At 65.6% G+C, this 458935-nt stretch carries 411 protein-coding genes, 10 tRNA genes, 1 pseudogene, 1 riboswitch and 1 other annotated feature (2 of these 424 only partly in view); of the genes and pseudogenes, 232 read left to right on the top strand and 190 right to left on the bottom strand.

From position 1 onward, the window contains the following. The 6 genes from dxs to proC all read left to right on the top strand — a co-directional run. Window positions 1-510: the end of a 1-deoxy-D-xylulose-5-phosphate synthase gene (gene dxs, locus RPR59_RS12380; protein ID WP_313914491.1), read on the top strand. The gene continues 1416 nt to the left of window position 1, outside the view; 510 of the gene's 1926 nt are visible here — the last part of the coding sequence; its start codon lies off the left edge, out of view; the stop codon is at window positions 508-510. 6 nt (window positions 511-516) lie between these two features. After that, complete coding sequence (locus RPR59_RS12375; protein ID WP_313914489.1) at window positions 517-1260, top strand: TlyA family RNA methyltransferase; 744 nt, start codon at window positions 517-519, stop codon at window positions 1258-1260. 111 nt (window positions 1261-1371) lie between these two features. Continuing rightward, window positions 1372-1893: a TspO/MBR family protein gene (locus RPR59_RS12370; RefSeq protein ID WP_313914487.1), complete on the top strand. Its 522-nt coding sequence runs from the start codon at window positions 1372-1374 to the stop codon at window positions 1891-1893. Window positions 1894-1906: 13 nt separating this feature from the next. After that, complete coding sequence (locus RPR59_RS12365; RefSeq protein WP_313914485.1) at window positions 1907-2179, top strand: accessory factor UbiK family protein; 273 nt, start codon at window positions 1907-1909, stop codon at window positions 2177-2179. 110 nt (window positions 2180-2289) lie between these two features. Then, window positions 2290-2796 (top strand): type III secretion system chaperone family protein, encoded by a 507-nt coding sequence (locus RPR59_RS12360; RefSeq protein ID WP_313914483.1) that lies wholly within the window; start codon window positions 2290-2292, stop codon window positions 2794-2796. Continuing rightward, the gene (gene proC / locus RPR59_RS12355) at window positions 2793-3608 is read left to right on the top strand and encodes a pyrroline-5-carboxylate reductase (protein WP_313914482.1); all 816 of its coding nucleotides are present in this window, start codon (window positions 2793-2795) and stop codon (window positions 3606-3608) included. The genes RPR59_RS12360 and proC overlap by 4 nt, the downstream gene beginning before the upstream one ends. Window positions 3609-3612: 4 nt before the next feature. On the opposite strand, the gene RPR59_RS12350 is transcribed toward proC, so the two are convergent. Beyond that, window positions 3613-4131: a MarR family winged helix-turn-helix transcriptional regulator gene (locus RPR59_RS12350; RefSeq protein ID WP_313914479.1), complete on the bottom strand. Its 519-nt coding sequence runs from the start codon at window positions 4129-4131 to the stop codon at window positions 3613-3615. Between the two features lie 80 nt (window positions 4132-4211). Here RPR59_RS12350 and RPR59_RS12345 point away from each other — a divergent pair, with 80 nt between their 5' ends. Further along, the gene (locus tag RPR59_RS12345; RefSeq protein ID WP_313914477.1) at window positions 4212-5309 is read left to right on the top strand and encodes a branched-chain amino acid aminotransferase; all 1098 of its coding nucleotides are present in this window, start codon (window positions 4212-4214) and stop codon (window positions 5307-5309) included. A gap of 70 nt (window positions 5310-5379) precedes the next feature. Further along, a tRNA-Gln gene (locus RPR59_RS12340) sits at window positions 5380-5454 on the top strand. A 406-nt stretch (window positions 5455-5860) separates the two neighbouring features. On the opposite strand, the gene RPR59_RS12335 is transcribed toward RPR59_RS12340, so the two are convergent. The 3 genes from RPR59_RS12335 to lipB form a co-directional block, all read right to left on the bottom strand. Further along, window positions 5861-6544, bottom strand: coding sequence for a hypothetical protein (locus tag RPR59_RS12335; protein WP_313914475.1), 684 nt, complete (start codon window positions 6542-6544; stop codon window positions 5861-5863). Window positions 6545-6749: 205 nt separating this feature from the next. Next, window positions 6750-7019, bottom strand: coding sequence for a hypothetical protein (locus RPR59_RS12330; RefSeq protein ID WP_313914473.1), 270 nt, complete (start codon window positions 7017-7019; stop codon window positions 6750-6752). Between the two features lie 86 nt (window positions 7020-7105). After that, window positions 7106-7786 carry a lipoyl(octanoyl) transferase LipB gene (gene lipB, locus RPR59_RS12325; protein WP_313914471.1) on the bottom strand — a complete coding sequence of 227 codons (681 nt, stop codon included), beginning with the start codon at window positions 7784-7786 and terminating at the stop codon, window positions 7106-7108. A gap of 94 nt (window positions 7787-7880) precedes the next feature. Between lipB and RPR59_RS12320 the strand changes: the two genes are divergently transcribed. Both RPR59_RS12320 and RPR59_RS12315 read left to right on the top strand, forming a co-directional pair. Continuing rightward, on the top strand, window positions 7881-8708 hold the full coding sequence (locus RPR59_RS12320) for a hypothetical protein (protein WP_313914469.1): 828 nt from the start codon (window positions 7881-7883) through the stop codon (window positions 8706-8708). Then, window positions 8705-9439 carry a hypothetical protein gene (locus RPR59_RS12315; protein ID WP_313914467.1) on the top strand — a complete coding sequence of 245 codons (735 nt, stop codon included), beginning with the start codon at window positions 8705-8707 and terminating at the stop codon, window positions 9437-9439. The genes RPR59_RS12320 and RPR59_RS12315 overlap by 4 nt, the downstream gene beginning before the upstream one ends. Here the strand turns inward: RPR59_RS12315 and RPR59_RS12310 are convergent. From RPR59_RS12310 to RPR59_RS12300, 3 genes are read right to left on the bottom strand one after another with little or no spacing between them, the layout of a single operon-like run. Further along, window positions 9436-10053: a GNAT family N-acetyltransferase gene (locus RPR59_RS12310; protein WP_313914465.1), complete on the bottom strand. Its 618-nt coding sequence runs from the start codon at window positions 10051-10053 to the stop codon at window positions 9436-9438. The two genes, RPR59_RS12315 and RPR59_RS12310, sit on opposite strands and share 4 nt — an antisense overlap. Further along, window positions 10044-10886, bottom strand: a complete 843-nt coding sequence (gene hemF, locus RPR59_RS12305) for an oxygen-dependent coproporphyrinogen oxidase (protein WP_313918502.1) — start codon at window positions 10884-10886, stop codon at window positions 10044-10046. The genes RPR59_RS12310 and hemF overlap by 10 nt, the downstream gene beginning before the upstream one ends. Further along, the gene (locus RPR59_RS12300; protein WP_313914463.1) at window positions 10883-11332 is read right to left on the bottom strand and encodes a tRNA (cytidine(34)-2'-O)-methyltransferase; all 450 of its coding nucleotides are present in this window, start codon (window positions 11330-11332) and stop codon (window positions 10883-10885) included. Before RPR59_RS12300 ends, hemF begins: the two co-directional genes overlap by 4 nt. Window positions 11333-11521: 189 nt before the next feature. On the opposite strand from RPR59_RS12300, the gene petA reads away from it, so the two are divergent. From petA to RPR59_RS12275, 5 genes are all read left to right on the top strand, one after another. Next, complete coding sequence (petA, locus tag RPR59_RS12295; RefSeq protein ID WP_313914461.1) at window positions 11522-12112, top strand: ubiquinol-cytochrome c reductase iron-sulfur subunit; 591 nt, start codon at window positions 11522-11524, stop codon at window positions 12110-12112. Between the two features lie 4 nt (window positions 12113-12116). Then, a complete protein-coding gene (locus RPR59_RS12290; protein ID WP_313914459.1) occupies window positions 12117-13421 on the top strand; it encodes a cytochrome b in 1305 nt (434 codons plus the stop codon). A gap of 15 nt (window positions 13422-13436) precedes the next feature. After that, entirely contained in the window at window positions 13437-14291 is an 855-nt protein-coding gene (locus tag RPR59_RS12285; RefSeq protein ID WP_313914458.1) for a cytochrome c1, read from the top strand. Then, window positions 14291-14836 (top strand): adenine phosphoribosyltransferase, encoded by a 546-nt coding sequence (locus RPR59_RS12280; RefSeq protein ID WP_313914456.1) that lies wholly within the window; start codon window positions 14291-14293, stop codon window positions 14834-14836. The genes RPR59_RS12285 and RPR59_RS12280 overlap by 1 nt, the downstream gene beginning before the upstream one ends. Before the next feature lie 118 nt (window positions 14837-14954). Next, window positions 14955-15491, top strand: coding sequence for a hypothetical protein (locus RPR59_RS12275; protein WP_313914454.1), 537 nt, complete (start codon window positions 14955-14957; stop codon window positions 15489-15491). A 99-nt stretch (window positions 15492-15590) separates the two neighbouring features. On the opposite strand, the gene RPR59_RS12270 is transcribed toward RPR59_RS12275, so the two are convergent. From RPR59_RS12270 to RPR59_RS12230, 9 genes are all read right to left on the bottom strand, one after another. Further along, the gene (locus RPR59_RS12270) at window positions 15591-16034 is read right to left on the bottom strand and encodes a MaoC family dehydratase (protein WP_313914452.1); all 444 of its coding nucleotides are present in this window, start codon (window positions 16032-16034) and stop codon (window positions 15591-15593) included. Window positions 16035-16044: 10 nt separating this feature from the next. After that, on the bottom strand, window positions 16045-17325 hold the full coding sequence (locus tag RPR59_RS12265; protein WP_313914450.1) for an alkaline phosphatase family protein: 1281 nt from the start codon (window positions 17323-17325) through the stop codon (window positions 16045-16047). A gap of 212 nt (window positions 17326-17537) precedes the next feature. Beyond that, window positions 17538-18638, bottom strand: coding sequence for a redox-regulated ATPase YchF (ychF, locus tag RPR59_RS12260; protein ID WP_313914448.1), 1101 nt, complete (start codon window positions 18636-18638; stop codon window positions 17538-17540). Between the two features lie 150 nt (window positions 18639-18788). After that, complete coding sequence (locus RPR59_RS12255) at window positions 18789-19721, bottom strand: cation diffusion facilitator family transporter (RefSeq protein ID WP_313914446.1); 933 nt, start codon at window positions 19719-19721, stop codon at window positions 18789-18791. Window positions 19722-19846: 125 nt separating this feature from the next. Beyond that, window positions 19847-20875 carry a tRNA preQ1(34) S-adenosylmethionine ribosyltransferase-isomerase QueA gene (gene queA / locus RPR59_RS12250; RefSeq protein WP_313914444.1) on the bottom strand — a complete coding sequence of 343 codons (1029 nt, stop codon included), beginning with the start codon at window positions 20873-20875 and terminating at the stop codon, window positions 19847-19849. A gap of 18 nt (window positions 20876-20893) precedes the next feature. Next, window positions 20894-21646, bottom strand: coding sequence for a peptidylprolyl isomerase (locus RPR59_RS12245; RefSeq protein WP_313914441.1), 753 nt, complete (start codon window positions 21644-21646; stop codon window positions 20894-20896). A 73-nt stretch (window positions 21647-21719) separates the two neighbouring features. Then, window positions 21720-22220: a pantetheine-phosphate adenylyltransferase gene (coaD, locus tag RPR59_RS12240; RefSeq protein ID WP_313914439.1), complete on the bottom strand. Its 501-nt coding sequence runs from the start codon at window positions 22218-22220 to the stop codon at window positions 21720-21722. A gap of 31 nt (window positions 22221-22251) precedes the next feature. After that, window positions 22252-23097 (bottom strand): polyprenyl synthetase family protein, encoded by an 846-nt coding sequence (locus RPR59_RS12235; RefSeq protein WP_313918500.1) that lies wholly within the window; start codon window positions 23095-23097, stop codon window positions 22252-22254. Window positions 23098-23156: 59 nt separating this feature from the next. Then, window positions 23157-23402, bottom strand: a complete 246-nt coding sequence (locus tag RPR59_RS12230; protein ID WP_313914437.1) for an exodeoxyribonuclease VII small subunit — start codon at window positions 23400-23402, stop codon at window positions 23157-23159. Between the two features lie 100 nt (window positions 23403-23502). On the opposite strand from RPR59_RS12230, the gene RPR59_RS12225 reads away from it, so the two are divergent. The 5 genes from RPR59_RS12225 (at window position 23503) to RPR59_RS12205 (ending at window position 28516) form a co-directional block, all read left to right on the top strand. Beyond that, entirely contained in the window at window positions 23503-24867 is a 1365-nt protein-coding gene (locus RPR59_RS12225) for an NAD-dependent succinate-semialdehyde dehydrogenase (RefSeq protein WP_313914435.1), read from the top strand. Window positions 24868-25007: 140 nt separating this feature from the next. Beyond that, the gene (locus RPR59_RS12220; RefSeq protein WP_313914433.1) at window positions 25008-25883 is read left to right on the top strand and encodes a UDP-2,3-diacylglucosamine diphosphatase; all 876 of its coding nucleotides are present in this window, start codon (window positions 25008-25010) and stop codon (window positions 25881-25883) included. Window positions 25884-25888: 5 nt separating this feature from the next. After that, on the top strand, window positions 25889-26911 hold the full coding sequence (locus RPR59_RS12215) for a glycosyltransferase family 4 protein (protein ID WP_313914431.1): 1023 nt from the start codon (window positions 25889-25891) through the stop codon (window positions 26909-26911). Window positions 26912-27050: 139 nt separating this feature from the next. After that, entirely contained in the window at window positions 27051-27734 is a 684-nt protein-coding gene (locus RPR59_RS12210) for a DUF1013 domain-containing protein (protein WP_313914429.1), read from the top strand. Between the two features lie 152 nt (window positions 27735-27886). Continuing rightward, on the top strand, window positions 27887-28516 hold the full coding sequence (locus RPR59_RS12205; protein WP_313914427.1) for a glutathione S-transferase family protein: 630 nt from the start codon (window positions 27887-27889) through the stop codon (window positions 28514-28516). 400 nt (window positions 28517-28916) lie between these two features. On the opposite strand, the gene RPR59_RS12200 is transcribed toward RPR59_RS12205, so the two are convergent. The 3 genes from RPR59_RS12200 to RPR59_RS12190 all read right to left on the bottom strand — a co-directional run bounded on the left by RPR59_RS12200 (window position 28917) and on the right by RPR59_RS12190 (window position 31091). Then, on the bottom strand, window positions 28917-29126 hold the full coding sequence (locus tag RPR59_RS12200) for a DUF1289 domain-containing protein (protein ID WP_313914425.1): 210 nt from the start codon (window positions 29124-29126) through the stop codon (window positions 28917-28919). 8 nt (window positions 29127-29134) lie between these two features. Beyond that, window positions 29135-30568, bottom strand: a complete 1434-nt coding sequence (locus RPR59_RS12195) for a DEAD/DEAH box helicase (RefSeq protein ID WP_313914423.1) — start codon at window positions 30566-30568, stop codon at window positions 29135-29137. Window positions 30569-30671: 103 nt separating this feature from the next. Continuing rightward, a complete protein-coding gene (locus RPR59_RS12190; RefSeq protein WP_313914421.1) occupies window positions 30672-31091 on the bottom strand; it encodes a hypothetical protein in 420 nt (139 codons plus the stop codon). Window positions 31092-31198: 107 nt separating this feature from the next. On the opposite strand from RPR59_RS12190, the gene RPR59_RS12185 reads away from it, so the two are divergent. The 3 genes from RPR59_RS12185 to RPR59_RS12175 are packed head-to-tail and all read left to right on the top strand — an operon-like array spanning window position 31199 to window position 34008. Beyond that, a complete protein-coding gene (locus tag RPR59_RS12185) occupies window positions 31199-32644 on the top strand; it encodes an FAD-binding oxidoreductase (protein WP_313914419.1) in 1446 nt (481 codons plus the stop codon). Between the two features lie 33 nt (window positions 32645-32677). Continuing rightward, a complete protein-coding gene (locus tag RPR59_RS12180) occupies window positions 32678-33454 on the top strand; it encodes a SapC family protein (protein WP_313914417.1) in 777 nt (258 codons plus the stop codon). Beyond that, window positions 33454-34008 carry a cytochrome b gene (locus RPR59_RS12175; protein WP_313914416.1) on the top strand — a complete coding sequence of 185 codons (555 nt, stop codon included), beginning with the start codon at window positions 33454-33456 and terminating at the stop codon, window positions 34006-34008. The genes RPR59_RS12180 and RPR59_RS12175 overlap by 1 nt, the downstream gene beginning before the upstream one ends. Before the next feature lie 187 nt (window positions 34009-34195). Here RPR59_RS12175 and RPR59_RS12170 read toward each other — a convergent pair whose 3' ends face one another. Next, entirely contained in the window at window positions 34196-35050 is an 855-nt protein-coding gene (locus RPR59_RS12170) for an N-formylglutamate amidohydrolase (protein ID WP_313914413.1), read from the bottom strand. A 107-nt stretch (window positions 35051-35157) separates the two neighbouring features. Here RPR59_RS12170 and cpdR point away from each other — a divergent pair, with 107 nt between their 5' ends. The 3 genes from cpdR (at window position 35158) to RPR59_RS12155 (ending at window position 36910) form a co-directional block, all read left to right on the top strand. Continuing rightward, the gene (gene cpdR / locus RPR59_RS12165) at window positions 35158-35535 is read left to right on the top strand and encodes a cell cycle two-component system response regulator CpdR (RefSeq protein WP_313914411.1); all 378 of its coding nucleotides are present in this window, start codon (window positions 35158-35160) and stop codon (window positions 35533-35535) included. A gap of 70 nt (window positions 35536-35605) precedes the next feature. Further along, a tRNA-Val gene (locus RPR59_RS12160) sits at window positions 35606-35680 on the top strand. A 597-nt stretch (window positions 35681-36277) separates the two neighbouring features. Next, window positions 36278-36910 carry a hypothetical protein gene (locus RPR59_RS12155; protein WP_313914408.1) on the top strand — a complete coding sequence of 211 codons (633 nt, stop codon included), beginning with the start codon at window positions 36278-36280 and terminating at the stop codon, window positions 36908-36910. Between the two features lie 9 nt (window positions 36911-36919). Here the strand turns inward: RPR59_RS12155 and RPR59_RS12150 are convergent, their stop codons facing one another. From RPR59_RS12150 to RPR59_RS12135, 4 genes are all read right to left on the bottom strand, one after another. Beyond that, window positions 36920-37168 (bottom strand): hypothetical protein, encoded by a 249-nt coding sequence (locus RPR59_RS12150; RefSeq protein ID WP_313914407.1) that lies wholly within the window; start codon window positions 37166-37168, stop codon window positions 36920-36922. A 153-nt stretch (window positions 37169-37321) separates the two neighbouring features. Then, entirely contained in the window at window positions 37322-37942 is a 621-nt protein-coding gene (locus RPR59_RS12145) for an SOS response-associated peptidase family protein (RefSeq protein WP_313914405.1), read from the bottom strand. 82 nt (window positions 37943-38024) lie between these two features. Next, the gene (locus tag RPR59_RS12140) at window positions 38025-38213 is read right to left on the bottom strand and encodes a DUF6961 family protein (RefSeq protein WP_313914403.1); all 189 of its coding nucleotides are present in this window, start codon (window positions 38211-38213) and stop codon (window positions 38025-38027) included. Further along, window positions 38207-38605, bottom strand: coding sequence for a hypothetical protein (locus tag RPR59_RS12135; RefSeq protein WP_313918499.1), 399 nt, complete (start codon window positions 38603-38605; stop codon window positions 38207-38209). Before RPR59_RS12135 ends, RPR59_RS12140 begins: the two co-directional genes overlap by 7 nt. Before the next feature lie 203 nt (window positions 38606-38808). Here RPR59_RS12135 and RPR59_RS12130 point away from each other — a divergent pair, with 203 nt between their 5' ends. The 3 genes from RPR59_RS12130 (at window position 38809) to RPR59_RS12120 (ending at window position 40634) form a co-directional block, all read left to right on the top strand. After that, the gene (locus RPR59_RS12130) at window positions 38809-39012 is read left to right on the top strand and encodes a hypothetical protein (RefSeq protein ID WP_313914401.1); all 204 of its coding nucleotides are present in this window, start codon (window positions 38809-38811) and stop codon (window positions 39010-39012) included. Continuing rightward, window positions 39009-39308, top strand: a complete 300-nt coding sequence (locus RPR59_RS12125; protein WP_313914399.1) for a hypothetical protein — start codon at window positions 39009-39011, stop codon at window positions 39306-39308. The genes RPR59_RS12130 and RPR59_RS12125 overlap by 4 nt, the downstream gene beginning before the upstream one ends. A gap of 516 nt (window positions 39309-39824) precedes the next feature. Next, complete coding sequence (locus tag RPR59_RS12120) at window positions 39825-40634, top strand: ATP-binding protein (RefSeq protein ID WP_313914397.1); 810 nt, start codon at window positions 39825-39827, stop codon at window positions 40632-40634. Here RPR59_RS12120 and RPR59_RS12115 read toward each other — a convergent pair. Genes RPR59_RS12115 through RPR59_RS12105 form a run of 3 tightly spaced genes read right to left on the bottom strand, consistent with a single transcriptional unit; the run spans window position 40581 to window position 42687 of the window. Then, a complete protein-coding gene (locus RPR59_RS12115; RefSeq protein ID WP_313914395.1) occupies window positions 40581-41774 on the bottom strand; it encodes a DUF4417 domain-containing protein in 1194 nt (397 codons plus the stop codon). The genes RPR59_RS12120 and RPR59_RS12115 overlap by 54 nt on opposite strands. After that, on the bottom strand, window positions 41771-42121 hold the full coding sequence (locus tag RPR59_RS12110) for a hypothetical protein (RefSeq protein ID WP_313914393.1): 351 nt from the start codon (window positions 42119-42121) through the stop codon (window positions 41771-41773). The genes RPR59_RS12115 and RPR59_RS12110 overlap by 4 nt, the downstream gene beginning before the upstream one ends. After that, window positions 42121-42687, bottom strand: a complete 567-nt coding sequence (locus RPR59_RS12105; protein ID WP_313914392.1) for a hypothetical protein — start codon at window positions 42685-42687, stop codon at window positions 42121-42123. The genes RPR59_RS12110 and RPR59_RS12105 overlap by 1 nt, the downstream gene beginning before the upstream one ends. A gap of 383 nt (window positions 42688-43070) precedes the next feature. Between RPR59_RS12105 and RPR59_RS12100 the strand changes: the two genes are divergently transcribed. The 4 genes from RPR59_RS12100 to RPR59_RS12085 all read left to right on the top strand — a co-directional run bounded on the left by RPR59_RS12100 (window position 43071) and on the right by RPR59_RS12085 (window position 47307). Continuing rightward, window positions 43071-44069: a hypothetical protein gene (locus RPR59_RS12100; protein WP_313914390.1), complete on the top strand. Its 999-nt coding sequence runs from the start codon at window positions 43071-43073 to the stop codon at window positions 44067-44069. Continuing rightward, entirely contained in the window at window positions 44062-44715 is a 654-nt protein-coding gene (locus RPR59_RS12095; RefSeq protein ID WP_313914389.1) for a hypothetical protein, read from the top strand. Before RPR59_RS12100 ends, RPR59_RS12095 begins: the two co-directional genes overlap by 8 nt. Window positions 44716-45470: 755 nt before the next feature. Then, window positions 45471-46220, top strand: coding sequence for a hypothetical protein (locus RPR59_RS12090; RefSeq protein ID WP_313914387.1), 750 nt, complete (start codon window positions 45471-45473; stop codon window positions 46218-46220). Between the two features lie 13 nt (window positions 46221-46233). Further along, window positions 46234-47307 (top strand): PIN domain-containing protein, encoded by a 1074-nt coding sequence (locus RPR59_RS12085; protein WP_313914385.1) that lies wholly within the window; start codon window positions 46234-46236, stop codon window positions 47305-47307. A 912-nt stretch (window positions 47308-48219) separates the two neighbouring features. On the opposite strand, the gene RPR59_RS12080 is transcribed toward RPR59_RS12085, so the two are convergent. After that, a complete protein-coding gene (locus tag RPR59_RS12080; RefSeq protein ID WP_313914383.1) occupies window positions 48220-49020 on the bottom strand; it encodes a hypothetical protein in 801 nt (266 codons plus the stop codon). A gap of 3 nt (window positions 49021-49023) precedes the next feature. Then, window positions 49024-49296 carry a winged helix-turn-helix transcriptional regulator gene (locus RPR59_RS12075; RefSeq protein ID WP_313914381.1) on the bottom strand — a complete coding sequence of 91 codons (273 nt, stop codon included), beginning with the start codon at window positions 49294-49296 and terminating at the stop codon, window positions 49024-49026. 245 nt (window positions 49297-49541) lie between these two features. On the opposite strand from RPR59_RS12075, the gene RPR59_RS12070 reads away from it, so the two are divergent. Both RPR59_RS12070 and RPR59_RS12065 read left to right on the top strand, forming a co-directional pair. Beyond that, window positions 49542-51266, top strand: a complete 1725-nt coding sequence (locus RPR59_RS12070) for an ATP-dependent nuclease (RefSeq protein ID WP_313914378.1) — start codon at window positions 49542-49544, stop codon at window positions 51264-51266. Between the two features lie 395 nt (window positions 51267-51661). Continuing rightward, window positions 51662-52234: a hypothetical protein gene (locus RPR59_RS12065; RefSeq protein WP_313914377.1), complete on the top strand. Its 573-nt coding sequence runs from the start codon at window positions 51662-51664 to the stop codon at window positions 52232-52234. Between the two features lie 146 nt (window positions 52235-52380). Here the strand turns inward: RPR59_RS12065 and RPR59_RS12060 are convergent, their stop codons facing one another. Beyond that, the gene (locus RPR59_RS12060) at window positions 52381-53244 is read right to left on the bottom strand and encodes a hypothetical protein (RefSeq protein ID WP_313914375.1); all 864 of its coding nucleotides are present in this window, start codon (window positions 53242-53244) and stop codon (window positions 52381-52383) included. Between the two features lie 1072 nt (window positions 53245-54316). Between RPR59_RS12060 and RPR59_RS12055 the strand changes: the two genes are divergently transcribed. From RPR59_RS12055 to proA, 13 genes are all read left to right on the top strand, one after another. Further along, window positions 54317-54832: a hypothetical protein gene (locus tag RPR59_RS12055; protein ID WP_313914373.1), complete on the top strand. Its 516-nt coding sequence runs from the start codon at window positions 54317-54319 to the stop codon at window positions 54830-54832. Next, complete coding sequence (locus RPR59_RS12050; RefSeq protein ID WP_313914371.1) at window positions 54832-55470, top strand: hypothetical protein; 639 nt, start codon at window positions 54832-54834, stop codon at window positions 55468-55470. Before RPR59_RS12055 ends, RPR59_RS12050 begins: the two co-directional genes overlap by 1 nt. Before the next feature lie 82 nt (window positions 55471-55552). Next, window positions 55553-56077 carry a hypothetical protein gene (locus RPR59_RS12045; RefSeq protein WP_313914369.1) on the top strand — a complete coding sequence of 175 codons (525 nt, stop codon included), beginning with the start codon at window positions 55553-55555 and terminating at the stop codon, window positions 56075-56077. 9 nt (window positions 56078-56086) lie between these two features. Then, window positions 56087-56623 carry a hypothetical protein gene (locus RPR59_RS12040; RefSeq protein WP_313914367.1) on the top strand — a complete coding sequence of 179 codons (537 nt, stop codon included), beginning with the start codon at window positions 56087-56089 and terminating at the stop codon, window positions 56621-56623. A gap of 12 nt (window positions 56624-56635) precedes the next feature. Continuing rightward, on the top strand, window positions 56636-57238 hold the full coding sequence (locus RPR59_RS12035) for a hypothetical protein (RefSeq protein ID WP_313914365.1): 603 nt from the start codon (window positions 56636-56638) through the stop codon (window positions 57236-57238). A 140-nt stretch (window positions 57239-57378) separates the two neighbouring features. After that, a complete protein-coding gene (locus RPR59_RS12030; protein WP_313914363.1) occupies window positions 57379-58119 on the top strand; it encodes a hypothetical protein in 741 nt (246 codons plus the stop codon). Between the two features lie 140 nt (window positions 58120-58259). Beyond that, a complete protein-coding gene (locus RPR59_RS12025; RefSeq protein ID WP_313914361.1) occupies window positions 58260-59282 on the top strand; it encodes a helix-turn-helix transcriptional regulator in 1023 nt (340 codons plus the stop codon). Beyond that, window positions 59279-62287 carry a BPTD_3080 family restriction endonuclease gene (locus RPR59_RS12020; protein ID WP_313914359.1) on the top strand — a complete coding sequence of 1003 codons (3009 nt, stop codon included), beginning with the start codon at window positions 59279-59281 and terminating at the stop codon, window positions 62285-62287. Before RPR59_RS12025 ends, RPR59_RS12020 begins: the two co-directional genes overlap by 4 nt. A 44-nt stretch (window positions 62288-62331) precedes the next feature. Further along, complete coding sequence (locus tag RPR59_RS12015) at window positions 62332-63231, top strand: hypothetical protein (protein WP_313914356.1); 900 nt, start codon at window positions 62332-62334, stop codon at window positions 63229-63231. Then, window positions 63231-66272 (top strand): site-specific DNA-methyltransferase, encoded by a 3042-nt coding sequence (locus RPR59_RS12010; protein WP_313914353.1) that lies wholly within the window; start codon window positions 63231-63233, stop codon window positions 66270-66272. Before RPR59_RS12015 ends, RPR59_RS12010 begins: the two co-directional genes overlap by 1 nt. 349 nt (window positions 66273-66621) lie before the next feature. Beyond that, window positions 66622-68574: a 3'-5' exonuclease gene (locus RPR59_RS12005; RefSeq protein WP_313918497.1), complete on the top strand. Its 1953-nt coding sequence runs from the start codon at window positions 66622-66624 to the stop codon at window positions 68572-68574. Between the two features lie 87 nt (window positions 68575-68661). Further along, on the top strand, window positions 68662-69453 hold the full coding sequence (locus RPR59_RS12000; RefSeq protein WP_313914351.1) for a hypothetical protein: 792 nt from the start codon (window positions 68662-68664) through the stop codon (window positions 69451-69453). Continuing rightward, entirely contained in the window at window positions 69335-74521 is a 5187-nt protein-coding gene (proA, locus tag RPR59_RS11995) for an anti-phage protein ProA (protein WP_432280316.1), read from the top strand. The genes RPR59_RS12000 and proA overlap by 119 nt, the downstream gene beginning before the upstream one ends. Before the next feature lie 260 nt (window positions 74522-74781). Here proA and RPR59_RS11990 read toward each other — a convergent pair whose 3' ends face one another. From RPR59_RS11990 to RPR59_RS11980, 3 genes are all read right to left on the bottom strand, one after another. Next, the gene (locus tag RPR59_RS11990; protein ID WP_313914349.1) at window positions 74782-76779 is read right to left on the bottom strand and encodes a site-specific integrase; all 1998 of its coding nucleotides are present in this window, start codon (window positions 76777-76779) and stop codon (window positions 74782-74784) included. 97 nt (window positions 76780-76876) lie between these two features. Continuing rightward, a tRNA-Pro gene (locus RPR59_RS11985) sits at window positions 76877-76953 on the bottom strand. 105 nt (window positions 76954-77058) lie between these two features. Beyond that, complete coding sequence (locus RPR59_RS11980; RefSeq protein ID WP_313914348.1) at window positions 77059-78360, bottom strand: FAD-dependent oxidoreductase; 1302 nt, start codon at window positions 78358-78360, stop codon at window positions 77059-77061. A 448-nt stretch (window positions 78361-78808) separates the two neighbouring features. Between RPR59_RS11980 and lepA the strand changes: the two genes are divergently transcribed. Both lepA and RPR59_RS11970 read left to right on the top strand, forming a co-directional pair. Then, window positions 78809-80605 carry a translation elongation factor 4 gene (gene lepA / locus RPR59_RS11975; RefSeq protein ID WP_313914346.1) on the top strand — a complete coding sequence of 599 codons (1797 nt, stop codon included), beginning with the start codon at window positions 78809-78811 and terminating at the stop codon, window positions 80603-80605. A 417-nt stretch (window positions 80606-81022) separates the two neighbouring features. Beyond that, window positions 81023-81988 carry a cytochrome c oxidase assembly protein gene (locus RPR59_RS11970; protein WP_313914344.1) on the top strand — a complete coding sequence of 322 codons (966 nt, stop codon included), beginning with the start codon at window positions 81023-81025 and terminating at the stop codon, window positions 81986-81988. A 9-nt stretch (window positions 81989-81997) separates the two neighbouring features. On the opposite strand, the gene RPR59_RS11965 is transcribed toward RPR59_RS11970, so the two are convergent. Further along, a complete protein-coding gene (locus RPR59_RS11965; RefSeq protein WP_313914342.1) occupies window positions 81998-82639 on the bottom strand; it encodes an SCO family protein in 642 nt (213 codons plus the stop codon). A 138-nt stretch (window positions 82640-82777) separates the two neighbouring features. Here RPR59_RS11965 and RPR59_RS11960 point away from each other — a divergent pair, with 138 nt between their 5' ends. After that, window positions 82778-83104, top strand: a complete 327-nt coding sequence (locus RPR59_RS11960; RefSeq protein WP_313914340.1) for a phasin family protein — start codon at window positions 82778-82780, stop codon at window positions 83102-83104. Window positions 83105-83119: 15 nt separating this feature from the next. On the opposite strand, the gene RPR59_RS11955 is transcribed toward RPR59_RS11960, so the two are convergent. Continuing rightward, window positions 83120-84439: an alginate export family protein gene (locus RPR59_RS11955; protein WP_313914338.1), complete on the bottom strand. Its 1320-nt coding sequence runs from the start codon at window positions 84437-84439 to the stop codon at window positions 83120-83122. A 92-nt stretch (window positions 84440-84531) separates the two neighbouring features. Here RPR59_RS11955 and modA point away from each other — a divergent pair, with 92 nt between their 5' ends. The 4 genes from modA (at window position 84532) to RPR59_RS11935 (ending at window position 88937) form a co-directional block, all read left to right on the top strand. Further along, window positions 84532-85296, top strand: a complete 765-nt coding sequence (gene modA, locus RPR59_RS11950; protein WP_313914335.1) for a molybdate ABC transporter substrate-binding protein — start codon at window positions 84532-84534, stop codon at window positions 85294-85296. Continuing rightward, a complete protein-coding gene (gene modB, locus RPR59_RS11945) occupies window positions 85296-85985 on the top strand; it encodes a molybdate ABC transporter permease subunit (RefSeq protein WP_313914334.1) in 690 nt (229 codons plus the stop codon). Before modA ends, modB begins: the two co-directional genes overlap by 1 nt. Then, entirely contained in the window at window positions 85975-86595 is a 621-nt protein-coding gene (locus RPR59_RS11940) for an ATP-binding cassette domain-containing protein (protein ID WP_313914332.1), read from the top strand. The genes modB and RPR59_RS11940 overlap by 11 nt, the downstream gene beginning before the upstream one ends. Before the next feature lie 104 nt (window positions 86596-86699). Next, window positions 86700-88937 carry a glycoside hydrolase family 3 N-terminal domain-containing protein gene (locus tag RPR59_RS11935; protein ID WP_313914330.1) on the top strand — a complete coding sequence of 746 codons (2238 nt, stop codon included), beginning with the start codon at window positions 86700-86702 and terminating at the stop codon, window positions 88935-88937. A gap of 78 nt (window positions 88938-89015) precedes the next feature. On the opposite strand, the gene RPR59_RS11930 is transcribed toward RPR59_RS11935, so the two are convergent. After that, the gene (locus tag RPR59_RS11930) at window positions 89016-89483 is read right to left on the bottom strand and encodes a hypothetical protein (RefSeq protein WP_313914328.1); all 468 of its coding nucleotides are present in this window, start codon (window positions 89481-89483) and stop codon (window positions 89016-89018) included. A 92-nt stretch (window positions 89484-89575) separates the two neighbouring features. Here RPR59_RS11930 and RPR59_RS11925 point away from each other — a divergent pair, with 92 nt between their 5' ends. After that, a complete protein-coding gene (locus RPR59_RS11925) occupies window positions 89576-89776 on the top strand; it encodes a hypothetical protein (RefSeq protein ID WP_313914326.1) in 201 nt (66 codons plus the stop codon). Window positions 89777-89866: 90 nt separating this feature from the next. Here RPR59_RS11925 and rpoC read toward each other — a convergent pair whose 3' ends face one another. Beyond that, the gene (gene rpoC / locus RPR59_RS11920) at window positions 89867-94156 is read right to left on the bottom strand and encodes a DNA-directed RNA polymerase subunit beta' (RefSeq protein WP_313914323.1); all 4290 of its coding nucleotides are present in this window, start codon (window positions 94154-94156) and stop codon (window positions 89867-89869) included. Between the two features lie 74 nt (window positions 94157-94230). Then, window positions 94231-98388 (bottom strand): DNA-directed RNA polymerase subunit beta, encoded by a 4158-nt coding sequence (gene rpoB, locus RPR59_RS11915; RefSeq protein ID WP_313914321.1) that lies wholly within the window; start codon window positions 98386-98388, stop codon window positions 94231-94233. Between the two features lie 405 nt (window positions 98389-98793). Here rpoB and RPR59_RS11910 point away from each other — a divergent pair, with 405 nt between their 5' ends. Both RPR59_RS11910 and RPR59_RS11905 read left to right on the top strand, forming a co-directional pair. Beyond that, a complete protein-coding gene (locus RPR59_RS11910; protein ID WP_313914319.1) occupies window positions 98794-99843 on the top strand; it encodes a hypothetical protein in 1050 nt (349 codons plus the stop codon). Between the two features lie 116 nt (window positions 99844-99959). Then, the gene (locus RPR59_RS11905) at window positions 99960-101198 is read left to right on the top strand and encodes a hypothetical protein (protein ID WP_313914317.1); all 1239 of its coding nucleotides are present in this window, start codon (window positions 99960-99962) and stop codon (window positions 101196-101198) included. Between the two features lie 105 nt (window positions 101199-101303). On the opposite strand, the gene rplL is transcribed toward RPR59_RS11905, so the two are convergent. The 5 genes from rplL to RPR59_RS11880 all read right to left on the bottom strand — a co-directional run bounded on the left by rplL (window position 101304) and on the right by RPR59_RS11880 (window position 104845). Then, window positions 101304-101681, bottom strand: a complete 378-nt coding sequence (gene rplL, locus RPR59_RS11900; protein WP_313914315.1) for a 50S ribosomal protein L7/L12 — start codon at window positions 101679-101681, stop codon at window positions 101304-101306. 61 nt (window positions 101682-101742) lie between these two features. Further along, entirely contained in the window at window positions 101743-102258 is a 516-nt protein-coding gene (gene rplJ / locus RPR59_RS11895) for a 50S ribosomal protein L10 (RefSeq protein WP_313914314.1), read from the bottom strand. 470 nt (window positions 102259-102728) lie between these two features. Then, window positions 102729-103991, bottom strand: a complete 1263-nt coding sequence (locus RPR59_RS11890; protein ID WP_313914312.1) for a mechanosensitive ion channel family protein — start codon at window positions 103989-103991, stop codon at window positions 102729-102731. A gap of 132 nt (window positions 103992-104123) precedes the next feature. Continuing rightward, window positions 104124-104417 (bottom strand): YnfA family protein, encoded by a 294-nt coding sequence (locus RPR59_RS11885; protein WP_313918492.1) that lies wholly within the window; start codon window positions 104415-104417, stop codon window positions 104124-104126. A 26-nt stretch (window positions 104418-104443) separates the two neighbouring features. Next, the gene (locus RPR59_RS11880; protein ID WP_313914310.1) at window positions 104444-104845 is read right to left on the bottom strand and encodes a MerR family transcriptional regulator; all 402 of its coding nucleotides are present in this window, start codon (window positions 104843-104845) and stop codon (window positions 104444-104446) included. A gap of 64 nt (window positions 104846-104909) precedes the next feature. Between RPR59_RS11880 and RPR59_RS11875 the strand changes: the two genes are divergently transcribed. Next, entirely contained in the window at window positions 104910-105533 is a 624-nt protein-coding gene (locus RPR59_RS11875) for a cation efflux transmembrane domain-containing protein (RefSeq protein ID WP_313914307.1), read from the top strand. Between the two features lie 82 nt (window positions 105534-105615). Here the strand turns inward: RPR59_RS11875 and rplA are convergent, their stop codons facing one another. The 5 genes from rplA to RPR59_RS11850 form a co-directional block, all read right to left on the bottom strand. Next, on the bottom strand, window positions 105616-106308 hold the full coding sequence (gene rplA / locus RPR59_RS11870; RefSeq protein ID WP_313914305.1) for a 50S ribosomal protein L1: 693 nt from the start codon (window positions 106306-106308) through the stop codon (window positions 105616-105618). Between the two features lie 4 nt (window positions 106309-106312). Beyond that, window positions 106313-106744: a 50S ribosomal protein L11 gene (rplK, locus tag RPR59_RS11865; RefSeq protein ID WP_313914303.1), complete on the bottom strand. Its 432-nt coding sequence runs from the start codon at window positions 106742-106744 to the stop codon at window positions 106313-106315. Window positions 106745-106973: 229 nt separating this feature from the next. Then, entirely contained in the window at window positions 106974-107510 is a 537-nt protein-coding gene (gene nusG / locus RPR59_RS11860; protein ID WP_313914301.1) for a transcription termination/antitermination protein NusG, read from the bottom strand. A gap of 27 nt (window positions 107511-107537) precedes the next feature. Continuing rightward, window positions 107538-107732 (bottom strand): preprotein translocase subunit SecE, encoded by a 195-nt coding sequence (gene secE, locus RPR59_RS11855; protein ID WP_313914299.1) that lies wholly within the window; start codon window positions 107730-107732, stop codon window positions 107538-107540. Between the two features lie 158 nt (window positions 107733-107890). Further along, window positions 107891-107966 (bottom strand) — tRNA-Trp (locus RPR59_RS11850). 185 nt (window positions 107967-108151) lie between these two features. Between RPR59_RS11850 and RPR59_RS11845 the strand changes: the two genes are divergently transcribed. Genes RPR59_RS11845 through RPR59_RS11835 form a run of 3 tightly spaced genes read left to right on the top strand, consistent with a single transcriptional unit; the run spans window position 108152 to window position 110708 of the window. Next, window positions 108152-108811, top strand: coding sequence for a DUF969 domain-containing protein (locus tag RPR59_RS11845; RefSeq protein WP_313914297.1), 660 nt, complete (start codon window positions 108152-108154; stop codon window positions 108809-108811). Continuing rightward, window positions 108808-109719: a DUF979 domain-containing protein gene (locus RPR59_RS11840; RefSeq protein WP_313914295.1), complete on the top strand. Its 912-nt coding sequence runs from the start codon at window positions 108808-108810 to the stop codon at window positions 109717-109719. The genes RPR59_RS11845 and RPR59_RS11840 overlap by 4 nt, the downstream gene beginning before the upstream one ends. Then, on the top strand, window positions 109716-110708 hold the full coding sequence (locus tag RPR59_RS11835; RefSeq protein WP_313914293.1) for a DUF2891 domain-containing protein: 993 nt from the start codon (window positions 109716-109718) through the stop codon (window positions 110706-110708). Before RPR59_RS11840 ends, RPR59_RS11835 begins: the two co-directional genes overlap by 4 nt. A gap of 7 nt (window positions 110709-110715) precedes the next feature. Here RPR59_RS11835 and RPR59_RS11830 read toward each other — a convergent pair whose 3' ends face one another. Together RPR59_RS11830 and RPR59_RS11825 are read right to left on the bottom strand one after the other, a co-directional pair. Continuing rightward, a complete protein-coding gene (locus tag RPR59_RS11830; RefSeq protein ID WP_313914291.1) occupies window positions 110716-113070 on the bottom strand; it encodes a putative bifunctional diguanylate cyclase/phosphodiesterase in 2355 nt (784 codons plus the stop codon). A gap of 114 nt (window positions 113071-113184) precedes the next feature. After that, entirely contained in the window at window positions 113185-114957 is a 1773-nt protein-coding gene (locus tag RPR59_RS11825) for a fatty acyl-AMP ligase (RefSeq protein WP_313914289.1), read from the bottom strand. Between the two features lie 109 nt (window positions 114958-115066). Between RPR59_RS11825 and RPR59_RS11820 the strand changes: the two genes are divergently transcribed. The 5 genes and pseudogenes from RPR59_RS11820 to RPR59_RS11800 form a co-directional block, all read left to right on the top strand. Further along, window positions 115067-115597, top strand: a complete 531-nt coding sequence (locus RPR59_RS11820; protein ID WP_313914288.1) for a RecX family transcriptional regulator — start codon at window positions 115067-115069, stop codon at window positions 115595-115597. A 75-nt stretch (window positions 115598-115672) separates the two neighbouring features. Then, window positions 115673-116254 (top strand): cold-shock protein, encoded by a 582-nt coding sequence (locus tag RPR59_RS11815; RefSeq protein WP_313914285.1) that lies wholly within the window; start codon window positions 115673-115675, stop codon window positions 116252-116254. A 4-nt stretch (window positions 116255-116258) separates the two neighbouring features. Further along, complete coding sequence (locus tag RPR59_RS11810; protein ID WP_313914283.1) at window positions 116259-116765, top strand: DUF192 domain-containing protein; 507 nt, start codon at window positions 116259-116261, stop codon at window positions 116763-116765. 232 nt (window positions 116766-116997) lie between these two features. Next, window positions 116998-117390, top strand: a complete 393-nt coding sequence (locus tag RPR59_RS11805) for an NADH:ubiquinone oxidoreductase subunit NDUFA12 (protein ID WP_313914282.1) — start codon at window positions 116998-117000, stop codon at window positions 117388-117390. A 230-nt stretch (window positions 117391-117620) separates the two neighbouring features. Then, window positions 117621-117854, top strand: a pseudogene (locus RPR59_RS11800) (DUF2155 domain-containing protein); the annotation flags it as partial. 35 nt (window positions 117855-117889) lie between these two features. Here RPR59_RS11800 and aat read toward each other — a convergent pair. From aat to RPR59_RS11780, 4 genes are all read right to left on the bottom strand, one after another. Then, window positions 117890-118642 (bottom strand): leucyl/phenylalanyl-tRNA--protein transferase, encoded by a 753-nt coding sequence (aat, locus tag RPR59_RS11795; protein ID WP_313914280.1) that lies wholly within the window; start codon window positions 118640-118642, stop codon window positions 117890-117892. 180 nt (window positions 118643-118822) lie between these two features. Beyond that, complete coding sequence (locus RPR59_RS11790; protein ID WP_313914279.1) at window positions 118823-119098, bottom strand: hypothetical protein; 276 nt, start codon at window positions 119096-119098, stop codon at window positions 118823-118825. Window positions 119099-119404: 306 nt separating this feature from the next. Continuing rightward, window positions 119405-120478, bottom strand: a complete 1074-nt coding sequence (locus RPR59_RS11785) for an AbrB family transcriptional regulator (RefSeq protein WP_313914277.1) — start codon at window positions 120476-120478, stop codon at window positions 119405-119407. Next, window positions 120465-121037 carry a hydrolase gene (locus tag RPR59_RS11780; protein ID WP_313914275.1) on the bottom strand — a complete coding sequence of 191 codons (573 nt, stop codon included), beginning with the start codon at window positions 121035-121037 and terminating at the stop codon, window positions 120465-120467. Before RPR59_RS11780 ends, RPR59_RS11785 begins: the two co-directional genes overlap by 14 nt. A 166-nt stretch (window positions 121038-121203) precedes the next feature. Here RPR59_RS11780 and RPR59_RS11775 point away from each other — a divergent pair, with 166 nt between their 5' ends. After that, window positions 121204-123072, top strand: a complete 1869-nt coding sequence (locus tag RPR59_RS11775; protein WP_313914273.1) for an ABC-F family ATP-binding cassette domain-containing protein — start codon at window positions 121204-121206, stop codon at window positions 123070-123072. Window positions 123073-123228: 156 nt separating this feature from the next. Here RPR59_RS11775 and RPR59_RS11770 read toward each other — a convergent pair whose 3' ends face one another. Continuing rightward, window positions 123229-124368, bottom strand: coding sequence for a patatin-like phospholipase family protein (locus RPR59_RS11770; RefSeq protein WP_313914271.1), 1140 nt, complete (start codon window positions 124366-124368; stop codon window positions 123229-123231). Between the two features lie 172 nt (window positions 124369-124540). On the opposite strand from RPR59_RS11770, the gene RPR59_RS11765 reads away from it, so the two are divergent. From RPR59_RS11765 to RPR59_RS11670, 20 genes are all read left to right on the top strand, one after another. Next, on the top strand, window positions 124541-125515 hold the full coding sequence (locus tag RPR59_RS11765; RefSeq protein ID WP_313918490.1) for a cysteine synthase A: 975 nt from the start codon (window positions 124541-124543) through the stop codon (window positions 125513-125515). A 121-nt stretch (window positions 125516-125636) separates the two neighbouring features. Further along, complete coding sequence (locus RPR59_RS11760; RefSeq protein ID WP_313914268.1) at window positions 125637-125948, top strand: hypothetical protein; 312 nt, start codon at window positions 125637-125639, stop codon at window positions 125946-125948. A 346-nt stretch (window positions 125949-126294) separates the two neighbouring features. Beyond that, window positions 126295-126801, top strand: coding sequence for a division/cell wall cluster transcriptional repressor MraZ (locus RPR59_RS11755; protein WP_313914265.1), 507 nt, complete (start codon window positions 126295-126297; stop codon window positions 126799-126801). Further along, window positions 126798-127754 (top strand): 16S rRNA (cytosine(1402)-N(4))-methyltransferase RsmH, encoded by a 957-nt coding sequence (gene rsmH / locus RPR59_RS11750; RefSeq protein ID WP_313914263.1) that lies wholly within the window; start codon window positions 126798-126800, stop codon window positions 127752-127754. Before RPR59_RS11755 ends, rsmH begins: the two co-directional genes overlap by 4 nt. Next, entirely contained in the window at window positions 127751-128362 is a 612-nt protein-coding gene (locus tag RPR59_RS11745) for a hypothetical protein (RefSeq protein ID WP_313914261.1), read from the top strand. The genes rsmH and RPR59_RS11745 overlap by 4 nt, the downstream gene beginning before the upstream one ends. Continuing rightward, window positions 128359-130077: a peptidoglycan D,D-transpeptidase FtsI family protein gene (locus RPR59_RS11740; protein ID WP_313914259.1), complete on the top strand. Its 1719-nt coding sequence runs from the start codon at window positions 128359-128361 to the stop codon at window positions 130075-130077. The genes RPR59_RS11745 and RPR59_RS11740 overlap by 4 nt, the downstream gene beginning before the upstream one ends. Beyond that, window positions 130074-131489 (top strand): UDP-N-acetylmuramoyl-L-alanyl-D-glutamate--2,6-diaminopimelate ligase, encoded by a 1416-nt coding sequence (locus tag RPR59_RS11735; protein WP_313914258.1) that lies wholly within the window; start codon window positions 130074-130076, stop codon window positions 131487-131489. The genes RPR59_RS11740 and RPR59_RS11735 overlap by 4 nt, the downstream gene beginning before the upstream one ends. Before the next feature lie 121 nt (window positions 131490-131610). Then, a complete protein-coding gene (locus RPR59_RS11730) occupies window positions 131611-132981 on the top strand; it encodes a UDP-N-acetylmuramoyl-tripeptide--D-alanyl-D-alanine ligase (RefSeq protein ID WP_313914255.1) in 1371 nt (456 codons plus the stop codon). Continuing rightward, on the top strand, window positions 132981-134051 hold the full coding sequence (mraY, locus tag RPR59_RS11725) for a phospho-N-acetylmuramoyl-pentapeptide-transferase (RefSeq protein WP_313914253.1): 1071 nt from the start codon (window positions 132981-132983) through the stop codon (window positions 134049-134051). Before RPR59_RS11730 ends, mraY begins: the two co-directional genes overlap by 1 nt. Then, complete coding sequence (murD, locus tag RPR59_RS11720; RefSeq protein ID WP_313914251.1) at window positions 134048-135454, top strand: UDP-N-acetylmuramoyl-L-alanine--D-glutamate ligase; 1407 nt, start codon at window positions 134048-134050, stop codon at window positions 135452-135454. Before mraY ends, murD begins: the two co-directional genes overlap by 4 nt. Further along, window positions 135451-136674 (top strand): peptidoglycan glycosyltransferase FtsW, encoded by a 1224-nt coding sequence (locus RPR59_RS11715; protein WP_313914249.1) that lies wholly within the window; start codon window positions 135451-135453, stop codon window positions 136672-136674. The genes murD and RPR59_RS11715 overlap by 4 nt, the downstream gene beginning before the upstream one ends. Next, a complete protein-coding gene (gene murG / locus RPR59_RS11710) occupies window positions 136674-137783 on the top strand; it encodes an undecaprenyldiphospho-muramoylpentapeptide beta-N-acetylglucosaminyltransferase (RefSeq protein WP_432280263.1) in 1110 nt (369 codons plus the stop codon). The genes RPR59_RS11715 and murG overlap by 1 nt, the downstream gene beginning before the upstream one ends. After that, a complete protein-coding gene (gene murC / locus RPR59_RS11705) occupies window positions 137780-139198 on the top strand; it encodes a UDP-N-acetylmuramate--L-alanine ligase (protein WP_313914247.1) in 1419 nt (472 codons plus the stop codon). Before murG ends, murC begins: the two co-directional genes overlap by 4 nt. Then, complete coding sequence (murB, locus tag RPR59_RS11700; RefSeq protein ID WP_313914245.1) at window positions 139195-140094, top strand: UDP-N-acetylmuramate dehydrogenase; 900 nt, start codon at window positions 139195-139197, stop codon at window positions 140092-140094. The genes murC and murB overlap by 4 nt, the downstream gene beginning before the upstream one ends. Before the next feature lie 163 nt (window positions 140095-140257). Next, complete coding sequence (locus RPR59_RS11695) at window positions 140258-141196, top strand: D-alanine--D-alanine ligase (protein WP_313914243.1); 939 nt, start codon at window positions 140258-140260, stop codon at window positions 141194-141196. Further along, window positions 141193-142092 carry a cell division protein FtsQ/DivIB gene (locus RPR59_RS11690; RefSeq protein ID WP_313914241.1) on the top strand — a complete coding sequence of 300 codons (900 nt, stop codon included), beginning with the start codon at window positions 141193-141195 and terminating at the stop codon, window positions 142090-142092. The genes RPR59_RS11695 and RPR59_RS11690 overlap by 4 nt, the downstream gene beginning before the upstream one ends. A 30-nt stretch (window positions 142093-142122) precedes the next feature. Continuing rightward, complete coding sequence (gene ftsA / locus RPR59_RS11685; protein WP_313914239.1) at window positions 142123-143382, top strand: cell division protein FtsA; 1260 nt, start codon at window positions 142123-142125, stop codon at window positions 143380-143382. A 115-nt stretch (window positions 143383-143497) separates the two neighbouring features. Beyond that, window positions 143498-145045 (top strand): cell division protein FtsZ, encoded by a 1548-nt coding sequence (gene ftsZ / locus RPR59_RS11680; protein WP_313914237.1) that lies wholly within the window; start codon window positions 143498-143500, stop codon window positions 145043-145045. A 104-nt stretch (window positions 145046-145149) separates the two neighbouring features. Beyond that, window positions 145150-146667, top strand: coding sequence for an SPOR domain-containing protein (locus RPR59_RS11675; RefSeq protein WP_313914235.1), 1518 nt, complete (start codon window positions 145150-145152; stop codon window positions 146665-146667). Next, window positions 146664-147827: a deoxyguanosinetriphosphate triphosphohydrolase gene (locus RPR59_RS11670; protein ID WP_313914234.1), complete on the top strand. Its 1164-nt coding sequence runs from the start codon at window positions 146664-146666 to the stop codon at window positions 147825-147827. Before RPR59_RS11675 ends, RPR59_RS11670 begins: the two co-directional genes overlap by 4 nt. Before the next feature lie 104 nt (window positions 147828-147931). Here RPR59_RS11670 and RPR59_RS11665 read toward each other — a convergent pair whose 3' ends face one another. The 7 genes from RPR59_RS11665 to aroQ all read right to left on the bottom strand — a co-directional run bounded on the left by RPR59_RS11665 (window position 147932) and on the right by aroQ (window position 153561). Next, window positions 147932-148732, bottom strand: a complete 801-nt coding sequence (locus RPR59_RS11665; protein WP_313914232.1) for a fructosamine kinase family protein — start codon at window positions 148730-148732, stop codon at window positions 147932-147934. After that, window positions 148732-149193: a low molecular weight protein-tyrosine-phosphatase gene (locus RPR59_RS11660; RefSeq protein WP_313914230.1), complete on the bottom strand. Its 462-nt coding sequence runs from the start codon at window positions 149191-149193 to the stop codon at window positions 148732-148734. Before RPR59_RS11660 ends, RPR59_RS11665 begins: the two co-directional genes overlap by 1 nt. A 159-nt stretch (window positions 149194-149352) precedes the next feature. After that, a complete protein-coding gene (locus RPR59_RS11655) occupies window positions 149353-150903 on the bottom strand; it encodes a phospholipase D-like domain-containing protein (protein ID WP_313914228.1) in 1551 nt (516 codons plus the stop codon). Window positions 150904-150914: 11 nt separating this feature from the next. Beyond that, window positions 150915-151256: an arsenate reductase (glutaredoxin) gene (gene arsC, locus RPR59_RS11650; RefSeq protein ID WP_313914225.1), complete on the bottom strand. Its 342-nt coding sequence runs from the start codon at window positions 151254-151256 to the stop codon at window positions 150915-150917. Next, entirely contained in the window at window positions 151253-152599 is a 1347-nt protein-coding gene (gene accC, locus RPR59_RS11645) for an acetyl-CoA carboxylase biotin carboxylase subunit (protein WP_313914223.1), read from the bottom strand. Before accC ends, arsC begins: the two co-directional genes overlap by 4 nt. Before the next feature lie 4 nt (window positions 152600-152603). Continuing rightward, window positions 152604-153095 carry an acetyl-CoA carboxylase biotin carboxyl carrier protein gene (gene accB, locus RPR59_RS11640; RefSeq protein ID WP_313914221.1) on the bottom strand — a complete coding sequence of 164 codons (492 nt, stop codon included), beginning with the start codon at window positions 153093-153095 and terminating at the stop codon, window positions 152604-152606. A 31-nt stretch (window positions 153096-153126) separates the two neighbouring features. Then, complete coding sequence (gene aroQ, locus RPR59_RS11635; RefSeq protein WP_313914219.1) at window positions 153127-153561, bottom strand: type II 3-dehydroquinate dehydratase; 435 nt, start codon at window positions 153559-153561, stop codon at window positions 153127-153129. A gap of 176 nt (window positions 153562-153737) precedes the next feature. Between aroQ and thiS the strand changes: the two genes are divergently transcribed. From thiS to RPR59_RS11620, 3 genes are all read left to right on the top strand, one after another. Further along, a complete protein-coding gene (gene thiS / locus RPR59_RS11630) occupies window positions 153738-154739 on the top strand; it encodes a sulfur carrier protein ThiS (protein ID WP_313914218.1) in 1002 nt (333 codons plus the stop codon). A gap of 11 nt (window positions 154740-154750) precedes the next feature. Next, a complete protein-coding gene (locus RPR59_RS11625) occupies window positions 154751-155566 on the top strand; it encodes an alpha/beta hydrolase (protein WP_313914216.1) in 816 nt (271 codons plus the stop codon). A 123-nt stretch (window positions 155567-155689) separates the two neighbouring features. Beyond that, window positions 155690-155860: a CsbD family protein gene (locus RPR59_RS11620; protein WP_313914215.1), complete on the top strand. Its 171-nt coding sequence runs from the start codon at window positions 155690-155692 to the stop codon at window positions 155858-155860. A 133-nt stretch (window positions 155861-155993) separates the two neighbouring features. On the opposite strand, the gene RPR59_RS11615 is transcribed toward RPR59_RS11620, so the two are convergent. Further along, complete coding sequence (locus RPR59_RS11615) at window positions 155994-157658, bottom strand: thiamine pyrophosphate-binding protein (protein ID WP_313914213.1); 1665 nt, start codon at window positions 157656-157658, stop codon at window positions 155994-155996. Between the two features lie 230 nt (window positions 157659-157888). Between RPR59_RS11615 and RPR59_RS11610 the strand changes: the two genes are divergently transcribed. From RPR59_RS11610 to RPR59_RS11595, 4 genes are read left to right on the top strand one after another with little or no spacing between them, the layout of a single operon-like run. After that, window positions 157889-158596 carry a CoA transferase subunit A gene (locus RPR59_RS11610; protein WP_313914211.1) on the top strand — a complete coding sequence of 236 codons (708 nt, stop codon included), beginning with the start codon at window positions 157889-157891 and terminating at the stop codon, window positions 158594-158596. Further along, window positions 158593-159501, top strand: a complete 909-nt coding sequence (locus tag RPR59_RS11605; RefSeq protein WP_432280262.1) for an HAD family acid phosphatase — start codon at window positions 158593-158595, stop codon at window positions 159499-159501. Before RPR59_RS11610 ends, RPR59_RS11605 begins: the two co-directional genes overlap by 4 nt. Further along, window positions 159494-159811, top strand: a complete 318-nt coding sequence (locus tag RPR59_RS11600) for a DUF5076 domain-containing protein (protein WP_313914209.1) — start codon at window positions 159494-159496, stop codon at window positions 159809-159811. The genes RPR59_RS11605 and RPR59_RS11600 overlap by 8 nt, the downstream gene beginning before the upstream one ends. After that, on the top strand, window positions 159811-160461 hold the full coding sequence (locus RPR59_RS11595; protein WP_313914207.1) for a CoA transferase subunit B: 651 nt from the start codon (window positions 159811-159813) through the stop codon (window positions 160459-160461). Before RPR59_RS11600 ends, RPR59_RS11595 begins: the two co-directional genes overlap by 1 nt. Before the next feature lie 173 nt (window positions 160462-160634). Here the strand turns inward: RPR59_RS11595 and RPR59_RS11590 are convergent, their stop codons facing one another. The 4 genes from RPR59_RS11590 to RPR59_RS11575 form a co-directional block, all read right to left on the bottom strand. Beyond that, complete coding sequence (locus tag RPR59_RS11590) at window positions 160635-160967, bottom strand: TraR/DksA family transcriptional regulator (protein ID WP_313914205.1); 333 nt, start codon at window positions 160965-160967, stop codon at window positions 160635-160637. A 1-nt stretch (window position 160968) separates the two neighbouring features. Continuing rightward, complete coding sequence (locus RPR59_RS11585; protein WP_313914203.1) at window positions 160969-161817, bottom strand: universal stress protein; 849 nt, start codon at window positions 161815-161817, stop codon at window positions 160969-160971. 11 nt (window positions 161818-161828) lie between these two features. Beyond that, on the bottom strand, window positions 161829-163313 hold the full coding sequence (locus RPR59_RS11580) for a SulP family inorganic anion transporter (RefSeq protein ID WP_313914201.1): 1485 nt from the start codon (window positions 163311-163313) through the stop codon (window positions 161829-161831). 91 nt (window positions 163314-163404) lie between these two features. Next, window positions 163405-163457, bottom strand: a sequence feature (sul1 is cis-regulatory element that is thought to sense ions involved in sulfur or methionine metabolism; They are found in Alphaproteobacteria). Window positions 163458-163816: 359 nt separating this feature from the next. After that, window positions 163817-164689 carry an aldo/keto reductase family oxidoreductase gene (locus RPR59_RS11575; protein ID WP_313914199.1) on the bottom strand — a complete coding sequence of 291 codons (873 nt, stop codon included), beginning with the start codon at window positions 164687-164689 and terminating at the stop codon, window positions 163817-163819. A 97-nt stretch (window positions 164690-164786) separates the two neighbouring features. On the opposite strand from RPR59_RS11575, the gene RPR59_RS11570 reads away from it, so the two are divergent. From RPR59_RS11570 to RPR59_RS11495, 16 genes are all read left to right on the top strand, one after another. Beyond that, window positions 164787-165689, top strand: a complete 903-nt coding sequence (locus RPR59_RS11570) for a LysR family transcriptional regulator (protein ID WP_313914197.1) — start codon at window positions 164787-164789, stop codon at window positions 165687-165689. 188 nt (window positions 165690-165877) lie between these two features. Next, window positions 165878-167323: a 3-isopropylmalate dehydratase large subunit gene (leuC, locus tag RPR59_RS11565; protein ID WP_313914195.1), complete on the top strand. Its 1446-nt coding sequence runs from the start codon at window positions 165878-165880 to the stop codon at window positions 167321-167323. Window positions 167324-167603: 280 nt separating this feature from the next. Further along, entirely contained in the window at window positions 167604-168245 is a 642-nt protein-coding gene (gene leuD, locus RPR59_RS11560) for a 3-isopropylmalate dehydratase small subunit (protein ID WP_313914193.1), read from the top strand. Beyond that, the gene (locus RPR59_RS11555; RefSeq protein ID WP_313914191.1) at window positions 168208-169209 is read left to right on the top strand and encodes an NADPH:quinone oxidoreductase family protein; all 1002 of its coding nucleotides are present in this window, start codon (window positions 168208-168210) and stop codon (window positions 169207-169209) included. Before leuD ends, RPR59_RS11555 begins: the two co-directional genes overlap by 38 nt. Before the next feature lie 295 nt (window positions 169210-169504). Beyond that, complete coding sequence (locus RPR59_RS11550; protein ID WP_313914189.1) at window positions 169505-169828, top strand: DUF1476 domain-containing protein; 324 nt, start codon at window positions 169505-169507, stop codon at window positions 169826-169828. A 2-nt stretch (window positions 169829-169830) separates the two neighbouring features. Then, window positions 169831-170070 (top strand): BolA family protein, encoded by a 240-nt coding sequence (locus RPR59_RS11545; RefSeq protein ID WP_313914186.1) that lies wholly within the window; start codon window positions 169831-169833, stop codon window positions 170068-170070. Window positions 170071-170074: 4 nt separating this feature from the next. After that, complete coding sequence (gene grxD / locus RPR59_RS11540) at window positions 170075-170407, top strand: Grx4 family monothiol glutaredoxin (protein ID WP_313914185.1); 333 nt, start codon at window positions 170075-170077, stop codon at window positions 170405-170407. Between the two features lie 367 nt (window positions 170408-170774). Then, complete coding sequence (locus tag RPR59_RS11535; RefSeq protein ID WP_313914181.1) at window positions 170775-171143, top strand: BlaI/MecI/CopY family transcriptional regulator; 369 nt, start codon at window positions 170775-170777, stop codon at window positions 171141-171143. Beyond that, complete coding sequence (locus RPR59_RS11530; protein ID WP_313914179.1) at window positions 171140-172690, top strand: M56 family metallopeptidase; 1551 nt, start codon at window positions 171140-171142, stop codon at window positions 172688-172690. The genes RPR59_RS11535 and RPR59_RS11530 overlap by 4 nt, the downstream gene beginning before the upstream one ends. A 167-nt stretch (window positions 172691-172857) precedes the next feature. Next, a complete protein-coding gene (locus RPR59_RS11525) occupies window positions 172858-173712 on the top strand; it encodes an MBL fold metallo-hydrolase (protein ID WP_313914177.1) in 855 nt (284 codons plus the stop codon). After that, a complete protein-coding gene (locus RPR59_RS11520) occupies window positions 173709-174440 on the top strand; it encodes a DUF4230 domain-containing protein (RefSeq protein WP_432280261.1) in 732 nt (243 codons plus the stop codon). The genes RPR59_RS11525 and RPR59_RS11520 overlap by 4 nt, the downstream gene beginning before the upstream one ends. A gap of 118 nt (window positions 174441-174558) precedes the next feature. Next, window positions 174559-175554, top strand: a complete 996-nt coding sequence (gene nadA / locus RPR59_RS11515; RefSeq protein ID WP_313918482.1) for a quinolinate synthase NadA — start codon at window positions 174559-174561, stop codon at window positions 175552-175554. Window positions 175555-175619: 65 nt separating this feature from the next. Next, window positions 175620-176978 (top strand): DUF2254 domain-containing protein, encoded by a 1359-nt coding sequence (locus RPR59_RS11510; protein ID WP_313914175.1) that lies wholly within the window; start codon window positions 175620-175622, stop codon window positions 176976-176978. Further along, window positions 176975-177817 carry a carboxylating nicotinate-nucleotide diphosphorylase gene (gene nadC, locus RPR59_RS11505; protein ID WP_313914173.1) on the top strand — a complete coding sequence of 281 codons (843 nt, stop codon included), beginning with the start codon at window positions 176975-176977 and terminating at the stop codon, window positions 177815-177817. The genes RPR59_RS11510 and nadC overlap by 4 nt, the downstream gene beginning before the upstream one ends. 54 nt (window positions 177818-177871) lie before the next feature. After that, window positions 177872-178315 carry a hypothetical protein gene (locus RPR59_RS11500; RefSeq protein ID WP_313914171.1) on the top strand — a complete coding sequence of 148 codons (444 nt, stop codon included), beginning with the start codon at window positions 177872-177874 and terminating at the stop codon, window positions 178313-178315. Further along, a complete protein-coding gene (locus RPR59_RS11495; RefSeq protein WP_313914169.1) occupies window positions 178312-179031 on the top strand; it encodes a ribonuclease T2 in 720 nt (239 codons plus the stop codon). Before RPR59_RS11500 ends, RPR59_RS11495 begins: the two co-directional genes overlap by 4 nt. A 19-nt stretch (window positions 179032-179050) precedes the next feature. Here RPR59_RS11495 and RPR59_RS11490 read toward each other — a convergent pair whose 3' ends face one another. From RPR59_RS11490 to aroA, 7 genes are all read right to left on the bottom strand, one after another. Further along, window positions 179051-179485, bottom strand: coding sequence for a DUF4112 domain-containing protein (locus RPR59_RS11490; RefSeq protein WP_432280260.1), 435 nt, complete (start codon window positions 179483-179485; stop codon window positions 179051-179053). Between the two features lie 5 nt (window positions 179486-179490). Continuing rightward, window positions 179491-180975, bottom strand: a complete 1485-nt coding sequence (locus tag RPR59_RS11485) for an ABC transporter substrate-binding protein (RefSeq protein ID WP_313914167.1) — start codon at window positions 180973-180975, stop codon at window positions 179491-179493. Window positions 180976-181066: 91 nt separating this feature from the next. Then, window positions 181067-181155 (bottom strand) — tRNA-Leu (locus RPR59_RS11480). Window positions 181156-181205: 50 nt separating this feature from the next. Next, window positions 181206-181484, bottom strand: coding sequence for an integration host factor subunit beta (locus RPR59_RS11475; RefSeq protein ID WP_313914165.1), 279 nt, complete (start codon window positions 181482-181484; stop codon window positions 181206-181208). 169 nt (window positions 181485-181653) lie between these two features. Then, window positions 181654-183366: a 30S ribosomal protein S1 gene (gene rpsA, locus RPR59_RS11470; RefSeq protein WP_313914163.1), complete on the bottom strand. Its 1713-nt coding sequence runs from the start codon at window positions 183364-183366 to the stop codon at window positions 181654-181656. A gap of 196 nt (window positions 183367-183562) precedes the next feature. Beyond that, window positions 183563-184201, bottom strand: coding sequence for a (d)CMP kinase (locus RPR59_RS11465; protein ID WP_313918479.1), 639 nt, complete (start codon window positions 184199-184201; stop codon window positions 183563-183565). After that, the gene (gene aroA, locus RPR59_RS11460; protein WP_313914161.1) at window positions 184198-185556 is read right to left on the bottom strand and encodes a 3-phosphoshikimate 1-carboxyvinyltransferase; all 1359 of its coding nucleotides are present in this window, start codon (window positions 185554-185556) and stop codon (window positions 184198-184200) included. The genes RPR59_RS11465 and aroA overlap by 4 nt, the downstream gene beginning before the upstream one ends. Before the next feature lie 103 nt (window positions 185557-185659). Between aroA and RPR59_RS11455 the strand changes: the two genes are divergently transcribed. The 10 genes from RPR59_RS11455 (at window position 185660) to RPR59_RS11410 (ending at window position 198420) form a co-directional block, all read left to right on the top strand. Continuing rightward, entirely contained in the window at window positions 185660-185989 is a 330-nt protein-coding gene (locus RPR59_RS11455) for a TIGR02300 family protein (protein WP_313914159.1), read from the top strand. 76 nt (window positions 185990-186065) lie between these two features. Further along, window positions 186066-186141, top strand: a tRNA-Ala gene (locus RPR59_RS11450). A 724-nt stretch (window positions 186142-186865) separates the two neighbouring features. Then, a riboswitch (cobalamin riboswitch) is annotated at window positions 186866-187088 on the top strand. A gap of 178 nt (window positions 187089-187266) precedes the next feature. Then, window positions 187267-189192 (top strand): TonB-dependent receptor plug domain-containing protein, encoded by a 1926-nt coding sequence (locus RPR59_RS11445; RefSeq protein ID WP_313914156.1) that lies wholly within the window; start codon window positions 187267-187269, stop codon window positions 189190-189192. Window positions 189193-189336: 144 nt separating this feature from the next. Further along, a complete protein-coding gene (locus RPR59_RS11440; protein ID WP_313914154.1) occupies window positions 189337-190869 on the top strand; it encodes an acyl-CoA carboxylase subunit beta in 1533 nt (510 codons plus the stop codon). 6 nt (window positions 190870-190875) lie between these two features. Continuing rightward, window positions 190876-191724, top strand: coding sequence for a hypothetical protein (locus tag RPR59_RS11435; protein WP_313914152.1), 849 nt, complete (start codon window positions 190876-190878; stop codon window positions 191722-191724). A gap of 139 nt (window positions 191725-191863) precedes the next feature. Then, window positions 191864-192283, top strand: a complete 420-nt coding sequence (gene mce, locus RPR59_RS11430; RefSeq protein ID WP_313914149.1) for a methylmalonyl-CoA epimerase — start codon at window positions 191864-191866, stop codon at window positions 192281-192283. A gap of 104 nt (window positions 192284-192387) precedes the next feature. Beyond that, window positions 192388-194631: a methylmalonyl-CoA mutase gene (gene scpA, locus RPR59_RS11425; RefSeq protein ID WP_313914148.1), complete on the top strand. Its 2244-nt coding sequence runs from the start codon at window positions 192388-192390 to the stop codon at window positions 194629-194631. Beyond that, window positions 194628-195773, top strand: coding sequence for a biotin synthase BioB (bioB, locus tag RPR59_RS11420; RefSeq protein ID WP_313914145.1), 1146 nt, complete (start codon window positions 194628-194630; stop codon window positions 195771-195773). The genes scpA and bioB overlap by 4 nt, the downstream gene beginning before the upstream one ends. 139 nt (window positions 195774-195912) lie before the next feature. Next, window positions 195913-197997, top strand: coding sequence for an acetyl/propionyl/methylcrotonyl-CoA carboxylase subunit alpha (locus RPR59_RS11415; protein WP_313914138.1), 2085 nt, complete (start codon window positions 195913-195915; stop codon window positions 197995-197997). Between the two features lie 150 nt (window positions 197998-198147). Further along, complete coding sequence (locus tag RPR59_RS11410; protein WP_313914136.1) at window positions 198148-198420, top strand: hypothetical protein; 273 nt, start codon at window positions 198148-198150, stop codon at window positions 198418-198420. Between the two features lie 20 nt (window positions 198421-198440). Here RPR59_RS11410 and RPR59_RS11405 read toward each other — a convergent pair whose 3' ends face one another. Continuing rightward, window positions 198441-199730, bottom strand: coding sequence for an MFS transporter (locus tag RPR59_RS11405; protein ID WP_313918476.1), 1290 nt, complete (start codon window positions 199728-199730; stop codon window positions 198441-198443). Window positions 199731-199951: 221 nt separating this feature from the next. Here RPR59_RS11405 and pgsA point away from each other — a divergent pair, with 221 nt between their 5' ends. Genes pgsA through RPR59_RS11390 form a run of 3 tightly spaced genes read left to right on the top strand, consistent with a single transcriptional unit; the run spans window position 199952 to window position 201200 of the window. After that, window positions 199952-200506 (top strand): CDP-diacylglycerol--glycerol-3-phosphate 3-phosphatidyltransferase, encoded by a 555-nt coding sequence (pgsA, locus tag RPR59_RS11400; RefSeq protein WP_313914134.1) that lies wholly within the window; start codon window positions 199952-199954, stop codon window positions 200504-200506. Then, window positions 200506-200763 (top strand): molybdopterin converting factor subunit 1, encoded by a 258-nt coding sequence (moaD, locus tag RPR59_RS11395; RefSeq protein WP_313914133.1) that lies wholly within the window; start codon window positions 200506-200508, stop codon window positions 200761-200763. Before pgsA ends, moaD begins: the two co-directional genes overlap by 1 nt. Continuing rightward, on the top strand, window positions 200760-201200 hold the full coding sequence (locus RPR59_RS11390; protein ID WP_313914131.1) for a molybdenum cofactor biosynthesis protein MoaE: 441 nt from the start codon (window positions 200760-200762) through the stop codon (window positions 201198-201200). Before moaD ends, RPR59_RS11390 begins: the two co-directional genes overlap by 4 nt. Before the next feature lie 72 nt (window positions 201201-201272). On the opposite strand, the gene RPR59_RS11385 is transcribed toward RPR59_RS11390, so the two are convergent. From RPR59_RS11385 to ahpC, 4 genes are all read right to left on the bottom strand, one after another. Next, window positions 201273-201974, bottom strand: coding sequence for a fasciclin domain-containing protein (locus RPR59_RS11385; RefSeq protein ID WP_313914129.1), 702 nt, complete (start codon window positions 201972-201974; stop codon window positions 201273-201275). A gap of 96 nt (window positions 201975-202070) precedes the next feature. Beyond that, window positions 202071-202982 (bottom strand): hydrogen peroxide-inducible genes activator, encoded by a 912-nt coding sequence (locus tag RPR59_RS11380; protein WP_313918474.1) that lies wholly within the window; start codon window positions 202980-202982, stop codon window positions 202071-202073. Between the two features lie 198 nt (window positions 202983-203180). Then, window positions 203181-204758 carry an alkyl hydroperoxide reductase subunit F gene (gene ahpF / locus RPR59_RS11375; RefSeq protein WP_313914127.1) on the bottom strand — a complete coding sequence of 526 codons (1578 nt, stop codon included), beginning with the start codon at window positions 204756-204758 and terminating at the stop codon, window positions 203181-203183. An 87-nt stretch (window positions 204759-204845) separates the two neighbouring features. Beyond that, window positions 204846-205409 (bottom strand): alkyl hydroperoxide reductase subunit C, encoded by a 564-nt coding sequence (gene ahpC, locus RPR59_RS11370; RefSeq protein WP_313914124.1) that lies wholly within the window; start codon window positions 205407-205409, stop codon window positions 204846-204848. Between the two features lie 307 nt (window positions 205410-205716). On the opposite strand from ahpC, the gene epsC reads away from it, so the two are divergent. Then, window positions 205717-206409 (top strand): serine O-acetyltransferase EpsC, encoded by a 693-nt coding sequence (epsC, locus tag RPR59_RS11365; RefSeq protein ID WP_313914122.1) that lies wholly within the window; start codon window positions 205717-205719, stop codon window positions 206407-206409. Continuing rightward, complete coding sequence (locus tag RPR59_RS11360) at window positions 206409-206759, top strand: DUF2794 domain-containing protein (protein ID WP_313914120.1); 351 nt, start codon at window positions 206409-206411, stop codon at window positions 206757-206759. The genes epsC and RPR59_RS11360 overlap by 1 nt, the downstream gene beginning before the upstream one ends. 100 nt (window positions 206760-206859) lie before the next feature. On the opposite strand, the gene RPR59_RS11355 is transcribed toward RPR59_RS11360, so the two are convergent. The 10 genes from RPR59_RS11355 to RPR59_RS11310 form a co-directional block, all read right to left on the bottom strand. Further along, window positions 206860-207891 (bottom strand): hypothetical protein, encoded by a 1032-nt coding sequence (locus tag RPR59_RS11355; RefSeq protein ID WP_313914118.1) that lies wholly within the window; start codon window positions 207889-207891, stop codon window positions 206860-206862. A gap of 97 nt (window positions 207892-207988) precedes the next feature. Next, on the bottom strand, window positions 207989-208888 hold the full coding sequence (locus tag RPR59_RS11350) for an SDR family NAD(P)-dependent oxidoreductase (protein WP_313914115.1): 900 nt from the start codon (window positions 208886-208888) through the stop codon (window positions 207989-207991). A 126-nt stretch (window positions 208889-209014) separates the two neighbouring features. Next, the gene (locus RPR59_RS11345; protein ID WP_313914113.1) at window positions 209015-209314 is read right to left on the bottom strand and encodes a hypothetical protein; all 300 of its coding nucleotides are present in this window, start codon (window positions 209312-209314) and stop codon (window positions 209015-209017) included. A gap of 91 nt (window positions 209315-209405) precedes the next feature. After that, entirely contained in the window at window positions 209406-210098 is a 693-nt protein-coding gene (phoB, locus tag RPR59_RS11340; protein WP_313914111.1) for a phosphate regulon transcriptional regulator PhoB, read from the bottom strand. Between the two features lie 4 nt (window positions 210099-210102). Continuing rightward, window positions 210103-210798: a phosphate signaling complex protein PhoU gene (phoU, locus tag RPR59_RS11335; protein WP_313914109.1), complete on the bottom strand. Its 696-nt coding sequence runs from the start codon at window positions 210796-210798 to the stop codon at window positions 210103-210105. A 16-nt stretch (window positions 210799-210814) separates the two neighbouring features. Next, a complete protein-coding gene (gene pstB, locus RPR59_RS11330) occupies window positions 210815-211561 on the bottom strand; it encodes a phosphate ABC transporter ATP-binding protein PstB (protein ID WP_432280315.1) in 747 nt (248 codons plus the stop codon). Window positions 211562-211638: 77 nt separating this feature from the next. Next, window positions 211639-212931: a phosphate ABC transporter permease PstA gene (gene pstA / locus RPR59_RS11325; protein WP_313914105.1), complete on the bottom strand. Its 1293-nt coding sequence runs from the start codon at window positions 212929-212931 to the stop codon at window positions 211639-211641. Beyond that, window positions 212924-214300: a phosphate ABC transporter permease subunit PstC gene (pstC, locus tag RPR59_RS11320; RefSeq protein WP_313914103.1), complete on the bottom strand. Its 1377-nt coding sequence runs from the start codon at window positions 214298-214300 to the stop codon at window positions 212924-212926. The genes pstA and pstC overlap by 8 nt, the downstream gene beginning before the upstream one ends. A 47-nt stretch (window positions 214301-214347) precedes the next feature. Then, a complete protein-coding gene (locus tag RPR59_RS11315; RefSeq protein WP_313914101.1) occupies window positions 214348-215370 on the bottom strand; it encodes a substrate-binding domain-containing protein in 1023 nt (340 codons plus the stop codon). A 22-nt stretch (window positions 215371-215392) separates the two neighbouring features. Next, window positions 215393-216667 (bottom strand): ATP-binding protein, encoded by a 1275-nt coding sequence (locus tag RPR59_RS11310; RefSeq protein WP_313914099.1) that lies wholly within the window; start codon window positions 216665-216667, stop codon window positions 215393-215395. 106 nt (window positions 216668-216773) lie between these two features. On the opposite strand from RPR59_RS11310, the gene RPR59_RS11305 reads away from it, so the two are divergent. The 4 genes from RPR59_RS11305 to RPR59_RS11290 are packed head-to-tail and all read left to right on the top strand — an operon-like array spanning window position 216774 to window position 219352. Continuing rightward, the gene (locus RPR59_RS11305; protein WP_313914097.1) at window positions 216774-217169 is read left to right on the top strand and encodes a hypothetical protein; all 396 of its coding nucleotides are present in this window, start codon (window positions 216774-216776) and stop codon (window positions 217167-217169) included. 40 nt (window positions 217170-217209) lie between these two features. Further along, window positions 217210-217488 carry an HPr-rel-A system PqqD family peptide chaperone gene (locus RPR59_RS11300; RefSeq protein ID WP_313914095.1) on the top strand — a complete coding sequence of 93 codons (279 nt, stop codon included), beginning with the start codon at window positions 217210-217212 and terminating at the stop codon, window positions 217486-217488. Continuing rightward, window positions 217485-218348: an HprK-related kinase A gene (locus tag RPR59_RS11295; RefSeq protein WP_313914092.1), complete on the top strand. Its 864-nt coding sequence runs from the start codon at window positions 217485-217487 to the stop codon at window positions 218346-218348. The genes RPR59_RS11300 and RPR59_RS11295 overlap by 4 nt, the downstream gene beginning before the upstream one ends. After that, window positions 218345-219352 carry a nucleotidyltransferase domain-containing protein gene (locus tag RPR59_RS11290; RefSeq protein WP_313914091.1) on the top strand — a complete coding sequence of 336 codons (1008 nt, stop codon included), beginning with the start codon at window positions 218345-218347 and terminating at the stop codon, window positions 219350-219352. Before RPR59_RS11295 ends, RPR59_RS11290 begins: the two co-directional genes overlap by 4 nt. Before the next feature lie 167 nt (window positions 219353-219519). Here RPR59_RS11290 and gph read toward each other — a convergent pair whose 3' ends face one another. After that, window positions 219520-220188 carry a phosphoglycolate phosphatase gene (gene gph, locus RPR59_RS11285; RefSeq protein ID WP_313914089.1) on the bottom strand — a complete coding sequence of 223 codons (669 nt, stop codon included), beginning with the start codon at window positions 220186-220188 and terminating at the stop codon, window positions 219520-219522. A gap of 62 nt (window positions 220189-220250) precedes the next feature. Here gph and glmU point away from each other — a divergent pair, with 62 nt between their 5' ends. Further along, window positions 220251-221615, top strand: coding sequence for a bifunctional UDP-N-acetylglucosamine diphosphorylase/glucosamine-1-phosphate N-acetyltransferase GlmU (glmU, locus tag RPR59_RS11280; protein ID WP_313914087.1), 1365 nt, complete (start codon window positions 220251-220253; stop codon window positions 221613-221615). 7 nt (window positions 221616-221622) lie between these two features. Then, window positions 221623-223446: a glutamine--fructose-6-phosphate transaminase (isomerizing) gene (glmS, locus tag RPR59_RS11275; RefSeq protein ID WP_313914085.1), complete on the top strand. Its 1824-nt coding sequence runs from the start codon at window positions 221623-221625 to the stop codon at window positions 223444-223446. Between the two features lie 34 nt (window positions 223447-223480). On the opposite strand, the gene RPR59_RS11270 is transcribed toward glmS, so the two are convergent. From RPR59_RS11270 to RPR59_RS11235, 8 genes are all read right to left on the bottom strand, one after another. After that, window positions 223481-224356 carry an HpcH/HpaI aldolase/citrate lyase family protein gene (locus RPR59_RS11270; RefSeq protein ID WP_313914082.1) on the bottom strand — a complete coding sequence of 292 codons (876 nt, stop codon included), beginning with the start codon at window positions 224354-224356 and terminating at the stop codon, window positions 223481-223483. 47 nt (window positions 224357-224403) lie between these two features. Then, window positions 224404-224835: a hypothetical protein gene (locus RPR59_RS11265; RefSeq protein WP_313914080.1), complete on the bottom strand. Its 432-nt coding sequence runs from the start codon at window positions 224833-224835 to the stop codon at window positions 224404-224406. A 139-nt stretch (window positions 224836-224974) separates the two neighbouring features. Beyond that, window positions 224975-225709, bottom strand: a complete 735-nt coding sequence (locus tag RPR59_RS11260; RefSeq protein ID WP_313914079.1) for a 3'(2'),5'-bisphosphate nucleotidase CysQ — start codon at window positions 225707-225709, stop codon at window positions 224975-224977. Continuing rightward, entirely contained in the window at window positions 225706-227631 is a 1926-nt protein-coding gene (gene cysN / locus RPR59_RS11255) for a sulfate adenylyltransferase subunit CysN (RefSeq protein WP_313914077.1), read from the bottom strand. The genes RPR59_RS11260 and cysN overlap by 4 nt, the downstream gene beginning before the upstream one ends. After that, window positions 227631-228530: a sulfate adenylyltransferase subunit CysD gene (cysD, locus tag RPR59_RS11250; protein WP_313914075.1), complete on the bottom strand. Its 900-nt coding sequence runs from the start codon at window positions 228528-228530 to the stop codon at window positions 227631-227633. The genes cysN and cysD overlap by 1 nt, the downstream gene beginning before the upstream one ends. A 128-nt stretch (window positions 228531-228658) precedes the next feature. Next, window positions 228659-229657 carry an NAD-dependent epimerase/dehydratase family protein gene (locus RPR59_RS11245; protein ID WP_313914073.1) on the bottom strand — a complete coding sequence of 333 codons (999 nt, stop codon included), beginning with the start codon at window positions 229655-229657 and terminating at the stop codon, window positions 228659-228661. A gap of 75 nt (window positions 229658-229732) precedes the next feature. Then, window positions 229733-230485, bottom strand: coding sequence for a metallophosphoesterase (locus RPR59_RS11240; protein WP_313914071.1), 753 nt, complete (start codon window positions 230483-230485; stop codon window positions 229733-229735). Window positions 230486-230581: 96 nt separating this feature from the next. Next, window positions 230582-231925 (bottom strand): UDP-glucose dehydrogenase family protein, encoded by a 1344-nt coding sequence (locus RPR59_RS11235; protein ID WP_313914069.1) that lies wholly within the window; start codon window positions 231923-231925, stop codon window positions 230582-230584. A gap of 404 nt (window positions 231926-232329) precedes the next feature. On the opposite strand from RPR59_RS11235, the gene RPR59_RS11230 reads away from it, so the two are divergent. From RPR59_RS11230 to RPR59_RS11220, 3 genes are all read left to right on the top strand, one after another. Next, window positions 232330-233631 carry an EAL domain-containing protein gene (locus RPR59_RS11230; RefSeq protein WP_313914067.1) on the top strand — a complete coding sequence of 434 codons (1302 nt, stop codon included), beginning with the start codon at window positions 232330-232332 and terminating at the stop codon, window positions 233629-233631. A gap of 34 nt (window positions 233632-233665) precedes the next feature. Further along, window positions 233666-236134 carry an ATP-binding protein gene (locus RPR59_RS11225; protein ID WP_313914066.1) on the top strand — a complete coding sequence of 823 codons (2469 nt, stop codon included), beginning with the start codon at window positions 233666-233668 and terminating at the stop codon, window positions 236132-236134. A gap of 69 nt (window positions 236135-236203) precedes the next feature. After that, window positions 236204-236596 (top strand): response regulator, encoded by a 393-nt coding sequence (locus RPR59_RS11220; RefSeq protein ID WP_313914063.1) that lies wholly within the window; start codon window positions 236204-236206, stop codon window positions 236594-236596. A gap of 14 nt (window positions 236597-236610) precedes the next feature. On the opposite strand, the gene rfbB is transcribed toward RPR59_RS11220, so the two are convergent. After that, complete coding sequence (gene rfbB / locus RPR59_RS11215; RefSeq protein ID WP_313914060.1) at window positions 236611-237684, bottom strand: dTDP-glucose 4,6-dehydratase; 1074 nt, start codon at window positions 237682-237684, stop codon at window positions 236611-236613. Beyond that, the gene (gene rfbA, locus RPR59_RS11210) at window positions 237677-238624 is read right to left on the bottom strand and encodes a glucose-1-phosphate thymidylyltransferase RfbA (RefSeq protein ID WP_313914057.1); all 948 of its coding nucleotides are present in this window, start codon (window positions 238622-238624) and stop codon (window positions 237677-237679) included. Before rfbA ends, rfbB begins: the two co-directional genes overlap by 8 nt. A gap of 353 nt (window positions 238625-238977) precedes the next feature. Between rfbA and RPR59_RS11205 the strand changes: the two genes are divergently transcribed. Further along, window positions 238978-239259: a hypothetical protein gene (locus tag RPR59_RS11205; RefSeq protein ID WP_313914055.1), complete on the top strand. Its 282-nt coding sequence runs from the start codon at window positions 238978-238980 to the stop codon at window positions 239257-239259. A 315-nt stretch (window positions 239260-239574) separates the two neighbouring features. Beyond that, on the top strand, window positions 239575-239850 hold the full coding sequence (locus RPR59_RS11200) for a hypothetical protein (RefSeq protein WP_313914053.1): 276 nt from the start codon (window positions 239575-239577) through the stop codon (window positions 239848-239850). 140 nt (window positions 239851-239990) lie between these two features. Here RPR59_RS11200 and RPR59_RS11195 read toward each other — a convergent pair whose 3' ends face one another. Beyond that, entirely contained in the window at window positions 239991-241289 is a 1299-nt protein-coding gene (locus RPR59_RS11195; protein ID WP_432280259.1) for a dicarboxylate/amino acid:cation symporter, read from the bottom strand. A gap of 256 nt (window positions 241290-241545) precedes the next feature. On the opposite strand from RPR59_RS11195, the gene rpsU reads away from it, so the two are divergent. Further along, window positions 241546-241752 carry a 30S ribosomal protein S21 gene (gene rpsU, locus RPR59_RS11190; protein WP_313914048.1) on the top strand — a complete coding sequence of 69 codons (207 nt, stop codon included), beginning with the start codon at window positions 241546-241548 and terminating at the stop codon, window positions 241750-241752. Window positions 241753-241850: 98 nt separating this feature from the next. Continuing rightward, window positions 241851-242375, top strand: coding sequence for an FKBP-type peptidyl-prolyl cis-trans isomerase (locus RPR59_RS11185; protein WP_313914046.1), 525 nt, complete (start codon window positions 241851-241853; stop codon window positions 242373-242375). A 356-nt stretch (window positions 242376-242731) separates the two neighbouring features. Here the strand turns inward: RPR59_RS11185 and RPR59_RS11180 are convergent, their stop codons facing one another. After that, window positions 242732-242983 (bottom strand): hypothetical protein, encoded by a 252-nt coding sequence (locus RPR59_RS11180; protein ID WP_313914044.1) that lies wholly within the window; start codon window positions 242981-242983, stop codon window positions 242732-242734. A gap of 192 nt (window positions 242984-243175) precedes the next feature. On the opposite strand from RPR59_RS11180, the gene RPR59_RS11175 reads away from it, so the two are divergent. Continuing rightward, complete coding sequence (locus RPR59_RS11175; RefSeq protein ID WP_313914043.1) at window positions 243176-244177, top strand: M48 family metallopeptidase; 1002 nt, start codon at window positions 243176-243178, stop codon at window positions 244175-244177. Window positions 244178-244179: 2 nt separating this feature from the next. On the opposite strand, the gene wecC is transcribed toward RPR59_RS11175, so the two are convergent. Continuing rightward, window positions 244180-245478, bottom strand: coding sequence for a UDP-N-acetyl-D-mannosamine dehydrogenase (wecC, locus tag RPR59_RS11170; RefSeq protein WP_313914041.1), 1299 nt, complete (start codon window positions 245476-245478; stop codon window positions 244180-244182). Continuing rightward, a complete protein-coding gene (wecB, locus tag RPR59_RS11165) occupies window positions 245462-246595 on the bottom strand; it encodes a non-hydrolyzing UDP-N-acetylglucosamine 2-epimerase (RefSeq protein WP_313914039.1) in 1134 nt (377 codons plus the stop codon). Before wecB ends, wecC begins: the two co-directional genes overlap by 17 nt. 104 nt (window positions 246596-246699) lie before the next feature. Between wecB and galU the strand changes: the two genes are divergently transcribed. Continuing rightward, complete coding sequence (galU, locus tag RPR59_RS11160; RefSeq protein ID WP_313914037.1) at window positions 246700-247572, top strand: UTP--glucose-1-phosphate uridylyltransferase GalU; 873 nt, start codon at window positions 246700-246702, stop codon at window positions 247570-247572. 16 nt (window positions 247573-247588) lie between these two features. On the opposite strand, the gene RPR59_RS11155 is transcribed toward galU, so the two are convergent. The 9 genes from RPR59_RS11155 to RPR59_RS11115 are packed head-to-tail and all read right to left on the bottom strand — an operon-like array spanning window position 247589 to window position 254877. After that, window positions 247589-247915: a DsrE family protein gene (locus RPR59_RS11155; RefSeq protein ID WP_313914035.1), complete on the bottom strand. Its 327-nt coding sequence runs from the start codon at window positions 247913-247915 to the stop codon at window positions 247589-247591. Beyond that, window positions 247903-248655 (bottom strand): HesA/MoeB/ThiF family protein, encoded by a 753-nt coding sequence (locus tag RPR59_RS11150; protein WP_313914032.1) that lies wholly within the window; start codon window positions 248653-248655, stop codon window positions 247903-247905. The genes RPR59_RS11155 and RPR59_RS11150 overlap by 13 nt, the downstream gene beginning before the upstream one ends. After that, complete coding sequence (locus RPR59_RS11145; RefSeq protein ID WP_313914030.1) at window positions 248652-249047, bottom strand: hypothetical protein; 396 nt, start codon at window positions 249045-249047, stop codon at window positions 248652-248654. Before RPR59_RS11145 ends, RPR59_RS11150 begins: the two co-directional genes overlap by 4 nt. A 17-nt stretch (window positions 249048-249064) precedes the next feature. Continuing rightward, window positions 249065-249511 carry a dUTP diphosphatase gene (dut, locus tag RPR59_RS11140; RefSeq protein WP_313914028.1) on the bottom strand — a complete coding sequence of 149 codons (447 nt, stop codon included), beginning with the start codon at window positions 249509-249511 and terminating at the stop codon, window positions 249065-249067. After that, window positions 249508-250308 (bottom strand): alpha/beta hydrolase, encoded by an 801-nt coding sequence (locus RPR59_RS11135; protein WP_313914026.1) that lies wholly within the window; start codon window positions 250306-250308, stop codon window positions 249508-249510. Before RPR59_RS11135 ends, dut begins: the two co-directional genes overlap by 4 nt. Then, window positions 250298-251479 (bottom strand): bifunctional phosphopantothenoylcysteine decarboxylase/phosphopantothenate--cysteine ligase CoaBC, encoded by a 1182-nt coding sequence (gene coaBC / locus RPR59_RS11130; RefSeq protein ID WP_313914024.1) that lies wholly within the window; start codon window positions 251477-251479, stop codon window positions 250298-250300. Before coaBC ends, RPR59_RS11135 begins: the two co-directional genes overlap by 11 nt. Next, window positions 251476-252594 carry a hypothetical protein gene (locus RPR59_RS11125; RefSeq protein WP_313914022.1) on the bottom strand — a complete coding sequence of 373 codons (1119 nt, stop codon included), beginning with the start codon at window positions 252592-252594 and terminating at the stop codon, window positions 251476-251478. The genes coaBC and RPR59_RS11125 overlap by 4 nt, the downstream gene beginning before the upstream one ends. Next, window positions 252594-254132, bottom strand: a complete 1539-nt coding sequence (gene ubiB / locus RPR59_RS11120) for a 2-polyprenylphenol 6-hydroxylase (RefSeq protein ID WP_313914020.1) — start codon at window positions 254130-254132, stop codon at window positions 252594-252596. The genes RPR59_RS11125 and ubiB overlap by 1 nt, the downstream gene beginning before the upstream one ends. 13 nt (window positions 254133-254145) lie before the next feature. Then, on the bottom strand, window positions 254146-254877 hold the full coding sequence (locus tag RPR59_RS11115; protein WP_313914018.1) for a class I SAM-dependent methyltransferase: 732 nt from the start codon (window positions 254875-254877) through the stop codon (window positions 254146-254148). 106 nt (window positions 254878-254983) lie between these two features. Here RPR59_RS11115 and mutM point away from each other — a divergent pair, with 106 nt between their 5' ends. From mutM to dnaA, 3 genes are all read left to right on the top strand, one after another. Then, entirely contained in the window at window positions 254984-255796 is an 813-nt protein-coding gene (mutM, locus tag RPR59_RS11110; RefSeq protein WP_313914015.1) for a bifunctional DNA-formamidopyrimidine glycosylase/DNA-(apurinic or apyrimidinic site) lyase, read from the top strand. Window positions 255797-255900: 104 nt separating this feature from the next. After that, entirely contained in the window at window positions 255901-256164 is a 264-nt protein-coding gene (gene rpsT, locus RPR59_RS11105; protein WP_313914012.1) for a 30S ribosomal protein S20, read from the top strand. Window positions 256165-256585: 421 nt separating this feature from the next. Then, window positions 256586-257992 carry a chromosomal replication initiator protein DnaA gene (dnaA, locus tag RPR59_RS11100; RefSeq protein WP_313914011.1) on the top strand — a complete coding sequence of 469 codons (1407 nt, stop codon included), beginning with the start codon at window positions 256586-256588 and terminating at the stop codon, window positions 257990-257992. 49 nt (window positions 257993-258041) lie between these two features. On the opposite strand, the gene cysS is transcribed toward dnaA, so the two are convergent. The 4 genes from cysS to RPR59_RS11080 all read right to left on the bottom strand — a co-directional run bounded on the left by cysS (window position 258042) and on the right by RPR59_RS11080 (window position 260757). Beyond that, window positions 258042-259523: a cysteine--tRNA ligase gene (cysS, locus tag RPR59_RS11095; RefSeq protein WP_313914009.1), complete on the bottom strand. Its 1482-nt coding sequence runs from the start codon at window positions 259521-259523 to the stop codon at window positions 258042-258044. Window positions 259524-259541: 18 nt separating this feature from the next. Then, the gene (locus RPR59_RS11090; protein ID WP_313914007.1) at window positions 259542-259835 is read right to left on the bottom strand and encodes a hypothetical protein; all 294 of its coding nucleotides are present in this window, start codon (window positions 259833-259835) and stop codon (window positions 259542-259544) included. A gap of 273 nt (window positions 259836-260108) precedes the next feature. Beyond that, complete coding sequence (locus RPR59_RS11085; RefSeq protein WP_313914004.1) at window positions 260109-260459, bottom strand: hypothetical protein; 351 nt, start codon at window positions 260457-260459, stop codon at window positions 260109-260111. 224 nt (window positions 260460-260683) lie between these two features. Continuing rightward, a tRNA-Cys gene (locus RPR59_RS11080) sits at window positions 260684-260757 on the bottom strand. A 177-nt stretch (window positions 260758-260934) separates the two neighbouring features. Between RPR59_RS11080 and RPR59_RS11075 the strand changes: the two genes are divergently transcribed. The 5 genes from RPR59_RS11075 (at window position 260935) to RPR59_RS11055 (ending at window position 268365) form a co-directional block, all read left to right on the top strand. Then, entirely contained in the window at window positions 260935-261600 is a 666-nt protein-coding gene (locus RPR59_RS11075; protein ID WP_313914002.1) for a protein-L-isoaspartate O-methyltransferase family protein, read from the top strand. Window positions 261601-261617: 17 nt separating this feature from the next. After that, window positions 261618-263126, top strand: a complete 1509-nt coding sequence (locus RPR59_RS11070) for a TolC family outer membrane protein (RefSeq protein WP_313914000.1) — start codon at window positions 261618-261620, stop codon at window positions 263124-263126. 95 nt (window positions 263127-263221) lie between these two features. After that, the gene (locus RPR59_RS11065) at window positions 263222-263830 is read left to right on the top strand and encodes a DUF2497 domain-containing protein (protein ID WP_313913998.1); all 609 of its coding nucleotides are present in this window, start codon (window positions 263222-263224) and stop codon (window positions 263828-263830) included. 169 nt (window positions 263831-263999) lie between these two features. Then, on the top strand, window positions 264000-266828 hold the full coding sequence (locus tag RPR59_RS11060; protein WP_313913996.1) for a valine--tRNA ligase: 2829 nt from the start codon (window positions 264000-264002) through the stop codon (window positions 266826-266828). Window positions 266829-266883: 55 nt separating this feature from the next. After that, on the top strand, window positions 266884-268365 hold the full coding sequence (locus RPR59_RS11055) for an MATE family efflux transporter (protein ID WP_313918472.1): 1482 nt from the start codon (window positions 266884-266886) through the stop codon (window positions 268363-268365). 4 nt (window positions 268366-268369) lie between these two features. Here the strand turns inward: RPR59_RS11055 and RPR59_RS11050 are convergent, their stop codons facing one another. Then, complete coding sequence (locus tag RPR59_RS11050) at window positions 268370-269269, bottom strand: diacylglycerol/lipid kinase family protein (protein WP_313913994.1); 900 nt, start codon at window positions 269267-269269, stop codon at window positions 268370-268372. A 95-nt stretch (window positions 269270-269364) separates the two neighbouring features. On the opposite strand from RPR59_RS11050, the gene hemB reads away from it, so the two are divergent. The 3 genes from hemB to RPR59_RS11035 are packed head-to-tail and all read left to right on the top strand — an operon-like array spanning window position 269365 to window position 273125. Next, the gene (gene hemB / locus RPR59_RS11045; RefSeq protein ID WP_313913993.1) at window positions 269365-270354 is read left to right on the top strand and encodes a porphobilinogen synthase; all 990 of its coding nucleotides are present in this window, start codon (window positions 269365-269367) and stop codon (window positions 270352-270354) included. Next, a complete protein-coding gene (locus tag RPR59_RS11040; protein WP_313913991.1) occupies window positions 270351-270893 on the top strand; it encodes a GNAT family N-acetyltransferase in 543 nt (180 codons plus the stop codon). Before hemB ends, RPR59_RS11040 begins: the two co-directional genes overlap by 4 nt. 9 nt (window positions 270894-270902) lie before the next feature. Next, on the top strand, window positions 270903-273125 hold the full coding sequence (locus tag RPR59_RS11035) for a fused MFS/spermidine synthase (protein ID WP_313913989.1): 2223 nt from the start codon (window positions 270903-270905) through the stop codon (window positions 273123-273125). 3 nt (window positions 273126-273128) lie between these two features. Here RPR59_RS11035 and RPR59_RS11030 read toward each other — a convergent pair whose 3' ends face one another. Then, window positions 273129-273644 carry a hypothetical protein gene (locus tag RPR59_RS11030; RefSeq protein WP_313913987.1) on the bottom strand — a complete coding sequence of 172 codons (516 nt, stop codon included), beginning with the start codon at window positions 273642-273644 and terminating at the stop codon, window positions 273129-273131. Window positions 273645-273725: 81 nt separating this feature from the next. Between RPR59_RS11030 and RPR59_RS11025 the strand changes: the two genes are divergently transcribed. Both RPR59_RS11025 and RPR59_RS11020 read left to right on the top strand, forming a co-directional pair. Next, window positions 273726-273802 (top strand) — tRNA-Arg (locus RPR59_RS11025). A gap of 96 nt (window positions 273803-273898) precedes the next feature. Beyond that, window positions 273899-274618, top strand: a complete 720-nt coding sequence (locus tag RPR59_RS11020) for an SGNH/GDSL hydrolase family protein (protein WP_313913986.1) — start codon at window positions 273899-273901, stop codon at window positions 274616-274618. 445 nt (window positions 274619-275063) lie between these two features. Here RPR59_RS11020 and RPR59_RS11015 read toward each other — a convergent pair. The 3 genes from RPR59_RS11015 to moaA all read right to left on the bottom strand — a co-directional run bounded on the left by RPR59_RS11015 (window position 275064) and on the right by moaA (window position 276988). Further along, a tRNA-Asn gene (locus RPR59_RS11015) sits at window positions 275064-275138 on the bottom strand. Between the two features lie 75 nt (window positions 275139-275213). Continuing rightward, a complete protein-coding gene (locus RPR59_RS11010) occupies window positions 275214-275990 on the bottom strand; it encodes an NAD kinase (RefSeq protein ID WP_313913984.1) in 777 nt (258 codons plus the stop codon). Then, complete coding sequence (moaA, locus tag RPR59_RS11005; protein ID WP_313913982.1) at window positions 275987-276988, bottom strand: GTP 3',8-cyclase MoaA; 1002 nt, start codon at window positions 276986-276988, stop codon at window positions 275987-275989. The genes RPR59_RS11010 and moaA overlap by 4 nt, the downstream gene beginning before the upstream one ends. Before the next feature lie 104 nt (window positions 276989-277092). Here moaA and RPR59_RS11000 point away from each other — a divergent pair, with 104 nt between their 5' ends. Next, entirely contained in the window at window positions 277093-279084 is a 1992-nt protein-coding gene (locus RPR59_RS11000; protein WP_313913980.1) for a putative bifunctional diguanylate cyclase/phosphodiesterase, read from the top strand. A 36-nt stretch (window positions 279085-279120) separates the two neighbouring features. On the opposite strand, the gene mfd is transcribed toward RPR59_RS11000, so the two are convergent. The 5 genes from mfd to RPR59_RS10975 all read right to left on the bottom strand — a co-directional run bounded on the left by mfd (window position 279121) and on the right by RPR59_RS10975 (window position 286417). After that, window positions 279121-282573 (bottom strand): transcription-repair coupling factor, encoded by a 3453-nt coding sequence (gene mfd, locus RPR59_RS10995; protein WP_313913978.1) that lies wholly within the window; start codon window positions 282571-282573, stop codon window positions 279121-279123. A 127-nt stretch (window positions 282574-282700) separates the two neighbouring features. Beyond that, window positions 282701-282967: an FAD assembly factor SdhE gene (locus RPR59_RS10990; RefSeq protein WP_313913976.1), complete on the bottom strand. Its 267-nt coding sequence runs from the start codon at window positions 282965-282967 to the stop codon at window positions 282701-282703. A gap of 170 nt (window positions 282968-283137) precedes the next feature. Continuing rightward, complete coding sequence (locus RPR59_RS10985; RefSeq protein ID WP_313913975.1) at window positions 283138-285198, bottom strand: NAD(+) synthase; 2061 nt, start codon at window positions 285196-285198, stop codon at window positions 283138-283140. Further along, window positions 285195-285701: a CinA family protein gene (locus RPR59_RS10980; protein WP_313913973.1), complete on the bottom strand. Its 507-nt coding sequence runs from the start codon at window positions 285699-285701 to the stop codon at window positions 285195-285197. The genes RPR59_RS10985 and RPR59_RS10980 overlap by 4 nt, the downstream gene beginning before the upstream one ends. Continuing rightward, window positions 285698-286417 carry a murein L,D-transpeptidase catalytic domain family protein gene (locus RPR59_RS10975; RefSeq protein WP_313913971.1) on the bottom strand — a complete coding sequence of 240 codons (720 nt, stop codon included), beginning with the start codon at window positions 286415-286417 and terminating at the stop codon, window positions 285698-285700. Before RPR59_RS10975 ends, RPR59_RS10980 begins: the two co-directional genes overlap by 4 nt. 138 nt (window positions 286418-286555) lie before the next feature. Between RPR59_RS10975 and RPR59_RS10970 the strand changes: the two genes are divergently transcribed. Next, on the top strand, window positions 286556-287221 hold the full coding sequence (locus RPR59_RS10970; RefSeq protein WP_313913969.1) for a L,D-transpeptidase family protein: 666 nt from the start codon (window positions 286556-286558) through the stop codon (window positions 287219-287221). Window positions 287222-287334: 113 nt separating this feature from the next. Here RPR59_RS10970 and RPR59_RS10965 read toward each other — a convergent pair whose 3' ends face one another. Beyond that, window positions 287335-287688 carry a PilZ domain-containing protein gene (locus RPR59_RS10965; RefSeq protein ID WP_313913967.1) on the bottom strand — a complete coding sequence of 118 codons (354 nt, stop codon included), beginning with the start codon at window positions 287686-287688 and terminating at the stop codon, window positions 287335-287337. 204 nt (window positions 287689-287892) lie between these two features. Further along, a tRNA-Arg gene (locus tag RPR59_RS10960) sits at window positions 287893-287969 on the bottom strand. Window positions 287970-288027: 58 nt separating this feature from the next. On the opposite strand from RPR59_RS10960, the gene RPR59_RS10955 reads away from it, so the two are divergent. Further along, window positions 288028-288777 carry a queuosine precursor transporter gene (locus RPR59_RS10955; RefSeq protein WP_313913966.1) on the top strand — a complete coding sequence of 250 codons (750 nt, stop codon included), beginning with the start codon at window positions 288028-288030 and terminating at the stop codon, window positions 288775-288777. Between the two features lie 36 nt (window positions 288778-288813). Here RPR59_RS10955 and purQ read toward each other — a convergent pair whose 3' ends face one another. The 3 genes from purQ to purC form a co-directional block, all read right to left on the bottom strand. After that, a complete protein-coding gene (purQ, locus tag RPR59_RS10950) occupies window positions 288814-289482 on the bottom strand; it encodes a phosphoribosylformylglycinamidine synthase subunit PurQ (RefSeq protein WP_313913964.1) in 669 nt (222 codons plus the stop codon). Between the two features lies 1 nt (window position 289483). Then, window positions 289484-289714, bottom strand: coding sequence for a phosphoribosylformylglycinamidine synthase subunit PurS (gene purS / locus RPR59_RS10945; protein WP_313913962.1), 231 nt, complete (start codon window positions 289712-289714; stop codon window positions 289484-289486). Between the two features lie 73 nt (window positions 289715-289787). After that, a complete protein-coding gene (gene purC, locus RPR59_RS10940; protein ID WP_313913961.1) occupies window positions 289788-290567 on the bottom strand; it encodes a phosphoribosylaminoimidazolesuccinocarboxamide synthase in 780 nt (259 codons plus the stop codon). Window positions 290568-291027: 460 nt separating this feature from the next. Between purC and parC the strand changes: the two genes are divergently transcribed. Further along, a complete protein-coding gene (parC, locus tag RPR59_RS10935) occupies window positions 291028-293274 on the top strand; it encodes a DNA topoisomerase IV subunit A (protein ID WP_313913959.1) in 2247 nt (748 codons plus the stop codon). Window positions 293275-293454: 180 nt separating this feature from the next. Further along, complete coding sequence (locus RPR59_RS10925) at window positions 293455-295053, top strand: putative bifunctional diguanylate cyclase/phosphodiesterase (protein ID WP_432280314.1); 1599 nt, start codon at window positions 293455-293457, stop codon at window positions 295051-295053. Here RPR59_RS10925 and RPR59_RS10920 read toward each other — a convergent pair. Genes RPR59_RS10920 through RPR59_RS10905 form a run of 4 tightly spaced genes read right to left on the bottom strand, consistent with a single transcriptional unit; the run spans window position 295023 to window position 297968 of the window. Beyond that, window positions 295023-296237, bottom strand: a complete 1215-nt coding sequence (locus tag RPR59_RS10920; RefSeq protein WP_313913953.1) for a CCA tRNA nucleotidyltransferase — start codon at window positions 296235-296237, stop codon at window positions 295023-295025. The genes RPR59_RS10925 and RPR59_RS10920 overlap by 31 nt on opposite strands. Beyond that, on the bottom strand, window positions 296234-296836 hold the full coding sequence (locus tag RPR59_RS10915; RefSeq protein ID WP_313913949.1) for a CoA pyrophosphatase: 603 nt from the start codon (window positions 296834-296836) through the stop codon (window positions 296234-296236). The genes RPR59_RS10920 and RPR59_RS10915 overlap by 4 nt, the downstream gene beginning before the upstream one ends. After that, window positions 296833-297393: a DUF1285 domain-containing protein gene (locus RPR59_RS10910; RefSeq protein ID WP_313913948.1), complete on the bottom strand. Its 561-nt coding sequence runs from the start codon at window positions 297391-297393 to the stop codon at window positions 296833-296835. Before RPR59_RS10910 ends, RPR59_RS10915 begins: the two co-directional genes overlap by 4 nt. 11 nt (window positions 297394-297404) lie before the next feature. After that, the gene (locus RPR59_RS10905; protein ID WP_313913946.1) at window positions 297405-297968 is read right to left on the bottom strand and encodes a GNAT family N-acetyltransferase; all 564 of its coding nucleotides are present in this window, start codon (window positions 297966-297968) and stop codon (window positions 297405-297407) included. Window positions 297969-298089: 121 nt separating this feature from the next. Between RPR59_RS10905 and RPR59_RS10900 the strand changes: the two genes are divergently transcribed. The 3 genes from RPR59_RS10900 to RPR59_RS10890 all read left to right on the top strand — a co-directional run bounded on the left by RPR59_RS10900 (window position 298090) and on the right by RPR59_RS10890 (window position 299933). Beyond that, window positions 298090-298722 (top strand): glutathione S-transferase family protein, encoded by a 633-nt coding sequence (locus RPR59_RS10900; protein WP_313913943.1) that lies wholly within the window; start codon window positions 298090-298092, stop codon window positions 298720-298722. Window positions 298723-298802: 80 nt separating this feature from the next. After that, window positions 298803-299174 (top strand): dihydroneopterin aldolase, encoded by a 372-nt coding sequence (locus RPR59_RS10895; RefSeq protein WP_313913941.1) that lies wholly within the window; start codon window positions 298803-298805, stop codon window positions 299172-299174. 6 nt (window positions 299175-299180) lie between these two features. Beyond that, window positions 299181-299933, top strand: a complete 753-nt coding sequence (locus RPR59_RS10890; RefSeq protein ID WP_313913939.1) for an SDR family oxidoreductase — start codon at window positions 299181-299183, stop codon at window positions 299931-299933. An 11-nt stretch (window positions 299934-299944) separates the two neighbouring features. Here RPR59_RS10890 and RPR59_RS10885 read toward each other — a convergent pair whose 3' ends face one another. Next, entirely contained in the window at window positions 299945-300625 is a 681-nt protein-coding gene (locus RPR59_RS10885) for a hypothetical protein (protein WP_313913937.1), read from the bottom strand. 378 nt (window positions 300626-301003) lie between these two features. Here RPR59_RS10885 and RPR59_RS10880 point away from each other — a divergent pair, with 378 nt between their 5' ends. The 5 genes from RPR59_RS10880 (at window position 301004) to RPR59_RS10860 (ending at window position 304143) form a co-directional block, all read left to right on the top strand. Beyond that, entirely contained in the window at window positions 301004-301678 is a 675-nt protein-coding gene (locus tag RPR59_RS10880) for an energy transducer TonB (RefSeq protein WP_313913935.1), read from the top strand. An 84-nt stretch (window positions 301679-301762) separates the two neighbouring features. Then, window positions 301763-302593 (top strand): MotA/TolQ/ExbB proton channel family protein, encoded by an 831-nt coding sequence (locus tag RPR59_RS10875; RefSeq protein ID WP_313913933.1) that lies wholly within the window; start codon window positions 301763-301765, stop codon window positions 302591-302593. A gap of 91 nt (window positions 302594-302684) precedes the next feature. Continuing rightward, window positions 302685-303164 carry an ExbD/TolR family protein gene (locus RPR59_RS10870; protein ID WP_313913931.1) on the top strand — a complete coding sequence of 160 codons (480 nt, stop codon included), beginning with the start codon at window positions 302685-302687 and terminating at the stop codon, window positions 303162-303164. Window positions 303165-303188: 24 nt separating this feature from the next. Continuing rightward, a complete protein-coding gene (locus RPR59_RS10865; RefSeq protein ID WP_313913928.1) occupies window positions 303189-303614 on the top strand; it encodes an ExbD/TolR family protein in 426 nt (141 codons plus the stop codon). 166 nt (window positions 303615-303780) lie between these two features. Then, window positions 303781-304143, top strand: coding sequence for a tetratricopeptide repeat protein (locus tag RPR59_RS10860; RefSeq protein WP_313913926.1), 363 nt, complete (start codon window positions 303781-303783; stop codon window positions 304141-304143). 120 nt (window positions 304144-304263) lie between these two features. Here the strand turns inward: RPR59_RS10860 and dcd are convergent, their stop codons facing one another. The 4 genes from dcd to RPR59_RS10840 are packed head-to-tail and all read right to left on the bottom strand — an operon-like array spanning window position 304264 to window position 306466. Further along, window positions 304264-304818 carry a dCTP deaminase gene (gene dcd, locus RPR59_RS10855; RefSeq protein ID WP_313913924.1) on the bottom strand — a complete coding sequence of 185 codons (555 nt, stop codon included), beginning with the start codon at window positions 304816-304818 and terminating at the stop codon, window positions 304264-304266. Window positions 304819-304857: 39 nt separating this feature from the next. Next, a complete protein-coding gene (locus tag RPR59_RS10850) occupies window positions 304858-305304 on the bottom strand; it encodes a cytidine deaminase (protein ID WP_313913922.1) in 447 nt (148 codons plus the stop codon). Continuing rightward, entirely contained in the window at window positions 305301-305975 is a 675-nt protein-coding gene (locus RPR59_RS10845; protein ID WP_313913919.1) for a GH25 family lysozyme, read from the bottom strand. The genes RPR59_RS10850 and RPR59_RS10845 overlap by 4 nt, the downstream gene beginning before the upstream one ends. Window positions 305976-305983: 8 nt before the next feature. Beyond that, window positions 305984-306466, bottom strand: coding sequence for a UPF0262 family protein (locus RPR59_RS10840; RefSeq protein ID WP_313913917.1), 483 nt, complete (start codon window positions 306464-306466; stop codon window positions 305984-305986). Window positions 306467-306580: 114 nt separating this feature from the next. Between RPR59_RS10840 and RPR59_RS10835 the strand changes: the two genes are divergently transcribed. Beyond that, window positions 306581-308101 carry a replicative DNA helicase gene (locus RPR59_RS10835; RefSeq protein WP_313913915.1) on the top strand — a complete coding sequence of 507 codons (1521 nt, stop codon included), beginning with the start codon at window positions 306581-306583 and terminating at the stop codon, window positions 308099-308101. A gap of 159 nt (window positions 308102-308260) precedes the next feature. On the opposite strand, the gene RPR59_RS10830 is transcribed toward RPR59_RS10835, so the two are convergent. From RPR59_RS10830 to RPR59_RS10795, 8 genes are all read right to left on the bottom strand, one after another. After that, window positions 308261-309028 carry a phosphoadenylyl-sulfate reductase gene (locus tag RPR59_RS10830; RefSeq protein WP_313913913.1) on the bottom strand — a complete coding sequence of 256 codons (768 nt, stop codon included), beginning with the start codon at window positions 309026-309028 and terminating at the stop codon, window positions 308261-308263. Beyond that, on the bottom strand, window positions 309021-309446 hold the full coding sequence (locus tag RPR59_RS10825) for a DUF934 domain-containing protein (RefSeq protein ID WP_313913912.1): 426 nt from the start codon (window positions 309444-309446) through the stop codon (window positions 309021-309023). Before RPR59_RS10825 ends, RPR59_RS10830 begins: the two co-directional genes overlap by 8 nt. A 149-nt stretch (window positions 309447-309595) precedes the next feature. After that, on the bottom strand, window positions 309596-311230 hold the full coding sequence (locus RPR59_RS10820; protein WP_313913910.1) for a nitrite/sulfite reductase: 1635 nt from the start codon (window positions 311228-311230) through the stop codon (window positions 309596-309598). Between the two features lie 118 nt (window positions 311231-311348). Next, on the bottom strand, window positions 311349-311645 hold the full coding sequence (locus RPR59_RS10815) for a DUF2849 domain-containing protein (protein ID WP_313913908.1): 297 nt from the start codon (window positions 311643-311645) through the stop codon (window positions 311349-311351). Next, complete coding sequence (cobA, locus tag RPR59_RS10810) at window positions 311642-312442, bottom strand: uroporphyrinogen-III C-methyltransferase (protein WP_313913906.1); 801 nt, start codon at window positions 312440-312442, stop codon at window positions 311642-311644. The genes RPR59_RS10815 and cobA overlap by 4 nt, the downstream gene beginning before the upstream one ends. Before the next feature lie 86 nt (window positions 312443-312528). Beyond that, window positions 312529-313854: a glycoside hydrolase 5 family protein gene (locus RPR59_RS10805; RefSeq protein ID WP_313913905.1), complete on the bottom strand. Its 1326-nt coding sequence runs from the start codon at window positions 313852-313854 to the stop codon at window positions 312529-312531. 64 nt (window positions 313855-313918) lie between these two features. Further along, window positions 313919-315334 carry a succinylglutamate-semialdehyde dehydrogenase gene (gene astD, locus RPR59_RS10800; protein WP_313913903.1) on the bottom strand — a complete coding sequence of 472 codons (1416 nt, stop codon included), beginning with the start codon at window positions 315332-315334 and terminating at the stop codon, window positions 313919-313921. A gap of 87 nt (window positions 315335-315421) precedes the next feature. Continuing rightward, entirely contained in the window at window positions 315422-316795 is a 1374-nt protein-coding gene (locus tag RPR59_RS10795; protein WP_313913901.1) for a protein adenylyltransferase SelO family protein, read from the bottom strand. Window positions 316796-316813: 18 nt separating this feature from the next. Here RPR59_RS10795 and RPR59_RS10790 point away from each other — a divergent pair, with 18 nt between their 5' ends. The 3 genes from RPR59_RS10790 to RPR59_RS10780 all read left to right on the top strand — a co-directional run bounded on the left by RPR59_RS10790 (window position 316814) and on the right by RPR59_RS10780 (window position 320304). Further along, window positions 316814-317710: an alpha/beta fold hydrolase gene (locus RPR59_RS10790; protein WP_313913899.1), complete on the top strand. Its 897-nt coding sequence runs from the start codon at window positions 316814-316816 to the stop codon at window positions 317708-317710. After that, window positions 317707-318837 carry a glycosyltransferase gene (locus RPR59_RS10785; protein ID WP_313913897.1) on the top strand — a complete coding sequence of 377 codons (1131 nt, stop codon included), beginning with the start codon at window positions 317707-317709 and terminating at the stop codon, window positions 318835-318837. Before RPR59_RS10790 ends, RPR59_RS10785 begins: the two co-directional genes overlap by 4 nt. A gap of 63 nt (window positions 318838-318900) precedes the next feature. Continuing rightward, on the top strand, window positions 318901-320304 hold the full coding sequence (locus RPR59_RS10780; RefSeq protein ID WP_313913895.1) for an NAD(P)H-dependent flavin oxidoreductase: 1404 nt from the start codon (window positions 318901-318903) through the stop codon (window positions 320302-320304). A gap of 540 nt (window positions 320305-320844) precedes the next feature. Here RPR59_RS10780 and RPR59_RS10775 read toward each other — a convergent pair. Both RPR59_RS10775 and RPR59_RS10770 read right to left on the bottom strand, forming a co-directional pair. Beyond that, a complete protein-coding gene (locus tag RPR59_RS10775; RefSeq protein WP_313913893.1) occupies window positions 320845-321057 on the bottom strand; it encodes a YMGG-like glycine zipper-containing protein in 213 nt (70 codons plus the stop codon). Between the two features lie 54 nt (window positions 321058-321111). Beyond that, a complete protein-coding gene (locus RPR59_RS10770; RefSeq protein WP_313913890.1) occupies window positions 321112-322110 on the bottom strand; it encodes a 2-hydroxyacid dehydrogenase in 999 nt (332 codons plus the stop codon). Between the two features lie 99 nt (window positions 322111-322209). On the opposite strand from RPR59_RS10770, the gene RPR59_RS10765 reads away from it, so the two are divergent. Beyond that, window positions 322210-322698 carry an SH3 domain-containing protein gene (locus RPR59_RS10765; RefSeq protein WP_313913888.1) on the top strand — a complete coding sequence of 163 codons (489 nt, stop codon included), beginning with the start codon at window positions 322210-322212 and terminating at the stop codon, window positions 322696-322698. Window positions 322699-322702: 4 nt separating this feature from the next. Here RPR59_RS10765 and RPR59_RS10760 read toward each other — a convergent pair whose 3' ends face one another. After that, complete coding sequence (locus RPR59_RS10760) at window positions 322703-324460, bottom strand: SLC13 family permease (protein ID WP_313913886.1); 1758 nt, start codon at window positions 324458-324460, stop codon at window positions 322703-322705. A gap of 34 nt (window positions 324461-324494) precedes the next feature. After that, window positions 324495-325682, bottom strand: a complete 1188-nt coding sequence (locus RPR59_RS10755; RefSeq protein WP_313913884.1) for an acetyl-CoA C-acyltransferase — start codon at window positions 325680-325682, stop codon at window positions 324495-324497. Between the two features lie 325 nt (window positions 325683-326007). Here RPR59_RS10755 and RPR59_RS10750 point away from each other — a divergent pair, with 325 nt between their 5' ends. Together RPR59_RS10750 and RPR59_RS10745 are read left to right on the top strand one after the other, a co-directional pair. Then, on the top strand, window positions 326008-326268 hold the full coding sequence (locus RPR59_RS10750; RefSeq protein ID WP_313913882.1) for a hypothetical protein: 261 nt from the start codon (window positions 326008-326010) through the stop codon (window positions 326266-326268). Continuing rightward, on the top strand, window positions 326261-327010 hold the full coding sequence (locus RPR59_RS10745; RefSeq protein ID WP_313913880.1) for a prepilin peptidase: 750 nt from the start codon (window positions 326261-326263) through the stop codon (window positions 327008-327010). The genes RPR59_RS10750 and RPR59_RS10745 overlap by 8 nt, the downstream gene beginning before the upstream one ends. A gap of 82 nt (window positions 327011-327092) precedes the next feature. Here RPR59_RS10745 and RPR59_RS10740 read toward each other — a convergent pair whose 3' ends face one another. The 4 genes from RPR59_RS10740 to hppD all read right to left on the bottom strand — a co-directional run bounded on the left by RPR59_RS10740 (window position 327093) and on the right by hppD (window position 331037). Further along, complete coding sequence (locus tag RPR59_RS10740; protein WP_313913878.1) at window positions 327093-327635, bottom strand: DUF1989 domain-containing protein; 543 nt, start codon at window positions 327633-327635, stop codon at window positions 327093-327095. Window positions 327636-327676: 41 nt separating this feature from the next. Continuing rightward, window positions 327677-328363: a guanitoxin biosynthesis heme-dependent pre-guanitoxin N-hydroxylase GntA gene (gene gntA, locus RPR59_RS10735; RefSeq protein ID WP_313913876.1), complete on the bottom strand. Its 687-nt coding sequence runs from the start codon at window positions 328361-328363 to the stop codon at window positions 327677-327679. Window positions 328364-328511: 148 nt separating this feature from the next. Next, complete coding sequence (hmgA, locus tag RPR59_RS10730; RefSeq protein WP_313918470.1) at window positions 328512-329780, bottom strand: homogentisate 1,2-dioxygenase; 1269 nt, start codon at window positions 329778-329780, stop codon at window positions 328512-328514. A gap of 180 nt (window positions 329781-329960) precedes the next feature. Further along, a complete protein-coding gene (gene hppD / locus RPR59_RS10725) occupies window positions 329961-331037 on the bottom strand; it encodes a 4-hydroxyphenylpyruvate dioxygenase (protein ID WP_313913873.1) in 1077 nt (358 codons plus the stop codon). A gap of 90 nt (window positions 331038-331127) precedes the next feature. On the opposite strand from hppD, the gene RPR59_RS10720 reads away from it, so the two are divergent. Beyond that, window positions 331128-331580: a MarR family winged helix-turn-helix transcriptional regulator gene (locus RPR59_RS10720; RefSeq protein WP_313913871.1), complete on the top strand. Its 453-nt coding sequence runs from the start codon at window positions 331128-331130 to the stop codon at window positions 331578-331580. Between the two features lie 76 nt (window positions 331581-331656). Next, a complete protein-coding gene (locus RPR59_RS10715; RefSeq protein WP_313913869.1) occupies window positions 331657-333783 on the top strand; it encodes a malate synthase G in 2127 nt (708 codons plus the stop codon). On the opposite strand, the gene RPR59_RS10710 is transcribed toward RPR59_RS10715, so the two are convergent. Further along, window positions 333758-334762, bottom strand: coding sequence for a YihY/virulence factor BrkB family protein (locus RPR59_RS10710; protein WP_313913866.1), 1005 nt, complete (start codon window positions 334760-334762; stop codon window positions 333758-333760). The two genes, RPR59_RS10715 and RPR59_RS10710, sit on opposite strands and share 26 nt — an antisense overlap. A 146-nt stretch (window positions 334763-334908) precedes the next feature. On the opposite strand from RPR59_RS10710, the gene RPR59_RS10705 reads away from it, so the two are divergent. The 5 genes from RPR59_RS10705 (at window position 334909) to RPR59_RS10685 (ending at window position 345598) form a co-directional block, all read left to right on the top strand. Beyond that, window positions 334909-337149: an autotransporter assembly complex protein TamA gene (locus RPR59_RS10705; RefSeq protein ID WP_432280258.1), complete on the top strand. Its 2241-nt coding sequence runs from the start codon at window positions 334909-334911 to the stop codon at window positions 337147-337149. Beyond that, the gene (locus tag RPR59_RS10700) at window positions 337149-341411 is read left to right on the top strand and encodes a translocation/assembly module TamB domain-containing protein (protein WP_313913862.1); all 4263 of its coding nucleotides are present in this window, start codon (window positions 337149-337151) and stop codon (window positions 341409-341411) included. The genes RPR59_RS10705 and RPR59_RS10700 overlap by 1 nt, the downstream gene beginning before the upstream one ends. A gap of 196 nt (window positions 341412-341607) precedes the next feature. Then, window positions 341608-342384, top strand: coding sequence for a trehalose-phosphatase (otsB, locus tag RPR59_RS10695; protein ID WP_313913860.1), 777 nt, complete (start codon window positions 341608-341610; stop codon window positions 342382-342384). Beyond that, window positions 342384-344183, top strand: a complete 1800-nt coding sequence (locus RPR59_RS10690) for a glycoside hydrolase family 15 protein (protein ID WP_313913857.1) — start codon at window positions 342384-342386, stop codon at window positions 344181-344183. The genes otsB and RPR59_RS10690 overlap by 1 nt, the downstream gene beginning before the upstream one ends. After that, window positions 344180-345598, top strand: a complete 1419-nt coding sequence (locus RPR59_RS10685; protein WP_313913855.1) for an alpha,alpha-trehalose-phosphate synthase (UDP-forming) — start codon at window positions 344180-344182, stop codon at window positions 345596-345598. The genes RPR59_RS10690 and RPR59_RS10685 overlap by 4 nt, the downstream gene beginning before the upstream one ends. Here RPR59_RS10685 and RPR59_RS10680 read toward each other — a convergent pair. The 4 genes from RPR59_RS10680 to RPR59_RS10665 all read right to left on the bottom strand — a co-directional run bounded on the left by RPR59_RS10680 (window position 345579) and on the right by RPR59_RS10665 (window position 349230). Further along, complete coding sequence (locus tag RPR59_RS10680; protein ID WP_313913853.1) at window positions 345579-346031, bottom strand: MaoC family dehydratase; 453 nt, start codon at window positions 346029-346031, stop codon at window positions 345579-345581. The genes RPR59_RS10685 and RPR59_RS10680 overlap by 20 nt on opposite strands. Window positions 346032-346147: 116 nt before the next feature. Further along, a complete protein-coding gene (locus RPR59_RS10675; RefSeq protein ID WP_313913851.1) occupies window positions 346148-346612 on the bottom strand; it encodes a GNAT family N-acetyltransferase in 465 nt (154 codons plus the stop codon). Window positions 346613-346709: 97 nt separating this feature from the next. Further along, a complete protein-coding gene (locus RPR59_RS10670; protein ID WP_313913850.1) occupies window positions 346710-348608 on the bottom strand; it encodes an acetyl/propionyl/methylcrotonyl-CoA carboxylase subunit alpha in 1899 nt (632 codons plus the stop codon). Window positions 348609-348750: 142 nt separating this feature from the next. After that, a complete protein-coding gene (locus RPR59_RS10665; RefSeq protein ID WP_313913848.1) occupies window positions 348751-349230 on the bottom strand; it encodes a nuclear transport factor 2 family protein in 480 nt (159 codons plus the stop codon). Between the two features lie 78 nt (window positions 349231-349308). Here RPR59_RS10665 and RPR59_RS10660 point away from each other — a divergent pair, with 78 nt between their 5' ends. Next, window positions 349309-349740, top strand: a complete 432-nt coding sequence (locus RPR59_RS10660) for an endonuclease domain-containing protein (RefSeq protein WP_313913845.1) — start codon at window positions 349309-349311, stop codon at window positions 349738-349740. Between the two features lie 23 nt (window positions 349741-349763). On the opposite strand, the gene RPR59_RS10655 is transcribed toward RPR59_RS10660, so the two are convergent. The 4 genes from RPR59_RS10655 to RPR59_RS10640 all read right to left on the bottom strand — a co-directional run bounded on the left by RPR59_RS10655 (window position 349764) and on the right by RPR59_RS10640 (window position 357375). Further along, window positions 349764-351365, bottom strand: a complete 1602-nt coding sequence (locus RPR59_RS10655; protein ID WP_313913843.1) for a carboxyl transferase domain-containing protein — start codon at window positions 351363-351365, stop codon at window positions 349764-349766. A gap of 202 nt (window positions 351366-351567) precedes the next feature. Then, window positions 351568-352725, bottom strand: a complete 1158-nt coding sequence (locus RPR59_RS10650) for an isovaleryl-CoA dehydrogenase (RefSeq protein ID WP_313913841.1) — start codon at window positions 352723-352725, stop codon at window positions 351568-351570. A 182-nt stretch (window positions 352726-352907) separates the two neighbouring features. Next, window positions 352908-356501, bottom strand: coding sequence for a hydantoinase B/oxoprolinase family protein (locus RPR59_RS10645; protein ID WP_313913839.1), 3594 nt, complete (start codon window positions 356499-356501; stop codon window positions 352908-352910). A 289-nt stretch (window positions 356502-356790) separates the two neighbouring features. Then, on the bottom strand, window positions 356791-357375 hold the full coding sequence (locus RPR59_RS10640; protein WP_313913837.1) for a GreA/GreB family elongation factor: 585 nt from the start codon (window positions 357373-357375) through the stop codon (window positions 356791-356793). Between the two features lie 44 nt (window positions 357376-357419). On the opposite strand from RPR59_RS10640, the gene RPR59_RS10635 reads away from it, so the two are divergent. From RPR59_RS10635 to RPR59_RS10620, 4 genes are all read left to right on the top strand, one after another. Further along, complete coding sequence (locus tag RPR59_RS10635; RefSeq protein ID WP_313913835.1) at window positions 357420-358493, top strand: aldose epimerase family protein; 1074 nt, start codon at window positions 357420-357422, stop codon at window positions 358491-358493. Window positions 358494-358643: 150 nt separating this feature from the next. Further along, a complete protein-coding gene (locus RPR59_RS10630; RefSeq protein WP_313913832.1) occupies window positions 358644-359942 on the top strand; it encodes an ATP-grasp domain-containing protein in 1299 nt (432 codons plus the stop codon). Beyond that, window positions 359939-361969 (top strand): CocE/NonD family hydrolase, encoded by a 2031-nt coding sequence (locus tag RPR59_RS10625; protein ID WP_313913830.1) that lies wholly within the window; start codon window positions 359939-359941, stop codon window positions 361967-361969. Before RPR59_RS10630 ends, RPR59_RS10625 begins: the two co-directional genes overlap by 4 nt. 276 nt (window positions 361970-362245) lie before the next feature. After that, window positions 362246-363487, top strand: coding sequence for an ROK family transcriptional regulator (locus RPR59_RS10620; protein WP_313913828.1), 1242 nt, complete (start codon window positions 362246-362248; stop codon window positions 363485-363487). Between the two features lie 31 nt (window positions 363488-363518). Here RPR59_RS10620 and RPR59_RS10615 read toward each other — a convergent pair whose 3' ends face one another. After that, the gene (locus RPR59_RS10615; RefSeq protein WP_313913826.1) at window positions 363519-364886 is read right to left on the bottom strand and encodes a sugar porter family MFS transporter; all 1368 of its coding nucleotides are present in this window, start codon (window positions 364884-364886) and stop codon (window positions 363519-363521) included. A gap of 317 nt (window positions 364887-365203) precedes the next feature. On the opposite strand from RPR59_RS10615, the gene RPR59_RS10610 reads away from it, so the two are divergent. The 17 genes from RPR59_RS10610 (at window position 365204) to galB (ending at window position 399509) form a co-directional block, all read left to right on the top strand. Beyond that, window positions 365204-366466 (top strand): sugar MFS transporter, encoded by a 1263-nt coding sequence (locus tag RPR59_RS10610; protein ID WP_313913824.1) that lies wholly within the window; start codon window positions 365204-365206, stop codon window positions 366464-366466. Between the two features lie 406 nt (window positions 366467-366872). Then, window positions 366873-369278, top strand: a complete 2406-nt coding sequence (locus RPR59_RS10605; protein ID WP_313913822.1) for a GH92 family glycosyl hydrolase — start codon at window positions 366873-366875, stop codon at window positions 369276-369278. Window positions 369279-369415: 137 nt separating this feature from the next. Continuing rightward, entirely contained in the window at window positions 369416-371362 is a 1947-nt protein-coding gene (locus RPR59_RS10600) for a glycoside hydrolase family 2 protein (RefSeq protein WP_313913819.1), read from the top strand. Window positions 371363-371643: 281 nt separating this feature from the next. Then, complete coding sequence (locus tag RPR59_RS10595) at window positions 371644-374679, top strand: TonB-dependent receptor (RefSeq protein WP_313913817.1); 3036 nt, start codon at window positions 371644-371646, stop codon at window positions 374677-374679. Window positions 374680-374769: 90 nt separating this feature from the next. Beyond that, complete coding sequence (locus tag RPR59_RS10590) at window positions 374770-375819, top strand: glycoside hydrolase family 43 protein (RefSeq protein ID WP_313913815.1); 1050 nt, start codon at window positions 374770-374772, stop codon at window positions 375817-375819. Between the two features lie 41 nt (window positions 375820-375860). Further along, the gene (locus tag RPR59_RS10585; protein WP_313918468.1) at window positions 375861-378197 is read left to right on the top strand and encodes a GH92 family glycosyl hydrolase; all 2337 of its coding nucleotides are present in this window, start codon (window positions 375861-375863) and stop codon (window positions 378195-378197) included. A 14-nt stretch (window positions 378198-378211) separates the two neighbouring features. Continuing rightward, window positions 378212-379645, top strand: coding sequence for a glycoside hydrolase family 125 protein (locus RPR59_RS10580; RefSeq protein WP_313913813.1), 1434 nt, complete (start codon window positions 378212-378214; stop codon window positions 379643-379645). A gap of 133 nt (window positions 379646-379778) precedes the next feature. Next, window positions 379779-382112, top strand: coding sequence for a GH92 family glycosyl hydrolase (locus tag RPR59_RS10575; RefSeq protein ID WP_313918466.1), 2334 nt, complete (start codon window positions 379779-379781; stop codon window positions 382110-382112). Between the two features lie 191 nt (window positions 382113-382303). After that, entirely contained in the window at window positions 382304-383224 is a 921-nt protein-coding gene (locus tag RPR59_RS10570) for an ROK family protein (protein ID WP_313913811.1), read from the top strand. Between the two features lie 43 nt (window positions 383225-383267). Then, the gene (locus RPR59_RS10565; protein WP_313913809.1) at window positions 383268-385637 is read left to right on the top strand and encodes a GH92 family glycosyl hydrolase; all 2370 of its coding nucleotides are present in this window, start codon (window positions 383268-383270) and stop codon (window positions 385635-385637) included. 99 nt (window positions 385638-385736) lie between these two features. Next, a complete protein-coding gene (locus RPR59_RS10560; protein WP_313913807.1) occupies window positions 385737-386348 on the top strand; it encodes a TetR/AcrR family transcriptional regulator in 612 nt (203 codons plus the stop codon). 345 nt (window positions 386349-386693) lie between these two features. Next, entirely contained in the window at window positions 386694-387089 is a 396-nt protein-coding gene (locus RPR59_RS10555; protein ID WP_313913805.1) for a hypothetical protein, read from the top strand. Continuing rightward, a complete protein-coding gene (locus tag RPR59_RS10550) occupies window positions 387086-388351 on the top strand; it encodes an efflux RND transporter periplasmic adaptor subunit (RefSeq protein ID WP_313913804.1) in 1266 nt (421 codons plus the stop codon). The genes RPR59_RS10555 and RPR59_RS10550 overlap by 4 nt, the downstream gene beginning before the upstream one ends. A gap of 153 nt (window positions 388352-388504) precedes the next feature. Next, window positions 388505-391684, top strand: coding sequence for an efflux RND transporter permease subunit (locus RPR59_RS10545; RefSeq protein ID WP_313913802.1), 3180 nt, complete (start codon window positions 388505-388507; stop codon window positions 391682-391684). Window positions 391685-391696: 12 nt separating this feature from the next. After that, a complete protein-coding gene (locus tag RPR59_RS10540; protein ID WP_313913800.1) occupies window positions 391697-393250 on the top strand; it encodes an efflux transporter outer membrane subunit in 1554 nt (517 codons plus the stop codon). Window positions 393251-393665: 415 nt separating this feature from the next. After that, complete coding sequence (locus tag RPR59_RS10535; RefSeq protein WP_313913797.1) at window positions 393666-396650, top strand: TonB-dependent receptor; 2985 nt, start codon at window positions 393666-393668, stop codon at window positions 396648-396650. A 120-nt stretch (window positions 396651-396770) separates the two neighbouring features. Next, window positions 396771-399509: a beta-galactosidase GalB gene (galB, locus tag RPR59_RS10530; RefSeq protein WP_313913795.1), complete on the top strand. Its 2739-nt coding sequence runs from the start codon at window positions 396771-396773 to the stop codon at window positions 399507-399509. A gap of 379 nt (window positions 399510-399888) precedes the next feature. Here the strand turns inward: galB and RPR59_RS10525 are convergent, their stop codons facing one another. After that, window positions 399889-400122, bottom strand: a complete 234-nt coding sequence (locus tag RPR59_RS10525) for a hypothetical protein (RefSeq protein WP_313913792.1) — start codon at window positions 400120-400122, stop codon at window positions 399889-399891. Between the two features lie 128 nt (window positions 400123-400250). Continuing rightward, window positions 400251-401666 carry a M28 family peptidase gene (locus tag RPR59_RS10520; protein ID WP_313913790.1) on the bottom strand — a complete coding sequence of 472 codons (1416 nt, stop codon included), beginning with the start codon at window positions 401664-401666 and terminating at the stop codon, window positions 400251-400253. A gap of 109 nt (window positions 401667-401775) precedes the next feature. On the opposite strand from RPR59_RS10520, the gene ettA reads away from it, so the two are divergent. Next, window positions 401776-403455 (top strand): energy-dependent translational throttle protein EttA, encoded by a 1680-nt coding sequence (gene ettA / locus RPR59_RS10515; protein ID WP_313913788.1) that lies wholly within the window; start codon window positions 401776-401778, stop codon window positions 403453-403455. 42 nt (window positions 403456-403497) lie between these two features. Here ettA and RPR59_RS10510 read toward each other — a convergent pair whose 3' ends face one another. The 8 genes from RPR59_RS10510 to RPR59_RS10475 form a co-directional block, all read right to left on the bottom strand. Next, window positions 403498-404979 (bottom strand): M48 family metalloprotease, encoded by a 1482-nt coding sequence (locus tag RPR59_RS10510; RefSeq protein ID WP_313913786.1) that lies wholly within the window; start codon window positions 404977-404979, stop codon window positions 403498-403500. Window positions 404980-405082: 103 nt separating this feature from the next. After that, window positions 405083-406741: a M20/M25/M40 family metallo-hydrolase gene (locus tag RPR59_RS10505; RefSeq protein ID WP_313913784.1), complete on the bottom strand. Its 1659-nt coding sequence runs from the start codon at window positions 406739-406741 to the stop codon at window positions 405083-405085. Window positions 406742-406766: 25 nt separating this feature from the next. Continuing rightward, entirely contained in the window at window positions 406767-408218 is a 1452-nt protein-coding gene (gene putP, locus RPR59_RS10500) for a sodium/proline symporter PutP (RefSeq protein WP_313913781.1), read from the bottom strand. Between the two features lie 58 nt (window positions 408219-408276). Beyond that, a complete protein-coding gene (locus tag RPR59_RS10495; protein ID WP_313913779.1) occupies window positions 408277-408558 on the bottom strand; it encodes an acylphosphatase in 282 nt (93 codons plus the stop codon). Further along, window positions 408558-409298, bottom strand: a complete 741-nt coding sequence (locus RPR59_RS10490; protein ID WP_313913777.1) for an NYN domain-containing protein — start codon at window positions 409296-409298, stop codon at window positions 408558-408560. Before RPR59_RS10490 ends, RPR59_RS10495 begins: the two co-directional genes overlap by 1 nt. Window positions 409299-409338: 40 nt before the next feature. Then, window positions 409339-409572, bottom strand: coding sequence for a hypothetical protein (locus RPR59_RS10485; RefSeq protein WP_313913775.1), 234 nt, complete (start codon window positions 409570-409572; stop codon window positions 409339-409341). A gap of 59 nt (window positions 409573-409631) precedes the next feature. After that, a complete protein-coding gene (gene greB, locus RPR59_RS10480) occupies window positions 409632-410114 on the bottom strand; it encodes a transcription elongation factor GreB (protein WP_313913773.1) in 483 nt (160 codons plus the stop codon). A 3-nt stretch (window positions 410115-410117) separates the two neighbouring features. Continuing rightward, a complete protein-coding gene (locus RPR59_RS10475) occupies window positions 410118-412151 on the bottom strand; it encodes a lytic transglycosylase domain-containing protein (protein WP_432280313.1) in 2034 nt (677 codons plus the stop codon). A gap of 72 nt (window positions 412152-412223) precedes the next feature. Here RPR59_RS10475 and dapA point away from each other — a divergent pair, with 72 nt between their 5' ends. The 11 genes from dapA (at window position 412224) to RPR59_RS10420 (ending at window position 426875) form a co-directional block, all read left to right on the top strand. Then, on the top strand, window positions 412224-413102 hold the full coding sequence (dapA, locus tag RPR59_RS10470; protein ID WP_313913769.1) for a 4-hydroxy-tetrahydrodipicolinate synthase: 879 nt from the start codon (window positions 412224-412226) through the stop codon (window positions 413100-413102). A gap of 83 nt (window positions 413103-413185) precedes the next feature. Further along, complete coding sequence (gene smpB / locus RPR59_RS10465; RefSeq protein WP_313913766.1) at window positions 413186-413668, top strand: SsrA-binding protein SmpB; 483 nt, start codon at window positions 413186-413188, stop codon at window positions 413666-413668. Beyond that, window positions 413595-414218, top strand: a complete 624-nt coding sequence (locus tag RPR59_RS10460) for a DUF2062 domain-containing protein (protein WP_313913765.1) — start codon at window positions 413595-413597, stop codon at window positions 414216-414218. Before smpB ends, RPR59_RS10460 begins: the two co-directional genes overlap by 74 nt. Before the next feature lie 135 nt (window positions 414219-414353). Next, entirely contained in the window at window positions 414354-416447 is a 2094-nt protein-coding gene (locus RPR59_RS10455; protein WP_313913763.1) for a M13-type metalloendopeptidase, read from the top strand. A gap of 88 nt (window positions 416448-416535) precedes the next feature. Beyond that, entirely contained in the window at window positions 416536-418932 is a 2397-nt protein-coding gene (locus tag RPR59_RS10450) for a hybrid sensor histidine kinase/response regulator (protein ID WP_313913761.1), read from the top strand. A gap of 40 nt (window positions 418933-418972) precedes the next feature. Further along, on the top strand, window positions 418973-419326 hold the full coding sequence (locus tag RPR59_RS10445; protein WP_313913759.1) for a response regulator: 354 nt from the start codon (window positions 418973-418975) through the stop codon (window positions 419324-419326). A gap of 134 nt (window positions 419327-419460) precedes the next feature. Then, complete coding sequence (locus RPR59_RS10440; RefSeq protein ID WP_313913757.1) at window positions 419461-422109, top strand: glycoside hydrolase family 31 protein; 2649 nt, start codon at window positions 419461-419463, stop codon at window positions 422107-422109. 181 nt (window positions 422110-422290) lie between these two features. Next, entirely contained in the window at window positions 422291-423190 is a 900-nt protein-coding gene (locus RPR59_RS10435; RefSeq protein WP_313913755.1) for a manganese catalase family protein, read from the top strand. 234 nt (window positions 423191-423424) lie between these two features. Continuing rightward, the gene (locus tag RPR59_RS10430) at window positions 423425-425995 is read left to right on the top strand and encodes a PAS domain-containing protein (protein WP_313913753.1); all 2571 of its coding nucleotides are present in this window, start codon (window positions 423425-423427) and stop codon (window positions 425993-425995) included. After that, the gene (locus RPR59_RS10425) at window positions 425992-426138 is read left to right on the top strand and encodes a response regulator (RefSeq protein WP_313913751.1); all 147 of its coding nucleotides are present in this window, start codon (window positions 425992-425994) and stop codon (window positions 426136-426138) included. Before RPR59_RS10430 ends, RPR59_RS10425 begins: the two co-directional genes overlap by 4 nt. Further along, a complete protein-coding gene (locus RPR59_RS10420; protein WP_313913749.1) occupies window positions 426138-426875 on the top strand; it encodes a Crp/Fnr family transcriptional regulator in 738 nt (245 codons plus the stop codon). Before RPR59_RS10425 ends, RPR59_RS10420 begins: the two co-directional genes overlap by 1 nt. Window positions 426876-427084: 209 nt before the next feature. Here RPR59_RS10420 and RPR59_RS10415 read toward each other — a convergent pair whose 3' ends face one another. The 8 genes from RPR59_RS10415 to RPR59_RS10380 form a co-directional block, all read right to left on the bottom strand. Beyond that, window positions 427085-427366 (bottom strand): hypothetical protein, encoded by a 282-nt coding sequence (locus RPR59_RS10415; RefSeq protein WP_313913747.1) that lies wholly within the window; start codon window positions 427364-427366, stop codon window positions 427085-427087. Window positions 427367-427439: 73 nt separating this feature from the next. Beyond that, a complete protein-coding gene (locus RPR59_RS10410) occupies window positions 427440-427613 on the bottom strand; it encodes a hypothetical protein (RefSeq protein ID WP_313913745.1) in 174 nt (57 codons plus the stop codon). 27 nt (window positions 427614-427640) lie between these two features. Beyond that, complete coding sequence (locus tag RPR59_RS10405; RefSeq protein ID WP_313918464.1) at window positions 427641-428669, bottom strand: Gfo/Idh/MocA family protein; 1029 nt, start codon at window positions 428667-428669, stop codon at window positions 427641-427643. A gap of 50 nt (window positions 428670-428719) precedes the next feature. Further along, on the bottom strand, window positions 428720-429676 hold the full coding sequence (locus RPR59_RS10400) for an MDR/zinc-dependent alcohol dehydrogenase-like family protein (RefSeq protein ID WP_313913743.1): 957 nt from the start codon (window positions 429674-429676) through the stop codon (window positions 428720-428722). 19 nt (window positions 429677-429695) lie between these two features. After that, a complete protein-coding gene (locus tag RPR59_RS10395; protein WP_313913741.1) occupies window positions 429696-430802 on the bottom strand; it encodes an inositol-3-phosphate synthase in 1107 nt (368 codons plus the stop codon). Window positions 430803-430813: 11 nt separating this feature from the next. Continuing rightward, window positions 430814-431740, bottom strand: a complete 927-nt coding sequence (locus RPR59_RS10390) for a glycosyl hydrolase (protein WP_313913739.1) — start codon at window positions 431738-431740, stop codon at window positions 430814-430816. After that, window positions 431737-432552: a TIGR04290 family methyltransferase gene (locus RPR59_RS10385; RefSeq protein WP_313913737.1), complete on the bottom strand. Its 816-nt coding sequence runs from the start codon at window positions 432550-432552 to the stop codon at window positions 431737-431739. The genes RPR59_RS10390 and RPR59_RS10385 overlap by 4 nt, the downstream gene beginning before the upstream one ends. Beyond that, the gene (locus RPR59_RS10380; protein WP_313913735.1) at window positions 432549-433145 is read right to left on the bottom strand and encodes a histidine phosphatase family protein; all 597 of its coding nucleotides are present in this window, start codon (window positions 433143-433145) and stop codon (window positions 432549-432551) included. The genes RPR59_RS10385 and RPR59_RS10380 overlap by 4 nt, the downstream gene beginning before the upstream one ends. 233 nt (window positions 433146-433378) lie before the next feature. Between RPR59_RS10380 and RPR59_RS10375 the strand changes: the two genes are divergently transcribed. From RPR59_RS10375 to RPR59_RS10345, 7 genes are read left to right on the top strand one after another with little or no spacing between them, the layout of a single operon-like run. After that, the gene (locus tag RPR59_RS10375; protein WP_313913733.1) at window positions 433379-434494 is read left to right on the top strand and encodes an NAD-dependent epimerase/dehydratase family protein; all 1116 of its coding nucleotides are present in this window, start codon (window positions 433379-433381) and stop codon (window positions 434492-434494) included. Beyond that, the gene (locus RPR59_RS10370) at window positions 434491-435576 is read left to right on the top strand and encodes an SDR family NAD(P)-dependent oxidoreductase (protein ID WP_313913731.1); all 1086 of its coding nucleotides are present in this window, start codon (window positions 434491-434493) and stop codon (window positions 435574-435576) included. Before RPR59_RS10375 ends, RPR59_RS10370 begins: the two co-directional genes overlap by 4 nt. Continuing rightward, window positions 435573-436676, top strand: a complete 1104-nt coding sequence (locus tag RPR59_RS10365; RefSeq protein ID WP_313913729.1) for a glycosyltransferase family 4 protein — start codon at window positions 435573-435575, stop codon at window positions 436674-436676. The genes RPR59_RS10370 and RPR59_RS10365 overlap by 4 nt, the downstream gene beginning before the upstream one ends. After that, window positions 436673-437785 carry a CgeB family protein gene (locus RPR59_RS10360; RefSeq protein ID WP_313913728.1) on the top strand — a complete coding sequence of 371 codons (1113 nt, stop codon included), beginning with the start codon at window positions 436673-436675 and terminating at the stop codon, window positions 437783-437785. Before RPR59_RS10365 ends, RPR59_RS10360 begins: the two co-directional genes overlap by 4 nt. Further along, window positions 437782-438870, top strand: coding sequence for a CgeB family protein (locus RPR59_RS10355; RefSeq protein WP_313913726.1), 1089 nt, complete (start codon window positions 437782-437784; stop codon window positions 438868-438870). Before RPR59_RS10360 ends, RPR59_RS10355 begins: the two co-directional genes overlap by 4 nt. Further along, window positions 438867-439946 carry a CgeB family protein gene (locus RPR59_RS10350; RefSeq protein WP_313913724.1) on the top strand — a complete coding sequence of 360 codons (1080 nt, stop codon included), beginning with the start codon at window positions 438867-438869 and terminating at the stop codon, window positions 439944-439946. Before RPR59_RS10355 ends, RPR59_RS10350 begins: the two co-directional genes overlap by 4 nt. Before the next feature lie 25 nt (window positions 439947-439971). Beyond that, window positions 439972-440994, top strand: a complete 1023-nt coding sequence (locus RPR59_RS10345; RefSeq protein WP_313913722.1) for an NAD-dependent epimerase/dehydratase family protein — start codon at window positions 439972-439974, stop codon at window positions 440992-440994. A gap of 5 nt (window positions 440995-440999) precedes the next feature. Here the strand turns inward: RPR59_RS10345 and RPR59_RS10340 are convergent, their stop codons facing one another. The 4 genes from RPR59_RS10340 to RPR59_RS10325 all read right to left on the bottom strand — a co-directional run bounded on the left by RPR59_RS10340 (window position 441000) and on the right by RPR59_RS10325 (window position 444126). Beyond that, window positions 441000-442244, bottom strand: a complete 1245-nt coding sequence (locus RPR59_RS10340) for a cation:proton antiporter (RefSeq protein ID WP_313913719.1) — start codon at window positions 442242-442244, stop codon at window positions 441000-441002. Between the two features lie 39 nt (window positions 442245-442283). Then, complete coding sequence (locus RPR59_RS10335; protein ID WP_313913717.1) at window positions 442284-442469, bottom strand: hypothetical protein; 186 nt, start codon at window positions 442467-442469, stop codon at window positions 442284-442286. Window positions 442470-442746: 277 nt separating this feature from the next. After that, window positions 442747-443262, bottom strand: a complete 516-nt coding sequence (locus RPR59_RS10330; protein WP_313913715.1) for a YciE/YciF ferroxidase family protein — start codon at window positions 443260-443262, stop codon at window positions 442747-442749. Between the two features lie 237 nt (window positions 443263-443499). Continuing rightward, the gene (locus RPR59_RS10325; RefSeq protein ID WP_313913713.1) at window positions 443500-444126 is read right to left on the bottom strand and encodes a hypothetical protein; all 627 of its coding nucleotides are present in this window, start codon (window positions 444124-444126) and stop codon (window positions 443500-443502) included. Here RPR59_RS10325 and RPR59_RS10320 point away from each other — a divergent pair. From RPR59_RS10320 to RPR59_RS10290, 7 genes are all read left to right on the top strand, one after another. Then, a complete protein-coding gene (locus RPR59_RS10320; RefSeq protein ID WP_313913711.1) occupies window positions 444110-444859 on the top strand; it encodes a hypothetical protein in 750 nt (249 codons plus the stop codon). The genes RPR59_RS10325 and RPR59_RS10320 overlap by 17 nt on opposite strands. Before the next feature lie 340 nt (window positions 444860-445199). Continuing rightward, window positions 445200-445472, top strand: coding sequence for a metal-sensitive transcriptional regulator (locus RPR59_RS10315; protein ID WP_313913709.1), 273 nt, complete (start codon window positions 445200-445202; stop codon window positions 445470-445472). After that, window positions 445469-446242, top strand: coding sequence for a glutaredoxin family protein (locus RPR59_RS10310; RefSeq protein ID WP_313913706.1), 774 nt, complete (start codon window positions 445469-445471; stop codon window positions 446240-446242). The genes RPR59_RS10315 and RPR59_RS10310 overlap by 4 nt, the downstream gene beginning before the upstream one ends. 66 nt (window positions 446243-446308) lie before the next feature. After that, window positions 446309-447049 (top strand): response regulator transcription factor, encoded by a 741-nt coding sequence (locus tag RPR59_RS10305; protein ID WP_313913704.1) that lies wholly within the window; start codon window positions 446309-446311, stop codon window positions 447047-447049. Continuing rightward, window positions 447046-448356, top strand: a complete 1311-nt coding sequence (locus RPR59_RS10300; RefSeq protein ID WP_313918462.1) for an ATP-binding protein — start codon at window positions 447046-447048, stop codon at window positions 448354-448356. Before RPR59_RS10305 ends, RPR59_RS10300 begins: the two co-directional genes overlap by 4 nt. Window positions 448357-448462: 106 nt before the next feature. Next, window positions 448463-449149 carry a carbonic anhydrase gene (locus tag RPR59_RS10295; protein WP_313913702.1) on the top strand — a complete coding sequence of 229 codons (687 nt, stop codon included), beginning with the start codon at window positions 448463-448465 and terminating at the stop codon, window positions 449147-449149. Beyond that, window positions 449146-450681: a SulP family inorganic anion transporter gene (locus RPR59_RS10290; RefSeq protein ID WP_313913700.1), complete on the top strand. Its 1536-nt coding sequence runs from the start codon at window positions 449146-449148 to the stop codon at window positions 450679-450681. Before RPR59_RS10295 ends, RPR59_RS10290 begins: the two co-directional genes overlap by 4 nt. 175 nt (window positions 450682-450856) lie before the next feature. Here the strand turns inward: RPR59_RS10290 and RPR59_RS10285 are convergent, their stop codons facing one another. Beyond that, window positions 450857-451618 carry an IclR family transcriptional regulator gene (locus RPR59_RS10285; RefSeq protein ID WP_313913698.1) on the bottom strand — a complete coding sequence of 254 codons (762 nt, stop codon included), beginning with the start codon at window positions 451616-451618 and terminating at the stop codon, window positions 450857-450859. A gap of 211 nt (window positions 451619-451829) precedes the next feature. Here RPR59_RS10285 and RPR59_RS10280 point away from each other — a divergent pair, with 211 nt between their 5' ends. The 3 genes from RPR59_RS10280 to RPR59_RS10270 form a co-directional block, all read left to right on the top strand. Beyond that, on the top strand, window positions 451830-453461 hold the full coding sequence (locus RPR59_RS10280; protein WP_313913696.1) for a DUF5597 domain-containing protein: 1632 nt from the start codon (window positions 451830-451832) through the stop codon (window positions 453459-453461). Window positions 453462-453511: 50 nt separating this feature from the next. Next, window positions 453512-456394, top strand: coding sequence for a TIM-barrel domain-containing protein (locus tag RPR59_RS10275; protein WP_313913694.1), 2883 nt, complete (start codon window positions 453512-453514; stop codon window positions 456392-456394). 376 nt (window positions 456395-456770) lie between these two features. Continuing rightward, window positions 456771-458935, top strand: the 5' portion of a protein-coding gene (locus RPR59_RS10270) for a TonB-dependent receptor (protein ID WP_313913693.1). 625 nt of this gene lie beyond the right edge of the window; only the first 2165 of its 2790 coding nucleotides appear in the window; it begins with the start codon at window positions 456771-456773; its stop codon lies beyond the right edge, outside the window.

Genomic DNA, 458935 nt, shown 5'->3' with positions numbered 1-458935 from the left:
ATCGCGGTGCGCTATCCGCGCGGCGAAGGCACCGGCGTGGCGTTGCCCGAAACGCCCGAGCGGCTCCAGATCGGCAAGGGCCGGATCGTGCGTGAAGGCAAGAAGGTCGCGATCCTGTCGCTCGGCACGCGCCTTGCCGAGGCGCTGAAGGCGGCCGACCAGCTCGAGGCCAGGGGACTGTCGACTACGGTAGCCGACTTGCGCTTTGCCAAGCCGCTCGACGAGGAACTGATCCGCAAGCTCCTGACCACGCATGAGGTCGCGGTGACGGTCGAGGAAGCGGCGATCGGCGGGTTGGGCGCGCATGTGCTGACCATGGCGAGTGATGCGGGGCTGATCGACGCCGGGCTGAAGCTCAGGACCATGCGCCTCCCGGACCGATTTCAGGACCAGGACAAGCCGGAAAAGCAGTATGAGGAAGCCGGTCTGAACGCGCAGCATATGGTGGAAACGGTGTTGAAGGCGCTGCGCTGGAACGCCAGCGGCAAGGTCGAGGGCGCACGCGCCTGAGCGCCGATGGCCAAGCAGCGTGTCGACCAGATGCTCGTCGAACGTGGTCTGGTGGAGAGCCGGACCCGGGCGCAGGCGCTTATCATGGCGGGCGTCGTCTTTTCCGGCGAGACGAAGGTGGCGAAGGCGGGGCAGCAACTTGGCGTCGACGCCGCGCTGGAGGTGCGCGGGCGCGACCATCCCTGGGTTTCGCGCGGCGGCATCAAGCTGGCGCATGCGCTCGATCATTTCGGGCTGGATCCGGCGGGCGCGGTCGCGATCGACGTGGGGTCGTCGACGGGGGGCTTTACCGACGTGCTGCTGCAGCGCGGCGCCGCGCGGGTCTATGCCGTCGACAGCGGCACCAATCAGCTTGCCTGGAAATTGCGGCAGGACGAGCGGGTGGTGGTGCACGAACAGACCAGCGCGCGGCTGCTGACGGCCGACCATATTCCGGAACCCGTCGACTGGATCGTGTGCGATGCCAGCTTCATCGGATTGGCCAAGGTGCTGAAAGCGCCGATGCGCTTCGCCGCGCCGGGCGCGCATCTGGTGGCGCTGATCAAGCCGCAGTTCGAGGCGGGGCGACAGGAGGTCGGCAAGGGCGGGGTGGTACGCGACGCGGCGGTACATGCGCGCGTTTGCGACGAGGTGACGGACTGGTTGGATCAGCGGGGCTGGGCGGTCGCGGGCGTGACGCAGAGCCCGATCACCGGGCCGGAGGGCAATATCGAATTTCTCGTATCGGCTCGGAACGGGACACCCGCCTGACCCAGCCATGGATTGCCGGAGGGCGCCCCCGGCGGTAGGACCGCCATCGGGGAACATCGACTGGGAAAGGTCGAGAATTTGAGAGAAATCGCGTCGCGCGGCCAATTGCGCATGTCGCTCGTCCGTTGGATCCTGGTCATCATGCCGGCGATCCTGCTGCTCGGCTTCCTGTCGGCATCGCTGGTGCCGGTCGGCGCGGATAGTCGGTGGTACTCGGCGCTGGCCAAGCCGGACGCGACCCCGCCGGCCTGGCTGTTCCCAGTGGCGTGGACCACGATCTACATCCTCATCGGACTGGCGCTCGCGCTGATCGTCAATGCGCGGCGGGCCCGCGGCCGCGGCGTCGGTATCGCGCTGTTCGCGGTGCAGATGGCGGCGAACCTCGCCTGGATGCCGTTGTTCTTCGGCGCGCACGCGGTCGTCCCGTCGATCCTGCTGCTGGCGATCCTGCTTCTGCTCGTGATCGCCATGGCCTTCGCGTTCGCCCGCGTGCGGCCGCTCGCGGCGTGGCTGCTGGTTCCCTATATGGTGTGGGTCAGCTATGCGGGCATCATTCTGTTAGAAATCCACGCGCTGAACCCGAATGCGGGCGACCTTGTGATCCCCGCTCCGACAACCCAGATTGCGCTGTGAACGGAGAACCAAGATGCAGTCCGAAAACCGCGTATTCGATGATTTCGTGAAGTTCGTGAACGGTGCCGCCGGCACGGTCGCCGGCATGGCGCGCGAGGGCGAGAGCGCGGCACGGGAGCGTGCCCGCGAATGGATCGGCGGGCTCGACTTCGTCAGCCGCGAGGAATTCGAGGCGGTGAAGGAAATGGCGGCGGCTGCGCGCGACGAGGCCGAGGCATTGAGGGCGCGCGTCGAAACGCTGGAAAAGGCGGCGAAAGGCACGGACGGCGCTGGTCCGGCCGCGTAAGGCATCGCCTTTCCGAAGATTTTTGCTAAAGTCGGCCGACCAGGCGTGTGCCCGGACGCGGCGATTGGCACCCCATGAGCCGGCAATTCCGCCGGGCAGGAGGAACCTACATGCTCGACGAAGCGCAGTTCGACCGCGACGCCGAAGCGGCGCCGATCGACATGCTCGAAAGCTATTTCAACGCCCATGGCTGGACCCATGCGCGCGAGGAGGACGAGATCGTCGCCCGCGTGAAGGGAAGCTGGGTGGAATATGAACTTCGCGCGATCTGGCGCGAGGACGACAGCGTGCTGCAGTTCCTGGCGTTCCCGGACATCCGTGTCACCGAGGATCGCCGCGCGTCCGTCTATGAAGCGATCGGCCTGATCAACGAGCAGCTTTGGATCGGCCATTTCGAGCTGTGGTCGTCGAGCGGCATCGTGCTGTTCCGCCACGCCGCGATGATCGAGAATGCGGATGGCGGCACGCTGACGCTGCCGCAGACGGAACTGCTCGTCGAGTCGGCGATTGATGAATGCGAGCGCTTCTACCCGGTGTTCCAGTTCGTCCTGTGGGGCGGCAAGAGCCCGAGCGAAGCGTTGGCATCGGCACTTATCGACACGCAGGGAGAAGCATGAGCAACGGCATTCCGCGAACTATCTGGTTGATCGGCTGTGGCAACATGGCGGGCGCGATGCTCAGCCAATGGGTCACGAGCGGCGATGTCGCCGCCGACCAGGTGACGGTCATCGATCCCGGCCAGCCCAAGATTCCCGAAGGCGTGCGGCATCTGTCGTCGCCCCCCGAACAGGGGATGCCCGATTGCGTGATGCTGGGTGTGAAGCCGCAGATGCTGGACGATGTCGCGGGCTCGCTCGCGCCGCGGATCAAGGGCGTGAAGCTGCTGCTGTCGATCCTGGCCGGCGTCGATGTCGCGGCGCTCGCCGACCGGTTCGAGGCGGAGGCGGTGGTGCGGGTCATGCCGAACCTGCCCGTCGGCCTGGGCAAGGGCGTGGTCGCGCTCTACGGAACCGATCCGGACGGTGAGCAGGGCAAGGCGGCGACGGCGCTGATGGATTCGCTCGGCCTGGTCGAATGGATTCCCGAGGAACGACTGTTCGACACGGTGACGGCGCTGTCGGGCTGCGGCCCCGGCTTCGTTTTTCGGTTCATCGATGCGATCGCCGCGGCGGGCGCGGAATTGGGCCTGCCCGCCGACCAGGCGCGCCGGCTGGCGACCGCGACGGTCGAGGGTACGTCGGCAATGGCCGCGGAGAGCGACGACACGCCGGGCACGCTCGCCGACCGCGTCGCCAGTCCGGGCGGCTCCACGCGTGAGGGCATGAACGTGCTCGACGATGACGACGCGCTGAAGAAGCTGATGGTGAAGACGCTGACCGCGTCGCGCGACCGCAACCACGAACTGGCCGAGGCGGCGCGGAAGAAATGATCCCCTACCGGGCGCCGGCGATGCGTTGGCGCTCGGCTTCGGGCAGCAAGCCCTCAAGCACTAGCCAGAAGCCGCCGACGGCGTCCTGTCCCGCCTTGGAATAGGCCGCTGACAGGCGCTCGCGCAGCGATTCGAACAACTCCGCCTCGATCGCCTTCCCAGCCTCCGTCAGACGCAGCAGCTTCTGCCGCCTGTCGCGCTCGCCGGTGCGCGATTCCACCAGCCCGCGCTCGGAAAGATCGTTCAGCACGCGGCCGAGCGACTGCTTGGTGATGGCGAGCGTGGCGAGCAGATCGCTGACCGTCAGGTCCGGCTGACGCGCGATGAAATAAAGCGCGCGGTGGTGCGCCCTGCCGAGATGCTCCGCCGCCAACCGCTCGTCTATCGCGCGCGTGAGGTGGCTGTATCCGAAGAACAGGAGTTCCACGCCGCGCCGGATTTCCGGCTCGCGCAGGAATAGCGGGGAAGCGCCGCGCAACGGCTCGTTCGGACTTTGGCCAGCCATGTTGACCATATCTGCCATCGGCACTACGCCTCCGCAACCGGAGCAGGTACGGAAAAGTCCGTGCATTTGCGCTGCGACCACCATTTCGAGGACGGCCGATGGACACCGAAACGACGCTGCAATTCGAGGTTGAGGCCAATGCGTCGCCGGTCCCCGCCAGCGAGCGCGAGGCCCGCATCGCCGACCCCGGTTTCGGCCGTGTCTTCACCGACCACATGGCGATGGTCCGCTGGTCCAGGGACAAGGGCTGGCACGCAGCGAAGATCGCGCCGCGCAAAGCGATCGAGATGGATCCGGCGTCCTCCGTGCTGCACTATGCGCAGGAAATCTTCGAAGGCATGAAGGCCTATCGCCTGGCCGACGGATCGACCGCGCTATTCCGGCCGGAGCAGAATGCGCGGCGCTTCCAGAAGTCGGCCGAGCGGATGGCGATGCCGCAACTGCCGGAAAAGCTGTTCCTCGAATCGATCGAGAAGCTGACTGAAATCGACCGCGACTGGATCCCGACGGCGGAGGGCGGCGCGCTCTATCTTCGCCCCTTCATGTTCGCCAGCGAAGTGTTCCTGGGCGTGCGGCCGGCGCACGAATATCTCTACCTCGTCATCGCGTCCTCGGTCGGCGCATACTTCCAGGGCGGGGCCAAGGCGATCTCGATCTGGGTGTCGGACGATTATACCCGCGCGGCGCCAGGGGGTACGGGTGCGGCCAAGTGCGGCGGCAACTACGCCGCCAGCCTGGTCGCGCAGTCGCAGGCGATCGAAAAGGGCTGCGACCAGGTGGTGTTCCTCGACGCGGCCGAGCATCGCTGGGTCGAGGAACTGGGCGGCATGAACCTGTTCTTCGTGATGGACGACGGATCGATGGTGACACCGCCGCTGAAGGGCACGATCCTGCCGGGCATCACCCGCGATTCCATCCTGACGCTGGCCCGGGACGAAGGGATCGCGGTGCGCGAGGAACCCTATGCGATCGACCAGTGGCGCGCGGATGCCGAGAGCGGCCGCCTGCGCGAAACCTTCGCCTGCGGCACGGCGGCGGTGGTCACGCCGGTCGGCACCGTGCGTTCGTCCAAGGGCGATTTCACGATCGGCGCGGGCGGCACGGGCCAGCTCACGCAGCGCCTGCGCGACCGTCTGGTCGGCATCCAGCGCGGGGAACACGACGATACGCACGGTTGGGTGAAGCGCCTGTTCTGACGGGCAGGTGAAAAGCGTCGCGCGACGGGCTTTTCATTCGCGCGGAAGCGGTGCTAAGGGCTTGCGCGATTGGGGCGTAGCCAAGCGGTAAGGCAGCGGCTTTTGGTGCCGCCATGCGCAGGTTCGAATCCTGCCGCCCCAGCCAGACGTTGCTGTCTGGGCAACTTGCTGGAAAATAGGTAAGAACTCTGCCAAATTCGGTGGTATCGTGGACCGGCGCCACGCCGTGGCCTCGAATTCCTTTATGGCGCCTAGATGCCGAACGGCCGCATTTTGGGGCGCGAAGCTGACACGCCGACCCGCGGTTCGGGATGTCTGCTATCCCAATCTGCCGTCCTGAGAGGAGGCGTTCCGGTCCGTCGAACATTGCCGCACACAACCCTTCGCGGAAGCACAAGGGGGTGGAGGTGCGAGGCGCTTGCTGAGTCAGCCGGAGGGCCCGGCACGGCGCTCAACGTTGGTCGAACTCCGGGCTGGCCGGTCGTGCCCGCTTCGATCCTGCTGGGAGGATGCGGCATGCGTGACCGGCCCGCGGGCGCGGCGTCACGCCGTCAGCCGAGATAGCGGCCCACCGGATAGATGCCGCATTTGCGCGGCCGATACACGCCCTCGTCCCAGCATTCGGGGCGGGAGAAGTTGACCAGGTCGGGCACTTCCCAGCCGAAGCGGTTGCGGAATTGCTGATCGCCCCAGGACAAGAGGCTGCGGCGCAGCTCATACATGCGCGCCTGCGCGATGTCGCCCAGCGTCTGCTGCTTGGCGAACAGCACCTCGCTGCCGATGTCGTTGGCGGTCTGGCAGAAGCTGAGCTGCCCGCCGACGGTGGAGAAACCGGAATAGACGCGGGTGCCATACTGGTCGAGCGCCAGTTGTGCGGCCTTTTTCGTCTTTTCCATTCGCTGGAAATAGGCCGACAGGGTCTCGTAGGCGGATTTCAGCTCCTGGGAATGGTCCGACAACAGCGTGTTATACTGGTTGATCGTGATCAACGTCGGCTCGAACTGGCATTGCAGGGCCGCGACGTTGAGGGCGGCGCGCAGGTTCCAGACCAGGGCCGCGCGCAATTCCGCCGGCGTCGCGCCGGGCAGGGCCTGGCCCACCATGCCAGGTTCCGCGCCGGTGACCTTCGGCCCGGAAAGGTCGACCGGTTTCAGGAAGAACTGCGCCGATGCCGGGGCGGCTGAAAAGGTGACGAACATCGCGGCGATGGCCGCCAAGATACGAAAAACGCGCATAATATCCTCTCGCCCGGCAATCGGGCCCCACCATGGCAGGATTAGATAATTTGCCGCGCCGTCCCAAGCGTTTTTTTGATGGACCGCCTTATTGTCCCGTCCGGCCGCCGTGGCACGCGAACCGACGGAAAAAAGGTACGGGCGGGGAATCGAAAGGGCCGCCCGGTCGCCCGGACGGCCCTTCGGAAAACCGTTGCGGCCGAGATTACATCTCGTTCGACATCATGTCGTTGCCCATTATGTCGTTCGACATCATGTCATTGGCCATCATGTCGTTCGCCATCATGGCGTCGTTGCCCATGGCGCCGTCGACCATCGACATATTGTCGTCCATGGTGCCCATCGTGTCGGTCGAATTGAGATCCGTGATGGTGGTGTTGTCGGTCGTTTCGTCGGTTCCGCCGCAGGCCGAAACCATCAGCGCCGCGCCGGCGATCATCGAACCGGTGACGACTTTGGAGATGAGTGCACGCATTTAGAGCTCCCTAATAGTGGATTTGGTCAGCACGCTGGCCTTATCACCCAAATCGCGGTGGACATTAGTCCTTTGGTCGCCCGCCCTCAAGGGTCCTTTTGCGCGCCGTCATCGGCAAGTGCCGAAAGGAAGCCGGGAAAGCGCGCGGCGAGCGCTTCGTCGAATGCGCGCGGCGCCATGCGATTTCCCAGCCTGGCCGCGCTCGTCACCGGTGCGTCGGCGATCCCGCAGGGCACAATACCTTGAAAATGCTGGAGATCGGGATCGAGATTGATCGCAAAGCCGTGGAAGCTAACCCAGCGCTTCACCCGGATGCCGATGGCGCCGATCTTCGCCTCGCTGCCCTCGTCGTCCGTCCAGATCCCGACCCGGCCGGGCACCGTTCTGCAGGAAATTCCGAAATCGGCGAGCGTGGCGACAAGCCAGTTTTCCAGCGAATGGACGAATCGCCGGATGTCGCGGCCGCGGGCGTTCAGGTCAAGCATCAGATAGCCGACGCGCTGGCCGGGGCCGTGATAGGTGTAGCGTCCGCCGCGACCGGTTTCGTGGACCGGAAAGCGCGGATCGACGAGTTCGCGCAGATCGGCGCTGGTGCCCGCGGTATAGACCGGGGGGTGTTCCACCAGCCAGACCCGCTCGCGCGCCGTTCCGGCGGCGATGGCGGCGGCCCGCGCCTCCATCGCGGTCAGCGCCCGGCTATACTCGGTCAGCCCTGGCGCGACGCACCATTCCACGCCTTCGATCAGGCGGACGGGGTCCGGGGACATGATGTCGGCTGGCATTGGCAAGGCGGTGGTGCTTGGCTAAACCCGTTGTGCGACGAAGACCGTTCGCGAACTGCAATTGAGGGTGGGGCGACCAATGGTCAAGATGGGTATCGTCTGGGAACGGACGACGGCGTTCCTCGGCGATCGCATATCCGCGGTCCTGCCCATCGCGTTGATCGGCATTTTCGTGCCGTTGGCGATCATGGAAGCGTTGCAGCCGCTTCAGGCGACCGACGCGCAGGCGGTGAAGATCGGGCTTGGCGTCGCACAGCTCGTCCAGGGGATCGTGGTTCTGTGGGCCAAGCTCGCGATCACGGCGATCGTGGTGGACCGGCTCGATGCCGGCGCCGGCGGTCGGCTGGGCCTGATCCGCCTGCCGGTGGTGATCGGCGTGGCGCTTGTCCTGCTCGCGGCGTTGGCGCTGCTGCTCGTGCCGCTGCCGTTGATCCTGGCGGCGACCGGGGCCGATCTGATGGCGATGGCGCACCGCGATCTGGATCTGTCGCCGACCGGCCTGGCGGTCGTGGCGCTGTATGTGGTGATCCTGATCCCGCTGCTCGTCTTCCTGTTGGCGCGGCTCCTGCTGGTGACGCCGATCCTGGTGGCGGAGCGGGTGGGTCTGCGCGCGATCCCGCGGTCCTGGCGGCTGACCGACGGCCTGACCTTTCCGATCATCGGCGTGATATTGCTTTACCTGCTGGTGTCGCTGGTCGCCGAACTCGCCACCAAGTCGGTCGTCGGCACATTGCTGACCTTGCTGCTCGGCGGCGGCGGACCGATCACCACGGCCAAGGTGCTGACCGGCATCCTGGTGGCGGGCGTCGGCACGATCTTCACCGTGATCCAGGCGGTCTTCGTCGCCCAGCTCTACGAAGCGGTGTGCGGCCATGGCGGCACACGCGGCGTCGCGGTTCCGGCATGACCCTGGACATGTCCGCCGCGTTGCAGGCGGCGCTGGCGCTCTGGCGGCGCGAGCGCGACCTGCTGGTTCGCATCGCCGCCCCCTTCCTGTTCCTGCCGCTCTACGCCACCCTGTTGCTCGCCTCGGTGCCGGAAATTCCCGAAGGCGGCGTCGCGCCGGGCGATGTAGAGGCGGCGCGCGCGGTGTTCGACGGTTACATCGCGCTGGCGCCCTGGTCGTTGAGTGCGGCCGTGCTGGGCATGTTCGGTGCGGCGACGATCTATGCCCTCGTCCTGCGGGGCAAGCCGACGGTGGGCGAGGCGATGCGCCTGGCGCTCGCGCGGTTCGCAATGTTCGTGCTGGCGATGGTCGTCGCGCGCCTGATCATCGGGGCGGGCATGCTGCTGCTCGTGGTGCCGGGCCTCTATCTGCTCGGTCGCTGCTATCTGCTCGGCCCGGTGCTGATGGTGGAACCGAAGCTCGGCCCCATCGAGGCGATCAGCCGAAGTTTCGATCTGACCCGGCGGCATGCCTGGACGCTGATGTTCGTCTCCGTCGCGATCTGGCTGACGGGCAATGTGCTGTCGTCCATCCCTTCGGCCATGGCGGGCGCAATCGGCGGCGCCGGCGGCAGCCCGGTCGCGAACATCGTGCTGATGGCAGTGACGGCGGCGATCAGCATGGCCGCGAGCATCGCCGACATCCTGGTGAAGATCGCGGTGTACCGCCAGCTCGCAAAGAGCGGGCGCTAGCGTTCCGGCGGTGCTCCGCCTGGCGGATCGGCCAGCATCGGCACATGTGCGCCCATGTCCGGCGGCAGGAGGCCGAGTATGCGCGGATCGGGGAAGGTCTCCATGGTCCGCTTGAACGGCCGGAACCCGCTTCTGCGATAGAAGCGGAGCGCGCCGGGATGGTCGAGCGTGCAGGTGTGCACCCATACCCGCCGGACGCCCGGCCGCCAGGCGAGCCGTAGCGCGTGCGCCATCAGCCAGCGGCCATGGCCCTTGCCGGTCCGGCCGGGCACCAGCCCGACATAGGAAAGCTCGCAACTGTCGGGCTCGCGGAAATCGAGTTCCAGCATGCCGACATCCCCGTCGGCGTCCGCGTCGCGCACGGCGTGAACCTGCACGTCGGGATTCTCCAGAATCCGCGCCAGGTCCGCATCGGCCATGGCGAGGCGCGAATACCACAGCCAGGGGCCGCCGACACGCCGGAACAGGTCGCGGTAGCGCGTCAGGCCGGGCGCCGGCCAGCGCACCAGCGACAGCGGCGAGGGCGGCGGTTCGGGCAGGTCCGGCCGCTCGACCATCTCCAGCGAGGTCACGACTGTCGCGACATCGCCGCTGCGGACCGGCGTCAGTCCCATGTCGCCACGGGCGGCAGGCTCATCAGGATCGCATCGATGTTGCCGCCGGTCTTCAGCCCGAACAGCGTGCCGCGATCGTAGACGAGGTTGAATTCGGCATAGCGGCCGCGCCATGCGCGCTGTTGCGCGATATCGGCCTCGGTCCAGTCGTGGTACATGCGCCGCCGGACGATCTGCGGAAAGATTTCCAGAAAGGCCCGGCCAACATCGCGGGTAAAGGCGAAATCGGCGTCGAAATCGCCTTCCAGGTGATCGTAGAAGATGCCGCCCACGCCGCGATGCACCTGGCGGTGCGGGATGTAGAAATAATCGTCCGCCCATTTCTTGAAGCGCGGATAATATCCGGGATCGTGCGCGTCGCACGCGCGCTTCAGCACGGCGTGGAAGTCGGCGGTGTCTTCGTCATAGGGAATGGGCGGGTTCAGGTCCGCACCGCCGCCGAACCACCGCTTCGTCGTCGTCAGAAAGCGGGTGTTCATGTGCACCGCCGGCACATGCGGATTGGCCATGTGCGCGACGAGGCTGATTCCGGTGGCGACGAATCGCGGGTCCTCGCCCGCGCCGTGGATGGACTTGGCGAATTCGCCTTCAAAGCGGCCGAACACGGTGGAGACGTTGACGCCCACCTTTTCGAACACCTTGCCCTTCATCACGCCACGCACGCCGCCGCCGCCGGGCGCTCCGTCGGGGTCGACGCGGTCCCACGGAACAAAGGTGAAATCGGCCTCGGACCCCGCTTCGTGCTCGATTGCCCGGAACGCCTCGCAAATCCGGTCGCGCAGATGTTCGAACCAGTCGCGCGCGCGTTGCTGCTGATCGTCCAGTTCCGTCATTCCGGCCATCCCTTCGTCTGCCGCAGCGCCTCGCCAAGCGCGATGCCCGCTGCGACCGCGAGGTTCAAGGACCGCGTATCGGCCGCGATCGGGATGCGCAGCCGCAGATCGGCGCAATCGTGGACGAAGGCGGGCGCACCCGCGCTTTCGGAGCCGAACAGCAATATGTCGTCGGCGCGGTATCGCGCGTCGCAGTGGCGTGTGTCGCCGCGCGTCGTGAACAGCACGAGCCGCCCCGCCAGAGTCGCGGCAAAGGCGTCCCAGTCGGCATGGCGGACGACCTCGGCCCGGCCGACATAGTCCATGCCGGCGCGGGCGAGCGCGCGATCGGAATAGGCGAAACCCATCGGCTCGATCAGGTCGACCGCCGCACCCAGGCAGGCGGCGAGGCGGATCACCGTGCCGACATTGCCGGCGATATCGGGCTGAAACAGTGCCATTCGCATGGACGGGGCCTTAGCCGCGCGGGGGTGCGGGGGACAAGCGTGGGCAAATTGCTGTTGGCAAAGCGGTCGTTCGCCGTTTATCAGGCCGCGGGCTACCGGGAAAACCGGTCGGCCCGGCGCAAGCGTGCCTGCCGCGTCGGTACCCTGACAGGCGCTTGTGCGAGCGAAGAGGATTGCAAGGGTTGATTCATGGCAACGGCTGACAACGCGCTACCACCAGGAGAGTCTTCGACCGATCGCGAGGATCATGTCGAGAATCCGCGCCGCCGCGACTATCTTTCGATCGGTGCGGTCGCGTTCGCCGGGGTCGGCGCCGGTGTCATCGCGCTGCCGCTCATCAACCAGATGAACCCGTCGGCCGACGTGCTGGCGCTGTCGACGACGACGGTCGACCTGTCCGGGATCGAGCCGGGCCAGGCGATCACCACCAGCTTTCGCAAGCAGCCGCTGTTCGTGCGCAACCTGACGCCGAAGGAAATCGCCGAGGCGGAGGCCGTTCCGCTTTCCGAACTGCGCGATCCCGAAACGCTGGCGCAGCGCACCAAGGAAGGGCACGAGAACTGGCTGATCACGCTGGGCGTGTGTACCCATCTCGGCTGCGTGCCGCTGGGTGCGGGCGAGGGCGAGACGCGCGGACCGTTCGGCGGCTATTTCTGCCCCTGTCACGGTTCGGTGTACGATACCGCCGCGCGCATCCGGCAGGGGCCGGCGCCGAAAAACCTTTTCGTGCCGGAATACAAGTTCACATCGGATACCACCGTCCTGGTAGGGGAGGCCTGAGACCATGAGTTTTCCCTGGGCAGAACAGTATCGGCCGAAGCATCCCGTGATGCAGTGGGTGGACGAGAAGCTGCCGCTTCCCCGCCTGGTCTATAATGCCGTGGGCGCCGGCTACCCGGTGCCGCGCAACCTGAACTATTTCTGGAATTTCGGCGTGCTGGCGGGTGCCGCGCTCGCCATTCAGATCATCACCGGCGTCGTGCTCGCCATGCACTATGCCGCGAACGGCGCGGTCGCGTTCGATTCGGTCGAGCATCTGATGCGCGACGTAAATGCCGGCTGGTTCCTGCGCTATGCGCACGCCAACGGCGCGTCGATGTTCTTCATCGTCGTCTATACCCATATCTTTCGCGGGCTCTATTACGGGTCCTACAAGCCGCCGCGCGAGATGGTGTGGCTGCTGGGCGTCGTCATCTTCCTCCTGATGATGGCCACCGCCTTCATGGGCTATGTCCTGCCCTGGGGGCAGATGAGCTTCTGGGGCGCGCAGGTGATCACCGGCTTCTTCTCGGCCATCCCGGTGGTCGGCGAGAATATCCGCATCTGGCTGCTGGGCGGCTATGCGCCCGACAATGCGGCGCTCAACCGCTTCTTCTCGCTGCACTATCTGCTGCCCTTCGTGATCGCGGGCGTCATCGTCCTGCATATCTGGGCGCTGCACATTCCGGGGTCGAACAATCCCACCGGCGTCGATGTAAAGGGCGAACAGGACACGGTGCCGTTCCACCCCTATTACACCGCGAAGGACGGCTTCGGCCTGGGCGTGTTCATGCTGGTCTTCGCGATCATCCTGTTCTTCGCGCCGAATTATTTCGGCCATCCGGACAACTATATCCCGGCCAATCCGCTTTCGACGCCGGCGCATATCGTGCCCGAATGGTATTTCTGGCCATTCTACGCGATCCTGCGCTCGTTCACCGCGGACTTCATCCTGCCGGCGAAGCTGTGGGGCGTGCTGGCGATGTTCGGCTCGATCCTGCTCTTGTTCTTCCTGCCGTGGCTGGACAAGTCGCCGGTACGGTCGAGCAACTATCGTCCGGTCTATCGGATCTTCTTCTGGATCCTGGTGATCGACGTGCTCGTGCTCGGCTGGGTCGGCGGATCGGAAGCGACGCCCACCTATCTGATCCTCGGGCAGATCACTTCGGGCTATTATTTCGCGCACTTCCTGATCATCCTGCCGATCGTCTCGGCGCTGGAGCGTCCGCGCCCGCTGCCGAACTCGATCACCGAGGCCGTGCTGGAGGGCAAGAGCGGATCGCGCATGCGCGAGACGGCCGTCGACGGCAACGTCGCACCGGCTGAATAAGGGGCAACGACAATCATGGTTTCGCTGGTTCTGCGCTATCTCAACTATCTTATCGGTGCGGCCTTCACCTTCGTGCTGCTGATCGCGCTGTGGGGAACGGTGAGCGAGCTGATCACCAATCCGCCGGCCGAAAGCGCGGCGGAGGAGTATCACCTCGAACCGAAGCCGCTGCACCTGGCTTCGGACGGACCCTTCGGCCACTGGGACAAGCAGCAGTTGCAGCGCGGCTTCCAGGTCTACAAGGAGGTCTGCTCCGCCTGCCATTCGCTGCGGCACGTCGCGTTCCGCGACCTTGAACAGCTCGGCTATACCGGGCCGGAGGTGAAGGCGATCGCCGAGCAGTGGCAGATCGAACAGCCGGACGTGAACCCCGACACCGGCGAAGCCGACACCCGTCCCAACAGGCCGGCGGATCACTTCCCGCTCCCCTTTCCCAACGAGGTCGCGGCAAAGGCGGCGAACAACAATGCGGTGCCGCCGGACCTGTCGTTGATGGTGAAGGCGCGCGAGGGCGGGGCGGCCTATATCCATTCGCTGATCACCGGTTATCGCGACCAGCCGAAGGAACTGCTCGCGCAATTCCCGACCGCCAAGACGCCGCCGGGGCTGCACTACAATCCGTATTTCCCGACGTTGAACCTCGCCATGCCGCCGCCGCTGACCTCGGCCGGGCAGGTCCAGTATGCGGACGGCACCGAGGCGACCGTCGATCAGATGGCCACCGATGTCGCGGCCTTCCTGACCTGGACGGCGGAACCGGACAAGATCAAGCGGCACCAGGTCGGCTATGCGGCGGTGCTGTTCATCCTGATCTTCTGCGGCCTCACCTTCGGCGCCTACAAGAATATCTGGCGCGACAAGAAGCATTGATGGCAGCCGCCGCCGCGAATGACGATATCCGGCGGCGGATCCGGACGATCCCCGACTTTCCGAAGCCGGGGGTCCAGTTCCGCGACATCACGACGCTGTTGCTCGACCCGCAGGGACTGCAACTCTCGGTCGAGCGGATGCTCGATCAGATCGCGGTGCCGGTCGACATCGTCGCCGGTATCGAGGCGCGTGGCTTCGTCTTCGCCCCTGCCATCGCCCTGGCGCTCGGCGCCGGCGTGCTGCTTATCCGCAAGGACGGCAAGCTTCCCGGCGCCACCATCGCCGAAGAATATGCGCTGGAATACGGCACCGACCGCATCGCCATCCATGCCGATGCGTGTACGCCCGGCGCCAACGTCCTGCTCGTCGACGATCTGATCGCGACCGGCGGCACCGCGCGCGCGGCGGTGCGGTTGCTGCGCAAGGCCGGGGCGACGGTGCGCCAGGCGGCTTTCGTCATCGAACTGCCGGACCTGGGCGGCGCCGAAATGCTGCGCGGCGAGAATCTGGCGGTGACCAGCCTGGTGCAGTTCGCGGGCGATTGATCGCGCCGGAACAAGGACTTCGCAGCCGACGTTTGCCTTCCTATATGAATGTAACCGGCTCGGTCGCGCCCATCGGCGTGTACGCCGCCGTTTGTCGGTCCGTACAGGAGAAGAAGCGATGGCTCTTTCCCGTTACACCACCGGCGCCCTGATCGTGGCGGCCGGCCTCGGCCTGGCTGCCTGCACCGACGGCTATGGCTATAGCGGCGTATCGGCGGGCTATGGCTCGCCGGGATATTACGGCGACTATTATGACGACGCCTATTATGGCGGATATTATGACGGCGCCTACGGAAATCCCTATTGGGGATGGTACGGCGATTATTATTATCCCGGCACCGGCGTGTACGTCTATGACCGATATCGTCGCCCCTATCGCTGGAACAATGCGCAGCAGCGCTACTGGCAGCATCGCCGGCAGAGCTGGCGCGGCGACCGCCGTGACGGCCATTGGGGCGGGTTCGACCGGAATGGGGACCGTGACCGCCGCCACTGGAATCGTGGCGACCGCGACCATGACTGGCGCGGCCGGGGCGAGCGGGGCCACCAATGGCGCAACCGTGGGACCAATCGCAATGACGGTCGCCTGAACGCCGCGGGCAGGGCGCGCGCCCGCCACGAGGCGCGCCAGCGCGACCGCGGAGAACGGCGCTGAGGTGATCGAACCGGGTGTGGGCCGCGACGACGGTGGGGTGATCCTCGACGTTCGGGCGCCTTTCCCCCGGTCCGATTTTCGGGCAACCTGGAAAAGGCTTTATGGGCGGCGGCGGATCAGGCCCGTGGAAACGAAGGTCAGCACGGGCACGTCGTCCTGGTTGAACACCGTGGTTCGGCTGCGATAGCTGCCCATCTCGGGCCGGCTTCGGGATGCGCGCTTGTCGAGCACTTCCGTCTCGCAGCGCAGCGTATCGCCGGGATAGACCGGTTTCAGCCAGCGCAGTTCGTCGATACCCGGCGACCCAAGGCCCGCCTGCTGCCGGTCCGTCAGATTTTCGACGATCATCGCCATCGTCATCGCGCAGGTGTGCCAGCCGCTCGCAGAGAGTCGTCCGAAATAGGTTTCCGCCGCCGCCTCGTCCGACAGGTGAAAGGGTTGCGGGTCATATTTGCGCGCAAAGTCGATCACCTCTTCGCGCGTCACAGCATAGCGGCCGAAGCTGTCGCGAGCGCCGACCTCGATATCCTCGAAATATTGCATCGCCAGCCTTTCAGTGCGTGGTCAGCACCTGCTGGAATGGCGCATCCGTGCCGTCGGCGCCAGCCTTTGCCGGCAGACCGATCAGATCACGCAGCAGCGGCTCGACATCGACATTGGGAAAGGGCGGCAGGTTCGCACCATCGGCAAAGGCGGGGCCGTGCGCGATGAACAGCGCCGCCATCTCCGGCGCGCGGTTGTCATATCCGTGATTGCCGCCCGAATACGACCCGGCCGGCGCGGTCGGCGCGATCGACCAGCCGGTTTCGGCCAGGCAGAATATCGGCGGGATGCGGCGGTTGGCGCCGTAATGAAAGCGCACCGGGATGTTCTGCTTGCGCCAGCAGGTCATGTGTTCGTGCTTGCCCAGCAGCTTCGCCGCGACCTCGTCTTCATGGCCCTTTGTCGGCTCCAGGCTGGCATAGGGGCCGCTTTCGACGACGCGAATGTCCTCGGCCGGCAGAAAACGGTCGAGCGCTACGGTGCGCGCGGTGCTGGTCGCGGCCATGCCGTGATCGGACACGACGATCAGGTTCGCCGGCTGGTCGAGCCGCTCCAGCCCATCGAGCAGCATTCCGATCTTGTCGTCCACGTCGGCCACGACGGCGGTCGTCTCCTTCGCCTGGGGGCCATGGGCGTGGCCGGCGGTATCGACGGTATCGAAATACAGCGTCACCAGTTTCGGCCGGATGCCGGCGGGGCGCCGCAGCCAGTCGAGCACGGCATTCACCCGCTGCGTACCCGATACGGCCTGCGCGAACTGCTGCCAGTCCTGGGGCCGCGTACCGCCCGTCACCGCGTGCGGCCAGTCCTTGTCCATCGTTCCGCCCCAGGCGACGTTGGAGCCGGGCCAGAACATGGTCGCGGTGCGGATGCCGGCCTGTTCGGCGGCGACCCAGATCGGCTTCGCCTCGTTCCACCAGAAGGGGTCGTCGCTCGCCATGTTGAAGACCTCGCCGGGCCGGCGAGGGTCCTCCATCTTGTTGGCGGTGATGCCGTTATGGTCCGGATATTCGCCGGTGGCGATCGCCCAGTGGTTGGGAAAGGTCTTGGACGGGAAGGAGGGGATCATGCGCGAAAACACGCCGCTCGCCTTCAGCCGCGACAGGTTCGGCGTCACGCCGCGATCGAGATAATCGGGGCGGAAGCCGTCGATCGAAACGAGGATGGTGACGGGCTCTCTTGCGGCCGGCGCGGCATCGGCGACGGTGCGCGGCGTCTGACTCACCTGCGGGGCGCAGGCCGGCAGCATGGCTGCCAGCCCCAGGGCGGCGATCCGGAACAAGGTCTGCATGGGCGCCGTCCTGCCACTGCTTTGTGACGGAGGGAAGGCGGTCCGGAGGTAAGTTCGACCAACTTTGAACGCCGCGCCGGACCCTTTGGCGGATTCAGGAAGAGCCTCTACCTCTGCCTTCCTTTGCTCCCCGCTTCCTTGTGCTCCCGCCCCGGCCCCGAACTTCCCGGAAAGTTCAGGCTGGTCGTGGGCAAAGCTGACAGCACCCGCCTCTAGACGTTGAAGCGGAAGAGCATCACGTCGCCGTCCTGGACGACATAGTCCTTGCCTTCCTGGCGCAGCTTGCCGGCATCGCGTGCGCCGGCCTCACCGCCCAGCGCGACATAATCGTCATAGGCGATCGTTTCGGCACGGATGAAGCCGCGCTCGAAATCGGTGTGGATCACGCCCGCCGCCTGCGGCGCCCTCGCGCCGCTATGGACGGTCCAGGCGCGGGCTTCCTTCGGCCCGGCGGTGAAGAAGGTCAGCAGGTCGAGCAGCGTATATCCGGCGCGGATGACACGGGCGAGGCCGGTCTCCTCCAGGCCCAGGTCGGCAAGAAATTCCTTGCGGTCCTCGGGCGCCATCGTGGCGATCTCGGCCTCGATCGCGGCGGACACGACCACCGCCTGCGCGCCCTCGGCCTTCGCCTTTTCGAACACGCGCGCGGAATATTCGTTGCCCTGTGCCGCCTCGTCCTCGTTGACGTTGCAGACGTACAGCACCGGCTTGGCGGTGAGGAGTTGTGCCTGGGCGAAGGTGCGCGCCTCCTCCTCGTCATTGATCTCGGTCAGCCGCGCCGGCGAACCGTCGCGCAGCAGGTCGAGCGCGCGACCGAGCACCGCCGCGGCGAGCTTGGCGTCCTTGTCGCCAGCCTGCCCCTTCTTCTGCAGATTGGGCACGCGTTTTTCGAGGCTTTCGAGGTCGGACAGCATCAGTTCCGTCTCCACCGTCTCGGCATCGGCGATCGGATCGACATGGTTGTCGACATGCTGGATGTCGTCATTTTCAAAACAGCGCAGGACGTGGACGATCGCGTCGACCTCGCGGATATTGCCGAGGAACTGGTTGCCCAGCCCTTCGCCCTTTGATGCGCCGCGCACCAGCCCGGCGATGTCGACGAAGGCGAGCTGCGTCTCGATCTTCTTCGCCGAACCGGCGATCTCGGCCAGCTTGTCGAGGCGCGGATCGGGCACCGCGACCTGACCGACATTGGGTTCGATCGTGCAGAAGGGATAGTTCGCCGCCTGCGCCGCCGCCGTTTCGGTGAGCGCGTTGAAAAGCGTCGACTTGCCGACGTTCGGAAGACCGACGATGCCGCAGCGGAAACCCATGGAAAATGCCTTGTCCGAATGATGAGGAAAGCCGGCCGTCCGGCGCTCGCGCGTGCGATAGCGAACTCGTCCGCCGAAGGGAAGCGGAGGGGAGTTCGAGAGAGCGCCCCTTCCGTTCAACCTTCCGTTCAAAAGGGGGGAGAAGAACCGCTATACGCGTTGCGGGCTTTCCATGTGGCAAGCGGACTGCTCGGAGGTCTCGATCTGCACCGTCGCGTGGTGAATGCCGAAATCGCGGTCGAGGCGGTGTTGCAGGTCGATCAGGAACGGATCGCCCGGATGGCCGCCGGGCATGACCAGATGCGCGGTGAGGGCGACCTCGGTCGTCGACATCGGCCAGATATGGAGATCGTGGAGCTGGGCGACACCGGGCAGGCTTTCCAACGCTGCCGCCACCGCGTCGTGCTCGATACCCTGGGGGACCGCCTGCAGCGCCATGGTCGTCGATTCCTTCAGCAGGCCCCAGGTGCTCCACAGGATGACGGCGACGATCAGCAGGCTGACCACGGGATCGATCCATTCCGCACCGGTCCACAGGATCAGGCCGCCGGCAATGACGACGCCGGCGGATACCGCCGCGTCCGCCGCCATGTGGAGGAACGCGCCGCGGATATTGATGTCGCCCTTGCGCCCGCGCGCGAACAGCAGTGCGGTGGCGGTGTTGATGACGATGCCGATGGCGGCGACGATCATCACCGTGCCTCCGCCGACGGGCGGCGGGTCGCCCAACCGCCCGATCGCCTCCCACGAGATCGCGCCCACCGCGATCATCAGCAGCAGCGCATTGCCCAGTGCGGCCAGGATCGAGGACCCGCGCAGACCATAGGTAAAGCGCTTGGACGGCGGCCGTTTGGCAAGCTCTGCTCCGCCCCAGGCGATCAGCAGGCCCAGCACGTCCGACAGATTGTGCCCGGCATCCGCCAGCAGCGCCATCGAATCGGTCAGGAAACCCGCCGCTCCCTCGATCGCGACGAAGCCGACGTTCAGCGCGATACCGATGGCGAAGGCGCGGCCGAAATCGGCGGGCGCATGGGAATGGCCGTGATGGTGGCCGGCATGGCCGCGGGGGTGAGAAGCACTCATGCGCGTTTCCATAAGACGATGGTGCCGGGTGATACTAGCGCATCGGGAAGTCGTCGAATTCAAGCCCTCCGTCCGCTTGCATTATGACAAACGGAGGATGCCGACCCGCAACTGGGCCGTGCGTTTCAGGCCGGGAGCAGCAGACTGGCATCGCCATAGCTGTAGAAGCGGTAATCGCCCGCGATCGCATGGGCATAGACCGCCTGCATCCGCTCCAGCCCCATCAGCGCCGATACCAGCATGAACAGCGTGGAGCGCGGCAGGTGGAAATTGGTCATCAGGCCGTCCACCCCGCGAAAGCGATAGCCGGGCGTGATGAAGATGTCGGTATCCCCCTCGAACGGGCGGATCACGTCGTCCGCGCCGGCCGCGCTCTCGATCAGGCGCAGGCTGGTCGTGCCCACGGCGATGACGCGTCCGCCGTCGCGGCGCACGGCGTTCAGCCGGTCGGCGGTCGCGGCGTCGATCCGGCCCCATTCCGCGTGCATGACATGGTCGTCGGTATCCTCCGCCTTCACCGGCAGGAACGTGCCGGCGCCGACATGCAGCGTCAGCGTCTCGTGCGCGATGCCGGCGGCGTCCAGTTCGGCCATCAGTTCCGGCGTGAAGTGCAGCGCGGCGGTGGGCGCGGCGACGGCCCCCGCTTCGCGTGCGAACATGGTCTGATAGTCCCGAGCATCGCGCGCGTCCGTCGGCCGCCTGGAGGCGATATAGGGCGGCAGGGGCATGCTGCCCGCGCGCTCCAGGAGGATCTCCACCGGTTCGTCGCCGGCAAAATCGAGCGCGAAGCTGCCGTCCGCCGCGCGGTCCGCGGCCACCGCCTGCACTTCGCCGCCGAAGGCGATGGTGTCGCCGTCGCGCAGCCGCCTGGCATTGCGGATGAAGGCGCGCCAGCGGCGCGGCCCCTCCCGCTTGTGCAGCGTGGCGCTTATGGCCGCATCGCCGCGCCGGCCCTCCAGCCGGGCAGGGATCACGCGCGTGTCGTTAAAGACCAGGCAGTCACCGGCGCGCAGGATTTCGGGCAGTTCCCGAACGACACGGTCGCGCAGCCCGCGCGTGTCGGCGACCAGCATCCGGGCCGCGTCACGCGGGCTTGCCGGTCGTAGCGCGATCCGCTCCGGCGGCAGCTCGAAATCGAAATCGTCGACTCTCACGCCTGCGGCGGTCCGGGATCAGTCGCTGTCGGATTTGCCGGCGGCCGGATCGCCGGCGGCATCTGCGCCGTCACCGGCGCCCGGCAGCACGATGTCGGCGTCCTTCTGTTGCGCCGGCGATGGCGCAGCGGCCGGCGCGTTGCTGTACGGCGGCGGATTGTCGGCGGCGATATAGGCATGGACGATCCGGGTGGGATCGGCCGGCGGCTGGCCGCGATGGATCTTGTCGACATATTCCATGCCGTCGATCACGCGCCCGAATACGGTATATTTGCGGTCGAACCCCAGATAGGGCTGAAACATGATGAAGAACTGGCTGTTGGCGCTGTTTTCCGCCTCAGTCCGCTGTTCCTCGCTGGCGCCTTCGGGCGCGCCGCGCCGGGCGGCCGACACCGCGCCGCGGACATGCGGCAGATAGTTGAACTCCGCCTTCAGGTCGGGAAGGTCGGATCCGCCCCTGCCGTCGCCCCCGGGATCGCCGCCCTGGGCGATCGGGACCGGCGAATCCATCACGCGGTGAAAGATGGTGCCGTCGTAGAAATGGTCGCGCGTCAGCGTCTTCACCCGCGCCACCATGTTCGGCGCGACATCGGGGCGCAGCAGGATCGTCACCCGGCCGCCGGTGGACAGGTCCAGCAGCCAGAGATTGTCCTTGTCGTCCGGGCCCGGCGCGGCCTTGCGGCCCTTCACCTCGAACAACTGATTCTGAGCTGCGGCCGGCATCGCCGCCATGGCGGCGACCAGCGCGAGCAGAAACGCAATGAAACGCATGACTTCCCCAATACCCGGAAATGGTGTGGCGCCGTGTAGACCATAACGGCGCTTGCGCCAATCTGAATGGTATTTAGCGGGCCTTCATCTCCGCGACGCGGGCGACGACCTCTTCGCGCACCGCGGGACTGACGAACTTGGCGATATCGCCGCCGAACAGCGCGATCTCCTTGACGAGCCGCGATGCGATCGGCTGCAGCGAGACGTCGGCCATCAGGAAGACCGTCTCGATCCGGTCGTTGAGTTGCTGGTTCATGCCCGCCATCTGATATTCATATTCGAAATCCGCGACCGCGCGCAGGCCCCGGATGATGACGCTGGCGCCCTCGTTCTCCGCGAATTCCATCAGCAGCGCGTCGAACGCGACGACATGGATTTCACCGCCGATGCCCTCGACCTCTCGCCGGACCATCGCCATGCGTTCCTCGACCGAGAACATCGGCGACTTGGACGGATTGGTTGTGACGCCGATGACGAGCCGGTCGACCAGCTTCGCGCCGCGCCGGATAATGTCCATATGGCCGAGCGTGATGGGGTCGAAGGTGCCCGGATAAACGCCGGTGCGGGTGCTCATCGCGATGTCTCCTCTACGGCGGCCAATGGGCTCACCGGTCGCGTTCCAGGGTATAGCGGGCGATGGTACGCAACAGATCGGCTTCGGTGCCGAAGCCGTGCAGATGGTCGATCGCCTGTTCGACCAGCATCGCCGCCTGCTCGCGGGCACGTTCCAGCCCCAGCAGGCTGAGAAAGGTTTCCTTTCCGCGGTCGCCGTCCTTGCGCAGCTTCTTGCCGGCCGCTTCCTCGTCGCCCTCCACGTCCAGGATGTCGTCGGCGATCTGGAAGGCCAGGCCGATATCGCGGGCATAGCCGCGCAGCCCTGTGCGCCCCTCCGGCGGCACATGGCCCAGGATCGCGCCCGATTCGACCGCGCAGCCGATCAGCGCGCCGGTCTTGAGCGCCTGCAACCGGGTGACGGTCGGCAGGTCGAAACCGGCGCCTTGGGCGCGCAGGTCCATCATCTGACCGCCCGCCATGCCGGTGGGCCCGGACGCACGCGCCAGCTCCAGCACCAGGTCGGCGCGCACCGCGGGGTCCGAATGCGTGGCGGCGTCGGCCAGTATCTCGAAGGCAAGCGCATGCAGGCAGTCCCCGGCCAGGATCGCCGTCGCTTCGTCGAACGCCTTATGCACGGTCGGCTTGCCGCGGCGCATGTCGTCGTCGTCCATCATCGGCAGATCGTCATGGATCAGCGAATAGGTATGGATGCATTCGATCGCGAGCGACACGCGGGCGAGGGCGTCGGCCGCGACGCCGAACAGCCGCCCCGTCGCGTGCACGAGCAGCGGGCGCAACCGCTTGCCGCCGCCGATCGTCGCATGGCGCATCGCATCATAGAGGTCGCCGCGCGGATCGTCCGGGCGCCTGAGCAACAGGTCGAACTGCCGGTCCATTTCCGCGCCCACTTCCCGTAACGCGGAGCGAAGGACGGGATGCTGCGCCACGGCGAGGATCACCCGGCGTCGAAGGCTTGGGTGCCGGCAGGCTTGCCCTCGGCATCGAGCCGGATCGCCTCTATCCGCGCCTGCGCCGCGTCGAGCCGCGTCTGGCACAGCTTGCGCAGCCTGTCGCCGCGTTCGTACAGGCCGATCGCCTTGTCGAGTTCCGCCTCGCCGCTTTCGAGCTGGCCGACGATCTGTTCCAGCTCGCGCAGCGCCTGCTCGAAGGTGAGTTCGTTGGTGTCGGGCTGTTCTGCCATGCCTGCCGCTATGGCCCGGACGGCGGGGCGATTGCAACTCCCCGCAGCGCCGTCGCGTTGACGAGGCGATTTTTGCCGCACGCCCATTTGAGGAGTCCCCATGTTTCAGAGCATCAACCCCGCCACCGGCGCGAAAGGCGAACGCTTCGCCGAACTCGACGACGTCGGCATCGAGCGCGCGCTGGCCACGGCCGAGACGGCGTGGCGGGACTGGCGGGTGTCGCCGCTCGACCGCCGCACCGCGCTTCTGGATGCGCTCGCCGACCGGTTCGATGCGAACAAGCGCGAGCTTGCCGAAATCGCCACGCGTGAAATGGGCAAGACGCTCAAGTCCGCCATCGCGGAAGTCGAGAAGTGCGTGGCCGGTTTTCGCCATTTCGCCGAAAACGGCCCGTCCTTCCTGGAGGAAGAGACGGTCCCGGTGCCGAAGGGCAGCGCCACCGGCCGCTGGCTGCCGATCGGGCCGGTGCTGGCGATCATGCCGTGGAACTTTCCCTATTGGCAGGTGGTGCGCTTCATGGCGCCGGCGATCATGGCGGGCAATGTCGGCCTGCTCAAGCACGCCTCGATCACCCAGGGCGTTGCCGCCGCGATCGAGGACATGGCGCGGCAGGCCGGTGCGCCGGAGGGCGTGTTCCAGAACCTCGCCATCCGTTCCGACAAGGTGGCGGGCGTCATCGCCGACGACCGTGTCGCCGCCGTCACCCTGACGGGCAGCGAGGGCGCCGGTTCCAAGGTTGCCGAAGCGGCCGGCAAGGCGCTGAAGAAGGTGGTGCTCGAACTCGGCGGCTCCGATCCCTTCATCGTCATGCCCTCGGCAGACATCGAAGAAGCGGCGAAGCAGGCGGTGACCGCGCGCGTCCAGAATACCGGCCAGTCCTGCATCTGCGGCAAACGGATGATCGTCCATGCCGATATCCACGACGCTTTCATGGAGAAATTCGCCGCGGGGATGAAGGCGGTGAAGGCAGGGGATCCGATGGACGAGGCGACCGACATGGGGCCGCTGTCGAGCTTCGATCAGCGCGACACGGTGCTCGACCAGGTCGACCGGGCCAAACAGGCGGGCGCCACGCTGTTGTTCGGCGCAGAGAAAGTCGGCGAGGCGGGTGCCTTTCTCAGCGCCGGCATCCTCACCGACGTGCCCCGCGACAGCGACATCGCGAGGGAGGAACTGTTCGGCCCCGTGGCGATGGTGTTCAAGGTTTCCGATATCGACGAGGCGATCACGCTCGCCAACGACATTCCCTATGGCCTGGGATCGAGCGTGTGGACGACGGACGATGGCGAACGCGAACGGTTCGAGCGCGACATCGCGGCGGGCATGACCGCGGTGAACCAGATGCTCGCCTCCGCCCCGCAAGCGCCCTTCGGCGGCGTGAAGAAATCCGGCCATGGCCGCGAACTCGGCCCCTGGGGGATGCACGAATTCATGAACCTGAAGACGGTGCTGGCGGCGGAGTAGGATGCGGTCCGCGCCGCCCGTCGTCCCAAATGGCGGTGCGGCGCCGCATTTCCATGACAAAACCGTGAAATCGAAGGCGTTTGAACTGTAACAATCGCCGGGCATAGGGTGAACCGTCGCGAACCAGCGGGGGCTCCGCAATGGCCACGATTACCCGACTGCCCTTTGACGGCGAACTTGCCGATTTCGTCACTTCACAGCCCGCCGTCCCGGAACGGACGGTCGGTGAGCGCAACCAGTACCGCACCATCTGGATCTCCGATATCCATCTCGGCACGCGCGGGTGCAATGCCGGAATGCTCATCGATTTTCTGGATCATGTCGACAGCGAGACGATGTATCTGGTCGGCGATATCATCGACGGCTGGAAGATGCGGCGCAAATTCTATTGGCCCGAGGCGCATAACGACATCGTCTGGCGGTTGCTGAAGCGCGCCAAGCGCGGCACCCGCATGATCTATATTCCCGGCAATCACGACGAAATGTTCCGCCAGTTCACCGGGCTGCATTTCGGCGGTGTCGAGATCGTTCGCCGCGCCATCCACGAAACCGCCGACGGCCGCCGCCTGCTCGTGCTGCACGGCGACGAGTTCGACGCGATCACGCTGTCGCACAAGTGGCTCGCGCATCTGGGCGACGTTGCCTATGAGGGCATGATGACGCTGAACCGCTGGGTGAACGCCTGGCGGCGGACGTTCAACATGCCGTACTGGTCGCTGTCGAAACATGCCAAGGCGAAGGTCAAGAATGCCGTCGAGTTCATCTCGAATTTCGAGGAGATCGTGGCGAAGGCGGCGGGCGCCCGCGGCGTGGACGGCGTGATCGCCGGACATATTCACACGGCCGATTATCGCCGGATCGACGGCATAGATTATTACAATGACGGCGACTGGGTGGAAGGATGCACCGCATTGGTCGAGCATTTCGACGGGCGGATGGAAATTCTCCACTGGGCGGACGAAATGGCCAAGCGCGACGCGGACCCTGCCGTTCCCGCCGATCGGGCCGCGGCCTGACGCCGATGCGCATCGCCATCGTTACCGACGCCTGGGAACCGCAGGTCAACGGAGTCGTCCGGACGCTGCAATCGGTGCGTTCCGTGCTGGCGGGGCAGGGGCACGAGGTGTTCGTCGTCTCGCCGGAGCGCTTTTATTCCATGCCGTGCCCGACCTATCCGGAGATCCGTCTGGCGATGGCCAGCACGGGGATGGTCGGCAGATTGCTGCGCGATTTCGGCGCCGACGCGATCCACCTCGCCACCGAAGGGCCGGTGTGCCTGGCGGCGCGACGCTGGTGCCTGAAGCGGGGCATTCCCTTCACCACCGCCTATCACACCCAGTTCCCGGACTATGTCGCCGCCCGTTCCGGCATTCCGGCGGAATGGATCTGGCGCTATATCCGCTGGTTCCATCAGCCGGCGCAGGCGATCCTGGCGTCCACGCCGTCGGTCCGGCGGACGCTGACCGAACATGGCCTTTCGCAGGTACGGCCCTGGGGCCGCGGCGTCGACCTGGGCAATTTCCACGAGGCCGCGCGGCCCTATCCGGCATTTGCGCACCTGCCGCGACCGATCCAGCTTTATGTCGGCCGCGTCGCGGTGGAGAAGAACGTCGCCGCCTTTCTCGCCTGCCGTCATCCGGGCACGAAGATCGTGGTGGGGGACGGCCCGGCCCGAATGGCGCTGGAGGCGGAATATCCGGGCGCGATCTTCATGGGTGCGCGCTTCGGCGGCGAGCTTGCCAGCATCTATGCTGCGGCCGACATATTCGTATTCCCCAGCCGCACCGACACGTTCGGCTTGGTGATGATCGAGGCGCTGGCCTGCGGCACGCCGGTCGCGGCCTATCCGGTGACGGGGCCGCTGGACGTGCTGACGCCGGAAACAGGCGTCATGGCCGATAGGCTGGACGACGCGATCGCCGGCGCGTTGCGGCTCGACCGCGCGGCATGCGCCGATCGGGCGCGGGCATTCACCTGGGAGGCGAGCGCGGCGCAGTTCCTCGATGCGCTGGTGCCGATCGAGGACGCGGCCGTCGCGGCCTGACGGCGGCGCGGGCGCGGCGGAAGGCCGTCGCGGTCATGGGCATCGCGATCTTGCCCTTCCGGCGCCATACGACTAGATAGCGGACTATATGCCGGCCGCTCCGCGAGGGGCGGCTCGTTTTGTTTACGGAGATATGATCGTGGCCCAGCCGCTGATGCCGCATGCGACCGCCTCCTGGCTGGTCGACAATACCGCGCTTTCCTTCGAGCAGATCGCCGACTTTTGCGGGCTGCACATCCTGGAGGTGCAGGCGATCGCCGACGATACGGCGGCTACCAAGCTGACCGGGCGCGATCCCGTCCGCGCGCACGAACTGACTCAGGAAGAGATCGAGAAGGGCCAGAAGGACCCCGACTACCGCCTGAAGATGTCCAGGGGACCCGATCAGGTCCGCCGGACCAAGGGGCCGCGCTACACCCCGGTGTCCAAGCGCCAGGACAAGCCCGACGGCATCGCCTGGATCATCCGCAATCACCCCGAAATCTCGGACGCGCAGATCGGCAAGCTGATCGGCACGACGCGCACCACGATTCAGGCGATCCGCGAGCGCAGCCACTGGAACATCGCCAACATCGTGCCCAAGGACCCGGTGACGCTGGGCCTGTGTTCGCAGCGCGAGCTCGACGCGGTGGTGGCGAAGTCGGCCAAGGCGGCCGGCATCGAGGCGCCCGTCGACACCCGCCTGGAGGGCGACCGTGAGGCGCTGATCAGCGAACTCCGCGCCGAGCGGGAGCAGGCCGCGCGCGACGCGGAGGCCGCGGCCCGGGCCGAGACGGAGGGCGAGAGCGAAAAGCCGGCCTTCGAGGATCCGTTCAAGCGCTGAGGCGTCGCGGCTCTTTCTTCGGGGCCGGCGCATCCATTGCATGACCGGCTTGCGCCCGATTGTCGGGACGCAGGGCCGGGCTTGACTGCGCGCTCGAAATAGTTCCTTCTTTGTTCCGCCGCGACTCGCAGCGGTGATGAGGAGGATTCGCGATGTCCGACGACCTGGTCTTTTACACCAACCCCATGTCGCGCGGACGGATCGTGCGATGGCTGCTGGAGGAAGCGGGCGTGCGGTACGAAACGCAGGTGCTCGACTATTCCTCGACGATGAAGCAGTCCGACTATCTTGCGGTCAATCCGATGGGCAAGGTGCCTGCCATCCGGCATCGCGGCAAGGTCGTGACCGAATGCGCGGCGATCTGCGCCTATGTCGCCGATGCGTTTCCCGAGGCCGGTCTGGCGCCACCGACCGACGACCGTGCGGACTATTATCGCTGGCTGTTCTTCGCCGCCGGTCCTGTCGAACAGGCGGTGACGGATCGGGCGATGGGCTTCACGCCGACCGCCGAGCAAGGGCGCATGGCGGGCTATGGCAGCTATGATCTGACGATCGACACGCTGGAGACCGCAGTCGCCGGCAAGGAATATGTCGTGGGCGACCGATTCACGGCGGCGGACGTCTATGTCGGCGCGCAGGTGGGCTGGGGCCTGCAATTCGGCACGATCCCGAAGCGCGACAGCTTTCAGCGTTATTGGGCCGGTCTGGAGGCGCGCGAGGCGTGGAAACGGGCATCCGAGAAGGATGACGCGCTGATGCCGAAGGATGCGTCGGTGGCTTGAGACGGTCGGTTCCGACGTAGGAGAGCAGGCGTCGCTCCTTTGGGCCGCGCGAGAAGGGGGCGCGGCGGCGCGATTACGCTCATCGTGCGCCGTTTCTGCGACAGAAGGATCCGCGCTTTTCGTCGCAGTTGGCACTCATGGAGCGGCGCGTTAAGGCTGTCGTCGCATGCTGGAGGTAGCGACAGGCGCCTGCCGTCTGAGGAGCGGCGTTCGATGGCTGATCACCTTCGTCCGCCCGGCGCGCGTTCCTGCGAAAGCGGGAATCCAGAGCCACAGCCGCCATCCCCCAATCTGGGCTCCTGCTTGCGAAGGAGCACGATGTGGCGGCGGAGCCTGACCGCATGCGTTGTTCAGGATCCCGCCAAAAATTTCTCGGGGTAGGTCCGAGCGCGCCGTGCGATCAGCGCGCCTCGAGCTTCGCCATGCGGGCGGGCAGGCGGGCCAGGATGGCGCGCCGTTCAGCGTCGCTGACGCTGGTCCATCGGGCGATTTCGTCGCCGGTGCGGCCGCATCCCAGGCACCAGCCGGTTTCCGTGTCGAGCGTGCAGACCCACACGCAGGGGCTGGCCGTCTGCTGCGGCGGCACGGTTTCGAGGAAATCGTCGTCCATCGTCGCGCTCAGGCGCCGAGCTTGACGTCCAGAAAGGCGGGAACGGGGCCGTTCCAGTCGTCCTTGGCTTCCGATTCCGCTTCGGCCAGGAAGGCGGGGGCGGCCGGTTCGGACCGTGTCTTCGTCGCTGCCTTGCGCTTCGACGCCGCGCGCGGCTTCGGTTCCGGATCGCGCTTCTCGGCCTCGGCCGCGGGTTCCTTGTCGGCCCTGGCGTCGCTTTTTGCCGGGTCGGCCTTCTTCCTGCCGCGGCTCCGCGCCTTTTTCGGCTTGGCGCCCTCGTCGCGGTCCGTCGTGTCGGCGTCGGATGCCAGTTCGGCGGTGGCCTCGTCAGCGTCGGCCAATCGTTCGATCTTCTGGCCGATCAGCTTTTCGATATTTTCGACATTCTCGATGTCGTCCTTCGTGACGAAGGTATAGGCGACGCCGCTGGCGCCGGCGCGGCCGGTGCGGCCGATGCGGTGGACATAATCGTCCGGATGCCAGGGCGCGTCGAAATTGAAGACGTGGCTGACACCCTTGATGTCCAGCCCGCGCGCGGCGACGTCGGATGCCGCGAGGATGGTGACCTCGCCCTTCTTGAACAGGTCGAGTTCGGCCAGCCGCTGCGACTGGTCCATGTCGCCGTGAATCTCGCCCGACTTGAAACCGCTGCGCCTCAGGCTCTTGTTGAGCTCGCGGACCGTCGTCTTGCGGTTGGCGAAGATGATGGCGGTGCGGACATCGTCCTGGCGCAGCAGCGTGCGCAGCGTGGCGCGCTTCTTGTCCGCGCGTACCGGCACCAGATATTGCTTGATGTTGGTCGCCGTCGTCGCGGGGCGCGCGACCTCGATCATCTTGGGCTGGGTCAGGAACTTGTCCGCCAGCTTCTTGATCGGCGGCGGCATGGTGGCGGAAAAGAGCAGCGTCTGCCGCTGCTTGGGAAGCTTGGTGCAGATATTCTCGATATCGGGGATGAAGCCCATGTCGAGCATGCGGTCGGCTTCGTCGATGACCAGCAGCGAGCAACCGGTGAGCAGGATATTCCCGCGCTCGAACAGGTCCATCAGCCGCCCGGGTGTCGCGATCAGCACGTCGACGCCCTTTTCCAGCGCCTTGATCTGATCGCCCATCGACACGCCGCCGATGAGCAGCGCCATTTCGAGATTGTGATATCGGCCGTATTTCTCGAAATTCTCGGCCACCTGCGCAGCCAGTTCGCGCGTCGGCTCCAGGATCAGCGAGCGCGGCATGCGCGCGCGCCTGCGGCCATGGGCGAGAATGTCGATCATCGGCAGGACGAAGGACGCGGTCTTGCCCGTTCCCGTCTGCGCCACGCCGATGACGTCGTTCATCATCAACACGGAGGGGATCGCGCTCGCCTGAATCGGAGTCGGCTGGTCGTAGCCGGCTTCGTGAACGGCGCGCAAAAGTTCTTCAGAAAGGCCGAGATCGGCGAAGTTCATACTCTGTCCGGAAAAGGCGCCGCGTGGCGCAAGCTAGCAGGACGTGCGCTCGCGGATTTGCGCCGCAATGTCAAGGACCGCGACGCCGCGCGGGCGGTGCGCATCACCGTTCCGGCACCAGCCGGCTGAAATTCTCGATTGCGCAGGAATTGCCGGATCGGGAGCGAATCGAATCGCGTCGCGCACAGATCATGCCGTCCGTACCCGCCTTCATGTAAAGCCCGCGATAGAAGCCGAGCGCCGGGCAGCGTTCCTCCAGCCGCGCGCGCAAGCGGCCGCCATCGTCGAGCAGCAGGTCGATGCTGTCGCGCCGCGCGATGTTGGCGCCGACGAAGCGATCGACGGCGAAGCAGCGGTCTGCGTCCCGCTCCGTCCAGTGAACGGGCCGGTGTGGGCTGGCGCGGCTGCTGGCCGGGTGGGCGCCCATGCGGGGCAGCCGGACGATGATCCGCTGGTGTATGGTGATCCGTTCGCGCACCTGCGGAACGGCCTGCGCGAACGGGCCGAAGCTGGCGGTCAGCATCAGAATCGGTAGGGCGAAAAGCGAGAACTGCACGGACAAGACGTATCGTTACCGCTTTTAACCCCGGATGAATTGGCGCGTCGCGGGGGGCATGCTACGCGACCGCCATGTCAGCGCAAGATCAACTTGTAACCTGGGCCCTGGAGCGTTTCGGACCGCGTGCCGTCGTAACCGATCGCGACGCGATCGATCCCTGGGTCCATGACTGGCGCGGCCGCTATCACGGCGCCGCGCCCGCCATCCTGCAACCCGATTCGACCGAGGCGGTGAGCGCGATGGTGGCGCGCGCGGCGGCGGCGGACGTCGCGCTGGTGCCGCAAGGGGGCAATACCTCGATGGTGGGCGGCGCGACACCGCCGGCCGACGGATCGACGCTGATCCTGTCGCTGCGCCGGATGAACCGGATTCGCGCGCTTTCGAGCGACGACAATCTCGTCACGGCGGAAGCGGGCGTGATCCTGCAGACGCTGCAGGAAACGGCGGCAGCGCGGAAAAGGCGCTTTCCGCTCGACCTCGGCGCGCGCGGCAGCGCGACGGTCGGCGGGCTGGTGTCGACCAATGCCGGCGGGACGCAGGTACTCAGGTTCGGCACGATGCGTGGGCTGGTCGCGGGAATAGAGGCGGTGCTGCCCGACGGATCGGTGCATGACGGGCTGAGCCCGCTGAAGAAGGACAATCGCGGGTACGACCTCAACCAATTGCTGATCGGGGCGGAAGGCACGATCGGCGTCGTGACGGCGGCGAACCTGCGGCTGGTGCCGGCGATCGAATCGCGCGCCGTGGCCTGGGTCGGGCTCGATTCGCCGATGGCGGCGCTCGACCTGCTGCGGCGAATGGAGGCGCGCAGCACGATGATCGAGAGTTTCGAGATCATCCCCGGTGATTCGCTGTCGCTGGTGCTGAAGCACATTCCCGACACGCGTGCGCCGCTCGCGTCCGAACACGCATGGCATGTGTTGATCGAGGTGGTGCGCACCGACGGTCGCGGCCAGGAGCCGCAGGCGGTGCTGGAAGAATCGCTGGCGGACGCATTGGAGACAGGGCTGATCACCGACGCGGCGCTCGCGCAGAACGAGGGGCAGGCGGACGATTTCTGGAAGTTGCGCCATTCGCTGTCCGAGGCCGAGCGCGCGAGCGGCCCTGCCGTTCAGCACGACATTTCGGTTCCGGTGTCGGCCATGCCGCGTTTCATGCTGGACGCCGCGGCGGCGGCGGAGGCGAAGTTTCCGGGAACCCGCGCCACCGCCTTCGGCCATCTCGGCGACGGCAACGTGCATTTCCATGTTCGCGCGGCCGAGGGGACCGATGCCGAGCGCTTCTATGCCGATGAGGCGGAACCCATCTCACGCTTCGTCAACGATCTGGTGACGGCGGCGGACGGCTCCATTTCGGCCGAACACGGTATCGGCCAGATGAAGCTGGAGGAGCTCGAACGCCTGGGGCAGCCGGCGCGCCTCGCCGCGTTGCGCGCCATCAAGGCGGCGTTCGATCCGCACGAACGGTTCAATCCCGGCAAGCTGGTAACGCTTGCACCGAAGCCGCGCCGCCCATAGACCGGCGCGCAAATCTTTCATCAGGAGACCCGAATGGCCAGCGCGCCGCAACAACAGTCGCTTCCGCTCTTCTACAAGGATCTGACGCCGCTTTCGAGCCAGGACCATGCCGAATATCGCATGCGCCGCGCCGAAAAGGCGCCGTTCCTGAACGGTGTGCACGCCGTTCCCGTCACCGTCGAGGAATTCCCGATGGTGCAGCGGCGCATGCCGATCGTGTTCTCGGTGGGTGAGGATGCGGTGCCGCTGGCGCTGATGGGTCTGAACGAGGGCGTCAACCTGTTCGTCAACGATGACGGCAGCTTCGTCGACGACGAGATCTATCTGCCGGCCTATGTTCGGCGCTATCCCTTCCTGCTGGCGCGGTTGCGCCCGGATTCGGACGAATTGTCGCTGTGCTTCGACCCGAGCGTCGACACGATCGGCAAGTTCGACGAGGGCGAGGCGCTGTTCACCGACGGGCAGCCGAGCGAGTTCACCAAATCGATCCTGCAGTTCGCCGAGCAGTTCGAGCAGGCCGGACAGCGCACCGGCCAGTTCGTGAAGGAACTGCGCGATATGGAATTGCTGATGGACGGCGAAGTGTCGATCCAGCCGGACGGTGCGCCGCAGCCCTTCGTCTATCGCGGCTTCCAGATGGTCGACGAGAAGAAGCTCAACGACCTGCGCGGCGACCAGCTCCGCAAAATCATGCAGAACGGCATGCTGCCGCTGATCCACGCGCACCTGATGTCGCTGGGCCTGATGCGGGACCTGTTCGGCAAGCAGATGCGCACCGGCAAGATGCCGCAGCCGCAGGCAAACGTCTGATGGGCCGCGCGACCGTCCGAAGGGATCGTTACAGCAGGGGTGCGATCTTCTTTCACTGGACGATCGCGCTCATGGTCCTGTTCAACCTGGTCGTGGGCATCTTCCACGAATCGCTGCTCGAGGGCCTGGGCCTGATGCCGATCCATTTCGCGGTCGGCATCACGGTGCTGGTCCTCAGCATCGGCCGCTGGATCTGGCGGCTGAACCATCCGGCGCCGCGCCTGCCGCCCGGCGTCCCGCTTGCCGAGCGGGCGATGGCAAAGACGGTGCAGGCGATCTTCTATGCCCTGATCATCCTGATGCCGCTCAGCGGCTGGATGATGATGTCGGGCGGGCCGAAGCCGCACGCGGTGTCCTGGTTCGGGCTGTTCGATCTGCCGATTCTGCCCGTGGGCAAGACGATGGGCGGGGCGAGCCACGAATTCCACGAGATTTTCGGCTATGCGATGGCCGCGCTCGTCGCCCTGCATATCGCGGGCGCGTTGCGGCACCATTTCCTGCTGCGCGACAGCGTTCTACGGCGGATGCTGGGCGGTTCCGGCCTTCGCGTCTGAATCGCCTCCGGCCTGTTTTCCCGCATTGTTGTATGACCGCTTGAAGCCCGCCGACGGGTATCCTATATGAATTCCTGTACGGTCGCGTGTTCCCCCTTTCGCGAGGCCGTATGACGCGCCTTCGGGCGTGTCTCCTCCCTGAACCTTGGCCACCTCGTGCTCCGTGCACGAGGTGGTTTTTTTGTGCCTATTCCGCTGCGACCGGCACGGGCAGCGCGCCGTCGGCGAGCGCGTCGATCACCGCGCGCAGCATCTGCGCGACCTTTGCGGCGCCGGGTCCCGGTGCGTCCAGCGCGGGATCGAGATAGAGGCTGCGGTCGATCTCGATCTGAAGCGCGTGGACGCCCCGGCCGGGGGCGCCGTGTCGTTCCAGGACGTGCCCGCCGGCATAAGGATCGTTGATCGCCGCGACATGGCCGCCGGCACGGACCGCATGCGCCGCGCGAGCGAGGAAGGCGGGGGCGCAGGCCGCGCCGTGCCGATCGCCCAGCACGACCCGCGTCGCGCCGGTTCCCGCTCCGAGCGGCGGCATGGAATGGATATCGAGCAGGATGGCGACGCCGAACCGCTCTCGCGCGGCTTTCAGCGTATCGGCGACGGCCTGATGATAGGGGCGGTGATCCTGCATGATCCGGTGCCGGATTTCGGCGTCGGAGAATTTGCGGCTCCACAACAGGCCGTGGGTCGCGAGGCGGCGGGGGACGAGCCCGAGGCCGCTGCGCAGCTTGGCGGACGGCAACGGTTGCGACTGGGGCGAAACGCCCTCGTCGATCGCGGGATCACGCTCGCGCTCCGACCGGTTGAGGTCGATCCAGGCGCGCGGCCGATCGGCGGCGATCAGGATTTCGTCGCGCCGGGCGAGTTGCGCGATATAGTCGGCATGGCGGTCTTCCAACTGGATCAATGCCGAGGGCGGCACGCGCAACGCGGCCAGCAACGCTGCGGGATAGGCGCGGCCGGCATGCGGCACGGACAGGATGACCGGCGATGTCGGCATCGCGGGGCCGTGGCACCGGAAGGAAGGCGGTTCGCTGTCGTGCACGCGGGCACCATGCTATGCCTGCCGGGCGGACAAGGCAATCGCTTGCGCCGTCTGGAAAATCTTAAGGGGATCGCGCATAGTGTCCCACGGCGACGCTGAAGGTGGTGATGGTTAGAATTCTGCTGGCCGAGGACGATCAGGTGATGCGCGAATATCTGACGCGCGCACTGGAGCGATCCGGATATTATGTGACCGCCGTCGACCGGGGAACGGCGGCGCTGCCGCTGCTCGAATCGGAACCTTTCGACCTGCTGCTGACCGACATCGTCATGCCGGAGATGGACGGGATCGAACTCGCCCAGCGTGCCGGCGACCTGTCGCCCGACACGCGGATCATGTTCATCACCGGATTCGCCGCGGTGACGCTGAAGGCGGGGCGGGAAGTGCCGCAGGCGCGCATCCTGTCAAAACCGTTCCACCTGCGCGAACTGGTGAGCGAAGTCGATCGCCTGTTCGACGCCGACAGCGTACCGAGCAGGAACTAGCCGCGCTTTTTCAAACGGGCGCGAAAAGCGGTTGCCTTGGCGTGGAAGCCCGGTTACAGCGCGCCACCTCGGGCGCGTAGCTCAGTGGTAGAGCACTGTGTTGACATCGCAGGGGTCGCTGGTTCAATCCCAGCCGCGCCCACCAGTTCAAGGCCCTGGAAGCGCTCCATGTGTGCGAGTGCTTCCAGGGCCTTTTCGTTAAGTCTGCGATATTTCCGTGGTGAAGCCGTCCCGGCCATTCCCGTAACGGCGTCGATAATGCTGTACGGGAACGCTCCGAACGCCGCCGGGCCTGTCGGCCATGCGCAGGCGACCGACAAGCGGGTCCGCCATGAAGCGCCGGATCAGCATCATCCCGCCCGGCCAGCACCTTCGGCGCATGTGTCACGCATATGTGCACCGATCGCGCGACCAATATGCCGCGCGGCGCATACCATGCGGAAATCGCAGTTTGCGATAAAATGGTCGGGGAGAGAGGATACCCGACCAATAATGGCAGCCAGCTAAGTCATTGAAATGACAGCGAAGTTGTATCGGCCAAGGGCTGCGTTGGCCATTGATGGGGACAATGGGGAGCAATGCGCTTTCTTGCAAGGAAATTTGAGCAGAGAATGGCAAGGCATGCCCACGTCGAAAGGCAGCGCGGAGGCAACGATGACGAAGCTCAGGAAGGCACGACTAACCTTTTAGAAGGGGTTAGGGAATTTTGGTCCAGATGGTTGAAACAACTGGAGAGAATGAAATGAATAACAACAACATCGAGAGCAATCTCCTCGGCCAGATCAGCGCCACGAAGGCTGCGATCGTCTCCCGGCTGAAGGAGCTGGAGCAGGATCACATCTTGATGGACCACGGGGACGTCCAGATCTGGAACTACAAGGGCGGCAATGAACCCAGTTCCGCGTGGATTGGCGTCCGTCTGCAGCCCGGCCTGGGTTGCACCCACACGTTGCAGTCATCCGTCACCGACGATGACGGTGCCTGGCCGATCGAACCGGACGAGCTCGCCGGAAAATTCGTCAAGCACGCCATCGCTATCATCGAATCGAATGAAGCGGTTTTCGCGGCGCGCAAGACGCTCAAGGCGATCGCCTCCAAGGTAGTAGCCGATGCCGAGGAAGAAGGCATCGATATGGAAGTTCTTTCGATCGAACCCGCCGCGCTACTTATCGATGAGAAGGCCGACGCATCAATTCCGCAGACATTCGACGTGCGGCTGTTGATGCTTGGCGAAGACCGCGGTGCCATCAAGATGGACGCGTGGACCATCGACGCCTGCAATCCAGAGCTGTTCGATGGCTATCTGCGCAACACCATCCTTCCCGAGCAGCGTGAATTCCAGGTGCAGCTCGGGAAGGAACGTCAGGTCGCCTGACCACGGTGCCTAGGCGCGGGAGGCCACCATAGGCCTCTCGATGCCACGGGCGCGCGCAAGCAAGGCGATCGACCGGGCGCTGCCCCACGCATTGGCGATCGCCATATGGAGCGTCTCGACGGCTGTGATGGCCCGCCAACGGGCAGCCTCGCCGAGACGGCTTGGGTCGATCGCATCGCTCGCGTCGAAGACTTCGTGCACGGGCTGGTGCTGGACCAGACGGCGGTCTGTCGCCGGCCGGGCGATTTCGTCCAGCACCCCGGGCTGAGCGATCTGTTATTCACGAGGTCGACGAGGGCAGCGGCGACCTCGCGCAGGGTTGTCTCGATCGCCCGGTGGTTGCTTTCGCCGCGGCTGGCGAGGTGCTCGGCCGGTGATGCTTTGATCGCCCCGGCCCTGCCGGGGCGATCGCTAGGCCTCGCGGGTCGGGAATACCGGCCCGCGGACTGTCATCCGGTCCGACGCGAACGGCTGCTGCAGGTCGACGATCTCGTCATAGGATCCCTGAAGCCACCGGTCATAGTCACCCGGATGCAGGATGGTGATCATGGCCTTGGGATGGATGGGACGCACGAGTTCATTCGCATCGCAGGTTACCATGGCGAACGATCCACCCTTTTCGGTCTGCTGCCAGAACCCGGCGACCGCGAAAACGGGCTGGTCGCTCACCGCGAACCACATCTCGCCCTTGATGCCCTTCTCCAGATCCTTTGCAGGCGTCCATTCGCAGAATTCGGTGAGCGGTATAAGGCACCGGTTCGCAGGATTTTCGGCAAGCCGTCGCCATTGCGGAAGATCGAGCCGGCGGACATTGGTCATCGGCCATTTCGCACCGCCGCCGAGGACATCCCACTGCATGACGTCGAGGCCCGGACCGGTTTCTGCATCAGTGCGGAATACATAGGCGCGCGACTTCGGATAGAGTTCGACCGGATTGAACCGATTGTCGCGCGGACGTTCGGTCAGCCAGTCGCCGCCAAAATGCTCGAACAGCGTTTCTGGCTCGCCACGGTTACGCGCCCGGTTGCACATCAGAGGTATCCCCCGATTGCGGCGACAAGCGTAAGGACCAGAAGCAGCGCGAACTCAATTTCGAGCAGAGGGATCCGCCGCTTCATTGCAGCGTCCCTCGGCCCAGCTGGTCGAACCGTTGCGCGATTTCCTTCCAGCGGGCGACGCCAGCTTCATCGCCCTTGAGCGCGAGAGCGCCGATGCGCTCCGCGATGAACGCCGGCCCACGCTCGCCATGAAGCCGCCGGATGGCGAGCGCTTCGGCCCAGCGCTCCTCTTCCGGCGTCAGCACTGGTGGTTTCGCCAGTAGCGATCCCACCGAATCACCGTGCCGGTGCGGAGCATCGCGCAGGATATGTCACCGCTCTTCGGCGACACGCACCAGGCTGCGGTTCGGCTGCCACCTGCGCTGCCATCTGATCGGCATCGCATCGTAGGTCCCGCAACCCGGATATGGCCGTCGCTGGTTCTGCCGAGCGGTCGACCGACGGTGTTTACAACTGCGTCACGGGCGGCAATCCATCCGGCCTTCGGACAGGGCTGGTTCGAACGGCAAGTGCCGTCGGTTTCACGCGCTGCGATACCGGCAAGCCGAACGCGCGGTCCTTCCTTGCACCATACCGGACCATCGCCGTCCCAGACCCGCACCGGGGTGCACGCAAACGTCGTTCCTGCAGGGACGATCGCCTAGGCGAGCATTAGCGCGAATATGAAGATACCAACCCCCTTTCGATGCTGAACCCTGCCCTGAATTCCATCGTGCGATCAAGTCCGGTTCCATTCGCGAATGCCTTCGGGCTGAGCCGGTGCCTTGTCGAATGTTCGCGCTCTGTTCTATAGATCGGTCTCGCCACTTCGGTGGCGATTCGACGACTTGGAGCTTGATGATGCAGCACGATCTGCAGCTGCGCGCGGCTGCGCGCGAGATTTATGACGCCTGCTATCCTGGCGACGGATGGTCGCCCTTGGCCTTCGACGAGGCGGAGCGGTTCGGGACCATCCATTACCGTCAGGCGGTCGGCGCTGCGCAGCGCGCGCGACATGCATTTGCAAGTCGTAATACCCAGTGCGAACTGTTCGAGCGGGGATGAGCCGGCGCAAGGGTGAACGACCGGTGGCACTGGAGCTCGACCGCTATGGTGAAGATCATCCGGTTGCACAGATGATCGCGGATGGCGACAACTGGTTTCAGGCGTGGACGGCGCAGACGGCAACGCCGCTGACGACGCTAGCGAAGCGGACGGGTATTCCGCGAAAGCGACTGCTCACCATCGAGCGGGGCGACCGTATATCGCGAGCGGAGCTTGATGCGCTTGCTCGGGCGTGGTGCGTTTCATCGCGCGATCTCGAACGGTCAATCGGCGCAGGGATTGAGATTATCGCGTGACCGCGTCATCGGCGTGGTTACGCAGAAATGCGGTCACTCGGTCCTGGAGATCGCAGTCTCCGCGGCGGCAAGCTCAGCTGCGATCCTCGGGACTGACAGCTAATAGGCCGGTTGTCGCCGGTCTCCTTTTGGAATGCCCCATACGACAGCTGCCGTTGGCGCAGAGATCTTAGAGCGGCGGGAGACGATCACCTTCGGCCGTGAGCATCAGCCACAATGAACGTCCGCTGACACCGAATCCCGTCCTTAGCGTGCCCCCGTCCTAAACAACTTTCGACAAATCAGAGTTTTGCTATTCTGCCTGTCAATCGCAGGCATTCTGAGCCAAGAAAAGCCGCCGCGCACAGCGTCAAAGACGAGGGAGTTCTGCAGACCTCCGAATATGACAAGCTTGAAGGCACTTTTGGCCACGCGGGCCGAGCACATCTTTGCTGAGACAAGACGATTGCACTCCCGATCTGCGCTCAACTTAAAGAATTGCAGTAGTGTGCTAAGTGTTTATGGTATTGATCGACGATGCAGACGGCCCAAGCGCATTTCTCGGTTGTAGACGACCTTCTCAGAGAAGCGACGAGTGGTCATTTGCATAGCCACGGTTCGTTTCTGATCGAAAGATCGGGACGTATTGGGCCACTTGTCGAGTTACTGGCCGCTGCCCAGCAATTTCCGGCCGAGTATGCATCCGTCTCTTTTGCGGGGTCATTTGCCCCGAACGTTCGCGATGCTTGGGCAACGGGCCAGCCGTTCGGCGGCGGCTTCAGTGATCAAGCTGGGGCGTTTCCATTGCCGCTAGAGAATCCTGTGGAGACCCGTGATCCGATTTGGGAGCAATGGCTCCTCCACGCAGAAAATGCTGCCAAAAATAGAGGCTTCCCCTCCGGGCTCGTCGGATCGCTGGTAGGGGCATTGGGTGAGATGCAGGACAATGTCTATGAGCATAGCGGCGCGGCTCAAACAGGGTTGGTTGCCTACGCAGTTACGGATCGCACCTTCGAATTTGTGGTGGCGGATCGCGGCATGGGTGTGCTGGAGACGCTGCGGCAAAACCCTGATTACGTGCATTTGCCGGATGCAGGTGCGGCGCTGACGGAGGCGATTCGACCTGGGGTTTCGCGGTTCCCTGCTTCCAGCGGACGGGGCCAGGGATTTATCCAGCTTTGCAGGTCAATGGTGACAGACCGGGTCGAGCTTCGCTTCCGCTCCGGTGATCATGCGCTCACGCTATGTCCGACAAATGATCCCCTTAACGGACACCAGCGGCTCAGCCATACTTCAGCCCTCGCGGGACTGACGATCAGCGCGATTTGGCGTGCAGTAACTCCGTGAAGCGGCGGCGTGCCGTTGTTCTGCGTGCGTGCGCTCCAAAATAATGTGGTGACTGTGAAGCGCTGCGACGTTCTGCTGCAGCAAGGCGTCGATTGGGGCACCGTGCGGCGTTGGGCACTTGCGCCACACCAATTTCCCGTCGGGGCGGAAGCGCGCTTCTTGGCGGCATCGGGTCTTGGTGAAGGCGTCGGTATCGATCATCGTCACTGCCGCAAACCATGCGCGCAGCGGTTCCAGTGCCCGCATGCCGCCACGCACCACCAAACCCAGCGGTCGGGGCACACGAGCGGCAAGTGCGGACAGCTGCGCCACATGCCAATCGAGCCGTTCGCCACGGCCCGTGCCGGTCGCGAACTCGAAGGCTAGGCATTGAATCTCCGGCCGCTCGGCGATCAGCTCGGCCCAGCGCTCGTAATCCCGTTCCGTCCGAGCGTTGACATGCAGCGCGGAAGGAAGCCCTGCCTGCATCATTTCAGCCGCCGCCATCAGAATGCGCTTCATGGCATGCATGTTGTCAGTGCGGGGCACATCGGTCAGCACGCTATAATTGGGTGGTGTGATCAGCGCGATGTCGAGGGCTGCCAGCTGCTCCAGCATGGCAGCCCTGTCTGTCGCCGCCCAGTAGCGCTCGATCCTCCGGTCGCGTGCTACCCCTGAAATCACCAGTCGGGCGTTCGGATCGATACCGAACTTCTGACTCAGCGCGTCCCTGTCGGGATAGCGCAACGTGCCCGCATTGATGTCCAAAAGCGCATGGAGCGGCAGCGCGACAATCGGAGAGTTGAGTGTGCCGACACGCGCCGTTGAATGCTCGATCAACGGAACCATGGGCGGCAGTGCCTCAATAGGGACGATTGGGGCGCGGGGCGCGTTCTTGAGGTCTAGGCCATTGACCTCCCGCAGGCGTTCTACAAACTGTTTGGGGTTGCCTCGGCAGACCAAATCGCAGGTCGCTTTGTCATCGCAGCGGCAATAATCGCTACAGTCGAAGAAGCTGGCGCTGTTGTGCGCACCGCCACAGATGGGACGATCTACGCAGCTCACGCAACCCAGCGAACAGGGCATCGTGGCTGCATCGTCCCACAGGCGCTGCGAGTTGCGCACGATGCGGGGCAGCGAATTGTTGTTGGCATTCTTCATTGCAAACGAAGCTCCACGCTGTTGCCGAACAGGCTGACCCGTTCGACAATCCCAAGTGCGACGCCGCCGCAGTCGGTAACCGCTGTGCGCATGTCGGACGGCAGGCCTTTGACGGCACCGATGCGGCTTTGCCCCCGGCACACCATGGCGTTGCCGGACCCACACTGCACGACGAGCTCGTCGCCCGCCCGCACGCTCGTGCCGGGGTCGATGTCCGCCGTAATGGTCCGCTGTTGTGACCCGAACCGGACATCGAACAGGCCCGGCTGCTTGAGGCGGTCCACGCCCTTGTTCCAGCGCTTGCGCCAGGGCTGGCCAGACTGTTCGCGGATGAAATCAGCACCCATTACACGGCCTCCATAACCGGGCTGAAGAGTTTAGTTTTGCCGTGCCGCACTTCCTTCAGCATGCCCTTGGCGGACAGCGTCGCCAGCCGATTGTTCCAAGCGGTCGTGCCGATCTTGTCATCGGGGCGGAGCTTGGCCAGCTCAGGCGCAGAAATCGGATGGTGCTGGGCAATCAGCTGGATGGTGCTTAACTGCCCTGCGTCGAGCTCCCCAAGAATGTGCGGGTCTGTGGCTGCGCCGTCAGCGTCTAGGCCACATGCCCAAATGGCGTCGTTGCGGCCCCGAAGGTAGGTCGCCAGTTCTTCCTCAATGCTCGCATTGGCATTGGCGACCACCGGATAGATCATGCCAACGGCGTTGCGGCAGAAGTCACGGAAGCCCATGACGGCTTCGCGAAGAAACGAACCCGTCGCGATGTCCACCTCCGCGAAATCGAGGAAGGCGAGTGTCGGCTCGGCCGCCGGCTTCGTCTTCTCGATCAACTGCGCAAGCATCTGCCGCCCCATCGCGCTACCGGCCAGCGTTGCGCTGCCGTTTGGGTTGGTCAGCATAGGATATCGAATCATTTCACAATCCTCACTCATAAACGTGAGATAGGTGAGCGGGCCGATTTGTCAAGGTTCGTCCACCGAGCCCGGGGGAAGCCCGCTGCCCGTTGGTCAAACTTACCTAGCCTTGTGTCGAAGGTAGGCCACTAGCCAGCCGCTGATGTCGCAAAAGACCAATTCGGGCGCGAAACGCCCTCGACGCCGCTACCGATTCCGAACGCTCGTTCATGCGAGGGCGCGACACCAAACGACGGGTTCGCCGCTTAAATAAAGTCCGCCAGCTTCAAGGTCACCATTTCGTTGATTTCGGCGATCGCGCGCGATGTGCCGGCTGGCCCGTCCCCGAGGCGCGCACCTCACCACCTTGAGTGACGATCCCGAACTTGCCATGGTCGAAAGCGATGAAACTTCTTGATCGCACTCAGAGATTCGCGCTGAGCACAGTGCAGCCTTACCGCGTGCTGGGTCGCGCTCTGGTAGCGTTCAACGGTTTGTTGCTCATCGTTTTCTTGGCCCTTGTGTCCTTCCGGCTATGGCTCGACCATCCTCAGTGTGGCGATCAGTTGGTGAAGATCGGTGCCAAGCGCGTGCCGATGGTGCAGGTTTCCTGCTTGTCCGAACGGTGGTTGTCGTCCTTCGGGGAAAGCATCGTCGATAATCTAGCAGCTGGTCTCGTGGTTGCGATGGTCAGCTCGCTTCTGCTCTGGTTGATTTCGCCCAAGGCTCACTTCGAGGAAGATATTGTGGCGATTCAGCCCTGGAACATTCATGAGCTGCTGCAAACTCCACTAGCTGACACCAAGAGCTACTGGTTTCGTGGTAGATCGGGCAGGTTTATGCGAAGCGCCGTAATGCCAGCTCTCGATGCGGCTGGACGACGAGAGTCGGTCCTTAGAACCTTGCATATGCTTCTGCCTGATCCCGCTGACACGCCGATGCTGGCCGACTACGCGCATTATCGGGGGTCGTTGCAGGGTGCGAAGGGAACATGGGACGCGTCGCGCATACAGAACGAAATACTGGCAACGATTATAGCTGCCGCGAGACGCGTCAATGCCAATCACTTCTTCGAGGTTGCTCTTTATCTAAAAAGTGATTTCGCGCTGTTTCGACTCGATATGTCGGATGACCGCTTGGTCATGACGCGCGAAGATCCGAAATGGCCGGGCATTGCCTGCTCCAGTCGATCAAAGTTCTATGCGTCCTATCATGAGGAGTTCAGGAACGAAGCGAGTAGGGCTAAGTCTGTCGACCTGTCCCTTGCTAGTGTCCCGACACCTCTTGAGCCTGAAGACGTGGACGGCATACTCGCAGCGCTGTCGTTGTCCATCACGCTGACCGATGAGGATCGAACCGCCATCGTTAAGGGTGTCGAGAAGCCCGAGCGCCCGTATGGGTGATATGGAAAAGGAGTTTGCCGCGCTGATCGGAGCGGCGAGGTCTGGTGACCTCGAGGCCGCGCTTAGCAAGTCTGTCCTTCGTGAAGCCAAGGTGCGCCGCCATCCGCTGAACTTTTTAGCTGCGCGAGTGGAGGACGACGCGGGGCAGGCGTTGCGCTTACATCTCTTCGATGAGCGCTTCCGGTTCAAACAGACCGGGTTGGAGGTGCACGATCACACATTCGACTACGAGAGTTTTGTAGTCGATGGCGCCGTGGAGCAGACGATCTATGAGGCGATTCCCGACGCGGGTGGCGCGTATGAGGTTCTGGAAGTTTCCTACAGCCATGGCGGCTCCGCTCTTCAGCGGAGCGGCAGATATCTCCAACTGGTCGAGCAGCGTCGCGAGACGTTTACGGCAGGCGAAACTTACCGTTTGCCCCACGGGGTTTTGCACCGACTTGATCTCGTGGGACCCTCGGCTACTACGCTGGTTTTGACACGTCATGTGGGCGGGCGACCACTCACCATTGGGCGCTCATCAGGCGACAATCCACCTTCAACCGCTCGAACTCCAGTCTGCGATACCGGGGGTAACCCGATGACCCTGAGCACTCACTCGATCAGCCGGATTGTTGAAGCAGCGCTTTCAGCCGATCAAATATAGATGGCTCAGATCGAGCCACGCCTAATTATGAATGCAGACCAGAACTTGTGAGCGGAGGCAGCCCATCAATGTGCCCACCCGGGTCGCTTGACTGGCCCGAGACATGCCGGAACGACAGGGGAGGCTTATGACGGCAACGCCGCCGGATCCGATCGACTATCAGCTCATTGGCCTGAGGCGATCGTGTTCGGTAGCGCCTTTCACATACCAACGCGCGTGCAATTTGATCGGCCAGATCCCGGACCCTACACCCAGACTGCCGCACCCTATCATGAGTGGCGAAAGGGGGCATCGGCCTTCCCACTCGGCCAAGTAATCGAGGCTTGGGGCGCCTGATGCGTATCCACTTGAAGCCGTGCGCATCCATTCTTTAGGCGAGAAGCACGGGTTTGCCGCTCGATAGCGGTTATCCGCTATCGGTCTTTCAAGGGCAGGCTGAATGAACGGCGGCTTTCGAGATCAACACTCGGGCCGTTGGACGACCGACATTGGGGCGCGAAGCCGACGACGGCATCCGCGAACATTGCCGACGTTCACGAGCCTTGGCCGGCAGTCGAAACCGGCCATTCGTTCACGCGGTGATTTCTGGCGCATCCTGGGCCCGGTTGTTGACCGTCCGCTTTCGGTGGAACTCGACAAAAGCTGACCGATGAAAGCAAGGGCGCTGGGGGGCGATAAGCTTCATGGACAATCTCCCTGTGAAGAGTGAGGCTTCGCCCATCGCGATTTTGGAAAAATCGGCTTAGGCAAACAACATGAACATCTTTGATTTCATCACCCAGGAAGAGCTGGAGGATTTACCCGATGATCCTCATCTGGCCTTCACCACCTTCGTTGGCCATGCGCAACGCCGCCTGAGCGAGCGGGCCAGTGAACTGGATGGTGGGAGCGACCAGGAAACCTATTACCATCTGGAAGAAGCGCGCCACGGCTTCATGAATGTCGTGATTGCGGCTGCTAAGCGCTACAAGGTTGAGCCCTTCGCTTCCATGGATGTGCCAACCTACAAGCAATTCGATCACGAAACCCATCGCCAGTTCAAGGCGGACCTGGACCACTACATGACGCAGCTTCTCCTGAATAATGTGGTGCGAGAGCGCAGCAATTCCGTGCCGCTCACTCTAAAAGCCAAAGACAGGATCAGGGGCCACATCCATGGGCTCAAAACCTGCCTGGACAATGCTGACCTGCCTGACGCTAAGCGCGCCGTGCTCATCAAAAAGCTCAGCGAATTTGAGGCTGAACTGGATCGAAAGAGGCTGAGCCTCCTAGCTGTCACCAGAATTACACTGGAAATTCTGGCTCTCCCAGGCGGGGTGTGGGCCAGTGGTGAGATTGTAGCCAAGCTCACCAACAATGTGCTGCAGGAGGTGGCTGAGGCTAAGGCGGCTGATGATGAGGCAAGACAGCTCCCACCAACCAGGAAACCCATGCAGCTCTCAGCTCCCAGGCGAGAAGTGCCTGCTACCAATTACGATGATTTAGACGATGACATTCCGTTCTGACTAGGATGTTTCAATGACAACGATATTTATCGACACTAATATAATTTATACGGAAAACTTCTTTCGCCCTCCATGGGTGAAGTCGTTTCTGAAAGCATGTGATATCCTCCAGATTAGTGTTGTTATACCAGAGGTCGTTGTAGACGAAGTTAAAGGCAACTTCCTTAAAGAAATAGTAGAAAGATACCAAACCTTTCAAAAATCGGAGAAATATTTAGGAAGGCTAGTTGAGCTAAATCCTAATCATTTGGACATCACGTCTATCAGTGCAAAATTTAATATTTTTTTTGACCAATTGCTGGATGAACATGGCGTAATTGTCGCTCCTTACCCAGATATTTCCCTAAAGGAAATCGTCAAAAAGTCCTATGAGCAGCCGAAACCTTTCAAGGAAGGTGGGGAGGGGCACAAAGATTTCCTAATTTGGGAAACCGTAAAATGTCACATCTTGGATGCTTCCACGTCTGGTTCGAATATTCTTTTAACAAACAATATAAAAGACTTCTCTAAGGATGACAAAAAGGAGAAGAACACTCTTCATCCTGATTTAGCTACGCAAATCGAGCCCAACGCGCTACGCCCCTCGATCCATTTGTCGATGAAAGCAGTGCTAGATGCGGAAATTATGCCGCTGCTTGAAGGTGTTGAAATTCAGGACATCCCCAGCCTCGGTCAACCAGATATCGAGCATATCACTGACAGTCTGCTGGGGGATGATTTGCCGCAGCGGACGGCTTTTGGGATTGAAGGCGTGCCATTTTCGAATGATGTGAGCATTAGTGGAGTAGGTGAGGCAAAGATTGAGAGCGTCAAGCTTGCGAAAGCTGATGATCAAATAGTCATCAACATAGCTGGCACCGTTGAAATTGAGGTTGATGGTTTCATAGATAAATTTGATTTTTATCACGCCGAGGAAATGTCTGGGGTCAGCGTTTGGGATCACAACTGGAATGACCATGTTGCTGCTGTATCGACGAGCATAGAAACACCGTTCGAATTGAGTGTATTTTACTCCTTAGACAATAATAAAGTAGTCTCGCACGAAATAGTGTTGACCGACGAAATTGAGAACTACTGGGAGAATTAGCGCAGATTCATCTCAAATCAGTCCGCTGCAACTCGACCTCAGTTGAGATTGCCCAAGCTCTATGCGCTGTTCCAAATTGGAGAGTCAGCGGCCATTCGGCGAGCAGCGCCGGGCGTCCATCCCCAGCCAAATAGGTGTTGGCTCAAGCAGTGAGTGCTAGCCGGCTGGGAAATGCATTCAGCCTTGACTTCATTCTTAACTCGTGCGGATTGTTACGCAATACCGCTCAGCCCTAAAGCATAGGTAAAAGTTCCACGCAGGATTGGTTTTAAACAAGAAAAGGAGAGCATCCATGGCACTTAAGCCAGGACCCAAGCCGATAGCAAAATCAACAGGGAAACCCGATCAGCGGCGGCGTGACAACAAAACCACGCCAGGTAACACACCGTCCCTAAAACCCAGCAAATCTAGTAAGCTCCCAAAAAAGAAATGAAAGAGCCGCCGATCGCCACCGTGCATGGGGATGATCGGTTTCGCTGAAACTGGCCATTCTTGGTCAGCGAATACGGAGCCGACGATGACGGCGAATGGGCCGGTTGCAGCCTAGTAGCTTCCAAGCGCCGGATCGCGCGAAGCGGCATTGGCTTGGTTTGGTGATCAACCCACGAAAGCTCAAAATCGGCCGTTCACGCAGTGCCTCGGGCGTCCTAGAATTTGCCGCTCGTTCACATGAGTGAACCGACCGTTTTGGCCGGTCGCGCCTGGCTCCTGAAAGCGCTGCCGCTAACTGGCTGCTGCTCGCGACGCCACCGCGCCTTCAGGGGCGGGATAGCCCAGGAAACCACCGCATGAGCTGCAAAGCGATCGTCACCCGGCAGGGCAGAGAGGCGGGCACCGCGACTCTGGAAGCCGGAGGCTGGTAAAGCGCCGTTCCCCGCTCGAGCCATGGGCAAAGAGCAGCATGCGTCGGTCCTAGCGACGCCTCGGCTTGGCGGGATGCTTCGGTGGCGGGGGCGGCGGCGCCGGGGGCGGGGGCGTCATCCGCATGCCTCGCGGCCAGACCGAATACGAGTCGTTCGAGGCCGGCCGGAACTGCGACATCGGGCGGCCAAGATCGAGCGAGCACAGCGCGTGCATCGCGCGCCGCCTCGGGTCCTGCCAGCGATCCGGGCGAGCGCGAAACTCAGCCTTGCCCTCGGCGTGCGGCTCCACGAACAGCGGACGGAGTTCGTCCGGGTCGGGGTCATCCCAGCGCGTGTCCCAGGACAGGATCACGTCGGAGCGCCGGCGGCGGCGATCAAGGTAATGATAGTGCCATCCCATGCCGTTGCCGACGCCATGCTTCTCGCGTTCAAGCGCATCTTCGCCGTCCGGCAATTCGCGGACGAGATAAATGACCACCGGCGCAGGCACGCGCGCGACGAGCGGGTGATGACGCAGAGGTTCAAGATAGCCGCCAACGGACCAGGACTCCGGCCACCCTTCGACAAAGCTCCTAAGGGTGCGCGGCTGAGCTCGCTCGGTCCAACGTCCAAGTGCGCGGGGCGCGGTATTCTCCACCCCGTCCGGCGCCCAGCCTTCGGCCTCGAGCGTGCGGGCCAGCGCGTCGACCAGCTGGCCTGCGCGATGGCTCATATTGTGCTGGTGCGCGTCCTCGGGCGGCAGCGGCGACCAGTCGCTCTCGCCCCAGATCTCGAGCTCATGGACGTGGTCGTTTTTACTGACCTCGCGGGCGAGGCCGAGCAGTTCGCGGGCGATCCGTCGTGCGTCCATGGCTCAGGCCGCTTCGCGCGGCCGCAACGCGTCGTCGGCCGCGTTCGCCGCGTCCACCGCGGGGCCCTGGTCGAGCGCCCAGGCGCACAGCGCCTCGAAGGGCACGCGGAGCGAATGGGTCAACGGCGTTATCGCATTTTCAACCCAGATCGGCCTGGTCGGCAGCACCGTCCAGGTGACGAGCCCGTTGCGCTTCAGCCGCTTTAACGCGTTGGCGAACGCCTTGTAGGTGATCACGTCGACGTGCCGCTTGATCTCGCAACCGATCGTTTCCATCGTTATTTCCCTCCCGGAGCCTCGATAGCGCGCCATGTGCATGAGCATCAACGCGTCTAAGCGTTATACCGGCCTGAACCACTCTTTCGCTCCGATCTGTCAGCATTGAGGCTGCCAAGAACCTTCGACTCGCAACTGGACATGCAAGCTCGCTTTGCTCACGCCCGCAAGCGGACTTCATTCATTGTCGGATTAGCGCCATACCACATGAGCAGAGGGTTCACGGTAGCAACCGAGGGGGCATAATGAAGATAACTAGGGTTGTTATCCGGAACTGGCGTTCAGTTAAGGACATTGATTTTTATCCCGAAGATATCACCGTGCTGGTTGGCCCCAACAATGCCGGCAAAACGAACATAATGAGCGCGATTAACTTCCTCATGGGGGACCGCTGGCCCATGCCAGCAAACCTCAACGATCAGGACTTCTACCTCGGAGATCGCAAGCGGGACATCTATATCGCAATCTATCTAGATCACCCCGAGGTCGGCTGCATCGAGTTCGATACGTCCAAGGACAAGTATGTCCTCACTGCATATGACGACCTTCATCGCCCCATATACGGCTTCAACAACGCCTACCGTGAGCAGGTTGCGTTCGCCTACGTGGATGCCGCTCGCAGCTTTGAACGGCAGTTTGGCATCAGCCGCTGGACCATGTTTGGCCAAGCCGTTCGCCTCTTACATGAGGACTTGAAGGCGTATGAGGATGGCGCCGCTCTGCCCCCCCTCAAAGATGCGCTCGACAAGGCCCACGAAATCCTGCGCACTGAACTGTATGTGAAGTTCGAGAAGGCCATGAAAGATGCTTTTGCGGCTCAGCTGAAGTCCGCTGGCTATGACGTGTCGTTTGAGTTCCGAACCATAGATGAGACGAACCTGTATCGTAGCCTCTACCCCATGTTGGTCGAGAACGGCAAAGCCAAGTCTCCGTCTGAGGTCGGCTCCGGTGTTCGCAATCTGCTCGTGCTCGCATTGTTTCAGGCATTCGCCGAGAGCTTTCGCGGAGGTGCTATCCTCGGAATTGAGGAACCCGAGTTATATCTGCATCCCCATGCGCAGCGCAGTCTCGCGTCTCAGTTCGAGGACTTAGCTGCACTCGGCAATCAGGTCTTCATATCCACACACAGTGCCGCGTTCCTGGACATCACACTAAGCGAGCGCATCGTCATCGTGGATCGCTGCCCGGATGACGAGAGGGAAGTTTGCTCCTCAGTTCGCACCAGTTCCACCGCCAAGCTGCTCGCGAAGCGGAACGGGCTTTATCCCGCCGGCAACATGAGCGAGACATCATTGCGCGCGTTCTTGCGTAACGTGAAGACGGTCGAGATGGCCGAACCCTACTTCGCGCGGATGGTCATCATCGTCGAGGGGCAGTCGGAACGAGAGGCGCTTCCAATGCTGCTCGCCAGGACTGGCCTGCAGTTGGACGCGGAGGGCATCTCGATTGTCGCGGCTGGTGGCAAGACGGTCCTGGATACCTTGGTCCACCTGTATGGCGCACACGACATTCCCACATATGTGATCTTCGACAACGATAAGAATGGAACTCCAGCCGAGCGCAACTTCAACATGACGCTCTGCCGTCTACTCGGGCGGCCGGAGACCGACCTGCCTGCGCCCGTTGTTGCCGCGAACTACGCGATACTCGATGGCGATTGGGAGCACCAAGTCGAGCATGATGTGGATGCCCTGTATGGTGCAGGCTACTATGCTAGTCTCGTGCAGAAGGCCAAAGAAGCGCTCCTCATCGTGGGGAAGCGCAACAAGCCGCTAATTGCTCGCTGGGTAGCTGAGCATCTCGGCTCGATGAACCAGGTTCCGCCCTTCGTTTTGCGAATCTCTGCGGCGGTTCGAGCGATGCTTCCCGGCCGGACTGCGCTTCCGCCTCCACCTCCGCCACCGCCTCCTCCCGTGCCGATGCAGAGTTCAGGTTGGGATTCGGGCCTAGACGATGACGTGCCTTTTTGATGCCGTTCTACCGCTCAGTTGATGTGGAGGCCCGCAGCTGCGCCACCGAGTTAACGTGGAACATTTCGCTGCTTACATGTTCGGCTCGACCCTGAACGGTTTTGGCCAAGACATTGATATTCTGATTGTAGGCCCAGGCGGTGATCTGCTGGCGCAACTCAAGAAGGAGATGCGGTGCGCAGGGCAAAGCTTGCCGCTCCATATTCTCTACATGCAGCCATCAGAAGAGTGCCACTCCCAGTTCGTAGCGAGAGAAAAGTGTATTCCTCTCGCGCAATTAGCATCGCCGGCATCTTGACTGAGCAGGACGGAAACCTGATCAAACGGTCGGTTTGAGGTAACGCGAGGTAGCCTCCTGTCGCCGAGGTTAACGCGCAACGCCGACGATCTAGGCGGTGGTATTATTCAGCAACTCCATTGGTGAGAATTTTGAAGAAATGCGTATGCCTTCAGACAAGGTAGTTGAGCTGGATGGTTGGGCTGACTTCGCTGGCGTTCTGCAAGACGAAGTGACCGCGATTGGACATGAAGGGCTTCTGCTAATACGAAATTTCGAGCTCGTAACCTGCGATGTCGACGCCGATATGAATCCAATTGGCGAAACCAACCGACTCGACTTAGTGCGTCGGACAGGCACCGATCGCGATGCTGCAAGCCTGATGTGGAACGCACCAGGTCATGACTTTGAGCATGACCGCGCGCCGACAGGCAAAGGCCCTGCTGACATTATTTACGCTTATGTCGCCGAACTCACAAAGAATGGCTACCGCGTTCACTATCTACCTGATGGTGAGCCCGAAGACTGGAACTTGACTGAGGGTCTCTTTGAGACCGACGGTGTGCTCGTCTACGACGCGGGCAAGCTGGATCGTGTGTCCAAGAACGAGCACTGGTTCAAGGGCGATCCCCGCGATGCGCTTCTGCTAGTGTTTAAGCTGCGCTCGGAGGACGCCGACAGCTGTGCTTGAGGTGCCTCCTCAACGACAGCTTTTGGCGTCAAATGCAACGCCTGCGAATGACCGAGTTTGGGGCTCAAACCCGACGTTTTGCTTCCATTCACGTCGCAAGACGCAAGCCGAAAACTGTCGCGCGACTCAGCGCGAGGTAGGCCATTTTACGGTCGCTTCAATCCATCGATAATGGCATCGGCATCGCGGCTCGCTTCACCTTCAGGAACCGTTGACCGCGCGGCTTCGCGCGACCGTCGCCGACCCCCTTCGCGCTCGCGTTCGTGATAGTCGTCGACCACCTTCACGATAGCCTCGCGCAGCTCGAATTCGAACTCCACGTCGCCGCACCAAAGATCGAGCACATCGAGTATGCGCTGCGTTTCTTTCGATCGCTTTTCCCGCAATTCAGCGGCGCGCATTTGCTTGCGGTCACCGGCCAATAGCTTGAGGTCGGGGTCGAGCATTTCGGGAGTCATATAGGCGCTTATCACTCGCATCACGGTCCATGCCGGGCCCATGGCAAAAACTGGCGACATGCGATGAAGTAGGTGTTCACTGACCGCCCATTCCAGGACCGCGGCATCCATCGATTTGGCTTCTGCATGTGCAGCTTCTGCGGCTTCAACCTTGGCTTCCGCTTTGGCGAGTTCTCGCTGGGCAGCGGACACAGATGCGGCAGTATCCTTCACCCGTTTCGAAAGCCGTCCAAGCTTCCGTCCGCTATTTGCGTCGGAGGTTATTTTCGGTCGACCGAGGCGCCGCCCATCGAATGGCTCGGTGCCACCATCCAGCCAGGCCAACCAAATGGATGGATTGATGTCAGACGGTCGGATAGCGTCCACCAGTTCACGCAACTTCTCTTCGCGTTCGGGCGCATCGTGCAGGTCGAATAGCGCCGATGTCGCGGGCGCTGTATGCCCGGTGGAGTTGCGCGCCACCGCTTCGATATATTTCAGAACACGGTCCGAAATTTCCGGCGAGCTTCGCGTGCCTTTTTGCGGCATTTCGCCTGACTTGTCGTCGTCCATCGCTGCCCTCCTTCGGATCGAGCGCGGCAGATTTTATGCCGCCCAAACCCCGTCCCCGCTGCTTCCAACGCATGCTCATTCATAGCGTAACGCGCCGGTGCGCGATCGACCAGTTGCTATGCGCGAAAGCTTCCGAAACGACGTTTGCTTCCGCGCAACGCCATGAACGGACGCACCTTCTGTCATAGCTAAAAAATTGGGCGCAATACCGCTAATCTGGGGTGCCCCCGGATTAGCCTGCGCCTTGAATGACAAACACGGTTTCCGACGACCGCGTCGCCCAACATAGCCGTGGCCGTCGATCGCCGCGTCCACCTCGTTCATAGCTTGATGGTGGGCGACCGATCTCGGCCATCGCCATGAACGAGCAGCGCCGATAACCCTCCAGCTTCTTCGCCAGGCTATGAGCGGAGCGCTGGTTTGTCATAGCCAGAAAGTTGGGCGCAATAATGCAAAATTGCCGCAGGCATTTTTGCTTGCGTGTTTGGTGCAAATCGGACTGACGATCGTGCCAAGCGTTCGCTTCGATTGGTGTCCGTCCTTGGCCTCGCTTCCTTCGTTCATAGCCTGGCGGGGCGTCTGCCTTTGCCGCTCCAGCTATGAACCGAACGCGTTCTTGCGTGGCCAGCTTAACCGCCGACCTATGCGCGAGGCACGGGTTTGTCATACCCTAAAGGTTGGGCGCAATACCGTAAACGTGCCGCAGGCGCGTTTACATGCGCATCAAGCCGTCTGGATGGCGTTGCCACCCCGAAGTGGCTCTGACCGACGCCTCGAACGGCACCGATCGCAATCGGCCCGTTCACAGGCGCGGCGTGGTCCCGGCGGATCCACGATGCTGCGGAGCGCAGCGTTTCGACGCATCAGCGTCGAGGTCCTCCATCGCATGACATGCGCTTCCGGAAGGCAGGGAGCGGCGTTGAAAACGCCGCTCGTCAGCATCCGAATGCCCGGCGAGAGCAGCCGAACGAAGGCAGGAAGAACGGGGCAACGAGCCCCGAAGGTTAAATGAAAACCTGAACGGGCTTGCCGCGACCGATCGGTCGCGGCCCTCTGAAAAAGGCTTACCGAAATGACCACTGATATCGCCGCGCGAGCAACGCTCGCGTCGGTCGCTTCCGGCAGCGTGCTTCAGGCACTTTGCGCATCCGACTGTTACGACTTTCATCACCTGCCGGACCTGCCCGAGCACACAATCGTCGTCGCCGATCGCGGCGTGTTGCTCAGCGTTACGGACGACGCAGACGCTACCTTTCGTGACGGAATTCTCGACGCCGCGACGCGTCTCCATCTCGACGCCGCGTTGCTCCGGATCGACCCGCGGGAAGTCGGACCGATCACCGTCGATCTCGCGCTCGGACTGCTGTCCGGCGCACCGCTCACGCTTGCCAATTTCGCGTTGTTCGAGACGCCGAAGGGTGACTTGTGGTTCGTGCCGCAGACTTGCCGCCCGGCGGTCGAAATTACGCCGGAAGGTTTCGTCCTCGAACTCGTCGCGCCGTTCGACACGCTTTCCCAACGCGATGCAGGCGTGCTGCGCGCGAGCCGCTCGGTGCACCGCATCCTCGAGCCGGCGGAGGCGCTGTGATGGCCAAGAAGAGGACCAGCACCACCGGCGTCCTGATCAACGGCGATCTCGAGCCCAAGGCGGCCAACCCGCATTCGTGGTTGCCGCTGATCGGTGATCCGGCAGGCACCGACGGATTGCGGATACTGTATGGCGTTTTGCGCCCCGACTATCGCGGCTGGACGAACACCGCGGCGCTGTTCGCGCGCCGAAAGATCGAGGTCGGCCTGGCTGACGATCCCGAGCCGTGGACGCAAGGCGCAGCGCGTATCGATGTGCTGCTACCAGACGCTGCAGACGACTGCTTTTTATCCCCGCGAGTGTTGATGGAAGCGATCGACAGCGAGCCGATCGTGCAGCCCTATCTGCTGACCTACGTGACGTTCACCTTCGCGACCGACCGGCTACACACGCAGTGGGAGCTGGTTCGCCGCTACGCGCGAGATCATCTCGTCGGAGAGCTTGGTGCCGGGGTTCTCGTCATCCAGCATGCGCCGAACAGATCCGGCTACGGCTCTTTGCCGCACGTCCATCTGCTGGTGACGCGCAAAGTCACATCGCTCGGCCTCGCCGAACCGGTATCAGTGCTCACCGGCGACAAGGGCAGACAGCTGATCGTCGAGGCGTTCGCCTCCTACGCCGCCGAACTGGATCGCTGAAAGAAGCCGGGCGCGCCGTGGCGCGCCCGGTGGAGCGCTTCGAGCAGGCTCAGGCGCCAACAATTCGAAAAAGGAAATTATAATGAACACGACCACTGCCCGTCGGCAGTCCGGGGAGGCGCGCGCGCTTCTCGCGCTGATGGAGATCGCCAAACACGCCAACTGGCGACTAGATCGGACCGGCGCGAGCCTATCTCCTCGCTTCGCCACCCATCTCTACTCCGATAGCGCGCAATTGCTGCTCGTGCCCTCGATCGCCGAGCTCGACTGGCAGCTGCGTTCCGCGAACGCCGCGATGCGCGAAGCGCGCAGCGACGCGCTGATCGCGACGCTGGGACCGAGCGGTGCCGAACTCCGCTTCGCGATCGGGCTTTGGACCTCGGCACGCAATATGTGGTTCGCCCCCGCCTGGCCTTGGGTCGACCGCAGCTCGCTGTGGTTCGGGTGCGATGACCTACCAGGCGAGGCGTTCCCGGTCGTCGAGGGGCGCCTGCAACGCAAGGCCGCTCCGTGGCGCGACGGTGCTGATGAGGAGCACGGCCGAGCGAAGGCCAGCCGCTGGTTCGAGCGGGTGCTGACGGGTCCTTCCGGCATCAATAATAAATAGGAAAATCCGATGTTCTCGATACGCGAAACCCAGCCGCGCCACCGCGCAATCCTGGCCATCTGCAAGCAGCTCGGCGGCAAGGCCGAACGTATACAATCCCGGCTCGGTGTTCCCGATGCCGTGAAGCTGATCGACCGCAGAGCGGTGGTGACTGCGGGCGATCTCGATCAACCGCTCGACTTTCATCAGCTTCGTCCGCTTGCACTAGCGCACCGGTGCGATGTCGTCGCCACCTATTGCGATAAGGGCAAAGCCGGCCACCGCTTCCTGTTCGACATCGTCCTCAACCGTGACGGCAAGGTGACGATATACGAAGAATACCGCTTGTGTGTTACGCGCGGCGGGGCCCGCTTTTTCGTGCCCGAAGCCGGCGATGGTGCGGTGCTCACCGCATTGACCCGGCGGCTGAGCGCCCAGAAGCGCTCGCCGTTCCAAAGTAAAGCCGGCCGTCTGATAGCCGTAACCAACGGCCAGGCCGAGCTCCACAAGACCATTTATCCGCATGCGCGCAGCGTCGGTGCCGACGATCCGTGCGCGCGCTACTGAAAGATCATCCGAATGCTTCACTATCCCGACAAACTCAGAGTCCTGTTTCCAGGCTACGAGGTGCGCGACCACCGGTACCATCTCGTATCGATCGACAATGTGCTGACCGTGCACCGGCGACCCGGTGGCGAATTTATGTTTCAGCTCGATCCGCTTCAGAAGCTCGGGCCGCGCAGCTATGCAAGGTGCCTGATCGATCTCGCCGCCGATCTCCAAGCGGGCTACACGCTGATCGTCGTCGAGCGCGATCGCTTCCTCTTCCACCTTGAGACAGCGGCGCGCGAGCATGCGGCGAAGAAGGATAGCGACGAGGTCGAGCGCTGCGCCCACGTCATTTTAGAGCACACCCATCACCGCATCCGTGATCATCTGGACGGGTCTGACGACGGCATGTTCAGAGCCGATCGGATGATGGTCGGCTATCGCAAGCGCGGGTCGCGAGATACGCAGGGCGGCACGGGCAAATGGAATGTCCATAACGGCATCGTCACGCCGCGAGCCGAACAGCTGTGGCACGCTATCGTGCGCGATCTGTGCGATGTCCGCACCAGCCACCGGGCGTTTGCAGCGTGGGACCGGTGGACCAAGGCGAACCGGCCGCCGATGCCTCGCTGAAAGACACCGTGTTGCTGCATAGAGAGTCACCAATGCATATCATCTGGCTTACCTAGCGACCGAAACTGACGTGTCGGGGCCCCAGGGAAATGTGGCGCAGCGAATCGCTGCACTGAATTGACCAACGGGGAAATAAACCGATGAAAAAGACCATCGCCGCCGGGCTCATGATGGCTACCTGCCTTTCTGCCTGTGCCAGCACGTATCGTATCACCCCAATCGCTGCAGCAGGCCAGAAGGTGCGTTATGAACAGGGTGTGCCAACTACCGATAAGATCCGTTCGAACGGATCGGTGAAAGTGACGCCGGTGAAGGTTGCCGACAATGGTCGCCTGGTTTTTGCGGTTGCCGCGCTCAACACCAGTGACCGGCCCTCCAATTTCGGCGTCCAAAATATTTCTGTCACCGATGCGGCTGGCGGTTCGATCCACGTCTACGACCATGACGAATTGGTGCGAGAGGCGAAAAATCGCGCGACCTGGGCAGCCGTCGCTGCGGCGCTCGCAGGTGCTGGGGCGGCAGTGGCAGCGAACCAGAACGCGTATCGAACGACAAACGCTACGATGACTGCGCCGGGAGGGCGCATCTACACATACCGCGCGCGGAACTACGATCCGACAGCGGCTGCTGTGGGCACTGCTGCAGCCGCGGCTGGAACTACTGCCGCAATGATCGGCATCCGCGACGCGCTGGACAAGACGCTGGCCGGTCTTCACGGGCAGATCCTTCAGACGACCACCATTGATCCGAACACCGCTTGGGGTGGGAAGGTCGTTGCGGACAAGTTGCCGGGCAAGGGTTGGCCGCGCGAGGTGGCGGTAAAGATTGACTGGAACGGTGAGCGCTTTCCGTTTCGGTTCCGCGTGGAGAAAGAAAAGTAATCGAAGGCGCTATCAGGGGCGGCTCGTGCGTGGGGAACCTCCATTACGGACCTTCGCAGCATAATGATCTTGTATCGAAAGGCTTTTCTAAGCCTTTTGGTCTTGTCATGATGGATGTCGGGAGCGGCTAAGGGGGGCACATGGCTGAACGTATGGCGAAACTCGATCGCGCGCTTCAGCTTGTCCATTTGCTTAGCGATAGCGCTGAAGGTTTGACGCTTGACGAAATGGCGAGCGAACTCAGCGTGAATCGCCGAACGGCGGAGCGGTTGCGCGATGTCATCGCCCGCCATTTTGATCTCGAGGACGTCGTCGACGAGCGACACAAGCGGTTTCGGATTCGGGATTCGCTTCGTCGGGTATTCACCAAACCGACGGCGGCCGAAGTAGCCGCGCTTCAGGCCGAAGCAGATGCGAGGCGTCTTCAGGGCGCGCTGCGCGCGCAGGCGCTCGACAGTCTTCTTGCCAAGGTGAAAGGTGCGCTTGATGACCGCGAAAAGCGGCGGCTCGATCCCGATCTTGAGGCGCTTGTTCGTTTGCAGCGAATGATGGTGCCGGCCGGGCCTGTGCTGGGTGCCACTCCAGAAACGCTTGCAGCGGTGCAGGGGGCGATCCTGGTGGGTTGCTGTCTGGAATTTGACTATCGAGCAGAGGAGGCAAGCGAGCCCCGTTGGCGCCGCGTCATTCCTTACGGGCTGGTGCATGGGCCGGTGACTTATTTGGTCGGCCAAATGCCGACCAGCGACAAGCCGCCGGTATATTATCGGCTTGATCGCATGCAGGATGTGCGGGCCAGCAATTTGCCGGGTTGCGCACCTGACGACTGGGACCTTGATGCCTGGATCAACAGGAGCTTTGGCGTTTGGCACGAGGATGCGCACGACGTCGTCCTTCGCATCCTACCGGATGCCGTGGACCGTGCCCGACGCTGGCGATTTCATCCTGCGCAGACTGTCGAGGAGCGCGGCGGCGAGCTGATCGTCAGGTTCCGCGCTGGCGGGCTGCGCGAAATTGCCGAGCATTTGTTCACCTGGGGCGGTGACGTGGTGATCGAGGGGCCGGCCGCGCTGGATGAGGTGATGCGGGAAAGGTTGGCGCTGGCGATGAATGCCACACGAGCTAATGAAGGTGGGAAGATGGCGAAGGAATCTATCTCCATATGACGGAAGCATTTTTCGATTCGCCCATTCTTAATTCGCCCTATGACGAACCGTCACGGCACTGGGAACTCGACGCTGGCGGCCAGCCGACGAACGTGGTCGTGCCGCGCAGGCGGCCAAGTGCGCTTGTGTCTCCGATCCCGAAGGCGAAGAAGGTTCGGGGGCGTGTGGCGGTGCAGGACGACCTGCTCGCCGAAGATGGTCAGGAATATAATCCGACCGAGGTGATCAACGGTATCCGTTCGGCGGTCGAAAGCTGGCGGCAGCTACCCGAAAGCCAATGGCAGGTGACCGCGACAACCGCGCGGTTACTCAAGCATTGGCGTCATCATGATTTCGCGAACCAGAAGCCGTTCTTCTGCCAGGTGGAGGCGGTGGAGACGGTCATCTGGCTGACCGAGGTCGCGCCGAAAAGCTCTTCGCAGGGTAGACGTTTCTGGGCGCATCTGGAGGCGGCGAACCTTGCCTCCAATCCGGAGCTGACGCGGCTTGCGCTCAAACTGGCGACCGGCGCGGGCAAGACAACGGTGATGGCGATGCTAATCGCCTGGAACACATTGAATGCGGTGCGCCACCCGAATGCCAAGCGCTTTTCGCGCGGCTTCCTGATCATCGCGCCGGGCATCACGATCAAGGACCGGCTGCGTGTGCTCCAACCCAACGATGCCGACAGCTATTACAAATATCGCGAGATCGTGCCCGAGGACATGCTGCCCGACATGGGCAAGGCCAAGATTGTCATCACCAATTATCACGCGTTCAAGAAGAAGAAGGAGCTGGGCCTCAACAAGGTGCAGCAGGCCGCGCTTGCGACTGAGGATCGCGAGGAGACGGACGGTGCGATGATCCGCCGCGTCGCCGGGGGCCTGATGGGAATGAAAAACATCGTCGTGCTGAACGACGAAGCGCATCATTGTTATCGCGAACGCCCGCTGACTGAGGAAGAACAGAAGGCGCTGAAGGGCGACGACCTGGCCGAGGCGAAGGAGAATGCCGAAGCCGCGCGCCTGTGGATTTCGGGCATCGAGGCGGTCAAGCGCGAGCTGGGCGTCAACATGGTCTATGACCTGTCGGCGACGCCCTTTTTCCTCAAAGGCTCTGGCTATCGCGAAGGGTCGCTGTTCGGCTGGGTAATGAGCGATTTTTCGCTGATGGATGCGATCGAATGCGGCATCGTGAAGCTGCCGCGCGTGCCGATCATGGACAATGTGCCCGGCGGCGACACCCCGATGTTTCGCAACCTTTGGGAGGAAATTCAGAAAGGCCCCGTCCAGCTACCGAAAAAGGGCAGGGCGAGCGCGAAGGGCCATGATCCGCAAAAGCTGCCCAGCCCCCTGCTGTCGGCGATCGACGCGCTTTACGGTCATTATGAGAAGACGCACGCGCTCTGGCAGGAAGCGGGGGTCGGTGTCGACCCGGTCTTCATCGTCGTGTGCAACAACACCGCCACGTCGAAGCTCGTCCACGATTATATCGCCGGCTATGAGATCAAGGACGACAAGGGCAATCGCACGCTCGTTCCCGGCAAGTGCAAGCTGTTCCGCAACTATGATCCGGAAGGGACCGCCCTGCCGCGTATGCGCACCCTGCTGATCGACAGTCAGCAGCTTGAAAGCGGCGAGGGGATTTCGAACGAGTTCAAGGAAGCAGCTGCCGACGAAATCCACCGCTTCAAGGAAGAGCTGGTGCAGCGCGAGGGGGCTGGCGCAGCCGACAAAGTGACCGACGAGGCGATCCTGCGCGAAGTGATGAACACCGTGGGGCGCAAGGGGCAGCTGGGCGAGCAAATCCGCTGCGTCGTATCGGTCTCGATGCTGACCGAGGGGTGGGACGCCAACACCGTCACCCATGTCCTGGGCGTTCGCGCGTTCGGCACGCAATTGCTGTGCGAGCAGGTGATCGGTCGTGCGCTGCGCCGTCAGTCCTACCAGTTGCAGGACGATGGCAAATTCAAGGTCGAATATGCCGATGTGCTCGGCATTCCGTTCGATTTCACCGCGCAGCCGGTCGTGTCGAAACCATCGAAACCGGACGACATGGTCCGCATCCACGCGCTATCGCCGGAGCGCGACATGTCCGAAATCCGCTTTCCGCGGGTCGAGGGTTATCGCACCGAATTCCCGCGCGACACGATCCGGGCTGAATTCAGCGAGGATTCGACGCTGGAACTGACGCCGGACCTAGTCGGTGCGACCGAGACGGTGAATGCCGGCATCATCGGCGAGCAGGCCGACCTGACCGTCGAACATCTGAAAGACCAGCGCACTTCGACCATTGCGTTCAAGCTCGCCGAGCGGATCGTCAAACGCCGCCTGACCGATGCGGACGAGACACCGAAGGTCGGCCTGATTATGCAGATGAAGTCGATAGTGCGGCGCTGGATGAAGGAGCATCTCGTCTGTTCGGGCGGCACCTATCCCGCGCAGCTGCTCTATTACGAGATTGCCGATCGCGTCGCCGACAAGGTGATGGCCGCGATCGTCGCCGGGCAGGAAGGTGGCGAGCGCGTGCTGGCGATGCTCGATCCCTACAACCAGTCCGGATCGACCCGTCACGTCAGCTTCATGACTAGCAAGGACCGCTACGAAACCGGCCCGCGCTGCCACGTCAACTTCGCGGTGATCGACAGCGACTGGGAAGCCGAGTTCTGCCGCGTGGCGGACGAGCACAAACGGGTCTTTGCCTGGGTGAAGAACCACAATCTGGGGTTCGATGTGCCCTACAGGCTCGGCGACGAAGTCCACCAGTATCGACCCGACTTCATCTTGGCGATTGATGATGGTCACGGCGCCGACGATCCCTTGAACCTGGTCGTCGAGATCAAGGGCGAACGTGACGAAGCAGACAAGGCCAAGGCGGAAACGATGCGCGCCTATTGGGTGCCCGGCGTCAACAATCTCGGCACGCACGGCCGCTGGGCGTTCGCCGAGTTCAAGGACGTGTGGACGATCAAGACCGAGTTCGCGGCGAAGGTAGAGGCGTGGCTGGATGAGCTTGGGGGTGAGTGACGGACAGGCGCAACTTTTGCGGCGAATTGCGGGGCTAGGGCACGATGAAGCAAACTAACGAGAATCTCAGTTCAGATGCAGCAACCAAGGCGTTGATGCGGTGGCTCGTTGCCGCAGCCCTCGACAATTCGTTTCTGACCTACGGAGAGGCGAAACTGCGGCTTGAGCAGGAAGTAGGGTTTGATCGTATCGCGCGAGCCGGTCGGACGGGTCTGACGGCCGGGACCATGATAGACAAGCTGCTTCGTGCAGACCCCTCCGCTCCCCTGCTGAACGCACTGCTTGTTGAGCAAGATACCGAGCTACCGAGTGATGGTGCCGGGTGGTATCTCGCGAACCGCTTCGACGAACCACTGCTGCGCCGCGATAACGCGAAGAATCTTTACCGCAAGTTGTGGCGTCGCACCTTCGACAGGGCCGCGGGTGAGGTATATTCCACGCCCAGGGAGCGATGGCAGTCGCTTTTCCAAGCAGCCTATGGTGAGCCTCTTAATGCGGAGGCCATCCGTCAACAGCGAAAACAGCGAAAAGCCGGGACTGAGGAAGATGGCATTCGCTACGGTAGAAATGGCGAAGGCCCAAATCATGAAGCCTTGCGACTGTGGGTTTGCGAAAATCCCTCCAGCATTCGGCGCAAGTTTCGATCCGCAGTTGCGGAAACGGAAGTTGTTTTGGATTCGGCGGATAGGGTCGATGCAGTTTTTAGGCTACCAGAAGAGGTTGTCGCGATTGAGGTGAAGTCTCGAGATTCCAATTTGATCGACCTGCGACGCGGCGTCTTTCAGTGCATAAAATATCGCGCCGTGTTGGATGCCATGGACATCAGACAAGCTGGCGTAGTGTCAGCAATGCTTGTCACCGAAACAGAAATTCCAGGGGAAATTCGTGCGCTTTTGAAAGCGCATGGGATTGCCCATTATCAAGCCCCAATGGACCGGAAATAATGGCCAAGAAACCCCTTTCGATCGACACGCTGACGCATGATGAGGCGACGCGGAAGAATGCGCCGACGGCGGAGCTGGAGGCGTTTGTCGATGCCGATATGAAGCGGCCGATCGTCGCGGCGTATGAGCGGCGCAACAAGGATCTCGATCCGCAACTGGTGTGGCGCGGCAAGGATGTGGCGGACTGGTCCGACCTGATCGTCAATGCGCCGCCGCTTTATATTCAGGAGAAGATTCACCCCAAGGCGCTGATCGAGGATCTGAAGCGCGCGTCGCAGCGTGACGAGCCCGAACCGATTGCGGACCTGTTCGCCGATTTCAACGGGATCGAGCCCGACCAGCGCACCGAATTCTACGAGCACGACCAGCATTGGTCGAACCGCATGATCCTGGGCGACGGGTTGCAGGTAATGGCGAGCCTGGCCGAGCGCGAGGGGCTGAAGGGGCAGGTGCAGTGCATCTATATCGACCCGCCCTATGGCATCAAATTCAACTCCAATTTCCAGTGGAGCACCACCAGCCGCGACGTGAAGGACGGCAAGGCCGACCATCTGACCCGCGAGCCCGAACAGGTGAAGGCGTTCCGCGACACCTGGCGCGACGGCATCCACTCCTATCTCACCTATTTGCGCGACCGGCTGACCGTGGCGCGCGACCTGCTCACCGACAGCGGCTCGATCTTCGTCCAGATCGGCGACGAGAACGTTCATCGCGTCCGCGCTCTGATGGACGAAGTGTTCGGGGAGGAGAATTTTGTAAGCGAGATCGCGTTCAAAAAGACCGGAGGGCAACGAACCAATTTGCTCGCCGGCAATGTCGATTACATTTTGTGGTTCGCTAAAGACGCTGGGGCAGTGAAATATCGACAACCTTACATCTCCAAATATGATGGAGAAGAGGTTTCGGTTTCGGGATATAACACGGCTGTCTTTCCCGACGGGACGCAAAAGCCGATAGCAGCAGTGAGCGATGCAGACGGCGAATTTCGCTTGATGCAGGCGACCAGTCTGACTTCCCAAAATCCCGGCTCAAAATTCGAAATTGCCTTCGAGGGAACGACTTTCAAGCCGTCCACTACTCAGTGGTGGAAAACCGATTCACAGCGTTTCAAGCGATTGAAACTCGCGTCTCGCCTTCAACCGAGCGGGAACACTCTCAGATTTAGGCGCTACGTTGACGACTTTGCGGCTTACCCCATGACGGGACTTTGGACCGATACCGCTGGAAGTGTGGGGTCGGATAAGACTTACGTTGTGCAGACTGGCACCAAGGTCATCGAACGCTGCATCCTGATGACCACCGATCCCGGCGACCTCGTCCTCGATCCCACCTGCGGATCGGGCACCACCGCTTATGTCGCCGAGCAATGGGGTCGGCGGTGGATCACGATCGACACCAGCCGCGTCGCGCTCGCGCTCGCCCGCGCGCGGATCATGGGCGCGCGCTATCCCTGGTATCTGCTCGCCGACAGTGCCGAGGGGCAGCGGAAAGAGGCGGAGGTGACGCGCTCGGTGCCCGCCACGACGCCCACCTATGGCCGCATCCGGCAGGGCTTCGTCTATAGGCGCGTCCCGCACATCACGCTCAAATCGATCGCCAACAATGCCGAGATCGACACGATCTGGGCGGGCTATCAGGAAAAGCTGGAGCCGCTGCGCCGCCGGATCAACGAGAGCCGCGGGCGGCATTATGCCGATGATGCCGCCGGTTACATGCGCGACGAACCCAATGTCGCGCCCGCGCCCGCCGATGCCGACCTGCCGCCGTTCGAGGAATGGACGATGCCGCGCGAGCCGGGATCGCCCTGGCTCGACGCCGCCGCCGATGCGCGGGGCAAGGCGCAAAAGTCCGGCGCCAGCTCCGCCACACGCGCCAAATGGCTGGGCGTGGTGAACGATGCGCTTGGCCGCGACTATACGCTCGATACTTTGCCCGACCATCCCGTCGATCCATGGGACGATGCGGAGGCCGAGAAGCTTCACGCCGAATGGTGGCGGCTGCGCATCGAACGGCAGAAGGAAATCGACAAGTCGATCGCCGCCAAGGCCGATACCGAATATCTCTATGACCAGCCCTATGAGGACAATGCGCGCGTGCGCGTCGCGGGGCCGTTCACGGTGGAATCGCTCTCGCCGCACCGGGTGCCGGCGGTCGACGTCGACGACAGCCTGTTCGACGAGCTGGAGGCGAGCGAGGGCCGCCGCAAGGGGCCGGATAAGAGCGGCGAGGCTGTGGACTTCGTGCCGATGGTGCTCGATAACCTGCGCAAATCGGGTGTGCAGCAGGCGCATAAAGCCGACCGGCTGGTCTTTACCCAGCTAAAGGGCTGGCCGGGCCGCTTCATCTGCGCCGAGGGGCTGGTGAAACAGGCGTCGCTGGTTGCCGAGGGTGAGGATGGCGATGGCGAGGCTGCTTCCAAAGCAGATGCGCCGACACGCCGCGCCGCGATTTTGGTGGGGCCCGAATATGGCACCGTCTCGCGCCCCGATCTGACCGCCGCCGCGCGCGAGGCGGCGGAAGCCGGGTTCGACCTGCTGATCGCCGCCGCGTTCAACTTCGACGCCCATGCGTCCGAGTTCGACCGGATGGGCGCGCTGACGGTGCTACAGGCGCGGATCAACCCCGATCTGCATATGCCCGACCTTGCCAATACCGGCGCGGGCAATCTGTTCACCGTGTTCGGCGAGCCCGATATCGAGGTGCATGACGAAGGCGATGGACAGGTGTCGATCGAGGTCGCCGGCATCGACATGTATAAGGGCGGCGAGGTGAAGCCCTATTCCGCCGATGACATCGCCGTGTGGTTCATCGACACCGACTATGATTACGAAAACTTCCGCGTCCGCCATGCTTACTTCCCCGGCGCTAACGACCCCTATAAGGCGCTGAAAACGACGCTGAAGGCGGAGATCGATCAGGACGCCTGGGAAAGCCTGAAGCGCACGCGCTCACGGCCGTTTGCGAGGCCGAAGGGAGGGCGCGTCGCGGTAAAGGTCATCAATCACCTGGGGGATGAGGTGATGAAGGTGGTGGAGGTATAACAGTGGGCAAGGGGGGATATACCGGGGGGTCGACACTGTTCGGCAAAGGCAGTGGATGGCTGAGCTATCGGCGGGACAAGGGTGCTGAGCGATATCGAGGCCCTGCACCCGGAAAGCCGAAGGGCAGCAAAAGGTGGCGCCGAAAGCAAGTCGCGAAGCTTCAGGAGGGTGAGCAGGATTTCTGGTCGAAACTGCGGGAGCGTGATCCCGACGGGTTCAAACCCAAGTGACCTTAGTCTACGCATCTACCTTCACCGACGCCCTGACGAAACTCAGTCAAGCTGAGGCTGGCGCGGCGATCCAGACAGCACTCCGGATCAGTGATGATCCGAGAGGTAACGGCTTGCAAATGCACCGCATCGGCGCGGCGGACGGATTCTGGTCTGTTCGCGTCAATCGCGACGTCCGTATTGTCCTTCACAAAGAGGGCGACCGCGTGCTGCTTGCCTATGTCGCGCACCATGACGAGGCCTATGCCTGGGCCGAGCGCAAGCGGCTGATTCCGCATGAGCGCACCGGCGCAATGCAGTTCGTCGAGGTGCCGGTGGTGGCGGGCGAGGAAGAGCAGGCGGAGCCCCTTCTCGACGATGCGCGAAGCGAACTGGCGGAAAAGGAAGCTGCCTCGCCGCCAGTGGCGCGCAACTATCCTTTTGCCGGGCTGACGGACGACCAGATGCTCGACGTCGGCGTGCCGCGTGACTGGTTGCAGCCGGTTCGCGATACCGAGGAGGCCGAGGTCGATGCGCTGTTCGACAAGCTTCCGCAGGAAGCTGCGGAAGCACTGCTAGACCATGCGACCGGTGGCCGGATCGAGGATCACGTCGCCGAACAGAGTGACGGCGATCCATACGCCCATCCGGATGCGCAGCGCCGCTTCCGCACCGTCGACAATCTTGACGAGCTGAAGGCGGCGCTCGATCAGCCTTTCGAGAAATGGGCGGTGTTTCTTCACCCGGTTCAACGGGCGCTGGTGGCACGGGACTGGTCGGGACCGGCGCGTGTTTCCGGGTCTGCCGGAACGGGGAAGACGATCGTGGCGCTGCACCGCGCCGCGCATCTGGCGCGTGCGAAAACAGCGAAGGTGCTGCTGACGACCTTCTCCAAATCGCTCGCCGACGCGCTATCGGCCAAGTGCGGGATCCTGACTGAATCGACCCCTGATCTGCGCGATCGCATCACTGTCCGAGCGCTCGATCAGGCGGCGTATGAGCTTTACACGCAGGCGTTCGGCCAACCGAACCTGGCGACATCGGGTCAAATCCGAACGGCGATAACGGATGCGCAGAAGGCCGGACTGGGCGAGGGGCTGACTGCCGAATTCCTGTTCGAGGAATGGGAAGAACTGGTTGATGCCTGGAATGTTATCGATGCGGACCATTATGCCGAGGTTCCTCGCGTCGGACGGCGCATCCGATTGGGAAGCCGGCAGCGCGAGGCCGCCTGGAGTGTCTTCGACTTCGTGCGGCAAAGGCTGGCGAGCCGCGGGGTTGTGACCTGGGCCGCGTTATATGCCCGGCTGGCTGATTTTCTGCGCGATGGCGGCGCCTTTCCATTCACCCACGTCGTTGTTGACGAGGCGCAGGACCTGTCGGTCGCGCAGGTAAAGTTCCTGGCAGCCGTCGGAGCGGGACGCGAGGATGCGCTCTTTCTGGCCGGTGATATCGGGCAGCGTATATTCCACTTGCCCTTCAGCTGGGCGCGACTGGGACTCGACATCCGTGGGCGCAGCCACTGTCTGCGCGTCAATTATCGCACCACGCATCAGATCCGTGCGGCTGCAGATCGGCTGTTGCCCCCCGCGATCACCGACATGGATGGGGTCGAGGAAGGTCGGCGCGGCACGGTCTCGGTGTTCGATGGACCGGTGCCGATCCTGTGCCTCGCCGACGACGATGCGGACGAGCGTCGAGAGGTCGCGCGTTTCCTCAGCGCGCGGCTGGAAGACGGCGTGCAGCCCGGTGAGATCGGCGTCCTTGTTCGCGCGCAAGGCCAATTGGCTCGCGCCCGCGCCGCAGTGTTGGCCGCAGGGCTGGACCCCCGGGCTGAGGACGGCGTGCGGATCGTTACGATGCACGACGCCAAAGGGCTGGAATTCCGGACCGTCGTTGTGATGGCGTGTGACGAGGATGTGCTGCCCGATCCGGCGCGGCTCGGCGCGATCGGCGACATCGGCGAGATGGAAGCCGCATACGAGACCGAGCGCCATTTGCTTTATGTCGCCTGCACCCGTGCGCGTGATCATCTACTCGTATCGGGCGTGACGCCGGGCTCGGAGTTTCTGGAGGATATGGAGCTGGCGTAATGAGGGCAGGGGCTTGCGCTGACCTCTGATTTCGTTGAGATTTTGGAATGGGGAGAGCCGGCGCAACTGGCTTGAGGGGGGGATTTCGTGACCTGGACGATTAATGCAACGATCGCGGCGAAAGTCGGCTTCGCCACGCATCAGAACGCGATTCCAATCATTCGCGATCTCGGCATTTCCGTTCATGCCGAAAGCGACGCAAAGGAGAACCTGGTTCTTACGCTCGCCGCTGATCCGCCGTTCGTTCAGGCGAAGACTTGGCGGATCGATGCGATGGCAGCGGGTGACGAACTGCACATCGCCGACCGAGATGTCGCACTCAATGCTGGGTTGTTACAGGACCTGACCGAGGGTCTTTCTGGAACCGTAACATTGACGTTGAGCGACCGCGAAGGCGAAACACTGGCGCAACTGACGCAGCCGGTCGACCTGCTTGCGCATAATCAATGGGGCGGCATTGTGACAATGGCCGAACTGTTGCCCGCCTTCGTCATGCCCAATGATCCGGCAGTCGATCGTGTGCTCAAGGGGGCGTCCGACGTGCTGCGACGCGCGGGCAAACCCGATGCAATCGATGGCTATAAGGCTGGCGAGCGCGGGCGGGTCTGGGAACTCGCTTCGGCGATCTGGTCGGCAGTGGCGGGGCTGCGGTTGTCCTATGCGCTGCCGCCCGCCAACTTCGAAACGGCGGGGCAGAAGGTAAGAACGCCGTCGCAAATCCTCGACGGGACGCTTGGCAACCTGTCTCGACACCGCACTGTTGTTCGCCGCAGCGCTAGAACAGGCCAGCCTCAATCCGTTGGTGATCCTGACAAAAGGGCACGCCTTTGTGGGAGTGTGGCTGCAGCCCGTCGAGTTCGCAGCGCTTCTCACGGATGAAGCCGCGGCGCTGCGTCGGCGGTTCGACCTCGACGACCTCGTTATATTCGAAACGACACTCGCGACGCATAATCCACCGGCAAGCTTTAGTCAGGCGATGGCTGCCGCTCGCCGTCAGATCGCTGAAGAGGCTGACCCGCAATTCGAATTGGCCGTTGATGTGCGCCGTGCACGCATGCAGAAAATTCGGCCACTCGGCGTTGCCGCGATATCGCATGCTGTGCCTGACGAAACTAAACCTGTTTCGGAGGCCTTGGAGGCGGCGCCTGCACTTCCCGCATTCGATGTCGAGGTAAGCGAAGAAGCGCCGACCGCGAGCGGGCGCATTCGACAATGGCAGCGCAAGCTGCTCAACCTCACGACCAGCAATAACCTGCTCAACTTGCGTGACAGCAAGACCGTCATCAAATTGCTCTGCCCCGATCCCGGCGCGCTGGAGGATGTCCTTGCCGACGGCAAGAAGGTTCGCATCGTTGCAATGCCCGACCTCGAGGTCGGAGGGCGCGACGAAAAGCTATACGATCAGCAGACGCAATCAAGCCTGCGCAACGAGGTCGCCGAAAAGGCGATGCAGCGCGGCGAGGCGCTTTCGCTGCTGCCCAAGGACAAGCTCGATGCGGGACTCGTTGATCTTTACCGCAAGGCGCGCACGGACTTGGAGGAGGGCGGTGCCAACACGCTCTATCTCGCGCTCGGCTTTCTCAAATGGAAAAAATCAGCCAGCGAGGAGAAGGTCTATCGCGCTCCGCTGATTTTGGTGCCGGTGAGCCTAGAGCGCAAGAGCGCCCTGTCGGGCGTGACGATGATCGCCCATGAGGACGAACCCCGCTTCAACCTGACGCTGCTCGAACTCCTGCGCCAAGATTTCGAACTGACCATTCCCGGACTGGACGGCGAATTGCCAAAGGACGATAGCGGGATCGACGTCGAAGGCATTTGGCGAAGAGTGCGAATCGCGGTGCGCGATATCGCTGGGTTCGAGGTCGTGCCCGACGTTGCGCTCGGCACTTTTTCTTTTGCCAAATATTTGATGTGGAAGGATCTTGTCGATCGGGCCGATCTACTCAAGGAAAGCCCGCTCGTTCGCCATCTGATCGATCGGGATGGGTCGGTGGCGGTCGACAAAGGGCCCTTTCCGCGCGCCGATGAGATGGACGCCAAGGTCGACCCCGCCAGCCTTTTCACGCCATTGCCGGCCGACAGCTCTCAACTGGTCGCCGTCGTCGCCTCCGCCGAGGAGCGTGATTTCGTGCTTGATGGACCGCCTGGCACCGGCAAGTCGCAAACTATTGCCAATATGATTGCCCACAATCTGGCGCTTGGCCGGCGTGTGTTGTTCGTCGCCGAGAAGCGCGCAGCGCTCGACGTGGTGCATCGGCGGCTAGCCGACAGAGGGTTGGCGCCGTTCTGTCTCGAGCTTCATTCGGCCAAGGCTACCAAATCGGCGGTGCTAAAGCAGCTCGACAGTGCCTGGACGACACGTGACGAACTCACCACGGAGGAATGGGAGCGGGAGGCGGTCGAAACGCGGCAATTGCGCGACGAACTCAACGCCGTAGTGGCGCTGCTGCACCGGCCTGATCCGAGCGGCTGGACCATCCATCGCGCAATCGGCCGCACCGTGCGCGACGCGACCGAAGCGACGCCAATTTTTACCTTTCCGTCGGGCGCCAGTCATTCGAGCGAGGCGATGGTCCGATTTCGTGATATCGCACGCCGGCTTGGGATTGCGCGCAAGGCCGTGGCCGATGTCCCGGCAGCGCTTGACGGGGTCGCGCGCATCGAATGGTCCAATGCATGGCAGGAGGAGATGGTCGCGTCTGCGGGGGAGGTGCCCGTTGCGCTGGATGGTGCCGTCGCCGCCAGAGCGGATTTCCTGGCGGCAACCCGATTGCCTTTGGCCGGCGAGGACCAGACGCGCCTGCGCGCCATGCTGGCATTTGGGGAAACGTGCCTTGCGACTCATGGGCACGATCTTCGGTTCGCATTCTCGCCTGATATGTCCGATCGTGTGGCCGCGACCCGCGAGGCGCTGAAACTGACCGAGCGATATCGGCACGAGGAGACGTCGTTGAGCGCAGCCTATGCTCCGGAGGCCGCGCGGCGCGTCGACATCGATGCGATGCAGAGAGCTTGGACGGAGGCCGCCGCCCGTTTCTGGCTATTAGCGACTTTCGCGCAGCGCAAGGTCCGTCGGGCGCTGGCTCAGTCGGGCGGCGCTTCCGGGGTGATCGAGCCCGAAGCTGATTTGCCACGCCTCGCGGTGATGCGCGAACTGCTGTCACGGATCGATGGGCTTGCGCCACAGGCGTCCGATATCCCCGGCTGGGCGGGGTTGGCCAGCGATGGCGACCGGATCGAAGCTGCGATTGCCGGCGCCGAACGATTGCGCGCGGCGATTGCGGCGGAAGCGCATAGCCCGGACTCATTGATCGAGTTACGACGCGCGACGGCGGCGCTGGTCGTCGATGCCAACGATCTTCTGACGGGCGACGGCGCTATTGCCGGTGCTGTGGAGCGACTGCGCCGGGCCATCCAACGGCTGGATGATATCGTCGGTCAGTTTGAAATGCTTTCCGGTGCGACAGCGGATGGCGATCTCGCGAAGTTGCGGGAGCGCGCCGCTGCCGTGACTGACAATGCGCGCCGCTTGCATGACTGGACCGCGTGGCGACGCGTGCGTGCCGAGGCTGTGCAGGCCGAACTTTCACCTCTCGTAGAGGCGCTGGAGACCGGGCGGGTTGCGCCGGAGGATGCCAGCGAGACGTTCGAAACCGCTTATGCGCGCTGGTTCGCCTTTACGCGGATCGATCAGGAGCCGTTGCTCACGCAGTTCGTCGCTGGTGAACAGGAGGATCGCATCGAGCGATTCCGCGCGCTTGACGAGAAGATGAGCGAATTGTCGACGCGTTACACTCGCGCGAAACTTTGCGGCCTGATTCCCGACAAGAACGACGTTGGCAAGAAGGACGGTTACGGCGCGCTCAAATACCAGCTTCAATTGCAACGGCCGAGCAAGCCGATTCGCAAGCTTGCTGCTGAAATGGGCGACGCCTTCACGCGCCTCGCGCCGTGCATGTTGATGAGCCCATTGTCGATCGCGCAATATCTGCCGCCCGATCAGGCGCTGTTCGACCTGGTGATTTTCGACGAGGCGTCGCAGATCACGCCATGGGACGCGATCGGTGCGATGGCGCGGGGCAAGCAGGTCGTCATCGCCGGCGACCCGCGCCAGATGCCACCGAGCAATGACTTCGCGCGCGGTTCTGGCACGTCGACGATCGAGGACGATACCGCGCAGGATATGGAGAGCATCCTGGACGAATGTCTCGCTGCGGGTGTGCCGTCACATAGTCTCGATTGGCATTACCGCAGCCGGCATGAAAGCCTGATCAGCTTCTCGAACAATCGGTATTATGAAAGCAAGCTGGTTACCTTTCCCTCACCCGAAGTCCGGCCCAGCGCGGTGACTTGGCGTCGCGTGCCCGGCGTTTACACCAACGGCGTGCGCACCAACCCGATCGAGGCTCAAGCGATCGTGGAGGAAGCGGTGCGGCGACTTCGCGATCCTGGATTCGTGGACGAGTGGGGCGATCCGCTGTCACTCGGCATTATCACCATGAACGCCGAGCAAATGAAGCTGATCGAGGATCTCCTCGACAAGGCGCGACGTGCGCATCCGGCGATCGAACCGCATTTCGATACCGAAAACCGGCTGGAGCCGGTGTGCGTCCGCAATCTCGAGACGGTGCAAGGGGACGAACGCGACGTCATCCTGCTCGGAACGAATTTCGGCCCAACCGAGCCCGCGGGCAAGACAATGTCGATGGCATTCGGCAAACTCAACGCCAGCGGTGGCTGGCGGCGGCTCAACGTCGCAGTGACGCGGGCACGACGGCAGATGACGGTGTTCACCTCGTTTGATCCGGGAATGATTGACCTGACCAGGACTGCAGCCGAGGGTGTGCGCGACCTCAAGACTTTTATCGAATTTGCTGATCGAGGTCCCCGCGCGCTGGCCGAGGCGACACGCGGATCGCTGGGAGGCGCCGACTCGCCGTTCGAAGAGGCGGTGACCGCAGCGCTGCGCCGGCGCGGCTGGACGGTCGTGCCGCAGGTCGGTGTTTCCAAGTTCCGGATTGACCTGGGCGTGGTGCATCCCGACAGGCCGGGCGACTATCTCGTCGGCGTGGAATGCGACGGTGCTGCCTACCATAGCGCCGCAACCGCGCGCGACCGTGACAAGGTGCGGGCGGCTATCCTGGAGGGGCTCGGCTGGACTCTGTTACGCATCTGGTCGACCGACTGGTGGATTGACAAGGAGCGTGCTGCCGATCGGCTCCATGCCGAAATCGAGGCTTGCTTGGCCGCTGATCGAACTGCGGCAGCTGAACGCGAGAGGGTCGAGCAAGAGGCGGAAGTGCCAATCGTGTCGCCATCGGAGGTTGGCTTGGAAGATGTGCCGTCGATCGAAACTGAGGCGACTGTCGCCGATCCCGCAAGCGTTACACAGTTTGCCCAGCATCAGGACACCGAGGTGACCCCCGCGCCGGCTTATGCGCGCTTGGTCGAACCCGCCCCAATCGCAATCGGCACGGTAGATGATCTATATCGGGTAACCGACTTCGCGCCGGTTGCGGCAATGATCGACGCCGAGCGCTTTTACGAGCCAGCCTATGACGATGTATTGAGTGCTCTTATTGGTCATGTTCTTGCTGCCGAAGCTCCCATCGCCGAGCCACTACTGGCCCAGCGTATCGCTCGCGCGCACAGTTTTCAGCGCGCTGGACGGGTCATTCGCGATCGCGTGATGGCCCGTGCCGAGCGGGCGCATTTCGTGGAAGCCGAGCCTGAAGGCAATCGATTCGTATGGGAAGACGCTGGATCAGCGGCGGGCTGGAATCGAGCTCGCTCCCCTGCCACCCCCGCAGATATCCGCCAGATAGAAGATATCGCGCTAGCTGAACTTCGGGTCGCCCGTCGAGGGCAAGATTGCGTTTCGGTGGCCCGACAATTTGGCATTCGGCGACTATCTGCCTCTGCCAAAGCGCGGATTGAGGCGGCGTAGTAGACGGTCGTGATGACCAGTCACAAATAGTGGCCACGGTCGCCAAAATCTGAACTCCTGGCGGCACGACTACAACCACTCAAACCCGTTCGATTTTCGAAAAATAAATCCCAGCGGAGATAAGATTAAGATCAAGCGGCAAACCGTATCGGGCAGCATGCCCAACATACGGTTCTTGCCATCACGTCCACGCACGGACATCACAGCGGGCCGAGGCTCTACTCGCAACTGGTAGAAACTTCGGACCAAGACCGGCGAACTTACTTCTTCTTCGGCCGCCCTCGCCGCGCCCCATGTTTCTGACGATCAGCGGGACGTAGGCGCACTGGTCGGACCGGTTCGATATGCTTGGTGAACAGCGACAGCGGTTTGAGGGCGTCTAACTTGACCGAAAGCTCGGCTTCTTCGTCATAGGTCCGCGCAGTTTCGGTTTCGCCTTCGTGACCCAGAATGTCGCATCGCACGCTGTCTTCGACCTTGCCCTTCATGACGCTTGATGCCGCGCCACGAAAACTGTGCGTATCTTTGTCGATCCAAGCGCCGCCCACCTTGTGACGCCAGGCTGTGCCTTGAGGAAATGCCCATTTTCGAAGGTGCTTGAATGCGGACTTGTAAAAGGTGCTGGCGAAACTTGACGCCCCTGGCGCGCGCATTTCGGGAAAAGCGAATTTGTGGCCGAGCGCTCGCATTTCAGACACGTAATCAATGAAACCGAGACGGATCAGTTCGGGGTGAATGGGCAGCTTGCGGATCGACTGCACATTCTTCAGGTCGCGATCTTCTGTGTAGTCGATCTGAAAAAAGGGGATCGGTTGGTCTTCGTGGATATCAGACATGGGCAGGGCAACAAGTTCGGCGCTGCGGCCGCCATACAGAGCAAGCATCAGCGGGAGCCAATACCATCCGTCGTGATAGATTTCTTTGCCGGGGTTCAACCTGTCATCAAGATGGGCGCAGCCAGTCCAGATCGGCGCCGACAACAAGCGCTTAATCTCTTGGTGGGTCCAGTTGGCGCGTCGATCACGATCGCGCTTTCGCTGGCTCTGCTTTCGTTTGCCAAGACCTTGGCGTGCCTGTTTCCAGCTTATGTCGTCGGCCGTTCTATGCTCGCCTCCCTGATCGCTAGCCGCGAACTGCAACACTGTATCGATCCACGAGATGTGCTTGTTCATCGTGATCTGCGATATTCCAACCTCTTCGGCCGGCAGGCTCGCTGCGCGCTCCAGACTGGCAATGATCCCGCGCTTCTGCTCGTCAGTTGTGCGGCCCCAGCGATTGGGAATCTCCCGACATAGGCTCTTGAATTCGAGCACGTCTTTTTTGGACACGTCCTCAACATACCCATCCGTTCCGCAGGCATAGTCAAACAATGTTATCGCAGTCCGGACTTGCTTCACCGTGTCGTCGCTCCATGCCCCTTCCGCGACATAGGCAGAGATACAATCCTCGCACGCATCCCGCAGGAGCTTCTTGTTGTCGCTCCTGGCGACAGCCTGTTCAGTCTCGGGGGGCGCGCTGGCCATCGTTTCCTTCGGATGGCTTTGAGGGGGCGGTGACGGGTCGGCATCGGCGTCGGCGTCGCCCGCTTCCTCGAAGGCGAGCGGGTCGTCTACTTCCATCGCTTCGTCGACCCAGTCGCTATAGTCGAAATTCTCGGGCGACAGCGTTTCGGTGGCCTTCCTGCACGCGGCGGCTCGCGCTTCGCAGATAATGCGTTTCAACGCCGAAACGTTGGTTTCCGTTTTCGCTATGCCGAAGGAATCGGCGTATTGGTCGATCTGCCGCCCCGATACGGGTGCGCCATTTGTGTTGTCGAACAGGAACGTCGCGACCTGCATGGCGTCCGCGTTGCTCCATCCTGCGTCGAGAAGGCGGTCATGCTCGTCGATCGTCCAAGGAGCATCGGTGCCGTTTTGGGCGAGAAAACGCCAAGCTTCAGCGTGAATGGAGTTAGCGCGGGCGTGATCGTCGGACGGCAGCGGACTCGCAATCTGATCGGTTTGGATGCGGCGCAGTTGCCAACGAAGTGCGTCCTTGAATACCTGCTTCAACTGCGCGGCCTGAACTACCGTGCCTTCCTGTCCATATGCCACGCGCAAATCCTCAAGCATCGCTTCCAGTTTTGCTGCGATACTGCGGGCGTGGTAAAAACTTCCGGTATTCAATGCCATGGAAAGCGGGATCGCGTGCCCGCGCACGGTGATTTTACGCCGCCAATGATAGGTGCCGCCGCGCAGGCGGAGGTTTTGCAGAGCCACGAACATCGCCTCATGGGTTCAGCGATGGGAACAAGCCTGGGGACAAGCATACCCGACCGCCTTATGGGCGCTGCAATTTCAGTGACTTAGCAATGAATGGTCGGGGAGAGAGGATTCGAACCTCCGGCCCCTGCCTCCCGAAGGCAGTGCTCTACCAGGCTGAGCTACTCCCCGACGGAGTATTCGCGCGAGATGTCCCTGGCGGGTCGGCGCGACTAGCTGGAGGCGCGCCTATACCGGTGTGACAGCGCCGGTGCAAGCGCTGTGCATGCGAAAATGTCAGCGGTTGCTCCGCGCCTCCAGCAAGGCTTCGATGCTGGTGAATTTCTCACGCGGGGAGCCGGTTCGGGCGCGGGCGATTTCGGCGGTGTCGATGCGCTGCCAGTCGCGGAAGGTCACGACATCGACATCGCGTTCGGCGAGCAGGGCGTCGAGTCCGGCGCGTCCCCGCTTGCCGCCGTCTTCGGCGAGGTCTCGGGCGAGCTTTTCGACGACGGCGTAACCGTCCGGCCGGTTGGTGCCGATCGTGCCGCTGGGGCCGCGCCGCGCCCAGCCGACGGCGTACAGTCCCGGTGCGATCCGACCGTCCTCATTGGCGAAGCGGCCGCGGCGCTCGTCATAGGGGACGCCCGGAATGGGCGGCGTGCGGTAACCGATGCAACTGACGACCAGCCCCGCGGGCACGACATAGGTGTCGCCGGTGCCGCGCGGGCGCGCATCGCCATCCAGCTCCGTCCGCTCGACGATCACGCGTTCCACGCGGTCGCCGCCTTCGATCGCAACCGGACGGGCGAAGAAATCGAACACGATCCGGATCGGCTTGTCCGAAGCCGTTGCGGCAAAGGTGCGCAGATGCTCGACCGACTTGCGCTGGCCGGGGTCGAGCGCGGTGTCCGACGCCTCTGGCGGCAGATCGTCCGGCGAGACGATCGGCGCGGCGCGTGAAAGGTCGCCCAGCTCGCCCAGTTCCTTGGGCGTCATCGCGATCTGGTGGGGGCCGCGCCGGCCGAGAAGGGTGATCGTATCGATCCGCGCATGCTGCAGTGTCGACAGCGCGTGGTTGACGATGTCCGATCCGGCGAATTCCGTCTGCGATTTCGCCAGGACGCGGGCCACGTCCAGCGCCACGTTGCCGTTGCCGATCACGACCGCGCCGGGCCCGTGAAGCGGCGGGTCCAGCGCCTCGAAATCGGGATGGCCGTTATACCAGCCGACAAAGGCGGCCGATCCCACCACGCCGGGCAGGTCGGCGCCGGGAATGTCGAGCGCGCGGTCGGCCGGCGCGCCGGTCGCGAGAATGACGGCGTCGTACAGCCCGAGCAGTTCCGCAATCGCCATGTCCTTGCCGACGGTGACATTGCCGACGAAGCGGACATTGTCGGTCAGCGCCACCTTCTCGTACCGGCGCGACACGCCCTTGATCGACTGGTGGTCCGGCGCGACGCCGGAGCGGATCAGGCCGAAGGGGACGGGCAACCGGTCGATGATATCGATGCGGACATCGTCGCCGAACTGCTTCTGCGCTGCCTCCGCGGTGTAATAGCCTGCCGGTCCCGAACCCACGATCGCGATATGGCGCATGACGGCCCCTCCTTTGCCGGACGCAGCCTAGCGCGGCGACGGGCGCGAGCAAGCGCGGCGATCGGCGACGGGACGAATCGGGCGATGGTGAGGGTGGGCGCGTCCCGACGCTTACCTTCGCCCTATTCGCGGCGATGCGTTCGGAAAATTGCGTGCCCATGTTCGAGTATTGCTGACGCAGCGCAAACGGACTTCAACGATGCGAAAGAGCGACTTGCCCTTTGCACAACCGAGCATGTGTAGGAAAGAGGCACCGGGCGCGCTTACGGCTCTGGATGCTGAATCGAGTTCAGCATGACGAGATTGGGAGGGCATCCCGAGGGGGTGAGGCTCCCGACGAGGCGGGGCCGTGCTCCTGCGTGAGCGGACGCGGTTTTTCGCCGCCGGCGGGGGCGACGCTCGCATCTCCTCTTCGCACCGGCGTGCGGCGGTGCTAACGCGCGCGCCTATGACCACGCCCCTCGACAAGATACGCAACTTTTCGATCATCGCCCATATCGACCATGGCAAGTCGACGCTTGCCGATCGCCTGATCCAGGTGACCGGTGGCTTGAGCGAGCGCGAGATGCAGGCGCAGGTGCTCGACAATATGGATATCGAGCGCGAGCGCGGCATCACCATCAAGGCGCAGTCGGTGCGGCTGGAATGGAAAGGCTGTACGCTCAACCTGATGGACACGCCGGGCCATGTCGACTTCGCCTATGAGGTGTCGCGCAGCCTCGCGGCGTGCGAGGGCGCGTTGCTGGTGGTGGACGCGGCGCAGGGCGTGGAGGCGCAGACGCTGGCCAACGTCTATCAGTCGGTCGAACAGAATCACGAAATCCTGCCGGTCATCAACAAGATCGACCTGCCGGCCGCCGATCCGGAAAAGGTGAAGGCGGAGATTGAGGACATCATCGGCATCGACGCCTCGGGCGCGGTGCTGACCTCTGCCAAGACCGGCATCGGGATCGAGGAAACGCTCGACGCGATCGTCGACGTCATTCCGCCGCCGAAGGGCGATTCCGACGCGCCGCTGAAGGCGATGCTCGTGGATAGCTGGTACGATCCCTATCTGGGCGTCGTCATCCTGGTCCGGGTGAAGGACGGCACCCTGAAAAAGGGCCAGCAGATCAAGTTCATGCAGGCCGGGACCACGCATCTGGTCGATCGCGTCGGCTGTTTCCGGCCGAAACTGACCCAGCTCGACCAGCTCGGCACCGGCGAGATCGGCTTCATCACCGCGCAGATCAAGGAGGTGGCGCAGACCGCCGTCGGCGACACCATCACCGATGCCAAGCGCCCGACCGACAAGCCGCTGCCGGGCTATCAGGAAGTGCAGCCGGTGGTATTCTGCGGCCTGTTCCCGGTCGACGCCGCCGATTTCGACAAGCTGCGCGAATCGATTCACAAGCTGCGGCTGAACGATGCCAGCTTCACGTTCGAGACGGAGAGTTCGGCCGCGCTGGGCTTCGGTTTCCGCTGCGGTTTTCTGGGGCTGCTGCACCTGGAGATCATTCAGGAGCGGCTGACGCGCGAATATGATCTCGACCTCATCACCACGGCGCCGAGCGTCGTCTACGACATCGAGCTGACGCACGAAGGCGGGCGGATCGAACTGCACAATCCGGCCGACATGCCCGATCCGAACCGGATCGAGGAAATCTCCGAACCGTGGATCAAGGCGATGATCTATGTCCCCGACGAATATCTGGGGCCGATCCTAAAACTGTGTCAGGACCGCCGCGGCATCCAGAAGAACCTGACCTATGTTTCCGGCCGCGCGCAGGTGACGTACGAACTGCCGCTGAACGAGGTGGTGTTCGATTTCTACGACCGGCTGAAATCGATCAGCCGCGGCTATGCCAGCTTCGACTACGAACAGGTCGGCTATCGTCCCGGCGATCTCGTCAAGATGAGCATCCTCGTCAATGGCGAGCCGGTCGATGCGCTGTCGATGATCGTCCATCGCAGCCAGGCCGAGGCACGCGGGCGTCACATGTGCGAACGGCTGAAGGACCTGATCCCGCGCCACCTGTTCAAGATCCCGATCCAGGCGGCGATCGGCGGCAAGGTGATCGCGCGCGAGACGATCGCCGCGCTGAGGAAGGACGTGACGTCGAAATGCTATGGCGGCGACATCACGCGCAAGCGCAAGCTGCTGGAAAAGCAGAAGGAAGGCAAGAAGCGGATGCGCGAATATGGCAATGTCTCCATCCCGCAGGAAGCCTTCATTGCCGCGCTGAAAATGGGGGATGAGGGGTAAGGGGCGCCCGGCGCGATTTGGCTTCGGCCGGTCTGCTGGGGGCGGGCGCTCAACCTCTTCGAACAAGCCCCTTATGTCCTGCGAAGACGGGCTCTCTGCGAAAGCGGGCGTGCGCTTTCCATTTTCGTCATGCCGGACTCGTTCCGGCATCCCACGGTGCACTAAAGTCAGCACTATGCGGGTTCGTGGCTCGGTGGACCCCGGAACAAGTCCGGGGTGACGGGTGTGTCGCAGCAGTTTTGCGAAGGCGGGGACCCATACATCCATCATAAGATCGCTTTCCGTCGAAGAGGGACGGCCTGAACGGCAGGTCTCGCCGCCTATGCGCGGCGGGGTTCGCAAAGCGGGCGGAAATGCCTTATGTGGGCGGGACGCGGCATGTCGCCGCGTGACGCGATAGTTGAACTTCATAATCCCATGCCCGAAGCCGTCACCATCGGCGTGCGTGCCGCGCGTCTTCGTCTCGACCGAAATGCCGGGATCGCCGCCGCGATCGTGGCGCTCGGGCTGCTGATCTGGTGGGGATGCCGCTACCGTGCCGCGGACATGCCGGCATGGGCGCCGTGGGATTTCTCCGCCCTCTGGTACGCCGCCTATGCGCTGACGGGCTGGGCCTATGTCCGGGGGCTGCGCGGCGCACCGCAGCCGGTGTGGCGCATCGGCTTCTTCGCGATCGGCATGGCTGTCATTTGGGCGGTGTTGCAGACGCGCTTCGAGTATCTTGCGCAGCACATGTTCTTCCTGAACCGCATTCAGCATGTGGTGATGCATCATCTGGGGCCGTTCCTGATCGCGGTCGCCTGGCCCTGGCCGGTGCTGTATCGCGGTCTGCCGAAGCCCTTGCGCGGCGCCTTCGACCACCGTCACTTCCAACGCTTCCTGCGATTCATGCAGCAGCCGGAAATCGCATGCGGACTGTTCCTGGGGCTGATCGGCCTGTGGCTCTATCCGCCGGTGCACTTCGTCGCGATGATCGATCCCGCGCTGTATCAGGTGATGAACTGGTCGATGGTGGTCGACGGCGTCCTGTTCTGGTCGGTCGTGCTCGATCCCCGTGGCAAGGCGCTCGCGCATAACAGCTTCGCCGTGCGGGCGGTGATGGGCGTCGCCATCATGTTTCCGCAGATCGCGCTGGGCGCCGTCATCGCCTTCGCCGACACCGACCTTTACGGCTTCTACGCCTGGTGCGGCCGCATCTATCCGTCGATCGACGCGCTTTCGGACCAGCGGATCGGTGGTCTAATCGTGTGGATTCCGCCGGCGATGATGAGCGTCCTCTCGCTGATCCTGGTGCTCAACCTGATGCGGCTGGAGGAAGAACGAAATGCGCCGCCGGCCGGTGGAGCGGAAGGTTCGGCAAGCCGGGGCTGGACCGGGCGCTGAGCGCGGTCCTCAGTCCTGGCCCGCCATCAGCTTTTTCAGATCGGCAACTACGGGGTCGATATCGGCATCGCCGTCAGACAAGCCGGTGAGCAACAGGCGGGCCTCGCCTTTTTCGTCGAAGGCATAGACCGCCGAGGAGTGGGTTACGACATAGTCGGCCGGGTTCGGCGCCGGATCGGCCGAATATGCGACGCGATATCGCTTCGCGACCCGTGCCAGCGCGTTGTCGCTGCCGCGCAGGCCGGCGAACTCGGGGCCGAAATTGGCGGTATATTGCCGCAGCGTCTCGCGCGTATCGCGTTCCGGGTCCACCGTGATAAACAGCACGCGCACCCGGTCTTCGGCGCCATCGATGCGATTCAGGGCCTGGGCGAGGTTGGATAGGGTGAGTGGGCAGACATCGGGGCAATAGGTGTAGCCGAAATAGACCAGCACGACCTTGCCGCGATAATCCCGTTCGGTGACGGTCCTGCCGTCGCTTGCGCGGGTCAGGCGGAAGGCGAGGTCGGGGGTGTTGCCGCTGACGTCGGTATGGTGCCACCCGCCGCCGCCCGTGCCACATGCCGAAAGCAGCACAGCCGCGCCGATGCAGGCGGTCAGGACGGCCCGGCGGCGGAGCGTGGATATTGCGGGAAAGCGCAGGCTCGACATGGACCGTGCCTAGGTCGCGGCACGAAACGAAGCAAGCATCGCGCGCGCCGGGAACCACCATGCCGGTTCGGGCGTCGATCCTTCCGGGAACGCGGGCGCGAGGAACGCCGCGCCCGGATGCTGCGCAGGAGTGAAAAGATGGCCGAGAAGAAGACGACCGCCGACAGCGCGACCGACACCGCCAGCGACGCCGCGAACCGCATGCGGGACACCGGCAACGCGATGATGGACCAGGGATCGCGCCTCAGCATGCGGATGCTCGATCAGGCGGAACAGAACACGCAGGAGGCCTTCCGCGCCATGCGCGAGGCGGCAAAGGCGAAGGATCTGAGCGAGGTGATGCGCATCCAGTCCGATTTCATTCGCGAACAGGGCAGCCGATCGGTCAGCCAGGCGCGCGAGATCGGGGAGATGATCGCCGATTTCGGCCGAACCACCATCAGCCAGATGACAGGCCGGAAATAACCGCCGCCAGGCCGCTCACAGCAAGGCGGTCAGCGAAATATAGGCGTAATGGGTGTCGCCGGTACCGGGCGCAGCGGGGGCTTCCTTCAGGAAGCGGCCCTTGGCGAGCAAGGCCGCACCGCCGTCCAGCGACAGCCGGTCCGGTATCAGCCAGTATCGGATACCGGCATCGATCTGCGTGCCGGCATGACGGCCCGATGCGCCGGAGGGGTCGCGCACGCCGCTATGGGCGAAGCTGTCGGTGGCGCTTGCCAGCCACAGGAGACGCGCGGTGGCATCGACGCTCAGACGTGCCGCCGGTTTCGCCTGCACGCGCAGCGCGGGACTGATCAGGTTGGACCGGCTGACCGGACCGAACAGGCTCGTCGGTCCGAAATCGTGCTTGCGCGATCCGAACAGGCTGTCGAAGCGGCCATATCCCTCGCCGCTGCCGTCGCCGCTGGCATAGTCGAACAGCACCGCCACGCGCGGGTCCCAGCTTGCACCGAAGCTATGTCCGACCCCGGCATGCAGTAGAGCGGCGTCGACACTCCGGTCGGTGCGATCGTCCGGATGCGACGAAAGGCGGGTGGTGCCGCTCTGCCATGCCGCCTCCACATCGTAATCGAAAGCGCCGGCCGATGGCTTGCGCAAATAGCGTCCGCCGATCGTCCAGAGCTTGCGATCGCGGCTGGCGAATCCGGGCGCGTCGTGTTCGGCCAGGCGATAGGCGTAGAGTTCGACATGGCCCCCTGCCGCCGAAAGCCGGACATCGCCGCCGAAGAATTGCCGTGCGGACCCTTCCTCGTCCCATTCGACATCATTGTCGCCGACACCGTCCCCGTCGTCGGGCAACCGCCGCTGCGGCATCGTCCAGAACAGGGTGGCGGCAAGTCCGTCGTGGGACTTCCAGTCGAAACGGGCGCCGGTGAATGCGTTCGTGGTATTGCGGAAACGGGCACGGGCGACCAGCCGCTGCGACCCCAGCGCCATGGTGAAGCGCCCCAGCTTCACGCTGGCCCGGTCCGACAGATCGGCGCCGATATAGGCCTGAACGGGCTCCAGCGCATTTACCTCCGTCGTGCCGATCGCGCTGTCGTGATCCTCGAAATAGCTGCGGGAATCGATCAGCTCGCCACCGATGCGCAGACCGCCGGTGCGATATTCCGCCAGCACATCGCTTCGTATCAGCAGCGCGTCGTCGTGTTCGCCGGCGTCCGGACGGAACTGGCCGTCGAGCGCTTCGTACCGCGCCCGGATGCTTCCCTCGACGGTCAGGCCGCCCTTGTCCTGCGCCAGGGCCGGCGTCGCTGCGACGGCGAAGAGGAGAAACAGGGGAAGGGTCCGGCGTGGCAAGCAACTTCTCCGCGGCACGGTGCGTATGGTCATTTGCGAGGAGAGCTATATACAATCGAATATAGTGCAAGCACTTTGCCGGAGGTCGCAGGATGCGCAAATGGATTGCAGCGCTGATTCTGGCGCTGTTCGTGCTGGTTTCCGGGCCGGCGACGGCCGCGCGGCGCGGTCCGCTGGTCCTTGCGGCGGCGAGCCTGCAGGAATCGATGAACGCGGCCGCCGATGCCTGGGCGAAGCAGGGCCATCCCCGTCCGGTGCTCTCGTTCGCGGGCAGCTCCGCACTCGCGCGGCAGGCCGCCGCGGGGGCTCCGGCCGACCTGTTCGTGTCGGCGGATGAGGCGTGGATGGACTATCTGGAGAAGCGCGGCCGGCTGATGCCCGGCACCCGCGCGACATTCCTCGCCAACCGGCTGGTGTTGATCACGCCCGCGCATTCCCGCGCGACGGTGACGTTGCGCAAGGGAGCGCCGCTTGCCCGGATGATCGGCGACGGCAGGATCGCCATGGCGAGCTACAATGCCGTGCCGGCGGGAAAATACGGCAAGGCGGCGCTGCAGAGCCTGGGTATCTGGGATGCGGTGCGGCCCAAGGTCGCCCAGGCCGACAATGTGCGTGCGGCGCTCGCGCTGGTGGAACGCGGGGCCACGCCGTTCGGTATCACCTATGCCACCGATGCCAGGGCATCGGACAAGGTCCGCATCGCCGGCGTGTTTCCGGCGTCGAGCCATCCGCCGATCCGCTATCCGGTCGCGCGGTTGAAGACATCGACCAACCCGGATGCGGAAGGGTTCCGCCGCTTTCTGCTGTCGAAGCGGGCGGCTGCGATCTTCCGGCATTACGGCTTCACCCCGCGCTGATGCTGTCGCCGGCGCAATGGGGGATCGTCGGGCTGTCGCTGAAGATCGCCGGCGTCGCGATCCTCGTCACGCTCCCGGTCGCATTCGCCATCGCCTATCTGCTGGCGCGCGGGCGGTTTCCGGGCAAGGTGCTGGTCGACGGCATCGTGCATCTGCCGCTCGTCCTGCCGCCGGTGGTGACGGGCTGGATGCTGTTGCTCGCGTTCAAGCCGGAAGGGCCGCTGGGCGCGGTCGTTCAGGCGGTGATGGGCGGCACCGTGCTGTTCCGCTGGACGGGCGCTGCCATCGCCGCGGCGATCATGGCGCTGCCGCTGATGGTCCGGGCGATCCGCCTGTCGATCGAGGGCGTCGACCGAAAGCTGGAAAGTGCTGCGCGAACGCTGGGGGCGGGGCCGGGACGGGTGTTCCGCACCGTCACCCTTCCGCTCAGCATGCCCGGTGTGGTGGCCGGCGCGGTGCTGGGCTTCGCCCGCGCGCTCGGCGAGTTCGGGGCCACTATCACTTTCGTGTCCAACATTCCCGGTGAAACCCAGACGCTGCCGCTTGCCATCTATTCCAGGCTCCAGGTGCCGGGGAGCGAAAGCGAGGTGCTGCACCTCGCCGCCATTTCGGTGCTGTTGTCGCTGGTTGCGCTGGTCGCCTCGGAACTGCTGATCCGGCGCGGCGGAAGGCACCTGCATGTCCTTTGACGTCGACGTCGCCGTGCGCCGCGGCGAGGCGGAGATCGCCTGCCGCTTTACCGCTGGCGAAGGGCTGACCGTGCTGTTCGGGCCGTCGGGCATCGGCAAGACATCGGTGCTGACGATGATCGCCGGCCTGTTGCGCCCCCGTAGCGGCCGCATCGCCGTTGCCGGTCGCACGCTGTTCGACGGGGAGACGGGTGTCGATGTGCCGGTCGAGCAGCGCCGCGTCGGCTATGTCTTTCAGGAACCGCGGCTGTTTCCGCACATGTCCGTCCGCCGCAACCTGTATTACGGCGCCGGCCGCCGGGGGGAGGGTGGCGGCGCGATATCCGACGATACGCTGATCGAGGTGCTGGGCATCGGCCATCTGCTCGACCGGGCGCCGCATACCCTATCGGGCGGCGAGGCGCGGCGCGTGGCGATCGGCCGGGCGATGCTGTCCAATCCCGCCTTCCTGTTGCTCGACGAGCCGCTATCCTCGCTGGACCGCGCGCGCCGGGAAGAGATCATGGTCGTGATCGAGCGGATGCGCGACCAACTGGACATGCCCATGCTGATGGTGACGCACGATCACGAAGAGGCCGAACGTCTGGCGACGCGCATCGTCGGGATGTGAAGCGCGCAACGCCGGCTCTCGAAAATCGGCACAGGCTATGGGCTTGCCGGCAAATCCGGGCTAGGACGGGGGCAATACTGTAACCGGTTACATGAGGGGATGCCATGACTGTCAGCCGCCGCCGCTTCGCTGGGTCGCTCGGGCTGCTCGCCAGCTTTACCGTTCTGCCGCCGATCGCGCGCGCACAAGCCGAGCAGGCGCGCCGCCGCGACAAGGTCGAATCGATCATCGCGGGGATGTCGCTGGAGGAAAAGGCGCTGCAGCTTTGCGTGATCGGCGACGACCATCCGAAGTTCGAGGAATATGTCCGCGCCGGGCTGGGCGGGACCAACGGGATCATCACCGTCGGCGCCATTCCGGGCATTCACCTCGAAAGCTTTACGCGCAAGACGCAGCAGCTCGCCACCCAATCGCCGTCGAAGGTGCCGATCTGGTATTGCGGCGATACCGCGCACGGGTTCACCACCGAATATCCGGTGCCGCTGGCGCTCGCCGCGACGTGGAATCCCGAACTCGTCCGGCAGGTGCATCGCTCGGCCGCGACGGAGGCGACCGCCCACGGCGTGACCTGGACGTTCAGCCCGATGCTCGACATCGCGCGCGATCCGCGCTGGGGGCGCATGACGGAAGGCGCGGGCGAGGACCCCTATCTGGGCAGCGTGATGGCGGTGGCGCAGGTGCGCGGTTTCCAGGGCGACGACCTGTCCGCGCCCGACACGATGCTGGCGACCGCCAAGCATTTCGCCGGCTATGGCGGCGTGCAGGCGGGACGCGACTATAACAGCGTCAACATTCCCGAGCGGGAGTTCCGCGATATTTATCTGCCGCCGTTCAAGGCGGCATGCGACGCGGGCATCGGATCGGTCATGGCCGCGTTCAACACGCTCGACGGCGTACCGGTCACGTCGAGCCGGGAATTGCTAACGGGCGTGCTGCGCGAACGATGGGGATGGGACGGGGTGATCGTATCCGATTACGACGCCGTCCTCGAACTGGTGACGCACGGCGTCGCCGCCGATCCCGCCGACGCCGCCGCGCAGGCGCTTCGCGCCGGCGTCGACGTCGATCTGCACAGCGGCACCTACGCCGCCGAGCTGCCCGGACTGGTCCGCAGCGGGCGCCTGAAGGAAGCCGAGGTCGACTCCGCGGTGCGCCGGGTGCTGACGGCCAAGGCCAAGCTCGGCCTGCTCGACGACCCCTTCCGCTATGGTAATGCGCGCCTGTCCAATCAGCAGCCGTGGAAGGCGGCGCACCGCGAACAGGCGCGCGAGGCGGCGCGACAGGCGATGGTGCTGCTGAAGAACGATGGTGTGCTGCCGCTCGCGCGCAGCGGCGCGATCGCCGTGATCGGCCCGCTTGCCGATGATCAGCGGAACATGCTGGGCACGATGCCGGCGCTGGGCCGCAGCGAGAATGTCGTGACGATGCTGGACGGCCTGCGCCGGGTGGCCGGCGAGCGCGTGACCGTGCGCCATGCCATGGGCGTGCCGGTGAAAGGCGACGAGGGCGCCGATATCGCGGGCGCGGTGGCGCTGGCCGAGCAGTGCGACGTCACGGTGCTGGTGCTGGGCGAAAGCGACGACATGATCGGCGAGGGCGACAGCCGCGCGTCGATCGACCTGCCGGGCCGCCAACTGGAGCTTGCCAGGGCGGTGATCGCCACCGGCAAGCCGGTCGTCGCGGTGTTTTCGAGCGGGCGCGCGCTCGATCTGTCCTGGCTCGATGAGAACGCGAATGCCATTGTCGACATCTGGGTGCCGGGCGAACAGGGCGGCACTGCCCTGGCCGATCTGTTGTTCGGCGACGCCAATTTCTCGGGCAAGCTGCCCGTCACCTTTCCCCGCGCATTGGGGCAGGTGCCGATCTCCTACGATCACCTTCCGACCGGGCGACCGGGGGCGATCGACGAGGTCTATACGAGCCGCTACGTCGATCTGGTCAATGCGCCGCTCTACCCCTTCGGCCACGGGCTCAGCTATACCAGCTTCGATTATGGCGCTCCGCGGCTGTCGGGCGAAACGCTGTCGCCCGGCGGGACGTTGCGGGTCACGACGCGGGTCGAGAACACCGGCAGGCGCGCCGGCGCCACGGTGGCGCAACTCTATGTCCATGATCGCCTGGCGAGCGTCAGCCGCCCGGTGCGGCGCCTGAAGGGTTTCGAGCGCGTCGAGCTGGCGCCGGGCGAGGCGCGCGAGGTGACGTTCACGCTGACACCGGACGACCTTGCCTTCATGCGGCGCGACCGGACCTGGGGGACGGAGCCGGGCGATTACGACATCTATATCGGCGACAGTTCGAATGCGGAGGCGACGGCGCGGTTCCGCCTGTCCGGTCCCAGCTAGAGGGACGCTGGTCTTTGTGCTCCCGCCTTCGCGGGGACACATGATAACAGCAGTGTCCAAGGCTGATCGAGCCCGCTGCTAGATCGTCCTTTCGCGCTCCTGGTGCAGCGCCGCGGTGATGACGGCGGTTCCGACACCGAACAGCAGGTGGAGGCCGATCCGCGTCGCCGCGACCCGTAGCCGTACTTTGCGCGCGTTTCCGGTGCGTTCGAAAACGGGCGCGGCGGCAACGATGTTCGCGGCATAGAGACCGGCGCCGTACGCGGCGCCGGTGCCGGGCGCGGGCAGGCGGGGCAGGTAGCTGCGCATCGCGGCATAGCCCGCGCCGAAGGCCGCCGATGCGGCGACGTGGTTCGCCTCCTCCAGCACCGTGGCGCGACCGGTGTCGATGTGCCGGGGCCTATCGGCCGCGCGGTCGGCCCGGTCTTCCGATTCCCTGGCCGGGGTCGGATGCTGCGCGCCGGCCTTGCGCTCGGCGAGCATGATGGCCGTCATCCCCAGCCCGCCGACGATGCCGCCGATGATGCCGGCCGTGGTAATGCGCATGGATCGTCCTTTCAGATCAGCAGTCGCCTGTCGAACGCGCGACGGGGCCGCCGGGGTTCCATGATGACGGCGGTGATCTTTCGGGTGCAGCCATGCGTTTGGCGGTCGAGGAGGACACCGTGACGGACGAGAAGAAGAAGCCGCTGGAGGCAGGAGACGATGCGGGCGCGCACGGGCGGGACGATGACGTTCGCACCCCCGCCAGTGAAGACCGGGCGGACGCGCTGGAGAAGCTCGACAAGGGCGAAAACGAGGCGGTGGAGAAGGGGCTGACCCGCCTTCCGCCGGACTGAGCGGCGGCTCCGCCGACCCGGACGAAAGAAAACCGCCGCCCGGCATCCCGGACGGCGGTTTCTCGCTTTCATGCCTGAACGGCGGGAGGATCAGTCCTCCTTGTTCAGATACTCGCCGGCGGCTTCGTCGGACCCGTCGCCCGACGTTTCGACATTTTCGAGCGCATCGGCGGTCACGGTCGCATCGACCGGGTCCTGCGCCAGTTCTGCCTCATGCTCCTGTTCGGCGCTTTCGGCCGCGATCAGGGCTTCCTGCAGCTTGCGCTGCTGGGCGCGAAGCGCTGCATCGCGGCTGTTGGCGGCGATACGGGCGCGGTTCATCCCCGCACCGGTTCCCGCCGGGATCAGCCGCCCGACGATGACGTTTTCCTTCAAGCCGGTCAGCGCGTCCTGCTTGCCCTGAACCGCCGCATCGGTGAGGACGCGGGTGGTTTCCTGGAACGACGCAGCCGAGATGAAGCTGCGCGTCTGCAGGCTGGCCTTGGTGATGCCCAGCAGAACGGGCTTGCCCTGGGCGGGCTGCTCGTTCTTGGCGAGCTTGGCGTTGACCGCATCCATTTCGTCGCGATCGACCTGCTCGCCCGGCAGCAGCGTGGTGTCGCCGCCGTCGGTGATCTCGACCTTCTGCAGCATCTGGCGAACGATCACCTCGATGTGCTTGTCGTTGATCTTCACGCCCTGCAACCGGTAAACCTCCTGGATCTCGCTGACCAGATATTCGGCCAGCGCCTCGATACCGAGGACTTCCAGAATGTCGTGCGGATCGGGCGAACCACCGATCAGGTTGTCGCCACGCTTGACGTAGTCGCCTTCCTGAACGTCGATCACCTTCGACTTGGGCACCAGATACTCGACCAGATCGCCGCCATCCTCGGGCTGGATGCCGATCTTGCGCTTGGCCTTGTAGTCCTTGCCGAACACGACGCGGCCCGAGACCTTGGCGATGATCGCATTTTCCTTCGGCTTGCGCGCCTCGAACAGCTCCGCGACACGCGGCAGACCGCCGGTGATGTCGCGGGTCTTCGCGGATTCGCGAGCGACACGCGCGACGACATCGCCGGCCTGCACCGTGGCACCGTCGTCGACCGAGATCACCGTGCCCGGCTGCAGCATATAGCGTGCGGCCTCGCCCGAATTCTCGTCGAGCAGCGTGATGCGCGGCCGCAGGTCTTCCTTGGACCGCGTCGGGGCGCGGTATTCGGTGACGACGCGCTGGGTGATGCCCGTCGCTTCGTCGACCTGCTCGGTCAGCGTCTTGTTCTCGATGAGGTCCTGGAACTTCACCGTGCCGCCCGTTTCGGTGATGACCGGCGCGGTGAACGGATCCCATTCGGCCATCCGGTCGCCCTTTTCGACGACGTGCCCGTCGTTGAAGATCAGCGTGGCGCCATAGGGAATGCGATGCACCGCCCGCTCGCGGCCCTCGGTATCGAGGATGGCGAGTTCGCCCGAGCGCGAGATGCAGACCTTGCGGCCCCGCGAGTCCTCGATGATGCGGAGATCGCGATACTCGATCTTGCCGTCGGCCGGCGCTTCGAGGTTGGACTGCTCGTTGAGCTGTGCCGCACCGCCGATGTGGAAGGTCCGCATCGTGAGCTGCGTACCCGGCTCGCCGATCGACTGCGCCGCGATGACGCCGACCGCCTCGCCGATATTCACCGGCGTGCCGCGAGCAAGGTCACGGCCGTAGCATTTGCCGCAGACGCCGATCTTGGCTTCGCACACCAGCGGCGAGCGGATCTTCACGGACTGGATGCCCAGACCGTCGATCTTCGCCACCATCGGTTCGTCCAGCAGGGTGCCGGACGGGATGACGACCTCGTCGGTCTTGGCATCGACGATGTCCTCCGCCGTGGTGCGGCCGAGAATACGCTCACCCAGCGAGGCGATGGTGCTGCCGCCCTGGACGATCGCCTTCATCTCCAGCGAACGTTCCGTGCCGCAATCGCTCTCGACGATGACGCAGTCCTGGCTGACATCGACCAGACGGCGGGTCAGATAGCCCGAATTCGCCGTCTTGAGCGCGGTGTCGGCCAGACCCTTGCGGGCGCCGTGGGTGGAGTTGAAGTATTCGAGGACGGTCAGGCCTTCCTTGAAGTTCGAGATGATCGGCGTCTCGATGATCTCGCCCGACGGCTTGGCCATCAGGCCGCGCATGCCCGCAAGCTGCTTGATCTGCGCTTGGCTGCCACGCGCACCGGAGTGCGCCATCATGTAGATCGAATTGATCGGCTTCTCGCGGCCGGCCATCGGGCCGTCCTCATACTTCTTGACCGCCTTGATCTCGTCCATCATGGCGCCCGCCACCTGATCGCCGCAGCGGCTCCAGGCGTCGATCACCTTGTTGTACTTTTCCTGCTGCGTGATCAGGCCGTCCTGATATTGCTGCTCGTAATCCTTCACCTGCTCGCGGGTCTCGTCGACCAGCTTTTCCTTGGCGCCGGGGATGATCATGTCATCCATGCCGAACGAGATGCCGGCCTTGAACGCATGCTGGAAGCCAAGCGTCATAATGCCGTCGGCGAACAGCACGGTCTCTTTCTGGCCGGTGTGGCGATAGACCTCGTCGATCACGTCGCCGACATCCTTCTTGGTGAGGAGGCGATTGATGATCTCGTAGGGCACCTTGTGCGTCCTGGGCAGCTTTTCGCCCAGCAGCATACGGCCCGGCGTGGTCTGATACCGCTTCATGTAGGTGTTGCCGTCCTCGTCGGTCTGCGGCACGCGTGCCGTGATCTTCGAGTGCAGCGTCACCGCGCCGGAATCGAGCGCCTGATGGACCTCCGCGATGTCGGAAAGGATCATGCCCTCGCCGGGTTCACCCTCCTTTTCCATCGTGATGTAATAGAGGCCCAGCACCATATCCTGCGACGGCACGATGATCGGCTTGCCGTTCGCCGGCGAAAGGATGTTGTTGGTCGACATCATCAGGACGCGCGCTTCCAACTGCGCCTCGAGGCTCAGCGGTACGTGCACGGCCATCTGGTCGCCATCGAAATCGGCGTTGAACGCCGAGCAGACCAGCGGGTGAAGCTGGATCGCCTTGCCCTCGATCAGCACCGGTTCGAACGCCTGGATGCCGAGGCGGTGGAGCGTCGGCGCGCGGTTGAGGAGGACCGGGTGCTCGCGAATGACTTCGTCAAGGATGTCCCAGACTTCCTTGCGCTCCTTCTCGACCCACTTCTTCGCCTGCTTCAGGGTCATGGACAGACCCTTGGCGTCGAGCCGGGCATAGATGAACGGCTTGAACAGCTCGAGCGCCATCTTCTTGGGCAGGCCGCACTGGTGCAATTTCAGCTCAGGCCCGGTCACGATGACCGAACGACCCGAATAGTCGACGCGCTTGCCGAGCAGGTTCTGCCGGAAGCGGCCCTGCTTGCCCTTGAGCATGTCGGAAAGCGACTTCAGCGGACGCTTGTTGGCGCCGGTGATGGTGCGGCCGCGACGACCGTTGTCGAACAGCGCATCGACCGATTCCTGCAGCATGCGCTTTTCGTTGCGGACGATGATGTCCGGCGCGCGCAGCTCCATGAGGCGCTTCAGACGGTTGTTGCGGTTGATGACGCGGCGATACAGGTCGTTCAGGTCCGACGTCGCGAAGCGGCCGCCATCAAGCGGGACGAGCGGGCGCAACTCGGGCGGGATGACCGGCACGATGTCGAGGATCATCCATTCCGGGCGGTTGCCGGATTCGATGAAGCTCTCGACGACCTTCAGCCGCTTGATGATCTTCTTCGGCTTCAGTTCGGACTTCGTCTCGGACAGTTCCTTGAGCAGATCCTCGCGCTCGGCCTCCAGGTCGAGTTCCATCAGCATCTGCTTGACGGCCTCGGCGCCGATGCCGGCCGAAAACGCGTCTTCGCCATATTCGTCCTGCGCTTCGAGCAGTTCGTCCTCGGTGAGGAGCTGGAACTTTTCGAGCGGCGTCAGGCCGGGCTCGATCACGATATAGGCTTCGAAATACAGCACGCGCTCGAGCTGCTTCAACTGCATGTCGAGCAGCAGGCCGATGCGGCTGGGCAGCGATTTCAGGAACCAGATGTGCGCGACCGGTGCGGCCAGCTCGATATGGCCCATCCGCTCACGACGGACCTTGGAGACGGTGACCTCCACGCCGCACTTTTCGCAGACGATGCCCTTGTACTTCATGCGCTTGTACTTGCCGCACAGGCACTCGTAATCCTTGATCGGACCAAAAATGCGCGCGCAGAACAGGCCGTCACGCTCGGGCTTGAACGTGCGGTAGTTGATCGTCTCGGGCTTCTTGATCTCGCCGAACGACCAGGACCGGATGCGCTCGGGGCTGGCGATGCCGATCTGGATCTGGTCGAAGGTTTCCGGCTTGGCCACCGGGTTCGCGAAATTGGTCAGTTCGTTCATGTCTTGGCTCCAATTCCCCTCCCGCGAGGGGGAGGGGTTAGGGGAGGGATAGCTGGCAAGCGGAGTGCGACGGCCTATTCGGCGGCGATCGCCGGGGCGTCTCCGTCTTCGTCGCCTTCGTCGTGATTGCCCAGTTCGACGTTGAGGCCGAGGCTGCGCATTTCCTTGACGAGCACGTTGAAGCTTTCGGGGATGCCGGCCTCGAAGGTGTCGTCGCCCTTGACGATCGCCTCATAGACCTTGGTGCGGCCGACCACGTCGTCGGACTTCACCGTCAGCATCTCCTGCAGCGTGTAGGCGGCGCCGTAAGCCTGGAGCGCCCAGACCTCCATCTCGCCGAAGCGCTGCCCGCCGAACTGCGCCTTGCCGCCCAGCGGCTGCTGGGTGACGAGGCTGTACGGCCCGATCGAGCGCGCGTGGATCTTGTCGTCCACCAGATGGTGCAGCTTCAGCATATAGATGTAGCCGACGGTCACCTTGCGGTCGAACGCCTCGCCGGTGCGGCCGTCGAACAGCGTCGCCTGACCCGACCGGTCGAGCCCGGCCAGTTCGAGCATGTCGGCGACGTCCGCTTCACGCGCACCGTCAAAGACCGGCGTGCCCATCGGGACGCCCGAGCGGAGATTTTCCGCCAGTTCGATGATCTGGCCGCCTTCGCGCGCATCGATATCGGCATGATATTGTTCGCCATAGACCGTCTTCAGGCGATCCCTGACCGGCTCGGGAACGCTGCCGGGCTGGGCGTCGGGATTGGCTTCCCGCCAGTCGTCCAGTGCCTGTGCCACCTGCCGGCCGAGGCCGCGCGCGGCCCAGCCGAGATGCGTCTCGAAGATCTGACCGACATTCATGCGGCTCGGCACGCCCAGCGGGTTCAGCACCAGATCGACCGGGGTGCCGTCCTCGAGGAACGGCATGTCTTCCTGCGGCAGGATGCGGCTGATGACGCCCTTGTTGCCGTGGCGGCCGGCCATCTTGTCGCCCGGCTGCAGCTTGCGCTTCACCGCGACGAACACCTTGACCATCTTCAGCACGCCCGGCGGCAGCTCGTCGCCCCGCTCCAGCTTCTCGCGGCGATCCTCGAACTTGTCGCGGATCTTCTTCACCGCCTCGTCATACTGCGCCTTCACCGCTTCGAGATTGGCCTGCATGGCGTCGTCCGCGACCGCGAACTTCCACCATTCATGGCGATCGACGCCGTCGAGCAGCTCCTCGGTGATCTCGCTGCCCTTCTTCACGCCCTTGGGCGTGGCGGTGGCCGTCTGGCCGAGCAGCATCTCCTTGAGGCGCGACCAGGTGGCGCGGTTGAGGATCGCGCGCTCGTCGTCCGAGTCCTTCTTCAGGCGCTCGATCTCCTCGCGCTCGATCGCCATCGCGCGCTCGTCCTTGTCGATGCCGTGGCGGTTGAAGACGCGGACCTCGACCACCGTGCCGGCGACGCCGGGGGGCAGCTTGAGCGAGGTGTCGCGAACGTCCGACGCCTTTTCACCGAAGATGGCGCGCAGAAGCTTTTCTTCCGGCGTCATCGGGCTTTCGCCCTTCGGCGTGATCTTGCCGACCAGGATGTCGCCCGGCTCCACCTCGGCACCGATATAGACGATGCCCGCCTCGTCGAGGTTGCGGAGCGCTTCCTCGCCGACATTCGGGATGTCGCGGGTGATGTCCTCCGGCCCGAGCTTGGTGTCGCGGGCCATGACCTCGAACTCCTCGATATGGATCGAGGTGAAGACGTCGTCCTTCACGATGCGTTCGGAAATGAGGATCGAGTCCTCGTAGTTATAGCCGTTCCAGGGCATGAACGCGACGAGCGCGTTGCGGCCCAGCGCCAGTTCCCCGAACTCGGTCGACGGGCCGTCGGCGATGATGTCGCCGGCCTGGATCACGTCGCCCACCTTCACCAGCGGGCGCTGGTTGATGCAGGTGTTCTGGTTGGAACGCTGGAACTTCTGCAGCGTGTAGATGTCGACGCCGCTTTCCGTCGCATCGACGTCGCCGGTCGCCCGGATGACGATACGCGTGGCGTCGATCTGGTCGACGATGCCGCCGCGCTTGGCGGAGATCGCCGCACCCGAATCGCGCGCCACCGTCTCTTCCATGCCGGTGCCGACGAACGGCGCCTCGGCACGAACGAGCGGCACCGCCTGGCGCTGCATGTTCGATCCCATCAGCGCGCGGTTGGCGTCGTCGTTTTCCAGGAAGGGAATGAGCGAGGCCGCGACCGACACAAGCTGCTTGGGGCTCACGTCCATCATGGTGATGGTGTCGCGCATCGCCATCAGGAACTCGCCGGCCTGCCGTGCGGAGATGATCTCCTCGACGAAGCTGCCGTCCTCGTTCAGCTCGGCGTTCGCCTGGGCGATGGTGTGCTTCTGCTCTTCCATCGCCGACAGATAGACGACCTCGTTCGTCGCCTTGCCGTCGACGACCTTGCGATACGGCGTTTCGATGAAGCCGTATTTGTTGACGCGGCTGAACGTCGCGAGGCTGTTGATCAGGCCGATGTTCGGGCCTTCCGGCGTCTCGATCGGGCAGATACGACCATAGTGCGTCGGGTGGACGTCGCGAACCTCGAAGCCGGCGCGCTCACGCGTCAGGCCGCCCGGCCCGAGCGCGGAGACGCGGCGCTTGTGGGTGACTTCCGACAGCGGATTGGTCTGGTCCATGAACTGCGAAAGCTGCGACGAGCCGAAGAACTCGCGCACCGCGGCGACGGCGGGCTTCGCGTTGATCAGGTCGTTGGGCATGACGGTCGACACGTCGACCGAGGACATGCGCTCCTTCACCGCACGCTCCATGCGCAGCAGGCCGACGCGGTACTGGTTTTCCAGCAACTCGCCCACCGAACGGACGCGGCGGTTGGCGAGGTTGTCGATATCGTCGACTTCGCCCTTGCCGTCCTTCAGACCGACCAGCGTCTTGACGACGGCGAGAATGTCCTCGGTGCGAAGCGTCGTCACCGTGTCCTCGGCATCGAGGTCGAGGCGCATGTTGAGCTTCACGCGGCCCACGGCCGACAGGTCGTAGCGCTCGGGATCGAAGAACAGGCCGCCGAACAGCGCTTCGGCCGTTTCCAGCGTCGGCGGCTCGCCCGGGCGCATGACGCGGTAGATATCGGCCAGCGCCTGCTCGCGCTCCTCGGCCTTGTCCGCCTTCATCGTGTTGCGGATCCACGGACCGGTGGAGACATGATCGATGTCGAGCAGTTCGACGTGATCGAAACCGGCCTGGTCGAGCTTTTCGAGATTTTCGGCCGACACCTCGTCGCCCGCCTCGATATAGATCTCGCCGGTCTTTTCGTTGATCAGGTCATAGGCCGAATAACGGCCGTAAATCTCTTCGGTCGGGATGAGCAGCGTTTCCAGCCCGTCCTTCTTCGCCTTGTTGGCCGCACGCGGGCTGATCTTCTGCCCGGCGGGGAAGACGACTTCGCCCGAAGAGGCGTCGACGATGTCGAACGCCGGCTTCTGGCCGCGCCAGTTCTCCGGCGCGAACGGAATCTTCCAGCCGCCTTCGCCGCGCTCATAGGCGACGGTGTTGTAGAAGTGGTTGAGGATCTCTTCCGAGCTGAGGCCCAGCGCATAGAGCAGCGTGGTCACCGGCAGCTTGCGCTTGCGGTCGATCCGGACGTTGACGATGTCCTTGGCGTCGAATTCAAAGTCGAGCCACGAACCGCGATAGGGGATCACGCGCGCGGCGAAGAGATATTTGCCCGAGGCATGGGTCTTGCCGCGATCATGGTCGAACAGGACGCCCGGCGAGCGGTGCATCTGGCTGACGATGACGCGCTCGGTGCCGTTGATGATGAACGTCCCGTTCGACGTCATCAGCGGCATGTCGCCCATATAGACGTCCTGCTCCTTGATATCGAGGACCGACTTGGCCTCGGTATCGGGATCGACCTCGAAGACGATCAGGCGCAGCGTGACGCGCATCGGCGCGGCATAGGTGATGCCGCGCTGCCGGCATTCCTCGGTATCGAACTTGGGATCTTCCAGTTCGTAATTGACGAAGTCGAGTTCCGCCGTGCCGGCGAAATCGCGGATCGGGAAGACGCTGCGCAGCGTCTTTTCCAGCCCGGAAACATAGTCGATGGCCGGGTCCGAGCGCAGGAACTGCTCATAGGATTCGCGCTGAACCTCGATCAGGTTCGGCATCTGCACGACTTCGTGAATATCACCGAAGATCTTGCGGATGCGGCGCTTCGCCGTTCCGCGTTCGATTGCCTTGGTTGCCATGGATGTGGTCGCCTCGCTTGCGTCAGAACTCGTTTCCCGGTCGCCCCCGGGTTCAGGCACGCGAAAGACGCGAAAAACTGCACGTCCCCGCTTCCGGAAACTGCAGCTTCGAGCGTCTGTCGGAACTCTGGTGATCCATCCTTATGGTACGTTGCGCGACGACGCACCATTTCCCGATCACCGAATTGGAGACTGCATATAGGTGCGCGCGCAGCGTCTGTCAAATGCCCACGGCGGAGGCTGAACGCCAGCTAAACGTAGCATGAACCGGCGATAAACAGCGGAATTTCGTCGTCCGGCACGACCGGTTCATCCGCATTTCCGGCCGCAGCCGGAACGCGGAGCGACATCGTCCTTTTTGTTGCGGCTATGACACAGTCAACAAAAAGCTCGTATCTGGCCGGCGTGGCGATGATTGCCGCGCTCGCTGGTTTCGCCGCCTCGGCGGCAGCCCAGGACCTGCAGACGATTACGCCGCCTTCATCGACGCAATCGCCGCTGGTCCAGCCGGCGGAACAGCCGGCTTCACAAGATCCGGCGTCGCAGGCCGCGCCGACCGTGCAGCCTTCGGCGTCGGTTTCCGCGGCGGTCGGCACATCGGCCGAACAGGCAGATCGCGCCGCGTCCGCAGATGCCGTTCCGGTCGATCCGCGCGCGCTGGCGCAGGCGGCAGCGGAAGAGGTCGCAGCGAAAGAGACTGCCGAACGGCAGGCGGCTCGGGTGCAGGCCCGCTCCGCGCCGGAGGTGACGAGCGCGAGCGCTTCGCGCCTCGATGCTGCGCCGGCTTCGGCCCCGGATGCTGCGCCCTCGGCGGCGGTGGACAGGCGTGCGACTGTTGCCGCACCCCCGCCGGCCGGGTCGCCGCAGTCCGTGCCGCCTGAATCGGCCGCGCCCTCCGCGACCGGCCCGACGCCGGTGGCCGAGAATGTCGCGGTGCCCAACGCCAACCTGCTGTGGATCGGGCTGGCAGGGCTTGCCGTCGTGATCGCCGGCGGGGCCTTCCTCATGTCGCGCCGTCGCCGGTCGCCGGAATCGAACACGATTGACGGGCAGGCGCCGGCATATGCGACGCAACCGGCCGAAGCGCCGGTGCCCGCCGCCGATCCGGCCGTCGGGCGCGAGTCCGCCCCGGCCATGCCGCCGCGTCCGGTGGCGGCCGCCGCGACGATGCGGCGCAATGGCGAACCCGGCCGGCACGAACGTGCGGCCGAGCGCGGCCCGACACCCGACAATCCGTTCCTGACCCGCAGGAAGCGGATCGCCCGCGCCCGGTTCTACGATCGAAGGGAACGCCTTGTAGCCGAGGCGGCGAACCGCCCGTCCGACATGCCCTGGTCGCGGGAACGGGTGCCGTCGCAACACGCTGCGACCGCCGAACCTGCGGAGACGCGGGGGGCGACCAAATCCACCGGCTGGACGCATGGCGGAATGCGCCCCGCATTCGGCAACGGCTGATCCGCGCCGAGCACAAGCCGGCCCGTCGCGACGGTTCATCGTCGCGGCGGGCCGTTTCGTCGCATTGGTTCGGCGAGGCATACCGCATCGCCCCGGCAAGCCGTTATGGGGGCGCGATGCGTTCGCGTATCCGTTCTGTCCGCTTTCTGCTCCTGCTCACGTCCGCCGGCGCTTTGGTCGGCGGCGCGCATGGGCAGGAACGCGGTTCGCTCAGCGACATTCCGCCCGTCACCCGGATCCCGCCACCGGAACCGACGCCAAGCCCGACCCCGCGCGGCACGCCGACGCCGACCTATATCGATCCGGGCGTTACCTTCTATTCCATCCCTACTCCTACTCCTACTCCTACTCCCACGCCCACACCCACGCCGGGTACGCCGGTGGAGCCTTCGGTGCAGCCGCCCGCCATTCGCCCCAGCGTCACGCCGACGTCGACCCCAACGCCGCGTCCGACACCCGCATCCCGCCCCGCCGCCGAAACGCCGACGCCCCGTCCTGCGCCCGCTCCGTCCCCCACGCCGGGCGCAACGCCGGCACCGCCGGAGCGAGCGACGGAGGCGGCGATCCCCGCGACGCCGACACCGACACCAACGCCGCCGGCGGCGGACGCCGGTGCCGCTGCCGAACGGGTAGGGGAGGCGCCGGCAGACGAAGGAAGGGCCTGGCTGTGGCCGGCGCTTGCAATCCTGGTTCTGATCGGTGGCGCCGGCCTCCTGTTCGCTCGGTTGCGCCGGCGTGGCCGGAAAGATCGGGCCGGCGACGCGGCGGAAGCCGTCGCTGCGCCGCCGCAGCGACCGGAGCCGCCGATGCCGGTCGCGCCAGCGCGCACGCCGGTCCCGCCAGCGCCGGGAGCGTCCGCGGCGGTCGAACCGCTCCGCGTCGCCGTGGAGCCGCGCCGGATCGGATCGGATGGACGAGAGGCGTTCGCCGAGTTCGTCCTGACGGTCCACAATCCGGGCGGCGTTCCGGCGGAGGATGTGACGGTGGCCGCGTGGCTGCGGACGGTCCATCCCGACCGGGATGCCGAGCTGGAGCAACTGCTGCATCAGCCGCCGGCGCCGTATCTGCAACGCTCGACCATCGCACCGGGCGGCGGAAAGCGTATCGAATCGCGGCTGACATTGCCGCTGGCCCGAGCGCACAGGCTGGAGGCGCGCGGCCGGCCATATTGCATTCCGGTGATCGTGGTGGATGTTCGCTATCGCGGCGGCGGGGACGGGCAGGTGACGATGGTCGCCATGCTGGGCGTGCGGCGCGAGGGCAGCGAGAAGCTGGGGCCGCTGTTCCTCGATCGCGGACCACAGGTCCATGACCGGGTCGAGGCGCGGCCGCACCGATTGCGCGTGCCGGCCTGAGCCTCGAAAAACTCAAAAGAAAGGGTCTCGAAAAAAGGGGGCGGCCCTGCGAAGAGCCGCCCCCTTTGTTCGTCAGAAGCTGCCGCTTGCGTGCAGCGACCGGGATTACTTCAGCTCGACGGTGCCGCCGGCTTCCTCGATCTGCTTCTTCAGCTTCTCGGCCTCTTCCTTGTTCACGCCTTCCTTGACGGGCTTCGGCGCGCCTTCGACGAGCGCCTTGGCTTCGGTCAGGCCCAGGCCGGTGATGGCGCGGACTTCCTTGATGACGTTGATCTTCTTGCCACCGTCGCCGGTGAGGATCACGTCGAACTCGTCCTTGGCCTCTTCGGCCGGGGCACCGGCGCCACCGCCGGCGGCAGGCGCAGCCGCAACGGCGGCAGCGGCGGAAACGCCCCACTTCTCTTCGAGCATCGTGGAAAGCTCGGCCGCCTCGAGGACGGTCAGTTCGGAAAGCTGGTCCACCAGCGCATTCAGGTCAGCCATGTTCAAAACTCCAGGGTAATCGGGTTGAAATCAAATCAGATGGTAATCGCGAAAGTGCCGCTTATGCCGCGTCCTTGGCGCCATAAGCGCCGAACACGCGGGCAAGCTGTGCCGCCGGCGCCTGGGTGACGGTCGCGACCTTGGTCGCGGGCGCCTGTACCAGGCCCACGATCTTGGCACGCAGCTCGTCGAGCGACGGAAGCGCCGCGAGCGACTTGACGCCGTCCGCGTCGAGGGCGGTGCTGCCCATCGCGCCGCCGACCACTTCGAGCTTGTCGTGGTCCTTGGCGAAGTTGACCACCACCTTGGCGGCGGCAACCGGGTCTTCCGATGTGGCGAGCGCCGTGGGGCCGACGAGCAGATCCGCGAGGGATGCGTAATCGGTGCCTTCGAGCGCGAGCTTGGCAAGGCGGTTCTTCGCGACCTTGTAGCGTGCACCGGCTTCGCGCATCCTGTTCCGAAGCTCGTCGGCCTCCGCGACCGTCAGCCCGTGATTACGGGCGACGACGACGACGCCGACTTCGGAGAAGGTGCGGTTCAGCTCGGCAACGGCTTCGGTCTTCTGGGAACGATCCATGCCGGTCTCCTCAACATGGATGCGGGAGCGCCGCGGGGGCACACCGCATCCGGTTCACAATGCCGCGCGGCGGCGAAAGCCGAAGCGCAGCGTCCAATTGTCCGAGGGGCAAAAATCGTCGCGGCCAGAGTTCGTCCCTGGCTGGACCCGGTGACCCGCAGGAGCGGCCGACCGGTAAATCTCTTCCCCGTCTTGGCGGGAGATTAAGCCCCGGATCATATCCGGGGCACCCGCTGTCTCGGACGGATGCCGGCCATGGCGAGCCATGTCCGACGAAACGCGGCGTTTAGCGCGAATCGGGCGAATGTCAATGCCGGGTGGCATGCAGCCTTACGTTCGCACTATTCCCGGCAATGCTTCCGCAAACTTGCGCTGGCGCGTTCGTTTGTTGCTTTCCGTCCCCAGAGTGAGAAACAGCGCCCGAAACGTATGGCAGATTCGCCGGGGTGTAGGAAAGCGGTTCGGCCCGATCAGCCCCTGCCGCCCGCGCGGCGCAGGCCTACGGGGAGCGGCAGGTCGTCGGTGCGGGTCGCAAGCGCGGCCCAGGAGAAATCGGCGCCGGTGGGATGCTGGAACAGGCGCAGCTCGAATTCCGGGATCATCGCGATCAGATGGTCGAAAATGTCGGCCTGTACCGGCTCGAAGTCGACGAAGCTGGTCTGCTGAATGAAGCAATAGACCTCCAGCGGGATACCCTCCGCCGTGGGCTGGAGGTGACGGACGAGCAGCGGCATGTGCTGGCGCACGTCGGGATGTTCGCGCAGATAGGCGACGATATAGGCGCGCAGCGTGCCGATATTGGTGAGGCGGCGCTGTTCGTTCGTCGCGCGGCCGTCATTCCACTTCGCCAGGTCCTGACGCTTGGCCGCCAAATAGGGGCGCAGCAGGCTGTATTGCTCGAGATGCGCGATCTCCTCGTCCGTCAGATAGCGCACGCTGTTCTGGTCGAGATGCAGCGCGCGGCGGATACGCCGGCCGCCGCTGTCTTCCATCCCGCGCCAATTCTGGAAGGAATCGGAAATCAGCTTGTAGGTCGGGATGGTGACGATGGTGTGATCGAAATTCTGCACCTTCACCGTATGCAGCGCGACGTCGATCACCGTGCCGTCGGCGTTCAGTTGCGGCATGGAGATCCAGTCGCCGACGCGGATCATGTCGTTGGAGGTGAGCTGGACGGAGGCGACGAGCGACAGGATCGTGTCCTTGAACACCAGCATCAGGACGGCGGCCATCGCTCCCAGCCCGGACAGGAACAGGAATGGCGACCGCTCCATGAGTGCGGCCGCCATCAGGATGACGGCGCCGCCGTAGATGATGATCTTCAGGACCTGGATATAGCCCTTGATCGGCCGGCTGCCCGCATCGGGCCGGCGCTGATAGAATTCGTTGCCGACGCTGAGCGCCGCGCCGAGCGCCAGCGCGAGCGACAGAATGACGAATGCCGAGCAGACATTGCCGATGACGGTCGTGAGCGCGGACGGAAGATGCGGCACCAGCAGGACGCCGCGCGACACGACCGTCGCCGGTACGATATTGGCCAGGCGGCGCACCATCACCGGCAGGTGCGGCAGGTCGTCGTCCCATTCCATCCGCGCCAGCAGGCGCCAGACGATCCGCAGCAATACCTGCTTGACGAGCAGCGTCGCGACGAGGGCGATGGCGGCGACGATGCCGAGGCCGATTAGCGTTTCGACCAGGCTGTTCCAGCCCGGTGGCGCAAAGGTGAAATCCATGGACGTTCCTGGTTACGGATCGGCGGAATGGAGCGTGCGGTCGGCCGTTGCCACCGCCGACCGCGCGAGACATAGCGATCCTGACCGGTGCCGCAACCGCAGCGGCGCAAAGGCCGGACGCTTGCCGTTCCGCTATCGGCCGTGCGGTGCGAACAGGATGAAGCCGGCGCCGACGAGGCACAGGGCCACGCCGCCGATGTCCCAGCGGTCGGGGCGAACGCCTTCGGCACCCCATAGCCACAAAAGCGCCGCCACGATGTAGATGCCGCCATAGGCCGCATAGGCCCGGCCGGCCGCGGCCACGTCGACCAGCGTGAGGAGCCAGGCGAAGGCGACGAGCGAGACGCAGCCCGGCACCAGCCACCAGACCGACCGGCCGAGCCGAAGCCATGCCCAGAAGGCGAAGCAGCCGGCGATTTCGGCCATGGCGGCGGCCGCATAGACGGCGAAGGTCACGCCTCCGCGCCGTCCGGCGAGAGCGCCCGCAGGATTTGGCAATCGGCGATGGTCGGCCCGTCGCAATGTTCGAGCCGCCGGGCCAGCTCGCCGCGCAACGCCCGGAGGTCGGCGAGCTTGCGGTCGATCTCGGCGATATGGCGTGCGGTGATGGCGTCGACTTCGGCACAGGACGCGCGCGGATCGTCGGCCAGCCGCAACAGGGTGCGGACCTGATCCAGCGAGAAGCCGAGCGCGCGCGAGCGCCGGACGAACGACAGCCTGTCGAGATGCTCCTGCTCGTAGATGCGGTAGTTGGCCGCGTTGCGGGCCGGCGGCGGCAGCAATCCTTCCGCCTCGTAATAGCGGATGGTTTCCACCCTGGTGCCGGTGGCGCGCGCGAGATCGCCAATCTTCATTCTTGACCCTGTAGCGGCTTCAGGGTGCACATGGCGAGCCCGAACGCGAAGGAAAGGGCGCACCGTGGCCGACGATTGTTGTTCCGGAAAAGGCGAGGCGATCGCCGAACTGGGCCGGGTGGCGGAACAGCGCCGCGTGCTGGTGATCGTCATGATCATCAATACCATGATGTTCGCCGCCGAATTCGGCGGCGGCCTGCTGGCGCGGTCGAGTTCGCTGATGGCCGATTCGGTCGACATGTTCGGCGATGCCGTCGTTTATGCGCTGAGCCTCTACGCGCTCGACCGCGGGGCGCGCTGGCATGCGGGCGCGGCGTTGGCGAAGGGCGCGATCATCCTCGTATTCGGCGCCGCGGTGACGATCGAGATCGTCGACAAGATGCGGAACGGGATCGCGCCCTCTTCGACGCTGATGCTCGGTTTCGGCGGCGTCGCGCTCGCCGCCAACCTGATCTGCCTTGCGCTGTTGTGGCGGTTCCGGCGCGGCGAGGTGAACATGTCGAGTTCGTTCGAATGTTCGCGCAACGACGTGGTGTCGAACGTCGGGGTGCTGATCGCTGCCGGGTTCGTCGCGGCGACGGAATCGGTCTGGCCCGACATTCTGGTCGGCGCCGCGATCGCGGTGATCTTCCTGCGATCCGGCTGGCGCGTCCTGACCGGGGCGGCGGCGGCCTGGAAGGCGGCGTAAAGGCTGTGCGTCCGGCGCGGACATGAAAAAGGGCCGGGTGATGCCCGGCCCTTCGTTCATTTCGTCCCGCGAGACGGACCCGTCAGGCGGCCGCCACCTCGGTGGTGTCGACCTTCACGCCCGGCCCCATGGAGGAACTGAGCGCGATCTTCTTGACATACTTGCCCTTCGCGCCGGTCGGCTTGGCCTTGACGACGGCGTCGACGAGTGCGTTGAAATTCTCACGCAGGTCGGCGTCGGAGAAACTCGCCTTGCCGATGCCGGAATGGATGATGCCGGCCTTTTCGACGCGATATTCGACCTGACCGCCCTTGGCCGCCTTCACGGCTTCGGCCACATCCATGGTCACCGTGCCGAGCTTCGGGTTCGGCATCAGGCCCTTGGGACCCAGCACCTTGCCGAGGCGACCGACGACGCCCATCATGTCCGGCGTGGCGATGCAGCGGTCGAAATCGATCGTGCCGCCCTGGATCTGCTCCATCAGGTCCTCGGCGCCGACGATATCGGCTCCGGCTTCCTTCGCCTCTTCCGCCTTCGCGCCCTTGGCGAAGACGCCGACGCGCACGGTCTTGCCGGTGCCCTTGGGCAGTTGCACGACGCCGCGGACCATCTGGTCGGCGTGGCGCGGATCGACGCCCAGGTTGAGCGCAACCTCGATCGTTTCGTCGAACTTGGCGGTGGCGTTCTTCTTCACCAGCGCGATCGCCTCGTCCACCTGGTGCAGCTTTTCGCCGTCGACGTCCCAGGCCTTCTGCTTCTTGGTCAGCTTTGCCATCGGATCAGCCCTCCACCACTTCGAGGCCCATGGCCTTTGCGCTGCCTTCGATGATGCGGGTCGCCGCATCCATGTCGTTGGCGTTCAGGTCCTTCATCTTCGTCTCGGCAATCTGCTGCAGCGCGGAGCGCTTGATCTTGCCGATCGTGTTCTTGCCCGGTTCCTTGGCACCCGACTTGATGTTCGCCGCCTTCTTGATGAGGAAGGTCGCCGGCGGCGTCTTCGTCGTGAAGGAGAAGGAACGGTCCGCATAGACGGTGATCACGGTCGGGATCGGCGCGCCCTTTTCCAGGTCGCCGGTCGCGGCGTTGAACGCCTTGCAGAATTCCATGATGTTCACGCCGCGCTGGCCCAGAGCAGGGCCGATCGGCGGCGAGGGATTGGCGGTGCCGGCCGGCACCTGCAGCTTGATATAGCCGGTAATTTTCTTGGCCATCGTTTCTCACTCTATAGTCGGGCCGGGGAGGGACGTGCCCACCGCGGCCGGTTCAAGTTTAGCGGTCCTGCCGGCCCTGAAAGGACCTCCCGCAACAATTCCTCTCCCGGCGGGAGAGGATAGCAAGGCTTGGCAGCTTGCTGCCTAGCCGCACTTGGTGAGGGTGGTCGCCCTCACCCTTTCGCCGACTGCGTCGGCTCTTTCCCTCTCCCGTCGGGAGAGGGAAGGATCATTTCGACCGCTCCACCTGCTCGAAATCCAGTTCGACCGGCGTCGCGCGGCCGAAGATCGAGACGGAGACCTTGACCTTCGACTTGTCGAAATCGAGTTCCTCGACCAGGCCGTTGAAGCTGGCGAAGGGCCCTTCGAGCACCTTGACCGAATCGCCGATTTCATAGTCGATCTTGATCTGCTGCTTCGGCGCGGCGGCTGCTTCCTCCTTGGTGTTGAGGATGCGCGCGGCCTCCGCCTCGGTGATCGGCTGCGGCTTGCCCGACGACCCCAGGAATCCCGTCACCTTGGGCGTGTTCTTCACCAGGTGATAGACGTCGTCGTTCATGTTGAGCTTCGCCAGCACATAGCCGGGGAAGAACTTGCGCTCCGCCTGGACCTTCTTGCCGCGGCGGACCTCGGTCACCGTTTCCGTCGGCACCTCGACCGATTCGACGCCGGCTTCGAGGCCGAGGCGCGTCGCCTCCGCCATGATCGCGTCGCGAACCTTGTTCTCGAAGCCCGAATAGGCGTGAATGATGTACCAGCGCGCCATAAGTCTTTTCGCTTTATTCTCGTGTTGTCAGGCCAGCGACAGCAGCGCCTTGACGACCGCGTCGAAGATCGAATCCACGCCGAGGAAGAACAGCCCCAGCGCCGTCGTCATCACCATCACCATGATCGCGGTCATGATCGTTTCGCGCCGCGTCGGCCAGACGACCTTCGCGGTCTCCGCACGGACCTGACGCATGAATTCGACGGGGGAAGTCTTCGCCACTTGTCGCACTCGCTTGCTTTCAAACATCACCGGCCGCGGGACATAGGGCCGCCGCCCGGCTCTTCATCAAGAAACCGGCGCGACCCATCCACGCTGTCGGATTGGGAAGGGCATCTAGCGATTTTGGAAGCGCGGTGCAAGCCGCGATCCGCGGCAAGTGGCAGGAGTGGAGGGACTCGAACCCCCGGCCCTCGGTTTTGGAGACCGATGCTCTACCAACTGAGCTACACTCCTGTGCAGGTCGCGAGCGTGTAGCGGCATCGGCGGCGGCGGGCAAGGCCGGATGCGAGGCATCGCCACGACGGCGCGCACGCGGCTTGCCGGCTCCGCCGCAATGCGTCATCACCTGGCGCCATGCGGGCGGCGGCAGGAGCAGGCATGGGGTATATCGGCAGCGGTCGACAAGGGGGCGCACGCTGATGCTGGTGCTGGCCGGCATCGCGGTGATCGCGCTGGGGTTCCTGTTACGGTTCAATCCGTTGCTGGTGGTGGCCGTATCGGCGCTGGTCACCGGGCTGGCGGCGGGGCTGGACCCGGTGGCGGTGCTCGCCGCCTTCGGCAGGGCGTTCAACGACAGCCGCTACGTCACCGTCATCTACATCGTCCTGCCGGTGATCGGCCTGCTGGAACGCTATGGCCTGCAGCGCCGCGCGCGCGAACTGATCGCCAGGCTGAAACGGGCGACAACGGGGCGGCTGCTGATCGGGTACATGCTGTTCCGCCAACTGACCGCGGCGGTGGGCCTGAACTCGATCGCCGGCCCGGCGCAGACGGTGCGCCCGCTGATCGCGCCGATGGCCCAGGCGGCGGCCGAGCTTCAGACCGGCGGCGACGGCGAATCCGAACGGGTGAAGGCAATGGCGGCGGCGACCGACAATGTCGGGCTGTTCTTCGGCGAGGACATCTTCATCGCCATCGGATCGATCCTGCTGATGAAAGGCGTGCTGGAGAATTACGGCATCGACATCGAGCCGTTTCACCTGTCGTTATGGGCGATCCCGACCGCGATCGCCGCCGCCATCGTTCACGGGACGCGGCTGCTGCTGCTCGACCGCTCGTTGAAGCGCAAGCGCGCATGATCGGCCTCAACTTCGTCTATACCGTCGCCGGACTGGCCTTTGCCGCCTTCGCGCTGTCGGCGCTGGCGGTTCGGCCGCGCAAATGGGCCAATGCCGCCTTCTACTTGCTGATCGCGACCAGCTTTCTGGCCGGCGATCTGCTGGGCGATGTCGGCAACGGCGTCCTGGTGCTGGCGCTGGTCGCGCTGGCGGCAAGCGGCCGGATGCGCGGCGGCGAGGCGCGCGAGGGCGCAGTGCGACCGCGCGGATCCAGGCTGTTCCTGCCGGCGCTGCTGATCCCGGTGGCGGCACTGGTCGGCACGCTCGTCTTCAAGCAATTGCCGGCATGGTTCGACCCCAGAGAGACGACACTCGTCGCGCTGACGGCGGGCGTGTTGCTGGCGCTGGCGGTCTGCTATGCCTGGCTGCGGCCGGGGACCGCGATGCCGTTTCACGACGGGCGGCGGCTGATGGACGATGTGAGCTGGGCGGCGATCCTGCCGCAGATGCTGGCGAGCCTGGGGGCGGTGTTCGCGCTTTCGGGCATGGGCGACGTCGTTGGCGATCTGGTGACGCAAGTGATCCCGTCGGGCAGCCTGGCGGGCGCGGTGATCGTCTACGGCCTGGGCATGGCGGCGTTCACGATCATCATGGGCAATGCCTTCGCCGCCTTTCCGGTAATGGCGACCGCGATCGGCATTCCGCTGCTGGTCAATGGCTTCGGCGGCGATCCGGCGCCGGTCGCGGCGGTCGGGATGCTGGCGGGCTTTTGCGGCACGCTGCTGACGCCGATGGCGGCCAATTTCAACCTGGTGCCGGCGGCGCTGCTCGACCTGAAGGATCGCGGCGGCGTGATCAAGGCGCAGGCGGCGACAGCGCTGCCGCTGCTCGCGTTCAACATCGTGTTCCTGTACCTGGTATTGCGATGAACCGACTGACCGAGGAAACCGCCCGGCGCTTCGCCGCCCTGACGCTCGACCATGTCGGGCGCGAATTTCCCAACAAGCTGGATCACGTGATGGCGGGGCCGGACGATGTCCGCGCGCCGTCCGACCTGCACCCGGTCTTTTACGGCAGCTTCGACTGGCATAGCTGCGTGCATGGCTGGTGGCAGTTGCTGCGGCTGGCACGCGCCTTTCCCGACATGACGGAGGCGGCTGCGATCCGGGCGCGGGCCGATGCCATGCTGACGCCCGAAAGGATCGCGGGCGAGGCCGCCTATCTCGACCGGCCGGAGAGCGCCGGGTTCGAGCGGCCTTATGGCTGGGCCTGGCTGCTGGCGCTGCACGGCGAGGCGGAGCGCCACGATGCGCCCTGGGCCGAGGCGCTGGCGCCGCTCGCCGCGCGGTTCGCACGCAGGTTCCGCGACTTCCTGCCGCGCCTTACCTATCCGATCCGGGTCGGCACGCATTTCAACATCGCCTTCGCCCTCGTGCTGGCACGCGACTGGGCCGAGGCGCGCGACCTCCCGCTCATGCACGCGATCGACGAGCGGGCGGGCGCATGGTTCGGGGCGGACCGCGATTGTCAGGCGTGGGAACCGGGCGGCGATGAGTTCCTGTCGCCGGCGCTGATCGAGGCGCTGTTGATGAGCCGCGTGCTGGCGGGCTCTGCGTTTCCGGCCTGGTTCGACGCCTTTCTGCCGGCAGCGGCGCAGGGGCAGCCGGACACGCTGTTCACGCCCGTCACGGTGTCGGATCGCAGCGACGGCAAGATCGCGCATCTCGACGGCCTGAACCTCAGCCGCGCCTGGTGCTGGCGGTCGCTGGCGCGGGCGCTGGGGGAGGGGCATCCGGTCGGGCCGCTGGCGCAGGACAGCGCCGGGCGGCACCTGGTCGCCAGCCTGCCGCACATCGCCGACGACTATATGGGCACACACTGGCTGGCGAGCTTCGCGCTGCTGGCGCTGACCGCCTGAGCCGCGATCAGGCCGCGCGGCTGGCGCGGTCGCCGGTGGCGAGGCCGCGTGCTTCCTCCACCGGGAGCGGGCGGCCGAAGAAGTAGCCCTGCGCCCTGGTACAGCCGAGCCGCTGGATCATCAGATGCTCTTCTTCCGACTCCACGCCTTCCGCCGTGGTGGCCATGCCCAGACTGTCGGCCAGCGCCACGACCGCGCGGACGATCGCCACCGCTTCGCGCACGTTGCGCGCTGCGTCCTGGACGAAGGCGCGGTCGATCTTGATGGTGGAAAAGCGCGTGCGCGACAGATTGCCGAGCGGGGAATAGCCGGTGCCGAAATCGTCGAGGCTGAGGCGAACGCCGAGGTCGATCAGCCGGTCGAGCACCTGTACCGTGCCCGTTCCTTCGCGCAGGAAGACGCTCTCGGTCACTTCCAGCTCCAGCCGGTCGGCGCTGAGGCCGCTCTGCGCCAGCGTCTGCGCCACCATGTTGACGAAGTTCGGGCTGTGCAACTGTTCGGGCGAAACATTGACTGCGACGCGGATATCGTCCTTCCACTTCGCCGCTTCGTTGCAGGCGGTGCGCAGCACCCATTCGCCGATCGGTGCGATCAGGCGCGCATCCTCGGCCAGCGGCACGAATTTCGCGGGCGAGATGACGCCGAATTCGGGATGCGTCCAGCGCAACAGCGCCTCGAACCCCTTCAGCGCGCCGGTGCCGGCATCGACCACCGGCTGATAGAGCAGGTGAAGCTGATCGTTCTTGAGCGCGCTGCGCAGCGCGATCTCCAGCACGCGCCGTTCCTCCGCCGCGGCATGAAGCTGCGGTTCATAAGCATGGAAGATGCCGCCGCCCGCGTCCTTCGACCGATAGAGGGCGAGGTCGGCGGAGCGGATCAGCATTTCCGCCGTCCGGCCGTCGCGCGGGCCGATCGCGATGCCGACACTGGCGCCGATATACAGCGTGTGCTGGTCGACCTCATAGGGGCGCGACAGCGCATCGATGATCGTTCTGGCGAGCTGGTCGATCCGCGCGGAATCCCACGCATCGGGCAGGACGACGGCGAATTCGTCCCCGCCCAGCCGGCCGACCATGCCGGTGTCGCCCACGATGCGCTTCAACCGGCCCGATACGCGGCTGAGAAGGCGGTCGCCGACGGGATGGCCGAGCGTGTCGTTGACCGCCTTGAACCGGTCGAGGTCGATCATCATGAAGCCGGCGCGGCCGCCCCATTTTTCCGATTCCGCGATCGCCGCCGCCAGCGTTTCGTTGATGAGCAGGCGGTTGGGCAGGCCGGTCAGCGTGTCGTAGCGGGCCATGCGGTTGATCTTGTCGGCGCTGCGCCGGGCCTCCGTGACGTCGGAGCCGACGCCGCGAAAGCCGATGCACTGGCCGTTCTCGTCGAACCGCGGACTGGCCGAGATTTCCCACCAAAATTCCTGGCCCTGGGCATAAACGGGCAGCAGCAGGTCGCGGAAGCTGTCGCGGCGTTTCAGCTTTTCGGCCAGGTCGCGCAGGCCCGCGGCGACGTTGCCGCTTTCCCAGGTCGGCCCGGCGAGCAGCGCCAGAAAGGACGTGCCGTTGATGGCGGCGGGATCGAGGCCGAAGGTGCGGGCGAGGCGCGGGCCGGCGCGCACGACGCGGCGCTGCGCGTCGATTTCCCACAACCAGTCGGCTTCGGCCTCCTCGAATTCGCCGAGCAGCAGGCTGACCGTTTCGTCGCGTTCGGACAGGGCGATCTCGCTCGCCCTGAGCCGTACCATCATGCGGCCGCGCTCCAGACTCGCGACCAGGGACAGCAGGGTCACGAACACCATTGTCCCGCCCAGCACGTCCTGCGCGGACAGAAGCAGCGATGCGGCCGCCGCCGCGCCCGTCACGCCGATGAACGCGATTGCGGCCAGCGGCACCGCGCTGAGCGCGAAGGCCGCCGTCATCATCTGGACGGCGAGGACGAGCCAGAAGGTCTGACCGGTCAGCGGATCGACCTGAGGCACGAAGCCGAGTGCCGGAACGACCCAGAACAGTGCGAGCAAAAGGCCCTCCAGCGCCGATTCGCGCAGGCGGGCCGCGGTCGCGGTGATGCGGCTGTGGTTGCGCCCGGCCATGCGGCGAATCGCGATCGCGGCCGACAGGCCGATCGCCAGGCCCGCCCAGGGCAGCAGGATCGCGGCGGGAAGGTCGTGACGGAACAGCATCGTCACGAGTGCCACGCCTGCGAGATTCACCACGAAGACGATCCAGGCCAGCCGCCCGGCGGCGCTGAGCTGCGCAGCGCGGATCGGCGCCCACTCGGCCGAATCGGCAAAATCGCCGAGTCCGATCAGGCCCCGGAAATCGCTTCGCGTGCGGGTGAATGGCGAGGTCGTTCGATGCGTCACCCGGCCAGCCTAGCCGAGCGACGGTTAGCGCATGGTTAGGCCGGGAGGGTTTGGGCGAAAAAATCTCGCGGCGCGCGGCGGCGGGACGCGGAAGGCGATCCCGCGTCCCCCCGATCAGGCGGCGATGTCGTAGGGCTTTATCTCGCCGGCAAGATAGAGGTTTCGCGCCTTGGCCCGGCTGAGCTTGCCCGAGCTGGTGCGCGGCAGGGTGCGCGGCGGCACGAGTTCGACGACGCAGTTCATGCCGGTGATCGAGCGGACCCGATCGCGGATGTCGTCGCGCAGGCGCGTGCGCTCGCTGTCGTCGGAGGTGCGGCACTGGACCAGCACCGCCGGCGTTTCGTCCCCGCCCGGCGTGGTGATGGCGAAGGCGGCGATGTCGCCGGCCTTGAAGCCGGGAAGCTGCTCCACCGCCCATTCGATGTCCTGCGGCCAGTGGTTGCGGCCGTTGATGATGATCATGTCCTTGGCGCGGCCGACGATGAAGACATAGCCGTCCGACATATAGCCCATGTCGCCGGTATCGAGCCAGCCGTCGGTCATGCAAGCCTCGGTCGCCTCGGGGTCGCGGAAATAGCCGACCATCAGCGACGGGCCCTTGCACCAGACCTTGCCGATATCGCCGTCGCGAAGCGGATTGCCATCCTCGTCGCGGATTTCGATGGTCATGTCCTTCACGGGCTTGCCGCAATTGACGATAGCGCGGTAGCGCTGCGGCCGGTCGCCTGAGCCCGACTGGCCGGAAAGCTGCGTTTCCTCGACCAGTTCGACGCGGATGCCTTCGCCCGGCGGCATGATCGAGACGGCGAGCGTGGCCTCCGCCAGGCCGTAGCTGGGCAGGAAGGCCGATGCCTGGAACCCGGCATCGGCAAAGGCGTCGACGAAGCTCTGCATCACGTCGGGGCGGATCATGTCCGCACCATTGCCCGCCACGCGCCAGCGCGACAGGTCGAAACGGTCGGATGCCTTGGTCTGGCTCGACATGCGCCGGGCGCAGATGTCGTAGCCGAAGGTCGGCGAATAGGACAGGGTGGTGCCGGAATTGCGGCTGATCATGTCCAGCCAGGCGAGTGGTCGCCGGGCGAAATCCTCGGTCTTCAGATAATCGGTCGAGACCTGGTTGGCGATCGGCGAGAGGAAGCAGCCGACCAGCCCCATGTCGTGATACCAGGGCAGCCAGGAAACGCAGCGGTCGGTTTCGACCAGTTCCATGCCGTGGCTGTGCGCCGACAGGTTGTTGAGCAGCGCGTGGTGCGTGATCGCGACGCCGTGGGGAAAGCGCGTCGAGCCGCTGGAATATTGCAGATAGGCGATGTCTTCCGGCGCGGCTTGCGGCAGTTCCGTTTCCGGCGCCTCGCGTGTCGAAAAGCTCGTCCAGTCGGCGGCATCGACGCCGTTCAGGCGCGCCGCCTCGCCGGCCAGCGCTTCCAGTTCCGGCGGGAACAGGAGGAATTTCGGGTCGCAGCTCTGCAACTGCACGCGGAGCTGGTCGATATAGGATTCGCGTCCGCCGAACGAAGTCGGCAGCGGCAGCGGCACCGGCCAGGCGCCGGCATAGATGGTGCCGAAGAACAGGGCGGCGAATTCGGCGCCCGTTTCCGCGATCAGCGCGATACGGTCTTCGCGGCCGATGCCGGCGGCGATCAGGCGGCGGGCCTGGGCCAGCGCGTCCCGACGCAACTCGGCAAAGGAATAGGCACGCACCAGCGTGCCGCGCGGATCGTGGAAGTTCAGCCCGCGGCGGCCGGTCGCGGCATAATCCAGCGCCTCGCCGATCGTATCGAAATCGGCCAGGCGGCGCGGCAGCGTGTCCTCCGTCGGCGTCGGCGCAAGCGCCGCCGTCGTGCCGGAGTCCGGCGTTACCCGTTTCGATTCAACAGCATTCATCGTCGTTCGTGCGCCCCTGACTTTCCAAAGAGCCTTGTTTTCCATCCGATGAGCTCCTGCACCGGTCCAACGTTCAAAATCGGTTGCCACTGTGGCACAATCATGGCGTATGTCGCGACCCCGCCGCCCGCCGCCGCCGCTGACCGCGGAAATGCTGGAACGCCTGGCGCTCAGATATGTCGAGCGATACGCCACGACACGGGCGAAACTGGCCGCATATCTGGAGCGCAAGATTCGCGAGCGCGGCTTCGAGGACGGTGTGCCGCAAGTGACCGCGATCGTCGAGCGCTTCGCCGAACTCGGCTATGTCGACGACCGCGCCTTCGCCGAGGCGCGGGCCGCGGCGATGGCGCGCCGCGGGCTGGGCGAGCGGCGGGTGGCGAGCGCATTGTGGCAGGCCGGGGTCGAGGCCGACGATGCCGAGGCGCTGGCCCCCGACATTGCCGAGCGGGCGGTGGAAAGCGCCGTCACCTTCGCCAGACGGCGGCGCATCGGCCCCTTCGCGGCCGAGGCGCCGGATCGATCTGGTCGGGAGAAGCATATCGCGGCGATGATCCGGGCCGGCCACGCCTTCGAGCTTGCGCGCGCGATAGCCTCGCTGCCGCCGGGCGGCGACATCACCTTTCTGTTCGAGGCGTAGGAGGTTTTCCAGCCCCCGGCCGCATTGCCGCATTGTGCAATCCTGTGTTAAACGACGCGCAGGGGGAGAAGAACTATGGGTGCCAACCCGCAAGTTGCGGCGAACAGTTTCGATCCTGCCTCCGACGATGCGTTGAACGACGGCGTCGGCGCCGACGGACTCGTTCTTTCGGGGGCCGTGAAATGGTTCGACGTGTCGCGCGGATTCGGGTTCATCGTCGCGGACGATGCGGCGATCGGCGACATTCTGCTGCACTTTTCCGTACTGCAGGAACATGGCCGGCGCAGTCTGCCCGAAGGCGCGCGGGTGGAATGCGTGGCGGTCCAGCGGCCGCGCGGTTTCCAGGCCCGCTCGATACTCTCGATCGACCTGTCCTGCGCGGTGGAAACGCCGCTGCGGCGCCCCAGCGAGCAGGTCGACCGGCTGGAACTGATCGCCGCGGCCGGGCCGTTCGTACCGGTGACGGTGAAGTGGTTCAACCGGCTGAAGGGATACGGTTTTCTGATCCACGAGGAGGAAAGCCGTGATATCTTCGTCCACATGGAAACGCTGCGCCGCGGCGAAATCGAGGATGTCCGGCCCGACGAGGCCTTGCGGGCGCGCATCGTCGAGGGCGATAAGGGACCGCTCGCAGTTGCCGTCGAAAGGACCGATTGACCCCATGAAATTCGTACATGCGTTGGCCGCCGCGATGCTGGCCGCCGGGTTGGGCCTGTCGGCGACGGCCTGCACCAGCAATGGATACGCCACCAACGATGAGGAGGCGGTGGCGGAAAAGGTCGACGTCACGATCGAGAGCGCTTCCGGGGCGCACGTCTTTCACACCGAAGTCGCCAAGAGCGCCGCCGAGCAGGCGCGCGGGTTGATGTACCGCACCGACCTGCCGGACGATTTCGGTATGCTGTTCTGGCCCTATCCGGCCGGCGGCGGCGCGCCGCGAGAGGCGAGCTTCTGGATGAAGAACACGCCGAGCCCGCTCGACATCATCTTCATCCGGCCCGACGGCACGATCGCCCGTGTCGCCGCCAATGCCGTGCCCTTCGACGAGAGCCCGATCGCGTCGGGCGAGCCGGTGGGCGCGGTGCTGGAAATTCGCGGCGGCCGGGCGGGCGAACTGGGCATCCAGGAAGGCGACACGGTCCGCTGGCCGGGGCAAAAGCGCGGCTGAGGCGCGCGCGGGCGTTTTCCTTCCCTGCTGCGGCGAAAGGGGGCGCGACGGGAAGGTCGCCGCTTGAACCGGCTGCCGAGCGGAAACGCGCTCCAGACGGCAGCGCCTGCACTTGTCACGCGCCTGTGGGGGCCGGTTTCGGGCGATGCACCGCGCGTCCGGGCGCTTTGCATGATCGAATGATGGCAAGGGCCATTGCCCGCGACCGCCTCTCGCGGTAATCGCGCTTGCCATGGGCATCCTGAAATCGATCTTCACCTGGTGGGAAGGCGCCACCTTCGGCACATGGCTCGGTCTGCGCGGCAAGCGGCGCATGGGCGAGGACGCGCTCGGCAACGTCTATTACGAGGGCGGCAAGGACACGGCGGGCAATCCCCGCCGCTGGGTGATCTATAAGGGCGCCAACGACGCAAGCCGGGTGCCGCCTGACTGGTTCAGTTGGCTGCACCACCATATCGACCAGACGCCGGACGACGCGCCGGTGCCCGTTCGCACCTGGCAGAAGCCGCCGGTTCCGAATCTTACGGGCACCGCGCTCGCCTATCGCCCGCCCGGCGCGCTGGAAGTCGGCGGGCACCGCGCCGGCGCGACCGGTGATTACGAGGCCTGGAGCCCCGACGCGTGAACCGACGGCTGCTCTACGCCGGCGGGGGGGTGATCGCCGCCGCCCTGATCGGCGTGGGCGTGTGGCAGGGGATCGAGGCCTATCGCGACGGCGAGGCGGATTCGACCATTCTGGCCGACCCGGGCAGCGGCGCGGAAGGGCGCACGGCGCTGGACCGCGCCGCCGATGCCGGCGAGGTGGTGACGATCCGCACCGAGCAGCGCACCGATCCCAATCGCGGCGCGACGCCGATGGCGCAGCGCGTCGCGGTGCTGGGTTTCCTCAACAAGCGCAACGGCGAATCGCGCGACGTGAAGCTGAAGCCGGGACAGGCGACGCGCATCGGCGACGTGATCATCCACCTGCGTGCGTGCGAGCGAACGGCGCCGTGGGAGCCGGAAACCTATACCGGCGCCTTCGTCCAGCTCGACGTGCGGCAGGCCGACGAAAGCTGGAAGCGGGTTTTCTCGGGCTGGCTCTACAAGGAACGGCCGGCGCTCAACGTGGTCCAGCACCCGATCTACGATGTGTGGCCCAAGAGCTGTGCGATGACCTTTCCCGAAACGGGGCCGGAGACGGTATCGGGCGATTCGGGCGCGGTGGCGGCGCCCAGCGCATCGAGCGCGCCGAAATCGCCGGCGCCCGAGGCCACGCCGTCGGCACCGGCCGAACCCGACGCCGCGGGCTCGCCCAGCGCGGCGGAGAGCAACGCGACATAATCGTCGCGCGGCACCTCGACCGCGCCCAGCGAGGCGAGGTGATCGGTCTGGAACTGGCAGTCGAGCAGCGTGAACCCGCCGACCTTGAGCCGCGCCACCAGCCATGCCATTGCGACTTTCGAAGCGTCGCGGGCGCGACTGACCATGCTTTCCCCGAAAAAGGCGCGACCCAGCGCAAGGCCGTAGAGCCCGCCGACGAGCCTGTCATCCTGCCAGCATTCGATCGAATGGGCGTGGCCGGCGGCGTGGAGCCGCAGGAAGACATCCTCGATCGCGCCGTTGATCCAGGTATCGGGCCGATCCTCGGCCGCCTGGGCACACAGGCCGATAACGTCGGCGAAAGCGTGGTCGGCGGTCACGCGGAACCGGTCGGACGCGATCGTCTTGCGCAGCGAACGCGACAGGTGAAAGCGATCGAGCGGCATGATGCCGCGGAATTTTGGCTCCACCCAATAGACGCCGGGCGCGTCGCGATGGTCGGCCATGGGAAAGACGCCCATGGCATAGGCCTTGAGGACCAGGCCCGGATCGAGACGCTGATGATGCCCTGTCATGCCGTCGGCCCGGCGGTGCGCCGCATGTCGACCCCCTGAAATTCGCGCGAAAGCCGGCTCGTCATACTGCGGAGATGGGTCGGAGACGGGGACAGCGCAAGCACGGCCGCGCATGAAAAGAGGGCCGGAACCCGTGGTTCCGACCCCATTCTTGATTGATATCGCGGTGGTCCGCGGTCGTCAGGCCTTGCAGGTCTTCGACGCGCCGTCCGTGGTATAGGTGATCTGCTGCTGATCGCCCTTCACGGTGACGCCGTCGGCCGACCAGGGGCCGCCCTCGGCGTCCGAGGTCAGCACCTTCGGCGGCGCGTCTTCCTCGGCGCGGAAATGAACCTGCTTCCCGTTGCTGAAGAAGTCGACATAGACGAGGCTGTTGTCGCCGCAGCGGAAGCTCTTGCTCGCCGTCATCGACGGCGGAAGCTCGACCGGCGTCGCATTCTGCAGCGCATCGTTCATGGGGTCCGGAGCGCGGGAGTCCACGACTTCCGGCTTATGGTTGCAGGCTGCGAGTGAGAGCGCAACCATGACGGCAGATATGGGGAGAGCTGACTTGATCATGACGGAGCGCTAGTTCGCGCATGCAGCACGAATGGTCAATACCCCTTTGCATCGCGACGTAATTTCATTTTGCAGCGCATTCGGAAACGGTAGCGTTTACACTCATTTCCAACCGGTTTCGTGAAAGGAGTATGCGCGACGCGGTACGCGACCGGGACCGTGCATTGGCCGGCGCCGGGCGCCGGTGTGGCTTAAAAAGGCGAATCACGATGCGTTGCGGCCGAAGCGTTTGGCCAGGAGCCCGGCCAGCGGCGGGCCGACGAGCAGCACGGTGACGAAGCGGACCATCTGCAACGCCACGACGAAGGCGATGTCGACCTGGGTGGACGCGGCGATGATGGTGACGGAATCGGCGCCGCCGGGGCTGGTGGCGAGGTACGCGGTCACCAGGTCGATGCCGAGCCGCCATGCCAGCAGCAGGGCAAGACCGCCGCAGAACAGGATCAGCAGTCCGATGGCGAGCAGGATGCGGGGCAGTGCACGCAGGGCAATGCGGATGGTGTCGCGCGTGAAGCCAAGGCCGATGCGCCAGCCGACCACGGCATAGCCCAGCGCCAGCAGCAATTGCGGCGGGGCGAGTGCGATGGCGCCGGAAAGGTTCAGGATACTGCCGAGTATGATCGGGCCGATCAACGCGCCGGCGGGAAGGCGAAGTGCGAGGCCGGCAACCGCACCTGCGCCCGCGACGGCGATGGTGACGAGCGCGTCATGCGCATTGAAGGCACCGACCCACTCGATCGACAGGCCGTGGCCGCCGCCGCGACCGAGGAAGATCGCCGATAGGATCGAGGCGGTGACGGCGACGCAGACCACGCGGCTGTAGGTCATCACCGCGACCAGTCGGGCATCGGCGCCGGACGCCTGCGCCATCAGTACCATCGCCGTGGCCGCGCCCGGCGTCGATCCCCAGATGGCGGCGGTTCCGGGCAGGACCTGCCAGCGGCTGAGCATATAACCGATCAGGCTGCTGGCGCTGAGGGTGGCGGCGATGACGCCGGCGAACAGCGCCCAATTGTCGGCGAGCGTCGTGAAGATGCTCGTGGTGATCGCGCCCGCGATCAGGCAGCCGACCAGCGCCTGCGCGCCATAGAAGACAGGTCTGGCGATCGGCACCGTACGCTGCGCGGCCGCCAGGAGGATCGCGCCCAGCATCGGGCCGAGCAGGAGGCCGGCGGGAATGCCGGCGAGTTCGAGGGCAGCGGCGAAGCCGGCGGACAGAACGGCGAGGGCCGCCCAGCGCAGGAGCAGGGTGCCGCCGCCGCGATCAGGCGTCGCCAAGGCGAAGATCGTCGGACGTGCGGATGCGGGCGAGCTTCGGCAGGATATTGGCGATGGCGAAATGGTGCAGTTCTTCGGAACGTGACGCGCAGGCATCCTCGGCGACGACGATGTCGTAGCCCAGTTCCCACCCGTGCCGCGCCGTCGATTCGACGCCGAAGTTGGTGGCGATGCCGGCGATGACCAGCGTCTCGATACCGCGCCGGCGGAGCTGGAGGTCGAGCCCGGTGCCGGTAAAGGCGCCCCATTGGCGCTTCAGGATCCGGATGTCGCCCGGCTGTTCGAGGCCGTCGACCAGGTCGCTCCAGCCGGCCGGCATTCGGCCGGGCTCGAAGCCGAGCGGTTCGTCGGCCCGGGTCGAGGGGAGGTCACCGCCGTCCGCCGACCATCCGACATGAACGAGCACGACCGGTGCGCCCGCCTTGCGAAAGCGGTCGGCAAGCGCCTTGGCCGCCGCAACGACGGAGTCGCCGTCGCGTGGCTGCGTGTGCGGACCGGCGATGCCTTTTTGCAGGTCGATGAGGACGAGGGCGGTGGTTTTCGGGTCGAGTTCGGTCATCGGCGTTCCCTGTGCGGCTGGTATCGGCAGAATGGCCGAGGGCGGCGGGACGTTCCCGCGTCACAACATGGGCTGGCAAGTTCAGCATGACGGGCGAGGAGCAGCATAGTCGGGTGTACTTAATGGATGCGCTCTGGCGCGCGCCCTGCTACCGGCGCGGGCGACCATGCTCAATCTGAACGACATCACGGTGCGCCTCGGCGGGCGGACGATCCTGGACCATGCGAGCGCGGCGTTGCCGCCCCGATCCCGCGTGGGGCTGATCGGACGCAACGGGGCCGGGAAATCGACGCTGGTGCGGGTCGTCGCCGGTCTGCTCGAACCCGACGGCGGCGGGGCGGAAATGCCCAAGGACGCACGGCTCGGCTATATCGCGCAGGAGGCGCCTGCCGGCGACGCGTCGCCATTCGACACGGTGCTCGCCGCCGATACCGAGCGGGCGAGCCTGATGGCCGAGGCGGAAACCTGCACCGAGCCGCACCGGCTGGCCGAAGTGCACGAGCGGTTGCTGGCGATCGACGCGCATGCAGCACCTGCGCGGGCGGCGCGTATCCTGTCCGGGCTGGGATTCGACGAGGAGGCACAGCATCGGGCGCTCGACAGCTTTTCCGGCGGGTGGCGGATGCGCGTGGCGCTGGCGGCGCTGTTGTTTTCCGAACCCGACGTGCTGCTGCTCGACGAGCCGTCGAACCATCTCGACCTCGAGGCGGTGCTGTGGCTGGAGGATTTCCTCAAACGCTACCGCGCGACGATCCTGATCGTCAGCCATGAACGCGACTTCCTCAACAACGTCGTCGATCACATCCTGCACCTGCATCAGGGCAAGCTGACGCTTTATCCCGGCGGGTATGACGCGTTCGAGAAGCAGCGCGCCGAGCGGCTGGCACAGATCGAGGCGGCGCGGGCGAACCAGCAGGCGCAGCGGGCCAAGCTGGAGGATTATATCCGCCGCAACTCCGCGCGCGCCTCGACCGCGAAACAGGCGCAGAGTCGCGCCAAGGCACTGGCGAAAATGACGCCGATCGCCGCGGCGGCGGAAGATCCGACGCTGTCCTTCGGCTTTCCCGATCCTGCCGAGCTGCGCCCGCCGCTGGTGACGCTGGACGATGCCAGCGTCGGCTATGGTAACACACCGGTGCTGAAGCGGCTCAACCTGCGGCTCGATCCCGACGACCGCATCGCGTTTCTGGGGCGCAACGGCAACGGCAAGACGACGCTGGCGCGCTTGCTCGCCGGGCAGCTCGAACCGATGGACGGCACGGTCAACGGATCGGGCAAGCTGCGCGTCGGCTATTTCACCCAGTATCAGGTCGAGGAGCTGGACGCCGACGACACGCCGCTTGCGCACATGACGCGGGTAATGCCGGATGCGAAGCCGGCGGCGGTGCGCGCGCAACTCGGCCGGTTCGGTTTTTCCGGCGACCGGGCGACGGCGCTGGTCGGCACCATGTCGGGCGGGGAGCGCGCGCGCCTGGCGCTGGCACTGATCACGCGCGACGCGCCGCACATGCTGATCCTGGACGAACCGACCAATCATCTGGACGTCGATGCGCGCGAGGCGCTGATCCGCGCGCTCAACGACTATGCCGGCGCGGTGGTGATCGTCAGCCACGACCGGCATATGGTCGAGACCACGGTCGACCGGCTGGTGCTGGTCGATGACGGGACGGCGGTGCCGTTCGACGGCAGCATCGACGATTATGTCGCGCTGGTGCTGGGCAGCGAGGCGAAGGCGGAGGGCAAGTCCGAAAAGAAGGCCAGCCGCAAGGACGAACGCCGGGCGGCGGCGCAGGCGCGCGAGCAACTGAAGGTACTGCGCAAGGATGCCAAAGCGGCGGAAACCGAATTGGAGAAGCTGACCGCCGAGCGCAGCGATATCGACCGGGCTATGTTCGCGCCGGACGAGGCGGCTGCGCGGCTGCGCGATCTGTCGATGACCGAACTGATGAAACGGCGCGCGGACGTGGAAAGCCGGATCGCGGCGGCGGAGCGGCGCTGGCTGGAGGCGAGCGAGGCGCTGGAGGCGGCGGAGTAGCGCTGACGCCGTTAGGACCGATCGGCATTCAGCCCTGACGGCTGCGCAAATGTCGGCTTTGCGAGCTTCCGGTGCTCACGACCCTTTAGATCGCTGCGCTCCGGGTCACGCAAAACCACCATTTTCGGTTCGTCATCTTCTGAATGTCGATCGATCCTAGCCTTCCGGCAGGGTCAGGCGCAGGTCGCGGGCGTCGGGCGGATCGGTTGCCCATGCCTGCAGCCGGCCGCGCTGGAATCCGTAGCCGTAGATGTGGCGGATATAGCCGTTGGCGAACATCGGATGCTTTTTCGCGCCGAAATCGCTGCCGATATAGGCGAAGCGCACGGTCGTCCCGCGATCGCGCGCGAGATAGAAGGCGGCGCGCACCTCCGCCGCGAGCGCGGACTGCAGTGCCAGATTATAGGCGTTGCGGAGGACCGGTATCGTCTTCGGCGTCACGAAGCGGAAATCGCCGCCCCATTTGCTGCTGGCAATGATGTAGAGCGTGCGGTTCGGGCGGTGCGGCGCCGGCGCGGTGCGGTCATCGGGCCGCGTCAGGATCTGCGACACCGTGCCGCCGTCGACATGCAGCTCGCGGATGGTACGGCTGCCCGATACCGCGTCGATCGCCACCGGCGGGAACACGCCGGGCAGCGAGCCGGAGGCCAGCAGCACCCTGCGGAAAAGGGCGTAGCGGCCGGGCGCGTCGCTGGCGGCGATGGCGCCCATGTCCCACACCACTGCGCGCTGGGCATCGAGATTGCTGGTCTCCACGAACAGCCGACGGCCGCGCCGATGCTGGGCGGCGACGGCATCGATGACGGCATCGGTGATCTGGGCGCGGATCAGGGCGGCGAGCGGCTTCGCCGACATGACGCTGGTAGAAAAGGGAATGGTCGGCGCAAAGCGCATCTGCAGGACGTCGCCGGTGTCGAGGCCGGTGAAGACATGGCGGACATGATCGTCCCATTCGGGACCGAGAAAGGCGAAGGGGGCGATCAGCGCACCGGTGCTGACGCCGGTGACGACGGTGAATTCGGGGCGTGTGCCGCTGGCGCTCCAGCCGTTCAGGAAGCCGGCGGCGAAAGCGCCGTCGTCGCCGCCGCTCGACAGCGCGAGCGTGACCGTCCCGCCGGGCGGATCGAGCGGTGGCGTCATGCGGCGCGCGGCCAGCGGCGAATCCGCCCAGAAACGCGCCTCGGGAATGCCGGGAATGCGCGCGGTCGCCTGCTCGATGCGGGTGAAGGGCGCGCGGTCGATGGTGGCGCAGGCGGACAGGAGCAGAAGGCCCGCGGCGGCGAGGAGGCGGATCATGCGGTGCTGTTTGCCGGGCCGCGCGGCGCGGTGCAATGCCGATTGCCGCCGATGCGGGTGACCACTCCGCCCGCTCGTTCGCGCGACTGAAGCGCGGCCGCCAAGTTCGGGTTTGCCGGATCGCATTATCGATTGCTTGCGGGCGGCGATGCGGCGCGCCATGTTCGCGGTCATGCAGGTTACCCAGGACACGCTCGCCCTTATCGGCAATACGCCGCTCGTCCGGCTGAAGGGCCCCAGCGAGGCCAGCGGCTGCGACATCTACGGCAAGTGCGAATTCGCCAATCCGGGCGCAAGCGTGAAGGACCGGGCGGCGCTGTTCATCGTCCGCGATGCGGAGGAAAAGGGGCTGATCGGCCCCGGCGGCACGATCGTTGAGGGGACGGCCGGCAATACCGGCATCGGCCTGGCCCTCGTCGCGAACGCCAAGGGGTACAAGACGGTGATCGTCATGCCCGAGACGCAGAGCCGTGAAAAGATGGACACGTTGCGCGCGCTGGGCGCCGAACTCGTGCTGGTGCCGGCCGCGCCCTATTCCAACCCGGGCCATTTCGTCCACACCTCGCGCCGGCTGGCCGAGGAGCGCGAGAATGCGATCTGGGCCAACCAGTTCGACAATGTCGCCAACCGGCGCGCGCATATCGTCGGCACCGCGGCCGAGATCTGGGAGCAGATGGAGGGGCGCGTCGATGGCTTCACCTGTGCCGTGGGCACCGGCGGAACGCTAGCCGGCGTCGGGCTGGGGCTGAAGGAGCGCGACGAGAACGTCAGAATCGCGCTCAGCGATCCGCACGGCGCCGCGCTCTACGACTATTACGCCCATGGCGAGCTGAAATCCGAAGGATCCTCCGTCGCCGAGGGGATCGGGCAGGGACGGATCACCGCCAATCTGGAAGGTGCGCCGGTCGACACGCAGTTCCGCATTTCCGATGCCGAAGGGCTGGAATGGGTCCGCCGCCTGCTGCACGAGGAGGGGCTGTGCCTGGGCCTGTCCTCCGGCATCAACGTCGCCGGGGCGGTACGGCTGGCGAAGGAACTGGGCCCGGGCAAGCGGATCGCGACGATCCTGTGCGACACTGGGTTCCGGTATCTGTCGACGCTGTACAATCCGGAATGGCTGAAGGCGAAGGGGCTGCCGGTCGCGTAGGACGATCGCCGGGATCGCACTTCGGAAGACGCCGCGTCGACGCGGATCGGTGTCGCGCGACAACGCTTCGCGTGCCGCCGCAGTCGACAGGGGCGGTGTTTGCGCTTACAGGCGATACGCTATGGAGCCGGAAACCAGGGATCCCGGACAGGCGATGCAGCGGGTCCGCGTCGGAATGACGGGCCTGGCGGTCGTTCTCGTCCTGATCGCGCTGGCCTCCGCCATCCATTCCGTCGACCAGAGCGAGCCGGAAACCAACCTGATCGCCGCCAACGAGGTCGCCGTGAACGAGGTTGTGGAAAAGGCGCCGGAGGAACCGTTGGCCGAATTGGGCGTGACGCCGAGCACATTGCCGGCCGAGCCCGGAAACGCCGCCACCATTACCAAGCAGATCGAGGCGGAACAGCAGAAGGACAGCGCCAAGAGCCGCTGATCCGCCGCGGGCGCCGATGCAGCCCGGCTATAATCCATCCTGTCCCGCCCATTCCCGCACCCGCCCGCCGCCGAACGGCCCCGGCGATCCGTTCGCGCATCTCCGCCGGGGAATGAAAAATACATAAGAAGAACAGAACAAGTATGTAACGGCATTATTCCGCGCTTTGACCATAAAGTGGGGCGAATTACCCACTTGGCCCGTGAATTCCCATTGTATTCCCCAACCGGTTGGAGTACCAAAATGGCTGACAGGGCAGACTCTTGTTCTCCGGCTGATTCCAACTGGCGAGCGGCGATAGCCGCTTGGCGGAAGGCAGGAGTTTTGCGCGCCGAAGGGAAAGGGCGTGGCTGGACGCAGTGCATATCGCGGAGTTGGGCTTCAGGGGGTCGACGAGAAAGGTCGCGTCGCCATCCCGGCCAACCTGCGCGCCGCCCTGGAGCGGAACACCGATGCCGATGCCGGCTCGAAGAATGCGCGTACCTTCCTGATCGGCGCGCACGAGACCGAGCGGTGCCTGGTCGCCTATGACGAAGCGCAAGGCGATGCCCTGTGGGAACAGCTCGAAGCCCGCGAACGCGATTATACCGGCGAACGCGGCGAGATCGATTTCAACATCCTGCGCGAAGGCGCCGGTGCTGCGGAAACCGCCCAATATGACAGCTCCGGCCGCTTCATCCTGCCCGCATTCCCGCGCAGCTATGCCCGGATCGGCCGCCACGCCTTCTTCTACGGCGTGCTCAAGCGGGTCGAGATCTGGGACCCGAAGACGCTGCTCGAACACGAGCGGGCGCCCGAAATCATGAAGGAGGCCTGTCGCTTCTACATGGCGGAAAAGGGGATCGAGCCGTGACGGCGCAGCGGCCATTGCCCCATGTTCCCGTGCTGATCGGGCCGGTGCTCGACGCCCTCGCCATCCAGTCCGGCGAGCGGCACGTCGACGCGACCTTCGGCGCCGGCGGCTATACGCACGCGATCCTCGAGCGGGGAGCCGAGGTGGTCGCCTTCGATCGCGATCCTGCAGCGATCGAAGGCGGCCAGGCGCTCGTCGCGGCGGCGGATGGGCGGCTGACGCTGATCCACGCGCCGTTTTCCGCGATGGAGCGGGAACTCGCCGAACGCGGCCTGACGCCGGTGGACGGCGTGACCATGGACATCGGCGTGTCGTCGATGCAGCTCGACCAGGCGGAGCGCGGCTTTTCCTTCCAGTCCGACGGCCCGCTCGACATGCGCATGAGCCGGGAAGGCGAAAGCGCCGCCGATTTCGTCAACGAGGCGGAAGAGGCGGTGATCGCCGACGTCATCCATGAATATGGCGAGGAGCCGCGCGCGCGCCGGGTGGCGAAGGCGATCGTGGCGGCGCGGCCCATCACGCGGACGGGCGAACTGGCGCAGGTGGTGCGCAAGGCGCTGGGATACCGACCGCACGACAAGAAGGATCCCGCGACGCGGACCTTCCAGGCGATCCGCATCCACCTGAACCGCGAACTGGGCGAACTGGCCGAGGGGCTGGCCGCGGCGGAGCGGGTGCTGAAGCCGGGCGGGCGGCTGGCGGTCGTGACCTTTCACAGCCTGGAGGACCGCATGGTGAAGCGGTTCCTGCGGGAACGTTCCGGCGCGACGCCCGGCGGATCGCGGCACCTGCCGCGGATGGCGGCGACGGTGGAGCCGAGCTTCGACAAGCCGGCGCGGCCCGTCCGCGCCGACGATGCGGAAACCGCGCGCAATCCGCGCGCGCGGTCCGCGACATTGCGCGTGGCGCGCCGCACGGCGGCGGCGCCCTGGAAATCCAAGGGAGACGAATGATGGCGGTATATGGGTTCAAGGGGATCGGCTGGATCATGTCCTGCATGATCTTCGCGCCCGGCTGTTATCTGGTGACGTCGCAGGTCGCGGCAGAGCGTGCCCGCGTCGAATCGGTCGACCGCGCGATCCGCGATGCGCAGCGCGACATCCGCGACCTCAATATCGAGCTTCGCACCCGCGCCAGCATGGCGCAGCTCGAACAGTGGAACAGCGACGTGCTGGCGTTGAGCGCGCCGCGGCCGGATCAATATCTCGCCAGCGGCGCGCAGGGCGTGGCGCAGCTCGACGCCGGCCAGTTCGGCCAGGGCGAGCCGCAATATGTCGCTTATGTCATGCCCGGCGCCGGCGATGTCGCTCCGGCCGGCGCGACGCATGGCGACGGCGTCGACCATAGCGGAGCGGCGCCTGCGGTCGCGCTGGCCAGCGCCGATACCGACGGCCCGGCGCCGGCGCGCATGATCAAGGCGGTGGCCGCGCCCGACCGCTCGCGCGCGGCCGATAATCCGCACGAGCAAAAGGTGGCGATGCTCGACGAGAAGCTGTTGAGCGAATCGACGCTCGGCGACATCGCCCGGCGCGCCCGAATCGAGGCGGCGGTCCTGCGTTGATCGTCCTGGTCGCCCCTTCCGCCGACGACCGCCGCACCGGCGGCCGCCATGCGCTGACCAGCGTCGCGCATGGGCGGTTGATGGTGCTGTTGCTGTTGTTCGCGGCGGGCGGATTGTTGATCCTCGGCAGGTTGGGGCAACTCGCCATCTTCTCGCCACCCGGTGAGGCGCGGCTGGTCTCGGCCCGGTTCGTGCCCCTGCGCGGCGACATCGTCGACCGCAACGGCCAGCCGCTGGCCCAGACCATCGACGCCTGGTCGATCGGTGTCCATCCGCACAAGGTGATCGGCGACAAGCGGCAATTGGCGCAGAGCCTGGCGCGCATCATGCCGGAGCACGATGCGCGCTGGTATTATCACCGGCTGACGCTGGATGCGCCGTTCACCTATCTCGCCCGCCGCGCCCTGCCGGAGACGGTCGACGCGGTGAACGCGCTGGGCGAGCCCGGAATCGCGCCGGGGCGGGAACCCGAGCGGCTGTACCCGCAGTCGCAGCTCGCAGCGCATGTGCTGGGCTTCGTCGGCGCCGACGGCCACGGGCTGCGCGGCATCGAGCGCGCCTTCGACAAGCGGCTGACCGATCCCGCGCGGCGCGCCGACCCGCTGACGCTGTCGATCGACATGCGGGTGCAGGCGGCGATGCAGAGCCGGCTCGGCACGGCGATGGAGACCTTCGGCGCCAGGGCGGCGAGCGGCATCGTGATGGACATCCATACCGGCGAGGTGATCGCCATGGTGTCCTATCCCACCTTCAACCCCAACGACATCCGCCATGCGACGGCGGACCAGTTGCGCAACAACGTGACGCAGTCGGTCTATGAGCTGGGCTCCACCTTCAAGCCGCTCACCATGGCGCAGGCGATCGACACCGGCACGGTGACGTCGATGGCGCGCCGTTTCGACGCGACCAAGCCGCTAAAGGTCGGCGCATATTATATCCACGACGATCCGGGCGACGAGCAGGAACGCTGGCTCAACATTCCCGAAACGCTGATCTATTCGTCCAATATCGCCACCGCGCGGATCGCCGACCTGCTGGGCGAGGCGAAGATGAAGGCGTTGTTCCACAAGCTGCGCTTCGATCAGGAACAGCCGATCGAACTGCGCGAACGGGCCAAGCCGTTGTGGCCGAGCTATTGGGGGCGGACGACGACGATGACGACCGCCTACGGTCACGGCATCGCCGTTACGCCGCTGCACCTGGCGACGGCCTATGCCGCGATGGTCAATGGCGGCATTCTGCGCGAACCCACGCTGCTGCGGGTGCCGGAAGGCAAGGAGCGTCGCGGCAAGCGTGTGTTTTCCGCGGCGACCAGCGCGCGCCTGTGCCAGTTGCTGCGCCTCGTCGTGCTCGACGGCACCGGCAGGAAGGGCCGCGCGCCCGGCTACCGCGTCGGCGGCAAGACAGGAACCGCGGAAATGGCGGACGCGGGCGGCTATGCGCGGCACCGCAACGTATCGACATTCGCCGGCGTGTTTCCGATGGACGATCCGCAATATGTGGTGATGGCGACGCTGGTGGCGCCCAAGGGCACGAAGGAAACCTATGGTTTCACGACCGCGGCGTGGAATGCGGCGCCGGTGGTGCGCGAAACGATCCAGCGTGCCGGCCCGATCCTTGACGTGATGCCGAACGAACACCGCGACATCGACGTGTCCGACCTGACGCCGCTTGTGCTGACCGCGTCGGGCGAACAGGTGGCGCAGGCGCAATGAAGCTGGGCACGCTGACCGGAGGCACGGAAACCGAACAGGTAACGGGGTTCGCGATCGACCACCGCAAGGTCGCGCCGGGCACCGTTTTCGGCGCGTTCCAGGGGACGCGGTTCAACGGTGAGGACTATATCGACCGGGCGGTGGCGAGCGGCGCCATCGCGGTGGTCGCGCGGCACGAGGCGCAGGTATCCGGCGCGGTGCACATCGCCGCCGACAATCCGCGTGCCTGCTTCGCCGAACTCGCCGCGCGGTTCTTCGCACCGTTCCCCGCCCACGCCGTGGCGGTGACGGGCACGAACGGCAAGACGTCGACGGTCGAACTGACGCGCCAGCTCTGGCGCATGGCGGGCCATCACGCCGCATCGATCGGCACGCTGGGCGTCAGCACCGCCGAAGAGGCGGTCTCGACCGGCCTCACCACCCCCGATATCGTCACCTTCCTGTCCAACGTCGCCGGGCTGGCGCGCGAGGGCGTGACCCATCTGGCGTTCGAAGCGTCGAGCCACGGCCTGGCGCAATATCGTACCGGCGGATTGCCGGTCTCCGCAGCGGCCTTCACCAATCTCAGCCGCGATCATCTCGACTATCACGGCGACATGGCAGCCTATTTCACCGCCAAGCTGCGGCTCTTTTCCGAGGTTCTCGATCCGCAGGGCGCGTCGGTCGTGTGGGTCGACGATCCCAATTCCGACCGGGTGATCGACCTTGCCCGCGCGCGGGGCAACCGCTTGATCACGGTGGGCGAGCATGGCGACACCCTGCGCCTCGTCGCGCGCGATCCGACGCTGCTGGGCCAGGGGCTGGTGATCGAGGCCGAGGGGCGCGAGCACAGGGTCAACCTGCCGCTGATCGGCGCCTATCAGGCTGCGAATGCCCTTACCGCGGCGGGGCTGGTGATCGCCACGGGCGGCGACGTCGCGCAAACGATTGCGGGCCTGGCGCGCCTGCAACCGGTGCGGGGGCGGCTGGAGCGTGCGGTCATCACGCCGAAGGGAGCGCCGGTCTATGTCGACTATGCACATACCCCCGATGCGCTGGAGGCGGCGATCGCGGCGCTAAAGCCGCATGCGGCAGGCCGGCTGATCGTCGTATTCGGCGCCGGCGGCGACCGCGATACGGGCAAGCGCGAGCCGATGGGGCGCGTCGCGGCCGAAGGCGCCGACCTTGTTTTCGTCACCGACGACAATCCGCGCGGCGAAGCGCCTGCGCGCATCCGGGCCGAGATCATGAAAGGCGCCCCGAACGCGATCGAGATCGACGGCCGCCGCGAGGCCATCGCCGCCGCCATCGCCGAAGCGATGGGCGACGATATCGTACTGTTGGCGGGCAAGGGACATGAACAGGGGCAGATCGTCGGCGACATGATATTGCCCTTCGACGACGTGACCGTCGCGCGCGAGGCTGCGGCGTGAGGGCGACGACGAACCGGTTCCCCTCCCGCTTGCGGGAGGGGGTAGGGGAGGGCCTGTCCGGTGGAATGGCGGTCCGTTCTCCAAGCCCTCCCCCGGCCCCTCCCGCAAGCGGGAGGAGAGAATGAGTCTCTGGACTTCCGCTGACATCGCGGCCGCCGTATCCGGTGCCGCTTCGGCCGATTTCGCGGCGTCGAGAGTCGCGTTCGACAGCCGCGAGGTGGAGCCGGGCAGTCTGTTCATCGCGCTTCGTGGCGAGACGACCGACGGCCACCGGTTTCTCGACCAGGCATTCGAGCAGGGTGCGGCCGGGGCGATCGTTTCCGTCGATACCGCGCATCCGCATGTCCGCGTCGCGAATACCATGGCCGCGCTCAACGATCTGGGCCGGGAGGCGCGGGCGCGGACGGATGCGCGGATCATCGGCGTGACGGGCTCGGTCGGCAAGACGGGGACGAAGGAGGCGCTGTTCGCCTGTCTTGACCGGCAGGCGCCGGGCTGCGCCCATCGTTCGGTCAAGAGCTACAACAACCATACCGGCGTGCCGCTCAGCCTGGCCCGGATGCCGGCGGCGAGCCGCTTCGGCGTGTTCGAAATGGGCATGAACCATGCCGGCGAGCTGACGGAGCTGGCCGCTTTGGTGCGCCCGCACGTCGCCATCGTCACCGCCATCGCGCCGGCGCACACCGCCTTTTTCAAGGACGAAAGCGCGATCGCCGATGCGAAGGGCGAAATCTTTTCCGGGCTGCAGCCGGGCGGCACCGCGATCGTGCCGTTCGACAGTCCGCACCGGGGCCGCCTGATCGCGGCGGCCGAACCCTATGCGGAACGGATCGTCACCTTCGGTCTGGACCGGGACGCCGACGTTCACCCGCTGGAACGGATGCGCACCGGATTGGGCGGAACCTTCGTCACCGCGCGCGTGGGCGAGCGCGAGCTGAGCTTCACGTTGTCGCAGCCGGGCGAACACTGGGTATCCAACGCCATGGCGATCCTCGCCGCGGTCGACGCCGTGGGAGCCGATCTGGCGCAGGCGGGCCTGGCGCTGGCGGAGATCGGCGGACTGGCCGGGCGCGGCGCGCGGTTCCGCGCCGAAGTGCCCGGCGGCACCGCGCTCGTCATCGACGAAAGCTACAACGCCAATCCGTCATCCATGCGGGCGACGCTGAAGGTGCTGGCGGCCGAGCCGGCGAAACGCAGGCTCGCGGTGCTGGGCGAAATGCGCGAACTGGGCGTCCGATCGGCGGAATATCACGCCGCCCTGGCCGACCCCATCGACGAAGCGGGCATTTCGCGCGCCATATTGGTGGGCGAGGGCATGGCGCCGCTGGCGACTGCGCTTGAGGGGCGCGTGGATTTCGTCCATGTGGCCGACGCCGCCGAGGCGCGGGAGGCGCTCGTCGCCGATCTCGCCGCCGACGACGCGGTGCTCATCAAGGGTTCGAATGCGATCGGGCTGGCGTCCGTTGTGGCGGCGCTGGCGGGAAATAACTGATGCTGTATCTGCTTGCCGAACATCTGGGATTTCCCGGCGTCCTCAACCTCATCCGCTATCTGAGCTTCCGTTCCGGCGCGGCGGTGGCGACGGCGTTGCTGATCGGCCTGGTGATCGGGCCGAAATTCATCGGCTGGCTGCGCGTGCGCCAGGGCAAGGGGCAGCCGATCCGCGACGACGGTCCGCAAACGCACCTGAGCAAGCGCGGCACCCCGACCATGGGCGGGCTGATGATTCTGACCTCGCTGGCGCTGTCGATCCTGTTGTGGATGGACCTGTCCAATCCGTTCGTATGGGCGTGCCTGTTCGTGACGCTCGGCTTCGGTTCGATCGGCTTTCTCGACGATTACGACAAGGTGAAGAAATCGAGCGCCGCCGGCGTGCCCGGCAAGGTGCGCCTGCTGGGCGAGTTCGTGATCGCGGGGATCGCCGGCTATATCATCATCCGGCAGACGGGGACGCTGCTCTATCTGCCGTTCTTGACCGGCTACGCCATCGATCTCGGCTGGTTCTATATCGCCTTCGCCGCCTTCACGATCGTCGCGTTCGGCAATGCGGTGAACCTGACCGACGGACTGGACGGGCTGGCGACGATGCCGGTGATCATCGCCAGCGTCGCCTTCATGGTGATCGTCTATCTGGTCGGCAACGTGAAGTTCGCCGACTATCTCGGCATTCCGCACGTGCCGGGCGCGGGCGAACTCGCTATCTTCTGTGGTGCGATGATCGGGGCGGGGCTCGCCTTCCTGTGGTTCAACGCACCGCCCGCCGCCGTCTTCATGGGCGATACCGGCAGCCTGGCGCTGGGCGGCGCGCTGGGCACGATCGCGGTGGTCGCGCATCATGAAATCGTGCTCGGCATCATCGGCGGCCTGTTCGTGGTCGAGGCGATGAGCGTCATCATCCAGGTGTTCGTGTTCAAGCGGACGGGCAAGCGCATCTTCAAGATGGCGCCGATCCACCATCATTTCGAACAGCTCGGCTGGTCGGAGCCGACCGTCGTGATCCGCTTCTGGATCATCGCGCTGGTGCTGGCGCTTGCCGGCCTTTCGACGCTGAAGATCCGGTGATCGCGAGTTCCGCCTGGCGCGGCAAACGCTTTGCGGTGCTGGGACTGGCGCGTTCCGGCCGCGCGACGGTCGCGGCGCTGCTGGCGAGCGGGGCCGAGGTCGTGGCGTGGGATGCGGATGCAGGACGGCGGGAAGCGATCCTCCCCGGCACGGGGAGGGGGACCGCCGGCGAAGCTGGTGGTGGAGGGGGAACTGCATCGAGCGTTGCACCCGCGGCAAGCCCCCTCCACCAGCCTGCGGCTGATCCCCCTCCCCGTGCCGGGGAGGATCTTACGCTTGCCGATCCGTTGGACACCGATCTTGCCGGGTTCGATGCCGTCGTCGTCTCGCCGGGGGTGCCGCTCAACCGGCATCCGATCGCCGCGCGCGCGGAGGCGGCGGGTGTGCCCGTCATCGGCGATATCGAGCTGTTCGCGCAGGCGCGGGAGCAATTGCCGGCGCACAAGGTCGTCGGCGTCACCGGCACCAACGGCAAGTCCACCACGACCGCACTCGTCCATCACATCGTCGAGGCGGCGGGATGGCCTGCGCGGCTGGGGGGTAATATCGGCCTGCCGATCCTCGCCGCCGATCCGCTGCCGGAAGGCGGTGTCTATGTGCTGGAACTGTCGAGCTATCAGATCGACCTGACCCGCAGCCTCGATTGCGACGTCGCGGTGCTGCTCAACATCACGCCCGACCATCTCGACCGCTATGCGGACTTCGACGCCTATGCCGCGTCCAAGGCGCGGCTGTTCGCGATGCAGGCGCCCGATCACGCCGCCGTCGTCGGGATCGGCGGCACGCCGTCCTACGAGGTGGCGCGGTCGCTGTCGGCGCGGGGCGAGCATCTGACGAAGATCGCGCCGGGCGCGTGCATGAATCAATCGCGCTGGCCGGCGCTTCAGGGGCCGCACAACGCGCAGAACGCGTTGGCGGCGATTGCGGTGTGCGAGGCGCTGGGCCTGTCGCGCGAGGCGATCGACCGCGGACTGGAGAGCTTTCCCGGCCTGCCGCACCGCATGGAGCGCATCGGCACCGTGAACGGGGTCCTGTACGTCAACGATTCCAAGGCGACCAACCCGACCTCTACCGCATCGGCGCTCGCGGCGTTCGACCGGACCCACTGGATCCTGGGCGGGCAGGCGAAGACGGACGATCTGGAACCCTGCCGGCCGGCCTTCGGTCATGTCGCGTGCGCCTATACGATCGGCGAGGCGGGGCCGATGTTCGCACGCCTGCTGCGGCCGGACATGGCGGTGGAAGAATGCGGGACACTGGCGGAAGCGGTGGCGCGCGCGGCGAAGCGCGCCGAGCCGGGCGACACCGTGCTGTTGTCGCCGGCCTGCGCTTCGTTCGACCAGTTTCGCGACTATGAAGAGCGCGGGAGCGCGTTTCGTTCGCTGGTTGGGGGACTGGCATGACCGATATCATGCGTAGCGGGGATCGCGGCATGCGTGCGCGGATGGAGCAACAGCTCGGTCGGGCGAGCCGTTCGCCCATCGGCGCCTGGTTCCGGGACATCGACCGGGTGCTGTTGCTGCTCGCCTTCCTGTTGATCGCCATCGGGCTGGTGGCGGTGGCGGCCGCGTCACCCGCGTCGGCCGAGCGCTATTCGGGCGGCAGCCATCAGATTACGCCGATGTACTATTTCTGGCGACAGGCCGGATGGGTCGCGCTGTCGGTGCCGGTATTGCTCGCGGTGTCGATGCTGCCGGTGACGTTCGCCCGGCGCGCCGCATTGATCGGAACGGTCGTCTTCCTCGCCCTTCTGGCGCTGACGCCGTTCGTCGGTGTGGAGGCGAACGGCGCGCGGCGCTGGATCGGGTTCGGCTTCGCCCAGTTCCAGCCATCGGAATTCCTGAAGCCGATGTTCATCGTGACGACGGCATGGATCCTGTCGCTGAAGGCCGAAGACCGCCATCTGCCCGTCGTGCCGATCACGATGCTGCTGACCGGCCTGGTCGGCCTCTTGCTGATGCTGCAACCCGATTTCGGCCAGACCATGATCTTCGGCCTGATCTGGCTGATCCTGCTGCTGATCGCGGGCACGTCGCCGCGGATCCTGGCGGGGCTCGCTGGGCTGGGACTGGGCGGCATCATCATGGCCTATATGTTCTACGGCACGGCGCGCGCGCGGATCGACGGATTCCTGTTCCCCGACAGTTCCGCCGTGGCGGCCGACACCTATCAGACGGACATGGCGCATGCGGTGCTGACCGCCGGCGGGCTGACTGGCACCGGTCCGGGCGCGGGGTCGGAGAAGTTCCTGCTGCCCGAGGCGCATACCGACTACATCTATGCCGTCGTGGGCGAGGAGTTCGGCTATATCGCCTGCGCCGTCATCACCATCCTGTTCCTCGCGATCGTGACGCGGGTGTTTGTCAAGCAGCTCGAAGAGGACGATCCGTTCCGCCTGCTCGCCGCGTCCGGACTGGCGGCGGAGTTCGGTGTGCAGGCGATGATCAACATGGCGGTGAATACGGGCCTGGCGCCGTCCAAGGGCATGACGCTGCCCTTTATCAGCTATGGCGGCTCGTCCATGGTGGCGCTTTCGATCGGCATGGGGCTGCTGCTCGCCTTCACGCGGCGCAACCCGTATCTCAGCCGATCCTCCTACGGCACGGGATGGAAGTCGAAATAATGCGCGAACGGCATTTTGTCCTGGCAGCGGGCGGCACCGGCGGACACATGGTCCCGGCGGCGGCACTGGCGAGCGAGCTTGCCGGGCGCGGTCACGGCGTCGCGCTGATCAGCGACGCGCGCGGCGTGCGCTTTCCCGGCCTGTTCGACGACGTGCAGACGCATGTCCTGCCGGCCGGGCGCTTCGGCCGGAACCCGCTCGGCTGGATCCCGGCCGCCCGGCAGATGCTGCGGGGCCGGTCGATGGCGATGGAGCTGTATCGCAGTTTTCGCCCCTCGGCGGTGGTCGGTTTCGGCGGCTATCCCGCGCTGCCGGCGCTGCTGGCCGCTTTTGCGCGCGACATTCCGACCGTCATCCACGAACAGAATGCGGTGCTGGGCCGCGTCAACCGGCTGGCGGCGCGCAAGGTCGATGCGATCGCCACCTCCTACGGCCATGTCCAGCGGTTGCGGGAGCGGTATGCGGACAAGGCGCATCTGGTCGGCAATCCGGTGCGCGAGGCGATCCTCGCGCTGCGCTCGCGCCCCTATCCGGTGCTGGACGAAGACGGCATCTTCCGCGTGTTGGTGACGGGGGGTAGTCAGGGGGCGAGCGTGCTCAGCCGGGTCGTGCCCGACGGCCTCGCCATGCTGCCGGTGCATTTCCGCCGCCGGATGCAGGTCACGCACCAGGCCCGGCCCGAGGATATCGAGGCGGTGCGGGCCAAATATGCCGCGCACGAAATCCCCGCCGAGATTGCCACCTATCTGGCCGATATGCCCGAACAGCTCGCCTGGGCGCATATCGTCATCGCGCGCGCCGGCGCTTCGACCGTGGCGGAGCTGACGGCGGCGGGGCGTCCGGCGATCCTCGTGCCCTTGCCGGGTGCGACCGACGACCACCAGACCGAGAATGCGCGCGAGATTACCGAGGCCGGCGGCGCGCGCACGATCCAGCAGCGCAACTTCACCGCCAAGGAATTGGCGAAACAGATGCAGCGGCTGGGCCTGGAACCGCGGGCGCTGGAAAACGCGGCGCAGCGGGCCAAGGGCTGCGGCCGCCCCAATGCCGCGCGCGAGCTGGCCGATCTGGTCGAGCGTGTGGCCGACGAACATGAAGGAGCAGCATGAAGGGCGTCGCCACCGATATCGGCACGATCCATTTCATCGGCATCGGCGGGATCGGCATGTCCGGCATCGCCGAGGTGATGCACAATCTCGGCTATAGCGTGCAGGGCTCCGACATCGCCGAAAGCTATGTCGTCGAGGGGCTGAGGAAGCGCGGCATTCCGGTGCATATCGGTCATAAGGCGGAAAATGTGGCCGATGTCGCGGTGGTCGTGGTGTCGACGGCGATCAGGCGCGGCAATCCCGAGGTCGAATATGCACTCGAACAGCGTATTCCGGTGGTGCGCCGCGCCGAGATGCTGGCCGAGCTGATGCGGCTGAAATCCACTGTCGCGGTGGCGGGCACGCACGGCAAGACGACGACGACCAGCATGGTCGCCGCGCTGCTGGACGCCGGCGGGGTGGACCCCACCGTCATCAATGGCGGGATCATCAACAGCTATGGCTCCAACGCGCGGCTGGGCGCGAGCGACTGGATGGTGATCGAGGCCGACGAAAGCGACGGCAGCTTCCTGCGCCTCGATGGCACGATCGCGGTCGTCACCAACATCGATCCCGAGCATCTCGACCATTACGGCTCGTTTGAGGCGGTCAAGGACGCCTATGTCGAGTTCATCGAGAACGTGCCCTTCTACGGCGCGGCGCTTTTGTGCCTCGACCATCCGGATGTGCAGTCGATCATCCCGCGCGTCGCCGATCGCCGCATCGTCACCTACGGCTTTGCGAGACAGGCCGACATTCGCGGCGTCAACGTCGTGGCCGAAGGTGGCAGCAACCGGTTCGACGTCGTGATCCGCTCGCGCGACGGCGACACGCGCAAGATCGAGGGGGTCGAGCTGCCGATGGCGGGGCAGCACAATGTCCAGAACGCGCTCGCCGCGATCGGGGTGGCGCTCGAACTGGGCTGCGACGATGCGACGATCCAGAAGGGGTTCGCCCGGTTCGGCGGGGTGAAGCGGCGCTTCACCAAGGTCGGCGAACTGGAACGCGGCGGCGGCACGGTGTCGATCATCGACGATTACGGTCATCATCCGGTCGAGATCCGCGCGGTGCTGTCGGCGGCGCGCGAAAGCGCCTTCGGCCGCGTGATCGCGGTGATGCAGCCGCACCGCTACACCCGGCTCAACGATCTGATGGAGGATTTCGCGCAGGCGTTCAACGACGCCGACATGGTGCTGGTGACGCCCGTTTACGCCGCGGGCGAGGAGCCGATCGACGGCGTCGACGCGGCGGCGCTGATCGAAGGACTGCGGCGGCGCGGCCACCATGCGGTGATGGCGGTGGCGGATCAGGACGATCTTGCCGAGAAGCTGCGCAATCTGGTCGCCAACGGCGATCTCGTCGTCTGCCTGGGTGCGGGCGACATCACCAAATGGGCCGCGGGGCTGGCCGAGGCGATCGACGGCGTGCCGGCATGAGCGTGTGCTATGCCTTGCCGCCGCTGAAGGGCAGCGCCGAACATCAGGGGAGCCTCGCCGGCTTCATCTGGTTCCGCACCGGCGGACCGGCGGAGTGGCTGGTGCGGCCCGACAGTACCGAGGATCTCGCTCGTTTCATGGCGGGTCTGGACGCCGACATGCCGGTGATGCCGGTGGGCGTCGGGTCGAACCTCATCGTGCGCGACGGCGGCATTCCCGGCGTCGTCGTCCGTCTGCCCAAGAGCATGGCGACGATATCGGTCGAACCGAACAACCGCGTGCGCGCCGGCGCGGGCGCGATGGGCATCACCGTCGCCAGCGCCGCGCGCGATGCGGGGATCGCCGGCCTGGAATTCCTGCGCGGCATTCCCGGCACCGTCGGCGGGGCGGTGCGCATGAACGCGGGCGCCTATGGCCGGGAGGTGAGCGACATTCTGGTCGAGGCGACCGTGGTGACGCGCGCCGGCGCCGTCGAAACCTGGCGCGCGGAGCGGCTGGACTATAGCTATCGCCATTCCGCCGTGCCGGCGGGTGCCGTGGTGGTCGAGGCGCTGTTCGCGGGCAGGCCGGGCGAGCCGGCGGCGATCGGTGCCGAGATGGACCGCATCGCGGCCGAGCGCGAAGCGTCGCAGCCGCTGCGTTCGCGCACGGGTGGGTCGACGTTCAAGAACCCGGCGGGGGAGAAGGCCTGGGCGCTGATCGATGCCGCAGGCTGCCGGGGATTGCGGATGGGCGATGCACAAGTATCGGAAAAGCATTGCAATTTCCTGCTCAATCTCGGATCGGCGGCGAGCAGCGATATCGAGGCGCTGGGCGAGGAAGTGCGCCGGCGGGTGAAGGCGCATTCGGGGATCGAACTCGAATGGGAAATCCAGCGCGTGGGGGACAAAGCGTGACCGGCGGCTGTGACATCCTCCCCGGAACGGGGAGGGGGACCATGCGGAGCATGGTGGAGGGGGGCTTCCACCATAGGCGCCGAGTGCCGTCCACGTTGCGTCTGCGGCCTTCCCCCTCCACCAGCCTGCGGCTGGTCCCCCTCCCCTTGCAGGGGAGGAACAGGTGAGCCGCCCCCTACACATCGCGGTCCTGATGGGCGGCTGGTCGGCGGAGCGCGACGTGTCGCTGTCGTCCGGCGCCGGCATCGCCGAGGCGCTGGAGGGCAAGGGCCACCGTGTGACCCGCGTCGACATGGATCGCGACATCGCCGTCACCCTGTCCGAACTGAAGCCGGACCTGGTCTTCAACGCGTTGCACGGCACGCCGGGCGAAGACGGGACGGTGCAGGGCATGCTCGACCTGATGGGCCTGCGCTACACCCATTCCGGCATGGTCACCTCCGTCATCGCGATCGACAAGATGCTGACCAAGCAGACGCTGGTGCCGTACGGCGTTCCCATGCCCGGCGGCCGCATCGTGAAATCGCGCGAATTGTTCGACCGCGATCCTCTGCCGCGGCCCTATGTGCTGAAGCCGGTGAACGAGGGGTCTTCGGTGGGCGTGGCGATCGTCACCGAGGACAGCAATTGCGGCAATCCCATCGCGCGCGATGCCAAGGGGCCTTGGGCGGAGTTCGACGAGCTGCTGGCCGAACCCTTCATCCGCGGGCGCGAGCTGACGACGGCGGTGCTGGGCGAGGACGCGCTGGGCGTTACCGAGCTGCGACCCCAGAGCGGCTTCTACGATTACGACGCCAAATATACCGACGGGCTGACCGAGCATGTCTGCCCCGCCGACGTGCCCGACGAGATCGCCGAGGCCTGCAAGCGGATCGCGCTCGATGCGCACCGGCTGCTCGGCTGCCGGGGTACGTCGCGCTCCGATTTCCGCTGGGACGACAGCCAGGGTATCGAGGGGCTGTTCCTGCTGGAGGTGAACACGCAGCCGGGCATGACGCCGCTCAGCCTGGTGCCCGAGCAGGCGAAATTTGTCGGGCTATCCTACGGCGATCTGGTACAACGCATCGTCGACGAGGCGATGCGGGAGGATATCGGGGGATGAGCCGCACCAGCACCCGGCGCAAGCAGCCGCAGCGGCGCGGATCGGTGAAGCCGAAGCGCCGGCCGCAATCGCGCGGGCAGCGGGTATCGATCCTCGACCAGGCGGTGGCGGCACTGCCGGTCAGCGAGGAAACGCTGCGCCGCGTATCGGCATGGACGATCTTTTCGGCGGTGGCGGCGCTGGCGATCGCCGTCGCCACCTGGTTCGGCCTGCCGCAGGCGGCCTATGTCGCCGCTGCCGAGACGGTGGGGCGCACCGGCCTGCGCGTCAGCCAGATCGAGCTGAGCGGGTTGAAGCGCATGGACCGGATGACGGTCTATGCCGCCGCGCTGGACCAGCAGTCGCAGGCGATGCCGCTGGTCGATCTCGGCGCCGTGCGCAACCGGCTGCTGCAACATGGCTGGGTCGAGGACGCGCGGGTTTCGCGGCGCCTGCCCGACACGCTTTCGATCGACATCGTCGAGCGCACGCCGGCGGCGATCTGGCAGAATGAAGGACAGTTGATGCTGATCGACGCGGACGGCGTGCTGCTGGCCCCGGTGACGCCGGACAACATGCCGGACCTGCCGCTGGTGATCGGCGACGGCGCCAATGCGCAGGAAAAGAACTTCCGCGCGCTGATGGAGGCAGCGCCGGCGCTGAAGCCGACCGTCAAGGCGGCGACCTGGGTCGGCAATCGGCGCTGGAACCTGACCTTCCTGTCGGGCGAGACGCTGGAATTGCCGGAGGGCGACCTTCCCGCCGCCAGGGCGCTGGCGAAATTCGCCGAACTGGACGGCATGCAGGGGCTGCTGGGCAAGGGATATATGCGGTTCGACATGCGCGATCCCACCAAGCTGGTGGTGCGTATGCCGGACGATGCGGAACGCACGATCACGGACGAGGCGGGCGGCTGAGGCCGCCATCGGGGGCAGGGAAAGACGGATATGGCGAAGACGGCACCGGAAGGACTGATTACCGCACTGGACATCGGATCGTCCAAGGTATCGGCGCTGATCGCGCAGAAGGGCGATGGCGAGGAACTGGTCGTGCTGGGCACCGGCCAGCGGGAGAGCAAGGGCGTCAAGCGCGGCTATATCGCCGATATGCACGCCACCGAACTCGCCGTGCGCGAGGCGGTGGAGCAGGCGGAAAAGATCGCCGGCTTCAACATCGAGGATGTGTGGGTCAGCTTTTCGGCCGGCGGGCTGATCTCCGACCTGGTGAAGCTGGAGATCGACCTGGGCGGCCACCGCGTGGAGCAGGCGGATATCGACCATCTGCTCAAGACCGGACGCAACGCGATCGAACCCAATGGCCGCATGGTGCTGCATGCGCAGCCGACGCGCTACACCGTCGACGGGCTGGCGGGCGTCAAGCAGCCGCTGGGCCTGCACGCCGACCGGCTGGGCGTCGAGATCCACGTCGTCGCCACCGACGGCTCGCCTGTGCGCAATCTCGACCTGTGCGTGCGCTCGGCGCATCTCGACGTGAAATCGATCATCGCGGCACCACTGGCGACGGGTTTCGCATGCCTGTCGGAAGAGGAGCGCGAACTGGGCGTCGCGCTGGTCGAGGTCGGCGCGGGCGTAACCAACGTGTCGGTGTTCGCCCAGGGTATGCTGACGGGCCTTGCCTCCATACCGATGGGCGCCGCCGACATCACCGACGACATCGCCTCCGCCTTCGGCACCAGGCGGGCGCAGGCGGAGCGGATGAAGTGCTTCTACGGCTCTGCGAACATGAGCCCGCGCGACAATCACGACATGATCGACGTGACGCCGATCTCGTCGGAAGACGGGGCGGAAGGGTCGCGCATCACCCGCGCCCAACTGATCGCGGTGATTCGCCAGCGGCTCGACCGGCTGATGGCCGAAATCCAGAAGGAATTGCGCAGGCTGAACTTCGAGGACCCCGTCGGGCGGCAGATCGTGCTGACGGGCGGCGGCGCGGACCTGAACGGCATCGCCGATTATGCGCAGCAGGCGCTGGGGCGCACCGTGCGCGTCGGCCGGCCGCGCGGCCTGACCGCCCTGCCGGATGCGCATGCCGGCCCGGGTTTCGCCACGCTGGCCGGTCTGGCAGTGTTCGCCGCTGCCGACCCGGTCGATCTTCGCGCGATCGAGGCGCCGCAGATGACCGTCGTTCGGCAGAACCCGACGGCGGTGCTGAAACGGTTCTGGCAGGCGCTTCGGACGAATTATTGACCGAATATTGCACTTTACGCCGATCGGGGCTGGAACAGCGCTCCGCGTTGAGGCACAACGGCGCTACGTTTCATGTGCTTGCCCAGGGTATCGGGCGCACGGGGGAGACCATTGGATGAGTATCGAATTCCTGCCACAAGACGTCGATGAACTGACGCCGCGCATCACCGTCATCGGCGTCGGCGGCGCCGGCGGCAATGCCATCGCCAACATGATGCGGGCCGAGGTGCAGGGCGTCGACTTCGTCGTGGCGAATACCGACGCACAGGCGCTCAAGCAGTCGACGGCCGAACAGAAAATCCAGCTCGGCGCCAAGATCACGCAGGGGCTGGGCGCCGGCTCGCGGCCCGAAATCGGGCGCGCGGCGGCCGAGGAGACGGTCGAGGACATCCAGCAGGCGCTGCAGGGTTCGCACATGTGCTTCATCGCCGCCGGCATGGGCGGCGGCACGGGGACGGGCGCCGCGCCGGTGATCGCGAAGATCGCGCGCGACATGAACATCCTGACCGTCGGCGTGGTGACCAAGCCCTTCTCCTTCGAAGGCAAGCGTCGGGCCAAGTCGGCCGAGGAGGGCATCGACGAGCTGCACAAGTTCGTCGATACGCTGATCGTCATCCCGAACCAGAACCTGTTCCTGATCGCCAATGCGAACACGACCTTCAAGGAAGCGTTCGAGATGGCCGACGAGGTGCTGCAGCAGGGCGTGCGCGGCATCACCGACCTGATGGTCATGCCCGGCCTCATCAACCTAGACTTCGCCGACGTCCGCTCGGTGATGCAGGAAATGGGCAAGGCGATGATGGGCACCGGCGAAGCCGATGGCGACAGCCGCGCGATCGAGGCCGCGCAGAAGGCGATCGCCAACCCGTTGCTCGACGGCGTCAGCATGCAGGGCGCCAAGGGCGTCATCGTATCGATCACCGGTGGTGAGGACATGCGCCTGCTCGAAGTCGACGAAGCCGCGAATCACATCCGCGAACTGGTCGACGAGGATGCCAACATCATCTGGGGCTCGGCCTTCAATACCGAATTGGAAGGCAAGATCCGCGTCTCGGTGGTGGCGACCGGGATCGACGCCGATGCGCAGCAGGCCGAATCCGCCGCGCCGGCGGAGCCGCAGACGCGCGTCTTCTCCTTCTCCAGCCCGCGCCGCGGCCAGCGTGAAGAGGCGCCCGCGCCCGCGTCGGACGATGTTGCGGCTGCCTCACAGGCCGAACCGGCACCGGAACCCGCCGCCCCCGCAGCATCGGCGGATCAGGGCGAGCCCGCACCCCGCAAGAGCGATCGCGAAGAGGCGCCGACGGCCGAGGACGATGCGGTCGAGGAGATCACCAGCGAGGACGATGCGGACGAATTGCTGCTGGGCTCGGAAACGATCGTGCCGGAACCCGACAGCGTGACGACCGAGCCGCCGGCGCCCCAGGAAGAACCCGGGCCGCGCCGCCGCTGGCTGACCCCCGGCAGCGCCCGCGAAGATGGCGCCGACGCCGGTCGGGAGGGCGACGACGACATGGACGCGCCGCGTCGGCCCGAGCGGGCGAAATCCGGCGGAACGCTGTTCGAACGGATGTCGAGCGGCCGCCGCACCGCGCGGGACGAAGAGGGCGAGGATCGCGAATCGCTTGATATTCCGCGCTTCCTCCATCGCCAGAACAACCAGTAAGACGAGAGGCGCGCCGGTCCGTCGCCGGCGCGCCACCGTTCACCGAGAGGCCTGTCGGCAATCATTGCCCGTTCATCCGCCATCCGGTTTATGGTCGATCCATCATGAACCGTAAGACAATTTTTTCGCACATCGGCCCGGTTCTGGCGCTGATGATGGCGGCCATGGCGTCGCCTGCGCCGGCGCAACCGGTCACTTCTTCCATCACCCCGCATGCCGACAAGCTCGCGGCGCAGATGCGAATCCTCGCCAGGGACCCCAGGGATGTCGACGCGCTGATCAGCGCCGGCATCCTCAGCGTCAAACTGAAGGACGTGCCGGCCGCGCTCCGTTTCTTCCAGCGGGCGGAAAACGAAGCGCCGCACGATCCCCGCATCATCGCCGGCCGCGCGTCCGCCCTGGTCGCGGTGGAGCGGCCGGGCGAGGCGCTGCAACTGTTCCGCAAGGCGGAGAAAGCGGGAATCGCGCCCGCGACCTTTGCCGCGGATCGCGGCCTGGCCTATGACCTGCTCGGCTATCCGCACTATGCGGAGCGCGATTACCGCCTGGCGTTGAAATCGGGTGCCGATGACGAAACCACGCGGCGCCTCGCGCTGTCGCTGGCGATGCAGGGCAAATACGACGAGGCGTCGAAACTGCTGGAACCGATGCTGCGCGACCAGGACCGGTCGGCCTGGCTGGCGGAGGCGTGCGTCCGCGCGATGGCGGGCGATGTCGATCGCGCCACCCATATCGCCAGGACGCTGCTGCCCGATCAGGGCGCGGAGATGAAACCCTTCTTCCGCGATCTTCGCGGCCTGTCGCTGCCGGACCGGGCGTTCGCCGTCCATTTCGGCCAGCTTCACCGCACGCCTACGCAACTCGCCGATGCGCGGCTTGCCACCGGCCTGCTGTCGCCCGACGATCGCGACCGGCCGGTGCGCCTGGCGAGCACGGAACCCGCAGCCGATCCGACGCCCGCACGCACCGCGCCCGGCGCCGGGGGGGAGGCGCTCGCCGCCGTGCCGATGGGCGGAACCACCCGCGCCGACGATGATGCCGTGCCGGAGAAAGCGCCGGCCCGGTCGATCGAATATCGGCTCGCATCCTCGGCGATGAAGCCCATGGCGGATACCCGCTCGGATGCGAAACCCGCCGCGCCCGCTCCACCGCCGATCGACACCGATGCCGTTGCGGCGATCATGAAACGGATCGTCGTACCCGGCACCGAGCTTGCCGCTGCCAAGGTAGCGAAAGCAGCACCAGCGCGCACAGCAGCCGCGACCTCGCCGGCCCGGTCCGCGACGGCCACGAAACCCGCGCACAAGGCCAAAGCCGAAGCGTCCACGAAGCCGGCTGCCAAATCCGAACCGGCACGCCACTGGGTGCAGGTGGCGGGCGGCGCCGACAAGAATGCGTTACCGCGCACCTGGAACCGGCTGGAGGACCAGGCGCCGGATCTGTTCAAGGGCAAAGGCGCCTGGACGACGCCGCTGCGCTTCACCAATCGGTTGCTCGCCGGACCGTTCGACAGCGCCGATGCCGCGCAGGCCTTCGTCAACAAGCTTGCGGGCGAAAACATCTCGGCCTTCCCCTTCGACAGCGAAGCCGGGCAGACGATCGAAAAGCTCGATACCGAATGAGCGGGCGTGCGCCCTGGGCCTCGGACCCGGAGCGTAGCCGTGGCCGTCTGCACGAGGAACAAAAGGGGACGCGCGGGCCCCGCAACGCGTTCCAGCGCGACCGCGACCGCATCATCCATTCGATCAGCTTTCGCCGCCTGCGCCACAAGACGCAGGTGTTCATGGCGCCCGACGGCGACCATTTCCGGGTGCGGCTGACGCATAGCCTGGAAGTCGCGCAGATCGGGCGCACGGTGGCGCGTGCGCTGGGCCTGGACGAGGATCTGACCGAGGCGCTGTGCCTTGCCCACGACATCGGCCATCCGCCGTTCGGACATGCCGGTGAGGATGCGCTGAAGGCGGCGCTGGAAGGCAAGGGCGGCTTCGACCACAACGGCAATACGCTGCGCGCGCTGACGCTGATCGACAGTCCCTATCCGACCTGGCGCGGCCTCAATCTGACCTGGGAGACGTTGGAGGGCCTCGCCAAGCATAACGGCCCGGTGCGCCGCCCCGGCTGGGCGCTGAGCGAGGCCGACGCGGCCTTTCCGCTCGACCTGCACCAATGGTCGTCGCTGGAGGCGCAGGTCGCGGCGATCGCCGACGACATCGCCTATGACAATCACGATATCGACGACGGCCTGCGCGCCGGGCTGCTGACGCTGGAGCAATTGCTCGAGGTGCCGCTGGTCGCGCGTGGCTGGAATGCGGTGCGAACACGCTATCCGGACCTGCCGCAGCACCGGCTGGTGGGTGAACTGGTCCGATCGCAGATCGGGATGATGGTCAACGACCTGATCGCCGAGACGCAGCGGCGGGTGGCGGATGCCGGGCTCGGCAGCGTGAACGACGTGCGGGCGGCGGGCCGGTGCCTCGCCGGCTTTTCCGATGCGATGCGCGAGGACGAGCGCATCCTCAAGCGCTTCATGTACGCCAATCTCTACCATCACCCGCAGCAACTGGCGGCGGCGGAGACGGCGCACGGCATCGTCGCCGGGCTGTTCGCCGCCTATCGCGACGATCCCTTACGCATGGCCTCGGGGTGGCACGAGCCTCTGCCTGCCGAGGAACCGCACCGCAGCCGCCATATCGCCGATTTTATCGCGGGAATGACCGATCGCTACGCTATCCAGCGCTATCGCGAAATGGTCGGTCCGATCGCGCTGCCGGCGGGGTTTTGAGGAATGCGGCTCGCCGTTTGCCCGGAGCTTGTCGAAGGGTCGCCCTTTTTCGCCTTCGGTGGAAGAAGAAGGGCCGTGCTTCGACAGGCTCAGCACAAACGGGGTTAATAGCCCAGCGTCTGCAACTCACTGTCGACCTGCCCGGCATAGGCGCTGCCGAACAGGCGCAGGTGCACCAGTAGCGGCCACAGCCGGTAGAGCGGCTGGCGCCGTTCCCAGCCCTGGCGCAGGGCGAGACGGGCAAAGAAGTCGCGCGGCGGACGGTCGAACAGCGTCAGCATCGCGATGTCCACCTCGCGATCCCCATAATAGCAGGCCGGATCGATGAGCGCCGACACCCGGCCGCCGTCGAACAGGATGTTGCCGCCCCACAGATCGCCGTGCAGCAGCGAGGGCGGGGGATCGGCCGGCAGAAGACCGGCGATGTCGGCGACCAGCTTCTCCAGCCGGTCGCCCAGGGCGATGGAGACATGCGGGATATGGCAGGCGAGGCGGTGCTCGCTCCAGAAGGCGGCCCAGTCGGCGTGTTCTGCATTGGCGATCGCGACCGCGCCGAACGCATAATCGTCTGGCCAGCCATAGCGCTCGCCTTCGCTGGCATGGAGCGTGTCGAGCACGTCCGCCAGGCTTGCCCAGCCACCGCGTCCGCCGCCGCTCGGGCAGCGACTGATGATCAGGAGGTCGTCCTCGGCGTACAGTACCTCGGGCGCCGGCGCACCGCTGGCGCCGATCGCGCGGAGCATGCGGGCTTCCACTACCGCCGCGCCGCCTTGCTTGGCGATCACGTCCCGACCGTCATCGGTGCGGACCGCGTGGACCGAAGACAGGTCGCCGCCCGCCATCGGTGACAGCGTGACCGAGCCGCAGCCGAGCAGCGCCGCGATGCGCTGTGCCGTGTCCGCCATCAGCGGAAGCGCGCGACCAGCGCGCGGGCGGCGGCGCCGACGTCGTCCCAGGTCGCGTCGAACCCGTCGGCACCGCCATAATAGGGGTCGCGCACCGCCTGTCCCTCGCGGCCAGGCACGCAGTCGAGCAGCAGCGCGAGTTCGGCCGTTCCGGATTCGGGACGCAAGCGTTCGAGCACGTCGAGATTGTCGCTGTCGAGCGCGTAGATATGGGTGAAACGGTGGAAATCCTCGCGCTTCACCTGGCGCGCGCGGAGATTCGCGATGTCGATGCCGTGGCGCAACGCCACCGCCTGCGCACGGTCGTCGGGCGGCTCGCCGACATGCCAGCGCCCGGTCCCGGCGGAATCGATCGCGATCTCGAGACCGGCAGCCTCCGCCTCGGCGCGGAAAGCCGCCTCGGCGAGTGGCGAGCGGCAGATATTGCCGAGGCAGACGAACAGGATCGCGGCTTTGGTCATGGCTCGCGTCCTACTCCTGCGAAGGCCGGAGTCCAACGCGCCATCTATCCTGTACAAAGCCGCTCATGGTGAGCCGTTGCAGCGAGGAGCCGCGTTAAGCTCCTCCCTAAGCTCGCGGGGAGGGGGACCGCGGACCGCGTCAGGCCGAATACTCGGTCGTTAATCCCGGCGCCGCGCCAGCATCGCCAACGCCGCTGCGCCCGCCGCGAGTCCGATGCCGGCGCCCAGGGCCAGCTTGCGTCCGGTGCCGTTGCTGTCGCTCGTCGGGCGCAGCCGGTGAAACAGTCCCCGACGGTCGACCGCCTCGAACATTTCTTCCGGACCTTCGGGATCGAGAATCTCGTTGTCCGCCAGCCATTCCTCGATTCCGTTAAGGTCGGGCGTGCGATAGGGTCGCAGGTGCCGGCCCGGCCGGGCCAGGCTGTCGATCGTGGCGATCAGCGAGCCTGTTTCCGCCATTCGCGCGGCGACGATGTCGGGATCGCTGGCGGTGTGTTCGGCGATCAGGTCGAACGCGACCCGCGCCACGGCATCGCCGCAGTCGGCATTGGCCGGGCGGGTGGTGTCGATCGTCACGTCGCACTCGGTGTCCAGCCGCATCGAGCGATTGTTGAAGTTGGACGATCCGACGCGCAGGATCGCGCCGTCGACGACGGTGACCTTGGCGTGAATATAGATTTCCTCGCCCGCGGCATTTTCGGCGTGATAGACGCGGAAGCGACCGTGCTTGTCGTGCCGGCGCAAGGCTTCGATCAGGCGCGCCCGGGCGGTGTCCATGGCGATCGGCTCCAGCCAGCCTTCGGCATGGATCGGGTTGACGATCACGATTTCGGGACCATCCGGCTCGGCCAGCCGTCGCGCGATCGCTTCCGCCACCTTGCGCGACGCGAAATACTGGCTCTCGGCATAGATCCAGCGTTCGGCGCGGGCGATCAGGTCGCAATAGAGCTGCTCGATTTCGCGCACCGCCGGCTGATCGGGCATTTCCGGGTAGGAGCGCGATATCGCGACTTCGCAATCGGCGAAGGCGACGGGCAGTTGCTCGGGCCAGGAACTCTCCACCTCGGGCGGTGCGGAGAGCGCGCCGCCGCCCGCGCGTTCCCAGCGGTTGCGGCACAATTCGCCCAGCGCCTGGGCCACCGGACCGGTAAGCGCCGTCGTCGCATCGTGCCAGGGTCCGTACGGCGTGCCGCCCGGTTCCTTGCGGCGATCGTCGCCGGGCGTGTGATCGCGCGTGTCCCAGCGGTCGCCGGTCATGTCGATGCCGCCGCAAAAGGCGAAGCAATCGTCGATCACCACGATCTTCTGATGGTGCGAGGCGCCGGTGGGATGGAAGCTGTCGAGCTTCAGGTGGATGCGTTTGTGCCACCACCAGCGCACAATGGTCGCGATGGTGCGGCCGCGCAGCAGGCTCTTGAACGCGCCCGTGTCCCATCTGAGGATGTGCACGTGCAGGTCGGGATTGCGCGCGACGATCCAGTCGATGAACGCGCCGACCGTCACCGGCGCCGAATCCCGGTGACCATAGACCAGCTTGATCCGCGCGTCGAAGTCCCAGCCGATCAGCAGCAGTTGGTGCTTCGCCTCGCACATCGCATCGCGCACCAGGCGGAAATAATCCTCGGCGTCGACGACAACGGTCGCCCGGCTCGCACGTTCGATGCGCCAGCAATTGCGGCCGGGCTCCAGCGCGGGGGAGGGGGTTGCCACCGACGCTTCCCCTACAGGATTTCGCGGACTTTTTCGGGCGGGCGGCCGAGCCGGACGCCCTTTTCCGTTTCGACCAGCGGACGTTCGATCAGGATCGGATGCTCGGCCATCGCGTCGAGGATGGCGTCGTCATCGGCCGATTTCAGCCCGAGGTCCTTCGCGATCGCCTCGTTCGCGCGCAGCCCGTCGCGCGGAGGCATCCCGGCGCGTTCGTACAACGCGGCCAGGCGGTCGCGGCTGGGCGGCGTCTTCAGATATTCCACGACCTCGACCGGAACGTCCGCGGCCTCGAGCAGCTTCAGCGTCTCGCGCGATTTCGAACAGCGCGGGTTGTGGAAAATCGTCGCCTTCATTGCTGCGCCAGCCACTCCTCAAGCCATTTGATCGTGTAGTCGCCCTTCTGGAACTCGGCGTCGTCGAGAAGCGCCTGATGCAGCGGAATCGTCGTTTTGACGCCGTCGACCACGAACTCCTCGAGCGCGCGCCGGAGCCGCATCAGGCACCGCTCGCGCGTGGTGCCATAGACGATCAGCTTGGCGATCATGCTGTCGTAATATGGCGGCACCTTGTAGCCGGTGTACAGGCCGCTATCGACGCGGACATGCATGCCGCCGGGGGCGTGAAACTGCGTCACCGCGCCGGGCGAGGGCGCGAAGGTGCGCGGGTCCTCGGCATTGATGCGGCATTCGATGGCGTGGCCGTGGAACTGGACCTGATCCTGGGTGACCGACAGCCCCTTGCCTTCGGCAACGCGGATCTGTTCGCGCACCAGGTCGAGGCCGGTGATCGCCTCGGTAACCGGATGCTCGACCTGAAGCCGCGTGTTCATCTCGATGAAGTAGAACTCGCCGTCTTCCCACAGGAACTCGATCGTGCCGGCGCCGCGATAGCCCATTTCCGCCATCGCATTGGCGACGATCGCGCCCATCCGTTCGCGCTCGGCATGGCTGAGCACGGGCGAAGGGGCTTCCTCCAGCACCTTCTGGTGGCGGCGCTGCAGCGAACAGTCGCGCTCGCCGAGATGGACGGCATTGCCTTCGCCGTCGCCGAACACCTGAAATTCGATGTGGCGCGGGTTGCCGAGATATTTCTCCATATAGACGGTCGCATCGCCGAACGCCGCCTTCGCCTCGTTGCCCGCCTGGCGCATCAGGGTCTCGAGCTGGTCCTCGCCCGGCACCACCTTCATGCCGCGTCCGCCGCCGCCCGACGCCGCCTTGATCAGCACCGGATAACCGATCGTGTTGGCGACCTGCTTGGCCTCGTCAATGTCCGTCAGCGGCCCGTCGGAGCCGGGCACCAGCGGCAGGCCGAGATTGCCCGCGCTGCGCTTGGCCTCGACCTTGTCGCCCATGATGCGGATATGTTCGGGCTTGGGACCGACGAACAGGATGTCGTGGCTCTCGACGATCTCGGCGAACTTGGCGTTCTCGCTGAGGAAGCCGTAGCCGGGGTGGATCGCGTCGGCGGCCGAGATTTCGGCTGCGGCGATGATGTTGGGGATGTTGAGATAGCTGTCGGTCGCCGATGGCGGGCCGATGCAGATCGCCTCGTCGGCGAGTCGCACATGCATCGCGTCGGCATCGGCGGTCGAATGCACCGCCACCGTCTTGATGCCCATTTCATGGCAGGCGCGGTGGATGCGCAGCGCGATCTCGCCGCGGTTGGCGATCAGCAGTTTCTTGATCTCACGCATCGGCTTACTCGACGACGACGAGCGGCTGATCGAACTCGACCGGCTGGCCGTTCTCCACGAGGACCTGCTTGACGGTGCCGGCGGCGGGTGCGGCGATCGGGTTCATCACCTTCATCGCCTCGACGATCAGCAGCGTGTCGCCGGCCGCGACCTGCTGACCGATGGACACGAACGGCTTGGCACCCGGTTCGGCGGCGAGATAGGCGGTGCCGACCATCGGCGATTTGACGGCGTCCACGTCGCTTGTCGACGGGCCGACCGGATCGGCCGTGGGCGCCGCGGAGGCGGAAACCTGCGGCTGCGGCGCTGCCGGCATCGGCGGTGCCTGATGATATTGCGCGGCCGCCGCTGCGGCTTTGCGCGCGACGCGAACCTTGCGGTCGCCATCCTCGACCTCGATTTCGGTCAGTTGCGTGTCGTCGAGAACGCCCGCGAGCTGGCGGATCAGATCGATATCGATCTGCATTGCACCCGAATGATTCGTTTCTTCGGCCATATGCCCCTCAATCAATCAAGCGCGCCCTGTGTCAGATGCGCGCGGCAGCTTCAAGCGCGAGGATGTAGGAAAGCGCGCCGAAGCCCGCCACGGTTCCGCGTGCGGCACGGCCGACATAGCTGACATGCCGGAAGTCCTCGCGCGCATGCGGGTTGGAAAGATGTATCTCGATGACCGGCGTGGTTATCGCCTTCACCGCGTCGTGCAACGCCACGGAGGTGTGGGTATAGCCTCCGGGATTGAGGATCACCGCCTTAGCCCCCTGGGACTGCGCCTCGTGCAGCCAGTCGATCAGGTGGCCTTCATGGTTCGATTGCCGCATGTCGATCACGAGATCGAGTTCGCGCGCCCGGTCTTCCAGTTGTCCCGCGATGTCGTCGAGCGTGTCCGATCCGTAGATTTCCGGCTCGCGCAGGCCGAGTAGGTTAAGATTGGGTCCGTTGAGGACATAGATCGCGTCGGCCAATGCTGCATCCTCCTTGGTTGCGGGCGGCTTGCCGCCGTCCCTATATGCGGACCGGACGACAAAAGAAATCGCGACGCCTGCCTAGCCGTTTGCCCTGAGCTTGTCGAAGGGTTGCACTTCTATTGAAGAAGGACAGGGCTTCGACAGGCTCAGCCCCAACGGTCGAGGAAATATTGGTGCATAAGGACGGGACGGTCACCATCCGGGTCAATGGTGAGCACAAGCGCGTTACGGCGGGACTGACGCTTGCCGAGCTTGCGCGCGAGATGGGCCTGGTGCCCGAAAAGGTCGCGGTCGAACGCAACCTGGAGGTCGTGCCGCGCTCGACGCTGGGCGAGGTGATGGTCGAGGATGGCGACGAGCTGGAGATCGTGCACTTCGTCGGCGGCGGCGACCATGCGGTCGCTATCGAGGACACCTGGTCGGTCGCCGGCCACAGCTTCCGCTCCCGCCTGATCGTCGGCACCGGCAAGTACAAGGACTTCGAGCAGAATGCCGCCGCGGTCGAGGCGTCGGGCGCGGAGATCGTGACCGTCGCGGTGCGCCGGGTGAACGTCAGCGATCCGAAGGCGCCGATGCTGACCGACTATATCGACCCGAAAAAGGTCACCTATCTGCCCAACACCGCCGGCTGCTTCACCGGCGAGGAGGCGATCCGCACGCTCAGGCTGGCGCGCGAGGCGGGCGGCTGGGACCTTGTTAAGCTGGAGGTGCTGGGCGAGGCGAAGACGCTCTATCCCGACATGGTCGAGACGCTGCGGGCGACCGAGATCCTGGCCAAGGAAGGCTTCAAGCCGATGGTCTATTGCGTCGACGACCCGATCGCGGCGAAGCGGCTGGAGGATGCCGGCGCGGTGGCGATCATGCCGCTGGGCGCGCCGATCGGCTCTGGCCTCGGCATACAGAATCAGGTGACGATCCGGCTGATCGTGGAGGGCGCGAACGTACCCGTGCTGGTCGATGCGGGGGTGGGAACCGCATCCGATGCGGGCGTCGCGATGGAACTGGGTTGCGACGGCGTGCTGATGAATACCGCGATCGCCGAGGCGAAGGATTCGATCATGATGGCGCGGGCGATGAAGCTCGCGGTGGAGAGCGGCCGACTTTCCTATCGCGCCGGACGGATGGGCAAGCGCCGCTATGCCGATCCTTCAAGCCCGCTTTCGGGCTTGATCTGAGGGGAGAGCGCATGCCCCGGCGGCTGTCGCTGCTTTTCGGCATATTGGTGCTGGCGGGCTGTTCGCCCCAGCCGGCAGGGACGCAGGCTGATCGGGAACGCGCTGCCGATCGCGCGCAACCGTCGGGCAGCGAGTCCGTCGCAGCCGGCGCGGCCGCCGGAAGGGCGGAGATGCTGACCGCGGCGGACGGCGAGCGCGTTTTCGCCACTTATTATGCCGCCGACGATCCGAAAGCCATCATCCTCCTTTTTCACCAGGCGGGCGCGAGCAGGGCCGAATATGACACGATCGCGCCGCGGCTGGTTCGTGCCGGCTATTCGGCGCTGGCGATCGACCAGCGTTCGGGCGGCGCGATGTTCGGCGCCAACCGTACGGTGCGGGCTCGCGGCGGATCGGTCGACGCGTATCTGCAGACGATGCCGGATCTGGAAGCCGCCTTCGCCTGGGCGCAAGCCAGGAAACTGCCGGTCGTCCTGTGGGGCAGCAGCTATTCGGCTTCGCTGATATTCGTGCTGGCTGCCCGCCATCCGGGCGAAACCGCAGCCATCCTCTCCTTCTCTCCGGGCGAATATCTGGACGACGGCCATGCCATTCGCGACGCCGCGGCGAAGGTGACGGCGCCCAGCTTCATCACCGCCGCGAGCGATCCGGAAGAGATCGCAAAGGCCCGGGCGATCTTCGAGTCGCTGCCGGGCGACGACGACATTTTCTACGAACCCGAACACGGCGTGCATGGTTCGTCCACGCTTATCGCCGCCCGGGACCCGCAAGGCGCCGCGGCGAACTGGGAACCGGTGATACGTTTTCTGAAAACCACGTTGGGATGAGGTGCCGTTTGCGCCGAACCGCTTAAGCGTAGGGAACCTTTCGCTGTCATGGCCGTTTAATTTATTGTTGTTTTATAGCGGTTTGCTTCGGTGGACCACAAGGTGACGTAAAGGAGACGGAAGATGGGCGAACTGACCGACAAGATCAAAGGCAATGTCAACGAAGCCGCGGGCAAGGCCAAGCAGCAGAGCGACGACCCGGTGAAGCGCGACGAAGGTCGCGACCAGGAAGCGAAAGGCAAGGCCCAGCAGTTCGGCGGCAAGGTGAAGGGTGCCCTGGGCGACGACATCTAGGGCGCAATTGCCGACATGCCGAAAAAAGGGGCCGTGTGCGGGAAACCGTGCGCGGCCCTTTTTCTCGCGTCGCGAGTAGCGCTCCACACGGCGCCAACGCGCTCGATACCGCTCCGCTCGACGAAGGCTCGGATCAGGCGCCGGCAGTTGCTCGCAACCTGGTAATCGTGGTGGCGGGATTGATCGCCTCTATGTCGGTGCGGCAGTGGAGCATGCGCAGGCCGGTGCGCGATAGTGCCTGGTCCAGCGCCGGCCCGAAATCCTCGGTTCGCTCCACGGTCGCCGCCCAGCCGCCATAGGCCCGTGCAAGCGCCGCGAAATCAGGATTGCGCAGCGTCGTGCCGCTCAGGCGTGACGGATATTCGCGCTCCTGATGCATGCGGATGGTGCCGTAGCCGCCATTGTCGACGAGGATGACGAGCAGGTCGGCGTGGTGCTGCACGGCAGTCGCCAGTTCCTGGCCGTTCATCATGAAATCACCGTCGCCGGCCAGCGCGACCGCCGTCTTTCCCGGGCGGCGCAGCGCCGCCGCCACCGCTGCGGGCACGCCGTATCCCATCGCCCCCGCAGTGGGCGCGAGTTGCGTTCCGTAGCCGCCATAGCGCCAATAGCGGTGCCACCATGCGGAAAAGTTGCCCGCCCCGTTGCAGATGATGGTGTCTTCCGCCGACAGACAGTCGCGCATTACCGCCACGCACTGGCCGAGGTCGAGCGTCAGGCCTTCGCGGGGCTGCGGCGTGCTCCACGCCTGCCATTCGGCATGGGACTGCCTGCCGGCGTCGAAATCGAGCACGTCATGGTCCCACAGCGCGAGCGTTTCGGCGAATTCGCGCATATCGGCGCATATCGGCAGATCGGTGCGATAGACCCGGCCGAGTTCTTCCGGATCGGGATGGACGTGGACGAGGGTCTGGCCGGGATGATCCGGTGTGATGAGCGAATAGCCATCGGTCGTCGCCTCGCCCAATCGGGCGCCGACGGCGAGGACCAGGTCGGCGTTCTTCACCCGCTCCACCAGCTTCGGATTCGGGCCGTAGCCGAGATTGCCGGCATAAACGGGGCAATCGTTGGCGATCGCGTCCTGGCGACGGAACGCCGCCGCGACCGGCAGGCCGACCCGGGACGCGAACTCGGCGAAATAATGGCCGGCCGCCTGGTTCCACGCGGCTCCGCCGACGATGGCGACCGGACTCGACGCGTCCTTCAACAGCGCCAGCAGCGCTTCGACGGCTTCGGGATCGGGGGACTGTTCGAAGCGGGCAAGCGCGGGCCGATCGCTTGCCTCGACGGCATCGCGCAGCATGTCTTCGGGCAGCGCGATCACGACCGGACCGGGACGGCCCGATGTGGCGACATTCCAGGCGCGCGCGACATATTCGGGTATCCGCCGCGCGTCCTCGATCCGCGTGGCCCATTTCGCCAAGGGGGCGAACATCGCCGGAAAGTCGACTTCCTGAAACCCTTCGCGGTCGCGCATCGACCGGTCGACATCGCCGATGAACAGCAGCATCGGGATCGAATCCTGCATGGCGACATGGACGCCGATCGACGCATTGGTCGCGCCCGGTCCGCGCGTTACGAAGCACACGCCGGGCTGCCCGGTCAGGGCGCCGTCGGCACATGCCATGAACGCCGCGCCGCCTTCCTGCCGGCAGGTGACGAGATCGATGTCCGGCGTATCGTGCAGGGCGTCGAGCACGGCGAGAAAGCTTTCGCCCGGAACGTGGAAAATCCGGTCGCAGCCCTGGACCAGAAGGTTGTCGACCAGGACGCGGCCGCCGTTGCGTGGATCGGTCATGCACTGCGGTCTAGTGCCTGTCGGGCCGGAGAGAAAGGTCCGTCCTGGAAGCGCGCGTCCGGTGGCGGCATCGTGCTGTACCGGGTCCCAGGAACTCACGGCTCTCGCGAGTTGGGGAGCCATGTGTCCCTCGATTTGACATCGCCGGCGCAAAGTTGAAAGTCCGTTCAGGTCCGCTTGACCGACCCGCGAGCGTCCGCCTATCGCCCGTGCAACAGGAGAATCGGTGCATGAAAAAGCTGTATCCCAACGCCGAAGCCGCGCTGGAAGGCGTGTTGACGGACGGCATGATGATCTGCGCGGGCGGGTTCGGCCTGTGCGGGATTCCCGAGCGGCTGATTGATGCGATCCAGACCGCCGGAGTCAAGGATCTGACGATCGCCAGCAACAATGCCGGCATCGACAATGAGGGCCTCGGCAAGCTGCTGCGATCGCGCCAGGTCAGGAAGATGATCTCCTCCTATGTCGGCGAGAACAAGGAGTTCGAGCGGCAGTTCCTGAGCGGCGAGCTGGAGGTCGAGTTCTGTCCGCAAGGCACGCTGGCCGAACGTTGCCGCGCGGGCGGGGCGGGCATTCCCGGCTTTTACACCAAGACCGGTGTCGGCACGCAGGTTGCCGAAGGCAAGGAAGTGAAGGTCTTCGACGGCGAGGAATATATCCTCGAGCGCGGGATCGTCGCCGACCTGGCGATCATCAAGGGGTGGAAGGCGGACGAGGCGGGCAATCTGATCTTCCGCAAGACCGCGCGCAACTTCAACCAGCCGATGGCGACGGCGGGAAAGGTCTGCGTCGCCGAAGTCGAGGAAGTGGTGTCGGTGGGCGAACTCGACGCCGACGAAATCCACTTGCCGGGCATTTACGTGAACCGCCTGATCAACGGCGCGCCCTATGACAAGAAGATCGAGTTCCGCACCGTGCGCGAGCGGGAAACGGCGTGAAGCGGCTGTTCCTCGCCGCAGGGCTGTCGGCCTGGCTGAGCGGGTGCATCAGCGTTGCCGAGACGACGGCGCCCGCCGCGGCGCCCTCTCAGTCCGCGCCTTCGACCGCTGCCGAGGCCGGAGTGCCTGGCGGGATGCAGTATCTGTACGGCTCTGCCGAGGCGGCGGTCGTCACGCGCCAGAACTGGGATGCGCTGGTCGATCATGTCGGCGCGAAGGTACGGCAGCGGCCCGCCGACAGCGTGATATTGGCCGACGGTGCGACGCTGCAGGCGCCGCGCTATGTCCCGTGCGGCGGCAAGCCGTTCGCCGCGGTGTTCGACGTCGATGAGACCGTGCTGCTCAATTACGGCTTTGAAAGCTGGCAGGCGGCGGGCGGTGCCTACAGCCCCGAACGCTGGTCGGAGTGGGAGCGGACCGGGGCTGCGGACGTGGCCCCGACGCCGGGTGCGAAGGCCGCGCTCGACGCGCTGCGCGGCATGGGGGTGACGGTGATCTTCAACACCAACCGCCATGCCGGCAACGCCGCCGCTACTGCGCAGGCGATCGAGGGGGCGGGGCTCGGGCCGGCCGAGCACGGCACGACGCTGTTCCTGCAGGGCGACGATGACACCGGCGGGCACAAGGATGCGCGGCGCGCGCGCATCGCCTCGCGCTATTGCGTGCTGGCCCTGGGGGGCGACCAGCTCGGCGACATCAGCGATTTGTTCAACGCGATCGACGATGTGCGCGACCGTCGCGCCGCCATCGGCAGTCCCGCGATCGTCGGCAATTGGGGCGAGGGCTGGTTCCTGTTTCCGAACCCGGTTTACGGCCCGTCGATCAAGGGCGGCATGGACGACGTGTTCCCGGCCGACAAGCGCTGGGCGCCGGGCGGGGCGACTGCGGAGGCGGCGAATGGCTGAGGGCGAGCATCCCGGCGCCATTCCGCTGGAGGGTGGTGAAGCGCTCGGCCCGCAGGCGGCGGAGCTGATCCGTGCCTGGATCAACGAAGAGGGGCGCGCCAACGTCTGGGTCGCCGCCTTCCGGTTGGAGGATCCCAAGGTCTTCGGCTATTTCCTGTCGGACATCGCCCGCCACGGCGCCCGCGCCTATGCCACCACCTATGGGCTGACGGAGGATGAAGCGCTGCAGCAGATCGTCGACGGCCTGGGCGAGCAACTGCGCGAGCAATTTTCAACGATCACCACGATACAGGATGGGAGTCTCGACTGATGCCCTGGACCCGCGACGAGATGGCGGCGCGCGCCGCGAAGGAGCTGGAGGACGGATTCTATGTTAATCTGGGCATCGGAATCCCGACGCTGGTGGCGAACCATATCCCCGAAGGCGTGGAGGTGACGCTGCAGTCGGAAAACGGGATGCTCGGCATCGGGCCCTTTCCCTATCAGGGCGAAGAGGATCCCGACCTGATCAACGCCGGCAAGCAGACGGTGAGCGAACTGCCGCAGACGGTGTTCTTCGATTCCGCAACCAGCTTTGCGATGATCCGCGGCGGGCATATCGACCTGGCCGTGCTGGGTGCGATGGAGGTGGCCGAAAATGGCGACATCGCCAACTGGATGATCCCCGGCAAGATGATCAAGGGGATGGGCGGCGCAATGGACCTGGTCGCCGGCGTCAAGAAGATCATCGTGGTGATGGAGCATACGTCCAAGCACGGCGATCCGAAGTTCATCCCCGAATGCTCGCTGCCGCTTACGGGTACGAACGTGGTGGACATGATCGTCACCGACCTGTGCGTGTTCCAGCGCGCCGATCACGACAGCCCCTTCCGCCTGGTCGAGCTTGCGCCCGGCGTAACGGCCGAGGAGGTCGGGGAAAAGACGACGGCGGAATACGAGGTCGCGCTCGAGTCGGCATAGGCGGCGGACCAGACTGTGCTCCCGCCTTCGCGGGAGCACAGGGCAAGGTGGAGGTGTGAGGCTCTTGTTGAGCCGGCCCGAGGGGCTGGCACGGCGTTAAAGTTGGTCGGACGTTCTTTCCGTCGCAGCGATGCCTTGCGGAAGTTTCGCCCGATCGGGAGAGGCGATCACGCCTACCGCGCGCAGTCGATGCAGGTCGTGGCCGTTGGCGTGTGGTCGAGCCGCGCTTCGGCGATCTCCTCGCCGCAGGTGAGGCAATAGCCAAATTCCCCCTCTTCGATTCGCCGGAGCGCGGCATCGATGGCAGCACGTTCCTGCTGACGGCGACGTTGGGCCGCCACCGCCATGGCCTGCACCTGCATGGCGTCCATACGGGACAGGCGGCCGACACTTTCCTGATCGAGTGCCACCGGCGCCCGGTCGGCCTCGGAAGCCTCGTCTTCCGCACGCAAGCGCTCGCGAAGGTCCAGCAGCTTGGTGCGAAACGTCTCCGGATCAATGGTCATGTCAGCGCATCAATAGCACCGGCGCCCGCACGGTGCGGACCATCGCGGTGGTCGTGCTGCCGACGATGAGCGTTCGAAGTGCCGAGTGGCCGTAGGCGCCCATCATCAGAAGGGCGCCGGGCGTCCGCTCAACGACATCCGCTATCACTTCCTCGGCGCGCGCGTCGCGCAGCGTCGTCCGGACATCGCGTCCTTCGAGCTGCGCAGTAGCGTTCGCCATCGCGCGGCGGTGGCTATCGTCGTCGGACCCGGCCATCACGACATGCACGGCCAGGTCGCGGAACAGCGGCGAATTGGCGCAGCGTTCGAGCGCCCGGTCGGCAGCCTCCGACCCGTCATAGGCGAGGACCGCGACGCGCGGCTGCTCGATCGTGCGCGACGCGACGAGGATCGGCCTGGAACTCGCACGAACGACGCGCTCGATCTTCGAGCCGATGTGATCGGTGGCGAATTCATGGCTGGCGCCGCGCTTGCCGATTACCACGACCCGCGCAACCCGTTCGCGCTCCAGCACCGTTTCGACGATGCCGCCGTGGCGGTGCAGCGTTTCGACGGCCACCGCTCCGGCCGCCCGCAGCCGTTCGGCGCCGGCAGCGAGAAGCGCCCGGCCGCGTTCGATCTGCAGCCTGGCGTCGGTTTCCTCGAGCCGGGTCAATTCCTCCAGCAGGCTGGATTTCACGCCCAGGCCGATGGCGCCGGACAGGTCGTGCCGTTCGGCCACCGCGTCCTTGCGCTGGACCACGTGCAGCAGCTCGACTGGCGCCTTCAGTTTGCGCGATGCCCAGGCAGCGAGATCACATACCGGGTTCGCATAGGCAGAGCTGTCGATGCAGGCGAGAATCGTTTCCATGGTTTCTCTCCCTAATGCCCGCCGAGCTGCGCATCGGCGCCCGGCTTGTCGTGGATGGCGAAGCGCTCGACCATCGAAGCGCTGCCTTCGTTCAGCCCGACGATCTCGACATGGGTGCCTTCGCGGCGGAAGCGCAGCACCGCCTTGTCGAGCGTTCCGATGCCGGTGATGTCCCAGAAATGGGCCGAGCTGACATCGATCACCACAGTATCGAGAACTTCCTTGAAATCGAAGGCTTCGGCGAACCGGTCGGACGAGGCGAAGAAGATGTCGCCGGTGACATGGTAGGTGCGAGAGGCGCCGTCCGCCGAAAGATCGGAGGTGACCGTGAACATCCGCCTGACCTTGCTCGCGAAGAACAGGCCGGAGAGCACGACCCCGATCACCACGCCGGCGGCGAGATTGTGCGTCCACACCACGATGACGACGGTGGAAAGCATGACGACCGAGGATTGCCATGGATGGCGCCGAACGTCCTTGATCGAGCGCCACGAGAAAGTCCCGATCGAGACCATGATCATCACCGCGACGAGGCTCGGCATCGGGATCTGCGCGACCAGGGGACCCAGGATAAGCAACAGGAACAACAGGAAGATGCCGGCCGTGAGGGTCGACAGCCGTGTCGAACCGCCCGACTTCACGTTGATGACCGACTGGCCGATCATCGCGCAGCCGCCCATGCCGCCCAGAAAGCCGGTGACGAAGTTGGCGATGCCCTGGCCGCGCATCTCGCGCGCCTTGTTCGAGCCGGTGTCGGTGAAGTCGTCGACGATCTGCGCGGTCATCATCGTTTCCAGAAGGCCAACTGCCGCCATGGTCAGCGAATAGGGAAAGATGATGCGCAGCGTGTCCAGGGTGAACGGCACGTCGGGAATGAGGAAGGACGGCAGCGCCTTGGGAAGTTCTCCCATCTCGCCGACCGTGTTCACGTCGATGCCGAACCAGATGGTGATCGAGGTCAGCACGACGATCGCCACCAGGGGTGACGGCACGGCGCGGGTGAGGCGCGGAAAGAGATAGATGATCGCCAGCCCCGCAAGGACCAGCGCATAGGTCTCCCACCCGACCCCGGTCAGTTGCGGTAGCTGGGCCATGAAGATCAGGATGGCGAGCGCGTTGACGAAGCCGGTGATTACCGAGCGCGAGACATATTGCATCAGGAGATCGAGCCGGAGCAGCCCGGCGATTCCCTGCAATATCCCCATGAGAATCGTGGCGGCGAACAGGTATTCGACGCCGTGATCGCGGACCAGCGGCACGACCAGGACGGCGACCGCGGCAGTGGCGGCGGAAATCATTCCCGGCCGGCCGCCGACGAAGGCGATGATCACGGCGATTGAGAAGGAAGCGTAGAGTCCGACGCGCGGATCCACGCCGGCGATGATGGAGAAGCCGATGGCTTCGGGGATGAGGGCCAGCGCCACCACCATGCCGGCAAGGATGTCGGCACGCGGGTTCGCCAGCCAGTCGCGCTTCACAGAAGCTGTCGAGGGCATGGTGAACTCTTGATCGAACAATCAGCGTCGACGGCGATCGTCACCGCGACCGCTCGTTTCGAACGCGGCAGCGAGGCCGCGGCTGCTGAAAGGTTATCCCGGGGATAGGCGCCGGGCCGAGCCACCCGGCAAGCCGGGTCCGACGAAAAGCGAGGCGCCCGTTAGCCTATACCTGCCGTGGCCGCAAGCAGAAAGGGTGCAGGGCGGTTATCCGCCCGGCTCAGGCTGAACGCGGATCCAACGGAATACCGTCGATCCGGTCATGCAGGCGCCGCCGCTGATCAGGTCGGCGGTCATCGTGGTGGTGGCGACCGGTGGTTATCGTCGGACACCGATCGCGGAAGGGCGCGTCCGTTTGTCCTGCGCTTGTCGAAGGACCGTCCCTGCCTCGGCGCACCGGGAAGGACAGTGCTTCGATTGGCTCAACACGAACGGGGGAGGAGGCCACGGTTTGGGGAGAGCTGCCGGAGCGGCAATGCGCCAGCAGCTTCGCCACGGGTTCGCTACGCGCCGGCGATGCCGTCCAGTTCGGTCACGGCGTCCGCCGGCAGCGTCAATTCAGCGGCGGCGAGATTTTCACGCAGGTGTGCGACAGACGAGGTGCCGGGAATGAGCAGGATGTTGGGCGAGCGCTGGAGCAGCCAGGCAAGCGCGACCTGCATCGGCGTGGCTTCGAGACGTCGCGCGACGTTCGACAGCGTATCGGATTGCAGCGGGGTGAACCCGCCAAGCGGGAAGAACGGAACATAGGCGATTCCGGCTTCGGCGAGCATATCGATCAGCGCGTCGTCGCCGCGGTTCGCGAGATTGTAGAGATTCTGCACGCATGCGATCTCGGTCATGCCGCGCGCTTCGCGGACCTGTTCGGGCGTCGCGTTGCTGAGGCCGATATGGCGGATCAGCCCTTCGTCACGCATCTTCACGAGCGTCGATAGCGGTTCGGCGACCGATCCGGCGGCGGGGCCGTGGTCGTCGCCGAACATCAGGCGGAGGTTGACGACGTCGATCGCGTCGCGGCGCAGGTTGCGCAGATTGTCCTCGACCGCGCGGCGCAACTCGTCGGCGCCCATCGCCGGATTCCACGATGCGTCCCCGCCGCGCACCGCCCCGATCTTGGTGACGATGGTCAGATCGTCCGGATAGGGCGACAGCGCCTGGGCGATCAGACGGTTGACGACGTGCGGGCCGTAAAAATCGCTGGTGTCGATATGGTCGACCCCCGCAGTGATCGCGGCTTTGAGCACGTCGCGCGCGGCATCGGCATCCTTTGGCGGCCCGAACACGCCGGGGCCGGCGAGTTGCATCGCGCCGTAGCCCATCCGCTTCACCATGCGATCGCCGAGTTGATAGCTGCCGGCCTTTGACAAATCGGTCATGCTGGTTCCTTTCCTGCTGTGTATCCTTCAATCTGGCGTGCCGAACGCTGTACGATAAGACTTGCCGATCGGGACGAGTTGTTCGAGAAATCGTACAATGAAGCCCGACCTGAATGATCTTGCCGCCTTCGTCGCGGTTTCCCGCGCGGGCGGATTTCGCGACGCCGCGCGCCGCGCCGACCTGTCGGCGTCGGGACTGAGCGAAGCCGTACGGCGGCTGGAGGCGCGTATGGGCGTGCGCCTTCTCCACCGCACGACGCGCAGCGTAGCGCCGACCGAGGCCGGCGCGCGGCTGCTCGAACGGCTGGGGCCGGCGCTGAGCGATATCGATTCGGCGCTGGAGATGGTGAACGATTTTCGCGAGCGGCCGGCGGGAACGCTGCGGCTGAACGTGCCCGAAAGCGCCGCGCGGCTGGTGCTGCCCGACATCCTGCCGGCGTTTCTCGGCCGCTATCCCGACATCAGGCTGGACGTGGTGGTGGAGGAGGGCTTTGTCGACGTGCTCGCGGCGGGATGCGACGCCGGCATCCGCTATGAGGAACGACTGGAGCAGGACATGATCGCGGTGCCGATCGGGCCGCGCGTGCAGCGGTTCGCGGCGGCGGCGTCGCCGGCCTATCTCGACGCGCATGGGCGGCCGGAGCATCCGCGCGACCTGCTTGGCCATCGGTGCCTGCTCGGCCGGTTCGCGAGCGGGTACAAGCCGGCCTGGGAGTTCGAGCGGGACGGCGAGATCGTGCGTCTCGAGCCCGACGGGCCGCTGACCGTGCGGCTGGGCGGCGGCGCCGACCTGCTGGTGTCGAGCGCGGTCAGCGGGCTGGGCGTCGTGATGCTGTTCGATCACTGGCTGGCACCGCATTTCGCAAGCGGCGCGCTGGAACCGGTGCTGGAGGACTGGTGGGAGGCGTTTTCGGGGCCGTTCCTTTATTATCCGGGCCGGCGGCATCTGCCGACGCCGCTGAGGGCGTTCGTCGATTTCGTGAAGGAAGCGGGGCGGTAGGTGACGAGCGTGAACCTGTCCTCGCAAAGGCGGGACTAGGCCGACCTTCCACCCTTGGGAATAGGAGATGTTTTCGACCTTCCGATATCTGTCGGGCGGAACAGTGCCGGACGCGAGTTCGGACAAAGGGATGAACGAATCTTTCATGTGGGCTTGCGATAAAGCATCATTCCGTTAGAAGCGCTCGCATGGCCAGCAGACCTATTACCCTGTACGAAAAAATCTGGGCCGATCACGTCGTGGAACGCCGCGACGACGGCACCTGCCTCATTTATATCGACCGGCATCTCGTTCACGAGGTGACGAGTCCGCAGGCCTTTGAAGGGTTGCGCATGGGGGGGCGTGCGGTGCGCCGGCCCGACCTGACGCTGGCGGTGCCCGACCATAACCTGCCGACGACCGCGCGGGTGGATGCGAACGGCGCGCGGCTTCCGATCGCCGATCCGGCGAGCGCAGGGCAACTCGCGGCGCTTGAACGCAACACGCGCGACTTCGGTGTGGCCTATTTCGACGCGGTCGCGCCCGAACAGGGCATCGTCCATGTCGTCGGACCCGAGCAGGGCTTCACGTTGCCCGGCACGACTTTGGTGTGCGGCGACAGCCATACCTCGGCGCATGGCGCGCTGGGGGCGCTGGCGTTCGGCATCGGGACGAGCGAGGTCGAGCATGTGCTGGCGACGCAGACCCTGCTGTTGAAACAGTCGAAGACGATGGAGGTGCGCGTCGACGGTACGCTGGGCTTCGGCGTGTCGGCCAAGGACGTGGCGCTCGCCATCATCGGGCGGATCGGCGCGGGCGGCGGTACGGGCCATGTCATCGAATATACCGGCGAGGTGATCCGCGCGTTGTCGGTCGAGGGGCGGCTGACGGTATCGAACATGTCGATCGAGGGCGGCGCGCGGTCGGGGCTGATCGCACCCGACGAGACGACCTATCGCTATCTGCAAGGCCGGCCCATGGCGCCGAAGGGCGAAGCGTGGGACTGGGCAGTCGACTATTGGCGCCGCCTGCCGAGCGATGCCGGGGCGCATTATGACCGGGTGGTCACGCTCGAGGCGAGCGACATCGCACCGTCGCTGACCTGGGGGACGAGCCCCGAGGATGTGGTGTCGATCACCGGAGTGGTGCCAGATCCCGACAGCTTCGACGATCCCGCCAAGCGCGCCGCGGCGAGGAAGTCGCTCGATTATATGGGGCTAACACCGGGTACGGCGATGCAGGACGTCGCGCTGGAGCATGTCTTCATCGGCAGTTGCACCAACAGCCGGATCGAGGATCTGCGCGCCGCCGCCGCGGTGGTGAAGGGCCGCAAGGTCGCCGCGCGAATGAAACAGGCGCTGGTCGTGCCCGGTTCGGGACTGGTCAAGCGGCAGGCCGAGGCCGAGGGGATCGACCGCATCTTTATCGAAGCAGGGTTCGAATGGCGCGAGCCCGGCTGTTCGATGTGCCTGGCGATGAACCCGGACAAGGTGCCGGCGGGCGAACGTTGTGCTTCCACTTCGAACCGGAATTTCGTAGGGCGGCAGGGTCCGGGCGCGCGAACGCATCTGGTGTCGCCGGCGATGGCGGCGGCAGCGGCGGTTACGGGGCGCCTGACGGACGTGCGGGATCTTATCGGGGGTGGGGACGAATGAAGCGTGCTTTGGTGGCTCTTGTGGCCGGAACCCTGCTGAGCGGCGTCGCCGCCGCTTATGCTTCGACGAATACCGTCAGCGACGTGCCGGCGGACTTCGCGCCGACGAGCGGCGCGGGAGGCGTCGTCGCCGCGCAGTAGCCGAAGATCCTCCCCTGCAAGGGGAGGGGGACCATGCGAAGCATGGTGGAGGGGTGTCGACGCTGGTGGTTATACCCCTCCGTCAGCCCCTCGGGCTGCCACCTCCCCTTGCAGGGGAGGAATTTGTGAGGAGGTAACCGATGGAACCCGTCCGCACCGTTCAGGGCCGCGCCTATCCGTTCGGCGCGGAGAATGTCGATACCGACATCATCATTCCCGCCCACTGGCTGAAGACCGTAACGCGTGAGGGGCTGGGCCGGGGCGCGTTCGAAAGCGTGCGCGCAGAGCCCGGCAACGTCTTCGACGATCCCGAATATGCCGGCGCGCCGCTGTTGATCGCCGGCGACAATTTCGGCTGCGGGTCGAGCCGCGAACACGCCGCATGGGCACTTGCCGATATGGGCGTGAAGGCGGTGATCGCGCCGAGCTTTTCCGACATCTTTTCCGGCAATGCGTTCAAGAACGGCATCGTCACCGTCGCGCTGCCGCAGGATGCGATCGACCGGCTGATGGCGGTCGCGCAGACCGACGAGATCACCGTCGACCTGGAAACGATGACGGTGACGACGCCGTTTCAGGACCGTTTTTCCTTCGAACTCGATCCCTTTCGCCGCGAATGCCTGATGCAGGGGCTGGACGAAGTCGGCCTGACACTGGCAAAGGATACCGTGATTTCGAAATACGAGTCCGGTATCGCGAACACGCGGCCCTGGCTCATACCGCGACGCGGAGGAGAGGGGCGAGATGAAAGCATTGCTGTCGAGGGCGCCGGGCGGACCTGATACGCTCGAACTGGCCGACCTTCCCGAGCCGAGCCCGGGCAAGGGGCAGTTGCTGGTCGCGGCCAAGGCTTGTTCGATCAACTATCCCGACGTCCTGATCATCGAGGACAAATATCAGTTCAAGCCCGAGCGCCCATTTGCGCCGGGCAGCGAAATCTCGGGCGTGGTCGAGGCGGTGGGCGAGGGCGTCACCGGCTGGCAAGCGGGCGACCGGGTGCTGGCGACGGTGGGGCATGGCGGGCTGGCCGAAAAGATCGTGCTCGATGCCGGGCGCGCCTATCGCCTGCCCGAGGGGCGGAGTTTCGCCGAAGGATCGGCGCTGCTCCTGACCTATGCGACGACGATCCACGCGCTGCTCGACCGCGGGCATCTGAAGTCGGGCGACACGCTGCTGGTGCTCGGTGCGGCGGGCGGGGTCGGGCTGGCGGCGGTCGAGCTGGGCAAGGCGTTCGGCGCGCGCGTGGTCGCTGCCGTCTCGTCGGAGGAAAAGGCGCAGGCGGCGCGCGAGGCGGGCGCGGACGAGACGATCGTCTATGACCGCGCGCCGTTCGACAAGGACCAGTCGAAGGCGCTGGCCAGCCGCTTCAAGGAGGCGCTGGGGCCGAACGGGGCGCAGGTGATCTACGACCCCGTCGGCGGCGACTATACCGAGCCGGCGCTGCGCGCGATCGGCTGGGAGGGGCGCTATCTGGTCGTCGGCTTTCCGGCGGGGATCGCGAAGCTGCCGCTCAACCTGACGCTCTTGAAGTCGTGCGACGTGTGCGGCGTGTTCTGGGGCGCGTTCGCGATGCGCGACCGACAAGCCAATGCCGCCCATGTCGAGACGCTGTTCCGCTTGTGGGAGGACGGCAGGATCGCGCCGCGCGTCACCGAGGTCTTCGCGTTCGGGGACGGCGGCAAGGCGATCGCGAAGATGGCGGCGCGCGAGGCGATCGGCAAGCTGGTGGTCGAGGTGGGGACGTAGGGGCGTGGGTTTTCGCCCGCCGTCTGCGGGTGGGGTGTGTCGTCGCCAAAGGGTGTCGTGTTCCTGCGCAGGCAGGAACCCAGAGCCGCGGGCGTCGCGGGTGAAGCTCTGGGCTCCCGCCTGCGCAGGAGCACGGTAGCTTTTCGGGAGCACAGGTGACCTCCGCAGGGGCTCGGCGCCTTGGCGAGCGGTTTGATGGCTCGGATGCGGCGGGCGTGTGCGCCACCCGTTGCGCGAGCCATCGGGCCCTCCTATCTCGGTCTGTAGCAAATTTTTTGCAGGGGACGACGACCAGATGACGACCTTCGATGATCGCGAGCGGGCCTTCGAGGCGAAGTTCGCCCGCGAGGAGGAAATGGCCTTCCGCGTCCATGCACGGCGCAACCGGCTGCTGGGTCTGTGGGCGGCGGAGAAGATGAAGCTGACGCCCGAGGAATCGGAGGCCTATGCAAAGGCCGTCGTCCAGGCCGATTTCGAGGAAGCGGGCGACGAGGACGTGGTGCGCAAGCTCGTCGGCGACCTGACCGCGGCCGGGGTCGATACCGGCGATGCCGAAGTGCGCAAGGCGCTGGACGATATGGCGGTGGAGGCACGGCGGCAGATGATCGAGGCCCAATAACGATGGCGATGGAAGCTGAGCAGATCGAGACGCTGATCCGCGACGGTATTCCGGATGCCGAGGTCGAGATCACCGACCTCGCCGGCGACGGCGACCATTATGCCGCACGCGTGACGGCGGAAAGTTTTCGCGGAATGCCGCGCGTGAAACAGCACCAGGCGGTCTATGCCGCGCTGGGCGGCCGGATGGGCGGCACGCTGCACGCGCTGCAACTGACCACCGCGGTTCCGAACAAGGAGTAGAGGTATGAGCGAGGACGTGAACGCCCGCATCGACGGGATGGTGAAGGACAAGGGCGTGGTGCTGTTCATGAAGGGCAGCCCGCTTTTCCCGCAATGCGGCTTTTCCAGCCGCGCGGTCGCCATTCTGCAGCACCTGAACGTCGAGTTCGACAGCGTCGACGTGCTGCAGGATCAGGACGTCCGCCAGGGCATCAAGACCTATTCCGACTGGCCGACCATCCCGCAGCTCTATGTAAAGGGCGAATTCGTCGGCGGATCGGACATCATGATGGAGATGTACGAATCGGGCGAGCTGGCCGATCTGATGAAGGAAAAGGGCGTCGTGGCCACCGCCTGAGGCGGAGCGATCCCGATGGTTTGCGCCCGTCGCCCGCGTGAAGCGGCGGCGGGCGTTTTCGTGCGCGCTTCCCCTGCGGTCGGGAATATTGCTGCTGCCGGTTGCCGGGTCGGGCGGACCGGCCGGTTGGCTGCCGGTCCGCCCTGGAAGCGTGGAGACGCTCGGAACGCTGACCAATGTGCACGGCGCATGCCAAATGCGGCAATCGCCCATATTGCTGGCACAAATCGGTTAATGAAGTCCTTCGACGGCGACCAGGTGTAAACCGTACCGACAGTCCGGTGCGGGCGCGCGTTCATTTGCGGATAAGCCCTATTGACTACAGGCGTAATCGGTGCGATTACAGGTGTAGTCGAAGAGGGTGATCATGGCCGAACGAATCAGCGATGCCGAGCATGCCGTAATGGAAGTGCTGTGGGACGAAAGTCCGCTCGGCGCGCAGGAGGTGGCCGAACGCGTCGGCCCGGAGCGGGAGTGGAGCGCCAATACGGTCAAGACGCTGCTCGGGCGGCTGCTCGCCAAGAAGGCGATCGCGCACGAGGCGCAGGGCCGGCGCTATCTCTATCGCCCGCTGGTCGCGCGTGAGGAATATGTCGCCGGGGAATCGCAGCGGCTGATCGACCGGCTGTTCGGCGGCCGGGTGACGCCGCTGGTGGCGCATCTCGCCGAGCGCGACGAACTGTCCGATCGTGACATCGCCGAGATCGAAGCGCTGTTGAAGGACCTCAAGCAATGATCGCCTGGGCCATCGAAACCGTCGTCGCGACCACGCTGTTGATGCTGTTGGTGCTGGCGATCCGCAGGCCCGTGCGCGAGGCGATGGGACCGCGCTTCGCCTATGCGCTGTGGGCGCTGCCGGCGTTGCGCATGCTGTTGCCGCCGCTGCCGGAAAGTTGGCGCGCGAGCGCCCGCGCGCCGATCGCGACGGCGGGCGAGACCATCCAGATCTATCTGATCGCGCCGATCAGCGGCGCCGACGCGGCGCCGGTGGCGAGCGGGCCGGACTGGGCGTCGATCGCACTGGGTCTGTGGATCGTAGGTGCGTTGGGCTTCATCGGCTGGCACGCGATCGCGCACGGCCGTTTCTGCCAGCGTCTGATACGGCGCAGCCGCCGCTCGCGCGCGCTGGCCGAGGGGCGCGTGCACATGATCGAGACCGATGCCGCGAACGGGCCGCTCGCCTTCGGCATCTTTCGCAAATATGTCGCCTTTCCGCGCGATTTCACCGAACGTTACGACCCGTCGGAGCGCGATCTCGCGCTGGCGCACGAGCTTTGCCACCATCAGCGCGGCGACCTCTATGCCAATTGGGCGGCGCTCGCGATGCTTGCCTTCCACTGGTTCAATCCGGTCGCCTGGCGCGCCTTCCGCGCGTTTCGCGCCGATCAGGAAATGGCCTGCGACGCCGTGGTGCTGGCCGGCAGGCCGGAGGCGCTGCGCCATGCTTATGGCCTGGCCATCGTCAAGTCGGCCCATGGCGGGGCGGTATCGGCGGCCTGTCACCTGCACACCATCAACGAACTGAAAGGGAGGCTGAAAATGCTGTCGAGGAATCGGACTGTCTCACGCCGGCGACTGGCTGCGGGCGCGAGCGGCATGGCCGCGCTGATGGTGGCGGGCCTGGCCGTGACCGCATCGGGCACGAGCGCTGCCGAGACGCTGCGCACCAATGTCGAGGATTCGATCGGCGTGAAGCTGGATGCGCTGCAACTCCCCGCGCTGCGTGAGGTGACCCCGCCGGCCGAAGTGCCCGCACCGGCGGCTCCCGCGGCGCCGGACGCGCCCGCACCGCTCGCCCAGGACGATCTGCCGCCGCCGCCACCGGCGCCCACAGCGCCCGTTGCGGACCTGTCCGTTCCGGCGGCACCGCCTGCGCCGACGGCGGAGACGCGCACGATCGTGATCAAGAACCGCGAGATCGCGGCAAAGGCACGCGCCGAAGCGATGGCGTCGATCCCCGACATTCGCGAGCAGAATTGCGGCGGGGGCGGTACTGCCACCCGGCGCATCATCGAAAATCGCAACGGCGCCGGCAAGAAGAAGATCATGATCATCTGCAGCGATCGGATAGAGAAGATGGCGCAAGAGGCCCAGGCCCATGCAATGCAGAGCAAGTCGATGGCGCTGGAAAGCGCGCTTGCCGGCCTTGAATCGGCGAAGGCGTCGATCCGCGCCGCTGCCGACTTGAGCGCGGCAGACCGCGATGAAGCGCTGGCCGGCATCGATGAAGGCATTGCAGAGGTGCGTGCCGAAATGGCCGAGCGGGACAGCGAGATCGACTGAACGCCACGACCGTCCCTGGGGAGGGAGTCCCGCGCCAATCGCTCCACGGCGCGGGGCATTCGGGCGAGCGGCGAACCTCCTTCGTGCAGCCGATTGCCCGATCGGCCGCTGGCGGGCCGGGCGAGACCCCCTTGTGCCGATGCCCGCCAGCGGCCATTTCATGCGCCATGACCGACGCCACAGCCGGCCGCGCCGAGCGGCTCGATCCCCTTGTCGCGCGGGTGCTGGCGCCCAATCCGTCTCCTTACACGAACACGGGCACGCAGACGCACCTCGTCGGCACGGACGACCTGGCCGTCATCGATCCGGGGCCGGATAGCGAAGCGCATCTTGCCGCGCTGTTGCACGCGATCGACGGCCGGCCGGTGCGCGCGATCCTGATCACCCACACGCACCGCGATCACAGCCCGCTGTCACGCGCCCTTCAGCGCGAAACCAGTGCGCCGATCCTGGGCTGCGCGCCACTGGCGCCGGACGACGCGGCGGGGGGCGACAGTCCGTTCGACCGCGACTATGCGCCCGACCGCGTGCTGGCCGAGGGCGAGCAGGTGACGGGCGAGGGCTGGACGCTGGAGGCGGTCGCGACGCCGGGCCATACCTCCAACCATCTGTGCTTCGCCCTGCCACAGGCGGACGCGCTGTTCAGCGGCGATCATGTCATGGGCTGGTCGACGACGGTGGTCGCGCCGCCCGACGGCGACATGGGCGCCTATATGGCGAGCCTCGACAAGCTGCTGCGGCGCGACGACCGGATCTATTATCCCGCGCACGGCGATCCCGTCACCAATCCGCGCCGGCTGGTGCGCGGGATGCTGGGCCACCGCAAGCAGCGCGAGGGGCAGATATTGCGCCTGCTGGGGCGCGGCGTCCACCGCGTGCCGGACATGCTGGCGGCGATGTATGTCGGCATCGATCCGCGGCTCGCGGGGGCGGCGGAGGCGTCGATACGCGCGCACCTGATCGATCTGCGCGGCCGCGGCCTGGCTCGGGAGGAAGAGGATATGTGGATGCTCGCGGCATGAGCGAGGGCGAAGCGAACACGATGGTCGTGCGGCGCGGCGGGCTGGCGTCGGGGTGCCTGATGCTGCTCGGCGGGCTGGCGGCGGTCGCGGTCATCGTCGCGGCGGGCATGTGGGCGTTCGGGCGCTATGTCGACAAGACGCTCGACCCCGATCCGGTGACGATCGCGAGCGCGAGCCTGGCCGGCCTGCGCGAGCAGAACCGGCTGTCGGCCTTCGCCGCGCGCTATGTCGCGGTGGTCACGTCGAAGCAATCGCGCCTCGGCCTGACGGCGAGTAAGACGCTGATCATGCCCGGTTCGGTCCAGTATGAGGTCGATCTCGGCAAGCTGAAGCAGCGCGACGTCGCCTGGGACGCGCGGACCAACACCCTGTCGATCCATCTGCCGCCGATCGAGCTGGACGGCCCGCATGTCGAACCGGGCGCGATCAAGCAATATGGCGAGGGCGGCATCCTGATGTCGCTGACCGATGCCGAGGCGACGCTGGATGCCGCCAACCGCAAGGCGGCGCGACAGGAACTGGTGCGCCAGGCGCGCGCCGAGACACCGATGCGGCTGGCGCGCGACGCCACGCGGCAGGCGGTCGAGCGCAGCTTCGCCATGCCGCTGAAGGCGGTCGGGCTGGACGCCACGGTGCGCGCGACCTTCCCCGACGAGCGCACGGCGCAGGATGACGAGCGCTGGGACGTGAGCCGGCCGATTTCCGATGTGCTGGCCAACCGGCGATAGCGTGCGTCCATCGGCTGCCCGCATCCAATGCCGGTGGCGCGACAAGCGGCAATCCCCGGGTGAAATCCCCGCCGCCCTCGCTATATGGGGGCCAGTGCAAGCAAGGACGGGAATGACGATGAACGCAGGGAACGGCATGGGCGATAATCTGGCGGGGGTGGACCTGCTCGCCGAGATCGACCGGCTGCGCAAGGAACGCAACGCCGTCATCCTCGCCCATTATTACCAGAAGCCCGAGATCCAGGATCTGGCCGATTTCGTCGGCGACAGCCTGGACCTGTCGCGCAAGGCGGCGGAAACCGACGCCGATGTCATCGCCTTTTGCGGGGTGCGCTTCATGGCCGAAACGGCGAAGATCCTCTCGCCGGAAAAGGTCGTGGTGCTGCCCGACCTGGACGCCGGCTGCAGCCTGGAGGATAGCTGCCCGCCCGAACAGTTCGCGAAGTTCCGGGCCGAGCATCCCGACCATATCGCGCTGACCTACATCAACTGTTCGGCCGAGGTGAAGGCGCTCAGCGACATCATCGTCACCTCGTCCTCGGCGGAGAAGATCCTCAGCCAGATTCCGGCGGAACAGAAGATCATCTTCGGCCCCGACAAGCATCTGGGCGGCTATCTGGCGCGCAAGACCGGGCGCGACATGCTGCTGTGGCCCGGCGTGTGCATCGTCCACGAGGCATTTTCGGAGACCGAGCTGCTGAAGCTGAAGGCGCAGTATCCGGGCGCGCCGGTCGCGGCGCATCCCGAATGCCCGGCCTATATCCTCGACCATGCCGATTATGTCGGATCGACTAGCGGCATCCTGAAATTTTCCGGGGAGATGGACGGCGACACCCTGATCGTCGCGACGGAGCCGCACATCATCCACCAGATGAACAAGGCCAAGCCCGAGGTGAACTTCATCGGCGCGCCGGGCGCGGACGGCAACTGCAACTGCAACATCTGCCCCTATATGGCGCTGAACACGATCGAGAAGCTCTATATCGCGCTGCGCGACCTGGAGCCGCGCATCGAGATGGCGGAAGACCTGCGCGTGAAGGCGAAGGCCAGCCTCGACCGCATGCTCGCCATGGCGAGCGGGACGGTCGGCATGGGCGATCTGGGCCCCCGGTGAAGGTGACGGGAGACTGATCCGGCGCGCGCGTTGAACCGTTTCGGCGGCGGCACGTTCTCGCTGACATGCATGCCTGGTTCCGACAGACCGCCGAACGCCTGAACGCCAGTTACTGGTTCCTGCCAGCCCTGTTGACGATCGGGGCGATCGTCCTGTCGTTCGTCACCTATTGGATCGATACGCGGCTGGGGGCGGACTGGTTGCGCGACATGGGCTGGCTGCACGCATCCAAGCCGGACGGCGCGCGATCTTTACTGTCGATGATCGCGGGGTCGATGATCTCGGTCGCCGGCACGGTGTTCGCCATCACCATCGCCGCCGTCGTCTATGCATCGGGAAATTACGGGCCGCGCCTGCTCACCAACTTCATGACCGATCGCGGCAACCAGTTGTCGCTGGGCGTGTTCATCGCCGATTTCGTCTATTGCATGATGATACTGCGCACCATCCGGCAGCCGGACGAGGCGGGATATTTCATCACGCCGGGCAATCCCGGCTTCGTGCCGGAACTGTCGTTGATCGTGGCGCTGGGCCTGACGCTGTTTTCGGTGGGAGTGCTGGTCTATTTCCTCCACCACGTCCCCGACAGCATCCGCATCAACAACGTCGTGGCCGCGGTCGGCCGGCGGGCCTTGCACGACATCGAAAAGCGCTTTCCCGATTTCGACCGGGGCGCCGCCATGCAGCGTCCGCCGAAAGAAGGGCTCACTGCTGTCCGCGCAAAGCGCACCGGCTATGTCGAGGTGATCGATTTCGACACGCTCGGCCATGTCTGCGAGAAACAGGGCGTCAGCGTCTATCTGTCGGTGCGGCCGGGCGATTTCGTCCATCCCGACATGACGGTCCTGCGGGTCGCGGGCACGCTGGGCGAGGGGGTGGACGATAAGCTGCGCGACGCCTTCGCGGTCGGCGAGAGCCGCACGCCGAACCAGGACATCGAATATTCGCTGGACGAGCTGGTCGAGATCGGGCTGCGCGCGCTGTCGCCGGGTATCAACGATCCGTTCACGGCGGTGACGTGCCTGCACTGGCTGTCGGCGGCGACGGCCAGCCTGGCGATGCGCGATCTCGCCTGCGACGCGGACGGCCGCCCGTTCGGCGAGCAGCGGGTCTATGCCCTGCCGGACGACTTCATCCATTTCATCGCGCGCGGATTCGGCTCGATCCGGGCTTCGGCCGCGGCGAGCCCGATCGCATCGCGCATTTTCGTCGAATCGCTCGCTTACGCCGCGGCGGGCAAGCCGTCGGCGGAGCGTAGCGAACTGCTGTTCAAGGAAGCGCAACTCCTGCTCGCGCAGGCGGAAGGCGCGCTGCACGGGCCGGCGCTGGAGGAACTGCGCGGCGTGGTCGCGTGGTTCGACCGCGAGCTGCACGGGCAAGACCGCTTTTCCGACACCGCGAATCGTGCCAAGCGGACCGGATGATCGACATTACGGGATTCGACTGCGACGCCTTCGTCCAGGCCACGCTCGCCGAGGATCTGGGGGCGGCGGGCGACATCACCTCCGCCGCCGTCATCCCCGCGGATGCCATGTTCGAAGGCGTCATGGACAGCCGCGACGCGATCACTGTCGCCGGCCTGCCGATCGCCGAGGCGTTCTTTCGCGCGCTCGATCCCGACGCGGCGATCGAGATTCTGGCGGGCGAGGGGGAAAACGTACCGCACGGCGCCGAACTGATGCGCCTTCGCGGGCGCGCACGCGCCTTGCTGACGGCGGAGCGTTCCGCGCTCAATACCGTCCAGCACCTTTCCGGCATCGCGACGATGACGCGCAGTTATGTCGAGCGCATTCGCGGCACCGGGGCAACCCTGCTCGACACCCGCAAGACGCTTCCCGGCCTGCGCCTGCTGGAAAAATACGCCACCCGCGCTGGCGGCGCGACCAATCACCGCATGGGATTATGGGATGCGGCGATGATCAAGGACAACCACGTCGCCGTGGCCGGATCGGTGGAAGCGGCCGTACGTCGCGCCGCCGCCGCCGGTATCGAACGGATCATCGTCGAGGTCGACCGTATCGACCAGATCGAACCTGCACTGGCCGCGGGCGCGACCCATCTGCTGCTCGACAACATGGAACCGGCCACGCTGCGCGGTGCGGTGACGCTGGTCGGCGGACGCGTTCCGACTGAGGCGTCGGGCGGCGTGCGGCTGGAAACCATCCGCGCGATCGCGGAAACGGGCGTGACCTATGTCAGCGTCGGACGGCTGACCCAGTCGGCGCCGGCGGCGGACATCGGTCTGGATTTCAGCGCGGTTTGATTTAGCCTTCCTCCCCATTGCCGATTCGTTCGGCGCCAGAACAGGGGTGGCAACATGCGTCCGATTTCGATTCGCCGGTTCGAACTATTCTATCTCCTCGCGGTGGCATTGGGCATCCTCAACGGGATCCTGAGCTGGAACACGACGATGGCGGCGATGGAGCAGCAAAGCCCCGAGGCCGCGGCGATCATGCCGGCGGCGACGGCGGTCGGGCTCGCCATCGGTCTGGGCATCAGTCTGCTGCTCTGGTTCTTCGTCGCGCGCCGCGCGAGCAACGTGGCCCGCTGGATTCTGATCGTGCTGTACGCGCTCGGGCTGCTGAGCTTTCTGTACACGCTGTCGATGGGCACCATGGCCGGGGGTGGTGTTTCGATGGCGTTGATGCTGTTGAGCTATGTGCTGGAGGCCATCGCGATCTACATGACCTTCCGCCCCGACGCCGATGCGTGGCTGAAGGGGCAGGGGCCGGCGGAAGAGCAGGCGCGCCCGTTCGAATGACCTTGCGAACGCTCGCATGGCTCGCCGGCGCCGGCATCCTGCTGGCGCCGGGCGGAGCGGCCGCCCAGGCCTATCGCTGCGCGGTTCCCGAGACGCTCGCCCGGCCTCATGCCGAAGGACCGACGCCCGACCAGCCGCGACGCGTGCTGCCGATCGGCGGCTATACGCTGGCCATCACCTGGGCGCCGCAATTCTGCCGAGGCGACGATCCTGCGTCCGCCGCGTTCCAATGCGGCGCCGGCAATTCCTTCGGCTTCACGCTGCACGGCCTGTGGCCGGATGGAGAGGGAAAGACCTGGCCGCAATATTGCCGGTCGGCGGCGCTGCTTCCCGAAGCGACGATCCGGCGCAACATCTGCGCGACACCTTCGCCGCAGCTATTGCAGCATGAATATGCCAAGCACGGCACCTGCATGGGCATCAGCCCGACACGCTATTTCGAGACGTCGACGTCGCTATACGGGCGCTTGCGCTATCCCGACATGCAGGCCCTGTCGCGGCAAAAGGGGCTGACGGCGGGCCGGCTGGCGAGTGCCGTCGCCGCCGCCAATCCGGGGATGCGCGCGAACATGATGCGGATCACCACGACGGCGGACGGCTGGCTGAACGAGATATGGTTCTGCCTCGACAGGAAGCGGCACTATCGCGCCTGTCCCGCCCATCAAGGTGGCGTATCGCGCGGCACGCCGATCAAGATCTGGCGCGGGCGCCGCTGACGCCGTTCGGTGGCGTCGCTCAGTCGTTCTCGATCGTCGCGGAGGCCGGATGGTGGCGATCCAGATGCTTCCTGATGATGCGCAGGTTGCGCGAATTCGACCGGAAGAACAGGTCGGGAATGGCGCCGACCCAGGGAATCATGCCGAGCAACCAGTCGAACGCGACATTGCCGCCCATGCGCGTCATCTGCGTCTTCGACATGCCGAGGTTGCGCGCTTCCCACAGCATATAGCTTCCCATCGCCGCCGCGATCGTCGTGCCGCCGAAGGGCAGCAGGTCGAGGATCACGTCGAGGCCGATCCGGCGCTTGATTCCGGGAATGCGGATAGAGCGCTCCAGCAGATGCTCGAGCGCCTCGACCCGGCGGCGAATCGCATCGGGATCGCGCCCCAGCATAGAGCCGGAGACGAAATGCCGCTCGGGGCCCGAGGGTATGGGGGTCGGTTTGGCCATGCCTTCTATCTGGGATCGCCGCGCAAGTGGTTCAACGGATGCCAGGCCAGAAGGTTGGCCTGCCACGCATCGAGTCGGGGGCCGACGACAGACCAGCGTAGCGGACGCGCCAGCGGGATATAGGGAACCTCCGCCGCGATCGCGGCGTCGGCCTCGGCAATGCTGCGTGCCCGGCCGGCCATGTCCGGCGCGGTGCGGGCGGTCTGCAGCAGGTCCATCGTCGCCTCGCTGCAGGATCGGCAGGCGGTGCGCAGATACCAGCGGGCGTTGCGCGCCGGCGCGACCGCGTCGATCACACGCAGATCGGCATCGGCATCCGCCGGCACACGCTGCGCGGCGAGGCCGACGGCGCGCAGCGAATCTCGCAGTCCGCGCCACAGCAGGTTGGCGCCGGGGGCGTCGGGCAGGGCGATGCGAAGGGGGGCGATCGCCTGTTCCTCCTCCTCCTCCTGCGCAGCGGCCCAGGCGGCGATCTGCTGCCGTGCCTCGGCCTGGCGCTCCGGCAGCGACATGCCCGCCCAGTCCGGCAGCGTCGGCGCCGAGCCCGAATCGTCCTGTTGCGGCAGGATGGCGAGGTCGGCGGTCCAGCCCTGCCGGAACCGGTCGAGCAGGGTGTCGCGGTCGATCGCCATGGACAGGGCACGCCGATTGGCGGCATCGGACAGGAAGCCGTCACGGCCGACGATCGCCAGACCGAACAGGCCCTGGGCGGGGTCGAGGTGCTGCAACGCGCCGTCGACGCCGCTGACCTGCAACACTGGCCAGTCGAGATAGGTGCCGCCCAGGATCAGGTCGGACTTCTTGTCCTGAAAACGGGCGAGCGCCCGCGCCGCGCGCTCGGCGATGAGGTCGACCGCTTCCTCGTCGGGTGAGGGTGCGCCCTCCGTCTCGGTCGGCTCGGTCGGGGCGTTCGGGACCGGGCGGAGATGCCGCAGGGGACCGCGCCGTGGCTCAAGGCGGAACGGGCCGCTGCCGCGCAGCGATCCGGGATCGAAGATACCCAGCTCGGGTGCCGCGAACAGGCGCAGCAGATCGGGGCGCGGCCGCTTCAACCGGATCTCGACCACCTCCGGCGTCATCGCCACGACTTCTTCGACGGAAGACAGATAAGGCGCCAGTGGATTGCGCGATTCCGGGTGAATGGCGCGATTGAGCACGCGGGCGACACTCTGGGCCGTTACCGGACTGCCGTCGGACCAGTACGCTTCGCGAAGGCGGAAGATGTAACTCTGGCCCTCGTCGATCATGATCCAGCGTTCGGCCAGGCCCGGCTCGATCTGGCCGGCAGCGTCGAAGCGCAGCAGGCCCTGGGCGATGGACGCCATCACCAGGCGCGACGGGAAATCAATCGTCCCCCTGTCGGGATCCGCCGGATCGGCATTGTCGCCGATGGCGCTAACCACCACCGGAAGATCGTCGGCCCGGCGCTGGCACCCGCTCGTCGTCAGGATCGCCAGCGGCAGCAATAACAGGAACGGCAAACGGTTCATGGCCCAAGTCCGATCGCGGCGCGTCGCCCGGCCACCGGTGCGACGACCTGTCCCATATCGGGACGGCCATGGACCCCCGGTCCCGGACATCTGGTGCGGACGGCCGGACTTGAACCGGCACGGCCCTTTCGGGCCAGGGGATTTTAAGTCCCGTGCGTCTACCAATTTCGCCACGTCCGCGTGCAAGGGTTCGCGAAGAACCCGATGCGGCGCGGCGCGTCAAGGCGTGATTACATATTCAGGCGTTCGCGCATTTCCTTGCCCGGCTTGAAATAGGGCACACGCTTGGCCTGTACCTCGACCGCTTCGCCGGTTCGTGGGTTGCGGCCCGTGCGGGCGTCGCGCGAGCGGGTGGAAAAGGCGCCGAAGCCGCGCAGTTCGACGCGGCCGCTTTCTGCCAGGCGCTGCGTGATCTGATCGAAAAAGATAGCGACGATCCGCTCGACATCGCGCGGTGCGAGTTCGGGATTTTCGTCGGCCAGCTTTTGGACCAGCTCGGAACGAATCATGAAGTCCTCCTAGTCGAAACGAGGGCGAAACGAGCCCGACCAAGGCGTGATCCAGGTGTCCTTCTAGGCGTAGGACTTAACTTCAATCAAGACGGGATCGACGTTAATGGCGCGATCGACCCAAAAGAAAAACGGCGGGGCGACCTTTCGCCCCGCCGTAGGTACAGGCTTATTCTTCCTCGGTGCCGCGTGCCTTGAGCGCTTCGCCGAGAATATCGCCGAGCGACGCGCCCGAATCGGACGAACCGTATTGGGCAACAGCGCTCTTCTCTTCGGCGATCTGCAGCGCCTTGATCGAGAAGGTCGGCTTCTTCGACCGGTCGAAGCCGGTCACCATGGCGTCGAACTTCTGGCCGACCTGGAACCGCTCGGGCCGCTGTTCGTCGCGGTCGCGGCCGAGATCGCTGCGTTTGATGAAGCCGGTGGCGCCTTCTTCGCCCGCCTGCACCTCGAGGCCGGCATCGCGGACTTCGAGGACGTTGACGGTGACGATCGCGCCCTTGTTGAGCTTGTCGCCCGACACCGTCGCGCCGACGGCCGGAGCACCGCGCTCAAGCTGCTTCATGCCGAGCGAGATACGCTCCTTGTCCGGCTCGACCGCGAGAACCACGGCCTGGACATGCTCGCCCTTGCGATGCAGCGCCAGCGCTTCCTCGCCGGAGATGCCCCAGGCGATATCGGACATGTGGACCATGCCGTCGACATCGCCGTCGAGGCCGACGAACAGGCCGAATTCGGTGGCGTTCTTGACTTCGCCCTCGACCGTGGAGCCGACCGGGTGCCGCTCGGCGAAGCTGTCCCAGGGATTGTCCTGCGCCTGCTTGAGGCCCAGCGAAATGCGGCGCTTGTCCTCGTCGACCTCGAGCACGACGACCTCGACCTCCTGAGAGGTGGAGACGATCTTGCCCGGATGGACGTTCTTCTTGGTCCAGCTCATCTCGGAGACATGGACCAGGCCTTCGATGCCCGGCTCCAGCTCGACGAAGGCGCCGTATTCGGTGATGTTCGTCACGCGGCCGGCGATCTTCATCCCGACCGGATATTTGGCCGACGCGCCTTCCCACGGATCGCTCTCGAGCTGCTTCATGCCGAGCGAGATGCGCTGCGTCTCGCGGTTGATGCGGATGATCTGCACCGTGGCGGTGTCGCCGATGCCCAGCATTTCCGACGGGTGGCCGACGCGCTTGTACGACAGGTCGGTGACGTGCAGCAGGCCGTCGATGCCGCCCAGGTCGACGAAGGCACCGTAATCGGTGATGTTCTTGACCACGCCCTCGATGACCTGGCCTTCGTGCAGCGACTGGATGAGGCCCTGGCGCTGCTCGGCGCGGGTTTCTTCGAGCACGGCGCGGCGCGAAACGACGATGTTGCCGCGCTTACGGTCCATCTTCAGGATCTGGAAGGGCTGCGGCATGTCCATCAGCGGGGTGACGTCGCGCACGGGGCGAATGTCGACCTGGCTGCCGGGCAGGAAGGCCACGGCGCCGTCCAGGTCGACCGTGAAGCCGCCCTTGACGCGGCCGAAGATCGTGCCCTCGACGCGGTTGTTCTCGGCATATTCGGTTTCGAGCTTGTCCCACGCGGCCTCGCGGCGGGCGCGGTCGCGGCTGAGCATCGCTTCGCCCTGCGCGTTCTCGACGCGGTCGACATAGACCTCGACCTCGTCGCCGACCTGCAATTCGGCCTTCTGGCCGGGCGCTGCGAATTCGCGCAGCGGCACGCGGCCTTCCGACTTCAGGCCGACATCAATGATGGCGAGGTCGTTCTCGATGCCGGTAACGGTGCCGATGACGACCCGGCCCTCGAAACTGTCGGTATCGCCGAGCGTGTGCTCGAGCATTTTCGCGAAATCGTCGCGAGACGGATTTGCCATAGTGGCCATATCGGTTTGCGTTCCTGTACTGGTCTTTTCCGGCCGGCCGGTTGGTTCCGACGGTCTTGTGGCCGAACTGCCGCGACGGCCGTATGCCGACCGCGGCACCCATCGCGCGAATCGCGGCCGTGAAGGTATCCGCACAACGCAAAAGGCGCGACAAGCCACCGGCCCTCGCCGGATCGGCTTTCGCGCGTTTCGATGACTAGGGCCGGTCGGCCTTCGCCGCTGTTCGCTCCTCCACGAGCGCAATCGCCCGCTGGACGGCGGCCTCTATAGACAGAAAGCTGGTGTCGAGCAAGGTGGCGTCGTCGGCCGGTTTCATCGGCGCGCTGGCACGCTTTGCGTCGCGTTCGTCGCGGGCGCGGATATCGGCCAGCACCCGGTCGAAGGTCACGTCGAACCCGCGCCGTTGCAGTTCCGCGTGGCGTCGCTGGGCGCGGATGCGCGGCGTCGCCTTGACGAACAGCTTCACATCGGCCTGGGGCGCGATGACCGTGCCGATGTCGCGGCCATCGAGGATCGCCCCGCCGGGCTGGGCGGCAAAGCGGCGCTGGCGCTGCAACAGGGCGGCGCGCACCAGCGGATGGGCCGAGACGATCGATGCGGCCTGTCCGACCCCGTCGGTGCGAAGCCAGGGATCGTCGAGCAGGGCGTCGGGAAAGCCGCAGGCGGCGACCGCATCGGCTTCGCGCGCGGGATCCAGCTCCTCGCGCAGCACGGTGGCGGCGACGGCGCGATACAGCAGGCCGGTGTCGAGATGCGGCAGGCCGTATCGCTTTGCGAGCGCGCGCGCGATGGTGCCTTTGCCCGATGCGGCGGGTCCGTCGACGGCGATGATCACTGGTCCGGCCAATGCGCTTCGGCTCCCAGACGTTCGGCGGTGGCGATGAAATCGGGATAGCTCGTCGCGATCGGGCGTGCATCGTCGATCTCGATCGCGCGGGCCGCGTTCAGACCGGCGACCGCCATGCTCATCGCGATCCGGTGGTCGAGATGGGTGGCGATCCGCGCGCCGCCAGACCGGGGGCCGGGCAGGGGCTCGCCGCCGGTGCCGGTGATGGCGAGGCCGTCCTCATATTCCTCAATTCGCGCGCCGCATGCGGACAGGGCGGCCGCCATCGCCGCGATCCGGTCCGATTCCTTGACGCGCAGTTCCTCCGCCCCGCGCGCGACCGTCCGCCCCTCGGCACGTGCGGCGGCGGCGAACAGCACGGGATATTCGTCGATCATGCTGGGGGCGAGATCGGGCGGCACCGCGATCGCGCGGAGCGGCGCGTGGCGCACGCGCAGATCGGCAACCGGTTCGCCGCCGACGTCGCGCGCGTCGATCTCGGCAATATCGGCCCCCATCATGCGCAGCGCCGTGACGAGGCCGGCGCGCGTCGCGTTCAGACCGACATTGCGGATGGTGATGTCGGACCCGGGCACGATCGACGCCGCCACCATCCAGAAGGCGGCGGAGGAGGGGTCGCCGGGCACCGTGATCGTCTGCGGCTTCAGTTCCGCTTCGCCGCGAAGGGAGATGATGCGCCCTTCGGGTCCGTCCTCGACCGTCAGATCCGCGCCGAAGCCGCGCAGCATCCGTTCGGTATGGTCGCGGGTCGGAACCGGTTCGATGACGCGGGTGATGCCGGGTGCATTCAACCCGGCGAGCAGCACCGCCGACTTCACCTGGGCCGAGGCGACCGGCAGCGTATAGCTGATCGGCACCGCCGGGCAGAGGCCGCGCATGGTCAGCGGCAGGCGCTCGCCCGGCGCGCAGGTGAAGTCCGCCCCCATGCGCGAAAGCGGCGCGACCACCCGGCCCATCGGCCGCTGCGAAAGCGAGGCGTCGCCGGTGAAGGTGACGGTGATCGGGTGGCTCGCCACCAGACCCATCAGCAGCCGCGTCGACGTTCCCGAATTGCCCATGTCGAGTGCTGTCGCCGGCTGGAGCAGGCCGCCGACACCGACGCCGGACACCTGCCAGGCGCCGTCGTCGCCGCGAACGATATCGGCGCCCATCGCGCGCATCGCCGCCGCGCTGGCGAGCACATCCTCGCCTTCGAGCAGCCCGTGGATACGGCTTTGCCCGACCGCGAGGCCGGCGAACATCAGCGACCGGTGGCTGATCGACTTGTCGCCCGGCACGGTGATCGTGCCGGTGAGCGGGCCGGTGGTCGACAGGGAAAAGGGGCGGGGCTGGGCATGCGGCATGGGACGCGGCTTTTGACAGTGCGCTTGCGCTATGGCAAGGCGCGCCCCACTTTGCGGGATCGACCCGCGGATTCCATCACTTTCGAAAGGCAAGAGACGGCACATGGTCAAGCCGGAATGGGGCACGAAGCGAACCTGCCCGAAATGCGCGACGCGTTTCTATGATCTTGGCAAGGACGATCCCGTCGCCTGCATCGAATGCGGGAACGAATGGGAACCCGAGCCCATCCTGAAGTCGAAACAGCCGCTGCCGTTCGAGAACAAGGACGAAAAGGTCAAGGAAAAGGAAGCCGAATCCAAGGACCAGGACCTGTCGGAAGACGAGGATCTGGACATCAGCGAGGACGACGAAGATCCGGTCGACGACGACAACGATCTCGGCGGCGACGACGATCTGGGCGTGAAGCGTCCGGAAAACAGCGACGAGGAATAAATTCACGCGGCGGTGCGATGCACCGCTTGCCAAGGGAGCGTCGCCCGACTAAAGGGCGACGCCTCCACACCGGAACGGGGCCGTAGCTCAGCTGGGAGAGCGTCGCAATGGCATTGCGAAGGTCAGGGGTTCGATCCCCCTCGGCTCCACCACCGGGACCTCAGCACAACTCTTCGGCGCGCCGTTGAAGCAGCGCGTGTGCCGCGGCGAAGCGCCTCGCATCGCGTAAGCGACGATCCTTCGGCCGGTGCGGCCGCCCGCCCTCGGTCCTTGATGACGCAAGGTGGAGGGCATCGTTCCTGCACCGCCGTCTTCGTCCGATCGCGGCTGGAACTGCTTAGCTGGTCTGGGCGACGTAGAAGGTGTTGTACCCGACAAAGATGATGAAGACGATCGCCAGGATCAGGATGGCGAACAGGGCGATGCGTTTCGAATTGCGGCGCGGCCTGGGCATTCGTTCGTAGTCCGTCGTTCTTGCGGGGTTGGAGTAACGCTTCCGGGACGAAGTCGCTCCCGCATTTCGCTGAACTGCTTGGACGAAAGTCGGGCGCGCACTGATGGCGCGGATCGGCACCGCCGAATTCGCGCTTCGGGCGACCCGTTCGGGTCGGGTCAGGCGATCAGCAGCGCGATCAGCGTGATGATGGCGGTTGCGGTGATCGCGGTTCCGAGCTGGAACGCGACGGGGCAATCGCCCACTTCCGGACTCAGGCGGTCCATGCACCCTCTCCCTGAGCCGTCGCCCGCATGCGCGGTGTCCTTGCCGGCTCGACTCCGATCCTACGCCTTTTCGCCCGATCGGTACAGCGGGTCGTGCGAGCGATTGCATCGCCGCGCGTACTTGCTATGAGCCGCCCGGCGACCGGCCGCTGGCCGGTCGCACAACATCGTGCCGGCGCCCTTTCAGGGCCCAGAGGGAATGCGGTGCGGATGCCCGAGGGGCATCCCAGGCCGCGGCTGTCCCTGCAACTGTAAGCGGTTAGCGCGATGCGCGAGGCTCCCGCCCGAGGGAGCGGTCACTGGGCAAGACCCGGGAAGGCTGGCGCATCGAATGCGGTGATCCGCGAGCCAGGAGACCTGCCGGCGCGTGGTCGCTCTTGCTTGGGTCCAGGGACTGGCCGAGGCACGGACCTCCGTTTGGAGCGACATCCCGACGCGGAGGGAGCCGCATCGGATCGTTCCGCCGGTTGCCGCTGGGTGCCGGAACGGCGGGCGTCCGCTCGTGCCATGCGCCCCCTCGCGACCTGTCGTTCGCGCATCCGAGGGGGTTTCCGCCCATGTTGTCATCGTTCGTTTCCGCCATCGCCGTCACCGCCGCCCTGCCGGCCGCGGCACAGACCGCCGGCGTTGCCGCCGCCCGCGATCCCGAAATCATCGTGACGGCCAATCGTGCCGGCGAGGCCGAAAGGGCAGAGGACGTGCCCGCATCCATCACCGTCATTTCCGACCAGGAGCTGCAGAACCGCCAGACGCGCGTGGTGTCCGACGTGCTGCGCGACGTGCCGGGGATCGCGGTCAACCGCACCGGCGCGATCGGCGGCTTCACCCAGATCCGCATCCGGGGGAGCGAGAGCAACCAGTCGCTGGTGCTGATCGACGGTATCGAAGGGGCCGATCCGTTCTACGGCGAATATGATCTCGGCACCGTGCTCGCCGACCCGGCGATGCGGATCGAGGTGCTGCGCGGGCAGCAATCGGCGCTGTATGGCTCCGATGCGATCGGCGGGGTGGTGCAGATCGTCACGCTGACCGGGGCGGAGGCGCCGGGCGTCAGCCTGCGGGCCGAGGGCGGGTCGCAGGGCACAGCGAGCGGCGCCGCGCGCGTCGCCGGCGTTTCTGGCGCGCTGGATTATGCGCTGTCGGCCACCGGCTATACCACCGACGGCTTCGCGACCGCGCGCGGTGGCACGCGCGAGCTGGGGTCGGACAATGTCGGCGCGAATGCGAAGCTGATCTGGTCGCCCACCGCCAATTTCACGCTGACCGGCGTCGGCCGCTACAGCTATACCCGCGCCGAAACCAACCAGACCGACGGCGATCCGACCAGCCCGACCTTCGGCCTGACGGTCGATACGCCGGGCGAATATTTCACCAATGACGGGCTCTACGGTCTGGTGAAGGGCGAACTGGCGCTGGCGGACGGACGCTGGACCAATTCGCTGACCGCGCAGATCGCCGATACCCGCCGCCATAACTATACCGGCGAGGCAGAGACGTCGGGCGACCACGGCGCGCGCTACAAGGGCTCGTTCGTCAGCGCCTATCGCTTCGACACCGGCGCGGTGCGGCACCGCATCACCGGCGCGGTCGACGTGGAGCGCGAAAGCTTTCGCAACACGGTCGCCAGCGGCGGCGCGTTTACCGGCGAGAAGCATATCGATACCGTCGGCATCGTCGGGCAGTATTCGCTGCGCGCGGGCGGGCTCGCGCTCGACGGGTCGGTGCGGCGCGACCTCAACGACCGGTTCGCCGACGTCACCACCTATCGGGTGCAGGCAGGCTATCGCTTCGCCACCGGCACCCGGCTGCACGGCGCATGGGGGACGGGGGTGCGCAATCCCGGCTTCTACGAACTGTTCGGCTATATCGACGGCCGGTATATCGGCAATCCCGATCTGGCGCCCGAGACGTCGAAGGGCTGGGAAGCGGGCGTCGACCAGGTGATCGCCGGCGACAAGGCGCATGTCGGCGTGACCTATTTCGACAACCGGCTGGAGGACGAGATCGTCACCGCCTATCCGGCGCCCGATTTCGTCGCGACGTCCGTCAACGCGGACCGGCTGTCGCACCGCAAGGGGGTGGAGGCCTTCGCCTCGGCCCAGCCGATTCCGCAGCTTCGCCTCGATCTTGCCTATACCTATACCGACGCCGACGAGAACGGCGTCGCCGAGGTGCGGCGGCCGAAGCATATGGGCAGTTTCAACCTGACCGCCTTCAGCACGGACAAGCGCCTCTCCGGCACGCTGACGGTGCGGTATAACGGGCGGATGACCGATATCGCCTATACCGATCCCAGCTATATCCCCGTCACCAAGTCGCTGCAGGAATATGTGCTGGTGAACCTGGCGGCCGAATACCGGTTGAGCGAGCGCTTCTCCGTCTATGGCCGGATCGAGAACCTGTTCGACGAGGAGTATGAGGAGATTTTCAGCACGCTCGGCAGCCCGCGCGCGGCCTATGCCGGGGTGCGCGCGCACTTCTGATCGCCGGCCCCCTCCTCAGCCGCCATGCCGGATCGCTTTCGGCATGGCGGGGTTGGATACGCAAAATCGCGACACAGGATTTGCTTTTCGATGCAAAGCTTGTGAGTGGTTTCAGCCGTAACCAACGATCACAGGTGGAGCCGGATGCTCGACATCGTCGAAGAACTGGAACAGCGCCGCAGCGATGCGCGCGCGGGCGGCGGGCAGCGCCGCGTCGAGGCGCAGCACAAGAAGGGAAAGCTGACGGCGCGCGAGCGGCTGGAAGTGCTGCTCGATGCCGGCTCCTTCGAAGAATATGACATGTTCGTCGAGCATAACTGCGTCGATTTCGGCATGGAAAAGCAGACGATCCCGGGCGACGGCGTCGTCACCGGATCGGGCACGATCAACGGCCGGCTGGTCTATGTCTTTTCGCAGGACTTCACCGTGTTCGGCGGGTCGCTGTCCGAACGCCACGCGGAAAAGATCTGCAAGGTGATGGACATGGCGATGAAGGTCGGCGCGCCCCTCATCGGCCTCAACGATTCGGGTGGTGCCCGGATTCAGGAAGGCGTCGCCAGCCTCGCCGGCTATGCCGAGGTGTTCCAGCGCAACGTGCTGGCATCGGGCGTCATCCCGCAATTGTCGCTGATCATGGGCCCGTGCGCGGGCGGGGCGGTCTATTCGCCGGCGATGACCGACTTCATCTTCATGGTGAAGGATTCGAGCTACATGTTCGTCACCGGCCCGGATGTGGTGAAGACGGTGACCAACGAGGTGGTCACGCAGGAGGAATTGGGCGGCGCCGTCACCCACACGACCAAGTCGAGCGTGGCCGATGTCGCGTTCGAGAACGACATCGAGGCGCTCACCGCCGCGCGCGATTTCATCGACTTCCTGCCCGCCTCCAACCGCGAGGATGTGCCGGAGCGGCCGAGCGAGGACCCGTGGGACCGGCTCGAGCACAGCCTCGACACGCTGGTCCCGCCCAACGCCAATCAGCCCTATGACATGCACGAGCTGATCCGGAAGACGCTCGACGAGGGCGATTTCTTCGAGGTGCAGCCGGCGCACGCCGCCAACATCATCTGCGGCTTCGGCCGGATCGAGGGCCGCACGGTGGGCGTCGTCGCCAATCAGCCGATGGTGCTGGCCGGCGTGCTCGACATCAACTCGGCGAAAAAGGCGGCGCGCTTCGTGCGCTTCTGCGACGCCTTCGACATTCCGATCCTGACCTTCGTCGACGTGCCGGGGTTCCTGCCGGGCGTCGGGCAGGAGCACAACGGCATCATCAAGCACGGCGCCAAGCTCTTGTTCGCTTACGCCGAGGCGACGGTGCCGAAGATCACGGTCATCACGCGCAAGGCCTATGGCGGCGCATACGACGTGATGGCGTCGAAGCATCTGCGCGGCGACCTCAATTATGCCTGGCCGACCGCCGAGATCGCGGTGATGGGCGCGAAGGGCGCGGTCGAGATCATCTTCCGCCAGGACGCCGACGATCCCGACAAGATCGCGGAGAAGACCGCCGAATATGAAGCGCGCTTCGCCAACCCGTTCGTCGCGGCGTCGAAGGGGTTCATCGACGAGGTGATCCAGCCGCATTCCACGCGTCGGCGGATCGCGCTGGGCCTGAGGAAGCTGCGGAACAAGCAGCTCGAAAATCCGTGGAAGAAGCACGACAACATTCCCTTGTGAGGCGTTATGGCGTGGCGAGACCGTAGCAGGAACGATGGCGGGTCGGGTCAGGCCGAATCCGGCGCAAAGGCGCGGGTGATCCCCGGCATGCTGATCGCCCTGGCGGTCGTGGTGATCGTTGCGCTCGCGCTCGCGCTGTGGCTGTCGAGCAAATCCGGCGATGATGGCGCGCCGGTCCCGGCACCGTCTCCCGCCCCCACGTCCGCAGCGTCGCCGGGACCGGAAGGCGTGCGTGCGCTGCCCGAAAGCGAGCAGATGCAGAAGGCGGCGATCGCCGCTCTCGGGGCTGCCGACGGCAAGGTCGGCGAACAGGATGGTCAGCGGACCATGACCGAACCCGCCGGGCTGTTCTGGGACGGCGATCGCGCGATCCTGATCAGCGAGACCGGAATGGAAGACGGCTGCCATGGCTGTTCGGGTTCGCTCGGCGTCCACTATCTGAAGCCGGACGGTGAGGACGGCCTGACCGTCACCGGTAGCTGGCCGGATGCGATCGACGGATCGAGCTGGGGCCGGCCGCCGGCCCAGTGGCGGGTGTCGCGCAAGTTCGCCGATGTGCCGGTGGTCTATGCGACGGGCGGCGGCACTTTTCAGGGCTATACCTGCTCGGTCGCGACGCTGACGCGGCTGGGCCCCGACGGCCCGCGTGCGATGGTGTCGATCCCGCTCGGCTATGACGACAGCGGCGCGGTGATCAGCGACACCCGCACCAAGCTGGACGGCAAGATCGTCAATATCGTGCCCGGCAAGCGCTTCGACGTGCATTATACGGGCACGGAAACCTTCACCGACCATTATGTCCGTCAGGGCGATCGCTATGTCGCCCAGGGCAAGTTACGGATGCAGTCATGCTAGTTCACGAAGGATCCTCCCCGGCAGGGGGAGGTGGCCCGCGCAGCGGGGCGGAGGGGGGCATCGGCACGCGAAGCGTTTGCCGCGAGGCCCCTCCACCATGCTGCGCATGGTCCCCCTCCCCGTGCCGGGGAGGAATGATATGATGCTGGGGCCACTCAACCATGTCGGCGTCGCCACGCCGTCGATCGACGATGCCGTCGCGCGCTACCGCGACGTGCTGGGCGCGGGCGAAATCGGCGAGGCGTTCGATTTGCCCGCCCAAGGGGTGCGGGTGTGCTTCGTCGATACGCCCAACAGCCAGATCGAATTGCTCGAACCGCTCGGCCCCGATTCGCCGATCGCGAAGTTCCTCGAGAAGAACCCGCTCGGCGGGCAGCATCACGTCTGTTTCGAGGTGCCGGACATCCACGCCGCCAAGGCCGAGCTGGAGGACAAGGGCGTCCGAGTCCTGGGCGAACCGCGGATCGGTGCGCACGGCACGCCGGTTATCTTCGCGCACCCCAAGGACATGGGCGGGGTGCTGACCGAATTCATGGAGACGCCCCGCGATGGGCATTGATGCTTTTCCCGTCATCCCGGACTTAATCCGGTATCCAGAGCCGCATGCGGTGCGCTCCTTGTCCTGGATTCCGGCTTTCGCCGGAATGACGGCCGGATATTGATATGACCGACAAGAAACCGACGATCGACGACTGGAAGGCGGCAGCCGACAAGGAAGTGAAGGGTCGCGATCTCACCTGGGCGACGCCCGAGGGGATCGACGTGAAACCCGTTTACACCGCCGAGGATGCAGGCGACCCCGGCCTGCCCGGCTTCGCGCCTTATACGCGCGGGCCCTATGCCAGCATGTATGCCGGCCGGCCCTGGACGATCCGCCAATACGCAGGCTTCTCCACCGCCGAGGAATCGAACGCCTTCTACCGCCGCAACCTCGCTGCCGGGCAAAAGGGGCTGTCGGTCGCCTTCGACCTCGCCACCCACCGCGGCTATGACAGCGATCATCCGCGCGTTACCGGCGATGTCGGCAAGGCAGGCGTCGCGATCGACACGATCGAGGACATGAAGATCCTGTTCGACGGCATTCCGCTCGACCAGATGAGCGTGTCGATGACGATGAACGGCGCGGTGCTGCCGTGCCTGGCCTTCTACATCGTCGCGGCCGAGGAACAGGGCGTGTCGCAGGATCAGCTTTCGGGCACGATCCAGAACGACATCCTGAAGGAATTCATGGTCCGCAACACCTACATCTATCCGCCCGAACCATCGATGCGGATCGTGTCGGACATCATCGCCTACACCGCCGACCATATGCCGCGGTTCAACTCGATCTCGATCAGCGGCTATCACATGCACGAGGCCGGCGCGACGGCGGTGCAGGAGCTGGCCTTCACGCTCGCCGACGGCATGGCCTATGTCCGGGCGGCGCTGGAACGCGGGCTCGACATCGACAAGTTCGCCGGACGGCTGAGCTTCTTCTTCGGCATCGGCATGAACTTCTTCATGGAGGTGGCGAAGCTGCGCGCCGCGCGAACGCTGTGGAGCCGGATCATCGCCGATTTCGGCGGCAACGCGCGCAGCCAGATGCTGCGCACGCATTGCCAGACGTCGGGCGTGTCTCTCACCGAGCAGGACCCGTACAACAACGTCATCCGCACCACGATCGAGGCGATGGCGGCGACGTTCGGCGGCACGCAGTCGCTCCACACCAACGCGCTCGATGAGGCGGTGGCGCTGCCCACCGACTTTTCCGCGCGGATCGCCCGCAACACGCAGCTTATCCTCCAAGAGGAAACCGGGATGACCAACGTCGCCGACCCGCTCGGCGGCAGCTATTATGTCGAGGCGCTGACGAAGCAACTCGCCGACAAGGCCTGGACGCTGATCGAGGAGGTCGAACAGGCGGGCGGCATGACCCACGCGGTCGAAAAGGGCATCCCCAAAGAACATATCGAACGCGCCGCCGCCGCCCGTCAGGCGCGCGTCGACCGCGCCGAAGACGTCATCGTCGGCGTCAACAAATACCGCCGCGACACCGAGGACGAGATCGATATCCTCGACATCGACAATGCCAAGGTCCGCGCCGACCAGATCCGGCGGATCGAACAGGTGCGCGGCGCCCGCGACGAGGACAAGGCGCAGGCCGCGCTGGGTGCCCTGAAAGAGGGCGCGCGCCATACGCCCGTTCGCCCTGAGCCTGTCGAAGGGCCGTCCTTGTCTTCCGGTGAAGCAGGGAAGGCAGGGCTTCGACAAGCTCAGCCCGAACGGTCGGGGGAAGGTTCGGTCGAGACCAACCTCCTCGCGCTGTGCGTCGAAGCAGCACGCGCGCGCTGCACGCTCGGCGAGATGTCGAGCGCGATGGAGGACGTCTTCGGCCGCCACGGCGTCAGCGTGACTCCGGTCAAGGGCGTCTATGGCCCCGCGCACAAGGACGATGCCGGCTGGGCACGCGCCGTCGAGGGTACCAAGTCCGTCGAACAGCGCATGGGTCGCAAGCCCCGCATCCTCGTCGCCAAGATGGGGCAGGACGGCCATGACCGCGGCGCCAATGTGGTGGCGAGCGCCTTTGCCGATCTCGGCTTCGAGGTCGTCTCCGGCCCGCTGTTCCAGACGCCGCAAGAGGCCGCCGAACTGGCGGTCGCGGAAGAGGTCGACGTTGTCGGCGCGTCGAGCCTCGCCGCCGGCCACAAGACGTTGATCCCCGAGTTGATTTCGAAGCTGAAGGACGCCGGCCATGCCGACATCAGGGTCGTCGCCGGCGGCGTCATCCCGCCGCAGGACTATGGCTTCCTGCGCGATGCCGGCGTGCAGGCGATCTTCGGCCCCGGCACCAACCTGGTGAACGCGGCCGGCGACGTACTGAAACTGCTGGGCCACAACATGCCCCCGATCAATGAGGCTGCTGAATGACGATGAGAACTGTTGAACTCCCCTCCCTGGATAAGGGAGGGGCCGGGGGTGGGTCGGCCGAGGCGGCGCGCGACGTTGCCGCGCGCACCCACCCCCAGCCCCTCCCTGCAAGCGGGGAGGGGAGCGAGCCGAGGACCGACTGGACCCGCGCGGAGATCGCCGCGCTGTTCGACCTCCCGTTCACCGAACTCCTCTACCGCGCCGCGACCGTCCACCGCGAACACCACGCGCCCGGCGAGGTCCAGCTCTGCACGCTCTTGTCGATCAAGACTGGTGGGTGCCCGGAGGATTGCGGCTATTGCTCGCAGTCGGCGCACCACACAACGGGCGTGAAGGCGACAAAGCTGATGGACGTGCGGCAGGTGCTGCAATCGGCGGCGCAGGCGGCGGATGCGGGTTCGAAGCGCTTCTGCATGGGCGCCGCCTGGCGCAACCCCAAGGATCGCGACATGCCGGCGATTCTGGAGATCGTGAAGGGCGTGCGCGCCATGGGCATGGAAACCTGCATGACGCTGGGCATGCTTACGCCCGATCAGGCCGCGCAGCTCAAGGAAGCGGGCCTCGATTATTACAACCACAATATCGACACCGCGCCGGAGAATTACGAAAACGTCATCTCGACGCGCAGCTTCGAGGAGCGGGTCGATACGCTGTCGAACGTGCGCAACGCCGGCATCAACGTCTGCTCGGGCGGCATCGTCGGCATGGGCGAGACGCGCGAGCACCGCGTCGGCTTCGTCCACGCGCTCGCAACGCTCGAGCGCCATCCCGAAAGCGTGCCCGTCAACGCGCTGGTGCCGGTAAAGGGCACGCCGCTGGGCGACATGCTCGCCGACACGCCGATGGCCAAGATCGACGATATCGAGTTCGTCCGCACCATCGCGGTTGCCCGCATCACCATGCCGCGCTCGATGGTCCGTCTGTCCGCGGGGCGCGAGAGCATGTCGGAGGCGACGCAGGCGATGTGCTTCATGGCCGGCGCGAACTCGATCTTCACCGGCGACAAGCTGCTCACCGCCGCCAATGCCGGCGACGACGCCGACAGCGCGATGCTGGCGCGGCTGGGGCTGAAGCCGATGACCAGCGAGGAGCCGATGCGCAGCGGCTGCGGCTGCTCGCCAACGGTCGAGGCGGCCGAGTGAGCCTCTCCATCGATCGTCATGCTGAACTTGTTTCAGCATCCACTTTTCAACCTGAGCCGTCGGCGCATGTGGCGCGGTGGACCCTGAAACACGTTCAGGGTGACGGCCAATATTCGCTTTGCGCCAAATAGGGGCCGTCATGTTCAAGAAAATCCTGGTCGCCAACCGTGGAGAGATCGCCTGCCGCGTCATGCGAACGGCAAAGCGCATGGGGATCGCGACCGTGGCGGTCTATTCGGACGCCGACGCGCGCAGCCCGCATGTCGAGATGGCCGATGAGAGCGTTCGCCTCGGCCCCGCACAGGCATCGGAAAGCTATCTAAATGCCGAGCTGATCCTCGACGCCGCGAAGAAGACCGGCGCCGACGCGATCCATCCCGGCTACGGCTTCCTGTCGGAGCGGGAGAGCTTCGCGCGAGCCTGCGCCGATGCCGGCATCACCTTCATCGGCCCGCCGCCAAGCGCCATCGCCGCGATGGGCGACAAGATCGAATCGAAGAAGCTGGCCCGAGAAGCCGGCGTCAACACCGTGCCCGGCTCCGGCGGCGCGATCGAGAGCACCGAGGAGGCGGTGAAGATCGCCGGCGAGATCGGCTATCCGGTGATGATGAAGGCGTCGGCCGGCGGCGGCGGCAAGGGGATGCGCCTCGCCTGGAAGGAACAGGATGTCCGCGAGGGCTTCGAAGCGACGCGGCGCGAGGGCAAGGCGAGCTTCGGCGACGATCGCGTCTTCATCGAGAAGTTCATCGAAAGCCCGCGCCACATCGAGATACAGATCCTGGGCGACCAGCACGGCAACATCCTCTATCTCGGCGAGCGCGAATGCTCGATTCAGCGCCGGCACCAGAAGGTCGTGGAAGAGGCGCCGTCGCCCTTCGTCGACGAAACGATGCGCCGGAAGATGGGCGAGCAGGCGGTCGCGCTCGCCCGCGCCGTCGGCTATTACAGCGCCGGCACCGTCGAACTGATCGTGTCGGGCGAGGATCCGACCGGCGAGAGCTTCTACTTCCTGGAGATGAACACGCGGCTGCAGGTCGAGCATCCGGTGACCGAGTTCGTCACCGGCGTCGATCTGGTCGAACAGATGATCCGCGTCGCCGCCGGCGAGACGCTGGCGATGACGCAGGACGACGTGACGCTCACCGGCTGGGCGATCGAGAACCGCGTCTATGCCGAGGACCCGTATCGCGGGTTCCTGCCTTCGATCGGCCGGCTGGTGCGGTATCGGCCGCCGCATGCAGAGTATCGCCAAGCTCCGTTCGCTTCGAGCGAAGTCGAGAAGCGTAGCGGCGAACGTGTCTCGACTTCGCTCGACACGAACGGCGATGGTGGAACCCGCGTTCGTGTCGACGACGGTGTCGCGGAGGGCGGCGAAGTGTCGATGTTCTACGATCCCATGATCGCCAAGCTCGTTACCTGTGGCGACACGCGCGAACAGGCGATCGACAAACAGATCGTCGCGCTCGATTCCTTCGTGATCGAAGGGCTGGGCCACAATGTGGATTTCCTGTCGGCGATCATGCAGCACCCGCGTTTTCGCGACGGCCGCCTGACGACCGGTTTCATCGCCGAAGAATATCCCGAAGGATTCCAGGGGGCGCCGGCCGACGCCGCGCTGATGACGAAGCTCGCGGCGCTGGCGGGCGTGCTCGCCTCCATCGAGACCGAGCGCAACGGCATGATCGACGGCCAATTGTCGCCGCGGCCGGACGAAACGCTCAGCCGGCGCGACTGGGTCGTGTCGGTCGACAGGCAGGAGCACCGCGTCGTCGTCGAGAACGGCACCGTATCGGTCGATGGCGAGCGGATCGAGGTCGATATGGCCTGGCTGCCCGGCGAGCGGCTGGTCGAGGCGGAATTCGGCGGTGAGCCGCTGGTCGTGCAGGTGGAGCGCCGCCGCACCGATTGGCGCTTCACCACGCGCGGGGCGGCGCATGTCATCCAGGTGCTGTCGCCGCGTATTGCCGAGCTGTCGCGGCACATGATCGAAAAGGTCCCGCCCGACCTGTCGAAGCTGCTGCTATGCCCGATGCCGGGGCTCGTCACGCGCATCGACGTGGCCGAGGGCGACCGGGTGGAGACGGGGCAGCCCCTCTGCGTCGTCGAGGCGATGAAGATGGAAAATGTGTTGCGCGCTGAAAAGCCGGGCACGGTGAAGGCGCTGAGGGCGGAACCGGGCGACAGCCTGGGCGTCGACGACGTCATCATGGAATTCGAGGACTAGGACGGATCGGCGGCGTGACGGAATCGTGTTCCTGTGAAAGCAGGAACACGAAAGGGCTGATCCACGTTTGCCGGGGAACGCACTGGCGTCCGCCTCCGCGCGGCCGCGGCGCTGTACGAGGGGAGGGCCGTATCGCCGACGGTCGCGCGCATGCGCGGGGCGGCGCACCGGGGGCTGTCCCGGATCGGCACGGGCGTTAACCATTTTCAGGCTGAACGAAAATGTAAACAAGGCGTTAACATCCGCGCCATGTCGAGTCAGCCGAGCCCGTCCACCCATCCGTTTCGCGAACGGCTGCGCATTCGTGAAAAGCGCAACGCGCTGCGCCCGCGCGTGCGCGCGCATGATGACGACAGCGACGTGCGCCTGTTCGCGCTCAGCTTCCTCGCCTTTTTCGTCTGCTTCTACACCTTCCTGATCTGACGTCGGCTCGGCCGTCGGTGTCAGTCGCAGGCGCGGTGCAGCTTTTGCGCGATCCAGGCGGAAATGATGCACATGCCGGCGACCATCAGCAGCATGTCCTGGTTCGACATGCCGAGCGCACCCAGGATCAGTACCCCCACCGCGCCGATCGTCATCGCGCCCGAATTGACCACATTGTTCGCCGCGACGGTGCGCGCGGTCTGGTCCTTGGTCACGGTGGTCGTCAGGAAGGCATAGAGCGGCACGACGAACATGCCGCCGGTCACCGCGATCGCGATCAGCGTCGCCAGCACCAGCAGCGATTGCGGATGGGTGACGAATTCCGCCACGCCGTAGAGCTGATCGCCCGGCGCCGGAGTCCATGTCCGCGCCTCGACGGAAAAGGCGACCAGGAACACCGCCATCGCCAGCACCGACCCCGGCGCGAACTTGGCGGAGATCCGGCCCTTCAGCAGCCAGTTGATGATGACCGATCCGATCGCGATGCCGACAGAGAAGATGGCGATCGTCAGACTGGCCACCCGCTCGTCCGCGGTCAGCACATTCTTCACCAGCGGCGGAAAGATGACGATCAGCACCGATCCGATCGTCCAAAAGAAGCTGATCGCGCAGATGGCCAGGAACAGCCGCGGGATGTGCATGGTATCGGAAATCAGCCGCCAGGAAGAGGTGAATGGATTGTAGTTGATGGTGAGTTTCGCACCCGCGCGCGGTGCGGTGGGCACCTGCCGGCCGGCGAACCAGCCGATCACGGCGACGGTCAGCACCAGCGCGGCCGTGCCCTCCACCGTGATCCAGCCGGCAATGACCGTGCCGAGCAGGATGGACAGATAGGTCGCCGCTTCGACGAGGCCGGTGCCGCCCAGTACTTCGTCACCTTTCAGATGCTGCGGCAGGATCGCATATTTGATGGGGCCGAAGAACGTAGAATGGACGCCCAGCATCAATACCGAGGCCAGCATCATGCCCAACCCGATGGTGGTATGCCCGAACTTCGCCGCCAGCAATCCGACCGATCCGAACAGCATGATACCGATTTCCGCCGTCTTCACGATGCGTACGATCCGCGCCTTGTCGTGCGTGTCGGCCAATTGCCCCGACAGCGCGGACAACAGGAAGAAGGGCAGGATCGACAGCCCCGTCGCCAGCGCGTTGAAATTCGATTCAACCGTGGAATCGTTGAAGATCTCGTAGGTCGCGAACAGGACCATGCCGGTCTTGAACAGATTGTCGTTGAAGGCGCCCAGGAACTGTGTCGTGAACAGGGGCAGAAAACGGCGCTCCTTGAGCAATCCGAGCGCATTGAGCATGAGGAGGCGCGGCCCTTCGGTGACAGGAGCAGCCGCCATAGCCGAGGCGCGTTGCGGCCGGCAAATCCTAAGTGGCGGCGCGGCGCAGACATTCCGCCGTGGCGCGAAGCTGGCGGTCCATCCGCAGCCTGCGTGGCGGCGCCGCGACGTGATTCCCACAGCCCCTGGCGGAGATCGGGGCTGGTCGCGTGGCGGCGGGAAGCGTAGAGCAGGACCTCGATATGCTGACGCTTCCGAACCTCCTGACATTGTCGCGCATCGTCGCCCTGCCGCTGCTGGTCGCGCTTCTGTGGTGGCCGCAATGGCCGGCGGGTTACGCCATCGCCTTCGGTCTGTACTGCCTGATGGGTATTACCGACTATTTCGACGGTTACGTGGCGCGCGCGCGCGGCACGGTGTCGAAGCTGGGCGTTTTTCTCGATCCCATCGCCGACAAGATCATGGTGGCGGCGGTCGTATTGATGCTGGTCGCCACGCACGACATCGCAGGGCTTCACATCATCGCCGCGCTGATCATCCTGCTGCGCGAGATCATGGTGTCGGGGCTGCGCGAATTCCTGGCCCAGTTGCAGGTGTCGATGCCGGTGTCGCGGTTGGCGAAGTGGAAGACCACGTTGCAGATGCTGGCCTTCGGCGCGCTCATCCTGGGCGGCGCGCTGCCGCACTGGCCATGGGTCGGCGTCGTCGGGCTCGCCTGCCTGTGGGGCGCGGCCGTGCTGACGCTGATCACCGGCTGGGATTATCTGCGCGTCGGCCTGCGCCACATGGATAGCTGATGGCGATCGACATGCTCTATTTCGCCTGGGTGCGCGAATCCGTCGGCATCGGCGGCGAACGGGTCGATCCGCCGGCGGAAGTCGCCACCGTCGCCGCGCTGCTCGACTGGCTGGCCGACCGCAGCGAAGCGCACGCCCGCGCCTTCGCCGACCGCGCAAAGCTGCGCGCGGCGATCGACCAGGCCTTCGTGCCGCTCGACGCGCCGCTGGGCCGGGCAAGCGAAGTCGCGATCTTCCCGCCGGTCACGGGCGGATGATCCGCGTCGTCGTTCAGCCCGATCCGATCGACATCGCCGCCGAGTTCGGGGTGTTGAACGGTCTGGAAGCGGGCGGGATCGCCACATTTGCCGGCCAGGTCCGCCGCGACGACGGAGTGGAGGCGCTGGAACTCGAACACTATCCGGGAATGACCGAAACGATGCTCGGACGCCTTGCGCGCGAGGCGGCGGAGCGCTGGTCGCTATCGGGGGTGACCGTCGTCCACCGCGTCGGCCGGATGGTGCCGGGCGAACATATCGTGTTCGTGGCCGCCGCCGCCGCGCACCGCGCAGCCGCGCTCGATGCCTGTGCCTATCTGATCGACCGGTTGAAGACCGACGCGCCGTTCTGGAAGCGGGAACATGTCGGCGGCGACGCCCGCTGGGTGGCCGCCCGCGCGAGCGACGATCGCGCCGCGGAGCGGTGGCGCGGCTGATGCTGCGAAAAGGGCGCCGTCCCGATCGTTCGGAACGGCGCCCTTCGAAGCGTGGCGCAATCGCGATCCGACTTACATGCCGTCGCCGGTCGACGTATCGCTCGACCCGCTGCCGCCGTCCAGGTTCGGGATCAGCACGCCATTGACGACGTGAATAATGCCATTGGCCTGCGCGACGTCGGCGGTGCCGACATACGCGGTGGAGCCCGCCTCGCTGGTCAGCTTGATATTGCCGTTCGGCCCGACGGTGGCGGTCAGCGGATCGCCCTGGACCGTGGTCAGCGTGGCCGTGCCGCCGCCGGCCTCGACCTTCTGCTTCAGCGTGTCGGCGTCGATCGTGCCCGGCACCACGTGATAGTTCAGGATCTTGGTCAGCGCCGTCTTGTTCTCCGGCTTCATCAGCGTGTCGACCGTGCCCGGGGGCAGGGCGTTGAACGCCTCGTTGTTCGGCGCGAAGACCGTGTACGGTCCGGGGCCGGAGAGCGTCTGGGCCAGGCCGGCGGCCTTCAGCGCGGCGACCAGGGTCGTCAGATTGCTGGCCTTGGACGCGTTCTCGACGATCGTGGCGGTCGGCAGCATCTCGGCGCCGCCGACCGTCACCGCCTGGGGCGTGGGTGTGGGCGTCGGCGCGGGTGCAGGCGTACGCGCGCCGGCCGTGGCAGAGGTCGTCGAGCTGTCGGCATACAGATCGTCATTGGTGGACGTCGACGCGCACGCGGCGAGCGCGGCGGCGCCGGCGAAAGTGGCAAAAATGGTGAGCGACTTGCGATACATCAGCTTCTCCAACGTTGGTTGGGTTCAATCCGGACGCGTCGAAAAACGCGCAGTTCAGGTACGTTTTACGCCGCAAATAGTTGCGCGGCCGCATCGTTATGCAGGAGTATCGCCGCCTGCAAGCATTGAAGCCAACAATCTGAAATCCGCCTCGCGCGGGCTGGCCTTGCGCCAGACCAGGGCGATGCGGCGGGACGCGCGCTCCGCCTCGATCGGCCGCGCCTCGATGCCGGTGCCATCGAGGATGCCGGATTCGACCGCCATTTCCGGCAGCATGGTGACGCCCAGCCCGTTGTCGACCATCTGCACGATGGTGTGCAGCGAGGTTCCCAGCATCGCCGCCCGGCCGCGCAGTTCGGGATGGTTGCACGCCGCCAGCGCGTGGTCCTTCAGGCAATGCCCGTCCTCGAGCAGCAGAAGCCGCGTCTCGTCGATCTCCTCGGCGAGCACGGGGCCGTGGGTCACGTCGAGTTCGCCGCGGGGAAAGGCGACGTATAGCCGATCGTCGAACAGCGGCACGGTCTCCACGTCGCCGCACGCATAGGGCAGGGCGAGCAGAACGCAGTCGGTGCGCCCGTGATGCAGGCTTTCGCAGGCGGCCGCACTCGGTTCCTCGCGCAGGAACAGCTTCAGGTCGGGAAAGTCGGCGCGCAGCCGCGGCAGCATGCGTGGCAGCATGAATGGAGCGATCGTCGGGATGACGCTCATCCGCATCTCGCCGGTCAGCGGCCGGCCGGCGGCGCGGGCGATGTCGCCCAGTTCCTCCGCCTCGCGCAGGACGACCCGCGCCTTGTCCGCGATCTTTTCGCCCAGCGGGGTGAACCGCACGACCCGGCGCGTGCGCTCGACGATGGTCACGCCGATCAGGGTTTCTAGCTCGCGGATGCCCGCCGACAGCGTGGATTGCGTAACATAGCAGGCTTCCGCCGCGCGGCCGAAATGGCCGGCGTCGTTGAGCGCCACGAGATATTGGAGCTGTTTGAGCGTGGGAAGGTAGGTGGCCGCCAGTGATCGTCTCCGTCGATGAGTGGGCGATATCTAAGCAGTCCTTGCGTTCAGGCAATGTCCGGCCGACCGGACGAAGCCCCGTGTCCCCGCGCGGGCGCCCATCAAATCACTATTTTGACGGAGTCCGGTGGCGAGGACACGGTCTGGGCTCCCGCCTCGGCGGGAGCCCAATTGCCTTGACCGCAAACCGACCCCTGGTCAGGCCGCCTGCCGTTCCTCGACGGGCAGGCGGATGAGATAATCGAAGGCCGACAGCGCCGCGGTGGAGCCGGCGCCCATCGCCACCACGATCTGCTTGTAGGGCGTGGTCGTGGCATCGCCGGCGGCGAAGATGCCGGGCTGCGACGTCTCGCCGCGATCGTCGACCTCGATCTCGCCATAGGGCGTCAGCGCGACCGCGCCCTTCAGCCATTCGGTGTTGGGCACCAGGCCGATCTGGACGAATACGCCCTCCAGGTCGACCTCGTGGGCGGTGCCGTGGTTGCGGTCCTTATAGGTCAGCCCCACGACCTTGTCGCCGTCGCCGCGTACTTCGGTGGTCATGGCGGACGTGATGATCTTCACGTTCGGCAGGCTGGCGAGCTTGCGCTGCAGCACCGCGTCGGCGCGCAGGTCCGCTTCGTATTCGATCAACGTCACATGGCCGACGATGCCGGCCAGATCGATCGCCGCCTCGACGCCCGAATTGCCGCCGCCGATCACCGCGACGCGCTTGCCCTTGTAGAAGGGGCCGTCGCAATGCGGGCAATAGGCCACGCCCTTGTTGCGATATTCGTCCTCGCCCGGCACGTTGATGTGCCGCCAGCGTGCGCCGGTGGACAGGATCAGCGTGCGCGCCTTCAGCGAGGCGCCGTTCGCCAGCGTCACTTCGTGCAGGCCGCCTTCGCGTTCCGCCGGAATCAGTTCTTCGGCGACCTGCAGGTTCATGATGTCGACGTCATATTCGCGGACATGGCTTTCGAGTTGGGCTGCGAGCTTCGGGCCTTCGGTATAGCCGGTGCCGACGAAATTCTCGATGCCCATGGTGTCGAGCACCTGACCGCCGAAGCGTTCGGCCGCGATGCCGGTGCGGATGCCCTTGCGCGCGGCATAGATGGCCGCCGAAGCGCCGGCCGGGCCGCCGCCGATCACCAGCACGTCGAACGGGTCCTTGGCCGCGATCGCTTCGGCCGCGCGCTTTTCCGCGCCGGTGTCGATCTTCGACAGGATCTTTTCCAGCTCCATCCGGCCCTGGCCGAACGGTTCGCCGTTCAACCAGACGCTGGGCACCGACATGATCTCGCGCGCATCGACTTCGGGCTGGAACAGCGCGCCGTCGATCGCGGTGTGGCGGATATTGGGGTTCAGCACCGCCATCAGGTTCAGCGCCTGCACCACGTCGGGGCAGTTCTGGCAGGACAGCGAGAAATAGGTCTCGAAGGCGAAATCGCCGTCGATCGCCTTGATCTGGTCGATTACATCCTGGTCGGCCTTTGGCGGGTGGCCGCCGACCTGCAGCAGGGCGAGCACCAGCGAGGTGAACTCGTGGCCCATCGGAATGCCGGCGAAGCGCACCTGAACATCGTGGTCGGCCGCGCGGCGGATGGCGAAGCTGGGCACGCGCGCATCGTCTTCGCGCACCAGTGCGATATCGTCGTGCAGCGCCTCGATCTCGCCCAGCAGCTCCTCCAGCTCGCGGGATTTCGCGTCGTCACCCAGCGCGGCGACAAGCTCGATCGGCTGCTTGATATTGCCGAGATAGGTTTTGAGCTGCTGCGTCATATTTGCGTCGAGCATGAAGAAACTCCGTCTTTTTCAGAGACAAAACGGCCCGGGGCAGAACTGTTCCACCCCGGGCCGCAGGTAAACCCAAGGGGGCTGGGCTTAGATCTTGCCGACGAGGTCGAGCGAGGGGGCGAGGGTCTTTTCACCCTGTTCCCACTTGGCCGGGCAGACCTCGTCCGGATTCTCGCGGATATACTGCGCGGCCTTCACCTTGCGCAGCAGTTCGACAGCGTTGCGGCCGACGCCTTCGGAGGTGATCTCGATGAGCTGGATCACGCCGTCGGGATCGACGACGAAGGTGCCGCGATCGGCAACGCCCTGGCCTTCGCGCAGAACGTCGAAATTGTTGGCGATGGTGTGGCTCTGGTCCCCCAGCATGTAGAAGTTGATCTTGCCGATCGCATCCGAGCTGTCGTGCCAGGCCTTGTGGCTGAAATGCGTGTCGGTCGAAACCGAGAACACCTCGACGCCCATGCTCTGAAGCTGCTCGTAATGATCGGCCAGGTCTTCCAGTTCGGTCGGGCAGACGAAGGTGAAGTCGGCCGGATAGAAGAAGAAGATGGCCCACTTGCCCTTGGCATCGGCCTCGCTGACCTCGACGAACTTGCCCTGGTGGAAAGCCTGCGTCTTGAACGGCTTCAGCGTGTCTCCGATCTTCGCCATATGATGCGTCTCCTTGATCGCGTGTTGAAAACTCTGTGCGGGCAGCGGCGCCGCCCTTGTGCAATGCGGCATATAGGAGCGCGGGCCGGCGCTTCCAAACGAGCAGTATCGTTCGCCGTAATCGAATAAATCAATATGATATCCATGCTTGATCGACATTTCCGAAATGCGCCGCACTGCGGCGACGGCCTTGCTGCAGGCGCGAACCCGTTCGGACAGGGTTCGGATGGATGACAGGCGGGCCGGACCGGTTCTGGAATTCGTTGGACGGAACGCCTAGATTGTCGCGAATTGCGAAGGGACCGCCATGTTCAAGCGGCTGACAGCCTATCTAGATTCCATCAAGGCGCGTGATCCCGCGCCGCGATCGCGTGCGGAGATCCTGCTCTATCCCGGGGTGTGGTCCTTGTTGTTCCACCGGATCGCGCATCACCTGTTCCGCGCGCGGCTCTATTTCCTCGCGCGTGCGGTGAACCACCTGTCGCGCTTCCTGACCGGCAACGACATCCATCCCGGCGCGACGATCGGGCGCAATTTCTTCATCGATCACGGTTTCGTCGTCATCGGCGAAACCGCGGACATCCGCGACGACGTGACCATCTATCAAAATGTCACGCTGGGCGGGACGAGCCCGGACAACGGCGTCGGCGGCAAACGCCATCCGACCGTCGAGAAGGGCGCGATCATCGGATCGGGCGCGCAGGTGCTGGGCCCGGTCACGGTCGGTCAGCGCGCGCGCATCGGCGCCAATGCCGTGGTGACGCGTGACGTGCCGGAAGGCGCGGTGATGGTCGGCATTCCGGCCCGCGCGACCATGGTCGAGGGCCGCAAGGCAGGCGGCGGATTCGTCCCCTATGGCACCCCGTGCAGCGAGGTGTTCGACCCTGCCACGCAGAAGATCGAGACGCTGCGCTGCGAACTCGACCACTTGCGCAAGCGGCTGGACGATGCGCTTGCGGAGCGGGACGAGGAGCGCCACGGACGCCGCGACAGCGCCTGATGGGCAATGTCACGCCGTTTCCCGGTGCCGGGGGGCGATCGTCCCCGTCGCAGGTCGGGTTCGAGCGCCATGAATTGACGCGCATCCTCGATTTGTACGGCCGCATGGTCGCCGCGGGCCACTGGCGCGATTACGCGATCGACCTGGGCCGCGAGGCTGCCATCTTCTCCGCCTTTCGTCGCACTGCCGAGCGGCCCGAATCCCGCATCGAGAAGCGCCCCGCGCTGCGCGGCCGGCAGGGCATGTGGGCGCTCGTCAACGAAGGCGGCGTGGTGGTGAAGCGCGGCCACGATCTGCCGCCCGTCCTCGCACCGGTGGAGCGCCGGCTGATGAAACTCGTCGCGGACTGATCGTGCCGGGGCGAGCGCCCTGGCCGAAACGCAAAGACCCCGGCGTGCAGCAACGCCGGGGCCTCCGTCCACGCCTGGCGAGGGTGTCAGGCGCGAATAACTAAACGACGGCCGGCATCTGCACTGGCGGCAGGCGGTGTCGCAGATCGCCCAGCAGCGTGACTGCCCGGCGGCGCATCGGGTGCCAGAAGGCCGAAAGCGTCAGCAGCGCCGATCCGATGATCAAAGCGGTGAAGGCGGCGCTCAGTTCCACGGCGCCCGCCTTCGTGAACAGCGCGTAGAGCGCGTAGAGCACGTAAGCAAGGCTCGAAACCAGCAGCGCGCGCCGGTCGACGGTCAGCGCCACGAAGGCGAAGAGGAGGTAGAGCGCGATCACCACGATCGCGGTGGCGGGGCCGATATCCTGCTCGAATACGCCCAGCATGTGGAACAGCGGGTGCGCGATCATCGGCGCCGCCGCCAGGTGCAGCCAGAAGGCGACGTCCGAGCGGCGCGTCAACCGTTCGCGATCGGTCATGTCCCAGCGCATGGCGAACAGGAAAACGCCGAGCCCGGCGACCAGAACGACCGGGTAGGCGGCCTGTTCGGCCGAAGGAAGGGCCGCCAGCACCAGGCCGATGGCCACCGCGGCGATCGCCACCGCACCGGCCGCGACGGTGATGGGCACCATGAAGCGGCGCCAGTGCACCCAGGCAGCGCCGGCCGCGAGCAGCCCGATACCCGCCAGGATCACCATGTTGACGCGGTCGGAAAAACCGGGGTCGACGTCCACCAGTACGCCGGTCGGAACCGCCGCGACGCCGCCGACAAAGGCGAGCAGCAGTAGGATACTGGGAAGTGCGAGGCGGCGCCGGCGGGTAAAATATTCGGCCAGCGGCCAGGACAGGCCGGCGACGAACAGACCCGCCGCCCAGGGCGCGAGCTTGTCTCCGATCTGCGCGACGGCGACGAGCAGCAGCGCGATCGCGATGGTCACGAAGATATCGTTGAAGCCCGACAGCAGCCGGAAATGTTCCTCGTCCACCGCCGGCGCGCGGCGTTGCGCCGCGACGTGATCGCGAAAGGCCTGTGCGGCCTCGCGCGGGATCACGCCGGCCGCCACCGCGCCATCGAGTTCCGTCTCGCTATACATGGCAGATCACCTCTCTGTGTGTCAGGAAGGTATAACGCCAGTGTGTTACTGTATCAATACGGTTTCTTCGGCGGACCCATGCGGCCCGACGGGCGATCTATATGTTCTGGAGCTTGGCGAAGATCGTCTGCGCCTGCTCACCGCCCGATTGCGGCACGATTTCACCCCGGCGGTCGGCGATTTCCGCCCAGTGCGCCGCGACGCCTTCGGGGCCGAGTTCCTCGCCCTGGAGCCGCACGCCCGGCGTCAGCGTGACATACGCCGTCTGGAACACGCCCGCGCCGGCGCCGACGATGGCATTGCCGGGCGCGTCTTCCGACACCAGATACAGTGCCGCCGGCGCCACGCTTTCGGGCGTGAACAGGTCGAACGCCGCCTCGGGAAAGATGTCCTCGGTCATCCGCGTGCCGGCGACCGGCGCCAGCGTATTGACCCTGATCCCGTATTTCGCGCCTTCCAGGTGCAGCGTCCTGGCCAGCCCCGCCAGGCCGAGCTTGGCCGCGCCGTAATTGGCCTGCCCGAAATTGCCAAACAGGCCGGTGGACGATGCGGTCATCAGGATCCGGCCGTAATTCTGCTCGCGCATCGTTTCCCAGACCGCCTTGGTGACGTTGGCGGACCCGTTCAGATGTACGTCGACGACGAAGCGGAAATCCTCCGGGTCCATCTTGGCGAAGCTCTTGTCGCGCAGCACGCCGGCATTGTTGATCAGGATATGGACGCCGCCCCATTTTTCCTTCGCGGCGGCGACCATCTGCTCCATCTGGTCGAAATCGGTGACGGAGCCGCCGTTCGCCATCGCCTCGCCGCCGGCTTCGCGGATTTCCGCCACCACTTTGGCCGCGGCGTCGGAACGGCCCGTGCCGTCCCGCGCGCCGCCCAGGTCGTTGACCACCACCTTCGCCCCGCGCCGGGCAAGTCCGAGGGCATAAGCGCGACCCAGGCCGCCACCGGCGCCGGTGACGATGGCGACGCGGTCATCGAAGCGAATGGACATGAAAAAGGCGCTCCCTGTGGTGGAGCGCCTTGTTAGGCGAGATCGCGTGCGCGCAAAAGCCCGCGCTGTCTTCGACCCTGCCGCCCGGCTGCGGGCACGCTGCCCGCGCCGGGACACGGCACTGGATCAGCGGCGCGCCGCGCCGCGCTGGATGCAATTGTCATATTGGCCGGGTTCGCACACCGGATAGTCTTCCTGCGGCGCGGGGGCGGGGAAGGCCTGGTCGGGCGATACCGACGGCTGAAAGATCACTTCCTGGCCAGCGGCGGGCTGCGCCGACAGGGGCGGGGTCGAGGGTTCATATCCGCCGGTTGGATCCTGGTCGGTCGTGGTCGTCGCCGTGGACGTGGTCTGCGTGTCGGCGGTCTGTGCCACCGCGGCACCGCTGAAAGCGAGCGAGGCTGCCGCCACAAGGATGAATTTCATGGTTGGTCTCCTGCTGTTTCCCCGAAGGGGTACGCAGAAGGCGTAACGCAGCCTCGCGCAAATTCTTTCCCTGCCGCACCGACTTTTTTCGTTACGATCCCGCGTCGAGCGAATATCCTGCGGAGCGCACCGTGCGGATGATGTCGGGTCGCCCGCCGACATTGATCGCCTTGCGCAGACGGCGGATATGGACGTCCACGGTGCGCGATTCGATGTCCGAATCCCGGCCCCAGACCGCGTCGAGCAGCCGCTCGCGCGAAAAGACCCAGCCGGGATGTTCCAGGAAGTGACGCAGCAGCCGAAATTCCGTCGGCCCCAGCGCGATCAGCTCGCCGTCGCGGCGTACCTTGTGGCCCACCGTATCCATCTCGATGTCTGCATAGCGCAATTGCTCGCCGGCGAGCGCGGGGCGCACACGGCGCAGCACCGCACCCACCCGCGCGACGAGCTCGCGCGGCGAAAAGGGCTTGGTGACGTAATCGTCGGCGCCGGTTTCCAGGCCGCGAACGCGGTCCTCCTCCTCGCCGCGGGCAGTAAGCATGATGATGGGCACGTTCTGGGTTTCCGGCATGCGCCGCAACCGCCGGCACACCTCGATTCCCGAAAGTCCCTCGACCATCCAGTCGAGCAGCACGATGTCCGGCGCGGCCTCGGTTGCGAGCAGCAGCGCTTCCTCGCCGTCCGCGGTATGCCGCACGTCGAAATCCTCGCGGCGGAAATGATAGATGAGCAGTTCGGCCAGGGCGGCATCGTCCTCGACCAGAAGCATCTGTCCGCGCGTCATGGCCTCATTCCCCGTTCAGCCCGATCGTGTCGCCTTGATCGCGGTCGCCCAGATATTCGCCCGTGGCCGCGTAATAGACCATCTCCGCGACGTTGGTCGCATGGTCGCCGACGCGTTCCAGGTTCTTGGCGATGAACAACAGATGGGCGGCCTGGCTGATGGATTTCGGATTTTCCATCATGAAGGTCACCAGCGCGCGGAAGATGGAGTTATAGAAATCGTCGACCGCGCGGTCCCGCTCGCATACGCGCCGTGCCGCCTCGGGATCGCGCGCGGCGAAGGCGTCCAGCACGTCGCGGACCATGTCGTTCGCCATGTCCGCCATCGCCGGCAGCAGCGACAACGGCTCTATGTGGCTCCTGCCGTCGATGGCCGCCACGCGCCGCGCGATGTTCTTGGCATAGTCGCCGATGCGTTCGACCACGCCCGCGATCTTCAGGGCGGCGACCACTTCGCGCAGATCGTCCGCCATCGGCGCGCGCAGCGCCATGAGGCGGACGGCAAGGCGTTCCACCTCGGTTTCCAGCTCATCGATCTTCTTGTCGCCCTCGACGATCGTCGCCGCGGCGGTGAGGTCGTGCCGCTTCAGCGCGTCCATCGCCTGTTCGATCGCCGCTTCCGCAAGTCCGCCCATCTGCGCGATCAGCCCGCGCAGTTCGCCGATATCATCGTCGAAGGCTTTTACCGTATGTTCGCTCATCGCATTTTTGCCTAACTCAGCCGTATCGGCCGGTGATATAATCCTTCGTCCGCTCTTCGTGCGGATTGGTGAAGATTTCCGAGGTTTCGCCGTATTCCACCAGATTGCCGAGGTGGAAGAAGGCCGTTTTCTGCGACACGCGCGCCGCCTGCTGCATATTGTGGGTGACGATCACGATCGCGTATTTGCCGCGCAGCGCGTGGATCAATTCCTCGATCTTCGCCGTCGCGATCGGATCGAGCGCCGAGCAGGGCTCGTCCATCAGGATCACTTCCGGGTCGACCGCGATCGCGCGCGCGATGCACAGTCGCTGCTGCTGGCCGCCGGACAGGGCGGTGCCGCTGTCCGACAGGCGGTCCTTCACCTCTTCCCACAGGCCGGCGCGCTTCAGCGACTGCTCGACGATCTGTTCCAGGGCCTGTTTCGAAGCGGCCAGGCCGTGGATGCGCGGGCCGTAAGCGACGTTCTCGAAGATCGACTTGGGGAACGGATTCGGCTTCTGGAACACCATGCCGACACGGGCGCGAAGCTGCACCACGTCCATCTCGGGGGCATAGACATCCTCGCCGTCCAGCGTGATGTCGCCCGTCACCTTCGCGATCGCGATGGTGTCGTTCATGCGGTTCAGCGTGCGCAGAAAGGTGGACTTGCCGCAGCCCGACGGGCCGATGAACGCGGTCACGTTTTCCAGGTCCACGTCGATCGAAACGTCCTTGATGGCGTGCGTCTGGCCGTAGAATACGTTCACGTCCCGCGCGGTCATCTTGATCGAGGAAGGCTTGGGCGCGGCTGTCCTGTCCGTCGGGACGGCGGGCGCGGTGGCGGTTTCGGTATCGGTCATTACCAGCGTGTCTCGAAACGGTTGCGAAGATAGATAGCGAGCGCGTTCATTGCGAGCAGGAATGCAAGCAGCACGATGATCGCGGCGGAAGTGCGTTCGACGAAGCCGCGGCCGACCTGGTCCGACCAAAGAAAGATCTGGACCGGCAGCACGGTCGCCGGGTCGGTCACGCCGCCCGGCGGGGTGGCGATGAAGGCGCGCATGCCGATCATCAAAAGCGGCGCCGTTTCGCCCAGCGCGCGCGCCATGCCGATGATCGTACCGGTCAGGATGCCGGGCAGCGCCAGCGGCAATACGTGGTGAAACACGACCTGCACGCGGCTGGCGCCGACGCCCAGCGCTGCGTCGCGGATCGAAGGTGGCACCGCCTTGATCGCGTTGCGGCTGGCGATCACGATGACCGGCATGATCATCAGCGCCAGCGTCAGGCCGCCGACGAGCGACGCCGAACGCGGCAGGTGGAAGACGCTCAGGAACACCGCCAGGCCCAGCAGGCCGAAGATGATCGACGGCACTGCCGCCAGGTTGTTGATCGACACCTCGATCAGGTCGGTCCAGCGGTTCCGCGGGGCATATTCCTCGAGATAGACCGCCGACAGCACGCCGATCGGAAAGGCGATGACCAGCGTGACCAGCATGGTGAACAGCGACCCCTTCACCGCGCCCCAGATGCCGACGGCGGTCGAATCCGTCGCATCGGCCTCGGTCAGGAAGCCCCCGTCGAACCCGCTGTCGAGCGCATCGGCGGCGGTGATGCGCGACAGCAACGCCTCCGCTTCGGGCGACCCGCTGCCCTTGATCGCGCTTTCGATATCGGCGTTGACCGGCAGGCTGATGGCCGCGCTGCGGCCGACTAGGGAGGGATCGTCCTTCAAGGCCTTGCGCACCTCGGTCCAGGCACTGGTGGCGAGCGCATCGGCACCATTGGGTCCGAATGCCGCCCGGGCGGCATTTCCGGTGAGTTCCTCCAGCCCCGCACCGGCGAGCGCGAGGTCCGCGCCGCGTCCGCGAAGCTGTTCCGGCGTCACGTTCAGCTCTGCCCGGGCGAAGTCGATCGGCACGCGCACTTCGTGGCGCATGAACCCGCCCAGACCGTTCGAAACCATCGTGATCAACAGGAACGCCAGGAAACAGGCGGACAATATGACGGCGGCGAGGCCGAAGAAGCGAAACCTGCGCTCCGCGGCATAGCGCCGGCGGATGCGCCGCGTCATCGCCCGCGACGTCCAGTCGGTGGGTGCGCGGTTTTCCGCGAACGGGGTTGCGGGGCCGGAAGGCATCATGTCACTCATAGGCTTCGCGATATTTCTTCACCACGCGCAGCGCGACGATGTTGAGCAGGAAGGTGATCAGGAAAAGCGTCAGGCCCAGCGCGAAGGCGGCTAGCGTCTTGGGGCTGTCGAACGCGGCCTCGCCGGTCAGCAGGTCGACGATCTGCTTGGTGACGGTGGTGGCGCTCTCGAACGGGTTCAGCGTGATCGTCGCGGCGCCGGAGGCCGCCATCACCACGATCATCGTCTCGCCGATCGCCCGGCTGACAGCGAGCAGCATGCCCGCCACGACACCGGGCAGGGAGGCGGGCAACAGCACCTTGGTGATCGTCTCCGACCGCGTGGCGCCCATGGCGAGCGAACCGTCGCGCATGGCGCTCGGCACCGCGGCGATCGAATCGTCGGCCATGGACGAGACAAAGGGAATGATCATCACGCCCATCACCAGCCCGGCCGCCAGCGCGCTTTCGGCGCTCGCATATTCGAATCCGATCGCGACCGCGAAGTCGCGCACCGCCGGCGCCACGGTGAGCGCCGCGAAATAGCCGTAGACCACGGTGGGCACGCCGGCGAGAATCTCCAGCACCGGCTTCATCCATTTGCGCACGGACGGCGCGGCATATTGCGTCAGGTAGATCGCGCTCATCAGGCCGAAGGGGATGGCCACGATCATCGCGATCACCGCGCCGATGAAGAAGGTGCCCCAGAACAGCGGCACCGCGCCAAGCGATTCGCCCGGATCGGTCGACGAGATGACCTGTGGGCTCCAATGCGTGCCGAACAGGAAGTCGGTGATCGGCACCACCGAAAAGAAGCGCGCCGATTCCACGAGCAGCGACACGAAGATGCCGACCGTCGTCAGGATCGCGATCAGCGAGGCGATCAGCAGCAGGATCATCACCGACCGCTCGACCCGGGTCCGCGCGCGAAAAGCGGGACTGACCCGGCTATAGGCATAGGCGCCGCCGGCAAAGGCCAGCAGCAGCGTCAGTGCCGTGCCGATCCAGGCATATCTGGACTGCGCCGCGCCATAAGCGGGCGCCAGCGCCGCCGCCTCGTCGTTGAAGGCACCGAACGTATCGCCGCCCGCGATCGCGCGCGCTTCCGCCAGGATCGAATCGCGCTGGAAGCCGAAGGAGGGCAGGCTCTGCGCCGCCGGTGCCTCCAGCACCTCCTGCGTGACGAGCGCGGGCGAGACGCTGGCCCATATGCCGAGGAAGAGGAGGGCGGGGATCGCCGTCCACATCGCCATGTACCAGCCATGCTGGCCGGGCAGCGAATGCCGGCGGTCCGGCCCGCGCGTGGCGAAGCGCGCCGCCCTGGCCCGCGCCGTCAGCCATGCGATCAGCCCCAGGCCGCAGATGATGAACAGGAGTGCGAGCGAACTCAAACCGGATGCTCCAGCGGTTGGCTGCGGGCGGCCGCGGCCGCCCGCGCTTATTTCAGCGTCGAGGGATCGAGCGTGATGCCCTGATCGATGATCTTCCGGCTCTGCGCCCTAACCGATTCCGGCGCCGCGATCATTCCCTTGGCGACCAGCGGCCCCTTCGGGCCCCAGGATTCGGCATATTCGTCCAGGAACTGCTTGATGCCCGGCACGGCGTCCAGATGCTGTTTCTTCACATAGATGAACAGCGGCCGCGAACCCGGATAGTCGCCGCTCGCGATATTCTTGTAGGTCGGTTCGACGCCGTCGATCGTGATGCCGTGGATCCGATCGCGATTTTCCTCGAGATAGCTGTAGCCGAAAATGCCGATCGCGTTTGGGCTGACGTTCAGGTTCTGGACGATCATGTTGTCATTCTCGCCCTTGTCGACATAGGCGCCATCCTCGCGGATGCGCTTGCAGCGCTCGTCGAACGCGTCGCCTTCCAGCGAGGCTGCCTGCGGGTCCACTTCCTCGCACCCCTTGGCGAGGATCAGTTCGGCGAGCGCATCGCGCGTGCCGCTGGTCGAGGGCGGCCCGAAGACCTGGATCGGCTGGTGCGGCAGCGAGGGATCGATGTCGTCCCAGAACTTGTACGGATTGGGCTTGCCCATCGGGTTGGCGGCCAGCGCCTTGTAGATTTGCGCCGTGCTCAGCGCGAATTTCGGGCCTTCGTTCGATTCGGCGAATGCGATGCCGTCGACGCCGACCTGAATCTTCATGATGCCGTCGACGCCGTTTGCGCGGCACGTTTCATATTCCGACGGTGTCATCGGACGGGACGCATCGGCGATGTCGGGATGTTCCACCCCGACGCCGCCGCAGAACAGCTTCATGCCGCCGCCGGTGCCGGTCGATTCGATTACCGGCGTCTTCAGCGACGGATTTTGGTTCACCATCTGCTCGGCCACGACCGTCGAGAAGGGATAGACGGTCGAAGATCCCACGATCTTGATATAGTCGCGGCCGGATTGCTGGCCGCACGCGGCGAGTGCGAGGCTGATGGTGGCGATCAGCGCCATGCGGCGGATCATGCTGTTTCCCCTGGATGATGCATCAAGATGGTGCCGAACGGTGATCGTTCGTCGCGATGCCGTCTGTTGCATTTACATTACGTCTTGATGACAGCGGCGCCGGCGGCAGCAAAACCGTGACCTGCGTGCCGCGCCCCGGCGTGCTCGCGATGTCGAGCCGGCCGCGATGGCCCTCGACGATATGCTTGACGATGGCGAGGCCCAGCCCGGTGCCGCCGCCCGCGCGGCTGCGGCCCGAATCGACCCGGTAGAACCGCTCGGTCAGCCGCGGCAGATGTTCGGGCGCGATGCCGTCGCCCTCGTCGGCGACCTGCAGCCGCACCATATCGCCTTCCGCCGCGGTCAGGCGGATGCGTACCGGCGTGTCCTTCCGGCCGTATTTCATCGCGTTGCCGATGATGTTGTGCAGCAGTTGCGAAAGCTGCGCCCGGTCGCCGCGAACCGGGCGGACCGCATCGAGTTCCAGCAGCAGGTCGGCAGCGCGCGGCGCTTCGGTGGCGACGATCTGGTCGTGGACCTCCGTCGTCAGGGCATGGAGGTCGATTCGCGCGTCGGGCTCGCGATATTTCATCGCCTCGATGCGCGAGAGGCTCATCAGATCGTCGACCAGCCGCTGCATGCGCACCGCCTCATCGAGCATGATCCTGAGAAATCGCGTGCGCGTCTCCGGATCCTCGCCGGCCTCCTCGGTCAGCGTCTCGATGAAGCCGATAAGCGAGGCGAGCGGTGTCCGCAGTTCGTGGCTGGCATTGGCGACGAAATCGACGCGCATACGCTCCGCGGCATAGCTGGTGGTACGGTCGACCAGATGGACGATCCGCACGCCCTCTCCGGCGGGGTGGACGCGCATCTCCCAGCGCTGGTCGCGCTGGCCCAGACCGACGAGATGGACCGGTTCCTCGCGCTCGCGTGCCGCGTTCTTCAGCAGTCCCGCCGCCGCAGCGGGGTGGCGGATGGCGAGGCGGACGTCCTCGCCCAGGATATGGTTGCCGAGCAGGTCGTGCGCCGCCTTGTTGGCGCGGTACACGCGGTTGTCGGCTACCACCAGGACCGGCTCGCTGACCGCTTCCAGGATATCGGTGGCATCCGCGGTCCTCTGGCGCTCCCCGCCCGCATCGGCCGCGGGTTCGTCGGCGCCGATCCGCCCGGCGCCGGCGGCCGTCAGCACGGCGGCCACGCCACCGACCAGGGCGATGACGATCGCGTCGGTATCCGCGCCGATCGCCACTCCCGCAAGTGCGCAGCCGGCCACGATCAGCAGGGCCAGCACGGGGCGGGGTTCGAAATATTGCTGCATCCTGTTCGCCGCTATTTCCCGGAAATGGTCGGAGTACGGGTGAGGCGCGTCTTTTAACGATCTTTTACCATTGCGTAAGGCCGGTGCGGATAAGACGGTAGGCACGATGTCGGATGAAACGCCTTTGCCCGAACCGGTTTCGACCGGCCGCCGCACGTTGATGCTGGGCGCGGTCGGCGCGAGCGCGATCATATCGATCCGCCCGGCGCTGGCCCAGACGGCCGCGTCCGTATCGACGTGCGAGATTCCCGTGCCCGATCCGGGGCGCGCCGGCTCCTACATCGCCGCCGACGGCTCGGTCGTGCCCGCCGGCACGCCCGGCGCCTTTCCGCCGGCGCCGATGCCGTTCCAGGGCGAGGACGTACGAAAGGCGCTCGCCGGCGGCACGCTGCCGGGCACGGATTACGCCACCAGCCAGGCATATACCCAGTATATCCGCAGGCTTCAGGCAGGCACGAGCGGTTTCACCTGCTTCGCCTCGTTGCAGATGCCGCGCGGCTGAGCCGCTCGACACGCGAACGATCGTCCGGCACAGTCCGACCATGGATGGTTTCGACCGTTTTCGCGCGCCACCGCCCGACATGCTGGTGATGCGGCCGCTCGATTCCATGGTCGCCATCTTTCACCGCCCGTCGGGCCGGACGCATGTCGTAGCGTCGCCGGTGCCGGAGATCCTGGAAAGCCTCGGCCCCGATCCGACGGACGTCGCGACGCTGCTCGCCCGGCTGTCCGAACGTTTCGATCTTGCCGCCGGCGATCGCGAGGCGCTGCTCGCCCGGCTCGGCGAGCTGGAGGCGGCCGGCCTGGTCGAGCGCCTGTGAGGCACGTTTTCGCGGTCCGCATCGGTCCCGTCGGGTTCCGGGTCGGGTCCGACTGGCGCGCGCCCGTCGCGCAGCTCGAATCGCTCTACCGCGATTATCCCGCGCCTGCGGACGGCATTCCCGATTTCACCGTGCGCCTGCATGCCGCGCGGCCGTGGCGGCGGGTGATCCGGCCGGCGGTGACGATCGGCGGAGACTATGTCATCCCCGATGCCGCGCCGCTGCCGCTGCGGCTCGGCCTGCTCGCGGCGGAAATGGGCATGAACCTGCAAATGGCGCTGGCGCAGCGGCGCTATCTTCTCCTCCACGCATCGGCGGTGGAGCGCGACGGCCGCGCGCTGGTGATGACCGGCCTGTCCGGTGCGGGCAAATCGACGCTCGCCGCGCTGCTGATGGCGCGCGGCTGGCGGCTGATGGGCGACGAGTTCGCGCTGCTCGATCCCGAAACCGGCCTCGTCCACGCCTTTCCGCGTCTCATCAGCCTGAAGAACGAAAGCGTAGCGGTGGTGCGCGCCGCGATGCCTGGCGGCCGATTCGGCCCGGCCCTGCCGGATACGCCGAAGGGCGATATCCGCCATCTGGTTCCCGATGCGCAGGCCATCGCGCGCATGGCGGAGCCCGCCCGCCCGGCGGTGATCCTCTTTCCCGCCTTCGGGCATCGCCGGGACATGCGCGCCGTCCCGCCCAGCGAGACGTTCGTCCGGCTGACCCAGGCGTCGACGAACTACACCGCGCTCGGCGAGCCCGGTTTCGAGACGCTCACCCGGCTGGTGACGGAGGTTCCGGCGCGCGCGATCGACTATCCCGATGCCGAAAGCGCGCTCGCGCTGGTCGAGGCGGCGTGGGAGGCGGCGGCGTGAGCGCGCATCTGCTGATCGCGGCGCTGCGCGATCCGGCGTGCGTCACCGCGCTCGATGCTTCCGGCTGGAACGCGCTGATCGCCGCGGCGCGGGCGGAACGGCTGATCGGCACGCTGGCGGAGCGCTGCGCCGGACTGCGCCTGCCGGACGCAGCGGAACGGATCCTCGCCGATGCGCGCTTTTCCGCCCGCGAGGGGCGCCGCACGGCTTTGTGGGAGGCGGAGGCGACGCGTCGCGCCCTGGCCCCGCTGGGCGTACCCGTCATCCTGTTGAAGGGCACGGCCTATGCCGCCGCGGGCCTGGCCGCAGGCCGGGGCCGCGCGATCGGCGATTGCGACATCCTGGTGCCGAAAGCGCGGATCGGAGAGGTCGAGCGCGCGCTGCTGGCGGCGGGCTGGGAATGGGTGAAGCCGGATCCGTATGACGACGCCTATTACCGGCGCTGGATGCACGAACTGCCGCCGCTCATCCACCGCGACCGCGATGCGATGATCGACGTCCACCACACGATCCTGCCGCTTACCGCGCGGGTTACGCCCGACGCCGAGGCGCTGATCGCGGACAGCGAAGTGCTGGATGGCGGACTGCGCGTGCTCGGTGGATCGGACATGATCTGCCATGCGGCCGCCCATCTGTTCGCCGACGGCGATCTGGCCGGCGGGTTGCGCAACCTGTGGGATATCCACTGCCTGATCGGGGATCTGGGTACGGACGGCCTCGCCGCGCGGGCGGAACGGCACGGGCTTCGCGAACCGGTGCTGCGCGCCGTGCGTCTATCGCACCACCTCTATGGCACCGACGTGCCCGACGGGTGGCGACACCTTCGTCCGGCCGATTGGCTGTTCCGGCGCAGATTGTCGTCGCGTGATGGTTGGGGTCGCGCGACGAATCGGCTGCTGGAGGAGGGGTTCTACATGCGTTCGCACCTGCTGCGGATGCCGCCGGGCATGCTTGCGCGCCATCTGTGGACCAAATGGCGCAAGGGACATCGCCCGGTCGCATGACAAGCAGTTCCTGCTCCGAAGGGGGCGGGGACCGCGCATCGTGCAGTGGTGGGTATTACGGCCGACGGGGAAACCTCTCCGTCAGTCCTTCGGACTGCCACCTCCCCTTTCAGGGGAGGAACCGTCGCCTTGATTGGGGCGTCGGAGGCGATTTCGGGGCGTCCGGCCTAGCCGCCCAGCCGCGCCAGCCTGCCCGGCAGTTCGTCGAACCGGTCGAGGACGGCGTCGGCGCCGAGATCGAGCGCGGGCAGGTTGGCATAGCCGAAGCTCATCACCACGACGGGCACGCCGGCGTTGCGCGCCGCCTGCACGTCATATTCCGAATCGCCGACATAAGCCGTGCGCCCGCCGCCGCAGCGCCGGGTCAGTTCTTCCAGCATCGCCGGGTGCGGCTTGCCGTGCGCCAGCGTGTCGCCGCCGATCAGACAGGCGAACCGGTCGCGCAGCCCGATCGCGGAAAGCAGCCGGTCGGCCATCGCCTCGCCCTTGTTGGTGGCCACGCCAAGCGTCAGGCCGACGTCGCGCAGGGCATCCAGGGTTTCGGCAACGCCGGGATAGGGGTGGCTGTGGACCGCAATATGCGCCTTGTAATAGTCGCGGAAGCGTTCGTGGAGGGCGTCGATATCGACATCGTCAAGCGAACCGCCGCGCTGAGCCGCGCGGGTCAGCATCCTGACCGTTCCGCCGCCGATCAGGTGTTCCACGGTCGCGCGATCCAGCGGCCCGCGGCCGATGTCGGCAAGGGCATGATTGACCGCGGCCATGATGTCTTCGCTGGTGTCGACCAGCGTGCCGTCGAGGTCGAAACCGATGATGTCATAGGCGATGGGCTGCATGGAAGTGCGCTTGCCAGTCGGCCTATGGCATTGGCAAGGCAATCGTGGCAGTGGGACGCGATATGAATGCTTTACCCATCGCCGCCGTCATCCTTGCCGCGGGCAAGGGGACCCGGATGAAGTCCGATGTGCACAAGGTGCTGCATCCGGTCGCCGGCCGGCCGATGCTGCTGCATCTGGTCGACAGCGTGTCGGATCTGTCGCCCGCGCGCACGGTCGTCGTGGTCGGCGCCGCGCGCGAACAGGTGGAAGCGGCGGTGGCGCCGCTCGACATCGCCGTCGCGCACCAGGCGGAACAGCTCGGCACCGGTCACGCCGTGGCGCAGGCAGAGGAAGCGCTGGGCGATTTCGACGGCGACGTATTGATCCTGTACGGCGACGTTCCGCTGGTAAGCCCGGAAACGATGCGACGCATGATCGACCGCCTGCACGACGATGATGCGCCGGCTGCCGTGGTGCTCGGCTTTCGCCCGGCCGATCCCGCCGCGTACGGCCGCGTGATCGTGGAGCCGGGGACCGACCGGATCGCGCGCATGGTAGAGTTCAAGGACGCGACGCCCGAGGAGCGGGCGGAAACGCTGTGCAATTCGGGTCTGATGGCGGCGCGCGCGCGCGATCTGTTCGCGCTGCTCGCCCGCGTCGGCAACGACAATGCGGCGGGGGAATATTACCTTCCCGACATCGTGATGCTCGCGGCCGGCGAGGGCAGGGCCTCGGCGGTGATAGAGACGGACGCGCAGGAAGTCGCCGGCGTCAACAGCCGCGCAGAGCTGGCCGCGGTCGAGGCCGACTGGCAACAGCGCCGGCGCGCGCAGGTCATGGCCGACGGCGTTACCCTCGTCGCACCCGAAACCGTCTGGTTCGCACACGACACCGCGCTCGGGCGCGACGTGACGATCGAGCCGAACGTCGTGTTCGGGTCCGGCGTGGCGGTGGGCGACGGCGCCGTGATCCGCGCCTTCAGCCATATCGAGGGTGCGACCATCGGCGAACAGGCGGAAGTCGGCCCGTACGCCAGGCTGCGCCCCGGCGCGGAACTGGCGCGGCGGGCAAAGGTCGGCAATTTCGTCGAGGTGAAGAAGGCGCGGCTGGGCGAGGGGGCCAAGGCCAGTCACCTCACCTATCTGGGCGATGCGACCGTAGGCGCCGGCGCGAATATCGGCGCCGGCACCATCACCTGCAATTATGACGGCTTCCTGAAATACCGCACCGAGATCGGCGCGGACGCGTTCATCGGCTCCAACAGCGCGCTCGTCGCCCCGGTGGCGATCGGCGCCGGCGCGATCGTCGCTGCCGGCTCGGTCGTGACGCGCGATGTGGAAGCCGATGCGCTCACGTTGGCGCGCGGGGCGCAGGAGACGAAACCGGGCTGGGCGAAGCGGTTCAGGGCAAGGATGGCCGAGCGCAAGGCCGCGAAGAAGGGTTGATTACAGCATGTGCGGAATTGTCGGAATTCTGGGGACGGAAGATGTCGCGGACCGCCTCTTCGACGGACTGAAGCGGCTGGAATATCGCGGCTACGATTCGGCCGGGATCGCCACCATCCATGAAGGGCAGGTCGACCGCCGCCGGGCGGAGGGCAAGCTCGTCAATCTCGGCAAGCGGCTGGCGGAGAATCCGCTGCCCGGCAATGTCGGCATCGCCCATACCCGCTGGGCCACGCACGGCGCGCCGACCGAGGACAACGCCCATCCGCACCAGGCGGGGCGCGTGACGGTCGTGCACAACGGCATCATCGAGAATTTCAAGGCGTTGCGCGACGCGCTCGTGGCCGACGGGCGGACGTTCAAGAGCCAGACCGATACCGAGGTCGTCGCACATCTGATCGACCGCGAACTCGATCGCGGCCATAGCCCGCAGGACGCCGTGGCGGCGGTCCTGCCGCAGCTCCACGGCGCGTTCGCGCTCGCCATCCTATTTTCCGATCATCCCGACCTGCTGATCGGTGCGCGGCTCGGCTCGCCGCTTGTCGTCGGGCACGGAGACCGGGAAAGCTATCTCGGATCGGATGCGCTCGCGCTGGCCCCGCTGACGCAGAAGATCGCCTATCTGGAAGAGGGCGACCGGGCCGTCCTCACGCGCGAAGGCACGCAGATCTACGATCGCGACAACAATCCCGTCGAGCGGCCGGTCACCATTTCGGGCATCACCGGTGCGCTGATCGACAAGGGCAATCACCGCCACTTCATGCTCAAGGAAATCTACGAGCAGCCGGTCGTCGTGGCGCAGACGCTGAAATCCTATGTCCGCTCGCTGGAGGAGCAGGTTTCGCTGCCCGACATGGATTTCGATCTGGCGGGAATCGAGCGGGTGGCGATCATCGCCTGCGGCACGGCGAGCTATGTCGGCATGATCGGCAAATACTGGATCGAGCAGTTCGCGCGCCTGCCGGTCGAGGTCGATGTCGCCTCGGAATTCCGCTACCGCGATCCGGTGCTGCTGCCCGGCACGCTGGGTGTCGTCGTGTCGCAATCGGGCGAGACCGCCGACACGCTGGCGGCGCTACGGCACATGAAAGAGGCCGGAATCACCACGGCGGGCATCATCAACGTGCCGACCAGTTCGATGGCGCGCGAGGTGGACCTGCTGCTGCCCACCCATGCCGGCCCGGAAATCGGCGTGGCCTCGACCAAGGCGTTTACCTGCCAGCTCGCGGTGATGGCGGCGCTTGCGGTCAATCTCGCCCGCGCCAAGGGCAAGCTGAGCCCGGCCGAGGAGGCGGAGATCGTCCATCATCTGGTCGAAACGCCCGCCGCGCTCAACGAGGCGCTGTCGCACGATGCGGAGATCGAGGCGATGGCGCATACCATCGCCGCCGCGCGCGACGTGCTCTATCTCGGCCGCGGGTCGGATTTCCCCCTCGCGCTGGAAGGTGCGCTCAAGCTCAAGGAAATCAGCTATATCCACGCGGAAGGCTATGCGTCCGGCGAGATGAAGCACGGGCCCATCGCGCTGATCGACGAACATGTGCCGCTGATCGTGCTCGCGCCGTCCGGTCCGCGGTTTGAAAAGACCGTGTCGAATATGCAGGAAGCACAGGCCCGCGGGGCGCAGGTGGTGCTGATCTCCGACGCCGAGGGCATCCGCCAGGCCGGTGAGGACGCCATGGCGACGATCGAGATGCCCAAGGTGCACCCGCTGATCTCTCCGCTGGTCTATGCGGTGCCGGTGCAACTCCTCGCTTACCATGTGGCGGTGGCAAAGGGCACCGACGTCGATCAGCCGCGCAACCTGGCGAAGAGCGTCACGGTCGAGTAATCCGGCTCCGTCATCGGGGCGAGCCGGCCGCCGGTCAGTCCCGCCGCATCGCCAGCACCGCGCGGGCGCGCTTCAGGTGCGGCATGTCCAGCATCTCGCCGTCTAGCCCGATCGTGCCGGCGCCGGGATTGGCCGCGAACGCCGCGACGATGCGCTCGGCCCGTTCGACCTCCGCCGGCGCGGGCGAGAATGCCGCGTTGATGACCGGCACCTGCGCCGGATGGATCGCCATCATGCCGCGAAAGCCGTCGCGTCGGGCGCGCTCGGCAACCCTGCGCAGATCGTCCAGATCGCGAAAATCGCCGTGGATCGTCTCGATCGGTGTCACGCCCGCCGCCGCCGCCCCGGCAAGGCAGAGCGAGCGGAACAGGTGATAGGGAAAGGCATACTCGCCGTTCGGCTCGCGGTTGCCCGTCGCGCCCAGGGCAGTTGCGCTATCCTCTGCGCCCCAGGTCAGCGCCGACAACCGCGGGCAGCCGGCATACTCGCCCAGCCCGAACAGCGCCGGCGCGGTCTCGGTCGCCACCACAATCGTCGCGATCCGCCCGATTTCCAGACCGGCAGCGGCTTCCAGCGCGGTCAGATAGTGGTGCAGCCGGTCGGCGTCGGCGCGCATCGCCTTGGGCAGCATGATGCCGTCGGGCGCCGCCGGAACGATCGCCGCCAGATCGGCCAGCGCATAGTCGGTGTCGAGCGGATTGATCCGCACCCATTGCGGCTGCACGCGGTCGCCGGCGCGCAGGTGGTCGGCGACGAGGTCCCGCGCGGCCTGTTTGCTGGCGGGTGCCACCGCATCCTCCAGGTCGCACAGCACCAGATCGGCGCCGCTTGCGCCGGCCTTGGCCAGCTTGCGTTCCGAATCGCCCGGCGCGAACAAGAGCGATCGGGCGGTCATCGGCGTTGCGGGCATGTTCCTCGTCCTTCCCTCGCGCCGTCCGGTTCGCGGCGTTCCGCTTCCTATTGGCGGAGCGGGCGCGCTCCTTCAACCGCAGCAGCGTCGTCCGATCGCTCCCGCACATGCGCCATTTCGGGCGAAGTCTCCTGCGGGCGCGGCGAAAGCGGGTGGCGTGCGATCAGCTTCGGCAGCAGCGGCCGCAGGCGGATGCCGAGGCAAATCACCGCCGGCCAGAACAGCGTGTTGACGATGTCGCTGCTCGTATCGGTCCAGCGCCAGCTTCCGGCATGGATGCGGTCCATGATCTCGTTGCCCGCTTCGGCGACGATCACGACGAGCAGCGGAACGAACGACCCCAACGAGCGCCGCGTGATGATCCGCGCGAGCAGCATCAGCGCCAGCCCGGCATGGACGTGCAGCAGCGAATCATTGGCTTCCGTCCCGCCGGAAATCCACTCGATCATCGCGTGGTAGCGGGCAGCGAGTTCATGCACGGCTATAATTCCTTCAATCGATCGGCCGACACCCTGCATCCGGCGCCTGAGTCCCGCCTGAACATGGACCGATCGACAGGCGATTAGCGGCGCAGGCCCGCACCCGGCAATGCGAAAAACGCGAGCGCCGGCAGGGCGTTCAGTCCGAACGGGACCGAACGGCCTCCAGCAGCGGCTGTGCGAATTCGCGGCGGCATACCAGCAGGTCCGGCAGCGACACGTCGAGGCAGTTATAGACGAGCGGCGATCCGTCGATGCGCGATACGTGCAGGCCGGCGGCCCGCGCCACCGCCACGGGGGCGCAACTGTCCCACTCATACTGCCCGCCGGCATGGATATAGGCTTCCGCGTCGCCGCGGACGACGGCCATGGTCTTCGCCCCGGCGGAGCCCATCGGCACCAGCGTTCCGCCCGTGGCCGCGGCGGCGAGTTCGGCCTCGCGCGGCGGGCGGGAGCGGCTGACGACGATGCGCGGCGGCGATTGCGGGGGCGACAGAGCGGGCGGGGCCGAACTCGAATAGACCGCGTCGCATCCGGGAAGGGCGACGGCGCCGATCTCCGCGATCCCGTTCACCGCCAGGCCGATATGCACGGCCCAATCGTCGCGTCCTTCCGAAAATTCGCGCGTGCCGTCGAGCGGATCGACGATCCAGGCCCGTTCCTGTGCGCAGCGTGCCTTGTCATCGGCCGATTCCTCGGAAAGGATGCAGTCGTCCGGCCGCTCGGCCCGAAGCCGCGCGAGGATCGCGTGGTTGGCTTCGCGGTCGCCCAGCGCGCCCAGCTCGCGGCCCTCGGCCCGGCCCGACCGCTGCAATGCGAGCAGCAGGGCGCCGGCTTCTTCGGCGACGGCGATCGCCAGTTCGTGGTCGGTCACAGGGTCGGGCTCCAGTCGTCGAGAATGGCCTTCACGATCCGTTCGGCCGCGTCCTCGGGCGACTCCTTCGTCGTGTCGATGTGGATTTCGGGGGTTTCCGGCGCCTCATAGGGGCTGTCGATGCCGGTGAAATTCTTTAGCTCGCCGGCGCGCGCCTTGCGGTACAGGCCCTTCACGTCGCGCGCTTCCGCGACCTGCAGCGGCGTGTCGACGAAGATTTCGACGAAGTCGCCCTCCGGCAGCATCGAGCGGACCATGCGCCGCTCGGCCTGGAAGGGGGAAATGAAGGCCGTCAGGACGATCAGGCCCGCATCGGTCATCAGCTTGGCCACTTCGCCCACGCGCCGGATATTCTCGATCCGGTCCTGCTCGGTGAAGCCCAGATCCTTGTTGAGGCCATGGCGGATATTGTCGCCGTCCAGCAGGAAGCTGTGCCGGCCAAGCGCGAAGAGCCGCTTTTCCACCATATTGGCGATGGTCGATTTGCCCGACCCCGAAAACCCGGTGAACCACAACACCCGCGCGCGTTGATGCTTCTGACCGGCATGTGCCTCGCGCGTGACCTCCAGCGCCTGCCAGTGCACGTTCTGGCTGCGCCGCAGGGCGAAATGCAGCATGCCCGCCGCAACGGTGGCATTCGTCACCTTGTCGATCAGGATGAACCCGCCGAGCTCGCGGTTGGTGTCATAGGGTTCGAAGACGACGTCGCGGTCCGTATAGACCTCGGCCACGCCGATATCGTTGAGGCCTAGCGTCTTTTGCGACAGCTCCGCCAGCGTGTTGACGTCGATCGCATATTTCGGCTGCTGCACAGTGGCGGAAACGGTCTGTGTGCCGAGCTTCAGCCAATAGCCGCGGCCTGGCAGCAACTCCTCAGACGCCATCCAGACGAGCGTCGCCTCGAACTGGTCCGCGGCCTGGGGCGGGTCATCGGCGGCCGCAATCACATCGCCGCGGCTGCAGTCGATCTCGTCGGCCAGGGTGATCGTCACCGACTGACCGGCGCCGGCGCGATCGAGGTCGCCGTCCATCGTCACGATCCGCTTGACGCGGGTCGTGCGCCCCGACGGCAGGATACGCACGTCGTCGCCAGGCGCGATCGTGCCGCTGGCGATCAGGCCGGAAAAGCCGCGAAAGTCCAGATCGGGGCGATTGACCCATTGCACCGGCATGCGGAACGGGCGGTCGCTCTCGACCGCGGTGGCGACCTCCAGCGTCTCCAGTGTTTCCATCAGCGTCCGGCCGGCATACCAGTCGGTATGGTCCGACGGCGCCGCGATATTGTCGCCCGCCAGCCCGGAGATCGGAATCGCGGTGAAGTCCCCGATGCCGATGGAGTCCGCAAATGCGCGGTAGTCCGCGACGATGTCGTCGAACACACCCTGGTCATAGGCGACCAGGTCCATCTTGTTCACGGCCAGGATCAGATGGCGGATGCCCAGCAGATGGGCGAGATAGCTGTGCCGCCGGGTCTGGGTCAGCACGCCCTTGCGCGCGTCGATCAGGATCACCGCGGCATCGGCGGTGGATGCGCCGGTCACCATGTTGCGGGTATATTGTTCGTGGCCCGGCGTATCGGCGACGATGAACTTGCGCTTCTCCGTGGCGAAGAAGCGGTAGGCGACGTCGATCGTGATGCCCTGTTCGCGTTCCGCCGCCAGCCCGTCGACCAGAAGCGCGAAATCGATGTTCGCTCCCTGCGTTCCGACGCGCCTGGAATCGGCTTCCAGGCTTGCGAGCTGATCCTCGAAGATCATCTTCGAATCATAGAGCAGGCGGCCGATCAGCGTGGACTTGCCGTCGTCCACCGATCCGCAGGTGATGAAGCGCAGCAGCGACTTGTTCTGATGCAGCGCCAGATATGCGTCGATATCCTCGGCGATCAGGGCGTCGACGCGATAGCTCGATTCCTGCACCGTCATCAGAAATATCCTTCCTGCTTCTTCTTCTCCATCGACGCCGGCTGGTCGCGGTCGATGGCGCGGCCCTGCCGCTCGCTGGTCGTCGTCAGCAGCATTTCCTGGATCACCTCGGTCAGCGTTGCCGCCTCGCTCTCCACCGCGCCGGTCAGCGGATAGCAGCCGAGCGTGCGGAAGCGGATCGAACGCATGACCGGCGTCTCGCCCTCGGCCAGCCGAAAGCGGTCGTCGTCGACCATCAGGATCAGGCCGTCCCGCTCCACGGTCGGGCGCGGTCGCGCGAGGTATAGCGGGACGATCTCGATGTCCTCGGCCAGGATATATTGCCAGATGTCGAGTTCGGTCCAGTTCGACAAAGGGAAGACGCGGATGCTCTCGCCCTTGTTCTTGCGCGCATTATAGAGGTGCCACAGCTCCGGGCGCTGCCCCTTCGGATCCCAGCGGTGCGAGGCGGTGCGGAAGGAGAAGATGCGCTCCTTCGCCCGCGATGCCTCCTCGTCGCGCCGGGCGCCGCCGAACGCGGCGTCGAAGCCGTGCTTGTCGAGCGCCTGCTTCAGCCCTTCGGTCTTCCACATATCCGTATGGAGCGCGCCGTGGTCGAACGGATTGATGCCCTTCGCCTGCGCCTCCGGATTGTGGTGGACGATCAGTTCCATGCCGGCGTCCCGCGCCGCCTTGTCGCGCAGCCGGTACATGTCCTGGAACTTCCAGGTCGTGTCGACGTGCAGGAGCGGGAAGGGCGGTGGCGCCGGATAGAAGGCCTTGCGCGCCAGGTGCAGCATCACCGCCGAATCCTTGCCGACCGAATAGAGCATCACCGGTCGTTCGGCCTCTGCCGCCACTTCCCGGATGATGTGGATCGCTTCCGCCTCGAGGCGCTGAAGATGGGTTAGTTTTGCCATGGATACCACGCGGTTGCCCAGGGGTAGGAGTGCTGCACCAATGCCCGCACCCGTCAATACGCACAAAGAATGATATCTAGACGCGATCCAAGCGGCGGTTGCCCATCCGGAGCCGATAGCGCGGCGATTCAGAGGCCGTGATAATCCCGATACCAGCGGACGAACCGGGGAATGCCCTCCTGAATGCTGGTTTTCGGCGCAAATCCGAGATCGTCCCGGATGGCGTCGATATCGGCATAGGTCGCCTGCACGTCGCCGTCCTGCATGGGGAGGTACTCCTTCTGCGCTTCCCGCCCGCAGGCCCGTTCGATGCAGGCGATCATGTCGCCCAGTTCTTCCGAGCGGTGGTTGCCGATATTGTAAACGGCATGCGGCGACACGCTGCCGCCTGCCTTTGCCGCGCCGTCATCGGCCGGCGGGTGATCGAGCGCTGCGACCACGCCGTCGACGATATCGTCGATGAAGGTGAAGTCGCGGCGCATCTCGCCCTGATTGAACACCTTGATCGGACGGCTCTGAAAGATCGCCTCGGTGAACAGCCAGACGGCCATGTCCGGGCGTCCCCAGGGGCCGTACACGGTGAAGAAGCGCAGCCCCGTCTGCGGCACGCGATAGAGATGGGCGTAGGTCTCGCTCATCAGTTCGTCCGCCTTCTTCGTCGCGGCATAAAGCGACAGCGGCTGGTCGACGCGGTCGTCGACGGAGAAGGGGAGCCGCTCGTTCCCGCCATATACGGACGAGGAGGAGGCATAGACCATGTGGCCGATGCGCCGGTGCCGGGCGACCTCCATCAGGTTGAAATGCCCGACCAGATTGGACTGGATATAGACGGTGGGGTTCTCGATCGAATAGCGCACGCCCGGCTGCGCGCCGAGATGGACGATGCGATCGAGCTCGACGCCCGTCAGCGCCTCGTCCAGCGCCGCGGCATCGGCGAAATCGAGCTGCTTGAACGCGAAGCGGTCGCCATATCCGTCGCGCAACCGGCCGAGCCGGTCCTGCTTCAGGCTCACCTGATAGTAATCGTTGCAATTGTCGATGCCGAGGACGTCTTCCCCGCGCTCCAGCAGCCGCGCCGCGACGTGCATGCCGATGAACCCGGCTGCGCCGGTCACGAGGATGGTCATTCGGTTCTCCCTGCCCGGTGCTGACGTCTTTGCTTCTAGTCGGTCGCGGCCGTCACCGCCACTCGATCGAAGGGGTTACTCCTCGCTGGCCGCCAGAAACCAGCGTTCGCCGCCCTCCAGCCCGACGGCCGACAATATTCCCCACATGAAGGCGCCGGTGTCGACGCCGATCCGGTCGGCCTGCACATCGATCTCGCGCGCCGGCGTGTGCCCGTGCACGACCATGCGGCCGTCGTTGCGCTTCGCCTTCAGAAAGCGTTCGCGGATCCAGCGCAGATCGGCCGACGTCTGCTGCTCCAGCGGCACGCCGGGGCGGATGCCGGCATGGACGAACAGATAATCGCCCATCGCGATCGTGTCTTCGGCCATGTCGAGAAAGGCGACATGATCGCGCGGTATGCGTTCGACCAGCAGATCGGCCAGATCCTGAAAGCTGCCATGCTCGGCCTCGTCCTGGCTGATGCCATAGCTCATCAGGGTCGGGATGCCGCCCATCTGGATGAGCGCGCGCGCGCCCTTGGCCTCTCCCTTGGCGGCGCGCACGAACATCTCCTCGTGATTGCCCTTCACGATCCGGCCGCCCGCTTCGCGCAATTCCTTCGCCCGCTGGACCACGCCGGCGGAGTCCGGGCCGCGATTGATCAGATCGCCCAACAGGATGATCGTACTGTCGCCCGCGCCGCGCTCGGCATCATCCTCGGCAATCGAGGCGAGGAGCTTTTCGAACAGGTCGAGCCGACCGTGAATGTCACCGATTGCATAGACGCGTTCCCCGTCGGGCAAGAAATATTGCTGTGGCTGGCGACGGGACTTCAGAAACGGAAACATGGGTGGCGATCTATCTCCGGCACGTTCATGGGCGAATCGGACAGGTCTGTAGCACGGCGAGGATGAACCTCGCCGATACGAACCGGGCGGAAAACGCTATTCCGCCGCCTGCCGCATTTCGTGCCGCAGGGTCGCGGTGCCCCGGCCGATGCCGACATGACGGAAGCCGGCGGCCTCCGTTTCCTCTTCGCGATAGACGTTGCGCAGATCGACCAGCACCGGCGACGCCATGGATGCCTTTAGCCGCTTGAGATCGAGTGCGCGGAACGCGTCCCATTCCGTCACGATGACCAGGGCTGCCGCCCCTTCGGCCGCGGCATAGGGCGATGCGGCATAGTCGATGTCGGGAAGCATCGGTTTCGCCAGCTCCATGCCTTCCGGGTCATATGCGGAAATCCGGGCGCCGGCGTCGGTCAGCGCCTGCACGATCGACAGCGACGGTGCCTCGCGCATGTCGTCGGTATTGGGCTTGAACGTCAGGCCCAGCACCGCGATCCGCTTGCCCCGGACATCGCCGTCGAGCGCGGCGATCACCTTGCGCGCCATGGCCCGCTTGCGCGTATCGTTGATCGCGATCGTCGCCTCGATCAGGCGAAGCGGCGATTCGAAATCCTGCGCCGTCTTGGCCAGGGCCGATGTGTCCTTGGGAAAGCATGAACCGCCATAGCCCGGCCCCGCGTGCAGGAATTTCGGGCCGATGCGATTGTCGAGGCCGATGCCGCGCGACACGTCCTGCACGTCCGCACCGACCTTTTCGCACAGATCGGCGATTTCGTTGATGAAGGTGATCTTCATCGCGAGGAAGGCGTTGGCGGCATATTTGATCAGCTCGCTGGTCCGACGGCTGGTGAACAGGATGGGCGAGCGGTTGAGATAGAGCGGGCGATAGACCGCCTCCATCGGTGCGCGCGCGCGTTCATCCTCGATACCGACGACGATCCGGTCGGGCCGCTTGAAATCCTCGATCGCCGCGCCCTCACGCAGGAATTCGGGATTGGAGGCGACGGCGAAATCCGCGTCGGGATTGGCCTCGCGGACGATGCGCTCCACCTCGTCGCCCGTGCCGACGGGGACGGTCGACTTGGTTACGATCACGGTAAAGCCGGACAGCGCCTGCGCGATCTCCTTCGCGGCGGCGTGGACATAGGAAAGGTCTGCATGGCCGTCTCCGCGCCGCGCGGGAGTGCCGACGCCGATGAACACCACGTCCGCCCCGGCGACCGGCGCCGACAGATCGGTCTCGAACGACAGCCGGCCGGCGGCGACGTTCGACGCCACGAGCTGTTCGAGTCCGGGTTCGTAGATGGGAATGCCGCCGCCGCGCAGCTTTTCGATCTTTGCCGCATCCTTGTCGACGCAGACGACATCATGGCCGAAATCGGCGAGACAGGCTCCGGAAACCAGCCCGACATAGCCCGAGCCGATCATGACGATACGCATGGCAATCCCTTCATTTGCGATCGGAGCGGAAATAGTCGCTCGCCAAGGCTTCCTGACGACAGTTCAGGCGCATTGCAATCGCGAGAAGAGACTAATCCTCTTTTTCGCGGGGCGAAGCGTTGAGTTGGTGAGAAGGAAAGGGGGATGCGGTCAGGAACTGCAGGGGGAGATGCCCGGCCGGAGCCTAACGCGCTCCCAAGGCCGGGCTAGAAACTAGTTACCAGGGGATGAGGATCGCACCACCGACATTGTCCCTGTCGAAAAGGATGGAAAACATATTCTTTCTCCCAATAGCGCCTAAACGCAATTGCTTGGTTAACGGAAGATTAACCAGAAAGCAAGATATGGCGCAGCGGGTCGATAATTAACCAGTTCTCAAACCTACTCGGACAGGGTGCAGTAGAATGTCGTCGCTTGAACGCCCTTTGACGCCGTCGTCTGCCGCAAATTGCACGGCTGCCGCCTCCGCGGCCGAGCCGCCTGTCGGAAGCATTCTCCAATGCCTGCTCGACGTGCCGAACTATCCCAATCTGCGCCGCGCGCTCGGGGTCGAAGCGGTTGAGGGTAAGATGGCCGCACTCCGCTCGCGTCTCTCCGCGGCGTTGGGAGCGCCCTTGGAACGCGTGGCGCAATCCCGCTTTCAATGGTTTCTCTCGACTACCGAAGAGGCCACGGTCGGCCAAATCGTGGATCAGGCCGAACAGGTGGCTCGCGAACTGGATAAGGGCATCAGGACGCGTATGGGTGTGGCATGGACGCCAGCGTCGAACCCTGATCCCACGCGTCTCGTCGAAACTGCCGAAGCTGCCTTGGAAAGGGCGCAACCCTCCCGATATGTAGTGATCGAGATGCCGACGGCCTTGAACATCTTCGATTCGCGAAGCCTGCTTGACGAACTGCCCGATGCATTGGGTGCCGGGCAGATGTTCATGGAATATCAGCCAAAGGTGCATCTGCGCGAACAGCGTATCTCAGGTATAGAAGCGCTTATCCGGTGGCGGCATCCGCAGCATGGCAAGATTTTCCCCAATCAGTTTATTCGGGCGGCGGAACTCGACGGCCAGATTCGCAATCTCACCAGTTGGACGCTGCGCCGCGTCGTGGGCGACCAGGCGGTCCTCCGCGAGGCGGGGCATGACCTCCCGATATTCGTCAACATGTCCGGTACGCTTCTCGCCGATGGGGCCTTCGTGGACGAGACATGTGAAATGCTGGCCTCCTGCAATGGTCGGATCGGCATCGAGATTACCGAAACGGCGGTGATCCAGGATCCCGCGATCGCGCTTCGCCACCTTCAGCGCATGGTCGACATCGGCGTTCCGCTGGCGATCGACGACTATGGCGCCGGTCTGTCGTCGCTGGCATATCTGAAACAGCTTCCGGCGTCGGAACTGAAGATCGACAAGATGTTCATCACGCAGTTGACGAGCAGTAATCGTGATCCGCTTATCGTACGATCGACCATCGACCTTGCACACGCCATGGAAATGGAAGTCACTGCCGAAGGGGTGGAAACGCCGGCGGCGATGGCGCTACTCAGCGTGATGGGATGTGACATGGTGCAGGGATACCTGATCAGCCATCCTCTGGAACTGGATCGGTTGAAGCCGTTCCTGAACGCCGGAGTCGATCAGGAATTTGGAAGCGCACTGCGGCAGCGCCGGTACAACGAGCATTCATTCTGGAAAGCGCAGCGCACAGCTTAGCTGATGGTTAAAGGTTCCCGGTTATGCCGGGAAAATGCGCTTTGGACTGCTATCTTATGGCCTGCTGACCATCATCGCGTCGATCGCGGGGATCTTGAGTGTTCCTGCTGTTGCATTTCCCGCGCCTCGACAGTGGGAAGTCGACCGTCAGCTCGACCTCGCCAACCGATCCATGCTGAGTGACCCGAACAGTGCTTTGCGCCACGCGGAGGCCGCCGCGAAATCGCTTGAAAGATATCCTGAAGTAGACAGTCGAGCAGGCAAAGATGCGGAAAGTCACTGGCTTCGGGCGGAGGCCAGCCTGCGTCTTGGAAGGGTCGAAGACGCTAGAAAGCTGATCGAGAAGGGGCTGGCGATCGTGCGTGCGTTGCCAGCGTCACTGCAGCTCAAAGGCAAGATGTTACTGACACTTGGCAACGTTCAGATGGTTTCCGGTGATGCGGCAAAAGCACTGAACAGCTTTCATGATGCACATCACTATTTCGAGATATCTGACGATGCGCGCAGCGAATCCTTGTCACTCACCAGTATTGCCACGCTCTACTTCCTAGCGAATGATACAGACAGAGCGCTAAAATATTTTTCCGAAGCGACGAAGGTGTACAAAGGAGACCCGTCCCTTTCAATGGCGCTGCACAATAATCTGGGAAATGTATATCTTCAAACCAAAAATTATAATGCAGCGATAAAGGAGTTTTCTAGTGCATCTGAATACGCCAATAATATTAACGATCCCGGCATAAAAACTTTAGTTCTTCGAAACTTAGCGTATACCCTTGCTTTGTCCGGAAAGCTTGATCGCGCGGATCAGCGTATTAGAGAAGCAATGAAGGCTGAACGTAACTCCGAACGATTCAAATCAGTTCCTGCGGTAATAGTGAAGGCGGAAATAGAATTAGAGAGAGGCAATCTTGATAGCGCAGTTAACTTCGCGGACGAGGCATTCCAACGCGTCGACACCATTAATACGTCTGCTGATTTTCGGTACGCGCATTTGATCGCCTATCAAGTTTATTCGGAAGCCGGAAACGCGAAGAAGGCGTTGAGGCATTTGGAAGCGTTCAACCGCATTTCCGAAAGGTCCAACGCAGTCGCCTCGAACATGAACGCCGCGCTCGCGGCGGCCCGGTTCGATTACAAGAACCAGGAACTGCGCATCGCCAAGCTCAAGGCGGAGGAGCTTCGCCGGAACGTGGAATATGAGCGGTCGCAGGCGCGTTCGCAGCGTATTCTGTTCTTCAGCGTCGGCGGGGCTGCGCTGCTGCTGGTGGGGATGCTCACCGTCGGCCTGATCGCCATTCGGCGCAGCCGCAACGAAACGCGCGAAGCCAATAGCGACCTCGCCGCCACCAATATCGCGCTCGAGCGGGCGCTCGCGGCCAAGACCGAATTCCTCGCCACCACCAGCCACGAAATCCGCACGCCGCTCAACGGCATTCTCGGCATGACGCAGGTGATGCTGGCCGATCGCGGCCTGCCCGTGGCCACGCGCGAGCGGGTTCAGGTGGTCCACGGCGCCGGCCAGACCATGCGCGCGCTGGTCGACGACATCCTCGACGTGGCGAAGATGGAGACCGGCAACCTGGCGGTCGAGATGCTGCCGATGAACCTGCGCGATACGCTGCGCGATGTCGCCCGGATGTGGGAGGAACAGGCCGCGGCGCGGCAGGTCGATTTCGTCCTCGACGTCGACGCCGGTCCCGAGTGGATCGAAAGCGATCCCGCGCGTATTCGCCAGATCGTGTTCAACCTCTTGTCGAACGCGCTCAAATTCACGCAGGCGGGAACCATCGCGCTTCGCGCCGGCACGGTGGATGCGGAGGGCGGACCGCGGCTGCACGTCGCCGTGGCCGATAGCGGCATCGGCATCCCAGAAGACAGGCAGTCCGAAATCTTCGAATCGTTCAAGCAGGTCGATACCAGCACGACACGCAAATATGGCGGCACCGGTCTGGGGCTTTCGATCTGTCGCAGTCTGGCGCGGGCGCTGGGCGGCGATATCCTGCTCGAAAGCGCACCGGGGGAGGGGGCGACCTTCACCGTCGACCTGCCGCTGCGGCGCACGATGGCGCCGGATTCGGCCGAATCGCGCACCGCGGAACGGACGGGCGGGCTTCTCCTGCTCGACCGCAATCCCATTTCGCGCAGCATGCTCAAGACGCTGCTGGAGCCGCGGACGGGTGCCGTTCAATTCGCGTCCGATCCGGCCGACGCGGCCGCGAAGATAGCGATCCGAAAATATTCCTGCCTGGTCATTGACGAGACGGCCGTGAAGATGGATGGGGGCGAACCGTTTGCGGGGCTCGCGATGCTGGCAGGTGTCGCGCGGCAGCATGATACGGTTTCCGTGATATTGTGGAAGGCGCCGGATGCCCAGTCCGTTGCCGCGATACAAGCGAGCGGAATCGATCACCTGATTGAAAAGCCGATCGCGGGCGCGGCGCTCGCCGATCGATTATTCGGAACGAACGCTGTTCCGCCTCTTGTTTCGCAGGCGGCATAGCGCGATAGCAAAGCAGTCGATGCCCGTAGCTGACCTCTTCCTTCCCCCCTTCTCCGCGGAGGCCGGGCGGTGAATATCCTGTTCATCGAGGACGACGCGATGAATCGCCGGGTGGTGCGCGACATGCTCGACGTCGCCGGCGCTTCGATGGCGGAAGCCGATCAGGCGGAGACCGGCCTGCGCCTGATCGACGAGCATGCCTTCGACGTCGTCCTGCTCGATCTGCGCATGCCGGGCACGGACGGGTTCGAGGTGATGCGGCGCATCCGCGAGCGCGGGGATGCGAAGCGCGACCTGCCCATCATCGTCGTCACCGCCGATACCGCCGTCGACCTGCGCGCGCGCTGCCTGAAACAGGGCGCGGACGAGGTGCTGTTCAAGCCCGTGGCGATGGACGCCCTGTTCGAGGCGATCGGGACGGTGCTGGCGAAGCGTGGCGGTGAGGGCGCGGTCCTTTCCTGACCCCGCGCGCTGCGTCAGGCGACGCGCGAGAGGCTCTGCGGCGCGGGCGACCGGGCCCACCAGTCCGGGTGATCCAGATACCAGCGGCAGGTTCGGTCCAGTCCCTCGGCGAAATCGTGGCGCGGACGAAAGCCCAGCCGATCGGCGATCCGCGAAGCATCGATCGCATAGCGCCGGTCGTGGCCGGGCCGGTCCGCCACGAACCGCTTGAGATCGGCGGTGGGGCGCCCCCCGGCCGCCGGTGCGTCGGGAAAGCGGCGGGCAAGCTCCGGCTGCTCGGCGAAGATGCGGTCGACGAACGAACAGATCGCATCGATTACCGTCAGGTTGGGCACTTCCATGCCGCCGCCGATATTGTAGGTCTCGCCCACCTCCCCGGCGTCCAGGATGCGCGCGATGCCTTCGCAGTGATCGGCGACGTATAACCAGTCGCGCACGTTCATCCCGTCGCCGTAGATCGGCAGCGCCCGGCCGGTCAGCGCATTGGCGAGGAACAGCGGGATCAGTTTTTCCGGGTTCTGGAACGGGCCGAAATTGTTGGAACAATTGCTCGTCGTCACCTGCAGGCCGTAGGTGCGGTGAAAGGCGCGGACGAGGTGGTCCGACGCCGCCTTCGATGCGGCATAAGGCGAATTGGGGGCATAAGGCGTGGTCTCGGTGAAGGGTGGATCGTGCGGTGCCAGGCTGCCGAACACCTCGTCGGTGGAGACATGGTGGAACCGGTGCGGCCGCCCGTCGCCCGAATCGAGCCAGGCCGTCTTGGCCGCCCGCAGCAGCGCCTGGGTTCCCAGCACGTTGGTCCGCACGAACGCGTCCGGATCGGAGATGGAGCGGTCGACATGGCTTTCCGCCGCGAAGTGGACGATCGTATCGATTCCCGCATCCAGCAGCCGGGTGACGAGAGCGGTGTCGGCGATGTCGCCGTGGACGAAGCGGATGTCGGCCACGCCTTCCAGATTGTCGCGCCGCCCGGCATAGGTCAGCGCATCGAGCACCGTGATCGCTTCGTCGGGTCGGGTTTCGCGCCTCAATCGCACGAAATTGGCGCCGATGAAGCCGGCTCCGCCCGTCACCAGCAGATTAGCCATGCCATTCCTCCGGATCCTGCCGCCCCTCGGCGAGCTGGCGCATCAGATAATCGCCATAGCCGCTCTTCAGAAGCGGCGCGGCCAGCGCCTCCAGCGCGGCGTCGTCGATGAAGCCCTGCCGCCACGCGATTTCTTCCGGGCAGGCGATCTTGAGGCCCTGCCGGTCCTCGGTGATGCGCACGAAGAGCCCCGCGTCCAGCAACGATCCGTGCGTACCGGTGTCGAGCCAGGCAAAGCCGCGTCCCATCCGTTCAACCGACAGCTTGCCCGCTTCCAGATAGCGGCGGTTCAGGTCGGTGATCTCATATTCGCCGCGGCTCGACTTGCCGATATCGAGCGCCAGGTGCGGCGCGTCCGCGTCATAGAAATACAGGCCCGTCACGGCCCAGTTCGATCGCGGCGCCTGCGGCTTTTCCTCCAGCGTCAGCGCCCGGCCGTCGCCGTCGAAGGACACCACGCCGTAAGCGCGCGGATCGGCGACGGTATAGCCGAAGACGGTCGCGCCTTCGTTGCGGCGATCGGCGCTGCGCAGGAGCTGGATCAGCCGGTTGCCATGGAAGATGTTGTCGCCCAGGATCATCGCCGAGGGCCCGTCGCCGAGGAAGTCGCGCGCGATCACCAGGGCCTGGGCCAGGCCTTCCGGTTCCGCCTGGACGGCATATTCCAGCGCCATGCCCCATTGCGCGCCATCGCCGAGCAGCGCCTGGAACGCGGGCAGGTCGTGCGGCGTGGTGATGACGAGGACTTCCCGGATCCCCGCCATCATCAGGGCCGATAGCGGATAATAGATCATCGGCTTGTCATAGACCGGCATCAATTGCTTGGAGACGCGCAGCGTCAGCGGATAGAGGCGCGTCGCCGACCCGCCGGCAAGCAGAATACCCTTGCGCCGGCTGGTCAAACCATCGCTCCGGCGCGTCCCGGCGGTCGTGTCGTTCATCGTTTCCCCTACCATATCAGCGGCCGCCACCATGGCACCGCGATCTGAAGAAAGCGTGCACGCCATGCGGCGGGCCGGTGCGGCAAATGCGGACGGCGCCGCCATGCTGCCGCGGCAGGATCGGGTTCGCGGGGTAGGACTGTGCGGCAGTCCGTTTTCGCGCCGGGCTGGCGAGTGCGGCACGAGCGTTTGCGCGGCCCCGTGCCCGAAATGAACATTTGTCCGGCTGGCACGTTGGTGCCCGATCGCAATTTTCCCCGGCGGATGCTCCGCCCACGAAAATGCGAGCCGACCAGGCGGCGGTCGCGATCATTGCGGGCGCCGTCGAGTTGAACAGCGTAAAGGAAAACGGCATGAAAATCATTCGATCGCTGATGACGGCCGGCGCGCTTACCGGGATGTTCGCATCCGGGGCGGCGATGGCTGGCGAAACGACCGCCGCGGCAGGCGCGACCACGGCGCCGACGGCGCAGGTCGCGACCTCCGACGTCCGGCAGTCCGCAAACGTGGACAAGAAGTCGAAGCTTACCGGCGAAGCCATCGTGCCCGTCGGTCTGGCGGCGGCTGCCGTGATCGGCGGCATCGTGATCGCCGTCGATGACGACGACGACGATACGCCCGACAGCGCGGGCTGATCACGTACATCCGGCCCGGTCGCTTCGGCGGCCGGGCCGCGATTCGGATTCGCGGGCGCCGTACGGCGCCTTTTTCATGCCGTGCGTCCGTGCCGCCGGCGCGTGAGAAATGTCACACCGGCTGGAAAATGCGCCATTCTGACCGTTTCTGATGCGAAATCGTCCCGCAAATACTTGAACGGACAGCGCGTCTGTGCGTTAGGGCGGGTGTGGCCGATCCGTAACTTTATGGATTCGGTTGCGTGCGCGGAAGATGTTCGTGATTTTCGTCCGTCTTTTGCAAATCGAACCGTTCTTATCGAAGGGGAGACGGGAATGAAGATGATCCGTACCATGATGACGGCTGGCGCTATCGCCGGACTCGTCGCCTCGACCGGCGCCGCCGCTGCCGAGGCTTCGCACACTGCCAACGCTCTGAAGGCGAACGGCGCGGTCACGACCGCCCAGGTTCGTCAATCGGCCAATGTCGACAAGAAGAGCAAGCTGGCCAGCGGCGCCATCGTTCCGCTGGTGCTCGCGGCCGGTATCGTTGCCGGCGGCGTGATCATCGCCGTCGATGACGACGACGACACGGCTGACAGCGCGGGCTGAGCCCGGCTTTCGACCGACATGAAAAGCCGCCCGTGACCCGCGGGCGGCTTTTTTATTGCGCGAAATCGGCGGATGGCCGAACGCCCGTCCGGTCGCGGCGGCAGGTGTCGGCACCGTGACCTATGCGCGTCTCGCCCGCCTCAGTCGACGCGAGCGGCTTCCACCCGCCCGTCGAGCGCGGCGTTGAGCCGTTCCGGGTCGAGTTGGCCCTCCCATTTGGCGACGACGACCGTGGCGACGGCATTGCCGATGAAGTTGGTGAGGCTGCGGCATTCGGACATGAACCGATCGATGCCCAGGATCAGCGCCATGCCGGCGACGGGGACGGCGGGCACGATGGAGAGCGTCGCGGCGAGAGTGATGAAGCCGGCGCCGGTGACGCCGGCGGCGCCCTTGGACGACAGCATCGCCACGGCAAGCAGCGCCAGTTGTTCGCCCAGCGACAGGTCGACACCGGTGGCCTGGGCGATGAACAGGGCGGCGAGCGTCATGTAGATGTTGGTGCCGTCGAGGTTGAAGCTGTAGCCGGTGGGGATGACCAGGCCGACCACCGCCTTGGCGCAGCCGGCATCCTCCATCTTCTCGATGAGCGCCGGCAGCGCCGCTTCCGACGACGAGGTGCCGAGCACGAGCAGCAGTTCGGCGCGCAGATAGCGGATCAGCTTCAGGATCGAAAAACCCGCGAGCCGTGCCACCGTGCCGAGCACCACGGTCACGAAGAGGATCGCGGTCAGATAGAACAGGCCGACCAACTCGGCGAGATTGGCGAGGCTTTCGACGCCGTAATTGCCGACGGTGAAGGCGATCGCGCCGAACGCGCCGATCGGCGCGAGGCGCATCAGCAGGCCGACAATGCGGAACACCACCGCGCCGATGCGGTCGAGCATGGCGAGGACGGGTTTGCCCGGCTCGCCGATCAGCACCAGCGCGACGCCCGACAGGATCGACACCAGCAGCACCTGCAGAATGTTGTCGCCGACGAGCGGCGACAGGAGCGAGGTGGGGATGATGTTCATCAGGAAGCCCGTCAGCGTCACTTCGTGCGCCTTGCTGGCATAGCTGCTCACCTGCCCGGCATCGAGCGTGGCGGGATCGATGTTGAGGCTGGCGCCGGGCTGTACGGTGTTGGCGACGATCAGGCCGATGATGAGGGCGAGGGTGGAGAAGAACAGGAAATAGACGAACGCCTTCAACGCGACGCGCCCGACCTCGCCCAGGTCGCGAATGCCGGCGATGCCGGTGACCAGCGTGAGGAAGATCACCGGCGCGATGATCATCTTCACCAGCTTGATGAAGGCATCGCCCAGCGGCTTCAGCGACGCGCCCACATCCGGCCAGAAATGCCCGATCACCGCACCGCACGCGATCGCGACCAGTACTTGCAGGTAGAGATGGGACCACCAGCGGGGGCGGGCGACGCTCCGGTCGGGGGAATGCAAAGGCGCGAACTCCTGTAAAGGGTGGCGCATTTTCCTAGCCGCGTCCCGTCGCGATGGAAATGGCGGGCTTTCGGTGCGGCGGGGTTTCAATCGGGTGGCCAGCCCTTATGTTGTCCTCCAAGGCTTTTTGCCGCGTGGCGGGGCCCCGGCGACTTGTATTTCGGCGGATACGATGCTACACGGCGCGGCACGACTGGGAACCTCTGTTCCCGGCGCCATTTTTCATTTCTGGAATTGATCGGAGTCGGACGGCTTTATGCAAATCACGGTACGCGACAACAATGTCGACCAGGCGCTGCGTGCGCTCAAGAAGAAGCTGCAGCGCGAGGGTGTCTACCGCGAGATGAAGCTCCGTCGCCATTATGAAAAGCCGAGCGAGAAGCGTGCGCGCGAGCGTGCGGCGGCGATCCGTCGCGCGCGCAAGCTGGAACGTAAGCGGGCCGAGCGCGACGGCGCACGGTAATTGCGCGGCGGCGAAACTTTCGACTAGTTTCGCCGCGAATGATGTGAAGTTAACGTCGGCGCGGTAGGCGCGCCGGTTCCTCTCGCCGGGATTCAGCCATGTCCGTCACCGCCGTTCCGCTTCAGCCGGTAAAGCGCAGCTATATTGTCTGGCTGTGGCTCGGCATCATCGCTGCGGTGGTCGCGGCCTGTCTGCTCGCGTGGCAGGCCAGCGCCAAGAGCACCGATTCGGGGCTTCGCTACATGGCGATGGAGCAAGGCACCGGCGAACATCCCACCGACGATGACGTGGCGCTCGTCACCTATGTCGGGCGGCTCCCGAACGGTGAGGTCTTCGACCGGTCCGAACGGCCGGTTCCGATGCCGGTTTCGGGTGTCGTTCCGGGGTTCAGCGAGGGCCTGAAGCTGATGCGCAAGGGCGCCCGCTACCGCCTGTGGATCCCGGCCGATCTCGGCTACGGTGCGAAGAGCCCCGACCCGTCGACCATTCCGCCGAATTCCGATCTGATCTTCGACGTCCAACTCCTCGAATTCATCCCGCAGCAGATGTACCAGCAGATGATGCAGATGCAGATGATGCGCGGCGGCGGTGCTGGTCAGGGAATGCCTCCGACCGGGCAATAACCGCTTTTGCGCGGAATCGCCCGGTGGGGGATAGCATAGCGCTCTCGCGCAAAGAGGCGGGGCCATGGACGCGCTGCCCGTCCGATTGACGACCGTGAAGCGCTTTACCGGACCCGATATGGCCCGAGTAATCTGCGCGGTTTCGTGGTGCGTTCCGGATCGTCCGAACCGCCGCCCGGTATCTCACTCGCTTCCTCTCGAAGCCCGCAATCGCCAAATAGCCGTATTTGCCGCACCTTGCGTCCAAGCCTGGAAAGACGGGCACCCCCGATTTTCCGCATCACCTCAACCGGGCGCAAAAAAAGAGCGCGAAAGCCGAAGCTTCGCGCTCTTTTCGATATGATGGCAGCGATGGCTCAGCCGGCGCTGTCAGCTTCCTCGTCATCGTCGCTGGCAACCACGACCACGCCGGCAATGACGGCGGCCGCGGCGAGACCCGCAACGATATAGCTGCTCGAGCCGGCCAGCTTGCTGTCCTTGCTGACGGCCTTCGAGGCGCGGACGTTGCTGAGAGCCGCAAGCTTGGCGGCCGACTGGGCGTCGGCCGAATTGGCGACCGGCGCGGCGAATGCCATCGACGAAGCCATGACACCGACGGCGGCCGTCATCGACGCCGCATACTTGAAAATCCGCATATATTGCTCCCTTTTAACTCTGGCGAGACCCAGGTCTGAATATACAATTCATTCCGAAAGGCAACCGTTGATGCAGGGCCGGATGGGTGTATTGCGACAGATGATGCAAAGGGAGCGGCAGATTTGCAACATGCGGGTTCGGGTACAGCGTGTGGAAAGCCCTGAATGGTTAGCATTTCCGGTATGCCGGTGATTCGCGGTGTCTTTTTGCTGCTCGCTTGCGCCCTCGCGGGCTGTTCGACGCTCCACGGCGGAACCGCTCGACCGCCGATCGAGGTCGTCACCACGTTGCGCCAGGCGGACGTTCGCGTTCGATCCGTATTCGACCGGTTGGCACGGGCGAATGTCGGCCATTGCGCGGCGGTTCGTCCGGAAATAGGCCTCATCCTGTTCACGCCCGGCCAGTATGATGCGGGCTATCGTGACGCCCTGCGCACGCTGTACGGCACGACGGCGCGGCTCGGTGTGGAGGCCGTGCTGCCCGGAAGCCCCGCGGCGTCGGCCGGCCTGCGTTCGGGCGATGCCATCACCGCCATCGATGGCGCTCCCATCCCTGAGGAAAGCGGTGTCGCACTGCTCGATGCGGCGACCGAGCAGATGGAGCAGGCCGCCGCGGATGGAAAGGCCACCCTGACGGTGCGTGATGCCGATGGCGAAAGGAGCGCCATGATCGTGCCGCGCCGCACCTGTGACGCCTATATCGATCTGAAGGTCGACGACGACCGCGACGCGGGAACCGACGGCAAAACGATCCAGCTCACCACGGGATTGTTGAACATGGTCCCGTCGGATGACCAGTTGGCCGCCGTGATCGCGCACGAATTCGCGCATATCGTGCTTCGCCATCCCGAACGGATGGAATCCGCCGACGTGGGAACGGGGCTTTTCGCGGGGATCGGGAAGAACGGCGCCATCGTCCGCCGCACCGAGCGCGAAGCCGACGAATTGAGCGTCTTCCTGATGGCGAATGCGGGATTCGATCCGCATGCCGCCGCCGCTTTCTGGCGCGGACCGGGACGAAAACTCGGCGGGTTCCTGTCCGACGGCACGCATGCCGGCGCCGACGAACGTGCGGAACTGCTGGATTCGATGGTCCCCCGGCTCAGCGGGCAGGACGACGAATTCTGGGAAAAGCTGATCGCCAGCCGCGATCGTCCGCTGCGCTGAATTCAGCTCGCGAGCCTGACCGGCGGTTCGCCCGATGCGACCGCCGGCTGGTCGGGCCAGATGCCGCGGGCGTCATAGACATGCTTGCCGGCGCGTTCGTCGAGCGGGATGGACTTGAACAGTTCGTGGTCGACCAGCGCCACAAAGCCGGGGCAGGTCTCGATCGCCTGATCGATGTCGACCAGCGTCGCCCCGGTGCCGTCGAACAGTGCCGGCAGCGAGGCGGCATAGGGTTCGACGATGCGGATACGCTCGCCATAACGCTGTGCGAGGTGATGCGCGATCTTCATCGCCGGGCTTTCCCGGAAATCGTCGATATTCGCCTTGAAGGCGAGGCCGAGGCACGCGATGGGCGCGCCGGACAGGCTTTCGACCAGCGCCTCGGCGCGACCGATGGCATAGCCCACCTTGCCGTCGTTCACGTTTCGCGCGGTGCGGATGAGCGGTGTCTGCTCCGGGGCTCCGTGCACGAGGAACCAGGGGTCGACGGCGATGCAATGGCCGCCGACCCCGGGCCCGGGAGAAAGGATGTTCACGCGCGGATGGCGGTTGGCGAGGCGGATGACCTCCCAGATATCGACGCCCATGTGATCCGCGACGATGGAAAGTTCGTTGGCGAAGGCGATATTGACGTCGCGAAACGCGTTTTCGGCGAGTTTCGTCATTTCCGCCGCCCGCGCCGTCGTCGTGACGCAGGCGCCGCGCACGAAGCGGCGGTAGAATTGCAGCGCCTTGCGCGCGCACCGCGGCGTGATGCCGCCGATCACCCGATCGTTGTCGATCAGTTCGACCAGGATGCGCCCGGGCAGGACGCGCTCGGGACAATAAGCGATGGCGATATCGGGTGTGCCGGTGCAGTGGCCGGGAACCTTCAGATCGGGGCGAAGCTGCGCCAGCAGTTCGGCGACCTTGTCGGTCGTGCCGATGGGCGAGGTCGATTCGAGGATGACGAGGTTGCCGGCCTCGATGGCAGCGGCGACGTTGGTGGCAGCCTGAAGCACATAGCCGATATTGGGCACCTTGTCGTCGTCGAACGGCGTCGGCACGGCGATGACGAAGATGTCGGCTCGCTCGATCCGGGTCGAAGCCCGCAGGGTGCCGCGCGCGACCACACCGGAAACGAGCCCGTCGAGGTCGATTTCCTCGATATGCACCTTGCCGGAATTGACGGTCGCGACGACGTTTTCATCAACGTCGATGCCAAGCACCCGCGCGCCGGATCGTGCGATCACCGCGGCGGTGGGGAGGCCGATATAGCCCAGTCCTACGACGATGACCTTGGGTTCAGATTCCGGAACCATTCGCGACGACCCTTGCAATCCGTTGTGCAGCCTGGCCGTCGCCGAACGGATTGTGGGCGCGGGCCATGGCCGAATAGGCTTGCTTGTCGCGCAACAGGGTTGAGATTTCGGAAACGATGCGAGCCGCATCGGTGCCGACCAGTTTTGCGGTGCCGGATTCCACACCTTCGGGCCGTTCGGTGGTTTCGCGCATGACCAGAACGGGCTTGCCGAGGGCCGGCGCCTCTTCCTGTACGCCGCCCGAATCGGTGAGTACGACGTGCGCGAGGTCGAGCGCCCGGATGAAATGCGGATAATCGAGCGGGTCGATGCGCGCGATATTGTTCCGCGCCCCCAGCCTGGCGTCCATCACCGAGACCACGCCGGGATTGGGGTGCATGGGGAACAGGACTGCGGTATCGGGCAGGTCGGCGATGTCGGCGATCGCGCGCGCGATTTCTTCCATGCCGTCGCCGAAATTTTCCCGCCGATGGGTGGTGACGAGCACGATTCGCTTGTTGCGGAAGCGTTCCGCGATGGCGTCGAGGCCCTGCGCCAATGCCGGACTTTCGGAGATGCGCGCCAGCGTCGCGTGCAGCGCATCGATCACCGTATTCCCCGTAACGTGAATGCGCGCCGGCGCCACGGCCTCGGCGATCAGATTGGCCGAAGCGCTCTCGGTCGGCGCGAAATGCTGGTCGGCGATGGCGCCGATGATCTTGCGGTTCACCTCCTCCGGCCAGGGATGATAGATGTCGTGCGACCGCAGGCCCGCCTCGACATGGCTGACCGGGATCTTGCGATAATAAGCGCACAGTGCGCCGACCATCGCGGTGGCCGTGTCCCCCTGGACGACGACCCGGTCCGGCCGTGTCCGGTCCATGGCCTGGCCGATGCCGGTCAGCAGTCGCGCCGTGAGCGAATCGAGGCTCTGGCCCGGCTGCATCACGTTTAGATCCATGTCCGGCTCGATACCCGCGATGGTCAGGACCTGGTCGAGCAAGGAACGATGCTGTGCCGTGACACAGGTCGTCACTTTCAGACCGGCGGTCGCGTTCAGGGCATGAACGACCGGAAAAAGCTTGATCGCTTCAGGCCGGGTGCCGAATACGACGAGGACTTTTGCGTTGGTGGCCATGCCGCCCCTCTAGCGGCACGGGTTTAAGAGGGCGCTAACTGTCGCCGGCGCGCCGCGAAGGAGGTGGGCCGGATCTTCGTGAGACATATGGGAGATTACGTTCGATGAGTTTCAAGCCGCTGCGCAAGGCCGTATTTCCGGTTGCTGGATTGGGCACCCGCTTCCTGCCGGCAACCAAGGCGGTGCCGAAGGAGATGCTTCCCGTCGTCGACAAGCCGTTGATCCAATATGCGGTCGATGAAGCGCGGGAGGCGGGGATCGAGCAGATGATCTTCGTCACCGGTCGCGGGAAATCGGCGCTGGAGGATCATTTCGACATCGCATTCGAACTCGAATCGACGATGCAGGAGCGCGGCAAGTCGCTGGAGCCTCTGGAAGGCACCCGTCTGAAACCCGGTGCACTGGCCTATGTCCGGCAGCAGGAGCCGCTCGGTCTGGGCCATGCGGTCTGGTGCGCGCGCGACATCATCGGCGACGAACCCTTCGCGGTGCTGCTGCCCGACGATTTCATGGTGGGCGAGCCGGGATGCCTGAAGCAGATGGTGGAAGCCTATAACCAGGTCGGGGGCAATCTGATCTGCGCCATGGAGGTGCCGGACGAAGCGACCGGGAAATACGGGATCATCACGCCCGGCCGACGTGACGGTGCGCTTACCGAGGTGAAGGGACTGGTGGAAAAGCCGAAGGCGGGGACGGCGCCATCGAATCTGGCCGTTATCGGGCGCTATGTCCTGCAGCCGGAAGTGATGCGCATCCTGGAAACGCAAGGGGCCGGCGCCGGCGGCGAGATTCAGCTTACCGATGCGATGGCGCAGATGATCGGCAACCAGCCGTTCCACGGCGTCACGTTCGACGGCGTTCGCCACGATTGCGGGGATAAAGCGGGATTTCTGCATGCCAATATCGCCGTGGCTTTCGGTCGCGAAGATGTCGGCCCGTCGGTACGTGATTTCGCGCGCGCACACCTGGACGGGTGATGCCGCCGGGGTAGAGCTACGCGATCGTCAGACGGTCTTCCCCGAGTTCGCTCAGGAGCTGGATGAGGCCGCCGGGCTCGACCGCCTCGACCAGGTCCGCCACGCCGAGATCGTGGCTCGCCAGGCCGGACTGGCAGGCCATGATCGTCACCCCCGTTTCCCGAGCGGTCCGGACGGCCTCCAGCCGCGCGGCGGGCGCATGCTTGTGCAACAGCGGTACAGCGTCCTTATGGGCATATAGCCGGGTGCGCGCGCCCAGCGCCGCATGGGCGCTGGCGATGGCGAGGGCGGCATCGAAACGATCGGCGTCGCCGGTCGCGACGATGATGGTCAACCCCCGCATGCCGGGCATCCGGGGTCCTTCGGCAGGGCAAGCGTGCGAAAGCGCAGCGCGAGCGTGTCGGCGATCAGCAGCTTGCCCGCGCTGTCTTCGCCGAACGGGGCGATGGCACGAATCGCCTCCAGCGCGGCCAGGCTGCCGATGACGCCGGTAAGGGCGCCGAGAACCCCTTGTTCCGAACAACTGACGCCGGCGCGATCGGGGTCTGCGCCGGTGAAGCAGCGATAGCAGGGTTTGTCCGGTTCCCAGCCACGGAACAGGCCGAGCTGTCCTTCGAACTCTCCGACCGCTGCGGAGACCAGGGGGATGCGGGCGGCCAGCGCGGCATCGGCGACCGCCAGGCGCGTCGGGAAATTGTCGCAGCCGTCCAGCACGACATCGGCGTCACCCAGCAGGCCGGACGCGGTGTCAGGGGTCAGCCGCTCCCGGCGGGCCGTCACGGCAACATCCGGATTCAGCGCCTTCAGGCGGTGGATCGCGGCGTCGGCCTTGAACCGGTCGATATCGTCGGTGGCGAACAACGTCTGGCGTTGCAGGTTGCTGAGGTCGACCCGGTCATCGTCGACAATCGTCAATCGACCGACGCCTGCGGCGGCGAGATATTGCAATGCCGGCGAGCCGATCCCGCCGGCGCCGATGACGGCAACATGCGCGTCGAGCAGGCGCCGCTGTCCGGCCCCGCCGATCTCCTTCAGGATGATGTGCCGGGCATAGCGTTCGAGTTGCGCATCGGTGAGCGTCATGCCTTCCAGGCGAACGTCACGCTTGCGCGATACCAGCCCGACGCATCGCCGGCCGAGGGCAGCAGGTTTTTCCGCGCGAAGCTGCTGATGAGCCCCGCGGCATATTGTTCGATCGTGGGACAGTTGATCGCACGCGGAATCGTCGCACGGATCGAACCGTTAGGAGCCAGCAGCACAGCGACGTCGACATGCATGACGTAGCGTCCTTCGACGATCCGCGGTTTGCGACAGTTCCCGGCCTGCGTTTCATGGGCGACAAACCGGGTCATCAGCGGCGTCACGGTGGGCGTTTCGCGCAAGGGCAGGGGCGCCAGTGCTTCCCAATCGACGGGCACCGTCAGATGCGGCGTGCCGGCCGCCGGCTGCTGCGGCATCACGGCGACAAGTGCCACCAGGGGAAGCATCGCATTCACCGGCCGGTCGATCCGAAACCGCCGCTGCCGCGCGCCGTATCGTCGAGTTCGGCGACTTCGGCGAGCATCGCGCGCTGCACCGGCGCCGGTACGAGCTGGGCGATGCGATCTCCGGGCGTGACGTCGAACGGCGTATCGCCGAGATTGGCGAGGATGACCTTCACCTCGCCGCGATAGTCGCTGTCGATGGTGCCGGGCGTGTTGAGACAGGTTATGCCGTGCTTGAGCGCCAGACCGGACCGCGGCCGTACCTGCACCTCATAGCCGGGCGGAATGGCGATGGCGAACCCGGTCGCCACGGCGCGGCGGCTGCCGGGTGCAAGGGTGAGCGTCTCCGCCGCCACGATGTCCATCCCCGCGGCCCCGTCGCTCGCATAGTGCGGCAGGGGCAGGCCGGCCCCGTGCGGCAGCCGTTTGAACGCGATGTGGATCGGCCCGGTCACGGCGTCTTCTCCGGCAGTGCGGCCGCAAGCCGGGTGACAGCCGTCACCACTTCCGGATCCTCCAGCGTCACGGTCGCCTTGCCGGGAAGGATGCGGAAATCGGTAGCGATGCCGCGAAGCGCCAGAGCTTCCGCATAGGGCCTGGAAAAGCGGCTGGGCGTCCGTTCGTCATCGGCGCCGACGATGATCGCCGCACGCAGGCGCGTCGACACGCCGCCGGCCGTCTGAAGCGGATCAAGGCTATCCACCGGCGCGTTCCAGCGGCCTTCGGGTTCGCGCTGCGCCATGTAGCGCCGCCATTCCGGAAGCGTGCAGGGACATGATACAAGCGCCATGCCGTCGACCAGGTCGGGGCGGGTGCCCGCAAGGTCCGCGGCTATGGCCGCACCGCCGCCGGAGCCTATCAGGACGGTGCGGGCGGTGGGATAGCGGCGTTTATAGGCGCTTATCGCCTGTGCGACCCGGTCCATGCGATCGCGGGTGATACGGTCGCCATTGCCGATGCCGCGATCCCCCGGCGAGGCGTTGCCGACGTCGTCGGAGAAACCGGGCCGCAGCAGCGCGACCGCCAGACTGTCGGGCACGGCGTCGCTGATCGCTTGTGCCGCCTGATAGCCGACAGCAGCGCCGTCGTCGCCGTTCAGCACGAACGCCAGCGTGCGCACGTCCGACGGGTCCTGCTCACCGAAGCTGCGCGCGTACAGGTCCGTCACCGGCGGTGCCGGCGGCGCCTGCACGTGCATGCAGCCGGCCAATGCAATCGGCAGCAGCGCCTGGAGCCAGGTCCTACAACGCATCGCCGATCCTTTCCGCCAACCGTTCGCCCACTTCGCGCTTGTCGAGCAGTTCCCAGTCTTCCACGCCGTCGGCGGTAACAAGATGCACGCGGTTCGTCTCCCCGCCCATCACATCGCCCGAAACGTCGTTCGCCACAATCCAGTCCGCGTTTTTCCGTGTTCGTTTGGCGATGGCATGCGCAACAATATCCTGTGTTTCCGCCGCAAAACCGATCAGCAGCCTCGGCCGTCTCGGACTTTCGCCCAGCATCGCCAGGATGTCGGGTGTTTCCTGGAATTGCAGCGCCGGCGCCGTGCCGGTCTTCTTGATCTTTTGTTCGGCCGCCTCGACGCGCCAGTCGGCCACGGCCGCGACCATTACCGCGATGTCCGCCGGCAGCGCTGCCGCGACGGCGTTCGCCATTTCGTGCGCGGTTTCGACGTCCACCCGCGTCACGCCCGGCGGCGTCGGCAGGGCGACGGGGCCGCTCACCAGCGTTACCCGCGCGCCGCGCGCGGCCAGCGCCTCGGCGATGGCGAAGCCCTGCCGCCCGGACGACCGGTTGGCGATGTAGCGCACGGGGTCGATCGGCTCGCGCGTGGGGCCGGCGGTCACCAGCGCATGCTTGCCGGCAAGCGGTCCGTCCGGCGCAATGCGGTTGCCCAGTGCATTCTCGATCGCCTCCAGGATGCGCGTCGGTTCCGGCAGCCGGCCTGGGCCGTATTCGCCGCACGCCATCGCGCCGTTATCGGGGGCGAGCACCGTGACACCGTCGGCGCGAAGTTGCGCCACGTTGCGCCGGGTCGCGGCATGCTGCCACATGCGCACGTTCATCGCCGGCGCCGTGAGCACAGGCTTGTCGGTCGCGAGCAACAGCGTGCTGGCGAGGTCGTCGGCCTGCCCGCCGGCCATCCGCGCCAGCAGATCGGCCGTCGCCGGCGCCACGACGACGAGGTCGGCCTCCCTGCTGAGCTGGATGTGGCCCATTTCGGCCTCGTCCTTCAGGTCCCACAAGCTGGTGTGGACCGGCTGTTCGGACAGCGCCGCAAGCGTCATGGGGGTGACGAACTGCGCCCCCGCGTCGGTCAGGACGCAGCGGACCGAGAGGCCCGCCTTGCGCGCGAGCCGGATCAGTTCGCACGCCTTGTACGCGGCGATGCCGCCGCCGACGATCAGCAGGATGCGCTTCATCGCGTGATCCTCTGCACCCGAACGTGGCGTCTGTCGAGGGCGGCGCTGACCAGATCGCGCACGCCATCGGGCAGGAAGGCGAGGCCGATCGGAAATGCCGGGGCGACGAGAAGCGCCCAATAGAAATTGTCCTGGCGCGCCGCGATGCCGACGAGCAGCGCATAGGCGGCGAACACCGCCAGCGCGCGGATTGCCAACGGATCGTCCCAGGCTGCCCAGCCCCACCATGCACCCGCGACCAGGATCGCGCCCAGCCAAAGCGGTAGCGCCTGAAGCGCGGTGGACAGGATGAGCGCGCGGGTGAAGAAGCCGAAACCGTTCAGCCCCGCCCAACCCGGCGATGCGGGATCGAGCGGTCCGACCACCTGCGACACCGCATAGGCATGCAGGCCGACGGCGACGGCGAAGATCGCCAGCGCGGCGCCCCAGCCCGCCAGTTCGCCACGTCGTCCGCTGCGGAATGCGAACAGTGCCATGATGATCGTGTAAAGCGCAGCGGTTTCGCGGATCAGCATCGCCATCAACGCCACCGCGATCGATTCCAGCCAGCGGTCCGGTCGCCACAGCGCGAGCGACAATGCGATCAGTTGCGCGGCCCATATTTCGTGGAATGCGGCTATGTCGGTTTGCACGCATGCCAGCATGCCCGCCATCAGCGCCACCATGGCCGCAGCGAGCGGGGCCGGCCGGGCGGCCAGTGCATCACGCAGCCGCACGAACCAGGCGGCGGCGACGCAGGCGGCGAGGAGGTAGAGGAGCATGGCGACTCCCCAGGCGGGAAGGGCGGCCTCGACCACCGCCAAGGTCGGCAGGCGGAAGGTGAAGAAGGGCTTCAGCGGGAAATTGCCGGCGCGCAGGGCCTCCACCGCCACGCCGTAATAGTCGCCGCCGGCGCGCAGGCCGCTGACGATTGATCCGTACAGATAGATGTCTTGCTGACCCGCCGGCGGTGCGTTGCCGCTCATGCCGTCGCCCGGTGCGGCCGTGCCGAGCGTGGTCAGGCAGAACAGGATGAGCACGCCCAGCGCGATCAGCACGGTGATGGCCGGTCCCCGCGCCAGGCCGGCGAACCGGCTTGGGCGCCGCAGCCAGACAGGCGGCGCGCCCCGCACCATCAGGAATGTACGGCCAACAGCGTCGCGGCGATGCTGACCGCCGCGGTCACCGCCGCGACCGCGATATAGCGCCAGCCGCCGCCGACCCGCACGATCTCGATGTCCTTCAAGGGCGGGGAAGGCGGGGCGCCGCCGGGCGAGGGATAGCGCGCTTCCAGATTGCGCACGAGTTGCGGCAGGCGGGCGATAGTGCGGAAATCCTCGATCAGCTTGTCGGCGATCGCGGCTTCCGGGCCGAGTTCGGTGCGTATCCATTCCCGCACGAAGGGCGCGGCGGTTTCCCACAGGTTGATGTCGGGGTCGAGCGTCGTGGCGACGCCCTCGATCATCACCATGGTCTTTTGCAGCAGGAGTAGATGCGGCTGCGTCTGCATGTCGAAATCGCGGGTGATGTTGAACAGCGAGTCCAGCATCATGCCGATCGACATGTCCTTGACCGGCATGCCGCGCACCGGCTCGCCGACCGCGCGCAGGGCCGTGGCGAATTCGGCGACATTGTGGTGGGCGGGGACATAGCCCGCCTCGAAGTGAATCTCGGCGACGCGCTTATAGTCGCCCGTGATCAGTCCATAGAGAATTTCGGCCAGCCAGACGCGTGCCCGCCGGTCGATCCGGCCCATGATGCCGAAATCGATCGCAGCGATGCGCCCGTCCGCCAGCGCGAACAGGTTCCCCTGGTGCATGTCGGCGTGGAAGAAGCCCTCGGCAATGGCCTGGCGCAGGAAGGCGCGGACCAGGCGCGCGGCGAGCAGGGAAACATCGTGGCCGGCCTCGATCAGCGCGTCGCGGTTCGACAATTTGATGCCGTCGACCCATTCGAGCGTCATCACCCGGCCGGTGGTACGCTGCCAATCGATCGCCGGCACGACAAAGTCGGGTTCCGCCTCCATGCCGACGGCGAGTTCCGATGCCGAGGCCGCTTCGCGCCGAAGATCGAGTTCGCGCGCGGTCCAGCGTTTGAACGTCTCGATCACGAGTCGCGGCCGCAGTCGCGCGGCTTCTCCGCCCATCGCCTCGACCTGGGCCGCGGCCCATTCATAGGTGTCGATGGCGCGCGCGAATTCGGCTTCGATGCCGGGGCGCAGAACCTTGATCGCGACCCGTCTTCCATCGGTGGTCACGGCACGGTGGACCTGCGCGATCGAGGCGGCGCCGATGGGTATTTCCTCGATCTCGTCGAACAGCTCCTCGATCGGCCGGCCGAAGCTCGACCGGATTTCCTCGCATATGATCGTGAAATCGACCGGGGGAAGCGCATCCTGCAGCCGCAGGAGGTCGCGCGCGGCCTGCTCGCCGACCAGGTCGGGCCGGGTCGCCAGCGTCTGGCCCAGCTTGATGGCGGCGGGGCCGATCTCCTGAAAAGCATCGGCATAGCGCGGCGTCCTGGGAACGCGCGCGCCCATCCGGGCGATCCGCGCCAGCCGCCGGATCGGCCTGGGCGTGTTGCGGTCTTCCTCAATCCCCGTCAGCGCGCCGTGACGCGCGAGGATACGCCCCCATTTCAAGAGCCGGAACAGATGCACCAATGGCGCGGTCACGCGGTCGGCACCCTCAAATCTTCCAGCCGCTGTGAATGGCGACGAGGCCGCCCAGCATCGGTTCGGCTCTGGTCTGGACGAAGCCGGCGTCGCCGATCATCGCCTTGAACCGCTCCATGTCGGGAAAGCGTCGGATCGATTCGATCAGATAGCGATAGCTGTCCTCGTCATTCGCAAGCAGCTTGCCGAGCCTGGGCACCAGGCGGTGCGAATAGGTATCATACGCTTCCGCGAATCCGGGCCACAGGGTGGTCGAGAATTCCAGACAGAAAAAGCGGCCGCCGCGGCGCAGCACGCGGTGCGCCTCGTTGAGGGCGGCCGGAATATCAGTCACGTTCCGAATGCCGAAGGCGATGGTATAGGCGTCGAAGAAGCGGTCGGGAAAGCTCAGCGTCTCGGCATTCGCCTCGGTCCAGACCAGGCCGTCGATGCCGCGTTTCTGCGCCCGTGCCATGCCGACGTCCAGCATGTCGGGGTTGATGTCCGCGACCGTCACGGCGGCGCCCGCTTCCGCCAGACGGAATGCGATGTCGCCGGTGCCGCCGGCCATGTCGAGTATCTGGTCGCCCGGGCGCGGTTTGACCCGGCGGACGAACCGGTCCTTCCACAGGCGGTGCATGCCGCCCGACATGGCGTCGTTCATCAGGTCGTAGCGTGCCGCCACGCTGGTGAAGACCCCGCCGACCCGGCGGGTCTTCTCGTCGGGGGGGACCTCTTCATAGCCGAAGGAAACCGTCTCGCTCATGCGGCTCGCTGTAGGGCCTGTTCCGGAAAACGGCAACGCCCGGCGCGGCGCCGTTCGCGATCCGCATTGCCGTTCGGCAAGCGAGGCCCTAGCAGTCCGATCCGTCATGCCGGAATTACCCGAAGTGGAAACGACCGTCCGAGGCCTGCGGCCCGTGCTGGAGGGGCACCGGCTGACGCGCGTCGTCGTGCGGCGGCGCGACCTGCGGTGGCCGATCCCGGTCGACCTCGGCCAGCGGCTGACCGGGGCGGGTGTTACCGGCGTAGGGCGTCGGGCCAAATACGGGCTCGTCCATACCGATCGCGGCGACACCGTAATCTTCCACCTCGGCATGTCGGGGCGCTGGCGGCTCGATCCGGGCGAGGAACTGAAGCACGACCACCTCCTGCTCGAAACCGATGCCGGTCGGCGGCTCGCGCTCAACGACGCCCGGCGATTCGGATCGGTGGATATCGTCCCGACCGATGCTTTGCCGTGCTATCCCACATTCGCGGCGATGGGGCCGGAGCCGCTCGGGGAAGATTTCACGGTGCGCCACCTGATGCGCGCGCTGAAAGGGCGCAGGGCATCGATCAAGGCGCAATTGCTCGACCAGCGGATCGTTGCCGGCTTGGGCAACATCTATGTATGCGAGGCACTGAACCTGGCGCGGGTCGCGCCTTGGCGGGAGGCGGGCAGTGTGTCGCGGCAGCGGCTCGAACGGCTCGTACCGGCGGTTCGCGCGGTGCTGGAAGCGGCGATCCTGGCGGGCGGATCGACGCTGCGGGACTATGCCCGGCCCGATGGCGAACTCGGCTATTTCGCCAAGCAGTGGCGGGTCTATGGCCGCGAGGACGCGCAGTGCCCGTGCGGCGGTATCGTCCGGCGCCGTGTCGACGGCGGGCGATCCACCTTCTGGTGCCCCAGGTGCCAGCATTGAGGCGGTTGACCGTCTGCGTCCGAACCGGTAAAGGGCGCGCTTTCCCGAACGCGAGCTTCGCGTTGCGGGCGACGGTTTACGCAAAAAACAGGATTGAGAAGAGCATGGCGAACACGCCGCAGGCGAAAAAGCGTATTCGGCGCAATGAGCGTCGCGCAGCGATCAACGGTTCGCGGCTGAGCCGCATCCGTACCCAGGTCAAGAAGGTCGAGGCGGCGCTGGAAGCCGGTGACAAGGACGCGGCGAAGGCGGCGCTCCAGGCGACGCAGCCTGAACTGGCGCGCGGTGTCGCGAACGGCGTGCTGCACAAGAACACTGCTTCGCGCAAATTTTCGCGCCTGACGAAACGGGTTGCCGCACTCGGCTGAAGCCGTTCCCGGCCCAAGTCCTTAGGGTAAAACAAAAAGCCCCGCCGGGCCTTTCGGCGGGGCTTTTTCTATGGCGCCGTACCCCGCTGCGGGACCATTGGAGAAAGCACGAGTCGAGCCCGCGGCGTCGAGAATAGTGCCGGATAAGCGATTGATAAACAGCGATAATCGAAGATATTCGACGCATTTCCTACGCTGGCGGCCTGTCAACTTATATATTTCGGTTGCGTGACAGTGTGTGCTCTTGATCGACTCGTCGGCTGTTATCTACACACAACCTCCCCGGCGAGATTCTCGCTGAGGGATCAAGCGAAGCTTCGCAGTCCAGGCGGGATGTCGATTCCGGCTAGGGGACAGCTTTGTCTTTCGTTCGGAGCAGGCAGGCGGGTCGGGGTTCCGTCATGGGGAGAGGTTTGGTCGCGTGATCGGTGCAGGGCAGCAGGAGGACGAAGTCGCCAAGGTCCGGGCATGGGAGCGCGTGCGCAAGAACCTGCGTGCATCCGCCGGACAGCGGTTGTTCGAACAGTGGCTGAAGCCCATCACCCTGATCGCGGATGACGATGAGGCCGATGTCGTCCGGCTTGGCCTGCCGTCCGCCTTCATGACCAACTGGGTGCGGAATCATTACGGCGAGCGGCTGGCATTCGAATTCCGCTCCTTGCTGCCCGAAATACGACGCGTTTCGATCGAAACGCTGCGCGACACCGAGGCGCGCGTCCTGAAGGCGCCGGACGGAGCGGCGAAGGCGAACCCGGGGTCCGATCCTGTGGCGGCCAGCCCGGCGATGCCATCGGCCGCCGGCGAACGCTACCGCTTCGACCCGCGCCTGACCTTCGACCGGTTCGTGACCGGCGAGTCGAACCAGGTCGCCGCGAACGCGGCGCGCGCGCTTGCCGAGCCGGGGGCGCCGCGCTTCAGTCCGCTATACCTGCACAGTGCGACGGGGCAGGGCAAAACGCATCTGATGCACGCCATCGGCCATGCGTTTCTCGCCACCAGGCCGGATGCTACGGCGATCTACATGCCGGCCGAACGCTTCATGTTCGAATTCGTGCAGGCGCTGCGATCGCGCGACACCTTCACCTTCAAGGCCCGGTTGCGCAGCGTCGATCTGTTGATGATCGACGACCTGCAATTCATCGCCGGCAAGGATTCGACCCAGGAGGAATGCCTCCATACGGTCAACGAGTTCATGAGCGCGGGCAAACGCCTCGTCATTGCCGCCGATCGGGAGCCGCGGGCGCTGGACGGTGTGGACGGCCGGCTGGTCGGCCGGCTCGCCTCCGGCCTGGTCGCGGATATCCGACAACCCGATCGTGAGCTGCGCCGCGAAATCCTGGAACGCAAGCTGCGCGGCGTAGACGGTGCGTCCGTGCCGGACGAGGTGCTGGACCTTATCGCATCGCGCGTCACGACAAGCGTGCGCGAGCTGGAAGGCGCGCTCAACCGCATCGTCGCTTATGCGCAGTTGATCGGCGAGACCATCACCATGGATTTCGCCATCCAGACACTGGGCGAGGTCCTTCGCGGATCGCAGCGGCGCGTCACGATCGACGAGATTCAGCGCGCGGTTTCGGCCCATTTCGAGGTCGGTCAGATCGACCTGGTGTCGGCGCGTCGTGCCGTTTCCATCGCGCGGCCGCGCCAGATCGCGATGTATCTGGCCAAGCGCCTGACGACCCGCTCTCTACCCGAGATCGGGCGCAAGTTCGGCAACCGCGATCATTCCACCGTCATCCATGCCGTCCGCCGGATCGAGGATCTGCGCGGCAAGGATGTGGAGATCGACGGCGCGGTGCGCTGCCTGATGCGCGAGCTGCAGGGCTGAGGCTCGTTCCGGTCGCCTGACTTACCACGCATCCGCGCGTTTCGTCGGATCAGTCCAGCCGGATCTGCCAGTCCCAGCCCATCGGATCGCCATCCATTACGTCGACTCCGGCGGCGGTGAGTTCGTCGCGCAGGCGGTCGGAGGCGGCGAAATCCTTTGCGGCGCGCGCGTCCCGGCGGCGTTCGACACGCTGCCGAACCTCGTGTTCGCCAAGCGTGGCATTCAGCGGCTGGAGGCGGAGGTCCTCGCGCCGGAGTTCGAGCAGCGTGAGGCCGAGAAGGGCGTCGAAGGCCTGCAGCGTGCCGAGGCGTTCCTCGACCGACAGTTTCTTGTTCGCCAGCATCGCTTCAAGCACCGTCAGCGCCTTCGGCGTGTTGAGATCGTCCGAAATCGCGGCATCGAGTTCGGCGATCGCGGCCTCGTTCGGCGCGGGGAACGCGTCGCCCAGTTCGGCACGATCGCGCAGGGTCTGCACCGCCATCACCAGCCGCTTCAGGCGGGTCAGCGCGGCAAGGATGTGATCGGCGCCGAATTCCAGTTCGCTGCGATAGTGCGCCTGAAGGCAGAGCAGCCGATAGGCGAGAGGATGGATGCCTGCCTCGACCAGTGCAAACAGGGTCGAAAAGCCGCCCTTCGACTTCGACATCTTGCCCGTGCGGTCGACCAGGAAATTGTTGTGCATCCAGAAATGCGCACCGGTGAAGCCGGGCTGCATGGTTCCGCACGCGCAGAATGCCTGGTTCTGCGCGATCTCGTTGGGATGATGGATCTCGCGGTGATCGATGCCGCCGGTATGGATGTCGAACGGAAAGCCGAGATATTTCTCGCTCATCACCGAGCATTCGAGATGCCAGCCGGGCGCCCCCTTGCCCCAGGGGCTGTCCCATTCCATCTGCCGCTGTTCGCCCGGCGCGGACTTGCGCCAGATCGCGAAATCCTGCGCGTGGCGCTTGCCGGCGACGGGGTCGATCCGGCCTTCGCCCGCATCGTCGCGCGCGCCGGCGAGGCGGCCGTAATCGGGCACCGTCGTCGCGTCGAAATAAAGGCCGCTGTCGATTTCGTAGCAATGGTCGGGCGCGATGCGCTTCGCGAAGTCGATCATCTCGCCGATATGGTCGGTCGCGACCGACCAGCGGGTGGGCGCGCGGATGTTGAGCGCGGCGACATTGTCCTTGAACGCCTGTGTATAATGGGCGGCAACCTCCCATATGCTCTGCTGCTGCTTCCTGGCGGCGGCTTCCATCTTGTCGTCGCCGGCATCGGCGTCCGAGGTCAGATGGCCGACATCGGTGATGTTGATGACGTGGGTCAGCGCATAACCTTTCCACGTCAGCACGCGCGACAGCGTGTCGGTGAAGACATAGGCACGCAGGTTGCCGAGATGTGCGTAGTTGTAGACCGTCGGCCCGCAGGAATAGACGCGCACGCCCTTTTTGGGGTCGAGCGGCTCGAAGGTCTCGAGGCTGCGGGTGAGGCTGTTATAGAGGGTAAGGGGCGCGCCGGTCATGGCGCGCGCCTTAGCCTGTGCCATGCGCCGGGCGCAACGTGCTCAATCGGCTTCGCCGAGTGCGACGCGCACCATCGCGTTCCATTTGTCGGCGGCGCTGCCATCGGTGGCGTCGCCCGCCCTGGCCATGGCTTCGGTCGGTTCGCGGATGGTCCGCAGGATTTCGGCGGCGCGGGCGATCTCGTCCTGCCACGATCGGTCGCAATGCGCACTGACCGCCGCCGACATCGCAGCGCCGCGGCCGGAGCCGACCTTTTCGCACTTTTCGCTGAAATCCTGCGCGCAGATAATGCGGGCAATGCGCTCGACGGGCTGGGTGACGGCGATGTCGGTCATGGAAAGTACGCTCCTGATCGGTTCCGATTGTCCACCGTCAAACGAACGTCCCGGGTGGGGAGGCGTTCCCCATTGTGTGCGGCGAGCGGTCGACCGCGCTGAAACACCGTCCGGCCGGGCCGAGTCTGTCGAAGCCCGGTCTTTTTTCCGCGAACGACGCGACCAGAATGAGAAAGCGGCCCTTCGACAAGCTCGGGGCAAGCGGGTGAGGTCATGGTAATAACCGGGTCAGCGGTCGAGCAGCCTGCCCAGCCGCGAATGGTCGCGGCCTGCTCAGGCTGCCGGCGTCAGGCCGCTTGGTGCGGCGTCGGATCGGCGTTCGCGCATGGCGCGAAATCGCGCGAGTCCGGCGGAGGCGTGGGCGGGCAGGGCCATCGCAGCGTCGGCCCTGCGGGTTCCGAACCATTCGTTCACCGCGGCGATCGCATCCTCGGCCGATACGCGGTGCCCCTCGCATTCGATCCACAATGTGCGATCGGTCCTTGCCGCCATGGTTTTCAGGGCGCGGGCGATGATGATGAACGGCCCGGCGGCGATTTCCTCGCCACCGTCGTGGTTTCCGGCGTCGCCGTCACTTGCTTCCACGAACAGCCTGGCAATCGTATGCACCTGAGGTTCGCGCATCACCCATTCCAAATTATGCCATCAAGCATATAATATCTTGACGTAGAGAAGGTTCCGATTCCGTATTCAAGCACCAATCAACCCGATATTGGGTATAACGGCAGCGGCAGACAGGGTCGCGGCTTCCCGGTCGGGCACTCTTGCTGACGTGCCGAGGCGCGGCATCGGTCGACCAGCATCATTTTCCGCGGGCATGGGCGCTACAGTCGTGCATGTTCGGAGAATGGAGGCCCGAGCCGGAATCGAACCGGCGTGCAAGGATTTGCAGTCCTCTGCGTAACCACTCCGCCATCGGGCCGAGGCGCCGCGTCATGCGCAGCAGCCGGCGCGTCTGTCAACCACCGAGTTGCACCGCGCGGTGCGACGCCGCTTTGTCGTCCTGATCGCTTGGCTAGACGCGCGCATCGCGATAGAAGCCCAGCATCCATAAATGTGTATTGCATGGCTAACACAGTTGTGCGAACAGGGTGATGTGATGAACAACCAAGCCGATCTTTCCCGTTTCGAAAAGATGCGCCGCGCGATGGTGGCGAGCCAGCTTCGCACCAATGCGGTCGACGATGCGCGCGTGGTGCAGGCAATGGCCGTGGTGCCGCGGGAACGGTATCTGCCCGACGGTGTTCGCGAGATCGCCTATCGCGATACGCTGCTGCCGCTGGGTCGCGGCCGGCACCAGAATCTGCCGATGGCGACCGGAAGGCTGCTGACCGAGGCACGGATCGGCCGCGACGATTCGGTGCTGCTGATCGGTGCGGCCGGTGGCTATACGGCGGCGGTGATCGCGCTGCTCGCGAAATCGGTGACGGCGCTGGAGGTCGATCCCGATCTCGTCGGCCTGGCGCGCGAGGCCCTGGCCGATGTCAAGAATGTCGAGGTGGTCGAGGGCCCGCTTTGCGCCGGTTGGGCCGTCGGCCAGCCTTATGACGCGATCATCGTCGACGGCGCGGTCGAGGACCTGCCCGCCGAAATCGTCGCCCAAGCGCGTGTAGGCGCCCATATCGCGACCGGCATCGTCGATCGCGGCGTTACGCGCTTGGCGGTCGGGGAGCGCACGCAGGGCGGATTCGGGCTGTTCGACTTCGCCGATGCCGATTGCGCGATCCTTCCCGGCTTCGATCGACCCAAACGCTTTACCTTTTGACGCTCGAGAGGAGTTGCATGTCACGCCTGGCCCGTCTGATCCTCGGCACCACCGCCGTCGCCCTGACGATCGGCCCGGCTCAGGCGGATACATTGCGCGAGGCGCTGATCCGGGCGTATCGGAGCAATCCCACGATAACAGGCGCCCGCGCGGACCTGCGCGCGACGGACGAGGACGTGCCGATCGCGAAGGCCGATGGCCGGCCGAGCGTCGATACGCGGGCGGGATATACGGAAAATCTGCTACAGCCGGGAAATACCTTTACCTCGCCCGGCCGGCAGGCCACCGGCGGCGTAAGCCTCGGCATCCCGATCTATCAGGGCGGGGCGGTGGAAAACGGCGTCCGCGCGGCGGAAACGCGGGTGCTCGCCGGCCGCGCCAACCTGCGCGGGACAGAGGCGCAGCTTTTTACCGATGTGGTGGCCGCGTATATGAACGTCATCCGCGACCAGGCCGTCGTGCAACTCAACCAGCGCAACGTTCACGCCCTGGAGGTGAACCTGCAGGCGACCAAGGACCGGTTCGAGGTCGGTGACCTGACACGAACCGACGTCGCCCAGTCGGAAGCGCGCCTGGCCCAGGCGCAGGGGCAATTGCGCAGCGCCCAGGCATCGCTGATTTCCAGCCGCGAAGACTATATCGCTGTCGTCGGGGAGGAGCCGACCGATCTGCAGCCGCCGCCCGATCTTCCCAACATGCCGAACGGTCCCGCGGTCGCGGTCAACGTGGCGTTGGATGAAAATCCCAGCCTCATCGCTGCGCGGCGTTCGCGCGATGCCAGCGCCTTCGACGTGCAATCGGCGCGCGCCGGCCGGCTGCCGAAACTGAATGTCGTGGTGGGCGGCGACTATTACAATTATCTGGGTTCGCTGGGATCCGGCACCGGCGTCCAGGTGGGGCAGAGCGGCACGTCGGCCACCGTCGGCCTTGCCCTCACCATGCCGCTGTTTCAAGGGGGGCGGCCGGCGGCGCAGGTGCGCCAGGCGCAGGCTCGCGAAGGTTCGGCGATCGAGCAGGTGGCGGCGGTCGAACGCGATGTCGTCGCGCAGACGCGTTCCGCTTATGCCTCCTGGCAGGCATCGCAGTACCAGATCGAATCCTCGCGAGCGGCCGTGCGCGCCAACCGGCTTTCGCTGGAAGGGGTGCGGGCGGAAAACAGCGTCGGCACACGCACGATCCTCGACATCCTGAACGCCGAGCAGGAACTGCTCAACGCGCAGGTCGATCTCGTGACGGCGCAGCGCAATGCCTATGTCGCCGGTTTCGCGCTGCTGGCCGCGATGGGGGAGGCCGAGGCCGAGGACCTGCAACTGGACGCCGGCGGGCTGTATGATCCCACGGTCCATTACGAACGGGTCGAAGGCAAGTTCTGGGACTGGGACGATGACCCTGCGCCCGAACCCGCCGCCACCGGCACCGCCGACACCGAGCCGCAGACCGCGACTGTCACGGGCGATCTGGACGATACCCTGGCCGTCGACCCGGAAACCGGCGAGCAGAAGGCGCCGAATCCGGCCGACGATTGAGGGTGGAATGCGATGCCCCGCGGGCATTGGCCGTTGACATCGCCGATCATGTTTGCGCAGGTGACGGCGTTTAAAGGCCTGTCAAGGATGCCGTGATGGGGGACATCAGTAGCGACACGTCGATGGAAGACATTCTCGCCTCCATCAAGCGGATCATCGCCGAAGAGGGCGAACCCGGCGACAAACGCGCCGACCGGCGGCCGCGGTCGCCGTCGGCGGAGCGTGGTGACGATGCTCCGCGTGATCCGGCCGACGCGGTATTGGAACTGCGCGAAGCGGTTGCCGAGGCGATCGGGGATACGACACGCGAGCGCGTCCGCCACCAGATCGCGGCCGAAGCCGTGGAGCCCTCAAGCGACGGGCCGCAGACGTCCAGGACGCCCGAAGACCCCGCCCGCGACGGTGACGAACCGGGCGAACAACCTGCGAGCACCGGTCCGTCCACCGGCCAGCCGGAGCCTGGTGCCGGCCCCGGGGCGGAGACCATTCTTTCGACCCATGCGGCGGCTGCGAGTCGGGGTCAGCTCGAAACGCTGTCGCGCATGATCGTGAAGCCGGACCAGCCCGGTTCCGACACGCTGGAAGGGATGGTGCGCGAGATGCTGCGACCGATGCTGCGGGACTGGCTGGACGCCAACCTGCCCAGCATGGTCGAGCGGATGGTGGCGAAGGAAATTTCCCGGATCACCGAGCGGGACGGGTGAACGCCTGCGGTCGGGCGAATCATCGGGAATAATTGCCGTTTCGAACTGGTGCGCAAATCCTGTTGCCGCGCCGACCTGTCGCGGAAGCTGCAGATTCTTCCACTGGGCCGACCGCCGTCACCCGACCGAGACGCTTGCACGGGCGCGCATGTCCGCTAAGTGCTGGGGCATGAGCGAGCTGCCAAAGACCTTCGATCCCGCCGACATCGAAACCCGCTGGTATCGACACTGGGAGGAGAATGGCCTGTTCCGCCCCGCACGCGACGGGGCCGAACCCTGGACGATCGTCAATCCGCCGCCCAACGTGACGGGCAACCTGCATATCGGCCACGCGCTCGATAATAGCTTGCAGGACATCCTCGTCCGCCATGCACGGTTGCAGGGCAAGGACGCGCGCTGGGTGGTCGGCACCGACCATGCAGGCATCGCCACGCAGATGGTGGTCGAGCGCCGGCTCGGCGAGCGCGGCGAGAAACGTACCGATTTCAGCCGGGAGGACTTTGTCCGCAAGGTCTGGGAGTGGAAGGCGGAAAGCGGCGGACAGATCACCGGCCAGCTTCGCCGGCTCGGTTGTTCGATGGATTGGGCGAACGAGCGCTTCACGATGGACGAGGGCTTTTCCAGGGCCGTCCTCAAGGTGTTCGTCGACCTCTATGACGATGGGCTGATCTACCGCGACAAGCGGCTGGTGAACTGGGATCCCGGCCTCGGCACCGCGATCAGCGACCTGGAGGTCGAGACGCGCGAGGTGCAGGGCCAGTTCTGGCACTTCAAATATCCGCTGAGCGACGGCAGCGGGCACATCCATGTCGCGACCACCCGGCCGGAGACGATGCTCGCCGACATGGCCGTCGCCGTGCATCCCGAGGATGAGCGCTACACTGCGCTGGTCGGCAAAACGGTGCGCCTGCCGATCACGGGGCGCGAGATCCCGATCGTTGCCGACGAGCATGCCGATCCGGAACTCGGATCGGGCGCGGTGAAGATCACGCCGGGCCACGATTTCAACGATTTCGAAGTGGGCAAGCGCGCGGGGCTGAAGCCGGCCGAGATGCTCAACATGCTGGGCGCCGACGCAAGGGTCGTGCAGACCGCGGACGGACTGATCCCTGAGGAATTTCTCGGGCTGGACCGGTTCGAGGCGCGCAAGAAGGTGGTCCAGGCGATCGAGGCCGAAGGGCTGCTGGAACAGGTCGAGGACCGCGTCATCCAGACGCCCTATGGCGACCGCTCCGGCGCCGTTATCGAACCCTGGCTGACCGACCAATGGTATGTCGATGCCGAAACGCTCGCCAAGCCAGCGATCGAGGCGGTGCGATCGGGCCGGATCGAGATCGTGCCGAAGAGCTGGGAAAAGACCTTTTTCAACTGGATGGAGAACATCCAGCCCTGGTGCATCAGCCGCCAGCTCTGGTGGGGGCACCGAATCCCGGCGTGGTATGCCGAGGATGGCAGCATCGTCGTCGCCGAAAATGCGGAAGCCGCGCAGGCGAAGGCCGGCGAGGGCGTGACGCTCCGGCAGGACGAGGACGTGCTCGACACCTGGTTCTCGTCGGCGCTGTGGCCGTTCGCGACGATGGGCTGGCCGGAGGAATCCCCCTCCCGCTTGCGGGAGGGGTTAGGGGAGGGCGATTTTGCATCCTCCCACGGCTCAGTCCCTCCCCCGACCCCTCCCGCAAGCGGGAGGGGAGACGCCGAATGGCGCCGCCGCTATCCGGGTGACGTGCTCATTTCCGGCTTCGACATCCTGTTCTTCTGGGACGCGCGGATGATGATGCAGGGGCTGCATTTCCTGGACGATGTGCCGTTCAAAAAGCTCTACCTGCACGGTCTGGTGCGCGCCGCCGACGGTGCGAAGATGTCCAAATCCAAGGGCAACACCGTCGATCCGCTCGGCCTGATCGACAAATACGGTGCGGATGCGCTCCGGTTCTTCATGGCGGCAATGGAAAGCCAGGGCCGCGACATCAAGATGGATGAACGCCGCGTCGAGGGGTATCGCAACTTCGGCACCAAGCTGTGGAACGCGGCGCGCTTTTGCCAGGCCAACGGCATCGGTGGCAGCGCGCATGTCGAGCCGCCAAAGGCCAATTTCGCGGTCAATCGCTGGATCATCGCCGAAACGGTGCGGACGGTGCAGGAAATCGACCTGGCCTTTGCCGACCTGCGCTTCGACGGGGCGGCGAACACCATCTATCAGTTCGTCTGGAGCCGCTTCTGCGACTGGTATCTGGAACTGATCAAGCCGATCCTGCAGGGCGAGCGCGGGCTGGATTCGGAAGAGACGCGAACGGTCGCGGGCTGGGTGTTCGACCAGATCCTGGTGATGCTGCATCCGTTCATGCCGTTCATCACCGAAGAGCTGTGGCATGCGCTGGGCGAGCGGGACCACGACCTGATCGTGGCGCAGTGGCCGATCGCGGATGCGCGTGCGCTCTATCCCGAAGCACGCAAGGAGATCGACTGGCTGATCCGCCTGGTCTCCGAAATCCGCCGCACGCGCGCGGAACTGAACGTACCGCCCGGTGCGCGCACCAACATGTGGATCGAAGAGGATGTCGCCGGCGGCAGCGCAGGGCCGGTCATCACCGATCTCGAAGGGCTGATCCAGGCCAACGCGGTCTATCTCAACAGACTGGCACGACTCGACTGGGTCGAGTTCCTGCGGTCCGGAACGGTATTCGACACCGGCACGCACGAGCGGCTCGACCGGTCGGGCGTGACGCACCAGGCGGAAGGCTGCGCGACGTTCGTGCTGGACGATGTCACCTATATGCTGCCGCTCGCCGAGGTGGTCGACATCGCCGAGGAACGCGCGCGCCTGAAAAAGGGTGTGGCGATGGTGGAAAAGGAGCGGGACTCGCTCGCCGCGCGGCTCCAGAACCCGAAGTTCGTCGAACGCGCCAAGCCCGAGGCGGTCGAGAAGGCGCGCGCCGATCACGCCGACAAGGCGGCCGAGGCGGAGCGTTTGCAAGCGGCACTGTCGCGGCTGAGCTAAACTTCCCTCCCGCTTGCGGGAGGGGGCTAGGGGAGGGAGTGTGACCGGAGCGAACATGCCGACAAGGCCTCCCCCGGCTTCTCCCGCAAGCGGGAGGGGAGGAGCGCGCCGGGACCTGATCTCCGGCCCCATCGCCGGGACGCTGCTCCTGTTCGCGCTGCCGACGCTGGGGTCCAACGTCCTCCAGTCGCTGAACGGATCGATCAATGCGATCTGGGTCGGGCGCTTTCTGGGCGAGGCGGCGTTGGCGGCGACGTCGAACGCCAACATCATCATGTTCCTGATGTTCGGCGCCGTGTTCGGCTTCGGCATGGCGGCGACGATCCTGGTGGGGCAGGCCTTCGGCCGCGACGACGAGGATGCGGCACGGCGCGCTTTCGGCTCCGCGGTCGGGCTGGTCATGGGCGGCGCAGTGCTGATCGCGATCCTCGGCTGGATCCTCGCGCCGCAGATCCTGACGCTGCTCGCCACGCCCGGCGACGCCATGGCGCTGGCGCTGACCTATCTGCGCGTGATCTTTCTGGGCCTGCCGGCGATGATGCTGCTGATCCTGGTGATGATGGCGCTGCGCGGTGCGGGCGATTCGACGACGCCGCTCTGGTTCATGGGGTTGAGCGTTCTGTTCGACAGCGGCCTCAACCCGCTGCTGATCGCCGGAATCGGGCCGTTTCCGCGCATGGGGATCGCGGGGTCGGCGACTTCGACGCTGGTCGGCAATTTCGTCGCCGTCATCGGCCTCGTCTGGTTCATCTATGCCCGCGATCTGCCGCTACGCCTGCGCGGCCGCGAATGGCGCTATCTGATTCCCGATCCTGCCCTCATCCGCACGATTCTGACCAAGGGCCTGCCGATGGGCACGCAGATGATCGTCATGTCGACCGCGGGGCTCACCATGGTCGGGCTGGTCAATCGCGAAGGGGTGGAGACGGTCGCCGCTTACGGCGTCACGCAACAGGTGTGGACCTATATCCAGATGCCCGCACTCGCCATCGGTGCGGCGGTCAGTGCGATGGCGGCGCAGAATATCGGTGCCGGCCGGTGGGACCGGGTGGGCCGCATCACGCGATCCGGCGTGCTCACCAATCTGGCGCTGACGGGTGCGATGGTGGCGCTGATCACGTTGTTCGACCGTCCGGTCCTGGGCATCTTCCTGACCGGCGACAGCCCGGCATTGCCGATCGCTGAGCATGTCTCGCTGGTCGCGAGCTGGGGCTTCATCCTGTTCGGCGTGACGATGGTGCTGTTTTCGACCGTCCGGGCGAACGGCGCGGTGATGGCGCCGCTCGGGATCCTGTTCGTGGCGCTGTATCCGGTGCGGATCGGCTTCGCCTATGCGTTGCTGCCGAGTTGGGGCGCGGACGCCCTGTGGTGGAGCTTCCCGCTGGGATCGGCGGCGACGATGGTGATGGCGATTTTCTATTACCGGTTCGGGAAATGGCGGGAGATCCACCTCGCGCCGCGGCTGGAAGAGGCGGAATGCGAGGAGCGGTCGCACGCCGATGCGGAGCCCGCCGGGATGTTCAAGCCGACGGGATAGGGCGTCAGTCGGAATCCCGCTGCGTCGTACCTGGCGCCATCACCTCGATAACGCCGGCGGCGATACGGGCGGTGACGGGAGTCCTGGCCAGGACTTCGCCGTCGATGGAGATGGGAAGAGGCGGCTCGGTACGCAGCTTCAACGAGGTGCCGCGGAAATCGATGACGTCGTCGGTCCGCGCCGGAAGGCGCAGGACGCTTGCGCCCCAGTTCTTCAACAGGCGGCGTCTGAAATGCCCCTGCACCGCCTCGACGATAATGGTGCCGCTGTCGACTTCGGCGCAATCCACCAGTTCGGTGCCGCCGTGGAAGGGGCCGTTGGAGATGCGGACCTCCACTGCTTGGACGCGGCGTTCGTGCTCACCCTCGCCGACGACGACGGTGAAGGACTTGAACTTGGCGAATTGCAGCGTCGCCCAGGCGAGATAGCCGACGCGGCCGAGATAGCGCTTCAGCCGGTCGGGCACCGTCTCCGCGATCTTGGGCGAAAGGCCTATAGCGGCGCAATTGGCGAAATAGTCGTCGTCGATCATGCCCAGGTCGATGCGGCGGGGCTCGCCCTCGGCGATCACGCGGATGGCCCCTTCGATGTCCAGCGGAATTCCCATGCTGCGCACGAAGCTGTTGGCCGTGCCGAAGGGGAGGACACCCAGGACGACGTCCCGGCCGACTAGCTTATCGACCAGACCGCTGATCGTGCCGTCGCCGCCGCCCAGAATGACGAGGTCGGGTTCATGCTCCAGCACTGCCTCCAACGTGCTTTCCAGCTCCCCGGGATCGCGCACCGCGCGGGCGTCGACCGGAAAGGGCAGGTCCTTCATCGCGCTGCAGGCCTGTTTGAACAGGTCGCGCCCGCGCCGGGACTTGGCATTGACGATCATGGCGGCGGATCGGATCGGATACATCGCTTCGTACAACGTCCGAAACGGTTTCGGGTCCCCATGTCGTCCGTCGCGCGGTGCCTTGCGCAGTCACCTGGGTTGGCGCACAACCCGCGGCCATGACCGCAAGCTTTCCCGCCCTCCGCCTACGCCGTACCCGCGCCGCCGACTGGAGCCGGCGCATGGTTGCGGAAAACGTGCTGACATCGGCCGACCTGATCTGGCCCATGTTCGTGAGCGTTGGTGACGCCGAGGAGCCGGTCGCGAGCCTGCCCGGCGTTTCGCGCTGGCCCATTTCCGGCATCGTGGACCGCGCGCGCGAGGCGCGCTCGCTCGGTATTCCCTGCATCGCGCTGTTCCCCAATACGCCGCACGATCTGCGCAGCGAGGACGGGCGCGAGGCATACAACGCCGATAATCTGATGTGCCGCGCCATCCGGGCGATCAAGGACGCCGTACCGGACGTGGGCGTGCTGACCGACGTCGCGCTCGATCCCTATACGACCCACGGCCACGATGGGCTGGTGGACGCGCAAGGCTATGTCCTGAACGATGCGACGAGCGAGGTGCTGGTCCGTCAGGCACTGGCGCAGGCGGAGGCCGGCGCCGACATCATCGCGCCCAGCGACATGATGGACGGCCGCGTCGGCGCGATTCGCGGCGCGCTGGAGGAAGGCGGTTTCTTCAACGTCCAGATCATGGCCTATGCAGCGAAATATGCGAGCGCCTTTTACGGGCCGTTCCGCGAGGCCGTGGGCAGTCGCGGGCTGCTCCAGGGCGACAAGAAGACCTATCAGATGGATCCGGCCAATGCCGAGGAAGCCTTGCGCGAAGTGTCGCTCGACCTGGCCGAGGGCGCGGACAGCGTGATGGTGAAGCCGGGGCTTTCCTATCTCGACATCGTTCTGCGGGTGAAGCGCGCGTTCGAGGTGCCGGTCTTCGCCTATCAGGTGTCGGGCGAATATGCGATGATCGAGGCGGCAGTGGCAGCCGGCGCGGGCGATCGCGACGGCTTGGTCCTGGAAACGCTGATGGCGTTCAAGCGCGCCGGCTGCTCGGGCGTGCTGACCTATCATGCGGCACATGCGGCGCGGTTGCTGAACGCGTGATCGAAACCGAACGCCTGCTCCTGCGCGTTCCCCAGGCGGGCGATTTCGCCGCGCTGGCCGCAATGTGGGCGGATCCTGCGGTGATGGCGGACCTCGCGCCCGTGAAGACTGCGGAGGAAAGCCGCGAGACGCTTGCCCGCCACGATGGCTATCGCGACCGGGGGCTGGGCTTTCTGGTCGTGGCAAAGCGCCGCGGGGGCGCCGTGATCGGTTTCGCCGGCCTGAAGCCGGGCGCGGAGGGCACGCCCATCGATGGCGAGATCGAGGCTGGCTGGATGCTGGCGCGCGATCACTGGGCGCGCGGCTATGCGATCGAGGCGATGCAGGCGGTGTTGGCCGATGGCTGGCGGCGGTTCCCGGCGGAACGGATCGTCGCCATCACCGCCGCGTGCAACCAGCGCAGCCTGGGGCTGATGCGGCGGCTCGGCATGCAGGAATTGCCCGGCGGCGGTTTCGAGCACCCGAAATATCCGGTCGGCGACGATCGGCGAAGCACCGTCACCTATGTCCTGCCGCGTCCGCGTGCCGACATCGCCTGAGACCCCAATATGACGGTGACCAACCACCCGAACGCGCGCGGCTGGACGCCGCTGTTCGTGGTCACGGTGCTGCTGGGGTCGTTCCTGCTGTTCCTGGTGCAGCCGATGGTCGCGCGCATGGCGCTGCCACGGCTGGGCGGCGCGCCGGCGGTGTGGAATTCGGCCATGCTGGTTTATCAGGCGCTGCTGCTCGCCGGTTATGCCTATGCCCATTGGCTGCGTCGCTGGTCGCCGCGGCGACAGGCGGTGACCCATCTCCTGGTATTGGCGGCGGCGGCCCTCTGGCTGCCGATCGGGCTGATGCAGGGCCGACTGCCCGAGGGCGTGGAGCCTGCATTCTGGGTCCCGTGGCTGCTCGGCATCTCGATCGGGCCGCTATTCTTCGCCGTGGCGGCGCAGGCGCCGCTGGTACAGCGCTGGTATGCCAGCGCATCGGGCGGGCGCGATCCCTATGCCCTCTATGCCGCATCCAATCTCGGCAGCTTCGCCGGCCTGATCGCCTATCCACTGCTGGCGGAGCCGGGGCTGACCCTGTCGGGGCAAAGCCTGATGTGGACGCTGGGCTATATCGCGCTCGGCGGGCTGGTCGCGCTGATCGCATGGCGCGTGCCGAACCCGCGGCGGCACCACGATCCCGTGGCGCGCTCCGCACCGGAGGGCTGGCGCCGCCGCGCGACGTGGATCGCCTACGCCTTTGTCCCTTCCGGCCTGATGCTGGCGACGACGACCTTCATCACCACGGACATCGTCGCCGCGCCGCTCCTATGGGTCATGCCGCTCGGCCTCTATCTGCTCAGCTTCACCATCGCCTTCGCCACCGGCCGATCGACGGCGGAGTTCATCACCCATTTCGCGCCGATGGTCCTGCTCGTCTTCGGCGGTGTGATGATGGCCGGGCACGAGCAATATCCGTTTCTCAACGTCGCCATGGCGCTCATGCTGCTGTTCGTGGCTGCGGTGGCGCTGCACAGCCGCCTGTACGACCTGCGCCCCGCGCCGGACCGGCTGACGGGATTCTACCTCGCGATGGCGGTGGGCGGCGCTCTGGGGGGCGTGTTCGCCGGATTGATCGCGCCCATCCTGTTCGACTGGACCTACGAGTATCCGTTGCTGATCCTGGCCGCCGGCCTGTTGGCCCCGCAATATCCGCTGATCCCACAGATCGGGCGGCTGTGGGAGCTATGGCCCTGGCATCCGCGATCGGCCGCATTCACTTTGGCGCTGCTCGCCGGCGGGATCGTGGCGGCGTCGCTCTTCCTGTCGGAGCCGGGACGCCGCGGACCGGACAGCATGGCATTCCTTTTGCTGATGCCGATCGGCGTGCTGGCGATCGGGCGGCGCTGGCTGTTTCTGTTCATGCTGGCCGGCGCGCTCCTGCTGTTCGGCGGCTATCGCGCGCTCGTCTATTCGGCCGAGGGCGCGCGGACCCGCAGCTATTTCGGCGTCTATACCGTCGGGGTCGAAGGCGACACGATGGTGCTCGCCAACGGCACGACTCTGCACGGGATGCAGCTTCTGGGCCCGCCCGAGCGCCAGCGCATGCCGACAAGCTATTATGCGCGCGGCTCCGGCGTCGGCCGGGCGATGTTGTCGCTCGATGCGCTCTACGGCGCACATGCCCGTGTCGGCGTCGTCGGACTGGGGGCGGGGACGCTTGCCTGCTATGCACGGCCGGGCCAGCACTGGCGGTTCTTCGAAATCGATCCGAACGTGGTCGAGATCGCCCGCGATTCCGGCGCCTTCACTTTCCTCCGCAACTGCCTGCCGCGCGTTCCGATCACGATCGGCGATGCCCGGCTGTCGCTGGAGAATCGGCCGGCCGACAGCCTCGACCTGCTGGTGCTCGACGCCTTTTCGTCCGACGCCGTACCCATCCACCTGATGACGCAGCAGGCGTTCGCTACCTATGGCAGGGTGCTGGCGCCGGACGGCCTCTTGCTCGTCCATATCTCCAATCGCTTTCTGCGGCTGGAACCGGTGGTTGCCGGTGCGGCGCGGGCGGGCGGCTGGTATGTCCGGGAACTCGATTATACACCGCGCGCCGATGTGCCCGCAGACACGGTGTCGGACTGGATCGCGATGACGCGCAGTGAAACGGTGATGCGTCGCCTGATGGATCGTGGCGGGGATTGGCGGCCGCTAGACGCCGGCGAGGGTGCGGTACGCTGGACCGACGGCCACGCCGCGATCGTGCCGCTGCTGCGCGTGCTCGACAGTGATGGCGGCGGGTAGGGCTCAGCCGCCGTCGGCCGGCTCCAGCATCGCGTCGATCTCCGCCAGTTGCGCCGCGGCGGCCGAGTCGGCCTGCCGCGCCTCGTCGATCGCGACCGTAAGCGCCGGATAAGGCTGCTGGCCCGCCCCGGCGCGGTCGATCGCGAGCTGTTCCAGATCGGCGAGCGGCCACAGCAACGCGCCGCGCCGGGCATCGAGCGTCGCCAGGGCCGCCTGGCCGGCAATCCAGGCACCCGAACCGTTTTCGGCGCCGCGCGCGGCGAGAACGGCCGGCCGTTCCCGCCGCATCGCCTCGTCAAAGGCGTTCGCCGCACTTCGGACCTGGTCGGCCAGGGCAGCGACCTGCCGGTCGAGCGCCTCGTCCTTCACCACGGGTTCGAGCGACGCCGCATCGGACCCGGCCGCATCGTCGGCTGCCGATTCGACCGCCCGCGGCCGCAGCGAAGGATAATCGCCGCGATCGGCCGCGCAGGCGCCGAGACACAGGCAGATGGCGGAGATTGCTGGGATAGGACGCATGGTTTCGCTCTATGGTGTGGAAAAAGGTTGCGCAACGGGGTTGCGTCGACAGGAAAGCCCTTCTATTTCGCCTCCCACTGCGCGCCCGTAGCTCAGCTGGATAGAGCACCAGACTACGAATCTGGGGGTCAGAGGTTCGAATCCTTTCGGGCGCGCCATTTCCGAACAAAAGAGAGAACATTGGCTGGTATTGGCCGAGTCTCCGCTGATGCTCGCAATCCGAAAACCTATCTGTTTCCGTCGCCAAATCGGCGATGCTTCGAGCTGATATCTGGCGCTCGGGCGGGGCGTTGACCGCCGCCGATCTCGTCGCCGGCTATCGCAGTCTGATCGGCAAGGCGCACGCCAAGGGCATTCGCGTCATCGGCGCGACCCTGACGCCGGGCTGGGGATCGAAATATCTGCGGCGCGAGATGGCAAAGGTGCGCCAGGAAACCAATGAAGAAGATACGGCGCATACCGAGCAGACGATTGCCTTCTACGTCGCACGAATAGGCCATTATCTGGGTGACGGCGTCAATCCGATGCACGACAGTATTCATTGCGAAGGCTGGTTCGGACCCAATCCGCACGCCTATACGCGCGACCACGCGCTCCACGGCCGGTTTGAATCGCAATTCGTCGATGCGATTGGTTTGTCGGCCTCGGACGTGATCGGGAAGATCGGAGCACCAGCGCACCAGCAAGGCGACATTTTTGAGGCCGTGCTCGCCTATCTCCAAGGCAATGCCGATAAGGTCGAGACGATCTTTCAGCTCGACCCGCGCGGCGCATTCGCCGACGGCAGCGATGAAGAGGCGCGCGGCTTCGTCTATGATCGGATCGCCGGCGGCGCAGCGATGCTGCGGGACCTTCTCTATCGCGCCTGGCGGGAAAGCGCCTCGCACGGGCAAGGCGCACACCGCCCGCAAGACCCCGACGCGCCGGGATATAATCCGGCTACCGGCACCGCACCGGCACCCCTGGATAGCTGAACCTAGCCGAGAAGCGCGCCTGCCCAGCGGCAATTTGGTGGTTCGGGGTCCCCAACGCCGGTGTGACCGCTTTCAGAGCCGGGAGCCGCGCATGGACGGACAAGTTGAGACGCCCAATCGCCGTTCATGGGTCTGCGCACGCTACCTCCGCCGAACTCGCGATTGATATCTCCGGGCTTTTTGACCATCCGCGTTACGCCAAATCACTCCTGAAGGCGCATTATAGATTGCGCTGATGCCGTCCAGACGGCAGTTCATGGCAGGAGAACGCTATCGGATGCAGCGATGATAAAGGAGAAGGCGCAAGCCAGGTGCGCTAAGCTACACCCAGGTCTGACCCGCTGCTCCAATCGAGGGCAACGGAGTGCTTCAATTCAGCGCAGATAATAGAAGTGGCGGTGAAATCGCATCACGATTTCGGCGATCGTCTCGCTTTGTGAGACGGTGGCTCCCCGGGCCGGATTCGAACCAGCGACCGATCGGTTAACAGCCGATTGCTCTACCACTGAGCTACCGGGGAATGCCTGGGCTGCCAAGGCGGCTCGCCTTGCGAGAGGCGCGCCTATAGCAGCGGATTTGATCGCTTTGCAAGCGCTCACGCAATGAATTGTTCCATCGTGATGCGATCGTCCAGCGCGTGTTCGGGATCGAACAAAAGCGTGAGATCGCGCAGATGGTCGATTTCGATATCGACCTGCGCGACGTCGCGGATTTCGCGCTGATCGGCGACCGCGCTGACGGGGCGTTTGTCCGGCTCCAGCACCCGGATCGCGATCTTCGCCCGCTCCGGCAGGATCGCGCCGCGCCAGCGCCGGGGGCGGAAGGGGCTGATCGGCGTCAGAGCCAGAAGCTTCGATCCCAGCGGCAGGATCGGGCCGTTGGCCGAAAGGTTGTAGGCGGTCGACCCGGCGGGCGTCGCCGCGAGCACGCCGTCGCAGATCAGCTCGTTCAGGACGATCCGGTCGTTGACCATCACCTCCAGCTTGGCCGTCTGCCGCGTTTCGCGCAGCAGCGATACCTCGTTGATCGCCGGCAGTTGCAGGCGTTCCCCGTCGATGGTCTGCGCGCGCATCACCAGTGGACTAACCTTGAACGGCTTGGCCCGCGCCAGGCGCTGCTCCAGTCCCTCAGGCCGCCAGTCGTTCATCAGAAAGCCGATCGTGCCCAGGTTCATGCCGAATACCGGCAGGATTCGACGCTTTTCCAGCATTTCGTGCAGCGTCTGCAGCATGAATCCGTCGCCGCCCAGGGCGACGATCATGTCGGCTTCCTCCACCGGCACCCAGTCGAGGCTGTCGCGAAGTTCCTGCGCGGCGACCTGGGCTGGCTTGGCGCCGGACGCGACGAGGGCGCGCTTGGCCGGAACCGTCATCCGCCGGTGACGCTCATGTGGCGCGCGACGGCGGGCGCGGCATCGCGCTCGATGCGGAAATCGTGGCGCGCGGGCTTGTTGCTCAGCGCGTGATCGATGGCCGCGTCCACCGCCGCCGCGCCGCCCTCGCGCAGGGCGGTCTTCAGGTCGACCTGGTCGTCATGGCCCAGGCACATATAGAGCTTGCCCTCGGTGGTGAGGCGAACGCGATTGCATCCGTCGCAGAAATTGGCGGTCAATGGCGAGATCAGGCCGAGCCGGATATCGCTGCCGTCCACCGACCAATAGCGCGCCGGGCCGCCCGAGGCGTGGCCGGAGCGGGTGAGATCGAACTGCCCCTGCAGATCCTCGAACACCTGCGTCAGCGGCAGGAACCGATCGACCCGATCCTCGTCGATCGCGCCCAGCGGCATGGTTTCAATCAGGGTGAAGTCGTAGCCCTCGTCCATGCACCAGCGCAGCATGGGCGCGATCTCGGCATCGTTCAGCCCCTTGAGCGCGACCATGTTGATCTTGACCGCGATCCCGGCATCGCGGGCGGCGCGGATGCCGGTGAGCACCTGGTCGATGTCGCCGTGCCGGGTGATGAAGCGAAAGGTTTCCGGATCGCGACTGTCGAGGCTGACATTGATCCGCCTGATGCCCGCTGCTCGCAACGCTTCGGCATGCGGCGCCAGGCGATTGGCGTTGGTCGTCATCGTCAGTTCGTCGAGGCCACCGCCGTCCAGATGGCTGCCGAGCCAGGCGGCAAGTTCGGCGATGTCGCGGCGTACCAGCGGCTCGCCGCCCGTCAGGCGGATCTTGCGTACCCCCCGGGCAATGAAGCGTTCGGCGAGCTGCGCAATCTCTTCGAGCGAAAGAACCCGGTCGCGCGGCAGGAAGGTCATGTGCTCGGCCATGCAATAGCGGCAGCGCAGGTCGCATCGGTCCGTCACCGAAATGCGCAGATAGGAGATCATTCGACCGTGCCGGTCGATCAGGGAAGGAGCGCTCGCCATATTGCAGAGCTAAGCCTTCGCCGGAGGGCGTACAACCCTGCCTTTGACGATAGGCAGAAGGCGCGCGACGCGATAGACAGGAGCCGATGGGGACGGGAGACAGCGTGGCGGATCGGACAGCAGCGACACAAGCGCCCCTGTTCGTTCTGTCGTTCCGGCATCGCGACGAGCTTGCGACGATACTCGGCGAAGCGGGCTGGCCGGTCATCGCCGCGCGCCGAAGCAGCGGGGCGGACCGCCGCTGGCTCGCGAGCGGCGCGGCGGTCGCGGTCGTCGATGCACGGGGCGCGGTTGCGGAAGCCGTCGCGGCGACCGAATTGCTGGCGGGGCCGGTCGGTGCTTGCGGCGGAGCGCTGCTCGTGGTGGTTGCGCGCGGACACAGCGACAGGCTGGGGGACTTTCTGTTGGCCGGCGCCACCCAGTTCGTGACGAGCCCGATGGACGATACGGAACTGGTGGCGGCGGTGCGCTTCGCCGAGGCGCAGGCCGGGCGCGGCGGCGCCGATTGGCGGCAGATCGCCGAACGCGAGGGGGCGCTCGGCTGGCGATACGATCCAGCCGGCAGCACCATCGCGCTGGCGCCGGGTCTGGCGGCGATGCTGGACGCAGCAACCGCGCGCCCGCTGGAATTGCTGCGCCGGCTGCGGCCGGATGAGCGGCGTGCGGCCTATGCTGCGATCCGCCGCCTGCGCGCGGGCGCGCTCACCACCGCCTTTGCCCATGATATGCCCGGAATGGGGCGCGGTATCGCCCATTTGCGGCGCGAACCGCGCGGCGGACGGATCGAAGCGGTGATCGAACCCGTGCACGAAGGCGCCGATATCGAAATCGCTCGCGAGGATGGGCTCACCGGCGCCGGTGATGCGGCGACGGCGCGGCGGTGGATCGATCGGCGACTGGCGGCCGGGCGGTCGATTGCGGCAATATTCGTTTCCCTGACGCAATTCGGCATCGTCAACACCGCTTATGGGAAAGCCACCGGGGATTCGCTGCTGCGCGCCGTGGCGCGGCGGCTGGTGGAGGCGGCGCATGAAACGCTGGGCCGGGCTACGCTGGTGTCGCGGATCGGCGGTTCCGATTTTGCGGTGATCACGGACGACGGACTGTCCCGCGTCGAGCTTGCGGCGGCGCAGATCGAGACGTTGCTCGCCCGACCCTTCGTGGCGGGCGGCAATACCGCGCCGCTGGGCGCCAGGATTGCGGTCCTGGAGAGCGGCAATGGCGATGATGCAACGGTATTCCTGCGGCGCGGCGGCGAACGGCTGGCGGATATGCGATCGGGCCGCGGGAACGACGCGACGCCGCGGTCCGAGACGGTGGCGCGGCAATCAATCGGTCAGCTTGCCCTCGATCTGCGTCGGGCGCTTGGAGAGGGGGAGATCGAGACGCTGTTCCAGCCGCAGGTCGCCATCGGCAGCGGCGTCATCACCGGCGTCGAGGCGTTGGCGCGCTGGCGGCATCCCGCGCTCGGCGAGATCGGCGCGGAAATGCTGTTTGCGGCAGCCGAGCGTGCCGGACTCGGCATCGCGCTGTCCGACCACGTCCAGGAGGTGGCCCTGCGCGCCGCCGCGGCATGGCCCGCGATACTGTCCGGCCTGCGTCTGTCGATCAACGTCACGGCCGAGGACGTCGCCAGGGCCGGATTTGCCGACCTGATCCTGCGCCGGATCGACGCCAGCGGCTTTCCCCGCTCGCGCCTGACGGTGGAGGTGACCGAATCCGGCCTGATCGCCGAACTCGGCAATGCCGCGCTGTTGCTCGCCGAGTTGCGCACCGCCGGATGCCGCGTGGCGATCGACGATTTCGGCACCGGCTATTCCAGCCTGGCTTATCTGAAGGCGCTTCCGCTCGATTACCTCAAGATCGACCGCGCGCTGACGCAGGATATCGCCGGCAGCGTCCGCGACCGGATCGTGGTGCGCGGCGTGATCGACATGGCCCGTTCGCTCGGTCTTTCGGTGATTGCCGAAGGCGTGGAAAGCCGGGAGCAGGCGGATCTGCTGGCGCAGGAAGGCTGCCAATATTACCAGGGATTTCTCTGCGCCGGTCCGCTGACGACGGCGGCACTGGAGGGCCTGGTGGGAGAGGCGGCATGACCCGCATGGGCCCGCCGAAGCCGTAGGCGGGCGGGGTCACCCCGCCGCCTTCGCCAGTCCGCGCGACAATTGCAGTGCGCCGTTGAGGCGCGATTTGGGGTCGCCCCAGGCGCGGTTGATGACGAGCTTCATGTCGGGACGCAGCTTCGCCGTGTCCTTGAGCCGTTCCACATAGCCGAGCAGCCCTTCCACATTGGGGAAGGTGTCCTCGTGGAAGGTCACGAGCGCGCCGCGCGGGCCGAGGTCGATCTTGGCGATGCAGGCCTTTTTCGCATTCAGCTTCGTCTCGATCAGGCGCAGCAGGTTCTCGGTTTCGGACGGCAGCTTGCCGAAGCGGTCGATCAGTTCGGCGGCGAATGCCTCGATGCCCTGCTTGTCCTCGACATCGTTGAGGCGGCGGTACAGCCCCATGCGCAGGTCGAGATCGGGGACATAGTCCTCCGGTATCAGGATCGGCGCATCGACGGTGATCTGCGGGGAGAATTCGCGTCTCGCCTCGGCCAGTCCGCCCGATTTCGCTTCCAGGATCGCGTCCTCGAGCATCGACTGGTAGAGTTCGTAGCCGACCTCCTTGATATGTCCCGACTGTTCGTCGCCCAGCAGGTTGCCCGCGCCGCGAATGTCGAGATCGTGGCTGGCGAGCTGGAAACCGGCGCCGAGCGAATCGAGGTCCGACAACACCTTGAGCCGCTTTTCCGCAGCGTCGGTCATCTGCCGCTCGGACGTGGTCAGATAGGCGTAAGCGCGTGTCTTCGACCGGCCGACGCGCCCGCGAAGCTGATAGAGCTGGGCGAGGCCGAACTTGTCGGCGCGGTTGATGATCATGGTGTTGGCGCTCGGAATGTCGAGCCCGCTTTCGACGATCGTCGTCGACAGGAGCACGTCGTAGCGCTTGTCGTAAAAGGCCGACATCCGCTCCTCGACCTCGGTCGGCGACATCTGGCCGTGCGCGACGACATAGCTGACCTCGGGCACCTCCTCGCGCAGATATTGTTCGAGATCGGGCAGGTCGGCGACGCGCGGGGTGACGAAATAGGTCTGCCCGCCGCGATAATGCTCGCGCAACAGCGCCTCGCGCAGCACCACCGGATCCCACGGCATCACATAGGTCCGCACGGCCAGACGGTCGACCGGCGGGGTCTGGATCACCGACAGTTCGCGCAGGCCCGACATCGCCATCTGCAAGGTGCGCGGGATCGGCGTGGCGGTGAGGGTGAGGACGTGGACATCGGCCCGAAGCGCCTTCAGCCGTTCCTTGTGCGTCACGCCGAAACGCTGCTCCTCGTCGACGATGACGAGGCCGAGACGCTTGAAATCGATCGTCTTGGCGAGCAGCGCATGGGTGCCGACGACGATGTCGATCTGGCCGTTCGCCAGCCCTTCCTTGGTCGCCTTCGCCTCGGCGGCGGGAACGAGGCGCGACAGGCGCCCGATATTGACCGGGAAGCCCTCGAATCGCTGGGTGAAGTTCATGACGTGCTGCCGCGCGAGCAGCGTCGTCGGGCAGACCACGGCGACCTGCATTCCCGCCATCGCCGCGACGAAGGCGGCGCGCAGCGCAACCTCGGTCTTGCCGAAGCCGACATCGCCGACGATCAGACGGTCCATCGGCCGGCCGGCGCCCAGGTCTTCGAGCGCATCGGCGATGGCGCGGTCCTGATCCTCGGTTTCCTCGAAGGGGAAGCGGTCGACGAACGCCGGATAGCCGCCGGCATCGGGCTCGACGGCCTCGGCCTTGCGCAGTGCGCGCTGCGCGGCGGTGGCGATGAGTTCACCCGCGATCTCGCGGATGCGCTCCTTCATCTTCGACTTGCGCCGCTGCCACGCCTCGCCGCCCAGCTTGTCGAGGCTGGCGCCTTCCTCGCTCGATCCGTAGCGCGACAGCACTTCGAGATTTTCGACCGGGACATAGAGCTTGTCGCCGCCGGCATAGCTCAGCGCCACGCAGTCGTGCGGGCTTTGGCCGACGGGGATCGAGGTCAGCCCCTCATATCGCCCGATGCCATGCTCGACATGGACGACGAGGTCGCCGACCGACAGCGTCGCCAGTTCGCTGAGGAACGCGTCGGTTGACTTCTTGCGCTTGCGGCGGCGGACGAGGCGGTCGCCGAGCATGTCCTGCTCGGTCAGCACCGCGATGTCCGGGGTGGTGAAACCGTGATCGAGCGGTAGCACCATCTGCGCCACGCCCCTGGCTGCAACGCCCAGAGCGTTATGCCAGCCATCGGCCTCCGCCAGCCCGGTCAGCCCATGCTCGCGCAGCAAGCCGCCGAGCCGTTCGCGCGCGCCTTGCGAATAGCTGGCAAGCACGGGTTTGCGGCCCTGTTTGCGAAGGTCGGAAAGGTGCGCGACGACGGCGTCATAGACATTCGCGCCGCTCGCGCGTTCGGGCGCGAAATCGCGCGGACCGTCGACGCCGAAATCGAGCACGGTGGCGCTTTCGGGTTCGTGGAAGGGCGAGGTCAGGTGCGCCGGCGCCGCATCGAGCTTTGCCCGCCACGCTTCGGCGGTCAGATAGAGTTGTTCGGGCCCGAGCGGACGATAGCTGCCGGGATCGTTCGACTGCGCGCGCTCGCGATTGGCGAAATAGTCGGCGACGGCGTCGAACCGCGCCTCGGCCGCGCCCGCATCGCCGGCGTCGCGCACGATCACGGCATCGCCCGGCAGGTGGTCGAACAACGTTTCCAGCCGCTCCTCGAACAGCGGCAGCCAATGCTCCATGCCGGCGAGGCGGCGTCCGTCGGAGATCGCCTGGTAGAGCGGGTCGCCGGTTGCGGTGGCGCCGAATTTTTCGCGATAACGGGCGCGGAATCGTTTGATGCTGTCCTCGTCGAGCAGCGCTTCGGATGCGGGCAGCAACGTGAAGCCGTCGATGCGGCCGATGGTGCGCTGGTCGGCGGGGTCGAAGCTGCGCACGCTCTCGATCTCGTCGCCGAAGAAATCGAGCCGCAAGCCGTTTTCGGAGCCGGACGGGAACAGGTCGACCAGCCCGCCGCGGATCGCGAACTCGCCGGCATCGGCGACGGTGTCGACGCGGATATAGCCGTTGGCCTGGAGCAGTTCCGCCAGCTTGGCGAGCGAGATACGCTCGCCCGGCGCGAGGCGCGCGACGAGCTGGCGCACGCGGAAGCGGGTGAGCGTGCGCTGCGTCGCGGCGTTGACGGTGGTGACGAACAGGCGCGGCTTCCTCGCCGGCGTCTGGAGCGCGTGGAGCGCCGCCAGCCGCTCCGACATAGTGCGCAGCGTCGGCGAGGCGCGGTCATAGGGCAGGCAATCCCATGCCGGATAGCCGATCGCCTCCAGCTCGGGCGCGAAATAGGGCGCGGTCGACAGCACCGCGCGCATCGCCGCCTCGTCGGGCGCCACGAACACCGCGCCGCCGGATGCCGCCCGCGCCAGATCGGCGAGCAGCGAGGGCAGGAAGCCGGTCGGAACGCCGGCAAGGGTGAGCGGCTTCGCGGCCGAGATGATGGTTTTCAGGTCGGGCATATCGGAAGGTTTTTTCGGCACTCCGTCTCCGCTCGTGCTGAGCCTGTCGAAGCACTGCCTTTCTTGATGGAGAAGAAGAACAGCCCTTTGACAAGCTCAGGGCGAACGGAGAAGGTGGTCCTTGGTATCAGCGCGAAATCGGCACGTAGGTCAGGGTCTTGAGGCTATCCATCATCGGCCCTTGATACTTGCGCGGCACCGGCTGCACGCCCATCGCCCAGGCCATGATGTCGACATCCTGTTCCTCCAGAAAGGTCTCGAACCAGTCGATATCGGCATCGCTCCAGGCGAGGTGATGCGCGTCGAAGAACCCCCCGATCATCAGGTCGGCTTCCTTCGTGCCGCGGTGCCAGGCGCGGAAGCGCAGGCGTTTGAGACGGGTGTCGCGGTCCATCCTTGCTCCAATGACGACAGGCCGGCCGCACGGGGAAGGCGCGCCGCCGGCTGGAAACGAAGGAGCGAGATAGGGCCGGGCGCGCAGAATGGCTAGGGCGTCTCCGGCCCGAACGCGATCGGCCGGTCATTCCGCATAGCGGAAAGCACCGTTGCGCGAACCGCCGCGCGCTATTCGGAACCGGGCAGCTTCGCTCTCAGCTCCGCGAGCCAGGGGGCCGCGGTGCCGTCCGACGGCGCGCGCCAGTCGCCGCGCGGGCTCAGCGCCCCGCCTCCGGACACTTTCGGCCCGTTGGGGATCGCCGAACGCTTGAACTGGCTGGTCCCGAAGAAGCGCCGCAGGAAGGATTCGAGCCAGCGCACGATTTCGCCGAGATCGTATTCATGGCGGACATGGTCGGGAAAGCCGGCCGGCCAGCGTCCGGCGGCGGCATCGTGCCAGGCGTGCCAGGCGAGGAAGGCGATCTTCGACGGGCGAAGGCCGAAGCGGATGACGTGATGGGCGAAGAAGTCGTTCAGTTCGTACGGACCGATGGTCGTCTCGGTGCTCTGGATTTCGCCATCCTCGCCCGCGGGCACGAGTTCGGGCGAGATGTCCGTTTCCAGGATCGCCTGCAGGATGTCGTGCGTCTCGGCGTCATATTGACCCGACGAGACGCACCACCGGATCAGATACTGGATCAGCGTCTTGGGCACGCCGGCATTGACGGCGTAATGGCTCATCTGGTCGCCGACGCCGTAGGTGCACCAGCCGAGCGCCAGTTCGGACAGATCGCCGGTTCCGACGACGAAGCCTTCCCGCTGGTTCGCCAGGCGGAAGAGATAATCGGTGCGCAGTCCGGCCTGGACATTCTCGAAGGTGATGTCGTGGACCGGTTCCCCTTGCGCGAAGGGATGGCCCATATCCTCCAGCATTCGCCGCGCCGCCGGTCGTATGTCGATTTCCTCGCCGGTAATGGCCAGCGCGTTCATCAGCGCCCAGGCGTTGGACTTTGTGGCGTCGCCGGTCGCAAAGCCCGGCATGGTGAAGCCCAGAATGTCCGCGCGGTCGCGCCCCATCCGATCGAACGCCTTTGCCGCCACGATCAGGGCATGAGTCGAATCCAGCCCGCCGGAAACCCCGATCACCAGACGCTTGGCGCCGCTGGCGACGATACGCTTGCGCAGCCCTTCGACCTGGATGTTGAAGGCTTCGTAGCAATCCTCGTCCAGCTTGGCCGGCGTGTTCGGCACGAACGGAAACCGGCGGATCGGGCGCAGCAGGCCCTTGTCGGCCCGGTGCGGCCGGTGGGTGAAGGCAACGCGGCGAAACCGGGTTTCGGGATGGCCGTCGGCGATCGCCGAATCGTTGAACGTCTGCATCCGCATCCGCTCCAGGCGGAGGCGCTCGACATCGACATCGGCCAGCACGATTTCGGTTGCCAGGTCGAAACGCCCGGATGCCGCGATCTGCTCGCCCGGTTCGTGCACCATGCCCTGGCCGTCCCAGGCGAGGTCGGTGGTGCTCTCGCCGGGCCCCGCGGCGGAATAGACATAGGCGGCGACCGCCCGGCTCGCCTGCGATGCGCACAACATGGCCCGTTCACGAGCCTTGCCGATGATGATGTTCGATGCCGACAGATTGCACAGGATCAGCGCGCCGGCGAGCGCGCCGTGCGTCGAAGGCGGGATGGAGGCCCAGTAATCCTCGCAGATCTCGGCATGAAAGACGAAGTCGTCGAGATCGTCGGCGGCGAAGATCTGGTCGGGGCCGAAGGGTGCGCGCTGGCCCGCGACGTCGATCTCCAGGCCGTTCAGCCCGATCCCGGGCGCGAACCAGCGCTTCTCGTAATATTCGCGGTAATTGGGCAGATAGCTTTTCGGCACGACGCCCAGAATCCGGCCCCGCGAAATCACGACCGCGCAGTTGTAGAGGCGCCCGTTGCGCCGCAGCGCCGCCCCGACCAGCAGGACCGGCGCCAGCGTTCGGCTGGCTGCGACCACATCGGCCAGCGCCGCTTCCGTGGCGTCGCATTGCGCGTCCTGCAAATGCAGGTCGTCGATCGCATAGGATGTGAGATTCAGTTCGGGAAAGACGAGGAGGTCGGCCCCGGCCTCGTCGCCCTGACGCGCCAGCGCGATGGTGGCTTCGGCATTGCGGGCGGGGTCGCCGACCGTCGCGATCGGGGTGCAGGCGCCGACGCGCACGAAACCATGTTCGTGCAGCGACCAGAAAGGGTGCGATTCGTTCACGCCAGCATCTCCGAGATCATTTCCAGCGCGGTACGAATGGCCGCGATCCGCGTCGGCCCGCGGCCGATATCGCCGAAATGCTCCTCGCGCGCGCGGGTTTCGCGGCCATGACGGGCGCAGGCGAGATGCACCAGGCCCGGTTCGTCATCAGACCCGGCCGGCCCGGCAAAGCCGGTGATGGACAGCGCGATGTCGGCATGGGAGGCGGCGAGCGCCCCCTCCGCCATCGCCAGCGCGACTTCGCGGCTGACCGCGCCGCAGCGATCGATCCGTTCGGGTGCGATGTGCAGAAGCTCGCACTTCGCCTCCTTGGAATAGACCACGAACCCGCGTTCGAAGGCATGGCTGGCGCCTTCCACGTCGGTCAGGAGCGAGGCGAGCAGCCCGCCCGTGCAGCTTTCGGCCGCGGTCAAGGTCAGTGAGCGGTCGCAAGCCGTCTTCAACACCGCATGCACCGCACGTTCGACATCGTCGGGAATGGTCGCGCCCAGGGTCTCGGTCATGTACGCCGATGTAGCGGCGAAAGTTCAGGCGCGCCAGCGGGTTGGACGCTGCGAGCGCGTTCACCGCGACCGGCATACAGCATCCGTCCCTGGCCCAGCACGGCGAACACCGTGTCGAGATCGGCCTCGGCCACGGCGAAGCATCCCTGACTGCGGCCGAGCTTGCCGTGCTGCGCAATCATTTCCGGTTCCGCATACCAGGCGGCGTGGATGACGATGGCCCGGTCCATGGCGTTGTCGTTGGTCGGATCCAGCCCGGTGAGCCGCTGGGATCGGCCATGCTCGCCGGTATAATAATCGTCGGTACGATAAACGCCGCGCGACGTCGCGTTGGAACCGGACCGGTTGGAGAAATGCTGCAGGAATCCGGTGTGCGCGGGGTCCGATCCGCTACCGTGCGTCACGCGGAGAGTGTGCGCCGTGCCGTGCCGCAGGTCGATCAGATGGAAACGCGGTGCAGCCGAAAACAGGCTGAAATCGGCGATGCCGATTCTGTCCTGACGGGGAATGTCGGCACCGTGCTCGTGCAAGGCCTGCACCGCTTGGGCGAACAGGACGGGATCGACGCCGGCCGGCGCCGTTGGACGGGAGCGCGCGGTCCGATCCGGCTCGGATACATCCGGGACGCATCCGTCCGCCAGGACGGACCCGGTGACCAGCAACGACATCCGCAGCAGCGAACGGCGGTCCAGCGAAGGCGTAGGGCAGAAAGGCATGGCGGATCCAATTGTAGCACGGATCGTGCCAGCACGGGACGGGAGCCGGAGGCGCTGATCTTGCGTTAACCATGCTATAGCGCAAAAAGGAGGCGTTTTCCGCCCCCTTCCGGACCGCCTGTTATCGGGAGAGTGTTCATGCCCCGCACCATCGGGCTTTCCATTGCCCTGGGATTCGCGCTGACGAGCGTGGCGGCGTCGGCGCGGGCCGGCTCAGGGCCCGTAACGATCGCCGCCGCGAACCGGCTTGCGACCGGCCAGTCGCTCTGGGCGGCCGATCCCGGCGAAGGCGAGGTGGAAATCGTCGTGAGCCTGCCGATGCAGCGACTGTTCGTCTATCGCGGCGGCGAACTCATCGGCGCCACGACCGTCTCTACCGGCAAGCCCGGCAAGGCAACGCCGACGGGCGAGTTTCTCATTCTGGAAAAGAATATTTTCCATCGCTCGAATCTCTATTCGGATGCGCCGATGCCGTTCATGCAGCGGTTGACCTGGTCGGGCATCGCGATGCACGCCGGCTATCTGCCGGGCCGTCCGGCGTCGCATGGCTGTATCCGTATGCCGCGCGCCTTCGCCAAGAAACTTTATGCCCTGACCAGCCTCGATACGCCGGTGCTGGTGACGAATCAGGCCGCGCCGGAACATTACGATCCGCCCCCGCCGCCCCGGCTGGTTGCTGACATTTCGGACTATGAAGGCGACCGCTATGCTATCGTGACCGACGATCACGTCGCGTTCGCGCCGGCCGGCGCGACGGTGTTCGACCGCAACCGCGCTGTCGTCCAGCCGATTTCGGCAAATTAGCGCATTTCCCGATTAGGTCGCATCACTTCGCATGGGCTCCTGCGAAAGCAGGAGCCCGGGATTACGGACGCGGCGCCACGTTCGACCGCGTCGGGAAACGTACTAGGCGTCGTTCAGCGAATCACCGATTGATCGTGCATCGCCATCCGCTCGCGGTGGTGCAGCAGCATTGTCTGATGCTCTTCGAGGATATCGCGCAGTTCCTCTTCGCTGAGCGGTGCCACGAACGCGATGCCGATCTTGCGGTCCAGAACGCGCGTCACCCGCGCCCGCCGCGTGATCGGCCCGGCCAGCAGCAGGATATGGTCGTTGTAATGTGGCGGCGTTTCGCTGTGGAGCAGGGCACCGCCACGCGACAGATCGAGCAGATGCACGCGGTGGCGCGCCTGCCCGAATTCCGCTTCTGCCGGCAGAAACACCTTGTGCCGCGGTCCCGACCGCAGCGACCGCACCGTCGACTGTTCCACGCAAATACCGTTCGCTCTACCAAACCCGCATCATTAAAGGCTGAACGGAGCTTTCGTTCCCGACCGTCGAAAGAAGCGTTGTTTAGCAGCGATTTGGTGGCCCTTGCGCGAGATCGCGCTGGCCAGTCCGTACAGGGTATTGGTTCACATCTGTCGAAAGCGCATCTTGAATCGGCGCAGACCGAACGATGACCGAACCGGAAATGGCGCGCCCGGCTGGATTCGAACCAGCGGCCTCAAGATTAGAAGTCTCGTGCTCTATCCGACTGAGCTACGGGCGCGTATCCCAGTGCCATAACGGCAATTGCGGCGTCGCGAAACGGCGATCATAACCGCGGCATGGACCAGGGGGATCACCGCACGCTTCGGCGCGTCGATGCCGGCGCCATGGCCGGCGGGCATTTTCGCTATTTTGATTTTCTCATGGCGGCGTTCGTCACCATCCTGTTGCTGTCGAATGTGATCGGCGCGGGCAAGGTGGCGACGGTCGACCTGCCGTTGATCGGCGATTGGCCGTTCGGTGCGGGCATCCTGTTCTTTCCGGTGTCCTATGTGCTGGGCGACGTGCTGACCGAGGTATATGGCTATGCCCGCGCGCGCCGGGTGATCTGGGCCGGGTTCGGTGCGGTCGTGTTCATGGCGGTCATGGCCTGGATCGTCGTGGCGCTGCCCCCGGCGCCGGGCTGGACCAACCAGACTGCCTATGAAGCCGTTTTCGGCCAGGTGCCGCGCATCGTCGCCGCCTCGATCTGCGCCTTCTGGGCGGGCGAGTTCGTCAACAGCTTCGTCATGGCGAAGATGAAGGTCTGGACCGGCGGACGGATGCTGTGGACGCGCACGATCGGCTCGACCGTCTTTGGCGAAGGCGTCGACAGCCTGATCTTCTATCCGCTTGCCTTCTGGGGCGCGGAAGGCTGGACGAACGGCCTCGTCCTCACCGTGCTCCTGACGCAGTGGGCGCTGAAGGTCGGCTGGGAGGTGCTGCTGACGCCCGTCACCTATCTGGTGGTCGGCGCGCTCAAGCGGCGCGAGGGCGTCGATGTGTATGACACGGGCACGGATTTCACGCCGTTCAGCACGCGGGTCTGAGACCGGCTCGGTCCCCGCTCGGCAGCACGTTCGGGTTCAGGCCGCGACGGCTTCCATCAGTCCCTCGAACATCCGCCGACCGTCGTCACCGCCATGCGCGGCCTCGATGCGGCGTTCGGGGTGGGGCATCATGCCCAGTACGTTGCCTTGTGCGTTCAGCAGTCCGGCGATGTCATGCGCCGATCCGTTGACGTTTTCGGCATAGCGAAAGGCGACGCGGCCTTCGCCCTCGATACGGTCGAGCGTTTCGGCGTCGGCGAAATAGTTGCCGTCGTGATGCGCCACCGGGATCAGGATTTCCTCGTCCTTCTCGTACCGCCCGGTGAAGATCGACCGGACATTCTCGACCCGAAGCGGCACGTCGCGGCAGACGAAATTGAGGTCGCGGTTGCGCATCAACGCGCCCGGCAGCAGCCCCGTCTCCGTCAGAATCTGAAAGCCGTTGCAGATGCCGAGCACCGGCACGCCGCGCCCCGCCGCTTCCACAACCGCGCGGACGATGGGCGAGCGTGCCGAAATGGCGCCGCAGCGCAGATAGTCGCCATAGGAAAAGCCGCCGGGAAGCGCGATCAGGCCGAGGCCGTCCGGCAGTTCGCTCTCACCGTGCCACACCATGGCGGGCGCGGTGCCGGTGACCCGTTCCAGCGCCACGGCGATGTCGCGGTCGCAATTGGAGCCGGGAAAGACGATGACCGCGGTCTTCATCTCAGATGCGCTCCACCCGATAATTCTCGATCACCGTATTGGCGAGCAGCTTGTGGCACATCTCGTCGATCGCCTCGTCGCTGGTGCCGTCGGCGACCGTCAGTTCGAAGATCTTGCCGGCGCGCACGTCCGACACGCCGTCGAAGCCGAGCGAACCCAGCGCGTGCTGGATCGCCTTGCCTTGCGGGTCGAGCACGCCGTTCTTGAGCGTTACGACGATGCGGAGCTTCATGGGCAGGCCTCTTTGCCGGTGACCGGGATGCGCGCCCTATGCAGCGTGGGCGCGCCGCCCGCAAGCCGCGAGTCTACTTCCCGCGGCGCTTGCGATGGCTGTCCAGATCGAGCACCGCCGAATCGCCGTCTTCGGGCAGAAGCCCCAGGCGCCGGGCGACCTCCTGATAGGCCTCCACCTCGCCACCCAGGTCGCGGCGGAACCGGTCCTTGTCGAGCTTTTCGCCCGAGGCGGTGTCCCACAGGCGGCAGCCGTCGGGACTGATCTCGTCGGCGAGGATGATCCGGGCATAGTCATTGTCCCAGACGCGGCCGAATTCCAGCTTGAAGTCGACCAGGCGGATGCCGATCCCCGCGAACAGCCCCGACAGGAAGTCGTTCACCCGGATCGCCATGTCCGCCATATCGTGCAGTTCGTCCTGGCTCGCCCAGCCGAAGGCGAGGATATGCTCGTCACTGATCATCGGATCGCCGAGCGCATCGTCCTTGTAATAATATTCGATGATGGTGCGCGGCAGCGGTTGCCCTTCCTCGATGCCCAGCCGTTTCGACAGCGAGCCTGCGACGACGTTGCGCACGACGACCTCGATCGGCACGATCTCGCACTGGCGGATCAGTTGCTCGCGCATGTTGAGGCGGCGGATGAAATGCGTCGGCACGCCGATGCCGGCGAGCATCGTGAAGATATGCTCGGAAATCCGGTTGTTGAGCACGCCCTTGCCGCTGATCGTGCCCTTCTTCTGGGCATTGAAGGCGGTCGCGTCGTCCTTGAAATACTGGATCAGCGTGCCGGGTTCGGGGCCTTCGTAGAGGATCTTGGCCTTGCCCTCATAAATCTGGCGGCGGCGAGCCATGGCGCGTGTACCTTCCAAAAGAATCGGCCCCGGCGGACGCGGGGTCAGTCCGCGCGGGCCGGGGCGGGAGGTTCGTGGCTATACGACAAGGGGGGCGGGCGTGCAATCGGACTTGCCCGCATGGCTTCCAAAGGCGAGTGGCGCACCGGATCGCGATCCTGTCAGCCGATTTGTCATGCCGACGAAAAGTCGCCAGGCAAAGCGTTGGGGCCATTGCGACTCTGGATGCTGAATCGCGTTCAGCATGACGATGCGGGAGACGATAAGCCATTCCGCCTCGGCCGATGCAGGAGCGGTTCCGCAACGACCTCGGAGCTGTCGCCCGGCCGGGAGCGATCCCGGCCGTCGTCGGGAATGAGGTTCGTGGCCGGGTCCGCTTGTCACCGAACCCGATTTGCCCGTTCATCCCCGACCGTCGCACTTCCTAGCGCACCGCAAATCCCCCTGCTATCGCGGCTCCATGGCAACCGATCTTACCGACCCCTTCAACGCGATCGTCGATGCGCCGTTCGATAGCGCGCTTTCGGAACGCTACCTCGTTTATGCGCTCAGCACCATCACCGCGCGCTCGCTCCCCGATGTCCGCGACGGGCTGAAGCCGGTACACCGCCGCCTCTTATGGGCGATGCGGCTGCTCAGGCTCGATCCGGCGCAAGCCTACAAGAAATCGGCGCGCGTGGTGGGCGACGTGATCGGCAAATATCACCCGCATGGCGACCAGTCGGTATATGACGCCATGGTGCGGCTCGCCCAGGATTTCTCGCTGCGCTATCCGCTGGTCGACGGGCAGGGCAATTTCGGCAATATCGACGGCGATAATGCGGCGGCCTACCGCTATACCGAGGCGCGGCTGACGCAGGTCGCGATCGACCTGATGGCCGGCCTCGACGAGGACGCGGTCGATTTCCGCGCGACATATAATGGCGAGGAACGCGAGCCCGAGCTGTTCCCGGGATTGTTCCCCAATCTGCTCGCCAACGGCGCGAGCGGCATCGCGGTCGGTATGGCGACCAGCATTCCGCCGCACAACGCCGCCGAGTTGATCGACGCCGCGATCATGTTGATCGACCAGCCCGGCGCCGATGATGCGGCGGTGCTCGAATATGTGAAAGGCCCCGATTTCCCGACCGGCGGCATCATCGCCGACAGCGAAGCGGCGATCGCCGACGCCTATGCCACCGGCCGCGGATCGTTCCGCGTGCGGGCGCGCTGGACCATCGAGGATCAGGGCAGGGGACAGTGGCTCGCGGTGATCGAACAGATCCCCTATGGCGTGCAGAAGGGCAAGCTGATCGAGCAGATTGCGGGGCTCATCAACGACAAGAAGCTGCCGATCCTCGCCGACGTCCGCGACGAATCGGATGCCGAGATCCGCATCGTCCTCGAACCGCGCAGCCGCACCGTCGATGCGACGACGCTGATGGACGGCCTGTTCCGCATGACCGACCTGGAGAGCCGGTTCGGTCTCAACCTCAACGTCCTCGACAAGGATCGCACGCCGCGCGTGATGAGCCTGCGTGAGGCGCTGTCGGCCTGGGTCGCGCACCAGTTCGTCGTGCTCAGGCGGCGCACCGAGCACCGGCTGGCGAAGATCGCCGACCGCATGGAGCTGCTGGAAGGCTATATCACCGCCTTCCTCAACCTCGACCGCGTGATCGAGATCATCCGGACCGAGGACGAGCCCAAGCCGGTGATGATTGCCGAATTCGGGCTGACCGACCGTCAGGCCGAGGCGATCCTCAACATGCGGCTGCGGTCTTTGCGCAAGCTCGAGGAGATGGAACTGCGCAACGAGCGCGACGCGCTGGAAAAGGAGCAGGGGGAACTGACGCAGTTGCTCGGCTCCGAAGCGCGCCAGCGCACGCGGCTCAAGCGCGACCTGAAGGCGGTGCGCGACCGTTATGGCCCGGAAACGGCGCTGGGCGCGCGGCGCACAGCGATCGAGGAGGCGGGGCCGGCGCGCGACATCCCGCTGGAGGCGATGATCGAGCGCGAGCCGGTCACCGTGATCCTGTCGGAACGCGGCTGGGTGCGCGCGATGAAGGGGCATGTCGATCTCGCCGCGACCGACGAACTGAAATTCAAGGAAGGCGACGGCCCGCGCTTCGCCTTCCACGCGCAGACCACCGACAAGCTGCTGCTCGCCGCCGAGAATGGCCGGTTTTATACCATCGGTGCGGACAGGCTGCCCGGCGGTCGCGGTTTCGGCGAGCCTGTCCGGTCGATGATCGATCTGGGCGGCGAAACGGGAATCGCCGGCTTCGTCGCGGCGAGTGCTGCGGACAAGCTGCTCGTGGTTGCGAGCGACGGGCGCGGCTTCCAGGTGAAGACGGCCGATGTCATCGCCGAAACGCGCAAGGGCAAGCAGGTCGTCAATCCCAAGGGCAAGGCGCGGCTGACCATCGTCCGCCCGATCGCGGCGGAGGACGATTATGTCGCCGCGGTGGGCGACAATCGCAAGCTCGTGGTCTTTCCGTTGAGCGAACTCGCCGAGCTGACACGCGGGCAGGGGGTGCAGCTTCAGCGCTATCGCGACGGTGGGCTTTCGGATGCGCGCACCTTCCGGTTCGAGGAAGGGCTGAGCTGGACGATGGGCGGCAAGGAAGGCCGCATCCGCACCGAACCCGACATGTCGAATTGGCGCGCCGCGCGTGGGGCGGCCGGGCGGATGCCGCCGAACGGCTTCCCGCGCGACAACCGCTTTTAGACAGATCAATCCGTTTTGGTTTCAAGGGGCCGTTAACCGATTCCGGGTAGTGCCGATGTCGTGGTATTCCGGCGTGCACAGTCCGTGGCGACCAAAGCCCTTCCGGCATATGCCGAGCCCGCACCCGTACCGAGTGCCGTCGGGCCGCAGCAAAGCGGGCTTTTCCTCGACCTTCTCCCGATTCCAGCCGCGATCGTCGTGCTGGAAGAGGGGGAGTTGGTATTCGAATCGGTCAACCGGCCCTTTATTTGCGCCGGCCTCGGCACGATCGCGGCCCGGTCCGATCTGATCCGAATGCTGGGCCGCGACATCCGTGACTTTATCGAGTCCGGTCGGTGGAAACGGTCGTTCGAATGGCAGCACGGCGCCGATGTCGATTGCCGGCACTTCAGCGTGACGCTCGGTCGTCGGCGCAATTTCCGCGACGAACCGCGGTGCCTTGTCTCCATGATCGATCGTACGGGAGAGCATCGCACCGAACACAGCCTGCGGCGGGAAATGATGACGGATAGCCTTACCGGGCTGCCCAATCGCGGCGGCTTCGGCGATCTGATCGAACATCAGGTGACACCCGAAACGGCGGACGATTTTGCCGTGCTGGCGATCAATCTTGACCGGTTCAGCCGCGTCAACGCCTGCATGGGCGCTCTGTCGGGCGACGAACTGCTGATCTCGGTGGCCCGCCGCCTGAAAGGTGCCTTGCGCGGCCGCGATGTCCTGGCGCGCACCGGCGGCGACGAATTCGCGATTCTGTTGCGGCTCGAATCGGGTGTCGACGACGCCTGTCAGGTGGCCGAGCGCATCAACCGGGCGCTCATCACCCCGTTCCGGCTTTGTGATTTCGAGGTTCGTGTCGAATGCGCCATTGGCATCGCGCTGGGCTCGGACGCGGTGGACGATGCCGAAGATCTGATCCGCCGCGCCCAGTTCGCGGTCAAGCGGGCCAAGCGGACGGGCAAGACGGAGACGTATCAGCCGCAGATCTTCGCCATCGCGCGCGAACAGTTCGCGATCGAGACGGAGCTTCGACGCGCGATCGAGGATGGGGCGATGTCGCTCGCCTTCCAGCCGATCGTCGACCTTGCCAGCGACAGGATCATGTCGTTCGAATCGCTGGCGCGCTGGACGACGGAATCCGGGGAACGCCTGTCGCCCGCCGACTTCATTCCGGTGGCGGAGGAATCGGGGCTGATCGTGCCGCTGGGGCGCTGGGCGATGGACGAGGCCGCCCGCACCCTGGCGCTGTGGGACAAGGTCGCCGGTGGACATTGCGGCGTGCGGATCGCCGTCAATCTGTCGGCGATCCAGCTTCAGCGTGATCATATCGCGGCGATGGTCCGCGAAACGCTGGACCGGCACGGATTGTCCGGCGATCGGCTGACCCTGGAACTCACCGAAAGCGCGATTGTCGGCGATCCCGATCGCGTGACCCGGACGATGCGGGAACTGAAGGAAATCGGCACGACGCTCGCCATGGACGATTTCGGGACCGGCTATTCCAACCTGGCATATCTGCAGAGCCTGCCGATCGATGTGCTGAAAATCGACCGCAGCTTCGTGACGGAAATGCTGGGGAACCGCGACAAACTCGCCATCGTCCGCGCGATCCTCTCACTCGCGCAGGCGCTGGGCATGAAGACCACGGCCGAAGGTATCGAAAGCCCCGAACTGGCGCAGACGCTCGGCGCGCTGGGATGCACCTACGGCCAGGGCTTCTCCTGCTCGCGCCCGCTCTCGGCGGGTGCCGCCTACGATTTCCTGTTGGAACGCAACGCCTGATCGACCAGCGCGTCGGCGATCGCCGCCACGCGGTCCGGGCCGGGAAAGTCTTCCTCGATCCATTGGCGCTCGACCGCCTGCACCAGGCGGGCGACATCGGGACCTGCCGAGATCCCGCGGCGGATGATTTCGCCGCCCCTGATCGGCATGGTCGGCGGCGTCCAGTCCCGCACCGCAGCGACCCGGTGCGCAACCATTTCGTCGGAAAGCTCGCTGTTGATCAACCGGTCGACGGCGAATTCCACGCCCAGGCGATAGGCGTCGGCGCGCGCACCCTGTTCGGGCGGCTGCACGGCATTTTCCAGCCGCTTGCGATCGGCTTTGGACAGCTTCAACCGCGCCGCCACCGACTGCGCCACCGCGGCGTCGCGCGGCAGCAACGCACCAAGCCTGCGGCAGGCGGCAGGCTTTAGGCCAAGGGATTGTTCGCGCGCCACCGTGCGGGCCAGGCGCTCGACTTCCGCCGCCGTGATCTCGGGAAGGACGGGGGCCAGGATGCCGCGTTCGACCATCAGCGCGACCGTCTTTACCGCGTCGCGCGCGATCAGCAGCTTCAGCAGTTCGTCCGCGATCCGTTCCCGCGACAGGGCCATCAGGTCGTTCGCCCGAGCCACGCAGGCGGCAAGACCCTCCGGGTCGGGAACGTCGCCGAACCGCGCGAGGAACCGGAAGAACCGCAGGATACGAAGGTGATCCTCGGCGATGCGCTGCAAGGGCTCGCCGATGAAACGGACATGGCGCCGCTCCAGATCGTCGAGGCCGCCGAAATAATCGAATATCTCGCCCGTCAGCGGGTCGGCATAGAGCGCGTTCATGGTGAAGTCACGCCGCGCGGCGTCGGCGCGCCAATCGTCGGTGAAGGCGACGGTCGCCCGCCGTCCGTCCGTGTCGACATCGCGGCGCAACGTGGTGACTTCCACCGGACCCGAGGGCAGAACCGCCGTCACGGTACCGTGCGCGATGCCGGTCGGCACGGCCCTGATCCCGGCCGCTTGCAGCAACTCCATCACCCGCTCCGGCGCGTGAACCGTCGCGACGTCGACATCCGCGACGTCGATCCCCAGCAGCGTGTCGCGAACAGCCCCGCCGACGAAGCGCGCATGGCCGTCGGCCGCCCCAAGCGTCCGTGTCAGCCGGTCCAGCCCGGTCCGATTGCGCCAGGGGGCATCCGGTAGCGCAGTCACGGCTGCCGCATCCGCCGTGACAGGTTCACGATCATTGCCGCGGTCGCCCCCCAGATGCGCCGATCCTGCCACAGGATCTCGTAATAATGGCGGTCGCGGCCCTGCCATTCGACCGTCGCCTCGACATGGTTCGCCACGTCCAGGAGGAAGGCGAGCGGAACCTCGAATATTTCGCCCACCTCGCCGGGTTCCGGCTCCAGCGCCAGGTCCGGCGGGATGATGCCGATGACGGGCGTGACCTCGAAGCCGGTGATGGTGCGGTAATGATCGGCGGCGCCGACGACCGTCACGGCGTCGGGTGGAAGCGCGATCTCCTCCTCGGCCTCGCGGAGTGCGGCGCTGACGATGTCGGGATCGTCGTCATCCATCCGGCCGCCCGGAAAGGCGATCTGGCCGGCGTGACGCGGCAGGTGGTCGGTGCGCCGGGTCAGTATCACCCCCGGCTCCGGCCGGTCGGTAACGGCGACGAGCACGGCCGCCGGCCGCGTGACCGGTGCGTCTTCCATATCGTCGTAAAGGTCGCCGCGCAGCAGGCGAACCGTGCCGGCGTCCTCGCGCGGCAGGGCGGCGCGCAATCGTTCGATCAGCGGCGTCGTCATGCGGCCATCGCGAAGAAGGCGCCGCCGCTCCAGACGCCGGGCGGCGTTTCGTCGTCTGCGATCGCGATTTCCGCCAGATCGTAATATAGCGGGCGGGCGATCAGCGCTTCCAGTCCGTCGCGGACGGAAAGATAGGGATGGGGGCCGTCCTCGCGCGCTTCGAACCGGATCGGGTGATCGGCGTCGGCGGGCACGAGTTCGCCGGTGTTGAGGCGAAAGGCCAGGTTCCGCTCGCGACCGCTGCCCTCGGTCTTCATCTCCACCGCCGTGAAGGGCGCGTCCTCGACGACGATGTCCAGCTTCTCGACCGGGGTCACCAGCACATAGCCGCCGTCCGGCTCGCGCCGCAAGATCGTGGAGAACAGGCGGACCATGGCCGGTCGGCCGATCGGGGACCCCTGATGATACCAGGTCCCGTCGCGCGCGATCCGCATTTCGCTGTTGCCGCAGTGCCGGGGATCCCATTGGGAGACGGGGGGCAGGCTCTTTTCCCCGGCGAGCTGCGCGATCTGGGCCAGCGACAGGTTCGCGAGGTCGGGGGGCGGAGGCATCGGCATGGAAAGGCTGGTTAGGCCAGGCCCCCGCGGCTCCGCAAGCGCCTTTGCGGGGCGGCGACGATCCGCGCACGGACGATGCCGGATCCAGCGGGTACGCCGGCGCCGAGGGCGAGCAGGCGATGGCGCTCGACCGGTCCGGACAGCCGCCAGCCGCCGGTCCGCTCGGCCGAATAGCCGAAATGCCGGCCGTAATATTCCGGGTCGCCGATCAGCATCAGCGCGTCGCCGCCGGCGATGTCGCCCTCGGCGGCGCGCGCGATCGCCCGGTGCATCAACGCCCTGCCGACGCCGCGATTCCGATGATCGGGCGCGATGGCGACGGGGCCGACCATGATCATGGCGGTGGTTTGCGCGTTTCCGGCGAGTTCGACCGGCCAGCACTGGATCGAACCGAGCAACGCGCCGCTTTCTTCATGGACGGCGGCGAAGCTCAGATCCGGATCGGGCAGGATGCCGGCGCGTACCCGATAGGCTGTCCGGGTGTGCCGATCCTCGCCGAAGACGCGGTCCAGCAGCGCTTCGATGCACCGTGGTGCGATCCGGTCGATCGGGACGAGGGTGACGGGCATTGGCATGGATCATTCATGGACCGGGCGGGCCGCGCGCTTTACGCTTTTCGCTGTCGCCCGGCAATCGTCGCGGGTCGCAGCGCGTCTGGCGGCAGGATCGACAGAATCGACAGGATGGGAATTGGCCATGAAACTCTATGATGCTCCGGGAGCACCCAGCCCGCGGCGGGTGCGGATCTATCTCGCGGAAAAGGGAATCGACATCCCGCGGGAAACGGTGGACCTGCGTAGCGGTGAGCAGCTTTCCGACGCCTATCTGCATATCAATCCGCGCGGCGCGGTGCCGGCGCTGGAACTCGACGATGGGGAGATCATCTGCGAATCGGCCGCAATCTGCCGCTACTTCGAGGCCGAACACCCGAAACCGCCGCTGTTCGGCACGACGCCGCTCGAAATCGCACGGATCGAAAGCTGGACGCGGCGCATCGAAAATGACGGCTATGCCGCGGTTGCCTATGTGCTGCGTAATTCCGTCCCGGTCTTCGCCGGCCGCGCCGAATCGGGGAAATGGCCTCACCTGCCGCAGATCCCCGAACTGGCCACGCGGGGCGGCATCATGTGGAGCGCCTTCATAGAGGCCTTCGACGACCATCTGGCCGAGCATGCGTGGGTGGCAAACGACGCCTATTCCTTCGCGGACATCACTGCGCTGGTCACGGTCGACTTCGCCTTGCGCGCAAAGCTGGAGCTGCCCGGCGACGCCGCGCATGTCCGTCGCTGGCATGCAGAGGCTTCGGCCCGACCGAGTGCCGCGGCATGACGCCACCGCTCGGCATGCGGGGTTTCGCGGCGCGCGCCATCTGCTAACAGCGCACCACCCACGCTTTCGAGGAAACACGCTTGTCCGATCGCCTTCAGCTCCAGGTCCACGACCTCGAGGTCCAGGTTCTCACCGGAGTCTATTCGGAGGAAACCCATCTGCCGCAGCCGCTGCGGATCTCGATGACCGTCGATCTCGACTGCCCGGAGCATTTCGCGCCCGATACGCCGCTGTCGGCGTCGAAGAGCTATCTCGACCTGAAACACGCGGCCACGACATCGCTGCCGAAGGGTGTGCACTTCACCCTGATCGAGGGCGTGGCAGACCATATCGCCGACACACTCTTCATCGAGGATAGCCGGGTGCAGCGGGTGGAGATCAGGATCGTCAAGCTCGCAATCTGCGAAAATGGGGAGGCGATCGGAATCACGCTCGTCCGCCACCGGAAATAACGCGGCGTGGCGCTCGCCCTCGTCACCGGCAGCACGCACCGCCTGGGCGCGCATATCGCCGCCCGGCTGGGCGAGGCCGGTTTCGCCGTCGCCCTTCACGCCAGCCGGCCCCGTGCCGCCGAGGATTGGCTGACGGACCGCCTGGACCGGGCCGGCGCGGCGCACCACTGTTTCGCCGCCGACCTGGCCGAAGACGACGCCTGCGACCGCCTCGTCGCCGCAGCCGCCGATCACTTCGCCGAGCCGGTGGCCATGCTCGTCAACAACGCTTCGATGTTCGCCGCGGAAAGCGCGGGTCCGCCGGATATGGCCACGCTCGATGCGCATTTCCGCGTCAATACCGCCGCGCCGTTCCTGCTCGCCCATGCCGTGGCGCGGGGGCTGGGCGAGGGGACCGGGGCAGTCGTCAACATCCTGGATCAGCGGATCCGCAATCCGCATGGGGACCAGCAGGCCTATACCCTGTCGAAACAGGCGCTGGCGGAAGCGACGCGCCTGCTTGCGGCCACGCTGGCGCCGCGCGTGCGGGTGAATGGGGTGGCGCCCGGCCTTACGCTCGCGACCGCGGACTATGATGCCGCGCAGGTCGTGCGGCTGAAGGACCTGATGCCGCTACGGTGCCTGTCGGCGCCGGATGACGTCGCCGATGCGGTCCTGTATTTCGCGCATGCCCGCGCGACCACCGGTCAGATCCTCTATGTCGACGGCGGCGCGGCCATGACGCGATTCGATCGCGACTTCGTCCATCTCGCGCGGTAGCACCGGCGCGGTCAGTTCCTGCCGCACGGACCTAGCGAATCGCGGACGAACTGATAGTCCGCCCGCGCGGCCGCGGCATTTGCGGCGCCCTGGCCCTCCAGCGCGGCATCGGGCAGGCGTTCCGGCAGGCCGCAGGCGAGGCGATACCAAAGCAGCGTCTCCCGCCTGGGCGGCTCGGCCGCTTCGCCGACGATATCGCCCAGCGCCACGGCCCAGCGCGGCGTCTGATGCGGACGGCGCAGGATCGACAGCGAGATCGGATCGCCATTGTCCGTTTCCAGGAAAATCTGGGTTTCGCTCTCACCGGGCAGCGTGCCGGGCACGTGAAAGACGTTGCCGATGCCCGTGATCTTCGGCGGTGCATCGCCCGAAACCAGGTCGCGCGCGATTCCGCGTGCCATCGAATCGAGGCGGGGCGACCAGGGGATCTGCCCGCCGCGCGACACGAGCTGGAGTTGGTCGGGCCGTCCCGCAACGGGACGGGCGAAGGCCAGCACGCGCATATCCTTCAACCGCGGCGAATCCATCGGCACATCGACGATATAGCCGACCTGGGGCGGTATCGAACCCTGGCCGCGGATCAGCCCGAGTACGTCGAGCCGCACATATTTCCGCTGGAAACCCGGCGCGACGCCGGCGGCTTCCGGTCCTTCGATGTCGGCGACACTGTGAATGGTGCCGTCCACGATCATCGGCGCACGCGAAATCAGGTCCGCGACGCGCGAATAATCGGGCGTGATTTCCGCACGCGCCCTAGTCGCTTGCGGGGGGGCTGCAGTCGCCGTGCTGCAGTGCAACAAAGCAAAAAGTATTGCGGCGGACGATGTGAAGCGAAACCGGGTCATGGGTCACAGCGTTACGACAAGGATGTCGATCGATACAGAAATATTTCTGCAACCGTCGGCCTGAACCGAAATTTGATCAGACAAACCGTTTGCGTCCGGGGAAAGGCCGCGATAGAGACTCGCGCTCAGTCGCCGGGCCGCTATCATGGTGCCGGTGGCGTTCAGTGATTTTTTTCGCGATACGCGCCGTCTGGACGGGTAGGGACAAAGGAGTTTCATTGCTGAATGGCCTACGCTGATCGTGATCAAGGTGGCAGCAGAATCGTCGCGATCGTTCTCGTCGCGATTATTCTTGGCGTCACCGGTTATGCCTTTGTCACAGGTCTCGCCTATCAATATATCAAGAAGGTGCAGAAAGACCTGAACACGTTCCAGGTGCAGCCGCCGCCACCACCGCCGCCCGACGTGCCGCCGCCGCCGCCGCCGCCGGACACGCCGGTTCCGCCACCGCCGCCGACGACTGTCGTGGTGCAGCCGCCGATCGTGAAGGCCCCGGCCCCGTCGCCGCCGGTCCGTACGTCGGACATCATCCCGGACTTCCAACCCAAGGCTCCGCCTGCGCCGCCGGCTCCGCCCGCGCCGCCGGCTCCGCCGCCCGCTCCGGTTGTCGACCAGTCGGCGAAGGCGCGTGGTAATCTGGGTCGGTACTTCGGGTCGGACAACTATCCGCCCGCAGCGCGCCGTGCCGGTGCCGAGGGGCGGGTGGTCGCGCGGCTGACCATCAGCACGGAGGGTCGTGTCAGCAACTGTGTCGTGACTTCGGGCAGCGGCAATCGTGATCTGGACGAGGCGACGTGCGACATCGCGAAGCGTCACGGCAGGTTCACACCGGCAAAGGATCAGAACGGTAATCCGATCCAGTCGACCTATCCGCTGGCGGTTCGCTGGCAGCTCGAATAGTCCTTGGGGCCGTGCCGGCCCTATGGTTCGGCACGGCCCGATTTCGCTTTTAACGCTATCGCTTTCGTTGAAGGAAAGATTATCATGCTCACCACCATTCTTGCCGCAGGCGGTGCAGCCGCAGGCCAATCCAATCCCTACGGCCTGGTTCCGGCCCTGCGCGAGGGCGGACTGATCTCGCAGTCCGTGTTCGGTATCCTCGTCCTGTTTCTGTTCTTCTCGCTCTACATCCTGTTCACCAAGCTGTTCGAGCAGCAGAAGATCATCAACCAGGGCAAGCGCGTCCGGCAGGCCTTCTGGAAGTCCAACAGCCTGCGCGAAGGCGCCGCGAAGCTCGACAAGAACTCGGCCTATCGCCAGATCGTCGAGGACGGCCTGGAGGCGCAGGACCAGCATGCCAAGCTGACCGATCCGGTCGAGGCGCATGACTGGCTGCATGGTTCGCTGGCGCGTTCGGAGGCGGATATCAATTCGCAGCTCAACGGCGGCCTGGCGTTCCTGGCGACCGTGGGTGCGACCGCGCCGTTCATCGGTCTGTTCGGTACGGTGATCGGCATCTATCGCGCCCTCATCAAGATCGGTTCTTCCGGTCAGGCGTCGATCGACACGGTCGCCGGCCCGGTTGGTGAGGCCCTGATCATGACCGCCCTCGGTCTGGTCGTCGCGGTTCCGGCCGTGCTCGCCTACAACTTCCTGCAGCGCCGCAACAAGGCGATCGCGGAAAACCTGAACGCGTTCTCCAACGATGTGCTCGGCTTCCTGGCGTCGGACGGCAAGGTTCGCCCGGCCGCTGGCGTTGCCGCCGCCGAGACCCGCAAGGCCCCGGCGAAGCCGTCGCAGCCGACCAAGCCGGCGTCCAGCAATCCCGCTTCGGCGACCGCCGGTCAGACGGGTGGCACGCAGACCCGCGCGTAAGATCGTGACGACGGGCCTCGCCGTGGTGGCGGGGCCCTGGTCCCCGACGAGGGGGCGAGCAACGGAACGAGATGAATAGGATAGGTCGCACATGGCGATGAGTGCTGGTGGAGACCCCACCGAAACCCCGATGTCCGACATCAACACGACGCCGCTGGTGGACGTCATGCTGGTGTTGCTCATCATCTTCCTGATCGCGGTTCCCGTCGTGGTTCAGGCCGTTGATGTCGAGCTTCCCAAGGTGCGGTTCGAGCCGACGGTAACGAAACCGGAAAATGTCTCGCTTTCCGTGCGCGGCGGTTCCGAGGGTTGCGAGGTCTATTGGAACCTCACCCGCGTATCGAGCGGCGAGCTGCTGGACCGCGCAGTGGAGAAGCTGAAGGCGGAGATCGAGCGTCAGGGTGGCGTCGACAATCCGAACCTGGAACTGCCTGAGGTTCACATCCGCGGCGACGTCAACACACCCTATCGCTGCATCGGTGGCACCATCTACACCATGCAGTCCGCGGGCTTTGCCAAGGTCGGCTTCATTTCCGAGCCCGAGCCCACCGGCAACGTCCAGCGCATGTGAACGGGGAACGAGGAGTAATTTGACATGGCAATGAGCGGTGGCCGCGACGACGGCGAGCCGATGATGGAAATGAACACGACGCCGTTGATCGACGTCATGCTCGTTCTGCTCATCATGTTCATCATCACGATCCCCATCCAGACCCACGCGGTGAAGGTGGATCTTCCGCAGCCCAATCCGGAAAACGCGACCCAGATCCAGCCCGACCGCAACAAGGTCACGATCGAGGCCGACGGCCAGATCACCTGGAACGGATCGCCGATCAACGAGCTGACGCTGCGTCAGTATCTGGATCAGACGCTGCTTCTGCCGTCGGAGCCGGAACTCCATTTCCAGCCCGATCCGCAAGCGCGTTATTCGGAGGTCGATCAGGTTCTCGCCATCATCAAGCGCGCGAACATCACCCGCCTGGGGTTCGTCGGTAACGAACAATATCGTAACGACTTCTGATCGTTACGACAGATCACGAAGAAGAGGCGGCCATCCGGCCGCCTCTTTTTTTGCATGTCCCGCGCGGGCGGTATCTCCCTTGCGCGGGTGCTCTCTCCCTTGTGGGAGTGCAACAAAAGTGACATGGTGTCGTCACAAATATGAAATATTGCATTGGAGAGGTGGCATGAAAGCATTTTTGATGCTGGCCGCAGTTGGTTCCGCGGCGGCGGCGACGCCGGCAATGTCCCGCGATCATGGCCGGTACGCCGATGCCGAAATCCTGAACGGCAATTACCTCCAGGCGGAGCGGCTATTGACGGCCCGGATGCGGGCCTCTCCCGATCAGCCGGAGATTCTGCTCAATCTTGCCGCGGTCTACGCCCGGACGAACCGTGAGGCGGCGGCGCGCGCATTGTATGAACGGGTACTGGAACAAGAGGCGGTGTTGCTGACCCTACCGGCGGACCGCGTGGCAAGTTCCCATGTCGTCGCGCGCGCCGGGTTATCGCGATTGCCGGTTGCGGCGGTCAACCTCAGCGCCCGCTGAATCGGAGCCGCGCCGCCGGTCCTGGCGGGACCATGATGCGCGTGCGTGGCGAACGGGTGAGGGGACGCGCCGCTTCTCCGTGCTTGCGCTGCTGCGGACGCACCGCGTCGCGCTTAGGGGTCAAAGCCTGGGCAGGGTGACGCCGCGCTGGCCCATATATTTGCCGGCCCGATCGGCATAGCTGATTTCGCAGGGCTCATTGCCCTGCAGAAACAGGAACTGGCAGGCCCCCTCATTGGCATAGACCCGCGCTGGCAGCGGTGTGGTATTGGAAAATTCCAGCGTCACATGGCCTTCCCATTCCGGTTCCAGCGGCGTGACGTTCACGATGATCCCGCACCGGGCATAGGTCGATTTGCCGAGGCAGATGACGAGGACGTCGCGCGGAATTCGGAAATATTCCACCGTTCGCGCGAGCGCGAAGCTGTTCGGCGGAATGATGCACGTATCGGTCTTGCGGTCGACGAAGCTGGTCGGTTCGAACTTCTTGGGGTCGACCACCGCGCTGTCGATATTGGTGAAGATCTTGAACTCGTCGGCAACCCGCGCATCATAGCCATAGGAACTGAGGCCATAGCTGATGCAGCCCTCGCGACGCTGGCCCTCGACGAACGGTTCGATCATGCCGTGCTCCTGCGCGGCCTCGCGAATCCAGCGATCGGACAGGATGGTCATGCGTTCCCCCGGGATAAAGGCGGCCGCGCCGCCAGGATGTTACAGGTCGAGATTGGCCGGCCCGAAGGCGTGCGGCAAGAGCGCCGAGAGGGAATGCGTCGCGATCGCGTCGCCTTCCATGCCGGCGCTGTGGACGATCAGATCACGGCGCCCGAGCTGTGCCGCCTCGTTCAGGATCTGGCGACAGCGTCCGCACGGAAAAATCGGCTCACGCCCCCTCGCACCATCGGTCGTGATCGCACCGCCGGCGATGCCGATCGCCACGACATCGCGCAGGCGCCCCTGGCCGTTTGCCGTCGCCAGTGCCACGGTTTCCGCGCAGAGTGACAGGCCATAGCTCGCATTCTCGAAATTGGCGCCGGTCACGATGCTGCCGTCGCTCAACAACAATGCGGCGCCCACCGCGAAGCGGGAATAGGGCGCATGCGCATGGACGGCGGCGGCGCGTGCAGCGGTGATCAGGGGGACGGGGTCGATCTCGGTCATGGCGTGACGACATTCCAATGCACCGGCTCGTCCGCACCGTCGACCCGCAGAAAGCGCGTTGCGCGCCACACGGCCCAGGGTTTCGCGGCGTAGCCAGGGGTGAAGAAGAACCGCTCGGCCCAAACCGTGCGGGGCAGGCTTTTGGTTACCGCATATCGCGATTCGAAATCGTCGGAAATGTCGATCAGCATGGGTTTTCCCATATGCCGCTCGGTCAGCGTCAGGAACAGCGCAAGCTGGCGGATCAGGTCGTCACGCTCCGGCCGGCGGCTGCACGCGGGATCGAAACGCAAGCGTAAAGCGGATGGCAAGGCGTCGGCATTGCGCGGCACGGTCCGCACGAAGTTGGCGGCTTGCCGTCTGGCGGAGGCGCAAAGCGAATAGACGTGCACCGCGCCGCGGCGCATTCCTGCCTCGGCGGCGGCCTTCCAATTGGCTTCGAACCGGACGTCGCGCTTTGCGGCGCCCCGCGTTGCGACGATATAGGCGAAATCGGCGCCGCGGGCCTTCAGCATCGGCCAGTCGATTTCGCCCGTCGCCGCGCTCACGTCTATGCCCTGCACCGGATAGCGGTCCGGATCCGGGCGCCAGTGCACGCCGTACCACCAGCCCGCGCCCGTCAGCGTGAACAATATCAGCAGCAATGCTGCGAAGCGGCGGGATCGCGACACGGCCGAGCTTAACCCTTGATGTGCAGGACGCAGATCAGCGTAAACAGGCGGCGCGCGGTGTCGAAATCCACCGTCACCTTGTTCGCCAGCCGGTTCTTCAGCGCTTCGGCCGCTTCGTTGTGGATCGCGCGCCGCGCCATATCGACGGTTTCGATCTGCTGCGGCGCGGCGTTGCGAATGGCGGCGTAATAGCTGTCGCAGATCGCGAAATAGTCGCGGATCGGCCGGCGGAAGCGGGCCAGGCTCAGCACATGGCTTTCAAGGTGCGAATCGTCCTCGCGCCGGACTTCCAGCACCAGGCGTCCGTCTTCCACGCGCAAGTGCAGGCGATACGGCCCGGCATAGCCGTCGTCATGCGTGCGGACCGGCGCGAAGTGATTTTCTTCCAGCAAGTCGAAGATCGCGATCCGCCGCTCCTGCTCGATATCGGCACTGCGCCATAGAATCGTGCGCTCGTCGAGCTGGACATCGATGATACGCGGGTCGGCCATCGCCATGCGGATGCAGTGTTTGGTCCTGATTGGCAACGTCGCGTGTCGATCTCGTGCCCGTTTTCCACAGCCGCCGCGCTTGTGCGGCGGCCGGGCTTCTGGGACAAGGGACGGATGTCCACTGCCTATCCCGCCGCCGTTCCGGACGCCGAACCGGAACAGGTCCGCCTGCCCGCCAATGTCGAGGCGGAAGCCGCGCTGCTCGGCGCGATGATGATCGACAACCGCCTTGCCGACGACATTCTCGACCGGCTGGAACCCGACCATTTCTTCGAACCGGTCCACGGCCGCATCTTCTCGCGCATTCGCGACCTGCGCGTTGCCGACATGCTGGCGACGCCGGTGACGCTGCGGCCGATGTTCGCCGATGATGCGGGCATGGAGGCGCTGGGAGGGCCGGGCTATCTGGCGCAGTTGACCGGAAGCGGCGCCGGCCTGATCGGCGCCAAGCAGTTCGCGCAGCAGATCTACGATCTCGCCATGCTGCGCGCGCTCGTCACGGTCGGCCGCACGCTGGTCGAACGCGCCATGGATACCAGCGAGGTGGTCGACCCGCGCGCGCAGATCGAAAGTGCCGAGGAACTGCTCTACGAGGTCGCGGGCGAGGGCAACACCGCCAACGCCGTCAAATCCTTCGGCGAAGCGTCGAAGATCGCCATCCGCATGGCCGACAAGGCGCTCAATTCGGGCGGCAACCTGTCGGGCATCACGACGGGGCTCGATTCGGTCAACGCCAAGATCGGCGGCATGCATCATTCCGACCTCATGATCCTCGCCGGCCGTCCGGGCATGGGCAAGACCTCGCTCGCCACCAACATCGCCTTCAACGCGGCGCGCCGCTGGGTCGACGATCAGGAAGCCGGCATCCCGCCGGAACAGTCGGTGGGCGCGAAGGTCGCATTCTTCAGCCTGGAAATGTCGGCCGATCAGCTCGCCACGCGTATCCTTGCAGAGCAGTCGAAGATCAGCTCCGAAAATCTGCGCATGGGCAAGATCAGCAAGCAGGAGTTCAACCGCCTTGCCGACGCTGCGGCGGACCTCAACAACCTGCCGCTATATATCGATGATACTGCCGGCCTGACGATCAGCGGCCTGCACACCCGGGTGCGCCGGCTGAAGCGGCGGCTGGGCGACGAACTCGGCCTTGTCGTTGTGGACTATCTGCAGCTTCTGCAGGGCTCCGGCCGCGCGCAGGACAACCGGGTGAACGAAATTTCGGAGATTTCGCGCGGGCTGAAGACGCTTGCCAAGGACATGAACGTGCCGGTTCTGGCGCTGTCGCAGCTCAGCCGCGCAGTCGAGCAGCGCGAGGACAAGCGGCCGCAGCTTTCCGACCTCCGCGAATCCGGCTCGATCGAGCAGGACGCCGATATCGTGATGTTCGTCTATCGCGAGGACTATTACATGGCGATGCACGAGCCGGAGCATCCGACCGCCACCAGCCCGGCGGACATCCACGAAAAGCACGCCAAATGGAGTTTGCGCTATCAGGAAGTGCAGGGCCTGGCCGAACTGATCGTTGCCAAGCAGCGCCACGGCGCCACCGGCAAGATTACACTGCGCTTCGAATCCGAGATCACCCGATTCAGCGATTACGCCGCCGGCGACTACGGCGCCTACGCGCACGGGGAGTAGAAAAAGCCGTCCTTGGTTCGGCCGGCGCATCCTGGGGGAAGCGGTAGAGATCCCGTTTGTGCTGAGCTTGTCGAAGCACCGCCTTTTCGCCGTGTAGCAACACGGAACCTTCCTTGGACAAGTGCAGGGCAAGCGATGACGGCATGGCGCAAGCCCCGCCTAGAATGCCGGCTGTTCCGGATCGTCGTCGGCCACCGGCCTATGGATACCGCATTCGGTCTTGTCCCAGCCTTTCCATCGGCCCGAGCGCGGGTCTTCGCCCGGCTTCACCTTGCTGGTGCACGGTGCGCAGCCGATCGAAGGATAGCCCTCCGCCTCCAATGGGTGTCGCGGCAGATCGTGCGCGGCGAAATAGCGGTCGATGTCGGCCTTCGACCAGCCGATCAGCGGATTGACCTTCAGCCGGTCGCCATCGAGTTCGAAGCGGGGCAGGGCAGTGCGCGTATCGGCCTGGAACGCCTTCCTGCCGGTGATGCTGGCGTCGAACCCGGCAAGCGCGGTTTCAAGCGGCACGACCTTGCGGATCTCGCAGCAGCCATCGGGATCGTAGGACCAGCGCAGCCCGTTTTCGTCGCGCGTCGCCAGCATGTCGGGATCGGGCGTCAGCACGCGCAGTCCGGCCAGCCCCAGCCTTTCGACCAGCCGGTCGCGATAGGCGATCGTTTCGGGGAAATGCTTGCCGGTATCGAGGAACAGCACCGGCGTCGCTGGATCGATCTCGGCGATCAGGTGCAGCAGCACCGCCGATTCGGTGCCGAAGGACGACACGACCGCGACGTCGCCCAGCATATGCTCGCCAAGTGCCGTGCGCAGCATCTCCTGCGTGTCGGCCGCGCGGAACAGATTGTTGAGCCGGTGCGCGTCGGCCGCGGTGAAGCGCGGGGCGACGTCGATCCGGTCGATATCGCGCACCGCCGCTTCAGCCATGGCGCAGCTTCCATACCGGCACCGCGTCGTCGGCCGCCGGCTGATAGACGTAATCGTAGCGCTCGAGCGTCGCCTTCAGCACCTCTGCGTCGATCTCGGCTTCGGGCAGGAAGCTGTCGAAGCCGCAGCGGCGCATGAAAAGCATCTGGTCGACCAGAACGTCGCCCTGCGCGCGCAACTCTCCGGTATAGCCCGCCTCGCGCAGGATACGCGCCGCCGAATAGCCGCGCCCGTCGCGGAATTTGGGAAAGGCCACCTCGACAAGCTGGACGCGATCCAGATGCGGCAGCAGCTTGCGCGCATCCTCCCCCGCTTCCAGCCGCACGGCCGAGGCGTCGGGCTGGTCGAGAAACACGTCCAGCGTCACCGCCGGTTCCTCGTGCGGTGCGTCGTCGCGATAGTACAGGAAGTCAGCCATTTTCCACCATCCGTTCGCCCTGAGCCTGTCGAAGCCTGTCCTGAGCGGCTGGCTTTGCCAGCCAGCCGAAGGGGGCCGTTCTTCCTTTCCACGACAAGGAAAGGCAGGGCTTCGACAGGCTCAGCCCGAACGGTGCCGGTGATCTGAAATCACCCATAGATCGCCTCCTTGAAAGGCTGCATGCCGATGCGGCGATAGGTGTCGACGAAGCGCTCACCCTCGGTCCGCTGGTCGAGATAGACGTTGGTCACAGTCTCCACCGCCGCGACCACGCCGTCCTCGTCAAAGCCCGGCCCGGTGATCTTGGCGAGCGAGGCATCCTCCGCGCCCGATCCGCCGAGCAGAAGCTGGTAGTTCTCGGTGCCTTTCCGGTCGACGCCGAGGATGCCGATATGGCCGGCATGATGGTGGCCGCAGGCGTTGATGCAGCCCGAAATCTTGATCTTCAGCTCGCCCAGTTCCTTCTGCCGTCCCTGATCGGCGAACCGCGTGGCGATCTTCTGCGCAACCGGAATCGAGCGCGCATTGGCGAGGCTGCAGTAATCGAGGCCGGGGCAAGCGATAATGTCGGTGACGAGGTCGAGATTGGGTTCGGCCAGCCCGGCATCGCGCAGCCGCTGCCAGATCGCGTACAGGTCCTGCTTGCGGACATGCGGCAGCACCAGATTCTGCGCGTGCGTGCTGCGGATCTCGTCGAAGCTGTAGGCCTCGGCCAGGTCGGCGACCAGTTCCATCTGCTCGGCCGAAATATCGCCGGGAATCCCGCCGACCGGCTTCAGGCTGATATTGGCGATGGCATAGCCCGGCGCCTTGTGCGGCATGACCTGCTGGTCGACCCACACCGCGAAATCGGGATCGCTGCGGTCGATCTCTTCGGACAAGCCCGTCTCGAACGGCGGCGGTGCGAAATATTCGGCGATACGCTCCAGCTCGGCGCGTGGCACGTCCGATCCGTTCTTCAGGATCGCCTGCCATTCCTCCTCGACCTGGCGGGTGAATTCTTCCGCGCCGAGATCATGGACGAGGATCTTGATGCGCTGCTTGTGGATATTGTCGCGCCGTGCCCAGCGGTTCCACACGCGCAGCGCCGCCTCACAGTAGCTGAACAGATGGTCGGCGGGAAGGAACGGGCGTATCAGCGGCGCGACGAAGGGCGTGCGCCCCATGCCGCCGCCGATATAGACGGCGAAGCCCAGCTCCCCGGCGTCGTCGCGCACGAGTTTCAGCCCGATATCGTGCAGCCGGATCGCCGCGCGGTCGGTGTCGGAGCCCGTCACCGCGAATTTGAACTTGCGCGGCAGATAGCTGAATTCGGGGTGGAAGGTCGTCGCCTGACGCAGCAGCTCCGCCCAGGGACGCGGATCGGCGACTTCATCGGCGATCGCGCCGGCATATTGGTCGGCGGAGATGTTGCGGATGCTCTCGCCCGATGTCTGGATCGCGTGCATCTCGACCGTGGCGAGATCGGCGAGGATGTCGGCCGCCTCTTCCAGCTTGATCCAGTTATACTGGATATTCTGCCGCGTGGTGAAATGGCCGTAGCCGCGATCATATTTGCGCGCGATCCGCGCCAGCATCCGCATCTGGCAGCTGTCGAACGTGCCATAGGGAATGGCGATGCGCAGCATATAGGCGTGCAGTTGCAGATAGAGGCCGTTCTTGAGCCGCAGCGGCTTGAACTGGTCCTCGGTCAGCGCGCCCGAAAGCCTGCGCCGCGCCTGATCGCGAAACTCCTCGACGCGTGCGTCGACGATGGCCTGATCATATGTGTCGTAACGGTACATCAGCGAATATCCACACCCGTTCGCCCTGAGCCAGTCGAAGGGCTGTTCTTCTTCAAAGCAGCAGAGAAGGAGAGGCAGAGCTTCGACAAGCTCAGCCCAAGCGGCGAGGGAAAGCGCGTCATATCACCCAGCTCCCCGCCTCGGGATCGGCCGGCTTCAACGTCAGGTCCGGCCGCACGGTCGGCCCCAGCGCGCGGACGCGGTCCTTGATATGGGCGGGGCGCGGGCCGGTCTCGGTCATCTCGCCGTCGATGACATAAGGCGAATTGACGTGACGCGCGCCTTCCTCCTCATGCGCAACCGCCTCGCCGTGATCACCGACATCGACCGCATCCTCGACATGCGGCGACCAGTCGCTGCCGGTCCACCAGATCACCAGCCCGGTCTTCAGGTCGTTTCCGGTCAGGATCTTCATGCCTCTGCTCCGTGCATCGCGGTGGCCACCCGCGCCCAGCGACCGAGCTTGTCCTCGGCATCCGACAGCGCCACGACTTCGCCGACGACGATGATCGCCGGGCTCTGCACATCCTCGCGCTCGACCATGGGGCCGAGATCGGCGAGCAGCGTACGCATCGCACGGGCGCCGTCGAGCGTACCGCGTTCGAGCACCGCCACCGGCATGTCGGGGGCGACGCCCTCGGCCATCAATTTTTCCGAAATCGCGGCCGCCGTCGCCACACCCATATAGATGACGAGCGTGCGGCCCTTGCCGGCGAGGCCTGACCAGTTCTGATCGGTGAGCCCCTTGCACTGGCCGGCGACGAAGCTGACGGCGCTCGACCAGTCGCGGTGGGTGAGGGGGAGCATCGCCTCCGCCGCGCAGCCGAGCGCCGCCGACACGCCGGGGACGACCTCGACGCGCAGCCCCGCGGCGCGGACTGCCTCGACCTCTTCCCCGCCGCGCCCGAACACGAACGGGTCGCCGCCCTTCAGCCTCGCTACGATCGCGCCGGTGCGGACATGGGCCACGATCAGCGCATTGATCTCGTTCTGCGGAACGGTATGGCGCGACCGCTTCTTGGCGACCGAGATGCGCTGCACGCCCTCCGGCACCAGGTCGAGCACACGCGCATCGACCAGCCCGTCATGCACGACGATATCCGCCGACTTCAGTGCCTCGACCGCGCGAACGGTCAACAATCCGGGGTCGCCGGGGCCGGCGCCGACCAGAATGACGCGCCCACGCGCCTGGGGATCGAGTAGATTTGCCATGCCCGCTAGATGCGCGTCGGCGCGGTCGATCACAAAGCAGGGTTGCTTTGCGCGCGCCTAGAAGAGCTTTGGACGCTGCCGCCGGCTCACACCCGCCGCAACGCATCGGCATGCGCCTTGACGACGGCGCGGGTGCCGTCGTCGCTGTCGAACACGCCGTACCAGCCCTGCGGTTCGTGCGGCGGATCGCCGAGCAGCGGATCGCCCGGTCGCCAGCGATGGTCGCCGTGCGCCGCGCGGCCCTCGCCGTTCCACGCCCAGAAATTCGACCCGCACACCGGCCCGCCGGACGCAATGTCACGCTCGATCGCGTCATAGATGCGCGAATAGAATGCGTCCTTGAACCGGGTGCTGCCGGCCGGATCATAACCGCCGCCATCGCGTGGATATCCGAATTCCTCGAACACCAGCGGTTTTCCGATTTTCCGCGCGAGATCGCTCATGCGCGCGAAATATTCGCCGACCTTCGCCGCGCCCTCGGCTTCGCTGCCGGCAAGGTCGTGATCGTCCACCCAGTTCCAGTTGAGCGGCCAGATATGGGCGGTGCAATAGTCGATTTCGGCGATGGCATGTTCGCGCTCATAGACGGCACGGCTGCCGAGCGTGCCTTGCAATCCTTCGCTGCCCGTCGAGACGAGGTGGCGCGGCGCGAGCGACTTGATGAGCCGGGCCGTAGAGCCAACCCAATGATGGAAGGCGGCGAGGACAGGTTCCGCCGTCGCCATGTCGCCCGCCGGGCGCGGTTCGTTGGCAAGCTGCCACGCCATGATCGTCGGATCGTCGCGATAGCGGGTGCCGGTTTCCGCATTGGTACGGCGCAACAGCGCACGGATCCAGTCGCGATACATGCCGACGGCTTGCGCGTTGCGATAGAATTCGGACACCGCGTTGGGAAATTCCGGCCAGGGATGGTCGGGATCGCCGGCATTCATGTAACGGCCGGTGGCGTACCAGAGATAGGCCATCATCCCGCCCGACCATTCCCAGAAATTGGTGAGGTAGAGCACCGCCTTCATGTCGCGCCTCGCCAGTTCGGCCAGCGCGAAGTCGAGGCCGCGCAGCAGGTTCGCGTTCCAGTCCGTTCCCTTGCCGCGAAAGCCCGGCGTCACCGAATGTTCGAGCGGCCCTTCCTCGGCCGATGCGGCGATGCGGAGGTTGGTCACGCCCGTCGCCGCCAGCCGGTCGAGTTCGCGCCTCAGCCGGTCGCGATCTCCGGGCGCCTCGGGCGCGCCGATCCAGGCCGCGTACCACATGTTCGCACCGGCGTAGCGATAGGGCTTGCCGCGCAGGCGAAAGCCCGTGCCGTTGCGCGTGACGAAGGCGCCGGCCTCGGCCGCTTCCGCTTGCTGTGGGAGTGCTGCCGTTCCGGCCAGCGCCATGCCGCCGCCGACCAGCGAGCGCCGTGTCACCATCCGCGATGTCCCCTTCGTCACCCGGCAAGCGTAGCGCGGCCCGGCGGCCGCGGCCAGCATCCGTTCAACCGTCGCGCAGCCCGATGCCGATGCTCGCGCGCACCTGTTCGGCTTCGCTCGATACCACGGGATAGGCGCAGTAATCGGCGGCATAGGCCGCACTCGGCCGGTGGTTGCCCGACCAGCCGATTCCGCCGAACGGCGCCGCCGAAGATGCGCCGTTGGTGGGACGATTCCAGTTGACGATGCCGGCCCGGATATTGGCCCAGAACTGCTCGTACAGCCTGGGGTCCTGGCTGATCAGCGAGGCCGACAGGCCGTACCGCGTGTTGTTCGCCTCGCGGATCGCGTCTTCATAGCTTTCGGTGCGGATGACCTGGACGATCGGGCCGAACAACTCGATATCGGGCCGCTCGCTCGCCTCGGTCATGTCGATCAGGCCCGGCGTCAGGAACGGTCGGTCCTCGATCGGACGCTGCATGTGACGCAGCGGCCGTCCGCCCCTGGTCGACAGTGCGAGGAAGCTTTCGGTCAGCATGTCGGCGGTGTCGTTGTCGATCACCGGCCCCATGAAGGGCTGCGGATCGGCATGCGGTTCGCCGACGATCATGCGATCCAGGATATTCGTCAGTTCCGCCAGCAGCGGTTCATACAATCGCGGTTCGACGATCAGGCGGCGTCCGGCGGTGCAACGCTGGCCGGCGGTGGTGAAGGCCGACTGTACGATCAGCACGGCGGCCGAATACAGGTCGGGATTGCCCCAGACGACGATCGGGTTGTTGCCACCCATTTCCAGCGCGAGGATCTTTTCCGGCTGGTCGGCGAACTGCCGGTTGAGGGCGATGCCGGTGCGTGCCGATCCGGTGAACAGCAGGCCGTTTATATCGGGGTGCGACGACAGCGCCTTGCCCTGCTCCGGCCCGCCCAGCAGCAGGCGAACGCAGCCTTCGGGAATGCCGGCCTCGTGGAAGCAATTGACGAGAAATTCGCCCGTGGCGGGGGTCTTTTCCGATGGTTTGAACACGACGGCGTTGCCGGCGAGCAGCGCTGGAACGATGTGCCCGTTGGGCAGATGGGCCGGGAAATTGTACGGCCCCAGCACCGCCAGCACGCCGTGCGGCTTGTGCCTGAGCGCCATGCGCACGTTCATCGCCCCTTCCAGCCGCCGCTGGCCGGTCCGGTCGGAATAGGCGGCGACGGAAATGTCGACCTTGTTGACGACGGACTGGACCTCGGTCTTTGCTTCCCATAACGGCTTGCCCGTTTCGCGGGCGATAACGTCGGTAAAGGCTTCTTCCTTCGCCCGTACCACGTTGGCGAAGCGCCGCAGCGCCTCGACGCGGTAGGTCAGTGGCTTGGCCGCCCATTCGGCCCAGTGCGCGCGCGCGGTCGCAACCTCGGTATCGGCGTCGCCGGCCTCGCCGCGCCATAGCGTGGCGCCTGTCGCGGGCTCGGTCGAAATCAGTTCCTGTCCGGACATGCCAGTCTTTCCATCTTGTTCGTCCCGTCCGCGTCGCGCGTCAATGCACGAAATAGTGGTGCGTTTCCACACCCGTTACTTCCGCGCTCAGGTGAGCGCATCGCCCATCTCGCGCACGGCCGCCACCTTGGCGTCGAATGCGCGCCAGTCGTCGGCCCGGTCGATGTCCGCCCAGATCGCCTCGACCTCGTCGATCAGCATGCTGCACGGTTCGCCGCCCGACCAATAAGGGTGATCGCGGTCCTTGCGCGCTTTATAGCTGCCGAGCGCTGCCCGCACTTCGTCGAATGCCGCGCCATAGCCTTGCGGAAGTGCGCCGCCGAACGCATCGAAGAAGAATCGGTCGATCGGCGCGTCCTGCCCGCGAAGCGCACGCTCCACCGCCTGCACCAGCGCACGGTCGCTTTCCGCATTCTTCGGTTGCACGCCCAGCCGCCACAGGATCGCATCCGACACCGCCGGCTGATAGCGCGCGCCGAACGTTTCGAGAATGTCGATCAGCGGCTGTGCCTCGCTGACCGTGCGCAGCGCGACCGCAAGCTGCATCACGTCCCAACGGATGGCCTCCGGCTGCCGGCCGAAGGCGTACAGGCCGGCATGATCGAAATAGGCGGCGGTGAAGGCCGGGTCCCAGGTCGGCGCGAACCGCCACGGCCCGTAATCGAAGCTTTCGCCCGTCACGTTGATATTGTCGGAATTGAGCACGCCGTGGACGAAGCCCGCCGCCATGTAGCTTGCCGCCAGCCGCGCCGCGCGCGTCACGACATGGTCGAGCAGCCGCTCGGCCCCGTCGTCCCCGGCCTCCTCGCCGTAGAAATGCTTCAGCACATAGGCGATCAGCCGCCGCATCGCCTCGGCGTCGCGGTGATAGGCCAGCCGCTGAAAGGTGCCGATACGGATATGCCCGTGGCTCAGCCGCACCAGTACGGCGGACCGGGTGGGGGAGGGCTCGTCGCCGCGCTCCAGCGCCTCGCCCGTTTCGATCAGCGAGAAGCTCTTCGACGTCTCGACGCCCAGCGCCTCCAGCATCTCGGTCGCCAGCACCTCGCGCACGCCGCCCTTCAGTGTCAGCCGGCCGTCGCCGAAGCGGCTGTACGGCGTCTGTCCCGACCCCTTGGTGCCGAGATCGAGGAGGCGGCCATGGCTGTCGCGAAGCTGGGCAAAGGTGAAGCCGCGCCCGTCGCCGATATCGGGGTTGTACACCCGGAACTGGTGCCCGTGATAGCGCAGTGCCAGCGGCTCGGGCAGCGAACCCGGCAACGGTTCGAAGCGGCCGAAATGGGCGATCCATTCGGCATCGTCTAGCCCGCCCAGGCCGACGGACGCCGCCCAGCGGTCGTTGCGGAAGCGTAGCCTCGTCTGCGGAAAGTCCGCCGGTTCGGCCGGGTCGTAGAACGGTTCACCCAGTTCCAGAAGCGCCGTTTCGGGGGCGTAGCTTGCCGCTTGCGGTGAGAAGGTCATACGGCGATATGGGTGGCGATGGACGAACGACGCAACCTTTCGCCTTTCGTGGATGGATATTGGTGGTCGAATGACGGCCTGCGGCTGCATTACCGCGACTATCCGGGCCGTGACGACCGGCCCCCGATCCTCTGCCTGCCGGGGCTCACCCGCAACGTCCGGGACTTCGAAACCGTGGCGCAGCGACTTGCCGGCGACTGGCGCGTGATCGTGGTCGAACTGCGTGGCCGCGGCGAAAGCGCCTATGCCAGGGACCCAATGAGCTATGTGCCGCTCACCTATCTCCAGGATATCGAGGCATTGCTCGCGGAGCTGAAGCTGGAGCGGTTCGTCGCGTTCGGCACTTCGCTGGGCGGCATCCTGACGATGCTGCTGGCATCCGCGGGCACGGGCCGCCTCGCCGGCGCGCTGCTCAACGATGTCGGCCCGGAACTGGAAGCGGACGGGCTGATGCGCATTCGCGGCTATGTTGGACGCGGAAACTCGCACGGCACCTGGATGCATGCCGCGCGCGCCACGGCGGAGGCCAATGCCGACGTCTATCCCGACTATGACATCATGGACTGGCTGAAAATGGCGAAGCGCCTGTACCGCCTCAATCCCTCGGGGCGGATCACGCTCGATTACGACATGAAGATCGCCGAACCCTTTCGCGTGCCGGGCAACGAGGCCGGACCCGACATGTGGAAAGCGTTCGACAGTCTTGCCGGCCGGCCGGTGCTGGTGGTGCGCGGCGAGCGGTCGGACATTTTCGGCGCGGCCACGGCGGAGCGGATGGCGAGCCGGTTCGACGATGTCGAACTCGTCACCGTACCCGGCATCGGCCATGCTCCCACGCTGGAAGAGCCGGCGGCGGAGGCGGCGATCAACCGGCTGCTGGCCCGTGTCGCGGCGGCGGCGGTGCCGGCGCAATGACGGTCAACATCCTGCATCTGCATTCGAGCTTCTCGCTCGGCGGCAAGGAGGCGCGCGCCGTGCGCCTGATGAACGCCTTCGGCGACCGGGCGCGGCACACCATCGTGTCGGGGGTGCCGGGCGAACTCGGCGCGCGCGACGCCATCGACAGGGGCATCCGTTACGAGATCGCGCAGAACCCGCCGCCGCTCGTCGGCAGGCCGTCGGTGAGCCGGTACGAAGCGATCGCGAAGTTCATGGCGCCCTTCGATCTGGTGCTGACCTATAATTGGGGCGCGATCGACGGCGTGATGGCGAAGCGCGCCTTCGCCAAGGGCATGCCCCCCGTCATTCATCACGAAGATGGCTTCAACGAGGACGAGGCGAGCGGAATCAACCCCGTGCGCACGATGTATCGCCGCGTCGCGCTTGGCGCCGCGCGGGCGCTGGTGGTGCCCTCCTACACGCTGGAACGCATCGCGCAGAAGGCGTGGAAGCAGCGACCGGACAAGATCCACCGGATTTCCAACGGCATCGCGCTCGATCGTTATGCCGCAGATCCCGTGCCCGATGCCATTCCGGGGTTCCGGCGGCATCCCGAGGCCATGGTGATCGGCACGATCGCCGGATTGCGGCCGGTGAAAGATCTGCCGCTCCTCGTCCGCGCGGCGGCGGGCATGGTCAACCGGGTACAATTGGTGATCGTGGGTGAGGGGCCGGAAGCGGCGCGCATCCGCGAGACGGCGGAGCTGATGGGATTGGGCGACGATCTGGTCATGCCCGGATTCCTGCCCGACCCGCATCGCTATATCGGCCATTTCGACCTGTTTGCGCTTTCGTCGAAGAGCGAACAGCAGCCGATTTCGGTGATGGAGGCGATGGCCGCGGGCCTGCCGGTGGTGTCGACCCCGGTCGGCGACATCACCGCCATGGTGTCGGAGGCCAATCGTCCCTATATCAGTCCCAACCGCAACGAAGTCTGTCTGCGCGACTGTCTGCAGATCTTCCACGGTCGCGCCGGCGGGCGGCGAACGGTCGGCGAGGCTAATCGCGAGAAGGCACGGGCCGAATTCGGTGAAGCGTCCATGATCGCTGCCTATGCGAAACTGTATGGCGAGGCGATCTGTAGGCCCGGGGCCTTTCTTTAGCGTAAAGCGCTCGCGTCGACGGGGCGAACCGGCTAGGTTCCCCGAAATTTGTCTGGAGGATTCGTGTTCAAAGGCTTGCAGCCCATCGTCTATAACGGTCAGGAAGTCTGGCCGCTCATCGAAGGCGGAAAGGGTGTTGCCGCGACCAATCACGCCAGCGCAGGCGCCTGGGCGGCAGCCGGCGGCATCGGCACCGTATCGGCGGTCAACGCCGACAGCTATGATGCCGAAGGCAAGATCGTCCCCCAGGTCTATCACGCCCTCACGCGGCGCGAGCGGCACGAGGAACTGGTCGCCTATGCCATCGAGGGCGCGGTCCAGCAGGTGAAGCGCGCCTGGGACATTGCCGGCGGCAAGGGCGCGATCAACATCAACGTCCTGTGGGAAATGGGCGGTGCGCAGCGCGTGCTGCACGGCGTGCTGGAACGCACCAGGGGGCTGGTGGCGGGCGTTACCTGCGGCGCCGGCATGCCCTACAAGCTGTCCGAGATCGCGGCCGGCTACGACGTCAACTATCTGCCGATCGTCAGCTCCGCGCGCGCCTTTCGCGCGCTGTGGAAGCGTGCCTATTCCAAGGCGTCGGAATGGCTGGCCGCCGTTGTTTATGAAGATCCCTGGCTCGCCGGCGGGCATAACGGCCTGTCCAATGCCGAGGACCCGAAGCAGCCGCAGGACCCCTATCCGCGCGTCAAGGCGCTGCGCGAGACGATGCGCGAGGGTGGCATTCCCGATTCGACGCCGATCGTGATGGCGGGCGGTGTCTGGTATCTGCGCGACTGGAGCAACTGGATCGACAATCCCGAACTCGGCGCCATCGCCTTTCAGTTCGGCACCCGGCCGCTTCTCACCAAGGAAAGCCCGATTCCGGAAGAGTGGAAGGCAAAGCTTACCCAGCTCGAGGAAGGCGACGTGCTGCTGCACCGTTTCTCGCCCACCGGATTCTATTCGTCGGCCGTCCGCAACGACTTCCTGCGCAATCTCGAAGCGCGCTCGGAACGGCAGATCGCCTTTTCCACGCAGGAAGCGGGTGACCATGTCTTCCAGCTCGATGCGGGCGTGAAGGGCAAGAATTTCTGGGTGACCCGAAACGACCTGCTGCGCGCGCGCCAATGGGTGGGCGAGGGCTACACCGAAGCGCTGAAGACCCCGGACAACACGCTCGTCTTCGTCACCGAGGACGAAAAGAAGATGATCCGCAAGGACCAGGCCGACTGCATGGGCTGTCTCAGCCAGTGCCAGTTCTCGTCCTGGGCGGATACCGACACGAATTCCACCGGCCGCCTTGCCGACCCGCGGTCCTTCTGCATCCAGAAGACGCTGCAGGACATCGCCCATGGCGGGCCGGTGGACGACAATCTGATGTTCGCGGGGCACGGCGCCTATAATTTCAAGCGCGATCCCTTTTATTCCAATGGCTTCGTGCCCACGGTGAAGCAACTCGTCGACCGCATCCTGACCGGCGACTGATCGGGCGGGAAGGGCGCGGAGCAGCTCCGTAACCAGGATCGCGCGCCGCCGTGCCGAAAGAATGCGGCGTAGCGAGATGGATGCCGATGCCGTTTGTGACGGCGGCCGCGCCGCGCCGTCACCATAAGGTGCTTCGACGTAGTTGCAGTATGCTGCCGATGGCGGGCGCGGGGGGCACGCATGGCGATCTGCTCACCCGAAGGCTGCCCCGCAGTTGAAAACGCCCAAAACTAGGTTCGGTTCGACCAACCTTGGACGTCATGCCGGGTCCTTGGGCCGATTCAGGATGCCTCTGCGAGACCCATTCTCGTCACCCCGGTGAAGGCCGGGGCCCACCGAGCCGCTCAGTTTAAGCATTTAATATTGCAGCCAAGTGGATGCTGAAACAAGTTCAGCATGACGAAAGAGGTTTCCATTTCGCGCCTTTCGCAGAGGCATCATTCAGGAAGAGCCTCGTGCCTTATCCTGTGTTCCCGCGAAGATGGGCACAGGATATGGGTTCGAACTTCACGAGATGTTCAATCTGCCGCATCCGCCGTTTTAATCGGGGTCCTCGTCGGCCGTCGCCGCGCCGACCGCGGCTCCGCCGACGCCGCCTGCGGCCGCGCCTTCCTCCACGCTGACGTCGTCGGAAGCGGCGCCGACGGCAGCACCGCCGGCAGCGCCGATGGCCGCGCCCTCGACCAGGTTGCTGGAACAGCCGCCGAGCATCGCAGCGCCGGTGGTTGCGATCAGAAGGGTCGCTTTGCGCATGATCAATCTCCCGTTACCGGGTCGACAACCACGCAAAACGGGCGACGGTTCCTTTCAGGCCCAGCCCTCCAGCACTTGGTCGGGCGGGCGATGGCCGTCGGCCCAGGTGCGGATATTGGCGATGACCTTGTGGCCCATGGCCTCACGCCCCTCGAAGGTGGCGGAGCCGAGATGCGGCAGCAGCACGACATTGTCGAGCCGCGTCAGGCGGTCGTCCACCAGCGGTTCGTTTTCGTACACGTCCAGCCCCGCACCCGCGATCCGGTTCGCCTCCAGCGCGGCGATCAGGGCGTCCTGCTCGATGATCTCGCCGCGCGCGGTGTTGATGACATAGACCTGCTCGCCCAGCAGCGCGATCCGGCGGGCGTCGATCAGATGCTCGGTTTCCGCCGTGTGCGGCGTATGGATCGACAGGATGTCGATGCATCCCAGCATTTCGTCCAGATCGGCGTGCCAGACGGCGCCGAGCTGGGCCTCCAGCGTCTCGGCGATGCGCGAACGGCTGTGATAATGCACCGTCAGGCCGAAGGCGCGGGCGCGGGCGGCGACGGCCTGCCCGATCCGGCCCATGCCGACGATGCCCAGCTTCTTGCCGCCGACGCGGCGGCCCAGCATCCCGGTCGGCCCCCAGCCGCGCCATTTGCCACTGCGCACCAGCTTTTCACCTTCGGCCAGGCGGCGCAGTGCCGAAAGGATCAGCGCCATCGTCATGTCGGCGGTGTCGTCGGTCAGCACGCCGGGCGTGTTGGTCACCACGATGTTGCGCGCGCGCGCCGCCTGCAGATCGATATGGTCGAACCCGGCGCCGTAATTGGCGATCAGGTGCAATCGCTCGCCCGCCCCGGCGATCAACCCGGCGTCGATCGTGTCCGTCACGGTGGGCACCAGGACATCGCAGTCGGCCATGGCGGTGGCGAGCGCATCGCGTTCCATCGCCCTGTCGTCCCGGTTCAGGACGGCATCGAACAATTCGGCCATGCGATGCTCGACGGTCTCGGGCAGCTTGCGGGTGACCGCGACGCGCGGCGTGGCGGGGCGTTCTCGCTCTGTCATGCCCTTTCGATTGGAACGCCCGTGCCGAGCAGTCAACGGTTGAAGCATTGCGGGCCGAGCGGATAGATCGGAAGCCGTGCGGAAGTTCGGGAACGGGTAATGCGATTCTGGATATGGTTTGCCCTGGGGCTGACGGCACTCGGCCTGGCGGCATTCGCCGCGGCCGATGCGCCCGCGCAGAAGCGGGCGACGCCTTATTACGCGTCGATCGCCGCGGGCAAGGCGCATCTGCGGACCGGGCCGGGTCGGAACTATCCGATCAATTGGCTCTATCGCCGCGCCGATCTGCCGATCAAGGTCATCGATATCTATGGTGACTGGCGCAAGATCGAGGATCCCGACGGCACGCAGGGCTGGATGCATGTCGGCCTGCTCGCCTCGCGCCGGACGGCGATCATCACCGACGGCATCGCCGCGCTGCGCGATGCGGCCGATGCCGCCGCGCCGATCAACTGGCGCGCGGAACCCGGTGTCGTCGGTCGGCTGAGCGATTGTGAGGGCGGCTGGTGCTATTTCGATGTGAAGGGCCGGGGCGGCTATGTCGAGCAGACGCATTTGTGGGGCGTCGACCCGGGCGAGGAATTCTGACGCCTCAGCCCAACCCGCCCGACAGCGTCGCCGCCGTCGTGCCGACGACGAGCAGCACCAATATGCCGCCCATCCGGCAATAATCGGTGAAGCGATAGCCGCCGGGCGCCATCACCAGCAGGTTGTTATGATGACCGATCGGTGTCAGGAAATCGGACGATGCCCCGATCAGCACGGCGAGCAGCGCCGCATCGGGCGAGAAATGCAGCAGCCGCGCCGCCTCGATCGCCAGCGGCCCCATAATCACCGCGGTGGCGACATTGTTGAGGAAGATCGAAAGCAGCAGCGTGGTGGCGCACAGGGCGCCCGTGATGACGAACAGCGGCGCTCCGTCCAGCGACCGGCCGAGGAACTGCGCGACCTGTGCGGCGGCGCCGGTCGTCTCGAAGCTCTGGCCGACCGGGATCATCGCCGCCAGCAGGACGAGTACGCTCCAGTCGATCGAGCGGTAGACCTCCGCGGCCGGAACCAGCCGCAGGGCCGCCACCGCCACCGCCGCCCCGACGAAGGCGACGGTGGGCGTCGTGATTTCCGCGACCACCATTACGATCGCAGTGACGAAGATCGCCAGGATCAACGCCGAACTCGACCGCGCGACGCTCGGCGGATCGAGCCGGTCGATCTCCAGCAGCCGAGCCCGCGCGATGAAGCGGCTCAGCGCCTGCGGCGGCCCGCGCAGGAAAAGCTGGTCCCCGGCGTGAATTACCATCGACGTCAGCGGCTGGCGCTCTCGTGCAGCGCGGGGGCCCACCGCGACGACGCGCAGTTCGCCGTCGGAGCGCAGCGGCACCTCTTCGTGCCGCTGGTCGATCAGGAAGGATCCGTGTGCAACCGCGACGCGGGCGGTGACCTCTGCTTCGTCCTGCGGCGCCGTCGTGGTGTCTAGGCCCGTGCGATCAGCCGCGATCCACTGGTTGACCCGCGATATGACGAGAAGATGGTCCCCCTCCTTCAACCGCGTGGCGGTACCGACCATGACACGCCCCCCGTCGCGGAACAGCGCGAGCAATCGCGCCGATGCGTGGCGCAGCACCGGGAATAGCTGTTGCACCGGATGGCCCGCCACCGCCGCCGGCGCCAGCAGCTCGAACACGCGCCAGGGCGGCCGCGTCTCGCGCTCGCTCGATCGGCGGACCGGCAGCAGGCGCCAGCCCAATACCACCAGATAGAGCAGCCCGACCGCCGTTACCGCCGCGCCCACCGGCGTCATCGCGAAGAAACCCAGTGGCGCGCCGAGTTCCTTCTGCCGGACGGAGGAGAGGATCAGGTTGGCCGGCGTGCCGATCAGCGTCGTCATGCCGCCCAGGATGGTGGCGAAGGCGAGCGGCATCAGCGTCGCCGCCGGCGGCCGCCGTGCGGCGCGGGCGACATCGGCGGCGATCGGCATGGTGATGACCAGCGCCGCGATATTGTTCATGAAGGCCGAGAGCGCCGCACTCACCACCAGCAACAGGGCCAGCCGGACGGTGAACGGCGCGCGCTGCGGGATCACGGTACGCGCGATGACCGAGGCGATGCCGGATAGCTCGACTGCGCGGCCGATGACGAGGATTCCCGCCACCGTCAGTACGGCGGGGTCGGCCATTCCGACGAATGCCGTCTGCGGCGTCACCAGGCCGAGGGCGAGGCAAGCGAACAGCGCCAGCAGGGCGACGAGATCGTGGCGGACGCGTTCGGAAACGAACAGGACGAGCGCGATGCCCAGAACGATGGCGCTGAGCGCGGCGGGAGTCATGCCGCCACTATGGGCGATGCCGGACACGACGTCACCTGCCGTCTGCCCGGCGCCGCGGCGATCAGTCCAGCAATTCCACTGCCATCGCGGTCGCTTCGCCGCCGCCGATACACAGCGAGGCGAGCCCGCGCTTCTGCCCCGAATTCTGAAGCGCCGCGAGCAGCGTCGCCACGATCCGCGCGCCGCTCGCGCCGATCGGGTGGCCGAGCGCGCAGCCGCCACCATGGACGTTGAGCACGTCGTGCGGAATCGAAAGCTCGCGCATCGCGATCATCGCGACGCAGGCGAACGCCTCGTTGACCTCGAACAGGTCGACGTCGCCAACCGTCCAGCCGGCCTTGTCCAGCGTCTTTTCCATCGCCGAGACGGGCGCGGTGGTGAAGCGCGACGGCTCGTGGGCGTGCGCGCCGTGTGCGACGACGCGGGCGACCGGCTGCAGCCCCAGCCTGTCGGCGACCGACTGACGCGTCATCACCAGCGCCGCCGCGCCGTCGGAGATTGACGAGGCATTGGCGGCGGTGACGGTGCCGTCCTTGGAAAAGGCGGGCTTGAGCGTCGGGATCTTGGCGACATCGCCGCGCGCTGGCTGTTCGTCGAGGCGGATGGTGTCGGTGCCCTTGCGCCCGGTGATCTCGACCGGCACCACCTCGCGGTCGAACGCGCCGCTTTCCTGCGCCTTCTGCGCACGCTGAAGCGAGCAGATCGCGAATTCGTCCTGCGCCTCGCGGGTGAACTGATATTCCTTCGCCGTCTCGTCGGCGAAGCTGCCCATCAGCCGGCCGGGCTCATAGGCGTCCTCGAGCCCGTCGAGGAACATATGATCGAGCATCTTGTCATGGCCCAGCCGCGCGCCGGAGCGGTGGCGCAGCGACAGATAGGGCGCATTGGTCATGCTCTCCATGCCGCCCGCGACCATCAGCTCGGCCGAACCGGCGGCGAGCGCATCGGCCGCCATGATCGCCGCCTGCATGCCGCTGCCGCACATCTTGTTGATCGTCGTCGCCTCGATATGCTTGTGCAGCCCCGCGCCCAGTGCCGCCTGCCGCGCCGGCGCCTGGCCCAGCCCGGCGGGCAGCACGCAGCCCATATAGATGCGCTGGACCGCGTCGCCCTTCAGCCCCGCACGCTCGATCGCCGCCCCGACCGCGGTCGCACCCAGCTCGGTCGACGACGCGCCGGCAAGGCAGCCCTGGAAGCTTCCCATTGGCGTGCGCGCGTAGGACAGGATGACAACGGGATCGGCGGACATGCGGAGATTCTCCTGATTTTATCGGATCGTCATCCGGATCAGGTCCGGGACCCAGAGCCGCAGCCGCTTTGGGCTCCGGATCCTGACTTCCGTCAGGATGACGAAGGGATTTTGCACTCTCCGATCTAGGAATGCGCTCGACATTTTGCAAAAGCCTTCACACCCGCCATCCCGGACTTGATCCGGGATCCAAAGCCGCAAGCACTTCGGGCTCTGATCCCGACTACCGTCAGGATAACGAAAGCAATCGACCGAACTCCTTGAACGCAGGCGAACTCTCATCACAATGCTGAACCCGAACGCCATCCGACAGCGTTAAGCGACGATGGAAGATTCCCCCCTGATTCAAGCTATCAAATGGTTCGCCACCGGCACCGGTGTTACCGCGGCCTTCATGGTCTCGCTTGATCTCGGCCGCCGCGTCGTCGGTTTCGGCTTCGTCGTGTTCGTCGCGTCGAGCATCGCCTGGATCGTCGCCGCGTTCCTGTCGAAGGACGGCGCGCTCGGCACGCAGAATGCGGTGTTGTTCGGCATCAACATCTTCGGCGTCTATCGCTACCTGATCCGGAAGAAGCCGGGTGGCTGATCCTGTCTGGTGGATGGCCGCGTTGGGCGCGCTCGGGCTCGTCTTCGGCAGCTTCATCGCGACCGTCGCGATCCGCTGGCCGGAGGGACGCTCGGCGCTCAAGGGACGGTCCGAATGCGACGGCTGCGGAAGGACGCTGACGGTCGCCGAACTGATCCCGGTTGGCAGCTACGTGGCGCAGCGGGGCCGGTGCCGTGCTTGCGGGGCGGCGATCGGCCGGCTGCACCCGGTGGTGGAGCTGCTCGGCCTCGCTACCGGCCTCGTCGCCGCCGCCGTCGCACCGGATTGGACGGGCGTGGCGGGCGCGATATTCGGCTGGCTGCTGCTTACGCTCGCCGTGCTCGACCTGCGGGCCTTCTGGCTTCCCGACCTGCTCACCGGTGCGCTGGCGCTTGCCGGACTGACGACGGGACTGCTCGGCCTCGCCCCGTCCACCCAGGACCGGCTGATCGGCGGCATCGCGGGGTTCGCCGTGCTGTGGGCGGTCGCGGCGCTCTATCGCAACCTGCGTGGGCGGGAAGGGCTGGGCGGCGGCGATGCCAAGCTGATGGGGGCGATCGGCCTGTGGCTCGGCTGGCGCGATCTGCCGCTGGTGCTGTTCACCGCCTGCATGATCGGCCTTGTTGCGGCGCTGGTGATCCTCGCGCGGCGCGGCAGGCTCTCGGCGACCGACCAGTTGCCGCTCGGCATGCTGCTCGCCCTCGCCGCATTTCCCTGCTGGCTGACCCAGGCTATTCGGTAGCGAAACAGGAGGGTGGAGGTACGGGGCTCTTCCCGAGCCGCTCGAAGAATCCGGCACGGCGTGCAGTTGGTCGCACGTACCTCTAAGCCTCTATCCGGTAATGGATCGGTTTGAACGTCCCGCCGTTCGAATCGGGGGCCGAGCAGGCGGTCAGGCCGATGATCAGGTCCATCTCCGCGCGCAGGGCGATATAGTCGCCGGCCCTGCTGATCGGCGGCAGGACCTTCAACTCGCCGGTTTCGCCATCGACCGGCACGTTCATGAAACAGTTGAACGCGTTCGGGATCTGCGCCGGCGTTATGCCCCAGGGCGCCAGCGCCTCGGCCAGATTGCCGAAACACCCGCGATGCCGGGGCAGGTCGGGATAGAAGTGATCGAACGTGTCGACCGAACACGGCGTCAGCAGGAAATCATGCCGTCCGACCGTATCCTCGACGATCTCCAGCATCACGTTCGAACGGTTGGAATAGAGCTTGTTTCCGGTCGAAAGGTAGATCCGCTCGGCATAATCGAACGTCCGCCCCGACGAGATCACCTCGTCGATGTCTCGCGCGTTGAAGGAGAGGAGATCGGCGACCTGTTCGCCCCTGGGATCGATGACGATCAGCGTCTGGCCCTTCTTCACTTCGAAGGCGGTGCCGCTGCGTTCGGGAATGACCTGGGGTTCTATTTTTCCGCTCCGCGATATTCGAAGGGCGCGCGCCAGTTCTCATCGACCTTCCGCCCGCTATATTGCCGTGCCTCGCTCAGATCGCCGTGGCGCGCGAGCATCGGGTTGCGCGACCCCGCCAGCGCCTCGTCGCGCGTCAGGATCTTTTCGCGCATGCCCTCATATTTGTTCTCGGCGCGCAGCCGCTCGAACTGGTCGTGCAGGTTGAAGACCAGGGCAGGGCGGTCGAAGCGCCGCGCCGGACGGCTGGCGTTCGGATGCAAGCCGACGATGAAGAACGCCTCGCCGCCGAAGCTCAGCGAAAAATGCGGATTGGTGGGATCGGCGCTGACCCGGTCGTCATAATCCTGCCCGCGCCAGACATCCTTGTCCGATAGCGACTGGACCCGGTCCCACAGCGCCTCTTCGAACGCCGTTTCATCGAGAGCGTCCGGACCATCGAAGATTACGGCGAAGCTGCGGTACATCTGCGGCTCGCGCTTATACGCGCCGGCGAAGCCGAGCAGCGCGTCATGGATACGAACATCGTCCCAGCCGCTGTCGATCCGGTTGCAGGCCAGCACCTCCAGCGTTCCCCGCGCAAGCGCCGCCTTCGCGCCGACGCAAGGAAAGGCGCGGTCGTCGACATGGGCGAAGAGCATGGCTTCCAGACGCTCCTGCGCCTTGTGCTTCCAATTAAACATGGCCCAAGCGGCGTCCTCCCGTTCTGCCGCTGTAAAACGCCGTGTGCTGCAGCTTGTTCCTGACCATCGTGCTCCTGCGAAAGAGGGCGCCTAGAGCTTCAAACGATGCGCTGGATGCTCTGGATTCCTGCTTGCGCAGGAATACGGATCAACGCGGCACCCGTGCCTTCGGGAATCCCGCCCAGGCCTCGTCATAGTCGCTCTGCGCGGTTTCCAGTGCGAATTCGGTCGGGCGGAAAACCCAGCGGCTTTCGACCATAAACGCCATGGTGTCCTCGATCTTGTGCGGCTTCAGCTCCGCCTCGCTCGCCTTCTTCCAGCTTTCGACGTCGGGACCGTGCCCCGCCATCTGGTTGTGCAGGCTCAGCGCACCGGGGCCGAAGCCTTCCGACTTCGCATCATAGGCACCGTGGATCAGGCCCATCGCCTCCGACATCACGTTGCGGTGGAACCAGGGCGGGCGGAACGTGTCCTCCGCCACCATCCAGCGCGGCGGGAAGATCACGAAGTCGGCGTTTGCCACGCCGGGGGTATCGCTGGGCGATGTCAGCACGGTGAAGATCGAAGGATCGGGATGGTCGAAGCTGACGGTGTTGATCGTCATGAACTTCGATAGATCGTATTTCGACGGCGCGAGGTTGCCGTGCCAGGCCACGACGTCGAGCGGGCTGCGGCCGAGATTGGTCGTCCACAGGCTGCCGAGATATTTCTGCACCAGCTCGAATTCGCCCTCGATATCCTCGAACCAGGCGACCGGCGTCTCGAAGTCACGCGGATTGGCGAGGCCGTTCGCCCCGATCGGGCCCAGATCGGGCAGGCGGAACGGGGCCCCATGATTTTCCGCGACATAACCGCGCGCCCTGCCATCGGGCAGCGTCACCCGGAACCGTACGCCGCGCGGGATCAGCGCGATCTCGCCGGGGCTCAGGTCGATCCGGCCCATTTCGGTCAGCAACATCAGACGGCCCTGCTCGGGTATGACGACCAGTTCGCCATCGGCCGACACGAAGGCCCGGTGCTCCATATCCTTCGACGCGCGGTAGATATGGACGGCGGCGCCAGACTGGCTTTCCGGTGGATGGCTGGCGAGCATCGTCACCAGGCTGTCCAGCCAGTCCGCCTCGTCGTCGTCATAACCCATCGGCGACCAGCGCAGCCGGTTGGGCGCAAGCGGTGCATCGACGGTGCCGGGCGCGAAAAGATCGGCGCCTTCATAGCGGCGGAAGGGCGGGTGCGCCGCCGACGGGCGCAACCGATAGAGCCAGGAGCGGCGGTTCTCCGAACGCGGCGCGGTAAATGCGGTGCCAGAGAGTTGTTCGGTATACAGGCCGAATGCGGGGCTTTGCGGAGAGTTGCGGCCCTGCGGCAGCGCGCCGGCCACTGCTTCGGTCGCGAAATGATTGCCGAACCCGGTCATATATCCGTCGGACACTGGGGCTCTCCCATATCGGTTTGAGGGTGCGAACCGCCGCCATGCTCGTCTTTATGTCTTTACGCCCCCTTTTGCGGGCGGGCATGGCGGCGGCCGCGGGCCGTTTTTCCTGCCGGTCGCATTCCTCCTGCGCGACCGGCCGGCCTCTCCTTACTCGTCAGGCGCTCAGGCCTCGGCCTTGTCCTTGGCCGGGATTACGCCGCGCTTGATCTGGTCGAGTTCTATCGATTCGAACAGCGCCTTGAAATTGCCCTCGCCGAATCCTTCATTACCCTTTCGCTGGATGATCTCGAAGAAGATCGGTCCGACCATGTTGGCGGTAAAGATCTGCAACAGCAATCCTTCGCCCGTCTCCGGCGATCCGTCGATCAGGATTTTGCGATCCTTCATCTTCTGGATGTCATGGCCATGGCCGGGCAGGCGCTGGTCGATCAATTCGTAATAGGTGTCGGGTGTATCCTGAAACTCGACGCCGTTGGCGCGCAGCTTGTCGACCGTCGCGAAAATGTCGTCGGTGGTCAGCGCGAGGTGCTGGATGCCTTCGCCCTTGTAATCGTTGATGAACTCTTCGATCTGCGAGTGATCGTCGCGGCTTTCATTCAGCGGGATGCGGATCTTGTCGTCGGGCGCGGTCATTGCGCGGCTGAGCAGACCCGTCTGCTGCCCCTCGATGTCGAAATAGCGAATCTCGCGGAAGTTGAAGATCGATTCGTAGTAATTCGCCCAATAATCCATCCGTCCGCGCTTCAGATTGTGCGTCAGATGGTCGAGCGTCTCCAGACCGGCCGAATTCTGGTTCGGCTTCGCGCCTTCGACAGGCTCGAAATCGGTGTCGTAGATGGTCTGCTCGCCATGCTTGTCGACGAGATAGAGATTGGCGCCGCCGATTCCCTCGATCGCCGGAATGTCCAGCTCGCCGGGACCGTTTTTGCCTTTCACCTCGGTCGCGCCGCGCTCGATCGCCAATTTCAGCGCCTTTTCGGCATCGGCAACGCGAAACGCCATCGCATTGGCGGACGGGCCGTGCGCTTCGCGAAAGCCGGCGACCTGACCCTCGGGCTCCATGTTAAGGAGAAAGTTGATGTCGCCCTGGCTATACCGGCGAACCTGCTTGGTCTTGTGATTGGCGACGTGGGTGAAGCCCATCATCGTGAAGAGCTTGCCGAGCGCTTCCGGATCGGGGCCGGTGAATTCGACGAATTCGAAGCCGTTGAGGCCCATGGGGTTTTCGCGGGGTTCCATCACATCTCTCCGGTTCGGGAAACTGGTATCAATTGATACTACCTACCAATATGCTGGCGTCGAGTAAAGGCGGGCAGTTAGGGTTGTTTCATGTCAACGCTCCATCTCGACGGCTTTCTCCCCTATCGCCTGTCGATCACGTCGAACCGCGTGTCGAACGTGATCGCCACCGCCTATCAATCGCTGTTCGGGCTGAAGATTCCTGAATGGCGGCTGGTCGCGGTGCTCGCGGAGGGCGATGGCATGACGCAGCAGGCCCTGGGGGCAATGACGCGGATGGACAAGGTGACGGTCAGCCGCGCCGCGATCGGCCTCGTCGAGCGTGGCCTGGTGAAGCGCGAGCCCAATCCTTCCGACCAGCGATCGCATCTGTTGCGGCTGACCGATTCGGGCGCGGCGCTGTATGAACAGGTGGCGCCCAAAGCGCTGGAACTGGAGCGGCGCATTTTTTCGGAGTTCTCGGCCGGGGAGATCAGGCAGTTGCGCTCGATGCTCGAACGGCTCGAGGTGGCGGCAGCGGGATTCGAGGCGGAAGCGACTTGATCCGGCACAGCCGCTTACCGTAATTCATACCAGCCTCCCCAGGCGTGCCATTGCTGCCCACGATCGAGGAGGAATCATGTCTCAGTCGCTGAACCGTGCCGGCCTGTCCGTCGCCGAACCGCTCGCACGCTTCGTGGAAGGGCAGGTGCTGCCGGCGCTTGGCATCGGGGGCGACGGCTTCTGGTCGGGGGTGGCCGAAATCTTCGACCGCTTCGTACCCGACAATCGGGCGCTGCTTGAGACGCGCGACACGCTCCAGGCGCAGATCGACGCGCGCTACGAAGCCGGACAGCCGGTGGACGAGGCTTTCCTTCGCGAGATCGGCTATCTGGTCGAAGAACCGGACGATTTCACCATCGGCACCGGACATGTCGATGCCGAGATCGCGACCATGGCCGGTCCGCAGCTCGTCGTGCCGATCCTCAATGCGCGCTTCGTCCTCAACGCCGCGAATGCGCGTTGGGGAAGTCTGTACGACGCGCTCTATGGCACCGATGCGCTCCCCGGCGAGCCGAAGCCGGGCGACTATGATCCCGAGCGCGGTGCGCAGGTGATCGCCCGGGCCAAGGCGTTTCTGGACGAGGCGGTGCCGCTCAGAGCAGGAAAGTGGGCGGATTTCACCGGAGGTGCGCCGGACCTTGCCGATACCGCCCAGCTCGCGGGGTGGGCCGGGCATTCGCTGCTGTTGCGCCACAATGGTTTGCACATCGAAATCGTCATCGACCGCGAGCATCCCATCGGGAAGCATGATCCCGCTGGCATCGCGGACATCGTGCTGGAAGCGGCGCTGACGACGATCGTCGACCTGGAGGACTCCGTCGCGGCGGTCGATGCCGAAGACAAGGTCGCCGCTTATGCGAATTGGCTGGGGCTGATGCGCGGCGACCTCAAGGAGACGTTCGACAAGGCCGGCAAGACGATTACCCGCCGTCTCGATCCCGACCGCAGCTACACGGCGCCGAGTGGCGGCAATTTCACCCTGCCGGGCCGATCGCTGTTGTTCGTGCGCAATGTCGGCCATCTGATGACGACGCCGGCGCTGATGCTGCCGGACGGATCGGAAGCGCCCGAGGGCATCCTCGACGCGATCATGACCCCGCTGATCGCGCTGCATGATCTGCGCGGGCTGAGCCGGTATCGCAACAGCCGTGCGGGCTCGATCTATATTGTGAAGCCCAAGATGCACGGGCCGGACGAATGCGCCTTCACCGATCGCCTGTTCGATGCGGTCGAGGATTTGCTGGGGCTGGCCCGCCACACGATCAAAGTCGGCGTGATGGATGAGGAGCGTCGCACCTCGGCAAATCTCGCCGCGTGCATCCATGCCGTGCGGGACCGTATCGTATTCATCAACACGGGCTTTCTCGACCGTACCGGCGACGAAATCCACACCGCGATGCACGCCGGCCCGATGATCCCGAAGGGGGAGATGAAGGCCAGCGGGTGGTTGCAGGCCTATGAGGATCGCAACGTCCGTATCGGCCTGCGGCACGGCCTGTCGGGCAGGGCACAGATCGGCAAGGGCATGTGGGCCGCGCCCGACCGCATGGCGGACATGCTGGAGCAGAAGATCGGCCACCCGAAATCGGGTGCGAACACCGCCTGGGTGCCGAGCCCGACCGCGGCGACATTGCATGCGCTTCATTATCACCGGATCGATGTGTTCGCGCAGCAGAGGGCGATCGCCGGAGAGGCCGTGCCGAAACTGGACAAGCTGCTGGCGGTGCCGGTGGCGGAGGGACGCAACTGGACGCCGGCCGAAGTACGGCGCGAACTCGACAACAATGCGCAGGGCATTCTGGGCTATGTCGTGCGCTGGATCGATCAGGGCATCGGCTGCTCCAAGGTGCCCGACATCAATGATGTCGGGCTGATGGAAGACCGCGCGACGCTGCGTATATCCTCGCAGCACATGGCCAATTGGATGCTTCATGGAGTGGCGTCGGTGGAGGAGGTCGACGCCGCGCTCCTGCGGATGGCGAAGAAGGTGGATGCGCAGAATGCGGGCGATCCGAAGTACAAGCCGATGTCCGGACGCGAAAACGGCAGTCTTGCATTCCAGGCGGCGCGTGCGCTCATTTTCGAAGGGCTGGCGCAACCCGGTGGTTACACCGAACCGCTGCTGCACCGCTTCCGTCGGCGAGCCAAGGGCGCCGGCGCCGGCTGTGATCCGGATCTCAATATTTCGCCCGCTTCGGCTTGATCTGTCGCTTGCTGGGCAGGGTATCCGCTACCGTCGCGCCGCGCTCGCCGAAGGGGCGGGGCATGCCGGTCGTTGAATCCACGCCGGTCTGGCGTTCGGCTTCGGCGTTGATTTCTGCGCCGAGCAGCACGGCATAGGACGATACGAACAGCCACATCAGCAGGACGACGACCGCGCCGAGCGCGCCGTAGGTTGCGTTATAATTGGCGAAATTCGCCGTATAGATGCCGAACAGCAGGGTCGCCACGAGCCACAGGAGGGTCGATGCGACCGATCCCACCGACAGCCACCGCCAGCGCGCCCGGGCACGGTCGGGGCCATAGCGGAAGATGAATGCGAAGCCGGCGCTGACGATCGCCGCGGCGACCAGCCATGTCGCGATCTTGATCAGGACCACGCCGGCTTCACCCAGCATACCGACGGCTTCTTGCAGAAAGCCCAGCACGATGGCCGCGACGACGCCGACCAGAACGGCGACGATCGCGCCTAAGGTGAGGAATATTGCCAGTATCGTGGTCTGTATCATGTTGCGCGATTCGTCCTCCTCATAGACGACGTTCAGCGCCTGGATCATGGCGTTGGCGGCGCGCATGGCCCCGTAAACGGAAAAGAACAGGGCTATGGCCAGGCCGATGCCGGCCTGGCTGGCGGCGGTATTCGCCACGCTTTCCAACTGATCGCGGATAAGGGAAGCGGCGTCGGTCGGCACCAGCCGAATGACGGTCTGCATGTGTTCGGCAACCGTGCCCGGATCGGCCACCAGGCCATAGGTCATGACGACCGCACCCAGCAGCGGTACGAATGACAGGAAAGCGTAAAAGGCCACGCCCGCCGCCATCAGCGACAGGTTGTGATAGCCCGTCATCGAATAGATGCGGCCGAAAATCGCCTTCCATGCAGGCCATGGATGCTGCCACGGATGGCCGGAATCGAATCCCGGAATTCTGTTCGTGTCCACTTCGCCCCTCTGTTCGCTCATGTCGCGAATGCTTCCTTGTGGTCAGCGTTCTTGTCAACGCGGTGCGGCCCGGAAGGGATGCTTGCGTCCGAGCAGAATCATGTTTCTTTGCAGTACAATGGATACGCAGAGCGCCATATGCGTTATGGGCGAGTTCTGGCGGGGGGATGCTCTCCGTGTCGCAAGGGGACCGGGGATTGGTGCGGATCGGTACGGGCGGAAGAATTTTGAGGGCAGTGTTGCTGGCTTCTGCCTTTACGCCCTGCGCCGCGATCGTGCAGACCGCAACCGCGCAACAGCGGACGCCGGACGCCGATTCCGACGGGCAAGCCTCACCACAGCAGGAAAGCGAAGCCCCGCAACCGGCTCCGCAAGACGAGCCGATCGTACCGGACGAACAGTTCGAATCCGCGCTGCCGCCGCTCGGCGACGACATCAACGCCCCGCTGGAACCCATGCCGGAGCCCGTTGACCGACAGGGCGTGGCGGAAGCAGCCAGTGCCGACGCCGAGCAAGATGCGGAGGATGCGAAACGGGAGCCGCTGGAGGCTCCGGGCTCGGAAATCGTCGAGCCTCGCCCGCTTCCCGACGAGGGCGAGCTGGCCCAGCCATTGCCGCCGATCGACAGCTTCGATTCGACGCCGCCGCCGGAGATTGCGGGCGTCGAAGATATCGATTCCGAAATACGGTACGAAACCGTTGTCGAGGGTCTGGAAAAGGTCGATCTGGAAAGCCGCTTCCGCGACCTGTCGGCACTGGAAGAAGGAGACGGCGAAGCGGAAAACGCCGCCATGGTGTCGGCGCGCGCGAAATCGGATGAGCAATTGGCGCTCCAGCTAATGCAGTCGCAGGGATATTATGATGCTGCGGTGACGTCGCGGATCGACCGGCCGAGCGAGCCGGAAGGGGCGCTGCGAGCCGTGATTTCCGCTACTCCCGGCGTGCGCTATAGCTTTTCGTCGATCACCACCGAAGGCGACGCGACGGTGCCGATGGGCCTGGTGGACGAGGCCTTGCCGCTGAAACCCGGCGATCCGATCGAAGCCGAACGGGTACAGGGCGCCGAGGCCAACGTATCCGTGACGCTGCCGCAAAAGGGATATCCCTTTTTCCAACTCGGCCAGCGGGACATCCTGCTCGACGGCAGCGACCACAGCGGCGCCTATACGCTCCCTTATGATCTCGGGCCGCGGGCCTCGTTCGGCGGTTTTGCGACGCAGGGCGAGCCGGTTTTCGATCCGGAGCATATCGGGGTTCTCGCCCGCTTCGATCGCGGCGATCTCTATGACAGTCGCGATGTCGACGACCTGCGCAAGGCGCTGGTTTCCACCGGCCTGTATTCCACCGTTTCGGTCCAGCCGCAAAGAACCGGGGAGACCGCGCCCGACGGCACCGAATATGTCGATCTGCTCGTGCGGCAAAAGGCGGGGCCGCCACGCACATTGGCCGCGGAGGCCGGGTATCGCACCGGCCAGGGCATCCGTCTGGAAGGCTCCTGGACGCACCGCAACCTGTTCCCGCCCGAAGGTGCGCTGATCGTCTCCGGCGTCGGCGGCACGCAGGAACAGGGACTTTCGGCCACGTTCCGGCGATCCAATGCCGGCCGGCGTGATCGTACCGTGATGCTGGGCGTTGCCGCCAACCACAATGATTACGAAGCCTATGAGGCTTACACGGCTTCCCTGATCGGCCGGATTTCCTATGATTCCACGCCGCTGTGGCAGAAACGGTTCACCTATTCCTATGGCTTTGAACTGGTCGGCACGAACGAGGATGTGTGGAATTTCGACGCCGGTGAACGCCAGCGAAAAACCTATTTCATCGCCGCACTCCCCGGGACGGTCGGCTTCGACACCTCGGACAGCCTGCTCAATCCGACAGAGGGATTTCGCATCAACGCTACCGTCAGTCCGGAAGCCGCGGTCAAGGGTGCGTTCCGGCCCTATGCCCGGCTCAAACTGGAAGGCACCGCATATTATCCGGTCACCGACAGCCTGGTAATCGCCGGTCGCGCGGCGGTCGGGAGCATCCCCGGCATCGACCGGGACGACCTTCCCCCTTCGCGGCGCTATTATGCGGGTGGCGGCGGGTCGGTGCGCGGCTATGGTTATCGCGAGCTTGGCCCCCAGGCGCCCGACGGCAAGCCGATCGGCGGACGCAGCTTCAACGAGTTCTCGCTGGAAGCCCGGTATCGTTTCGGCGATTTCGGTATCGTCCCGTTCATCGATGCCGGCCAGGCCTATGACACGATCTATCCGCGCGGCTCGGACCTGAAATTCGGCGCCGGTATCGGCGGCAGGTTCTATACCAATTTCGGCCCCCTGCGCGTCGACCTTGCGACGCCGCTGAACCCGAGGCCGGGTGATCCGAGCATCGCCCTCTATATTTCGATCGGGCAGGCGTTCTGATGGCGGGTTCGCGCGATCCCGATATGACGGCGCCCGGCACAACGGACGAAAATGGAGCCGAGGAGATCGGCGAAGCGCAGCGCCGTCCGCTCTGGGTACGAATCCTCAAATGGATCGGAATTGCGCTGCTTGCGCTCATGGTGCTTCTCGCCGCGGCGCTGCTGGGGATCAATACCGATCCGGGCAGGCGTTTTCTCGCGAACCAGATCGCGGGGTACACGACCGCTTCCGGTCTCAACGTCCGTGTCGGTCGGATCGACGGCTCGATCTATAGCGACATGGTGCTCCGCGACGTGCGGATTCGCGACACCAAAGGCGTGTTCGCTTCGTCGCCGCGTATTGAACTCGACTGGCATCCGTTCCGCTTCATCAACAGCCATGTCGATGTCGATGCGCTGACGAGTCCGCTCGTCCGCTTCGACAGGACGCCGGTGCTGAAGCCGACGCCGTCCGCGCCGGAAAACCAGCCACTGTTGCCCGATATCGACATCGACGTCGACAAGCTCGCCGTCGACCGCATCGTCATCGGCGCGCCCGTCACGGGCCAGCGCCATATCGCCAGTGTTGCCGGATCGGTCCATATCGCCGACCGCCGTGCGCAGGTTCGGACGAAGCTGAGGACATTGCGGGGTAAGGGCGTAGCGGGTGGCGACAGGCTGCAGCTTGTCCTCGATGCCGCGCCGGAAGCGAACAAGCTCGACCTCGATCTCGAACTCGACGCGCCGAAGGATGGCCTGGTCGCCGGGCTGGCGGGATTGAAGGCTCCCTTGTCGGTGTCGCTGGACGGCGCAGGTAGCTGGCAAGCCTGGAACGGGACCCTGACCGGAACGCTGGGTGGCGATTCGCTGGTCGGGCTGAAGATCGCGGAGCAGGACGGCCGATTCCAGGTTCGTGGTTCGGCCCGGCCGGGGCTTTATCTTCAAGGGCCGGTGGAGCGGTTGACCAAACCGCGCGTGAACGTGGCGCTGGACGCCGCGCTCGACGAGCGCGAGGTCGACTTGCAGCTCCGGCTGCGCTCCGATGCCTTTGCGGTGTCGACACGAGGCGGGATAGATCTCGGCCGGAGCCGCTTCAATTCGTTCCGGATCGAGGCGCTCCTGCTCCAGCCCGGCGCGATCGCGGAGAACCTTCGCGGACGGTCGGTACGGGCGGCAGTCGATCTCGATGGGGAATTCCGCACACCCACGGTGAATTACAAGCTCCAGGCAGCGGCGCTCGGCTTCGGTGATACCGTCGTCGAACGCCTGTACGCCGAGGGCCTGGCCACGGTCGATTCCGAACACATCCTGGTTCCCGTTCACGCACGGGCTGCGCGCGTGACGGGGCTTCCCGCCAGCGCGAACGGTCTGCTCACCAATCTCACGTTGAACGGCGATATCGCCATCAACGGAACACAGATCCTGTCGGACAATCTGCGGGTCCGTTCGGACAAGATCGACGCCACCGCCGTCATCCTGGCCGATACCGCGAAAGGGCATTACACCGGCGCGTTCAAGGGGCGGGTCAACGATTATCGCGTCGACAGCATCGGCATCCTGAATCTGGCGACCGACGCCGACCTCTATTCGGCGCCGGAAGGCGGGTTCGGCATTCGGGGACGGATCGTCGCCAGGACGTCGCGTATCCTGAACGACGGTGCGCGCAATTTCCTCGGCGGCAATGCCTATGCCCGGGTCGACCTCGACTATACGCCGCAGGGCGTGGTCCGGTTCGATGATCTCCGCCTCAACGCCCCGGCGTTCAAGATTACCAGCGGAGAAGGATATTATGACCTCGACGGCGGCCTGAACGTCAGCCTCGATGCCGTCTCGCAGCAATACGGCCCGATCTCCGCCCGTGCCACCGGAACGCTGGCCGACCCCTCGCTGCTGGTGCGCGCAGCGAAGCCGGGGCTGGGGATCGGGCTTGCTGATCTGGAGGCGCGAGTCCGGGGGCATGCCGGCGCCTATGCCGTAACCGCGACGGGCGACACGAACTATGGCCCGTTCAACGCCGACATGCTGGTCGATACCGGCGATCCGCTCACCGTCGACGTGCGTAACGCACGCTTCGCCGGCGTTGATCTCCAGGGCCGCATCCACCGGACGGACGCCGGTCCGTTCGCCGGCAGGCTGGATTTCACCGGTTCCGGTATCAATGGCAGTGCCGAACTCGCCTCTGCCGACGGCAACCAACAGGCCGTGATCGCGGCGCGCGCGAACAACGCGCGGATACCGGGAACGTCCGGCATCACCATCGGTCGCGCCATCATCGACGCCCGGGCGACGCTGTATCCCGACGCGCCCGCGATTGCCGGGGACGTGCAACTCGCCAATTTCGCGATGGGCGAGTTCGTCATCGATCAGGCGCGGGCGCAGGTCGATTATCGGGGTGGCAAGGGAACGGCGAAATTGCTGGCGAAGGGGTCCTCCAGCGTGCCGTTCCAGCTTGCCGCCAATGCGCGGCTCAGCCCCGACAGCTATCTTGTCGCCCTTCGGGGAAGCGGCAACGGCATCGATTTCCATACCGAGAATCCCGCGCGCATCCAGGTTTCGGATGGCAGCTATACGCTGATGCCGACGGGAATCGTGCTGGACAAGGGCAGGTTGCGCGTCGCTGGCACCTACGGAACGGGAATGACGGCCCAGATGCGTCTCGACGATGTCGATCTCTCACTCGCCAATGCCTTCGTGCCGGGGCTGGGCATCATGGGCATGGCGAATGGCAGCCTGGACTTCGCGCAGCCGAGCGACGGCAGTTTCCCCAAGGCCGATGCGCGGTTGAACATCGCCGACTTCCGCCGATCGAGCATCGCCGCGGTTTCGGTGCCGGTGAATATTCAGTTCCAGGGCAAACTCTTTCCGCAGGGCGGCGAAGGACGCGCTCTCATCAAGCGCGGGACCACGACGGTGGGACGCATGGTCGCCACGCTTCAGCCACTGCCGCCCGGTGCCGGAGCCTGGACGACGCGGCTGATGGCCGCTCCGCTGGGCGGCGGAATCCGCTATAACGGACCTGCTGCGGTGCTGTTTTCATTCGCCGCGCTGTCCGATCAGCAGTTGACGGGGCCGATCGCGGTTGCCGCGAATTTCGACGGACGGCTACGCGCACCGCAACTCTCCGGCATCGTGCGTTCGAGCAATCTGAGCTACGTGAACGAGACCTATGGTACGCGGCTGACGAACATGAAGGTGGACGGTCGTTTCAACAACGACCGGTTCCAGCTCAACCAGCTTTCGGCAAAGGCCGGCGACGGATCGATCGCGGCGCAGGGCTATGTCGGTCTTGCGGCGGATGCCGGTTTTCCGATGGATATCCGGGCAACACTGGATGATGCGCGGCTGGCGCGCAGCGATTCGCTGGGTGCGACGGCCACCGGTGAGCTGCGTGTGCGGCACCAGCCCGGCGAGACGGCGACGATCACCGGCGAGCTGCGCATTCCGGAGGCGCGCTACGAGATTTCGCGTCAGGGTGCCGCAGAAGTGCCGATGCTGGACGGTGTCCGTCGCAAGGGTGAACAGGTGAAGTCGGAGGCCGAATCCGACGATGCGAGCGCGGCGCCGCCCGGCCTGTTCCGCCTCGACATCCGTGTCCGGGCGGACAACCGGCTGTTCGTCTCCGGCATGGGTCTGGAGTCGGAATGGCAGGCGGATATCCGCGTCGGCGGTACCTCGGCCAGTCCGGACGTGCGCGGCACGATGCGCATCGTGCGCGGCACCTATTCCTTCGCCGGAAAGCGGTTCGAGATCAGCCGAGGCGTGATCAGCTTCGAGGGCGGCCCGATCGGCGATCCGCAACTCAACATCCAGGCAACGACTGAAAATGACGGCGTCACCTTCACGATCAACATCACCGGCAGCGCGCAGAACCCGCAGATTGAGTTCGCGTCCAATCCCAATCTGCCGCAGGACGAGGTGCTTTCGCGGCTCCTCTTCGGCAGTTCGGTTACAGACCTGTCGGCCACGGAAGCGGTGCAACTCGCCGCCGCGCTCAATTCGCTGCGCGGCTCGGGCGGCGGACTCAATCCGCTTGGCAAGCTGCGCTCGGCCACCGGTTTCGACCGACTGCGTATCCTCGGAAGCGACGACACGACCGGGCGCGGCACGGCACTGGCGGCGGGCAAATACCTTACCGACGACGTCTATGTAGAGGTGATCACCGACGCGCGCGGCTTCACCGCTACGCAGATCGAAATCTCTTTGACCAAGGCGCTGAGTCTTCTTTCGCAGGTCGGCACCGCCGGCGGGTCGAGTGGCAGCATCCGCTACTCCAAGGACTATTGAGCGCGTCTCTTTCGCCCGATACCCGACGTCGAATATCCGGTATTCCAGGAAAGCAGCGGAAGACATCTGGATGTTTCGACAGAACGGGACGGCCGCATTGAAGGCGGCGCCTGTATGATTTTCGATACGCTGGCGGTTTATTCCGCAACGCAACACGATTACGGTCGTTGGGCACCCTCGTGAGGCCGTTACGATTATGACCGATACCGTTACCGCAGAGTTCCGATCCGCCGGAGATGGCGGGCTGCAGGTTCCGCCGGTGGATTTGTTGCGCGACGCCAGTCTGTTCCTTGATTTCGACGGAACGCTGGTGGAAATTGCTCACCGCCCCGACGGCGTGTTGGTGGATGCGCGCCTGCGCGCTTTGGTATCCAGGCTGGTGCAGGACATGAACGGCCGCGTCGCCATCGTCAGTGGCCGTCCGATCGCGGCGATTGCCGGGTATCTGGGCGAAGGCGTCGCGATCAGCGGTAGTCACGGTCTTGAGATGCGCTGGCCCGATGGCCGGGAACGAGCGCCCGAACGGCCGGCCACGCTCGACATGGTTCTCGCCAGGCTGCGCGAATTCGCCGATGATCGCGAAGGGCTGTTGGTCGAGGAAAAGCCGCTGGGAGTCGGCCTGCATTATCGAGGGGCTGAGAGCTTGGAGGCGGAGGCGCGGGAATTGGTCGGGCGTCTCGCGGATGAAACCGGGCTGACGGTCCAGTCCGGGAAGAAGGTGCTCGAATTGCGCCTGGCCGGCGCACATAAGGGCGAAGCGATCCGCCATTTTCTCGAAGGCCCGCCCTTCGCCGGATTCCGGCCGGTATTCATCGGCGACGATGTGACGGACGAGGATGGTTTCGCAGCCGTGGCGCATATCGGCGGGGCCGGCATTCTGGTCGGCGATGCGCGTCCGACCGATGCGCGGTATCGTCTTGCCGGTGTCGGTAGCACGCTCGACTGGCTGGAAGCGGCTTGCGCGGCACTGTGATGGATCAGACGAATCTCGATCTGTGGCCCATCGGAAATTGCCAGGTCAGCGGGCTCATCGACCAGCAGGCGCGGCTCGTCTGGGGCTGCGTGCCGCGCGTCGATGGCGATCCGGCCTTCTGCTCGTTGATTGACGGGCGAGACCCCGCCTCCGGCGATGCGGTGGGTATGTGGGCGATCGAACTGGAAGGCTGTCAGTCGGTCGAGCAGAACTATCTTCGCAACACGCCGATCCTGCGCAGCCGGCTGACCGACGGGCACGGCAATGCGATCGAGATCATCGATTTCTGTCCGCGCTTCAAACGGCTGGGCCGAACCTATCGACCGGTTTCCTATGCCCGGATCGTGCGTCCGGTTCATGGCAGCCCTCGCATTCGGGTGCGCTTGCGACCGACGCGAAACTGGGGCGACCCCAGCGTCGTGACCACGAGTGGATCGAACCATGTCCGTTACCTGCTGGAAGGGCTGCAGCTTCGGCTCAGCACCAACGCGCCGGTCGGGATCGTGCGCGAGGAGCGGGTGTTTCGCGTCGAGCGTTCGCTGCACTTCTTCCTTGGTCCCGATGAGAGTTTTTCCGGCGACATCGCGACCAGCGTCGAGGAGATGCTGACCTATACCCGCCATCATTGGCAGGACTGGACGCGCGGGCTCGCCACGCCGCTGGAATGGCAGGATGTCGTCATCCGCTGCGCGATCACGCTGAAGCTATGCCAGCATGAGGAGACCGGCGCGATCGTCGCGGCGCTGACCACCTCGATCCCCGAGCATGCGGAGTCCGGCCGGAACTGGGATTACCGATATTGCTGGATTCGCGATGCATATTACACCGTGCAGGCACTGAACCGTGTCGGCGCGCTGGACGTGCTGGAAGGATATCTCGGCTATCTGCGCAACATCGTCGACGAAGCGCAGGGCGGAATGATCCAGCCGCTATACGGGGTGCTGGGCGAGGACAAGCTGCCGGAAACGGAAGCGCCGCGCCTTGCGGGCTATCGCCGCATGGGACCGGTGCGTGTCGGCAACCAGGCCTATGAGCAGGTCCAGCATGACGCCTACGGCCAGATCGTGTTGTCGAACGTGCAGGCCTTTTTCGACGAACGCCTGTTCCGCACCGCCGGACGCGAGGATTTCGAATCGCTCGAACGCGTCGGCGAGCGGGCCTGGGAGTTGTACGACCAGCCCGATGCCGGCCTTTGGGAACTGCGCACGCGCCGGTCGGTCCACACCTATTCGGCGGCGATGTGCTGGGCGGCGTGTGACCGTCTGTCGAATGCGGCGGAACGGCTGGGGCTGGAGGAACGGGAGCGTTTCTGGCGCGAACGTGCCGACATCATGCGCTCACGCATCGAGGAGGCGGCGTGGCGCGAGGACGGCAAGCACATGTCGGCCACCTTCAGCGGCGACGATCTGGACGCCAGCCTGCTGCAATTGCTCGACCTGCGCTTTCTCTCGCCCGACGACGAGCGGTTCCGCGGAACCCTGGAAGCGACCGAACGGGGGCTGAGACGCGGCTCCCACATGCTGCGCTATGCCACCGAGGACGACTTCGGATTGCCCGAGACCGCGTTCAACGTATGCACCTTCTGGCTGATCGAGGCGTTGCACTTCACGGGGAGAAATGCGGATGCTCGTGCATTATTTGAAGAAATGCTGTCGCGCAGGACCGTGTCGGGCCTTCTTTCGGAGGATATCGACCCTGCGACCGGTGAATTGTGGGGCAATTATCCGCAGACCTATTCCCTGGTCGGCATGATCAATTGCGCGGTCCTGCTGAGCAAACCGTGGAGCGCTATCCGATGAACCGACTGATCGTTATCTCGAATCGCGTTTCCGCACCCACGGATTCCAATTCCGGGGCGCAAGGCGGGCTGGCAGTGGCGTTGTCGGCCGCGCTTCGGGAGAATGGCGGCATCTGGTTCGGCTGGTCGGGCGAAGTCACGGACAAGTTCGACGGCCATATCAATTTCCAGCGGAGTGCCGGGGTCACGTCGGCGACGATCGACCTGGAGGCGCAGGACCTGGAGGAATATTATAACGGCTATGCCAACCGGACGCTGTGGCCGCTTTTCCACTACCGGATCGACCTGGCGGAATATGAACGCGAATTTGCCGGTGGTTATCAGCGGGTCAATGATCGTTTCGCGGACACCGTCCGCCCGCTGATCGAGGGCGACGACGTCGTCTGGATCCAGGATTACCACATGTTCCCGCTGGGCGAGAAGCTGCGGGAACGGGGCTGCGGGAACCGGATCGGTTTCTTTCTCCACATTCCCTGGCCGCCGCGCCGCCTGCTGAATACGCTGCCCGAGGCGGCCGAGCTGGCGAAGAAGATGTTCGCCTATGACGTGATCGGCTTCCATACCCAGGAATGGCTCGAATCCTTCTTCGATTTCGCGGAAAAGGATCTGGGCGCCACCATCCACGAAAACGGGATGGTGGAACTGGGCGATCGCCGGGTGCTCGCGCTGGCCGACCCGATCGGCATCGACGCCAAGGAATTCGTCGAGGGCGCGAACAGCCCGACGGCGCGGCTCGCCTTTCGCCAGATGCGCGACAGCGCGGTGGGGCGCGACGTGATCATCGGGGTCGACCGGCTGGATTATTCCAAGGGACTGGAGGAACGTTTTCGCGGATATGAGCGGTTCCTCGACAAGCATCCCGAAGAGCGCAAGGAGGTCTTTCTCCTGCAGATCGCGCCGCCGTCGCGCGGTACGGTGGAAAGCTACCAGAAAATCCGGTCCGCGCTCGAAGGGCTGGCGGGAAAGATCAACGGCGCCTATGCCGATGTCGACTGGGTGCCGATCCGCTACGTCAACCAAGGCTATCCTCGCGACCAGCTCGCCGGCATCTATCGCGCCGCCCGGGTCGGACTCGTGACGCCGCTGCGCGACGGCATGAACCTGGTCGCGAAGGAATATGTCGCGGCGCAGGATCCGGACGATCCCGGTGTGCTGGTGTTGTCGCGCTTTGCCGGTGCGGCGGCGCAATTGGGGGAAGGGGCGGTGCTCATCAATCCCTATAGTGCCGAGGAAATGTCCGACGCTATCGTCACGGCGCTGCGCATGGGGCGCGAAGAGCGCATCCGGCGCTGGCGACTGATGATGGACAATGTCGAAAAGGAAGACGTGATCTGGTGGCGCAAGCGCTTCACCGACGCGCTGATGGAGGAACAGACTCCGGCGCCGCTTCCTGAGATCAGTCCGGCCGCGACCTGAGCAGCGCCGCGCGGGTGCAGGTGCATACCTCCTCACCGCGCTGGTTCACCATGCGGTGGCGGAAGGTGACAATGCCCTGGCCGGGGCGGGACCTGGACGGGCGGAGTTCGATCACTTCCGTCTCGGCGCGCAGCGTATCGCCGACGAAGACGGGCTTCGGCATCTTGACCGCGTCATAGCCGAGATTGGCGACGAGCGTGCCGAGCGTGGTGTCGCCCACCGAAATGCCGACCATCAGGCCGAAGGTGAAGATGCCGTTCACCACCACCCGGCCGAATTCCGTTTCGCCGGCATATTCGGCGTCGAGGTGGAGCGGTTGCGGGTTGTGGGTGAGGGTGGTGACCATGACGTTGTCGGTGTCGGTCACGGTGCGGCGCAGGGCGTGGGTGATGCGATCGCCGACCTGCCATTCGTCGAAATAGCGTCCGGGCATAAGGGGGTCCTTCGTTATCGCCGTTCGCCCTGAGCCTGTCGAAGGGCTGAGCTTACGTCAGGCATACAAAAAGCAGTGCTTCGACAGGCTCAGCACCAACGGGTTGTTGTTTACTGTTATGGCTCCAGCATCAGCTTCATGCCGACATGGCTCTTCGTGAAGCCGAGGCGTTCGTAGAATGCGTGGGCGCGCGTGCGGGCGGTGTTGGAGGTCAGTTGCACGATCCGGCAGCCACGCGCCCGGCACAGGTCGAGGGCGAGCTTCATCATCGCTTCGCCGAGGCCGCGGCCGCGCACCCGTTCGTCGATGCGGACGGCCTCTATCTGGCCGCGCCAGGCGCCGTGGTAGAGCAGGCCGGGAAGCAGGCTGAGCTGGAAGGTGCCGACGACGCGGCCGTCCTGTTCGCCCACGAACAGGAACTGGTTCGGATCGCCCGCGATCGCATCGAACGCGGCGCGGTAGCCGGGGTCGAGCGGCGGACCCGGATCCTCGTCCTCGCCGCCCATCTGATCCTGCCGGAGCAGGGCGACGACGGCCGGCAGGTCCCCGCCATGCGCGTCGCGGATGGTGAAATCGGTCATGTCAGCATCCAATCGCCTTGAGGGTGGTCGAGAAGCGTCTCCGCCAGCCGGCGTGTCTCGACTTCGCTCGACACGAACGGGTTGGAGAATGGCGGGCTCACGGTTCGCTATTCCCGGCCTCGACCAGCGCCAGCAGCGCGCCGTCTTCGACCTGGCCGCCGACGCTGACATTGAGTTCGGACACGGTGCCGTCGAACGGGGCGATCAGGCTGTGCTCCATCTTCATCGCTTCGAGCGTGAGGAGCTTCTGGCCCTTGGTGACGCCGTCGCCCTCGGCCACTTCGACCGCGATCACCTTGCCCGGCATCGGCGCCAGGATCGCGCCATCGGCCGAGGCGGCGCCGGCGCCGACCAGCGCGCGCGGCGTCTGGAACAGGAAGGCGTTGCCGTGTTCGAAGGTGACGATGCCGTCGCGGTCGATCGTCCAGGCGACGAAATCGTCGCCTTCGGCGACATCGACGGTGCGCAACTCGCCGCGATGGACGACAGCGACGCGGTGTGCCGGCGCGGCGTTGAGGCGGAAGCCCGTCATCGCCTGCCAGACGCCCGCGCCGACTTCCGGGATCAGGCTGCCGTCGATTTCGCCCCGCGCCATGGCCGCGACGCGCCAGTGAGCATCCCCCGGTTCGGGCGTATAAGCGAGGTCGTCGATATGATCGCCGATATAGCCGGTGGTCATGCCGGCGGTGCGGAAACCTTCGCTCAGCAGGCAGCGGCGCAGGAAGGCTGCGTTGGTCTTGACCGGCCAGATGCGCGCCTCGTCGATCGCATCGGCAAGGCCATGGATGGCCATGTCGCGGTCCTCGGCATGAACGATCATCTTGGCGATCATGGGATCGTAGAAGGGCGAGACGCGGTCGTCGGCGGCGACGCCGGCATCGATTCGGGCGAGATCGTGCGGCAGGTCGAGCACGCGGAGTTGCCCGGTCGAGGGGAGGAAGCCGCTCGCCGGGTCCTCGGCATAGAGGCGGGCCTCTATAGCATGGCCCTCGATGGTGAGTTCATCCTGGGCGCAGGGCAGGGGTTCGCCGCTGGCGATGCGGAGCTGCCATTCGACCAGGTCCTGCCCGGTGATCGCCTCCGTCACCGGATGTTCGACCTGCAGCCGAGTGTTCATCTCCATGAACCAGGTGCGGTCGCCGCGCAGTCCTTCCGAGGCGTCGGCGATGAACTCGATCGTGCCGGCGCCGACATAGTCGACCGCCTTCGCCGCGCGGACTGCGGCGGCGCAGATTTCGGCGCGTGCCTCGTCGCTCATGCCCGGCGCGGGCGCTTCCTCGATCACCTTCTGGTGGCGGCGCTGCAGCGAGCAGTCGCGCTCGAACAGGTGGACGACATTGCCGTGCGTGTCGCCGAAGATCTGCACCTCGATATGACGGGGCGAGAGGATATATTTCTCGATCAGCACCCGGTCGTCGCCGAAGGAGGACGCCGCCTCGCGCTTGCACGAGGTGAGCATGTCGGCGAATTCGGCCGCATCGTCGACGCGGCGCATCCCCTTGCCGCCGCCGCCGGCGACCGCCTTGATAAGCACCGGATAGCCGATGCGGTCGGCCTCCCGCTTCAACACGTCCGGCGACTGGTCCTCTCCGAGATAACCGGGCGTGGTGGGAACGCCCGCCTCCTGCATCAGCTTCTTGGCGGCATCCTTCAGCCCCATGGCGCGGATGCTCTTGGCCGAGGGGCCGACCCAGACCAGACCGGCATCCGAGACCGCATCCGCGAAATCGGCATTTTCGGAAAGGAAGCCGTAGCCGGGATTGATGGCCTGCGCCCCCGTCTCCTTCGCCGCGGCGATCACGCGCTCACCCACCAGATAGGATTCGGCCGCGGCGGACGGGCCGATATGCACGGCCTCGTCGGCGTCGCGCACGTGCATCGCATGCGCGTCGGCGTCGGAATAGACCGCGACCGTATGGATGCCGAGCGCCCTTGCGGTGCGGATGATGCGGCAGGCGATCTCGCCGCGATTGGCGATGAGCAGCGAACGGATCATGCCCCGAAAACTCCCAAAGGTCGCACAGAGTCGCACCTCGACGCGCGAGGGCACAGGCTGCGCGGTGCGGGGAGGGGGATGCGGACGGTCGGCATTGGTCGCGCCATACCGCACAGCGGGGCCTGTAGGACAGTCTGGATCGTCATTGGCCCGGACATCCCGTTTCGCGCTGCGACCAGGTGACGTTGAGGACCTTCCACGCGCCGTCCTTTCGCACGAGATCGAAATGATCGACGCCGCAATGCGACACCGCGCCGTCGACGGTAAAGACATAGGGGCCCCAGACCATGGCGATGTCGCCGTCCACCTCCACCGCCGGGTTGATCAGGCGTTCCTCGAGCCGCTGGTCGCCCGGTTTGATACCGGCGAGAAATTCGTCCCAGCCCATGTGGCGGATGGTGCGGGTGCCGTCCGGCTGCTCCACCGCGACAGTCGCGCCGCCTTCGGGCAGGAGCCGGGCGCGGATGGCGGAGGCGTCATGCGCGGCGAGGCCGGCGAACATGGCGTTGATGGGCGCGAGCACATTGGCGACTTCCGGCGTCGGCGGCGGGCCGGGGTCGGCCGGCGGCAGCGGCGGCACGGGCGTGGCCTGGGCGGCGAGCAGGAGGAGGATGGGTGGCATGGCGAGCTTTCGTTAATTCCTCCCCGAGCTTGGCTCGGGGAGGGGGACCATGCGAAGCATGGTGGAGGGGAGGGGCGGATGCTGAGAAACCAGGCGCCGAAAGCGCGAACCAGAGCCGTCACGCGCGCACGGTCGTTGCGGCGGCAAATGACGCTGCCGGAGGTGTTGCTGTGGCAGGTGCTGCGCGCTCGTCCGTTCGGTTTGAAGTTTCGGCGGCAAAGCGCTGCGGGGCCGTACGTGCTCGATTTCTATTGCAGCGATGCACGGCTGGCGATCGAGGTGGATGGGGAGGCGCATTCCGGACCCGCGCCCGCGGCGCGTGATGCTCGGCGTGACGCGTTCTTTGCGGCAAAGGGTATCCACACATTGCGCGTTCCGGCCCGCGACGTGCTGCACGATGTCGGGACGACCGTCGATGCCATCGTTGCCGCCTGTCGGGTGCGCTTGCCCCTCCACCACCCGGCTTCGCCGGGCGGTCCCCCTCCCCGAGACGAGCTCGGGGAGGATTGAGGTGCCCGAAGCGCTTCCCATCCTCACATCCGGAAGACGCCGAACTGCGGGCGTTCGGGGATGGGAGCGCCCAGGGTGGCGGCGAAGGCCAGGCCCAGGACGTCTCGGGTTTCGGCGGGGTCGATGATCCCGTCATCCCATAGCCGCGCGGTGGCGTGCCAGGGATTGCCTTCGTCTTCATACTTCCTGCGGATCGGGTTCTTGAACGCCTCCGCTTCTTCCTCGCTCCAGCTATCGGCGTCGCGGTGGACCGTGGCCAGCACGCTCGCCGCCTGTTCGCCGCCCATCACGCTGATGCGGCTGTTCGGCCAGGTGAACAGGAAATTCGGCGAATAGGCGCGGCCGCACATGCCGTAGTTGCCGGCGCCGAAGCTGCCGCCGATCAGGATGGTGACTTTGGGCACGCTCGCCGTCGCCACCGCCGTCACGAGCTTGGCGCCGTCCTTGGCGATGCCCTCCGCCTCGTACTTGCCGCCGACCATGAAGCCGGAGATGTTCTGGAGGAACAGGAGCGGAATGCGGCGCTGTTGCGCGAGTTCGATGAAATGCGCGCCCTTCACCGCGCTTTCGGAGAACAGCACGCCGTTATTGGCGAGGATCGCGACCGGCATACCCCAGATATGGGCGAAGCCGCAGACCAGCGATGTGCCGTACAGCGCCTTGAATTCGTGAAAGGCGCTGTCGTCGACCAGGCGGGCGATCACCTCGTGCACGTCGTAGGGCGCGCGCACGTCCTGCGGAATGAGGCCGTACAGTTCCTCGGCCGCGTAGCGCGGCTCCACCGGCTCGCGCAGGGCGATGTCGGGGTCGCGCGGGGCGGGCAGGGTGGCGACGATGTCGCGGACGATGACCAGGGCGTGATCGTCGTTTTCGGCGACGTGATCGACCACGCCCGACCTGCGTCCGTGCAGGTCGCCGCCGCCCAGATCCTCGGCCGAGATCTCCTCGCCCGTCGCGGCCTTCACCAGCGGCGGGCCGGCGAGGAAGATGGTGCCCTGTTCGCGCACGATGACGCTTTCGTCGGACATGGCCGGCACATAGGCGCCGCCGGCGGTGCAGCTTCCCATGACGCAGGCGATCTGGGGAATCCCTTGCGACGACATCTGCGCCTGGTTGAAGAAGATGCGGCCGAAATGGTCGCGGTCGGGAAAGACCTCCGCCTGGTGCGGCAGGTTGGCGCCGCCGGAATCAACCAGATAGATGCACGGCAGGCGGTTCTGCGCCGCGATCTCCTGCGCGCGCAGATGCTTCTTCACCGTCATCGGGTAATAGGTGCCGCCCTTCACGGTCGCGTCGTTGCACACGATCATGCACAGCCGGCCGGAGACGCGGCCGATGCCGGCGATCATGCCGGCGCCGGGCACCTCTCCGCCATACATGCCGAAGGCGGCGAGCTGACCGATTTCCAGGAAGGGCGCTTGCGCGTCGAGCAGGCGTTCGACCCGGTCGCGCGGGAGCAGCTTGCCGCGGCCGACATGACGTTCGCGCGAGCGTGTGCCGCCGCCCCCGGCCGCCGCCGCGACATCGGCGCGCAGCTTTTCGACCAGATGGCGGTTATGCGCGGCGTTGGCGCGGAAGCCCTCGCTATCGGGCGCGATCTTCGTGTCCAGTGCCGGGCCGCTCATCGTGCTGTCATGTCCTCTCCAAGGTCGATCGCCTGACTAGCCGCGACGGCGCGCGAGCGAAAGGCGTCGGGTCCATCCGGTGGCCATCGGCAGGCGGAAATTCCATGCGCGGCCGGTTGCTCTGTACGTAGGACAAAAAAGAACGCGCGGCCGCGCATGGGTGCTGAAGCGGATTCAGCAAGAAGTCCGGCTGACAGGGCTATCAGACCCCGATCAGCTCTCGACCAATCAAATACCGACGTATTTCATTGGTTCCCGCGCCGATGTCGTAAAGTTTCGCGTCGCGCAAGAGGCGTTCGACGGGCCATTCCTTCGTATAGCCCGCGCCGCCCAGCGCCTGGATCGCCTCCAGCGCTGATTTCACGGCATTTTCCGAGGCGAGCAGGATCGCGCCCGCCGCATCGAAACGCGTCGTTTTTCCCGCGTCGCAGGCACGCGCAACCGAATAGACGTAGCTCCGCGCCGAATTGAGCGCGACATACATGTCCGCGACCTTGGCCTGGACGAGCTGAAAGCTGCCGATGGGCTGGCCGAACTGGCTGCGTTCGCGGACATAGGGCAGGACTGTGTCGAGGCAGGCCTGCATGATGCCGAGCGGGCCGGCGGCGAGCACCGCGCGCTCGTAATCAAGGCCGCTCATCAGCACCTTCGCGCCCTGATTGACCTCGCCCAGCACGTTTTCGGCAGGAACTTCGCAGTCGTCGAATACCAGCTCGGCCGTGTCCGAGCCGCGCATGCCCATCTTGTCGAGCTTTCCGGAAACGGAGAAGCCGGGCATGTCGCGCTCGATCAGGAAGGCGGTGATGCCCTTCGCGCTGGCGTCCGGCTCGGTCTTGGCATAGACGACCAGCGTCGAGGCTTCCGGCGCGTTGGTGATCCAGAATTTCGTGCCGTTCAGGACATAGGCGTCATTGCCGCGTCGCTCGGCGCGCAGCTTCATCGAGACGACGTCGGAGCCGGAGCCGGCTTCCGACATGGCGAGGCTGCCGATATGCTCGCCGGAGATGAGCTTGGGCAGGTATTTCCGCTTCTGTTCATCGCTGCCCCAGCGGCGGATCTGGTTGATGCACAGATTGGAGTGCGCGCCGTAGGAAAGCCCGATCGACGCCGAGGCGCGCGAGATTTCCTCCATCGCCACGCAGTGTTCGAGATAGCCGAGGCCCAGGCCGCCATACTCCTCCTCCACCGTGATGCCGTGCAGGCCCAGCTCGCCCATCAGCGGCCAGAGATCGCGGGGGAATTTGTTGGTCTCGTCCACTTGCGCCGCGATCGGCGCGATCTTGTCGGCGGCGAAGCGCTGCGTGGTTTCGCGGATCATGTCGGCGGTTTCGCCGAGCGCGAAGTCCATGGTCGGTTGCATCGTCTCTCCTGCGGGGCGGTATCGGTTCGTTGCGATTGTAACTATCGGAACGCGCAGGCCAAAGGAAGGGCTCCCCGCGGCGCTCCTGCTTTCGCCCGGACCGGGAGTGTTTGTGCTCCCGCGAAGGCGGGAGCCCAGCCTGGGTTCCCGCCTGCGCGGGGACACACATGGCCGAGCGGATGCTATGGTTCGCCGTAGCCGCCGCCGCCGGGCGTTTCGATGATGAAAACGTCGCCTCGCCGCATTTCCACTGTAGCGCAGGATTCAAGTTGCTCGATGCTTCCATCGGCGCGCTCCACGCGGTTCCGGCCCGGCGCGCCCGTTTCGCCGCCGGCAAGGCCGAAGGGCGGCACCTTGCGGCGGTTCGAGAGGATGCTGGCGGTGACGGGCGCGGTGAAGCGGATGCGGCGGACGGTGCCGTCGCCGCCGCGCCATGTGCCCGCGCCGCCCGAGCCGCGGCGGATGGAAAATTCCTCCAGCAGGACCGGAAAGCGCGTCTCGAAAATCTCGGGATCGGTCATGCGGCTGTTGGTCATGTTGGTCTGCACGGCGCTCGTGCCGGCATAGCCCTCGCCGGCGCCGGAGCCGCCGCAGATCGTCTCGTAATATTGATAGCGGTCGTCGCCGAAGGTGAAGTTGTTCATCGTCCCCTGCGCGGCGGCGCAGGCGCGGAAGGCGCCGAACAGCGCGTCGGTGACGACCTGGCTGACCTCTACATTGCCGGCGACGACGGCGGCCGGATAGGCCGGGTTGAGCATGGAATTTTCGCTCACCACGATGTCGAACGGAGCGAGGCAGCCGTCGTTCATCGGAATGTCCTCGTCCACCAGCGTGCGCGCGACGTAGAGCAGGGCGGCACGCACGATCGAGAAGGGCGCGTTGAAATTGTCGCCGCGCTGGTCGCTGGAGCCGGTGAAGTCGATCCGCGCGCTGCGGGCCTGCGGGTCCACCGTAACCGCGACGGCGACATGGGCGCCATTGTCCATTTCGTAGCGGAACTGCCCATCGGAGATGCGCGCGAGGCGCTGGCGGACCATTTCCTCCGCATTGTCCTGCACATGGCCCATATAGGCGGTGAGCACGTCGAGCCCCTGATCCCCGGCGATGCGCAGTAGCTCGTTCGCCCCGCGCGCGCATGCCGCGATCTGGGCGCGGATGTCGCCGGCATTCTGATCCGGGTTGCGCGCCGGCATGGGGCCGGAGGCGAGCAGCTCGCGCAGGTCGGCCTCGCGGAAGCGGCCTTCGTCGACGAGGAGAAAATCGTCGATCAAAATGCCTTCCTCCTCGATCGTGCGGCTGTCCGAGGGCATGGAGCCGGGCGTCTTGCCGCCGATATCGGCCTGGTGCCCGCGGGCGGCGACGTAGAAGTCGGGCGCGGTCGCCGCTTCGGTGGCGAAGACGGGCATGATGACGGTCACGTCGGGCAGGTGCGTGCCGCCATGATAGGGATTGTTGAGGGCATAGACGTCGCCGCGCCGGATGCCGCGGCCATCGGCGCTGCTCCCTCGGTTTGCCATGACGGCGCGGATGCTTTCGCCCATCGAGCCGAGATGCACCGGCATGTGCGGCGCGTTGGCGACGAGATTGCCGGACCGGTCGAAGACCGCGCAGGAGAAGTCGAGCCGTTCCTTGATGTTCACCGAATAGGCGGTCTGTTGCAGCGCCACGCCCATCTGCTGCGCGATCGCCATGAACAGGTTGTTGAAGAGTTCGAGGCGGACGGGATCGACCTCGGTCCCGGCGGCGGTGACGGCCCGGCGCGCGGCGACGCGGGCGATCATCAGGTTGGCCGCATCGTCGATTTCGCCGCGCCAGCCCGGCGCGATCAGCGTGGTTCCCGAGCCGTCGACGACGATCGCCGGTCCGTCCTGCGTCCAGCCGGCGGGAAGGTGTTCGCGGTCGAACAGCGGCACGTCCCGGCTTTCGCCGTGGATGTGCGTGGCGACGATGGCCGGATCGGCGCCGGCGCCGGTGGGAAAGCCGGCTTCGGCGGCGAGGGCGGGGCCGATCGCCTCGACCTCTGCACTGTCGATGACGAGCGGGGTGTCTTCCTGCGCGAAGCCGAAGCGGGTGCGGTGGCGCTCGGTAAATCGCGCGGCGAGCGTATCGAGCGGCTCGGCCGGCAGGGTGAGGACGCTGTCGGCGCCTGCGTAGCGCAGCTTGAAGCGGCGCTCGACGCGCTCGGTCCCGGCGCCCTGTTCGGCAAGATCCGCGCTTGCATCGCGTTCGAGCGCCGCGAGCGTCTCCAGACCGCGCTCGCTGCCGCCGTCCAGCGGTTCGGCGACGGTGGCTTCGCGCATGACGCGCTGCGTCGCCAGCCCCATGCCGAAGGCGGAGAGCACACCGGCGAGCGGATGGATCATCACCCGGTCGATGCCGAGTGTGTCCGCGACGAGGCACGCATGTTGCCCGCCCGCGCCGCCGAAGCTGGCGAGGGTGTAGCGGGCGAGATCGTGGCCCTTGGCAACGGAGATGGTCTTGATCGCGTTCGCCATGGCGGCGACGGCGATGGCCAGAAAGCCCTCGGCCAGTTCCTCCGGGCTCTGGCGTTTGCCGGTGGCGCGCTCGACCTCGTCCGCCAGTTCCTCGAAGCGCTTACGTACCGCTCGGGTGTCGATCGGCTGGTCCGCGTCGGGGCCGAAGACGCGGGGGAAATGGTCGGCCTGGATGCGGCCGAGCAGGACGTTGCAGTCGGTGACGGTCAGCGGGCCGCCCTTGCGATAGCAGGCAGGCCCCGGATCGGCGCCGGCGGATTCGGGACCGACCGTCAGGCGCATCCCGTCGAAGCTACAGATCGAGCCGCCGCCGGCCGCGACCGTGTGGATCTGGAGCATCGGCGCGCGCACCCGCATGCCGGCGACGATCGCCTCGCCAGTGCGCTCATATTCGCCGGCATGGTGCGAAACGTCGGTTGAGGTGCCGCCCATGTCGAAGCCGATGACACGGTCGATGCCGGCGGAATTGGCGGTCGCGGCCATGCCGACGATGCCGCCGGCCGGGCCGGACAGGATCGCGTCCTTGCCGCGAAAGGACTGCGCCTCGGCCAAGCCGCCGTTCGATTGCATGAACAGGAGTTGCGTGTCGTCGCCGAGCGCGCCGGCCACGCGGTCGACATAGCGGCGCAGCACGGGCGAGAGATAGGCGTCGATGACGGTGGTTTCGCCGCGCCCGACCAGCTTTACCAGCGCCGCGACCTCGTGCCCGGTGGAGATCTGGGTGAAGCCGATGTCGCGGGCGATTCCCTCAAGCCGCTTTTCGTGATCGGTGTAGCGGTAGCCGTGCATCAGGACGATGGCGATGCTGCGCAGGCCGGCGTCGTATGCACGTTGCAGGTCGGCGCGGGCGGCGTCTTCATCGAGCGGGGTCAGTACCTCACCATCCGCCGTAACGCGTTCGTCGATCTCGACGACGCGATCATAGGCCTGGTCGGGCAGCCTGATTTCGCGGGCGAAGAGATCGGGGCGATCCTGATAGCCGATGCGCAGGGCATCGCCGAAGCCCTTCGTGATCGCGAGCAGCGTCGGTTCGCCCTTGTGTTCGAGCAGCGCGTTGGTGGCGACCGTGGTGCCCATCTTGACCGCCGCGACATCGGACAGTGCGGCGCCCGCCTGGGCGGTGATGCGGCGGATGCCCTCGACGGCGGCATCGTCATATTGCTCGGCATTTTCCGACAGCAGCTTCATCGAGCGGATCGTGCCGCCGGGTTCGCGCGCCACCACATCGGTGAAGGTGCCGCCGCGGTCGATCCAGAATTGCCAGTTGCTGTCGGCGGCCATGCGGTCTCCTGAAGGTCGTTTCGAATGCGTCCGGTCGCGGCGGTCAACCGGTGGAACCCGATTGCGATCCACGATCGCCGCGGGAAAGCCCCCTTATCCGTGCGAGGGCGGCGACCCTATTCACCCGTCCCGGATCGAAGCGCAACCGCGCGGAAGGTGGATCCCCGCCTTCGCGGGTATGACGGGTGGGCGTGGCGGATGACTGGGCGTAGCGGGGATGACGGGGCCGGCGCGAGTGATGAGGACGGGTGCAAAAATCCCGCGTGTCGGGAGCGGCGATGCTTCGTGGTCAGGCGTCGGGGGCGTTCACGATTTCCAGGATTTCGAGGTCCTGTTCCTTCCCGCCCGCGACGAATTGCGTGACGTCGCCGACCTCCAGCCCGTCGATCGCGCGGGCGAGCGGCGACGTCCAGGCGATGCGGCCCGAGCGCGGTTCCGCCTCGTCCTCGCCCACGATCCGCAGGCGTTCGCGCCGACCGCCGCGCGAGAGGGTCACGGTAATGCCGAACGCGACCGTATCGGGCGCGTCGGGCGCGGGCATGATACGCATGCTGCTCTTGCGCACGCGCCAGTAATCGAGGTCGCGCTCGATGAGGGGACGGTCGGTGTCATCGGCGTCGGCAAGGTCCGCTTCCAGCCGGGCGACGGTCCGCTCGATCAGCTCCGCACCGCGTTCGGTCACCAGATTGGGCGCGTCGCTGATCCGGCGCGGGCGCGGCGGGGGCGGCGGCGCGTCGCTGTCTTCCTTTACGAATGCTCTGCTCATGCCCTCGGCAACGGCCTGGGCGACCCATTTGCTCCCATCGCCGTGTTTGAGTGCCGCGCCGTGTTGCTGTAGCCGTTCGCCATTGGCGGCCGGCTGGCGGGGCCGCATGCGATCAGGGCCCGGTATGCAGCGGGCGCGAACCAGGAGCGGCGATGACGGAATTGCGGCGGGAATCATTCGGCACGCTGCCCGGCGGCCGGGTGGTGGAGGCGATCACGCTTTCCAACGGTCACGGGATCGAGGCGACGATCATCACCTATGGCGCGACGCTGCAACGGCTGATGCTGCCCGATCGGCGCGGAGAGGCCGCCGATGTCGCGCTGGGCTATCCCGACCTCCAGCGCTATCTGGACGAGCCGCAATATCTCGGCGCCACGATCGGCCGCTATGCCAATCGCATCGCCGGGGGGTGTTTCACTCTGGACGGCGAGACGCACCGGATCGCGACCAACGAAGGTGCGAACGTCCTGCACGGCGGTCCGGAAGGTTTCGACAAGCGGCTGTGGGACGTGGTGGAGACGGCCGGTGCGCCGGAGCCTTCGGTGACGCTGCGCCTGGAAAGCGCAGATGGGGACATGGGCTTTCCCGGCATGCTCTCGGTGACGGCGCGGTTCTCGCTCGACGATGCCGGACGGCTGACCATCGCTTATGCCGCGCGTACCGATGCGCCGACGATCGTCAACCTGACCAACCATACCTATTGGAACCTTGCCGGCGAAGGCAGCGGCAGCGCACTGGGGCACCTGCTGGCGGTGGCGGCGGATGCGATCACGCCCGTGGGGCACGACCTGATCCCGACGGGCGAGGTCAGCGGCGTGGCCGGCACCTCGTTCGATTTCCGCACGCCGCGCCGCATCGCCGAGCATATCCGCAACGCCGACGAACCGCAGATCGCCATGGTCGGCGGCTATGACCACAATTTCGTGCTGTCCCCGGCCGGGGACCACGGACTGCGCCGCATCGCCGAGCTGCGCGAGCCGGAATCCGGGCGCGGCTTTGAACTCTGGTCGGACCAGCCGGGCCTGCAATTCTATACGGCCAACCATTTCGACGGAACGATTGCCGGCAAGTCGGATCGCCTCTATCGCCAGGGCGACGCCGTGGCGCTGGAGCCGCAACGCTTTCCCGATACGCCCAACCGGCCCGATTTCGGATCGGCGCGGCTCGACCCAGGCCAGCTCTATCGCAACACAATGGTCTATCGCTTCATCACCGGCGGGCGGTAATCGCCGCCCGCACGCGCCGCGCCCGACCGTGCGGCGATTCGGCCCGCCCTGTCGAAATTCGCGCGCCCGGCGGAACACAGCCCGGTCATACGCATTGACGAGGCTCTGCGAAGTCGTTGAGAAATCACGCCGAGGGGTCCGTATCGCGCCATGAAGAAAGTCTTTGTCATCGGGCTGGAGCCCTTTAACCTCGAGATGCTGGACGCCCTGGTGGGCGATGAGGACATCGAGTTCCACGAGGCGCTCAGCGCGGACGAGGCGGTCAATGTCGACGGCCCGTTCAAGCTGCACGACCTGATCCAGCTCGCCGAACAGCGGATGGACGAATACGGCCCGGCCGACGGCATCCTGAACTATTGGGACTTTCCCGGCGCCTGCCTCGGCCCGATGCTGGCGAAGCGCAACGGCCTGCCGGGCCCGAGCCTGGAATCGGTCGCGACGCTGGAGCACAAATACTGGGCGCGGCGCGAGATGGAGAAGGTCATCCCCGAGGCATCGACCCGCTATTGCGCGGTCGATCCGTTCGCCGACGATCCGCGGTCGCAGGTTGATCTGAAATATCCCTATTGGATCAAGCCGTTCGTATCCCACTCCTCCTATCTCGGCTTCAAGATATCGGGCGAGGAGGATTTCAACACCGCGATCCAGGCGATCCGCGAGGGGATCGGCCTGTTCGGCGACCCGTTCAACGAGTTCCTCGACAAGGTCGACATGCCCGAGGATCTGAAGAATATCGGCGGTCGCCACTGCATTGCCGAGGAAAGCATCGCGGCCGATGCGCAGGTGACGCTGGAAGGCTATGCCTTCGACGGCGACGTGGTCGTCTATGGCGCGGTCGACAGCGTGCGCGAAGGCGGCGCGGGCTCTTCCTTCTCCCGCTACGAATATCCGTCCGCTCTGCCGAGCGAGCTGATCGAGCGCATGAGCGAGACGACGAAGAGATATCTGAGGCATGTCGGCCTCGACAATAGCGCCTTCAACGTCGAGTTCTTTTGGGACCGGGAAAGCGACCGGATCAGCCTGCTGGAGGTGAATACGCGCCTGTCCAAGAGCCATGCGCCGCTGTTCCGCGACGTCGACGGGCGCAGCCATCAGAAGATCGGACTCGACCTTGCGCTCGGGCGGCGGCCGCAATTTCAAAAGGGCGCCGGCGACTGGCCCTATGCCGCCAAGTTCATGGTCCGCCTGTTCCAGGACGGCAAGATCAAGCGCGTGCCGTCGGCAACGGAAATCCACCACATGCAGACGCGCTATCCGGAAGCGATGGTGCAGGTGCTGGTCGAGGAAGGGCAGCGCCTGTCGCACCTGGCCTTTCAGGACAGCTACAGCTTCGAGGTGGCGGACATCTTCATCGGCGGGCGCAGCAACGAGGAACTCGTCGACAAATATACCGATATGATGGATTGCCTGCCCTTCGAGGTCGATCTGACGGCACCCGCGCCGCAATGACCTTTATCGATGATTTCCCCGAAAGCGTCGAAATCCAGGATCATGTCGTCATCCGCATGGCCGACGGCGTGGCGTTGTCGGCGCGGATCTGGATGCCGGCCTGCGCCCATGGCAGGCCGGTGCCCGCGATCCTGGAATATATCCCCTATCGTAAGCGGTTCGGCTCCGCCCCGCGCGACGAGATGACGCACGGCTATATGGCGGGCCACGGCTATGCCTGCGTGCGCGTCGACATTCGCGGCAGCGGCGAATCCGAAGGGGTGCTGACCGACGAATATCTGGCGCAGGAACTGCAGGACGGCGTCGCGATCCTCGACTGGATCGCGGCGCAGCCCTGGTGCGACGGCAATATCGGGATGATGGGGATAAGCTGGGGCGGGTTCAACGCGCTGCAGATCGCCGCGCTCCGGCCGAAGCCGCTGAAGGCGATCATGGCCTGTTCGGCGACCGACGATCGCTATGCCGACGACGTGCATCACATGGGCGGCTGCGTGCTGGGCGACAACCTGTCCTGGGCGTCGGTGATGTTCGCCTATAACAGCCTGCCGCCCGATCCCGCGCTGGTCGGCGACAAGTGGCGCAAGATGTGGTTCGACCGGCTGGAGGGCAGCGGCTTCTGGTTGGAGAAATGGCTGCGCCACCAGCGTCGCGACGCCTATTGGCGGCACGGGTCGGTGTGCGAGAACTATGCCGATATCGACATCCCGGTGATGACGGTCAGCGGCTGGGCGGACGGCTATACCAATTCGGTGTTCCGCCTGCTCGAACATCTCGACGTGCCGCGTCGCGGGCTGGTCGGCCCGTGGGCGCATACCTATCCCCACCTCGGCAGTCCGGGGCCGGCGATCGACTTTCTGGGCGAGCTGAAACGCTGGTGGGATCACTGGCTGAAGGGCGAGGACAACGGCGCGATGGATGGGCCGCAGCTCCTCGCCTACATGCAGGACAGCGAGCCGCCGACGACCAGCTATACCGAACGCACCGGCCGATGGGTGGGCGAGGATAGCTGGCCGTCGCCCAAGATCGGGAACCGGGCGTTCGCCCTGCGGCGCGGCCGGCTGCTGCCGGCGGACGGCGACATCGGCGCGCCGGAGCCGGCGAAGGAGACGATCCGGTCGCCGCTCACCACCGGGCTGTTCGCGGGCAAATGGTGTTCCTATGCCTCCGGACCCGATCTCGCCCATGACCAGCGCCAGGAAGATGGGGGCGCGCTGGTTTTCCAGACCAGGCCGCTCGACCGTCCGATCGAGATACTGGGCGCGGCGAAGCTCCGCCTGCGCGTGGCGGTGGACCGGCCCGTGGCGATGATCGCGGCGCGGCTGTGCGACGTGCTGCCCAACGGATCGGTAACGCGCTTCACCTTCGGCCTGCTCAACCTGACGCATCGCAAGAGTCGCCAGCATCCCGAACCGATGGAGCCGGGCGAGCCGGAAACGGTGGAGATCCAGCTCAACAATATCGGGCAGGTGATCCCGGCGGGGCACCGGCTGCGCCTGTCGCTGTCGACCTCCTATTGGCCGCTCGCATGGCCGTCGCCGGAGCCGTTCTTCCTCGACGTGCACCTTGCCGACAGCGTCCTCGAGGTGCCGGTGCGCGAGCCGCGCGCGGAGGACGACGATATCCGTTCGCTGGGCAAACCGCAGATGGCGCGGCCGAACGCGCGCGAGCTGCTGGAGCCCGAACGGCACGACTGGTTCGTCCACCGCGACCTGGCGACCGACGAATCGGTGCTGGAGGTCGTCGACAATCGCGGCGTGCACCACCACGAAGCGACGGGCCTCGTCGTCGGCACGCGCGCGGTCGAACGCTACCGCGTGCAGGACAACGACGTCCACTCGGTGGCCGGCGAGACCGAATGGCATCGCAGCATGGCGCGTGACGACTGGCGCATCCGCACGCGGACGCATACGCGGATGACGTCGGACGACGCCAATTTCTACCTGCAGGGCGAACTGGACGCCTATGAGGGCGACGGTCGCGTCTTTTGCCGGACCTGGAACTGCGCCATCCCGCGCGACCATGTGTGACGCGTCGGCGCCCTGGGCGTCTTGTTCCACCTTCTTGTGCTCCCGCGGAAGGCGGGAGCCCGGTCTGGGTCCCCGCCTTCGCGGGGACACATAGATGCGGTTGCGGGGCTTTGCGGAACGGGGGACCAGCCGGTGAGGCCCGCCCGCTGGTGATTGGATCGCGCGCGGCGATTCCGCCATATTAAGAAATCGAGATTATTAAAACGCTATGCTGGTTCGGCTTTATGCCCTAGCAGGGGGGGTGAGCATTCCTTCGCACTGGGAGACGATTTCCAGATGACGTTCAGCATTCCGGGCCCCGGCCGCCGCCAGCCGGTCACCAACGGCAGCGACAGCCGCACCGCGCGCCTGACCCTGAGCCTTTCCGGCACCAACCTGGAACGCGCCGGCGATTACAATCAGCGTATCGTGTTGCAGGCGATCCGCCTGGCGGGAGAAACGACGCGGAGCGAACTGGCGCGCGTGACCGGGCTGACCGCGCCGACGATCGCCAACATCACCAAGCGCCTGGCCGATCTGGATCTGGTGACCCCGGCGGGACGGCTGCAGGGCAGGCGGGGCCAGCCGGCGATGCGGATCGTCATCAATCCCGACGGCGCCTTTGCGATCGGCCTCAACATCGACCGCGACCATATCACCATGGTGACGCTCGACCTGGCGGGGAAGATCCGCAGCCGGCAGACCTGCGAGATCGCCTTTGCGCTTCCCGGCGCAGTGGTCGAGTATATTCGCGACGTGCTGCCGAAATTGCTGGAAGCCGGCGGAATCGACCGCGACCGCGTGCTGGGCGTGGGGATCGCGCTTCCCGACGACCTGGGCCGTATCAGCCTGCCGCACCGGCCGAAGGACTATGATGCGTGGGACGGCATCGACCTCGGCGCGTTGTTGCATGAGGTGTTGCCCTGGCCGCTTTACGCCGACAACGACGCGGCGTCGGCCGCGCTGGGCGAGGCGCATCTCGGCAACGGCATCGCGCTGCCCAGCTTTTTCTATCTGTTGATCAGCGCCGGCCTGGGCGGCGGCCTGGTGATCGACCGCAGCTATGTCCGCGGCGCCGATTCCCGGTCCGGCGAGATCTGGGCCATGCCCGATCCCAGGGGCGGGGAAGGCGCGAACGTTCAGGACACCGTGTCCCTGTCGGCCCTGTATGCGCGTCTGGAGGCGGCCGGCCATGCCGTCGAGCGGCCCCGGGCGCTGGTCGAGGGATCGCCGGAACGCGACGCCGTGATCACCGCCTGGCTGGACGACGCGGCCGAGGTGCTGATGCCGCCGCTGATCGCGGTGAACTGCCTGATCAATCCGTCGGCCATCCTGATCGGCGGGCGCCTGCCCGGCAAGCTGGCCGACGGCCTGGTCGACCGGCTCAACACGCGGATGGCCGAGCGCGACCTGCCGGCCGTGGCGCCGGTGCGGCGGGGGGAGACGGCCGATGACGCCTCCGCCATCGGCGCCGCGATCATTCCGTTCCTCGACCATGTCCTGCCGTCCGAATCGATCCTGATGCAGGCCGGTCGCTGAGGACCGGCGGCACGGACGCAGGAGGGCGCGGTCAGCGCCGCTCCATCCGCTGTGCCATGTCGTCGAGGTCGACGCCGCGCGTTTCGGGAAAGAAGGTCGCGACGACGATGAACTGCACCACCATGGCGGCGGCGAAGATCGCGAACGGGGCGCCGGGCGACCAGGCCACCAGCACCGGAAAGACGCCGGCGATCAGGGCGTTCATCAGCCAATGGGTGCTGGCGCCGAGCGCGCTGCCCCGTCCGCGCACCGGCGTGGGGAACACTTCGGAAATATAGACCCAGATCACGGCGCCCTGGCTGGTGGCGAAGAAGGCGATGAAACCGGCGAGCGCGGGAAGCATCCACGGCGACCGCAACAGGTCGAACATCACGCCCGCCGCGGTGCCGAGGCACAGCGTCATGCCCGCCGCGCCGATCAGCAGCAGCGTCTTTCGCCCCAGCCGGTCGATCAACGCCATGCCGACCAGCGTGAAGACGAGGTTGGCGACGCCGATGAGGACGGCCTGCCGGTCGGGCGACAGCGATCCGGCCCGGGCGAAAATATCGTTGAGATAATAAAGGACGGCATTGATGCCGGCGAGCTGGTTGAACATGGCGACCAGGATGGCGAGCATGATCGGGCGGCGGTGGCGGCGCCAGGACAGTTTCTCGTCGGGCGGATCGCGTTCCAGCGCCCGCTCCACGCCCGCCAGTTCCGCCGCCGCAGCCGGAGCGGACATGCCGATGCGGGCGAGCGCGGCCGCGGCCTCTTCGCGGCGTCCCTTCACCATCAGCCAGCGCGGGCTGTTGGGGATGGCGAACAGGAGGACGAAGAAGAGGAGGGCGGGCGCCGCCGTCACGCCCAGCTTCCACCGCCAGGCGGCGTCGCCTTCGACCAGGCCGGCGATCACGGCATTGCTGAGATAGGCGACGAGAATGCCGATGACGATCATGAGCTGGAACAGGCCGACGAGCAGCCCGCGCCGCCGGGGCGGGGCGATTTCGGCGATATATACCGGTGCGAGCACCGACGAGCCGCCGATTGCGAGGCCGCAGACGAAGCGGAAGGCGAGGAACGGCACCCATGCGGAGACGAGCGCGCAGCCGAGCCCGGCGATGAAATAGAATGCCGCAAGCACGCGCAGGCAGTTCCGGCTGCCCAGGGCGTCGCCGGGCTTGCCGGTGCCCAATGCGCCGACGAGCGTCCCCCATAAAGCGGCCGAAACCGTGATGCCCAGCGTTTCGGGCGTCAGGCGGAACAGGTCCGTGAGGTCGCCGGTCACGCCGGCGATCACGGCGGTGTCGAAGCCGAACAGCAGGCCGGCCAGCGCTGCCGTGCCGATCGCCGCGGCTAGCGTGGCGCCGCCGGCGCGGTGCCGGCCCTCCGGCAGTGTCGAAGCGTGGATATGGTCCGGCATTGCTCTCTCTCCCGTGCGGCGACCATCCGTCTGGATCTTTTCGTCTGCACCCCGGATAACGGGTCGCGGCGAACAAATAAATTAATTTTCGTTATCGCCTTGACCATGGGTGCGGCCGGCTACACGATCCGCGCCGTTGCGGACGAACGTCGCCTGCCGGCGGATATCGAAGCGGCGCGTCGGCCGCACGCCTGTGCCGATGGACAGGGGACGGCGCGCGCGCAGGATTTTCGCGCCGGGGCCTGTTCACGGGCGCGCAGGTGCCGGTATAGGCGCGCGTCGGCGTTCGGAACCGAGTCGGGTTTTAGGGAGGTATGATGAAGGATAATCGCGCGGGCTCGGGCTGGACGTTCGCCTATATCACGATGCTGTTCTTCATCTGGGGTGCCGTGACCGCGGTCAACGACATCCTGATCCCGGCGGTGAAGGAGATCTTCTCGCTCACCGACACGGAAAGCTTTCTCACCCAGTTCGCCTTCTTCATGGCCTACGGCGTCGTATCGCTGCCGGCTGCCGCGCTGATGGGGCGCCTGGGCGCGGCCAATTCGTTGATCGTTGCGCTGGCGACGATGATTGTCGGCTGCCTCGTCATGCCGCTGGCGACCTTCGTCCAGGCCTATCCGATCGTGCTGGCGGGATTGTTCATCATCGCGTCCGGCATCACCTTGCTGCAGGTGGCGGCCAACCCGCTGTCGGCGGCGCTGGGCAGCCCTGAAAAGTCGCATTTCCGCCTCGTCCTCAGCCAGGCGTTCAATTCGCTCGGCACCGTCGTCGCGCCCTATCTCGCCGCGCGTACCCTGTTGCAGGGCGGCCTGTTCGACGGGGGTCCGGTGACCGAGGCGAAGATCGCCTATTCGCTCGGCCGGATCGACGTCGCCTACATCTTCATCGCCGTGGTGATCGGCGTGCTGGCGCTGTTCCTGTACCGCGTGCGCGGCCGCATCACCGCCGCGGCACCGCCGCCCGAGGTGGGCACGAAGGTGTCGAGCGCCTTTTCCTCGCCCTGGGCGCTGGCGGGGGCGCTGTCGATCTTCCTGTACGTCGGTGCGGAGGTGACGATCGGCAGTACCATGGTGAACTTCCTGGAGCAGCCCGACGTGCTGGCGGTGACGGCGGTGCGGGCGGGAAGCCTCGTCAGCCTGTACTGGCTGGGCGCGATGGTGGGGCGCTTCATCGGATCGGGCCTGCTCTACAAGCTGCCGGCGGGGCCGCTTCTTTCCGCCGCGGCGGGCCTGGCGGCGCTGATGTGCCTGACCGTCAGCCAGGTGACCGGCCCCGTGGCGGGCGTGCTGGCGATCTCCATCGGCTTGTTCAATTCGATCATGTTCCCGGTGATCTTCTCCCTGACGATCGAGCGCTCGACCGCGCCGTCCTCCGCCACGTCGGGACTGTTGTGCATGGCGATCGTCGGCGGCGCGCTGGTGCCGCTGGTCTTTGCTCAGGTGGCGGATGCGAGCGGCAGCCGCTTCATCGCCTTCCTGGTGCCGATGGTCTGCTATATCGTGATCGCGACCTTCGGCCTGCGCGCCGCGCGCGCGCCGGTGCGCGATGTCGACAAGCGGGAAGTGTCGCCGCACTGATCGCGCGACCGGTGCCGCCGCGCCCCGCCAAGGAGCACCCGGCGGCGCGAGCGAAGCGGCACAGCAGGAATATTAGAGGTGAAATCGATCAGCTCTGAACACGTTCGTCACCCTGAACTTGTTTCAGGGGCCACCGATCAACAAGCGCCAGCGGAGCAAGACGAAAGTGGATGCTGAAACACGTTCGGCATGACGATCAAAGCTGATCGGATTCGCCTTTAGCGCCGGATACCGCGCGTCGCACCTTTTCGCGGCGCGCGCAACGCTGTGCAATGCTGTGGTGCCGGCGGTCATCGGCCTTTGGCGGCTGCGACTTTTAATTTGACAAGCAAATTGGTTTATTTATCGTTCTGGCCAGCAGCCGATAGAGTGTCCGCGCCGACGGGCAGAAATGGCAGGGGAGGCGATGATGAAGCGGTGGAATGCGGGATCGAGGCGCTCGAACGGGGCGCATTTGCGGAACGGGTCGGCATTCGTGTCGGCGGCTGTCGGAATTGGTCTATCCTTCTCCTCCCCGCTCGCGCTGGCCCAGGGCGCTCCTGCCGCCGCGCCGCGCGACACAGGGCAATCGCCGGTAGCGCTTGCCGACCCGCTCGTCGGCACTGCGCCGCTGGACGACCCGGACGTGATCGGCAACGCGCCGCCGCCGGGCGAACCGGTCTATTCCGGGCAGACCTCGCCGGGTGCGCGCCTGCCGCACGGATCGGTCGCCGCATCGCCGGTCAACAACAATATCGAGCTGAGCTATCCGAACGGCGTTCCCGTTCCCTATTACTACACCAATCCGACGATGATCGGTTTCACCGGCGGCGGCGGGCCGACCTATGGCGGCAATGCCGAACCGATCATCATGCCGGTGGTGGGCGACTGGTCGCCGCCGCCCGCCTATAGCCAGTCCTGGTACGACAAGGCGCGCGAGAAGGCGTCGCCGGGCTATTATTCGGTCTATCTGAACACGTTCGACACCAAGGCGGAAATGACGGCGACGCGCTGGGCCAGCGTGATGCGCTTCACCTTTCCCGAAAGCGAGCGGTCGCACGTCATCATCAACTTTCCGCGCCATGGCGGCGAGATCGAGGTGGTCGGCGATCGGACCGTGCGCGGCAAGTCGAAGGACAGCCACAGCACCGACGGCGCCTATTTCGTCGCGGAATTCTCGAAACCGTTCACCGGACTGGGCACCTTTCGCAAGGCGCCGGGCGACAACCAGGGCTGGGGCATCGGCGTCAGCGACGTCGATCCGGGCGCGCGCACCATGTCGGGCAGCTATGCCGGCAGCTATGTCGATTTCAGCACGCAGGCCGGCGAGCAGGTGCTGATGAAGATGGCGCACGGCACCAGCTATGAACAGGCCGAGCAGCGGCTGCGCGATGAAGTGCCCGGCTGGGATTTCGACCGTGTCCACGCCGCCGCGCGCGGCGAATGGGCCAACCTGCTGGACCGCGTGCGCGTGTCCGGCGGGACGGAGAAGCAGCGTAAGCTGTTCTATTCGACGCTGTTCCAGTCCTTCGCCTCGCCGCGCCTGATCGCCGCCAAGGGCGAGAAGTTCGCCGACACCAACGGCAAGGTGAAGGTCGCCGAGCATGACCGCTACGGCCCGGTGCCGTTCTGGGATACCGGCCGCAACCAGATCGTCCTGCTGGAGCTGATGGAGCCGAAGGTCGTCCAGAACATCATGGCGTCCGAACTCGACATGGCGCGTGAAAAAGGGTTCATGAACACCTCCTTCCACGGCGACAATGCGGTGTTCCTCTATCTCGGCGCGTGGGAGCGGGGCATCCCGTTCGATTATGAGGCGGCGTATGAATATCTGCGCAAGAACGCGACCGACCCCAAGGGGCCGCGCGGCTACCTGGCCGAATATATGAAGCAGGGCTGGATTTCGGACATCGTGCCCGATCACAATCCCAGCCCGCCTTATGCGGGCGGCAAGGCCGGGGTCGCGACCACGCTGGAATATGCCTGGGACGATTACGCGCTCGCGCAATATGCGAAAAAGCTCGGCAAGACCGATGATTACGGCATGTTCCTGAAACGCGCGCACAACTATGCCAACGTGTTCGACAAGTCGATCGGGTTCATGCGCGGACGGACCGGAAACGGCGCGTGGATCTCTCCGTTCGACCCGGAAGAGCCCTATTACAATTTCATGATGAAGGAAGCCTCGGGCTGGTCGACGCTATGGCTGGTGCCGCACGACGTGCAGGGCCTGATCGACTTGATCGGCGGCCGCGAGGCGTTCAACGCCAAGCTCGATACCTTCTTCACCAAGCCCTATGACCCGACCGGCATCTGCCGCGACTGTACCGGGCTGATCGGGCAATATGTGCAGGGCAACCAGCCCGACCAGCAGGCGCCTTATTATTACAACTGGAGCGGGCAGCCCTGGAAGACGCAGGCACTGGTGCGCAAGATCCTCGACCGGACCTATGGCAGCGACGCCGCCGGTTACGGCTATCCGGGCATGGACGACCAGGGCGCGACATCGTCCTGGTACGCGCTGAGCGCGATGGGCTTCTATCCCGTCGATCCGTCCAGCCAGACCTATATCATCGGCAGCCCCGTCTTCGATGACGTGAACCTGGATATGGGCAACGGCAAGACGCTTCGCATCGTGGCGAAGAACAATTCGTCCGAAAACGTCTATATCCAGTCCGCGACGCTCGACGGAAAGCCGTGGAACAAGCCGTGGTTCAGCCATGACGACATCAAGGACGGGGCGACCTTCGTCTTCACCATGGGGCCGCAGCCGAACCGGAAATGGGGCGCCGCGCCCGACGCAGCGCCGCCGTCCATGTCGTCCCGGCCCTGAGGCGCCGGCAAGCATACCTCCGCCACCCCCCACCCTTGTGCGGAGGTCGGAGCCCGGGAAACGACCTGGCCCTCTCCACAGGATCCCGGGCTCCAACATCATCAGGGCGCGACCAGCGCCGAAATAGGGAGAACATCGTGCGCAGCCTGACCGCCATTATCCCGCTTCTCGCGCTTGCCCCGGCGATGGCGCACGCCCAGCCGGCGACGCCGGGCGCGGACCATGTCTATACCAGCGACCTGACGACGCGCTGGGGCAGGGAGGTGACGCCCGACAATGCGTGGCGGAGCTATCCCCGTCCGCAGATGAAGCGCGCGCGGTGGAAAAACCTGAACGGCCTGTGGGATTATGCGATCGCGCCGAAGGCGGACGCCCGGCCGGAGCGCATGGACGGCCGCATCCTGGTGCCGTTCCCCGTTGAATCCAAGCTGTCGCGCGTGGCCCGCAAGGTGACGCCCGACGACCGCATCTGGTATCGCCGCAGCTTCACCGTGCCCGCCGACTGGCGCGGCGAACACGTCATGCTGAATTTCGGCGCGGTCGATTATGCCGCGACGATCCTGGTCAACGGTTCCGTCGTCGGTTCGCACAAGGGCGGCTTCGACACTTTCGGTTTCGACATCACCCGCTATCTGAAGCCGGGCGAGAACGAACTCGTCGTCCAGGTCACCGACCCGACCAGCGCGGGCACGCAGCCGCGCGGCAAGCAGATCCTCGATCCCGCAGGCATCTGGTACACGGCCGTCAGCGGCATCTGGCAGACGGTGTGGCTGGAGCCGGTGCCCGAACTCCATATCGCCGACGTGCGCGCGACGCCGGACATCGATCGCGGGGTCGTCGACATCGCCGTCGCGCTGAGCGGCTGGGCGAGCGATACCGACGCCGTCCGGCTGACCGCGAGCGCCGGGGGCAAGCCGGTCGCCTCCACGATCATCCGCGCCAATCGCCGGGCGACGCTCCCAATTCCGGATGCGCACCTCTGGTCGCCCGACGATCCCTATCTCTACGACCTGAAGGCGGAGCTGGTGACGGTGCGCGATCCCTATGCCGGGGAAAAGGAGCGCGACCGCGCGGCCTACGACTCGCGCTTCACCGCGCATGAGAGCGCAGTCTATGCCGATGCGCAGGTGACGGGCGCGCCGCGCGACAGCGTCGATGCCTATTTCGCGATGCGCAAGATCTCGATCGGGCCGGGCCGGGTGAAGGGCCAGCCCGCGATCCTGCTCAACAACAAGCCGGTCTTCCAGAACGGTACGCTCGACCAGGGCTGGTGGCCGGACGGGCTCTATACGCCGCCGTCGGAAGCGGCGATGAAATACGACCTCGTCTTTCTGAAGAAGGCAGGGTTCAACATGGTGCGCAAGCATATCAAGGTGGAGCCGGCGCGCTATTATTACGACGCCGATCACCTGGGCATGCTGATCTGGCAGGACATGCCGTCGGGCGGCGGCGAGGATCAGTTCCTGGCCGGCACCAGCCAGTATCAGGCGGTCTTCCCGTCCGAAACGATGGCGCAGCAGCAGAAGGAACTGTCCGACATGATCGGCGACCTGCGTGCCTTTCCGTCGATCGTGCTGTGGGTGATCAACAACGAAGGGTGGGGCGAATATGATTCGGCGACGCTGGCGCGCTTCGTGAAGGGGCTCGATCCCAGCCGCCTGATCGATGCCGATTCGGGCTGGGTCGACGTCGCGCCCGAGATTTCGGACGTATATGACATCCACACCTATGAAGACGTGCCGAAGACGCCGGCGCATCAGGCCAACCGGGCGCTGGTGCTGGGCGAATATGGCGGCATCGGCCTTCCGGTCGACGGCCATATCTGGCGCCCCGGCAAGAAGAACTGGGGCTATCAGGTGGCGCGGGACGAAGCGGACTATGTCGCCCGCTTCCGCCGCAAGATGGACGAGGTGATTCGCCAGGCGAAGGCGGCGGGCCTGAGCGCGGCGGTCTATACGCAGACGACCGATGTCGAGGACGAGATCAACGGCCTGCTGACCTATGACCGGGCGGAACCGAAGGCGCCGGCCGAAACGCTGTCGCGGATCGCCGCGCCGCTGTGGCCGGCAGAGTCGCGAGAATAACTTCCCGGACGTCGCCGATCGCCCGAAACGACCTGGCCGCCGCGCAAACCAGTCGCGGCGGGCGATCTGTCGTCACCATGCGGAAATCGGCGGAAATGCGCCCGTTGTTGAACCTGTGCAACAGCCCTGGTGCATTCCGACGCAAAGCTGAAACATTCATTTGACAAATTGCTTTTTATATTATGAAGTCCTGCTCGATGGCTCACGGGCGACCGCCCGGTAAGCAAACTGAGCCACGCGCAGTTGGGACGGGGAGCGTCCCGAAACCAGGGAGGGAAGGCATGAAAAGGGCAGGACAGTTTCACCTATCGACGCTGAGCGGGCGCGAGCGCCTGGTCCGAAATCTGATGCTGACGGCGAGCGCCGTCGTGGGTTTCGCAGGCGTTGCACACGCGCAGGACGCGGCGGCGACCAACGCGCAGGACCAGCAGGTGCCGGCGCAGGACGCGCCTTCGAACCAGCCGCCGGCCGGGCAGGCCGCCGCGCCTACCGGCTCCGAGATCGTCGTGACCGGTTACCGCCAGTCGATCGAGGAAAGCCTTACGCAGAAGCGTGAGGCGAACGCATTTATCGACGTCATCACGGCAGAGGATGTCGGCAAGTTCCCCGACAAGAACGTCGCCGATTCCCTGCAGCGCGTGCCGGGTGTCGTCATCACCCGCGATGGCGGCGAGGGTAGTCGCGTCAGCATCCGCGGACTCAGTTCCGATCTGACGCTCACCGAACTCAACGGCAACTTCATCGCGTCGAGCGGCGACAATCCGTCGCGTTCATTCGATTACCTGCTGCTGCCGTCCACCTTCATCGGCAGCGTCGAAGTGTACAAATCTTCCGAGGCACGGCTCGACGAGGGCGGTGTCGGCGGCGTCATCATCAATCACACGCGCAAGCCGTTCGATCTCGAGCCCTGGTCGGGAAACATTTCGGTGGAAGGCACATATGCCGACGTTACCGAAAAGGTCGAACCGAACATCTCCGGCCTGCTTTCGTGGAAGGACCCGAGCGAGCGGCTCGGCTTTCTGGTCGGCGCCACCTATCAGGAGCGGACCAACCGCACGCTGAGTTCCAACGGATCGGCCTGGCACTGGTGGAGCGACCGCGACGAGAATGGCGACATCATCACGCCCGCGACCGACGTCAACGGCAATTCGCTCGCGGACAATGACGGCATTGCCTATTGGCCGGGCGAGGGGGTGACGACGCGCGACGGTCAGCACTATAGCGGTTATTGGGCGCCGCAATCGGTCGACGCGAACATCTTCGACCAGAAGCGCAAGCGGCTCGGCATCCAGGCGACCGCCCAGATGAAGCCGTTCGACAACCTGACGATCACGGCGAACTATTTCCGGTTCCAGTTGGACGGCGATTACAAGTCGAGCACCGTCAAGATCCCGGAATGGGGCTATGGCAATTTCTTCACCGGTGCGACGCTGGACCCCAGCGGCACGATCTTTACCGGCGCGTCGTTCGAGGTTCCGCCCGAAGGCACCGAATGCCGCGAACCCACCGCGGACAATTCGAATCTTTGCACGATGGAAACGCCCGCGCCGCAAAACACGCTGACGCGTCAAAAGAGCGTCTCCAACACCTATGACGTGCAGGGCGACTGGAACACCGACAGCCTCGACGTTCATTTCGCGCTGGGCAAGACGAAGTCGAAGGGTGGTCCGTCGTTTCAGTTCTTCGCGCAGGCCAAGCCGCGCAACGGCAACGACAACGGCAATCTCTTCAGCGGGTGGAATTTCACCAACCAGGGTCTGGCGATGGAATTCTCGCCCGACGTGTTGCAGAACATGCTCGACGGCACCGCGCAGATCGACCTTGGGTCGACCGGTTCGGGCTTTTCCAACAGCACGCTGTCGCACCGCTATGCTCAGGTCGACGTCACGCGGCATTTCGACTCGTTCATCGATTCGATCCAGGCCGGCGCCAAATGGCGCGATACGTCGATCCACCGCGAAACCGGAAGGTTCGAATGGTATTCGGACGCGGCCAACACGCTGCGCTTCCAGGATACGCCGGGTGGCGCGCTGGCACTGCCGGAATTCTTCTATCCCCAGTCGCTCGGCAATATCGCCGGCGGGTTCGAGACGAACGCCTTCCCGGCGATCAACATGGAAAACTACATCTCGTATCTGAACGAGACGTATAACGGGCCGATCCGCGTGCCCGAGCCGCAGAACCGGTACGATATCGGCGAGCGGATCTGGGCGGGCTATGCCCAGCTCAACTACAAGACCGACACCATCCGCGGCAATATCGGCGTGCGGGTTGTAAACACCAAGCAAAACGGCGTTTCGACCGATACGCTCTATTACGAAAACGATTATTGCGTAGACGGCCCGGACGGCCCGTTCGATCCCAACAAGCCCGTAGGTGAAGACGGCAACTGTCTCGTGATCCCGCAAGATCAGCGCGAGGTGCGGGTCTATGACCAGAATTCGGAATCGAAGAGCTACACGAACGTCCTGCCGAGCTTCAACATCGCGTGGAACGTAACGCCTGACCTGTTGGTCCGCGGCGCGGTGTCGAAGGTGATCTCGCGTCCCGGCTACGGCGATCTGGCCGGTGCGCGCTCGCTGACCTTCAACGCGGACCCGTTCGTGTTCGATCGGGCGCAGTACGGCGCGCTGCCCGGCTGGTTCGGCAATGGCGGTAATTTTGACCTGAAGCCGTTCAACGCATGGCAGTACGACATTGGCGTGGAATGGTATTTCCAGCCCGGATCGGTGATCGGCGCGTCGGCGTTCCGCAAGGATGTGAGCGATTTCATCGTGCCGCTGGTGCTGGACGTGCAGCAGGAAGTCGCCGGCGAAACGGTGACGGTCCAGCAATATTCGACGCAGGCGAACGGATCATCGGCGGTGTCGCAGGGCATCGAACTCTATGCGCAGCACACGCTCGACTTCGGGCTGGGTGCGCAGGTGAACTTCACCTACAACGACACGTCCGTTGCGGATGTCAGCCTGAACGGAGAAAAGGTCGGCACGTCACCGCTGGTCGGAAGCGCCAAGACGCAGGTCAATGCCTCGATATTCTACGAGCACGGCCCGGTGCTGCTGCGTGCGTCCTACAATCGTCGGGGCGAGGTTGTCGGGGGACTTTCGTCCGGGCTGAACATTTATTCGGATCCGTATGAACAGGTGGATTTGAACGCTTCGTACGCTCTGTTCGAAAACGTTCAACTGACTGCCTCGGTCATCAACCTGACCAAGTCGGAGCAGCGTCAGCATCTCGGAAACGACACAAAGGCACGGTTCATCTCGAACGCCTATTCCGGGCGGCGGGCCTATGTCGGTGTTTCGTACAATTTCTGACCTGGTTTAGAGCATCCCCAACCTGGGACGGCCCGCCACGGCCGGCCGTCCCATCCTTTTATCACCTGGGCCGCGGGGGGCCGAAGCAGTATGAGGCTGAAATTTTCGACGGTTGCGATCGGCGCCCTGTGTGCGCTGGCCGCGGTTCCGGCGCTCGCCGACAATCCGATCGTGAAGGGCTGGTACGCCGATCCCGAAATCCGGGTCTTCGACGGGCAATACTGGATCTATCCCACCTATTCGGACGATTATAAGACGCCCGACCGGTCGAAGCATTTCAGCGACGCGCAGAAACAATTGCGCGAGAACAAGATGGTCCGGCCGTCCTATGGCATCCAGACCTTCTTCAACGCCTTTTCCTCGCCCGACCTCGTCCACTGGACCAAGCACGAGCACGTCCTGGACGTCGAGAATGTTTCCTGGGCGGCCTATGCCGTGTGGGCGCCCTCGGCGATCGAGAAGGACGGCCAATATTACCTTTTCTTCGGCGCCAACGATATTCAGAAGGACGGCGAGACCGGCGGCATCGGCGTGGCGGTGTCGGACGATCCCGGCGGGCCGTTCAAGGATGCGATCGGCAAGCCGCTGATCTCCGCCTTCCACAATGGCGCGCAGCCGATCGACCCGTTCGTGTTTCGCGACGACGACGGGCAGGTCTATCTCTATTATGGCGGCTGGCAGCACTGCAACGTGGTGCGCCTTTCCGACGATCTGCGTTCGGTCGAGACATTCCCGGACGGCAGCACCTTCAAGGAAATCACGCCGCCCGGCTATGTCGAGGGCTCTTTCGTCATCAAGCGCAAGGGCGTCTATTACCTGATGTGGTCGGAGGGCGGCTGGACCGGCCCCGATTATTCGGTCGCCTATGCCATGGGGCCTTCGCCGACGGGGCCGTTCAAGCCGATGGGGAAGATCCTGACCCAGGACTTTGAGATCGCGCGCGGGGCGGGGCATCATTCGGTGGTCAACATTCCCGGCACCGACGACTGGTATATCGCCTATCACCGCCGTCCGCTGGACGAGACGAAGGGCGAGCACCGGCAGCTCGCCATCGACCGGATGAACTTCAACGCGGACGGGACGATCCGTCCGGTGAAAATGACGAACGAGGGCGTGAAGCCGCGCCCGTTGCCGCAGTGACCGGCAGAAGGGGAGAAGCTCTAGTGAAAACGATCAGGCGCATGGCGCTCGGCACCGCGGCTGCCGCGCTGACCCTTGGCGGCGCCGGCGCGCCCACCGCACTGGCGCAGTCGGCATCGGCCGGCGCGGACGCGCAGCCGGTGCTGGCGGACCTCGTCAACCCGCTGATGGGAACCGATTCCAGCTACCGGCTGTCCTATGGCAATACCTATCCGGCGGTAACCGTGCCGTTCGGCATGAATAGCTGGACGCCGGTGACGGGCGAGCCGGGAAGCGGCTGGGGCTACACCTACGACGCCGAAAAGATCAACGGCATCAAGCAGACGCACCAGCCCAGCCCGTGGATGAACGATTACGCCGCCTTTTCGCTGTTTGCCGAGACGGGGCCGCTCAAGATCGAGCAGGAGGAGCGTGGAAGCTGGTACAGCCACAAGGCCGAGGTGGCGCATCCCTATTCCTACAAGGTCTATCTCGCCGACTATGACGTGACGGCCGAAGTCGCGCCGACCGCGCGTGCCGCGCAATTCCGCTTCACCTTTCCCGACAGCGACGATGCGCATATCCTGCTCGACGGCCTGGCCGGCGGGTCGATGGTCAAGGTGGATGCGAAAAACCGGCGCATCATCGGCTATGTCCGCAACAATCACGGCGGCGTGCCGGACAATTTCCACAACTATTTCGTCGCCGAGTTCGACCATGACTTCACCGTCACGCGCACCTGGGACGACAACGGCCAACTGACCGCCGACCGCACGCGCGAAGGCGACCATGTCGGCGCGGTGGTGAGCTTCAGGACGGATGAAGGCGAGCAGGTCCACGTCAAGGTGGCGTCGTCCTTCATCAGCCCCGAACAGGCGCTGCGCAACCTGCGCACCGAAATCGGCAGCGACGATTTCGAGGCGACCAGGGCCAAGGCGAAGGCCGCGTGGGAAAAGGAGCTGTCGCGCATCCGCATCCGGAATCCGCAGCGGGAAAATGCGCGCACCTTCTATTCGGCGCTGTACCGGATGCTGCAATTTCCGCGCAAATTCTATGAAAAGGGCGCCGACGGGAAGATCGTCCATTACAGCCCGTATGACGGCAAGGTGCATGACGGGTACATGTTCACCGACAACGGTTTCTGGGACACCTGGCGCGCGGTCTTTCCCTTCTTCGCGCTGATGTATCCGGAACTGGACAGCCACATCATGCAGGGGCTGGTCAACACCTATCAGGAGGGCGGCTGGCTGCCCGAATGGGCGAGCCCCGGCTATCGCAACGTGATGATCGGGTCGAATTCCGCGAACCTGATCGCCGACGCCTATGTCAACGGCGTGCGCGGCTTCGATGCCGAGACGCTCTATGAAGCGATGATCAAGAACGCGACGACCAGCGAGGGGCGGCCGACCGACAAGCGCGGCAACGTCGTGAACGCGGTGGGGCGCGAGGGTGCGGAATATTACAACCGGCTGGGTTATGTCCCCTATGATGTCGGCATCAACGAGAATGCGGCGCGCACGCTGGAATATGCCACGGCCGATTTTTCCATCTCGCAAATGGCGAAGGCGCTCGGCAAGGACGCCGATGCGAAGAAATATGCCGAACGGGCGCTGAATTACCGCAGGCTCTACGATCCGGAAAGCGGCTGGATCCGCGGCCGCAACAAGGACGGGTCGTGGGAGACGCCGTTCAACCCGTACAAATGGGGCGACGCCTTCACCGAGGGCAACGCGCTGCATTATAGCTGGGCGGTGATGCAGGACCCGCAGGGGCTGATCAACCTGATGGGCGGGCGCGACAAGTTCGTCGACCGGCTCGATTCGATCTTCACCCGACCGCCGATCTTCGACGACAGCTATTACGGCCAGGTGATCCACGAGATCCGCGAGATGCAGATCGTCGACATGGGGCAATATGCGCACGGCAACCAGCCGATCCAGCACATGCCCTATCTCTATGACTGGGCCGGCGCGCCGTGGAAGACGCAATATCATGTGCGCGACATCATGGCGAAGCTCTACTCACCGGCGCCCGACGGCTATCCGGGCGACGAGGATAACGGCCAGACTTCGGCCTGGTACGTTTTCTCCGCGCTCGGCTTTTATCCGGTCGCGTCGGCGACAGGGCAATATGCGATCGGCAGCCCGCTGTTCCGGGACGTCACGCTGCAGATGCCGACGGGCAAGACGCTGCGCATCGTGGCGGAGAACAACAGCCCGGAAAACGTCTATGTGCAGTCCGTCACGTTCAACGGCAAACCGCACGCCAAGACGTATCTGACGCATGACGCGCTGGAACAGGGCGGCACGCTGAGTTTCGTCATGGGGCCGACGCCGAACAAGGAATGGGGCAGCGCCCCCGCCGACGCGCCCTTTTCACTGAGCGCGCCCGCCAACTGATCCGGAGAGCGAATATGACCCCCAATCGTCGCGAGATCATGGCAGGTGCGGGCGCGGTAGCGTTCACGGCCGCACTGCCGGGCGCCGCGCGCGCCGCGCAGTTCGTCAGCAAGCGTCCGGCGCCGGCGGAGCGCAACTTCACTAGCCCGGCCATCGAGGCGGAGATCGCGCGGGTGAAGGCGAAGATCGCCGATCCCGAACTCGCCTGGATGTTCGAGAATTGCTATCCCAACACGCTCGATACCACGGTGCAGACGGGTACGCTCGACGGCCGGCCCGACACGTTCGTCATCACCGGCGATATCGAGGCGATGTGGCTGCGCGACAGTTCGGCGCAGGTGCAGCCCTATATCCACCTCGTCGCGAAGGACGCGAAGCTCAAGCGGCTGTTCCAGGGTCTGATCCAGCGTCAGGCGCGCTGCATCCTGATCGACCCTTACGCCAACGCCTTCGACAAGGACCCGACCGCGCCGTCGAAGCTCGAATGGTCGGAAACCGACCAGACCGACATGAAGCCGGGCGTCGCCGAGCGGAAGTGGGAGATCGATTCGCTCTGCTATCCGATGCGCCTGAGCCATGAATATTGGAAGCGCACGCACGACAAGACGCCGTTCGACGATCGCTGGAGCGAGGCGATGAAGCTCGCCGTCCAGACCTTTCGCGTGCAGCAGCGCAAGGACGATCGCGGACCGTATCATTTCCAGCGCAAGGCGCTCAATCCCACCGACAGCCTGATGCTGGGCGGCTATGGGCGGCCGACGAAGAAGATCGGCCTGATCCATTCCATGTTCCGCCCGTCGGACGATGCGTGCCTGTACCCGTTCCTGATCCCGTCGAACCTGTTCGCGGTGTCGGTGCTCAGGAAGATCGCGCAGATCCACCGGGAGGCGCGCGGCGACAATGCGGCAGCGACCGACGCTGAAGCGCTCGCCGACGAGGTCGAGACGGTGCTCAAGCAGCATGCGCTCATCCCGGACGGGAAGGGCGGTCAGGTCTGGGCGTACGAGATCGACGGCTTCGGCAACTATGTCTTCATGGACGACGCCAATGTGCCGAGCCTGTCGGGTCTCGCGCTGATCGATGTGGTTAAGCGCGACGACCCGCTGTTCCGCCGCACCGCGGAACTCGCCTGGTCCGACCGCAATCCCTATTTCTTCAAGGGCAAGGCGGCGGAAGGGATCGGCGGGCCGCATATCGGCCTCGACATGATCTGGCCGATGTCGATCATCACCCATGCGATGAACGCCGAGGACGATGCGACGGTCGCCCAGTGCCTGCGCTGGCTGAAGAACACGCATGGCGGCACCGGCTTCATGCACGAAAGCTTCAACAAGGACGATCCGAGCGACTTCACGCGAAGCTGGTTCGCCTGGGCCAATGCGCTGTTCGGGCAGTTGATCGTCGAAGTCGCGGACAGGCGCCCGGCGCTGCTGTCGCGCCAGATCTGAGAATGCGGTCGCCCTCACCCTTTCGCGCCTTCGGCGCTCTTTCCCTCTCCCATTGGGAGAGGGAAGGGGCCCGCGAGGCGAAGCCGAGTGGGAAGGGTGAGGGCGACCAATGCTCCCGGAGCACGAAACCATGATGATTACCGCAAACCGCCGCCAGCTTCTCGCCACCACCGGTCTGGTCGCGCTGGGTGGCGCCGTCTCCGGCTGCACCAAGGCTACCGGCGACACCGCGCCGATCGAGCCCGGCACGCCGAATCTGTTCGTCGGCACCGGCGGGCATGGTCACACCTTTCCCGGCGCGTCGCTGCCGTTCGGGATGGCGCAGCTCAGCCCCGACACCAATACCCATGGCTGGGATGCCTGTTCGGGCTATCACCAGAAAGACGGCTCGATCATGGGGTTCAGCCATACCCATCTGTCGGGCACGGGCATCGGCGACATGCTCGACGTGCTGGTGGTGCCGACGCGGCAGGAACTGAAGCTGACGCCCGGCAGCACCGAAAATCCCGATGCGGGCTATCGCCAGCGCTATTCGGAGGAACATGCCGAGCCCGGCTATTACCGGGTGAAGCTCGAATCCGGCGTGCTCGCGGAACTGACCGTGACCGAACGCTGCGGCCTGCACCGCTATCATTTCCCCGAGGGGCCGGCGCATATCCTGATCGACTTCGCGCATGCGATCGAGGATGATTGGGACAAGGGCGTGGTGGTCGAGGACGCCACGCTGACGCTGAACGAGGACGGCCTGCTGACCGGCAGCCGTCAGGTCAATCGGTGGGCCAAGGGACGCCACATCCATTTCGCGATGCAATTGTCGCGCAAGCCCGACCGCGTCCGGTTCTTCGGCGACGGCGACAAGCCCGCGCCCGACAGTGCGACATCGGTCAAGGGCAATAGCACCAAGGTCGCGTTGTTCTTCGACGATGCCGGCGGCGATCCGATCCTGATCAAGACCGGCCTCTCGGCGGTCGACGTCAAGGGCGCGCGCGACGCGCTGGCGCAGGAGGCGAAGGGCTGGGACTTCGACGGCGCGACCAGGCGGGCGCGCACCATCTGGGCGAAATCGCTGGACGGCGTGCGCGTGTCGGGCGGCACCGAGGCGCAGCGCACGATCATGGCGAGCGCGCTCTATCATGCGCAGCTCGCGCCGACGCTCTTCACCGACCGCGACGGCCGCTATGTCGGGCTGGACCGCAAGGTGCATCAGGCGCCGAAGGGGGAGGAAGCGTACAGCACCTATTCGTTGTGGGACACCTATCGCGCGCTGCATCCGCTGCTGACGCTGATCGACCCGGACCGCGCCGCGCTGCTGACGCGCGACCTCGTGCGCCAGACCGCCGAAAGTTCGGTCGGCCCGCCGGTCTGGCCATTGCAGGGCGTCGAGACGGGCACGATGATCGGCTGGCACGCGGTCTCGGTGCTCGCCGAGGCGCACGCCAAGGGCATCGAGGCCGATTATGCCGCCGCCTGGCCCAACATCCGCCGCCGCGCCTTCGACCGCGATTTCAAGGATATCGACAGCACGCTCGGCCGCGGCTTCTATTACGATCTCGGCTACATCCCGTGCGACCAGGTGTGGGAATCGGTCAGCCGCACACAGGAATATGCCTATGACGACTGGGCGATGGCGCACATCGCCGATGCCGTCGGCGCCAAGGATGATGCCGAAGCGTTGCGCAAGCGGTCGCAAAACTATCGCAACGTTATCGACGCCGGCACCGGTTTCGCGCGGCCGCGCTTCGAGGACGGGCATTGGTGGAAGGACTATGACCCCGTCCAGATCGGCCACGATGTCGACAAGTGGCGCGATTATACCGAGGCCAATGGCTGGCAGGCGACATTCCTGAACCAGCACGACCTGTACGGCCTGATCGCGCATTTCGGCGGCGATGCGGCGTTCGAGAAAAAGCTCGACGCGCTGTTCAACGGTCCGTCGACGCTGCCCGACAACGCGCCGCCCGATATTTCGGGGCTGGTCGGCCAATATGCCCATGGCAACGAGCCGAACCATCATGTCGCCTATATGTACGCCTATTGCGGCGCGCCCCATAAGACGCAGGCGATGATCCGCCGGCTTCTGACGGAGATGTACAAGAACGACCCCGACGGCGTCATCGGCAACGACGATTGCGGTCAGATGAGCGCGTGGTTCATCCTGTCGGCGCTCGGCTTCTACCCCGTCGACCCGGTGAGCGCGGTCTATGTCTTCGGATCGCCGCTGTTCGACCGGGCCGAAATGGATGTCGGCGGCGGACGGACGCTGACCGTGCGTGCCGAGGGCAATGCCCCGGACCGCCCCTATGTCCAGTCGGTGCGCTGGAACGGCGAGGAATGGACGAAGAACTGGATCGCCCATGCCGATCTGGTGAAGGGCGGCGAGCTGGTTTTCGTACTGGGCGACAAACCGTCGCAATTCGGCACCGCCAAGGCGGATCGACCGCCGTCCTTCGCGACGGCACCGGGATAAGCCCATCTTACCGCCAGAAGGGTGTGCCGTAGAAGAAAAGCAATGAAAAACAACAATATGAAAAGTGTCGAGCCTGTCGACTGCGCCCGGCGGGGCAGCGGGCCGTCCATCGGAGAAGTCATGATCCACGCTGTTTGCTTGCCCTTTCGTTTTCGCCCGGCGCGGCGCGGCTGTGCGGCGGAGGCGCGGTGATGGCGCGCGCGGAAACGAAGGGCGGCGATGCGGACCCGGTCTTCGCCGGAATCGAATTGGGCGGGACCAAATGTATCTGTACGCTGGCGGCCGGCCCCGGCGACATTCGCGACCAGCAGACGATTCCGACGACCGTTCCTTCGGAAACGCTTCCCACGATCAAGCGTGTCCTCGACCAATGGTTCGCGTCGTCGGGGTTTGCGGGGCTGGGCGTGGCGTCGTTCGGACCGGTTCATCTGCACCGGGACCAACCGCGCTACGGCCGGATCGGCGCGACCAACAAGCCGGATTGGGAGGGAGCGGACCTGCTGGCGCCGCTACGCGCGTTCGGCGTCCCGATCGGGTTCGACACCGATGTCAACGGCGCGGCGCTTGCCGAGATGCGCTGGGGTTGCGGGCAGGGGCTCGACGATTTCGCCTATGTTACGGTCGGCACCGGCGTCGGTGTCGGCCTGATCGTCCACGGCCGCCCGACGCGCGGGTTCAGCCATAGCGAGATCGGGCACCTTCGCGTGCCGCGGCTCGCCGGCGATGACAGCGCCAGCGTCTGCCGCTTTCACGACGACTGTATCGAGGGCCTGGCGTCGGGAACCGCGCTCCAGGCGCGTCTGGACGGGCGTTCGCTGTCCGACGTGGGGCCGGACGATCCGGTATGGGAGCCGATCGTGCACTGCCTGGCGGTGATGGTCCATGATCTCGCCTGCACCACGGGGCCGCTGCGCGTCGCGATGGGCGGCGGGGTGATTTCGGGCCAGCCGCACCTGCTGCCCCGCATCAACGCGAAGGTGGAAGAAAGCCTTGCCGGCTATCTGCCGCTGCCGGGCGACGGAAACTATGTCGTCGCGCCGCAACTGGGCACGGTGGCCGGGCCGATGGGGGCGATCGCGCTGGCGATGGGCGCCGCCGCGGCGCACGCCTGACGTCGCACGGGGCGTTGTCGGGCCATTTTTTCGGGAGGAAACGATGATCGCAAGACTGGCAATCGCCGCACCGTTGCTGCTGGCATCGGCGCAAGGCTTCGCGCGCGATACCCCCGATCCGGCGGCGGAGGTCAATCCGTTCATCGGCACCACCAATGGCGGCAACGTCTATCCCGGCGCGACGCTGCCGTTCGGGATGGTGGCGTTCAGCCCGGAGGCGACGCCGCTGCCCGGCAAGCGCTTTCCGATCGCAGCACCCGGCGGCTATGAATGGCGCGCCAACGGCATCCGCGGATTCAGCCTGACGCACCTTTCCGGCACCGGTTGCGCCGGCGCCAGCGGCGACATTCCGATCATGCCGGTCACCGTTCCGGTGGATACGTCGCCTTCCGCCGTCGCGGCGGGCATGATGTATTCCAGCATCCTGGAACACGACAAGGAACGCGCCAGCCCCGGCGCCTATTCGGTGACGCTGGACAATGGCGTCGCGGTAAGGCTGGGCGCGACGGACCGCACCGCCGTCGGCCGTTTCACCTTTCCCGAAGACCGCCCGGCCAATCTGCTGTTCCGTACATCGGACAGCGAGGTCGGCAGCACCGCGTCCACCATCCATATCGACGCCGAGCATCGCACCGTCACGGGCACGGTGACCGCCGGCAATTTTTGCGGCTATCTGGCCGAGGACCGGCGCGAGAGCTATTACACGCTGCATTTCGTGGCCGTGTTCGACCAGCCTTTCGAGGTCGGCGGGACCTGGCGCGACGACCAGGTGACGAAGGGCGCGGCCGACGGGCAGGGCGGCACGACCTATGGCGAGCGCGGCCATCCGCCGGCGGGCAAGGGCGCGGGCGGATGGATCAGCTTCGATCCCGGGCGGTCGGCGGCCGTCAATGTCCGTATCGGCGTCTCCTATGTCGACGAAGCCGGCGCGCGCGCCAATCTTGCCGCCGAAAGCCCGGCCGGTACGACCGTGGAAGCCACGCAGGCCGCGGCCCGCGCCGCCTGGAACCGCGCGCTCGGGCAGAGCGCGATCGAGGGCGGGAGCCGCGACGATCGTACCGTATTCTATACCGCGCTTTACCACACGTTGCTGGAGCCCAATCTCTATAGCGATACCGACGGCCGCTATCGCGGTTTCGATGGCGAGGTGCATCGCCTGTCCGACGGCCAGCAGGCGCAGTACGCCAATTATTCGGGCTGGGATGTCTATCGCTCGCAATTGCAACTGGTGACGCTGCTCGATCCGCAGCGCGGATCGGACATCGCCCAGTCGCTGCTGAACCAGGCCGATCAGAATGGCGGCGTCTGGGACCGCTGGACCCACCTGACCGGCGCGACGAGCGTGATGAACGGCGATCCGTCGCCGCCGTCGCTCGCCGCCATCCACGCGTTCGGCGGGCGGTCGTTCGACCTGGAGCGTGCCTATGCCTCGCTCAAGCGCGCGGCAACGGTGCCGACGGAAAAGGATCTGAGCCGCAAGGGATGCCCGGTGCTGTGCATCGGCCAGCGCCCCGGCCTCGACCGGTGGCTGAAGCTGCATTACATGCCGGTCGGCGCGCCCGGCTGGGGCAGCGCGGCGGACACGCTGGAGCTGGCGGCGGCCGATTTCGGCATGGCCGAGCTTGCGCGCGCGGCCGGTGATGCGGCGGGCGAGCGCATGTTCCGGAAGCGGTCCGGCTATTGGCGCAACCTCTTCAATCCGGATGCGACGCCGCAGGGCGGCTATATCCAGCCGCGCAACGCCGATGGAAGCTGGCCCGAATTCGACCCCGCCTCCTATGATGAGTTCGTCGAGGGCAGCGGCGCGCAATATCTCTGGATGGTGCCGTTCGACCCGGCCGGCCTGATCGATGCGCTGGGCGGCAGGGCGGCGACGACGCGGCGGCTCGACGCCTTCTTCAAGGACGCGGACGGCGGCTGGGCGGTGACCAAGTCCGGCCCGCTGCACGCCGAACTCGACAACGAGCCGTCGATCGCTTCGCCCTGGCTCTATAATTTCGTCGGCCAGCCGTGGAAGACGCAGGAGACAGTGCGCGCGGCGATGCGACAGATCTGGACCAACAGCCCCGACGGCATATCGGGCAATGACGATCTGGGGCAGATGTCGTCCTGGTATGTGTGGTCGGCGCTGGGCCTGTACCCCTTATATCCCGGCCGCGCCGAACTGGTGATCGGCAGCCCCCTGTTTCCGTCCGCGACGATCGAGCGGCCGGGTGGCCGAATCGTGATCCGCGCGGAGGGCGCCGCGCCCGATGCCCCCTATGTGCAGGCCCTGCGGGTGAACGGCAGGACGAGCGAGCGAAGCTGGCTGCCGGCGGAGTTCGTGACGAAGGGCGGAACGCTGGACTTCACGCTCGGCACGACGGCCGATCGCGACTGGGGAACGGAAGAGGCGCCGCCGTCCTATCACTGAACGCGGGGGCCGGGCACGCGGCTGTCGGCGGGGATCGGTGCGGCGAAGTCCTTGACCTTCGCTGGACTTTTCCCTGCGGCAAATTATATACCGAACATTATGAAACTGGACATTTGTACCGCTTCGCGAGGTCGCCCGCGGGAATTCGATGTCGATGACGCGCTTGCCGCCGCGCTCCGGATATTCTGGAGCAAGGGCTATGAGGGCGCGTCGCTGGCGGACCTTACCGAGGCCATGGGGATTACCAAGCCCAGCCTCTATGCCGCGTTCGGCAACAAGGAACAGCTCTTCTGCAAGGCGCTCGACCTCTATGAGCGGGAAAAGCTCGCTTATACCCGCAACGCGCTGGAGGCGCCCACCGTGCGCGAAGTCGCCGAGCGATTTATGCGCGGCGCCATTGCGGCGCAGTGCAGCGAGTGCGAGCCGCGCGGATGCCTGGGCGTGATCAGCTCGGTCGCCTGCGGTGCGGAGGCGGAAACCATCCGCGAAGAGGTGATCCGGCGTCGCGCATCGTCGCGCCAGGCGATCGTCGACCGGTTCGAAAGGGGCAAGAAAGACGGAGATCTGCCGGCCGAAACCGATGTCGACGCGCTGACCAGTTATCTGCTGGCGGTATTGCAGGGCATGGCGGTGCAGGCCGGAGCCGGTGCGAAGCGCGAGGACCTGGACCGGGTTGTGGACATGACCCTGGCCATGTGGCCGGGCGCCTGAGCGTAGTGGACAATAAATACCGGGTGGTATAAAAAAGCCCCTTGACGTTGTTCATCGGTTATTTATATACCGGTCGGTACGAAACAACGAGAAGGGGGACGCGCGATGCGGTATCGTTCCAACCTCATCCGATCCGAATAAGATCGCGGCCGCTTCCACGCATGCGGGAGTGACCGGGCTCGGCTGATCCGGCGCGGATCGGCTTTTCGACATTGCTGGCGAGTCTTCGGCGACCGTCGTGTCGGCGGCTGGAGACCTGTGTCCGTATATTTGCCGGGCGGCCGAAGATGGTTTCCCGGAAACGGGCGGGGTGCGCCCTGTCCGTCGACTTCAGGGAGATCACCGATGGCTTATCTCGACCTAACGCAGAGCTATGATATCGGCGCCGTCGTCGCCGGAAAGGCGATGGCGGATGCCGACACGGCCACGCTGTCGCCGCTCGAATGGTCGGTCGTGGCGCTGGCGCAGCGGGACCGGCTGTCGAGCCTGAACAAGCCGGGGCGGGTCGCGCTGGCCATGGGCAGGCTGTTCGGCAGCCGGCCCAATCCCGAGCTTGCCGATGCGAAGCTGGAGGCGCTGCGCCGCATCGCCGTTCTCGCCTGGCATCGCGGCTATGCGATCGCCTCTCACGAAATCCGCGCTTTCAAGGCCGCCGGCTTCACGCTCGCGCAGTACGAACTCGTGCTCGCCAGCATCAGCCGTAGCCGCAACGCGCGCAACAATCAGCGAGCCCATGTATGAATATGCCGAGCAAGATCAGTCGCACCGACGCGGCGACGCCGGAACCCGCACAGCGCCGATCGCGCTGGCGGCGCGGCGCGATGATCGCCGTGCCTGCCGCGCTCGTCCTGTGGGGCGGGTATGAACTTACCCACGACGCGGGGCCGGCCCAGGCCGCGCCGCCGCCGCCGACCGTCACCGTGGCGACGCCGCTGGTGCGTTCGGTCAGCGAATGGGACGATTATGTCGGCCGCTTCGCGGCGTCGAAGACGGTCGAGGTGCGCCCGCGCGTGTCGGGCGAGATCACTGGCGTCCATTTCAAGGACGGTGCCATCGTCCATAAGGGCGACCTGCTGTTCACCATCGACCAGCGGCCGTTCCGTGCCGCGCTGGCCGAGGCGCAGGCGCGCGTCGCCAGTGCGAACAGCGACCTGGCGCTGGCCAAGGCGGACCTGGCGCGTGCGGAGAAGCTGGTCGATGTCGATGCGGTATCGCAGAGCCAGATCGACCAGCTTCGCGCCAGGCGGCAGGCGGCCCAGGCGTCGCTGGCGGCGGCGCAGGCGGACGTGCGGGCACGCTCGCTCGACCTGAGCTTCACCCGCGTGCACGCGCCGATCACCGGACGGATTTCGGACCGGCGGGTCGACGCGGGCAACCTTGTCGGCGGCGGCGAGGGCGCGCAGGCGACGCTGCTCACCACGATCAACGCGCTCGACCCGATCTATTTCAGCTTCGACGCCTCGGAGGCGCTGTTCCTGAAATCGAAGCGGGCGCAGGAGGCGGGCAAGGGGCCGACGCCGATCGATATCAAGCTGCAGGATGAAAACCAGTATCGCTGGCACGGGCGGCTCGATTTCACCGACAACGGGCTCGATCCCAGTTCGGGCACGATCCGCATCCGGGCGGTGGTCAGCAATCCCGAGCTGTTCCTGACGCCGGGCATGTTCGGCGACGCGCGGCTGTCGAGCGGCGGCGTGGCGAAGGCGATGCTGGTGCCCGACGCGGCAGTCACCACCGATCAGGCGCGCAAGCTGGTGATGACCGTCGGCAAGGACGGCAAGGCGCAGGCCACGCCCGTCGAGCTGGGGCCGGTGCTGAACGGTCTGCGCGTCGTGCGCAGCGGGCTGGCGCCCGATGCCAGGGTCATCATCAGCGACCCCGAACTGGCGCAGCCGGGCACGGCGGTGAAGACCAAGCCGGGCAAGATCACGCCGGTCGAGGCGAAGTCCGCGCCGCCGGTCGCGGAGTCGATCGCCGGCGGCGCCAGTTTCGCCGCGAGCTAGACCCCGAAGCCATCCGCGTCGCCGTTCGCCCTGAGCCTGTCGAAGGGCCGTTCTGCTTCTTCCAAGAGGAAGAGCAGCGCTTCGACAAACTCAGCACGAGCGGATGCCATTGAATGCAAAGGGTTCGTCGAACCCGCAACAGGAGCAGGCATCATGCGCCTCTCGCGTTTCTTCATCACGCGGCCGATCTTCGCCGCGGTCATCGCGATCGTCATCACCATCGTCGGCGCGATCGCCTATCTGGGGCTGCCGGTGTCGCAATATCCCGACATCGTGCCGCCGACCGTGACGGTGACCGCCAACTATCCCGGCGCGACCGCGCAGACGGTGGCGGACACGGTGGCGGCGCCCATCGAGCAGCAGATCAACGGCGTCGACGACATGCTCTACATGTCGTCGGAATCGACCGGTGACGGCAAGCTGACCATCACCGTCACCTTCAAGATCGGCACCGACCTCGATGCCGCGCAGGTGCTGGTGCAGAACCGCGTCGCGATCGCCGAACCGAACCTGCCCGAGGCGGTGCGGCGACAGGGCGTGGTGACGCAGAAGACCTCGCCCGACTTCCTGATGGTCGTCAATCTGGTGTCGCCCGACAACTCGCTCGATCGCGGCTATATCTCCAACTATGCGCTGACGCGCATCCGCGACCGGCTGACCCGGATCGACGGGGTGGGCGACGTGCGCCTGTTCGGCAGCCGCGACTATGCGATGCGGGTGTGGATCGACCCCGGCCGCGCGGCGGCGCTCAACCTGACGGCGGGCGACATCGTCGCCGCGCTGCGTTCGCAGAATGTGCAGGTCGCCGCCGGCACGCTGGGCCAGCCGCCAGAGAGTCAGGGCAATGCGTTTCAGGTGAATGTCGAGGCGCAGGGCCGCTTCGCCGATCCCGACCAGTTCGAGAATATCATCATCCGGTCCGACGCCGATGGCGGGCAGGTGCGCGTGCGCGACGTGGCGCGGGTCGAACTGGGCGCGGCGGATTATTCGTCGAACACCTATCTGTCGGGAAAGCCGACCGTCATCATGGCGGTGTTCCAGCGCCCCGGCTCCAACGCCCTCGCCGCCGCGCAGGCGGTGAACAAGGAAATGGAGGCCGTCTCCCAGGACTTCCCCAAGGGGCTGGCATACAAGGTCATCTACAACCCCACGGAGTTCATTTCGCAGTCGGTGGACGCGGTGATGCACACGCTGTTCGAGGCGGTGCTGCTCGTCGTGCTGGTGATCGTCGTCTTCTTGCAGAAATGGCGCGCGGCGATCATCCCGGTGGTGGCGATCCCCGTATCGCTGATCGGTAGCTGCATCGTGCTCGCCGCGTTTGGCTATTCGCTCAACAACCTGTCGCTGTTCGGCATGGTGCTGGCCATCGGCATCGTCGTCGACGACGCCATCGTCGTGGTCGAGAATGTCGAGCGCAATCTGGAGCGCGGCCTGTCGGCGATCGAGGCGGCCAAGACGTCGATGGACGAGGTTTCCGGGGCGCTGGTGGCGATCGTGCTGGTGTTGTGCGCGGTGTTCGTGCCGACACTGTTCCTCGCCGGGCTGTCGGGCGCCTTCTATCAGCAGTTCGCGGTCACGATCGCGACCGCGACGGTCATCTCGCTGATCCTGTCGCTGACACTGTCGCCCGCGCTTGCCGCGCTGCTGCTGAAGCCCAACGACCACCGCGGCGAACGGCACGCCGTCGTGCGCGCGCTGCACCATGCCGGCGACCGCTTCAACCGCGGTTTCGAGCGGCTGAGCGAGGGCTATGCCCGGCTGACGCGTCGGCTTGTCATGCGTCCGCTGGCGATGATGGTCGCCTATGCCGGGCTGATCGCAGCGACGGTGGGGCTGTTCTGGGCGACGCCCACCGGCTTTATTCCGGCGCAGGACCAGGGCTATTTCCTGACCGTCATCCAGTTGCCGCCCGGTTCCTCGCTGGAGCGTACCGACGCGGTGATGCAGAAGGTCGCCAAGCGCATCCTGCCCATTCCGGGGGTAAAAGGATCGGTGATGCTGGCGGGCTTCGACGGCCCGTCGCAGACGCTCGCGCCCAATGCGGCGGCGGCCTATGTCCCGCTCGAAAGTTTCGAGAAGCGCAAGGAACTGGGCGTAAGCTTCGCCGACATCATGGCCGAGGCGCAAAAGCGCACCGCCGATATCAACGAGGCGCGGCTGATGATCGTGCCGCCGCCGCTGATCCAGGGGATCGGTTCGGCCGGCGGCTATCGCATGATGATCGAGGATCTGGGCGACAACGGGCCGGAGGCGCTTGCCAAGCAGACGTTCGGCGTGCTCGGCAAGGCCAACCAGACCGATGGGCTACGCCAGGTCTATACCTTCTTCAACACCGCCACGCCGCGCATCTTCGCCGATATCGACCGGCGCAAGGCGGATATGCTGGGTGTGCCGCCGGAACGCGTGTTCGAGGCGTTGTCGGTCTATCTCGGCTCGGCCTATATCAACGATTTCAACCTGCTGGGCCGCACCTATCATGTGACGGCGCAGGCCGATGCCGCGCACCGCGCGACCGAGGCCGATATCGCCAATCTGAAGACGCGGTCGAACAGCGGCGCGATGGTGCCGATCGGATCGGTCGCCACCTTCGACAGCAAGACGGGGCCGTACCGCGTAACGCGCTACAACCTGCACCCCGCCGTTGCCGTCGATGGCGACACCGCGCCGGGATATTCCTCGGGGCAGTCGCTGACGACGATGGAAAAGCTCGCCGACGACACGCTGGCGGACGGATACGGCCATGAATGGACCGGCATCGCCTTTCAGCAGAAGCTGGCCGGCAACACGGCGGGCGTGGTGTTCGCGCTGGCGGTGGTGTTCGTCTTCCTGGTGCTCGCCGCGCAATATGAAAGCCTGGTGCTGCCGCTGTCGATCATCCTGATCGTGCCGATGTGCCTGCTCGCGGCGATGATCGGCGTGAACCTGAGGGGCATGGACAATAATGTCCTGACGCAGATCGGGCTGATCGTGCTGATCGCGCTCGCCGCGAAGAACGCGATCCTGGTGGTCGAATTCGCCAAGCAGGCGGAGGAAGACGACGGCCTGTCGCCGGTCGAGGCGGCGGTGCGTGCGGCGCGGGACCGGTTGCGGCCGATCCTGATGACCAGCTTCGCCTTCATCCTCGGCTCGGTGCCGCTGGTGATCGCGAGCGGCGCGGGCGCGGAGCTGCGCCAGGCGCTGGGCACGGCGGTGTTCTTCGGAATGCTGGGCGTCACCGGCTTCGGCCTCGTCTTCACGCCGACCTTCTACGTCGTCTGCCGCGCGCTGGGCGACCGGCTGTCGCGCCGTCGTCCGAAACCGGACGCCGATCCCGCGCTGTTGCCCGCCGAATAAAGGATGTTTCCAATGCTCGATTTCCGTTCGTATTCCCGCGAAGGCGGGAATCCAGAGCAGCAATCCACGACGTCTGAAACCCTGGGCTCCCGCTTTCGCGGGAGCACGGGGAGGGGCCTGCTCGGCTCGCTGTCCGCGCTGGCGCTCGCCGCCTGCGCGGCGGGGCCGGACTATGTCGCGCCGATCCCTCCGCAGACGGCGTCCGGCCCCTTCCTTTCGACCGACAGCCCGGCGATCTCGACCGCGGCGGTCGATCCCGACTGGTGGCGGCTCTACGACGATCCCGTGCTCAACGCTCTGGTCGAGGATGCGCTCGCCGCGAACACCGACATCCGCGTGGCGCTCGCGAATATCGCCAAGGCGCGGGCCGGTTTGCGTGCCGCGCGCTCGGACGAACTGCCGCAGACCGACATCGGCGCGAGCGCGACCTATGGTCGTCAGTCCGAAGGCCAGCGCGTGCCGGGCGCGGACCGGGAAGACTGGACCGTCGATACCGGGCTCGATGTCGCCTATGAGGTCGATCTGTTCGGGCGCGTCAGCCGCAATGTCGAGGCGGCGCGCGGCGATGTCGGCGCGGCGCAGGCCGATGCCGATGCGGTGCGGGTCGCGGTCGTCGCAGACACCACCCGCGCTTATGCCGATGCCGCCTCGGCGGCCGAGCGGCTGGCGGTCGCCAGGCACATTGTCGAGTTGCTGGACCGTTCGTTGACCCTGACCGGGCGGCGGCACGACGCGGGCCTCGCCACCGGGCTCGATACCGCGCGGATCGCCGCGCTGCGCAACCAGCGCGCCGCCGACGTGCCCGCAATCGCGGCCGAACGCGATGCCGCGCTGTTCCGGCTCGCCACGCTTACCGGCCGCGCGCCCGCCGACCTGCCCCCGATCGCCGCCGAGCGAAAGACGACGATGACGATCGACCGGCCGATTCCCGTCGGCGATGGCCAGGCACTGCTCGCCCGGCGGCCCGACGTGCACGCGGCCGAGCGGCGGCTTGCGGCGGCGACGGCGCGGATCGGCGTGGCGACCGCGGACCTCTATCCGCATATTTCGCTCGGCGGATCAATCGGTTCGACGAGCACCTCGTTCGGCGACATCTTCGGCGCCGGGCCGCTGCGCTGGCTGTTGGGGCCGTTGATTAGCTGGAATTTCCCTAACCAGAGCGCCGCACGCGCCAAGGTCGCCGGGGCCAGGGCCGATACCCAGGCGGCGCTCGCCCGGTTCGACGGCACGGTCCTGACGGCGCTGCGGGAGACCGAGACGGCGCTGTCCGCTTATGCCCATGATCTGGATCGCCGCACCGCGCTGAACGCGGCATATGAGGAAGCGGAACGCGCCGTCACGATCACGCGCGCGCAACAGCGTGAGGGCGCGGTCAACTCGCTCGACCTGCTCGATGCGGAGCGCACCTTCGCCGACGCCCGGGCGGACCTTGCCGCAATCGACGCGCGCATCGCCGATGACCAGATCAACCTGTTCGAGGCGCTGGGCGGCGGCTGGGGCGATGCCGGTGCGGTATCGCGAGCCGGAGCGGCACAGGATGACGGGGCCGATCTGGCGGAGCGCTGAGAGCCGCTTCGCCGGCAGCGGGATCGCGACATGATTTCGGGGGCCGGGAGGACAGGGAGGGCCGCTGTCGCCTCTCGGAAGGCGGTCGGCGATTTTCCCGAGTCGGGGAATATATCTGATAGAAAGGGTCGGCTTCGATTGAATCGTCATCCTGGCGCCTGCACGCGGCGCCGGGTTCGTCGGAGCCGGTCCGTTTCATCTGTGCCCCCGCGCGGCGCAAACGCCGAAAGCACCGGTTGCCGCCGCGCAAATGCGGTGGGATAGCCAGCGGGTTCGCAACGACTTCCCGCCGCATTCCAGCGCCGTCCGATCGCAAATATCTTCGCTGGCGGCGCGCACCCCCTTGACGGAGAAACTGATACTGATAGCGATAACATCAGACAAATACGCAAAGTATGTCTGGGAGGATGAGATGATGAAGGGTTCCCACACCGCCGTCCGCACATTGCTGCTTGCTTCGACGATCTATGCAGCGATGGGCGTGGCGCTCGCTCAGACCGCCGTACCCGCCGCGGAGCGCGAGGATACCGGCGAGCAGCGACGCGATCAGGATGCGGAGGCGCCGCCGCCGACCGACGCGGACGCCGCGACAACGACCACCGGCACCGAAATCGTTGTTACCGGTATCCGTGCGTCGCTGGAGAATGCGACGGAGGCGAAGCGCGATTCCATCGGGTTTACCGATTCCATCTTCGCGGAAGATATCGGCAAGCTTCCCGCCACCAACCTGGCGGAAACGCTGAACCGCATCCCCGGCGTGCGCCTGGACCGCGATATGAACGGCGAGGGGGTGAGGGTTTCGATCCGCGGCCTGGGATCGGATTTCACACGCGTGTTGCTGAACGGCGCGCCGATCAACGTCGCGTCCGACGGCGGCACGAACGGCGGGTCGCCCAGCCGTGCGGTGGACCTCGACTTCTTTCCATCCGAGCTGTTCACCCGGATCGACGTGGTCAAGAGCGCGCGGCCCGAATTGCTGGAAGGCGGCATCGCCGGCACCGTCAACCTTCACAATGCGCGCCCGTTCGATAATCCGGGTACGCACCTGACGGTGGTGGCCCAGGGGCAATATACCGATTCCAACGAGAAGATCAGCCCGCGCGGCGCGCTGGTCGCCAGCAAGACATGGGGCGATACCTTCGGCATCCTGGCGGGTATCGCCGGCGTGAAGACGCAGACGCGCATCGACGGCTTTGAATCCATCGCCTGGACCGACGCGAACCTTGCATGCCCGTCGACGCCGGGATGCAATGACGGCCCGAACAACGGCAACGGGTTCAGCTTTGCCACGACGGCGCCGGCGAATGTCGGCAATGGTCTGACGCCGGGCCAGCCGCTGGACCTGAGCGCCACGTCCGGTCTGCCGCTCGATCGATTGACGCTGGCCAAAATTCCCCGGCTGGGTCGCAATTCGCTGACCGACGGCAATCGCGAACGCTATTCCGCGCTGCTGTCGATGGAGTTCCGCCCGACCGAGACGCTGAAATTCGCCGTGGACGGGCTCTATGCCTGGTCGAAGCGTGATTATTACCGGCTGAACATGAACTGGTATGTGCGCAATTCGGGGCCCGGCACGTCGTTCCAGTCCACCGGCGGCATGGTGCCGATCGACCTGACGCTCGACGACAACAATGTCGTGACGTCCGGCACATTCGCCAATTCGTCCTTCTTCCTGGAAAACAACATTTTCGACCAGACGACCAAGTTCTGGAACGTGAACCCGAACCTGAACTGGCAACCCTCGGACATGGTCGAGCTGAACGTGTCGGTGAATTACAGCAAGAGCGACTTCACCCGCGAGCAGCCCAGCCTGCTGTTCCAGACGTCGCCCCAGTCGGGCGTCACCGTTGAATATTCCAACCCGAAAGGCGCCGTCCAGCCGATCATCACCGCCGATCGCGACCTCGGCGACCCCGATCTGGGCTGGCAATGGTATCGTGCCAACGCCTCGCTCGTGAAGCGCGAATACGAAACCAAGGGCGGCCGTTTCGACCTGCGCTGGGGCGACGACACCTTTGCCGTGCAGTCGGGCGCGTCCTACGACAAGGTCGATCGCAGCATCCGCGCCTATGACAACAGCACCGCGTTCCAGAACGCAATCTGCGGCTCGGATTGCGGCGGCACCGGAACGGGCATCATCCCGAACAGCGAGCTGAGCCAATATCTGTCGCGCTGGGGCATCGACAATTTCGGCCATCTTGCCGATGGCGACGTTGGATATACCAGCATCATCCGTCCGGACACGCAGGCCATTTTCGATGCCACGGACTATGCGTCCTACCGCGACAATGCGCCGGAAACGCGCGGCGCCGTGACGGGGGGTTCCACCGGCGACATCAATGAAGAGACCTGGGGCGGCTATTTGCAGTTCACCGGCCGCAAGGAGGTGCTGGGCGGCGATTTCCGCTTTACCGGCGGCGTGCGCTACGTCCACACCGACCAGACCGTCATCGGGCCGAGCCAGGTCGGCGACGCGCTCGTCGATATCACCGCCAATTCCACCTATGACGAGTTCCTTCCGTCGCTGAACCTGTCCTGGTCGCCGATCGAAAACCTCGTGCTGCGTGCGGCCGCGTCGCGCACGATCACGCGGCCGGATGCCAATTTGATCCTTCCGGGGCTGACCTTCTCCGACCCCTCGGCCCAGACGGCGAGTTCCGGCAACCCCGAGCTGCGGCCCTATATTTCGAGCGGCTACGATCTGGGCGGCGAATATTATACCGGCGGCAGCGGCTATGTCGGCTTCGCCTATTTCCGCAAGAAGGTCGACGGCTTCACCGTGACGCAGCAGCAGAATGTCCCGTTCAGCCGGCTCAACATCCCATATGAGACGCTGACCACGACGCAGCAGGCGGCGCTGGCGGACCGGGCGCTGAATACCGGCACCGACATCGCCGATCTGCCCGTCTCCCTCAACCGGCCGATCAACCTGCAGGAACTGACGCTGAGCGGTATCGAGGGAACCTGGGTACAGCCGCTCGATTTCCTGGTCGAGGGCCTCGGCTTTTCCGCCAACGCCACGCACATCACGCAGAAATCGTCGTCCGGTCTGTTCGCGACGGGCATTCCGCCGTGGCAGTACAATCTTCAGGGCTATTATGAAAATCACGGCCTGTCGGTCAGCCTGAACTATGTCTGGACCGACGAGTTCGTGACCATCAACGCGCCGTTCTTCATCGGTTCGTTCGACCAGCGAGCGGATTCGCGCGGGCAGCTCGACCTTTCGGTCAACTACAAGCTGCCCTTCTACGACAAGCTGACGGTGACGCTGGATGCGCTGAACATCACCAACGAGCCGCTGCGCACGACGACGGGCGTCGACGCCAGCTACGACAACGTGCCGTATTCGGTCTATTATCCGGGCCGGCAGATCCTGATCGGCCTGCGCGCGGGATTCTGAATTCGCTCTTCTGGAAGCCGGTCGCCGGCGTGCGGCCGGCTTCCATTCCTGCGCGACACCCCGTTGACCGCCATCCGACCGGACGATCGGGATTCATCCCGTAGCAAGGAGAGCGCCAAGATGTTCGATCCCCGTTCCGCCGACCGCCGCAGCGTGTTGAAAGCATCCGCGGCGATGACGCTGCCATTGTCGGGCACGACCACCGCCGGCGGCGTCTGGGCGACGACCCGCGCCGACGACCGTGCCATCCCGCGCAAGCGCCGCCGTCTCGATGCCGGCTGGCGCTTTCGCCGGGGCGATGCCGGGGAGACCGGTGACGGCCGCTCGCTGATCTACGACGCGCGATCCGAACTTCCGGATACCGAGGATATCGATCTTTCGCTGTCTCCCGTGCGTATCGAGGGCGAGAACCAGTTCCGGCTGAAGCCGTGGATCCTGCCGGCCGCGAACGCCTTTATCGCCGATCCAGCGGCTCGCCACCCCGTGCCGACGCGCCAGCCCGACATCGCGTTGCCATTTGCGCGGTCCGACCATGACGACAGCGGCTGGGATGCGGTGCGGGTTCCGCATGACTGGGCGATCGCCGGCCCGTTCCTCGAAGAGGGCGACGTCGGCGGCATGGGACGCCTGCCGAGCTGGGGCGTGGGCTGGTATCGCCGCCGCCTCGACATTCCGGCGGGCGACGCGGGCAAGTCGGTCTTTCTCGATATCGACGGCGCCATGGCCTATGCCGCCGTCTGGCTGAACGGCGAACTGGTCGGCGGATGGCCCTATGGCTATAATGGCTGGCGGCTGGACCTGACGCCGTATGTGCGGCCGGGCGGCATCAACCAGCTCGCCATTCGGCTCGCCAATCCGCCGGAATCCGCCAGATGGTATCCCGGCGGCGGCTTGTACCGCAACGTCTGGCTCGTGACCGTCGACCCGGTCCATGTGGGGCATTGGGGAACGCAGATCACGACGACGGATGTCTCCGATCGCCGTGCGACCGTCGATTGCACGGTCACGATCGACAATGACGGCGAGGAGGCGGCGGACGCGGCGGTGGCGACCGAGATATTCGCGCTTTCCCGCGCCGGAGCGCGCGCGGGCAATGCAGTAGCCCGCTTCGCGCCACAGCGGATACGCATCGCGCCGCGATCGAGCCGAACAATCCAAGGCCGCACGACATTGTCCGAACCCCGTTTATGGGGGCCGCGGCCCGAACAGACGCCCAACCGCTATGTCGCGGTGACGACGGTTTCGCGCGGCGACGGAGCGGGCGGAATCGTCGACCGCTACGAAACGCCCTTCGGCATTCGCGGCATCCGCTGCGAAGGCGATAGCGGCCTGTCGGTCAACGGACAGCATATTCCCATCCGGGGAACGAACAACCATCACGACCTCGGCCCCATCGGCGCGGCGTTCAACCTCGACGCGGCGCGGCGACAGCTCGAAACGTTGCAGGAAATGGGCTGCAACGCCTTGCGGATGAGCCATAATCCGCCGGCGCCCGAATTGCTCGACCTTGCCGACGAAATGGGTTTCCTCGTTCTGGACGAGGTATTCGACGTCTGGCGCGACAAGAAGACGCCGCTCGATTTTCACCTGATCTTCGACGACTGGCACGAGGCCGATCTGCGCGCGATGATCCGCCGCGATCGCAATCATCCTTCCGTGTTCATGTGGAGCGTCGGCAACGAGGTCGGCGAGCAGCATGATGGCGAGGCGGGCGCGCAGATCGCGCGCAGGCTCGTTTCCATCGCGCGGGAGGAGGACGCCACCCGCCCGATCACCTCTGCCATGAACTGGGCGAAACCCGACATGGCCCTGCCGCCGGTGTTCGACGCGATCGGCCTCAACTATCAGGGGATCGGCGTGCGCACGATCCCGGGTCAGTTCGCGCCGTTTCACGAGAAATTCCCGGACAAGATGATCGTCAGCACGGAATCCGCCGCCGCGCTGAGCAGTCGCGGCCAGTATCAGTTTCCGGTGCCGGGAACCGTCAGCGCCGCCGTGCGCCCCGGCGTCGGCGGCAATCCCGACACACACCAGGTCAGCGCCTACGAACTGTTCGCGGCGGATTTCGGGTCGTCCGCCGACAAGGCGTTCTCGCAAGCAGACCAGCATCCCTTCGTCGCCGGCGAATTCGTCTGGACGGGATGGGATTATCTGGGCGAGCCGACACCCTATTATTCCTCACGCAGTTCCTATTTCGGCATCATCGACCTGGCCGGCTTTTCCAAGGACCGGTTCTACCTGTACCAGTCGCGCTGGCGGCCCGATCTGCCCTTCGTTCACATCCTGCCGCACTGGAGCTGGCCGGGCCGCGAGGGCGAGGTGACGCCGGTACACGCATTCTCCTCCGCCGACGAAGCCGAATTGTTCGTCAACGGCGTGTCGCAGGGGCGGCAGGAGCGGGCGCCGTACCAATATCGTTTCCGCTGGGATCATGTTGAATACAAGCCGGGAACGGTGAAGGTCGTAACCTATAAGGACGGCCGGCCCTGGGCCACCGGCAGTATCACCACCGCCGGCGAGCCCGCGCGGATCGAGGCGCGGGTGAATCGCAAGCTGATGGGGAATGGCGCCGACGATCTGGCCTTCGTCGAGGCCGTCATCCTGGACGATAGCGGCAACAGGGTTCCCGCGGCTTCCAACCTGCTCGATTTCGCGGTCGGGGGCGCGGGCGAACTGGTGGCCACGGCCAATGGCGACCCGACGGACTTCACGCCGTTTCCCGCGCCGCAGCGCCGTGCATTTGCCGGTCGGGCGTTGGGCGTGGTCCGCGCGGTGCCCGGCGCGGCCGGCGCGATACGGGTCGACGTCGCCGCCGACGGCTTGCGCGGCGGTCGAGTTTCGCTGCTGGCGCGGGGGTAGGCGCAATCCGCCGCTGACGGCCGGTAGGCGTAACCAGAGGCGAATGCTGTCAGCCTTGAACGCGATCGGCCCGACTTTCGAACGTTCGGGACCGGTATCCTGTGTCCCCGCCACTCCCGGACCGGGTTCCCGCCTTTGCGGGAGCAGAAGGACGGTGACGCTGGAACCAACCGCTTTCAGAGCCGGCCGGAGGGTCCGGCGCGGCGTTCAAAGGTGGTCGAACTGACCTCTCGCTCTTGCCGAGAAAGGCCGCAGCCGCTGTTGCCTGTCACCGCCGGTCACGGGCTTTCGGACAATGAAAAAGGGGCGCCCCGGCGGGGCGCCCCTTATCGCAATCAACGTAACCGCATCGCCCATGGCGACGCGGGAAGCGGAATGATTACATGCCTTCGAGGTTGTCGGCAGCCGCCTCGGCATTGACTTCGGCGTTCTCGAGCATTTCCTCGTTGCTCTCCATGGTGGCGTTTTCGGCCATCATGTCGTAATTTTCGGCCTGCATTTCGTAGTTCGCGGCCATGTTCTCCATCGCGGCGTTGTCGGCCGACTCCGGCTGGCTGCAGGCGGCCAAAGACATCAGGCCGGCGGCAGCAGCGACAAAAACGATCTTCTTCATTTCGTGCTCCCAAATAATCCATTTCGCATCCGGCCCGAACGCCGTCGCGAAGGGCCTCCAATAGCGTGCGCAGCCATGTCGTCAATGGAAATTCATCTTGGGGCAAGCTCGCAACGTCCATGTTTACCCTATTTATCCCGCGATACGCCGCCGATCGGTTCCGGTGCATTGGCGATGACGGCCAGCATGGCGGTCCAGGCAGCGACGTTCTGTTGCAACTGTTCGGGATCGACGCGGTCCAGCACGTCCTCGGGCGTGTGGTGCCAATCGAAATAGCGCAGGCCCGACTGGTTGAGATCGACCGCGGCGACACCGCCCCGCAGAATGGGGCCGATATCGGCGCCGTCGCCCGCCACGCCGTCGCCGCGAACGATGCCGAGCGGTGCAAGCGCGCGCGCCAGGCGGTCGCCGACCGCCTTCGCGCCGTCGGGCAGGTTGGTCTGCACGCGCCAGATCCGGTCGGCGCCGAAATCCGATTCGGCCGCGACGACATGGCGGTCGTCGCCATGCGCGCGGGCATAGGCTTCCCCGCCGAAGCCGCCGACCTCCTCCGCGCCGAACCACACGACGCGGATCGTGCGCCGCGCGCCGCCGGCGTCGAGGATGCGCTTTGCCGCCGCGGTGGTGATCGCCAGGCCGGAGGCATCGTCGATCGCGCCCGTACCCAGGTCCCAGCTATCGAGATGGCCGCCGATCAGGACGATCCCCGCGTCAGGGTCGGTGCCCGGCACTTCGGCGATGACATTTCCCGATTCGTGCATGCCGGTGCGCCGCGGTGTGAGCGTCAGGTGTAGCATGACCGGATCGTCCGCGCTTTCGACCATGCGAGCCAGATTTTCCGCATCCGCCACCGACAATGCGGCCGCGGGGATGGGTTCCACGCCCTCGTCGAAGTTGGTGACGCCGGCATGCGGCGCACGGCTGTGATCCGTGCCGATCGAGCGGATGACGATGGCGGCCGCTCCCTTTTTCGCCGCCAGATTCGGCCCGGCAAAGCGGGCCATGCCGTACTGGCCGTATCCGCTGCCGTCCTGGGTCGGCCGCATCGCGTTGGAGACGAAGGCGATCTTGCCCGTCAGGCTGCCTTGCGGCGCGGCGACGAGATCCGCGAAACTTCTGAAATAGACGACCGGCGCCGTCAGGCCGGCGGCCGGCGTCGCACCGGAATTGCCGAGCGCGGTGAGGCGGAGCGGCTGCATATAGGGCGCGACCACCTCCCCCGTTTCCGCACCGCGGACCCAGACCGGCATCCGATAGGTCTCGATATGGACGTTCTCGAAGCCGAGGGCCTTCAGCCGCTTCACCGCCCATTCGCGGGCGCGCGCCTCCGCCGCCGTGCCGGCGAGGCGGGGACCGATTTCCGTCGTCAGCCCCCTGGTGATGTCATAAGCGAGCGTGTCGTCGAGTGCCGCATCGCGCAACTGCGCGACCTTCGGATCGATCGTCGCCGTCAATGCGGGCGGAAGCCGGTCCTGCGCCTGCGCGGCGGCGGCGGGGAGGGCGAGGGCGGCGGCAGCGGCCGCGAGCAGGTGGCGCTTTGTCATGGGCGGCGAGGCTATACAGTCCGGAGCGGGTTTGCCAATGCGCGCGTGGATCGCTACATCGCGCGCGAATTCCTTAAACCAGCTTTTCTTCCTGACGGAGCAATCACCCGTGTCAGCGCAATACGCCTTCGTGATGAAGGACATGACCAAGAGCTTTCCCGGCGCGCAGAAGCCGGTGCTCTCCAACATCAATCTGCAATTCTATCAGGGCGCGAAGATCGGCATCGTCGGCCCCAACGGCGTCGGCAAGTCGACCCTGATGAAGATCATGGCCGGCATCGACACCGAATATTCGGGCGAGGCCTGGCCGGGGGAGAACATCACCGTCGGCTATCTGCCGCAGGAGCCGCAGCTCGACCCCCAAAAGACGGTGCTGGAAAATGTCCGCGACGGTGCGCGCGAGGTCGCCGACATGGTCGACCGGTTCAATGCCATCTCCGCGGAAATGGGCGATCCCAAGGACGATACCGATTTCGACGCGTTGATGGAGGAGATGGGCGTCCTTCAGGAAAAGATCGACGCGGTCGACGGCTGGACGCTCGACAACCAGCTCGAAATCGCCATGGAGGCGCTGCGCTGCCCGCCGGGCGACTGGGGCGTGGAAAACCTGTCGGGCGGTGAGAAGCGCCGCGTGGCGCTGACCCGACTGCTGATCCAGAAGCCGTCGATCCTGCTGCTCGACGAGCCGACCAACCATCTGGATGCCGAAAGCGTCAACTGGCTGGAAAACCACCTGAAGGAATATGCCGGCGCGGTGCTGATGATCACCCACGACCGCTATTTCCTCGACAATGTGGTGGACTGGATCCTCGAACTCGATCGCGGGAAATACTTCCCGTACGAGGGCAATTATTCCACCTATCTGGAAAAGAAGGCCAAGCGGCTCGAACAGGAATCGCGCGAGGAATCGGGTCGCCAGAAGGCGATTCGCGACGAGCTTGACTGGATCCGGCAGGGCACCAGGGGGCGCCAGACCAAATCGAAGGCGCGTATCGCCAAGTTCGACCAGCTCGTCGAGGCGCAGCAGAACCGCGCGCCCGGCAAGGCGCAGATCGTCATCCAGGTGCCCGAGCGCCTGGGCAACAAGGTGATCGAGGCGAACAATATCTCCAAAGCCTATGGCGACAAGCTGTTGTTCGAGAACCTGTCGTTCAGTCTGCCGCCGGGCGGCATCGTCGGCGTGATCGGGCCGAACGGCGCGGGCAAGTCGACGCTGTTCCGCATCATCACCGGGCAGGAACAGCCCGATAGCGGCGAGATCGACATCGGCCCGACCGTGCACCTCGGCTATGTCGACCAGAGCCGCGATCATCTCGATTCGAAGAAGAATGTCTGGGAAGAGATTTCCGACGGGCTCGATTACGTGAAGGTCAACGGCCACGACATGTCGACGCGCGCTTATGTCGGCGCGTTCAACTTCAAGGGGCAGGACCAGCAGAAGAATGTCGGCAAGCTATCGGGCGGCGAACGCAACCGCGTTCACATCGCCAAGATGCTGAAGGAGGGCGGCAACGTCCTGCTGCTCGACGAACCGACCAACGACCTCGATGTCGAGACGCTGGGCGCGCTGGAAGAGGCGGTGGAGAATTTCGCCGGCTGTGCCGTGGTCATCAGCCATGACCGTTTCTTCCTCGACCGGCTGGCGACGCACATCCTCGCCTTCGAGGGCGACAGTCATGTCGAGTGGTTCGAGGGCAACTTCCAGGCCTATGAGGAAGACAAGCGCCGCCGCATGGGCGACGCCGCCGACCGGCCGACGCGGCTCGCCTACAAGAAGCTGACGCGCTGATCGCGGGAGGGGCGGCGGCCGGAGTCGTCGCCCCCGCTCGTGTCACTCGGTGACGATCTTCACCTTCTGACCGCTTTTCAGCGTCACGCCCTCGGGAAAGCCGTTGAGGACGAGGAAGCGCTGCTGCTGATAGTCGTCGAACGCCATGCGGCCGGCAAGCGACGAGACCGTCTGTCCTGATCCGACGGTGACGATATCGACCCGTTTGGCATCGATGGCGGCGGCTTCCTGCTGCGAGAGCTTGCGGAAGGATTCGACCAGGCTCGTCGCCTGGCCGAGGCCCTGGCCGGCCGGCGTCAGCACCACGAAATGATAGGCCCGGTTCGGTGATGTCTCATAGGCGAAGACGGTGACGTCGACCTGACCCTGCTGCGTATTGGCGCGGACCTGCGTATAAGCGGCGGGAATGCCGTTGACGGTCGTGCGCCGGACCTGACCGGACGGAACCGAAGCCCCGGTGCCGAGCCCCTGCAGCACCTTGCCGATATAGGTGTCGAGGCTGCCCGAATAGGAACCGGTGCCGAACAGCGCCTGGATGTTCGGGCCGGTGATCGTGACCGCCTGCGCGCCGTTGTTCATCGTGAAGCCCTGCGGCACGGTGAAGGCGATGCCCAGTTTCGGGTGCAGGAAGTCGCGCCCGCGGATCACGCCCTGCGCGGGGTTGTCGCCGTACAGGATACCGTCGATCGCGGCGAGATACGGGGCCGGGTTGCGGGCCAGCTCGGTTCCGCCGGCCTGCCGCGCTTCGGTGATTGCCGCGCGGATGCGGTCGCTTGAATTGGGGTGGGTGCTCGCCCATTCCGGCACCGAGCGCGTTTCGCCCGAAATCCGCTGATCGAGGGCCTGCTGGTCGGCAAGGCTCGTCAGCATGGAGGCGAGGGCGTCGGTGTCGTAGCCGGCGCTCTTCAGATACTGGACGGCCAGACGGTCGGCCTGGCTTTCCTGGCTGCGGGAATAGCCCAGCGTCGCGAGCTGCGCGCCGGTGCCGGCGATCTGGCTGCCGATCTGGCCCAGGGCGGAATTGCCGAGCACGGCGCCCGCGAGGACCTGACCGAGCGCGCCGAGGACGCTGTTGGTCTGCGTCGCCTGTTGGCGTTTCTGGCTGTGACGCGCGGCGACATGGGCGACTTCGTGGCCGAGCACGGCGGCGAGTTCGGCCTCGTCATTCATCAGCGCCATCAGGCCGCGCGTGACGTAGACATAGCCGCCGGGCGTGGCGAAGGCGTTGTTGACGGGGCTGTCGAGCACGGTGACGGTGAAGGTGTCCGGGTCGGCGGAGAGCCCGGACTGGACGGCGATACGTTGCCCGACGCGCTCGGCGATCGCCTGCGCCTGCGCGTTCTCGTACACGCCGCCATATTCGGCGATGATGTCGTCGCGGGCCTGTGTGCCCTGCTGACGCTCCGCCTGGGAAATGGGCGCTGCCTGACCGGGGACGACGGGCGTGGTGCCGCCCAGTCCCGCGGTGCAGCCGGCCAGCGCGGCCGGCGCGGCGCACAGCATCAATGTCCGTGGAATACGCATCGCTATCCTCCCTGCCTGTTAGAGGGAGGAAAGCGGCGACCCCCGATTTCGTTCCGTACCTGTGACGATCCGCACCCGGTGTCGCGCAGTCGGGCGCGTCCGATCAATGCCGGCGTGCGTCGGCACTTTCCCGGCGAACCTCGGCGAAGGCGAAATCGGGCCGCCATTCGGGCCACGCGCGCGAATTGGCGAGCCGGTGACCGACCTTGTAGAACGCTTCCACATCCTCCGCCGCGCCCTTCAGGTTCCAGTCGGCGCTCCAGCTATCGCAGGTCTGGTGATAGCATTCCATATAGGCGTCCAGCCACGTCTGGCCGGCGGCCAGGCCGCCCTGTTCCAGGTCCGGTGGTCCGCCCAGCGCCATCATCAGCAAGGACGGCACGCCGCGCCGTGCGACGGAAAAATGGTCGGCGCGGAAGAACAGCCCGCGTTCGGAAAAGGTTTCCGGAACGATCTTGCGGCCCTGCGCGGCGGCAACGGGGGCGAGCACGTCGTCCAGCGTGGAATTGCCCTTGCCGATGAGCACCAGATTCCTGGCCGGGCCGGCCGTCTGAAGGATGTCGAAGGTCAGGTCCGCGACCGTCGTCTCCAGCGGATAGACGGGATGGACGGCATAATATTCCGAGCCGAGCAGCCCACGCTCCTCGCCCGTCCACAACGCGAATACGACCGACCGTTCCGGTCGCGCCGCCTGTTTGAACATGCGTGCGGTTTCGAGCACCGCCGCCACGCCCAGGGCATCGTCATTGGCGCCGGGGCGGATGGCGCGACCCTGCGCATCGGGCTTGCCCTTGCCGTACGCATCCCAATGCGCGCCGTACATCACGGTCTCATCCGGATGGGTCGTGCCTGCGATCCGGCCCAGCACGTTGCGGCTGCGGATATGCTGCGTGGTGACGGGCAGATCGGCGTCCAGCGACACGCCGGTCAGCGTCACCGGCGAAAAATCGGCCGAGCGGGCCTTCTTGCGCAGGGCCGCGAGATCGAGGCCGGCGGCGGCGAACATCTGCTGCGCCGTGTCGCCGCGGACCCAGCCCTGAAGCGGCAGAACGTTCTCGTCCGGGCCGCGGACGATGTCGTAATTCTCGCCATTGGAGGCGGACACCGTGCTCCAGCCATAGCCGGCCGCATCCGTATCATGGATGATGAGCGCCGCGGCGGCCCCGCGCTCGGCCGCCTGGTCGAACTTGTAGGTCCAGCGGCCATAATAGGTCATGCGGCGATCACCGAACCTGCCCGCCGCGTCGTCGCCGGCTTTCGCCGCGAAATCGGGATCGTTGACCAGGAAGACGGCGATCTTGCCGTGCAGGTCGACGCCCTTGTAATCGTCCCAGCCCGCTTCCGGCGCGTCGGTGCCGTAGCCGACGAAGACCAGCGGCGCGTCCTCGAGCGTGACGCGATCGGTGTCCTTCACCGTCGTCAGGTTGATATTGTCGCCCTGCCTGAGCGCAACGTCCCCGGCACCGCGCAGTTTGAGCTTGCCTGCGGGATCGACCTGGGTGTGGACCATCGGCACGACCTGGGTCCATTTGCCGTCCTCGCCGCCCGGCTGCAGCCCGAGCGCTTTCAGCCGCTTCACGAGATAGTCGACCGTGCGGGCTTCGCCGGGAGTGCCCGGACCGCGCCCCTCGAAGGGGTCGGACGCCAGCGTCCTGACCGTCGCCGACAGATTGTCGGCCTTTGCCGCCGATGGCGACGCCGTCTGCGCCGAAGCGGGAAGGGCGATGGCGGTCGCCAAGAGGGCCAGAGCCGGAGTGCGCATGGGAACCTCCTTGGCGACCGGCCGATTATTCGGCCGCGGTGATAGGCTGCGCCGTTTCGGCGTTCTTGCCGCTTTCGGCGAGGCTGATGATCCAGATCGCCAGCCATGCCAGGATGAAGCCCGGCACGATCTCGTAGAGCCAGTCGCTCCAGCCGAGCGCGATCCACACGCCGACGGTCAGCGCGCCGATCACCATGCCGGCGAGCGCGCCGTTGCGCGTCGTCTTTTCCCAGACGAGGCTGAGGATCACCAGCGGGCCGAAGGCGGCGCCGAAGCCGGCCCAGGCGTGGCTGACGATGTTGAGCACCGACGCGCCCGGGTTCCAGGCGATCACCATTGCGACGACCGCCACCAGCAGCACCGAGAACCGGCCGGCGAACACCAGTTCGCGCTGGCTCGCCTCGCGGCGGAAGAAGCGCCGGTAATAATCCTCGACCAGCGAGCTGGACGACACCAGCAACTGCGAGCTGATCGTCGACATCACCGCGGCCAGGATCGCGGCGAACAGGAAGCCGGAGATCCACGGATTGAACAGCACGTCGGAAAGGATGATGAAGATCTTTTCCGGATCGTCGACGACGACGTTGTTCTCGGTCGCATAGGCAAGGCCGGCAAGCCCGGTGGACAGCGACCCGATCAGCGTCACGAACATCCATCCCATGCCGATGTTGCGCGAGGTCGGAACCTCGTCGCGCGACCGGATCGCCATGAACCGGACGATGATGTGCGGCTGACCGAAATATCCCAGGCCCCAGGCGAGCGAGGAGACAAGGCCCAGCGTTCCCATGCCCGCCCACAAATCCATGTGGCTGGGGTCGACCGCGCGGATGACGTCGCCCGCATGGTTCCAGCCGCCGGCGCCGCTCAGCGCGACGATCGGGATCAGGATCATCGCGACGAACATGATGCAGCCCTGGACGAAGTCGGTCAGGCTGACTGCCAGAAATCCGCCGAACAGCGTATAGGCGATAACGACGCCGCCGGTGAGCAGCAGGCCCAGCGTATAGCTTTCGCCGAACGCCGTATCGAACAGCTTGCCGCCCGCGACGAGGCCCGACGCGGTATAAAGGGTGAAGAAAATGACGATCACCGCGGAGGAGACGACCTGGAGCGCATCGCCGCGCGGGAAGCGCTTGCCGAAATAATCGGGAATGGTGAGCGCATCGCCCACCTCGACCGTGCGGTCGCGCAGGCGGGGAGCGACGACCAACCAGTTGGTCAGCGCACCGAGGAACAGACCGATGCCGATCCAGGCGGCGGACAGGCCGGTGGCGAACATCGCGCCGGGAAGCCCGAGCATCAGCCAGCCCGACATGTCGGCGGCACCGGCGCTGAGCGCGGTCACGCCGGGGCCGAGCGAACGGCCGCCGAGGACATATCCATCAATGTCGCTCGTCGATTTGCGCCAGGCATAGAAGCCTATGCCCAGCATCGCGATGAAATAGATAGCGAGGCTTACAATGGTTCCGATTTGCATATGCGCTCACCTAACAAAGAGAATCGGTTAGGCCAACCCTTGTGACCCAAGTTCCCGATCATGCGGTTGGTGCCTGTGCAAATCCCGGCGCCTCGAAAGGTTCTATTTCTTCCATATCGACGGAGTCTACGCGAGCGTTTTCTGGACCGGTTCGGCACCGCTCCGCCAATTCGGAAATCTTTTCCTGTGAGCCATTTGCGACGATTTCGACCGTGCCGTCGCGGCGATTGCGAACCCAGCCGCGAATACCGAGCGCGCGGGCCGTTTCGACCGTCCAGGCGCGAAAAAATACGCCCTGAACGCGTCCCGAAACAATCAGGCGCCGCGCGACTTCCTCCATCAGCGCAACCGTTTCACGAAAAGCTCGCCACCCGCCCGGCGTTCGGTCTGGAAATTGGGAACGGCTTCGAACAGATCGGACAAGCGGGCATAGCCGAAATTGCGCGTATCGAAGCTCGAGCGGTTGCCGGCACGCTTTCCGACCTCTGAAAGGCTGGCGAAGCCCCGGTCGTCGCGCTTGGCGGCATTGTACGCATCGATCAGCAGGCGCAGCAGTTCGTCATCCACGCCGCCGTCGCCGCCCTCGCCGCCGCGCGCGGCAGCGGGCGGAGCGGTTGCAGCTTCCGCTTCATGCGCCTTGATGAGGGCGGATACCTCGATGAATCGCGTGCAGGCTTCGCGGAACCCTTCCGGCGTGCGTTCGGTGCCGAAACCATAGACGTCCAGCCCCTCCTGCCGGATGCGCATGGCGAGCGGCATGAAATCGCTGTCGGACGAGAGGATGCCGAACCCGGTGACGCGGCCGCGAAACAGCAGATCCATCGCATCGATGGTCATGCGCATGTCGGTGGCGTTCTTGCCCTTGGTGATGTCGAACTGCTGGAACGGCTCGATACCGTGCTTCAGTGTCAGGTCCGCCCAGCTTTTCAGCGCCGGCTTGCGCCAGTTTCCGTAAATCCGCCGGATATTGACCGTGCCGAGTTCGGCAAGCACGGTCAGCACCGGGTCGATCGAGGCGGGGGATGCGTTGTCGGCGTCGATCAGAAGCGCGACATTGCCGCTGGGTGAAACATCGGTCATGCGCGCCTTTCAACCACGCATCCTCGCGCGTCGCAAGCGATCAGGTCCGCCGCCCGCGATCGGACGGATAGGCCGCGTCGTTGCGGATATCGTCCTGCTTGGTCGCCCGGTTGTGCGTATCGGGCTTCTCGACCCGCTCGGCTTCGTCCTGCGTGCCCACGTCGCGCGACAGACCGCCGCCGGCGCGGCCGACCTTGTCGGGAGCCTCGTCGGCATTGTCGATGATGTCCTTGTCGTCATGGTCCCGCGCGGTTTCGGTGCGGCGATTTTCCATCAGGTCCTCCATAGCTTGCCTTTCGGCAGGAGAACGATCCGGGCGGAACCGGCGTTCCTTCAGCCCGCGGGATATGTGATCGCCATGACCTCATATTCCCGGTCGCCGCCGGGCAGGCGGACGACGCGCAGATCGCCGACGCCGGCACCGCGCAGCGCGCGGGCGAGGGGAGCGTTCCAGCCTACCCGGCCCGTCCCCGCATCCGCTTCGTCGTCGCCGACGATGGTGAGCGTGCGTTCCCGGTCGTCCTCGTCGGCGATGGTGACGGTGGCGCCGAAGAAGACCCGTTCGCGATTCGGTTGCCGGCAAGGATCGACCACCTTGGCCGCCTTCATGCGGCGCGACAGCCACCCCAGGCGGCGATCGATCTCGCGAAGGCGCTTGCGGCCATAGATATAATCGCCGTTTTCCGAGCGATCGCCATTGCCCGCCGCCCAGGCGATCGTTTCCACCAGCCGGGGCCGCTCGCCCGCGAACAGCGCATCATATTCCGCCTTCAGGGCGTGATAACCCTGTGGCGTGATGTAGTTGGGGCGCTCCACCGCTCAGCCCGGCTTGTTCTTTCCCAGATACCAGGAAAGGTTGGCCGGCCCGTCCGATATCGCGTGTTTGGGGTTCAGAAGATCATAGACCACCGCGTTTTCCAGGACGCGCTGGACGTAGTTCTTGGTCTGGTAGATCGGGATCTCCTCGATCCACTTCACCATGTCGACGGAGGGCAGGCGCGGGTCGCCGTTGGCGGCGATCCACTTGTTCACATTGCCCGGCCCGGCATTGTAAGCGGCGACCGCCAGCGGATAGCTGCCGCCATAATAGCTCAGCATCCGCTGAATGTAGGAGGAGCCGAGCCGGATGTTATATTGCGGATCGGTCGTCAGATTGTCCGAGCTGTAGGCAAGGCCGAGTTTCCCGGCAGCTTCGCGCGCGGTGCCCGGCATCAACTGCATCAGGCCGCGAGCGCCGGCATAGCTGATCGCGGCGGTATCGAACTGGCTTTCCTGGCGGGCAATGGCGTGAATCATCGTCCAGTTGCCATATTCGGAGCCCGGAACGCCGACGGTGGGATAACCGGCCGCGGTGAAATCCTTCAGCCCTTCGCGCCGGGCGCTGCGACCGACCATCACCGCCAGGTCCGGCCGGTTGATCGACTTGGAGAGTTCATAGGCCAGCGCATGATCGGCGTCGGTTTCCGCCGACGCGGCGATTTGCCGCACGAAGGCGCCCTGATCCTTCCAGTTCCCGCGCTTGCCCAGCAATTGCGCGGCGCGCACGATCTGTTTGTCGTACCACGCCTGGCGCACCGCCGCCGGAATGGAGGCGGGGCCGGTGCCGCTGGGCGCGGCAAGCGAATGCCCCAGCCGTTCGGTCGCGAGCTGCCCGTAATAGAGGTCGGGATAGCCCGCCGCTTCCGCCAGGAATTGCTGCGCGCGCTGCTGCTTGCCGGCGGCCTGCGCGGCGCGCCCGGCCCAGTAGAGTCCCTTGGACCGGGTCTGCGGCGTCTGCGACGCGCGGGCATAGCGCTCGAACATGCCCATGGCGTCGGCGGGGCGGTTGAGCTTTTCCAGCGCCACCGTTCCGGCGAGCCAGACGAGGCTGGTATAGTCGTCGCGCTCACCCAGGGGCCGGGTGCTGACGTCCGTGCCGATATGATAGGCGTCGTCGACCTGGTGGGCAATCTCGTATGCCGTCTTCTGCTTGAAAAAAAAAACGGCCGCCTGGGCATTGTCGAGCAGCACCTCGAACCATTCCTCGGCATCGCCGGGACGGCGCGACAGATGGTGCGGCTCGGCCAGGAAGGCCCGCGCGCTGCGGCTCTGACCGTTGTTGCGCAGCCAGGCGGCGCGATCGGCGATGAAGCCGGCGTCGTGCCGGCCGGCGCCGGTGACCGCGCTGTCCAGCGCGCCCGCCTGGGCCGAATCGGTGCGGAACGCCAGGCGCGCGGCGAGCACCGGGCGGGCAGCCGGCGACACGAAGGGGAGTTCGCGCGCGGCCGCGCTCGATGCGCCCTGCCACAGAAGCTCGTCCATGCGCGCGTCATGGTCGACGGGGCGCAGCGCGGTGGAGAATGCGGAAAGAAGCAGCGCCTCGTCTTCGCTGCGCATTACACCGGCATGCCAGGCCTTGCGCGCCTGCTCCCGCGCGGCGTCGGCCTTTCCGGCGCGCTGCAGGATCACGGCGTAACGGGCGCGGCCCGATGCGGTGACGGGCGGGAATTTGTCGAAATAACGCAGTGCCAGATCGGGCGAATAGCTGTTCATGTCGAGCGCCGCCTCGGCCGCGGCACGGCGGCTGGTCTCACCCGGCCAGCCGGGATGCGCCAGCAGGAAGGCGGCATATTCGTTGAAGCGGTAGCCGTCGGACTGCTGCAGCCGCTGCCACTGGGCGATCGCCTGTTCGAGCGCGGCGTCGCTGATCGGCGGCGCCGGCGCGGTGGACTGCGCCGTGGCGGCCGGCTGCGTCACCGGGCGCGCCATGGCGGCATAGCCGGCAGGCACGAGATCGAGGGGGCGGTCGGATTGCAGGGCCGGGCCGGAAATGCCGGCCAGCAGGGCGGAGCTTGTCAACGCGGTCACTAGCATGCTGGACATAATACGGAATCCCGCCCAATCTGCCAGCCCAGATTATCATATTTGCGGAGCACGTCGTCCCCCATGTTTTCAGGTTCCATCCCAGCCCTGGTCACGCCCTTTGAAAACGGCGAGGTGGCTGAGAAGGCATATCGCGCCCTCATCGAATGGCAGATTAACGAGGGCTCGTCCGGCCTGGTTCCTTGTGGAACCACGGGCGAGGCCGCGACGATGCCGGCGGAAGAGCATTTCCGGGTGGTGCGCATCTGCGTCGACCAGGCCGCCGGCCGGGTGCCGGTGATCGCCGGCGCGGGATCGAACGACACGCGGGTCGCGCTCGCCAACGCCCGGGCGGCGAAGGAAGCGGGCGCCGACGCGGTGCTGATGGTGCCGCCTTATTATAATCGCCCCAATCAGGAAGGTATCTTCCGGCATTTCGAGGCGATCGCAAACGGATGCGACGTTCCGATCGTGCTTTACAACGTGCCGGGGCGAACCGTCACCGACATCCATGTCGATACCATGGCGCGCATCGCCGGGGCGTTTCCGAACGTCGTCGGCGTCAAGGATGCAAGCGGCGTCGTCCAGCGCGTTTCCGAACAACGGGCGGCATGCGGCGCCGATTTCTGCCAGTTGTCGGGAAATGACGACATGGCGCTGGGCTTCATGGCGTCGGGCGGCCGGGGGTGCATTTCGGTCACGGCGAATGTCGCGCCGGGGCCGTGTGCCCGGTTTCAGGCGGCATGTCTGGCAGGTGATTACGGCGAGGCGCTGGCCATCCAGGATCGGCTGTTCCCGCTGCACCGGGCGCTTTTCAGCGACGCGTCCCCCGGACCGGTGAAATATGCCCTGAGCCGTGTTCGGCCCGGTTTTCCGGCCGAGCTTCGCCTGCCGATGACCCCGGCCGGCGAACCCAGCCGCTGGGCGGTCGATCAGGCGCTGGAGCATGCCGGGCTGGTCTGACCGACAGGGGTGCGCCGGCCAATTCGCCTCGCGAGGCCGGCGGGGCTTCCCCGCATCGGCCGGCCGCACTACATGGCGGCGTCATGGCACGACCGCATACCCAGAGTTTCGATAAGAAGAAGACCGTCGCCGAGAACCGACGGGCGCGGTTCGATTATGCGCTCGACGATATTTACGAGGCGGGAATCGTGCTGACCGGCACGGAAGTGAAGAGCCTGCGCTTCGGCGAAGGGTCGATCGCGGAAAGCTATGCCGAGGTTCGCGACGGCCAGGTCTGGCTGATCAATTCCAATATTCCCGAATTCAGCCATGGCAACCGGTTCAATCACGAACCGAAGCGGCCGCGTAAATTGCTCCTGCACGACCGGGAGATACGCAAGCTCCACGGGGCGGTGGCGCGGCAGGGCATGACGCTGGTGCCGCTTTCGATCTATTTCAACGGGCGAGGGCGGGCGAAGCTCGAACTGGCGCTGGCAAAGGGCAAGAAGGCGCATGACAAGCGCGCGACCATCAAGGAACGGGACTGGAAGCGCGAGCAGCAGCGGATCCTCAAAGATACCGGCTGATCGGGCCCTGTGGCTGCGCGGTGTCGGCTGGATTCGCCGCAACCTGCCCAGGCGCGAGCAGTTCGAGAAGAACCGCTGGCTGCGCCCCGTCGCGCACCGCGTGCTCGCGCCCGCGCTATGGCGGTTCACCCGTCGATCGGTGCCGCGCGGCGTCGCGCTGGGGATGGCGACGGGCATCCTGGCGCCCGTGGCGCAAATCGTGCTCTCCGCATTCCTGGCCCTGCCATTCAGGGCGAATATCCCCACGGCCGCGCTTACGACGTTCATCACCAATCCGTTCACGACGCCGGCGATCTGGCTGCTGGCCTATTGGCTGGGCGGCTGGGTGCTGCACTTCGACGCTGCCGTGCCCGGACATCCGATCTCGGCAAAGGTCGGCGCCCATATGGGCTGGCTGCACTGGTTGCTGGCGGAAGCGGGGCCGGCGACGATCGTCGGGCTCATCCTGCTGGCCGCCATCGGGGCGGTCATAGGTCATGTCGCCGCGACGATCGGCTGGCGTCTGTGGATCGCGCGCAAGTGGCGCAGGCGCCACCACGGGAAATCCTGACGCAGCTACGGCCGGCCCGCCCTGTTCGGCCGCGCACGGCGACGACTGCGCAGCAGCGTACATTGACTGGGCGTCTCAGGGGGTTAGTACAGCGGGAGATATAGTCTCACCTGATACAGTCTCGAGGGGATCTGCATGCACCGCTCTTTGCTATCCGTTGTCCTGTTGACCACCACTGCGATGCTCGCCGGTTGCGCGACCACCGCGTCGAACCAGTCCGCAGCCCTCGACGACGCGTCCGCGCCGCTCGAAAAGGCCGCGGTCGATACGGTGAAGCCGCAGGACGCCCCGGCGCCGCAGATCGGCACGTTCGGTTTCGACGAGGCGGGAATGGACCGGGCCGTCGCGCCCGGCAACGATTTCTATGATTATGCCAATGGCGCCTGGCAGAAGAAAACGGAAATCCCCGCGGACCGCGCCAGCTACGGCCTGTTCGCGGTGCTTTCCGATCTGTCGGAAAAGCGCACCCGCGGTATCCTGGAGGATGCGGCCAAACAGGGCGACGACAAGATCGGCGTGGCCTATTCCACCTATCTCGATCGCGCCGCGATCAACGCCAAGGGGCTTGCGCCCATCCAGCCGTGGCTGGGCCGGATCGAGGCCCTGAACAGCCGCGCGGATTATCCCGCGCTGCTGGCGGCTGCCGATCGCAACGGCGTGTCGATCCCCTTCGGCAGCTATGTCGGGCAGGACGACAAGCAGCCCGACGTCTATGCGATGCGCTTCTTTCAGGGCGGTCTGGGGCTGCCCGACCGCGATTATTATCTGAACGAGGACGCCAAGTTCGCCGAGGTCCGGCAGAAATATGTGGCGCATGTCGCCAAGATGCTGTCGCTGGCGGGATATGACAACGCGCAGGCCCGCGCACAGGCGATCATGGATCTGGAAACCGGCTTTGCCAAGGTTCACTGGACCCGCGCGGAAAGCCGCGATTCCAACAAGACCTACAACAAGCGGACCCTCGCCGAACTGCAGCGCGAAACCCCCGGTTTCGACTTCGCGCAATATCTGAAGGCGGCCGGCGCCGACGTGAATTCGGTGATCGTGTCGCAGCCGAGCGCCATCGAGGGCGAGGCCAAGCTGATCGCGAGCACGCCGGTGTCCGTGCTGAAGGATCAGTTGCTGGTCCGCTCGCTCGAAGCCTATGCCGATGTCCTGCCCGAGGCGTTCGATACGGAGAATTTCGCCTTTTACGGCACCGTGCTGTCGGGAACGCCGGAGCAGCGGGCGCGGTGGAAGCGGGCCGTTTCCTTCACCGAAGGCGCGCTGCCGGACGACATCAGCAAGATCTATGTCGCCAAATATTTCCCGCCCGAAACCAAGGCGGCGGCCGACGACATGGTGCGGAACATCATCGCCGCCATGGGCCGGCGCATCGACAAGCTCGACTGGATGTCGCCCGAGACGAAGCAGAAGGCGCACGAAAAGCTCGCCGCCTTCACGCCCAAGATCGGCTATCCCAGCCGCTGGCACGATTATTCGTCGCTGGTGATCAGGCCGGGCGACGCGTTCGGCAACAACCTGCGCGCCAATCAGTGGCATAACGACTATAACATCAACAAGCTGGGCAAGCCGATCTACAAATGGGAATGGGGCATGACGCCCATGACCATCAACGCCTATGCCAATCCCGGCATGGTCGAGATCGTCTTCCCCGCCGCGATCCTGCAGCCGCCCTTTTTCGATCCCAACGCCGATCCGGCGGTCAATTACGGCGGTATCGGCGCGGTGATCGGGCACGAACTGAGCCACCATTTCGACGACCAGGGGTCGCAGTACAATGCCGAAGGGCGGCTGGTGAGCTGGTGGACGCCGGCGGACAGGAAGGCGTTCGAGGCGCGCACGGACGCGCTCGTGAAGCAATATGAACAATATGAGCCGCTGCCCGGCATGAAGGTGAGGGGCAAGCTGACCCTGGGCGAGAACATCGCCGATCTCGCCGGCCTGACCGTGGCGCACGACGCCTATATGGCCTCGCTAGGCGGCAAGGCGCCGCCGGTAATCGACGGGTTCACCGCCGACCAGCGTTTCTATCTCGGCTGGGCGCAGGTCTGGCGCCGGAAATATCGCGAGGAGAATCTGCGCCAGCGGCTGCTGACCGATCCGCATTCGCCCTCGCACGAGCGTGTCTGGGTCGTTCGCAACCTGGACCCGTGGTACGACGCCTATGACGTCGGCGCCGGGGCGGGCATGTATCTGGCGCCCGACAACCGCGTGAAGATCTGGTGATGGCCCGCGGGAAAGCGGCACGGCCGTCGCTTTCCCGCCGCTCCTCGGCTTGACCGCAGCGACGCCGCGGCACATCACGGTCGCGATCATGGCAACCCTGTTCGCTTCCGCTTTTTCCGATACGCCGCGCCGCAGGGCGGGCGTGCTGTGGCTGCCCGCCTTGTGCGGTGTCGCGGTCGCGCTGGCGCTGTTCTTCCTTGTCGGCGAGCCGGCGGTCGCGGCGGGGTTTGCCGGTGCGGGGCTGCTGATCGCCGCTGCGCTGTTCGCCTGGGCGGCGCTGCGCCGCCCGGCGCCCGTGGCGGTCGCGCAGACCGACTGGTCCGTGGCGCATGTCCTCGCCGCCAGCGCGCACGAGGCACTGGCCGTCACCGATCGGGCGGGACGGCTCGCTTGTGCCAATCCCGCGTTCGAAATGCTCTTCGGCGGTTTTCCCGCGCCGCCGTCCTTGCCGCTGTCGGGCGACGGAGAGGCGTTGCTGCATGCCGCGAGCCGGGAGGCATGGCGCGACGGTGAAGCCGTCCGGCAGGTTTCGCTGAGCGATGCGTCGCGCATCACCGCGCATCTCGTCCGCGCCGGCGACGATATGCTCGTCTGGCGCTTCGCAAGCACCGAGACGATCGACCTGCCGGCAAAGGCGCAGGCCATGCTGACCGGCGAATTCGGCGACCGGATCGGCGGCGCCGGTATCATGGCGGCCGTGCTGCGCCCGGACGGCCGGGTGCGGGCGGCCAACAGCGTTTTACGGGCGCGGGCGATGGGCGATCGCGATGCCGAGATGGAGGGCAGGGACTTCGCCCGTTTCCTCGTGACGGACAATCGCGGCTTCGTTCGGTTCGAGCGCGAAGGGATGAACGGCAATCCGATCCGGGTCCTGCATCTGCCGTTCGCCGATGGCGAGCAGTCGCCGATGCTGGTCGCGTTGCTGGACGAAGAACAGGTGAACCTGCCCGCACCGCTGCCGCAGAGCGCGGGCGGCCATGTCCGGTCGCTGGTATCGCTGATCCCGTTCGGCATCGCGCTGGTCGACCGGGACGGGCGCTTCCTCCACATGAACAGCGCGTTCTGCAAGTCGGCGGGAATCGATCCCGACAATCCGCCGCTTTATCCCAGCGATCTGGTCGTGCGCGAGGACAAGGCGCCGTTCGCCGACGTCATCCGGCGGTCCGCCAATGGCGCCGCATATGCCGCGGACATGCCGGTACGTCTGAAGGAACGGCCGGACGAGCCGGTCGCCGTGACCCTGGTCGGCGCGCGCGGCCTGGGCGAGGCGGCGGTGCTGGTGACGTTCAAGGATTCGGGGGAAGAGAGCAAGCTGAAGCGTCAGGTCGCGCAACAGACGAAGATGCAGGCGGTGGGCCAGCTCGCCGGCGGCGTCGCGCACGATTTCAACAACATCCTGACCGCGATTATCGGCCATTGCGACCTGATGCTGATGCGCCATGCGCCGGGCGACAGTGATTATGACGATATCCAGCAGGTGCGCGCCAATTCGCACCGCGCCGCCAGCCTGACGCGACAGTTGCTCGCTTTTTCCCGCCAGCAGACGCTGCGTCCCCAGGTGCTCCAGCTTCCCGACGTCATATCGGAGGTTTCCAACCTGCTGAAGCGGCTGCTGGGCGAGACGGTCGAACTGGTGGTGCAGCACGGACGCGGGCTGGGGCCGGTCAGGGCGGACCCCGGCCAGTTGGAGCAGGTGGTCGTCAACCTTGCCGTCAACGCCCGCGACGCCATGCTTTCCAAGCATCCCAATGGCGGAGGGACGCTGACGATCGAAACGGTCGCGGTCAGTTCCGCCGAAGTGCGTCGCCTGGCGGACGACGAGCTGCCGGTGGGCGATTATACGGCACTGATCATTTCGGATACCGGAACGGGTATTCCGCAGGAGGCGCTCGGCAAGATTTTCGAGCCCTTCTATACCACGAAGGAAGTCGGCAAGGGAACGGGGCTGGGGCTTTCGACGGTCTATGGGATCATCAAGCAGTCCGGCGGCTATATCTTCGCGGAATCGCCGGCCGGGGGCGGGGCGCGTTTTTCCATCTTCCTGCCGGTCCACGCGGCCCAGATGCCGGGCAAGGCGGCGACTCCGCTGTCGGCCAGGCCGAAAAAGGGCGACCTGTGGGGCAGTGGAACGATCCTGCTGGTCGAGGACGAGGACATGGTGCGTGCGGTCGCCGAACGCGCGCTCACCCGGCAGGGCTATACCGTGCTGACGGCGGAGAACGGCGAGGCGGCGCTGGAATTGATGGAGGAGAATCCCGAACTCGATCTCCTGATCTCCGACGTGGTGATGCCGGGCATGGACGGGCCGACGATGGCGAACCGCATTCGCAAGCGGTATCCCGACATGCCGATCCTGTTCATGTCGGGCTATGCCGAGGAGCAGCTTCGCAACTCGATCGACATCGACAATGTCGCTTTTCTGCCGAAACCGTTTTCGGTGCAGCAACTTGCAGAGGCCGCGCGCGACGTTCTGCGCGCGGAATGAGGCTTGGCACGCGGCTCCGATTGTGCTTCAGCGCATGGCGATGGCTGCACTCAGAAACATACTCATCGTCGAGGACGAACCGCTGATCGCGATGATGCTCGAGGATTTCCTCGACATGCTCGATCGCAAGGTAGCGGGAACCGCGGAAACGGTGAACGAGGCGCTCGAGCATGTTTCCGGCGGCGCGATCGACGCTGCGATCCTGGACGTGCATCTGCGCGGCGGTGAAAGGAGCTGGCCGGTCGCCGACGCGCTGGCCGAAGCCGGCATCCCGTTCGTGCTCGCCACCGGCGGCTCGGGCGACACGATCGTGCCCGAACATCGCGGCCGACCCGTCCTGGCCAAGCCCTTCACCATGGACGGCGTGGAAGCCGCGCTCGGCGAACTCGAATAGCGCAGGCGAACAGCGCGGCTTGCGGGAAAGGGCCGTGCGAGTGCATGAACCGCTGCGCGGGAAAGCCGTGCTTGGTTCCCGCTCTCGCCGCCGCCTGTGGTGCCGGCCGAATCCTGACCAATGATCGAGGCGACATGATCCGAAATCTTCTGAGCGCAGGGGCGTTGATAGGGGCGATTGCCGCGTGCCAGGCCAACGCCGTCCCGGCAGCCGCGAATACGCCGGAGATGCAGGGCAGGGCTGCGCCGGGCGCGATTGTTCAGCGGGATCATGTCCGATTCACGGTACTGTCGCCCCGGGTGATCCGCATGGAATGGTCGCCGGACGGACGCTTCGTAGACAGCCCGTCACAGGTCTTCGTCGACCGCGAACAGCCCGTACCCGCCTTCACCTCCACCGTCCGCGGCGGGGTTCTGCACATCGAGACCGAGGCATTGCGGCTGACCTACAAGCTGGGCAGCGGACGGTTCAGCGCGACCAATCTTTCCGTCCGTTCCCGCAACCTCGACACCGCCTTTGGCTGGCATCCGGGCATGGCGGAAGCGAGCAACCTGCACGGCACCACGCGTACGCTGGACCGGTTCCGCGGCAATATCCGCCTGGGTGACGGCGAGAAACTCGATCTCGGCCGGGGACTGATCTCGCGCGCGGGTTGGCATCTGGTCGACGATTCAAAAAGTTTTCTCTTCGACGACAGCGACTGGCGCTGGGTGAAGAAGCGCGCCTGTTCGGACTGCCAGGACCTCTATTTCTTCGGCTATGGCCATCAATATGAAAAGGCGCTGGGCGATTTCGCCGCCATCGCCGGGCGCGAGCCGATGCCGCCGCGATACGCCTTCGGCTATTGGTGGTCGCGCTACTGGAACTATTCCGATGCCGAAATGCGCAAGCTGGTGGGGGATTTCCAGCGCTACCGCATCCCGCTGGACGTGCTGGTCGTCGATATGGACTGGCACCGCACGGACGATCTGAGCTGGGACCCGAAATACGCCAAGCAGGACGCGTTCGGCCAGCTCGTCGGCTGGACCGGCTATACCTGGAACCGCAGCCTGTTCCCTGAGCCGGAGCGCTTCCTCTCCTGGCTGCACGAGCAGGATCTGAAGACCACGCTCAACCTGCACCCCGCGTCCGGCATCACACGGCGCGAGGCGCGATATGACGAAGCGGCGAAGGCGATGGGCGTCACCGGCGGCAAACCGATCGCCTTCGAAGCGGCGGACAAGCGCTTCGTGAACACGTGGTTCGACAAGGTGCTGGACCCCTTGCGCGACGACGGCGTGAACTTCTGGTGGCTCGATTGGCAGCAATGGCCCGATTCGAAGAAGGTGCCGGGCCTGTCCAACACCTGGTGGCTGAACTATGTGTTCTACACGCACATGCAGCGCGACAGCCGGAACCGCGCGCTGATCTATCATCGGTGGGGCGGGCTGGGGAACCACCGCTATCAGGTCGGCTTTTCGGGCGATTCCGTGATTTCGTGGGAATCGCTCGCCTATCAGCCCTATTTCACCGCGACTGCGTCGAACGTGCTCTACGGCTATTGGAGCCACGACATCGGCGGGCACATGTTCCCCGACGACCTGCCGGAGGACGAGCGGCACATCGATCCGGAGCTTTATGTCCGCTGGATGCAGTTTGGTGCGTTCAGCCCGATATTGCGCACCCATTCGTCGAAGGAAGCGGGGCTGCGCAAGGAACCGTGGCGCTTCTCGCCGGAGGTGTTTGCCGCCATTCGCCAGACCATCGACCGGCGTTATGCCATGGCGCCCTATATCTATACCGCTGCGCGCGAAGCCTATGACAGCGGCGTGTCGATGTTGCGCCCGCTTTATTATGCCTGGCCTGACGAGGACCGGGCGTACAAGACCCCCGGCGAGTATATGTTCGGCGACGACATGCTGGTCGCCCCCGTCACCCAGCCGATGAAGGACGGCTCCGCAACCGTTTCGATCTGGCTGCCGCCGGGCCGCTGGTACGACAGCAATCGCGGCGAGGTGATCGCGGGCGGCCAAATGATCGAGCGGGACTATACGCTCGACGAGGTGCCGGTATTCGTCCGCGCGGGCGCCGTGGTGCCGATGAACCCGGACTCGGTGCGCAAGCTGCAGACCATGGACAATGGCGAGCTGGTATTGCGGGTCTTCCCCGGAGGGGCCGGTCATGCGCGCGTCTATGCCGATGCCGGCGACAGCGAGGGCTATCGCGGCGACCAGTACAGCTTCACCGCGGTCGAGAGCCGGCGCGACGCGGACGACGCAGACGTGACGGTGCATCCGCGGGAGGGGCGCTATCCGGGCATGCCTGCCGAAAAGCAGATCACGGTCGAACTGCCCGTTTCCGCGATCCCGGAACGCGTCACGGTGGATGGCGCCGCCTATCAGCGGTCGGAAGACGGCCATGCGGGAAGCTGGAGCTATGACGGCGGATCGCTCACCGCACGGATCGTCGTCCCGGCCCGGCCCGCGGACCAATCGATGCACGTGCGGGTCGATTACGGGCGTGATCCGGTCGACCTGGACGGATTGCTCTATCGCATGAAGCGGACGGCCGCGGCGGTCGAATGGCTGAAATATCACTGGAATTCGCCCAGCCCGCTGCCCGACGACGTCTCGCTCGCCGGCCAGGCCGCGCGCCTGATCGATTATCGGCCCGAACGCCTGCCGACGCTGGTGCGCGAATTCGATGCGAGGCTGGACAGGATCTCCGAACAGGTCGCCGCTTCCCATGCAGATCACAGCGTGAAAGTGAAATTCGCCGCGATGATCGACGCCATCGCGGAGTAGCCAGCCGCGCCCGCGGCGCGCTTTTGCCGGGCGGCTTGCTCATGGGAGGGAGGGAGGATTCTTCCCGTCGGCGTCGGCTTCTGCGAAGACGTTCACCTGCATTTGCAATGTGGATCAGAAATGCAACGCATCGCCATCCTCTTCGGTTTGCAGCCGGGGCATTCAAGAGGAGGAGCACGCGATGTTCATGCACAACAAGACCTTGCAATATACGGTTCGTGTCAGCGAGCCGGATCCCGTGCTGGGATCATTGATTCTCGAGCAGTTCGGAGGGCCGGACGGCGAACTGGCGGCGGCCATGCGGTATTTCACGCAAGGGCTGGCGGAAGAAGATGCCGGCCGCAAGGATATGCTGATCGACATCGCGACCGAGGAACTGAGCCATCTGGAGGTCATCGGGTCGGTCGTGGCGATGCTCAACAAGGGCGCGCGAACGAAGATCACCGAAGGCGAGATGGAGGAGGCGGAACTCTATCGCGACCTCACCCGTGGCGGGAACAGCCACACCCAGGCGCTGCTTTATGGTGGCGGTCCCGCGCTCACCAATTCATCGGGCGTGCCGTGGACGGCCGCCTATGTCGACAGTCGCGGCGATCCGACATGCGATCTGCGCTCCAACATCGCCGCGGAGGCGCGCGCGAAAATCATCTATGAGCGGCTGATCAACGTCACCGACGATCCCGGCGTGAAAGATGCGCTGGGCTTTCTGATGACGCGTGAGGTCGCGCATCAGAAGTCCTTTGAAAAGGCGCTCTATTCAATCAAGGACAATTTCCCGCCGGGCAAGCTTCCCGGCAAGGAGCCCTATGCCGACATGTACGTGAATACCTCCCAATATCCGCAGGATGCACGCGGGCCGTGGAACAATGAAGAGGAATTCACCATGGTCGAGGATCTGCCCGAGGGATTGCCGGCGGACGATGGCGAGGGCAGCGCGCAGGTCAATCTCGATTCGGCCGATCAACAGCGGCTCGAGGCGATGAAGCGGCGCCTTGCCTCCGCTCCCGATGCCAATCCGATCACCGGTGCGGATCTCGGCGCGGGTCCGGGAGCCGGACGGACGAAGTCCACCGAGCAGTAACGGTCCGTCTGGCCCCTGACGGGGTGTGACGTCCTGAATTCGGCGCGGTGCGACCCCGGCTCGTCGCATCGCGCAAATTCGTTCGATACCGCAAGCGCGCAGCCGCCGAGCCGGAACGGTGGCATGGGGCGGCGACCTTTGCGTGCTTTCGCTGCAGTGGCGAAGTCCGCCGTCGAAAGATACACGATCGTGGGCGCCGGAAAGGACCGGCGCCAAAACGAACGGGGCAGGTGATTGGCCGACGATCTTGCGGATACCGGTCCTGCCGGGGACAAGTTCCTGGTACTCGGCGTTGTGGCGGCGACGTTCGACGATGCGCTTGCCGATTTTCTGGCGCAGCCGGAATTCGCCGAAATCGCCGTCATCCTGTGCGTTGTGCATCAGGCCCCGATCGACAGCGATGTGATGCTGGAAACGCTTCGTTGCCGGAGCGTCGATGCCGTGGCGGCGATCGACGGCGAAATGCTGGTGCCCGGCAGGGTGACGGTGGTGCCGAACGGCCGGTCGGTCGTTCCCATCGAAGGACGCCTGTCGGTCCGGGACGGGGCGGGCAGCTCGGGACAGGCGGGGCGCTGCGATATTCTTTTGACCGGTGTGGCGGCAGATTGCGGTGATCATGCGGTGGGGCTGGTGATGCGGCCCGTTGCGGGAACCGCGACATCGGGCATGGCGGCGGTGAAGAAACATGGCGGTATGTGCGTCGTCGAGCAAACGCATTCCGCCGGCCCGGATCCGGCCAGCCGCCCGATCGAGTCGATTGCGGACTATGTGCTGCCGAGGTCCGAGATTGCGTCGTGCATCGCCCGCTATGACGTACATCTGCGCCGGAGCGCCCGATCACGATCGGCCCCGGCGGAAGAAGCGCGGACCGGCGAACAGCTCGATGCGAACCTGGCGCGCCGGGCCGCGCGGATCGCCGACCGGTACGCGCCTGCCTATGTCGTCGTCGACGACGGATTCGACATCTTGCACTTTTCCGGGCGGATGGGGCGTTATCTGGAACCGAAGCAGGGCACGGCCTCGCTGTCGCTGCCGCTCCTGGTGCACCACGATCTCCGCAGCGATCTGCACGCGGCGCTTCGGATAGCGCGAGACGACCGGGATGCCGTGCGACCGCCGCCGCTCGCGATGGAGGTCGACGGCGAAACGGAGATGGTGCGCCTCGTGGTCGAGCCGGTCGATTGCGAGGACGGAGCACCGCGCAATTTCGTCGTGCTCTTCCAGTCCGCGGAATTCGCGGCGTCGTCGCGAGATCGGGAGGCGGGCAAGGATCTGCGCGGCGATGACGATCGGCGCCTCGAATCCGAACTGCGCCAGATGCGGGAACGGCGCCAGGAGACCACCGAGGAATTGGGAGCCGCGAACCGGGAACCGCAGACGGCCAACGGAGAACTGGGGCAGCGCGTGGCGGAACTCGCGCGTGCCAATGCCGACCTCAAAAATTTCCTCGAAAGCACCCGGATCGCGACCGTCTTTCTGGACGACGACCTTCGGGTGCGCAATTTCACACCCGCAATCGCCGATATATTCCACCTGATTGAGAGCGATCTCGGGCGGCCCTTGATGCACATTGCGGGCCGGATCGATTTCGACGATTTGTCGGAGGATGTCCGCCGGGTGGTGCGCACGCGCACGACGATCGAGCGGGAAGTCCACAATCAGAAGAACGACAGGAGATACCTCGTCCGCATCCTGCCCTGTCGCTCGGGCGGGAATTTCATCGGCGGCGTGGTGCTGACCTTCCTCGACATCAGCGACCTGGCCCGCACGGAGACGGCGCTTCGGGAGTCGGACGAGCGGTTCCGCGGCATGGTGAAATCGGTGCCGATCGAACTGTTCACAGCCGATGCCGGTTTGCACTGGGATTACGTCAACGAACGCTTCTACGAGTTCACCGGAATGCCGGAACGCGGCGTGCTGGGGCATGGCTGGATGACGGCGGTGCACCCGGACGACCTGGATCGTGTCCGGGACTGCTGGCTGGATGCCGGCAGGCACGGGGGCATCTTTCAGACGGAATTGCGCTTTCAAAGCGTGGAAGGCGGTTTCCGGTCGGTGCTCCTGCGTGCGGAGGCGGTGCGGAACGAGGCCGGTGCGGTGGAACGCTGGTACGGCTCCGCTTCGGATATCAGCGAAATGCGGCTCGCGACCGAACACCAGAAACTGCTGATGGCCGAATTGCAGCACCGGGTGAAGAATATTCTGGCGGTGGTTCGGTCCATCTTCAGCCGTACGCTCGAAGCGGAAGATTCGGTCGAGCAGGTGGCGAGCCATTTCCGCGGCCGGATCGACGCACTGGCGCGGACGCAGACCATCCTGGCCCGTTCGCCGCAGGGCCAGATCGAACTGGAGGAACTGGTTCGCGACGAACTGCTGAGCGTGGACGCGCCGATGGACGGAATGCGCATCAGGGTCCGGGGGCCGTCCGTCCATCTTTTCCACAAACCGGCCGAAACCCTCGGCCTGGCCGTTCATGAACTCGTCACCAATGCGGTAAAGTACGGAGCGCTCGCCCTCGGTGGGGAGATCGACATCTTCTGGAGCGTCGACGGGCAGAGCGGTTCCGCCAGGCGCCTGCATTTCACCTGGGAGGAAAAGGGGGTGCCGATGGTGTCGGGCGACATCCCGCGCGAAGGGTTCGGCTCCGAACTGATCGAGCGGGGATTGCCCTATCAACTGGGTGCAACGACTGCATTTGAACTGAGACCGGGTGGTGTTCGTTGCGTCATCGACATTCCATTGATCGATGATATGGCAGATGCGGTCTTCTCCCGCGATGCTGCCGGCGAGGAGGACTTGGCATGATCCAGACCGAAGCACTCGATGGAAAGTGCGCCCTGATCGTCGAGGACGAATATTTCGTTGCAGACGATCTGCGGCGTGGGCTTTCGGACGCGGGCATGACGATCGTGGGACCTGTTCCCGACGCGGATGCGGAGATGGTCTGATGCGGAACCTTGCTGCCGTTACCGACCCCGCCGAAAGCGTCCTCCTGCGCTTGAGCGCCATCGTCGAACTGACGGAGGGTGATCGCGATCTTCTGCGTAATGCCGGCGCGAGCACGCAGCGGAAAATCGCCGTTCGTCGCGAACTGATATCCGAAGGCGAGCCGGTGTCGCGGCCACTCATGATTCTCGCGGGGTGGGGCGCCAGGATCAGGGTACTTTCCGATGGCCGGCGGCAGATCCTGTCCTTCGTGTTGCCCGGGGACCTGATCGGGGTCGGTCGGCAACGCGGGGCGCTCGCTTCTTCGACGGTGCTGGCGCTCAAGGACATGGTCGTCGCAGAGGCGCCGTGCGAGCAACTATTGCCCGACGATTCGAGCTTGCCGGCCGCCTATGTGGCAAGTTCGTCGATAGACGAATTCTATCTGCAGTCGCACATCACCCGTCTGGGGCGGCTGACCGCATATGAACGCTGTGCCGATTTCCTGTTGGAGATCGGTGAACGCATGAGCCTGGCCGGCCTTACCGAAAAGAATTCGTTTCGCATGCCCCTGACCCAGGAATGCCTGGCGGATGCCCTGGGCCTTACCAGCGTCCACATCAATCGAACCTTGCAGGCGCTCCGCAAGGACGGTGTGATCTCGGCCTGCGGCGGGCGGGTGACGCTGCACGATCCGAGTGCGCTGGCGCATCTGGTCGATCATCGCCGCGCCCCGAACATTCGTCGCCGCGCCGCGTGATCGCGACCCGGCTCGGCTGCGCTACCGACTGGGGGCGAATACTGCCAGCCTGAACACTGTGGGCCTGGAGTTTCGGCGAGGTTCGGGACCGTATTTTATGTCCCCTTCGCTCCCAAGAAACGTGGAGTTGGAACGGGCCTCTTCTCAGCCGGCCGAAGGGTCCGGCGTGGCGTTCGGGACTAGTCGCGCTTCTGGAATGCTGGTCGCCATCAACTCTGGTTGCGGTCGACGAACTTGTTGAACCGGCTCAGCCCTCCGCCGTCGCCGCGATCCTGGTACAGGAAGGCGAGGTTGTTCTCGTCGAAGATACGGAAGAACTCATCCCACTCGACGGGGCGCAAGCCTTCGTCGAGCTCGCGGAAGTCGATGCGGAGCAGGGCGCCGGGCTGGTCGTTGTCCGCGGTCGCTTCCACGACGCTTGGCGTGCCGTCGCGGTCTTCCACCCATTTGCGGATGGTATCGTGATCGGTGGTGCGTTCAGCTTCGCTCATCTCAGCCTCCTTGATCCTGCGGCCCGATTATTTCCGTGCGCCGATTTGCGCAGGCGCAGCGCATCGTCCGTAATCAGTCGGGGGTTACGTCGTGCCGCTCGGGATAGTCCTCGGGCGTGGCCTTGCCCTGGTTGCGCACGGCCTGACGCCCTTCGTGACGCAGGGCGGCATCATCGTCCCGATCCTTCAGACCGGAGGGACGATCCTTGCGTCCGCCTTCCCTGAGGCGTTTTTCCTTGTCCGTCATGAGCGATCCTTACGTTGCGGGTCCAGATCAGCATTCCTGGATGCCTGCCATATCGGGAAAGCGCTTTCGATGCGGTTCGGTTCCGGTATGCGCGCGGGCCTGAGACGAGCCGTGATTTTGTCCGGGCCTTTCGCCGTACATCCGGTCGAGCACTTGCGCGACGGCGACGATTTCCCCGGCCGAAGCGTCGTAGCCGCGGTCTCGCGCCAGACGGCGAATCCAGTCGCTGGCGGCGCGGCCGCCCCATGCGTCGGGCGGGGAGGTGATCTGTTCTGCCGTCGTCCCGCGGAAATGCCAGGCATCAAAGTCGTAGAAGGACCCGGCCCGATTGCACATGGCCAGGCCCCCTTCGGTGCCGTGAAAGCGCGCTTCGATCACGGCATCCTGTCCGGCGGAGAGATTCCACGAGCAAGCGAGCCGCGCCTCGACGTCATCCCCGAGCGACAGGGTGGCGAGCGCGTAATCTTCCGGCGTCGCCGCGACCGTCAACCGCTTTCCGCCGGCAAACCGCTTCGTCCGTACCTCGTGCACCTCGGGGAAGCCGAGGCTCCACAGCAACAGGTCGACCAGATGGACACCGAGGTCCATGATGCAGCCGCCGCCGGACTGCGCGGGGTCGTAGAACCACGCTTTGTCCGGGCCGTACGCGTTGTGGAACGTCAGGTCGACGGCGAAGACGCGGCCGATATCGCCTCTGCGGATCCGCTCGACGATCGCCTCTACGGCGCGGGTGCGCCGGTAGGAGAAGTCGACCGCAAGCAACCGGCCGGCTTCATGCGCGGCGGCGACGACGGCACCCGCTTCCCCGGCGGTGCGACCGAGCGGTTTCTGGCAGAAGACCGCGGTTCCCGCCTGCAGCGCCCGTACCGCCTGCTCGGAATGCAGCGCGCTCGGCGTGGCGATGGCGACGCCGTCCACGCCTTCGTCCAGCATGGCCGCCAGATCGGCCACGGCGCGCGCGCCCGGTGCAAGACGCAGTGCCTCGTCCCGGCAAGCCGGATCCGGGTCGGCGACGAGCACCTGCGCCGCCAGCCCGGTTTCGCATATCGCCGCCATGCGGTGCCGCCCGATCCAGCCGGTGCCGAGAAAGCCGATGCGCAGCCCGCTCATGCGAGCGTCACCAGCGCCTTGACGAAACCGTCGGGCTTGTCGCGGGTGTCGTCCAGAGCGGCGTCCAGTTCCTCTAGCGAATATCGGTGGGTGTAGAGCGGGCCCGGATCGAGTACGCCCGCCGTCACCGCATCCACCGCCTGACGGACGCCGCGCAGGGCAATCTTCGGATCGCGCTCATGCGCGTTGATGACGTCGATGCCCTTCCAGTTCCACATCTGCATGTTGACCTGGCGCGGTCCGTCCTGGTGATAGCCGGCGACGACCAGCCGTCCGCCGAAACCCACCAGTTCGCCGGCAAGGTCGAGCGGCCATTGCTTTCCCACCGCCTCGATCACGCGGTCGCACATGCGCCCGTCGGTGATGTCCTTCACCCGCTCGATGATCGCCTGGTGATCGTCCATCGGGATCAGGTGGTCGGCGCCGTATTCGCGGGCGAGGGCGAGCGAGGATTGCCGGCGTGAAATGGCGATCACCGTCGCCCCCTTCAGCCACGCCAGCCGGGTCAGCACCGCACCCAGAAAACCGACGCCGATGATCGCGACGACGGAATGGGGCCCGATATCGGCCCGGTGAAAGATGTTGAAGGCACAGCCGAGCGGTTCGCCCGGAAAGGGATGGCCCGACAAAGCGGGCGGCAGCTTCACGACCTGGTCCGCCAGGGCGATGTCGTAATCGGCATAGCTGCGGAACGACAGGGCCGCCACCCGGTCGCCGGGAGCAGGATCGGCGACGCCGGGGCCGACGGCGTCGACCACCCCCCAGCCTTCGTGGCCGAGATCGCCCGGCGGGGTGGGGTATTCCATCCAGTCCGCCCCCTCCCAGGGCGTAAGATTGGAGGCGCAGACACCACATCCCTGCAGCCGCACGCGTACCTCGCCGCGCCCGGGTTCGGGACGTTCCACCTCGTCCACGCGTATCGTTCGGGGGCCGGTCAGAACGGCTGCGCGCATCGTCGTCGTCATAAGCGGGTCAGACTTCCTCAAGATATTGATCGAGCGCCGTCCAGGCGGCGGAATCGGCGAGCTGGCGGCGCGGATGCTTGCAGAAACAGGTCGAGGGCGCGTCGATCGGGCCGGCCAGGCCGCGGTCCTTCGCAATCTTGGCGCAACGGATCATGTCGATCGCCACGCCGGCCGAATTGGGGCTGTCCTCGACCGACAGGCGCAATTCCAGATTCATCGGCACACCGCCGAAGAGCTGCCCTTCCATGCGGATGAAGGCGATCTTGTTGTCGTTCTGCCAGGCGACATAGTCGCTGGGTCCGATATGGATGTCCTGTTCGGCGAGCGGCTCGGGCGTCACCGACTGCACGGCTTCGGTCTTGGAAATCTTCTTCGACGCCAGCCGCGTGCGGTTCGCCATGTTCAGGAAATCGGTATTGCCGCCGGTGTTGAGCTGATAGGTGCGGTCGAGCTTCACCCCGCGCCGGTGAAACAGGTCGGTCAGCACCCGGTGAACGATGGTGGCGCCGAGCTGCGCCTTGATGTCGTCGCCGATGACCGGGACGCCGGCTTCTTCGAACCGCGCGGCCCAGCTCGGATCGCTGGCGATGAAGACCGGAATCGCATTCACGAAGGCCACGCCCGCTTCCAGCGCGCACTCGGCATAGAACTCGCTCGCTTCCTGGCTGCCGACGGGAAGATAGTTCACCAGCACGTCGACCTTCCGGTCCCGCAGACAGGCGACCACGCTGTCGCGGGTGGCTTCCCGCTCGGCGGCGATCAGAAACGTCCGCTCCTCCGGATAATCCGCCATATGTTCGGCGACGCCGTCGAGGATGCGCCCCATCTGCACCTTCGTGCCGGTCTTTTCGACATGCGGACAGAAGGATTGGGTGCAGTTCGGTTTCGCGAAGATCGCGCGCGATACATCCTGCCCGACCTTGCGCTGGTCGATGTCCCAGGCCGCGACCACGCGGATGTCGCTCGGCCGATAGCCGCCAAGCTCGAAATGCGAGAGGCCGACCGTGTCGTTGGCCCCGGCGCGGTAGTGCTCGAGGCCCTGGACGAGCGAGCTGGCGCAATTGCCGATGCCGACGAGTGCGATATTGATCGGGTTGGAAGTCGTGGAGAGCATGTCGGATTTCCTCATCCCGTGCGGACCAGCGTTTGCGGTTCGGCGCGCGCGGGGGCATAGCGGTCGATCATCCACGCGCAGAAATCGGCAAATTGCTGCGGGTCCCTGGCGCAGCTCGTGTGATGGGGTTCGACGCCGAGATGTTCGGGCGTGAAGCAGAAGGTGACGGTCACGTCGAAATCGGCGAGCGCTTCCATCTGGCGGTCGAACCAGTCGATCGCGCCCTCGCGAAAGCTGTCGGCCCAGGACAGGCCGGTGCGCAGTTTCGTCACGCCCAGGCGCTTCATCCAGGCGACGGCGTCGTCCAGGCGCGGGTCCTGGAAATGAAACCATTGCATGAGGCCCATCTGATCCGCGACCTCGGCATAATGGTCGAGCGCCGGCTTGGGCGTGCCGTCGGCGCGGATCAGCCCCATGTAGAAGTGACGGAAATAGCTCGACCCTTCCGCCTCGCGGTGCCGGGTGGTCGCGCCCCATTCCTGCGGCAGGTCGAACAGCGAATACCAATAGATGCGCGGCACGCGGCCGATCAGCAGCTCGGCGGTCCGCCGTATGCCGAATTCCTGCACCTCTTCGGCGCCGAACGAGCCGACGCCGACTTCGGTTACCCAGACGGGCTTGTCGGGCACGACAGCCTCGATCTCCGCGATTTTGTCGGGCCAGTCGTGGATCGACCAGAGGTTCCAGTCGAGGGGAAAGCCGTGCACGGCGACCGCGTCGACCGCATCCAGCGCGCCATGTCCACGCATCCGCTCGACCCAGTGCGGATCGATGGGCGACATGCCGCCGAGGACGCGGGTGATGTCGGGGTTCATTTCGGCGATCGCCGCGCCGGCACGCCGCACCGTGTCGGCATAGATCGCCCATTCGGGATCGAGGTCCGGGTCCCAGTGCGACTTGTTGTTGGGTTCGTTCCAGATCATCGCGGCTTCGATCACGCGTTCGTCCCCCTTGCTGGATAAACCGCGGCCGGCCCGTATTCGGCATAGGGCACGTCGGCGATGCGGCAGAGATAGACTTCCGGTTCGGGCTGCGCCTCGACCGCGAATCCGGCTGCGCGCAGCATGGCCTGGCTGCACGCGGCGTTGGGCGCCCACCAATTGGTCCAGTCGTGCGCGAACTCGCGCTCGATGAAATGCATCTTCGGATAAGCGGGATTGTCGAAGCAGGTCGGCGGCGCGGTCGTGCCGGGGCGGTGAAAGGGCTGGTCCTCGGGCACCTGCAGCACGTCGACCGAACCTTGCTGCATCGTCTGGAACAACATGCGGTCGCCGGCCACATGCTCGCGGATCAGATCCAGGGCGAGCAGCGGGTGGCGCAGGTGATAGAGCACCCCCATGAAGATCACGAGGTCGAAGCGCCGTCCCAGCGTGGCGATGTCATAGACCGACAGGTTGCGGAACTCGATATCGTCGAAGCCGAGCGTCTCGGCCACCAGCCTGGCCTGTGCCAGATAACGGTCGTCGCTGTCGATGCCGAGCACCCGGCCGGCCCCGCGCCGCTTCATCTCGACCGAATAGAAGCCTGCATTGCAGCCGATGTCGAGCACCGAGGCGCCGTTCAGATCGTTCGGCAGCGCATGGGCGAAATGATCGAACTTCACCCGCGGATAATCGCCCAGGAAATGATCGGGCGCGGTATGAATGCCCTGGCCGAGGTCGATGTTCTGGAACCAGGGCGCGAGCGCATGGACCCGCTGGCGGAGATCTTCCGTGCTGCGTGTTTCGGTCAGGTTGGAAATACTGGTCATTGGAGCGTCTCGTTCAGGCTGATAACCTTGCCGCCGCAATCGCCTGCCAGGATACGGCTGACCGATGCGGGCGGAATGTCGAACCGGTGGACCGCGTTGAGCGACAGGCCCAGAATGTCGGCAACCAGCGTGCGGATGATGTCGCAGTGGGTCACCATGGCGACGGTACGGTCATGGAAACGCTCGGACGTTCGTTTCAGGTGGCAGCGCAGGCGGTGCAGCACTCCGGCCATGGATTCGCCGCCGGCCGTCACGCCGGTTTCGCGTTCCACATTCCAGGCCTGCCACCGGCTGTCGCGCTCCAGTTCGGCATAGCGGCGCCCGGTCCATCCGCCGAAATCGATCTCGTCCAGTGCTGCCGTGGTTTGAACGCCGAGACCGGTGCGGCCGCCGACGATGGCCGCCGTCTGCAAGGCGCGGTGGGTGGGGCTGGCCTGCAGGGCCGCGATGTCCTCACCGGCCACATGTTCCGCCAGGTGACAAGCCTGCTCGTGTCCGGCCTTGGTCAGCGCGACACCGCAACGCCGCCCGGTCAGGCGAACCCCGAGGTCCTCATGGGCGGCATGGCGAATGAGCAGGATACGCGTGTTCAACAATCCCCTCCGATCGGTTGCGAGCGAAGGCGCCGCAAGGGCGCCGTGTCCCAGCTACAAACCTGCGCACCAGAATTCCGTTCCACGAATATTCATTAAATTCGGATGCGTAATGGAACAAAGACATACCTAATCTGATTAGATGCTGCGAAGGTAAGTACAAAGCGTGTAACATAGATTAATAACATGGATTTGTACTTACATTTATGTTGAACGGGATTTGAGAGGCACGAATGAGCGAAGCGGTCTTGGTTACTGGTGGTGCTGGCTTCATCGGCCGGCATGTCACGGCGGAACTGCTCGAACGGGGGTATGCGGTACGGATCATCGACAGCCTCATCCCGCAGGTTCATGGACCCGATCCCGAACTGGACCCGATGATCCGGGGTGCCGAATTCCTGCGGGGCGATATTCGCGACGGGGAGGCGGTCGCGCGTGCCGTCGACGGCGTCGGTTCCGTCATCCACCTTGCGGCGGAGGTCGGCGTCGGCCAGTCCATGTACGAGGTGACGCGCTATACCGGCGTCAACGATCTCGGCACCGCGACGCTGTTCGAGAAACTGATCGGGCAGCCGGTGCGGCGGGTGGTGACCGCATCGTCGATGAGCATCTATGGCGAGGGGCTGTACCGGACGGCCGGCGGCGAACGCGTCGAGGATGCCGTGCGCGAAGCGATGCGCGAGGGTGAAAAGGAGTGGAACCCCCTCGATGCGGAAGGGCGGCCGCTGGAACCGCTGCCGACGCCGGAAACCAAGCGTCCGGCGCTGCAATCGGTTTATGCGCTGAACAAATATGTTCAGGAGCGGCTGACCCATATCCTGTCCGGCTCTTACGGCATGGAAAGCGTCTGCCTGCGTCTGTTCAACGTGTTCGGACCCGGCCAGGCGCTATCCAATCCCTATACCGGCGTGCTGGCGATCTTCGCCTCGCGCTATCTGAACGAACAACCACCGCTGATCTTCGAGGATGGCGAGCAGCGCCGCGATTTCGTGCACGTCCGCGACGTCGCCCGCGCTTTCGCCGACGCGCTTGAGAAGCCCGGCATATCCGGTGAGACGTTCAACATCGGGTCCGGCCGCGACCGGTCGATATACGAGATCGCGATCAAGCTCGGCCGGGCGATGGACCGCGATACCATCGAGCCCGAGATCGTCGGCAAGACGCGTACCGGCGACATCCGTCACTGTTTTGCCGACACGTCCAGGGCGCGCGAGGGGCTCGATTTCGAGGCGAAGGAGGATTTCGACGCCGGCCTTGCCGAGATCGCCGACTGGGTCCGGGAGCAGGAGGCAGAAGACGGCGTCGAGCGAGCCCGCGACGAACTGGAACGGCGAGGGCTGGTGGCATGAGCAACAGGCAGCAGACCATTCTCATCACCGGCGGCGCCGGTTTCATCGGATCGAACCTCGCCGACCGGCTTGCCCGAGAGGGATGCCGCGTCATCGTGTTCGACAAACTTGCTCGCAAGGGCGTGGAGGACAATCTGCGCTGGTTGCAGCAGAGGCACGGGCAGGCGATCGTGCCGGTCGTTGCCGATCTTTCCGACCGTGACACCCTGTGGGACGCGGTGTCGCAGGCCGATGCGGCCTTCCACTTTGCCGCCCAGGTCGCGGTGACCACCAGCATGATCGACCCGCGCGAGGATTTCCGCGTCAATGCGCAGGGCACGCTCGAACTGCTCGAGGCGTTGCGCGCGCAACCACGGGAAATTCCGCTCGTCTTCGCATCCACCAACAAGGTTTACGGCGATCTGGGCGATATCGGCATGGCGCTCGGCCAGCATGGGCATGGTCCGACCGACCCGGATCTGGCCGCCAACGGGGTGAGCGAGGCCCGGCCGCTCGATTTCCACACGCCTTATGGCTGCTCCAAGGGCGCGGCGGACCAGTATGTGCTCGATTATGCGCGCAGTTTCGGCCTGCCGGCGGCCGTCCTCAGGATGAGTTGCATCTACGGCCACCGCCAGATGGGCACCGAGGATCAGGGATGGGTCGCCCATTTCGCGATCCGGGCGCTGGAGGATGAGCCGATCACGCTTTACGGCGACGGCGAACAGGTCCGCGACCTGCTCGATGTCGACGACGCCGTCGCCGCATATCTCGCCGCATGGCGCAACATCGACGCGGTGCGGGGCAATGCGTTCAATCTGGGCGGCGGGCCGCGCAATGCGGTCCGGCTGCGCGACGTGATCCTGCATCTAGAGGCGATGTTGGGCCGCAGCGTGACCGTCCGCCACGCCGATTGGCGTCCCGGAGACCAGCGCTGGTTCGTCGCCGATACGCGAGCGATCGATTCCGCGCTCGACCTGCCGGAGAAGACGGCCTGGCGCGACGGCGTGGCCTCGCTCCTGCGCTGGCTGAGCGATTACCGGTCGGCCGGAACGAGCCGCGGCGGAGTGGGCGCGCCCCAGCGGCAGGCGGCCGCATCATGACGGATTTGCGCTCGTTCCATATCCTGATCACGGCCGACGCCGTGGGCGGGGTCTGGCAATATTCGCTCGAACTGGCGCGCGCCGTCTCGCGGCGGGGCGGTTCGGCGACCTTGGCGATACTGGGTCCGGCGCCGGACGACGATCAGCGCGCCGAGGCGGAGCGTATTGCACGCCTCACGGTGAGGGAGACCGACCTTCCGCTCGACTGGATGTGCACCTCGGCCGAACCCGTCGAGCGGGCCGGCAGGGTCATCGGCGCTCTGGCGCGCGAGGTCGGCGCCGATCTCGTCCAGGTGAACAGTCCCGCGCTCTATGCCGAAAGGTGGTTCTCCGTGCCGGCGATCTGCGCGGCGCATGGCTGCGTCGCAACCTGGTGGGACGCGTATGAAAGGAAGCCGTTGCCGTCCGGCATGACCTGGCATCGCCATCTCATGCGGCGCGGCCTGAGCGAGGCCGAGCTGATGGTGGCGCCGTCGCACAGTTTCGCCCGCAGGTTGCAAGAGGCCTACGAACTTCCGCGCATGCCGAGTGTGGTGCATAATGGCCGCGATTTTCCCGAACGCGGCGCGAATCTCGCAGCGCATGACTTTGCGCTGGTCGCCGGACGGCTCTGGGATCAGGCGAAAAACGTAAGGCTGCTGGACCGCGTGGCGGGGCGGCTGTCCTTCCCCTTTCGCGCCGCCGGCGCCGATTGCGGGCCGCAGGGCGAGCGTATCCGGGTGCGCAACCTTCACCGCCTGGGCCGGCTCTCGGGCGCCGAACTCGGCCGGCAACTGGCGCGGCGTCCGGCTTTCGTCTCGGCTGCGTGTTTCGAACCGTTCGGTCTTGCCGTGCTCGAAGCGGCGGCTGCGGGGTGTCCGCTCGTCCTGTCCGACATCGATACCTTTCGCGAGCTGTGGGACGGTGCCGCGCTGTTCGTCGGGCTCGACGACGAGCGGGGTTTCGTCGAGGCGATCGAGCAGGCCGTGTGCGACACGGCGGCGCGGGCGCGCCTCGGCATGGCGGCCCGCGAGCGCGCGCAGCGCTACACCAGCGCCGCCATGGGCGAACGGATGACCCGGCTCTATGCACAAACGGTCGAGCGGAGGGCGGCGGCATGAAGATCGTCTATTTCACCCATTCGCTGCTTTCCTGCTGGAACCACGGCAATGCCCATTTTCTGCGCGGCGTTCTGCGCGAACTGCAGGCGCGCGGGCACGAGGTCGTCGCCTGCGAGCGGGATGGGGCATGGAGCCTGGAAAACCTGCTGCGCGACCACGGCCATGCGGGGCTCGAAGCGTTCCGCCACGCCTATCCCGAGCTGCGGGCGCTTATCTATGACGGCATGGAAGGCGCGGCGGAGCTGGCGGCCGATGCCGACTGCGTGATCGTGCACGAGTGGAACGAGCCGGAGCTTGTCGCACGCCTGGGGCGCGAACGCGCAGCCGGGGCGGGGTATCGCCTGCTGTTCCACGACACGCATCACCGCGCGGTGAGCGCGCCGGAGGAGATGCGCGCATTCGACCTGGACGGCTATGACGGCGTGCTGGCGTTCGGCGAGGCGCTGGCCGAGGTCTATCGCGGCTGGGGCTGGGGGAATCGGGTCTGGGTCTGGCACGAAGCGGCCGACCTTCGGCATTTCCATCCGCCGATCGGTGCGGGCGGGCGCAACGGGCTAGTCTGGATCGGCAACTGGGGCGATGGCGAGCGTAGCGAGGAGATCGAACGGTTTCTGCTGCGGCCGGCAGCCGCTGCGGAACTGACGCTCGACATCCACGGCGTGCGCTATCCCGACGCGGCGAAGGCGATGCTGGAACGCTACGGCGCCCGGTATCACGGCTGGGCGGCGAATGCCGACACGCCCGCGATCTTTGCGCGGCATATGGCAACCGTCCATGTGCCGCGCCGCTATTATGCGAGCGTTCTTCCCGGCATTCCGACGATCCGCGTGTTCGAGGCGCTGGCGTGCGGCATTCCGCTGGTTTCGGCCCCGTGGGACGACGCCGAAGGACTGTTTCGCCCCGGCACCGACTATCTGGTCGCGCCCGACGGCGACACGATGACCGCCCATCTGCGCGCACTCGCGCGCGACCCTGCGTTGCGGGGCGAGCTGGCGCGGAGCGGACTCGACACGATCCGCAAGCGGCATAGCTGCGCGCACCGCGCGCTCGAACTGCTGGCGGTTCTGCACCAGCTCGCACCGGAAACAGCAGGGAGGGACGCAGCATGAAGATCGCCTTTTACGGATCGAGCCTGCTGTCCTCCTACTGGAACGGCGCGGCGACCTATTATCGCGGCATCCTCCACGCGCTCGCGCGGGAAGGCCATGCCATCACCTTCTACGAACCCGACGCGTTCGACCGGCAGCAGCACCGCGACATCGACCCGCCCGACTGGGCGCGGTCCGTCGTCTATCCGGCGACCGAGGAGGGATTGCGCGCGGTGCTCGCCGAAGCGGGCGAGGCGGACATCGTCGTCAAGGCGAACGGCGTGGGCGTGTTCGACCGCGAATTGCTGGAAGGCGTGATCGCCAATGCGCGGAGCGACGCATTGCGCGTCTATTGGGATGTCGACGCCGCCGCGACGCTCGACGAGATGGAAGCCGACGCCGGGCATCCGGTGCGCCATGCCCTGTCCGATCTCGATCTGGTGCTTACCTATGGCGGCGGCCCGCCGGTGGTCGAGGCGTATCGCGCATTCGGTGCGCGCGCGTGCGTGCCCATCTACAACGCGGTCGACCCCGCCACGCACTTCCCCGCCGATCCGGACCAGGCGTTCGCGTGCGACCTCGCCTTTCTCGGCAATCGGCTGCCCGACCGCGAAGCGCGCGTCGAGGAGTTCTTCCTGAAGCCGGCATCCGTGATGTCGGACCGCGACTTCCTGATCGGCGGCAGCGGCTGGGAGACGAAGGCGATGCCGGGCAATGTCCGCCATCTCGGCCATGTCGCGACCGGCGACCACAATGCGTTCAATTCGACACCGCTGGCGGTGCTCAACGTGGCGCGCGATTCCATGGCGCGTGTCGGCTATTCGCCCGCGACGCGGGTGTTCGAGGCGGCGGGCGCCGGCGCGTGCCTGATCACCGACGCGTGGAAGGGTGTCGAACAGTTTCTCGAACCGGACCGCGAGGTGCTCGTCGCGCGCGACGGGAGCGACGTCGCGGAAATCCTCGAAAGCCTCACGCCCGAACGGGCCCGCGCCATCGGCGCCGCGGCGTGCGAACGCGTGCGCCGGGAGCACAGCTATGCGCTGCGCGGGAAGCAGGTCGACCGCGTCCTGCGCGAGGCACATGCAACAGCAAGGGAGATGGCATGAATATCGTGGTTCTGGGGCTCAGCCTCTCGTCCTCCTGGGGCAACGGCCATGCGACGACCTATCGCGCGCTGCTGGCGGCAATGGCCGCGCGCGGGCACGATATCCTGTTCCTGGAGCGGGACCGTCCCTGGTATGCCGACAATCGTGACCTGAAGGTGCCCGATTTCTGTCGGTTGCGTTATTATAACGAGGTCGCCGATCTTGCGGAATGGCGCGAGGAGATCGCCGGCGCCGACGCCGTGATCGTCGGCTCCTACGTGCCCGACGGCATTGCGGTGGGCCGGTTCGTGCAGGAGACCGCACGCGGCGCCACCGCCTTTTACGACATCGACACGCCGGTGACGCTGGCGGCGCTGGAGCGGGGCACGTGCGACTATGTCTCGCGCGATCTGATCGCCGGCTATGATTGCTATCTTTCCTTCACCGGCGGGCCGACGCTGCAGCGGATCGAGCAGGAATTCGGCTCGCCGTCCGCGCGGGCGTTGTTCTGCTCCGTCGACACCGACCGGTATCGGCCGCTCGACGTGCCGAAGCGCTGGGACCTCAGCTATCTCGGCACGTATAGCGACGATCGCCAGCCGGGGCTGGAGCGGCTGCTGATCGAGGTGGCGCGCCGCTGTCCGGACCGGCGCTTCGCGGTCGCCGGTTCGCAATATCCCGACAGCATCGACTGGCCGCGAAATGTCGAGCGGGTCGACCATCTGCCGCCGGCCGAGCACGCCGCATTCTATTCCGCATCGCGCTTCACGCTCAACCTCACGCGCGCCGACATGATCGAGGCCGGCTGGTCTCCGTCGGTGCGGCTGTTCGAGGCGGGCGCATGCGGCACGGCAATCCTTTCCGACCGTTGGCCGGGCATCGGCGTCCTGTTCGAGCCGAACCACGAAGTCGTGCTCGTCGACGATACGAAGGACGTACTCGCCGCGCTGGAACTGGACACATCGTCGCGCGGCGGCGCGCTGCGCGACCGGATCGTGAGGGATCACAGCGCAGCCCGCCGCGCCGAACAGCTCGAGGACATTCTGAACGGTCTTCGTGGTGCCGAAAACCGCGCCCCGGCGATGGTGGCGTCCTGACTTTCCTTTCGACCAGGAGTTGCGTGTGAAGAAGCACAATGGAGAAACTGCTCTCGTCGCCGGCGGTGCCGGCTTTATCGGATCGCATCTGTGCCGCGCCCTGCTGCAGCAGGGCTATCGCGTCGTCTGTCTCGATAACCTGCTGACCTCGCGCCGGTCGAACCTGCTCGCGCTGGAAGCGGAACGGGACTTCACCTTCGTCGAGGGAGACGTGCTGGACCCGCTTCCGCAAGAGCTGTGTGACCGGGCGGGCGACATCACCCGCATCTATAACCTCGCCTGTGCGGCTTCACCGCCGCTGTACCAGGCCGATCCCGAACACACGATGCTGACCAATGTGGTGGGCACCGACAAGCTGTTGCGGTTCGCCGAGCAAACGGGCGCGCGCTTCCTGCTGACGTCCACCAGCGAGGTCTATGGCGACCCGGAGCGTCACCCCCAGGTCGAGGACTATCGCGGCTATGTGAGCTGTACGGGACCACGCGCCTGCTATGACGAAGGCAAGCGCGCGGCGGAGGCGATGACGCTGGACTTCGCGCGGGTTGGCAGGGCGGACGTCCGGGTGGCGCGCATCTTCAACACCTATGGACCGAACATGAACCCCGATGACGGGCGTGTGGTGTCGAACCTGGTCTGCCAGGCGCTGCTGCGACTGCCGCTTACGCTGTACGGCGACGGTCGGCAGACGCGCAGCTTCTGTTATGTGGCCGATATGGTGCAGGCGCTCATGCTGCTGATGGAAAGCGAGGCGGCCGGGCCGGATCCGATCAATCTCGGCAATCCGGAGGAACTTACGATCACCGAGCTGGTCGCCGCGATCGAGGCCATCATGCCGCACCCGCTCGAGATCATCTATAAGCCGCTGCCGGTCGACGATCCGACACGCCGACAGCCGGACATCTCTCGCGCCCGCGCGGTGCTGGGCTGGCATCCGGAAACGGCATTGAGCGAGGGACTCGCGAAGACGGTCGCCTGGTTCCAGCGCGAACTCGGGCGGAACGTGCCGGCGAAGGAGACGCGGCGGGTTGCGCGGGTCGCGGCGGTATAGGAGGACTATTCGCCGTCGCGGTGGCGGGCCAGGCGGGACCCGAGCCGACGGGCCAGCGGGGTCGCCGTGGTGCCGTGAACCAGCACGGATGCGAAGATCGCCAGGCTGGTGATCGGCCACAGCCATTCCATCCCGCCCTCGGCTTCGGCCTGGAGCGCGTAGAACGCCGCCGCCACCCCGATCGGGCCGAACCAGCCCGTGAAGATGCGTTCTTCATGGTGGCGGAGCGAACGGGTGAAGCCGCCGAGCAGGAGAATCCAGGGAAGACGGCGGAAAACCAGGATCGCTGCGGCAAAGATCAGTCCGGACCAGCCGAGTTTCATCCATTCTCGCCAGGGAAGGTACAATCCGATGAGAATGAAGACCGGCAGATCGAAAAAGCGGCTCAACGCCGCGCTGAGGTGATGCTGTCGCGTTTCCAGGCCGGAAATCCGGCGGTTGAAGACGAGGCCGGCGACGAACGACCCGACGATTCCGTCGCCCCCCAGCAGTTGGAGCGTGGCGATAGAGGTGAAAGCCAGCGCAACCCCGGTGACCAGCATCGACCGGTCCTCGGAATAATCGCGCGTCTTGGCTCTGACGAACAGCACGCCGGTGAACCCGCCGAGAACGGCGCCCACGATGATCGACATGGCGACATCGCGCACAAGGACGTCGACCAGCCAGTCCGCAAGCGCCGCTTTCGGTTCGTGCTGCATCAGGAGCAGCGGCAGCATGACGATCATGATTCCGAGCGCGTCGTTTGCCGCGCTTTCGCCCGCAATCAACCTTCTCACCCGGCCGGGAACGTTGTGTTCGGCTATCTTTCCCGACACGATCGACTGCGCCACGACCGGGTCCGTAGGCGCGACGGTCGCGCCCACCAGCAACGCAGGCAATATCGCGAGGCCGAGGCAGACATAGGCTATCAACGCACTCGTCAACCACATGAGAGGAAGCGCGAGCCCGAGGACGACGGCCAGATCTCGCCAGCGGGTCCGGAAGAATTCGAACGGGAGGCGCAGCGCCACCCCCATCACCGCGACGCCGAGCGTCAGGCGGGCGACAAGTTCGAGATTCGAAAGCTGCCCGGAGGCCGACAGGATTCCGTGCATCCAATAGGTGGAGCTTGCCGCCAGCGCGGCGCCGAACAGCAGGCACAGCGTGACTTCCGATATCCACAGTCGGTTGACGATCAGGCCCGACAGAAGGCTGAGAACCAATACCGTGCCGCTGGTGAGCAGCAGCAGCCAGTCGAGCGCGATCGGCATGCTTGCGTGATCCTTCAGGCCGGGGCGTGGTCGCCGGGTCTAGGACTCTTCCGCCGGGACCACGTGTCGCAGCGTGTCGTGGGTGTCCGAGGAGAAGACGAAGAAGAACTGGTATGCGCCCGCGCCAAACAGCGGCAGGAGTGCGAAAACCGCCCAGGCCAGCGCGACCCTGCGGCCGGCCAGCCGGCCACTGCGGAACAGCCAGATGCCGATCACCCCCAGCACGATCGAACATGCGGCCGCTGCCAGGATGTAGATGAAGATCGTGTTGGGTGTCTGGGCGATGACGTTTTCTCCGGCTGCGGCGGATATGCGAATGGTTAGACGTTAAGGCAGCATCCTGCAGCTACACAGGTTAGAAACGGCGGCTGATGCGACGGAAAACCGGTCGCCCGTCGGGCAGAGGTATGTTCGACCGACGCCTGCCGGGCCCCGACCGGCAATCCCGGCGGGGACGGGCGCGTCCGCCGGGATGCGCCCGCCCCATCCTGCCGCTGCGGTACTATGCCTGGGCCGTCTCGGCCTGCTTGTTGAGTTCGCCCTTGGCGAGTTTGTTGAGCTTCTCGTCCGTTGCCTTTTCCTCGGCCAGCGTTTCTTCGAGAACGCGCGCGCAATCCTGTCTGCCCAGTTGCTGCGCCCAGGCGACAAGCGTGCCGTATTTGGCGATCTCATAATGTTCGACCAACTGGGCCGAAGCGGCGAGGCAGGCGTCGCGCACCTGCGCGTCGTCGCTTTCGCTCGCCATGGAATCGCCGGCCTTGATGATGCCGTCGATCGCCGGACACTTGCTTTCCTCGGCATCGGCGCCGTGCATCTCGAACACGCGCTCCAGTCTTTCGATCTGACCGCGTGTTTCTTCCAGGTGCGTTTCGAAGCCCTGCCGAAGGCTGGTGTTGCTGGCCTTGTCGATCATCTTGCCGAGCGCCTCGGTAATCTGCTTTTCCGCGTAATAGATGGTCTGCAGCGTGTGGACGAACGCATCGTCCAGCGTTTTGATATCTTTGCCGAAAAGTGCCATTTCTGGTTCCATTCTCTTTTGCGTGAAAAGGGCGCCGGGCACGCGAGGGGTGGACGTGCCCGACCTTTCCCCAACGCGGCGTCGCCTCCAGGAGTTTCAGCAACTACCTGAAAAACAAGTATAACATAGGTTGGCGCTGTGGGTTAACGAGAAGCGTTGCGCATCAGGAACGCGGCCTGGACGCGCCTCCGCCGGCGCGGCGCGCCGCGCTGGCCTTCGCCCCTGCCGATGATAACGTCAGGTCCGGCCCTGGTACGCCGCGATCGCGCGCCGCACGGCGGCCGCCAATTCGCCGCGCGTTGCCGGGGTGTTGACCACGACGCAATGTCCATGATCGGCGGGGACCGCGAGCGGCCCCCTGTCGGTCGCGATCACGCACGGCACACCGGTCACGGCAAGGAAGCGCAGCAACGGCGCGGCGCTGCTGTCACGCAGCTTGCCGTTCACCAAGGCGGCATCGTGCAATCGGTCCTGCGCTTCGAGCAGCTTCATCGCGTCCGAGTTGGAGGGGGCGGGGCCGACGATTATCGCGCCTTCCCGACGCAGCAATTCGCAGATCTGCTGTACAAGGAAATAGTCGTCGTTCGCGACGAGAATGCGCAGATTCGAGAGTTGTCCTTCGGTCATTTCGCCAGCAGTGTATGAAGACGCTGGTGAATAGCGGATTAGCATTGTCGCTGCACCGGAAGGGCGCAATACAACTGGCGGGTTGCCTCGCTTCGTTGCGATCTCATGCAATCGCCGCGCATCCCGCAGGATATTGCCGCGGCCGGAACGCCTGGAACAGCCGTCCGTGTCGGTCCGTTCGATAGGTCCCTGCCAACCAGACCGGACGATCCATATCGCCATGAAGGACAGCTTCACTTTCGGAATTCCCCTCATAGCAGCGGATGCTGCCCAGAACTGGCACCGGATCGACCAACTGCTTCGTGCAACGCTGCGGTCGCTGCGTGGTCAGGACGATCAGGATTTTCGCGTGCTCGTAGTCGGTAACGACCGGCCGGCTTGCTGGGCGGAGGTGGAAAAGGACGATCGATTCACCTTTGTGAGCCTGAAGGATTCACCGGAAGCCCCTACCGACGCCAATGACGACGCGGGCGTCAAACGCTGGATCATCCGAAAGCGGGTGCGCGATCAGGGCGGCGGCCTTCTGATGCTGTTCGATGCCGACGATGTCATCGACCGGCGCACCGTCGCCTGTGCGAAGGCGCATATCCGCGGCAACGTCCGGGCTGCGGTGGTCGCCAACGGCGTGGCGATCGACTGGCGGAGCGGAGACTGCATTGCATTGCCGCATCCGGAAGTGTTCCAGGGTGCGTTCCATAAACTTTGCGGGTCGAGCACGATCGCCCGTATCCTGCCCGACGACGATCCTTTCGGTCAGCTCGGTTCGCACCATCTATGGCCGGAGAACGCGGCGGCACAAGGCATCACGCTTGAACGCCTTCCCCTGTGGGGCGGTTATATGGTCAACACCCGCCAGAACCATTCGGAACTGCATGGACCGTTCGCCGAGTGGCGTCACGATTTCAACAAAGGGGTTCGCGAATACGGATCGCAGATACCCGCGGCGCTGCAGGACTTGCTGTCGATCTGACGCTTGTCAGCGGATTTGTCCAACCTGCAACCCAAGTACGATCCGGCGGGGTTGAATCGCGTCGTCATTTCCGAGCGTGAACCGGAATAACGCACAGGATCAGTCGCTTGTGGCGATTCGTACTACCGGAGCCGACAGGCAGGCCCGGAGGCCTTCGGGGAGCCGGTTCAAGCCCGCCGCACCCGGGCCGGGCTGCTGCCTTTGCGGGAGCACAAGGAGGGTGGAGGTACGACGCTCTTGCCGGGTCGTCCCAGGGGCCGCCCGGTTTCACGAGCCGCCTCCTTGAAATTCACGCGACACTGCCCAGATATACCCCCACCAGGTATTCCAAGAGGCCGGCATGAACGACAGGCGCAGGGCGACGGTGAATCGCCTGAAACGGATCGAAGGACAGGTTCGCGGGTTGGCGCAGATGGTGGAGGACGATCGCTATTGCATCGACATTCTCCACCAGATCCAGGCGGTGAAGTCCGCGCTCGGCAAGGTGGAGAGCGCGGTGCTGAAGGATCACGCCGCCCACTGCGTCGCCGATGCGATCCGTTCCGGCGATCCGGGCGACCAGGAAACGAAGTTCGGCGAACTCGTCGAGCTGTTCGAAAAGGTGAAGCGATGAACGATTTGAGCACCGCGCCGAAAACCGGCGACAGAACCGGCGAAAGGACCGCGACGGTCTATCGCATGGTGATGGACAAGCATATTTGCCCGTTCGGCCTGAAGACGCTTCACCTGCTCAAGTCTCAGGGCTACCGGGTCGACGACCACCATCTGACGACGCGCGCCGAAACCGATGCATTCAAGGAAAAGCACGGCGTGAAGACGACGCCGCAAACCTTCGTCGGCGGCGAACGCATCGGCGGTTACGAAGAACTGCGTCGCTTTCTGGGCAAGCCGGTGAAGGACCCGAAGGCGACCAGCTACAAGCCGGTCGTGGCGATCTTTGGCATGGGCGCGCTGATGGCGCTGGCGACGAGCTGGCTGGCGTCGGGCGCGCTGCTGACGGCCATGACGGCCGAACTCTTCATCGCGATCTCAATGTGCCTGCTCGCGATCCAGAAGCTGCAGGATGTCGAGGGGTTCGCCACGATGTTTCTGGGCTACGACCTGCTCGCCAGGCGCTGGGTCCCCTACGCCTATCTCTATCCCTTCGGCGAAGGGCTTGCGGGGGGCCTCATGATCGCGCACGCGCTCGACTGGCTGTCGATTCCGATCGCGCTGTTCATCGGCGGCGTCGGGGCGGTGTCGGTATTCTACGCCGTCTATATTCAGAAGCGCGAGCTGAAATGCGCCTGTGTCGGCGGCGGCTCCAACGTGCCGCTCGGCTTCGTGTCGCTGACCGAAAATGTGATGATGTTCGCGATGGGACTGTGGGTGCTTCTGACCTGAGCCGCCGCCAAGAAGCGCAGCGATGCGATTGACGGGGGCGGGGGCGCTATCTACCTCGCTTCCACGATGGATATGGAACCGATGGGCGATCTGGTCGCCGGCGCGCCGACGATCATCCTGGTGGAGGACGACCCTTCGCTGCGGACGCTGACGGCACGGGCGCTGCAGGAAAACGGCTTTGCCGTCCGGCAGGCCAATGCCGCGCCGGAGATGTGGCTGGCGCTCGAATCGGGGCCGGCCGACCTCGTCCTCCTTGACATCATGCTGCCGGGGACGAGCGGGATAGACCTCTGCCGGGCGCTGCGGGCCAGGAGCAACATTCCCATCATCTTCATCAGCGCCAGGGGCAGCGAGATGGACCGCGTCGTCGGCCTGGAACTCGGCGCCGACGACTATATCGCCAAGCCGTTCGGCACGCGCGAACTCGTCGCGCGGGTGCGCGCCGTGCTGCGCCGGCCGCCGCTCGACCGCTCCGACGAACGGCGGGAGACAGGCACGCGCCGCTTCGGCGGATGGACGATGAACCTGCCCCGGCGCGAACTGCTTTCGCCTAGCGGCGCGAGCGTCGAACTGACCAGTGCGGAATTTGACCTGCTCGCGACCCTGCTCGACCACGGCGGCAGGGCGCTTGCGCGTGAACGGCTGATCGAGCTGTCGCGCACGCGGCTGGGCGACAGTTCGGATCGCAGCATCGACGTCCTGATCAGTCGCCTGCGCCGGAAATTGTCGAGCGCGGGCCATGATGCGCCGATCGTCACGGTGCGCGGCGTGGGCTATATGGTCAATGTGCCGGTGGAGCGTTGCTGAGACGCATCCTGCATCCCTCGCTCGGGCTGATCGGGCGGCTGGTCGCGATCCTGCTGATCACCCTGGTGGTGGAATTCGTCGCCAGCACGCTTCTCTACGAGCAGGCCAGCAGGTTCGCCGTCCGCGAGGACGAGGCGCGGCGCCTGGCCGAACACCTCGTCATCAGCCGCAAGCTGGTCGAAGAGCGCGAGCCCGCGCGCCGGCCGGCAATGGCGGCCGAACTCACCACGGACCGGTACGCCATGCACTGGGACCGCTTGCCGCCGGCGACCGCGCCGATCGCCCCGCGTCTCGATCACATGCGGGAACAGGTGCTCGCCTGGGAATCGTCGCTGGCGCGCGAAGATCTGCGGCTTCGGCTCGCATCCCCCGGCGGCCGGTCGACGCTGACCGGCGGCCTGCGGCTGGACGATGGTAGCTGGCTGCATTTCCAGACGCTGCACGCACTCGAAGGGCTCGATTTGGCGACCGAGCGGATTCTGCTCGCTCTCATTCCGGCGATCGCGCTGATGATCGTCGGCGGTATGATCATCCGGCGCACGCTGCAGCCGCTCGGCAAGCTCGCCACCGCCGCCGAACGCGTCGGCAGCGGTGATCAGGCGCCCGTTGCGGAGGAGGGGCCGAGCGAGGTCGTCCGCGTGGTCCGCGCCTTCAATCGGATGCAGGAGCGTATCCACCGGCTGATCGCCGATCGCACGCGGGCGCTCGCCGCGGTGGGGCACGACTTTCGCACGCCGCTCGCCCGCCTGCGGCTGCGCGCGGAAGGGGTGGCCGACCGCGAAACGCGCGATGCGATCGAGGCCGACATTGCCGAGATGGAAGCGATGGTCGCCTCGCTGCTCGCCTATCTGGGCGGCGACGACGATCCCGAACAGCCCGTATCGGCCGATATCGCCGTATTGTGCGCAACACTGATCGACGATGCGCAGGATCATGGCCGCGACGCCGTTTATGACGGCCCCGATCATCTGGAGATGCCGGTTCGCGTGGCCGCGCTGAAGCGCGCGGTTCAGAACCTGGTCGACAACGCGCTGCGCCACGGCGACCGCATCGTCCTGCGGCTGGCCGTCGCGGACGTCGTCGCGATCACGGTGGAAGATGACGGCCCCGGCATTCCGGAGGCGGACCTCTACCGTGTGGTGCAGCCCTTTGTCCGGCTCGATTCCTCCCGCCGCCGCGATACGATCGGATTCGGCCTGGGGCTGGCGATCGTGCAGCGGGTCGCGCGGCTCGAAGGCGGCGAACTGACCCTGGAAAACCGCGCCGGGGGCGGGCTGCGCGCCACGCTTCGGCTGCCGCGGCGATGATTTCGCCGCCGGGACATAATTTCTTACAATTGCGCTGCACTGCGGAAAAATTCCGACGCTAGCTATTGTCTCCCTCGCTCCTGCGGGAGCCAAGCGGAGACGTAGCGTGAACGAATTCCTCGAACGAGTTTCGGACTTTCAGCAGCGGGCCTTCGCCGACAAGCAGGCCCTGTACGACAAGCTCGCGACCGACGGGCAGAGCCCCAAGGCGCTGATGATCTCCTGCGCCGATTCGCGCGTCGTGCCGGAGGAGATTTTCCGCGCATCGCCCGGCGACCTGTTCGTGTGCCGCAATGCGGGCAACATCGTGCCGCCCTTCTCGCACGCCAATGGCGGCGTGTCCTCGACCGTCGAGTTCGCCGTCGCGGCGCTCGGCGTGCGCGACATCATCGTCTGCGGGCATTCCGATTGCGGCGCGATGAAGGGCCTGTTGAACCCCGAACTGGCAAGCAGCATGCCCAACGTCGCGGCCTGGCTGCGCCACAGCCATGCCGCGCACAGCGTCGTCGGCACCTATAGCGATTGCACCGGCGACGATGCCGTGCGCGCCGCCGCCCTGGAAAACGTGGTGGCCCAGCTCGGCCACTTGCGTACCCATCCCTCGGTCGCGGCGGGGATCGCCCGCGGCGACATCGCGCTCCACGGCTGGTTCTTCGACATCAAGCACGGCCGGGTGCTGGCGCTTGACGGCGATACCGGGGAATTTCGCGCCATCCGTGCCGATCAGCCGTTGCCCGTCGCACTGCCGGCGGCGCCGCGGCGTGCCTTCGAAGTGCTGGAGGCGGCGGAATGAAGGCCGTCGCAGGCTTCAGGCGCGAAGCGTTCACCCGGGATTTCACCGCGTCGATCGTGGTGTTCCTCGTTGCCGTCCCGCTCTGCCTCGGCATTGCGGTCGCATCCGGCGTGCCACCGGAAAAAGGCCTCATCACCGGCATTATCGGCGGCATCGTCGTCGGCTTTCTTTCCGGGTCGCCGCTTCAGGTAAGCGGACCCGCGGCGGGGCTTGCCGTCATCGTGTTCGACCTCGTGCAGCAATACGGCCTGGCCATGCTGGGGCCGTTGCTCGTGCTCGCGGGGCTCATCCAGGTCGCTGCCGGCGTGTTCAGGCTGGGCGGCCTGTTCCGCGCGATCTCGCCGGCCGTGGTGCATGGCATGTTGGCGGGGATCGGTGTCCTGATCCTGGTCGGGCAGTTCCACGTCATGTTCGACGCCGCACCGATGGCGAGCGGCTTTCAGAACCTGGCGGCGATGCCGGGGCGTCTGCTGGGCCTGGGCGAGGGGGGTATCGCGAGCGCGGAAGCCGCCTTCGCCGTCGCCGTGGTGACCATCGCGTCGCTGCTCGGCTGGGAAAGGCTCCGGCCGGCGAAGCTGCGGCTGCTGCCGGGCGCGCTGGTCGGTGTGATCGCCGGGACGGCGGCCGCCGCCGGCATCGCGTCGATCGGGTTCAACGTCGAACGCGTCAGCGTGCCGGATTCGCTGCTCGGCGCCCTGGCGCCCCCGGCGATGACGGGCTTTGCCGATCTGCTGCAACCCTCGCTACTGGCGTTGGCCGTCGCCATCGCCTTCATCGCCAGCGCCGAAACGCTGCTGTCGGCGGCCGCGGTGGACCGGATGCACGACGGCGTGCGCACCGATTACAACAAGGAATTGCGCGCGCAGGGCATCGGCAACCTGCTATGCGGTCTGGCGGGCGCATTGCCCATGACCGGCGTCATCGTCCGCAGTTCGGCCAATGTGCAGGCCGGGGCCAAGACGCGCGCATCGGCGATGATCCACGGCGTCTGGATCCTGGCCTTCGTCGCCCTGCTGCCCTTCGTGCTGCAGATGATCCCGATGGCGGCGCTTGCCGCGGTGCTGGTGGTGGTCGGATACCGGCTGGTCAATCTGCGCCACGTCACGGACCTGTTCCGGCATTACGGCCCCGTACCGGTCGTGATCTGGGCCGTGACGCTCGCCATGGTGGTCGCGACCGACCTGCTGACCGGGGTGCTCGTCGGCATCGGCCTGTCGCTGCTCGAACTGATCCCGCACGTGCGCAATATCGGCCTGAGGATCGACACCGACGCGCATGACGAGGCGCACACCGTGCGGCTGAACGGCGCGGCGACGTTCATCACGCTGCCGAAATTGACCCGGACGCTGGAAGGGCTGCCGGACGGAGGCAGGGTGCGGCTCGACCTCAGCAATATCGCCGCGGTCGATCACACCTCGGCGGAACATCTCCACGACTGGGTCCAGCGCCGCCGCGACGCCGGTCATACGGTCGATCTCCATCACCCTCCAGGAAAGGCCGGATCGGGGCCGCTGCGACGATTGGCGGCCTGATCGTCCCCCGGGGCCGACCCGCAATCGGCCTCCACCTCGGCCCGGCGGCTCCCTCCCGCCGGGCCTTTCTTTTGCGCGGGACATCCGCTTTCCGACCGCGAACGGCAGCGCCCGATGGGGGATAACACTACCAATTATCTTGTTATTCGCTCGTAGTCGCGGTGGCCTGACGACCTCACTCCATCCGCGTGCCGTCAAGCGCGGCCGAGATATTTTCGGCGGCTGCGCGGACGAGTGTCGTTGTCCGGTCCGCATCCGTTTTCGCACCGGCCCCGCTGACATAGGGTATGGTCAACGCCGCGCGGGCTTCCCCGGCCGCCAGGATCGGTGCGGAAATGTCGCGGATGCCGTGGATCATGGTGCTGTCGCGCGCGACGAAGCCGAGCGCCGCCGTGTCGGCAAGCTCGCGCTTGAGCGCGGCGCGGTCGATATCGCCGCCAAGGAGTTCGATCTCGTCGAGCATCTGCTCCTGGCGTGCGATCGGCTCGAACGCCAGCAACGTCAGGCCGGAGGCGGACCGGTGAAGCGGCCGCCGATATCCGACACGGACGGCGAAGCCCAACAGCCCCGGCGCCTCGACCCGCGCGACGACGACCATTTCCGCGCCCGATGCGACCGCAAGATGACAGGACTGGCCGGCCTCGTCCGCCAGCGCCGTCATCGCCGGATAGGCGAGCGACAGCAGGTCGCGCATCGGCGGCTGGCGCATCGACAGGGCGAACAGCCGGTTGGTGAGGCTGTACCCGCCGCTGTCGTCGCGGGCGATATAGCGCATATCCTCCAACACCTGGAGCATGCGGAAGATCTCGTTGCGCGAGCGCTGCAATGCCGTGGAAATGTCCGACATGGTCATCGGAGCGTCGGCATGGGCCAGCGTTTCGAGGATCGACAGCCCTTTCTGAAGGGCAGGCGCACGGTATCTGGTTTCGTTGGTCACGCGGCTTTCTTCCCTTTCAGTTCCTCACCCTCTCCGCTCGCGCGGACGGAGCAAGTGTTTTTTCGGTGTCGCTCAGAAATGAATATCGTATTTATACTTGAAATTATAGTATCGTTGGGGGAGGATGCCGGTAATCGGCGCATGCTGATAAATCGGCATGATAGCGTAAACATCACAAAGCCGGCGAGAAGATCGCGCAGGGGAGGACGGAATGAAATACTGGATGATGGCGCTGGCGACTACCAGCCTCGCCGGAGCCGCGGTCGGCCCGGCCCTGGCGCAGTCGAGCCCGGTTCCGCATATCGAGACGCGGAATGGCGAACATGCGCTGATCGTCGATGGCGCACCGTTCACGATCCTGGGCGGACAGGTGAACAATTCCAGCAACTACGCCTTTGCGCTGCCCAAGGTCTGGCCGGTGCTCGACCGCATTCACGCCAACACCGCGGAGGTGCCCGTCGCCTGGCAGCAGATCGAGCCGGAGGAAGGCAAGTTCGACTTCTCGTTCATCCAGACGCTGCTCGATCAGGCGCGTGCGCACGACAAGCGCGTGGTGCTTCTTTGGTTCGCGACGTGGAAGAACACCGCGCCCGGCTACACGCCCGATTGGGTGAAGCTCGACAATAAGCGCTTTGCGCGGATGAAGACGAAGGACGGCAAGGATCATTATGTCCTGTCGCCCATGTACCGCGCCACGCTGGAGGCGGACAAGCGCGCCTTCGTCGCGCTGATGACCTATCTGAAGGAACACGACCCCCAAAACACCGTGATCATGGTGCAGCCGGAAAACGAAGTGGGCAGCTATGGCAGTCCGCGCGATTTCGGCGCCAGGGCGCAGAAGCTGTTCGACGGCCCGGTGCCGGCCGAGCTGGTCGCGGCGCTGGATAAGAAGCCCGGCACCTGGACGCAGATCTTCGGCGAACAGGCGGACCGGGCGTTCAACACCTGGTACACGGCACGCTACATCAACGAGATCGCGGCCGCCGGCAAGGCGGTGAAGCCGCTGCCCATGTACGTCAACGCCTCGCTTGCCGACCCGTTCAAGGTGCCGGATCCGGGCGGCGTGGCAAGCGGCGGGCCGCAGCAGGACGTGCTGGGCATCTGGAAGGCGGCGGCGCCGGCGGTCGATTTCCAGGCACCCGACATCTATGATCGCAAGAGCAAGGACGTGCGCGCCTATCTGGATGCCTATGCCCGGCCCGACAATGCGCTGATGGTGCCGGAAATCGGCAATGCCCGCGAATATGCGCGTTATTTCTATCCGGCGATGGGGCTGGGCGCGATCGGCTTTTCGCCCTTCGGCATGGATGCCACGGGCTATTTCAATTATCCGCTGGGCGCAAAGGCGCTCGACGAACAAACGCTCGACGCCTTCGCCGGCAAATATGCCGCGTTCGAGGAGATCGGCCGCGTCTGGCCGAAACTCGCCTTCACCCGCCCGACCTGGGGCGCGGCCAAGCCCGATGACGGAGCGGAACGCTCCACGACGATGGGCGACTGGACCATAACCGCTGAGTGGGGCCAATGGCAGATGGGCGAGGCCGGCTGGGACTGGTTGCCGCAAGAGCCGCCCGAATGGGCCGATGATCCGGTCGGCGGCGTCGTCGTCGCGCAGCTTTCCGACAACCAGTTCCTGTTGACCGGCGACCATGTCCGCGTCCGCTTCGGCACCGCGAAGGGCGGGCCGGAACACGGCATGCTGGTCCGCGCCGAACAGGGGCATTTCGACGCGGACGGCGCGTGGGTGATGGATCGCATCTGGAACGGCGACCAGACCGATTACGGTCTCAATTTCACCGACCGGCCCGTGTGGCTGAAGGTCACCATGGGGTCCTATCGCTGAGACTATAGCGCCGCTGGGGGAAATACCGTCGGTGCCAAGGGGATGATGCTATGACAAAGGCAATAACGATTTCGCTGCTGTTCGCGGCCAGCGCGCTGACGCCGGCTGCGGCACTGGCGCAGGATGCGGGCGGCTATATCCGCATCGACGGCGGCGTGGCGGTGACGCCGGCGCAAGGCTCCGCGAAACGGGTGACGGTGACGGTGCATGGCGGCGGCATCTTCCACGTGATCGCCGCGCCGGAGGGCATGACGGGCGTGACGCGCGAGACCAGCCTGATGGTCCCGACGCCACCCGAAGCGGGGGATTATACCGTTGCCGAGCGCGACGGCCATGTGCTGGTCAGGACCGCGCACGATACCGCCGACATCGACCTCGGCACCGGCGAGGTGCGGTTCCTGGGCGCGGACGGCCGAACGCTGCTCGACCAGGCGGGGCAGCCGGCCTTCACCCCCACGACCATCGACGGCCACGGCTATGTCGAAGTCTCGCAGCAGTTCAACCGCGGCACCGACGAAGGGCTCTACGGCCTGGGCCAGCATCAGAACAGCCAGATGAATTATAATGGCGAGGACGTCGAACTCGCCCAGCACAATATGGACATCGCCGTCCCCTTTCTGGTGTCGACGCGCAATTACGGCATCCTGTGGGACAACAATTCGATCACCCGTTTCGGCAATCCCGAACCGTATCGGTTCGTCGGCGACGGCCTGAAGGTCACGAGCGGCGGCAGGCCGGGCTTCACCGCGAAATACTATCTGGGCGACAAGCTGGCGGTGACGCGGCGCGAACAGACGATCGATTATCAGTATATCGAGGATCAGGCGAAATGGCCGGCAGCGGCCAAGGCCGATACGGTCGCGGCCGATAGCGGCCAGAACACGGCCGGCAACGCCGTGCAGACGCAGCGCGTCGTGTGGACCGGCGAGCTGACGCCCGATCGTACCGGCATGCACAAGTTCCGGCTGTACGGATCGAGTTATTTCAAGGTCTTCATGGACGGCAGGGAGGTGCTGAACCGCTGGCGCCAGAACTGGAATCCCTGGTACGCCAATTTCCAGTATCCGATGACGAGGGGCAAGCCGGTCGAGGTGCGGATCGAGTGGGAGCCGAATGCCGGGTATATGGCGTTCTTCCACAACAAGCCGCTGGCCGATGCCGACCGTCACTCGGTATGGTTCACGAGCGAGGTTGGCCGCGCGGTCAATTACTGGTTCGTGCCGGGCAAGGACATGGACGACGTGATCGCCGGCTATCGCAAGCTGACGGGCAAGGCGGTGATGCTGCCGAAATGGGCCTATGGCTTCTGGCAGTCGCGCCAGCGTTACGAAAACCAGGATCAGCTCGTCGACGTGGTCGAGCAGTATCGCAAGCGGGACATCCCGCTCGACAATATCGTGCAGGACTGGTTCTACTGGCCGGAGGACGCCTGGGGCAGCCACGAATTCGACAAGGCGCGTTATCCCGATCCGCAGGGCATGATCGACAAGGTGCACGATCTGAACGCACACTTCATGATCTCGGTCTGGCCGAAATTCTATCCCACGACCGACAATTACAAGGAACTCGACGCCAAGGGCTATACCTATCACGGCAATCTGGAGATGGGGAACAAGGACTGGGTCGGCCCCGGATATCTGAACACCGACTATGATCCCTACGCCCCCGAAGCGCGCAGGATCTACTGGCGGCAGATAAAGGAAAGCCTGGCCGATCTGGGCGTCGACGCCTGGTGGATGGATGCGACCGAGCCCGACATCCATTCCAACCTGTCGATCGCAGACCGCAAGAAGACGATGGGGCCGACGGCGCGCGGGCCGGCGGCGGAATATTTCAACAGCTTCCCGCTTGTCCATGCCGAGGGGGTTCATGACGGCTGGCGACGGTACAAGCCGGACGTGCGGCCCTTTATCCTGACGCGTTCCGGCTTCGGCGGATTGCAGCGTGCCGGCGCGGCCCTGTGGTCGGGCGACGTGGCGAGCCGCTGGTACGATCTGCGCGCGCAGATCTCGGCGGGCGTGAACCTGTCCATGTCGGGCATTCCCAACTGGACGCACGATATCGGCGGCTTCGCGCTGGAAAGCCGCTATTCGGCAAAGAGTCCGAAGCCGGACGATCTCGACGAATGGCGCGAGCTAAACCTGCGCTGGTTCCAGTTCGGCGCGTTCAGTCCGCTGTTCCGCAGCCACGGCGAGTATCCGGTCCGCGAAATATACGAGATTTCGCCCGACGGCTCGCCGATGCGCAAGGCGATGGTGTGGTATGACGAGCTGCGCTACCGCCTGATGCCGTACATCTATACCCAGGCGGCCGACACCTGGTTCGACAATGGCAGCATCATGCGCGGGCTGGTCATGGACTTTCCCGACGACGCGCGGGCACGCAACATCAACGACGAATATCTGTTCGGCCGCGCGCTGCTGGTGGCGCCGGTGACGGAGTATAAGGCGCGCGCCCGCGAGGTATATCTGCCGCGCACCGCCGGCGGTTGGTACGACTTCTATTCCGGCCAGCGCATCGCCGGCGGCGACAGCGTGAACTTCGCCGCGCCGGCCAGCCGTATCCCACTGTTCGTACGGGCAGGCTCGATCGTGCCCCTGGGGCCGGTCCAGCAATATACGGGGCAGAAGCCGGACGCGCCGGTCACCCTCAACGTCTATACCGGCGCCGATGGCGCCTTTGCGCTGTACGAGGATGACGGCACGAGCGAGGGCTATCGCACGGGCGAGTACAGCCGCATTCCCATCCGCTACGACGATGCCAGCGGCAGCGTGATCATCGGCGCGCGCGAGGGGCGGGGCTATGCCGCCATGCCTGCGAACCGGACGTTCCGCGTGCGCTGGATCACGCCAGGCCGCACGCTCGACCTCGACGGCAAGACGGATGCGACGGTGCAGTGGTCGGGCGAACCGGTAACGGTGAAGCGGCCGTAGCCGGCCGTTTGCGGCGGAGCAATGCGTGCTTGGCGTCCCGGCCGTCCAGATAGTCGCCGTATTTTACGAAGCGGCGCCAAAATTCATATTTGAAATTGGCGCTCATATTAGCATATTAATCGTGGTGACGCTGCCGAAGATGATTCGGTAGCGCTATCACAACGGAGACCGCCCGCACCGCCTCGTGGCGCAACGTGAAGGACGGCTCTGAACGTAGGAGAGGTTATCGGCATCGTCGCCGGCCTCCCCGAAATGTCAGGACTCTTCGCTTCCAGCGAAGAGCAAGGGAGGACTTGCAATGATCGTTCGCACCGCGACACCGTGTTGGGGGGGCGTTTCGCTCTTCTTGACAGGCGCATCCGCGCTCGCGCTGGTTATGGCCGCGCAACCCGCGCTGGCGCAGACCGTCACCGGTCAGCAGACCGGGCAGGAGCCGGTCAACAATCCCAACGTGCGGGAGGATCAGGGCGACGCCGTAGACCAGGCCGGCACGGAAATCGTGGTCACCGGCATCCGGCAGAGCATCAAGACAGCGCAGGCGATCAAGTTCAATTCCGACCAGTTCGTCGATTCCATTACCGCCACCGACATCGGCAAGCTGCCCGACAAGAATGTGGCGGAGGCGCTGCAGCGTATTTCGGGCGTGCAGATCGAGCGCAGCTATGGTGAGGGCTCCGGGCTTGCCATCCGTGGCCTGACCCAGGTGAAGACCGAGCTGAACGGTCGCGATGTCTTCGGCGGCAGCAGCGGCCGCGCCCTCGGGTTCGAGGATGTTCCGTCCGAACTGCTCGCCGGCGTTGACGTCTATAAGGATCCTTCCGCCAGGGAGATCGAAGGCGGCATCGGCGGCCTCGTCAACCTGCGCACGCGTATGCCCTTCGACGAGCGCGGCTTCGTGGCCTCGACCACGATGGGCGCCAACTATTACGACCTTGCCGACGAACCGCGGTTCAACGCCTCGGGCCTGATCAGCAAGACCTGGGAAGATACCGGCATCGGCGATTTCGGCGTTCTGTTCGACGTTTCCTATTTCGAGGGTGCGTTCCGGCGCGACCAGCTCACCATCGAGCCGTATCGCGAGACCACCAACTATCCCGGATCGAACGGCGAAGCGCGTTCGATCCCGGATGGTGCAGGCATCCAGGTTACCGATGGCCATCGCAAGCGCTTCGGCTTGTACGGTGCGCTCCAGTGGCAGCCGAGCGACAATATGGAGGTGTACGGCACCTATTTCCGCTCGAAATACGACATCTATACGCCGAACTATTCCAGCTTCGTCACCCGCAGCACCAGCGCGGAGGGGCTTTCCTATCTGGAGCCCTACGGCGATTTCAGCTTCGGCGAAGACGGCCGATTCCAGAGCGGCGGTTATACCGGTTTCATCCCGCCCTGGACGGTGCCGCCCTATGTGAACACCGGCCTGAACGTTCAGAACAACACGCAAGTGCATTATAGCCAGTCGGTGACGACCGACTATGCCGGCGGCGTGAACTGGGAACCGGTCCACAACGTTCACCTGAACCTCGACCTGCAATATACCAAGGCCACGGCCGAGGACGAAAGTTACACGGCCTTCGGTCAGAAGGACCTGGCCGGCTATACCATAGACCTGGGCGGCGGCATTCCGCAGATCGATTTCCTCAGCCCGCCGGGCGCACAGTCGATCTACGATCTGTCGGCTTATCGCTTCACTGCGGTCATGGATCACCTGGAGGATAGCGACGCGGATCAGAAGGCGGCGGCGTTCAATCTGAACTGGGAATTCGACGAAGGTCCGCTCAAGTCGCTCCAGGGCGGCTTACGCTATACCGAGCGATCGGCGGTTAACCGCAGCACGCCCTACAACTGGACGGCGGCGATCAATTCGTCCGACGGCGATCCGCTGACATTGGCCGATGCCGTGTCTCAGGGTATCCCAAATCCATATGCCGGCCGCATGTTCGGCGACCGCACGCTGATGGGGCCGGTGCCGTTCGCCGCCTTCTCGCTGTTCGACGATCCAGCCTATGCTTTCCAGGCGCTTGGCGGGCGCGACATCATCGGTTTCGGGCCGCAGGATATCAATACGCAGAAGGAAAACACCTACACCGCGTGGGGAATGGCCTATTTCGGCTTCGATGCCGGCCTGCCGGTCGACGTCAATCTCGGCGCCCGCATCGTGCGGACGGAGAATGAGGCGATCGGCTCTACCCGCCTGACCTATCGCCCGACGCTTGACGCCGGCGATGAAGCTGAGACCGTCGATCAGCCGTTCCAGGCCGATCAGGAATATACCAATTTCCTGCCCAGCATTAACGCGCGGGTACACCTGACTCCGAGCCTTCAGCTCCGCGCGGCGGCGTCGAAGGGCCTTTCGCGGCCGAGCTTCTATGACCTGCGAGCGCTTCGATCCCTGTCGGTGAACTATCAGCAGACGACCAATCCGGACGGATCGGCTGGTTCGTATTATGTGACCGGTGCGACCGGCAACGGCGGCAATCCCAATCTGAAGCCGCTACGGGTGGATCAGGCCGATGTCGCGCTGGAATGGAACGTCAATCC

The sequence above is a fragment of the Stakelama saccharophila genome (genome assembly GCF_032229225.1).
Lineage (GTDB): Bacteria > Pseudomonadota > Alphaproteobacteria > Sphingomonadales > Sphingomonadaceae > Sphingomonas > Sphingomonas saccharophila.
Note: the sequence above shows the minus strand (reverse complement) of the source record. Positions and strands in the feature narration are given on the sequence as shown.

Excerpts from the sequence above, each read along its gene's own strand:
- RPR59_RS12375 (WP_313914489.1), top strand. The coding sequence starts at position 517 with ATGGCCAAGCAGCGTGTCGACCAGATGCTCGTCGAACGTGGTCTGGTG.
- RPR59_RS12370 (WP_313914487.1), top strand. The coding sequence starts at position 1,372 with ATGTCGCTCGTCCGTTGGATCCTGGTCATCATGCCGGCGATCCTGCTG.
- RPR59_RS12365 (WP_313914485.1), top strand. The coding sequence starts at position 1,907 with ATGCAGTCCGAAAACCGCGTATTCGATGATTTCGTGAAGTTCGTGAAC.
- RPR59_RS12360 (WP_313914483.1), top strand. The coding sequence starts at position 2,290 with ATGCTCGACGAAGCGCAGTTCGACCGCGACGCCGAAGCGGCGCCGATC.
- proC (WP_313914482.1), top strand. The coding sequence starts at position 2,793 with ATGAGCAACGGCATTCCGCGAACTATCTGGTTGATCGGCTGTGGCAAC.
- RPR59_RS12350 (WP_313914479.1), bottom strand. The coding sequence starts at position 4,131 with ATGGCAGATATGGTCAACATGGCTGGCCAAAGTCCGAACGAGCCGTTG.
- RPR59_RS12345 (WP_313914477.1), top strand. The coding sequence starts at position 4,212 with ATGGACACCGAAACGACGCTGCAATTCGAGGTTGAGGCCAATGCGTCG.
- RPR59_RS12335 (WP_313914475.1), bottom strand. The coding sequence starts at position 6,544 with ATGCGCGTTTTTCGTATCTTGGCGGCCATCGCCGCGATGTTCGTCACC.
- RPR59_RS12330 (WP_313914473.1), bottom strand. The coding sequence starts at position 7,019 with ATGCGTGCACTCATCTCCAAAGTCGTCACCGGTTCGATGATCGCCGGC.
- lipB (WP_313914471.1), bottom strand. The coding sequence starts at position 7,786 with ATGTCCCCGGACCCCGTCCGCCTGATCGAAGGCGTGGAATGGTGCGTC.
- RPR59_RS12320 (WP_313914469.1), top strand. The coding sequence starts at position 7,881 with ATGGTCAAGATGGGTATCGTCTGGGAACGGACGACGGCGTTCCTCGGC.
- RPR59_RS12315 (WP_313914467.1), top strand. The coding sequence starts at position 8,705 with ATGACCCTGGACATGTCCGCCGCGTTGCAGGCGGCGCTGGCGCTCTGG.
- RPR59_RS12310 (WP_313914465.1), bottom strand. The coding sequence starts at position 10,053 with ATGGGACTGACGCCGGTCCGCAGCGGCGATGTCGCGACAGTCGTGACC.
- hemF (WP_313918502.1), bottom strand. The coding sequence starts at position 10,886 with ATGACGGAACTGGACGATCAGCAGCAACGCGCGCGCGACTGGTTCGAA.
- RPR59_RS12300 (WP_313914463.1), bottom strand. The coding sequence starts at position 11,332 with ATGCGAATGGCACTGTTTCAGCCCGATATCGCCGGCAATGTCGGCACG.
- petA (WP_313914461.1), top strand. The coding sequence starts at position 11,522 with ATGGCAACGGCTGACAACGCGCTACCACCAGGAGAGTCTTCGACCGAT.
- RPR59_RS12290 (WP_313914459.1), top strand. The coding sequence starts at position 12,117 with ATGAGTTTTCCCTGGGCAGAACAGTATCGGCCGAAGCATCCCGTGATG.
- RPR59_RS12285 (WP_313914458.1), top strand. The coding sequence starts at position 13,437 with ATGGTTTCGCTGGTTCTGCGCTATCTCAACTATCTTATCGGTGCGGCC.
- RPR59_RS12280 (WP_313914456.1), top strand. The coding sequence starts at position 14,291 with ATGGCAGCCGCCGCCGCGAATGACGATATCCGGCGGCGGATCCGGACG.
- RPR59_RS12275 (WP_313914454.1), top strand. The coding sequence starts at position 14,955 with ATGGCTCTTTCCCGTTACACCACCGGCGCCCTGATCGTGGCGGCCGGC.
- RPR59_RS12270 (WP_313914452.1), bottom strand. The coding sequence starts at position 16,034 with ATGCAATATTTCGAGGATATCGAGGTCGGCGCTCGCGACAGCTTCGGC.
- RPR59_RS12265 (WP_313914450.1), bottom strand. The coding sequence starts at position 17,325 with ATGCAGACCTTGTTCCGGATCGCCGCCCTGGGGCTGGCAGCCATGCTG.
- ychF (WP_313914448.1), bottom strand. The coding sequence starts at position 18,638 with ATGGGTTTCCGCTGCGGCATCGTCGGTCTTCCGAACGTCGGCAAGTCG.
- RPR59_RS12255 (WP_313914446.1), bottom strand. The coding sequence starts at position 19,721 with ATGAGTGCTTCTCACCCCCGCGGCCATGCCGGCCACCATCACGGCCAT.
- RPR59_RS12245 (WP_313914441.1), bottom strand. The coding sequence starts at position 21,646 with ATGCGTTTCATTGCGTTTCTGCTCGCGCTGGTCGCCGCCATGGCGGCG.
- coaD (WP_313914439.1), bottom strand. The coding sequence starts at position 22,220 with ATGAGCACCCGCACCGGCGTTTATCCGGGCACCTTCGACCCCATCACG.
- RPR59_RS12235 (WP_313918500.1), bottom strand. The coding sequence starts at position 23,097 with ATGGACCGGCAGTTCGACCTGTTGCTCAGGCGCCCGGACGATCCGCGC.
- RPR59_RS12230 (WP_313914437.1), bottom strand. The coding sequence starts at position 23,402 with ATGGCAGAACAGCCCGACACCAACGAACTCACCTTCGAGCAGGCGCTG.
- RPR59_RS12225 (WP_313914435.1), top strand. The coding sequence starts at position 23,503 with ATGTTTCAGAGCATCAACCCCGCCACCGGCGCGAAAGGCGAACGCTTC.
- RPR59_RS12220 (WP_313914433.1), top strand. The coding sequence starts at position 25,008 with ATGGCCACGATTACCCGACTGCCCTTTGACGGCGAACTTGCCGATTTC.
- RPR59_RS12215 (WP_313914431.1), top strand. The coding sequence starts at position 25,889 with ATGCGCATCGCCATCGTTACCGACGCCTGGGAACCGCAGGTCAACGGA.
- RPR59_RS12205 (WP_313914427.1), top strand. The coding sequence starts at position 27,887 with ATGTCCGACGACCTGGTCTTTTACACCAACCCCATGTCGCGCGGACGG.
- RPR59_RS12200 (WP_313914425.1), bottom strand. The coding sequence starts at position 29,126 with ATGGACGACGATTTCCTCGAAACCGTGCCGCCGCAGCAGACGGCCAGC.
- RPR59_RS12195 (WP_313914423.1), bottom strand. The coding sequence starts at position 30,568 with ATGAACTTCGCCGATCTCGGCCTTTCTGAAGAACTTTTGCGCGCCGTT.
- RPR59_RS12190 (WP_313914421.1), bottom strand. The coding sequence starts at position 31,091 with ATGCTGACCGCCAGCTTCGGCCCGTTCGCGCAGGCCGTTCCGCAGGTG.
- RPR59_RS12185 (WP_313914419.1), top strand. The coding sequence starts at position 31,199 with ATGTCAGCGCAAGATCAACTTGTAACCTGGGCCCTGGAGCGTTTCGGA.
- RPR59_RS12180 (WP_313914417.1), top strand. The coding sequence starts at position 32,678 with ATGGCCAGCGCGCCGCAACAACAGTCGCTTCCGCTCTTCTACAAGGAT.
- RPR59_RS12175 (WP_313914416.1), top strand. The coding sequence starts at position 33,454 with ATGGGCCGCGCGACCGTCCGAAGGGATCGTTACAGCAGGGGTGCGATC.
- cpdR (WP_313914411.1), top strand. The coding sequence starts at position 35,158 with ATGGTTAGAATTCTGCTGGCCGAGGACGATCAGGTGATGCGCGAATAT.
- RPR59_RS12155 (WP_313914408.1), top strand. The coding sequence starts at position 36,278 with ATGAATAACAACAACATCGAGAGCAATCTCCTCGGCCAGATCAGCGCC.
- RPR59_RS12145 (WP_313914405.1), bottom strand. The coding sequence starts at position 37,942 with ATGTGCAACCGGGCGCGTAACCGTGGCGAGCCAGAAACGCTGTTCGAG.
- RPR59_RS12130 (WP_313914401.1), top strand. The coding sequence starts at position 38,809 with ATGCAGCACGATCTGCAGCTGCGCGCGGCTGCGCGCGAGATTTATGAC.
- RPR59_RS12125 (WP_313914399.1), top strand. The coding sequence starts at position 39,009 with ATGAGCCGGCGCAAGGGTGAACGACCGGTGGCACTGGAGCTCGACCGC.
- RPR59_RS12120 (WP_313914397.1), top strand. The coding sequence starts at position 39,825 with ATGCAGACGGCCCAAGCGCATTTCTCGGTTGTAGACGACCTTCTCAGA.
- RPR59_RS12115 (WP_313914395.1), bottom strand. The coding sequence starts at position 41,774 with ATGAAGAATGCCAACAACAATTCGCTGCCCCGCATCGTGCGCAACTCG.
- RPR59_RS12110 (WP_313914393.1), bottom strand. The coding sequence starts at position 42,121 with ATGGGTGCTGATTTCATCCGCGAACAGTCTGGCCAGCCCTGGCGCAAG.
- RPR59_RS12105 (WP_313914392.1), bottom strand. The coding sequence starts at position 42,687 with ATGATTCGATATCCTATGCTGACCAACCCAAACGGCAGCGCAACGCTG.
- RPR59_RS12100 (WP_313914390.1), top strand. The coding sequence starts at position 43,071 with ATGAAACTTCTTGATCGCACTCAGAGATTCGCGCTGAGCACAGTGCAG.
- RPR59_RS12095 (WP_313914389.1), top strand. The coding sequence starts at position 44,062 with ATGGGTGATATGGAAAAGGAGTTTGCCGCGCTGATCGGAGCGGCGAGG.
- RPR59_RS12090 (WP_313914387.1), top strand. The coding sequence starts at position 45,471 with ATGAACATCTTTGATTTCATCACCCAGGAAGAGCTGGAGGATTTACCC.
- RPR59_RS12085 (WP_313914385.1), top strand. The coding sequence starts at position 46,234 with ATGACAACGATATTTATCGACACTAATATAATTTATACGGAAAACTTC.
- RPR59_RS12080 (WP_313914383.1), bottom strand. The coding sequence starts at position 49,020 with ATGGACGCACGACGGATCGCCCGCGAACTGCTCGGCCTCGCCCGCGAG.
- RPR59_RS12075 (WP_313914381.1), bottom strand. The coding sequence starts at position 49,296 with ATGGAAACGATCGGTTGCGAGATCAAGCGGCACGTCGACGTGATCACC.
- RPR59_RS12070 (WP_313914378.1), top strand. The coding sequence starts at position 49,542 with ATGAAGATAACTAGGGTTGTTATCCGGAACTGGCGTTCAGTTAAGGAC.
- RPR59_RS12060 (WP_313914375.1), bottom strand. The coding sequence starts at position 53,244 with ATGGACGACGACAAGTCAGGCGAAATGCCGCAAAAAGGCACGCGAAGC.
- RPR59_RS12055 (WP_313914373.1), top strand. The coding sequence starts at position 54,317 with ATGACCACTGATATCGCCGCGCGAGCAACGCTCGCGTCGGTCGCTTCC.
- RPR59_RS12050 (WP_313914371.1), top strand. The coding sequence starts at position 54,832 with ATGGCCAAGAAGAGGACCAGCACCACCGGCGTCCTGATCAACGGCGAT.
- RPR59_RS12045 (WP_313914369.1), top strand. The coding sequence starts at position 55,553 with ATGAACACGACCACTGCCCGTCGGCAGTCCGGGGAGGCGCGCGCGCTT.
- RPR59_RS12040 (WP_313914367.1), top strand. The coding sequence starts at position 56,087 with ATGTTCTCGATACGCGAAACCCAGCCGCGCCACCGCGCAATCCTGGCC.
- RPR59_RS12035 (WP_313914365.1), top strand. The coding sequence starts at position 56,636 with ATGCTTCACTATCCCGACAAACTCAGAGTCCTGTTTCCAGGCTACGAG.
- RPR59_RS12030 (WP_313914363.1), top strand. The coding sequence starts at position 57,379 with ATGAAAAAGACCATCGCCGCCGGGCTCATGATGGCTACCTGCCTTTCT.
- RPR59_RS12025 (WP_313914361.1), top strand. The coding sequence starts at position 58,260 with ATGGCTGAACGTATGGCGAAACTCGATCGCGCGCTTCAGCTTGTCCAT.
- RPR59_RS12020 (WP_313914359.1), top strand. The coding sequence starts at position 59,279 with ATGACGGAAGCATTTTTCGATTCGCCCATTCTTAATTCGCCCTATGAC.
- RPR59_RS12015 (WP_313914356.1), top strand. The coding sequence starts at position 62,332 with ATGAAGCAAACTAACGAGAATCTCAGTTCAGATGCAGCAACCAAGGCG.
- RPR59_RS12010 (WP_313914353.1), top strand. The coding sequence starts at position 63,231 with ATGGCCAAGAAACCCCTTTCGATCGACACGCTGACGCATGATGAGGCG.
- RPR59_RS12005 (WP_313918497.1), top strand. The coding sequence starts at position 66,622 with ATGCACCGCATCGGCGCGGCGGACGGATTCTGGTCTGTTCGCGTCAAT.
- RPR59_RS11980 (WP_313914348.1), bottom strand. The coding sequence starts at position 78,360 with ATGCGCCATATCGCGATCGTGGGTTCGGGACCGGCAGGCTATTACACC.
- lepA (WP_313914346.1), top strand. The coding sequence starts at position 78,809 with ATGACCACGCCCCTCGACAAGATACGCAACTTTTCGATCATCGCCCAT.
- RPR59_RS11970 (WP_313914344.1), top strand. The coding sequence starts at position 81,023 with ATGCCCGAAGCCGTCACCATCGGCGTGCGTGCCGCGCGTCTTCGTCTC.
- RPR59_RS11965 (WP_313914342.1), bottom strand. The coding sequence starts at position 82,639 with ATGTCGAGCCTGCGCTTTCCCGCAATATCCACGCTCCGCCGCCGGGCC.
- RPR59_RS11960 (WP_313914340.1), top strand. The coding sequence starts at position 82,778 with ATGGCCGAGAAGAAGACGACCGCCGACAGCGCGACCGACACCGCCAGC.
- modA (WP_313914335.1), top strand. The coding sequence starts at position 84,532 with ATGCGCAAATGGATTGCAGCGCTGATTCTGGCGCTGTTCGTGCTGGTT.
- modB (WP_313914334.1), top strand. The coding sequence starts at position 85,296 with ATGCTGTCGCCGGCGCAATGGGGGATCGTCGGGCTGTCGCTGAAGATC.
- RPR59_RS11940 (WP_313914332.1), top strand. The coding sequence starts at position 85,975 with ATGTCCTTTGACGTCGACGTCGCCGTGCGCCGCGGCGAGGCGGAGATC.
- RPR59_RS11935 (WP_313914330.1), top strand. The coding sequence starts at position 86,700 with ATGACTGTCAGCCGCCGCCGCTTCGCTGGGTCGCTCGGGCTGCTCGCC.
- RPR59_RS11930 (WP_313914328.1), bottom strand. The coding sequence starts at position 89,483 with ATGCGCATTACCACGGCCGGCATCATCGGCGGCATCGTCGGCGGGCTG.
- RPR59_RS11925 (WP_313914326.1), top strand. The coding sequence starts at position 89,576 with ATGCGTTTGGCGGTCGAGGAGGACACCGTGACGGACGAGAAGAAGAAG.
- rpoC (WP_313914323.1), bottom strand. The coding sequence starts at position 94,156 with ATGAACGAACTGACCAATTTCGCGAACCCGGTGGCCAAGCCGGAAACC.
- rpoB (WP_313914321.1), bottom strand. The coding sequence starts at position 98,388 with ATGGCAACCAAGGCAATCGAACGCGGAACGGCGAAGCGCCGCATCCGC.
- RPR59_RS11905 (WP_313914317.1), top strand. The coding sequence starts at position 99,960 with ATGCGTTCGCGTATCCGTTCTGTCCGCTTTCTGCTCCTGCTCACGTCC.
- rplL (WP_313914315.1), bottom strand. The coding sequence starts at position 101,681 with ATGGCTGACCTGAATGCGCTGGTGGACCAGCTTTCCGAACTGACCGTC.
- rplJ (WP_313914314.1), bottom strand. The coding sequence starts at position 102,258 with ATGGATCGTTCCCAGAAGACCGAAGCCGTTGCCGAGCTGAACCGCACC.
- RPR59_RS11890 (WP_313914312.1), bottom strand. The coding sequence starts at position 103,991 with ATGGATTTCACCTTTGCGCCACCGGGCTGGAACAGCCTGGTCGAAACG.
- RPR59_RS11885 (WP_313918492.1), bottom strand. The coding sequence starts at position 104,417 with ATGGCCGAAATCGCCGGCTGCTTCGCCTTCTGGGCATGGCTTCGGCTC.
- RPR59_RS11880 (WP_313914310.1), bottom strand. The coding sequence starts at position 104,845 with ATGAAGATTGGCGATCTCGCGCGCGCCACCGGCACCAGGGTGGAAACC.
- rplA (WP_313914305.1), bottom strand. The coding sequence starts at position 106,308 with ATGGCAAAGCTGACCAAGAAGCAGAAGGCCTGGGACGTCGACGGCGAA.
- rplK (WP_313914303.1), bottom strand. The coding sequence starts at position 106,744 with ATGGCCAAGAAAATTACCGGCTATATCAAGCTGCAGGTGCCGGCCGGC.
- nusG (WP_313914301.1), bottom strand. The coding sequence starts at position 107,510 with ATGGCGCGCTGGTACATCATTCACGCCTATTCGGGCTTCGAGAACAAG.
- RPR59_RS11845 (WP_313914297.1), top strand. The coding sequence starts at position 108,152 with ATGCTGGTGCTGGCCGGCATCGCGGTGATCGCGCTGGGGTTCCTGTTA.
- RPR59_RS11840 (WP_313914295.1), top strand. The coding sequence starts at position 108,808 with ATGATCGGCCTCAACTTCGTCTATACCGTCGCCGGACTGGCCTTTGCC.
- RPR59_RS11835 (WP_313914293.1), top strand. The coding sequence starts at position 109,716 with ATGAACCGACTGACCGAGGAAACCGCCCGGCGCTTCGCCGCCCTGACG.
- RPR59_RS11825 (WP_313914289.1), bottom strand. The coding sequence starts at position 114,957 with ATGAATGCTGTTGAATCGAAACGGGTAACGCCGGACTCCGGCACGACG.
- RPR59_RS11820 (WP_313914288.1), top strand. The coding sequence starts at position 115,067 with ATGTCGCGACCCCGCCGCCCGCCGCCGCCGCTGACCGCGGAAATGCTG.
- RPR59_RS11815 (WP_313914285.1), top strand. The coding sequence starts at position 115,673 with ATGGGTGCCAACCCGCAAGTTGCGGCGAACAGTTTCGATCCTGCCTCC.
- RPR59_RS11810 (WP_313914283.1), top strand. The coding sequence starts at position 116,259 with ATGAAATTCGTACATGCGTTGGCCGCCGCGATGCTGGCCGCCGGGTTG.
- RPR59_RS11805 (WP_313914282.1), top strand. The coding sequence starts at position 116,998 with ATGGGCATCCTGAAATCGATCTTCACCTGGTGGGAAGGCGCCACCTTC.
- aat (WP_313914280.1), bottom strand. The coding sequence starts at position 118,642 with ATGACAGGGCATCATCAGCGTCTCGATCCGGGCCTGGTCCTCAAGGCC.
- RPR59_RS11790 (WP_313914279.1), bottom strand. The coding sequence starts at position 119,098 with ATGAACGATGCGCTGCAGAATGCGACGCCGGTCGAGCTTCCGCCGTCG.
- RPR59_RS11780 (WP_313914275.1), bottom strand. The coding sequence starts at position 121,037 with ATGACCGAACTCGACCCGAAAACCACCGCCCTCGTCCTCATCGACCTG.
- RPR59_RS11775 (WP_313914273.1), top strand. The coding sequence starts at position 121,204 with ATGCTCAATCTGAACGACATCACGGTGCGCCTCGGCGGGCGGACGATC.
- RPR59_RS11770 (WP_313914271.1), bottom strand. The coding sequence starts at position 124,368 with ATGATCCGCCTCCTCGCCGCCGCGGGCCTTCTGCTCCTGTCCGCCTGC.
- RPR59_RS11765 (WP_313918490.1), top strand. The coding sequence starts at position 124,541 with ATGCAGGTTACCCAGGACACGCTCGCCCTTATCGGCAATACGCCGCTC.
- RPR59_RS11760 (WP_313914268.1), top strand. The coding sequence starts at position 125,637 with ATGGAGCCGGAAACCAGGGATCCCGGACAGGCGATGCAGCGGGTCCGC.
- RPR59_RS11745 (WP_313914261.1), top strand. The coding sequence starts at position 127,751 with ATGATGGCGGTATATGGGTTCAAGGGGATCGGCTGGATCATGTCCTGC.
- RPR59_RS11735 (WP_313914258.1), top strand. The coding sequence starts at position 130,074 with ATGAAGCTGGGCACGCTGACCGGAGGCACGGAAACCGAACAGGTAACG.
- RPR59_RS11730 (WP_313914255.1), top strand. The coding sequence starts at position 131,611 with ATGAGTCTCTGGACTTCCGCTGACATCGCGGCCGCCGTATCCGGTGCC.
- mraY (WP_313914253.1), top strand. The coding sequence starts at position 132,981 with ATGCTGTATCTGCTTGCCGAACATCTGGGATTTCCCGGCGTCCTCAAC.
- RPR59_RS11715 (WP_313914249.1), top strand. The coding sequence starts at position 135,451 with ATGACCGATATCATGCGTAGCGGGGATCGCGGCATGCGTGCGCGGATG.
- murG (WP_432280263.1), top strand. The coding sequence starts at position 136,674 with ATGCGCGAACGGCATTTTGTCCTGGCAGCGGGCGGCACCGGCGGACAC.
- murC (WP_313914247.1), top strand. The coding sequence starts at position 137,780 with ATGAAGGGCGTCGCCACCGATATCGGCACGATCCATTTCATCGGCATC.
- murB (WP_313914245.1), top strand. The coding sequence starts at position 139,195 with ATGAGCGTGTGCTATGCCTTGCCGCCGCTGAAGGGCAGCGCCGAACAT.
- RPR59_RS11690 (WP_313914241.1), top strand. The coding sequence starts at position 141,193 with ATGAGCCGCACCAGCACCCGGCGCAAGCAGCCGCAGCGGCGCGGATCG.
- ftsA (WP_313914239.1), top strand. The coding sequence starts at position 142,123 with ATGGCGAAGACGGCACCGGAAGGACTGATTACCGCACTGGACATCGGA.
- ftsZ (WP_313914237.1), top strand. The coding sequence starts at position 143,498 with ATGAGTATCGAATTCCTGCCACAAGACGTCGATGAACTGACGCCGCGC.
- RPR59_RS11675 (WP_313914235.1), top strand. The coding sequence starts at position 145,150 with ATGAACCGTAAGACAATTTTTTCGCACATCGGCCCGGTTCTGGCGCTG.
- RPR59_RS11670 (WP_313914234.1), top strand. The coding sequence starts at position 146,664 with ATGAGCGGGCGTGCGCCCTGGGCCTCGGACCCGGAGCGTAGCCGTGGC.
- RPR59_RS11665 (WP_313914232.1), bottom strand. The coding sequence starts at position 148,732 with ATGGCGGACACGGCACAGCGCATCGCGGCGCTGCTCGGCTGCGGCTCG.
- RPR59_RS11660 (WP_313914230.1), bottom strand. The coding sequence starts at position 149,193 with ATGACCAAAGCCGCGATCCTGTTCGTCTGCCTCGGCAATATCTGCCGC.
- arsC (WP_313914225.1), bottom strand. The coding sequence starts at position 151,256 with ATGAAGGCGACGATTTTCCACAACCCGCGCTGTTCGAAATCGCGCGAG.
- accC (WP_313914223.1), bottom strand. The coding sequence starts at position 152,599 with ATGCGTGAGATCAAGAAACTGCTGATCGCCAACCGCGGCGAGATCGCG.
- accB (WP_313914221.1), bottom strand. The coding sequence starts at position 153,095 with ATGGCCGAAGAAACGAATCATTCGGGTGCAATGCAGATCGATATCGAT.
- RPR59_RS11625 (WP_313914216.1), top strand. The coding sequence starts at position 154,751 with ATGCCCCGGCGGCTGTCGCTGCTTTTCGGCATATTGGTGCTGGCGGGC.
- RPR59_RS11620 (WP_313914215.1), top strand. The coding sequence starts at position 155,690 with ATGGGCGAACTGACCGACAAGATCAAAGGCAATGTCAACGAAGCCGCG.
- RPR59_RS11615 (WP_313914213.1), bottom strand. The coding sequence starts at position 157,658 with ATGACCGATCCACGCAACGGCGGCCGCGTCCTGGTCGACAACCTTCTG.
- RPR59_RS11610 (WP_313914211.1), top strand. The coding sequence starts at position 157,889 with ATGAAAAAGCTGTATCCCAACGCCGAAGCCGCGCTGGAAGGCGTGTTG.
- RPR59_RS11600 (WP_313914209.1), top strand. The coding sequence starts at position 159,494 with ATGGCTGAGGGCGAGCATCCCGGCGCCATTCCGCTGGAGGGTGGTGAA.
- RPR59_RS11595 (WP_313914207.1), top strand. The coding sequence starts at position 159,811 with ATGCCCTGGACCCGCGACGAGATGGCGGCGCGCGCCGCGAAGGAGCTG.
- RPR59_RS11590 (WP_313914205.1), bottom strand. The coding sequence starts at position 160,967 with ATGACCATTGATCCGGAGACGTTTCGCACCAAGCTGCTGGACCTTCGC.
- RPR59_RS11585 (WP_313914203.1), bottom strand. The coding sequence starts at position 161,817 with ATGGAAACGATTCTCGCCTGCATCGACAGCTCTGCCTATGCGAACCCG.
- RPR59_RS11580 (WP_313914201.1), bottom strand. The coding sequence starts at position 163,313 with ATGCCCTCGACAGCTTCTGTGAAGCGCGACTGGCTGGCGAACCCGCGT.
- RPR59_RS11575 (WP_313914199.1), bottom strand. The coding sequence starts at position 164,689 with ATGACCGATTTGTCAAAGGCCGGCAGCTATCAACTCGGCGATCGCATG.
- RPR59_RS11570 (WP_313914197.1), top strand. The coding sequence starts at position 164,787 with ATGAAGCCCGACCTGAATGATCTTGCCGCCTTCGTCGCGGTTTCCCGC.
- leuC (WP_313914195.1), top strand. The coding sequence starts at position 165,878 with ATGGCCAGCAGACCTATTACCCTGTACGAAAAAATCTGGGCCGATCAC.
- leuD (WP_313914193.1), top strand. The coding sequence starts at position 167,604 with ATGGAACCCGTCCGCACCGTTCAGGGCCGCGCCTATCCGTTCGGCGCG.
- RPR59_RS11555 (WP_313914191.1), top strand. The coding sequence starts at position 168,208 with ATGAAAGCATTGCTGTCGAGGGCGCCGGGCGGACCTGATACGCTCGAA.
- RPR59_RS11550 (WP_313914189.1), top strand. The coding sequence starts at position 169,505 with ATGACGACCTTCGATGATCGCGAGCGGGCCTTCGAGGCGAAGTTCGCC.
- RPR59_RS11545 (WP_313914186.1), top strand. The coding sequence starts at position 169,831 with ATGGCGATGGAAGCTGAGCAGATCGAGACGCTGATCCGCGACGGTATT.
- grxD (WP_313914185.1), top strand. The coding sequence starts at position 170,075 with ATGAGCGAGGACGTGAACGCCCGCATCGACGGGATGGTGAAGGACAAG.
- RPR59_RS11535 (WP_313914181.1), top strand. The coding sequence starts at position 170,775 with ATGGCCGAACGAATCAGCGATGCCGAGCATGCCGTAATGGAAGTGCTG.
- RPR59_RS11530 (WP_313914179.1), top strand. The coding sequence starts at position 171,140 with ATGATCGCCTGGGCCATCGAAACCGTCGTCGCGACCACGCTGTTGATG.
- RPR59_RS11525 (WP_313914177.1), top strand. The coding sequence starts at position 172,858 with ATGACCGACGCCACAGCCGGCCGCGCCGAGCGGCTCGATCCCCTTGTC.
- RPR59_RS11520 (WP_432280261.1), top strand. The coding sequence starts at position 173,709 with ATGAGCGAGGGCGAAGCGAACACGATGGTCGTGCGGCGCGGCGGGCTG.
- nadA (WP_313918482.1), top strand. The coding sequence starts at position 174,559 with ATGAACGCAGGGAACGGCATGGGCGATAATCTGGCGGGGGTGGACCTG.
- RPR59_RS11510 (WP_313914175.1), top strand. The coding sequence starts at position 175,620 with ATGCATGCCTGGTTCCGACAGACCGCCGAACGCCTGAACGCCAGTTAC.
- nadC (WP_313914173.1), top strand. The coding sequence starts at position 176,975 with ATGATCGACATTACGGGATTCGACTGCGACGCCTTCGTCCAGGCCACG.
- RPR59_RS11500 (WP_313914171.1), top strand. The coding sequence starts at position 177,872 with ATGCGTCCGATTTCGATTCGCCGGTTCGAACTATTCTATCTCCTCGCG.
- RPR59_RS11495 (WP_313914169.1), top strand. The coding sequence starts at position 178,312 with ATGACCTTGCGAACGCTCGCATGGCTCGCCGGCGCCGGCATCCTGCTG.
- RPR59_RS11490 (WP_432280260.1), bottom strand. The coding sequence starts at position 179,485 with ATGGCCAAACCGACCCCCATACCCTCGGGCCCCGAGCGGCATTTCGTC.
- RPR59_RS11485 (WP_313914167.1), bottom strand. The coding sequence starts at position 180,975 with ATGAACCGTTTGCCGTTCCTGTTATTGCTGCCGCTGGCGATCCTGACG.
- RPR59_RS11475 (WP_313914165.1), bottom strand. The coding sequence starts at position 181,484 with ATGATTCGTTCCGAGCTGGTCCAAAAGCTGGCCGACGAAAATCCCGAA.
- rpsA (WP_313914163.1), bottom strand. The coding sequence starts at position 183,366 with ATGGCCACTATGGCAAATCCGTCTCGCGACGATTTCGCGAAAATGCTC.
- aroA (WP_313914161.1), bottom strand. The coding sequence starts at position 185,556 with ATGCCGCATGCCCAGCCCCGCCCCTTTTCCCTGTCGACCACCGGCCCG.
- RPR59_RS11455 (WP_313914159.1), top strand. The coding sequence starts at position 185,660 with ATGGTCAAGCCGGAATGGGGCACGAAGCGAACCTGCCCGAAATGCGCG.
- RPR59_RS11445 (WP_313914156.1), top strand. The coding sequence starts at position 187,267 with ATGTTGTCATCGTTCGTTTCCGCCATCGCCGTCACCGCCGCCCTGCCG.
- RPR59_RS11440 (WP_313914154.1), top strand. The coding sequence starts at position 189,337 with ATGCTCGACATCGTCGAAGAACTGGAACAGCGCCGCAGCGATGCGCGC.
- RPR59_RS11435 (WP_313914152.1), top strand. The coding sequence starts at position 190,876 with ATGGCGTGGCGAGACCGTAGCAGGAACGATGGCGGGTCGGGTCAGGCC.
- mce (WP_313914149.1), top strand. The coding sequence starts at position 191,864 with ATGATGCTGGGGCCACTCAACCATGTCGGCGTCGCCACGCCGTCGATC.
- scpA (WP_313914148.1), top strand. The coding sequence starts at position 192,388 with ATGACCGACAAGAAACCGACGATCGACGACTGGAAGGCGGCAGCCGAC.
- bioB (WP_313914145.1), top strand. The coding sequence starts at position 194,628 with ATGACGATGAGAACTGTTGAACTCCCCTCCCTGGATAAGGGAGGGGCC.
- RPR59_RS11415 (WP_313914138.1), top strand. The coding sequence starts at position 195,913 with ATGTTCAAGAAAATCCTGGTCGCCAACCGTGGAGAGATCGCCTGCCGC.
- RPR59_RS11410 (WP_313914136.1), top strand. The coding sequence starts at position 198,148 with ATGCGCGGGGCGGCGCACCGGGGGCTGTCCCGGATCGGCACGGGCGTT.
- RPR59_RS11405 (WP_313918476.1), bottom strand. The coding sequence starts at position 199,730 with ATGCTCAATGCGCTCGGATTGCTCAAGGAGCGCCGTTTTCTGCCCCTG.
- pgsA (WP_313914134.1), top strand. The coding sequence starts at position 199,952 with ATGCTGACGCTTCCGAACCTCCTGACATTGTCGCGCATCGTCGCCCTG.
- moaD (WP_313914133.1), top strand. The coding sequence starts at position 200,506 with ATGGCGATCGACATGCTCTATTTCGCCTGGGTGCGCGAATCCGTCGGC.
- RPR59_RS11390 (WP_313914131.1), top strand. The coding sequence starts at position 200,760 with ATGATCCGCGTCGTCGTTCAGCCCGATCCGATCGACATCGCCGCCGAG.
- RPR59_RS11385 (WP_313914129.1), bottom strand. The coding sequence starts at position 201,974 with ATGTATCGCAAGTCGCTCACCATTTTTGCCACTTTCGCCGGCGCCGCC.
- ahpF (WP_313914127.1), bottom strand. The coding sequence starts at position 204,758 with ATGCTCGACGCAAATATGACGCAGCAGCTCAAAACCTATCTCGGCAAT.
- ahpC (WP_313914124.1), bottom strand. The coding sequence starts at position 205,409 with ATGGCGAAGATCGGAGACACGCTGAAGCCGTTCAAGACGCAGGCTTTC.
- epsC (WP_313914122.1), top strand. The coding sequence starts at position 205,717 with ATGTTCAAGCGGCTGACAGCCTATCTAGATTCCATCAAGGCGCGTGAT.
- RPR59_RS11360 (WP_313914120.1), top strand. The coding sequence starts at position 206,409 with ATGGGCAATGTCACGCCGTTTCCCGGTGCCGGGGGGCGATCGTCCCCG.
- RPR59_RS11355 (WP_313914118.1), bottom strand. The coding sequence starts at position 207,891 with ATGTATAGCGAGACGGAACTCGATGGCGCGGTGGCGGCCGGCGTGATC.
- RPR59_RS11350 (WP_313914115.1), bottom strand. The coding sequence starts at position 208,888 with ATGTCCATTCGCTTCGATGACCGCGTCGCCATCGTCACCGGCGCCGGT.
- RPR59_RS11345 (WP_313914113.1), bottom strand. The coding sequence starts at position 209,314 with ATGAAATTCATCCTTGTGGCGGCAGCCTCGCTCGCTTTCAGCGGTGCC.
- phoB (WP_313914111.1), bottom strand. The coding sequence starts at position 210,098 with ATGACGCGCGGACAGATGCTTCTGGTCGAGGACGATGCCGCCCTGGCC.
- phoU (WP_313914109.1), bottom strand. The coding sequence starts at position 210,798 with ATGAGCGAACATACGGTAAAAGCCTTCGACGATGATATCGGCGAACTG.
- pstB (WP_432280315.1), bottom strand. The coding sequence starts at position 211,561 with ATGACCGCGCGGGACGTGAACGTATTCTACGGCCAGACGCACGCCATC.
- pstA (WP_313914105.1), bottom strand. The coding sequence starts at position 212,931 with ATGAGTGACATGATGCCTTCCGGCCCCGCAACCCCGTTCGCGGAAAAC.
- RPR59_RS11315 (WP_313914101.1), bottom strand. The coding sequence starts at position 215,370 with ATGATCCGCCGCATGGCGCTGATCGCCACCATCAGCCTCGCACTCGCC.
- RPR59_RS11310 (WP_313914099.1), bottom strand. The coding sequence starts at position 216,667 with ATGCAGCAATATTTCGAACCCCGCCCCGTGCTGGCCCTGCTGATCGTG.
- RPR59_RS11305 (WP_313914097.1), top strand. The coding sequence starts at position 216,774 with ATGTCGGATGAAACGCCTTTGCCCGAACCGGTTTCGACCGGCCGCCGC.
- RPR59_RS11300 (WP_313914095.1), top strand. The coding sequence starts at position 217,210 with ATGGATGGTTTCGACCGTTTTCGCGCGCCACCGCCCGACATGCTGGTG.
- gph (WP_313914089.1), bottom strand. The coding sequence starts at position 220,188 with ATGCAGCCCATCGCCTATGACATCATCGGTTTCGACCTCGACGGCACG.
- glmU (WP_313914087.1), top strand. The coding sequence starts at position 220,251 with ATGAATGCTTTACCCATCGCCGCCGTCATCCTTGCCGCGGGCAAGGGG.
- glmS (WP_313914085.1), top strand. The coding sequence starts at position 221,623 with ATGTGCGGAATTGTCGGAATTCTGGGGACGGAAGATGTCGCGGACCGC.
- RPR59_RS11270 (WP_313914082.1), bottom strand. The coding sequence starts at position 224,356 with ATGCCCGCAACGCCGATGACCGCCCGATCGCTCTTGTTCGCGCCGGGC.
- cysN (WP_313914077.1), bottom strand. The coding sequence starts at position 227,631 with ATGACGGTGCAGGAATCGAGCTATCGCGTCGACGCCCTGATCGCCGAG.
- cysD (WP_313914075.1), bottom strand. The coding sequence starts at position 228,530 with ATGGCAAAACTAACCCATCTTCAGCGCCTCGAGGCGGAAGCGATCCAC.
- RPR59_RS11245 (WP_313914073.1), bottom strand. The coding sequence starts at position 229,657 with ATGACCATCCTCGTGACCGGCGCAGCCGGGTTCATCGGCATGCACGTC.
- RPR59_RS11240 (WP_313914071.1), bottom strand. The coding sequence starts at position 230,485 with ATGTTTCCGTTTCTGAAGTCCCGTCGCCAGCCACAGCAATATTTCTTG.
- RPR59_RS11235 (WP_313914069.1), bottom strand. The coding sequence starts at position 231,925 with ATGCGTATCGTCATGATCGGCTCGGGCTATGTCGGGCTGGTTTCCGGA.
- RPR59_RS11230 (WP_313914067.1), top strand. The coding sequence starts at position 232,330 with ATGTCGTCGCTTGAACGCCCTTTGACGCCGTCGTCTGCCGCAAATTGC.
- RPR59_RS11225 (WP_313914066.1), top strand. The coding sequence starts at position 233,666 with ATGCGCTTTGGACTGCTATCTTATGGCCTGCTGACCATCATCGCGTCG.
- rfbB (WP_313914060.1), bottom strand. The coding sequence starts at position 237,684 with ATGGCTAATCTGCTGGTGACGGGCGGAGCCGGCTTCATCGGCGCCAAT.
- rfbA (WP_313914057.1), bottom strand. The coding sequence starts at position 238,624 with ATGAACGACACGACCGCCGGGACGCGCCGGAGCGATGGTTTGACCAGC.
- RPR59_RS11205 (WP_313914055.1), top strand. The coding sequence starts at position 238,978 with ATGAAAATCATTCGATCGCTGATGACGGCCGGCGCGCTTACCGGGATG.
- RPR59_RS11200 (WP_313914053.1), top strand. The coding sequence starts at position 239,575 with ATGAAGATGATCCGTACCATGATGACGGCTGGCGCTATCGCCGGACTC.
- rpsU (WP_313914048.1), top strand. The coding sequence starts at position 241,546 with ATGCAAATCACGGTACGCGACAACAATGTCGACCAGGCGCTGCGTGCG.
- RPR59_RS11185 (WP_313914046.1), top strand. The coding sequence starts at position 241,851 with ATGTCCGTCACCGCCGTTCCGCTTCAGCCGGTAAAGCGCAGCTATATT.
- RPR59_RS11180 (WP_313914044.1), bottom strand. The coding sequence starts at position 242,983 with ATGACGGCCGCCGTCGGTGTCATGGCTTCGTCGATGGCATTCGCCGCG.
- RPR59_RS11175 (WP_313914043.1), top strand. The coding sequence starts at position 243,176 with ATGGTTAGCATTTCCGGTATGCCGGTGATTCGCGGTGTCTTTTTGCTG.
- wecC (WP_313914041.1), bottom strand. The coding sequence starts at position 245,478 with ATGGTTCCGGAATCTGAACCCAAGGTCATCGTCGTAGGACTGGGCTAT.
- wecB (WP_313914039.1), bottom strand. The coding sequence starts at position 246,595 with ATGGCCACCAACGCAAAAGTCCTCGTCGTATTCGGCACCCGGCCTGAA.
- galU (WP_313914037.1), top strand. The coding sequence starts at position 246,700 with ATGAGTTTCAAGCCGCTGCGCAAGGCCGTATTTCCGGTTGCTGGATTG.
- RPR59_RS11155 (WP_313914035.1), bottom strand. The coding sequence starts at position 247,915 with ATGCGGGGGTTGACCATCATCGTCGCGACCGGCGACGCCGATCGTTTC.
- RPR59_RS11150 (WP_313914032.1), bottom strand. The coding sequence starts at position 248,655 with ATGACGCTCACCGATGCGCAACTCGAACGCTATGCCCGGCACATCATC.
- RPR59_RS11135 (WP_313914026.1), bottom strand. The coding sequence starts at position 250,308 with ATGCGTTGTAGGACCTGGCTCCAGGCGCTGCTGCCGATTGCATTGGCC.
- coaBC (WP_313914024.1), bottom strand. The coding sequence starts at position 251,479 with ATGAAGCGCATCCTGCTGATCGTCGGCGGCGGCATCGCCGCGTACAAG.
- RPR59_RS11125 (WP_313914022.1), bottom strand. The coding sequence starts at position 252,594 with ATGGTGCGGGGCGCGCCGCCTGTCTGGCTGCGGCGCCCAAGCCGGTTC.
- RPR59_RS11115 (WP_313914018.1), bottom strand. The coding sequence starts at position 254,877 with ATGAGCGAGACGGTTTCCTTCGGCTATGAAGAGGTCCCCCCCGACGAG.
- mutM (WP_313914015.1), top strand. The coding sequence starts at position 254,984 with ATGCCGGAATTACCCGAAGTGGAAACGACCGTCCGAGGCCTGCGGCCC.
- rpsT (WP_313914012.1), top strand. The coding sequence starts at position 255,901 with ATGGCGAACACGCCGCAGGCGAAAAAGCGTATTCGGCGCAATGAGCGT.
- cysS (WP_313914009.1), bottom strand. The coding sequence starts at position 259,523 with ATGGCACAGGCTAAGGCGCGCGCCATGACCGGCGCGCCCCTTACCCTC.
- RPR59_RS11090 (WP_313914007.1), bottom strand. The coding sequence starts at position 259,835 with ATGACCGACATCGCCGTCACCCAGCCCGTCGAGCGCATTGCCCGCATT.
- RPR59_RS11085 (WP_313914004.1), bottom strand. The coding sequence starts at position 260,459 with ATGCGCGAACCTCAGGTGCATACGATTGCCAGGCTGTTCGTGGAAGCA.
- RPR59_RS11075 (WP_313914002.1), top strand. The coding sequence starts at position 260,935 with ATGAACAACCAAGCCGATCTTTCCCGTTTCGAAAAGATGCGCCGCGCG.
- RPR59_RS11070 (WP_313914000.1), top strand. The coding sequence starts at position 261,618 with ATGTCACGCCTGGCCCGTCTGATCCTCGGCACCACCGCCGTCGCCCTG.
- RPR59_RS11065 (WP_313913998.1), top strand. The coding sequence starts at position 263,222 with ATGGGGGACATCAGTAGCGACACGTCGATGGAAGACATTCTCGCCTCC.
- RPR59_RS11060 (WP_313913996.1), top strand. The coding sequence starts at position 264,000 with ATGAGCGAGCTGCCAAAGACCTTCGATCCCGCCGACATCGAAACCCGC.
- RPR59_RS11055 (WP_313918472.1), top strand. The coding sequence starts at position 266,884 with ATGCCGACAAGGCCTCCCCCGGCTTCTCCCGCAAGCGGGAGGGGAGGA.
- RPR59_RS11050 (WP_313913994.1), bottom strand. The coding sequence starts at position 269,269 with ATGTATCCGATCCGATCCGCCGCCATGATCGTCAATGCCAAGTCCCGG.
- hemB (WP_313913993.1), top strand. The coding sequence starts at position 269,365 with ATGACCGCAAGCTTTCCCGCCCTCCGCCTACGCCGTACCCGCGCCGCC.
- RPR59_RS11035 (WP_313913989.1), top strand. The coding sequence starts at position 270,903 with ATGACGGTGACCAACCACCCGAACGCGCGCGGCTGGACGCCGCTGTTC.
- RPR59_RS11030 (WP_313913987.1), bottom strand. The coding sequence starts at position 273,644 with ATGCGTCCTATCCCAGCAATCTCCGCCATCTGCCTGTGTCTCGGCGCC.
- RPR59_RS11020 (WP_313913986.1), top strand. The coding sequence starts at position 273,899 with ATGCTTCGAGCTGATATCTGGCGCTCGGGCGGGGCGTTGACCGCCGCC.
- RPR59_RS11010 (WP_313913984.1), bottom strand. The coding sequence starts at position 275,990 with ATGACGGTTCCGGCCAAGCGCGCCCTCGTCGCGTCCGGCGCCAAGCCA.
- moaA (WP_313913982.1), bottom strand. The coding sequence starts at position 276,988 with ATGGCGAGCGCTCCTTCCCTGATCGACCGGCACGGTCGAATGATCTCC.
- mfd (WP_313913978.1), bottom strand. The coding sequence starts at position 282,573 with ATGCCCGACCTGAAAACCATCATCTCGGCCGCGAAGCCGCTCACCCTT.
- RPR59_RS10990 (WP_313913976.1), bottom strand. The coding sequence starts at position 282,967 with ATGGACCGCGACACCCGTCTCAAACGCCTGCGCTTCCGCGCCTGGCAC.
- RPR59_RS10980 (WP_313913973.1), bottom strand. The coding sequence starts at position 285,701 with ATGACCGAGACCCTGGGCGCGACCATTCCCGACGATGTCGAACGTGCG.
- RPR59_RS10975 (WP_313913971.1), bottom strand. The coding sequence starts at position 286,417 with ATGCCTTTCTGCCCTACGCCTTCGCTGGACCGCCGTTCGCTGCTGCGG.
- RPR59_RS10970 (WP_313913969.1), top strand. The coding sequence starts at position 286,556 with ATGCCCCGCACCATCGGGCTTTCCATTGCCCTGGGATTCGCGCTGACG.
- RPR59_RS10955 (WP_313913966.1), top strand. The coding sequence starts at position 288,028 with ATGGACCAGGGGGATCACCGCACGCTTCGGCGCGTCGATGCCGGCGCC.
- purQ (WP_313913964.1), bottom strand. The coding sequence starts at position 289,482 with ATGAAGACCGCGGTCATCGTCTTTCCCGGCTCCAATTGCGACCGCGAC.
- purS (WP_313913962.1), bottom strand. The coding sequence starts at position 289,714 with ATGAAGCTCCGCATCGTCGTAACGCTCAAGAACGGCGTGCTCGACCCG.
- purC (WP_313913961.1), bottom strand. The coding sequence starts at position 290,567 with ATGGCTCGCCGCCGCCAGATTTATGAGGGCAAGGCCAAGATCCTCTAC.
- parC (WP_313913959.1), top strand. The coding sequence starts at position 291,028 with ATGGCAACCGATCTTACCGACCCCTTCAACGCGATCGTCGATGCGCCG.
- RPR59_RS10915 (WP_313913949.1), bottom strand. The coding sequence starts at position 296,836 with ATGACGACGCCGCTGATCGAACGATTGCGCGCCGCCCTGCCGCGCGAG.
- RPR59_RS10910 (WP_313913948.1), bottom strand. The coding sequence starts at position 297,393 with ATGCCGATGCCTCCGCCCCCCGACCTCGCGAACCTGTCGCTGGCCCAG.
- RPR59_RS10905 (WP_313913946.1), bottom strand. The coding sequence starts at position 297,968 with ATGCCAATGCCCGTCACCCTCGTCCCGATCGACCGGATCGCACCACGG.
- RPR59_RS10900 (WP_313913943.1), top strand. The coding sequence starts at position 298,090 with ATGAAACTCTATGATGCTCCGGGAGCACCCAGCCCGCGGCGGGTGCGG.
- RPR59_RS10885 (WP_313913937.1), bottom strand. The coding sequence starts at position 300,625 with ATGATCGTGGACGGCACCATTCACAGTGTCGCCGACATCGAAGGACCG.
- RPR59_RS10880 (WP_313913935.1), top strand. The coding sequence starts at position 301,004 with ATGGCCTACGCTGATCGTGATCAAGGTGGCAGCAGAATCGTCGCGATC.
- RPR59_RS10875 (WP_313913933.1), top strand. The coding sequence starts at position 301,763 with ATGCTCACCACCATTCTTGCCGCAGGCGGTGCAGCCGCAGGCCAATCC.
- RPR59_RS10870 (WP_313913931.1), top strand. The coding sequence starts at position 302,685 with ATGGCGATGAGTGCTGGTGGAGACCCCACCGAAACCCCGATGTCCGAC.
- RPR59_RS10865 (WP_313913928.1), top strand. The coding sequence starts at position 303,189 with ATGGCAATGAGCGGTGGCCGCGACGACGGCGAGCCGATGATGGAAATG.
- RPR59_RS10860 (WP_313913926.1), top strand. The coding sequence starts at position 303,781 with ATGAAAGCATTTTTGATGCTGGCCGCAGTTGGTTCCGCGGCGGCGGCG.
- dcd (WP_313913924.1), bottom strand. The coding sequence starts at position 304,818 with ATGACCATCCTGTCCGATCGCTGGATTCGCGAGGCCGCGCAGGAGCAC.
- RPR59_RS10850 (WP_313913922.1), bottom strand. The coding sequence starts at position 305,304 with ATGACCGAGATCGACCCCGTCCCCCTGATCACCGCTGCACGCGCCGCC.
- RPR59_RS10840 (WP_313913917.1), bottom strand. The coding sequence starts at position 306,466 with ATGGCCGACCCGCGTATCATCGATGTCCAGCTCGACGAGCGCACGATT.
- RPR59_RS10835 (WP_313913915.1), top strand. The coding sequence starts at position 306,581 with ATGTCCACTGCCTATCCCGCCGCCGTTCCGGACGCCGAACCGGAACAG.
- RPR59_RS10830 (WP_313913913.1), bottom strand. The coding sequence starts at position 309,028 with ATGGCTGAAGCGGCGGTGCGCGATATCGACCGGATCGACGTCGCCCCG.
- RPR59_RS10825 (WP_313913912.1), bottom strand. The coding sequence starts at position 309,446 with ATGGCTGACTTCCTGTACTATCGCGACGACGCACCGCACGAGGAACCG.
- RPR59_RS10820 (WP_313913910.1), bottom strand. The coding sequence starts at position 311,230 with ATGTACCGTTACGACACATATGATCAGGCCATCGTCGACGCACGCGTC.
- RPR59_RS10815 (WP_313913908.1), bottom strand. The coding sequence starts at position 311,645 with ATGAAGATCCTGACCGGAAACGACCTGAAGACCGGGCTGGTGATCTGG.
- cobA (WP_313913906.1), bottom strand. The coding sequence starts at position 312,442 with ATGGCAAATCTACTCGATCCCCAGGCGCGTGGGCGCGTCATTCTGGTC.
- RPR59_RS10805 (WP_313913905.1), bottom strand. The coding sequence starts at position 313,854 with ATGGTGACACGGCGCTCGCTGGTCGGCGGCGGCATGGCGCTGGCCGGA.
- astD (WP_313913903.1), bottom strand. The coding sequence starts at position 315,334 with ATGTCCGGACAGGAACTGATTTCGACCGAGCCCGCGACAGGCGCCACG.
- RPR59_RS10795 (WP_313913901.1), bottom strand. The coding sequence starts at position 316,795 with ATGACCTTCTCACCGCAAGCGGCAAGCTACGCCCCCGAAACGGCGCTT.
- RPR59_RS10790 (WP_313913899.1), top strand. The coding sequence starts at position 316,814 with ATGGACGAACGACGCAACCTTTCGCCTTTCGTGGATGGATATTGGTGG.
- RPR59_RS10785 (WP_313913897.1), top strand. The coding sequence starts at position 317,707 with ATGACGGTCAACATCCTGCATCTGCATTCGAGCTTCTCGCTCGGCGGC.
- RPR59_RS10775 (WP_313913893.1), bottom strand. The coding sequence starts at position 321,057 with ATGCGCAAAGCGACCCTTCTGATCGCAACCACCGGCGCTGCGATGCTC.
- RPR59_RS10770 (WP_313913890.1), bottom strand. The coding sequence starts at position 322,110 with ATGACAGAGCGAGAACGCCCCGCCACGCCGCGCGTCGCGGTCACCCGC.
- RPR59_RS10765 (WP_313913888.1), top strand. The coding sequence starts at position 322,210 with ATGCGATTCTGGATATGGTTTGCCCTGGGGCTGACGGCACTCGGCCTG.
- RPR59_RS10755 (WP_313913884.1), bottom strand. The coding sequence starts at position 325,682 with ATGTCCGCCGATCCCGTTGTCATCCTGTCCTACGCGCGCACGCCAATG.
- RPR59_RS10750 (WP_313913882.1), top strand. The coding sequence starts at position 326,008 with ATGGAAGATTCCCCCCTGATTCAAGCTATCAAATGGTTCGCCACCGGC.
- gntA (WP_313913876.1), bottom strand. The coding sequence starts at position 328,363 with ATGTTTAATTGGAAGCACAAGGCGCAGGAGCGTCTGGAAGCCATGCTC.
- hmgA (WP_313918470.1), bottom strand. The coding sequence starts at position 329,780 with ATGACCGGGTTCGGCAATCATTTCGCGACCGAAGCAGTGGCCGGCGCG.
- hppD (WP_313913873.1), bottom strand. The coding sequence starts at position 331,037 with ATGGAACCCCGCGAAAACCCCATGGGCCTCAACGGCTTCGAATTCGTC.
- RPR59_RS10720 (WP_313913871.1), top strand. The coding sequence starts at position 331,128 with ATGTCAACGCTCCATCTCGACGGCTTTCTCCCCTATCGCCTGTCGATC.
- RPR59_RS10715 (WP_313913869.1), top strand. The coding sequence starts at position 331,657 with ATGTCTCAGTCGCTGAACCGTGCCGGCCTGTCCGTCGCCGAACCGCTC.
- RPR59_RS10710 (WP_313913866.1), bottom strand. The coding sequence starts at position 334,762 with ATGAGCGAACAGAGGGGCGAAGTGGACACGAACAGAATTCCGGGATTC.
- RPR59_RS10705 (WP_432280258.1), top strand. The coding sequence starts at position 334,909 with ATGCTCTCCGTGTCGCAAGGGGACCGGGGATTGGTGCGGATCGGTACG.
- RPR59_RS10700 (WP_313913862.1), top strand. The coding sequence starts at position 337,149 with ATGGCGGGTTCGCGCGATCCCGATATGACGGCGCCCGGCACAACGGAC.
- otsB (WP_313913860.1), top strand. The coding sequence starts at position 341,608 with ATGACCGATACCGTTACCGCAGAGTTCCGATCCGCCGGAGATGGCGGG.
- RPR59_RS10690 (WP_313913857.1), top strand. The coding sequence starts at position 342,384 with ATGGATCAGACGAATCTCGATCTGTGGCCCATCGGAAATTGCCAGGTC.
- RPR59_RS10685 (WP_313913855.1), top strand. The coding sequence starts at position 344,180 with ATGAACCGACTGATCGTTATCTCGAATCGCGTTTCCGCACCCACGGAT.
- RPR59_RS10680 (WP_313913853.1), bottom strand. The coding sequence starts at position 346,031 with ATGCCCGGACGCTATTTCGACGAATGGCAGGTCGGCGATCGCATCACC.
- RPR59_RS10675 (WP_313913851.1), bottom strand. The coding sequence starts at position 346,612 with ATGACCGATTTCACCATCCGCGACGCGCATGGCGGGGACCTGCCGGCC.
- RPR59_RS10670 (WP_313913850.1), bottom strand. The coding sequence starts at position 348,608 with ATGATCCGTTCGCTGCTCATCGCCAATCGCGGCGAGATCGCCTGCCGC.
- RPR59_RS10665 (WP_313913848.1), bottom strand. The coding sequence starts at position 349,230 with ATGCCACCCATCCTCCTCCTGCTCGCCGCCCAGGCCACGCCCGTGCCG.
- RPR59_RS10660 (WP_313913845.1), top strand. The coding sequence starts at position 349,309 with ATGCTGAGAAACCAGGCGCCGAAAGCGCGAACCAGAGCCGTCACGCGC.
- RPR59_RS10655 (WP_313913843.1), bottom strand. The coding sequence starts at position 351,365 with ATGAGCGGCCCGGCACTGGACACGAAGATCGCGCCCGATAGCGAGGGC.
- RPR59_RS10650 (WP_313913841.1), bottom strand. The coding sequence starts at position 352,725 with ATGCAACCGACCATGGACTTCGCGCTCGGCGAAACCGCCGACATGATC.
- RPR59_RS10645 (WP_313913839.1), bottom strand. The coding sequence starts at position 356,501 with ATGGCCGCCGACAGCAACTGGCAATTCTGGATCGACCGCGGCGGCACC.
- RPR59_RS10640 (WP_313913837.1), bottom strand. The coding sequence starts at position 357,375 with ATGCGGCCCCGCCAGCCGGCCGCCAATGGCGAACGGCTACAGCAACAC.
- RPR59_RS10635 (WP_313913835.1), top strand. The coding sequence starts at position 357,420 with ATGACGGAATTGCGGCGGGAATCATTCGGCACGCTGCCCGGCGGCCGG.
- RPR59_RS10630 (WP_313913832.1), top strand. The coding sequence starts at position 358,644 with ATGAAGAAAGTCTTTGTCATCGGGCTGGAGCCCTTTAACCTCGAGATG.
- RPR59_RS10625 (WP_313913830.1), top strand. The coding sequence starts at position 359,939 with ATGACCTTTATCGATGATTTCCCCGAAAGCGTCGAAATCCAGGATCAT.
- RPR59_RS10620 (WP_313913828.1), top strand. The coding sequence starts at position 362,246 with ATGACGTTCAGCATTCCGGGCCCCGGCCGCCGCCAGCCGGTCACCAAC.
- RPR59_RS10615 (WP_313913826.1), bottom strand. The coding sequence starts at position 364,886 with ATGCCGGACCATATCCACGCTTCGACACTGCCGGAGGGCCGGCACCGC.
- RPR59_RS10610 (WP_313913824.1), top strand. The coding sequence starts at position 365,204 with ATGAAGGATAATCGCGCGGGCTCGGGCTGGACGTTCGCCTATATCACG.
- RPR59_RS10605 (WP_313913822.1), top strand. The coding sequence starts at position 366,873 with ATGATGAAGCGGTGGAATGCGGGATCGAGGCGCTCGAACGGGGCGCAT.
- RPR59_RS10595 (WP_313913817.1), top strand. The coding sequence starts at position 371,644 with ATGAAAAGGGCAGGACAGTTTCACCTATCGACGCTGAGCGGGCGCGAG.
- RPR59_RS10590 (WP_313913815.1), top strand. The coding sequence starts at position 374,770 with ATGAGGCTGAAATTTTCGACGGTTGCGATCGGCGCCCTGTGTGCGCTG.
- RPR59_RS10585 (WP_313918468.1), top strand. The coding sequence starts at position 375,861 with ATGGCGCTCGGCACCGCGGCTGCCGCGCTGACCCTTGGCGGCGCCGGC.
- RPR59_RS10580 (WP_313913813.1), top strand. The coding sequence starts at position 378,212 with ATGACCCCCAATCGTCGCGAGATCATGGCAGGTGCGGGCGCGGTAGCG.
- RPR59_RS10575 (WP_313918466.1), top strand. The coding sequence starts at position 379,779 with ATGATTACCGCAAACCGCCGCCAGCTTCTCGCCACCACCGGTCTGGTC.
- RPR59_RS10570 (WP_313913811.1), top strand. The coding sequence starts at position 382,304 with ATGGCGCGCGCGGAAACGAAGGGCGGCGATGCGGACCCGGTCTTCGCC.
- RPR59_RS10565 (WP_313913809.1), top strand. The coding sequence starts at position 383,268 with ATGATCGCAAGACTGGCAATCGCCGCACCGTTGCTGCTGGCATCGGCG.
- RPR59_RS10560 (WP_313913807.1), top strand. The coding sequence starts at position 385,737 with ATGAAACTGGACATTTGTACCGCTTCGCGAGGTCGCCCGCGGGAATTC.
- RPR59_RS10555 (WP_313913805.1), top strand. The coding sequence starts at position 386,694 with ATGGCTTATCTCGACCTAACGCAGAGCTATGATATCGGCGCCGTCGTC.
- RPR59_RS10550 (WP_313913804.1), top strand. The coding sequence starts at position 387,086 with ATGAATATGCCGAGCAAGATCAGTCGCACCGACGCGGCGACGCCGGAA.
- RPR59_RS10545 (WP_313913802.1), top strand. The coding sequence starts at position 388,505 with ATGCGCCTCTCGCGTTTCTTCATCACGCGGCCGATCTTCGCCGCGGTC.
- RPR59_RS10540 (WP_313913800.1), top strand. The coding sequence starts at position 391,697 with ATGCTCGATTTCCGTTCGTATTCCCGCGAAGGCGGGAATCCAGAGCAG.
- RPR59_RS10535 (WP_313913797.1), top strand. The coding sequence starts at position 393,666 with ATGAAGGGTTCCCACACCGCCGTCCGCACATTGCTGCTTGCTTCGACG.
- galB (WP_313913795.1), top strand. The coding sequence starts at position 396,771 with ATGTTCGATCCCCGTTCCGCCGACCGCCGCAGCGTGTTGAAAGCATCC.
- RPR59_RS10525 (WP_313913792.1), bottom strand. The coding sequence starts at position 400,122 with ATGAAGAAGATCGTTTTTGTCGCTGCTGCCGCCGGCCTGATGTCTTTG.
- RPR59_RS10520 (WP_313913790.1), bottom strand. The coding sequence starts at position 401,666 with ATGACAAAGCGCCACCTGCTCGCGGCCGCTGCCGCCGCCCTCGCCCTC.
- RPR59_RS10510 (WP_313913786.1), bottom strand. The coding sequence starts at position 404,979 with ATGCGTATTCCACGGACATTGATGCTGTGCGCCGCGCCGGCCGCGCTG.
- RPR59_RS10505 (WP_313913784.1), bottom strand. The coding sequence starts at position 406,741 with ATGCGCACTCCGGCTCTGGCCCTCTTGGCGACCGCCATCGCCCTTCCC.
- putP (WP_313913781.1), bottom strand. The coding sequence starts at position 408,218 with ATGCAAATCGGAACCATTGTAAGCCTCGCTATCTATTTCATCGCGATG.
- RPR59_RS10495 (WP_313913779.1), bottom strand. The coding sequence starts at position 408,558 with ATGGAGGAAGTCGCGCGGCGCCTGATTGTTTCGGGACGCGTTCAGGGC.
- RPR59_RS10490 (WP_313913777.1), bottom strand. The coding sequence starts at position 409,298 with ATGACCGATGTTTCACCCAGCGGCAATGTCGCGCTTCTGATCGACGCC.
- RPR59_RS10485 (WP_313913775.1), bottom strand. The coding sequence starts at position 409,572 with ATGGAAAATCGCCGCACCGAAACCGCGCGGGACCATGACGACAAGGAC.
- RPR59_RS10475 (WP_432280313.1), bottom strand. The coding sequence starts at position 412,151 with ATGCTAGTGACCGCGTTGACAAGCTCCGCCCTGCTGGCCGGCATTTCC.
- dapA (WP_313913769.1), top strand. The coding sequence starts at position 412,224 with ATGTTTTCAGGTTCCATCCCAGCCCTGGTCACGCCCTTTGAAAACGGC.
- smpB (WP_313913766.1), top strand. The coding sequence starts at position 413,186 with ATGGCACGACCGCATACCCAGAGTTTCGATAAGAAGAAGACCGTCGCC.
- RPR59_RS10460 (WP_313913765.1), top strand. The coding sequence starts at position 413,595 with ATGACAAGCGCGCGACCATCAAGGAACGGGACTGGAAGCGCGAGCAGC.
- RPR59_RS10455 (WP_313913763.1), top strand. The coding sequence starts at position 414,354 with ATGCACCGCTCTTTGCTATCCGTTGTCCTGTTGACCACCACTGCGATG.
- RPR59_RS10450 (WP_313913761.1), top strand. The coding sequence starts at position 416,536 with ATGGCAACCCTGTTCGCTTCCGCTTTTTCCGATACGCCGCGCCGCAGG.
- RPR59_RS10445 (WP_313913759.1), top strand. The coding sequence starts at position 418,973 with ATGGCTGCACTCAGAAACATACTCATCGTCGAGGACGAACCGCTGATC.
- RPR59_RS10440 (WP_313913757.1), top strand. The coding sequence starts at position 419,461 with ATGATCCGAAATCTTCTGAGCGCAGGGGCGTTGATAGGGGCGATTGCC.
- RPR59_RS10435 (WP_313913755.1), top strand. The coding sequence starts at position 422,291 with ATGTTCATGCACAACAAGACCTTGCAATATACGGTTCGTGTCAGCGAG.
- RPR59_RS10425 (WP_313913751.1), top strand. The coding sequence starts at position 425,992 with ATGATCCAGACCGAAGCACTCGATGGAAAGTGCGCCCTGATCGTCGAG.
- RPR59_RS10420 (WP_313913749.1), top strand. The coding sequence starts at position 426,138 with ATGCGGAACCTTGCTGCCGTTACCGACCCCGCCGAAAGCGTCCTCCTG.
- RPR59_RS10415 (WP_313913747.1), bottom strand. The coding sequence starts at position 427,366 with ATGAGCGAAGCTGAACGCACCACCGATCACGATACCATCCGCAAATGG.
- RPR59_RS10410 (WP_313913745.1), bottom strand. The coding sequence starts at position 427,613 with ATGACGGACAAGGAAAAACGCCTCAGGGAAGGCGGACGCAAGGATCGT.
- RPR59_RS10405 (WP_313918464.1), bottom strand. The coding sequence starts at position 428,669 with ATGGCGGCGATATGCGAAACCGGGCTGGCGGCGCAGGTGCTCGTCGCC.
- RPR59_RS10400 (WP_313913743.1), bottom strand. The coding sequence starts at position 429,676 with ATGCGCGCAGCCGTTCTGACCGGCCCCCGAACGATACGCGTGGACGAG.
- RPR59_RS10395 (WP_313913741.1), bottom strand. The coding sequence starts at position 430,802 with ATGCTCTCCACGACTTCCAACCCGATCAATATCGCACTCGTCGGCATC.
- RPR59_RS10385 (WP_313913737.1), bottom strand. The coding sequence starts at position 432,552 with ATGACCAGTATTTCCAACCTGACCGAAACACGCAGCACGGAAGATCTC.
- RPR59_RS10375 (WP_313913733.1), top strand. The coding sequence starts at position 433,379 with ATGAGCGAAGCGGTCTTGGTTACTGGTGGTGCTGGCTTCATCGGCCGG.
- RPR59_RS10370 (WP_313913731.1), top strand. The coding sequence starts at position 434,491 with ATGAGCAACAGGCAGCAGACCATTCTCATCACCGGCGGCGCCGGTTTC.
- RPR59_RS10365 (WP_313913729.1), top strand. The coding sequence starts at position 435,573 with ATGACGGATTTGCGCTCGTTCCATATCCTGATCACGGCCGACGCCGTG.
- RPR59_RS10360 (WP_313913728.1), top strand. The coding sequence starts at position 436,673 with ATGAAGATCGTCTATTTCACCCATTCGCTGCTTTCCTGCTGGAACCAC.
- RPR59_RS10355 (WP_313913726.1), top strand. The coding sequence starts at position 437,782 with ATGAAGATCGCCTTTTACGGATCGAGCCTGCTGTCCTCCTACTGGAAC.
- RPR59_RS10350 (WP_313913724.1), top strand. The coding sequence starts at position 438,867 with ATGAATATCGTGGTTCTGGGGCTCAGCCTCTCGTCCTCCTGGGGCAAC.
- RPR59_RS10340 (WP_313913719.1), bottom strand. The coding sequence starts at position 442,244 with ATGCCGATCGCGCTCGACTGGCTGCTGCTGCTCACCAGCGGCACGGTA.
- RPR59_RS10330 (WP_313913715.1), bottom strand. The coding sequence starts at position 443,262 with ATGGCACTTTTCGGCAAAGATATCAAAACGCTGGACGATGCGTTCGTC.
- RPR59_RS10320 (WP_313913711.1), top strand. The coding sequence starts at position 444,110 with ATGAAGGACAGCTTCACTTTCGGAATTCCCCTCATAGCAGCGGATGCT.
- RPR59_RS10315 (WP_313913709.1), top strand. The coding sequence starts at position 445,200 with ATGAACGACAGGCGCAGGGCGACGGTGAATCGCCTGAAACGGATCGAA.
- RPR59_RS10310 (WP_313913706.1), top strand. The coding sequence starts at position 445,469 with ATGAACGATTTGAGCACCGCGCCGAAAACCGGCGACAGAACCGGCGAA.
- RPR59_RS10305 (WP_313913704.1), top strand. The coding sequence starts at position 446,309 with ATGGATATGGAACCGATGGGCGATCTGGTCGCCGGCGCGCCGACGATC.
- RPR59_RS10290 (WP_313913700.1), top strand. The coding sequence starts at position 449,146 with ATGAAGGCCGTCGCAGGCTTCAGGCGCGAAGCGTTCACCCGGGATTTC.
- RPR59_RS10280 (WP_313913696.1), top strand. The coding sequence starts at position 451,830 with ATGAAATACTGGATGATGGCGCTGGCGACTACCAGCCTCGCCGGAGCC.
- RPR59_RS10275 (WP_313913694.1), top strand. The coding sequence starts at position 453,512 with ATGACAAAGGCAATAACGATTTCGCTGCTGTTCGCGGCCAGCGCGCTG.